Genomic DNA, 342593 nt, shown 5'->3' on the forward strand with positions numbered 1-342593 from the left:
GGAAACGATTGCTGCTATCGAAAATCAAGGCAATCAAGTTGAAATTATAATGCTCAATAATGAACAAGATAGGAGGTGAGGAATTGTCCAATAAAGGTCGTACCATTTTTAGAAAATGGTTAAACAATTTTATTGAGTATATTACTTTCTTACCAGTGATTCTCTTCGTTGCTATTTATTTTACAAATAAACCTCTCATATTAATTGGTTGTTTGCCGATTATAACGTTTTTGGCGATTGTCTTTAGAATATTCGTTCAAGCTAAGATAAGGGTGATCTATTTCGGTTTTACTTCTATTGTCAGCGTTAGTTTCGTAGCCTTTTTTTATGAGGGGCAATTATCTTCGTTGATCGTTTTTGCGATGTGCTGGATTGTTACCTTTCGTGCGATTATCTATGCTGAGCGTGATCTTGAGGATGAGATGACACTATCTTCATTATGGGTTGGTTTTTCGGTCTACTTTATTTCTTATTTTTTTTATCGCTATATTGAAGTACTGAATTCGTATCTTGGCTTGATAACATGGACTTGCATATTTATGGTGGTTACCGCTCTCTTTATATCGAATAGTCACTCGTTGTATTCTTCAACTCTTTCTAAGCAAAAGAAACCATTTGTATCAAAGGTAATCAAAGCTAAAAACCGAGCGTTTATCATAGCTATGTTGAGTTTAATAGCCATTATTACAAACTTAAAAATTGTCCAAATACTATTTTTAAAAATGATTGAAGTAACTAGACAAGTGTTAGTTTGGTTGCTATCTATTACCAAAAATGATCCACCTGATGAAGAAGCAATTGTCCCCCTTCCTCAAACAGAAGCCTTGCCTGTTTTTGTAGGAGATGGAACTTCGCAATTAGCGCTTATAGCAGAAAAGATTTTAATTTTTGTTTTTTATGTAGGGTTCATATTGATTACCATAACTTTGTTAGTCTTTATAGCAATAAAGTTAGGTCCTTGGTTAACAACTGGTTTTCATTGGTTCAAAAAATTTCTAACTAAAATTTTCAATTTGAAACATCGGGACGATGAGCAAGACTATCAATATGTTGATGAAAAGGAGAGTCTCTTTAATTTTGAACAATGGCGTCAAAATAAAAAAGAGCAAGCAAATAAATGGTTAAAAGATGTGTTGTTCAGGCGCAAGCCTAAGTGGGAAGACTTATCTAATCCCCAAAAGGTACGATACGTCTACCGTCAATTGGTTACCGAGCAAGTAAAACAAGGTTTTGTTTTCAAAGCATCGCATACCCCGAGTCAAATAATCGAAGCGATGACTAACCAACAACACCCGTATTTAACAGGATTACTGGATGCCTATGGTAAAGCGAGATATGGAAGACAACATTTGACAAACGAGGAGATAGCTGAAGTTTCCAAGGTTTTAAAATCACTTGAGAGAAAAGAATTGTAAAAGACTTAAAAAAAGGAGATAGTGATGGGAAATCTCTATTAAGAAGTGATCCTAAGATGAGTTTTTTACAATGAAATCTCATATCACCAGTAGTAGGGTGATATGAGATTTTTGGTGCGAGAGCCCTTTTGTAAAGGGCTCTCTTAATTAGTTATTCCTCCCCGTTATCAAGATTTTCAGCTGCACCAAGATTTCCAAGGGCACCTAGGATTCCTTGAAGGACTCCTAGCAACTGTTGAACTTGATCACCAGTTAACGTACCTGGAGAAGTTAATCTTACACATGGTAATTCTACTTGAAGTTCAATGCCTAGAAGAACAATGTCGATTGGGCACGGAATTCCAATACATAAGATTTCATCACCAGTACAACAACTGTCAGGACAAGTGTTATTGTTGTTATTTCCCATCTTCTCAACCTCCTTTCTGTTAAGCTAATTTCATCTATATGTTTCAGTTAACTTCGTGCTTGTTTATTTAACCTAAGTTGCAAGTTTCTCCACGTTAAAAAGGCGAAGTTATAGGATGCTCTGTCCACTCGATACTAAAATTTAGTACATAAACTATATTAAACATTGCAGTTGTGGAGTTACGGTTACTTGAAAGGAGGAGTAGTTCTATGGTCGATTCAACTAGAAACAATCTTGACAAAAATGGAGAAAACAAAGTGAGAGTTTGCCTGATCGGTTTATTAGTAGCAAAGTCAAATGGGCTTTTAAGAAGATCCTTGAAAAGTTTGGTGAGTCTTGCGGAACTCTGTGACAATGGACAAGTAGCTGTGTTTTCACTCAAAGGTATAGATAGAGATAAACAATTTATTCAAGGTTATTTATACTGTTCGTCGGAAAAAACATGGATACCCTCAACATTTCCGATCCCTAATGCCATCATCAATCGAATCTCGTTAAATCGTAAATGGAAAGGGTATTTTAGGAGAATTTTAGGGCGGAAAATGATCAATAATTTCACTTTTAATAAGTGGCAAATGTACCAATGGTTATCAAATAACCAAGTGCTTAGGAACTATTTACCGAAAACACAGTTACTCACAGCAGATAAAGATCTGATCAATTTCTTGGAACAAAATAAAGAAGCTTATATTAAACCGATTTTTGGAAGTTTTGGTAGGGGAATTATGAAAATTTCTAAACATGAAGAATTGTATAAAATAGACTTTAGTTTTACTAAAAATCAAAAAAAATCGTCATATTTAAATAAAAAAGAGCTAATTGCATATTTCAAAGACAAAAAAAGTAAGTATATTATTCAACAGGTCATTGACCTATATATTGGAGCGCGACCGACTGACTTTAGATTAATAGCAGTGAAAAACGAGTTAGGAAAGTGGCAGGATTTAGGTATAATAGCTAGAAAAGGTAGAAGAGGTGGGCTTGTTAGCAACACCGGCATGGTTAAGAGTGGTAACCCAGCGCTGCAAAATTTATTATCGATACCAAGGAATGAAGCGGTTGAAATTAGAAAGAAGATGACTCAAATCTCAATAGATGCAGCAAAGTTGATGGAAAAATACGGTGGCACTAATGGTAATTTGGGGAATTTAGGAATTGATTTAGCGATAGATCGAAATAGGAATTTATGGATTATTGAAATGAACCATAGAAACCCTAGGCACAAAATGGCCATAGATGCCGGTGAACTTGATGTTTATATTAGTGCAAATAAATCACTTCTCAATTATGCAGACCACTTAGCTAAATTAACCTAGGGTTTATGTAAAAAATTGTACTGATGCGAGCAAACCAATTTAACAACGATACGTTAATTATGTTAAAGACCATATGCCCCAAAAAAGAGTTATTCCCTAATTCTTTTTGGGAAAATAAACAAAGGTAGAGTCCGATTTATGGCTCTACCTTCGTTTTTGTTAGTTTAGCAGAAAACTGGTTCAATAATAGTGACATCAGCGTCTTGTGCCATAAAATTCAAAACATCAGCAAGTGTGTTTAGTGTTGCTGTTGAATAGGTAATGCCACAGGCATTAAGGACTTCTTCCGCTAAATCTAGTATTTCTTCTACTGTTACACATTGGTCAGGTGCAAATCCTAAATTTTCAGCTTGTTCCTCAGTCAAATTGACTCTATACCCCAATAATACTCCACCTACACAACTGAATCTTGTTTCAGCGGAATTACAGACGTTCAGTAAATTTGCGAGATACTGTCGCAGTATCGAGTTCAAAACTGGAGGGAAAGCAGGACCACAAACTTCTGTCAAAGCATCTTCTGCACCGCTTTCGGTTAATAACTCTCTAATGAATGCTGCACATTCTTCAAGTTCTTCAGTTTCTGGACATTCAACTAGCACTGCCGCACAGCTAGTTTCCGTCAGTAAAAGTTGATTGAAGAATTCTGAGTTAGCACTAATACATTGAATAGCGTCACAAATTTCGCTATCAGAGAACTCTTCTGTGCTAAAGAATTGTGAAAAAACCCTAGTGAGCGGGGACAAAAAGGTCTTTTTGCCATTTTCTCACTACTTATTTCTTGTTAGTAGTAGTATATTGTTAAGTTTTTTAAGAGAATGGGCAATGTTCTATATTTAGATAAATTAATTAAAAACGTAATGCTTGAATTTCAGACGCCCATCCTCTAATTCTAGACATATATACAAGAGGATAAATAATTGGAGAATATCCTATAGAAAAAACAGAAATGAGTGAGAGTAACATGAAGAGGTGTAGAAGAAAGTGGGATCAATATACCACTTTGATTGACGAGGAATTCTTAAAAGCTTATTTACCGGAGACAAAGCCATTGGATGAGTCTAGTTTTTGGGAACTTCTCGATAGAAATAAACAAATAATTGTGAAACCTAATAGAGGACGCTGGGGAAATGGAGTACTTAAAATTAAAAAAATAGAAGGAAATAAATACGAGTTCTGTTCGGAGATGAATAAACGTTGTATTCATGGAAGATTTGACACATATAAAAACGTAAAAAGGTATTTGATAAGCGATGAAAACATCGTCCAACATGCGATAAGTTTAGCTGAAATTGGTGGTGCTCCTTTTGACCTTAGAGTGATGGTACAAAGAAAAAAGAACTCACCAACATGGGCTATAACTGGAATGGTAGCAAAAGTTGCATCTAAGAGATATTTTATAACGAATACAGCAGGTAAAGTCATGAATGTAGACAAAGCATTAGAGGATTCAAATATTAAAAAAATGAACTATAATGAACTAATAAAATTAATTGAAGAAATTAGCATTGTGACAGCCGAGAAGCTGTCTAGCGTTTACCCAAAGCACCGCATATATGGGATAGATATTGGTATAGATAAGAAGGGTAAACCATGGCTTTTTGAGGCTAACTTTAATCCTAACCTTGCCTATTTTCGTATGTTAGCAGATAAAAAGACTTTAAATAAAATAAGAAATTTTAAACGAAAAAAAGCTTCAAAATAATTACCAAATTAAATACAAGACTTGACGACTGCCTTTTAGGTAGTCGTTTTTTAGATAGGATAGGTAATTTCTAGCTAGATATCAAACGCATATTAAATAAAAGTTCTTGTTGTTCATATTCTGTTCATTTTGAAATGGTAAGATTGCAAATGTGATAAAAAGTAAACAGTTTTTGCTGCGGAAATTTTTAAAAAACGGGGGTAAGAAAACATGGCTTATAAAAAGAAATTAAGTTTCGTAATTCTAGTCATCGGATTACTAGCTTTAGTAGGTTGCAATACAAATGATCAAACGATGGCGGAAGAAAAAGAAGAACCAAATCGTCACCCAGTTGAAATTGTGGAAATTCAAAAGGGCGTTCTTACTAGTGAGTTGAAGCTATCTGGGAACGTGATGGCGGGTAAACAGTTAGCTGTTGTTCCTATGCTTGCTGGTGAAGTGAAAAAAGTCCATGTAAAAAACGGAGACAACGTGAAACGCGGCGATATTCTAATCGAAATTGATGGATCCGACATTGAACTAAATGTTTCCCAAGCTCGTGCTGGTCTTGAAGCAGCTGAGGCAAATTTAAGTGGAACAAAAGCAATGAGGGATCAGAGTATACGTCAAGCTGAAATTCAAGTCGCGCAAACAAAAGAACTATATTCAATGCTTCAAGGTGCCCAAACTACTGAACAAATCGCTCTTGATGAAATTCCAGAAGAACTTCAAGAAGTGCTTAATCGTTTAGTACAAAGTAATATGCCTACAGAAGCAGATGTTAAACAAGCAAAAACAGCTGCCGAACAGGCTGAAATGGCATTAGCGCAAGCAAAGAGAACTGAACAAATTGATGCGGCAAATGCTTCGGTTAAACAAGCGAAAATTGCAGTTGAAATGGCAGAGAAACAAAAGAAAAACATCGTAGTAACAGCACCAATTGATGGTCAAATTTCAAATTTCACAACGAGTGTAGGGGCAATCGTATCGCCTCAAATGCCACTATTACAACTTGTTCAAATGGATGAGCCTGTTGTTCACCTCAATGTAAGTGAAGCGATGTTAGCAAATATTAAAGTTGACCAAGAAGTAGAGGTTCAAATTCGCTCACTAAATCAAACGTATGAGGGACGGATAACTTATATTGGCATTATGCCAGCAGAGCAATCACGTGCCTATCCAGTTGAAATAGTCTTAAAGAACCCAGATAACAATTTAAGAGTTGGGATGCTTGCAGAGGTAATTTTAAGTCCATCGATTGAAAACAAGGAAATCCTTGTCCCTGTTACAGCGGTAACAATTGAAAATGATGAGAGAGTCATCTTTGTAACTAGTGATGGGGCAACCGTTGAAAGACGTGTAATTACGATTAATGGCGAAACGACAGAGTGGTTTAGTGTGCAAAGCGGGTTAAATCAAGGTGAATACGTAGTTGTAAGGGGTACTCATCAGCTTTATGATGGAGCGTTTATTAATATTCGTAATGATGTTGGGCAGAAGTTTGATCAGCAATTAGATACTTCAAACGACGATCAATCTACTGAGGAAGAAACTAATTCTTCTTTGGACGAAGAGACTGATAATTAGGTCGAAAAAAACGGAGGAACATACATGAGTTTAATAAAACAATCTGTCAAACGCCCAGTCGGTGTCATTATCGTCGCTCTCGTCATGATTATGTTAGGAGTGGTATCGCTCACTGGATTGAAAGTAGATTTAATGCCAGATTTACAATTACCAATTGTTGCCGTTTCAACCCCTTATAATGGTGCTGCACCGCAGGAGGTTGAAAATTTAGTTACTCGACCTCTCGAGGGTGTACTAACGGCCACAGAAGGATTATCAACGCTTCAGTCAATATCGACTCAAAATCAGTCATTGATTATTTTAATGTATGATTTTAATACTGACTTGGATGCAGTTATGCTGGACCTTCGTGACCGAATCGACATCGTCCGACAAGCACTACCAGACGGTGCTGGAAATCCTACGCCAATGCGCTTTGATCCTAACCAAATGCCAATCATCCAGGTGGGTATTTCGGCTGAGACGGATTTGACAAGATTGACATATATCTCAGAAGATCTTATTATCCCTAGAATTGAACGGATTCCAGGTGTAGCTTCTGTTAATTTAACTGGAGGACAGGAACGAGAAATCATTATTGAACCTGATTTAACTTTATTACAACGTTACGGTCTAACTGTTTCGCAGCTAGCCCAGATTGTTGGTGGGGAAAACTTGAGTGCACCAGCTGGTGAAATTAAGCGTGGTGGCCAAGATATGTCGCTAAGGATTGTTGGTGAATTTCGATCAATTTCCGATATAGAGAATATTAATGTTCGTACAAGAACTGGTCAGACTATTAAGCTAACAGATATTGCAGAAGTTAAAGATACATTTCGGAAGATGTCATCGTTTGCGTATGTGAACGGAGAACCAACTCTCAGTATTGATATCTCAAAACAAACTGACGCAAATACATTAGATGTATCTAATTTAGTTTCCAAAGAACTTGAACGCCTTCAAAAAGAATTACCACAAGGTGTTACCTTAACAACTATTATGGATTCCGCTCTTTTCATTAAAGGATCTATTAGTAGTGTTGTTATGAATATGCTGCTAGGTGGAGCAATGGCGATTTTAGTTTTATTAGTTTTTTTGAGAAGCTTTCGAAGCACGTTAATAATTGGACTTTCGATTCCGATTGCAGTTATTTCAGCTTTTACGCTACTTTATTTTTCAGGTCAAACTATTAATATCATTACCCTAGGTGGACTTGCGTTAGGAATTGGTTTACTAGTTGATAGCTCGATTGTCATACTAGAAAACATCTATAAATATCGAGAAAGAGGCTATAGTAGAATTGATGCTGCGATTAAAGGTGCATCAGAAGTATCCTCTGCAGTTATAGCCTCTACGATGACAAGTATGGTTGTGTTTGTACCGATTGTTTTCACACAAGGGATTGCAGCAGAAATATTCTTGCCATTAGCACTAACAGTCGGATTTACATTAATAGCCTCATTAGTTGTTGCATTGACAATAGTTCCAATGTTATCAGGCTTATTATTACCTGATATGAAGGTAGAAGAAGACCCTAAAGGAATAAGGAAACTAATGGCAAGCATTGGTGATCTTCTTGAGAGACTAAACAATCGATATCGTCATGTCTTAAGATGGTCGATAAATCATAAAAAAACGATTGTCTTTGGAACGCTGTTTCTATTAATCGCAAGTCTTGGAACGGTTAAATTTGTGGGAATGGAATTAATTCCGTCATTTGACCAAGGAGAGATTACGGCGAGCTTTGAAGTACCTCCAGGGACAACATTGGAAGAAACGAGGGAAACAGTCAAAGAGTTAGAAGCCTTTTTACTTGATACAGGGATCACTGAAGTGGTTCAAACCACGATAGGTGGTGGAGGTATGATGGGTATGGGAGGTGGAAGCTCAAATGGAGGTAATTTTTATATTCGTCTAATACCTACTAATGATAGAGAAGTTACTACTAACCAAGTCATTGAGGAGTTCCGTAGTTTCGCAGAAACGATCCCAAATATTGATCTTACGGTTCGATCTTTTGAAAGTGATGGTATGGGTGGGAACCCGATCGATATTGAAATCAGGGGTGATGACTTAGAAACCCTTAAGTTTATTGCAGATGACTTAGCAAATATCATCAGTGAAGTCCCCGGGGCAGCAAACATTACCCATTCGATGGGAGAAACAAGACCGGAGATGCAACTACGGGTTAATCGAGATCTAGCTAATCAATACGGATTATCATACGCAGAAATTATGGATACTGTCAGAAGTAGTATTAATGGTCAAGTCGCTTCACTCATGCGAACGCAAGGTCAGGAAATTAGTATCTCAGTGATCTTACCAGAAGAATTTCGTGAAAACTTTACGCAATTGCAAAATCTGCCGTTATTAACGCCAACAGGAGATACGATACCACTATCAACAATCGCAGATTTTGTGCAGACTGACGGGCCAAATGTGATTACTCGTCAAAATCAATCGCGAGGTGTATCTATTTCTGGGGATATTATTGACCGCGACTTAGGAAGTGTCATAGCTGATATCGAAGCTGAATTAAATCAATATATTTTCCCAGAAGGTTATGATTATCATACAGGTGGAGAATATGAACAGATGATGGAGGCATTTACCGATTTAGTGCTTGCATTAGCGCTAGCAATTTTTCTAGTTTATGCAGTTATGGCCTTCCAATTTGAAAAAGTATTATATCCATTCATTGTTATGTTTAGTCTTCCAGCGACATTCATTGGAATTATGGCAGGCTTCTTATTAACGGGGCGACCGCTAAGTGCGCCAGCCTTTATTGGAATTATAATGTTAGCGGGAATTGTCGTTAATAACGCAATCATTTTGGTGGACTATATTAACAAATTAAGAGAAAAAGGGATGACAATAGAAGAAGCTATTCTAGATGCGGGTCCGACAAGACTACGTCCCATCCTGATGACAATGTTAACAACAGTTTTAGCGATGCTACCACTTGCGATTGGGCTAGGTGAAGGAGCAGAGCTTCAAGCGCCTATGGCAACTGTTATTGTCTTTGGACTAACATTCTCGACATTTATCACCTTGCTACTTGTCCCTGTCATCTACATCTATACAGACCAATTTACAAACTGGTGGAAAAACTTGTTTATGCGTGAGAAAAAGGAGAAAAGCGAAGCAATATAAACATTCAAATTGTAGTGAAGTCAAACTATCCACTAACTTCTATGGAGGTATCTTTAAAGGTGAAGACCTTTGAAGATACCTTTTTTCTGTTATGATAGTTTTTGATTTTAACAGAGTCCTATCAACTTTTTATTGGAAAAGCGCTGCTGACATAGTATTCGCTACCATTTCCCATGGGAAAATTGTGATAAATATGGTATAATTTTCTGAAAATAACAAAAAAAGAAAATGGAGGAATGTAAATGGAAAAGGTGGTAAATGCAATTCAAGATAGTTATCCGGAAGATTTTTCTTGGTGTTATGGCTGTGGACAGTTAAATAATAGTGGTCATCATTTTCGTACAGGCTGGCAAGGTGAGCAAACGATTACCATTTACGAGCCGTTACCAGAGCATACAGCTATTCCTGGTTTTGTTTATGGAGGATTAATTGCATCGTTAATTGATTGCCATGGAACTGGTTCATCATCACTGGCATTGCATCAAAAAAATGGTCATGAAGTTGGAACGGGAACGCCCCCACGATTTGTGACTGCATCTTTACACGTCGACTTTCTAAAACCAACGCCACAAGGGGTTCCATTAAAAGCAATCGGGACGGTTGAGGAGATCCACCCTAAAAAGTGGAAAGTACATACAGAGGTTTATGCTCAGGACGTACTATGTGCTAAAGGAGAAGTGGTTGCAGTAGTCATGCCGAGTACATTTGCGTCCCAACAGCTGTAAACTTTTCTTCTGAATCTTAATAAAGGGTCTGTAAAAAAGCGAAACTTAGTGCCGCTGGAATTATTTTCTTAACCAAGAAATCAATTATTTTAGGCTTGACCGTTTTTTTCATCGCTTTGCCACAATCCAATACTCAAAATAGCCTCTGCTTCCGTTATTATATAACTAGGCGAAAGATTAATTACACATAATTAGGAGGCCCTCTATGAGTTGTTGCGGATGTTCAAAATTAGAAGATGGTAAGGCGATTGTTGATCATGTGATGAGCAAAGGTAAAGAAAACCAGCCACCGAAAGTAACCCACGAGATTACATGTCAATGTGGCGAAGTTTTCACATTTGGCAAGCTAGTCACAAACTGCCCAAAATGCAAAATGACTTATGCTGTGACAGGGTGTAATTCAATTGATAAAAGTAAGATACGACCTGCTGGCATCAATTATACAGGAAAAGCTTGTATTACGAACTCATAAGAATTCAAATAGATAGTTATACGAACCAAGAGTATTGTAAAGGACAGTTAAACCGGATACAAAGCAAAACGCACCGATTTTCCAAACGGAGATCTGGTGCGATTTTTTTGATTTACAAGCAAAATATTTCCTATATCAAACGAAATTCGGTAAGATGGAAAAGTGAAAATAGAATTAAAGGAGAATTAATAATGCAAGAACTTACCTTATTTCAAACATTATCAGAACGACATTCAGTTCGAAAATATGAGCCAGGTGTTGCAATTTCAAAAGAGGAGTTACATGAGCTGCTACAGTATGCTGCATTAGCACCATCTTCATGGAACTTACAGCACTGGCGTTTTCTTGTGATTGATGAGCAACAGAAAAAAGAGGAGTTGCTACCAATCACGTACAATCAAAGGCAAGTTGTTGATAGCGCGGTGACGGTGGCGATTTTAGGTGACTTAGAAGCAAATAAAGAAGCTGAAGGTATTTATGGTGCTGCGGTGGAAAAGGGATTCATGCCAGAACATGTCAAAGCTACGTTAGTTGGTCAAATTAATAAAGCTTACTCAGGTGATACGACGTTCCCACGTGATGAAGCGTTTTTAAATGGCTCTTTAGCTGCAATGCAATTAATGTTAGCAGCGAAAGCGAAGGGCTATGACACTTGTCCAATGGGGGGCTTTGATAAGGAAAAGTTTGTTCAAGTGTTTAAAGTTCCAAACAGATACGTGCCTGTCATGCTTCTGACGATAGGTAAAGCTGCAACGCCAGCTCATCAATCGGCTCGAAAACCAATCGAAGATATGATCATCTCAAATACGTTTTAATTGAATAGGATTGAAAAAAGGGTGACTCAAAATAGGGTTCAGACGCCTCAAGTACTATCTATATTTATATAGAAATTTCTTGAGGTGGCCTGACCACTCCTGGGTCACCCTGTCTTTTGTCTAATTGATTTTAGGCTCGATATAGATTGTTGTTGTACCATATATTTAACAGAGAACCAAATTTTCATTATTATCATTCCGTGTTTTTGAATAAAATGTGAGGATTGTAGAATAGCATTATATAGTAGAGGGATTTGCAGGAGGGTGAATATAGTGTCTTCAAATGACGCGGTAAGCCAAGTTTCTGAGAGTTTGCCAGAAAATAAGATTGTCCTGTTTTGGAGCTTTACTGTTTGGTTAGTAGTGATGAATACAACAATGTTTAATGTAGCTTTGCCGAATGTGCTATTTGATCTTTCGTTAACATCAGCAACTGCTGCATGGATCGTTTCGGGGTATTCTATCGTGTTTGCGATCGCGACGTTAACATACAGTCGATTGTCGGACTTCATTCCATTAGCAAGACTATTGCAGATCGGGCTTATGATCCTAGGGATAGCTTCGGTGATCGGTTTTTTTGCTAGTAATTTTTATTTGATCTTAATGGCTCGAATTTTACAAGCAGCTGGAGCTGGGGCAGTTCCAGGCTTAGGGATGGTGCTAGCTAGTCGCTATATTCCAATTTCAAGAAGAGGGAAGGCAATGGCATATATATCCTCTGGTGCGTCACTAGGCTTCGGTCTAGGACCCGTTATAGGTGGAATTATAACCCAATACTTAGGCTGGAATTATCTTTTTGTTGTTACTGGCTTTGTCTTTTTGTTAATGCCTATTTTTATGAGATTATTACCAAAAGAGGTTGTAAAGGTTGGCCAATTTGATCTAGTTGGTGCTGTGCTAACTGGATTAGCTGTGACAGGATTTCTGTTGTTTCTTTCCACGTATTCGGTTATTTTACTCGTTGTTACGGTAGGATTAGCAGGACTATTATGGAGACATCTAAAATTAATTGAGTTGCCATTTATCCAACCAAAACTATTGAAAAATAGGCAATATACGAAATTGCTTTATATCGGCTTTATCGCATTTGTGCTACATTTTACGGCACTATTTTTGATGCCAATTATTCTAACTACCGTGTTTGGTAAAGAACCGGCAGCAGTTGGTTTGATTATTTTTCCTGGAGCAATATTATCGGCGATCGCTGCTCAATTTATCGGGCGCGTCATCGATCGCTTCGGAAATATCCCTGTCATTGTCTTCGGTCAAAGCCTTTTTGTGATATCAACCGTCTTATTTGCTACGACAGCAAAGATTGGACCTGGTTTTATTCTTTTCACCTATATGTTTCTGAGTGTTGGCTTTTCTGCGCTAACGTCAAGTGTTTCTAACGAGTATTCAAGGATTTTACCAAAAGAAGAAATCGGAACGGGTATTGGATTAGCGCAATTGTTGCAATTTTTTGGCGGAGCGTTTGGGGTAACAATGACCGGGTTAATGTTAGCACAAAATATGACCTATCAATACATTTTCATCGTCTTAATCGTACTCATCTTGAGTTCATTTTCGGTATTCGGTTTATATACAAAAACTAAAAAAAGATTGATCGTGGAGGGTTGATGAAAGGATGCAATAGCTATTTATGCTAATGTGTCCTTTTTTCTTTTTACAACTGCTAGTATAATTACGGATGAGGCTCGTTTTAAGATTATTAGAAATGATGGTGAATGATGAAAATTGAGTATGAAAATAACATCATCGAGTTTGATGTTCAATATGGAAAGAGAAAAAAGCTCTCTATTCAGCTAAGTTCGACTGGTTTTATTACAGTTAAAGTCCCACGAGAGGCAACGGAAGAAATGATCAAAAGTGCTGTCAGGCAAAAAGCTAGTTGGATCTTAGAGAAATTACAGAAAATTAAGCAAGCTCAAGAAGGTCCAAAGCAAAGGCAGTATCATGATCAAGGCAAGTTTTTGTATCTTGGCAAGGAGTATTTTCTTCATGAATTAATAGAAACTAGTGAAACAGAGGAAGAGAAACTAAAACTAGTCTTAAAAAAATTTTATTTTTCTAGCTGTAAGAAGATCATTGGAGAACGGATTAAAATTTATCAGAAACAACTAGGCGTAAAGCCAAAAGTCGTTGATGTCATAGAGTCGAAAGTCAAATGGGGAAGCTGTAGTTCCGATAAGAAAATTTGCTTTAATTATCGACTTGCGATGGCACCGATCGAGGTTATCGATTATGTCATTGTCCACGAACTGTGTCATCTTCTTCATATGAACCATGATCGCTCGTTTTGGAGGCGTGTTGGCAGTATTGTTCCCGATTATAAGAAAAAAGAAGAATACCTAGCAAGGCATGGACAAAATATGACCCTATAATTTGGTGCCAGGCACCATCTGATTTCAAATTAGGTGCCTGGCACCTCTGTTATGCAAAACTATAATGAAACTTTTTATGCTATGAAGCGTTATTAATAAATAAGAAAGTTTTGGGAGGGGTAATCAATGAAGTTTTTTAAAATGATAATTGTCGGCTTATTGGTAATTAGCTTATTGATAAACGCCCGTTTATTATTAAGGTTCAGCGATTTTGAAAATCAGGTGAATTCAATTTATTATAGTCAAAATGATATTAGGAGTACTGTAGAAGATCAAGCTAGTAATTTTTACGGGATATTGGAAGAATTTAAGAGGGAGCAAAGTTGGATTAGTCCGGTAAGAATGGAAGTTGGAAATAAAAACCTAGGATCCGGACAAATGCAGTTGAATTTTAACTGGCAAATAAGAGAGTTAGTAACTAATTCTGAAGTTGTCTTTCATTACAAATTAGGTGAAGACCCAAAATATAGTTCAGCTCCTGCTGTTGAGATTGGAAAAGGGTTATTTGAAGTGAGTATTCCTTTTGATTTTCAATTGGAGCCTGAGTGGTATACAGCAGTTTCGGTGGGAAGCAGTACGAATATGGAAGCAGATGCAATTGATGAGGGATACATGAGAGACTATAATAAAAGTGAAATTTCGTATTATGTCACCGTTTCAAAAAATGATTTAGTAAAAAGTGGAGAAATCATTACAGATAATATTGGTTATTTAGGGAACCATTATTATGGCAGTCTTGAAACCTTTGTTGATATCTATGATGAGGGTTTCCATCTATCAGTTTTGACAATGCCATCTAATGGCAAAGTTTTTCTAAAAGATGCTTATTTAAATAAATATAAAAATGGGCAATTAATCGAAGAAGAAAAGTTAGATTTTAGTGAAGCTGATCATGACTCAAATTGGGATATAGAAGAGCACGGTTTTCATTATCATAAAAATTTTCCGAATTTGCCGAATGAAAAATTCGAGTATACGAGCTTAGTTTTGAAAGTTATTTATAGTGATGGTAATTCTTTTGAGAGAGAGATTTTTTCTGATTAATTGTAAAGGTGCTATGTTTATTATTGATCCTAATTAAGCAACGAGTAGACTAGAAAATAAAAAAGCGTATCCTTCATTCTTATATTCTTGAAGGATACGCTTTTTATGTTTTGTATGAATTCCCCTGACAAAAGAACTAACGTTCGTTATAATCGAATTAGCTTCACTTTAAATTAAATGAGTGGAAAATGTTACTCTACTTTCTAAAAAAAGAATAATAGGTGAATAAATGATGGACCAAAATAATTTAAGAGTTTCGGTACGAAATTTAGTCGAGTTTGTGATGATGAGTGGTAGTATCGAAATGGGTGCTGGTGGCGCTCATATTTTAGAAGAGGGCACAAAAACGCACCAACGTCTGCAGAAAGATCGGGAAGATAATTATCAAAAAGAAGTGACATTAACAGAGGAGTTTACACGAAATGGTTTCACCGTTACCGTTCATGGCAGATGTGATGGAATTATTACTGAAAAAACTGGTGTTGTCATTGAAGAAATTAAATCAACAGCAAGGACTTTAGTGAACATAAGAAAAGAGGACAATCCGACGTATTGGGCACAAGCGATGGTGTACGCTTATGTGTATGCAAAACAAAATAACCTTGAGCAAATCGATATTCATCTCATTTATGCCAGTAGACAGAACCTAGAAACTGTCACCTTTCAAGACACGTTTACCAAACAAGAACTAACCATCTTTATAGAAGAACTATTGGACGATTATCTTCATTTTCAACATATACGATTTACGCAAAGGTCCAATCGCCAAGCGAGTATTTCTGCGCTATCATTTCCTTTCAGTACTTACCGACATGGACAACGCGATCTTGTGAAGGCTGTTTATAAAACGATTACCGAACAAAAAAGGCTGTTTGCGAAGGCTTCGACTGGGATAGGGAAGACCATGTCGACGATTTTCCCAACGGTCAAAGCGGTAGGTGAAGGAAAAGCTGAACGAATTCTTTATATAACAGCAAAAACGATTACTAGACAAGTAGCAGAAGAGGCCTTTTTATTGTTGAATAAGAACGGGCTTGTTTGGTGTACGGTTACTATCACAGCGAAGGAAAAGGTTTGCTTTCAAGAGGAAGTCTATTGTTCAAAAGAGCATTGTCCCTTTGCTGAAGGCTACTACGATCGCCTTAAGGAAGGCTTAATCGATATATTAACAAAGGAACAATTAATAGACAGGACAACAATCGAGACTTATGCGAGGAAACATCAACTTTGTCCATTTGAGTTCTCACTTGATGTTGCCTTACACGCAGATGCGGTCATTTGCGATTACAACTATTTTTTCGATCCTAGGGTTAAAATGGTACGCTGGAGCGAGTACCATAAAGAAACGGTGTTGCTAATCGATGAAGCTCATAATTTGGTCGATCGGGCGAGAGCGATGTTTTCTGCAGTGCTTTCTAAATCGGCTTTTCTAGAAGCGAGTCGGATACTGAAAGGGAACGATGAACCCCTTTACCAAGCGACAAAAGCCATAAATGACCTGTTGCTACAATGGAAAAAGGAACTAATGGCGAAGGATCAGTTTGACTTTCTTGAGTTACCAGAACACGTTGTTCACTTGGTAGAGGAGTTTGTCGATCTTGGTGATCGTTGGCTATCTGATTTGGGAAATCATCTTGAAGACCACTACAATGTCGTAAAAGATCTATTTTACGTCGCGCAGGCGTTTTGTCGAGTTGCGAGTATGTATGATGACCATTATCGGACGTTGGTAACGACCTACAAAAGCGAGGTCGAAGTCAAGCTTCTATGTATTGATCCTTCTAGACTAATTCGGAGCGCAACAAAAAAAACCAAAGCGACGATCTTTTTTTCGGCAACGTTACATCCCCTCGGCTATTTTCAAACCGTATTGGGAGGTGAAGACGTTGATTATTTTCAAGATTTACCATCACCGTTTGATGAAAACAAGGTTGAGGTAATTGTAAGTCCGATATCGACGAAGTACAAAGAACGTCCTGCATCAATTGATAAAATCATCATTGATTTAAAAGAAATATTTCATCAGCGTACAGGAAATTACTTAGTTTTTTTCCCTTCCTATGAATACTTGGCACAAGTGCTAGAACAATATCAGGAAGTTGCATGTACTGAAAAAATTGAGCTACTTGTTCAAGCGCAAGCGATGTTTGAAGAAGAAAGAGAAGCTTTTTTAGCTAAGTTTCAACCTATATCTTCTGGAGTAAGAATTGGTTTTGCCGTGTTAGGCGGTATTTTTTCTGAGGGTGTAGACCTCCGCGGTGATCGTTTAAATGGGGTTTGTATTATTGGTGTAGGTCTCCCGAGAATTTCCGAGGAGCAAGATTTGATGAAGCGATATTATTCCCTACAAGGGTATCATGGCTTTGATTTTGCCTATGTTTATCCTGGGATGAATAAAGTTCATCAGGCAGGCGGAAGGCTAATTCGTTCGGAGGAGGATGAAGGAGTGATCATTCTGATGGATGACCGTTACTTGTCGACTAAATATCGAAGTTTATTACCTAGTGAGTGGCAGAATTATAGAAAGCTTTAATTCATCAACTTAGCAAGGGGTTGTCCTATAAGAAAAACTAACCCTGTTTAGGCTGGAAAACTAGCATTTATATGTTTTTAAGTGAGACTTATAAATAAAGTCGTTACAAAATAAAGGTTTTTACTAATCGCAATTACGAAACCTGACCTTTTTCGACAAAATAGCTTATTTTCCGACAATATCCCTATATTAACGAGACGAAACATATGGTATCATATTTTTACTATGTACAACTTAGATACTACTTAGGAGGTTTTGTTATGGAATTAGTTAAAAAAATGAAATTAGATGATACTACGAAAAAGAATTCAATCATGTTCTATACATATTCTTTTTCGATTTTTGTAGGCTTGTTATATGGTCTAATCTATAAAAATATCGATTTATCCATTTTTTATGGTTCCCAATTGATCGTCTTTTCTCTATTATTTTTTGTGGTAAATAAAACGTTAAAGAAAGTTACTTTATTCTCATATTTAAGTATTGTGACGATATATAGCTTCACGTTTTATTCGATGATAGCTGGAATTTCTAGTAATATGTCAGTCATTATTATTATCTTTTTCTTAAGTGTTTTCTCTGTTCTGCACTTTAACAAGATACTATTGATAATTGGTTATGGATATGGGCTTGTGATGCTGATCAGTTTTTTCTTGATTTATGATAATTATGAAGATTTATTTGTAAGTACTTTGCTTATTTATATTTTGACAGGAGTTTTGTTAGCAACAATAACAAAATTGGCTCAGGATCAATTCTCAAAACTACAGGAGTTTCTAACTGAAGCACAACACGAGGCTAGCAGGAAAGAGCAGCAAAAGCTTCATTTAGAGAAAGAAGTTGCTGTAATCGTTGAAAGTTTGATGAATGCAAATGGAAAAGTTCAAAATAGTGTCGCAGCTCAAGAAGAAATGCAATCTTCAATCAATGAAGTGTCGGTTGGAAGCCAAACGCAAAGTGAACAAATCTCGTTAATAGCTGAAACTGCTAGTGAAACGAGAGAATCTATGGATCAACTTGGTGAAGTTTCAAAAACATTACTAAAGGAATCTGAGCATGCAGCAACCGTTTCGAAAGATGGAGAACTAAAGATTAATGAACTAACTGGTGAAATGGAAGAAATGAAACTAGTTATTGAGGAATTAAATGACACATTTGCTATTTTAACGAGAAAAATAGAAGAAACGAATTCATTCACTGATAATATTAAGCAAATCTCCGAGCAAACGAATTTACTTGCGTTGAATGCTTCAATTGAGGCAGCCCGGGCTGGAGAGGCTGGACGGGGGTTCTCAGTAGTTGCATCAGAGATCCGCAATTTAGCAGAAATGACGAATCAAACGGCAGAGAAAATCACGGAAAACTTACGTGAATTAAATACTAGTAACCAAAGCGCTGTAAATAAAATGGCAAATAGTACGACGAAAATCAAAGACAGCGTAGAAACGACAAACTTAGCGAACGAGTCCTTTAAATTACTTTCGATGACGTTAGCTAAATTAAATGCCACATTTGCTCAATTTCAAAAGCTTTCTGACGATGTTAAAACAAAATCGGTATCGGTAGAATTGTCGACAAATGAGCTTGCTGCAATAATCGAAGAAACAGCTGCTAGTCTTGAAGAAATGAGCGCAACAATCGAAAGCATTAATGTTGATAGCCAGAAGATCGCCGAATACATGCAAGAAACAACAGAGCGTGCAACAAACCTAATATAAATGTAGGTACCATCATTTAGGTGCCAGGCACCAATGCAACATTGGTGCCTGGCACCTTATTAAATAATACATTTATCTATAATAGGTTATATTAACTAGGTAATTTACTTATTAGACAAATTAAGTTTACTCATATTACAACGTTTATGGTAAAATAGAAGTAGTTATTAAATGACTTTCTTGTAACACTCGAGACTAAAAGACTAGTTTTTAAAGCTGTATACTACCTAAAAGAATATTTCAATTGAAATGGCAAACTTACTGAAAGGTAAGGACGCAAAGCTTCAGACCTAATGGTTATTAAACTTAAGGTGGCTGAGTTACCAAAGGAGAATTAGCTGACAAGTTATTTCCATTGGAGATAGCTTTTTATTTTTATTTTTATTTTTTGAAAGTTAGGGGGGACGTAGGATGCTTCCAAGAAGAATAGCTGTGTGGATTCCGATTATTGTTGTACTTTTATTTTATGGATGGTGTTTTGTTTTTAAGGATGATCAAACGCTAAGAACTTTAGGTGCGAGTGGTTTTCCAATCATTGGTACAATTATTAGTTTTATATGGATTATGAGAGCTTATCGCAAAACGAATGAAGATAAACTGTTTTGGCTATTGCTTGGCTTAGGAATTATTTTTACTTTTTTAGGGAATTTCCTCTGGCTTTATTCGCTTTTGGCCGAAGCAATTAAAGAATTTTCAAATACGTCCTTCTTATTTTGGTTTCTATCATACATTTTCTATTTGCTAGGACTAACTTATAAAACGAAAAAAATTAGCGGTTCCGTAACAAATAGCCCTTATTTGTTTAACATTTTGGTGTTTATGACATCAGCGATTGTTATAAGTATACACTACTTAATCAGACCGATCTGGGAACTTTGGGATCATTCAGTTTTAGCAATGGTTTTAACAATCGCTTTCCCAATTGCGAACTTGAGCATCTTATTTATGATGACATATTTATATTATCTCTCCATACATAGTAAAGAGAGAAGAGTTATATTTTTTCTCGCAATTGCTTTCTTTTTTCAAATTGTTGCTGACTCGACTTTTTTATACTTAGCGGTCATTGGTACCTATGAGTTTGGGAGTTGGATCGATCCATTTTGGTTGATTTCAACTCTATTTATCGGGTATGCAGCATTGTTTGCAGAGAAAAATTTGACTGAAAAGGATTATAGATTAGAAAATTACGTTGAAAGTAAAGAACATCTTTTTTCATATGGTAGTGCGATTATTTTATTAGTATTTGTCTTAAATAGCTACGAGTGGAGGGGTGATGCTTTAACTGTCGGACTCATTATTATATTCTTGATGATTATTGTTCGTCAATTAGTAGTTCTAAAGAAAAATAAAACGCTAATGAGTGAGTTTAAATATTTGGCCTATCATGATTCGTTAACTGGACTCCATAACCGAGCCCGCTTTAATGAAGATTTGACTAAGATAATGGGGATGGTTAGACCAGATAGCTGTAAGGTCGGTTTACTATTAATTGACTTAGATCGCTTTAAACTTGTTAATGACACTCTTGGTCACCTCGTAGGCGATAAACTCTTAGTATGTGCTTCAGAACGACTAAAACAAACAATTGACGAAGGGCATTTCTTATATCGGATTGGTGGCGACGAATTTATTATTATCCTTCCTGGAACAACAAGGGCGCAATGTACTAGTTTAGCAAAGAAGATTATTATCGAACTTGCAAAGTCTTTCAGCATTGATAATCATGAAATTACAATAACCCCTAGTATAGGAATAAGTTTATATCCAAAACACGGTGTTACTAGCGAACAATTGTTGAAAAATGCAGATGCGGCTATGTACGTGGCAAAAGGTAAAGGGCGGAACAATTTTTGCTTTTACAATTCAGAATTAAACGAAATGCTTTCTAGAAAAATGAAGATCGAAAACGGATTACGAAAAGCTTTGAGGAAAGAGCAATTTTTGCTAAATTATCAACCGATCGTAGAGTTGCAGACGAGAAAGATTGTTGGCATGGAAGCACTATTACGTTGGCACCATCCTGAAATGGGGGCAGTTTCACCAGCAGAATTTATTCCGATCGCAGAAGAAACTGGTCAAATCATTGCAATCGGAGAATGGGTTTTAAAGACGGCATGTCAACAGAATAAAGCATGGCAAGAAGCGGGTTTTCCGGCCCTGAGTGTATCTGTTAATGTTTCGGTTCGCCAACTGCAAAGCAGTAATTTTTTCGAAACTGTGAAAAATATTTTACGAGAAACTGAACTTGAGCCGCAATTTTTAGAGCTAGAAATTACAGAGAGCATCCAAAATGTTTCTGAAACGATAATAGTATTGAAGGCGTTAAACGAACTTGGGGTCAGATCAGCGATTGATGATTTTGGCACTGGATACTCGTCATTACACATTCTTACGGAATTACCGATTAATACAATTAAAATTGATAAGTTATTTATCGATAATCTTACAGAGGCTTCTGATCACCCTTTAATAAAAACAATTATTGATATCGGTTTAAATTTAGACCTTCGTATCGTAGCTGAGGGAATCGAATCTGAGCAGCAAGTTAGCAATTTAACAAGATTTAACTGTAATTTTGGACAAGGCTTCTTATTTTCAAAACCTATAAACGCAGAACAATTTGAAAAACTATTAACAAATCAGGGTGCCAGACACCAAATGTAAAAGTTGGTGCCTGGCACCGCTCAATAAATTAGTACGAAAAAGCCAAGAAACCCCCATTAGAAGGGGGATTTTTGGCTTTTCATCTAGGTGCCAGGCACCTATTTATGGTAAAATACGATAATAGGTGTCTACTCTGTAAATTTTATCTACAGGAAAGTTCACTTTCTTCGATTGGATGGTTTGTCTCGATCATATTACATCTGGGTTGTTTGAAAGTGAACTTTCATTGGTGTCTGGCACCGACATTATATTGGAGGTTAATGTTATGGAACAAGCATTAGAAAGAATTAAAATGCAACTAGCACAAATGGACAGGGAAAATAAATGGACTGAGGTTGATCGAGATGAGGTTATTGATCTATTAATTTTTGAAGAAATTAAAGCAGCCTCGTATCAGTTCGGCTATGAAAAAGTTGGAAAGACTGTTGAATTTCTTCTAAAAGAATGCGAGCAACTAAAGTAAGAAAGAGTGTCAAAAGAAGAGTAGCACACCTTCGAATTAGAGATGTCAGAAAATTTAATATTTAAATTTAACCTATTTTATGCTAATATAACGTTAATTAGCATACTTGGAGTTGCTATACATAATCGGGACGTTTATTGTCCAAGTGGGACGCCGAATGTATCGGGTAGAGATGTTGATTATTGATAAAGTATAATTTTAAAACGGTACTGTAAATGTAGTGAAAATATAGACAGGAGGATGATTTAATGATCAATGTTACAGCAGACAACGGTTCTCTGTTACGGACCGACGTGAAAAAGCTCGGCAATATCCTTGGGGAAATTCTCGTTCATCACGGTGGTATCGAGTTACTGGAAAAAGTCGAAACAATTAGAGAGAAGACGAAGAATTTAAGGAAAAACTACAAAGAGGAACTTTATGTAAGTTTAAAAGAAGAGATTAGTAGTCTTAAGCCACCTGTACGCCAACACGTGATCCGTGCTTTTTCAATTTATTTTCATTTAGTTAATATCGCGGAGCAAAATCATCGAATCCGTCGCCAACGTCAGTACCAATTACAAGGCGAAAGTAGTGTACAACCTCTTTCAATTGAAAGTGCGGTAGCTACCTTAAAAGAAAGCAATTTTACCGAGGATACCATTCAACAGGTGTTGAATGATTTATCAATTGAACTTATTATTACAGCACATCCAACAGAGGCGACAAAAAGGACTGTACTTGAAATTCAAAAACGAATTTCACTGCTGCTTCAACAAATTGACAATCCGATGTTAAATAAAAAGCAAAGAAAAGAGTTGGATGAAAGCTTATTTAATGAAGTGACAGCACTATGGCAAACGGACGAATTACGTGACCGTAAGCCTACTGTATTAGATGAAGTAAAAAATGGTCTTTATTATTTTGATCAAACATTATTTGAGGTATTACCTGGAATCCATCAGGAAATAGAAAACCAATTACAGGGGTATTATCCAGGGCACACGTGGAAAGTACCGAATTTCCTTTTCTTTGGTTCTTGGATTGGTGGCGATCGTGATGGGAATCCAAATGTTACGCCAGAAGTTACATGGGAAACATTAAAACTACAGCGCAGGTTAGTATTAAAGAAATATAAAAAAGCAGTAACTGATTTAATGAAACGTTTTAGTCAATCAACAACTCGAGTTTCGTTCAGTGAGGAGCTTATTCAATCTGTCGAAGAAGATGAAAAGCAATATTTAGAACCAGGAGAGGCATGGACCGTTGAAGGAGAGATTTATCGCCGTAAATTCGCGGTAATACTGAAGCGTCTCCGCAGTGTAGGTGAAAATGAATTTGGCTATCGTCGAGCTGAAGAGTTACTGAAGGACCTAGTTCTCATCAAGGAAAGCGCAGAACAACATCAACCGGCGACGAATAAGCTAAAAACCATTCGAAAACTCGTTCGTCAAGTAGAGTTGTTTGGTTTCCATTTAGCGACGCTTGATATTCGTAATCATAGTGGCGAACATGAAACCGCAGTTACAGAAATTTTAAGAGCAGTTAATATTACTGAAAACTATGCCTCGCTACCTGAGGAAGAAAAGGTAGCTATTCTTGAGAGAGTCTTGAATGAGCCAAGACCGCTCTTGCTTTTACAAGAGGATTACTCAAAAGAGACGCAAGGTGTATTAAACGTCTTTCAAATGATAAAGAAAGCCCACGCGGAATTTGGAAGTCGCTCGATTGAAGTTTATCTTGTCAGTATGACGCAATCAGCTAGTGATTTACTTGAAGTTCTCGTCCTCGCAAAGGAAGCTGGGATATATCGTTTACATGCCAATGGTAGGATAGATAGTCACTTGCATGTTGCACCACTCCTTGAAACTGTCGATGATTTAATCGCAGGTCCAGGAATTATGAAGAAATTATTTCAAATGGATGTGTACCGAAATCACATTAGTGAACGTGGCAACCATCAGGAAATCATGCTTGGATACTCAGATGGAAGTAAAGATGGTGGAACTTTAACAGCCAATTGGAAGCTATTTAAAGCACAAAAAGAAATTCACGATATGGCTAAGGAATTCAATATTCGCTTGAAATTTTTCCATGGTCGTGGTGGTTCGTTAGGGAGAGGTGGCGGTCCATTACATCGCAGCATTTTATCGCAGCCAGCAGAAACGTTAGGCGATGGCGTAAAAATAACCGAGCAAGGTGAAGTACTATCATCACGTTATTTACTTGAAGATATTGCTTATCGGAACTTGGAACAAGCGGCATCTGTTTTACTTGAAGCTTCGGCAAATGCTTCGAAAAACTTACTGCAAGGCTATGTTCGGGAGACATCTTGGGAAGAGGCGATGGAGGATATTTCAAAGGATGCCTTAACGAAATACCAATCACTTGTTTTTGGTGACCCAGACTTTTTAACTTACTTTAAACAGGCAACACCATTACGTGAATTAGGCGCCTTAAATATTGGTTCAAGACCAATGAGTCGAAAGGGCAGTGAACGCTTTGAAGATTTACGTGCTATTCCATGGGTATTTGCGTGGACACAGTCACGACAAATGATCCCCGCTTGGTATGCAGCGGGTACTGGCTTACAATCGTTTGCAGCGAAAAGTGAAGCAAATTTACAATTGCTCCAAAAGATGTATGTAAGTTGGCCTTTCTTCCAATCAACGATTAACAATTTACAAATGGCACTTATGAAAGCTGACTTGCAGACAGCTAAAGAGTATATCCATTTAGTTAAGGATCAAACTATTGCTGAGAGAATTTTTAAAGATATCTCAACTGAATACAAGGTAACAAAAGATATTCTGTTACAGATCACTGGAAATCGGGAGCTTTTAGATCATACACCGAACATTCAGGAATCAATTTACAAACGTAATCCATACGTGGATCCACTTAACTTTTTACAAGTACATTTAATTCAAAACATGCGTAATACAGCTGAACCTTCTGATGAATTACTGACGGAAGTGTTATTAACAATTAGTGGTGTTGCTGCAGGGTTAGTTAATACGGGCTGATAACGAGGTTAACATTAAGTTGGTAAAGTGTTGTTTCTTAAAATACTTACCCAATTATAAAAAAACATAAAGTTTCAGCGATATTTTTAGAGGATTCTAGTCTATTATAATAGATCTAGATCCTCTATTTTATTTTTGCGGTGTTTTTCGAAGGGAGATTGCCAGTTATCTGTCCAAAACTCGTATTTATCTATCGCAAAATTAATTTTACTATCCAAACTCAACATGTTACTGTCCAAAAGCAGACTCTTTTTATCCAAACGATCTTTTTCATAATCATTAATAAACCTATTAGTAATTACATATGTATTAATGTTCCTAAATTTTGGGATCTATTTAAAAGTGAAGGAGATTACATATGAAAAGAGCTAGATTAATCACGTTAGGATGTTTGCTGTTATTTGCCATTGTCGCTTGTTCAAATGCTGAAAAAACAGTTGAAGAGCCAGTAGCAGCTGAAGTACAGACTGAAGAGCAAAACATTGATGAAGAAGAAACGACTGAAGAAAACGAGGAAGAGGCAGAAAAGTTAGATGCTGAAATTGAGGAAGCAGAGGGTATTCACCATCATGATGATATCCCTTATGAATGGGCAGCAACATACAAACTCAAAGAAGGGACCTACTCACTTGTTTTTCATCAAAATGAATTTGGTGATGAAAGTATATTATTAGCGTTTATCCTTGAAAATAAAAATATAACCGATTTCGAACATCATGCTGCTCATCTATTTGAGGCAGATGCCCAAGAAGTAAAACAAACGGAAGTATTTCATGCTAAGCATGAATATGTTTATAACTTACTTTTGAATAAAGACCGTACAGACTTTACGTTTACAATTGTCGAAGGAGGAAGCTATCGAATTTTTGCTGAACACCATCCAGAGGAATTTAAAATGACGATTACGGATATTGATGGCAATGAGGTTGAAGCAGAAAATCCAATTGAGTATGAAGGCCATGAACATGGTCATAGTCATTAAAATCGGATAAGGGAGATGGTAGCATGAAGAAGTTGTCTTTTTTGATTGCTTTCCTATTGTTATTTCTGACACTTCAGCCATCACCATCTTTTGCGCACAGATTAGTTATAGAACCAAAAGAGACTGGTTTAATCAAAGTTGTCTACGAAGATGGTAGTTTTTCTACTCGAACAGTGGTTATTGTATATGATCGTCAAGGTAATGAAATTGAGCGAGGGACCCTTAATTCAGATGGCTACTATTTCTATGACGAGTCAGTTGCCCATTTTTTTGTGGCTGACGATAGTATTGGCCATCGAACCGAGTGGACGGTTGGAGAAGAAGTTGTTTATAAAACAGATCCACATCGCTGGATCACAGCAGGGGTCGTTAGTTTAATCCTAATTAGTATTGCTGTGTTTTTTTCATATCGAAGTAGACGTCGACCTAAGTGACTATTTATTGATAATTAGCGTTCCAAAAGCCGACGCCTTGTATGCCTTGTTTTTATAGAAACAGTAGTAGATGAAAGCCTACCAGTAAATAACTGGTGGGCTTTATCTATGTACTAGAAAAGCCTATTAAAATAGTCTACCCACTATTTTAAGGACAAACTAGTTATTAGCAATACGAAAATAATTAAGAGTATGAGTTGCTTTGAATTTTCTGAAGTTATCATACTTTTGCATAAAATCCTAAAAGTGGTATATTTACCCAAAATATAAAAGTCTAAACAGGTTAAAAAATTTGTCGAATTAACCGATATTATTGTAGAAAGGATAATTAATGTTTGATAGAAATTGTGCATGAGCGTCAAAATCAGGGCGTTCAAAGCTTATTATTCTATCCCAAACCTGTGTCATGTAGGTTATTACAATAATAATAGTTCCGTTGAAAGGGAGTATGTAATCGGTGATTTCAATTACTGAAATTAGGAGAAATGATGTAAAAAATAAAAATTTAATTTTATTATCGTTATTTTCTGTGACTATGCTATTAGGAATGCTTGAGGCATTTTTTACTTCGAATATTAAGAACGTTTTTATGTATGGCATCGAATGGACTGTTTTAGTTGCCGGATATTTTATACTTAAAAAAGTAGGGAAAGAACTCTTTTATAGTTATTTTTTCATTTTTATTGTTTACGCAGTATTGTTTTACTCAATGCTATCTAATTCAGGTGGCATTAGTGTTGTCTTTGTTGTTTTCTTTTTAACACTATTGTCGGCGTTACATTTTAATGTAGTGTTATTTAGTGGAAGTTTCGTCGTTGGTATGAGTAGTTTGATTATCAATCTAAATCTATCAGCTACTCCACAGCCTTTAGTAGAGGTTGCTTCTTTCTTAATATTAGTTTATACGCTTTTTGCGGCAGCATTGGCTTTGTTGATCCTAATGAATAAAAAACAAGCAAAACAACTAGAGTTATTTTTAGTGAAATCTGAGGAAGAAAAGCAAGCAAAGGAAGCGCAAAGAATACATTTAGAAAAAAATGTCGCTAGTATTGCCGACAAGATTGCAAACGTTAATCAACAAATTCAGGATAACTATCAGTCACAGCATGAAATGAAAGCAGCAATTGATGAAGTATCGTCAGCTAGTCAAACGCAAACAGATCAAATTCAAGATATTGCTGAAAACTCATCTGAAACGAAGTTATTGATGGTGAAATTGCACCAATCAATGACAGAACTTCAAACAGAGGCTGATGTTGCCCAAGGAGCTTCAGTGGAAGGTATGAAAAATGCCCGAGAATTATCGACGAACATGGACCAGTTACAGAAACTAGTCGAAAAGCTAAATCATACGTTTACGACATTAAGTACGAAAATTGAGGAAACGAATTCCTTTGCTAGTGTGATCGGTGATATAACGACTCAAACAAATTTACTAGCGTTAAACGCTTCAATTGAAGCAGCTCGTGCTGGCGAAGCAGGCAAAGGGTTCTCGGTCGTTGCTGAAGAAATTCGAAAACTTGCAGAAGTGACGAGTGGAACAACGGTAAAGATTACCAATAACTTAATTGAATTAAATACTCAAAGTGCAGCTGCTCTTTCAGAAATGACGACAAGTCAAAAGCAATTCGTTACGAGTAGAAATTCAACAACGCAAATGCTTGAATATTTTGAGCAGTTAAGTCAATTATTAAAAGATATTAGCTTTAAGTTTAAGAACGTCGACCAATTAACAAATGATGTAGAAACGAAAACAACCGTCATCGAGCAGGCGACGATAGAGTTAGCAGCGATTATTGAAGAAGAGGCTGCAAGTCTCGAAGAAATGAGCGCAACTATTGAAACGTTGAATGAAGATAATCGATTGATTTCGGAAAAAATGCAGCAAACGGCTCACGAAACGAAGTTGTTAAGAAGTTAAGCGAGCCATCTTTAGATATCTAAATATTTTCTAGCTGTCCCGTAAGTGCCAGCTCATCTTGGTGACGTTTATTTTAGTCGCGTGGTTGCCGAGATGACTGATACTTTCTGATAGGGACAGCTTTTTGAATTGGAAAATTCCAAAGGAAAAATAAAACCAATATAATGACCCGCCATTTACATGAGAGGGAACATTTTTTACAGACATTCAATAAATTTCATTCCTAGAAAACTTATCGACAACATATCCAGTCATTGTTCCAATTAAAGCACTTCCAGCGATATCAGTTGGATAATGATGTCCAACCCAAATTCGTGAAAACCCCATCAACGCGGATAATATGAACATCATTGCTCCAAGGATGCGATCCCGAAGGTAAATTGATGTGGCAATCGCAAAGGCTAGGGTCGTATGTTTACTTGGAAACGATGAATTCACTTTTGACGGTATAAGGATCCCAACTCTACGTTTCATAAACGGACGTGGCCTGTAAAAAAATAAGTTAACCACAAATCCGATAAACAACAAAACAATTATTGATCGTGCAGCATTAGTTGCACTTTTTCTGTCATAAAAATTCCGAAAGTAACTAACTACCATCGCTAAACCAAATAGATAGCGAAGCTTATTAGAAGCGAATATCATCAAGTTGTCTAGTAGATAAGAACGCCCCGATAGCCGATTAATAACTCTAAATAAATAATAATCCATGACACAAAACTCCTTACCTCATTGATATAGCTAATATTCCCAAGAAGAATGGAAAACATGTGATGCAGTAGCTGATTGACGTTTATTACAGGGAACTAGCTCATAACAGTTTGTGCTCATGTCGCCGTAATGGCGTTGCTATGTAAGCACGGGTACACAACAGAAAATTTGCCTACAGGACAAATTATCGCAGTATGCAATCTCGAAAATTGCTTGAAGGTGATTGAAAATCATCAAACATGGGCAATTCTTGAGGATGGGCGAGAAGTATCGGGGAATGATTACTTTCTGGGAGATTATAAGGTTGGCAACTATGCTTGGCTCGTTTCCGAAATGAAGATGCTAGAAACATTTATTCCAGCGAAAGGTCAACTTGGCTTATGGGAATATGAAGTGGAGAGGTAGGAAATTGTCAAGTTTCCTTTAACTAGTTTCGATTTATTTAGTTTACATAATATGATTATAGTAACGTGTAATTTCATTTTTATTACACTTTGTGATTTTCAAAGAAACAAGAAAAAGGGAACCTCCTAGCCCGACCAACTTAACGATTATTTTTTTTATAAATACAGTAAAACAATACCACTATTACCAATGATTGAAAATAGAGTTTTGTCGTAAAATGTAAAAATAAGTGAAAATATGGATAGATTTCAAAAATATGCAGTTTAAGATTCGAGAGAAAACCGTTTAGAATAGTTTAAAAAGCAATAAAAGGCTCAAAAATCCATCTATCTTGATGGATTTTGCGCTTTTTTTGTTTTTTAAAACGAAAATTCCATCTAGGTTTTATCTATAAATTAGCTTTGGAATCTCGTTACTATCCAAAACTCGTCCCTTTCTATCGAAAACTGTAATTTACTATCCAAAATCAATCCGTTTCTATCCGAAAACACTGATTTACTATCCAAACGAATTTTCCGTGGTGTAATCACCATTAATAGTTACAGTCCAAGTGCAAATGTCGTCAGCATACATAATCAAAATTAAACTTGCCCCTACTTCAAGGCATGATTTGTCCACCTGCTGAATAGTTTTAATTAATAGCAGTGAATTGACAAGCTGCTGAAATCTCGGGTCAATAATAATTTGTTTATTAATTGACTCCTTTTAGGAGGAAGTGCGATGGTAGAAGCTATTTTAAAATTGTTTATGACTGAACAGCAAGCACAGTCGATTTTGTCGAGTCCATTGATTGAATTTATTTTCATGGTGTTATTTGTAACCTTTGCGATAGCGGTTTTTGTCCATTTGATCATGTTTAGTCGATTGCGGAGAATCCGTAATTACTTAAATACATCAAATTCACTGGATATCGACCCATTAAACCGATTTCAAGCTGAATTTGAAATAAAAAATAAACAGGAATCGTTGAAAGTTGAAACATTTATTCAAAAGAAATTCTCGAGCTGGCGAATGTTTAATGTCCCAGTTGTTAGTCTCATAAAAATCATTCAGATGACGGTTTCAGTTTTTATATTAGTAGGTGTGTTAGGAACATTCATTGGCTTAACGATGTCACTAGGGAGTATTGATTCAACAGGCGATCAACTAGTGGAAAATGTTGCTTTGGTACTTGCGGGGATTGATGTAGCGTTTTATACAAGTATTGCCGGGATGAGCTTATCGTTACTTATGTCTGTCATTACACGAGTGGCCAATACTGAGTATTTGTTGACAGATATTATGTTGAAAACAGAGGGGTATTTAGAGGAGAATGAACCAGATGCGATGGCCCGTCTGATTAAAGTATCAGAAACGATTAATTCCTCGATTGTTCAGCTGCGGGAAACGAATGAAGAATCGTTACAAAGCATCGTCCAATCGTTCAAAGGTTTTCAAGATTATACAGTTGGCTTGCAGCAATCGGCCAAGGATCTAGCAAAGTTTAATGAAGGTCTATCACAAAACTTAAAGGATTTCACAGTTCTTTTTACTAGTATAAAAGAAGTAACAACAGGTTTTGAAAGTGGCGTGACGAAGTTAAATAAAAATTTCAGTCAATTATTCACGTATTTTAACAGCATGGATAAACGAAATGAGCTTCTGACAACTACATTTACAGAAACCTATAAAAAGATTAAAGAGTTGTCAACCTCACAAACCGATACGATGACTCAATTCCAAGCGGCTGTTGAGGATTGGAAAAACTATATATCTACGATTGCAGAAAGACAGGATTCAATTCATGCTTCGTTTGAGAGAATGATTGGCCAAAGTGATAATCTTGTGAAACTGATGAAGGAAAACAATCAGCAGTTTAAAGGAATATTTGGAAACGATTTAAGCTCAAAGCTAGCTGGGATCTCTACGTATTTAAAAGAACTTAAGAGTGACTTTGACAAACTTGGGAATTCGATTGTTCGACTTCCAGATGCGTTAGAGACGATCAACGTAGCTCAAGGTGAATATAAAAATCTCCTATCAGATCGGTTTGACGAACTGAAGGAATTTAATCGAGACTTTGGCAATCATTTAAAAACACATGCTGCTGACTCTCAAGCATTTGATAGGCAATTAAACGATGCAACAAGGTCTTATGAGCAAATCAGTATGAAAAATAACCAGTTACTAAGTGAAGTAAATCGAACAATCTCACAAATGAAAGATTCGTTTAACCACCGAGAAAGTCAAATTGAAGCGAGTGTTGGTATCCTAAAAGATACACTCTCAAGATATGTCAGTAATTTAGAAGGAAGCCTCGGTGATCGCTTAGATAAGGTTAGTAGAAACATTGGTGATTATGTCGTTGATATGAATGACACAATCAAAAAAGAATTTAAGCAAATAGGCGAAATTACCGAAGATAACCAACAAAGAAGTGCTCGCCATCTGCAGCAAGCGATTAATGAGCTTGGTCAAGAATTTCAAAATTTAAATCGCCTACTTCAGTCCCTGTCCCAAGAGGCAACAAGACAAAACTACCGAGTAAGGGTTGGTAGCAATGATTAATAAATATAAAAAATTGTTTAAAGGTGAACAGGAGGAAGGTCATTTTTGGCCCTCATTTACCGATTTATTAACGGCGATTTTACTTTGTTTTATCCTCATCTTTATTATTATGATGGTGATAAAATCCTTCCAAATTGAAGAGATGAAACGCACGATTGACCAAATTATGGGTGTTCGCGTTGATTTAATTAATGATTTAAATGAAGAATTTAACGACTCCACACTTGGAATTGAAATTGATGAAAAAACAGGCGCATTGATCTTTAATACAGATATTTTGTTTGAATTCGATGAAGCTGTTTTAAAACCTGTGGCTTTCGAGTTTTTAGATGAGTTTGTTCCTGCATACTTAGATGTGCTCCTAGAAAGAGGATATGAAACCTACATCTCTGAAATTATTATTGAAGGTCATGCAGACCGGACAGGGAGTTATTTGTATAACTTAGAGCTATCCCAACAACGGGCCTTTAGTGTCGCTGAGTATATTTTAAGTGATGCCTTTCCATACAAAAACATTCAAGAACATTTGCAGGAAAAATTAACAGTAAACGGAAAGTCCTATACCGATGGGCGGACCGATGCAAATGGTAAGTACAGCCATAAAGATTCTCGCCGTGTCGAATTCAAATTCCGACTAAAAGATCAAGAGATCTTAGAGAAAACACGTGAGCTGCTAGGGAAATAGGTTTGGAAAAAGCGAACAACTAGTTAGTTAAGGAAAGTTGCTAAGGCAGTTAAGTTTCGGGAAAATATAGAGATATTTTTATAATATAGCATTTAACATTGTCTAGGGGCATTTCTTCAAGAAGGAGAAATGTTCTTTTTGTCTAATGTTATATGGTAGACTTGGAATTTTTCTAGACAAGTTCTCGCTCAGAACGCGCGAAAGAAGGTGCCTAACTTTTACATTCTGTTTTAATTGATGTTTTTAGTCTTTGTTACTTGACTTACGTTTGTGGAGGTTAAGACGTTTTTTGATGGAGTAAGGCAACTAGAAACTTTTATTTATAAATGACGTCTTATTATAAAAAGGTTAGGAGTGCTAATCTATGAATATAGTAAGAATTACAATTCTGCTACTGTGCATAATGATTTCTATGCTTGGCTGTCAGGTAACTCCAAAAAGTAGCCCAATAATTCCAGATAGCAATGGAAAGTTAGTGAAGAGCTTGGAATTTGAAGCTCAGTATATTCGTACAGATGGATATATTGACGCAATTAGCTATCCAGTCATTTCAATTATTCATTCAACTGATGAACTAAATGAGTATTACCTCAAAAATAAGGACATTTATTATCTTGATAAGAGGTCAGAGGTTATAGGTAATTCAACGATTGGTTTCTTGGGTGCCGTTGAAAAATATGACAATGCTTATTTTAACGACAGTGTTCTTGTGCTCTTGTTGTTGGAGGAAGGCAGCGGTTCGATTCGACATCAGATTACAGACATCAAACGGAACGAAGGTTTTGTTGAAATCTCTATCAACAAATTGGTTCCGAATTACGGAACAGATGATATTGCACAGTGGCATATTATCGTTGAACTTCAGAAAGGCACAATCAGTGATTCTGAAATTAAAGTCGTCATTAAATAAGTAGACCTAGGGCGGGCTCTGCTTTATCTCTTTAGAAATATCTGCTCGAATTAATATTAAAGGTTGTGTTTTATGGAGTGTTTAGGATGTAAATTAGTTAATAAAGAAGAACCAGTTTATGTTGTCTATGAAGATGATTATGTTTGTTGTATTTTAGACCACGCCCCATTTAACGAAGGGCACGTTTTAATTTTGCCTAAAAAACATTTTTATGACGTAGAAGAACTTGATGACGATACTGCAAATGCAATTATGAAGGCATCTAAGCTAATATCGAAGACTATCAAACATTTATTTACCCCTGATGGAATTACCATTTGCCAAAACGGTGGGATTTTCAATGAATTAACACACTATCATATGCACGTTGTACCAAGATACAAGCATCAATCATTTGCGGATTTCTATTTAGATGTTGATGTAGATAGAGAAGTAGGCACTCATTTAATAGAAACGAAAAAAAAGCTAAGTAAGGCGATTCAAGATATTTCTAACAATATCAGAGCTTAAATTTTTTAACATTTGGAGGTTTAAAACGATGAAAATTATTAAGGATAAGAGAAGGAGTTTTGACTTAGAAGAATTTCTTAATAAGCCACTTTTCGCACATTTATCGACTGTCGTTGGCGATGAACCTAGGGATTCTCCCGTTTGGTTCCATTGGGAAAAAAACGAACTTTGGATCATAGGCACATCTTCAGATACTTTTCCTAAAAGAATAAAAAATAATCCAAAATGTGCAGTCGGGATCGTTGATTTCAATCCTAAAAAAGGGTTGGTTTTACACGCTGGTTTTAGAGGCACCGCAACTGTTGAACCTTTTGTCGAAACAATTGCTAATCGATTACTTTCAAGGTATTTAGGAGCGGACATGAATGGTTGGGACCCGCGTTTTCGAAATTTAGATGACAGTAATGTTTTAATACGTTTTGTGCCTGAGACTGTGGTAGTTCGTGACCAATCATACTTAGAGCCAAAAGTTATGTTACGTGATAAATTCTAATAGAGACGGATTAATGATTAGCCTTACCGGACTTCAGTCCATAAAAACGACTTCAACACTATCAAAAAAGCACTAGGAACAAGTGTACTGCACGCAAAAGCTAGCTTAACAAACTATCTTTTAGCGGTCACTTAGGTTTCCTAGTGCTTTTCAATTCCAAAGCATTTTTCAAAACGAGTATTAGATGATTTGTAAGCCTCTTTGAATCAATGAATTGAGTTCGTTGTTTGATGTTTGTAATTGTTGTAAATCGTTTCTAAGATCAGCCTCTAACTCTGGTAACCACTTATACTTGTTCAGTAACTCAACGATTTCTAACCTTAAGAGCCAGTCATGAGGATAGTTTTGGCTGAGTTGCTCCGCTACTAGTTGGAGTAGGGCAGGCGAGTCTTTTTGCTTTGTTTCTCTAAAATCCCTTACTTGCTGATATAAACTATCTAGTGGAGAGGGCTCATTTGCATTCGTTGCGTTATGTTCCTGCGCTTCATCGATCGTATAATAGGCTTCGCCGTCTGCTGCGCCACCATATACAGAAGGGATTGAAGCACCAACGGCCATATCGTAAAGACCCCACTCTGGATCGAATAAAATTTCGTCTTTATAGGTTACAAGACAGTTTTCAAAAGTTATCAGTTGGATTAGATCGTCTTGTTTTAAAATTGTTTTGACCGTTCCTTTGACTTGGACGCCAGACTCAAAGCTAAGCGCACATTCTTGTCCTGTTACAATACCAGCCTCCGTTAATTGAAGATCTGTATATTTTTCTAGAGGGTCGGGATTTCCTTTAAGTTTTCCAATCGGTGCACCAAACCCATCTGGGTGTGTCGCTGTTCCATGCCCGGAAATTTCACTGTTTTTATAGGCTAGGGCTGTTGGACCTAGCATTTTTAAATAGATTGCTTCATTTTCATAATTATAAAGGATCTCGTTTAGAACGCCAGTTACTTGGAGACCTGAGCTGTATTCAATTGTCGCAATGTTGGCAGATTGCTTTGCTTTCTCTAAGCTTTCTGTGCCACCTTTCATAAAGGCCATTTGTTTTGAAAATTCCTTTAGACCCTCGGTCAATTGTTCAAAGTCTTTGCAAACAAATAATTGCGGCTGTGGCTTTGTTATATCAAAGCTCGTATTAATAATCGTCGTTAAGTCAAAGGGGATTTTTTCGACATCAGCATTTAAGGCATTACTTCCTTCTGAAACAGATGACAAAAGGCCAGCTCCATAGATTTTAGGAGCATCAAGGTCGCCGATGAGGCCATATTCGACTGTCCACCAGTAAAGTCTAGAGATTTTTTCTGCTTCAGAAACACCTTTGATCGTTGCTGCAACTTCATCAATCATTTCCTTCGCACGAGCTATTTCCGCCTCAGTAGATTCACCTTTTTCAAGAAGGTTAGAATAATAACGGACTGCCTCAAATAGGTCATGTTCTTCTTTTGTCGCAATCGCTTTTTTGCCGATATTTCCAAATAACTTTACGTACTCGGAATACTTTTGATCACAAAGAATTGGCGCATGACCAGCTGCTTCATGAATAATATCAGGAGCAGGGGTATACTGGATGTTTTCTAGTTTGCGAATTTCTGCAACAACCGGGAGAATCCCATTTGCTTGAAACTCGAAAAATGCTACGCCAGGGATAAAGCCATCAATCGTAGCTGCTCCCCAACCATAGGGGGCTAGGCATTCATTCATGTGGTCAACGTTTGGAAGTTGTTCGATTGAAATTCCAGAAGCCTTTAACCCCTCAATATAGGCATCATGGGCGATATCTTTTAGTGTGTGATGATTTTGTCGCATCACATATCTCCAGACAGCATGATTAATTGCTGTATACTGATCATATTCTTGGGTCACCGTGTATTTCTGTAAATGTTTTGGTATTTTCCTAGTTTGCATTGAAACAACTCCTCTCGAAATATTAATATATTTTTAAACGAAAACGCTTACAAAATATCACTTAAAATGATCGTAAAACTCGTCATACTGTTCTGATAATTTAAAATCCAATTTGGTTAAACCGTTGGCATTCCAAGAAGAGAGGCGGATTTTTACAATCTTGTAGTCGATTGAAATAAATGGGTGGTGGTTGACTTCCTCCGAAGCGTTCGCAACTTTCTGGACAAATTCGATGCCAGTTAAGTATTCTTTAAATCGGTATTTTTTTTCAATCCATTTTTCATCGACTAACTTCCAATCTTTTGCTTCTGATAAAAAATGAGTTACTTTTTCTTCTGTTAGTTTTTCCACGGGCATACAATCCTTTCATTCTTGTTCTTTACATTATAATTCCAGTTACCTTATAAAGACAATTTTAGAGACTTTGTGATTTCTTAAAGTGGTGGTAGACTACAAGATTTCGAGGCCAAGTAGTCAGCCATTTTCTCGTAAAATTGCCTAGGGCTATCAGCGCTAATATTTTTACCGTCGATCAGAGCAAATGGTTGTACCAAACATTGACCACAATAGTTTAAACATTTGTCATCGACGACATCGACTGTAGGGAGTTGTTTTACGTTATTTTTCAGTACTGATAATTCATTTTTAAAATTGAGTGGGCAAAATTTGAGTTCAGTTCTCATCAATAAAACTCCTTAGCAACGTTTTATTGTAGTGATTATAGTAAAGATGAAAATAAAATTGCAAGAATAGATGTGAAAGCTAAAACGCTTTAACGTGATAGACTATTAAAACTTTACCTATGTACAGAATTTATGCGTTTATGTATGCGCTTGCATGAGATTATTTTGAATATTATTATTATTGTAATAGTGTAAATATAACAAATAAGGGGGATTTATAAAATGACAAATGATTTATCAAATGTTAGCAATCAAACAGAGAAGAACAATAGCTTCGATGTGGAAAGTTTTCACCACATGGAAATTTATACGGGTAATGCTAAGCAGGCAGCCTATTATTTTTGTCATGCGTTTGGTTTTCAAATTAAAGCGTATCGTGGCCTTGAAACAGGGTGTCGTGATCGCGTTTCATATGTTCTCGAACAAGGTGCAATTCGTCTAGTTGTCTCTGGTTCATTATCGGATAACACGGATATCTCTTCGTTTATAAAGCAGCATGGTGATGGTGCAAAGGATATTGCTTTAACTGTATCGAATGTTGAAGAGGCATATAAAGGTGTAGTTGAGCGTGGTGGCATTGCGATTAAATCACCTTGGACTGAGAGTGATGAGAACGGTTCAGTAAAAAAAGCGATTATCGGGACATATGGTGATACGGTCCATACATTAATTGAATTACAGGACTACAAAGGTGCTTTTTTACCTGGCTACCAAGCGTATGAAGGGGCTAATTTTGCTACGCCATCAGGTTTAATTGGGATTGACCACGTTGTCGGAAATGTAGAAAGCATGGAAGAGTGGACGACTTATTACGAGAAAGTATTTGATTTTACGGTTTTAAGACACTTTGATGACGACGATATCTCCACAGAATATTCAGCGCTCATGTCAAAGGTGATGACAAATGGAACAGGAAGAATTAAGTTCCCAATTAACGAACCTGCCGAAGGAAAACGAAAATCACAAATCCAAGAATACTTAGATTTTTACAACGGACCTGGGGTTCAGCATATGGCCCTTTTAACAAATGATATTATCGCAACGATTAAATCGTTAAGAGAGAAGGGCGTTGAATTCCTTAATACGCCTGAGACCTATTACGAAGAATTGAGTGATCGCGTTGGTGATATTGACGAAGATATTAAGAAGCTTAAAGAGCTTAGTATTTTAGTAGATCGAGATGATGAAGGATATCTTCTACAAATTTTCACAAAACCAATCGTCGATCGTCCAACTTTGTTTATCGAGATCATTCAAAGAAAAGGTGCGCGAGGTTTTGGTGAAGGAAACTTTAAAGCATTATTTGAGTCGATTGAACGTGAACAAGAACGTCGCGGCAATATTTAGGTAGCTAGCGATGAAAGGAGTGATTGTTGTGAAATCTAGTACTCAATCTTTCTTATCTGGCTTAATCGATTATGCGGGTCTTTTCCCGCCTTCACAGCTACCGTTAGCAGAAGCGGTGCAAAATTATCGAACCTATCAATCTGATCAGGATTCATGGATGCTAGGTCGCTTCATCATTCCAGCAGCGAGTTTAGCTGAACTAGACCCTTATGTTTTGCTCTTTTCAGAAAAAAATAGATTGAACATCGCAGCGATCGGGCAGCGCAGTACAGATGCAGATCATTGTCTTGAGACACTTGAGGATGATCTGAATAGAATTTCTACTTTTCGCAGCAACCAGAAAGAGAAGGTGCATGTCAGTGTATTAGAACTGCCTCTGCCGCCAATCATTCCTAATGGTCATTTGCTTAGGGGCATCGGTAATGAGACGAGCAAGCATGGTTTGCAAACATTCTGTGAAATGACGCTACCTTTAAATGTTGAGTGGGTTGACAATATGCTAAAAACGATTGATGAAATTGCTGAACATAACCGTAAAAGTGACGTCGTCCTTGGCTTGAAATTACGAACAGGTGGACTTACGGCTGACGCCTTTCCGACTGCAGATCAAGTAGCGACTGTGCTTGTTGGTTGTTATGAGCGAAGAATTCCACTAAAGTTCACGGCTGGCCTGCATCATCCGATTCGTATGTATCGCAAGGAAGTAGATGCAAAAATGCATGGGTTTTTAAATGTTTTTACCGCAGGAATGGTGGCGAGAGTCCACCGGTTAGATATTGCAACGACTGCCGAAATTCTAGCTGACGAGGATGGTTCTCATTTTCGGTTTACCGAAAAAGGATTGTTCTGGAAAGACTTAGGCGTTTCGGTTTCAGAGATAAAACAACTTCGACAAGAAGGGCTTTGTTCGTATGGAAGTTGCAGCTTTACCGAACCGCGTGAAGGTCTTCAGTTGCAAAAAATACGTTAGAGATTTTTCCGAGCGCATGAACCTACTGTTGCAAGAGTAGGATTGCTTTTGCGACACTGTTTGTTCCTTACAAGCGCTCGGAATCAATTTTTTTAAAGGAGGTTTATCAAATACATGAAGTCATTTATTCAAGTCGATCCTTCCTCACATTTTCCGATCCAAAACTTACCTTACGGGGTTTTTCGACCGCTAAGTGGTGGTAATGCCCGTATTGGCGTAGCGATCGGCGATTATGTGTTGGATCTTTCTGTGATAGAAGCTGCTGGACTTTTTAAAGAAGCTGGTATCCAAACAGACATTTTTAATCAACCAACACTTAATGCCTTTATGGAGCTAGGGAGTAATGCCTGGAAAAAAGTACGTACAAAGCTTCAATTACTATTAAGTGAAGATGAGCCAACGTTAAGGGACGATGAAACACTTCGTAGTCAGGCGCTAATTAGTCAAAATGATGTAGAGTTACTATTACCAGCTCAAATTGGTGACTATACCGATTTTTATGCATCAAAAGAACATGCAACAAACGTTGGGACGATGTTTCGTGGCAAAGAAAACGCGCTAATGCCTAACTGGACGCATTTACCGATCGGGTATCACGGTAGGGCAAGCTCGGTCGTTGTTAGTGGCACTGATGTCCGACGACCTAAAGGGCAAATGAAGCCGCCAACAGCTGACGCGCCAATCTTTGGTCCGAGTAAACAGCTCGACATGGAATTAGAGATGGGTTGGTTTATTGGACCGGGTAATGAACAAGGCAAGCCAATCGCAATTACTGATGCAGAAGATCAAATCTTCGGTCTCGTTTTAGTTAATGACTGGAGTGCTCGTGATATTCAAGCATGGGAGTATCAGCCACTTGGGCCGTTTCTTGCTAAAAGTTTTGCGACGTCGATCTCACCTTGGGTCGTACCGCTAGAGGCACTTGAGCCGTTTCGTGTCCAAGGTCCAAAGCAAGAACCTACGCCATTAACTTATCTTCAAAAAAATCGTGCAAGCTCGTTTAATATTAACCTTGAAGTATATTTAAAGAGTCAAGAAATGGAAACAGCGCAAAAAATCGTTTCGACTAATTTCAACTACCTTTACTGGAGCATGGCCCAGCAAATTAGTCATCACACAATTACTGGTTGTAACTTACGTCCTGGCGACCTCCTCGCATCGGGAACAATTAGCGGTCCGAAGAAAGAGGAGCGTGGCAGTTTATTAGAGCTTAGCTGGCGCGGAACTGAGCCAATTGAAATGAACAATGGTGAACAACGCGTTTGGCTAGAAGATGGAGATTTGTTAACGATGACTGGATGGTGCCAAGGAGATGGCTATCGAATCGGCTTTGGTGAGGTAACAGGACGAATTCTTCCAGCCTACGATTAACATTTAAAGGGGGATCGTAACATGCCTTTCTATAAACAAATGGGGAAAATCCCACGGAAGCGACACACTGTTTTTCGAAAAGAGGATGGTTCGTTATATCGGGAACAAGTCATGGGAACAAAAGGTTTTTCAGGAATTCAATCAATTTTGTATCACCACAATCCGCCAACACGAATGATCAGGTCTGAGCTGTTAAAGGATTGTCGAATTCAGTATGAAGACCAAGCTGACCTTGCGCCACGTCATCTTCGCTCGAATTACTATACAGATTTAACTGATGCCGTCATGGGTAGACATTATATTTTAGGGAACGAAGATGTCCTCATCGGTGTTGTTAATCCAACGAAGAAGATGGACTATTTTTACCGCAATGGTGATGGCGACGAAGTTTTGTTCGTCCATTATGGGTCTGGTAAGGTTGAAACGACGTTTGGAACACTCACCTATAAACCAGGGGATTACATTGTTTTACCAATCGGCACGATATACCGAGTTGTTCCAGACATCGGCGAGTCTAAAATGTTAGTCATCGAAACGAACAGTTGGATAACAACACCGAAACGTTATCGCAATCCACATGGGCAATTACTCGAGCATAGCCCATTTTGCGAGCGTGACTTTCATGGGCCGGAGAGGTTAGAGACATATGTAGAAACAAAGGAGTATGAAGTTCGAACGAAATCAAGAGGATTTTTGCACTCTCATGTATTTGGACATCATCCGTTAGACGTTGTTGGTTGGGATGGCTATCTTTTCCCGTACATTTTTCCCGTTGAAGATTTTGAGCCGATCACAGGCCGAATTCATATGCCACCGCCAATTCATCAAACGTTTGAAGCAAACAACTTTGTCATCTGCTCGTTTGTTCCGCGGATGTATGATTATCACCCGGAAGCGGTACCAACACCTTACTATCATAGTAATGTCGATAGTGATGAAGTTCTTTATTATGTAAAAGGCAATTTTATGAGTCGCAAAGGGATTGAGGAAGGTTCATTTACACTACATCCATCCGGCATTCCACATGGACCACACCCAGGGACGATCGAAGCAAGCATTGGCAAGAAAGAAACATTTGAGTTAGCGGTCATGATTGATACATTCCGCCCATTGAAAGTCGTAAAACAAGCGCACCCATTAGAAGATAAAGCCTACAAGTACAGCTGGATTTAGGTACCACGATATTGGTGCCAGGCACCATTTCTTCAGTTTAGGTGCCTGGCACCTAAATTGTGCTACTTTTAGAGTTTGCTACAGTAGAGTTTCTGTGTTTGGCTAATAACTGGCCTCGTTTGGATAGTAAATTCAATTTTTGGATAGTTAACGACTCAATTTGGCTAATAATCACACTCATTTGGATAGTAAACCAAATTTCTGGCTTGAAAAAATTACTCAATTCAACTGAATAATGCCTATTTAACAAAAAAAGTAACAATCGAGCCCAAAAATTACGGGTAGATTGTTACTTTTTAGCTTTAATTAGTGCAATTCATTAATTTTTTTGTTTAAGGTTATCGAGCGTTGCGTTAATCTCACCACCAATAACTAAGATTAAGCCACTCAAGTAGAACCATAGCATTAAAATAATGACACCACCTAAACTTCCATAGGTTGCAGTAAAGTTATTGAAGTTTGATATGTACAGTGAAAATCCAAACGAGATAAGTTGCCAACTGATTGTCGCTAAAAGTGCACCATAGATGACATCGCGAAAGGCCAGCTTCCGATTTGGAGCAATCTTATAAAGTAGCATTAAGATGGCTGTCATAATGACAACGCCAACGACCCACCGAAGACGATTTAAGGTAACAAAAGTACCCTCGGATAGAGGGAAAATATCGTTAATACCAGTTAAGATTGCATTACCAAAAACAGGGAGCAGTAGTGTAACAAAAAATACTGTCACCATCCCTAGTGTTAAAAATATTGACATAAATCTAATCCGAAAGAATGATCGAGTTTCATCGATATTATGAGCGCGGTTAAGTGCTCGTATCAAAGCATTTATTCCATTAGAGGCTGTCCACAAAGTAGCTAAAATACCAAACGAGAGTAATCCACCTTTAGGCTCTGCGATGACTTCTAAAATTGTACCTGTAAAAAGCTCTGCTAACTCGGGAGGAGCATAGTCATGAACAAAGCTGTAAATTTGTTCATTATCAATTGGTAAATAAGGGAGTAATGACAAAATAAAAATCAGAAGTGGGAAAATCGATAGCATAAAGTAATAGGCCAATGTAGCAGCCCAATCTTGTACTGGATCTTTTTTCAATTGTTCGTAAAATTCTTTTGAAAATGAATGTACGTGTCTTAATTTCAACTAAAATACACCGCCTTAATGTACTGCTAATTATTTATTGCCCATTTTTCTTGATAATTAAACAGAGGTTAAATTTTATGGGAGCCAAAAAACAATCCAACGTCAATCATTTCATTTTGTAAAAGTTATACTTGTTTTTTCTCGAATTTTTTTTAAAAAGTCTAGGATGCCTTCTTTGGTCATTTTAACACTTTCTTAAAAGTGATTACCAATAATTTAGAATATTTAAAAACCAGTTGTTATTTACTGATACAATACACTATAATAATATTATAAAGTTTACTATCTTTCGCTCTTATCCAAAATCGCTAAAAAGAACTGTTATAAAGTAGAATTAAGATTTGGATTTTAGGTTAGGTGAATACATAGAATAATGTTTTAGTATTTTAATAAAGTTATTATAAGGGGGTTCATTTAGATGAACGGATTAACAAAAAAGCAAAGTAACGAGTCAGCTGTAAGTGCACACACTAAGCAAGATTACTTGAAATTTATTCTCCCATCATTAGTTGGTCTGCTTTTATTTATCGTTCCTATTTCATCAGGGGATAGTATCACAATTCCGGTTGCCTTTTTTGCAAAAACATTAAATGATTTGTTAGGTAGTGCAGTGCCAACTATAACAGTAGTTATTATTGCACTATCAGTACTTGGCTCTTTTATTGCAATTGTATTTAAACCAGGGTTTATTTTACGAAGTAGCTTTCTGAATAAGCTGTTGAATGTTTCACTTTTTTGGTTTATAGCACGTATTCTCGGATTGATATTTGCGGTAGTGACAGTTTATGCGTTAGGACCAGAATTGATCTATTCTGAAGATACAGGCGGGCTATTAATGTTTGAATTAATGCCAGTTTTATTGACTACATTCTTATTTGCGGGGATTTTTCTGCCACTGTTATTAAACTTTGGATTACTTGAGTTTATTGGTGCTTTGTTGATTAAATTGATGAGACCGATTTTTACATTACCAGGTAGATCGTCACTAGACTGTTTAGCTTCTTGGGTGGGTGATGGAACAATTGGCGTTTTACTAACTACAAAACAGTATGAAGAAGGTTATTATACGAAACGAGAAGCAGCGGTTGTTGCAACAACTTTTTCAGTCGTTTCGATTACGTTTTCAATTGTTATTATCGAGTATTTAGATCTAGGGAATTATTTTGGCGAATACTACTTTACAATTATTTTAGCGGGGCTTGCTGCTGCAATCATTATGCCACGAATTCCACCATTGTCCAAAAAAGCAGACACAGGCTATGAAAAGGCTGAATTAAAAGTAGAAGAGTCTATTCCAGCAGGTACCTCAATGGTTAAATGGGGAGTTAATCAAGCGGTTACAAAAGCAAAGACAAACAAAAAAGCTTTTACAATAGTAAAAGAGGGCTTTCAAAATGTAATTGATATGTGGGTTGGAGTTCTTCCGATCGTTATGGCAATTGGAACGGTTGCATTAATTGTTGCAGAACACACATCAGTTTTCGCAATTTTAGGGAAGCCGTTTGAACCAATACTTACTTTGATGCAGGTTCCAGAGGCAGAAGCCGCAGCACAAACCATGGTTATTGGATTTGCTGATATGTTTCTTCCGGCATTAATTGGCAGTGGGATTGAAAGTGAAATGACAAAATTTATCATTGCCTGTGTGTCGGTAACACAACTCATTTATATGTCCGAATTAGGGGGACTACTCCTAGGCTCAAAACTTCCAATAACTATTAAAGATTTAATTCTTATCTTCTTATTACGTACGATTATTACATTACCAATTATAGTAGCTGTTGCTCATATTATTTTTTAATAGCTTGAAAGCCTGAACACAGAAATTTAAAGGTAAGAGCTTCTTAAAAATATTTTGATCATAAATTTGCCACCATATATCAGAACTCAGAACCAGAAACGAGAATTTTTTCGTTTCTGGTTTTTGTCATTAGTTGAGCTAAAAATCGTTGGTGTCATTATTATTAATTACTATCTTAGTTTTCCTCCTTGTGAAAAATTCCAATAAGTTCAAGTAGCCATATTTATTTTATGTATATTTTTTCTGCATTTTTATGGAATCAATTGGAATACTAACCCAAACTAAACAATTATTAGAAAGGGTAGGAATGAGATGAATTTTAGTCCATATGAAGAGGATTCTTTGTTATTTTCAAAAAAATCTGCTCGAAATGCGTTTATTGTATTAGTATTGGTCTTTTTTTCGATCTACTTTGGATCAGAGCGATTGGGTTATGTTGATATGGCTTTGTATGGCTACCTCTGGGCAACAATTTTATGTTTTGTATTATTAACGATAAGGATTACATCGTGGACACTTCGCCCTCCGACAAGGAGATTATGGAAACAAGGGATTAAGATGATGACAAGTCCTAAAGGGTTGAAGTTCGCCTTCAAAACGTTGTATTCCAATTTTGGAGAACAGAAGTTTATTAGAAACCGATCGTTCTTTCGGTGGGCACAGCATATGCTCATTTCCTGGGGTGTATTATTTTCCTTTGCGATTACATTTGCCCTTGTATTAAATTGGGTCCATTTTGAACTAATTCATCCGAAGACGTATGATGTCGTGTTTTTCGGAATTTCTTTATTTCAAATGGAGGCAGACTCATTTTTAGCTGGAATGCTATATCACGGTCTAAATTGGACCGGAATCGCTGTTATTATTGGCTGTTCGATGGCGCTTTACAGGAGAGTTACAGACGAAAAAAAGATAGTGGAACAATCAAAGGAATATGATTTTTTTCCGCTTCTCCTATTAATTGCGATATCAATTACTGGCTCCTTATTAACAATCTCAGCAATTTGGATGGAAGGTTTTTTTTACTTAGGAATTGCTTTAGCTCATCAGGTTACGGTAATCGTTTTTCTTCTCTATTTTCCGTTCAGCAAGTTCTGGCATTTACCACTCCGCTTTTTAGCGTTAGTTGTTCCGATGTATCACGCAAGTCAAGATCAAAAGCAATGTGCAAAGTGTGGTCGAGAGTATGCAACTGCAACGCAAATAAAAGATGTACAAATAGGCTTAGCAAAAAGACATTTATCGGTACCGATCGATCAAACCTCACTTCATTTTTCTGATATGTGTTCAGAATGTCGGAGAGTTAGCCATCGTTTAGGTGGTTATGGTGCGAAAATTCATTTAGGACAGGCAAATATCGTCCTAGAAAGTAATGGACGTAACGGTCTGCAAGGTGCGAAAGGGGAGAATTAATATATGGGCCACGCTCAAAATAGGGAGTATTCCCAACGAGATTTTAATGCGATACAACGAGATGGCGAAGATTTAATTTCGACACACTGTTGCTTTTGCGGCATGCAATGTGGGATGAACATTCGTGTGAAAACTGAAACAAAGGAAGTTCTTGGGGTTGAACCCCGTTATGATTTTCCGATGAATGGCGGCAGACTTTGTCCAAAGGGCGTTGCTGCTTATCGCCAAGCAGAGCACGGAGAAAGGCTGCTTTATCCGCTGATCAGGAAAAACGGTGAGCTTGTCAAGTCGAGTTGGGATGAGGCAATGGAGCTGATCGTTTCAAAAATCCAAGAAATCCAAGCAAAACATGGGAAAGATGCAATCGGAATTTATAGTGGTTCATCGATGACGAATGAAAAGTGTTATCTAATGGGCAAATTTGCTCGGATTGGCCTTGGGACGAAAAACATCGATTACAACGGACGTTATTGTATGTCATCTGCGTCATTTGGCTTTAACCAAAGTGTTGGTATTGATCGCGGTTCTACAAATCCTTGGTCAGATATTAAATCTGCTGATGTCCTGCTTCTAGCGGGATCGAACACAGCTGAATGTCATCCGCTATCAATGCCCTATATTTGGGGTGCTAGAGATAATGGCGCGAAACTTATCGTTGTAGATCCTAGGCAAACAAAGACTGCATTAGTTGCTGATATTCATTTAGATATTCGCCCTGGAACGGATGTTGCAATTGCCAATGGGTTGCTTCATGTCATGATTGAGGAGGATTTAGTCGACCACGACTTTATCACAAATCATACAACTGGCTATGAAGAATTGAAGGAGCTAGTTAAGAAATACACACCAACAGTTGTTGCAGAGATAACAGGGGTTGCCCCTGAAAAGATTGTTAGTGCAGCAAGAATTTTTGGTCAAGCGAAAAATGGGATGGCGATGTTTGCTCGTGGAGTCGAACAGCACGCTACCGGAACAGATGCTGTATCTACTTATGTGAACCTTTGTTTAGTAACTGGAAAAATCGGTAGAAAAGGCTCTGGCTTTGCAACATTCACTGGCCAAGGAAATGGACAAGGTGGTAGAGAGCATGGTCAAAAAACAGATCAGCTACCAGGCTTTCGAAAAATCACCGATCCGAAGGCTAGAGAATACATAGCTAGTGTTTGGGGAGTAGATGAATCAGAAATCCCAGGGCCAGGCTTGTCGGCGTTTGAGTTGCTGCAAGCACTTGGTACAGAGATCAAGTTTTTATTACTGGCTTGTAGTAATCCTGTTGTTTCTTCGCCTTCAGTTGCTGATGTAAATGAATATCTAAAAAGTCTAGACTTTTTTGTGGCCATCGATATGTTTCTATCAGAGTCTGCTGAGCTAGCTGACGTTGTACTGCCTTCAACCGTTTGGGTGGAGGATGATGGAACAACTACAAATGTTGAAGGGCGAGTGCTGCGTCTTAAAGGGATTGATCGAACACCTGGAGAATCGCGACGTGATTGGGAAATTATTTGTGAGTTAGCTGAACGACTTGGTAAAGGGAAGTACTTTAAATACGACAAGCCCGAAGATATTTTTAATGAACTTCGAGTTGCAAGCAAGGGAGGAATTGCTGACTATTATGGGATAACTTATGAAAAGTTAGATAAAATGCAAGGTGTATTTTGGCCTTGTCCAACCGAGGAATCAGAGGGGATGCCGCGCTTATTTGAAGACTTCAAATTCAACTTTCCAGATGGAAAAGCAAGGATTTTAGCTTTTGAACATAAAGGCCCTAATGAAAAAATTAGCGCTGAGTACCCAATTTTTCTATCGACAGGACGAGTTGTTTATCACTATTTAAGTGGCAATCAAACTCGAAGAATTGAATCGCTACTTAATTTCTGTCCGGACCCTTATATCGAAATCCATCCGAATTTAGCTAAAAAGCTTAACATTGGCAATGGAGAACTGGTAAAGGTATCAAGTGTCCGTGGGAGCATGGAAGTCGTTGCAAAAATAACCAAGATTATCAGAGAAGACATGGTTTTTGTGCCTTATCACTGGGGTAAGTCATTAGCGATTAATCATTTAACGAACCCAGCTTTAGAGCCAAAATCGAAAATTCCTGAATTTAAGGTTTGCGCAGTGAAAATTGAAAAAGTTGAGAATGTAGGTGTAAAACATGAGTAAAGTCTTATATATCGATTACGAACGGTGTATCGGGTGTAGGGCTTGCATTATTGGTTGTGAAGAGTGCAGTGGTCATGACCATATGTCGCGAATGTTCGTTGATGAGTTAAATCCTGGGGAAACAGTCGCAACTTCGCCAACCCCCTGTATGCATTGTGTTACCCCAGCCTGTGCAGAAAGCTGTCCTGTACAAGCGATCTCGGTAACAGCTGATGGATTTGTCCTCTCAGCATCCTTGGAGAAGTGCATAGGTTGTAAAAATTGTACGTACGCTTGTCCGTTTGGAATACCAAGAGTCGATGATGTTAAGAAAATGATGTACAAATGTGACATGTGCTATGATCGCACGTCAAAAGGAACACCGCCAATGTGTGCAAGTGTTTGCCCTACAGATACGATTCTTTTCCTTGATGAAGAAGAATTGAAATTCCATTCGCCAAAAGAAGTGCAATACAAATGGGACTTCGACGGCACAACGATTGAAACAAAAACAGTAATAGGTTTACCTGATACAAAAGGAAACAGTTTTGGATTTTACGATGGTGAAGGGGTGCAATCATGAAGAAAATTGAAGAATTTCTTCGTTCACTTACTTTTAACATTAGAAGAGATCGCGAGTTAGATTTAAATAGAAGAGGGTTTGTGGCTTCAACTCTTTCATTAATGGGTTTATTATTTTTAAGCTCAACACCACTAGTTGTTTTATCAAAGCGAGCAGAAACCCCTGATTTAGAGACGTTTATTGCAAATGTTGGAGATTTGGCGGTTGGGGACAGTGTCACCTTTAGTTACCCTAAAGAGCATGACCCGGCGATGCTGATCCGCATCGCAGAAAATGAGTATCGCGCTTATAACATTAAATGTACCCACCTAATGTGCCCAGTCTATTGGGAAAAGGAGGAGGGCCATCTCGTTTGCCCTTGTCATCATGGTTTTTTTAATGTTGAAGATGGCTCAGTGATCGCAGGACCGCCACCTCGCGGACTGCCTACTATTCAATTAGCATTTAAGGATAACGGAATTTATGCAGTTGGAATTACCCAATCACAACACTAGGAGGTGAAGGTAAATGAGGATGGCATGGTGGATCTTTATCAGTTTAATTACTGTACAAATCATTTTGGTTCAATACATGGTGGAGGAATTTTTAGCAGGTCATTTTGATACACTACCTTACTATGTTTACGGATTAGGCTTTATGTTAGTCATCACAATAATTACTTACATTTTCTTTAAAAAAATCGATCGTGTTATGGATCAATAACTACTAAGGGGTGAACGACTTGAGAACGAATGAAGAAGAACATTATGAAGAACTGGGCAAAGAGTTTTTTCGGAGAGTTCAAGGAGATCGTCAGTTACAAGAGTTATTACAACAATTTGCACATGAGCAGATCAAGCATCATCCACATACGTTTCATTCACACGCATTTGGTGAAGGTCAGTATACAAATGAACAAATTCAACAAGCACATAAGCATATTTCTATAGATGATCACCATTTTGAGTCAATGGTTGGCCATTTTGTCCAAACGCTAGATGACCATGGCTATAGTGAGGCTGAAAAAATGAAAGCAATTGAGATGATGAAGGGCTATAAAGAAAACGTAATAGGAAAGTAGTCAACTAAATCTGAAGAGGCTGTTCCATAATGTCAATTCACCTCCAAATCGTAGACGGAGGTGTCTACCCTGTAAATAGCATCTACAGGAAAGTTCACTTTCTTCGATTGGATGTTTTGCGTAGATCGAATTTACATCCGTGTTGGTGAAAGTGAACTTTCATTGGTAGCTGATACGTTTGGAACAGCCTCTTCATTTACATGCTCATTTTACAAAATACGAAACAGTCACGAAGCGGAGGAGTCGCTTTTTTTTGAAATTAATTCAACGACATTCTTCGCAAGTAGATCATATTTTTCAAATAGGATTGTTCCTTTACGAAATATAGAAGGCTCGAAATCGCCATCCTTAGGGGCGATGATCGGTAGAGTTGCGATCACTTCGGTTCCCAATGAGGAAGCAAGTTGTTCAGACCCACCTTTTCCAAATATAAAATATTTCGCATCAGTTTCAGGTGGCTGAAAATAGGACATATTTTCGACAACTCCAAGGACTTCATGGTTATTGCTTATAGCCATCTTCCCAGCTCTTTCTGCAACATGAGAAGCCATTGGATGTGGTGTCGTCACGAGAATTTGACTCGAACTAGGAATGAGGCGATTAACATCCATCGCTACATCTCCTGTGCCAGGCGGCATATCAATAACTACATAGTCCAATTTCCCCCAAATGACGTCATTTATAAACTGTTCCACAACTTTCCCTAGCATTGGTCCGCGCCAAACGACCGGATCATTATTTTTAACGATAAAGCCCATCGACATGACCACAACACCGTGTGATTCAACAGGGACAATTCTGTTGTTAATTGATTTGGGGCCAAAGCCGATATTAAGCATTTTCGGGATGCTACTCCCATAAATATCAAAATCAATTAAGGCAACAGCGTACCCTTGTCTGGCAAGTGAAACTGCAAGATTGGCAGATACAGTTGACTTTCCAACTCCACCTTTCCCAGATATAACAGAAATGATTTCACCAGATAACATTGTAACCCTCCTAGTTTTATTGACGACATAAAGCTATTACATTTGAAGCATCCGCTTTGCAATTGTTCATTGAACTAAAGATGTAGCTAATCCACTTATCCCAATTTTTAGTGATATAAACAGACTCACCATCAGGTAAATAACCCAAAAAGCTCTTTGAATCATCGACGTCACCCTTTAACGATTTTTGCAGATAGACGATGAGATCATGAATGTTGCTGTATTCAGCTAGTGCCAATTCACCTGAATATTGAATTGTCATTTTCCCTTCAGTAATCAATAGGTCGCCGATTTTCTTATCAGCAGTTGCTATCAAAATGTTATAGTGAGTATTGCTCACTTTTTCTAGATTCGCTATATCAAGGATCGTCTCATTGAAAGTGTCTTGAAATGTAATCGTAGTTGTTAGCAGTTTCAATACCTCCTTTTTCCTACAATAAGTATGGACAAGGTTGTTTGAAGATAAAACAAAGAATAGCAAAAACTTTCTAAAGGCATTCCTGTTAAAAAATAGTAAAATAGTTTGTAACGAAAGATCAGATCGTGGTACTAAATGGATGAAACCAAATCAATGATTGTTGTGCACACAGTCTAAGAGGGAGAGCAGCATATGGAGTTGGAGCAACTATATAAGGATATTCAACCGAATATCTATGCCTTTTTCTATGTGAAAACATTGAGCAAGGAGGTTTCAGAGGATTTGACGCAGGAAGTGTTTTATCAGGCGATCAAAGGGTATCAAGGCTTCGCAGGCCTTTCAAATGTAAAAACATGGGTTTTTGCGATCGCTAAAAATGTTCTGAAAAAATACTATCGCTCGAATAGGTATAGAAATGGGTTGACTGAACAACTGCAGTTAGAAACTCTCCATATCGAATCTTCTGAAGAGCATTTTATGAAAAGAGAAGAGAAGCGCCAATTGATTCAACTCATTCATCAGTTAGACGAACTTTCAAAAGAAGTCGTCACTTTACGAATTTATGGGGAGTTGTCATTTAAAGAAATTGGCGATTTACTTGAAAAAAGTGAAAACTATGCCCGGATTATGTTCCATCGGGCAAAGCTCAAAATGCAAAAGGAGCTGAGTGATGATGAAGGATAATCAAACAAAGCATATCATCGAGGATTTACTTCCTCTATACGAGGAAGGCCTACTAAGTGCAGAAACAACAGCATGGTTAGAAGAGCAAGCAAAAAATAATATCGAGTACGCTAAGCTTTTGGAATTATCATCACAAGCACTCCCAAATACAGTTATTAAATCTTCTGTCGACTCAACAAAAATGTTTCAACAAATTAACAGGAAGCTTGCGATGTATCAAATTATTTTTGTTGCGCTATCGTTCCTGTTAGCAATTAACACGTCATTATTGAATGAAAGCTTTGGCTTTGTTTTATGGTATGCCGTTTTGGGAGTCGTTTCGTTTTTATTTTACAAGGATTTTAAAATCGTTTTTTACCTTTCGTTTTTGCCAATTTTCTTTTGGTCAGTCGGAACGAATATTAACGACTACTTTAATGGTCATTACATGGAAGGGATCACCATTTTCGAATTTTTGACTTCCAGCTTATTCGGTTCGTTAGTGCTATCCGTACTTCATTTTGCTTTTGCGTTAATTGGTGCTCTCATCGCGTGGATTATTCTGAAGTTAATGGAAAGGGATTGAGAATATGTGGAAAAAAATGATCTTAAGTGTAGCCCTGTTGTTCCTTGTTACTTTTGTATTATTTGTATACAACGAATTTAATGGAAACCCAATTAGCAAATATCGTGCCGAAAAAGCGTTGCAAATCTATTTAGCCGAAACTTACCCTGACAAGGTTGTAAGAATAAACGATAAGGGCTTTTATGATTTTAAATTTAAAGAGTACCTCTTTAAGGTTACCGAAGTTGGAGCCGAGACGACCGAAGCTGAGGAGGTTGGAGAAGAGGAGGAAAAAATTCCTAACATTTTAGATCACCAATTTGCTGTTTCTGGTTTTATCATTCCAAAAGTAAAACTAGACGGGATCCGAATGGCGCAACTTGACCACTCCTTAATGGAGCGATTAGGGACGGAAGCTAGTGAAGAGATTTTCCAACTACTTGATCAAACGGTTAGAAACATTCATGTAGTTGAGGTTACTATGGAAGTATTGAAGGGTCAGATTGAAAACGAAGTTAGTTGGGATAAAGCATTGCCGCTAGATCGACCGATTTCAATATTTATCGTCTTAAATTCGAGCAATCAAGAAACAGAAGATGTTTACGAAGCAGCCGTACTCATTCAACAAACATTAAATGAAGCAAACTACAATTATGATTGGGTTAATATTAATGCAAATGTCATCAATGATACAGCGCAAAAGGACGGACTTGAAAACGGCTATGTAAAATACGGCTTAGGATTTGATAAAGGTGAGCAAATTAAAATGAAAAAAATAAAAGAATTTTAAAATTAGATAAGGGCTAGATTGTACAAAATCTGTTCTATCTATTCATGCTTTTACCGCTCAAAAGTTACCACTTTTGAGTTTTTTATTTGTCGTACTGCGAGTACGCTCTTCATTCGTTGGATCAGTGGTTTGTTAGATCAAGGAAATAATTAGTCTGCTTTATTGGGAGTAAAATAAGTTCTACGACAAAAAATACTACTTAGAGGTAAAAAAAAGAGGAGGTTTAATTAAAATGCCCAAAGTAGAAGTTTCTTGCGCGATTTCAAATTGTACTTTTTATGGCGAAGGGAATATTTGTACTGCTGAAAAAATTATGGTTGAACTTGATAACCACTCAAGATACGATTCAGAGATGTCTTCAGAATTAGATGAAAAGAACCATATAGATAAAGCAGATACTTCAGCCGCAACCTGTTGCAAGACATTTAAACCTAATCATAAATAGGTTTGCAAACATGTAAAAACATGTAAAGTCGCAGAGCACAGCCAATCTTGTACAATTGTCAGCGCAAAAACATGGCGTTAGCTGTGAAATTCCGTCACTTGTATAGCAAAAATAAAAAGAGGCAGATCCTTTAATACGGAACTGCTTCTTTTGAATGTATTTATGTAAATCGCAAACCTAAGTACGATCCAACCATCCATGCGTTACCTTTTCTTTGACTCAGAAAAAATGGCCTTTTACACAAGAAAGTGATCCTCCTTATGGCTGCTTCCTTCCGGCTCTGACCCGTTCGTAGGTTTTTCTTTGTAAGAGATTTTTTCCTCAACATCAAATCCAAGGCACTGTCACACATGATTAAACCTTCTTTAGGAATTCGACCCTGCTATAGCGGATTGCAGGTTACAAGGCGCCGCTACGTCCCCGTCTATTGCGATGTCTTTCAATGAATAAGTTAATCTTACAATGGATGCTTATCTTTGTACATATTAAACGGTTGACATAATAGGATAGAACTAGCAATTATGTTAGTTTTTTTATTTTTTCTGGTATGATGAAGGTTAAATACAACTTTTTTAGGGGGGAATTCAGCCTCTTTAAAGAGGTTTAGAATGATTGAAAGTCTAACTATATTCTCTGACGAAACGAAAAGGGAGGAAGGAAGCATGGATGGGACTAGCATTGTCTTGGTTACGGGTGCAAATTCTGGGATGGGGAAGGCGACCTGCATAGAACTAGCCAAGACAGGGGCACAGATTGTGATGCTCTGTAGAAATAAACAAAGAGGCGAAGAGGCTCTAGCCGATGTAAGGAAATCGAGTGGCAATAAAAAGGTCGAGTTAATGCTTTGTGATTTAGGGTCATTGAAAAGCATTAACAGTTTTTGTGATGAATTTTTGGAAAGATACGATAGGCTTGAAGTTCTGATTAATAATGCAGGAGTAATTCTTCCCGGACGACACGAAACAGCTGATGGCTTTGAACTACAGTTTGGAGTCAACCACTTAGGGCATTTTTTGCTTGCTAAACGACTCCTTGAGCTACTGATTGCAAGTGCTCCAGCTAGAATAATAAATGTTTCCTCAGGTGCACATAAGGCAGGTCGGATTTATTTTGATGACGTTAATCTTAAGGCTAATTATAGTTTTATCCGTGCTTATGCGCAATCAAAGCTTGCTAATGTCTTGTTTACCAATGAACTTTCCGTTCGCTTGAAGGACAAAGGTATAACTGTAAACTGCTTACACCCAGGTGCTGTCGCAACGAATATAGGTATTAACCGAGAAACTGGATTTGGAACGTTCATTACAAGGTTGTTAAAACCTTTCTTTGTTACCCCAGAACAAGGTGCAGAGACAAGCATTTATCTGGCCACTTCACCTGAGGTAGCTAACGTAACTGGTAAATACTTTTATCGAAAAAAACCGGTCGCAACTTCAAAAAGAGCCAATAACAAAGAGGATGCCAGAAAGCTATGGGAACTTAGTGAAAAAATGATTGCAGATAAAATGTGAATACAAGCAATACATAAAAAAGCCGAGACTCCTTAAAGGATTAATCTCGGCTTTAATATTTTGATAGGGAATTCTTTAACCAACAAATATGATCATTTTTACTTGAAACATAACTTATTCCTCAAACGATTAAATCAAAACAAATCGTTTACATATCTGCTTGATTAACATTTAATTCAATTAAGTTTCCATCAGGATCAGCACAAAATAGTTGGGCAAATCCACTTTTGCTCGTTGGCTTTTCTAAAATATTGATGCCTTGCTTTTTTAACCAAAGAAGGGTTTCTTCATAGCTTGTTACTCTAAGTGCTAAATGTCCTTCTCTGCTGCTCAACGTTTGATCTTGGCGAAGCGTTTGCGAGGAAGGATCGACAATAAGATGAATTTGTTGCTCACCTACTGCATACCAAGCTCCCGGAAAGCCGAAATCAGGGCGTTTTATTTCTTGTAAACATAAGACCTTTTCATAAAACCGTTTTGCTTGATCTAAGTTTGTAACGGAAACACTAACGTGATGCAGACCTTCGTAGCTTATCATTTTCTAATCTCCTCCCAAAATCATCTAATTGTACTGTTTAACGAATTTAAATGCCCATTTTTCATAACCAAAAGTACACTCCCTAAGCATAGGCATATGATGTTTTGATAACCTTTGAAGGGAATGACAAAGATGTATTATGTTCCAAATACGTATTCATATCCTTATTACGTAAATAGTAACACACCAATGTATCACACAGACTATATGTCAAGAAATTATCAAGAAAGTTATCAAGACTTACATGAAGCAATACTAAATGGTTTAAAAAGAGAAGCTTCAACCATAGATCTTTATCGTCGATTATCAAAACAAGCCCCAAACGAAATCGATAAAAATGACATACTTCATGCTTTAGAAGACAAAAATGTTCATCTAAATCAGTTGACGAATCTTTATATCACAATTACTGGAAGACAGCCTGCCTACCAAATCGATAAAGTGAATTTTGGAAGTTATCGAGAAGGTTTACAATTGGCTCAAGAAGCAGGTGTAGAAGGCTACGAACAATATCGAAAAAGTAGTCATCTATCACAAGATCCATTAGTTCAACATGTATTTTTACACGCTTCTACTGCTGAAAAAGAAAAAGCTACACGTTTTGCCTCTTTAAATGAGAAAGCAAACGATTATGGATCAAAACCATTTGTCGTAAATATTGAGGATGTTACAAAGCAAAATAATACTTTTCGAACGGCATTATGGACGGGAAAACATTTGCAAGTCACCTTAATGAACATTAGTGTTGGAGAAGACATCGGTTTAGAAGTTCACCCGAATCTTGATCAATTCATCCGTATTGAACAAGGTCAAGGACTTGTTCAAATGGGCGATAGCAAACAAAGTTTAGACTTTCAACAAGAAGCTTACGAAGACTTTGCAATCATGGTACCTGCTGGCAAATGGCACAATCTAACGAATACGGGTAATCAACCACTTAAAGTTTACTCAATTTATGCTCCACCCCAGCATCCATTCGGAACAATTCATGAGACGAAAGCAATTGCCCTGGCAGCTGAAGAAAACCATAATCATTAAGAAAAGTGCAGAGCGCCAGCAGCCATCTACAAACGAGCCATAGAAGCATTTCTATCGGCTCGTTTTTTTGTTTGTCAGAGCATATTTTGGAGTGGTTGTTTTTACCGAAGAAGTAATTTAGTATGCTTTTTCAGTCTGCGTCTTTTCACGATTTATTCACAACATCCGACTATTTATTTTAATTATTCAATGTTTTGAAAATAAAAGGTTGATTGCTAGTTTAGAATTTGGTAATATGAATGAAATTAAACGATTATGTGTGACTGGCGAAACGCGGATAACCGTGAGGGAGCACATGATGTCGGATAGCCGTTCGCCTGGGCAGAGGTAAAGGATTTATTCTTTACCTCTTCATGTTTATAGGAGGCGATACCGAAAAGCGAGCTATCTATTTTTAGAGGTTGATTGGCTAATTGAACACTTCACTTTTCAAGAACACTGTAGAAACTTAGGGGCTATTTATTAGATAAATAGACTACAGTGATGTAAGCATAAGATTTATTTTCAAAATATTTTGTCAATACTTAACTCAAAAAAGAAAGAGGTAGAAAAATATGAGCACAGTAACAGTAAACAAAGTAAGTACAATCAAAACGTTAAATAATATCGCGGAACGCGGACTAGATGTATTTAGTAAAGGTAATTATACAATCGATAATAATAGTGAAGATGCTGATGCTATTCTTGTTCGCAGTTTTAACATGCATGCTTTTGAATTGGGTAATCAATTAAAGGCAATCGCAAGGGCTGGAGCTGGTGTTAATAATATTCCAGTTGATAAATGTACAGAACGTGGAATTGTAGTTTTTAATACTCCTGGAGCTAATGCAAACGCGGTAAAAGAACTTGTTCTTACGACATTAATTGCTTCATCACGTAACCTGTTTGAAGGAGTTGCTTGGGCGAAGACTTTACTACCTGAAGGCAACGAAATTCCAAAGCTAGTTGAGGCTGGTAAGAAACAATTTGTCGGAAAAGAAATCAAAGGAAAAACTCTAGGCGTCATCGGCTTAGGAGCAATCGGTGCACTAGTAGCAAATGATGCCCTAAACTTAGACATGGAAGTCATTGGCTTTGATCCGTTTATCTCTGTTGACACGGCTTGGAATTTGTCTCGCAATGTCCATCGTGCGATGACGATTGAACAGCTTTTTGCTAATTCTGACTTTATCACAGTTCACGTTCCTTTAACCGAAGATACTAAAGGAATGTTTAATGAAGCGACTTTTAGCATTATGAAACCAGACGTTCACATCTTGAACTTCTCTCGTGATGGCCTAGTGAATGAAGCAGATATGGCGGATGCACTTGCAAACGGCAAAGTTGGTAAATACATTACAGATTTCCCAAATGAAAATGTCTTGAAGATGAAAAATGTCATTCCAATTCCACATCTCGGTGCATCTACAGGAGAATCTGAAGAAAACTGCGCGATTATGGCCGCTAGACAGGTGAAGGAATTTCTTGAAACAGGAAATATTAAAAACTCAGTGAATTTCCCAAATGCATCTTTACCTTATACAGGTAAGCGTCGTGTCGCAGCATTTCATAAAAATGTCCCAAACATGGTTGGGCAAATCACATCGACAATCTCAAATTATCATTTAAACATTGCAGACATGGTTAACAGAAGTAGAGGAGAATATGCCTACACGATGATCGATATCGATAATAAAGTTGAAAATGAAATTATCCCTACTTTAGTTGAAAAAATTGAACATATCGAAGGAATTGTTTCTGTACGTCTAATCTAATTTAAATGAAAAAGCTAGTTCGTCATTGGATGAACCTAGCTTTTTTTTATGTAAATTAAATTAACCATTTCTGGTGGAAGCGTTGGTAATATATCTGGTTACCACTGGGTCCATTTTGTTTTAATTGGTTTTTAATGGGTAAATCGTGTTGGGTAAAAATGGGTTTTAAAGGAGTGTGCAGGTTGAGCAAAGCCTATCTTTAATGCGTTTTTCTAAATTTTATGAATTAACTGAAAATGGCACGCTATTTGCAAGTAATCCCTTGAATGAATAAAAGGAGGGATAGTCATGTCAACTATATTTAAAAAAGGATTTTCCGTTATTTTAGTTCTATGTTTAGTTATTAGCTCATTGCTTATTAGCTCTCCAGTAACTTTAGCGACTTCACCTGGGAGTAGTGAAGTTGTTACAACTGAGGTGAGCTCAGCCGAAGTAACTCAATCACTTCTAGACCGAATTAATGCAGCTTCGACACGAAATCAGATCCGAGATATTTTAATTACTGAAAATTTATTTACTTGGAGTTCATTAACAGGTACTGGAAGAAACGAGGCAGCACAAACAGTTCTTGATCTTCGCGGAACGGGATATGTAAATGCTGAGGAATTAGCTTACGCGATTAAACAAGGGATTTTCCTAGGGAAAGTAAATGACATTATTTATTATAGTGATGGTGTAGACTTTGTTGTAAATGAATTACATCAGCTAAACCCTCCTACTTGGGCTGACTTAGATGAAACAGAGCAGTTTGCTGTAGCGATGGCGGTTTATGTAAGTGGGACATCTGGTAGTCGAAATTTGTATGGAAATATTAGTTCTTTACGACATGCACTTCATGGCTCATTATCTTCAGTAATTGATGCCGCTCTAAAACCTGTGAGCTATGATGTCATCGATGTTGGTCAGACAAGTGCGCCAGTTGGTCATCACCAACCGACAAACTCTGAAAGAATCTTTTGGGCTAGTAGTGATCGTTCTGTTGCAACTATTAACTCTTCCGGTACGGTGACTGCACGTAGCTTTGGAGCTTCAACAATTACTTATGTAGTAATAAATTCATCTACCTACTCAGTCGTCGCCTTTGGTGTTGGTGAGGTGTTAGTTGGCGATAAAACTCCGCCAAATAGTATCGTTCGTCATTTAATTGAGGGGAATGAGACGAATTTCAGAGTGTTTTTTGATAAACCAATGCATAAGGATACAAGAGCGATTACTAATATTGCAGAATTGCTAACAGCAGCTTATGTAAAAAATGGAGATAAAGTAATTGCCGAAATCCCAATTAAATCTAGTGCTAATTCAGTAAATTGGTTATTAGATAGCATCGTTGAAATTATCTTACCTACAACAAAAATCGATGTTGGTCAGACGTTGGAACTTCATTATTCTGATAATGTAACAGATTTAACGAAAAACAAAGCCGTTCCCGCTAGTTCGGACAAAGCTGTTGCAGATACGTTTCAACCAGTTGGGGCGATAGCGACATTACCGGTTGGCAAGATTTCTTCGTTAAAAGTTACATTTAATAAGCCGATGAGTGAGAAAGCAAAGAAGATAAGCAACCTAGTAGAGTTTGCACACAGTATTACGATCCACGGTGGAGCTTCTCAAGCTTCAATACCTGTACGTCCAAACAAAAATGCAGTTCAATGGACAACTGAAAATGGCCGTGATGTCGCAATCATTGCTATTCCAGAGACAAAGATTGTCGAAGGTAATTATGCGACAATCGATTATAAAAATAAAGTGACCGACACAGCTGGAAACAGAATGAAAACGGACGGAACAGCGATTGCTGTTGGGGGATCGTTAGAGGATAACAATTTGGAGTTTTTTGAGCAGCTTAGAAAGCATGCTGGTGGTAAGTTCCCGACGATTGCCTTTATTGGTTCAGCTAGTCCAAGTTCAGCAGTAGCTAGAAATAGTTATTATGTTGACACAGCAAACTATATGTCATATGAAAGATTGTATTACACGTATGGTTTAACGCCAGTGTTTATTCCGATTGGTGTAGATAATTATCATACAGAAGCTTTTAATCCCGACAATGTCGCTTTATTAAATAGTGCAACAGCTGTATTTTTAAATGGCGGAGACCAATCTAGGCATGCAAGATCATTTATTAACGATGATGGTTCAGATACACCGCTATTAACAGCATTAAGAGGTGTGTATGCCGCAGGTGGTGTCATTAGCGGTTCTAGTGCAGGTGCTCATATTCAAAGTAACCCAATGTTCGGTGGAGGTACGAGTTATTCTGAGTTAAGAAGCAATACACCTGGAGGAAATGGAATTGAACAGGGCTTTGATTTCGTTACTGAAGGAATTTTAGACTCTCACTTTGATGCTAGAGGACGATTAGGGCGTTTGGTTGTAAGAATGCGAGACACAAATAATGATTTTGGTTTTGGTCCAGATGAAAATACGGCGATGCTGTTCCATAAGGATGTAGTTACCGTATTCGGTCAAAGAGGTGGGTTTGTTATTGATGGTTCCAAAGCGACTTATGGAGAAGATGATCTGTTTGGTGTCGAAGGATTAAACGTTCACTATTTAACATCAGGAGACAGTTACCATTTCAAAACGAGAAAAGTAACCTCTAATAAAGAATTAATAACAAATCCAATCTTTGATACTTATTATGACTCAACTAATATTTTTGGCGCTTATGAAACAACGAAGGTCATGACAAACCTAGTTGGAAGCCTTTATGCTTTTGCCTATGGTGATACTGCAGAAGCTAACCCAAGATTTACTTTGACATTCTCGAAAAATCCAAGAACAAAAGGCTACTATAACGGTACTCAATTTACAATTGATAGTATGGGCTTAGATATCATCGCTAATCTTGGGGAAAAGAAGAGTAGAGACTAAAAAACAACTAAGCTAACTTAAAAATGATCGCATGCAATTCCACAAAGGAAATAGCATGCGATTTTTTCTTGCACATCATGTACATCACTTTATTCTATTAACTCAAGTCATTGACGTAGTTTTTTTGACTACTATATAATTTATTAGACTAACATTTTATAATATTCAGATTTTGGAGGGGTGTCATGCATCAGCAAAACGATAAATTTACAGTTGAATATGCACGTAAGTTAGATCAAGAAGATCCATTGGCTTCTTATCGTCAAGAGTTTTATACCCGAGCCAATCAAATATACTTCGACGGGAACTCTCTTGGTTTATTGTCAAAACGTGCAGAAGATACGTTACTTACGATGCTTCATTCGTGGAGAGATTATGGCATTGATGGTTGGTTAGAAGGCGAACACCCATGGTTTTACTTATCTGAGAACTTGGGAAAGCAATTAGCCCCATTGGTTGGAGGCAGTCCTGAGGAAGTCATAATAACTGGATCAACAACAAGTAATCTCCATCAGTTAGTTGCATCTTTTTTCAATCCGAACACAAGCAAAAATAAAATTTTAGCTGATCAACTTTCCTTCCCAAGTGATATTTACGCCCTCCAAAGTCAATTGACATTAAGAGGATATGATCCAGCAACACATCTTGTTAAAGTCGTGAGTCGTGATGGTCATACGCTTGAAGAAGTCGATATCATTGCAGAAATGAGAGAAGATATTGCTTTAATTATTCTGCCGAGTATTCTATATCGTAGTGGGCAAATTCTTGATATGAAACGATTAACTGAGGAAGCGCACAAACGCAACATCCTTATTGGCTTTGATTTATGCCATTCCGTAGGCTCGATCCCCCACGAGTTAAGTGAGTGGGGAGTCGATTTTGCTTTTTGGTGTAATTATAAGCATTTAAACGGTGGTCCTGGGTCAGTTGGGGGATTGTATGTGAATAAACGACATTTTGGCAAAGCGCCTGGTCTAGCTGGTTGGTTCAGTTCAAGAAAAGACCGTCAATTTGATATGGAGCATCAGCTAACTCCGGCAAGTGATGCAGGAGCGTATCAAATGGGAACTCCGCATGTTTTAAGTGTCGCTCCGCTAATTGGTTCGCTATCAATGTTTCATGAAATTGGCATCGAGCAAATTCGTAAAAAATCATTAAAACTAACTGGGTACATGTTAGAGCTTATTTCACACGAACTAAAAGACGAACAGTTTATTATTCGTAATCCACTTGCTGACGAGAAGCGTGGTGGCCATATTTTTTTAGAACATCAAGAAGCGGCTAGAATATGCAAGGCACTAAAGGCTAATAACATCATCCCTGATTTCCGTTCACCAAACGGCATCCGACTTGCACCAGTTGCCATTTACAACACATTTGAAGAAGTGTGGAAGGTTGTGCAAGTGCTCAAAACGATCATGATTGAGGAACAATATAAAAAATTCGAAAATAAGCGTGGAGTGATAGCGTAATCATGAAAAAATCTGAAGTAAGTAACAACTGGATCGATATTTCCCAACCATTAACAAACGAATTAGCGCATTGGCCTGGTGATACACCTTTTTCTTATGAAGTAAGCTATACGAAAGAGCAAACGGGTTCTGTAAACATTGGGAAAATAACGACGAGTGTACATATTGGCACACATGTCGATGCGCCGTTTCACTTTATAAATGACGGGAAACGAATCCTTGATCTTGATATCAATATTTTTATTGGTGATTGTCGAATGATTGACGTTTCTACTGCTCATGAAATTGACCAAGAAACACTAAGTAAATTTGATTTAGAAGGTGTGACACGGCTATTAATTCGCACCTCAATACCAAACAACCCGAATTTCTTTCCGGTACAAATACCCTATATGACAAAATCTGGAGCTACTTATTTAAAAGAAAAAGGTGTAAAGCTAATCGGGGTTGATGTTCCTTCTGTCGATCAATTGGATAGTAAAGAGCTAGAAGGGCATCACGCACTATATGAAAATGGCATCCATATTTTAGAAAACGTCATGCTTGATCATCTCAGCCCTGGTGATTATGATTTAATTGCACTCCCGTTAGCGCTCAAAGATGCAGATGGAAGCCCTGTTCGTGCAGTTGTTAGACGAAGATAAAGGAGACAAATCTAATGACAAACAAAGATCAACAAAAAAAAATCTCAACAACTGAAACAGAAAAAAATATTCACACTGATTTTACCAATAATATGACGTACGGTGAGTATTTAAAACTTGATCAAATCCTCTCAAGTCAAAAACGATTATCCGATCATCATGATGAAATGCTTTTTATCGTCATTCACCAAGTAAGTGAACTTTGGATGAAGCTTATTCTTCACGAAATGACGGCTGCGATTAGTTCAATTGAGCAAGGTGACATGCAAGCTTCTTTCAAGCAACTAGCTAGAGTGTCGAAAATTCAGTCGCAAATTATCCAATCATGGGATGTTTTGTCGACATTGACTCCGTCTGAATATATGGAGTTTCGCGATTTACTAGGTCAGGCATCAGGGTTTCAATCTTTTCAATATCGCTTAATTGAATTCGCCTTAGGTTATAAAACACCTCATGTTTTAAAAATATATGAAAAGGATGCAGAGTTGCATCGAGAATTACAACAGGCTTTCAAAGCTCCTGGTCTTTATGATGTTGCTATTAAAGCGTTAGCTAAAGCTGGTTTTCCAATTAACTCTGAAGTCATCAACAGGGACTATTCAATCCCTCATGTAGCAGACTCAACTGTTAAAGCTGCTTGGCTAAAGGTTTACCAGGATGTTGAGCAGTACTGGGATTTATACCAATTAGCGGAGAAGCTTGTTGATATTGAAGATTGGCTTCAACAATGGCGGTTTCGCCATATGAAAACCGTCGAGCGGATTATTGGTTTTAAAATGGGAACAGGTGGATCTTCTGGAGTTCATTATTTGAAGAAAGTGTTAGACCAACGCTTTTTCCCAGAGTTATGGGATATTCGAACGGAGTTGTAAACACGCAGATAATCTGGTAAAACAAAGGAGCAAGTTTTACCGTTTCGATCATCATTTTTTCCCTCTAACCCAACAGTTTTATCATATTGTTTCCCTGATCCTTAATTCTATTTCTAAATGAGAAAAAAATAATATGCTATAGAAAAAAGGGACCAAGAATGATTGGTCCCTTAATTTTTAGAAAAACTATTCTCTCATTTGGTTCATCGCTTTTTGCGCTGACTCCATTAAATTCATGTTATTATTCCCATTGTTGTTACGGTTTCTCATCATACTGTAAGCCGCTGCGCCTACCCCTAAGCCGACCATTGTCATCATTAGTGGTGTGTTCATGTCTCTTTTATTTCGTCTTCCCATTCCAAACATCGACAACATCTCCTTCATTATTTTTTAGGACCGTTTGAATATCGTTATTACTCAAACAAGTATAGTATTCGATTGTTGGCTCGAATTAAACGTGGGAGAATTTATCATTTCGGTGCCAGGCACCTGAAAAATTCAACTTAGGTAAATTTTCCATATAAATGCATTAAAATAACATAAAAATGAAATCCTCAATGTCAGGTATGGTATAATTAATAAGAAATTTTTCCAACCAATCGAATTATTTTAAGTTAAGGAGTACGTATGAAGGAATTTAATGGTTTCCCTAGAATTTATTATATTGCCATATGGATAATCATTGCTCTCATGGTCGTTGGCTTGTTATTTGTTCCCCCACGAGAGGATATCTTATGGACAGGCTATCTATTGCATTTTTTACTGGTGGTCATACTTTCTGTCGGGTTATTGCTTTATCCAAAGTATGAGACACACGGTTTCCGAATTTTTTTAATTGTTTTCGTTTCTTCCTATTACTATATGCTGTTTTTTTTGTATCCAGAATCATGGTCAACTTTTATTCTAATATGCTTGATTCCGGCTATTTCCATTTTTTTCTTTGACACCAAATTATTTTATTTTACTATCGTTCTAAATGTGTTCCTTGTAACGGCAACATTAGCCTATGTGAAATTCGTTGATCGTGGAGAGTTTTATCCTTATATTTTGCAGGACTTAGTTGGGAATGTTATTAACTATATAGCTAGTCAAATCATACTATTTCTTATATTTTATTTATCTCATATCCGTATGGAAAAACAACAACTATATTTTGAAAAAGTCCAACAAGCAGAGCGCTTAAAGACCTCTGGACAGTTAGCAGCAGCTGTAGCTCATGAAATTAGGAACCCGCTGACTGTAGTTAAAGGCTTCTTAGAGTTTTATAAAAGTGACCCTTCGTTAAAAAAAGAAATGGAGAGACATTTTACTTTAATGATTGATGAACTAAATACAGCTGAGCATGTAATTTCGCATTTTTTATCGATTTCAAAACCAAATACAGATTCAGCAACTGAAATAATTGATGTAAAACATTCTCTTAAAAGTGTAACAGACTTACTGAGATCTTATGGACTTTTGCGTAATAATGACATCGATTTAGAGATTGACGAAGACTGTTTTATTAATGTTAATAAAATCGAGTTTAAGCAATTAATGATTAATTTGATGAAAAATGCAATTGAAGCTTCACCCGATAATAAACCGATTTTTGTAAAAGCAGAAAAGCTTAATTCTTCCGTTCAGTTGAAAGTCACCGATTCAGGTTGTGGTATATCGGAAGAAGAGATCAAGCTCCTTGGTTCACCTTTTTATTCTCTGAAAAGCAAAGGAACAGGTTTAGGATTAATGATCTGCTTTAATATTGTTGAAAAAAGTAATGGAACAATTTCATTTGAAAGTATAAAGGGGCAAGGAACAACAGTCTCGATTCGTTTTCCATTACTAAAAAAGCCTTAAGTAAACTAATCATCGTACCAAAAGAGTAGCGATCCACCATGAAAAGGGAGGATCGTTTCTTTTTTTACTTCCTCGGAACTATCGTGTTACCAGTAAAGCCTCATAGAAGAAGAAACAATAATTTATACATGTTGAAGAAGTTGAATAGATCTTCTAAATACAATTCTATTTACAGCTCGCATTGAGGTTAAGTGAAACAGCTGGGATAGTTTCTTTAGTTTGCCAAATTGTTCTTGGGGACGCGCTCATTTTTGTCAATTAGACATATAACTATAGAGATTTGTACTGAATAATCTCTATTAGAAATAGGTGAAATTGGAGGGGAATTATGCAAAAGAAACCTTTAGGTAAAATATATGTTGTTGATCCATCTCCGCTGAACTGGCTCTTTATTCTTTTTCATACGATGGAGGAATTAGTTGCGCCAGATCATGAAGGCTACATTACTCCTTCATTAGCAAGTCATTTTGAATGGATCGATGAAACGACTTTGGAGGTTAGTCTTCGCCAAGATGTTGTTTTCCATAATGGTGAGCGATTTACTGCTGTTTCTGTTGCTCGTAGCTTTAGTGAAGAGCAACGCTGGTTTTCGCCACACCCGACAGGAACATGGATGAATCTTCCGCGCGAAACGACATTGGAAATAATCGATGATTATACGGTTCGCTTTCTTTTTCCATTACCAGAAGGGTTGGCGCTAGGGAAGTTGCGAGCAATTCATCTAGGGAATGAGTTGTTTTGGGAAAAACTCGGTTTTGGTTATTGGAAACAAGCAAGTGGAGAAGGTCGCTGGTGAATTCTTGATGCACCAGGCCGGTGGGGCACCGGGCCATTTATCCTATCTGACGGCTATTCGTCACTCGAAAACAAGCAAGCGGTAATAAAAACAACTCCTTTTGAGACAACATGGATTACGGAATGTGAATTGCGAACTCCTATCGTTCGACTTACAGCGAATGAGCAGTACTGGGACAAAAAGAAAGGACCACGACTGAGTGAAGTCGTGTTTAGGAATGACCTAGCAAAAAACCAGGCATTAAATCTTTGTTTGAACACCGAAGGCGAGGTTGATATTGTAACAATGGTTGACCCTGCAGATGCAAAAAAAGTTATACAGTCCCAATTCGCCAATCTGATCCAAGTCAACGCAAACCGCGTATTAACAGGGATATTTAATCGCTATCAGCAAGATGTTGATTTTAACGATAAACGCCTAAGGTATGCGCTAAATGCTGCAGTAAGTAAAGCTCGAGTCGTTGCTGAGGGGTTTTTAGGTTATGCAACAGCCATTCCAAGTCTAACGCCACCGTGGTCGCGTGAATTTCCGGAAGACATATCACCAATCGAGCATGATCCACAACTTGCAAAACAGTTGCTAGATGAAGTGGGTTGGCCCGAAGAACGTCCGTTAACAATTGCTACGCTGTCCCAATTTACTCAATCAGCTAATGTAATGGCAATGGAATTAGAAGCATCATTACAAATAAAGGTTAATGTAATCGTAATTCCCAAAATAGAAGAAAACAAATGGCTTAGAGCTGTTGCTGAAAAAAGAAGAGTTCCAGGTTTTGATATATTCCTTGCTGACGTCTTTGCCTTTTTTACACAAGGAATACCAGCTTACGTTCATCGCGAATTTTTTGGTCAGAATGGCGCATTTCGACTCGGACCAGAAATCATTGAATTTGAGCAGTTATTTAAGGAGTTTAAATCAGAGGTTAATGATGTAAGGCGAAGTGAACTTGCTAAAGATATTGACCGTTACGTGCATAAGGAAGCACTTGGATTGTTTCTCTGTTGTCCTCAAGATTTGTACGCAGTCAATCGTCACGTACAATTTCAAGCGTACAGAAGTACATTTGAGCTTGTTGATACAGAAGTAACTGCCGAGCATTGGTCACGGCGCAGATGATGGGAGTTACGGTAATCTATTTTAGGCTGCCCTAAAAACCTATGATAAAAGGAGGTTGTCCAATAAGTGAAGCTCAAGTAATCAATAATTCACAAATTTTCTACAGATTTCCAACGGGGCGTTTGCTACGATATTCTTAGGTTAACAAATGGTGTGAGCTTTCATTTTTAACCTTGAATTAAATGTCAGGCGACTTCAAGCGATGCGCTATAATATTTACATGAATTGAAGACTTGCTTAAAAAATCGCCTGAAAAAAATTGCACAAAAATAGATAAGATAGGAGTTGTTTCTATGCCAAAAACTATTTTTAAAGCGTCTGCACATTTACAAGAAGGTGTGAAAGTATTAGCTCGTTCAAGAAATTTTGAGTTTACAATTGATGAACCGGAAAGTCTCGGTGGAACTGACACAGGTATGAACCCAGTTGAGGTTGTGCTTGCTGCGTTAGGGGCATGCCAAGCAATCGTTGCTCGTGTCTACGCTAAGAAGTTCAAAATTGAGTTTGATGATTTATGGGTTGAGCTTGAAGGAGACTTGGATACCGACGGCTTCATGAACATATCAGATGTAAGAAGAGGATTTTCAGAAATTCGCTACAACATCCATATTAGAACAGAGTCACCGAAGGAACAAGTAGCTGAATTTGTTTCATTCATAGAAAAAACTTGTCCAGTTGGAGATACAATTGCAAATCCAGTAACATTAAAATTAAACGAAATTATCATTGAGTCGGGAAAAGTGGAAGTTTAAAGATAATCGTTTGATCAAAGGGTACTCAAGTAGGTCTAAAACCTATCTGGGTACTTTTTTTATTTAAAAATGACTTTTTTTTGAAAATGCAATCATAGAAATAGTCGTTAGACGGTTTTTACGATTCTATCCGGAAATTAAATTTACTATCCAAATATCGATATTTACTATCCAAAACCTATATTTTACTATCCAAACGGTTTGGAATACCTAGGTACGTATAATAGCCAATGCAGAAAACTTGAAATGGGCTTGAGAAACGGTCAATATAAAGGTATTAAATCAGTTACTTATAGTAGAAAGAGCAAATAGGAGGAATATCAGTGGAGATTGGAATAAGTACGTTTGTTGAAACAACGCCGGATGCCGAGACCGGTAAGGTTATAAGTCATGCGGAACGATTGCGTGAAGTGGTCGAGGAAATCGTACTAGCAGATCAAGTTGGCTTGGATGTGTTTGGTGTTGGTGAGCATCACCGGAAAGATTTTGCAGCGTCTTCGCCGGCAATGGTCTTAGCTGCGGCAGCGGCACAAACAAAAAAAATTAGGCTTACTAGTGCGGTTACAGTGCTTTCTTCAGCTGATCCTGTTCGGGTTTTTCAAGATTTTGCTACGCTTGATGGGATCTCGAACGGGCGTGCAGAGATTATGGCTGGGCGAGGTTCTTTTATCGAGTCTTTTCCTTTGTTTGGCTATGACTTGAAAGACTATAATGAGCTTTTTGATGAAAATTTGGAGTTGTTATTAAAGATACGTGAGTCGGAAAAAGTGACTTGGAGGGGTGGCCACAGGCCAGCCATTAATAATCTTGGTGTATATCCTAGACCAGTTCAGGATCCGCTCCCAGTGTGGATCGGCAGTGGCGGGAATCAGGAATCTGTCGTTCGCGCCGGATTACTAGGACTACCACTTGTTCTAGCAATTATCGGAGGAAGTCCACTCCAGTTTGCGCCACTTGTTAAGCTATATAAGCGAGCGGCAGCTAAGGCTGGTCATGATGTCTCGAAATTGCCAGTAGCATCACATTCGCACGGGTTTATCGGAGAAGATAATGAGACAGCAGCCGATAAATTTTTCCCTTCAACCCAGCAAGTGATGAACGTTATTGGACGCGAGCGAGGCTGGGGACATTATGACCGATCAAGCTATGATTTTGCTCGTAGTTTTGAAGGAGCACTGTACGTTGGTGATCCAAAAACAGTTGCTGAGAAAATCATTCACCTACGAAAAAACGTCGGTATCACTCGCTTTATGCTGCACCTACCATTAGGGACAATGCCTCATGATGACGTAATGAAGGCAATTGAACTATTGGGTACTGAGGTAGCGCCTCTTGTTCGTAAGGAAATCACTCGATGGGAAGCCGAGCAAGGGGTGTAGATTACACTCTTAGGTGCCAGGCACCTAATCGAAATGTGGTACCAGGCACCTTGTGAAAATAACAAAACGGGCACGAATTCATTCGCGCCCGTCTCTTTTTTATGCAGCTAATTTGTTTGTAGCAGTATCGCTTTTTCTTGCTAGTCTTACAAGTAAGTAGACGAGAGGCGTATCAATAATAGCGACAACCATTTTAAATATATATTGGGTGGCGATCAAGCCAAGAAGAGCTGAAGTAGGTAGGACTCCGTAAAATGCAATCGTAATAAAGAGCGTCGTATCAACTAGTTGACTTGCCATCGTTGAGCTGTTGTTTCTAAGCCATAGCTTGCTTGTGCCATGTTTTTGTTTTAGTTTGTGAAACACAACAACATCCAAGTTTTGACTAATAACATAGGCGATGAGACTAGCGATAATAATTCGAAAACTTCCGCTTAAGATAGTCTTAAATTCCTCCTGATAATTAAAGAATTCAGCTGGAGGTAAATTAATTGCGATCAAAATAAATAAGCTAGCAAAGATCTGGGTGATAAATCCCGCATTAACAGTTTGTCTGGCAGCCTCTTTTCCATAAACTTCACCGATAACATCTGTCAAAGGATACGTAAATACATAGACGATCGCCGCAGCAGGTAAGATCGCAAGACCGCCACCTAAATCAAAAAGTTTCACACTAATAATATTTGAAATAACTAAAAGTCCAACAAAAAGCGCATTTAAGTATAGGAGCATTATTTCGTCAATCCCTTCAATAATAAAGTTAAGTTATATTTATCATTTACTTATTCAGAAGAAGGGTATGTCGATAAAAAACAAAAAAACTACACCCTAAGGACATAGTTCATCTACCTTAGTTTTTTATAGAGGGTTTAGCTAGAACCTCTTCTTATTTTGTTTGCTCGATAAATACTAAAATAATATAGCATAAACTTACTTGAAAATCATCGTTTTTTTAAAATATTTTTAAAAATAAACTAGTACCAACAGGTCAAGGCAGTCAAAACTGCAAAAATGAAGTAGTTACTGTCCAAACTAGCTCTGTTACTGGCGAAAAAAAGAATTTACTATCCAACTTAATGGTGTTACTGTCCAAAACCATCTATTTTCTATCCAAACCACAAATAGTTTGGCAAAGAAGGAATTTCAATTCATGCATTGAATAGGTTAAGTAAGTATAAGAACACAAATTGAAACTAGCCTTTAGCAACTTTAAGTAGAAGGGAGGAATATTAATGAAGGAAAAAGCTTTGTATATTGGAATTGGTTTTCTACTTGGCCTTGGAGTCAGTATATTTAGTGCTAATATTAAAATCAACAACGTTGGACATCTTGATAAGTTAACGATTGTAAACTGTGTTGAGAAAAAAAACAAGGAAGAAAATAACTAAAAATGGAAAGAATAATTACATTGATTTTATTCATCAAAAAACGAATTTCGAGTGGATCCTTTACTCTACTTTTCGATCGACATTTATACTTATTTTAACAAATTGAATTGAACTATATAAGGTAAGTGAAGTTAAATTTGGTCTACTAGTTGTAATATAATTACTCTTAAAAAGAGGGATCCCCGCTTCCAATTTAAAGAAAAGGTTAACCGAAAAAAGGATCCCTCTAAATATGAAACTGGATCACAAAACAGAATAACACCCTTAATACACTTTATCCCCGTTAAAAATCGAGTTTTTCACGACAACATAGTCGACGTGGCGTATGGCATCTAATTTCGTTCCACCTGCATAGGAAATAGAGGATTGAAGATCCTGCTCCATTTCGATTAACGTCTCGATTAAAGGCCCTTTATGTTCAACGTGCATTTTCTTGCCTTCAACATTTTTCTTTTCACCTTTTTGAAATTCTGAAGCTGAACCAAAGTACTCTTTACAGAGCTTTCCATCTATTTCAATGGTTTCACCTGGTGATTCTTCGTGACCTGCAAATAATGAACCAATCATCACCATCGTTGCACCAAATCTAATTGATTTTGCAATATCACCATGGGTTCGAATTCCACCGTCTGCAATAACGGGTTTACTAGCGGCTTTTGCACACCATCGCAACGCTGCTAGTTGCCACCCACCAGTCCCAAAGCCAGTTTTTATTTTTGTAATACATACTTTTCCTGGACCAATACCGACTTTTGTTGCATCTGCACCAGCATGCTCTAATTCTCTGACAGCTTCTGGCGTTCCGACATTTCCAGCGATAATGAAACTAGAAGCTAGGTGTTTCTTAATATGCTGAATCATCTCGATGACTGCGTTTGAATGACCATGAGCAATATCAATTGTAATGTATTCGGGAGAAAGGTTCTCTGAAGCTAATTGTTCGATGAACTGATATTCATCTGCTTTGACACCAACACTAATTGATGCGAAGAGTCCACGTGAATTCATCTCTTTAATAAACTCGAGTCGCTTCTCAGGTTCAAACCGATGCATAATGTAAAAATAACCTTGCTCCGCTAAAAAAATCGCGATCTCCTCATCAATAATTGTCTGCATATTTGCAGGGACTACAGGTAATTTAAAGCTACGACCACCTAAGGATACAGATGTATCACACTCTGAGCGGCTACTTACAACACTTTTTGCCGGTATCAGTTGAATATCTTCATAATCAAACACGTTGTCCATAAATTACACCCCTAATTAAGATTCATCAATATACAGAGGTTATGTACTGTACTTTATTTTTATCCGTATGTTAAAGTTTTTCTAGAATAAAAATAAGGTGCCTGGCACCTTTAGGGGGAAGAGTACATATGGCTCATCAAGTTGTGATCGTCGGTGGTGAATATCTGGTGTAATTGCTGCAAGAACCTTACTTGACCGTGGCGTAGCAGTATTAATTATCGAGAAAGCTCGTAGTGTTGATGGAAGAATGGCTACACGAAGAATAGATGAAGGCAAAGCGTTTTAGTTAATAGTGAAGGCTATCCCATAACTGACTGCTTACCTCGAAGTGTACAAGGTACCAGAGGTGATTAGATACTGTTTATGGAACAGCCTTATTTTCTTTCTTAGCGTCCTGCATTATTTGATGCGGCTGCTCTGTTACGTTTTATAATCATGTTTACCCCCATGACGACGGCAATCAATTCCTCGTTTGATAAATTCTCTGACCCATTCTTGAGTTGAAAAGCTGGCGATTGGAAAAAGCCATTAATTCTCTTAAACTCTGCAACTAGCGCACCATTAGCATCTTCAATTTGAAATTCCCTCGAAAATGCTTCAGAAACGATCGTGTAAATTCCACGGTTACGAGCGTCATACTCATATTTTTTCGTGAAAAAAGAGAGGCGTTGTTTCAGCAAGCCAACCTCATTGTCATTACCATCAGAAACTTGCCACCGTCTTGAAAAAATAGGGAAGTGTCCTTTCATTACTATGACCCCAGCATCATTGAGTACTTCAATACTAGAAGTAAAGGCACTTTTTAAGTCAAGTGAGCCAACCTCTTCTTTCGCTTCATTATAAATAGATGTAACACCAGTAGAGAAGAAATTATCTGAAAAGTAAATCGTTGATTGTGACATCCGAAAACCCCCTACAAAAAGAATGTATTACATTCATTTACGCTTTCTAGTCCTTTATTGTTTCAAAGAGTTGATAGTCAGCTCAACGTCTTGCACCAATTTTAAAGCTGGAATTCACGCTCGTATGTTTTGTGGAGCAAATAATGCTGTAAACCTTTCGTTTTTTGCTTCGCATTGCTTGCGTACTCTTTTGCTTTTGTAAGGTTGTTTTGCTTTTTTTCTCGCTCAGCTAAAAGGGCATCTTTCATCCAATCCGTTGTGATTTTTTCAATTAATTGATTTGCTTCAGAATAATTATCCTCTTCAAGAGCAATAAGTGCTTCGTAATAATATTTAAATTGTAACGATTTCAATTCTTTAAGTTGCTGTTTTGCAGCACTGAAATCTTTGAAATAGATGTCGCGGATGACTTGGTATGTGGCTCGTCGTGAACTTAGCGCTGACTTTTTTACAAGTTTGTTCGTTAATTGATCGACTTCATCATCAAGTTCATTTGCTAGCGCATATATAATGTAGAAGTTAGGATCTTTTTTATTTTTTAAAATAAATTTTTCTATTTTTTCAATGTTCGTTTCAAAAAATGTCATCCTTAAGATTGGGTACATCATGAATAAAAAGATCAAAACCCCGATAGTTAAGACCACTGGGAAGCTTACCTTATAAAAGGCAAGTATAAGAAAAGCTAGTAAACTAATAATAAATGTCATAAAAAACCTCATGAAACCACCAACTTCTAGTTATTTTTAAAAATAATACCATATTTTTGCTAGTTTGTGATTGCTTAGTTTCTAAAAACAAGATGTTTTGTTAGCGATTTAAAGTATAATAGACATAGTCAGATTTTGCATAAGATCGTTCTAAGGGAGAATCCTATACATAAGTCAGATAATAAAAAATAAAAGAGGTTACTAAATGAGTCAAAGAAGTTTTGATGATTATAATTTAAGTGAAGAGATCAAAAGAGCGCTCGGTGTCATGAAGTATGTGTCTCCGACAGAGGTTCAAACTGAAGTCATCCCAAGAGCGATGGCAAGTCTTGATCTTGTTGTTACGTCGCAAACAGGTAGTGGGAAAACTGCGTCATTTGGAGTTCCTATCTGTGAAACGATTGAATGGGATGTAAAAAAGCCGCAAGCATTAATTTTGACACCAACCCGCGAGCTTGCTGTGCAGGTTCGAGAAGATATAACGAATATCGGTAGATTTAAAAGAATTAAGGCTGTAGCGCTTTATGGGAAAGAACCATTTGCGAAACAAAAAGAAGAATTGACGCATAAAACTCATGTAGTTGTCGGTACTCCTGGTCGTGTCCTTGATCATATTGAGAGAGAGACAATCGTTTTAGACGAAATCAAGTATTTAATCATTGATGAAGCAGATGAAATGCTGAATATGGGCTTTATTACGAAAGTGGAAGCGATCATTAAGAAACTTCCTAGAGACAGAGTAACGATGGTCTTTTCTGCGACAATGCCTCAAAAGGTTGAAACTCTGTGCCAAAAGTATATGAATTCCCCTATAAATATTGAGATTGAAGCAAGCGGAGTGACAACGAGTACAACGGAGCATAAGGTTATCGAAGTCGTTGATGCTGACACAAAGCTACCAATTCTAAAGAGCGTTACTGTTGTTGAAAATCCAGAGAGTTGTATCATTTTTTGCGGAACAAAGGAAAACGTCGAAACTGTATATACTGAGTTGGATGAAGCAGGTTATTCTTGTGAAAAACTCCATGGGGGTTTAGAACAAGAGGATCGTTTTGCGGTCATGGATGGTTTTAAAATGGGCAATTTCCGTTATCTCGTAGCAACAGATGTTGCAGCGCGGGGAATCGATGTTGATAATGTGACGTTGATCATAAACTATGACGTTCCGATGGAAAAAGAGAGCTACGTACACCGCACAGGGAGAACGGGCCGTGCCGGTAAAAAAGGAAAGGCAATTACTTTGGTGACACCATATGAAGGGAAATTCCTTCGATCAATCGAACGATTCATTGGCTTTGAGATCGCAACGATGGATGCTCCGAAACATCATGAAGTTGAAAGAAAAAGAGCAGCCTTTGAAGAAAAACTGAGCGGTCGCCGTGTTGTTCGTAATAATAAAACGGCACGAATTAATCAAGATATTATGAAGCTCCATTTCAGTGGTGGAAAGAAAAAGAAAATTCGCGCTGTCGATTTTGTCGGTACAATCGCGAAAATTCCTGGAGTAACTGTCGATGATATTGGTATTATCACAATCCAGGACAACTTATCCTATGTTGATATTCTCAATGGCAAAGGATCAGTAGTTCTTCAAGCAATGGAGAACACTACAATCAAAGGCAAGAAGCTGAAAGTAAGCGAAGCTTTAAAATAATAGTATCCCCTTAAATGTCCTTTCCACATGGACATTTAAGGGGTTTTGTCTTTTTAGGGTGCCAGGCACCCAGTTAGTAGCTATCCAATCATTTTTTATGTAGAATGGAATTGCATTCATATCACTTATATAGGAGGAGATCTTAGTGAAGTATAGAAGACTAGGTAACACAGGATTAAAGGTTAGTGAAATTAGTTTAGGTAGTTGGTTAACATACGGTAAAACGGTCGAAGAGAACACTGCAGAACAGACGATACATAAAGCTTACGAATTAGGAATTAATTTCTTTGACTCTGCAAATGTTTACGAACGTGGTGAAGGTGAGCGTGTCATGGCCAAAGCTCTAAAAGAGTATTCTCGAAATTCCTATGTGATTACGACAAAAGCTTTTGGGCCAATGGGAGAGGGACCTAATGACCGTGGCTTATCACGTAAACATGTCACTGAACAGGTTCATGCAAGTTTAAAACGAATGAATTTAGACTACATTGATATTTTTTATTGCCACCGGTATGACAAGGAAACACCAGTCGAGGAAACACTTCGTGCTATTGACGACTTAATTCGTCAGGGGAAAATTTTATATGCTGGAGTCAGTGAGTGGAGCGCTGCTCAAATTGAAGAGGCAGTTCGAATTGCTGACCGCCGTTTATTAGACCGCATCGTTGTAAACCAACCTGTTTACAACATGTTTAATCGTTATATTGAACCTGAGATCATTCCGACGAGTGAAAAACATGGAATTGGTCAAGTTGTATTTTCGCCACTAGCCCAAGGGGTTTTAACAGGTAAATACAAACGAAATCAAATGCCAGAAAATAGTCGTGCAGCAAATGAATCGATTAATATGTGGATTACAAACATGTTAAACGATGACGCGTTCACAAAAATCGAGAAACTAGAATCTCTTGCAAACGAATTAGACATTACATTACCTTCGCTAGCACTAGCATGGGTATTACGCCAGCCAAATGTAGCTAGTGCCTTAATCGGTGCAAGTAAACCTAGTCAAGTCGAAGAAAATGTTAAAGCCATTGATGTCGTGTTAACTGAGGAAATCGTGAACAGAATCGAAGAGATTTTATAGTTGAAAAAAATACCTTATGAAAACCCCTTAATGTCCTCTCTATATGGACATTAAAGGGTTTTTGTCTTTTTAGGGTGCCAGGCACCCTAAGTTCGATTCATACACTTTAAGGTTGTGATAAACGAGTGTAAGTAGTGGAGCATGAACGCTGTGTTTTTCTGCTAATTGAAGTAGGTAACCTTGAATATGATCTGCTTCGATAGGATAAGACTTTTCGATGTCACGAAGCATTGATGACTTCATCGTTTCAGCTTGCTTTTTTATGATTTCCATTTGCATAGCTTCGATGTTAGTAGCAATAGGGACACCAGAAGCCCTCATAATTGAAGCGGTCTCATTTAAGAGCTGTTCTATCAAATTCTCTCCGTTTGTAATTTTCCGTATCGGACCAATAGCAGATCTCATTAAGGTTGTAATGCCTGAGAGTGTCGTAATAAAAAGGTACTTATGCCAAATATCTTGAAAAATAAAATCTCTTAATTCGAACACGGCTTTCGTATTGCTTAACACTTCATTGATAGCAGCAACACGGGTACTAGTCCCACCAGTTAATTCTCCAAAAAACAACTGATGAGCTTGACTTGTTTGGACAATATCACCACGTTCATTTAACGTTGCTTCAATAAAACAAAGACCTCCTACTATTTTCTCGGCTCCAAACGCTTCCTTCAACACATCGAAATGGTTATAGCCATTCAATAAGGGGATGATGCTTGTCTTATCTCCAACATAGGGCTTTATTGCTTCAATACCAGACTTTAAATGATATGCTTTTGTTGCAAATAAAATAATGTCATAAGGCTCTATAGGATCACCACCGACAATTGTTTTCGGCTTTAACTGGAGGTTTCCGTGTAAACTGTTAATGACTAAGCCGTGTTCAGATAATTGCTTCTGTCTTCGCTCTCTTACTAGAAATGTAACATCTTCACCTTTTTCAATTAGTCGACCTCCAAAATAGCCACCGACTGCACCTGCTCCAAGGACTAATATTCTCAATTCATTTTCCCCTTTCGTCTGAAAATATCTTTTCTTAATTATACAATTTTTAATGATAGAAAATGGTAACTTAATTGATAAGTTTGGGGGAGTGTGAACTCATTTTAAAAATGTTACAAGTTCTCACTATTCTAAATAGTTCTTTTTCTTATATAATCAACTTAAGTCACTATGGAGAAAAGAGGGAAACAACGTGGAAAAATTGTCTTGTGAATCGGTCATTTATCATTTTAGTAAAGGAAATAAACCAGTGAAAAGGATCGTATCAGGAACAACAGTAGAAATCACTACATACGACTGCTTTGAAAATCAGATACAGTCAGAAGATACACCTATTTCAAGTCTTGATTGGAATCGGGTCAATCCAGCAACAGGTCCAATTTACGTCGAGGGTGCAGAAGCTGGTGATGTTCTGAAGGTGAAAATTGAAAAGATTGAGATTGGTGAGCAGGGCACAATGGTTGTAGGCCCAAACCTTGGTGTGATGGGACACCGTTTTACGGAGATGAAAACAAAAATCATTCCAATCCGTAACGGGAAAGCGATCTTTAATGAGTTAGAGCTACCGTTAAACCCAATGATTGGCGTTATTGGTGTAGCACCTTCAGATGGAGCTATTTCTTGCGGAACACCTGGTGCACACGGTGGGAATATGGACAATAAAATGGTAGCTGAAGGAGCGACATTATATTTTCCAGTTTCAGTAGATGGTGCTTTATTTGCTTTAGGTGATTTCCATGCGGCAATGGGGGACGGAGAAATTAGTGTTTCTGGCATTGAAATACCAGGTATTGCAACTGTTACGCTAGAAGTTATCAAAAACATGAGCCTTCAGCAGCCAATGCTTGAAAACAATGAAGTAGTGACACAAATTGCTTCTGCAGAGACCCTAGATGCTGCTGCAAGCTTAGCAACAGAACTAATGATTGACCGTATTGTTGGTAAAACTAACATGTCGTTAGAAGAAGTGACGATGTTAATGAGTGCAGTTGGCCAAGTAGAAGTCTGCCAAATGGTGGACCCTTTGTTAACCGTCCGTTTCGTAGTGCCTAAATGGGTGTTTAAGCAACTAAATGTGACTATACTTTAAACTTCAGCTACAAAGCGTTTCTATCAGCTTTTTAAGGAATTTACCCAAATACGTCCATCACATAAGGATATTTTGGTTGTTTTGTCTTTTTAAGGGTACCATGCACCAATGAAAGTTCACTTTCACCAACAAGGATGTAAATCTGATCTACACAAAACATCCAATTGAAGAAAGTGTACTTTCCTGTTGCTATTTATAGGGGAGGCACCTTAAAAAAGCACCTAAATTAATTTAACAGTGAAAGGAAATTTATGGATCGTTATCAACGTAATATTACAATTGCACTTATTATTGCAACTTTCTTAGCTGCGATCGAAGTAACAGTCATAAGTACTGCTATGCCGGTCATTACAAAGGACCTTGGTGGGCTCGATTTGATCAGTTGGGTATTTGCGATTTATTTACTTACCTATGCAGTAATGACACCGATTTTTGGAAAGCTTGCAGACTTATTTGGTCGAAAAAAGATTTTCATTACTGGAGCGACATTATTTTTGGTTGGCTCGGCTTTATGTGGGCTATCGCAATCAATGGAGCAATTAATTGCCTATCGCGCGATTCAAGGAATTGGAGCAGGAGCACTAATGCCAATGACATTTACTATTGTTGGCGATGTTTTTAAATACGAAGATCGTGCAAAAGCTCAAGCAATCATCGGTTCGATCTGGGGGATTGCCGGTATTTTTGGCCCGCTTGTCGGTGGTTTTTTTGTAGATTATTTTACGTGGAATTGGATTTTCTACGTCAACATTCCATTTGGGTTGGTCTCAATGTTTTTAATTTGGAAATACCTAGAGGAAAAAATCGAAAAGCGCAAACGAAAAATTGATTATGGTGGGGCAGTGACCTTCATCATCGGAACGACAGCATTACTTTATGCGCTTCTTTCTGGTGGAAATGAAATCGCCTGGAACGATCCTCTAATGTTTGGATTGTTCGTCATCGCATTTGTGTTCTTATTTGTTTTTACCATTGTCCAGTTAAAGGTAGCAGAACCGATGATTCCGTTTCAACTTTTTAAAAATCGCCATTTGTTAATCGTCAATTTAAGTGGTTTCCTACTTGGGGCTATATTAATCGGACTCACTGCTTATTTACCGCTTTGGGTACAAGGCGTACTTCTCTTGGCTGCAACTTCATCTGGGTTAACGTTAATACCGATGTCGATTGGGTGGCCAATTGGAGCTTTTTTTAGTGGTCGTTTTATTGTTAGATTAGGAACAAAACCACTTTCATTAGCAGGGGTTATTTTAATTGCTTTCGGAACAATTGCACTAGCATTTATTAACAGTGTAACATCGAATGTAGTACTTGTTTTGATCATGTTGATTATCGGCCTAGGTTTTGGATTATCCTTTACGGTTTTTACAGTTATAGTGCAATCTTCAGTGGACTGGAACAACCGTGGCACAGCAGCTTCTTCAAATGCATTTCTTCGGACTTTAGGACAAACACTTGGAATTGCGGTTCTTGGAGCAGTGCTTAATCAACATATTGGTGGCCATACGAATAACGGCACAAATGTTGCACCAGAAATACTTGCGAATGGGCTTCATTCAGTATTTATTTTACTAGCAATCATCGCAACCATTTGCGTTCTTTTAGTAGCAAGTTTGCTTCCAAAAGAGCAACCGGAATTTGCTAATAAACAATCTTCATAAATATAGAGGAAGAGCGGACAACAAATTTATAGTTATTTCCCCCAGCTGATACGAATGAACGTTCACTCTCGGTGTTTGCTTACGTGAACGCGATAGATCGACTTAAGAGTTAGTAAATTTAAAATGGCCGTTTTCTATGATGAGGTAGGAAACGGCCATTTTTTGCTATGACATTACTTTATATTTTTTGTGAGAGAGAACCGTTTTTCTTGGCTTACCGTTGGATTCTTTTGCGCTTAGTTCAATTGCCGCTGAATTGTTATAAACAGCAATTACCGTTCCAGTTTCACCACTCATCGCACCTGCAACGATTTCAATCGAGTCACCTGGTTGTACCAATATTTCTTCTGCTTCACCTGACATATGTATCCCTCCATCCTATTCATTATAATTTGCCTGTTCAACCTTCGTTATGCGACCTGAGTTTGGTTTAAGTTTGAAAACCTTTTTACCATACAATAATGTCTTTAAAAAAACAACCTAAAAGATCAAATGCCATCTAAAAACATGCTATTACAGGTAAAACTTAATATCCCATGCTTCCCTGAGCAAATTGCTATACTGGATTGAATTTTTGTGGTTAAATGATAAAGTGACAACATCTACAAAAGTATGACAAAAGATCGACAAGGGTTTGATAACAATTGACGAAGTACGGAGGAAATTTGATGAGGAATTTAACAGAAATTACATATGTAAATAACAGTAAGAAATTAGCAGTTTTTATGGAAGTAATTCCAACAATACATGCGATGCTGCCTGACATTGGGATTGGTATTACGAACACGAAAGAGTGGCTTGCTTATTTTCCAGGACGGAAAATTAACATTGGTGCAAGACCAGGTGGGAAAATTGACCCAAATGAACCTCTTGCAAAATGTATTAGCAAAAATGAGGCAATAAAAGTAGCAGTTCCAGCTGAATTCTTCGGTATTTCATTTACAGGATTAGCTACACCTATTACAGATGGCAATGAAGTAGTGGGGGCAATAGCTATTCAAATTCAAGAAGAAAACGAAATTGAACTAAGGCGAATTTCTGATCAGATATTTATTTCGTTATCACAAGCAAATGAGCGCATTACGAGTATTTCTGACGGAGCTGAGGGGCTTGCAAATATTAGTAATACATTATTAGAACAATCTAATCAAGCCTCAGAGGGGATGAAAAACACAGATGAAGTCATTAAATTTATTAAAAACATTGCAACTCAAACCAATATACTTGGCCTCAATGCCTCTATAGAAGCAGCTCGTGCAGGCGATAAGGGGCGTGGATTTAATATAGTAGCTAAAGAAATTCGAAAATTGTCCAATGATACAATGACGTCTACTTTGCAAATTAGTAACACCTTAATGGAGATGCAAAAATCAATTGAAGAAATTCAAAAGTTAGCTGAAAAAGTTGTATTAGTTGGACGAAATCAAGCATTGTCAACAGAGGAAATTGCCTCATTCGTTGATGAGATTGAGGATATGAGTAAAGATCTAAAAAAATACGCGTCAGAGTTATAAGTTATTTTAAGTATAAGGCGTTAATCTAAAGATGATTGACGCCTTATAATAGCTGTGTTACATTATAGGTAACAAGAGAATAAGCCCAAAAAGGGGAGTAGCGACCAACTGGTTAATGAGTCGTCATTGCGGTGAAGGAATTCACCCGGTTCATTAAGCTTTGTGTTCACAAAGTACGCAAGACCTTTTTATGAAAGAGCTTTTATTTAAGAGCTTTTTCATAAAAGGGTCTTTTTCTTTTTGAAACAATTTGGAGGGATGTACGATGGTATTTTTATTATTTATTCTAGCGGCAATTTTTACAGTCTTAGCAGCAGTAAAGCTTTCTACGTATGCTGATGTGTTAAGTGAGAGGACTTCATTAGGTGGAATGTTGATTGGAACGATTTTTTTGGCAGGGGCAACTTCTTTACCTGAAGTAACCACGAGTTTAACTGCAATTGGCTTAAACAATCCGGATTTAGCGGTTGGTGGCGTATTAGGGAGTAATCTATTTAACTTATTAATTATTGCTAGTTTTGATTTGTATTTTCGTAAAAAACAAATTTTTAAAGGAGCATCCGAAAGTAATCTCTATACGATTTATTTAGGAATGTTGCTTTCATTTCTTATTTTTCTTGCGCTAACTTTGAAACTACCATACTCGTTATTCGGTGTTGGGGTAGATTCATTGATTTTGCTTGTTGTTTACATTAGTGGGATGTACATCTTATCAAAGAAAATGGCAGGAAGTGAAAATGGAGAAGAGCATGAAGATGGGGTTCCACAAACGTCTGCAATTTCTTTAAAGCGGGCAATTACTGGTTTTTCTATTGCTGCGATTGTGATCTTGATAGCTGGTAGTCTCTTGTCAATAACCGGGGATAAAATTGCGGTTGTTACCGGACTAGGTTCTAGCTTTGTCGGAAGTTTTTTGATTGCTGCTTCAACGTCATTACCAGAGGCGGTATCAGTGTTAATTGCAATTCAATTGCGCAATTATAACTTAGCGATTGGCTCAATTTTAGGGAGTAACTTATTTAACATTTTGATCTTGATTGGTACTGATGTTATGTATCGACCAGCATCAATTATCTCAACCGTCTCATCGGTCCATTTAATTACTGCGATGGCGACGTTTACTTTAAGTATGATTGTTCTTTATTCGTTACTACGTTTTAAAATACCGAAATTACAAACAGTATATTGGTTACCGTCAGCGTTACTAGTGATCGTTTATTTTGTCTCAAGCTTTTTAATCTTTAACTACTAGTTTACGTTAACTAAGACAAGCCCAGACTGATATAAGTGTGAACACAAAACGACGTGGAATGTTCGATGAGGACAAAAGATTTTCATGAGCAGAAATCTTCGCCAACTGATTTATTTATGATTAAATAGATAGGTGAAGAGTAGCAATTTACTCGTCAAAAAAATCTTTGTAATCATGACATTTGTTTTCGGAAGGTACTATGCTAGAGAACATTCTTAGTAGATTTTCGTTAAAATGGGGAAGTTATAAAGAGATCATTTTTTTAAAAGGAGCATAATTATGAATCATTTAGAAATTTCAGCACAGTTAAAATCGCTTAGAGAAAAAAAGCCTTTAGTTCATAACATCACGAATATTGTTGTCGCAAACTTTGTTGCTAATGGCTTACTAGCATTAGGGGCGTCACCAGTGATGGCTTCTGCAAAAGAAGAAGTAGCAGACATGGTGAAAATTGCAAATTCACTTGTGATTAATATTGGTACGTTAACGAGTACGCAAGTTGAAGCGATGTTGATTGCGGGTCGCGCGGCAAACGAATTAGGTGTTCCTGTTATTCTTGATCCAGTAGGAGCTGGTGCAACACCGTATCGTACAGAAACGGTGAGAAAGATATTGGCAGATGTGAATGTTTCAATCATCCGAGGGAATGCTGGTGAGATCGCAAATGTGATAGGTCAAACTCTTGCAGTTAAAGGTGTTGATGGAGGCGAGCTTGAACTAGACACAGTATCTCTAGCGAAAACTGCCGCACAAAAACTAGGATGTATTGTTGTCATTACTGGAGCTGACGATGTTGTAACAAATGGGGAAGAGACGTATTTAGTAAGTAATGGTCACCCGATTTTGACTCAAGTTACTGGAACAGGCTGTTTAGTAAGTTCAGTGATAGCTGCATTTGCTGCAGTGGGTGAAAATAAACTTCAGAGTGCCGTTGCAGCGCTAACGTATTATGGAGTTGCTGCTGAAGTCGCCGAGAAAAATGCGAGATCCCAAGGACCTGGAAGCTTCCAAATTGAGTTCTTAAACCAATTAGCGAAAGTAGCTAAAGTTGAAATAACAGAGCTTGCTGAAGTAGCAAAAATAGACTAGTGATGGAAAAGGACCAGTTGTACGAGTGATTTCGTACCTGGTCCTTTTCTTTTAAGCTGGAATTGTAATCAAGATCGTAGTTCCTTTTCCTACTTCACTCTTAACATCAATTTTGCCGCCAAGTTTCGTCACGGTGTTATAAACCATGAACATGCCGAGCCCTGTTCCTTCATCTTTCGTCGAATAATAGGGCTTACCTAAACGTCTAATTTGTTCTTTTGTCATGCCATTTCCGTTATCTTCTAATTTGATTATGATGCTATTTGCATGATTGGTAACGTCGACGTTTAAAGTTCCACCATTATCAATCATTGACTCGATTGCATTTTTATAAAGATTGAGTAAGCATTGTTGAACTTGGTTTTTATCATATTTTTTCGATAAAGTGTTACTAAAGCTCAGATTAACGGTAACTTCGTGAAGGTTTGCATATGGTGTAATGACATTTTTAACATATTCTGCTTCTTCTTTAAAATTAGAGTGCACCATGTTTTGTGATTGTGGTTTACCTAAGGCTAGAAAATCACTGACGATTTTCTCAGCGCGATTTAACTCTTTTAAAGACCAATCAACATACATTTTTTCGTCTTCAGTAAGCGTTTTTGATTTATTTAACAACTGTAGAAAACCACTAGTAACTGTTAATGGATTTCTTATTTCGTGTGAGACACTAGCCGATAGATTGTTGATAACATTAATTTGTTCAGCTTGAGCATACCTTTCGCGTCTTAAAATATTGTGGTGGATTTGCTCCACTAAAATCATGATAAAAATCATACAAACAACGTAAATCGTCATCGCATTTATCGAAACAATCCAATACTCACGATTTAATGTTTCATAAAACATTGTCAGTGTAGAAATAAAGAGCAGAATGATCCCTAACGCAACCATCGCTGCACAGCCTATCTTTCTAGTCGAACTTAATCTCATAAACCGTTTATGTAAAAGTGGGACTAATAAAAAAATGACTGTTGATAATAGAAAGGATTGGATGATGCCATTACCACCGATGATGAGACGGTACACATTGATCACGATGTATAACGGGAAACCAACTTTGTAACCTCCGTAAAGGGACGCTATGATAAAAGGGAAGTACCTTAAATCGAACGTAAAGCCAAGTTCTAACCTAATTGGATAACTCATACAAAGGATTGTTGTAATTGCTCCTAGTACTAGAAGGAGATTTTTATTCGTTAAACTAATCTTATTTTCAAGAAAGATTAGATAGATTATGACTGGCAAGAGCAAGATAAGAAAATTGATCAGTAACGTTTCAGTCATAGTTGTTCTCCTTTCTCAGATGTTCCTTATTACTACTATATTAAATTTTACGAGTTAATTCTAGCAAAATTCAAAAAATGTCGAAAAAACAAGATTAATAGAACACAATAGTCATTCCCGCTAGAACTATTAGTTGAATTGGTCAAAATGCTTGTTTATGGTCAAAACATTTTATTTTGTAAAATAGTTGCATTTTTTTTTAAAAGCAGATATGATAATGGAGAAATATACCTTTGTATTCTAGGTAGGTGAAACGACGATGTTTAATCGTGAACTTGTAAAAGGCAGTACGTCATTGATTTTATTACAGTTGTTAGTAGAAAAAGACATGTACGGCTATGAGATTGTCAAAGAGATGGAAGCACGAAGCGGTCATATTTTGCAGGTGAAGGAAGGGACGTTATATCCAGCTCTTCACAAATTAGAACGACAGCAATACATTGAAGCTTATTGGCAGCAACCAGATAAAGGCCCTGCAAGGAAATACTACCGAATTACCGAGATTGGAAAAGAAATATTAGATGAAAAAACAAGTGAATGGCAAAGTTTTGTTCGTGTGATTGATAAAGTGATTGGGAGAAAAGGATATGATTCAGTCTAAGCACGATTACTTAATCATGCTAGAAAAACAACTAAAGAATGTCGATAATCGCGCAGAGCTCCTTCAGGAATTTGAGGTGCATATTTCCGAGATGCTCGAAGAGATCAAGAGCAGTGACGAACTTAATGAAGCGGCAGCAATGGCTAAAATCGTAGAACGATTGGGCTCTCCTGAACAAATTGCTACTACCTACATCCAAGAACTCGAGGTCACACCAACAAAAATTCAATGGACATTTATCGCAGCAAATCTTTTGTTTTTTATCGGCGGAGTTTGTTTAACAATACTCTATAATCAAATTCCATCGTTGATCATTGCAGAGCTATGGACAGTTTTAACGAGTATTACGAGTGTATTAATCATTCTTTACATGTTTTTCTGGGTGTTGTTGGGATATGAAATTGGCAAAGAGTTTGGCGTAGGTGGGAAAGAGCTGCTAAGAAAGACCTTTTACATCGCCTTAGCACCAAACTTACTTTTAATGGCCCTCGTCGTCTTTCGGATTATGCCATTTCAGTGGTTCGACCCGTTGTTGACACCATCATTTATTGCTGTTTGTATACTTTGTACGATTTTCTTATATCCAATTAGCTATGCCGGTTTTCGCTGGGGCACGATCCGGTCTGTCTAATTTTTTTTTGCTAAACTATATCGTTTTACTAGGTATTTGAAAGGGTGTTTTTTAAGGTGTTTTTTATTGAACTACATAGAAATTCTATGCAATTAAAAGGAGCGAATATGATGAAAACAAAGAAGGGTTGGACATTGCTAACCGTTTGTATTTTTTTAGCTGTCCTTGTTGAAGTTTGCTTACTTCGAGAACGAGTTGGAATTTCTTACACTGTGTTTATTTTAGTTTTCTATACATTTTTCTTTTACCATTTTCGAATACGTTCATTTCAAAATAAACAGATCAGTGATTTCTTCTTTATAACAATTTGGCTGTTGGCGCTTAGTTTTGCAGTCTATTCAAATCCTTTTTTTGAGATGTTAAATAGTTTGTTAATTCCATTGTTGGTTTTTGTTCATACAATCATGCTAACAAGCTCGACGTTTGTGCATTGGTATTCGAAATCGCTTTTATCGTTACTTGTTAAGAAGCTAGCACAAATGCTTAGCTGTAGTAGGGTGTATATTGCGATTAGCAAAAGACAACTGAGACGAAAGGTTGACAGATCGACATACCAAATTGGCAAGAAAGTAGCTATTGGTGTTCTCCTCTCAATACCATTGTTATTTATTATCATTTCGTTGTTATCTGCTGCTGACGCAAAATTTACGGAGATGTTGCAGGTCATTCCAGAAATGTTCCTCAACTTAGAAACAGACGTATTTTGGAACTTCTTGAAAATTGGATTGTTCACAATAGCCTTTCATTGTTACTTTAAAGTCGTTAACAAAAGAACGATCATTAAGGAAGTTTCAGCAAATGAAGGAAAACGAAACTGGGATACGATAACGATCACAACAATCCTGATCTTTGTGAATTTTGTATATCTTTTGTTTGCAATCGTACAGTTTCAGTACCTCTTTAGCGGCACACTACAAGCAGGGTTTTCATTTGCAGAATATGCAAGAAGGGGATTTTTCGAATTAATCTTTGTAACGATGATTAATTACTGTATTTTAATAAGTACAATTTCTTTTATAAAAAATCAACAATCAAAAATAATTAAGACTTTATTAACATTTCTCATCGTTTTTAGTACAGTATTGCTATCATCAGCTTACGTAAGGATGATGTTATATGAGCAAGCCTACGGATTTACGTCACTAAGATTTCTTGTCTATACATTTATGGTTTTTCTAATGATTATCCTAGCTTATACACTTGTAAAAGTTTGGATTACAAGACTACCGCTTATGCGTTTTTATATTATTGCAGCACTTGTTTACTATCTAGGGTTAAATCTCATTGGCATTGATCAATGGGTTGTCTCAAAAAATATTGAACGCTACGAAACAACAGGTAATATCGATCTTGAATATGTAGATGGATTATCGTACTCAGCAATTCCACCCCTTGTTGAGCTAAACTTTAAACATCCAGATATCGTTGGTTTAGAAGCGTTGTTAGTGAGGAAACAAGAGCAGATCTCTCAAGAGAAAGTAACATGGCAATCGTTTAACCTTTCTCGTGAACGAGCAAAAAAAGCACTCGGACAAATGCAATAAAAAACATCAATAGAAAATGTTATCATCGTTCGTTTTGATGACGTCTCGGTACAATAATTGAATACTAATTTGTACCTCTAATCAATGGCTTTAAACTAAAATAATCGAGTGCTTGATTGACGTCGTATAGATCATAGATTTTCTTTTCTAGACAGAATTGAATAACCAAGTCAAATGTATCATTATCAGACAAAGAGAAGCCGGCAGAACTTAACAGTTTTTCGGTTTCTTTTTTCGTTAGTTCAAGTGCTAGGGCAAGTGCGATCGCCGAATTTTTCCCAAGCCGGTAATCGCGATTTGAACGGATTTTTGAAAAGTGACGACGGTCTAGTCCTGCTTTTTTATAAATGTCAGCATCACTATACCCCTTTTTATCAATAAACCGGAACAAAGTTTCAGCGAATGTTGGTTTCCGTTTTGTTTTAACAAAATCTTCTAATTCGATATGATGCAGACTTTCAGAATAAATCTTCTCTTGCTCACAAAGATCATAGATAGGTTGAATTAGGTGGCTTTCTACATAGTCCAGTAATTCTACTAATAACTGTTTTTCTAGCATTTTTCCAACCTCCATAAAATGTCGCTTACTAGGCGACCAAATAAACAATGAACTCAGTTACTATTATAACATGATCTAAATTGAAAGGATGATAATGAGATGAAGACGAATTTAACAGAGATTATATTTCTCCTTGATAGGAGCGGTTCGATGGCAGGCCTTGAAAGAGATACAATTGGTGGCTTTAACAGTTTCATCGAAAGGCAGACTAAATTAGAAGGTGATACAGTAGTCACAACTGTCCTTTTCGATGACAAGTATGAAATCATCTGTGATGGGGTTCCAGCAGAAGATGCAAGGTTAACTAGTGACAACTATTTTGTCAGAGGCACTACAGCCCTTCTTGACGCTATCGGAAAGACAATTGTCGATGTTGGCTTAAGATTAGTAAAAACAAAGGAAGATGAAAGACCAAGCAACGTAATTTTTGTCATCACAACCGACGGTATGGAAAATGCAAGCCGTAAATTCAGCTACGAAAAGGTAGAAGAGATGATTAGACATCAAAAGGAGAGATATAACTGGGAGTTTATTTTCCTTGGCGCCAACATTGATTCTAAAACTGAGGCTGATAGCATCGGGATTGATGTAACGAATGCATACAACTTTGAAGCTACTACTACAGGTGTAGAAAAAATGTATGACTTCGTATGTGATGTTGTAGCTGAGAAAAGACAAAGTGTTAAGTAGGGGTAAAGTAATGCTCAATATAGAAAACCGTAAAATTGCACCAATGCGCTTACTATGGCAACAATAGTAGCGTCTTTAAGTTTATAAAACTTATCATCGTTGTCTAAAAAATGGAATAATTTCACAGAATGTTCAATTGTATAAAATTCGGAAAAAAGCTATGATTAGCTTAGATGATCAAAGGAGGCCTCTGTAAAAATGATATTGACTACTCGCTAATTCAGAAATTGAAAATCAGAAAAGAAGATTGGTTGTTTGCCTATTTTATTTTAGGCTTATTTAGACTTCTTTTCTAATTGCGAGAAACAGTCATTTTTATAGAACGTGTATTCCTTTCGTTACAATGATATGCCTGGCAACTAGTTGTTGCTCCGGTTTTGTTTATCATTCTATTAAGGATTATTAAACTATAAGATAGGACTCCTTCTTATAGTTTTTTTGTATTTACTTTTTGAGCAATCTATTTAGACAGAAAGTATTTACTGCGCGGTGAACGAAGTCGCCAATTTCATTTTAAGATGGAGAGCTCTTTTAATTAATTTTTGACTTAAATGACTGAAGTATCGCTTTTAGGAAGGTCTAGTAAAATTTAGACATTCTTTACAAAAAAGGAGCGATTGAGAAATGAAAGTAACAAAGCGGTTTTACAATCGGAAAAGTGATTATAAAAAGGTTTATCAACTTTTCGTTGACACATACGAACCAGGTGGTAAGTTTATCAATTGGCATCCATCAAGGTGGGAATATATGCATTATCACAGCTATTATCAGGACAAATTCACAGAAAAGAGTGGTGTCTGGGAGGTGAACGGGGAAATAGTTGCCATCGTACACAATGAACTTGGCGAAGGTGACGCGTACTTCACTTTTCACCCTGACTTCACGTTTTTAAAATCTGAGATGCTCGCTCATGCTGAGGAATTTCTTTATAAAACGGAGAACGGTAAGAAAAAGTTACGTGTTTATGGACATGACTTCGATTTGGAGTTGAACGAGCTTTTTTTAAACAATGGCTATGTAAGAGAAGATGGTTATACACAAGCTCATACCGTCACTTTCTTCAATATGGACCAACCGTTTCCTGAAATACATCTTCCTGAAGGGTTTAGTTTAACTAGCCTTGATGATGATAATGATCTCGTCAAGGTTGACCGTGTCCAATGGAGAGGCTTTGACCACGAGGGTGAACCAACGGAAGATAGTGTAAACGATCGCGAATTGATGCAATCTGCTCCGAATTTTCGCAAGGATTTAACAATCGTGACGGTAGCTCCCGATGGTCAATTTGCCTCGTATGTAGGAATGTGGCTATGTAAAGAAAACAAAGTCGGTTACGTTGAACCAGTTTGCACTGATCCAGATTTTAGAAAAAAAGGATTAGGGAAAGCGGCATTATTAGAAAGTATCCGCCGCTGTATCGCGAGCGGGGCAGAGGAAGTAATTGTCGAGTCGACACTGCCAATCTACTTGTCAGCTGGCTTTATTCCAAAATTTATTCGTTATCCTTGGGACAAACAGTTTTAACAACGAATGAAGTGCTGTGGTTGTTCCGATTATCGCAAAAGGATTTAGGAAATATTTTTTGACTAAACTACTCGCCAGTTATTCTTGTTTACTGTTGTTGAACCCTTTTTTTCTAGCAAGCAAAATCTTTGCTTCATTATAGGAAAGACCGGATTGGTTGTTGAGACGTTTCACTTCATCAATGTCAGTTCCAGCAACCGTTGTCTTTTTATCATCCATAGAAAGACCTCCTTGTTTTTATAGCTAGTTTTTTGCGTTTCTGGAAAAATATACGTCATTTCTCTTATCAAGCCAGGCGCGAATAGTAAGATCGTTCCTTACAAAAGCTAAGAAGGGCTACTAAGTTTTTTAGGAGGGGTATGATGAGCGTTTCAAAAAGGGAAAAAGCAAATTTAGAACAAACAGATCTACAGCAAACTGAACAACAAGAGAAGAACAAGAGTGAAGGTACAACTGCAGAGCAAAAAGATGGATTTCGCTACGATTATGACGATTCATCGGATGTTTAAGTAATCGGAAAAAACGTACTAGTTACAGTGGTAGCTAGTACGTTTTCTTTGTGAATTTTTGATTTAAAAATTCGCTTCATTGGTCTTTGGTCTTATAAATCGGTATACTTAAATTGTAATACTAGATTGGAGGGAAGAAGATGTTAGAAATTGAAATGTGGACAGATTTCGCTTGACCATTTTGCTATATTGGCAAGAGGCGTCTGGAGGACGCACTTAACCAGTTGGAACATCCGGTTAACGTCGTTTATCGCTGCTTTGAACTAGATCCTACCGTAGAGCGTGATGTTGGCTATAACATTTACGAAAAATTATCGCAAAAGTATGGCATGAGTATAGATGAAGCAAAAGCAACGTGCAAGAATATGGAAAAGACGGCACGTGAGGAAGATTTAGACTTTCGTTTTGATACATTAGTGTTAACGAATACGTTTGATGCCCATCGCTTGACGATGTTTGCAAAAAATCATGGGTTAATGAAAGAAATGACAGAAAGAATTCTCCGAGCATTTTACACTGAATCTAAACATATCGGTGATCATGCAACGCTGCTTGAGCTAGCGACAGATGTAGGCTTAAATCGTGATCAAGTTGCAGAGATGTTGGCAGGAAATGCGATGAGTGATCAAGTTCGGGCTGACCAACAAGAAGCGCAAAATTATGGAATACGTAGCATTCCATTCTTTCTAATTAATAAAAAGTACGCGATTACTGGAGCGCAACAGACAGAAACATTTGTTCAAACATTACAACAGATTATAGAAAAAGATAATCTCTCCAGTGCAAGCAATCTTAACGGTGCCGTTTGCGATGAAAATGGCTGTGAACTTTAAAGACATTAGGTGCCAGGCACCTAATGTCTTTTCTTAGCTAATTTTAAGTTTTCGGTCAGTTTTAGGAATGATTTGGCTCCCTTTTCGCAGGAATAAAAAGGCAATCACAAAGCTCGCAGCAGCACCAAAGAACAGGGCAGGGTGTGTAAATAAATCCATTAAAAGACCTAAAAGCCCTGGAGCGATGATCGCTGAGGCCATCGAAAATAAATAATATAAACCAGTAAAAAAGCCAATTTTACTTTTTCCGCCTAAATCGGCTACTAATGGGTAGGCTTGAACATTTATAAAAGCCCAGGCAATCCCACCAATGAAAAGTATGATTTGTAGTAATAGAACTTCATTCATACTTGGAAAAAGGTTATCAAGTAAGGGCAGAAACGGGATACTAATGAAAATCATTGGTAAAAGAATTAACCCTAGTAACATCATTGGTGCTTTGCCTCGCTTACTACCTAAAAGGCCTGCTGGGATCGCGAAAAGAACAAAAGCTAAACTGAAAAAGCCGAGTGTAAACCCTGCCGCGCTTTCTTCCATCTGTAAATATTCGACAGCATAGACGGTGAATAAAGCTTCGATTCCTGTATAACCGATAAAGTAGAGAAATATCGCAATGAGAATAAAAAGATGCCCTCTAAATTCAGGTTTTTTTAGGAGGCGAAGACCGTGAAAAAATGATTTTGCTGCTTGTGTTTCTTCGAGTTCATCATCTGTTCGTCCGACATACGGTGGATGACGATCAACGGTGAAGTAAAGTAACATAAACGCTAACAGAAGGAGTAGCCCAGCGACGATAAACGGATAGGTTCGATCAATCCCATAAAGAGTCGATAGTCCAAACAAAGCGACAATCGCCCCAATCCCACCCATAAAGTTAATGATTCCGTTAGCCGTTGACCGTTTCTCAGAAGGGGTATGGTCAGGCATTAACGCAATGACAGGAGCACGGTAAATCGTCATTGCAAACAAGAAGACGATATCGACAACGAGGAGTACCCACAATGTGACAGTAGCTCCGTAAGGAATGAGAATAAAAAATAGTGCTGCAATTGGCATCCCAATGACGAGAAACGGGAGCCGATTACCGATTTTTGTATCGAGCCGATCTGACCAAGCGCCAATAACTGGGATAAGCAGCACTGCAAGCAGATTATCTAGGCCCATGATCGCACCGCGGATCGCTCGACTTTCAATGTATTCGCCAAGAATTAAGGGCATATAAGCATTGTAAAACGTCCAAACAAGCATTAATGCAAAGAAGCCACTACCAATCACAAAAATTTTACTGTAAGAAAAAGGTTTACTTTCTTTCATCTCCTAAACCTCCATTACTGAATTAAATTACTTGGCTAACGTTTCACGAATACTCAGAGCTTTTTCAGGATAGTCTGTAATAATTCCTGCACAACCTCCTTTTATTAAGGCTTCAATATGAGCGTCTTTATTAACAGTAAATGGTCGAACAGGCATTCCAGCTTTTGTAGCACCGATGATTAGCTCAGGAACGGCGACAGGATAGTAACAGTGCAAGCTCTGTGCGCCAATGCTTCTCGCATAATTCCATGGTTCATAAAGCCCTTCCATAAATAATATCGCCGTTTCAATTTTGCTATGAAGCTTGCGGATATCTACTAAGCTATAATGATTAAATGAAGAAATGATGACACGATCAATTAAGTTAAATTGCTCGACGTGTTCTAAGATTATTTTTTCAATTCCAGGGTAATGAACAAGGCCGCTTTTAATCTCAATATTTAGTAGAAGCGGTGTGGTTTTGATCCACTCGAGTAATTGCGTTAATGTTGGAATTGTTGCTTTTGCGAAAGAGGGGTGAAACCAGCTACCCGCATCAAGCTTCTGAATTTCTTCAAGAGTTAAATCTTTGACCCAGCCAGCGCCATTTGTCGTTCGATTAACAGTCTCGTCATGAATAATGACAGGAACAAGATCTTTTGTAAGTTGAACATCAACTTCAAGGCCCTCCGCCCCAACCTGTAATGCTGCTTCAAAAGCTTCCATCGTATTTTCGGGATGAGTTGCTGAATAACCGCGATGTGCAAATATTAACGTCTTCTTCATCATGTTGAACACCTCAATCTATAGTAATAATAAGTAAATTCGTTTAGAAAGCTAGTTTTCCTTTAATCTATTCTAAATTTTACATAGACTTTACAAAAAAAAATGGTACCAGGCACCAAAAGGGGAGTTCCCTTGGTAGTGCCTGGCACCATTGCTGAGTTTTATTTTGCTTTCTTTTTATAAAAACGATCTCTGACTCGTTTCATTCTCCGGTGATATTCAAGAATTTCTAACCTAGCAGCTTCTGCTTCAGGTGCAATTGGTCTTAGTTTCTCAATCTCCCAGTACTCAATGATTGCTTCTAATACTTGGTCGAAATATTCTAAAGGCCCATAATTGGCTTCTTTTGCAATAATCGACATGCGATCTTCAAAATCAGGCATAACGGTACCAGGCATTTGAAAGTTCATGATCACTTTCCCTAAGTAGTAACAGTAGTTTGGTTCTAATTCTAAATGGTATTTTATGACGTCACGATAAAAGGCATAATGTAACGTTTCATCTTTAGCAAGTCTTTTTAGTAGCAAGTCCAAATCTTTATCATAGTTTTTCGCTTCTTTGGCAACATTATTGTAAAACACCATCGTTGCCAATTCTTGAAGGGAAGTGTAGACCATCGTCTCAAAAGGCGTCTCATAATCTGGACTCCAACCCATTTCAACCGTTTGTTTATGTAGTTGATGTAAGCGTTTTGGATCAACGTTTCTTGTGATCAACAGGTACGTTTCTAAAAGGTTTGAATGCTGATCTTCTTCAGCTGTCCAAGTATGAACAAAATCACGAATACAAGATAAAGAGCCTTTAAACGTTTGATCTAAATGAGATGTAAACCAAGGCAAATTCACCTCAGTTAATAATGCCGTTTCAACCGCTGTGATAATACCTTTTGGTAATGTTACCTGACTTTCATCCCACGGAACTCTACGAAAGTCTTGCGCCTTATCCCATGGAAGGTAGTCGTGATAACCCCAATCAATTTTTTCTGATCTTTCTTTATGTATTTCGTACAATTCAAGTATTTTTGGTTCCAATCTGAAATCTAAATGGTTTGTTAACATTTCTCTCTCCTTTTTCTATTTTAGAGTAGGTTGTCCTAAGAATGAGTGACTCTAAATAATTATTATCGACAAAAAATTCTCCTCTAAAACAAAATGATATTAAGAAATTAAAAATAACGTTAATGTGGTAATACCCTTTTCATGAAGATAGGATATTTATTGAAATATGCAATTTCAAATAATTTAGATAAATCAAAAAACAGCACTGAAGTTATTGTATACTCATTTTAGAACAAAATGCAAGATTTTTAACTTTAGTAACGTAAATATAGTATTAAGGGTGATTTGATGGAAGAGAAGGTATTAATCGTGGAAGGAACGAGTGATCGAAAGCGAGTAAAGCAAGTATTGCAGGAACAGGTTCATATCATTTGTACAAATGGTACTTTGAGCATTGAGAAGCTTGAGGATTTGATTTTCCCGATTGAGGATGAAGATGTTTATATCCTTGTAGATGAGGATGAGTCTGGAGAAAAATTAAGAAGGCAGTTAAAAAGAGAATTGCCTAATGCAACGCATTTATATACGGAGAAAGAATATCGTCAAATTGAAGATACTCCGCTCGATTACTTAGCCCAGATCTTAAGTAAGTTTTTTCAGGTGAAAGAAATTTAGCGCCTTTTCACAGCAATTCTCAACTTGATTTTACTAGGAACAGTTAAGTTCATATTCTAACCTGTATAGCTAATCTATAAACTCCACTGCACTCATCATAATATCCTCCTTTCTGCAAACAATATAACTACTTGATAATTGAAAGGATGATCATGATGGATACAATCGATCCAAAGACAGTGAAAGTAGGCGATGAGGTTCATGTGATATACCATAATCCTCACACCCCGACGGTTGCTAATGTCGCACCAGCAGAAATTGTTCAGCATCCGAAGGACCCAAATAAGGTTGCGCTATTTTTGCACGAAACATTTCATACAATTGAAGATGACGATGCACTTTTTGCCTCACAAGAAACTGCCGAAGCAGCATTTCAGGAGCTATACGAAGAGGATTAACTGAAAAGGTGCCAGGCACCTGGATGTAATCCTCTCAGGTACCTGGCACCTTTTTTGATTGAGGGTTTTCGGTTTCACGACGATAACGCTCACAAGCTAATTTTAAACATTTGCCGTTGACGTGGTTTCCATATTTTTTACGGAAGATCTCGAGGCAATAGCATTTCTCAGTTTTATTTGCTGTCATAAAATCCTTGCCCCCAATCTTTACCAATCTGTAATGTAATTTTTTTGGTTGTCAGCTTTTCGAAAAGTAGTCATCACCATTTGGATCGAGCGTTCTTTCGTTCGATCCTATTTGATTCCATTATAAACGAACCAATAAGGAATGGTGAACTTTGAAGAATTGCCAACAACTCAAAATTCGATTTGAGAAGAATGATTTTAAAAAACAGAAGCTCTCAATTGCTTTTAAACCAGAATAGCGATAACAATTCTCCCATTTACTGATAGAATAATAGAAAAAAACATTTTTCAGAACTGTAACTTTTTCATGTCCTTATCCGAATAATTCATGATAAGGAAAATTAAGGGCAAGGAGGGGTATTAATTGTATGATCCAAGTCATTTAGAAGACCAGATTGAACGTATATATGATGAGTATTATCGAGATGTTTATCGGTTTTTGATTTGTTTTACAGGGAGTAGAAATGATGCGGAGGATTTAACTCAGGAAGTATTTATTCAAGTCCTAAAATCGCTACCTAAATTTAATCAACAATATCGCTTAAAAACATGGATTCTGACGATTGCCAGAAATGTTGCAGTTGATCATTTTCGTCGTAATAAGTTTTCTTTGATCTTTAAAGAAGGATTTTTTGCTGCCCTTGTTTCGAAGGACGATAATCCTGATCAGTTATTGGAAACGAAAGAGCAAAAAGAAGTCATTCACCGAGCAATTTCTAAATTAAAACCAAATTACCGCGCTGTTCTTATTCTCAGAGGGATTAACGAGCTCTCAATTCGTGAAACAGCAGATATTCTCAATGTTTCAGAAGCAAAGGTGAAAGTTGATTACTTTCGAGCGTTAAGAAAACTTCAGGAGACACTTAAATTTAATATAGAGGAGGGAATTGAACATGCAAAATGAACATGAATTTTTTAATACACTTAATGCTTCTTCTGAACTCGAACCAAGGCAGGAGTTTGTACTAAAAGCGAAACAAACCTTATTACAAAAAGCTCGCCAAATCGAATATCGTAGGAAAATAAAGAAGCGTTCGTTAATTACGAGTGGGATCGCAGTGACTGCCTTTTTGCTTGTTTGGATCTCTTTTCTTGGTGGGAAGCAAGTTATTTTTGATACAGTTTCCTTGTTTTTAGATCATGATGAGTCCGAAATCATTGAAATCAGTGAGAATGGTGAAATTGCAAAACGCTATCTAGAAGAAAAAGGCTATGACATCGTTTCCTATGACGGCTCCATTAATTCGTATATCCTAACATTGGAAAAAATAGTGCAACCGCCCTTTATTCATGAATGGGCCCTCCAAGAGATAGAACCTGATAATTATTTTGAAAAATTAATCGATACTGAATTATTTACTGTTCAAGGCCATTCTCTAGATTATCAGCATGGCTCGATGGGGAAGACGACTATATCAGTTATGCTTAGTGACGGAATACCAATCGGTGGAACATCATTTCCGTTATCAGAGGAAGCGTTGTATGGTGTCCATTATTCGATCGACGGTCAAACGTTCGAAGAACTTCATGACATTGACTATCCAACATGGCACAAAGCTTGGATAGAAAAATATAGTCATGACAATTCCGTTATTGTCGACGAACCAGTTGATATAGAGACTGAATTACTTTCTAAGACCGAAACAATTTTTGATCATTTAGAAGCAGCTGATTGGTTAAAACTTGCTGATCACGTTCACCCAACAGAAGGTTTATTTTTCTCCTTTTATGCTGATGCTGGAAGTCCGTATTCCAATGAAGTTCATTTTACCATTGATGAGCTACGTCATTTAGAGGGTACGGAAACGTTCATATGGGGTCAAGATATGGGTGATTACACCTTCGAATTTTCAGTGAATGATTATGTTGAAAAAATATTGTTAGGTGGTTCGCAGCAGAGAAATGGGCAAAAAACTTGGGAGATCAACTACGATGTAATTACGTTTAATGATTCGGAAGTAGATAGTGGTGGTATCATTAATACGATTCCAGACTATTTTCCTGAGGCAAAGTATGTTGAGTACTATTCACCTCGACCATCAGAAGAATTGTGGTATCAGTGGCAAGCACTTAGGTTCATTTATGAAGAGCATGAGGGTGAGTGGTATTTAATTGGCATAGCGCGTGACGTTCATAGTCCGTAAAATCTGACGAGAAATTGACTTAAAGCAGTTCACTCCACGTATAGTAGTGTGAACTGCTTTTTTTTATTGTCCTGAAAATATCCAACTAGAGGCGGAGAAAAGTTCCACCTCTGGCAAGTAGGTGCATTTGAATATTCTAACTATACTATAATTAGAAACTGCGTAAGAGAGAGGATGAATGTGGAGTGGAAAAAATGATTGAAGTGCATGCAATTGAAAAGAAGTATGTAAAGAGAAAGACAAATGAGATCATAACAGCGGTAAATAATGTTTCTTTTGATGTATATCGTGGTGAAGTCCTTGGTTTACTAGGGCCAAACGGGGCGGGGAAAACATCGACGATTAAAATGATCTGTGGCTTATTACAAGCTGATGCAGGGACGATCACGATTAACGGATTAGATATACAGAAAAGTAGACTGAAAGCATTACGTCATATTAGTGCTGTATTAGAAGGGAATCGAAACCTTTACTGGCGCTTAACCGTTCGCGAAAACCTAGAATATTTCGCTGGTAACCGTGGTCTCTCTAGAAAGGAGGTTGCCTATCAAGTTAATAAGCTTGTAGAACAGTTTCAACTGAAAGAGAAGGAGAATGAACTTGTCAATGGCTTATCTCGGGGAATGCAGCAAAAGCTTGCGATTGCAGTTGCCTTACTAGCCAACACTGAAGTCATTTTGCTAGATGAACCGACATTAGGCTTGGATGTAGAAATTAGTTATGAGCTACGCGAAATTTTAAAAACGATTGTTAAGGAAGAACAACGAACGGTTATTATTAGCTCTCACGATATGCCAGTTGTTCAAGATCTTTGTCACCGCACAGTCATCATAAACAAAGGAACGGTCGTTGTTGATGAAAAGGTTGAAAATTTACTGAAGCTATTTGAAACGAAGGCATATTCGGTAAAATTAGATGGAGTACTAAGCGTAAGCCAGCAAGAGCAATTGCATCAGCGGTTCCCTTTAAGCTCCTATGAATCAAGCAGTCATGAGGCCACTGTTGCTGTTAATCTAGAGCGAAGTGAGGATATTTACGAGCTTTTCGATCTTTTTAAAACAGAAGGAACACTTGTTGAAAGTATTGACAGGACGACAATTGACTTTGAACAAGTATTTATGCAAATCATGAAGGGAGAAAAGCAGCATGCAATGGTTTAATTTATTTAAAGCAAATCTTCGTAAGGAATATATTGAAATGAAGCGCTATCTACCCAATACGCTTGCGTTGCTCGTCACATTTTATGTCATTTTTTTAGCGGCCTTTTTTGGAATTATGTTTATAGGTGACCCAGCAAGTTTTGATGTAAATGTGCAATATTCGATTGTTAGTGTAGTTTTTTGGAGCTTGACGATGATGACGATGAATTTTATTGGCTTTGCGATCATTACAGAGGCGATGCGAGGGACGTTAGAACAGTTATACATGTCACCGCTTGGTGTGTGGAAGATCATGCTTACTAGAATTATCGGCCAGTTTTTATTACAGTTTATCATTATGATCGTTTTACTTTTTGCAGCAATGCTAACGTCTGGTCAATGGCTTAGCCTTAACCCAATGACAACAATCCCGATTATTTTATTAACGATGTTTAGCATGGTAGGCGTCAGCTTTATGATTGCTGGCTTAGCGATTATCGTTAAGCAAATCCAGGCATTTCTACAGATTTTCCAATTTGTCTTAATGGGCCTCGTCTTTGTTCCGATTTCTGTCGCTCCATTTCTCGAACTAGCACCATTTGTTAAAGGTGTAAATATGGTTCGAATTGTGATGATGGAGAACCTAACGCTAACACAGTTACCATGGTTTGATTTCGTTAGTCTAGTAACCAATTCAATTGTTTACATGGCTTTAGGATTAATCGTCTTCCATCGTTGCGAAAAGATTGCGATGAAGAAAGGGTTACTAGGTCAATACTGATAAAAGGGGTGTTAGACACACTTATGGTAGAGTTCTACCGTAAGTGGGGTTTAACACCATTTTTATTTCGGTAACTAACTCTCAAAGCCCCCCTTGATTATGCCTCTTGTTTTATAAATAGTTTTACTAAACAGAAAGAAAAGTTATTACTCTAAAACAATATTAGTTTATTTGGTGAACTTCAAGTTATACGGAAAGTTTCTGTGGACATGAGTATCTAAATAATGTATAAGAAGTATACGTGTGTTTTTGCAAAATTTTATTGTTGCCATTTTTTTTGTTTATTAGGATATGGATTTGTGTTGGCTACTTTCAAATCATGTACTTTTATAATTAGAGAGAATATTATGGGGTGTTGGAACTATGTGGGGATTAAAAACGAAAATTATTGTGTTATTTTCAACGTTGATACTAGTGTTAGGGCTAGGAGTTAGTTATTTTATTTATAACTCTGCAGCTAACTTGGTTGTAAGCTCTGTAGCGAAGCAGGCAAGTTCTATAGGTGAGTATGCAATTGAAGTCATTGATACAGAGCAATACAAACAGATTACAATAGATAATAAAACTGACTATTATTTTGAACTACGAAAGCAGTTTGACGAAATCAGGAAAGCGAATGGCCTTGAGTATATATATACGATGACGCGTGTATTAGAGGGAGATCAGTATACATATTATTATGTTGCCGACGGAATGTCGATTGGTGCTGATGATGCATCGGAACTTGGTGATATAGAAGAAGAAATTGAATTATATCCTGAATTAGTCCTAGCATTTGAAACTGAATCGAAAACAGAAGGGGAGCTAAGTAAAACTGAAGAACATGGTGCACTTGTATCATCCTATCTTCCAATAAAGTCAAAGGATGGAGAGTTTCTAGGCATATTGGGCATAGATTATGAGGGGAAAGAAATCTATGAATTGTTGAACAAAAGTAGACGAGATAGCCTGCTTATAACAATATCGATGTTAATACTGGGTATTATTATCACGTTTTTCTTTTCACGTTATCTAACAAAACCTATCACGAAGCTGACATCACAAGTTCAAAAGGTTAGTCAGGGTGATTTGACGGTAGATATTGATGTTGGTTCAAATGATGAGGTTGGTGTTTTAACTAAGTCATTCCAACATATGGTCAACGATTTAAATAAAATCATTCAGGGTATTAATTATACTGCAAACTCGATTTTGAGTTCGACAAAAGGTTTGAATAGTAGTGCACAACAAACTGGTGAACAAGCTGATCAAATTACAATTTCTATGGTTGAAACAGCTAGCGGAATAAACAAACAAACGGTAGAAGCTAATTCTATCTTAGATAGAATGAGTAATGCTGTCGAACAATTAGAACTTGGACAAAAGCAAATTAGTAGAACAGTGGAAGACGCACAAATATCAACGAATAGCGCCTTAGAAGGCCAACAAGTTATGAACGAAGCAGTAAATCAATTAAGTGATGTGATTGAAACAGTTGTCTTTGCAACAGATTCGATTCATAATTTATCAAAACGCTCTCAAGAAATTGGTGGTATCGTTACAGTTATTTCAGATATATCTAATCAAACGAACTTATTAGCTTTAAATGCGGCTATTGAAGCTGCCAGGGCTGGGGATAGTGGTAAAGGATTTGCTGTCGTAGCGCAAGAAGTTAGGAAGTTAGCGGAACAATCACAACAAGCAGCCGAAAAAATCGTAATATTAATCAGTGATATTCAATCAGAAACAAATGATACTGTAGCTGCGATGGAAAAAAATCTAGCTTCAGTTAATGGGCAAGTGGAGCTAATTAAACGTGGGGGCAATGCTTTAGACCAAATTGTAGACAAAGTCTCGGCAACAGAAACGAATACAAAGCAAGTCGAAGCCGTTTTTGAAAAAATTCGTCATGACATCGGCGGAGTTCTTGCTGCTATTGAGAATATTTCAGCGATTATCCAAGAAACTTCTGCAGTGACCGAGGAAGTAGCGGCATCTTCAGAAGGGCAATTAATAGCCATTAAAGAAGTTGTTAAGCAGACAAGTAATATTTCTAGGCTTTCTAGTGATCTTCACAACCAGGTAGAAAAATTTAAATTAAAAGATAATCGTATAGATCTCTAAAGTAAACCTCTTACTAATGATCCTTATGAGACTTTCTACATTGGTTTCATCGCAATATCGTTGAAGTTAACTCTGGGTCAGCAACTAAAATATGATATATAGAAAAAGAGTCAGTCTACTATCAAAGTAATGGGATAGTATCCTGGCTCTTTTACTTATTTAGTTTCGGTTTTAGTGGTATCTTTCTCATCCTTCATAAACCATAAGGGCTCTTTGTCATCAACATCGCCATTATAGTTAATAAGAATTTCTTCACCCGCATTTATATCTTTGTAGGCATAATACTTAAACGTATGAGTAGAAAAGTCAATATCATAAACGGCATTAGGTTCAAAGGAATGATTAAATAGCATTCCATAACCTAAAACGACAGCCGAATGGTTTTTTCCATATTCATAAACATAGTCACTAAGAACGGTTTCTTCAATTAAAATGTGTTCTACATTTGGATAAGGAATGACAGGTGCAATATGAAACAACTGGCCCTTTTTTATATCTTCTGTCGCAAATACCCCTCGATTAAACTCAGCATCTTTATCGGTCAGTGTGGAAGTCTTAACCTCGATCAAATACATCACCTTCGTGTTCTTATTATTAGTTACTTAAACTTGATAAATGATTAAGAAACCATTATAACGTAATCGAGTCAGATAAGCTACGACTGATTGAAGAAAGGTGTTCTAATAATTATCCTGAGAATTTTTATTTTTTAGATGGGTAAGGTACAAGCTTATATTTGTACAAGCAATGGGAAAACGATCGACATAACGAAAAGGCGTGCACTTCTAATGCGCGCCTTTTAGTTGTGTTGCCCCGTACTGAAGATTTTGGGCTATCGACCGATTAGACTATTTTTTTCTAGATGATAATATGTCCATTAAATCTTCAATGCTACATTTACGAAGTTCATTAAGCAATTTTTCCATGTTCTTTGATTGTTGTTTCAACGAACCTTCTAACAGTATAACAATCGTTTGCTCTCTATCAACGAGGATTGACTTTACATAAAGGGCATCAAAGAGAATTGCTGCAATAACAGCAATTTGTTGGGGACTTAACTTGTAGTGATCAAGTATACTATTTAAATTATTCCATTCATTTTCAGAAAAAGAATTAAATTTATTTTTAGCCATCATTCATCACCGCGTCAACTAAAGGCACTAGTCCAGGTCGAATTAAAACTTCACGCTCAGGATCTGCAGCCCCTACTGTGAAGGAAATAAATACAAATAGTACGACAACTAATAAAACCGCTTCTCTATAAGACATTCACTTTCACCCCAATTCGTTGAGCCAAGTAACCTTTTGATTCATTAATATAACTTATGTGAAAAAAACGCGGTTTGTGCCACTCTAAACGACCAACTATTCAACACCTCGAAAAAATGCTTGTTTCGATACGAAAAACTAAATACAAGAAACCGACTTTCTTTAATCCAAAATTCAATATTGTACCAAAGGAAAACTGTTGACTGACTAAAAATCATTTTTTTGAGCAAATCATTTGCTTCTAAGTCGATTAATTATTATGATATACACAATATATACAATAGGTATAAAATCGTTATACGTTCAAAAGCTGTAGAGAAATAATATACGAGGTGACGGGGATGGGAAAGAAGAAAATTGCTATTATCGGGGCTGGGCCTGGTGGCTTAGCTGCAGCGATGTTACTTGCAAACGCAGGTTACCAAGTCGAAGTATTTGAGAAACAGGCCTATGTTGGTGGACGAACTTCTAGTATTCAATTAGGAGATTATACGTTTGATATGGGACCAACATTTTTTAGCATGCCACATATTTTAGAAGAAATATTTGAAGCGACAGGTCGAAAGCTAGAAGATTATCTCGAATTAGTCGAGCTTGAACCAATGTATGAATTAAAGTTCCCTGACACGAGCATTTCCCCATACCGTGACCAAGAAAAGACAAAGCAGGAAATAAAGAGTAAATTCCCTGGTAATGAACTAGGTTACGAGAAATTTATGAAAGATACCGAGAAAAAGATGGATGCGTTAATGCCAATCTTACAAAACCGTCATAACTCATTATTTGATTATTTACGGTGGCGAACAATAAAAGCATTGCCGCAATTAACTCTTAATCAATCATTGTATGGTGTTTTAAGCAATTACTTCACTGATGAAAGATTAAAGCTGGCCTTTACATTTCAATCGAAATATTTAGGGATGTCACCATGGGAATGTCCTGGTGCTTTTAGCATCCTTTCTTATATGGAACATAAATATGGAATTTTCCATGCAATTGGTGGTTTAAATCAACTAACGAAAGCAATGGCCAAAGTAGTGAGTGAATTAGGTGGCAACATTCGTCTAAACAGTGGTGTAAAAAAACTAATCATCGATCAGAGAAAGAATGTCACCGGAATTAGACTTGAAAACGGTACGAAACATTCGTTTGATGAAGTCGTTGTGAATGCTGACTTTGCCCATGCGATGACTTCACTTATTGAGGATAATCACTTAAAGAAATTCTCAAAAAAGAAGCTAGAAATGAAAGATTATTCATGCTCAACATTTATGTTGTACTTAGGTGTTAACAAAAGCTTTGATTTACCGCATCACTTAATTGTTTTTTCCGATGATTATAGAAAAAATGTAGAGGAAATTACAAAAACAAAAACGTTGTCTCAAGATCCATCGATTTATATTCATAACCCATCAGTTACTGATAAAACGCTAGCGCCGAAAGGGAAGTCAGCCTTATATATTTTAGCGCCCGTGCCGAACAATTATAGTTTAATAGATTGGGAAAAGCATAAACATCAGTTTCGCAAGCTCGTCTTAGATCAGATCGCCCAAAAGACCGATTATCAGAATTTAGAGGATTTTATTGAAGAGGAAAAAATGATTACACCGCTTGACTGGGACCAAGACATTCATGTTTATCGTGGCGCAACTTTTAATTTAGCGCATCATTTGCGGCAAATGATGTATTTCCGTCCCCACAACCAATTCCAAGAGTTAAATCATTGTTGGCTTGTCGGTGGTGGAACTCATCCTGGAAGTGGACTCCCAACCATTTTTGAGTCTGCTAGGATTACAGCAAGAAGTATTGTAGAACTTGATCAGAAAAAGAGGAATGCATAATGAAAACGGCAATTATCGGTTCAGGTATTGGAGGCTTAATTACCGCCTTATATTTGAGTAAAAATGGCTATGATGTCACAATTTTTGAAAAAAATGAAGAGGCAGGTGGTCGTCTATCATTTGTAAAACATGGTGACTACAAAGTCGATCGGGGGCCGACGATCGTGCTTTTACCTGATATGTTAAAGGAAATACTGACTGAGGTAGGAATTGATCTTAGCAAACTAGATCTTGTCCGCTGTGACCCTCTCTACCGGCTATCCTACCGCGACGGTCGTTCCTTTTCGAAATGGAGTGACCTTGCCGAACAATTAGCGGAAATTTCAGCGAAGTTTCCAGGTGAGGAAAACAACTTCAATCGGTATTTAAAAGAAATGGAGTTTCGCTTTACGGAAGGGAAGAAAGCTTTTCTTGATCGTGACTTTATAAAAAAACGAGACTTTTGGAATGGACCCAACATCCAAACATTACTAAAACTAAAAGCATACCAAACAGTTAAAAGCCAAGCAAAACAGTATTTTAACGATCCGATGATGCAAGAAGCATTTTCATTTCAAACGTTATACATCGGTGGCGCACCGTTCAAATCACCTGCACTTTATTCTCTAGTTCCTTTTAGCGAACATTTTCATGGGGTTTGGTACGTAAAGGGAGGATATGCTAGTTTAGTATCAATTTTGGTAAGCGAATTAGAAGAAAGAGGTGTAACATTAAGCTTTAACAGCAATGTCACCGAGATCCTCTGTTCCAAAAAGCGTTGCGTTGGCGTAACGGTTGAGAATAGACAACATTTGTTTGATCAGGTCGTTTATAACGGAGATTTCCCACATATTAAGGAATTACTTCCAGAGGTCAAAATGAAGAAGAAGTTTGTTCCTTCATCTGGTTGTCTATTACTCTATTTAGGATTATCGAAAATCTATGAAAATAACGTCATTCACCAATTTTTGATGAGTGACGATTTACAACAACATATGGAAGATGTCTTTGTTCATAAGACATTACCAAAAGATCCAGCCATCTATACGTTTCATCCGTCAATCATTGACGACAGTCTGGCTCCAAAAGGTCATGGCGTTTTATATGGTTTAATTCCAGTCCCAGCAAGCCTTGACATTGATTGGGATAATATTGATAACTATGTTGAACAAATCATTACTGAAATAGAAAAACGTGGTTTTCCGAATTTACGAGATCATATCGTCTGGAAAGAAATTCGTACACCAAAAGATTCGCATGTTGATGGCTTATATCAAGGAGGTAGCTTTGGGATCGCTCCAACCCTAACCCAATCTGGTGTCTTTAGACCGCAAGTTAAACCATTTGACTATGAAAATTTGTATGTCGTCGGCGCTAGTATCCACCCAGGTGGCGGCATCCCAATTGTAATGCAGGGGGCAAAGCTATTAGCAAACTATATTCTAACGGAAGCGAGGGAAAAGTCATATGAAGAGGTTAGATGAAGCATATCATTATTGTTATGAAGTGATGAACACCAATTCAAAAACATTTGTCAAAGCATTTTCTTTTTTACCTGAACAAAAAAGAATGGCGGTTTGGGCCGTCTATACGTTTTGTCGTCACGTTGATGATATCGTCGATGAAGAAAAATCGTTAGAGAAATTAATTCAATTTAAACGTGAATTGGATTTGTTTTTAGAAGGAGAATTTTCAACAAAAAACAAACTTTGGTTAGCTCTTAATGATGTTTTCACTCGTTTTCCAATGGATCCTGAACCATTCTATTTAATGATCGAAGGACAAGGACTAGATTTTCAGAAAAATCGCTACAACAGCTTGGCTGAAGTCGAATATTATTCTTATCGAGTAGCAAGCTCTGTCGGACTGATGCTCTTACCAATTTTAGCACCAGAACCAACGGAAAGACTGAAAGAGGGCGCAATTAAATTAGGAATTGCCATGCAGATTACAAACATCTTGCGTGATATTGGTGAAGATCTAGACCGAGATCGGATCTATATCCCTGCAGATCTTTTACAAAAGTATAACTATGGGATTGAGGATCTAACGGCAAACATCGTTGATGATCGATTTACGAGACTCGTTGAAGACTTAGCTACCTATGCGGAAAGGTTGTACGAAGAAGCATTAGAGTCAACAAACGACTATCCGCTGTATTCGAGATTACCAGTTCAAGCTGCAAATTTTAGCTACCGTGCGATTTTAAATGAAATCCGCAAAAACAACTACAACGTTTTTACGAAACGAGCAGTTGTTTCTTCTTCAGAGAAAGCGAACATTTTTAAGCTAATCAAACAAACGATGAAGGCATTAGCATAATCAGTATGGAACGACTAGCACACCAAGTTGGTGTGTGTTTTTTTTTTTGAAGATTCAAAGCGAAATGTTTGAAAAACGAAAATATTTATGTCGTTTTTGGGATTATATGTTAAAATAATATTTGATAGATTTTTTCTAAATAATGACGCAATTTCAACAAAGGATCCAATACTAGAAAGAAAATTTAATAACATTAAATTTAAATGTATAGTATCTGGGGGGATTAAGGTGGAGTGGGTTAAAGAAGAATATATAGTAAGTGATGACAAATCAATGATTGATTTAAACGCTGTCTATTCGTTAATTTCAACATCTGATTTGGCTTCAAACCGAACAAGAGATTCAATTGCCAAAAGTGTGATCAATTCACTTTCTTTCGGAGTATACCATCATGGGGTACAAATCGGCTTTGCAAGAGTTGTCACGGATAAAACGGTCTTTTCCTGGGTTTCGGATGTAGTTGTTGAAAAAACGTATTGTGATAATGACTTAGATCAATGGTTAATGGAATGCATATTGGATCACCCCGATATTAAAAATACCGAATTTGTATTAGCGACAACGGATGCTCGCATTTCTTATCGAAAACCTGACTTTGAAGACAATAAATCTATGACGAACACCGTTACTAATTGAAATTTGATTGAACTGAACCTTATAGTGAAGGAGTTGCTACGACAACTCCTTTTTTATTTTGTGATTTACTCAAATTCAGCGATCATCCTGGCGACATTTTGACCGCTAATTACAACCATTGGCGATCCGCCGCCAGGATGCGTTGAGCCCCCACAGAAAAATAGATTTTTAATATCCTTCGAGCGGTTGGCTGGTCGTAAAAAAGAATTGAGTAAGCCGTTTGAGGCTAATCCGTACAAAGCACCTCGAAAAGCTGAGAATCGCTGTTGAATATCAAGTGGCGTAATGACTTCTTCAAAGACAATATCACCCTTCAGTGCTAGGCCCTTATTTTCTAATATCGTATAAATACGTTGTTTATATAGTTCAGGATCTATTTGCAGACTACCGTCGTTTTTTAGCGCTGGTGCATTTACTAAGATAAATAGATTATCGCCGTCAGGTGAACGTGTTTGATCTGTATGAGAAGAGTTGCAAATATAAATCGTTGGATCATCACTATAGCGTCCATCACGGAAAATGTCCTGAAATTCTGCCTCATACTCGTCACTAAAGTAGACTTGATGGTGGATGAGATTAGGTAACCGCCTTTTTAATCCAACTAATATGACAAAAGCAGAAATCGACGGTTCCACCTTTGCAATTTTTTTATTGGAAAAATGCCGACGGTCCTTCTCAGCAATCAAATTCTGATAAGAAGAAATAAGGTCACCGTTTGCGACAATGTAATCAGCTTTGATTTGCTGGCCATTTTCGAGAAGAATTGCTGTTGCCTTGTTTTTAGTTGCTAGAATTTTCTTTACTCCAGTATTTAAATAAAATTCAACCCCCAGCTCTTTGGCACGTCTTGCTAATCCAGTTGCAATCGTATGATTTCCATCTTTTGCAAAATAAACACCATCCTCTAACTCAAGATGAGAAATAAGCGAAAACGTTGCCGGCGTTAAGTAAGGAGAGGAGCCAATATAAGTAGCGTAGCGATTAAAGGCCTTTAGCACTTCCTCGTTTTGAAAATAGTTTCGATGAAATTGATCCAACGACTGTAAAGGACGTACTTGCATAAACGCTTTCGCAAGGCTTGGAGCCAAATAATCCTTCCAACTCCTAAAATTTCGGTAAAAGAAATGTTGATTGGCTAGATTGTAAATTCGTTTTGTTTCCATTAAATATGCAGGAAACCTTTTTGCTGCAAAAGGATCTAATTGCTTTAGTTGCTCAATAACCGCTTCCTTGTTAGAGCTCATCTCAAAACTTGAGCCATCTGAAAAATGATTTCGTGTATGGACGCCAAGTTTAACAAACGAGAAATAATCATCGGGGTTTGCTCCAGTATTAGCAATGAACGCTTGAAAAACATGCGGCATCGTGATTGTGTTCGGGCCAAAATCAAAGGTATAGGAACCTGATTTAACACTGAGAAGCTTTCCGCCAACATGATTGTTTTTCTCATACATTTTTACAGCGAATCCTTTATTCGCTAAAGAAATTGCTGCAGAAAGCCCCCCGAGACCGGCCCCAATAACCACGACTGTTTTCTTCAAGAGTAATTCCTACCTTTCCATTGATAACCTTTTTTTGAAAGATTTTTGAGCATTGAAGCAATTAAAATGATGATCAGACTAATAGCAGAAAAGGGCATGTAAAGAAATAAGGGCAGTCGCTGCTGAGCCTTTCGATCGATCCACAGTCTTTGTAAGACAGAGAGTATTAGCGGTAAGACAAATAACCATTGCATGCTTAAAACGCCATAAACACTAAGGAAAATTGGAAATACATAAAAAATAGCATAAAAAATCACCACAGAAATTGCTAAAGGATAAGAGCGCCCTAAGCCTGGAAATATATTTTTGGTAAAACCATGCCAGACATCTTTGCTTATATCATACATATAGCAGCTTACATATTCAGTTACATTCGCCAATACAGCTTGCATATTTTCTTTTTTAATCAATTTAGTAATTTCGACATCCTCAACTAACGAAGATTTTACTGAAAAGTGACCATTAATCCGTCTGTAGCTATTCTTTTCAAAAAACATGAAAGCTCCATGTGCTGCAGTAAAGGCGGACTTCTTTGTGTAGTTGGCCATCATTAATGGAAGATGGAAATATACAACAAAGTGCTGCATTGGTACCAGGAGGTTGCCGAGAAAGGATTTCGTCGGAAAGCGAGGAAAACCTGTCACTAGAGCGGCGTCCTGTTGTCTTGCTAATGACAGTGTCGCTTCAATTGTTGCTTTTTCAAGCCTGGCATCTGCATCAATAAATAATAAGTAATCTCCACTTGCCAGTTGGCTTAACTGGTGGCAACCAAATACCTTCCCAACCCAAGTAGGAGGGAGGGGGGCACCTTCAATGACATGGAAGTGAGTTAACTCTTTTGTATGTTCAACGAGTAAGTCATAGGTTTGATCTGTAGAATGATCATCTAACAAAAACACTTCTAAATTTGGATATGTTAATTGTTTTAAACTATTAATGAGTCCTTCAACATTCCCTTCCTCATTTCGTAAAGGAACTAAAATTGAAACAAGTGGTTGTTTTGAAAGAGATGGATTTACTGGTAAACTTGGCATGAAAAAACTATTAATGACTGTCCAAGTAACAAAAAGCAAGAAAGATACGATTAAAAAAATGACCATCAATTACACCTCTATTTTCCGAAGAAGTCTTGAAACTTTTCACTAACCGTTCGATTGCCACGCAAAAGAATTTCGTACTGATCAAATTGCGCGGTTATGATTTCGTGCTTTTGTCTATCTAATTGGTCAGTGACAACTTGCTCAAGATAGTGAGTCATCTCTTGTTTTGAGCTAAAACTGTCAAGGGTGCTACGTGGAAGCTTTTCGCCAATCGTAATAAACACTTCAGGGTGCTGGTCATGTAAAAAAGTATAATAAAAGGTAATTGGGATGACCGTTAAATCCGGTACTTGTGTAATTAGACGCGAGACACCCGACTGGAAAAGGAGTGGACGCTTTTCGAGGTGTTCTTCTTTTCCTTGCGGGAAAATCCAGACACCCTTGGCCAATTTTAATAGTTTTTTTGTATAAGCAAGTGATTTGATAACGTCTTTAGGATTGTCTTTATTGATGGAATACCCACCTATTTTTCGAAAGAAAGGAAATGACGTTAAGCCTTGCTCGGTCATCATCGCATAGCAATCTTGTTCAATAACGGTTTTCGTTAAGTAAAAGGTAATTAAACCGTCCCACCAACTACTATGATTAATAATGTACAAAGTCGGACTAGTAGCGATGGGGTCAGTCTGTTGATTTAAGTAAAGATGGTGAAAGCTCTTTTTTAATAGTCGACGATTATAATAGTGAAAGATCTGTGAAAAAAAAGGACTTTTCCTAGCTTCAATCATAATAATTGGCCTTTCGATATAAAGCTATCAATGTGATAGTAGCTGCTAGTGTTATGAAAGCAGATAGTAGTAGTTTTCCTTGAAACGCTAAAATGACAAACATCAAGATGATAAGGACGTTGACTACAACCATTTTCTTTTTCCAATCTAAGTTTCGATCAAGTTGCCAATCGTTTCGTAATACAAGATAAACAAATACATGAAGGAAGAACGCTAGGATAAACCAGCCAGCAAAGTTAGAGAAAGGTATTTCATAATAAAAGCCACCATCGTGCCAAAGCCAATATTGTTTTACATGGAAAGCAACCGGATCAATCACTAAATCTACGACAACCGCAGCTAATCCTCCAATCAAAGCGTAGAAAAAACCTAAAATAATTTTATTTTTCATGTGCAGGAAGTTGGTGATCTGCTTTGCCAATACATGAGTCGTACTGATGACCATTAACCAAGCAAAGCCTATCGCAATCGGGACACCTGCGATCTTCCAACCAAAATCGGAGTTATAGTCGTAATGACCAAAGAACAAACCGAACTCGACGCCTAGCCATTCGACAAAAATGGTTGTTGAAATAATAAAGAAACTAAGAAAAAAACCTTTAGCTTTTGAGTAATTAGCGGTAAAATAGATTGCACCGAGAATACCTGCTAAAATTAAAAAGACTGCATTTGCCCATTCGAGCATTGGCGGTAATAAATCAAACAAAAGTAAGAACACACCAACTACATACCAGAAAATAAAAAGCCGGAATACATATTTTTTAACGTCCATGACGCACCTCTTTGTTTATGTTTTGTATATGTATTGTATATCAACTATTCTATTTATTAAAATGAAATGCTCAGGTATAATATAGTGGTATTCGCTGAAAGTAGTATTTTTATTGGTTAAACAAAAAAGTTATAAAAATTTTTAAAAATTAAAAATTAGGACCAAAATGATTTATCAACTTTTTACAGTTATTAGGTACATTCGTTGATTTTACTTGGAGAGATGCGAGATGCAATATAAACGAGACTCATTAGAACTACCGCATTTATTTGGAGCAATGGCTAAACTGTTTGACATTGTTTTTATTATGAAGTTTCGAAAAGATAAAAGGTTCGAATACATCCAATTTAGTGACACTGCCAAACAGCTTGCCAATCTATCAGATCATGCGCTGGGACAAAGCATCCAGGATGTCTATAACGGAGAGGTTGCCACTTGGTTGCACGATCAATATACTCATGCCATTTCAAGCGGACAGCCCGTTCAATTTATCGATCAGATGAATTTAAAAGAGAGCGACGAAATCAGACGAGCAGAAACAACGTTAATTCCATTCGACATTAATGACGAGCAGTATGTCATCGCTTTCACTAAAGATGTTACAGAGCTTGAAATGAAAAAGAATGAGGTAACTGAACAAAAAGAGCGTTTTCATTCCCTGTTTGCTTATAATAACGATGCGATTATTGCCACAGATGTTTTTGGAAATATTCAAATGGTTAACGAAGCATTTATTAATCATTTTTCGATGATAGAAAATCAAGTAATCAATCAAAATATTTACGAACTATTCTTATCTCTAGCTATTTTTAAGGGGGAATCAACTACTTCCCCAATAGAAGAAGAAGTTTTACTGGAGTTAAGTCATAAGTCACTTATTGCTCTAGTAAAAAGGATACCGATTATCGTTAACGAACGATCGTTAGGATTTTATTACATCTTAAAAGACATTACAGCAGAGCGAGAAATCATTGTTAATAATAAAGAGGTGGAAGATCGCTACAAACGATTGATTGAACTTTCGCCACAAATGATTGTTCTAGTTAAAGGTGATGAAGTCAATTTTGTAAATAAAGCTGGAATGCAACTGCTTGAAACAACTGAAGAGGAGATCGTTGGTGAAAAAATCTCTAGCTTTATTAAAGAAGAAATAGGTTCTTTTCTAAAGGACGGGGATGTAGCGACAATCAACACCCCAAACGGTAAGCTTTTGTATGTAACGTTAAAAAAATCAGATGTGTTTCTTAATAAAGAGAAAATCACCCTATATTCATGTACCGACATTACAAACCAACTCGCGATTAAAGAGGAGTTAGTTTTCTTAGAACATTATGATTCTCTCACTGGTCTATATAATCGAAAGTCTCTAGACAAAGTGATAGATAGTCAAATTAGTTCAAGAGAACCATTTCATTTTATTCTTTTTGATATTGACAAATTCAAGTTGGTGAATGATTTACTAGGGACAGCGAACGCTGACTTAGTATTTATTGAATTTGCGAACCGTCTCAAGTCATTAATTGGTTCGGATTTTATAGGGAGAATTAATGGAGATGAATTCGTCGTTATCCTTCCAGGAGATCAGTCAATTAATTCGTTTATTGTCGAAGTCCAGGAAGTCCTAAATAATCATTTTGAAACAGATCAAGGACCGATTCATATTACCGCTTCGATCTCGATTAGCAATTATCCTAACCACGGCAGTAACGCTGAACAGTTATACTTGAATTCCATGAAAGCAATGACGCTTGCTAAAATTCAAGGTGCACGGCAAGTGATTTATTATTCACATGAAATGCAAGAGTTCTTTGCAAGAAAATATAAAATTGAATCTGAGCTACAGATTTCCTTAAAACAAAATCACTTTCATGTCGCATACCAACCAAAAATCCATTTAAAAGGGAAGCCGATTGAATTAGAAGCACTCATTCGTTGGGTACATCCATCAATGGGAATGATTAGCCCAGCTGAATTTATTCCGATTGCTGAAGAATCGGGATTAATCATAGATTTAGGTAAATTTGTCATTAAGCAAGTTTGTACTGATCTTAAAGAACTACAGAAGAATTACCCAGAATTACGTGTTGCGATTAATTTATCGCCAAAGCAATTTCTTGATCCCGCATTAGAGGATTGTATTATTAAAGCGATTAATGAGAGTGGACTTGATCCTAAATTTATCGAATTTGAAATCACTGAAACGACATTAATGACAGACCCAAACAAAGCAGTTTATATTTTAAATTCATTAAAAAAATCAGGAATTACAATTGCGATTGATGATTTTGGAACAAGTTTTTCATCCTTTACTTACCTAAAAAAACTTCCTGTAGATTCAATTAAGATTGATCGGTCGTTTATTAGTGGTATTGCCGAAAATGAAAAAGACGGAAAGTTAGTCGAAGGACTTATCGAGCTAGCACATAAAATGAAACTTTCAATTACGGCTGAAGGTGTAGAAACATTAGAACAACTTGAGTTTCTGAGGGCAAAGGAATGCGATATCGTCCAAGGATTTTATTTCGGTCGTCCCGAAAAACTCGAACTACTAATCAAAACATTAGAACGCTTAAATAAATAAAAGGAGGCTGTTCCAGGGTGTACTTACACTTATGGAACAGCCTTTTATTTGCAAATTATGAAGCTTTGGAAATAGCCTTCTTAGTCTTAAAATAATGTTTAATAATAAAACCAAAGTGAATAGTGGATTCTAAAAAATGGATGACTATTGCTAAAAACAACCACGCAATCATGTCTGGTGCAAGGAAAAATGCGAGCTCCCATGTCATTCCTCTTTGCATGATCAAGGGTACTACAAATGGGATCAAAATGATCATTGCAACTGCGATAGCCGAATTTACTATTCCAGCCGTTAACCTCTGTCGAACTGTTTTTTGTACTGGACGGAAAATCATGTTTCCGGCTTTGATCATGTTGTAAATAAAAGTCGCTGCAAATAAAATAATGAGTAAACGATAAATCCAAAAATAATTGACCCTTGAAGGAGGTTCCTGATCTGTTAAAATTGATACAATTCCATTGGTTAAATCAGGGTAGAAAACAAGTCCGTTTAACAAATGATTTTTGTTTATTAAAAAGGCGATGCTGTAATCATCTTCTACAAGCATGATTGCATTTGATGTGTATCCCGGTAGAGATCCACCATGATGAACAGCCGGGCGACCTGCAATATCACTAATTATTAATCCCATTCCATAAAAAGGATGACCTGACATCATCTCCTCAATCGCTTCTGAAGAAACTCCCACGGTAGGCTGTTTCATTCGTAACGCTTCAAGAAAACGTACTAAATCTTCGGATGTAGAGGTTATAAATCCTGCAGGAAGATCGTACTGAATATGTGGTTCATTACGCTGAATAGAGAAACCAAAAAACGATAAATGTCCTGGTGTATCAACTTCGCCTTTTACCGAGGTGTGTTCAAGGCCAAGGGGGTTAATGATTTGGTCCTCGATATACTCGATATAGCTTTGTCCACTAACGCTTTCAATAATAGCACCTAGCAAACTATAATTAGGGTTAAAATAAGCAAATTGCTCTCCTGGTTCGTAGGTTAAAGACATCTTATTCATATCCTCGATTAAATCTGAAAACCCCACATGCGGTGGGAGGCTAGAAATATAATCAAGTTCAGTCATACCACTAAGATGATGCAAGAGGTTTCGAACGGTTATTTTATTCGAAACTGTAAAATCGTCTAAATAAGTAGATACACTGTGGTCAAGGTCAATCTTACCTTGCTCGACAAGCTGCATCACAGCAAGGGCCGTGAAGGTCTTAGACGTAGAACCGATATAAAATCGCGTTTCTTTAGTAATCTCCTCACCAAAACTTTGGCTATAAATCAGTTCACCTTTATGAGAGATCGCAACTGACATACCGGGAACCCCTAGTTTTTTAATTCTATCATTTATGTATTGATCTAATACATCCTCGGTTGATAGGTTAGTAGAAGAAGCTTCTGTAGTTAAGAAATGAAAAAGCAAGAAGCTAATTAGTAATCCACATGTAACCTTCGTAAATAACATTTTGTTCTTATATCTCATAATTAGACAGTCCCTTCCAGATAAATTTAGTTAATGCAATCGGCCATAATAAAAAAACTCTTTGTTCCATTTATTCAATCATCCGCTTCTACGCTACTAATATAGTATAATGTTGGAAATATAATCCTCTGATTATTATTGTGAATTATTTATGAATATTAAGAAAAAACGAGTTGATTATACTCTCCTTACATTTCTCATAACAAAAAAACCGTAACCTAACATGAAAAGTTGTCACCTTGAATATGTTTTTTATAAGACGAGGTAGATTTTCAGACTCCGCTATGAAACATATTAAAAAAAGTAGGTGAAGCGTGATGATTAGATTAGCGAATGGCACGTACGTAAGTAATATTAATGGTTCAACTATTAATTTGTTTTATCGAGGTAATAATCGCTGTGATATTTACGTAAATGGTACCTTTCAAGGAAACTTCTTATTTAATGAAGCAAAAGCTGAGATTAATAAAGTTGAGCGCGAGCATCAATCTTGGAATAATGAACTATTAAAAAAGTACCAGTTTCCTGAATTTCAAGAGAATGAGTTCCCGATGAGACGATAGAAAAAAAGGAAAGTTGGGAAGTAATTCTTTTACAACAACTTGCCTAGAATGGTATATTAATCCTTGAAAGAGAAGAAATTAAAATAATTATAAGTACACGTAAATATTTTCAGACCAATTTAGTAGTATATTTGACGGTCTATTTTATCATAAAGGCGGACGCCTAAAAGCTTGGCGATAAGCCAGGCTTTTCTATTTTTGGACAAGCTTTGAAGGGGAATTCAAACATAAATAAAGACGGTTTATTGAAGTTAACAGGTGCTTCCCCCATGGCTTATATAGAAGAACCAAAAGAGGCCTTCGAGTAACCATCCTAGAGGAAGGCGATGCATCACAAACAGAACGATAAAAGGTGGTTCATATGGAAAATCAAAAAAAACTATCAGACATTCGGTTTTCAGTTCTTGACCTAGCTCCGATTTCCGAGGGGAGTCATGCTGCTGATGCATTTCATAACAGTTTGGATTTAGCTCAACACGTAGAAAAATGGGGCTACTACCGTTATTGGGTTGCTGAGCATCATAATATGCCAGGGATTGCTAGCTCTGCAACATCTATTCTTATTGGTTATCTAGCAGCTGGAACGTCGACAATGAGAATTGGCTCTGGGGGAATTATGTTACCAAATCACGCCCCTTTAGTTGTTGCTGAACAGTTTGGAACACTGGAGTCGCTATATCCTAACAGAATTGACCTTGGACTAGGTAGGGCACCAGGCAGTGATCAATTGACGTCCTTGGCACTACGACGAGGTGGACAAACAGGGGAAGAATTTCCGCAACAACTAGAAGAATTACGGTCGTATTTTTTACCAGAAAACCAAGGTGGGGTTAGAGCCGTTCCTGGTCAGGGGTTAGACATCCCAATCTATTTATTAGGCTCTAGTGGCTTTAGTGCACGACTAGCTGGGCAACTTGGTTTACCGTTTGCTTTTGCAAGTCACTTTTCTCCTGAAAATACGATGCCCGCGCTAAAGCTTTATCGAGATAGTTTCCAAGCTTCAGCAGTTCTTGATAAGCCTTATGTCATGGTCGCGATTAATGTTATTGCTGCCGATGAAGATCATAAGGCGCATTGGTTGGCGACTTCACAGCAGCAAGCATTTTTAAACCTAATTCGAAGAACACCAACTACGTTAAAGCCACCAGTAGAATCAATGGATCAAATTTGGACACCTTACGAAAAGATGCTCGTCCAACAACAGTTGAAAACAACGATGATCGGCAATTCAGAGAACGTCAAAGAGAATCTTCAAGACTTTTTAAGAGAAACTGATGCCGATGAATTTATCATTAGTAGTCATGTATATAACCATGCGGACCGTTTGCGGTCCTATGAAATCGTCAGTGAATTAGGAAAATAGTCAAGAGGAGGAACATGACATGAAAATTGCGTTTATATCAGATATTCACGGCAATGCCGTTGCACTTGAAGCTGTTTTGCAAGACATTGAAAAACAAGCTGTTGATAAAATTGTTGTTCTTGGCGATATCGCCTACCGTGGTCCCGAACCTAAGAAATGTCTAGATATCGTAAGGTCTTTACAGACAGATGTTATTAAAGGTAATGCTGATGAGTGGCTAGTGCGCGGGGTTCAACAAGGCGAAGTTCCTGATAGTGTATTAGCGTTAATGAACGAAGAACGTGATTGGGGATTAACAAAATTAAACAAAGCTGACATCGACTATTTACAAAGTTTACCTCACTCGTTAACTTTAGAGCTTGAAGATGTGAAAACGACCATTTTTCACGCTACTCCTACTAGCTTGTTTGATATTATTCTTCCTAACACAGAAGATGCGATCATTGAAAAAGAGCTTATGACTAATGATGCTCAACTGTTTGTTTATGGTCATATTCACCTTCCTTATATAAGATACATTAACGGAAAAATTTTAATAAACACCGGGAGTGTAGGCTTACCTTTTGATGGTATAGCAAAAGCTTCTTATGCGATTGTTGAAGTCCAGTCTGGGCGAATTCGAACCTCATTAGAGCGGGTCGATTACGATAAGTCGCGCGTGCTCGAACTTTATGAACAAGAAGACTACCCGAACATCGAAATGATGAGCAGGATTATCATAAATGGTGCAAGATAGTATCAGCTTAAGGAGAGAATGGTATTAATCTTTATAGTAGCTGTCACGATTTTGCCAATTTCTTGCCGACTATCATTTTTTTTTCATGGTAAAATTTAAGTAAGATAATATTTGGCCGGAGAATTGGAGAAAGCCATAAAAACTCATGGGATATGAAAATATCCTCGTGGGTTTTTATGGCTTTTTGTATATTCTCGTATTCCTAAAGCTAAGTGAGGAGAGAACTTCATGGGACAAAAAATAGAAACAGATGTTGTTGTCATCGGTGGCGGAGTGACTGGTGTAGGAATATTGCGTGATTTAGCATTGCGAGGATTAAATGCAATTTTAGTTGAGAAAAAAGATCTTGTTCATGGAACATCATCAAGGAATCATGGCTTACTTCATTCTGGGGCACGTTATGTGGTTCGCGACGAGGAAACTGCAATCGAAAGCTACCGTGAAAATCTCATTTTAAAGAAAACAGTACCTAGGGCGATCGAGGCAACCGGTGGAATTTTTGCAAAGGTACCTGAAGATGAGGACTCTTATGTAGAGAAATGGGTAAACGCATGTAAAAGAGTAGGGATTCCAGTTACTGAAATTCCACTTTCGGAAGCATTCAAGCAGGAGCCTTATTTAAGTAAAGATGTTCAAGCCGTTTTTCACGTTCCCGATGGGGCGATTGATCCGTTTACACTTTCTATTGATGTTGCTACTGATGCCATTAGACGCGGTGCAAAAGTTTTCACATACAGTGAAGTCATTGCGATAAATCGAGTTGGAAACACGATAAATAGTGTGACTGTTCAAAATCAATACACTGGTGAGACAACTGATATTTTTGCTAATCTCGTGATAAATGCAGCGGGGCCGTGGGGAGAAAAAGTCGCAGCTCTTGCTGAGGTTCCAATAAATTTGATCAACAATAAGGGATTACTAACCGTTATGAACCACCGTATTAACAAACAGGTGATTAACAGGTTACGTTTACCAGGAGATGCAGATATTTTCGTCCCAGCTCATAATGTCACGATTTTCGGTACAACTGGAAAAAACGTAGATAACCCTGAAGATTTCTCATTACATCGCGAAGAACTTGAAGAGATGCTGAAGGAAGGTAGTGCCTTAATTCCGCGGTTAAAGGAATTAAGAATGATCCGTGCTTTTAGCGGAAGTCGACCTCTTTACCAAGAAGCTGCGGAGGCTGACAGTAGTGGTAGAAATGTGACGCGGGGAATGGCACTCTTAGATCATTCTGTACGTGATGGCTTAGATGGTTTCATCACGATTACCGGTGGGAAATTAACAACGTTTCGTTATATGGCCGAAAAAACCGTGGATCTCGTCTGTAGCAAACTTGGAGTAAATGCTCGCTGTACGACTCATGAAGTTGAAGTATCGCACCGTGATGCCACAGAATTTTTCAAGGATACAAATATTGCTCCTGCTGCTAAAACTAAGTTAGGGCAATGGGCAGGAATTAATGCTGAGATGATAAAACATTCAATACAAAATGATCCCGATGATGGAATTGTTATTTGTGAATGTGAACAAATTACTTGGGCAGAAATTAAAGCTGCATTCCCAGAGGGACATTTTAACTTAAATGATATAAGACGCAGGACCCGTCTAGGGATGGGGCCATGCCAAGGGACTTACTGCAACAACCGTGTCGCAGCTTTAGCAGTTGAAAAAGGCTTAGCAACAGTTGAAGAAGCCAAATGGGCATTAGATGATGCCCTTAACAATCGTCTTAAGGGAATGGCAGTTGTGGCCACAGGTCAAACAAGTAAACAATTAACGATGATGGAAACACTTTACCGGGTTTCATTAGGAGCGAAGGAGGAGGGAGAAGCTCATGTATGATGTTGTAGTCGTTGGTCAAGGTTTTACTGGTCTACTTTCGGCAATCATTGCTAAGAAGCACCATAAAAAAGTTGCATTAGTTGCTAATGGAACTGGAAAACTCCTCCAATCAACAGGCGTGATGGACTTATTACCTGGCACAAATAAAGATTTTGATGAATGGCTAGCTTTTTTTAAGTTGGAAAAGTTTCCAGTTAGGGAATCGATAAAGCAATTTAAAGAGATAATCGAAATTCTCAATTATCCATATAACGGTGAAGTAGATAGGCTAGTACCGATTGTTACTGCAAGTGGTCATATCAAAATGACGGCTCTTTACCCGGAAACAATCACTCCGATACCGAACAAAGGTAACATCGTCATTGTTGGTTTTAACGAGATTGTTGACTTTCAGCCTGAGTTCCTCAAAGGGAACCTCCAAAAGGTCAGACCAGATCTAAATATTCATACGATGAAGATTAGCCTTGGAAAACATTCACAACGGACGTTGACCCAACTAGATGCAGCTCGGATTTTAGATGAAAAAGACTGGCGCGCTTATTGTCTAAACCAGATAATAAAACAAACAGCGGCTCAAAAGCTCGAAAACATCGACTTGTTCATCATGCCTTCGTGTTTAGGGCTTAAAAACTGGCAAGCGGTATTTAACCAATTTCAATCGGAATTACAGACCAAAATAACTGAAGCACCAGGACTGCCTCCCAACACAACTGCGGTTCGCCTTTATGAAGTTTTACGAAAGGAAGCAGTTAAATTAGGTGTTCGTTTTTATTTGGATACAGAGGTAAGAGGTTGTACAATCAACTCTGGAATACTTACTGATTTAACCGTTCACACATCTAACCGGAGTTCAAAAATCGCAAGCCGTCATACGATCATTGCCACAGGTGGGATTTTAGGTGGTGGACTTGAAGTAACCTCAGATGGGCTAAAGGAAACAACGCTTAAATTAGAAGTTGATCAAACCGGCGTATATAGACAGTTACCGGAAAATGTTTATCCAGTAGGGGGGGCTCTGGGTACTGCAGTTACGCAAAATGGAATTACAGGCGGCATATATTCGATTTTTTCATGTTTTGAGGCGATGTCACAAATTAACAAATTTGAATTGGAAAGGGGGTTGTCATTATGTATGAGCTAACACTTTACGAAACGACCTTTGAAAAATGTCTGAAATGTCATGCCTGTACAGTCAATTGCCCGATCTCAAGCTCAACTTTAGATTTTGGCGGTCCTAAGCATCTAGGCCCTGAGATTAGGCGATTGATCACAAACCAAGAACTGATTGACGATCACCGGATTGAGCTATGTACTTTATGTGGCACTTGTGATACCTCTTGTCCTGAGAATGTACATGTTTCAACACTTACAGCCCAAGCAAAAGCGCTCCACGCCCAACAGCATGGAACAAAGTTTCGTGACTATATCCTAAGTAATGCTGAAACGATTGGCAAACTCGCATCACTATTTGCGCCAATTACAAATTTGACGATGAATATAAGACCTGCCAGGAAAGCGATGCAATTAGTGTTGGGTATTGAGGCAAACCGCCAATTTCCAGTTTATAAATTTAATCATTTTAAACGTCGCTATCAAAAGAAGCAAGCTACAACAAACCGTAAGGTAGCGTTTTTTGTCGGTTGTTATGCAACGTATAACGCACCAGAAGTTGCTGATGCTTTTGTGAAGGTGATGAAGTTTAATGGAATTGAAGTTGCAATTCCAAAACAAAAATGTTGTGGTGTACCGATGTTTGCAAACGGGCAAATGAAACAGGGAATAAAAAATGCCTCATTTAACATTAATAGTCTTCTTGACTATACACGTCAAGGCTACGATATTGTCATGACTTGCTCGAGCTGTACCCTTGCCTTTAAAAAAGAATATAACACCTATCTAAATACAGAAGAGGCAAAAGAACTTGCCGCTCATGTCTATGATGCTGACGAGTATTTACGTGTATTACATGAGCAAGACGAATTGAACGTCAATTTTGGGACTCTAAATGTAGAAGTGGGATATTTTGCCCCGTGCCATCTTAAAGGTCAAGGTATCGGCAATCCTGCCATTGATATTTTAGAGTTAATTCCAGGGTTTGAAATTCAGGATCTCGCAGCTGGCTGCTGTGGCCAGTGTGGAACTTTTGGCTTTAAAGAAGAAAAGTACCAGCTTTCCATGCAGTTAGGGGCAGAAATGGCTAATACAGTAAGCGAGCTTGATGCTGATTACACGGTTACAGAATGCGGGATGTGTAAAAATCAACTTGATCAGCTAACGGTAAAGCCGGTAAAGCATCCGATCGAAGTGTTGTTAGAGGCTTATGAAAAAGCTAACAAAGGTTTAGAACAAGGCTAATTCAAGACTAGTCACTTTCCTACGAAGAATAAATTTTTTATCGACTTTTGTAGCACTGCTTTATGGTGGAGTTGCTACCTTGCTCGGTGGTTCAAATAGTATCTCCTCTAAGTGCACTGAAACTTCTCGCAAGCTCCATTAGTGATATCTTGTACTTCAAGGTTTCGCATAGAAATGAAAAACTTGAGCAATATAATACAAGATAGGTTTCCTTAAACACTAACATTGGAGGAATTATAATGAAACCAGAAAATAAACAGGAAAGACAACAAGAGCTTGAACAAGCGTTCAAAAATGTTCAATCAAATGCAACGAAAATAAATGATAATCAAAATAAAATTATCAGACAGTCTGAACTTGTGGAGATGGGAGGAATGTTGTTTGACACGGATACGAGCCTAGAAGTTGAAGTTAAAACGACTCCAATAATGCCACCACCACAACCACCACAAATGGGTACGACGCCGGAAGACTTGCAACAAGTGCAACAAGAAGTGAAACAAGCGCACCAAACATTATTAGATGAAAATCAACGACTTCAAACTGCACTTTATCAGCTTCATCAGCAGCAGGAAACCGTAAAACAAATTCAAAGTAGAGTGCAACAAGCGCAACAGGAAGTTCAAGTGAAACAGGCAGCTGCAAATGCGATTGTAAATAGCCTCAAGTAAAAGAAGTTTCAGCTAATTAGATGTAGGAAATGCCGAGTATTGATACTGGCATTTCTTTTTTTTAGAATAGACAAAAGAAAAATGAATTCTAAGAAATTGGAATTTTAATTAATAGTGATGAAGGCTTGTAACGCTCTAATTATGGTAGCCACTTACTGCTTTTTTTGTGTTAATCTATATACTTATGTTAATTAAAATAGTCAAAAACAAGAAAATCCCCACGAAAAGTGGGGATCGCATGAAATATTAAACATTCATTAAACGAGGGAATAAGATGTTGTTTTCTAAGTGAACATGCTCATGAGTCATCGTTTCTAATTCTTCAAGCTTTAAATAAGATAAGCGGTACGTATTGCATGCTCCTGGTGGCAACTGATAGTCATTTGTGAACTCACGAATATTTTTCAAAAGATCGCCAACTGCCTCGTGCTCGCTTTCTAGCTTGGTAATTTCAGCTTTCGCTTTTGCAAGTTCCTCTGCTGAGTTTGTCTCGTCAAAAGCTACGATGTGAGGGAACACATCACGTTCCTCATCTATTAAGTGTTGCTCCATTTCACCTTTTAACGTTGTGAACGCTTGATAGACGTCACGTAAATGAGGATGATCTTGCCCATGGACACGGTAGACCTTTGTTACGAATGCTTGTAGTTCTCCAAGAACTTCAGCCGTATAGACATGATATTTGTTTACGATATGGTCCACTAATTGGGCAAGTGGTGCTTCTTCCCATTTAACTTCGTCTGTACGATTACTAGTAGCATACAGTTCATTTAACTTTTCTAAAATCTCTACTTCGTTAAGCTTTTTCGCTTGAAGTACTTCACCAATCGGACGATCTCCGCCGCAGCAAAAATCAATTTTATATTCTTTAAATACCTTACTTGCAGCAGGAAGTTTTGTAACGATATCACCAGTTTTTGTTGAGCTATTAAAAATTGCGTTCATTTAGAACCAACTCCTTTTCTTTGATAAGTTAAGTATAATCCTATAAATAATGTCTCAATAGGACAAATGTCACAATGAGGAAAATAAATTTAAGCTTTAATTGTTAATCGCAACATGATTATTATTCCCCATAACAAATGAAAAATGGCTCAAAAAAAATGTAAGACTTCGGTCCTGCTGCTGATTTTTAGATTTAATTAACTTGCAAGTTTTGGAAGTGATTACGAGTGTAATTGCTTCTTTTTTTACCTCAAATTAGTTTTCAATTTCACTTTTATCTTATATGCTATAGAAAATCAATGAAAAGAAGGTCTCATGCCGATGTTATTCCGAATCAATCGAACTCTAGAGAAAATGATGCCTGTGATAACACCTAGTTGGATCAACAGTCGAAATCGACCAGTGGGGAATGATGAACGGATTATTTTGGATGATCGTCTTTCCTTCGGTTCTTGGAATGTTACTTAACCAACTCACAAGAGGGAAGGTAAAGACATCATTAAGTCCAAATTTAGCCCCGTTTACCAAAGTGGGCCTAGGAATCGTCGTTGCGATTAATAGTGCTGCAGTAGCGCCTTTTTTAGCAGATGTCAGTTGGAAATTAGTTGCGATTATTGTACCAGTGTTATTACTAGCTTTTAGTGGTTATACAATTGGCGGTTTGGCAGCTAAATATTTGTTTCGTTGGAATTATGAGGATATTGTCGCGTTAACATTTAATTGTGGAATGAGAAATATTAGTGCTGGAGCCGTAATCGCGATTACATTTTTTCCGCCACCTGTAGCAATCCCGGTAATATCATGTATGCTCATTCAACAATTATTAGCTTCTATTTTCGGTCAGCTACTGAAGCGTTTTTCCAATACAGAGGCAGAGCTGAAGTCAGTGAAAACAGGATAGCCCATTCAATGGTGCAAGCACACCTATGTGAGAGATGGTGCCAGGCACCTGTGGATAACATCTACAACTCACGCTGCCCTTTCTTTTACATCCTTTCGAAAATACCATTTTAAGAATGATGGAACGAGGATAATGATCACAAGTATCCTGATTAGTTGCAGGGCGCTAACTACAGCAGGATCTCCACCAACCGTAGAGGCTGTTAAGACCATTTCAATTAAACCACCAGGGGCAATACTTAACATTGCTGTTGCCAAATCTAATGAAGTAAAATTAGCTAAGGTTGCTCCTAAACCAAATGAAACAACAATCAGAGTGAGAGAGACCCCGAAATAGACAAGACAGTATTTCCCGCCTAATTTTAAGTCTTCAAACGAGATGTTTTTTCCAAGTCCAATTCCAACTGCTACTTGAGCAGAAAGGAGGACAACGGAAGGAATGCTTGCTAAGTCGATAGCGCTAATATTCATCGCTGCTGTGATTGCAAGTGGTGCAACAACGATGCCAGCTGGAATCCGATCACGAACGAGTATTCCTAAGAAAATAGGAATTATATACCAAAAATAACTGATACCTCCGAAAACGAAAGCTTCTTCAGTGACGAGATAGTTTGCTGCTTGCCCTTGTTCATTAAAATAGAAGACGATAAGTGCTGGAACGGTAAATAAAACAGTCAACAATCGAACTGTTTGAAAGATGACAACGTATGAGGCTTTCGCGTTTAGTGCCTCACTAGCAAGGACCATTTCTGATAAACCACCAGGAATAGAACCAAACACACTCGTAACTTTATCGACTTGAACCCATTTTGTTACGAGTGTTGCGATAAATATGCTTGCAAATATTAGTACAAACGTCATGAAGAGATAAGGGATTATATAAGGCCCAATCGTTAGGAACGTTTGGATTGTGAAATACAGTCCAAAATACATGCCAAGAATGAGAAATCCGCTTTGTTTCACAGGATTTGGCCAAAATGCTTTTCGCTTAGTAAAACCTTGCCATAGCAGAACAAAGGTTAATGCCCCTAAAACCCATGGCAGAGGAAAATCAGCAAGACTAAATAAATAACCACCTAAATAACCGATAAGCGTTGTTTCAATGAACCGTTGCACGTTTTTATATTCCATATAAAGGACTCCTTTTTAAACCGCGAATACTTTCGTATTACGAAATAATATTATACAGTAACTATTCAAATAAATGAACGGATTCATGTCGAATAAATAATAATTATTTTTTTAGTCGAAATAGTTTAACTTATCGATATTTTCATTTAATGTATAAGGAGGGGAATATTCACCTCAAAAAATACATAAAAATGTCTTTCCTACATGGACATTTGTTAAAGAAATGTCCACGAAGGGTGCCAGGCACCTCAGGGAAGTTCGAGGAGGGAAAATGAATGATTCATCAAACAATCATTGAAGATTTAATTACGGCAGCATTAAGTACAGGTGCGTTAATTCATTTTGCGATTAACGCTATTTTTTATGGTCTTGCTGGGCTAACGAGAGTAATCTAAACACCTCAAAGCATATTTTTTGGTGAAAACTTATGATAAATGTATAATTAATGAGTCAAGACAAAAAATAGGAGGTTTACACATGCCGTATAATGCTTTTTATCATCCTCATGCGTATTTTTGGATGATCTTAGTACTTCTTTTTGTCGTTACATTTTTTCTTTATCGGGGGAATGTAGCAAAAGGAGCAAAAATTACTCATATGGTTCTTAGGCTTTTCTATGTCATCATGGTTGTAACAGGAATTGCCTTACTCGTACTAAAAGGATTTCTTTTTACATACATAATTAAGGGATTATTAGCGCTTTCGTTAATCTATTTTATGGAAATGATCCTTGTAAAAACGAAAAAAGGAATCTCGGGAAAATCGTTAGCTTCCTATTGGGTGTTATGCTTAGCAGCGCTTTTAGTCGTTGTATTAATCGGTTATCGTGTCATTATTTTTTAAACCAAAAGCGGAGCATGTATTTATCATGTTCTGCTTTTTTTCATAATGAAAGAAAGGGCGGATATTGATGCGAAAAAAAATTATTCTAGCGGGCGGTTCAGGTTTTTTGGGGAAAGCATTGGCAAAGTTTTTAGTAGAGAAGGGTTATGAAGTTGTAATTTTATCGAGAAAAGCTGCAGTATCAGAAGAGCATATAAAATATGTCCAATGGGACGGGCGGCAATTAGGGGAATGGGCACGTGAAATTGACGGTAGTTATGCAGTTGTAAATTTTACAGGGAAAAGCGTAAATTGTATTTACACAAAGAAAAATAGAGAAGAAATCATAGCTTCTAGGATTGATTCTGTCAAAGTTTTAAGGGATGCCATTAAGCAAAGTGAGCAACCACCGCAGGCGTTTGTGCAGGCAGGTTCATTAGCTATTTTTGGGGATACTCGCGAGTTGTGTGATGAGAATTCTCCTTTTGGCAGCGGTTTTTCGGTAGAGGTTTGTAAACGGTGGGAAGCAGAATTTTTCACAGAGTCATTATTGACGACTCGCCAAGTGTTACTACGTATTGGATTTGCTCTTGGAAATGATGGTGGAGCACTAGAGCCACTAAAGAAACTAGCTTCGTTTAATCTAGGGGGAACAGTCGGTTCAGGGAAACAATACATTAGCTGGTTACACATCGATGATTTAAATGAAATGTTCCTTCGTTCGATTGAAAATGAGAACTATCAAGGGATTTATAATGCTACAGGACCAACACCAGTAACGAATAAAGAGTTTATGAGTACATTACGAAAGGTGATGGGAAAAGGATGGAGTCCTCCAGCACCTACTCCGTTCGTTTGGCTAGGAGCGTATGTTTTCATGCAAACTGAACCAAGTCTAGCTTTAACCGGGAGAAATTGTATTCCGAAGAAACTACTGAACAGTGGCTTTGCATTTCAACAAACAGACCTAGAAGTAGCTTTAAAAGATTTGATTGATTAGCAAAGGCTGCTATCCTCGCTAATCCATTCTATTTCCATCTAAATGAAACTTTCGTTATAATGTTTCTGTTGAGGAGTTGATGAAGATGATTGAAGTAACTGAAAAAATGATAGAGTGGCATTTCCTTAATAAGAAACAAGATATAAAAATTTATTATTGCTACACTCCATTATGTGGAACCTGTAAATTGGCAAGGCAAATGCTAGAGCAGTGGCAAGCACAGCATCGTCATGTAACAATTTATACAGTTAACCTTAACGTTAACCGCAAGTTAGCGATGGATTGGAAGATTAAAAGCGTGCCGTATGTAGCAGTGTTTGTAAACGGCTTAAAAGCCCACGAGTTTTATGCCTTTCATTCGACTGAAAATATTGATCGGCAACTAGCACCGTTTGTTAGGAGTGGGAAAACAACAGATCGTAATTGTTGAGTATAGGAACGAAGGAACTTCTGAATAAATTTCAGAAGTTTTTTGTGTTAAGTACAGTTTTAGTGATAGCAGCAACAGATGCCACCAAATTAGTTATTAAAATCGTTCAGAAACTAGTGGGAGGGAGCCCGTTAGGTTAAGCATTATTACAAAAAGTTTTTTTGGATCTATGCACAAAAATATGATTTATATGTTAAAATTAGGAAAAATATAAAAAATAGGGGAGAAACTATGAAAAAGCTTTTAATTCTATGGATCATTACCGTTTTTCTTTCTGGTTGTGTTGATGGAAGTTCACTAAAATCACAACTTGAAATTGACTATAATACTATGTTTGGGACTAAATTTGATTATTTGGATCAAGTAAGAGTATTTGAGGCTGATAGCGGTAATTTTGTCTATCAACTAAATGCAAAGGATTTCTATCATAACTACTTGAATGAGGCTAAACCTATAGAATACCGCAAAGATATACATGGGCAATATCATATAAAATTGTCTGCTGTAATTGATCCTGAGTACAGTAAAGGCCAGCAAGAAGCTCTTCTAAAGTATGATGAGGAAAATAAGATACTTTGCAGTGAAAAAAAGTGTATTGAAGTTCCTGAAGAGCTTAACCTAAGTCAAAGCTGGTGATATAGACAAGTGGAACATGGTACATGTAGATTTATACTTTTGAAATTGATGGTCAACTATAAGGAAAGCGATAGTTCAATTTTTATGCTCTTAATTTAGGTTCAATTTATAAAACGGGGGTTGTTTTAATTTGAAGAAGTTTTTTGCGCTTATTCTATGCATATTTTATTTGTTAAGCACGGTCGGTTGTTTCCAGTACGGAAAAGAAGAAGGCTTATCCGATAGACGACCAATGATTATGGTAAATGATAAAATTTACATGGATACAGGGGAAGAGATATCAGTGGAAATTGATGTTTCCGCAATATTAGGAGTAATAACTTCGTCGGTAAAAAGCACAGAGATCCCCACACAGCATGGGGAAAGTAACTTTGGTAACGAAGGTGCACAGTATGCTTTTTTTGATGATGGTCTTGTTGTGTTATTAAATAATGAATGGGTATTTTTTGAAGTAGATAATTAAGATTCTTCTACTGGAAAATTAGAAGTAAAGCAGGGTTCATTCATTGCTTTACTTTTTTTTCGTTTTCTCAATGTGAGATATTCGTTTAATAATGAACAAGTTTAACATTTTCAAATGGCGATTTTCATAAAGATAGTAATGTGAGTTTATAAATATAATCCAACTTTTAGATGAAACGAGGGAGTAAATGATGCGGTTTTATGACCCAAAAGATGATCATCAAGAAGCCAGGGTAGATGTGGAATTGCTTATATATTATTTAAAACAAATACCCAATAATCATTTTTTTGATATGCTTGCAGAGTCCTATACTCGTACATCGGGAAAGTTTTATCTCCCTGTTCATACTGCAACTTTAGTGGACTTCCAACAGTTAAAAGGAGATTTTGAAGATGGATTGGTGTCCTTTGAGCATCATAATCAAGAGTCCCTAGAGGAAATTCTGGTAACAACGCCCAGATTGATTGTTTCTATGAACGTAATACAGTTAAAAAAATGGAGATTCGAAACTGATATCATTGAGCATTTTGCAAAGCTGAATCTTGTCAAAAAACACTTAGAAAAGCATGGGAACTCAAAAACTATAATTCAAGTTTTATTCGTTTCCGAGAAAATATGGGATCTGTACAAGAAACAACCAGACGAGATGAAAGATTATAAGAAATTGCGTAATTATTTAAGGCACGAGCGCGAAAAAGATGTCCCATTCATTGTTTTATTTCTAGAAGATGTACTCAAACTAGTAGAAAAACTAGATTGACAGACTAATCTCTTCCTATTAAAATATAAAACAAATAAAAAGTTTTCCTTTAAAGGGGAGTAGCTGGTACAATAAATTCGTCATCACGAGGAAATTCCTCCGGGTTTATTGGCAACGAATGTTGTTAGCGAGACCTTTACCATAACGGTATCGGTCTGTCCATCTGCATTTTGCGATGTTATTTCATGACCTTACCAATTGGGTACAGGTCATTTTTATTTACATCAATGTAGAAGAGGGGACTTATTTTGGACGTAACACTTTTATTAGAATATGGCTGGGTTTTATTAATTCTAATTGTATTAGAGGGGATCTTGGCCGCTGACAACGCATTAGTCTTAGCCATTTTAGTTAAACATCTTCCTGAAAAAGAGCGTAAAAAAGCATTGTTTTATGGTTTGGCAGGCGCGTTTGTTTTTCGTTTTGGGTCTTTATTTGCGATTTCGTTTCTTGTTCATGTATGGCAAGTACAGGCAATTGGCGCACTATACCTTGTTTTCATTGCTTTAAATTACTTATTTAAAAAGTACGCAAGACATAAAACAGAATCCGATGAAATGAAAGAAGCAAAAAAGAAGGGATCTGGTTTTTGGTTTACGGTAATAAAAGTTGAATTAGCTGATATTGCTTTTGCTGTTGACTCGATTTTAGCAGCGGTTGCGATTGCGGTAACGTTACCTAACACAAGTTTGCCAATGGTTGGTGGTCTTGATGGTGGAAAATTTATAATCATTTTCTTAGGTGGTTTTATTGGATTAATCATTATGCGATTTGCAGCTACCCATTTTGTAAAGCTGTTACATCGTAAGCCTGGACTAGAGACTGCGGCATTTCTAATTGTCGGCTGGGTCGGTGTGAAGTTAGCGATTTATACATTATCGCATCCAGAAGTTGGTATGCTACCAGAACATATTGCTGAAATGAAAGCTTGGAAAATCACCTTTTATGTAGTTCTTGTCCTTATTGCTGTTTTAGGCTGGTTTTTATCAAAGGATGTCGACGTAACTGAAGTTGATGCTGACGTATTAGAAGCGAAAGTAAAACACGGATAAATACATTAAACAATTTGAAAAAACTTAAAAAAACCATAAATAAAGATAACGATACCGACAAATGATTTTATCTTTAACGATCTTGTCATCGGTGTTCCTCCTAGCTGCAGAAATAAAGTCCTTACTAAACTATATGCAACTAGGTACACAAATGCTAAATGATATTGAAGCCTTGAGAGATACAATTTAAGGCTTATCTATTTCATGCCCGGATCAGTCTTTTCATTAACTAAATTTGGGAAAACTTCAAAAAGTTTTAGTATATATTGGAACACAAAGGTATAATAATGAAAAGGTGTACGAAAATTTGTTTGTTTTGAAAGGAAGTAGATACTATGAATATTACTGGACATACTGTAGAAAAAGTTGAGGATACGACAGGAATTATTATCGGCGATCGTTATGAATTTTTTCTAAACGTTGAGGTAGAGGAAGATGACGAATTATATTCCGAGAACGGTTTATACATAAAGGTTATACTAGCAGTGGATCAAAATGAAACGCGAGTCGTACAGTATCAAATCCACGAGAAAGAAACTGAAAAATACATCGATTTAGCGCTAGAGGACGACGAAGAACAACTACTACATGACTACTGCAAACAACATATCGAATAGATCACCAGGATACAACTAGCGAACATGTTGTATCCTATTTTCTTGGGTTTAAATTCACCTTGGTCTTTTCTCAACAAAAAGGTTAAAGCAGGCATTACTTAGTGTCTAAATGGTATTTCGTTTCTCAAATGGGAATATCAATTACAATTTTCCTCGAAGATATTCAGAACTTTATAATCTATGAAACAATTACTGATGTTTTATAAAGATTTCATTATTACTTTTTGTCTTCATTTGTTATAATAGCGTGGGTGATTTAATTATCAATCTTAAAAATGGATCTTCTTTGTCAAAAAATGGTATGCTGTTGCTCCATTATGCATTGAAGGCGGAGAAAAGGGGAGTTTTAAAGTTGAAACTAACGCCAGAACAGCGTATTCAATTACATGGTTTTAATAATTTAACGAAGTCATTAAGTTTCAATATGTATGACATTTGTTATACGAAAACAAAAGAAGAACGGGAAGCTTATATAGAATATATTGATGAACAATACAATGCAGATCGATTAACAAAAATTCTAACAGATGTTACAAGCATCATTGGTGCTCACGTATTAAATATCGCAAAACAAGATTATGACCCACAGGGTGCTAGTGTGACGATCTTAGTTTCAGAAGGTCCTGTAAACAACGCACCACAAGGGTTCTTTAAGGAAACTCCTGGGCCACTACCTGAAACGGTGCTTGCTCACTTAGATAAAAGTCATATTACTGTTCATACGTACCCAGAATATCATCCTGATGAAGGGATTAGTACGTTTAGAGCAGATATTGACGTTTCAACTTGTGGGGAAATCTCACCGTTAAAAGCACTAAACTACCTAATTCACTCTTTTGATACCGATATTATGACGATGGATTACAGAGTTCGTGGCTTTACAAGAGACATCAACGGCCATAAGCTCTTCATTGATCATGACATTAACTCAATCCAAAACTACATTCCAGATGAAGTAAAAGTTTTATTTGATATGATTGATGTGAACATTTATCAAGAAAACATTTTCCACACGAAATGTAAATTAAAGAACTTCGACTTAAACAATTATCTGTTTGGCTATAAAAAAGATACACTGAGCATCGAAGAACAAGAAGAAATTACTGAAAAACTTAAGCTAGAGATGGATGAATTATATTACGGAAAAAATATCCTTAACCGTATTTAGGTGCCTGGCACCCTAAAAAGACAAAAAGATCAAAATGTTCACGCCGTGTGTACATTTTGATCTTTAATTATGTTAATAAAGATCCAAGGATCTCAACCAAAGTCTATGGACAATCTAATTGATCTCTTCAGTCGTTAAATATACTTGTTTCAGTTTCTTGATGATCTCTACATACGTATGATTCCCCAATAATTCAAAGAAATAGAGTGCTTGCTTATAGGAAGTCTTTATCTCATCATGAGGGTAATTTAGTTTTTCATAGCATTGACCCTGATAATAATATAGCTGACCAATTGAAGACATATTTTGATTTTTGATCGATAAGAGGATTCCTTTTTTTACTGTTTTAACAGCTAACGGATAGTTTCCAGCATCATACGCGGTTTTTGCTTTATTGTAAATCACTCTTAAGATGTAAATGTTTTTACTTTCGAGGATTGGGTTAATAAAATTTTCACTATAATCGTTTAAAATCTTTTCATAATAAAATAGACTTTCATGATATTTCCGTTGATCAGAATAAATAGTTCCAATAGTATTGAGGATCCTTACATTTAAAAACCGTTCCATAATAATGGACTGATTTAATAAAAGTTGCTTTAACCCTTCGATACATTCATCAGCATTGAGAAACTTTAATTGATATCCACTATAGTACCGCTGCCACAACAAGTATAAGTGAAACCATGGATCTTGGTTTTTCATTGTTAATTTAGCCTTCACGAGATGATAAGCTTCTTTGTATTGGTGTCGTGACGTTAGTTCCTCAATGTACGTAATCGTTTGGTCTATGTAATCCTTATTGTCATACAAAATAATATCAATAAAATGAGACAAGGGAACCTTTAATTTCAAAGCTAGAGAATTGAGCGTATCAAGTTGAGGACAAACTTCACCGTTTTCAATCTTGCTAATGGCCGGTTGTGTACAAATTCCTTTTGCTAATTCTTTTTGAGATAGGCCATTTTTTGTTCTTAAATACACGACTTCTTCGCTAAACTGCTTTAAATTCATTATATCCCCCCTATAACTATAGTTATTTTTACATTCATCTGAGTAAGATTATTAATGAAATTCAACGATCATTACTTAAAAAAGGACGAATTTAGGGATTTTCAAAAATTCAGAATATTATTGTATATAGTATAATAACAGAAAATCTACTAAAGAAACAGGATGGTGATACCTATGAAAAAAGTATTAGTTTGTTTATTTGTAGTTAGTTTATTATTTACTGGTGCTGCAACAACTGCAATGGCAGCAAATGACGTAACTCCAACAGACTTACCGCATGAGGTATAAGAACTTTGATTGAATACTTAGAGAAATAAAAAGCGAAGTAGATATCTACTTTGCTTTTTATTTTGGGTGCATCAGGATCTGGTAAAATTATCTCTGTAATAGAATGTATATAACTTTAGTTATTTCTTTCTGCGCAATATCCCATTATTAAAAGGTTAGAAGATGATACTACAACCACAACTACAATTATACCTCTATACGAATTTTAAATATTTTAAATATTTTCACTATAATAAAGTTGCTTCACAAAAATTCTTAGGAGGTAATGTAGATGAAGAAATTGCTCTCAGTATTTTTTGCAATCACATTGTTGTTGGGAATGGTATTTTCTCCAACAATGGGCTTTGCCAGCAATGATGGTAAAAACGAATACTTAGTACAATTTGATGGGAAGATTGAAAAAGGATTGCTTAAGGCTTTTGGAGTCAAAGATCAAGAGATTTTACACACCTTTGATTTACTTCCTGTTGTCACATTGAAATTAACTGAAAAACAAGCAAATGCTTTAGTAAACAATCCTAAGATTAAATACGTAGAAGAAAATGCCCAAGTACAAGCTTTAGTTCAGACAATTCCTTGGGGGATTAATAAGGTACAAAGTCAAGAAGTATTTAACTTAGGCTATTCTGGAAATGGAATGAAGGTAGCGATACTAGATACAGGGATTGATAGATACCACGAAGATTTATTTACAAACGTTAAAGGTGGATTTTCGGTATTTACCGATTCGGCAAATAGAGATCCTTACTATGATGGTAGTGGTCATGGGACTCATGTAGCTGGTACAGTTGCTGCTGTAGATAATGATTTAGGCGTCTTAGGAGTTGCTCGTCATGCTGACTTATACGCTGTTAAAGTCTTAAATAACAGTGGCAGTGGTTCATATGAGGGAATTGCCAAAGGTATTGAATGGTCAATTCAAAATGGCATGGATATAATCAATATGAGCTTAGGTGGATCCTCAAGTTCTGCAATCTTAGAACAATGGTGCAATCTTGCCTACAATGAAGGTGTTTTAGTTGTAGCAGCAGCAGGGAATAGTGGCAGAAGGAATGGACGAGGTGATACAGTTGGTTATCCTGCTAAATATGCTTCGGTTATTGCTGTTGCCGCAACGGATCAGTCAGACAATCGCGGATCTTTTTCAAGTACAGGGCCTGCAGTAGAACTTTCAGCACCTGGAGTCGGAATTTTAAGCACAACGCCAAACAATAACTACGCTTCTTATAATGGAACATCAATGGCTTCACCGCATGTTGCTGGAGTTGCTGCTTTAATTTGGGAAGCAAAACCTAACTTAACGAACGTACAATTAAGACAACTACTGCAACAAACTGCGAAAAATTTAGGTGATTCTAATCAATACGGTTATGGGTTAGTTCAGCCATTAGCCGCGATTCAACAGTAAGTATTTAATAGATGAGGTTGTCTTAAAGTAACAAACACTTCAGGCGCTATATCGTGCCTATCTGAGGTGAGTGTCACTTATGAGGCTACCTCATTTTTTTGTAGTTCGTTAAGTATGGGGGGTGTCCAACTAACAAAACCTATTAGCCTGGGAATTCATCGTTTCCAGAAAATTATTAAAAATTTGTTAAGATCCCCAGTCTTTACTTTCTAAATAAAAATGAACATCTCGTGGATGTTTATATTGCTCCTCCAATCTCCAATTAAAATGCTATAATAAAAAATATAGTTTAGTTACAGCAGGAGGAAGAAGTATTGGTTAAACCGTTTGTTAAATGGCCAGGTGGTAAAACGACCGAATTGGAAATAATCCATCAATATTTACCAGAAAAAATTAATAATTATATAGAACCTTTTCTAGGCGGAGGCGCTTGTTTTTTTTCACTACAAAAAACCCAATACAATCAAGCGTTCGTCAATGATTTCTCCACAGAATTAATTTCGTTATATAGGCTTATTAAAGAAAAAAATTATTTATTTATTGAACATCTACAAGACACTTGGAAATTGTGGAGTTTTTTCGGGCCATACTCAAATCAGCACTATCAGGATTTGCGAAGTCTTTATCGCCGTTTTAAACACGACGAAATGACGATAGACGAGTTAAAAGTTGAAATAGAGATTTTTGTTGAAAGTACTGGCAGTGATATTGAAAGAGCGATACCTGAAAGCTTGAACATGAATAAGGAACAATTACTAAAAGAACTAAAGAAGTCACTTGTTTCGAAGTTCGAGAATACGAAGAAAAACGAGTCAAAGAAAGGTGATTTGCCCGAAGAAGATTATCAAAAAAATATTGAAGCAAGTATTAGGGCAAGTGTCTACACCTATTATCGATATATATATAACGAAAGAGAAACCTATAAGATCGGCGAAGAACTCCATATTGCGTTATTTTTCTATTTGAGAGAATTCTGTTATTCTTCGATGTTTCGCTATAACCGTAGTGGCGGCTTTAATGTTCCTTATGGTGGAGCTTCGTATAATCGTAAAGCTTTTACTAACAAAATCGAATACTTATGGTCAGTCCAATTACAAGAAATCTTAGCGCAAACAACCATTTATAATTTAGACTTTGAACAATTTTTGCAAAGCATCATTATCCAAGAAGAGGATTTTATCTTTTTAGATCCACCATATGATAGTGATTTCTCGACCTATGCTAATCATTCGTTCGTAAGCAATGACCAAGAACGTTTAGCTAACTATCTACTAAATAAGTGCCCTTGTAACTTTATGTTAATCATTAAAAATACAGATTTCATTTATCAACTATATAACAAGAAACCTGGAATTAAGATCATTGGTTTTGATAAGGAATATAGTGTTAGTTTTATGGATCGTAACGATCGAAAAGTCGAGCATATATTAATTACAAATTACTAGATAGAGTTCTTCTCTATCTTTTTTTATTGAATTGCCTGCAAAATAATTACCTCGAGCCTTCTTGCATCTTTAAAAATATAATTGTGATTAATTGAGAGAGAATGTACATAATACAATACAAAATAAATATGTGAATAGGATTTACACCTTTATTTAGGTTAAACAAATCTACACCCATTAGAATTGGTTTAAAAACGAACGATAAGAATGCGATTAATGCTAGCGAATATAAATGAACATTCTTATTACGGTTCAGGCACCACTGATAAACAAAAATAAATAAAACTGGGATAAGCGATGAATCTAACGATATATTTCCTGGTATAAATGGCAGAAGTTCGTAAGGATAATCCCAATATCCTTGTTTCACCCCCCATATATTAATATAACTAAACCAAATGTGAACATTAAAACCATAGAAACCTAAAAGAAAGATGATTTTTCTGTCTATCCGAAAGTATAAAACAATTAAAGGGATTACGAACATCAAAAAAACGATCCAAAATCGTACGGTTGTTAGGTTCGTGTATTGTAGCCAATATTCAATCTGAACTCTACTTAATTGTTCTTGCATATCTGTTATTTTGTTTAACATTTCTTTTTGGCCAGTTCCCATTTCTTTCCTCCTGTTGTGTTTTACAATATCATTTGTATATATTTGTAAAATATTCATTTGCAAAGGTTAGGAACAGCTTCTGTCCTATCCTTTGCTGCTCCTTCACCTTGAAATGCCTACAAATGCCCGAGAGTTAACCCAATAGAAAAAAGATCATCCGCTTAACTAAAAGCAAATCAATATATAACAATTATAAAGGACTTTCCTCAGGAGCATTAGGTACATAGCGCGATTGAAAATTAATGACATCCGATGAATGGATCGTAATTTGAAGTGACCCACCATATACATTTGCTTGAATTAAGATCGGTTGATTATGGATATTTTCGAAAGTGAAATCAGCACCATACCAACTTACTTGAGCATCGCGACCTGGTGGAACATACGGGACACGCTTACTGTGTGAATAACGATTTATAATTTTTACGCCGGCGCGATCGACAGCATTAAATAAAGTCGATGAAACTTGGCAGATACCGCCGCCAAAGTCTCGATATACTCTTCCTCGAATAATCACAGGTGCAGGTAAATAACCTTTTTCAAAAGTTCTTTTGCCGACCACCTTATTAAATGAAAAGATTTCACCAGGAAAAACGACGTGATTGTTAATTGCTTCAGCAGCAAGTTTAATATTTTGAACCCGACCTTTTTTGTGGCGATTAAAGTAGGTCATGTATTGACCGATTTGCTTAACACGAATATTGGCTATAAGCTCACTATCAACTTTAGGATAAATTGGGATTGTCGGAACATTTATTTTCTTAGTGCCTTGGCCGTAGAAATATGTATAAAATTCTTTTGTAAAGTTTTGACGGTCTAGTTTATATCCAAGTTGCTCGGGAACAACTGTTCCATATTTGTCGATACTAGCATTCAAAGGTTCTTTTTGAATTTGGAGATCTAGTTTCTCGATAAATTCCTGATACTTCTCAACATCAATCAGTGAATTACCAAGAACAGATTGGAACTCAGCCCGATTGACAATCGCCACTGTTTCTCCCTCTAGTTGTAAGTAGACATTATCTGAAACATCAAGAGTTTGAACGAAAAATAATAAAAGCATGAGAAAACTATATTTCAACACACTAACACCCCTCCTACCAATAGTATGAGTAGCAATTAGGAATTTCATGAGTTTAAATATGAAGGGTCCTCTCTGAAAAGTCGCTGAGTTTTTACGCTTCGCTACTGTATCTAATGAATTTTAGAGACCTGTTCTGTATGACCACTTCTTAATAGAGGGGATAGTGCGTTACCATTTAGACTCAATCTTCATTTGAATGGACAAGATTTATTAGCTGCTAATCGACAAAATGTGTATAATTGTTAGTAGATTTTAGAGGAGATGATTAGATGAAAGTACTACCATTACAACAACGGAATATCTCATCAAGTAGGCTTGTCTTTGGATGTATGGGACTAGGTGGAGGTTGGAATCAAAATCCGATTACAGAAAAAGACATATTGCATGCAGAAAGAGTCGTCGATACAGCTCTTTCTATCGGGATAAAGATGTTTGATCATGCTGATATTTATACGTTTGGGAAAGCCGAGAAAGTGTTTGGTGAAGTGTTGAAGCGCCGTCCTGAACTTCGTGAAAAAATGGTGCTTCAATCGAAATGTGGAATTCGCTTTCCAGAAGGGGATATCCCTAATCGCTACGATTTTTCAAAAGAGCATATTATTGCCTCTACAGAGGGTATATTAACTAGATTAGGAATTGACCAACTAGATATTTTACTTCTGCACCGACCAGATCCATTAATGGACCCCGAAGAGGTTGCCGAAGCCTTTGACATGTTGCAACAATCTGGAAAAGTCCGTCACTTCGGTGTTTCGAATATGAATGTCGCACAAATGCGCTTTTTACAAAGCTGTTGTTCAGCACCACTCGTTGCCAACCAACTGGAAATGAACTTACATAAACTTGATTGGCTTGAAACTGGAGTACTCGTTAATCAGAATGCTGGCAAAGAATATAACTTTTCCGATGGTATTATTGAACACTGTCGAATAGAGAATATTCAAATTCAAGCATGGGGTTCATTAGCAAACGGTATTTATTCAGGCCGCGAAGTAGAAAACCCTACTGATACCTATTTAAAAACAAAACAATTAGTCGAAGAAATGGCGATAAACAAGGAAACCACACAAGAAGCCATCGTCCTCGCCTGGCTAATGCGTCATCCAGCGATGATCCAGCCTGTAATTGGAACAGCTAATGAACAACGGATTAAAAACTGTCAGGATGCAACAAAACAAGCAGAACAAATGTCTAGAGAAGAATGGTATTCTCTTTATGTTGCATCGCGTGGTCATTTAATGCCGTAATTCCACTTGTTAATGTAAAATGTTTATTTATTTTCATGTAACATAAACCGAAAAGAGACGACTATATATTAAATAGGTTTTTCCTGTGCGACGAGCTATCAATAAAGGCTCAGGAAACTCTTTCATTTGTTTTAGAAATTCACCCTTATAAAAGGAGTGGGGAAGTTTGATGATCTTCGCATCGTTTGTTCCAATGATTATTTTCGTATTTATTATTTTACTTATTGCTGGAGCTGTGAAAGGAAATTCAGAAAAAGGGGGAGAAGACGTGATTAAAAATGTTTACATTTATTTAGTTTTATTTGCCACGCTGATGATGACAATTGGTGGAAGCGTTGCCGCATTTATGGCTTTGGCTGATATTTATGCCCCTTCTCCGTATTATCAGTCATTTGAGGAGTATAAACGTTGGGGTGACCCAAGCTTTGAAAAATCAGGAGAAGAAAACGCAGAGAAATTGACTGAACAGCAATTGAGAGCTAATTATGACGCGATGGTGGCTTCACAAAAAGAAAATTCTATCCTTCAAGCAAAAAACAACTTGATTAAGAGTTTTGGTTGGATTGTCATTCCACTACCAATCTTCATTTACTTTCAACGACGACTTGTTCGTAGAAATTCGTTAAAAGAATAGTAGCCTAATCTAAAAGGACTAAATCTCAGCTTTTGATTTAGTCCTTTTGTTTTAGTTTCAAATTAAATGAGATAGATTATACCCGGTGTTCTCGAAGAATAATTGAATGACTAAGAATAACTATATTTGAAAAAAATTCTCAAGTGTGATACAAATAAATAGTATTAAAGAAATATTCTTAAAAACTTCATAATTATCACTCTAGGGGCGCTTTACAAGCTGAGAGAGACGGATGTCTTAACCCTTATAACCTGATCTAGGTCATTCTAGCGTAGGGAAGAAGTGCAAATACATACATCGTTAGTTAGTTTTTTAATACCTAATTAATCTTGTCTTGTCCAAAACCACTTCTTTCATTTTGAAGTGGTTTTTCTATTTTAGGAGGGCTGTATGCATGGAAGAAAGATTAAAAATCGTATTAGAACAAATCGAAGCACGACAAGAGGAACTACTTCAGCTCGTAAGTAGGCTAATTTCATTTAAAACACCAGCACCGCCTGCACGAAATACGAAGGAAGCGCAAGATTTTGTTGCTAACTTCTTGAGTGAATTAGGTTTTGAGATTGATATGTGGGACGTCTACCCGAATGATCCTAATGTTGTTGGGGTTCGACGAGGAAGTGGTTCTTCAAGGCATCAAAGCTTGATCATTAACGGCCATATTGATGTTGCAGAAGTAAGTGAGGATGAGCAATGGGAAACAGATCCTTTTGTTCCGATTGTAAGAGATGGCGTCGTGATAGGTCGTGGTGCCGCTGACATGAAAGCTGGGTTGGCTTCTGCGTTGTTTGCTTTGCAATTACTTAAGGAGGCCGGAATTGACCTCCCTGGTGATTTAATTTTTCAGTCGGTGATTGGTGAGGAAGTCGGCGAGGCAGGTACATTGCAATGCTGCGAAAGAGGGTATAAAGCCGATTTTGCTGTCGTTGTTGATACGAGTGATTTACATATCCAAGGGCAAGGAGGCGTCATTACTGGATGGGTTACGGTCAAGAGTAAGCAAACCTATCATGACGCGACAAGGCGAAATATGATTCACGCCGGAGGCCAACTTTTTGCGGCAAGTGCCATTGAAAAAATGATGAAGATCATTGCTGGCTTACAAGATCTTGAACGACATTGGGCCATAACTAAAAGCTATCAAGGGTTTCCACCAGGGACTAACACAATTAACCCTGCGGTAATAGAGGGTGGTAGACATGCCGCATTTATTGCTGATGAATGTAGGCTTTGGATTACCGTGCACTACTATCCAAATGAGTCTTACGAACAAGTAGCAAAAGAGATTGAAGAACATCTATTAACAGTTGCTAACAGCGACCCTTGGTTAAGAGAAAATCCACCTTTATTTACATGGGGAGGAACTTCGATGATTGAAGATCGTGGTGAAATCTTTCCATCTCTTGAAGTCGATCCAAATCATCTAGGTGTAAAGCAACTGGGAAATGCCCACAAGCTTGTCTCAGGAAAAGAGGCAATCATTGATGTATCGCCAACGGTGACTGATGGTGGGTGGCTAGGGGATGCAGGGATCCCAACGGTTATCTATGGTCCTGGCCATATTCAAAACGCCCATGCTGTCAATGAGCATGTATCGATTGAGCAATTAGTTGAATTTACAAAGGTGATTACTCAGTTTATCTATAACTGGACCCATACAAAAAAGAAGGAGTGTTAATAATGAAATTTAGTGAACGTCTTTATACTGAACTCCAGCCAATCTGGCGCAAAAATCATGCCCATCCGTTTGTTCAAGCAATTGGTGATGGAACTCTTGATAAAGAAAAGTTTCGTTTTTTTATGGTTCAAGATTATTTATATTTAATTGACTATGCGAAGTTGTTTGCGCTTGGTGCTGTAAAAGCTACTGATGTGGAAACGATGGGACGTTTTGCTAGTTTACTAAATTCTACTCTTAATGAGGAGATGTCATTACACCGCCAATATGCGAAAAAATTCGGAGTAAGCGAAGAAGAGTTTGCAACAGCAAAGCCGTCACCAACAACTTTGGCATATACGCACTATATGTTACATGTTGGACAAAATGGTACATTAGCAGATCTTGTAGCGGCAATTCTTCCTTGTATGTGGAGCTACTGGGAAATCGGTAAAGAGCTAAATGAAATTCCTGGTGCTAGTGATCACGAGTTTTATGGAGAATGGATTAAAATGTATAGCTCAGAGGAGTTTGGCCAGTTAGCTTTATGGTGCATTGAACTCCTTGACAATTTAACAGACGGATTACCAGAAAAAGATTTGCAGCGGTTAGAAGAGATCTTCCTAAACACAACAAGGTATGAATATATGTTCTGGGACATGTCTTATCATTTGCAAATGTGGCCTACTGATGAGTAAGTTTTCGTTACAGTTTAAAGATGTATCTTTTTCCTATGAAACTAGTAACAAGTCGATCCTAACTGGCTTAAACTTCGACGTTAAAGAAGGGGAGTTCGTTAGCATTATCGGGCCAAGTGGTTCAGGAAAAAGTACGATTTTTAAATTGATTACTGGTCTTGAAGAGACGAGCGAAGGAAACATACTCATAAATGGCCAAGCCTACACTAATCGTTTAGGAAAGGTTGGCTATATGCCGCAACAGGATTTGCTCATGCCGTGGCGGACCGTCCTTGAAAATGCAGCGTTGCCTCTTGAAATTAAAGGAATGAAAAAACAGTTGGCTTATGGAAAAGTACTCGAATTATTAGACCAATTTGGTTTAAAAGGGGTCGAACATTCCTATCCAAGTCAAATATCAGGTGGGATGAAGCAACGAATTTCATTTTTACGAACGGTATTAAGTGGGTCGAATGTCTTACTCCTCGATGAACCGTTTAGCTCGCTTGATGCGATTACGAGACTTTCGATGCAGGAGTGGTTACTATCGCAATGGGAAAAGTGGCAGCTGTCGATTTTGTTTATTACCCATGATGTCGATGAAGCCTTATTCTTATCAGACCGTATTTTTATCTTTACGGAACAACCAGTAACAAAGTTTGTAGAAGTGAACGTGCCCGTATCTCGCCCAAGAAAAATTCGCGATATTCACGCGCCAGCAGTTATTGCAGTTAAAGAGCAACTAATTGAACAACTTCGGGTGAAGGTGAATTTATGAAACATGTAAAACATTCAATTGCACCTTTTCTATTAGTACTAATCTTTCTCATTGGTTGGCAAGTGCTTGCAATGCTAGTTGGGATGACCTTTATTTTACCAACACCAATACAAGTAGCTTTGAAATTATGGGAATTAAAAGAAGTGTTGCTACTCGTCCATCTTCCGGCAACAGTGTTAATTATTGTAACTGGGCTAACAATCTCGATTATTTTAGGCGTAGGTATAGCCATTTGGATGTATCTTAGCAAAACGATCGAGAAGGCATTTTATCCAATTATTGTTGCGTCACAAACGATCCCAATTATTGCATTAGCGCCAATTTTTGTCCTTTGGTTCGGGTACTCGATTTGGAGCAAAGTGGCCGTCACATTAATTATTACGTTTTTTCCGATTACGGTAAGTACGTTTGATGGACTCCGTTCGACTAACAAAGATCTTAAAGAGTTACTATTAACAATGGGCGCTAGTAAACGTGATATCTTTTTAAAATTAAACGTTCCAACAGCCTTACCCTTTTTCTATTCAGGATTAAAGGTTGCTGTTACATTAAGTGTCATCGGGGCTGCGATTGGTGAATGGCTTGGCGCGCAAAGTGGTCTTGGTTATTTTAGTCGGAGGATGATGACTCAATTTGATGGAGCAGGTGTTTTTGCGCCAATCGTCTTATTATCAGCAATTGGAATTGCTTTGTTTTTGTTTGTTGTTTTACTAGAAAAAATCACATTACATTGGAGGAAAATAGAGTGAAAAAAGCATTATTCGTTTTCATTACGTTTGCGTTAATTTTTATAATGGCAGGTTGTGGCCAGAATGATACGTCTGGAAAGAAAGAATTAGCTGAAATTGATTTAATGTTAGATTGGTATCCAAACGCTGTACATAGCTATTTGTATGCAGCTATCGAAAAAGGTTATTTTGAAGACGAAGGAATTAAGCTAAATATTCAATTCCCGACAAACCCTACAGACCCAATAAATCTTGCAGCGGCAGGACAAATTACGTTAGGAATTTCCTATCAACCAGATGTTGTGATTGCTAGAGCAAATCAAGATGTACCTGTTAAAGCGATTGGTGCAATTGTGCGCTCACCTTTAAATCATGTCGTTTTATTAGAAGATAGTCCAATTCAAACTCCTAAAGATCTTGAAGGGAAAACGATTGGTTTTCCAGGAATCCCATTAAACGAAGCGTTATTAAAAACAATGGTGAAAACCGACGGTGGAAACCCTGACAATGTGACGATGATTGATGTTGGTTTTGAGTTAGGTTCTTCGATCGTCAGTGGTCGAGTTGATGGAGTGATCGGGGCTTATATTAACCATGAGGTCCCGGTACTAAAACATAAAGGCTATGAAACTCGCTTTTTTAATCCAGTTGATTACGGGGTTCCTAGCTTTTATGAGCTAGTTTTAGTAACGAATGATAAGACCTGGAATGAAAGAGAAGAAGATATTAAAGCCTTTTGGCGAGCTGCGACAAAAGGGTATGAATTTATGAAAGCTAACCCTGATGAAGCGCTAACCATTTTGTTAAATAACCAAGACAAGGCTAACTTCGCATTAATTGAAGAAGTCGAAAAACAAAGCTTAGAAATATTATTACCAAAAATGGAGTCAGCAGAGGGCTTTGGTAGCCAAGACGCATCATCATGGCAAGAAACGATTGACTGGATGGTTGAGTTCGATTTGATTAAGAAAGAACCAGCGTTAGAGGAGATTTTTATCAACATCGTGGAATAAAAAAATCCAGTCACGCTTATTGAAAGAATCTTTACGTTTGCAATCTCTACATTAAAAACTAGAAGAGGTTGGGACAAAAGTGTTAGACACCACACGGGAGTTACTGAATATAGACGTACAGATTTATCATATGTCTATATTCGGTGCCAGGCGGTATCTGATACTTTGTTATGTCCCAGCTTCTTTTTTAATTTCAATCTCTCCATATTTCGACATGTTTTGCGAAATCCATGTAGTAATATAGTAGGAAGTCATTATTTTCATAACATTTACTAGTTTTGGAGTTTTCAAACGAAAGGAATTTGTCATGGAACAAAATGTAACTCTTACCCACAAACGGAATATCATTTTATTTCGATTACTATTTGGCTATTACATATTTAATATGGTTTTTAGTGTCATATCACTAGGTTTTTCTGTATTATTTCCTCCAATAGGATTTGTTTTCTTCGCTATTATTGGTGTACTGATCTGGAAACAAAAGATGAGGCGCTTTACAATGTGGTTTTCAATCTTTATGATCTTTGTTTATTTTTATTTTCTGCTCGATGGTCATCCATACCTCGTCAACTATATATTCATGTGGGTAGGTCTTATCATTAGTGCTATCTATCAAAATTATCGTGTCACTATTTTTGCTGGATGTTTATCAATTTTACTTACCGTCTATGCCTTTTTTCAATTTCGTGAAGAGATCTTTCTCGGCGCAGATTTAATAGATTTAAGTTTTTTAGTTTTATTTGGTCTGTTTATCACTGTTTTTCTTTTGTTTTTCACAAAATTCGTTAGTCATTTATATGTTGAAGCAAAACAAAGCAAAGATAAACTAAATTTCATTCTAGATAGTTCAAATATTGTGACATTTTCTTATGATATGTGTTCTCAAAAACTTAGCTTAACTTCCGGAAAGAGAGTATTTTCACAACTTCCTACTGATTATTTTTCTAAGTCCGGAGTGCTATGGAGTCAGTATATTCATCCAGATGATTTAGGAGTGGTTGAGAACATAAAGCAACATTTTATTTCTGGAAAAGTACATACGGTAGAATATCGAATAATCCTACCTACTAATCAAATTCACTGGGTGCAATGTCGGTATATTCCGATGGTTGTAGAAGAAGGTGCACCGGTACAAAAGGTTGAAGGGATCCTTGTTGATATAACGGAAAGAAAAGAACGCGAAGAAGAAATTACATATTTAGCCTACCACGATCAATTAACAGGCTTACCTAATCGATCAAAATTACAAACTGATTTTGCTTCATTACTCGCTGAGAATGAGGAAAAAGTCTTTTTAATTTTTATTGATCTCGACGAATTTAAAGCGATTAACGATACATTTGGTCATGTTTTAGGAGACCAATTATTACAGATTGTCGCCAAGAGATTAAAAAATTGTATTAGAGAAAAGCATATTATCTCAAGAATCTCTGGTGATGAATTTGTCGTCGTTATTTCGGGAGTGACTGTGCTTCAAGTAACGACAATTGCGAAACGGATTAAAACGACGTTAGCAACACCATACGCTATTGAAAACAATGAAATCGACATTACGACGAGTATTGGAATCTACCGTTATTCTGATAAAAATGACGATTTAAATGAAATGATCAAAAGAGCTGATTTTGCCATGTATCGTGTTAAGAAACAAGGCAAAAATGACTTTTGTTTTTATGAGGATATCGAGAAAAACGTTAATTAGTTATCTTTAGCAAGAAAAACCTTTTGTTTTTCTAAATATCTAGGCACATATCCCTTATAGCAGTCATAAACTTATAAAAGAGTTTAAACGAAGATGAGAGGGGATAAAAAGTGCAAATACATGTCGTTCAATCAGGGGATACACTCTGGCAAATTGCTCGTGCTTACAACTCTACTGTACAAAATATAGTAGCAGCTAACCAAATACCTGAACAAGAAAGGTTGGCAATAGGGCAGACGCTGGTGATCCCGATTATTGGTAGTTTCTATTGGGTTCAACCAGGGGATAATTTATGGGCCATTGGTCAAAGGTTTGGCATTAATTACTTAACTTTGGCACAAGTAAACCAAATTGATCCAAATAGTCCATTAGCGATTGGTTTAAGATTGTACATTCCGCCACAACCAAAAACTTCTGCTGAAACAAATGCTTATATTGAGCCTAGAGGAACGACCGTTAGTCCGACTTTGTTAGCTGAGGCCCGTCAAGCAGGTCCCTATTTAACTTACTTAGCTCCTTTTAGCTATGAGGTAAGAAGAGATGGAACATTGAAGGCTCAACCACTACAAGGGATTCCAGAAGTGGCGAGAGAGACCGGTGCTTCACTGATGATGGTTGTTACAAACCTAGAAGGTGGCCAATTTAGCGGTGATTTAGGAAGAGATATTTTACAAAGCAGCGCTGTTCAAGAGTTACTTTTAGATAATATCATTGCTGAAACAAGACGAGTTGGTCGCTTCACCGATGTCCATTTTGATTTTGAATTTTTGCCTGGGGATCAACGAGTGGCTTACAATAACTTCCTACGAAGAGCAGCTGAAAGGTTACGGGCAGAAGGTTTACTCATCTCTAGTGCGTTAGCGCCGAAAACAAGAAGAGATCAGCCTGGTCAATGGTATGAAGCACACGATTACCGCGCGCATGGCGAAATCGTCGACTTTGTTGTCCTGATGACATATGAGTGGGGGTATTCTGGTGGTCCACCGATGGCGGTGTCTCCGATTGGTCCTGTCGAGGATGTCATTCAATATGCTTTAACAGAAATGCCAGCTTCGAAAATTATGATGGGCCAAAACCTGTACGGCTATGATTGGACATTACCTTTTGTCCCGGGTGGCGAATACGCTCGGGCAGTAAGCCCACAACAAGCGATTGAGCTAGCCAAACAATACAATGTTCCCATTCAATACGATTTCCAAGCACAAGCACCTCATTTTGACTATGTTGATGAACAAGGGCGAAGCCACAAAGTTTGGTTTGAAGATGCCAGATCAATTCAGGCAAAATTTGACCTTGTCAAGCGCTTAGGCCTTCGCGGTGTTAGCTATTGGAAATTAGGTTTACCATTCCCTCAAAATTGGCTGTTAATCGATGCAAATTTTAATGTAGTGAAAAGATAATAGAAATGTAGAGAAAAGGCTTTCCCGTAAGTATCAGACTACCTCAAATTCATACTATACATAGAAATGTATTTTGTAAGAAGTCTATTTATAGTATGTGGGGTGACTAATACTTTACTATTCGGAAAGCCTTTTTATCGTACCAAATCGAAATCATTTTTTTAATACTAGGAAAATCATGTATATTCTTTTTCAGTTTTGGAATAATAGCATCAGATGATAAAAAAGGAGTATAGTGATGAAAATTGAAGTTGGAACTGAATATAAAATTTCTGAACATGTAAAACAAAATTTTAACTTTGCTGATGCATTAACTGTGATTAGACATACCGGAAGCATCGTGCAATTTACTCTTAACGGGAAAAACGGTCATGGTTCAATGCCAATACAACACCTACAATATTTATTAAAGAAAAATCAATTAACTCAAACTCCAAGTAAGCGTCAATTACTATTGAGCGAAACTGATGAGGAACAAATTGTTTAACGAACCGAGCAAACGCTTGGTTTTTTTATTGCTTTTTGACACAAGATATAATCAAAGGTTTTCTTTCATATCAAATTGCTAGCAGTTTGATATCACTTAGCTAATAACCTAAAACTTTTCCATGGTAGTTGATAAAGTCATTGTTCATAAATATGTAGAAATAATTAATGCATGTTTTTGCAATTTTATGGTACACTTTACAAAGTATTACCAAATCTTGTTCAGTTCTGGAGGGAAAAAAATGAGTGAAGTTAATTTAAAGTCATTTTTTGAGAAGAAAATTTCAGAAGCGATCACCCAGTTTGAACGAACGATCGATTGTAAGCATACTGAATTTGATACATTATATCCTTACATGAGTGAACAACCTCAGTTTTTCTGGTATAAGCGTTATGTTGCTTGGCAAGAACTACTTACGATTGTAAAGCTTTCTACAGAACTTGACGTCGATTGGGAATACTTATTAACTGAAAAACAAGCAGGCTACGTACGTAATAAAGTATTAGATGCGAAAGTACTGGACTATTGGTATGATGACGTTCAACGAATTAAAAATGAAGAGGAATCGTCTTTTAACGAGTACTAAGTTTATCTTAGTGCTTTTTTTTGTTCTTTATGGTAAAAATAATTTGAAGATGACGCAAAAAATGATTTTTTCCAAAAAGGCGGGTAATCATGGACAAAACGAAACTAAGAGAACAGTTTGAACATGCATTGAACACACATGAGGAAGGCACAGGGCAATTATTTTTGTATTCATTATTAGATTTTGACTTTGAATATGACGAAGAACAGAAAGTTGTTCGTATTCAGGCACCTATTTCTGAAATGATGTACAATCCTTTGGGCTACATTCATGGCGGAATTATTTCCTATATTGCTGATACTGCGATGGGGCATTTATGCGCTGCATTTGCTGATCGACCTGGCGTATCGTTAGAGTTAAAAACCCAATTTTTACGATCGGCAAAAACAGGGTCATTACATGCAGAAGCATACTTTTTGAAAAAGGGAAACCAAATTCAGTTTGTTGAATGTACGATTAATGATGATCAACATCGACTATTAGCAAAAGTAACAGGAACCTTTTACTCAATAGGTGAATAATCACACAGGGGTAGGCCAATATCTATGTGTTAGTCCCACATATACGTGGTTTACAAAGGGACTGACACAGATTGGACAACCCTTTTTTTGTGTTTCTCAAAGACTGTTCATATTAGGTTCACATTGAAATGATATAGTTGTAGTAATCAATTAAGGGGAGGTTACTCTATTGAAAGTTAGATGGGTACAATTCATAGGGATTTTTGCATGTTTCTTATGTTTTCTATGGATGATTGGGTTAGGGATGACCTTTAACAATTATTTTAATAAAGGAGCTACAGCAGTGAGCCAACCAGTACAATTACAAATCGAAGACACAAAAGAGGAGCCTAGTATTGAACCTGTGAAAACCGGGTATCATGTCGTTGCATTAGGAGATTCCCTAACTGTTGGAGCTGGAGATGTTGAAGGAAAAGGCTATGTCGGAAATATTATCGATCAGCTGAACGAACGGTCAACTGAAGCTGTAATTTTAGAAAACTTGGCCATTAATGGACTGACTTCTGACGGTCTAGTAAAAGTATTGCAGCAGGAACAAGTCCAGCAGCAATTAACTATTGCTGATTTAATCCTTGTCACGATTGGTGGTAATGACCTTTTTCAAGGCGGCCAGACACTCGTTGAGTTGAACTTAGAAGAAATTACCTTATTAGAGCAACAATATCTCAGCAATTTAAATCAAATCCTAGCTGAAATTCGTCAACTAAACAAAGAAGCAACGATATATTTTAGTGGGTTGTATCATCCCTTTGCAGAGTTACCGAACGCTGAAATTACGACGAAGGTCATTATCGACTGGAACCACCAAACGGCATTAGAAATTGCTAAGTTTAACAAGACTGTGTTCGTACCAACCTATGATCTTTTTCAATACAATTTAGAAACGTATTTGTCTCATGACCGTTTTCATCCGAGTGCGGACGGCTATCAGCAAATGGCAATGAGAATTGCCTCACTTATTCCTTGGGGTGGTGATGATCGTGAGTGAAGTAACGTTAGCCGTTAAAGGATTGCGAAAAACAATTAAAGGCAAAGAAATCATTAAAGGGATAGATTTTGAATTAAAACAAGGAGAAGTGTTTGGATTTCTAGGACCGAATGGTTCAGGGAAAACGACAACAATTCGAATGATTGTTGGCTTAATTAGACCAACAGCAGGTTGTATTGAAATATGTGGCTTTGATATTCAAAAAAATTTTACAAGGGCAATGTCGAACTTAGGATGTATTGTCGAAAATCCTGAGCTTTATCCATATTTAACTGGATGGGAAAATTTGAAACTTCTTTCAGGAATGATGAGTGGAGTTAAAGATACTAGATTACTAGAGGTTGTTCAGCTCGTTGGCTTGACAGCTAGAATACATGATAAAGTCAATACGTATTCGTTAGGGATGAAACAACGCCTAGGAATCGCTCAAGCTCTTCTAGGTAACCCGAAAATATTAATTTTAGACGAGCCAACAAATGGCTTGGATCCATCAGGAATTAGAGAAATGCGTGAATTGGTGAAGTATTTAGCTGAGAGTGAAGGCTTAAGTGTCTTTGTTTCTAGTCACTTATTGAGTGAAATTCAACTAATGTGTGATCGTGTTGCGATAATTTCAAGAGGCGCAGTTCTTCAAGTTGGGGAAGTTCGTTCGTTATTGTCACAACAAGAGCAGCTGTTATGGCGTGTTGATCAGGTTGAAGAAGCAGTAGCTGTTTTTTCTCAGTTAGGAGTGACTATTGAGTTAGAGGGCGATACGATTTTAACTCCTTATTTTGATAATGAGGTTGGCGATTGGAATCGAAGACTAGTAGAAAACGGGATTACCGTTAAAGAAATGTCGAGGAAAGTTCCTGCGCTAGAAGATTTATTTTTGCAATTAACAGGAGGGGAAAGTATTGATTAGTTTAGTCCAAAATGAGTTACTAAAGCTGATGAGTAAGAAGAAACTAATCGTAATTACCCTTATTATTGCTGGTTTAATTTCGCTGTTTACGTACGCCCAATATAAAGAAGCCGAGCGGACAATGGAACGCTTCAATACGAGTGATTGGCGAACGACAATGGAATTACAAATAGCTGACACGAAAAACCGCTTAGATAGTAATCGGATCACCTCTGAAGAATGGCGCCAGCAATTAGAAATACGAATTCAACAGCAACAATACTACTTAGATCACGATATTAATCCACTTGAACCTGGAGCGCCAACATTTGTGCGTCGGTTTTTAGAAAGTGCGGTCCATTTATTATTACCACTATTAATTATGATTATTGCAGCGGACCTTGTCTCCTCTGAATATAGTTTAGGAACGGTAAAGATCCTTTTAACGAGACCGATAAAACGGTGGAAAGTATTATTAAGTAAATATATTACCTTAGTGTTAACTGTTTCGTTGGTTCTTTTCATCTTTGGTGCGTTATCATTCTTAATTTCTGGACTTGTCTTCGGTTATCAGGGCTGGACGGCACCTGTTTTAATGGGGTTTCAAACAGATGCAGGTATGTTAAATAGTGCAAATGTTACACTCCTGCCACAATGGCAGTACATTTTAATGGCATTCGGCTTAGCTTGGTTTGTGACCTTAATCGTTGGGACACTTTCGTTTATGTTATCGGTACTGATCAGAAGCACAGCCGCTGGAATGGGGATTATGTTAGCTTGTCTCATTTCAGGGACAATCCTAAGCACGATGGTTTCATCGTGGGAGTCTTCGAAATATCTCTTTATGGTAAACTTAAACTTAATCAGTTATTTAAACGGCTCATCACCACCAATTGAAGGGATGTCCTTATTATTTTCCTTTTCAATTTTATTGCTTTGGGGCTTAGCCGCTGTGGTTGTTTCATTTACAACCTTCGTTCGAAGAGACGTTTACTAGAAGTGCCTGGCACCTATAGGTTTCACCCTATAGTGCCTGGTACCCTAAATGGACAAAAAACGGCAAAAGTCAACCTGAGGAGGACAAATGTTTCTTTAAACAATTGTCGCACCCAGGTTTCCTTTGCTATAAGCAGTTTTTCTGCAAATTTTTGGCATGCGACTTTTTGAGCTAACATAATGTTGTATAATATAATTGTCTTAGAAAAACGACAAAGGTGGGGTTTGCATGTCAGAGTTAACAGTTTTACAAAAAACACCTCTAGTCAAGTACCCAGACGGAATGCTTCTTTTTCAAATAGGTAAAACAGAATGGGAGCTTGAAGTAAGCCGTGACAACGGGCAAAGAAAGCGGTCCATTCTCGATCGTATGATTGGGTTTGATCCAAATGAACCAATAAAGCGCACAAGCTTTTTTGATATTGTTGATGAAGAAGAAGAATATTTTCATTGTGTGATTGGCTTTCGCGATAAGACATCCGGAGAATTTACGTATACAAGAGTCCGTAAAGGAGCAGATTGTATCATTTCAGATGGGATGATGCTCATATCTAGGAGTGCTTTTCTTGAGGGGGAAAATCCAAGCCAAGAAGAAGCCTTCATTATGAACGTAGTCGAGGAAAGTGCCATCCATCATGGGGCACGCATCGTCTCAGAAGAGCTTGTCGAACGCGGAGATTTAAAAAACAAGTACAAAATATCTTTAACAAGAAACCGCCAATTAGTTGTCAATGGCTATCATTATGCTTTTATCGCTTCAAGCTTTGTTGTGCTCCATGTTTTTGACGGCTATGAAGAAGCAATCGAAGGTGGAGACGGGTTAGATCTTGATATAGGTGGACTATTATAATTAACAACAGAAGCAAAAATTCATGGTCTTTTTAAAAAGTGGTCAGCCTTAGGGCTAATCACTTTTTTTCTGTTTAATAAAAATCCCCTCCTAAAAATTGATGTTGTTGGGGATATTAACCGAGAAGGAGGGATGAAAATGGAGGCATTTTCACACTATCGGTTAACACCAACAAAAGATGGCTATGAGATTGTTTTATATCTTAACGAAAACACGACTGAGTTCTCAGCAGAATTAGCAACTAAAAGTCCTATGCAGCAAAAAAGTCTTGAAGAAGCAGCCATTAGCTATACGAAAAGTCATCTGCCAAATTTAAAAGTAAAAGTAATTAAAATAGTTGCAGGAACAATTCTTATTACAACATTAGGGTTCATTAATCTTACTCCTAAGGCTGAAGCGGCCTCAACTAACACGACCCAACAAACTGTTGCCCGTACATACACTGTTGTAGCTGGAGATACGCTATCACAAATCGCGGCAAGGTTTCATACGACAGTTAATGCAATCCGAACAAGCAACAACCTTACATCGGATCTCATTCGAGTCGGGCAAACACTAACGATTCCTAACGGGACAGTTCAAACCGCGACACAACAAACAAACTATGTTGTTGTATCCGGTGATACTTTATTCCGGCTTTCGCAACGTTTTGGTACAAGCGTTGACGCGATCAAACAAGCGAATAATTTAACGTCTGATTTTTTACGGATTGGTCAATCATTAACGATTCCAAATGGCCAGACAACAACAACTCCAACTCAACAAACGCAACTAACTCAACAAACAAATTATACCGTTGTGTCAGGTGATACGTTGTCTGCAATAGCGAAGCGGTATGGAACTACCGTAGATGCAATAAAAACTAGAAATAACCTTACATCAGATTTTTTACGGATTGGTCAAGCGTTAGTCATTCCATCAAACGGCACAGTTACATCTACTCAACCACCATCTACACAAACAACTGCACCAACTACAACAACTACTTATATCGTTGTTGCTGGTGACACTCTTTCACAAATAGCTGCTAGAAATGGTACCACCGTTGATGCGATTAGAAGAAGTAATCAATTAACGACCGATTTAATACGAGTTGGACAAGTATTAATACTTCCAACAAGCGGGGAGGTTCGCCAAGCTCCAACAACACAAGTTCAAACACCAATCAACCAAGCAGAATTAGATTTGTTGGCAAAAATCATTTTTGCTGAGGCAAGAGGGGAATCGCTAGATGGCCAAATTGCTGTTGCAGCAGTTATCTTAAATCGTGTTAAGCATCGTGAATTTCCAAATACGGTACAAGAAGTAATCTTCGAGCGTAGCCATGGACACTTTCAGTTTAGTCCAGTAGGCAACGGTGAGTTTGATCGGGCAACCCCAAATGCAACCAATTATGAGGCCGCGCGCCGTGCCTTAGCAGGTGAGGATCCGACTAACGGTTCGTTATTTTTTTATAATCCAAGTAAAACGAACGATCAATGGGTGAGAAGCCGAACTGTTTCTACGATCATAGGCAATCACGTATTTGCGTTTTAAAAAATAAATAACGTATACTTTGAGCAAGCTTGTCCCAAAAGAAGTAACAGCATTTCAGGCAAGATTATCTATCGTCCCTGAAATGAACTGTCACTTATGAGACAATCTTGCTTTTATTTTTCTATAAGCAGAGTTTACATTTTATGTTAAACTGAATTTAAAAAGTGAGCTTGAGAAAGATTGTACTGTAAACTCGATTTAGTTCATGTTGACTAGTCTAATTAGACGTTTATTATTGTTAGTATCTATGAAACTATCGGAGGGGTTTTCATTGAAAGACGCTATTTTCACCTTTTTATTTATAGTCATTAGCCTTGCGTTTGCTGCAATCTTTCAAATTCCCTTAGTGATTGGTTTTGCTGTGGCTTTATCACTCGTCATTCTGTTTGTGTATCATAAAGGGTTTACCTTCCTCGATATTCTTCTTGCAAGTGTTGACGGTCTCAAACGAATTAAGCCTGTGTTATATATTTTAGGTTTAATCTCGTTACTCATTCCGGCATGGATTATGAGTGGCACTGTACCAACGATGATTTTCTATATCGTTAATTGGATTGAACCTTCTTGGATCGTATTGTTTGCTTTTGCGATTGCCGCTTTAACATCTTTCGTTTTAGGAACCGCCATCGGTACGCTAGGTTCACTTGGAATTATCATAATTGGTGTTGCGATCACAGCGCAAGTTCCAACTACGCTAGTAGCTGGGGCACTTGTTTCGGGAGCATTTGTAGGCGACCGTTGTTCACCATTGTCATCCGCGTTCCACTTAGCAGCTAATTCCGTCGAAGTGGATCCAAAACACTTATTCAAAAAAATGATCCCGACAACAATATTAATGTTGGTATTCTCAGCAATTTTTTATTTTGTAATCGGTTTTTTTATTCACCCAGAAAACATAACTGGTCATATACCTGTAACTGCTTTACTACAAGAACACTTTCAAATTTCAATCCTAACATTGCTTCCAATTGCAGTGCTATTTGGGAGTATCCTTTTAAAGATCCGAACGATTTACTCATTAGGATTGGGAGTCATAAGTGGCGTTTTGTTAGCGGTGATTTTTCAAAAATTGCCTACTCTACAACTTTTGCAAAACTTAGCATTAGGTTATCACCATTCAAGTGAAGGACTAGAAGCGATTTTAAGAGGTGGCGGGTTTATAACGATGTGGCAATTATTTATTTTTATATCGCTCGCTAGCATGATGAACGGAATTTTAGACAAGACACAACTATTTAAAGTATTTATGAAAAAAATGTTTGAAAAAGCCTATAGCCTCACAAACTTTACGGCGCGGACCGTCGTCATTGCAATTATCTTTGCAATAGTTGGTTGTAACCAAGCATTTCCTGTCATGCTTACAGGCCGGTCACTAAAAGATACATGGTTAGAAGCAGGTTTTAAGAAAGAAGAGCTAGGTAGAGTTGTTTGCGATTCTGCGCTTGTCACATCAGGTTTGGTTCCGTGGAATATGTCCGCTGCAGCCATCGGTGTATCTACATTAGACTATGCGTTATTTGCTGCATTCCTTTGGATCGGACCAGTCATGACGATCGCCGTCAGTTACTCTTACAAGTCTCCCTACGCCTTAAGACTTAGTGGAAAATATATCTAAGGTTGATTATGGGAAACAGCTAAATAACCTACAATGAATACATAGAGAGGAACGCAACATCATTTTCTTATATAAAAAAAGCAAAGGGAGGAAATAACCATGAATAAAGGAGCTTTACTTGGTTTAGCGCTTGTTGCAATAGGTATCATCGCTTTAGTTTTTAATTCTACAAATCAACCTGTATTTAACTTCTTTTCTGGTAGTACTGAAAATATTAATGAAACTCAAGTTGTCGAAGGGGAAAAAATTACATCCATCGACATTAGCGCTTCATCGGCTGGAGTTTATCTCATCCCAACAGATCGTGACGAAATTACAATTGAGTTAACCGGATCGGTGAGTAGTAAACTAAGAAACTCATTTTCATTAGACGTAGACACAAGTCGTGATAAATTAACGGTCAATGTAAAAAGAAAAAGCGAAACGATTAAGAATATTTTTGGAGTAGTGACCATGAACACAAAGCTTGAAGTTTATATTCCCGAAAAAGTCTATGACTCAATTAGTATTCAAACATCTTCAGGAAAAGTCTCCATTGGAGATTTAGAGGCTAAAAGCTTCGCAGTAAATTCTAGTTCTGGTAGTATCAACCTATCTGACATTATTGCTGAAAAGGACATCACTGTACAAAGTTCTAGCGGTCGGATTGCGGTCTCAAATAGTCAGACAAAGTCGGTAAGTGCAAGCGCAAGTAGTGGTTCAATTAATTTAGACAGTGTTGTTGCTGAAACGTTGAATGTCGCTACTTCTTCAGGGAGAATTGAATTGATCGAGTGTGTCGGAACAATCAATGCAGCTGCAAGTTCAGGAAGTATCAACATCGATCAAAAGCAATTAGCTGGTAACATTAATGTATCTACATCAAGTGGCCGCGTTGCTATAAACATTCCTGCTACTTCATCAGCGATTGTTGATTTTAAAGGTAGTTCGGGCAAAGGAACTGTTAACCTTACTGGATTAGTCTTCGAGGAAAAATCAAATAACGAGGTTTACGGAAAAGTCGGTTCCGGAGATTATGAAATCAAAGTTCGTACGTCATCCGGGAGCTTTAACTTAAACTGAGTCGCGAAATATGTTATATTAATATAATACAGTGCGAGGCTGTCCCAAAAGTATCAGCACACTTGATGTTACTCTATATAGACTGTACGTTTGTACATCATCTATTTGAAGTATGCAGGGTGACTGATGCTTTTCAATTGGGATAGCCTCGTCTTTATCTTACTAAAAGGAAGAGTGTGAATGAATTACATCGAAGAATGGCAGGAAGCACTATCCATTGAAATCATTCATCTTAAGAAATATGGAAGTACAAAATATGCCGTCCGAAACGGACATTTGGTCTCTACTACTAATACTATCATTACCTATTATTTTGAAACGTCTATGCAAATATCAATCCCAGTAAGCTCGAAAGTTCGGCTACAGGTCGGTAATCAAAAGCTTGATGGCAAAATACTGTCATCAGAAGGAAGAAGCTTGCTGGTTTCATTGGAACTGTCGTTGGGCGATGTTATTCAAGAAGCGATCTTAATGCACGACCCGTGGGAACTATTAGAAGAGCTTATTCTCCGTTTGAACGAGATTAAAAAAAGTAAACGAAAACGAAATCGTATTCAACAACTACTAGAGCCGACAATGCCAGCAAAACATCCGATAGAAAAAAATAAAACTAATTTTCATGAACTATTTTATCGGTCGAAATATAATCCGGCCACATTTGTCTGGGGTCCTCCTGGAACAGGAAAAACACATACATTAGCTCGTGTGGCCGCAAACAAGTATTTTCAAGGGAAACGAGTTCTGCTCTTGTCTCATAGTAATCAAGCTGTCGATGTATTGCTTCTCGAGATTGTCCATTTTTTAACAAAAAAAGGGCGTTTTCAGGAGGGGGATGTGTTTCGTTATGGATCTGGATCAAAGTACTCAAGTGAAAAGGCTGTTACAACACAAACTCTATTAGAAAAACGAGAGCCGAAATTGGCAAATGAAAAAGAAAGCATCTCCGAGGAAAAACGTCTACTAAAAGTTGATTTATCGCTTTCATTTAGTAAACGAGATAGTGAAAGCCTTCTAGCGATAGAAAAAAAGCTAGCAACAATCCTTGAAAAAGTTCGCTTAAAGGAACTACATTATTTAAAGGAGGCAAAAATTGTTGGCACAACGCTAGCAAAGGCAGCAACGGACGCCGCAATTTATGAAAAAGAGTTTGACATTGTCATAATTGACGAAGCAAGTATGGCTTATGTTCCGCAAACTGCTTTTGCTGCAACGTTAGCCAAGCGGGTGATTGTCTCTGGTGACTTTAAACAACTGCCACCAATTGCTTCTGCGCGCCACTCTCTAGTTGATAAATGGTTAAAGGAAGATATTTTTCATCGTGCTGGAGTTGTTGATGCGATGAAACAAGGCAGCTTACATCCACATTTAATGTTACTAAAAGAGCAGCGGCGGATGCATCCTCAAATTTCAGCTTTTACAAATCAACATATATACGAAGCAAAAGTTTATGATCATCCAAGTATGAAAACGAAACGAAATGATCTCGTCGCCCAAGCGCCGTTTCCTAATCTAGCATCCATATTAGTTGATACAAGTTTTACCGGAGAACATTGCATTCAGGAAAGAAACTCAAAATCAAGATTGAACGTATGGCAGCTTTTCCTATCGTTTCAACTCATTCACGAAGCTTTTACAGGAGGGGCGAAATCGATTGGTTATGTCACACCATTTCGCGCGCAAAGCTTGCTGATGGAACAGCTTCTCCAAAGTCTCTATGAAGAAGAGCAGAAAGTTGCCGATATCATATCAGCGACAGTCCATCGATTTCAAGGAAGTGAACGAGACGTGATGATTTTTGATACCGTCGACAGCTACCCACTCGATCGACCAAGCATGCTTTTAATGGGGAAAGATAGTGAGCGTCTTGTTAATGTAGCGATAACGAGAACAAGAGGGAAGTTCATCCAGGTTAGTAATCGAATTTACTTAAAAAACACAGTGAATAAAGGCAACACAATCCGCAAATTAGTTGAGCATCAAGAACAAAACGATCAGGTCATTACGCACCAGCAGATTGGAGCGTGGATTAAACATCAACACCCTAAGCTGAAATGGATCCACGCCTTGAAATTAGATCAAGTTTTTTCAGATTTTAAAGCAGCAAAGCGATCAATCAAAATCTCCTTACCAATAAATACAACGTTAACGAGCGAATGGCTCGATGTCTTAGCAACGATAGCTGATCAAGTAGCGATAACGCTAATTTCTAAACAATTGATAATAAATAAAAAATTCACCTATATCGAAGAAGAACTATCATTTCCATTTGTCATTGTTGATGATGATATTTTTTGGCTTGGTCTTCCGTTAGAGGGAGCGAGAAACAGTTATCCGCCTTTTGTCGCAGCAAGACTCGAGTCAGAAAAGTTCGTCACGCAATTTTTAACTCAATTACCAATTTAATGAAACTTATTTATTTCCTCAACGTACTACTAATTGTGACAAAAAAATTAGACCAGGAGGATTTATATTTTGAAGAAAACGTTAGGAATATTTGCACTACTCTCGATCTTGATTTTTAGTTTACTAGGTTGTACTGAAAAAACAAACGAGCAAATTCCAGCAGAGGCTGTTGTTGGCTCAAAGGGAGTATTTTACGAAGTAACGCATGAAGATACTACTGTTTATTTATTTGGCTCCGTTCACATTGGGCTTCCTACCATGTATCCACTCCACGAAAAGATTGAGTCGGCATTTGACTCAGCTGACCATTTGGCGGTAGAAATAAACATTAACGATTTAAATCCAGCAGAAATGATGCAGCTAGTTACGGAAATTGGGCTTTATAGCGACGGTTCAACCATTGAAGATCATATTTCAGCAGACCTATACGAGGAATTGCTTAATTCGATAAGTGAACTTGGTTTACAAGAGAATGGCGTAACGATGTTTAAACCTTGGCTCGTTTCCGATATGCTAGAGTCGGTCATTTTAGAAAAAGCCGGTTTTGCTTTAGAGTTAGGTGTTGACCAATATTTTCTTGATAAAGCAGTAGAAGACAATAAAGAGATTATTAGTTTAGAAACGATTAAACAGCAATTAGAACTGTATACAATTTTATCACCTGAATCGCAAGAAAAGGCATTACGAGCAACTTTGCTAGAGCAAGAAGAAAACCAAGCGAAAATTGCTGAATTAATAGAAATGTGGATTGCTGGCGACATAACTGGTCTTTCTGAATTACGAATTATAGAAGATGATAGTCAAGATATGCGCGACTATTTTACAGCTTTGACAGATGAACGCGATCTTAAAATGACGGCAAAAATTGAGGACTTCTTAACAAATGGAAAATCTGAAACGTATTTTGTGGTCGTTGGAGCACTCCATTTAGTCGGTGAAAATAGTATTGTCGATTTACTAGAGTCACGAGGGTATGATGTAAAAATTGGTATTGAATAAACGAAAAAGAAGCTACCCCTTCACTTTTGTCAGCCAAAATCCTATTAGGTATTTGGGCATTGTCAGTGATAGGGGCGCTTCTTTTTACTTTACCTATAAAGCCGTAAATGCTTAAAAGAATAATTGTGAATATGTTGTGTCATAGGGTGTAGGTATATTTAGCTATAAGGAAAAAACTTCTAGATACACGCGTTTCTATCTTTATAATATTAGTAGTTTTAATTATCAAATATCGGAGCATCAGTATTTGAATAGATAATTGACATAAATTTCAGACTTCAGTATGTTCTAATTAGAATGACTTTTAATTTGATATGAATTGGAGTTAGCAATCGTGAGTTTAATTATAGAGCTTGAAAGATTTCTTTTGAATTTATCATTTGTCTTTCTATTATTTTTTGTCTATCACCGTTATGTTGAAAAAAGGATTAATCTAATCTCCAATGAAATTTTCTTAAGTATCATTTCTGGAATCTCAATTATATTATGTATGACTTTTACGTTGTCACCTACTCCTGGGATTATTCTAGATCTTAGATTGCTTCCTTTAATGGTTGGTGCATTATATTGTGGGCGCCGTGTTGCGTTTTTCTTAGTAGTTGTCGCGATCGTTTACAGATTTTATTTGGGGTTTGATATTGGGTTTTACGCAAACATGATTTTGTATTCAACGCTATACTGTATATTGTGGTTTATCATTCCTAAATTTTCAAAGTCGCAAAATTTAAAGGATAGATTATTAATAGCCATTGGTGTTTCAATTATTTGGATCATCATCTTCAGAACGATCATGTACGGCCTAAATATTAAGCTTTCAGTTACAGGAGAAATGACTTTAGTATTAATGTTTGTTGCCCAATTCTTCGGAGCTCTTCTTTTTATTACCTTTATCGAAAATACTCGGAAAGATCGGCTTTTATTAAATGAGCTCAATAAACTTGAGAAGCTAAAAATTGTTAGTGAGATTGCAGCTAGTATTTCTCATGAGGTACGAAATCCATTGACAGTGACAAAGGGATTTTTGCAACTGCTCAAGGAAAGAGGGATTTCAGAAAAAAAGAAGAACATGTATATTACATTGTCTTTGGAAGAACTAGAGAGGGCAGAGGAAATCATTACGGATTATTTAACGTTCGCAAAACCTTCATTAGAAAACATAGAAATGCTCGAAGTTAATAAAGAGCTAGACTATATAGTCAATGTTTTAGCACCTTTTGCAACAATGTCTAACGTAAACATTAACATTGAGAAAAGTGAGCTCATTTACATATTAGGTGAACGCCAAAAATTTCACCAAGCCGTAATCAATCTCGCTAAAAATGGCATTGAGGCCATGAATGACGGTGGTGAACTGACAATTAAATTAGCAGAAACAGAAACAAGTGCTATTGTCATTATTGAGGATACGGGAAGTGGGATGGATCACGAGCAGCTAGATAGATTAGGAACTCCCTATTATTCAACAAAAGAAAAGGGAACTGGCCTTGGAACAATGGTTGTGTTTAGTATCATTAAAGTCATGGGTGGGGAAATCGCTGTTGAAAGTGTAGTAGGGGAAGGGACAACCTTTAAAATAATTGTTCCGAAAGTAAAAATAGATAGTAGGTCTGTTAAATCTAATAAAACCCTCAAACTCTTAAACTAAGAACGGGGGCTACACTCTTTGTAGCTTCTGTTTTTTTATTTTATACAACAAAAAACGAAAGTTAAAGAAATTAGACATGAACAATGAGCCTGGTTTACCAAGCTCATTTATTTATTTCATCACTTAACTTCTTCATCCTCATATTCACTCAAATATCGATTATTCGTTGTTGCGAAACGGACATTTTCGAGACTCATTTCTCGGTCTAATTGATCAACCTCGTTATTTAACTCTTTCTCATTTTTACATTGATCTACCTTTTCCTTCATCTAATTTGACCTCCTAGCTTTTATCTTATTGCCTGTCTTATTGCCACTTGTATACTCATAAGTGGCAGATATACCGCTATCAGAGGCCTTTCCCCGTGTTACTTTATATTGCTTCATGTCTTGTTTTGCCATCTTACTTCCTCCTTATAGAATGACTACAGTTATTTTTCCATTCTTTGTTTGTTTCATTCAGATTGGGAAAGCTACATAACAGAAAGGGGGTTAAATTGATGAGCAAATTAAACAATGAAGCTGCACCCAACAATAATTTAGCACCAGGAGATATAAAAGCTTCAAAGCGAAAAAACAATGACCATGAATTCTCCGAAGAACTATCTGATGGTGGCGAACGAAATGAGAACGTTGAAAAGTTAAACAAACCGACTAAGGGCGTAAGGCTGATTTAAGTTGACAAATGGCGGTGCCAGGCACCACTACTATAGGTGTCTACACTGTAAAATAGTATCTACATGAAAGTTCACTTTCTTCGATTGGCTGTTTTGTGTAGATCATCCTTGTTGGTGAAAATGAACTTTCATTGGTGCCTGGTACCTAAAAAGGAAACTATTTACACCTAATTCTTTTGATGGTAAATTTAAACAAAGGTCTTTTGGAAAAAGTCAAGGAAAGTGACTTGGACTTTTATTATTATAAGAGGGTGAAAATGATGAAAACGGTCATTATATTTGCGTCATCGCACGGGACGACTGCGAGAGCAGCAAAAATGTTAGGAGAAAAACTTGGTGGCTACGTGACTATTGTCGATTTAAAGAAAACAAATTTACCTGAAATCAAGGATTACGAGACTGTGATATTGGGAGGTTCTATTCACGCAGGTATGATGCAACGGAAAGTAACAAAGTTTATTAAGCTAAACGAGAAAGAACTGATGACAAAAAAAGTCGGTCTTTTCCTTTGTTGTATGCATGAAGGCGACGAAGCAAATGCGCAATTTGAACTTGCTTATCCAGAAGAACTACGTAATCATTCAATAGCGAATGGACTATTTGGTGGTGAGTTTATGTTTGCGAAAATGAATTTTATAGAAAAAGCGATTATAAAAAAAGTCAAAGGTGTTACTGAAGATGTATCAAAATTAGATGAGAATGCGATTAACGAGTTTTCAACTAAATTTTCAGCTTCAGTAGTCTAACAGAATTGGAGAGAAAATGAGAACTTATACATTTATAAAAAATTATAAAGAAAACGATAAATACAGAGCTAGCTTTAATGACTTAGCTAAACTTACATTTCAAATTGATTTTGAGCCTTGGTTTAAACAGCAGTTTTGGAATGATAGCTATATATGTTATTCCTATTTAGATGGAGACAAAGTTATTGCGAATGTTTCGTTTAGTAAAATGGAGATGGTCGTTCAAGGTGAAAAAAAACACGCGATTCAAATTGGAACGGTAATGACGCACCCTGATTACCAGAAACAAGGCCTTGCTGGAAGTTTGATGATGAGAATTATTGCAGAATATGAGGGAGAATACGACTTATTTTTTCTGTTTTCCGATGAGAGTGTATCAACGTCATTCTATAAAAAATATGGATTTACACCTGTCCAAGAAACAATCTATACTCTAAGCGTCACGCCAATGATCACGAACAGTCAACCTCGAAAACTGAACATACAAAGCGATAGAGACATGATCTTAAATTACTATACTAAGAAAAAGTCTTCTCATAGCTTTGATATTGAAAAAGCAGAGAGTATTCTAGGATTTTACGGTGTGTACGTATTTGCCAACGATTTCTACTACATAGAGCAGTTAGATACGGTTGTCATTTATAAAAATTCAGACGAAAAACTCCATGTATATGGTATTTTTGCCGGACAAACAGTATCGTTTACAGAACTATTAAGAGAAATTGCCACTGAAAAAACAACCGAAGTCGTTTTTCATTTCACGCCAAACTTTGAGGATGTAAATCCGATGATGTCAGCTTTACTTACGAGGGATGACATTTTCCAGATAAGAACGTCAAAAGTGAGCTTACCAACGAACTTTAAATTCCCACTCATTGCACATGCATAAATGGAGTAGTTTTTTTTCATTTTTCTCGTTTATAAAAAAATTAAGGCTGTTCCAAAACTTACTCCCCTGATCATATCACTTAGGGCAGCAGTAGTATTGGGACAGCCTTATCTTATAAACGAAACACACTAATCGTTTTTAAGAACAAAGACCTTTTGAATAAGTGGGTAAATGAAAAAGCCAACTAAAACTCCAAATACATTAAGGATGAGATCATCAATATCTAAACTACCTCTTTTTGTGAGATATTGAAGACCTTCGATTACACAAATCGAACATATTGCAACCATGAAAAGAGAATTTAAATTGGGTTTTATTTTTATATAGCAAAAATACAAACCGAATGGAATGAATAAACCGATATTGGCTGCTAAATTATAAAACGCTATTAAAAAATTGACCTCTCCAGAAAGATAATAGAGAATCGTTTCAAACGGAACGAGATTGATCGAACCGTATTCTTGGTTTGCTGGTCTAAAAAATAGGAGGACGATTAGTCCGCTTAAATAAAGAAACGCAATCATATGAAGGCTACGTCTTGAAACGACGATTTTTTCATGTTGTATAACGCACACAACATATAAAACGAGCAAAGTATAACAAAACCAAACAACACCAATGACAAGCGGGTGTAGGTAAGAAGTTAATTGGAATAAGGTTGGCAAAAGCAGTAAAAATACAATTTGTGACAGGAATAAGTAGACTTTTGTTGTTTTTTTCATATTTCCCCCAATCCGAACTTGAACAATTGTTTTAAGATTGTTCAATCAACTAGACTTCCAAATTATAATAAAAAAGGAACAATCTGTACATAGGGGGGGGGACTATAGTGATAGAATTTTCACAAAAAATTGAACAAATAAACATTAATTTTAGTAGAAAAAAATAATTTTTTTTTCCATAAAACAGTAATCCTTCCAAAAATGCTTTTCTCATACAGCAGTAAGGGCGAGGACGTTAATTTTTATCTAAAGTAAAGATAAATAATAGCCATTAAGGGCCATATGAAAAAATAAACTGTCAATAAAATTTGCTATTCCAATTTTTCTATGTTACTCTAAGTAAGAATTATTTTTGTTCGGTGGTATGGAAATGAATAAGTTGTAAACTTTTCGCCTTTGATATCAAATTGAGCAACAATAGTAATAAATCGTGGATAATAAATCCACATCAGGAGGAAACACACATGCAACAAGGTACAGTAAAATGGTTTAACGCAGAAAAAGGTTTTGGTTTTATCGAGGTTGAAGGTGGAGAAGACGTATTCGTACATTTCTCAGCTATCCAAGGCGACGGCTTCAAATCTTTAGACGAAGGTCAAAGAGTAACATTTGACACAGAGCAAGGCCAACGCGGTCTCCAAGCTACTAACGTTAACAAAGCATAATTATTGAAGGACTCTTTTTAGAGTCCTTTTTTATTTGGGTTTGGACAGTATTAGACCTAGAAGAAGTAAAGTAGTCTGAAGCAGAGCTGGGTTTGGACAGGATCAGGCTAAGACGAAGCATAGTAGTCCGAAGCAAAGCCAAGTTTGGACAGGATCAGGCTCAGAAGAAGTAAAGTAGTCTGAAGCAGAGCTGGGTTTGGACAGTATTAGACCTAGAAGAAGTAAAGTAGTCCGAACCCGAGCCAAGTTTGGACAGGATCAGACTCAGAAGAAGTAAAGTAGTCCGAACCCGAGCCAAGTTTGGACAGGATCAGACTCAGAAGAAGCAAAGTAGTCCGAAGCAGAGCCAAGTTTGGACAGGATCAGGCTCAGAAGAAGTAAAGTAGTCTGAAGCAGAGCTGGGTTGGGACAGTATTAGACCTAGAAGAAGCAAAGTAGTCTGAACCCGAGCAAGGTTTGGACAGTATTAGACCTAGAAGAAGTAAAGTAGTCCGAAGCAGAGCAAGGTTTTTGTCTTACATACATACACCTCTTATAGAATTCCTCGAAAGATCTAGCTTGTTTCTAAGCACTCTGCAACCAGTGTAAAGTCCTTCTAAATCTCTCTACAGTGAAATCCCTCCCAGTTGGTCGAAGGAGAGTTTTTTTCAAAAGCGTTGGTAAACAAGATTTCTCCCAATTATGGTACAATTAAATTTAGCTTGTTGCGCCTTCGCCAAGCAAGTATTTATAAGATAACCTCAGGAAAGAGTGAGGCGTTTGGATATAAAGTTAAATAAAAAAATCATAGAAGAAATGTGTGGAACGGTCTCCTTTAAAAGAGGAGATTCTTTTCATCGTGCTAATAAAGTAATCTTTAATAATTTTAGTCTCGATCATTGTAGTGCAACGGTTACAGGAAAAGAAGAATTCCATGTCACGATTGAAAAGGCTGAAAGCGGAAGCCTGAATAAGACCTGTAGCTGCCCGAAGCTTGCTTCGTTTAATAAGGATTGTCAGCATATCGCAGCTGTATTATTAGCGATTAACGCCAAACAAAGGCAAGCAACGACTCCAAGTTTCAACATTTCGTCAAATCCCTTAACGAAAGGCTTGTTAACCATATTTGATGATCAAGAAGGTCGTTCAAGCTGTCACCAACTTCATTTTGAAAAAAGACAAGTGCTTGATACTGAATTCACTTGTAAACCGGTCACTTTCGGTAAGCGAGAGCTGCTCGGGATAGAGATCTCGATTTTTGGAGTGAAAATAGAAGATATCCGATTTTTTCTTGAACAGGTGAAGGGCGGACAGTCTTGCATACTATCTCATTCCTTTACGTACGACCCAAATCTTCATTGCTTTCAAAAAGATACGAATGCCGTCCTATTGGAACTCATCCAAGTGATTGCTGATGAAAAGGTATTTATTGAGGAGTTAGCGGATCGAAAAAAAGATTTAAGTAAGCCGCAACTATTACTAATTCCTTCTTCTTCTTGGGACAGGCTTCTGCCACTGCTTAAACAAACACCATTGGTGAAGTTGGAGTACGACGGAAAGAGACACAACCTACACTTTTCGGAAAACGAGCTTTCATTACAGTTTGACTTTGGTAAGGCCGATGGTAGGGGCTATGAACTGAAGGTCGAAGGGTTGAAGGACATGATCGTGTTTCCGTCATATAGCTATGTCCTAGCTGGTGGTAGCTTAATTAAGATGAAAAATGACGATTGCAAACGACTGGCCGATTTAAAGCAGATGTTAGATGTCTCATCAACCAATCGAATTCCCATCTCTGAAGAGCAAATTCACTTTTTCCTTGAAAAAGTCGTCCCAGGTTTAAAAAAATTAGGTGCTGTTCATATTTCTACTGCTATTTCCGAGCAGCTAGTTAAGTCGCCTTTGGTTGCCAAACTCTATTTGGATCGTGTTAGTAATCGACTTCTTGCAGGGCTAGAATTCCATTATGAGCAAATTGTTATAAACCCTCTGGAAAATCGCGAACCGAAAGCAGCCACAATGCTAATCAGGGATATCGAAAAAGAAGAAGCGATTTTGGAGTGGATGGAGGATAGCGAATTTGCAAAAACGGACGGCGGCTATTTGCTGCATAATGAAGAGCTGGAGTATGAGTTTTTATATCATGTTGTTCCAAAGATGCAAAGTTTTGTCCAAATTTATGCAACAACAGCTGTAAAAATGCGGATCTTCAAAGGGAATACACCTCCAAGAATCCGCGTAAAGCTAAAAAAAGAGCGGACCAATTGGCTGGAATTCAAATTCGAACTTGAAGGTATTCCAGAGAACGAAATACGCGAGGTACTTGCTGCCCTCGAAGAAAAACGGAAGTACTATCGCTTACCTAATGGATCACTAATGTCGTTAGAAGCAAAAGAATTTAACGAAATCAATCAGTTTTTACATGCACTGCCAATTCAAAAAGAAGATTTCGAAAGCACTTTGAATGTACCAATTGTCAAAGGTCTACAAATCCTTGATGCTGTTCATGATCAAAACTTATTCACGATCGAAAAATCATTTCGGCTGTTTTTAGAAAAAATTAGCGACCCGAAACGACTCGAGTTTGAAGTACCTGAGAATTTACAATCGATTTTACGGGATTATCAAGCGACTGGCTACAAATGGATGAAGCAACTTGCAAGCTTTGGTTTTGGCGGAATTCTCGCCGATGACATGGGGCTTGGAAAAACGCTGCAGAGCATTACGTTTATCGTATCCGAGCTTTCGGTTATTCGTAAAAAGAAAATTCCAGTCTTAATCGTTTGCCCATCGTCTTTGACCTATAACTGGCTTAGCGAATTCATGAAATTCGCGCCAGAAATCCAAGCAGTTATCATTGATGGTGATAAAACAGAGCGAATGAAGCTGCAAAAGGACATAACCAGTATTGATGTTCTCATCACTTCCTACCCGTTATTACGCAGAGATATTAAGTGGTTTGAAAAATACACGTTCCATACCGTTTTCTTTGATGAGGCACAAGCATTTAAAAATCCTGTAACACAAACAGCTAGGGCCGCGAAGAAAATCCAAGCAGATTTCCGCATCGCCCTCACTGGTACACCTGTTGAAAATTCACTAGAGGAACTGTGGTCAATTTATCATGTCGTTTTTCCTGAGTTATTCCAAGGGCTAAAGCAATATAGCAACCTTACAAGAGAAACGATTGCAAGGCGGATTCGTCCATTTTTGCTACGAAGAATGAAAGAGGACGTTCTTTTAGAGCTTCCAAAAAAAGTTGAATTGACACAACGGATCGAATTACTCCCTGAACAAAAGAAGTTATACGCTGCCTATTTAGCAAAGCTAAGACATGATACGTTAAAGCATTTGGACAAGGACACACTCCGAAAAAATCGGATCAAAATTCTCGCCGGTTTAACACGGCTTAGACAACTATGTTGTCATCCAGCCTTATTTGTTGACGGCTATAAAGGAAGTTCCGCGAAATTTGAGCTACTCATGCAAATCTTAGCGGAGGCAAAGCTTTCTGGAAGAAGAGTATTAATTTTTTCGCAATTCACGAAAATGCTTGGAATTATTTCAAGTGAATTAGTTGCACAAGGAAGATCCTTTTTCTATCTAGATGGCCAAACTCCATCAGAAAAAAGAGTAGAAATCTGTTCTCGTTTTAATTCAGGCGAGCGTGATCTGTTCCTCATCTCTTTAAAAGCAGGCGGTACTGGGCTCAATCTAACGGGTGCCGATACTGTGATCCTCTACGACTTGTGGTGGAATCCCGCTGTCGAGGAGCAAGCCGCAGACCGTGCTCACCGCATCGGTCAAACAAATGCCGTCCAAGTTATTAAGCTCGTCACCAAAGGCACAATCGAAGAAAAAATTGATGAACTTCAAGGAAAAAAGCGTGACCTTATCGAACAGATCATTGATCCAGATGAGAAAGCTACTGCTGCACTCACAGAAGACGACATACGAGAGATTTTAATGATATAGCTTCCAGTAAAACTTTTATAGTCACCAAAAAAGCACACCAAATCTGACCTGCACCCAACCAGTAATTTGTGTCTAACAATTGGGGTGCAGTTTAATCAGGAGATTATGGTGTGCTTTTGACATGGGAAGGCCTTTCGACAAGCATTAACAAGTTACAGATAGCTTGAAGACGATTGAAAAGTATTAAGCTTTTCCTCGTATGACAATAAGCTTTTTCCTCAGCATGACTTTTTATTATGGAAAATCTCATAAACTAATAAAATAATGGTAGAATGGAGAAATAATTAAACTTACTGGCATCGGATGGTGTTTATATTTATGGCAGAAAAGAAGAAGTTAGCAGAGGTAGACTTATATAAACCAATCCAAACGTATTTTACAAAAGAAGGATTTGAGGTTTATGGAGAGGTTAACGACTGCGATATCGCAGCAGTAAAAGGCGATGAATTAGTTGTAATTGAATTAAAACTTACATTAAATGTTGAGCTCCTTGTCCAAGCTACAAAGCGGCAGCGTCTAACAGATCATGTTTATATTGCGATACCTAAGCCTAAGTACAAGCTAAGGTCAAAACGTTGGACCGATATTTGCCATTTACTTAAAAGGCTAGAGCTAGGATTAATTGTTGTTTCATTTTCAGGAAACCGAAAAAAAACAGAGATTTTGTTTCATCCGACTTCATTTGATCGAAAAAAAAGCATGCGTCAAAACAAACGAAAAAGAGCTGGTCTACTGAAGGAAATAAATGGACGAAGTGCAGATTACAATGTTGGCGGCAGTACCCGTACAAAAATTATGACTGCCTACAAAGAAAACTGCATCCAGATCGCGGCTTACCTGGAACGCTATGGTCCGTTATCTCCGAAAAGTTTGCGTGATATGGGGACGGGTGAGAAAACTTCGTCCATTTTAACGAAAAATTTTTATCGTTGGTTTGACAAAGTTAAGCGAGGTATTTATGTAATAAGTGACAAGGGAAGAAAAGAGATCGAGGAATATCCTGAACTTGTCAGTTATTATTTAGAGAAGGTTGCTCACGAAGATACTGAGGCTAGTATAACAAAAGAATGAACAATACTACTAAAAATAAAATGAGGGTGACTCAACGTCCGTCACCTCAAGTGCTCTGTGCCAAATGAAAATTTCAATTCTATTGGCATACATGAAAAACTTGAGGGAAGCGATACGGTTGAGTCATCCTCTTATTTGTATTGCAAAGAAACTTACCTTGTTTTGCATAGGAACTCACCTTCATGAACCTCGTTTGAAATAGGTAAGTTTTGTAGTGTCAACGTTATTTTGCGTTATTATGTTGACTCATTTCCATTTCAATACGTGCAACTTCTTCTTTGCTTTTTTGATCCGCTTTTTTCAATCTTGATAAGCTTATTTTCGCAACGATAAAAAGAAACGCCATCATTAAATAAGCATACCCAAAGCCACCTGCAGCTTTATCCGGGAATGTAAAGATATCCATAGGTAACACTACCTTTCGTATTATCTAACATAAGTATACTAGGAATGGTGTTTTTAATCCACATTTAACTACCTCCATTAAAATCTAGGCGGCTGGGTACTTGCTCTATTTATAGACGACTACATAGAATATTACGAATAACAACCAAGGAGGAATGAACATGTATGATCACTACCAGCAAGGTACAGGAATTAATCCTTATTCGTACCAAATAGGATCCGAACAATATAGAGATTTTGATCCAAATGATCAAAGGGTACTACCGTTATTAGGGGCTACCGCACTACCATTATTTTTAGGTGGAGCATTGGGCGGAGCATTTGGTGCCGGAGGCTTTGGAGCGCCATTTGGCGGAGGTTTTGGCGCACCAGTGGGAGGTTTCGGAATGCCATTCGGTGGAGGATACGGGTTTCATCATGGCTATTATGGAGCGCCATATGGCAGACCGCCATTCGGTTATGGTCGCCCCCCATATTGGCATGGCAGACCGCCATTTGGACACGGTAGACCACCATTCGGTCATGGCTATTATTAAGAGCCGTTCAATCTAGGCAAGTGTTGATAAACTTTAATATTAGGACAATGGCCCATACACATTGACCACATTTGAATATAGTAACTTCGAAGGTGGATATAACAAAATTTCCACTAAACTAATATAAAGGAGTAGATCACACATGGGTGCAGGATTTGCGTTAATCGTAGTATTGTTTATTCTTTTAGTAATTATTGGGGCTTCTTACGTAGGCCACGGTTATTAATTAATTAGAAAAAGGTTGCCATTTGGCAGCCTTTTTCTGTGCAATTATTTCGGCGATTTCTATCGTTCACCTCTTATACAGGAACTGGATAAGAGCGAAGCGAAATATCTTTTCGATCTTAGGTGATCCTCATATACAGTTTAATGTTGAATTCCTGTTTCTAAATGCGAAAAAACAGCATCAAGATTTTCGTATCCTCTTGAGTCTCCATCTTCACATTCGATGACCCACGTTTGTTCTTGTGGAGCTAAATCACCTTCGTCATTTTTTTTGAAGGCTTGGTGTATCATATACACTTCGCCGTTTTTCCTGACTGTATAACCTAGATAATAACGGTTTCCTTCACCTTCTTCTTGAAAGATACCAACATCATCAAGGTCATATTTTTCCAACATTTTTTTGAGAGAGTGATTCATCTCAGTTAATAAAGCTTCCCTTTGCATAAATTCCATAATTAATCCCCCTTTCTTGATACAGTTCTAATATGCATTATTTTTCAATTAAATATTTAGTTTTGTGGGACTTCAATAAATTTTCCATTAGTGAGTCATAATAATAGTGTGGAACGAAATAAATGAAGGAGTTGTTTTCGTTGGGCGCAATTGATCGAAATGGGTATCGTTTTGAACCAGAATTCAGCGTTATAAATCAAGCTGGAGCCATTCACGTTACAAAAGATGGTGAATTTATTGAAGAAATTGTCTTTAATTTCTCGGGGCAATTTCCTGAATTAAGTCAATTAGAAGATATTGTTGATACATATTGCGAAAAACATAATATTTAGGAGGCTTTTCATATGGACGTTACTTTAGGCTATTTACGAGAATCACTATCAAACTATACAGAGAAATACCCAAGCTGCCAAAAAATTTATACGATGCTTAAAGAAAATCAGTACAAAAACGAAAGTGAATTTGTTAACGATTTAAATGAAGCGGATGTAGCTGTCCTAGATCTTGTCTTAAAGAACGAAATTACGTACGCAAAAAAAGAACAAGACCACAAACGAGCTGATGAATTAAATGAAGTGTATGAGTTACTATTTTAAAAGGTCGATAAGGTGAAAAATATAAGCATGTTTTCTCCATTGCGTAAAGCTCTTATTGTATAATAAAAACGAACGAACAAAAGACAGTGTCCCACTCGAACACTGTCTTTACTATTTAATAAACTATGGTGATCACAGATGAGAAAAGTCATTTTCCAGCAGTTAAGAGAAATTGAAAATGAACATCAAGTTAAAATTGTTTTTGCATGTGAAGTAGGCAGCAGAGCTACTGGTCTGGAAACTGAAAGTAGTGACTATGATGTTCGCTTTATTTACATCCGTCCAATTCAATCGTATTTATCAATACATAAAAAAAGCGACGTCATCTCTATGCCGATCAATGATCAGCTTGATCTTCATGGCTGGGGATCTCCATAAAGCCTTGTTATTGCTAAAAAAATCAAATCCGACATTGTTAGAATGTTTGCATTCAACCAATGTGTACGAGCAAAATATCAAAATTATTTCGATAATCAAAGAAGCCGTTCCTTCACTTTTTTCACAAAAAGCATGTTTTTATCATTATCTGAAAATGGCAACTAGTAATTATCAAATCGTATTAAAGGGAAATACATCAGTAAAGCAGTATCTTAACGTTATTCGACCACTTCTTATGTGTTTATCGTTAGAGAAAGAATTTGCATTTCCGCCTTTAGAGTTACAAAGGCTTGTCCATTTATGTGATCCGTACATAAAGGAACAAATAAAAGAGCTGATCCTTCTGAAAAAAGGGCAGAACGGAACACCAAATTACACTTCTTTAAATACATTCATAGAAACAGAAATAAACCGACTAGCAGCAGTAGTCAATCAGTTAAGCGAGGGTAAAGAGAACGATAGTAGACGATTAGACGAGATTTTTACGTTTGCTCTTAAGACCGTCTGGAACATCAATTTTTAAAAGGGAGTGGAGAAATAAATTGTTAAAATATATTATTTTCGATTTTGATGGAACTCTAGTTGATTCGAAGGATTTTTCAATCCAAGTAATCAATCAATTAGCAGAAAAATACCAGTTCCAAAACTTAAGTAGGGAACAAATCGAGGAATTAAGAAAATACTCGATAGCTGACCGTTGCCGTATGATGAACTTTCCATTGCATAAAATACCGTTTGCGTTTATCGAATTTCTACTTCTTTATAAAGAGGGGACACAACAATTGCGCTTGTTTCCCGGTATAAAGGAGTTATTAGCAAAGCTTGAAGAAGATAATTATAAATTAGCGGTTATCTCATCAAATACAGAAGAAAATATTAAACAATCACTTCAAAATAATCAGGTAGACAATATTAGTGAAATATTAGCAGCATCAATTTTTGGAAAAGACAAGATTATTAAAAAATTCTTGAAAAATCATAGATTAAAAGCTTCTGAAGTACTTTATGTAGGGGATGAATTACGGGATATCTTGGCCTGTAAGCAAGCAGGCGTAAAAATCGCTTGGGTTGATTGGGGTTTTGATTCAATCGAGGTGACAAAAGTAGAACAACCGGATTTCTTTGCTCATCAACCTTTGGATATCTATTCCATTACTCAATCAATAGGAGGCTAAGATGGGAGAGGCTGTAAAAACAATTGAAAAAAAATCTGTCATTGAACGCTTCGGGTTAGAAGCTGTGCCAAAGCATTTAAGGACAACTACTTCTATCGAGTATGCAATGATCCAAGTGGCTATTTCTGTAAACGCCGGCAACTTCCTTGTTCCTGCTTTAGCTGTATTGGAAGGTGGACTGTCTTTTTTTTATGCTGTGTTATCTACGGTCATTGGCGCTGCTGCTGCTTTTTTATTTGTATCGATTTTAGCGTTACCTGGAGCGAAATATGGCATTCCTGCTCAATATGCAATTCGATCAATCATGGGTATAAGAGGTGCACGTTTCGTTGCCTCACCTGTTCGTACCCTGACTTCGCTTTATTGGTTTAGTGTCCAAACAATAGGAGGAACTTATCTTCTAAAGGAAATGATTGAACGATTTTTAGGATACCAGGTTGGATTTGTGCCGCTGGCATTAATCATGGCCACAATTATGGCCACTCTTGCACTGATCGGTTTTGAGGCTGTAAAAAAAATCACAAAAGACTTTTTACCCGTTTTATTTCTGGGCGGCGTTGTTATGCTTTATATTTTCATTTCCGTCACTGATGCTGGAATGACGTTTAGTGACGTTTGGAAAAAGGAAGGGACAAATCAAATCGGGACAATGCTTTTCTTTGCAAGTTTAGCCTTTGTTCAATATGTTTCTGGAGTAAGTTCTGCCTCAGATATGGCCCGATATGCAAAATCACCAAAACAAGCTTTTGGTGGCTTATATGTTGGTAATGTCATCGGTTTTTCGATTACTGCTATATTAGGAGCTTACACAGCAACATTAGCTGGTAGCTGGAACCCATATGTTATTTCAACACAACTTACCGAGTCGCCGTTTTTTATCTTCATTATTTTTGTGGCGGCTATTGCTTCGATGATCTCAATTAATTTATCTAATGCCTACACCGGAGGCTACAGCTTATTAAATAGTATCCCTAGGCTAGGGCGGGTTAGAAGTGCGCTCGTTTTTGGGCTTGCCGCGATTACTTTAAGTGCTTTTCCAACCCTTGTGAATGATGCGAAAGTGTACATAACCCTTTTAGGTGCCTTTATCATCCCGCTCTCTGCTGTCATTGTCAGTGATTTTTTGTTCGTTAAAAAAACAGTGCTAACCGATTTAGATTTTGAACGTCTTGGGAACGAAAGCTATCGTTATAACATCATTGGTTTTAGTTGTGTGCTCATTGGACTAATTATTTATCTAATATTGCCAGTTTCCTACTCACCTGGATTTGTTACATTTGTCGTTACTGGAATTTTGTATTATGTCTTGAAACAATATTCAAATGATAAGTGAGGCAAATGCTTCGCAGCACGCCGCGATGCCCTGTGTTTTAAGGGACAGCCCGATTTTATTTATGGTTGAAAATACATTCGCCTTTAAATACAAACGCTAAGAGGAACTCTAAATTTAGAAACGATAAATGATTGAGGTGTTTGCAATGCAATATAAACCACTAGAGCTGGCCTTCTATCAACAACCGACGCTTCAATTAGCGCAATCACTTTTAGGGAAATTGCTTGTAAAAGAAACTAGAGAGGGGGTTGCATCAGGGTGGATCGTTGAAACTGAAGCATACATTGGTCCAGGCGACAGAGCTGCACATAGCTTCGGCAATCGTCGTACACCGCGAACCGAAGTCATGTTCGGTCCAGCCGGTATTACTTACACATATGTCATGCACACCCATTGCTTAGTTAATGTTGTTAGCGGTGAACTTGGAAGGCCAGAAGCCGTTTTAATTCGAGCCATTGAACCAGTTGATGGAATTGAACTAATGTATTTTCGTCGCGAGAAAGTAAAAAAAGAGAAGGACTTAACAAATGGTCCAGGAAAACTTACGAAGGCATTAGCAATTACAAAAGAGGATTACGGACATCCGCTAACTCAACCGCCATTATATATAGCTGAGGGAAAACAACCTCAATTGATTTTGAGTGGGCCTAGAATTGGAATTGATAATAGCGGTGAAGCCAAAGATTACCCATGGCGTTTTTGGGTTAGCGAAAATCAATATGTATCAAGATAAAGAGGCTGCCCATAAGTGTCAGAGCACCTCACAGTCAGACTAAATAGAGAAGTGTATGTTTGTACAATATCTATTATAGTAGGCGAGGCGACTGGTACTTTGTTGGGACAGCCATTTTTAAAAATTTATTGTTGTTGTGAAGAATAGTTGCTTGATTGGTAAGGCGATTGTTGATGTTGTTGCATGTTCATTTGGTTCATCATTTGATGAGTTTGATGTTGCATTGGTTGATACGAAGGAGTAGAAGTATGACCATAGCTTATTGTTGTGCTTCCTTGGCTTCTAATTTCCTGCTCTAACTGGTTACAAGTTTGAATTATTTGTTGGCATTGTTGGATCGCTTGATCATGCCCTTGAAGCGTGTGTTGGATCAATTGAGTCGCTTGACGCTCACGTTGGATCATTTGCTCTAACATTTGGACGTTTTGTTGCTCCTGTTGTAACATTTGTTTGTATTGCTGACTACCTTGTTGTGTTTGCTGAATTAATTGTTGCGCATATTGACGACATTCGTTAATTTGTTGCATTCCTTGGTTATATGTGTTCATAGATGATGACCTCCACGTATTTGTTTTTTGGAACAAACGTATTTTGTGCTTTTGCTGAGCAAGCAATCCTGATAAAATATTTTAAAAAAAGGAAATAACTAACAATTTGCTTTTGGTTTATTTCTGTTGTTTTTAAGAGAAAGAAACGGATTGGACGCAGTAGGTAAAAATTTATTAACTTCTTACTCTTACATACTTCCCAACAAAAAACGAGTATTAACCTTTCTACGGCCAATACTCGTTCATCACCATGTATTATTAGTCTGAAATGATATTAGGTTCACGGTCAGCTTCAACCGCAAGAGCATAAGCTGCTAAAATCGATGCTTTTTCTTCAGGATTTGTAACGCCTACCAACGTTTGTTCATCCTCATATTCCTCGATCCGCATTAAAATTACTTCTTCACTTGATGAAAGCAGTGCATATGAATCATCTGCCATGTCAAATAACGCCTCAACATTATAATCTTTCTCATTCCCATCGTCATCTTCAATCGTAATTTGATCACGAAGTTCGTTCATTTCCATATTGAATATACCACCTTTTTCTCTGACTTATCGTTAATTTCCCCGTAACAAAACAAATTATTTTGTCATTGAAAAGAGACATATTCATTCGTCTAAATATGAAAAAAAATGATAAGATTGTAATGATCTAAAACCTGCGTAAGAAACAATATATTTTTGAAAAATAAGGAGGATTTCTCATTAAAAAATTAGTTTTTATTCTTTTACTAACATTCATTGTCAGTGGTTGTGCTGGAGCAACGAACAACCATGAGGACGTTGTTGCAATCGTAGCTGGAGAAGAAATTAAAGTAAAACATATTTTAACTCAATATCCATATGAAGAGAAATATGTTGAAATGTATCTCAAGGAAGAAATAATTATTGTTGAAGCACAAAAGCTTGGCATTACTATTAACCAACAAGGAATAGATTACATGAAGAAGTTATATTACCCTGGAATCGATCAAGAGGGTGATACAGAATTTTTCGAAACTCAGGCTGCACAGTTAGAGATGTCTGTTGAAGAGTATTATGAGCTTTGGACAACAAATTATCTGACAAGAGATGGTTACTTACAGGAGTATATTGAGAAGAATTTTGAAGCGCCTACGACTGAAGCAGAAGCACAAATTTGGCGAGAAAACATCGATAAGCATATTAACGAGCTTGTTGAAGAATATAAAAGTACCGGTCAATTAGTATTGAACTAAGAAGTAATGGCTGTCCTAAAAGTGTTAATCCACCTCGACGTGATCCTATACATTATAGTGTAGACGCTGTCATTTTTGACGAGGTGATTGATACTTTGCATGGGACAGCCTTTATTTGCATTTTGACGTACAGCCTTCCTACAATTGTCGTTTAGCGAATAACAGTTATTTTAAATGCGCAAACTATAAGAAAACAATTGGAGGGCACCATGGACCAGCAACCCTTAACATATTTTGAAAAACTAGAACGGCTATATGTTTTAACTGAAACGCGGAAAATGCTAAAAAACCAATTAAGCGAACTCCAAGTGAACAACCAGTCCCAAGCTGGTATTGAAGATGATCTACTCAAAATAGAGCAAGAAATTATGTACTATGCAAATGGTCATGACATTGAAGAATTGGATTTTACTACTTCGTCATTAATTAACCCTGTCTTTTATACAGATTTTGAAGGGGTTGAGTAACGTGGCGAAAAGACGGCGACGATTACTTGTACCAGAAGCAGCTCAACAGGTAAATCGTTTTAAAGCTGAAGTGATGGAACAAAAAGGGTATAACGTTAGTCAAAATTCACCTGAGTCCGTAAAATACGAAGTCGCAAAACAGTTAGATGTTCCGCTCAAGAAAGGGTATAACGGCACACTTACCTCAAAACAAGCAGGCCAAGTTGGTGGTGAAATTGGTGGCCATATGGTGAGTGAAATGATTAAATTAGCAAAGAATAATTTAAAGAAATAGTATTTCTTTGAGAAGAGTTACAACTAACCAGTTGTAATTTTTTTGTGTTTTTTAAGTAGGATTATCAAATTAGTTAAAATGCCAAAAAACAATTTTATGCAGTAACTTCTCCTTATGTTAAGATAATGAGACATTAGTTTTTTTAGAGGGGAATTGATAAGGAAATGAACGTATTTATTACAGGGGCAACTGGATTTTTAGGGACTGAACTTGTAAAAGGCTTAGTGGGAGAGGGCCATCAAGTTTACTTATTAATTCGCAGTAAGAAAAAAGCTAGTGCATTACTGGAAAAATTACCAATTACACAAAGACACCTAGTCCATTTTTGCGAGGGAAATTTAGAAACAACGAGATTAGGTATGAGTAATCAAACAGTTCAAAATCTTGTTGGTAAAATAGATATCTTCTTTCATAATGCCGCTTTTCTCTCCTTTGATGAATCGCTAAGAGACGAAATTTTCAAAACAAATCTCGACGGCACAAACTTTTGTTTAGAATTTGTAAAAGAAATTAACGCTCAAAAATTTATCTATGTGAGCACTGCATATACGTTAGGTAATCAAACTAGAGGTCAAGAGGAATTATACTCTTTAAATACAAGATTTGTTAATAGTTATGAAGAAAGCAAATGTCATAGTGAGCACGCTGTGATGGGGTACAGTAATACGTTTCATGTCGCAATTATGCGTCCTTCGATCATCGTTGGGAACTCCATTACCGGTGAAGCAAACACAACATTTGGGATGTATGGGATCTTAAAAGCAGTTCAACTATTAAAAAAACGTTCTATTCGATTGAATAAGGAAATAGCTGTGAGATTACTAGTAGATAAAAATACAGTCTCCAATATTGTTCCAGTTGATTATGTTGTACAAGCTCTGTTGTTGGCCATGAAACATAGGATAAATAAAACTGTGTATCATCTAACAAACCCAAATCCGCCAACAAATGAATTTGTCATTGAAATGATTAAAGATGTGTTTGACTACCAAACTTTAAGGTTAGCTTCCATTGAAGAAGCACCCCATTTAACAGATTTTGAACTTTCTATTAATAAACCACTAGAAGTTTTTAAAGACTATGTAAATAGATCGATCCATTTCCCAACCAAAAATACAAACGAATTATTTCACGAAAATGGACTCACTCCGCTTAAAATGGATGGGGACATGCTTTATCGGATTATTAGCGGTTATACTAAAGAAGCACCGGTTTATAACAAATAGCTAAATGATAGAGTTACAACTTTAAATGGTTGTAACTCTTTTTATAATCCGCTGATATTAATTTAGTTGCATTAAACTATATCTAGAGGGACATATCCAAAGCTTGATCAATTATGAAAATGACTAAAATAACAAGAAAAACAGTATTTTTAGTAGGAATATCTATACGAACGTCGAAATATTATTAATAGTTTGATAAGATGAGTAGTATGTCTAATAGTCATTTTTTATAGGAGGATATATGGAACGAACATTGAGAGGACATCATTTATTATGTGTCCACGGCTTTCAAGGGATGGGATACAGTCCTGAATTTGTTGTCAAGATGGGCTCAATCGTCGAAGAAATTCGCGATGATGCGAATGACTTTCCAATTCGCGTCGTTGCTACATTAGATGATGCTTGTACTGCATGTCCCCATAATGGCGGAACGATTTGTATTGCTAGCGTTGGTTCAGACGAGCATGTCAAAACGATGGATGAAAAAGTTATTGAGCACTTACAGCTTGAAAAAAATAAATTGTATCGCAAAAGTAAACTCGTTGAGTGGACTGCACTGAAAGTTCAACCTGATGATTTAGATTATTTATGTAAAGACTGTAGTTGGTTACCTTATGGTGTTTGTAAGGCAGGAATCGAAAAACTAAAAACCAATAAGAGGTGAAGACGATGAAGCAAAAAGACCTTGTTGCAACATTTTCAATTGTTGGGTATGACCCAGAAACAGAAGAGTTAGGAATTGCGGTCCAATCCAAATTTTTAGGTGTGGGCGCGGTTGTTCCATGGGCGAAAGCGGGTGTAGGTGCAGTCGCAACCCAATCGTATGCAAATACTACATACGGTCCACTAGGTCTTGATCTAATGGCCGCTGGTAAAACCGCACAAGAAACGATCGATCTATTAACTGCTGAAGATGAGGACAGAGCACTACGCCAAGTTGGCATTGTCGACGGAAAAGGAAATGCCGCGACGTTTACAGGTGAGAAATGTTTTGAATGGGCTGGTGGGATAGCCGGTAAACATTTTGCCGCACAAGGAAACATTTTAGTAAGTGAAGCTACTGTTAACGCAATGGCTACTACATTCGAAACGGCAACAGGGTCGTTAGCTGAGCGACTATTAGCTGCTTTAGATGCAGCACAAGAGGCCGGTGGTGACTCTCGCGGGAAACAGTCTGCAGCACTCCTTATTGTAAAAGAGGAAGGTGGGTACGGTGGTTATAATGACAGGGCAATTGACCTTCGCGTTGATGATCATCCTGATCCAATCAAAGAGCTTATTCGCATCTATGAATTACAACAGCTCTACTTTAGCAAACCCACTCCAGAAGACATCATAGACATTGATGAAACAACATTAGTAGAAATGAGTAAAGCGCTACAAGCATTAGGCTATCTAAAAATAGACGCATGTCGAGCAGAAGATCTTACTGAAGGCTTAAATCAATTTATTTTGACCGAAAACTTTGAAGAACGCCAGCAACCACAAGGGAAAATTGATAAAAAAGTGTTGAACTTTTTATTAAATAAAAGCAAAATTTAATTTCTTTGCGAAAAAATCTATTTTTTGACTAAATCCAGTAGGGTTTGGTCTTTTTTATGATAAAAATGTGGAGTTGACTAGAGATTGCCTGGGGTTTTTATCTGAAAAAAATCGACCTTGGAAGTAGCTTACTATCCAATCTACCAAATTGATCAAAATGGATGCTTCAGCAAGCAAGAAATTGGAGCTTGAATTTTTTATATGTTACGATCAGAACTAAAGTAACAAATAAAGGAGTGTTTTTTTATGAAGCTAGTTTCTATTGAACCAACACCTAGTCCGAATTCCATGAAAATTAACTTAGATACAAATCTGCCTAACAACCAGTCTTATAACTTTAAAAAAGACGAAAAAGACATGGCACCTGACTACTTAAAATCACTACTAGAAATTGACGGTGTGACAGGTGTTTATCAAGTGACAAACTTTATTGCGCTTGAGCGTCATCCGAAAATGGATTGGAAAACAATTTTACCGCAAGTTCGCGGAATCTTTGGCGAAAAAGCTGAAGTCGTAAATCAGGAAGAAAGCGGACCTACTGATACATTTGGTGAACTAAAAGTGTTCGTTCACATGTTTCGGGGAATTCCGATCCAAATAAAAATTGAAGACGGTGATGGCGAAAAACGCTTTGGACTTCCAGATCGCTTTAAGGAAGCAATTCTAAAAGCTCAATCTGCTGCTGATAATCTAGTAAAAGAGCGGCAATGGAAAGAATTTGGCGTACGCTATGGTGATGCAGAGGAAGTTGCCAAGGAAGTAACCGAAGAGATTGCAGCAGCTTACGACCAACAACGTCTAGACGAATTAGTTACAGCAGCATTTCAAAAAGCAGAGGAACGTCCAATCCGCGTGCAATTATCTTCAGAAGAAGTGGCAGAAGCATTTAAGGGTGACGATTGGAAAACTCGCTATGCAGCCCTTGATAAAATGATTCCAAAACAAGAAGACATCACTTTACTCGCCATGGCGTTAAACGATGAAAATACATCAATCCGCCGCCTTGCTGTTGTCTATTTAGGAATGATTGAGGATGAGGCGGTTCTTCCATATCTCTATAAAGGCTTAAAAGATCGATCAGTGACCGTAAGAAGAACAGCCGGTGATTGCTTATCTGACCTCGGTAACCCTAAAGCAATTCCGGCTATGATTGAAGCGTTAAAGGATAAGAACAAATTGGTCCGTTGGCGAGCGGCGATGTTTTTATACGAAGTCGGTGATGACAGTGCGCTAAATTCCTTAAAGGCGGCTGAGGATGATCCTGAGTTTGAAGTAAGTCTACAAATTAAAATGGCGATTAAGAGAATTGAAAGTGGCGAAGAAGCAGCAGGTTCTGTTTGGCAACAAATGACTAACGCCAGAAAAACAGAATAGTGAGGTTGTCGCAAAAGTATCAGCGCCTCGAAGTGAGAGGAAATCTAGCTAATTTTCACTGAGGATTGCAGAAGTGTTTTCGATGCCATCCATTTTGTTCCCCTGTACAATTATCGTACAGGGGAATTTTTTAGTAAGCTTTTAGGAACATCTAGTAGTTTCTTTTCGGAGTACGAAGATCTCATGTGATTTAGCTAAAAAATAGTTTGTCGATTGATTAATTTCAAATTAAGATGGGGAAAATATAAAGTGTTAAAAAAGTAATAGAAAGGGGAGTTTCTAATGCCACAAGGCGCTACTGAAACAAAAACGTTAAAAGTTGGCGATCAAGCACCTGATTTTAGGTTACTGGCACACGGTGACCGTATCGTATCATTGAGTGATTATCGCGGTGAAAAAAATGTATTTTTATGCTTCTACCCCTTAGATTGGACTCCAGTCTGAGGCGCGCAGATGCCTTCATACGAGGATGATCTTTCTCGTTTTGAAGATTTTGATACCCAGGTCTTGGGTATAAGTGTCGACAGTGTTCATAGTCATAATGCATGGGCAAAATCAATAGGCGGTCTTTCATATCCTTTATGTGCTGATTTCTATCCGCACGGAGAAGTATCTGAAAAATATGGAGTTCTACGTACCAATCCAGAGGAACCGGCCTACGGTGCATCTGAACGTGCCTTAATGATCATTGATAAAGAGGGAACTATTCAGTTTATTGATGTTCATCCAATTGGTCAGCAACCTGATAATGAAGAGTTATTCGATGTTTTACGGAAGTTATAAACAAATCGCAAATAAGGAGGTTGTGTATGGAACTATCGCGAAAAGCCATACCATATACGCCTAACGATAAACCTTTACATGAAATGACGATCATGATTGTTTCAACATCGGGAGTTCATTTAAACGATCAAGAACCTTATAACACCGATCCTGCTGAGGGTGATGCAACATTTCGGATTATCCCTGGCGATGTTGAAACAAAAGATCTAACAGTTACACATTCAGCACCAAAGGATCACTATAATACTGACTATCCTAAAGAAGATATTAACTGCGTTTTTCCGATTGATCGCTTGAGAGAAATGGTAGACGACGGTGATCTTGGCGGTGTAGCCGAAAAGCACTTAACAATGATGGGCTATTCTATGAGGCTAAACAAAATTAATAAAGAAACGATCCCAGCACTCGTCAAAGAAGTTGTTCGCTCTAAGGCGGATGCAGTCTTACTAACGGCTGGCTGACCACTTTGTCATCGCACTGTAGTTACAGTGCAGCGTGGCATTGAAGCACAGGGAATTCCTACTTCTTTAATTACGCTTGATGTTGAACAATCAAGTTTAATGAGACCTCCAAGAGCCATCCATCCAATTGGGTTCAAATTTGGTCATTCGTTAGGAAAACCAAACGATAAAAACACGCAAATGAAGGTTTTACTGGCAGCACTAGAGGAAATTACAAAAAGGCAAGAGCCTGGTCATATTCATGAAGTAGATTTCCCTAGCTATAAACAATCATAGGTTTAGAGTCTATCTAATAAGTATTAGCTCATCTCGATTTAACACTATATATAGAAGTATTTGTTTGTACTCAATCTATACTATAGCAACCGAGGTGACTGATACTTATTTTTTGTAATAGAGTCCCATGTTTATCCACACTCAAAATTCTCCTTAAGAATGAAAAAAAGCTCGAACATTGTTGTTTTTATAATCTCTACATTCTGTTACAATAGAACTACATTGAATTATCTGTTTACATTCTATGACTAAATCACAAATAAGCAATGAGAATGTTGACGACAAAGAGGGGAAGAATGAAGAATGAATACCAACTTCGTTTTATTCAATATTGAAGGTGGAACATACGGAATTGATATTAATAATATTGTTTCTATTGAAAAAGTTTCAAAAACTACACATACACCACAAATGCCAGATTACATGGTAGGAATCGTTAGTATTCGGGGCCAAGTATTACCTATCATTGATAGCAAAAAACTACTTTATAATCAAGCAAGTCAAATTGACCAAAATACAAGATATATTCTGATCGAAACTGAGCACACAACAATTGCCTTTATGGTTGAAAGCACGAACGAAATCATTAATTTCGATCCGTCGTTAATTAAGCCTGTTAGTTTAGTTGGCTCAAGTAGTAGCTATAGCTTTTTAGATGGTGTAGCTTTAGTCGAAGACCGGATTATCTCAATTATTAATATCCAAGAACTAATTTCTTCGATTGATAATATTGAAAAAATTAAAACGGACTTTTTAACGGAAGTCTAATAATATAACCAAACATAAGACAAGTCCACTTATTAGGAAAAGCTACATAATTCTTAATATAGATCGGACTTGTTTTCTTATTTGTAACAATTTAAGTTCGAAACCCTCTTGACTTTTTTGAAATACACTATAGACATAATGTTTTTAACTGTTGCATAATAGAGGTAGAACTTAGTGTTGGAATAGGAAGCGAGGTAAGTAAATGGATACTAAAAATTCCCTTGGTAATTTCGCCACAGATATTAAATATGCTCTTGATGCAACGACGATTATTGCAATTACTAATAACAAGGGCGAAATTATTTATGTGAATGATAAATTTTGTACCATTTCAAAATATAAGCGAGAAGAGTTATTAGGACAAGATCACAGAATCCTAAATTCAGGGTATCACCCTAAGCAATTCTTTGTAACGATGTATCGTACAATAGCTAAAGGCACTGTCTGGACTGGAGAGATTAAAAACAAAGCAAAAGACGGTACCTATTATTGGGTTCACACAACCATTGTGCCATTTTTAGATGATTCAGGGAAACCTTATCAATATATTTCAATTCGAACTGATATAACAGACCGCAAGGCAACCGAAGAAAATCTAAAGCTTACATTAAAAAGGTTAGCTTCTACAAATAAAGAGTTAGCTGATATTAAATACGCCTTAGATGCTTCATCGATTTTGGCGATTACAGATAATAAAGGGATTATCACCTATGTAAATGATACTTTTTGTGAAATCTCAAAGTACAACCGCGATGAATTGTTAGGACAAGATCATCGAATGTTAAACTCTAACTTTCATCCAAAAAGCTTCTTTAAAGACATGTGGAAGAAGATTGGCAAGGGGCAAATTTGGAAAGGTGAAATCAAAAACCTAACAAAAGAAGGAAAAGAATATTGGGTAGATACAACGATTGTGCCGTTTTTAAACGATAATGGCAAACCATATCAATTTGTTGCGATTCGAAAGGATATTACTGATCGGAAAAAGGTCGAAGAAATGATCTTAAGATCGGAAAAGCTTGCCCTTATTGGTGAACTAGCAGCTGGCGTTGCCCATGAAATTCGTAATCCACTGACCTCATTAAGGGGATATACTGAGTTTTTAAAAGATGAAACAACCGAAGAAGAGAAACAACAATACTTTGACATTTTATTAGACGAAATTGAACGGATCGACTTTATCGTTGGCGAATTTATGCTTCTAGCAAAACCTAAGGTCCTAAACTTCAGTCGAAAAAATGTCGTTTCAACCCTTACTCAAATCGTGAACTTCTTGAAAACTGAAGCGAAATACAAACGAGTCACAATTTCAACAGCCTTTGGGTCGGATGAAGTATTTGTTCAATGTGACGAAAATCAATTAAAACAAGTCTTTTTAAATATTGTAAAAAATGCGATTGAAGCGATGCCTAATGGTGGTGAACTCAAAATCAACGTTAAAAATGTCGCCGGAAATGTAACCATTGAATTTCAAGATCAAGGTGTCGGTATTTCAAAAGAAAAATTAGAACGTTTAGGCGAACCATTTTTCTCAACGAAAGAGCATGGTAACGGCCTTGGACTGATGGTTTGCTTCAAAATTATTAATGATCATAAAGGAATAATGGAAGTAGAAAGTGAAGAAAACATTGGTACAAAGTTTAAAATTTCATTGCCAATTGCAAAATAATAAAGAACCATGAAGCGCCTTATGCTTCATGGTTTTTATTGTGGACACTCCTTGCTCCTGCGGTTACTCGTCGCAAAGCTTGCAAAGATGATTATTCAAGAAGTTGCTTGACAGAACATTTGCTTGTCGGGGCTACCCGAGGTACGTGAGCTTTTCGATTGTCTAGCTCACGTACCCAGCCCCTCGAGGTCAAATAACCTGCCAATATAAAAAGTGAAAAGCACACTTTTCCTTGCTCCTGCGGTTACTCGTCGCAAAGCTTGCAAAGAAGATAATTCAAGAAGTTGCTTGTCAGAACATTTGCTTGTCGGGGCTACCCGGGGTACGTGAGCTTTTCTTTTTACCCTGTTTTGAGTTTGTATTTGATTTTTCTTAGTACTTTATACATTAGTTTTTTTACATCAACATACGTTTTTACAGGCTCATATGTTTTTTCGAATGTTTTTGGATCACACGGAAACTGCGCTCCATCGGCCTGCGTAATTAAATAATCGCCTGCTTTACCACTAAGTTTGCCTTCAGTCGTTTCGATTGTTATTGGACTTGTAATTTTCACCGCTTCAACGACAACTGGTTTTCTTCTGAATTTCGGCATGAATTCACCTCCTTTGAGATGCAATAACCCCCTAGGACAGATTATTCAGAAATTGGAACAACCGTGACAAATTCATTAGAAAAACGATTGATTTACTTTAAAATACTATATCCACTGTCCGTATACGCCAACCAGTATATACGGACAGTTTTTATATCCAATTTCATATACTTACTTGTTCATAAATCTACTAATTGAGAATTGGTTAAAATTTCAAATAACTTACAAGGTATTTCAGCTATTTATGTTAAAATATGTATAGAAATTGTGAATAAACCTATTAAAGTTAGCCAAGCTGGTTTGAAAAAAGGTAGTATTTGAATTTTATTTATCGTTATAAGTAAAAAACACAATGAGAGGGGTAATCTTAATGGAGTTAACAATTATTAAGAGTGTTAGAACTAATAATTTTAAAGATGAGGCTATTATGCAAAAGATTAGAGAAATGTGGAAGGAGGCAACAAGTATTTTGGAAAACCAAGATGAGGTTAAATATGGACTATATTATGATTACGAGAGTGACTATAAAGGCGATTACACATTAAGCGTAGCAGTAGAAAGAAGTGAAAATCCTCCTACAATTAAAATTCCGAACACAATTAAATATAAAATATTTGAAGTGGATGCATCAGAAGAATTTGGAATACTTAACGCTTGGAAGGAAATATGGGAACGACAAGAGAAAGGAGATTTGAAGAGAGCTTATTCATTTGATTTTGAAAAATATTATCCCAATGGACAAATTGAGATTTACATAGCAATTCAATAGTTTACAATGCTTATAGAACTTAATGAATGCACGAGTTGAGGAACTGTTGCAACGGCAGTTCCTACTGTTGTTGAGTAACTGGTTGTTTACAATTAGAAGAATGATTATTAGCCGAGTATATGAGTAATACTTTAAAGAAAATATTACCTATAAAGGATTGATATTGTGTTACTGTCTGAAAATCTATTAATAAAACCTTTTATATTGACTGATGCCGATGACTTGCTTCAATTTCAATTAACTAATAAAGAATTTTTTGAAAGGTTCTCAATGATGCGTCCGGATTCATTTTATTCACTCGAGCACCAACGGAGTTTAATAAGTAAATGGAAATATAATATAGAAAATGATACTGAGTATCAATTTGGGATATTTCAAAGAGATACTAGTAAGCTCATAGGGATTATAAGTCTCTTTCAAGTTATACGGGGTTCTCTACAAAGTTGTTTTATTGGCTATTTTATTGATAAAGATCATAACGGTAAGGGATTCGCGACAGAAGCTGTTAATTTGATTGTGAATTATGCTTTTGAAAAACTTAAATTACATAGAATTGAAGCTGGTGTTATGCCTCATAACATAGGTTCCATTCGTGTCTTAGAAAAGACAGGATTTCACAAAGAAGGCATAGCTCTTAAAAATGTAAAAATTAATGGTAAATGGGAAGACCATCAAGTATTGGCGATTATTAATCCTAATGATTAAAAAGTTTAGCATATTGTTGAGTAGATTGATGTTAGAAAATATTTGTATTTTTGGAATGTATTATACGGTGAAGGATGTTTATAAAAGAAACAAATGGTTTTAAAACCTGAGTCTAATTAGGCTATGAAAAACTTTCGATACACTGCGGGGATTTCATATTTAGAGGGAAGCTTGGTTTTAAACGCAAATTTTTTTAGATGGTAGAATTAACTTGGATCGGTTTGGGGTTGTTTCTGGATTGATTGCCTTTTAGGAGATGTGGAATGTTTAATAAATTTAATAGGTTTATGTTTGCAGTGCTCTATATGATTATCGTTTTATGTACTAATTATTTTTATGAATTAAGCAATACGACTTTAACTATTTTGTTAGCAATCTTCCTTGTTTTACTATTGATTTACGATGTTGCAAAATTAAAATCTGAAGAAAAGAAAAAAGAGAACTAATGCGACAAGTAAAAGTAATAAGGGTCACTCATATTCTCCTTTATACCTTTTTTAGGGTCTCTTTGTAAATACTATTTTTCTTGGTCAAATTCTTTGGCTTTCTTTTTCTAATCTCACAATAAACGCTGTCGAAAACCGCTGTTTAAACGTGATACTAGAAATAAAAGCCTAGTTATTTGATTTTTCAACACGATAAATAGTATGATTTTAAAGAGATTTTACTTAAGGAGGAGTACTGTGGAAAGAAAAGTTCGAAATTACACACCGGCGATTATCATTTTAACAATTGTTATAAATGGCCTTGTCATCTTATTATCAGGGATGCCAAGACTTGAGATTGATCCAGGGTTTGACGTTAAAGTATTACCATTGATTAATGCTATTTTAAATTCATTTACATTTTTATTTTTAGTAGGTGCACTTTGGGCAATTAAGAAAAAAAATATTACCCTGCATACGAAGTTTATTTATGCAGCGTTTACGACAACGGCATTATTTTTAGTTACCTATGTCGGTCATCATGCATTATCGGAAGCTACAACATATGGTGGAGAAGGGATATTGAAATCAATTTACTATTTCATATTAATTACCCATATCGTTTTAGCTGCTGCGATCGTTCCCTTAGCTTTAACAACATTAGCTAGAGGATTAAATCGTCAGGATGAGAAGCATAGAAAAATTGCGCGTTGGACGATGCCGCTATGGTTATATGTAGCGATCACAGGTGTACTCGTTTATGTCTTGATCTCACCGTATTATTAAAATATCATGCCAACGCCACTAGGTGTCAGCTCACCACTGTAAATGAAGTAGAAAGGTAATATACTTTCTATTTTTACGGGGTGACTGGCACTTTTTATATAAGAAGGGAAGTATAAATTTTTTTGCACATTAAAAGTTGACTAGCTCCGAGCGCCAGCTGCTCCTGCGGTTACTCGTCGCAAAATTGCGGAGAAGTAGCTCAAAGAAGTATTTGGCTACCAATAGTTATCACTTCTATTTAGAAGGGGAATCATGTATGATTCACATTAGTGCGAAAAAATAGCAAGGAGTAAAAAGATCCTCATGAAAAAATTTAAGAAATTTTATGTTGAAATAACTAGCATTTGTAATCTTGCTTGTAGCTTTTGTCCTCCAACGGAGCGAGCAAAGCAGTTTATCGAAATAGAACAATTTATAAATATTTTAGATCAAATTAAGCCACATACGAAATATATTTACTTCCATGTTAAAGGTGAACCACTGCTTCATCCGAAAATTGATCAGCTATTAGATATTAGTCATGAAAAGGGCTTTAAAGTAAACATTACGACAAATGGAACACTCTTAAAAAAAGCAAAACATAAAATTTTTCAAAAGCCAGCGTTACGACAAATGAATTTTTCGTTGCATAGCTTTGACGGTCATCCTGGATCGACAAACCGACTTGAATACATTTCACAAATTCTCGATTTTGCCAAAGAAGCTGTTGCGAATAGCGAGATGATCGTATCGTTACGACTTTGGAACTTAGATCAAGACAATGCAACGAATGCAGAAAAAAGTCGTAATCGCCAGGCTCTCGAAATTATTGAAAAAGCTTTTGATCTAGATTATCAAATTGAAGAAAAGGTGATTCCTGGTAGCGGTGTTAAAATTGCTGAACGGATCTATTTAAACCAAGACCATGAATTCAAATGGCCTGCCTTACATGAAGAAGAAGATGACGGGAAAGGATTTTGTCACGCTTTACGAAACCAAGCCGCGATTTTAACGAATGGTACAGTTGTTCCTTGTTGCCTTGATGGAGAGGGAGTGATTAACCTTGGAAACATTAAAGACACTCCATTTTCTGAGATCATTGAAGGTGAACGCGCGAATAATATTTATAACGGTTTTTCAAGAAGAGAAGCTGTGGAAGAATTATGTAGGAAGTGTGGCTATCGTAAACGCTTCGGTTAATTATAGAGATTGTCCAACAAGTAAGAGATCTACTCGTTTAGGCATGGATCAAGAGAAGGAAAATCCTCTAGGTCGTGCCTCGGGTGACTGATCCTATCTTTCTGACAAGCTCTTTTTTTTACGAGTCATAGCTCTATTCACGACAATAGTCCTTACCTGAAAATTATTTCCAATTTTTACATAGGCTTAATTTCACACACAAAAAATGCGATTTATAGAGATTAAGGTGTGTTTTTAAGATTATCAGTCCTATTTTGTCAAAAACGAAAGAAATATCTGGAGAAATGTGAAATAATTGTTACGCTACGTCTAAATGAAGAATAGAGAAGGGTGAAGTAACGGTGTCAAAGCATAACAATCAATCACATCAAGGGTACGCGCCACGAAAAAAGAGAAAAAAGTCAAAACGGAAAAAATTTGTTCTACCTATTATACTTATGGTCATCATCGTATATAGTATAGGCGTATTTTCAAGCGATTTTGTCGCTTCAATTACACCGAGTTATATCCCAATCGTAGAAGTCTTTGATAAAGAAAAACAAGAACGAACAGCTTCAGCAGAAAAAGAAGTTCAAGATGCGCCATTAATTAAACAGTCACCACCGTTAAAACCTGTAAATCTAGTAGAAACGGTTGAAGAGAAGGTAGAAGAAAAGATAGAAAAAGAGGAAGAAGATAATCAGCCAAAAAATGTGGAAGAAATTGTACATAAAAAAAGCAGCAACGAAACTAGTGTAATACCGACTTCAGTCAATACTTCTAAAAAAGAGACGAAAAATGTCCAACAAGTCGTTTCTACGATTGAAACAAAACCAAAAGAAGGTATGAAAGAAGCTAAACCTGCAAAACCAACAGCAAATCTAGTCGTTAGCCATCTAGTTCAGGCGAATGAAACATTGTATAGTATTACGATGAAATACTATTTAACTAGTAATCAGCAAACAAAAGTAGCAGAATTTAATAACTTAACGAATCCTGCGACTGATATTAAAGCAGGGATGACGCTCGAACTGCCAGACCCGGTGATCATCGCTTTTCATGAGGTGAAGCAAGGAGAAACTCTTTATAGCATCACGAGGAATTACTATCAAAACGCTAACTATCAAGATGCTCTTGCTAGTTATAATCGGATTAAAAATCCAACGACAGATATTAAAACGGGTATAGTTCTAAAAATTCCTAATCAAACAGTAATTGTTAATCATCAACCAAAAGGAACGTATAGCATCAAAATTAATAAAAGTACAAACAAGCTAATCGTTTCCATTGATAACGAGACGGTAAAAACCTTTCCGATCGCAACGGGTAAAGAGGCTTCGATGACACCTGAAGGTACATTTACGATTGCTAATAAAGTGGAAAAACCGTGGTTTAATCCAGAAAACATCCCAGGCGGTGACGATAAAAACCCACTAGGTACTCACTGGCTTGGTTTAGATGTTCCAGGAACAAAAGGATATACATATGGGATCCACGGAACGAACAATCCTAGCTCAATCGGAACGTATGCGAGTAAAGGCTGCATTCGTATGCATAATTCTGACATTCAATGGCTCTATGATAATATCCCAGTTAAAACAACAGTTGAAATTATAAGATAATCTAATAAATGTATTTGAGGCTGTCCCAATAGTGTCTACCTGTAAATAGCATTTTTACAGGAAAGTTCAATTTCTTCGAATGGATGTTTTGTGTCGATCATCTTTACATCCATGTTGGTGAAAGTGAACTTTCATTTGTGTCTGACACTTTGTTTGGGACAGTCTTTTCTATTTTACAGTAGCTCATTAAGTCGCAGCGCCACGCATTGGACAGCTTTTTTTCGTTGATTTTAAGAATAACTTTTATTTTAATTGAAATTAAGGTAATATAGGTAGTAGTTTCTATGACCTGGTCATAATTGAAAGTAAGGGTGATGAAATGAAATGTGTAGGTATTATCGGAGTAGGCTCATATGTACCGACAAACATAGTTTCTAATCGTGAATTAGAAGCAGAGCTAGACACAAGTTCTGAATGGATCCGCCAGAGAACTGGTATAGAAGAACGAAGAATTGCTTCAGAGGACATGGACACATCTGATATGGCGATTATAGCGGCTAAAAACGCACTTAGGAACGCTTCACTAGATGCAAGTCAGCTTGATTTAATTTTAGTTGCTACAACTACCCCAGACTTTCTGTTTCCGTCTGTCGCTTGTATCGTTCAAGAAGCCTTAGGTGTACCTAATATCCCTGCCATGGATTTAAGTGCAGCCTGTACGGGGTTTGTTTATGCGGTTGTAACTGGGAAACAATTTATCGACTCCAATACATATAAAAATGTGTTAGTCATCGGAAGTGAGAAATTCTCGAAGATCATCGATTGGTCCGACCGTAACACAGCAGTTTTATTTGGAGACGGTGCTGGTGCAGTGATTTTAAGTGAAGTTTCTGAAGGAAAAGGAATATTAGCCTTTGAATTAGGTGCTGATGGGACTGGCGCTAAAGACTTATTAGTCGATAATAAAACAAATTTCGTTACGATGAACGGGCGCGAAGTATTTAAATTTGCGGTCAGACAAATGCCAGAATCAAGCTTATCAGTCGTACATAAAGCAGGCTTAACGAAAGAAGACGTTGATTTTCTCGTTCCACACCAAGCAAACATCCGGATCATCGATGCTGCTAGAGAAAGGCTTGGTTTAGATAAAAATAAAGTCTCAACAACCGTTACTAAACATGGAAACACTTCAGCAGCCTCGATACCGTTAGCGCTTTTCAGTGAAATTGAAAGCGGTAAAATTAATGATGGGGATGTCATTGTGATGGTCGGTTTTGGTGGCGGTTTAACCTGGGGTTCCATTTGTTTAAAATGGGGGAAATAAAATTTATTGAGAGGAGAACAACAAATGAAAAAAAGAGTAGTAGTTACAGGAATTGGAGCAGTAACACCATTAGGCAACGATGTAGCAACAACTTGGGAAAACATTAAAAATAACATTTCAGGAATTGCAGAACTCACGCGAATTGACACAGAGAAATTTACTGTAAAAGTAGCGGGAGAGGTTAAAAACTTTACTCCTGAGGCATTTATGGATGGTAAAGAAGCCCGGAGAATGGGACGCTACACTCAACTTGCAATTGCGGCAAGTAAAATGGCGATCAAAGACGCGAACGTGACGATCGGACAAGATGTAGAAGCCGAGCGGATTGGCGTTTGGATCGGTTCTGGAATAGGCGGCTTAGATGCCTTTGAGGAGCAACATAAAAAGTATCTAGAAAAGGGCCCAAAGCGAGTTAGCCCATTTATCATCCCAATGCTCATTCCTGACATGGCTTCAGGACGTGTTTCGATTGAATTAGGCGCCAAAGGAATGAATAACTGCTCCGTAACAGCCTGTGCTTCGGGAGCTAATTCTATTGGTGATGCTTTCCGTACCATTCAAAGCGGCGAAATGGATATGATGATTACCGGTGGAACTGAAGCAGCGATTACTGAAATGACAATCGCAGGGTTTTCCAATATGACGGCTTTGTCGACGAATCCTGATCCAAACACTGCAAGTCGGCCTTTTGATAAAAATCGAAACGGCTTCGTTATCGCCGAAGGATCAGGGATCCTTATTTTAGAGGAATTAGAGCGTGCCTTAGCACGTGGTGCCCATATTTATGGCGAAATCGTAGGGTACGGAGCAACTGGAGACGCTTATCATATTACAACACCTGCACCAAATGGTGAAGGTGGGCAACGCGCCATGAAATCAGCCCTAAAAGATGCAGATCTGACGCCTGAACAAGTTGATTACATTAATGCCCACGGCACAAGTACTCACTACAATGATTTGTATGAAACACAAGCAATTAAAGAAGTATTTGGGGATCACGCATATAAGTTAGCGATTAGCTCAACAAAGTCAATGACTGGTCATTTATTAGGTGCAGCTGGGGCGATCGAAGCAATATTCTCTGTCTTAGCTATTCAAGAAGGAGTTATTCCTGCAACGATTAACTATCAAACACCGGATGAAGAACTCGATCTAGATTATGTGCCAAATCAGGCGAGAAAAGCTGATGTTAATGTTGTTCTATCAAATTCATTAGGCTTTGGTGGGCACAATGTTACACTAGCATTTAAAAAATATCAGTAACTTTTCAAAGAAGATGTCCTAGCGCATCTTCTTTTTCTCATTTTTAGGAACGAGGATTACAAGAAACATAATGAGTTTACCCTTTTTTGATCAAGAACTTCACAAAGAACTACCAAATCTGTTTAAAAAAGGATTGTTTATACTTTTTTAAAATGAAATAATTGTAATGAGCGAACTCATGGTTAGTGATCTAGATGTAGCGGGCTTGGCCCCTTTAGGAAATAGACTATATAGAAAGGAACTACAATTGTGACTCCTTTTACCGAAAAAGTAATTCACATTATTCGAAACATCCCAGAAGGCAAGGTTATGACCTATGGCCAGATTGCTGGGCTAGCGGGAAGTTCCCGTGCAGCTCGTCAAGTTGTTCGGATCCTTCATTCAATGAGCAAGAAACATCAACTGCCTTGGCACCGGGTAGTTAACGCAAAGGGACAAATCGCTCTTCAAAATGATGAAGCCTATAACGAACAAATAATGAACCTCGAAATTGAAGGCATTGAAGTGGACCTAAATGGTAAGATTGATTTAGGAAAATATCAGTGGCAACCCTCACAAAATGAAACCTTTTATTTGTAAAAATCGTACCAATAACTAGGGAAACGGAAACTAGTAAATGAAATTAGAGGAAAGCTCAAAGGCTGAGACCATCTGATTGCTTCTTATCTAGCAGTATATTCGGTTGAGCAGCTAATAAAGAGGAAGCCTTATGAGGTTTTTCTAGTTATCTAATACTTAATAGGAGTGGTACAACGTGTTTACAGACTTAAATAAGAATTTAGAAGAGATTAAAGAAGCCCAATGGAAAAAACGAAAGTATGAAGAACATCTTGCCCGGGCACAAAGATATTTAAGAGATCAAAAGCAAAAGGCTGCTAGGTTTAAAAATCAGCTTTCAAAAGAAAAAAAGGATGTCGAGAAGCTTGAGCGAGTCTCACTTTCAAACATCTTTTATACAATCATCGGAAAAAAGCTAGAGAAGCTAGACAAAGAACAGCAAGAAGCCTTAGCAGCGGAATTGAAATACGAAGAAGCATTAGAAACAATCCGAGAAATGGAACAGGAAATTTCAGTACTATCAAGTGAACTTGAAGCTGTCATAAATGCGGATCGCGACTACCAGCACCTACTCATTGAAAAAGAGCGACTGATCCACGACGAACAGTCCATTTGGAGTGAACAATTATATGAACTGTCCGATAAACAAGCCGAACTTTCAGCATTAATTCAAGAATACAAAGAAGCCATTCAAGCTGGAAACGCCACAGCAAACGCTCTTTCTACGGCACTTTCATCATTAGAGAAAGCCAGAGGTTGGTCCACATGGGACATGGTTGGTGGTGGCATGATGACAACGATGATTAAACATGGACATATTGACGACGCAAAAAAGTATGTTCATCAAGCGCAAACACGTTTACGTCATTTTCAAGAAGAATTAAAAGACGTCACGAATCATGATCAGATTGATCTTCAGTTTAGTGGTATGTTAACCTTTGCCGATTACTTTTTTGATGGGCTTATTGTTGACTGGGTTGTTCATGGGAAAATCACAGATTCTATCAAACAAGTAGAAACAACGAAAACGTCAGTTAATCAATTACTCAGAAGGCTCCACACAAAAAAAGAGCAGCATGAAAATGAATTGCAGCAACTTCAGAGTGAGAGAAAACAAATTCTTGAAACAGCTTATTAAATGTGAAAAGGAGTGTGTCTTTCATCAAGGAACGATAACTGTTATACAAGTTGAAGATGTTGTCAAAAATAATATCTTACGCTAATAGTAACGAAGAAAGAAGATGATTTAAGATGACATTGTCCATAGATAACCTACAACAAATGGAAATAGAATATATCAAGATGTTTTCGGAAGTCAGTGAGGACGAACAAACCTTAACCTTTAACAACTCAAACATTCCTGACATGTACACGCATAATTTTGATCTTTATAAATCAGATGTTGGGTTATTAGAGTACATTGAAAGCCAAATTAATAAAGTAGAAACGAAAGCGAAAGGTTTTTTTCGAATCGAGACTTATCATCCAATCAGTGCTGACCTAATCGAGAAACTATCAGTAAAACCTCAGATCTGCACCTATGATTTCATGGGGATTGAAACAAGAAATTACATAAATTTAATTGGAAATCCAGAGTGCTCGGTTTTAAGTGCTGAGTCAAGCCGTGTTCTAGAAGATGGCATTACGGTCGATATCGCAGTAAACGAAGAAGGGATGGGTCTTGATTTTGCAACAAGGAGAATAAAGGGTAAAGCTGAAGTATATAAAAATCCGGATAAAGCTATTGAATTATTTGTTTGTTATAGTGGCGATACTCCAATAGGAAATATTGAATATATACCATTTAATCGTGTTGCGAAATTTGAAGACTTTGATATTCTAGAAGATTATCAAAGAAGAAGTTTTGGTACGTCTGTTCTTAAACATTTGTTAGAGAAGGCATTCGACAACAATATAGAGCATGCCTATTTGATTACTGACCAAGCAGATACAGCAAAGGAAATGTACAAAAAGAATGGCTTTGAAAAAGTCGGCGAAAAGACAGAGCTATTATTTCTTTTTTAATCGCTCACTCCCCCTCATTTGATGCATAGTATGAATCATCAAAATTGAGGAGTGATAGACGATGGCCAAAAAGAAAAAAGAAGTTATCTTTGTAACAAACGATAAATACGCAGATACAATGAAAATCGTCACTGCAAATACTTGCTTTGTATGTAAAAGCCAATGCGCTAGAGGATTAGCTTATTTAGATAAAATGAGTAAGCCTGGGGCAATAGGTAAAGGCGTACCATGTATATTAACAAAAGGGAAAGCATTTAAATAGATTGGTAGATTTGCGCTTATGTATTTGAAATTAACCGAAACTGTCGCTGGTTCTCCTAGAAAATTCCTGTAAAATTTGTTAGAGTCTTCTAGCAAACGGAGTTATCAGCGACTTTTCATTTATTGATGAGTATAGTCGCTTGGTGTAAATCATGGTTTTAAAAAGTGACAAAGAAAAGAGTGGTTCGTGTTGAAAACAAAAAGTAAATTCAAACGAATGACAAAGGTATTGTCTTTAGCCTTTATCATCTTCATTCAAATTTATTGGTTTAAACTCTTCAAAAAATCAGAAGCCCAGTGGGAAGCGCTATGGGGTAAAATTGGCATAAGGTTTCGTAAGACATTATTTGAATTAGAGGGACTACTGATCAAAATTGGTCAAATACTTAGCATACGTGCCGATCTACTGCCTCATGCTTTTATAATTCAAATCCAAGATCTAACTGATAAAGTTCCTTCATCTGATTGGAAGGATATCGAGCAAATTCTAAGGTCCGAATGGGAACGGCCTATAGACGAGCTATTCCAAACGATCGAAAAGAAGGCCGTTGCTTCTGCGTCGATTGGTGAAGTTTATAAAGGCGTTCTAAAAAATGGACAAGAGGTTGCGATTAAAGTGCAGCGACCAGACATTCAGTCAATTGTCCAAACGGATTTCCGCACACTGCGGATCATTATTTGGGTTGTCGATCACTTAATTCCGCTACCGAAAGGGTTTATTAACTTTAACGTTTTATTTCAGGAATTAAAACAAGTAATTGAAAGAGAGCTAGATTTTGCCCAGGAAAGAAACAGCCTGCTTCAGTTTAAGGAGCGATTTAAGAATATAGAGTCAGTCAAAATTCCTGAAGTCTATTCTGACCTAAGTACCTCAAAGGTTCTCGTCATGGAGTGGGTCGAAGGTGTGAAAGTTACCGATGTAGAGAAGTTAGACCAGTTAGAGATTAACCGGACAAAACTTGCTCAGCAGCTGCTTGAAGTCTTCCTACCTCAATGGCTAGAGCCAGGTTTATTCCATGCTGACCCACATTCAGGTAATGTATTAGTAACAAAGGAAGGACAAATTATCTTACTAGACTTTGGGATGATTGGAATGATTTCTAAAAAAGATGCGAATTACTTTCAAGTGTTAATCGAAGGCTTGCTTTCAAAGAATTTCCCTAAAGCAGTAGATTCGTTGACTCACTTAGGCTTTTTACTTCCTGAAGCTGATCCGCGGACAATGGAAAAGTTATTAGCAGAATTAATGTCTTTCCAACCTGCCCAATTAAAAGAAATGGACTTAGTAGCGTTAAAGCTCGAAATGAACGATATGCTCCAGGCACTTCCGATCCAAGTTCCAACAAGATTTGTCTTTTTAGGGCGTTCATTCGTTACCATTGAAGGCATTGTTCGAAGCTTGGCAGAAGAAGAAGAGCTTATTGAGATAGCTAAGCCAGTTTTTATCGACTGGTTAACGAAACAAGGGAATAAGTGGTCGTTTGTCTGGTATTGGTTGCAGTCACAACCGCTGTTCAAAGTTCTCCATTCTGTGACAGAATTTCTAAAGACACCACAAAAGCTTGAAGAGATCAAAGAAACCGAACATCGAAGGCTTTTTCAATTTACCATTTATGAAAATAACAAAAAGCAGCTATTCCAATTAACCGTTCTTGGATTAATTGGGGGCGCTACAGGTATTTATACTGATCATTCTCTCATTTTAAAGCTGTCTATTGGTGTAACCGCGATCTCTAGCATTGGATATATTCTATATACTATCAAGTTAAAAAAATGGCTGAAATATATGCATGAAAAACGAAGAGCGTAACAGCATAACTCTATGAGTTTTGCATTGATAAATAGAGACTGCCCCTTAAGTGTCAGAGTACCTCGAGGTGTTACTAGATATAGAAGTGTATTTGCACGCAATCTATTTCTAGTAAACGAGGTGAGTGATACTTGAATTCGGGGACAGTCTCTATTAATTTTGTTTTACATTCTAGTTCTTTTATTCCATCATATCCTCAACAAACTGGGGATCATCTAGCAATGAACCGAGCAGACCACCACAACCATACATACAATACTGCCAACCGAACATTCCAGGTCGGTAGCCTAGAGAGAGGCATTTTTGGCGGCAACGCTGTATTGGGTCTGTTACTTTAGGTAGTTCTACTTTGTATGGGTCGAACGTCTGTGGATGTGGATACGGATAGTAACTAATTGGTGGATTGTGGTAGTTGATTGGTACGTAACGATACGGGAAAAAGTTCATCGTAAACTCCTTGATGATGTATTTTTTTATTAATCTATGCAATGAAAAACATAGTGTTGAGCCTATTATTTTCCAATCTAAAAAAAAACATTGAAAGTTTCGGAAAAGAGGAGTAAACTCCTTCTATAAATCATTTCGAGTCACTAAACAAAGAAGGAAGATGCATAGGTATGTTTTACCTACCAGAGACAATTAAATCAAATGAACGTAACAGTATTTGGAATGGAGCTTTTTCGATTATTGCGATGAGTTTAGTCGCAGGCTTTATTCCTTTGTTTGCCATTCAAGTTTTAGGTGCTAGCAACCAGCAAGTTGGTTTACTAAGTTCCTTACCGTCATTAATGAGTATTTTAGCGATGATCCCGGGTGCGATTTGGATCAATCGTCTAGAAACGAAGAAAAAGTTTACCGCAATTGCAGTTTTAATGGCTCGATTTTTTCTTTTGCTGCTAGTTTTTGTACCATTTATTCCATATGTTAATCAAGCATGGATTTTAGTCGTTTTAATCGCTTTAATGAATTTCCCGACAGCGCTAGCGACATTATCGTGGCAATCATTCATTGGTGATTTGATCCCTGATGAACGAAGAGGCCAGTTTTTTAGTGAACGAAATCGGGTTTTAACGATTGTTGGGATGTTTACGACGTTTTTAGTTGGGGCGATTTTAAACTTTTTTGATGTTAGTGCCGCAGGACCATACCAAGTCTTTTTCACGCTTGGGTTTTTATTTGGTTTACTTGAGGTTTATTACTTAATGAAGCATGTTGAGTATAGAAAAGTACTTGAGAACAAAACGAAAAATGTTAAAAAAATCGATTTTACAATTATTAAAAAAATGGTCAAACATAAACCATATTTTTATTTTTTGATTTGTGCACTTTTATTTAACTTTGGTTGGCAGATGGCTTGGCCACTTTTTAACATTTATCAAATTAATTACGCCAACGCCACGGCATTTTGGGTTAGCTTGTTTACCGTTGCAAACCAAGTTTCGCAGATTGCTAGTTATAAATGGTGGGGGCGATATGCAGATAAAAAAGGAAACAGTGCCATGCTTTTAGTAGCAGCACTTGGAATGACTACTGCACCGTTCTTGACGATTTTATCGACAAATCTTATTTATTTGACGTTAGTGAATCTGTGGTCAGGTACATTTGTGGCGGGAACAACCATGCTTTTGTTCAACCAATTATTAAAAGTTTCACCTGAAAATGACCGCACATCATATTTAGCTAGCTATAATGTAGTCATTGCTGGGGTTGGCTTTATTGCGCCTCAACTTGGCGTGTTATTTTTAGAACTGTTTGGAATGAATGTTGCTATGAGTATTTCATCATTGTTCCGTCTCATTGGTGGCCTCGCGTTTTTAGTTGTTGTCCTTTATGTCGAAAAAAAATCAAGACCAAGCTCTAAAATAGAAAGCCCTCATGCAGGATAATATTTGATAATTTTGCCAACCCATTCATATAATAGATAGATACCTAGATTTTTAGTCCTAGCCCACACAAAAATGGCAGGAGGGGAAAACATGGAGTGGTCGAAACATTATGAATGGGTATTAAACATGGTTCATGTTGGTGTCCATGTCGTTGATAAAAAAGGGACAACGGTTTTTTATAATCAAACGATGGCCGATATTGATGGGATGGAACGGGAAAATGTTTTAGGAAAGACGATTTTTCATCTCTATCCTTCATTAACATCTGAAACTAGCACACTAAATTTAGCATTAAAAAAGGGCATAGAAACCGTCGAAGCGATGCAAACCTATGTGAATTTACAAGGTAAGGAAATCACAACCATTAATAGTACATACCCTTTGTATGAAGGGGATGAAATTATTGGCGCAGTTGAAACAGCTAAGGACATAACAAGAATTGTTCGAATGTATGATCAAACGCTCGAACTACGTAAAGAACTGCTTGAAACAAAGAAAAAAGGGCGGGTAGCTAAAGGCTCTGCTGACTTTCACTTCAGCGACTTAATCGGAAGTAGCGCTAACTTTAACAAGGCATTAATGATCGCAAAAAAAGCGGCTAGATCGCTTTCTCCAGTGTTGATATGTGGCGCAACTGGAACTGGAAAGGAATTAGTCGCACAAAGCATACATAATGCGAGCATTAGACGGGAAGAACCGTTCATTGCTTTAAACTGTGCCGCTGTGCCAAGAGAATTAATGGAGGGTTTATTGTTTGGGACGACAAAAGGCGCTTTTACTGGTGCCATTGATCGCCCAGGAATTTTCGAGCAAGCTAATGGTGGGACGTTATTTTTAGATGAGCTAAATAGTTTAGATCTTTTTTTACAGGCAAAATTATTAAGAGTGCTTCAAGACGGAAAAGTTCGTAGACTAGGTGGCAATTCCGAAAAAGAAATGGACGTTCGGATTATTACTGCGATGAACATTCATCCTTCAAAAGCACTTGAGCAAAAGATTTTGCGTACCGATTTATTTTACCGCTTGAACGTTGTCCATATTGAGCTTCCAACTCTGCAACAAAGAAAATCGGATATTCCGCTTTTAGTAAACTTTTTTCTAAAAAAGCTCAATGATACGTTTGGTTCGAACGTTCAAGAAATAAGTGATGAAGCATTGCAGCTTTTACGTCATTATCACTGGCCAGGTAATATTCGTGAATTAAACCACGCGATCGAATCTGCGTTTAATGTTATTGATATTGGTTCTACTAGGCTTGAAAAACGACATTTGCCTTCACATCTATTCCAAACGGTACCTACACCTGAACAAACAACAATTGTACCAGCAACGGGGCAGATTGATCTTCCAAATATCCTTGAGGAATTTGAACGAGAAACCATTTTGCAAGCGTTTAAGGATAACAATGGCAATATAAGCAAAACGGCCCAAGCACTTGGCGTAAAAAGGCAAGCACTTCAATATAAACTAAATAAATATGGCATCGAAAAATAAAGGTGCAAAAAAAATGGCAGCAAATGATTTTCATTGTTGCCATTTTTTTTGCATTTTTACGGTTTCTATACTATTAATTCCACCTTTTACCTTTGGCATGGTTTTTGCAATGATTTTTGTAAGTATCTGAAAACGAGTGCTTATTGCCAAACTTTCGATACTGCATTTTTTCAGATCCAAAAAAAATTACGCCTAGGAGGCTACACTATGAACCAAGAAGGAAAAAATCGAACTCGTCATTACAAAGAAATTGAACTGTGGAAGGATGTCCCCGAGGAAAAATGGAACGATTGGATGTGGCAATTAACAAATACGATCCGCACGCTCGATGATCTAAAAAAAGTCGTAAATTTAACACCTGACGAAGAAGAAGGCGTTCGAATTTCAACACAAACAATTCCGTTGAATATTACTCCCTATTACGCATCACTTATGAATCCAGATGACCCCCGTTGTCCAATCCGAATGCAGTCAGTACCACTATCTGCAGAAATTCATAAAACAAAATATGATCTTGAAGATCCGTTGTTTGAAGACGAAGATTCGCCGGTACCAGGATTAACGCATCGCTATCCAGATCGTGTCTTATTTTTAGTAACAAATCAATGCTCAATGTATTGTCGTTACTGTACGAGACGCCGCTTTTCTGGCCAAGTAGGAATGGGTGTACCGAAAAAGCAACTAGATGTAGCAATTAATTATATTCGTAATGCTCCAGAAGTACGTGACGTATTAATTTCCGGTGGTGATGGCTTACTTATTAACGACACCATTTTAGAATATATCTTAAAAAATTTACGTGCGATCCCTCATGTTGAAATCATTCGCATCGGCACGAGAGCACCGGTTGTTTTTCCACAACGAATTACCGAAAACCTTTGCAATATATTAAAGAAATACCATCCAGTCTGGTTAAATACGCACTTTAACCATTCACTTGAAATCACCGAAGAAGCGAAGAAGGCTTGTGATATGTTGTCGATGTCTGGTGTTCCACTCGGCAATCAGGCTGTCATTCTCGCAGGGATTAACGATAGCGTAGCAATCATGAAAAAATTAATGCATGATCTCGTTCGTACAAGAGTCCGTCCTTATTATATTTATCAATGCGATTTATCAGAAGGGATCGGTCATTTCCGTGCGCCAGTTTCAAAAGGGTTAGAGATTATTGAAGGGCTGCGCGGACACACATCTGGCTATGCAGTACCAGCATTTGTTGTCGACGCTCCTGGTGGCGGTGGAAAGATCGCGCTACAGCCGAATTATATTATTTCACAAAGTCCAGATAAAATTGTGCTTCGTAACTTTGAAGGCGTAATCACTTCCTATCCAGAACCGAAAAATTACGTTCCAGGCCAAGCAGACGAATATTTTAACGAAGTATATGGTGTTAAGGAAGAGAAAGCGGTCGGAATATCGGCGTTATTAAATGATGAAAAATTTAACCTTGTGCCAGAAGGGTTGCGTCGCAAGGAAAAACGTGAAGCCTATCAGTCGACTGAAAACCACGCGACATTAAAAGAGCGAAGAGAAAAACGTGATCAAATGAAAGAAAAATTGATGAAGTCCCAGGAGAAAAAGAGGAAAGAAAACTTGGAGACTTCATAAAATGAGTGGAAAGGAGGCTTATTCATGGACTGCATGTGGTGTGATCGTATAGACGCAGAACAAACAACGAAAGACTGCTACTGGATTTTACCTGACGGAAAGGATGCCGTTGAAATTTTAGAAATACCTGCCATCTATTGTCAAGATTGTGGCTCTTATTTAACAGATGAGATGAACCACGACATCGATATGGCCTTGTATTCTAGAGAGCTTCCGAAAGGTAAAAAAGAATTGACCTATAAAGAACTTATGAGTGCCCCATATAAAAATATATTTGCAACAAAAAATGTGTAAACGATGGCTTGCTATACAATTTAAATTTTTCAGATGAACGGTAGAGGAAACTAGCTTTGATTAGTTGGGGCTAGCCTGAAATATGAAATAAGTGAGTCCCATTATGGGGCTCACTTCCTTTAAAGAAAGGAGTAACAGTTATGAATGTACCTTATTTAAGTAGAACTGAAACTGGTGCTGATTTTTTTATCGAAGTATATTTAGATTTCGTCAATGAACGAATTCGGATTGATGATTATCGTGGGAATATAAATTCTGTCATAACGAGAATGAAAGCGTTAGCAGCCCAATATTCTTTTACTAAAGAAATTATAAAATCCCGGGTGGAAGATTGGCCAAAATTTCTTTCAAGGGGGTATGAGTTAGAAGGTATGATCAATGGTTATTTTAATGGCAGTGATGCCTTTTTTATGGTCAACTATGCAAGTGATGATCGCCGCACAAGCGATTGTTGGAAAGCTGAGGATGATTTATTGGATAAAATCGTCGCCCAAAAAGACGCCGCTCAACCTAATCAATTACCTACTGGCTATTCAATGCGCCTTGCTAATGTTGAAGATTGTAAAGATCTAGCTAATCTTTACGGACTTGTTTTTCAAACCTATCCAACACCAATGAACGAGCCAAGCTACATTAAAGACGTGATGGAAGAAGGAACAATTTTTAAAATGATTGAATGGAACGGGCAAGTTGTCAGTGCAGCTTCAGCTGAAGTAAACGAAACATACCATAATGCCGAAATGACTGATTGTGCCACTCTACTAGAGCATCGAAAGTATGGGTTTATGCAGTTGTTAATTTCAGCACTTGAAGATGAGTTAATTAGCCGAAATATCTACTTTTCATATTCACTTGCAAGGGCACAATCCTACGGAATGAATGCTTGTTTACAAAAACTAGGATATTTGTACTCTGGAAGATTAGCGAATAACTGTATCATGAACGATAACTTTGAAAACATGAACATCTGGGTGAAAAAATTAGTATGATGTTCAGTTCCTATTTTTTATAAGGCGCAGGGGGGAAACAGCATGAAGCGAAGCCATTTAATTAAACCCGTCTTAGATGCAGTTTACCCAACGATCGACTACGGGAAAGGTGTGTACCTATACGACAAAAACAAAAAAGATTATATTGATGGCTCTTCAGGCGCAGTAACGGCAAGTATCGGTCATGGCGTGCCTGAAATTATCAAGGCCATTAATGATCAAGCAAATAAAGTATCGTTTGTTTATCGCTCCCAGTTTACGAGCGAGCCTGCTGAAGCTTTAGCAAAAAAATTAAGTGAAATGACACCTGGAGACTTAAATTGGTCTTTTTTTGTCAATAGCGGCTCAGAAGCAACGGAAACGGCGATGAAAATTGCCATTCAATATTGGCAAGAACAAGGTATTTTTACGAAAAATAAAATCCTTTCCCGCTTTATTAGCTATCACGGGATCACTTTAGGTGCGTTATCAATGTCAGGTCATATCGGTCGCAGAGAGCGATTTATCCCGTTACTAGAAGAATTCCCGAGCGTTTCTGCTCCTTATTGTTATCGTTGTCCGTTTCATCTTACGTACCCAAGTTGTAATCTTCTTTGTGCAAGTGAGCTAGAACGGACGATTCAACGACTAGGCAAACAAACGATCGCTGCTTTTATCGCTGAGCCGATTATTGGTGCTGCAGGAGGAGCGATTGTTCCACCAGATGATTACTATCGACAAATTAAAGAGATTTGCGATCGTAACGACATTTTATTTATTGCTGACGAAGTAATGACTGGAATTGGGCGAACTGGGAAGATGCTAGCCATTGAACATTGGAATGTCCAACCTGATCTTGTCGCTCTTGGTAAGGGAATGACGGCTGGATATACACCGATGGCGGCTACATTAGTAAGTGATCGAGTCATGGAGCCGATCCTAAAAGGTTCAAAAATTATTATGAGTGGGCACACGTATAGCGCCAATCCACAGTCTGCAGCAGTTTCTCTAGCTGTCCTTGACTACATCGAAAAAAATCAATTAGTCGATCGTGGCAAGATGATGGGCAATTATTTAATTCATAAACTAGTGGTTCTAGCAAACAACTTTAGTTTTATCGGTGATGTAAGGGGAAAAGGCTTACTAATTGGAATTGAATTTGTCTATGACAAGCAATTAAAGACGCCTATTAAACTAGCGAACCTTGTCATTCAAAAAGCGATGGAGAACGGATTACTCGTTTATCCTTCAAGTGCGGGTGAGGAAGGAATCACAGGTGATGCGATTTTAATCTCGCCACCTTTAGTTATAACGAAAGAAGAAGTTGATGAATTAATTACGAGGCTAGAAAAAGCTTTATTGGAGGTAGAAGAACAGCTACATCCAAGTGATGGGGGGCAAGTGTCATGAAAGTCGGAACGATAGAAGCGGCGTTAGATCATATTCACGATGGCAGTACTTTGATGTACGGTGGTTTTGGTGGTGTTGGTAATCCGCCAACGCTCATCAATGGAATTTTAGCAAAAGGAGTGAAAGACCTTCATTTAATTGGCAATGACGCTGGCTTTCCTTCTATCGGCATCGGCAAGCTTGTTAGTCAAGGAAGAGCCAAAACATTGCTAGCCTCTCATATTGGCTCTAATCCTGTTGCAGGAAAACTAATGACAGAGGGAAAGCTCGAAGTTGAGTTTTCCCCACAAGGAACATTAGTTGAACGAATTCGCTCTGGTGGTATGGGCTTAGGTGGCGTGCTTGTAGATGTTGGCATTGATAGTATGATAGCTCGAAACAAACAAACTGTAGAAGTAAATGGCCAGCGTTTTTTAATTGAACCGGCCTTAACTGCTGATGTTGCTATCGTCTATGCAAAAAAGGCAGACACCTATGGCAATTTAGTTTACGACAAGAGTGCTCGTAACACAAATCCACTCGTTGCCATGGCAGGGAAAATTACGATTGCTGAAGTCGATGAAATTGTTGAAGTCGGGGAACTTGATCCGGAGGAAATCGTCACGCCAGGAGTATTCGTTGATATCGTTATCAAATCTCAAGGAGTCGATTGGAAATGGGTATGGGAATAAACAGTAGAGAACGGATCGCTAGACGCGCTGCAAAAGAGATAAAGACTGGAATGACGGTAAACTTAGGAATAGGAATCCCAACCCTTGTCGCCAATTATTTACCAGCTGATATGAATGTAATGTTTCATGCCGAAAATGGAATTCTCGGCACTGGTCCAAGTCCACTAAAAGGGGAAGAAGATGAAAACTTATGCAACGCAGGCGGATACCCAATTACGATCGTTCCAGGTGGCTCCTACTTTGATAGCGCCACTGCTTTTGGGATCATTCGCCGTGGTCTAGTCGATGTAACGATACTTGGTGCATTAGAGGTAAGTGAAACAGGCGACTTAGCAAACTGGATTGTCCCAGGCAAAAAAGTACCTGGAATGGGCGGGGCGATCGAACTCGCCCAAAAATCAAAGAAAGTGATCGTCCTCATTAATCATGTCAACAAAGATGGCAGCCCAAAAATCTTAAAAACTTGCAGCCTCCCATTAACAGCGCCAAAATGTGTTGATCTGATCATTACAGATATGGCAGTATTCGAGGTCACAATGGACGGCTTACTCTTAAAAGAGATTTTCGATCCTTATACTATCTTAGACATTCGAAAGAATACGGATGTGATTTTTAAAATTGGTAATTAGCTAGAAAGAAGTTGAGACTAGTGGTTTGGCGCAGAAGTTTTGATAAGGTGCAGAAACTACAAATTTTGGCGCATAACCAAGAGAATCTAGCGCATAAATCAGCTGTTTGGACGCAGAAAAATTGATTAGACGTAAAAACATTAAATTTTTGACGCACAAAAATAAGGGGAGGCCCGCAATGACGAATCTACAAGAAAAAATTCATCATTGGTTACAAGAAAACAGGCCGCAAGCGATTCAATTTTTACAACAGATCGTAAAATTACCGAGCACACAAGGGAATGAATTAGCGGTTCAAGAACTAATTGCTTTAAAGCTTAAGCAAATTGGGCTCGAAGTGGATCAATGGGAGCTAGATGGTCATGAATTGAAAAAGCAACCTTACTTTTTTTCGAACCGCGAGACTTTTACAGGCAGTCCTAATGTTGTTGGTATTTTAAAAGGATCGGGAGGTGGGAACTCGATTGTCTTAAATGGCCATGTTGATGTCGTTCCTGCAGGTGATCTTAGCCAATGGGAACAACCTCCCTACCAAGGGTTGATCGAAGACGGGAAAATGTATGGTCGCGGCACAACAGATATGAAGGGGGGAAACCTCGCTCTTTATCTAGTAGTAGAAGCTATTAAACAATTAAACATACAACTTATGGGGGACGTCATTCTTCATAGTGTTGTCGAGGAAGAAAGTGGTGGCGCTGGGACACTTGCAGCGATTATGAAGGGCTATAGCGCTTCAGCTGCAATTATCCCCGAGCCAACTGACATGAGGATTTTCCCGAAACAACAAGGCTCAAAATGGTTCAGAATTCTTGTGAAAGGTCGCTCCGCACACGGTGGCACTAGGTATCATGGTGTAAGTGCGATTGAAAAAAGTGCCATAGTCGTAAAGCATATTGAAGAATTAGAGACGATCCGAAACGAGCGCCTCACTGACCCGTTGTATAACAACATCCCGATCCCAGTACCGATCAATATCGGGCGGATCGAAGGTGGCGACTGGCCATCGTCAGTAGCTTACATAGTTAAGCTAGAAGGGAGAATTGGCATTTTTCCAAATGAAAAAATCGAGGAGGCGCAAGCGGAATTAGACGACTGGTTAAAAAAACTTGCTGACATCGACCCCTGGTTTAAAGATCACCCAGTCACTCTTGAGTGGTATGGGGCGCAGTGGCTACCAGGTGCAATTGATGAGACTCATCCATTAATGGCGATTTTACAAACAAACTATAAAACCGTTGTCGGCACAGACCCGATCATCGAAGCCTCACCATGGGGCACAGATGGCGGTCTCCTCACGCAAGTTGGCGAGACACCATCGATCGTCTTTGGTCCAGGCACATCGAGTATGGCACATTTCCCTAATGAATACATCGAATTAGACGAAATTTTTAAGGCAGCAGAAATTATCGCACTGACTGTCATCGATTGGTGTCAGCTTGCAAAACCCGGAGGTGTAAATGAATGAAATTTATTGAGTTAAAAACGGAAATCCCTGGACCAAATGCAAAGCGGCTGCTTGAACGACGTTACGAACATGTTCCAAAAGGCCCTTTTAACACGGCGTTAACATTTGTAGAAAAAGGCAGTGGTGCCTTACTAACGGACGTAGACGGAAATACCTTTATTGATTTTGCTGGAGCGATCGGCACAATTAATGCAGGGCATTGTCCAAAAGAAGTTGTCGGTGCATTAAAAGCGCAGCTTGATAAGTATTTGCACACTTCCTTTCATGTGATGATGTACGAACCTTACATTGCCTTGGCTGAAAAATTAAATGAAATCACACCTGGAGACCATTCGAAAAAAACGTTTTTTTTAAACAGCGGGGCTGAAGCTGTTGAAAACGCTGTAAAGATAGCTAGAAAATACACAAATCGTAAAGGCATCATTTCCTTTGAACGTGGCTATCACGGTCGGACTTATATGGCGATGTCACTGACAAGTAAAGTAAAACCTTATAAGTATGGCTTTGGCCCGTTTGCCACTGATACGTATAAAATGCCCTATCCATATTATTATCGCAAGCCTGAAGGACTAACAAATGACGAATTAGACGACTTAATTCTTGCAAAATTTGAAGATTTTTTCTTAAGTGAGGTACCTGCTGATGACGTTGCTGCCGTCATCATGGAACCGGTCCAAGGGGAGGGAGGCTTTGTCGTTCCATCTGTTCGATTCGTTCAAGGAGTCAAGACAATTTGTGAGAAATACGATATTTTATTTATTGCCGATGAAGTACAAACAGGTTTCGCGCGCACCGGGAAAATGTTTGCAATGGAGCACTTTGGAGTCGTTCCTGATATAATAACGTTATCAAAATCAATTGCTGCTGGTGTACCGATTAGTGCCGTAACAGGCCGTGCCAAAATCATGGACGCACCTAATATTGGTGAAATCGGCGGCACCTATGGTGGAAGTCCACTCGGATGTGTCGCTGCTTTACAAGTCATTGAACTTCTTGAAAAGGATCAACTTTGCGAGCGTGCCGAAGCAATCGGTCAGCAAATTGCCGAACGGTTTGAAAAGCTCCAATCTACAATCCCACAAATCGGCGAGATTCGCTCTTTAGGGGCAATGACGGCGATTGAATTCGTAACGGATAGTCAAACAAAAACGCCGAATAAAGAACTGGTCGGATCAATCGTTCAAGAAGTGAACAAACGCGGCGTTGTCATTTTAGGAGCCGGTCTTTATAGTAATGTCCTGCGGTTTTTATGTCCGTTGGTCATCACAGACGAACAGCTACAAGAAGGGCTTACTGTCATTGAAGAAGTGATCGTTGAACTAGTGAACGAAAAAGGAGTTTAGCAGAATGAAAGAGAAATTAGATTTATATATTGATGGTCAATTTATCGAAGCCAAAAACTATGTTCCGTTGTATTCACCGTATAGTAATGAAAAAATTGCTGATGTTGCTTTTGCCAATGAAGAAGAAACAGACCTCGCAATCTCGGCCGCAGCACGAGCGAGTAAAATGATGGCTAAAATGCCTGCCTACGAACGCGCAGATATTTTAGAAAATGTCGTTACCCTTTTGAAGGAGAAAGCAGATGAATGTGCACGATTGATCGCAACAGAATCTGCAAAACCAATTACAGCAGCAAAAGGAGAAGTCGCGCGTACGATCATGACTTACAAATTCGCCGCAGAGGAAGCGCGTCGTATCACGGGAGAAACAATACCGATGGACGCTGCTCCCGGTGGTGAAGGGCGAATTGCTTTTACGATCCGCGAACCGATTGGCGTGATTGGTGCGATTACCCCGTTTAACTTTCCGATGAATTTAGTCGCCCATAAAGTAGGTCCAGCGATTGCCGCTGGAAATGCGATTGTTCTTAAACCAGCAGAGCAAACGCCACTCTCGGCATTATTTTTAGCTGAAATTTTTCAAAAGGCCGGTTTACCTGCAGGAGTTCTCAATATTATTCCAGGGCACGGTCATATCGCTGGTGACAGACTCGTTCAAGATGAACGTGTTAAAGGGATTACATTTACAGGAAGCCCTCCGGTAGGCAAGCTAATTAAAGGAAAAGCTGGACTTAAAAAAGTTACCTTAGAACTCGGCTCTAATTCAGCGTTAATTGTTGATGACGGTGTTGATGTCGAAAGCCTGATTGATCGAGCGGTATTTGGAGCTTTTGCCAATGCGGGTCAAGTTTGTATTTCAGTGCAACGCATCTATGTTCATGAAAATCTATTTGAACAGTTTGTTAAGTCGTTTTCTAGAAAAGCTGAAACACTTGTTTGCGGTGATCCGCTTGATGAAAAAACCGATATCTCAGCATTAATTAGAGCTAAAGAAGCCGACCGCGCAATCCAATGGATTGACGAAGCCGTCAAACAAGGTGCCAAAATCATAACTGGAGCTAAACGGGAGGGAAATATCCTTTATCCAACCGTTTTAACCGATGTTAGTAGCGATGCGAAAATTTCTTGCCAAGAAGCATTTGCACCACTTGTCATGATTAACAAAGTCAAGTCAGTTGAGGAAGCCGTAAAGCTAGTCAACGATTCGAAATACGGTCTCCAAGCTGGCATCTACACCAATAGCGTTCATACCGCCTTTGAGGCAGCAAGCAATCTCCAAGTCGGTGGGGTAATGATTAATGACATCCCTACCTTCCGAGTAGATCATATGCCTTACGGCGGAGTAAAAGAAAGTGGTTACGGTCGCGAAGGCTTAAAGTATGCGATTGAAGAAATGACCGAATTGAAGCTCATATGCTTTAAAAAGTAAACCTTAAAAAACATGAATCTGCCTTATTGAAAGGGGTTCAGTTTTTTTAGCGCAGTAATTTTAGCATCAATTAAATTAAATTAAATTCTCATTTTTTTGAAAGCATATCATCATGTTTAAAATAATGGATTGAACTGCCCGAATATTGTTAGACTCAAACTAACATATCATGGCAGTTTTTTATTTAGAAAACAAATCTATAATGGGCTTGGATAATTATGTTAATATAAAAAGGGGTACGATCTTTCTGGGTACTGCCAGAGCAATAAATTAGAATGTGGTGAAGGGGGAGTTGTATATGTTAAAATTCATGCTATTTGCTTTAAAAATTGCAATATTAATCTTTATCATTCATAAAAATAAAACGATATTAAAGCAATTAACATTGCCCCAACTGACAGGTGTTGGTTCTTCTTACATTTTTACGGTTTTTATTGCCTTTATTTTTATTTATTACGGGAGGAATTGGATTGTAGACGAAGTAAAAAGTAGATATTTTGGGTATATAATTTTCCTTTTTATTATTTGTGTAACAATTTATCTCTGTAAATTTATTTTAGGGAAAGTGTTGATCAAGATTACTAATGGCGTTCTTCCGAGTAGTTGGAAATAAATTGTTTATTAAAAAAATGTAAAGCTATAATAATGAAGGGCTTGGTTGTTATCGAACAAGTTCTTTTTTGGGTTGAAAAACTTTATATTTATATTTTAGTAGAAAATGTTAAAATCACCTTATTACAGGAGGTGTTTTTTTGGCATTACCAATAAAAAGTACAATTAGAATATCTCTATCTATAATCTTTTTTCTTCTGTTAGTAGGATGTCAAAGCGGAAAACTAGTTCCACCTTCACCTCCAGACTATTTCATCATTAAAACTAATTTAAATCATGAAGGTAGTGGGAAGGGTTCATTGAATATCTTTTTTGAATTGAAAGAACAAACTGATTCAAAAATTCAATTGACATATAGATTAGAAAGGTTTTCATCTGACAAGAACATAAAGATTGAAGAAATCGAGTTAAATAATGATTTGCTTTCACAGGATGTTCAAAAAGAGTTTACTGTAAATATAGAGGGTTTGAAGGATGGAAAGTATAATATTCAACTTAGAGCCTTGTCTGAAGTAAATGAACTCGGTGAAAGAAGGGGAGGTTTAAGAGTAATTGATTTTGTTGTAAAGGATGGGAATTTCATTATTGAATATGAGGCTACTGTAGCTGAATAATTTTTTTAATCTTGAACTGCAATAAGATTTTAGGTTTATTGGAAATGATCGAAAATGATTTTGTTTGTGGGATAGATTAGGGAGGGAAAGTAATTGACCGTACAAAAATATCTTTTAACAAAGAGAGAGTGGGGGTGGAATGTTGATATATAATCTATATTTTGCAGTAGAGACCTTTTCAGAATTAGATTCTAGCACTCCATTACCAATAAATAAAAATTATGATTATTGGGCTCCGTTGATTAAACACTTTTTAAATAAGTCTGACACTATCGAAATCCACTGTTGGAATGGAGAGGGAGAAGTTATTAAAGAACTAACGTCACTTCATAAAAATTCATTTGAAATTGTTGTGGATGAATGTTTGACGATATTTAAGAGTCAATTAAATTCCAGTATTATTGAATTTTTGTTATGCGATTTCTTGAACGACAGTAACCAATTCAAATGGTTTTCTCTATTTTTATCTTATGGAACTAAACCAATATTTGATTCAGGACACTGGGGTACTGAATTTTTTTCACCGGCTGCTACTAAAAATGATATAGAATTTATAAAACAAGTCATGCCTGTTGATACGAACGTTCATTTGTATTAATTGGATAATATTCTAAGGCATTTATGGAGGTTCAAAATGGTTTTATAAATTTAGCAAAGAAAGTGGTAAGAAGATTTCAAAATTCAACTCAAATTTTGTTATGACTCGTATTATTCAAACTGAAAAGGCGACTCATATAGGTTGCATGCACTTAGAAGAGAACGGAATTAGAATTAGGAAAAGCAGCAATTTATTAAGTGGTTAAGAAGTGCAGAGTTTCAAGAAAGTAACAGAACTGCACATGGTCCTACCCCATATTTACTTATTACGGTTACCTACAATAACCAAACACAGGTTTCTTTTACAACTGTACAAGGATTCATATTAGAAACCAGCCCAATTCATTTAGATCCAGACAGTCAGTTTTTTGTGAAGAGCAATAATATTGGTGAATACTTTGAAGCTAATAAAAGATAGAGAAGGTGTTTTAGTTGTTAAGAGGAGAAAAAGTTGAAATTGTTCCAGCAAAAATAGGAGATAAGAAAAAAGTGTTTAAATGGTTGTGTAATTCGGAGACAACGAAAAACCATATGGGACCGCCTCATTTTGATGACCATCCAGTACCAACATGGGAAGAATTTTGCATGGATTTTGAAGATTACTATTTTGACGGGGCTAAACCCAATTATGGACGTGTTTTTATTATAAAACATGATGATGAAGAAATAGGGGCAATTTGTTATGCCAGCTTCCATTTATTTAGTACCAGAGCAGAGCTTGACATTTGGATGGAAAGTGAAAGAAACTGTGGAAAAGGATTGGGTACAGAAGCAATCATACTTCTTTGTAATTATTTGAAAAACAATGGAATAGACAAGTTTTTTATTAGACCGTCAAGGAGAAATGCCAGAGCTGTCAGGGCTTATGAGAAAGTTGGCTTTATGAAGGTGGCGGATAAAGAGAAAAATACTGTAATTGAACAATACATAAAAAAGGAATATTTAGAAACATATGGTGCTGGAGATTACGGAAAAGGTGATGATGTAGTACTAATTAAGGAATAGATGTATTGATCTGCTTCAGTATAGGGAGGTTTACTCAAGCAAGTTGAAGATTTTTAATGTCAGGGGATGCTGTCTTTTGGGACAAAGATGAATGACATGAAACTAAAACTAATGTAGGATTAACAGTTATTGTCATTGAGAAGCATTGATTGAGCACCGAAAGACTTAAAAACTAATGAACATAACGTTAATTTAAGAAAGAACTGGTTATAAATAGAGTTTTGTTACATGATGATCCATGTTATTGTGAAGATTCAATTAAACTAAAGAAGCAGAAGGGTTGAATAACAGTATCGAAGAAAGGAGAAAAATATTGGAGTTTACAGACTTGGTTAAAGAGTTAGGTTATAAAATTTCCTTTGAGGCTATATCCGAGCCAAGAACGAAAGGTGTAGCGTTAAGAGTTATCGTGAACCGAAGTAAGGATGCAACTGATTTACTCATCTTCCCCCATCCTGATAGTAAGGTAACAACCTTTCAAATTGATTTTCCTAATTATATTACATATTCGGTAGTATATGATGATTATACTGTTTGGAACGATGAACAAATATTTGAAGGTGAATCATTTCGTATTTATAAAAAGTCTAGTTATCTTGATTATGTCCAAAAGGAGTTTAGGTTGCAGGAAAAGATTGTAAAACACTATTCATTAGCCTGTTTTGAACATCATATTGACATAATCTCTGAACACGAACCTATAATTACTGAAATTTTCTTGTGATATATTAAATAAGATTTGCAAGTTTAGGAGTGATATTATGAAAAGGATTTTTCGAATACAAATGTTATTTTTAATTTTACTATTAGTGGTTTCCGCCTGTGCTTCAAATCCAGATTTCGAATTGTACGAAGGCAGAGCATTAAAAATAGCAGTAATAGGTGAAACACCGAAAGTAATTGAAGAACATATTAAGTTCGTAGAAATCAAGTTTGATGATTTGTTTGACAAAGAACTGAAATATTATGATGCGATATTTATCATGGAAGAAAATTTAAAAGAAGCTTCTCAGAGTCAATATGCGGATATTTATCTACATTCAACAACCCCATTTTTCTTCATAGGTGCTACAAAGTCATATCTTTCTTTTGTTGAAGATGACATAACATATGAAAGTGATAAGGAGTTAAAGGAAATAAGTAATCATTACGCTATTGGTTATCTGTCGTCCAAAAACGGGGAAGACAAGTATTGGTACTATGGATTATACAATGATCAATTTAACGAAAGAAATATTAAGGAAATGTACTCAAGGATTTTCATGACAGCTTCGACCAATTACTAGTATTAAAACCAACAACCTCCTGAGAACTCAGAAGGTTATCGCTACTTGTTGAAGTAACGGAGCAAGAGTTGAATCAAATATAGATTGTCAGCTCTTTTTTCTTATTGAAGTTAAGAGCAGTTTACTATTAAAACTAATAGAAAATGAGGAATCGTATGTCTGGAAATTTATTGTATATACCTTATACCGTTATTTTGATAATTTGTTTAGCTGTAATTGGATTAATAATCAACATAAAATGTAAGAGAAGCCTTAATAAATATTTAATCGTTTCAATTCCTATTTTTGTTTTAATTCAATTTTATTTTTGGAACTTAGATTTTAACTACTATGTTAAAAGTTACCTTTTTCCTGATAATAGCTACGAATGTGACTATTATAGTGAGGATGGGGATATAATAATTCCTCTTCCGAAAAGAACGGTATTTCAGGGAAAACAAGACGTTTGTTCACCTTTCTTTTTAACTTATGTAAACCAGGATTATTTTTTAGAGTTTTATCAAAATGAAGTCATTGCAATGAAAATTAATGGAGAAGTTCAGAATTATAAGTTTGTAGAAAAAAAGAATTCAAAAGGATTTGAAATCGAACTACCGAATGGGTTTGAAGTATATATTTTTATTAGTAGTGACAGTGAGGTATCTCAAAAAGGTTCAATATCCATTGAAGTTAAAAAAGATTTAAAGAAGCCTTCTTGAACTAACGGAAGCAGCAATAGAAGAGGAACTGCGATCCCAATTCTAGTAATCGTCTTTCTTTTTAGACTAGATACTGTGCAACAAGAGTCTTCATTTTTTCAGTGACTTTTTTAAAGCCCCTTAGTTACAAACACAAGCAATATATAAACTACTAATAAATTATAAAACACATTATAACAATGGAGGAAAATGATATGAAATATTTTGTAGTTGATGCTTTTGCAGAAAAGGTTTTTGAGGGAAATCCAGCAGGAGTATGTATCATGAATGATTGGATTTCAGATGAACTCATGCAAAATATAGCCATTGAAAATAACCTATCGGAAACAGCTTTTGCAGTAAAAGAAGTAGGACATTACCGACTTAGATGGTTTACACCTGGAGGAGAGATTAACCTTTGTGGGCATGCCACGTTAGCAACCGGATTTATTATTTTAAATTACTATGAAAAGCAATTGGATACCGTTAAGTTTAATACAATTAGTGGAGAGTTAACTGTAAACAAACAAGATGATTTATATGAACTTGATTTCCCTTCTGTTCCTTCAGAAGAAATTTCTGTTACTGATCAAATGATTAGCGCTTTAGGGATAGTTCCAAAAGAAACGTACCTAAATAGAGACCTTGTTTTTGTACTAGAGTCCGAGGACGATGTAAGAAACGTAAGTCCTGACTTTGCCCAATTAGAAAAATTACAAGAAGGATTGGGTGTTTGCGTTACAGCCAAGGGCAGTGAATTCGATTTTGTTTCCAGAGCGTTTTTCCCTAAGTTAAAGGTAAACGAAGATCCAGTAACAGGTTCCTTGCATTGTAGCCTAATTCCACTTTGGGCAAATAGACTAGAAAAAGAAGAAATGGTAGCTAGACAATTATCAAGTAGAGGTGGCACGCTTTATTGTAAACATGAAGATACACGAGTAAAGATGGCTGGAAGAGCAGTCCTATATTCAGTTGCAGAACTAACGGTCGAATGATGAAAATGAAGAAATTAAAATCTAATAAAACTTTTAAAAAAGGAGTGGGGTAATATTATAGCTTAGTTTACTTTAATGGTTCATCTACTGCGCATTTTATTGATAACCCTTTTTGTTATTAATTCCTCAAAGACAAACATGTTAGACTCATACCCATTTTTTAAATTTTTTCTAGTCAAAAGCCCTTTTGTCCTGTACAAGATGTTTGCCCGGTTATAGGTGCATATGATGATGTAAACCTAGATGAAAAGGAGTGCACTATATGTACCCAAGTAATTTTGATAATCAGTTTTACAGCTATCCTCCTCATGGAGACGGAGGATATGAATATCCTCATTATTATGATGAAACTGCCCAAGACGAAAGATTATTTGGCGGTTCTTGGTTCCCATTTTTCGGTGGCCAATTTGGACCTCCAGGGCCTCCACCAGGAGTGCCGGGCCAACCACCTAGACCACCAGGACCTCCGGGACCGCCACCTGGTGTACCAGGCCAACCACCTAGACCTCCGGGACCGCCAGCCCCAGGACCTGGTCAGCAATTTGGACCACCAACGACACCACCACCTGCTTTTGTACCGACACAAACACAACAAATTGGCGTTTTCGCGGTAGATCCAGGAGCGATTAGAGGTTGTTTATATCGATTTACCTATGTATGGTTAACAAACAGACAACAATTTTGGTTCTATCCTACATTTATTGGTAGAAGATCTATCTCAGGCTTCCGTTGGAATGGATGGATGTGGGTATACTTCGGTACTGACTTAAGGAATATTGAGTCATTCCAATGTACGTAAAATAAAAAAACTGGAAGATAGTGGTTGTCCCAAGTATCAATCACCTCACGAAATATATAGAGTTTTCACTAAAAACGACTTCTATATATAAAACGAGTTCGAGGTGCTTTGAAACTTGCGAGACAGCCTCTATTTTTTATTGTGAAAAAAGGCGTAGAGGATGTGAACGGTGACACTCAATGGTATTGGAGAACATGTCGAATTTTTAATGGCAACCATAAATGAGAAATGCATTTTCTAACATTGTTATATTCTTAATGTTATAATAGACAAAAAGTTAAAAAGTGAGGGACGACAATTATGTCAGAAATTGAAAAGTTACCACCAAAAACATGTGAAATAGATAGGTTAGTAACAGGAGCTAGTGATATTGAAAAGATCATTGCAGGTCAGAAAACAGCAGTAAGACGAAATGGCAGATACGCAGATCCAGGCGAAATCATGGTGCTAAACGGAAAGTCATTCAAAGTCGACCATGTATATCGTCAAACGCTAGGCGATCTAACCGATGAAATGGCAAATGATGAAGGGTACGCAACATTAGAAGAGTATAAAATCTCCATCTTATCTTTACATAAAGGAATGCCTTGGCTTCCTACTATGAGAGTTTGGGTTCATGAATTTAGTCCAGTTGAAGAGTAATGACAGATTATGAAGGTTGTCCCATAAGTGACAGTTCACCTCGTGAGGGCAAAATATGTATTGTTTTTAAGTTAAACGCTACATATTTTGCATAAGTGACTGTTACTTAGCTTTGGGTCAGCTTTTTTTATGGTAACAACTAAGAAGTGTGCACTTTGGACAACGACATTTTCGAAAAGGCATATAAAACCCTTCCACGTGACCTTCTCACGTTACCTTCGCGAACGTCGAGGAACAGTAAAAGGCACATAGAAAGCATTTCTCCTGATGGGAAGCTCTCTACGTGCCTTTTTTCACAACTTTTATTTATAGTACTGTAGTTAGTAATTTTGACTTAACGGCACCATGAACAGTTTCTAATTCAGATTCTGAAAGTGGAACTAATGGTAACCGAACGGAACCAACATTTTGGCCGAACATTTCTAGGGCTGCTTTTACAGGAGCAGGATTAGGTGCAATGAACATCGTTTTAATAATTGGTAGTAACTCTCTGTGCAATGATGCCGCTTTTTGCGAATCGCCGTTTTGGAACGCTGTGATCATTTGCTTCATCTCATTTCCGATGATATGTGCAGATACCGAGACAACACCATGACCGCCTATTGCTAGCACTGGTAGCGTAAGACCATCGTCACCGCTATATAAGTAGAAATCATCTGGTGTATTTTGAATGATAGTAGCCATTGCTTCTAAATCACCACTTGCTTCTTTGACAGCGACAATATTCTCAATTTGCGACAACCGAACAATTGTTTCCACTTTGATATTAACGCCACTTCGACCTGGAATATTGTATAGCATAACAGGTAGGTGAGTAGACGCTGCAATTGTTTTAAAATGTAAGTAGAGCCCTTCTTGATTAGGTTTATTGTAATATGGTGCTACGAGCATAATCCCGTCAACACCAGCTTTACTCGCAATTTCTGTTAAATGAATGGACGTTGCTGTACAATTTGTTCCGGTACCAGCAATAACTGTAGCGCGCCCAGAGACAACCTCTACAACGAAAGCAAACAGTTCTGCTTTTTCTTCAATCGATAGGGTAGGAGATTCTCCAGTAGTCCCTGCAACTACAATCCCATCTGTCCCGTTGTCAATTAAATAGTTAACTAATACTCTTGTTGCTTCAAAATCAATTTTTCCTTCTTGGTCAAATGGGGTAACCATTGCCGTTAATAAATGTCCAAAATTCATAAAACACACCTCTATTCAGTAAGTTTTGTAGCCACCAGTCGCGCTAGAATTTTCCAATGTTCGAAGAGTACAGAAGGAGTTTTCAGGTAAGCCTACAGGTGACATAAGTTCTTGAATAGAGCTAAATCACATGATCAACCGCGATGAAAGTAGAAAAAGTAAGCTGAGTTTTTCTACTATTATCACCAAATTATCATTGGCGATAAAACAAAAAGCAACAACGAAGGGAATCGTTGTTGCTAGGATAATAAACATTCACGGTTATTCCAGCGTAAGATAGCCCTCCATATAGTTAAAAAACTATACGACAGTCCTGCGTTTATTCAATCACAGACCCAGTAACTAGTTTCATGAGTACTAATTACTTCGGCAAATCCCCCTTTCCAAACTTTCAACGGAGCTCATTCTCCTCAAAATTTGTACTAATGGTCAATGCGCCTCTATCACTTCAATAAATTGAAGTTAAGAAATATGAACTTTGATCAAAGATACCAAATTCCCACCAGAATTGCAACCTAATCGCCAAAATTCGAAGTAGAATGTCGTAATTTATTTTGCTAAAACGCTCCTAAAATTTTATAAAGACTTAAGCTGATAGGACTAGACTTGGGTTTACGAGCAACGATTCTTTCAAACTTGTCGAAGTTTGCCAAATTGTGCATTTTTTTATTTTTATTTTGAAGGAGTTATAATAAAAGGTGTCGAACTTTGACATATAGAAATAATCAGAAAAAAACGCAAAAAGGGGAAAAATTAGCATGCGTTTAATTACGATAGATCGCTGCCAGCCAGGTTTAAAGCTAGGAAAGACCATCTTTAATTGTAAAGGAAAAGTATTGTTAGCTGAAGGAACCGAACTAACGAGTAGCCTTATAACAGGACTAAAAAAGTATAATATTTTTACAATTCACATTGAGGATGAAGCATCCGAAGGTATTGATATCGTCGAATCAATTCCAGATGAGCTTCGAAACGAAGCCGTCAATGTCATAACCGAAAGCTTAGATACCATTGCAGATTTAAAGACAACAAACCTTCGCGGGATGATGAAATCACAAAGAGCCATTCGCAGTTTCCAAAAAATATTTAGAGATATTTTATCATGCTTAACAGAAACACCAGTTGCCTTAAATCTGTTAGCAACGACGAAAATTCATGAGAATCATTTGTACAGCCACAGCTTAAACACCACCGTGTACGCCTGTCAACTTGCGATTGCTAACGGACTACCAATCAGAAATATTGAAGAGATCGGTTTAGGTGCAATGTTGCACGACATCGGAAAAGTCTACATTTCAAAGGAAATCCTAAATAAGCCTGGAGCTTTAACTCCCGAAGAATATGAACATATAAAAAATCACAGTGAGCTTGGTTTTGAAATACTAAGAAAGGTATATGAAATCCCTTTAACTGTGGCACATTGTGCATATCAGCACCATGAAAGAATTGATGGTACTGGCTATCCACGCGCTTTAAGTGGAGAAAATATTCATAAATACGCTAAAATAGTTAGTGTAGCTGACGTATTTGATGCAGTTACAAGTCATCGTGTCTATCGTCCTTCATTATTACCACATCAAGGACTTGAATTACTCTATTCGGGAAGTGGTACTCAATTTGAACCAAAGCAAATAGAATTGTTTGAAGAGACGATTGCGATTTATCCAGAAGGGCTTACTGTAAAGCTTAACGATGGGCGAATCGGCATTGTCTCCAAATATAATTATCAGTCGGTTCGACGGCCCGAAGTAAGGATTATCAGAGACGAAGAAAATCAAGACATCCCCCCATATGAACTAGATTTAGCCGCAAATGAAAATGTAAACGTAAAAATTATCGAAGCTGATGCATTATTGTAAACGAAAAGATCAATCTATACAGGGGAACTAATTCCCCTGTATTCATAGAAGTAGGAGTGTTTACCTTTTGATATTATTAGACTTTTTTTACGATGAAAATATACTTAAACTTGTTATTGCTGCGATCATTGGGATTATTATCGGATTAGAAAGATCCTTAAAACATAAGCCGGCAGGTCTAAAAACGGCAATGATTTTAACAGTAGGTAGCTGCTTATTAACCATTGTCTCGATATTCTCAGCCGAAATCTATAGTGAAGCATATGCAAAACCAATGGATCCATTAAGATTAGCGGCCCAAGTTATTAGTGGGATCGGCTTTATTGGTGGGGGAGTCATTCTTGTCCGTAAAAATGACGTCATCTCTGGAATAACGACAGCGGTAATGTTGTGGGTATGTGGGGCGATCGGCATTGCTGTTGGGGCAGGTTTTTATAAGGAAGCAATAGTTACCCTCGTTTTACTAATACTTGCAGTGCAAATTCTTCCTTTTCTAATTAATAAAATAGGCCCAAAGGGGTTAAAAGAAAAGGAAATCAAAGTACGAACATATACGAGTAAAGATATCCAACTTACTGAGCTCCTTAAACAAATCAAAGCCTTTGATTATAAAATCAGCAGTATGAAAGTAAAAGAAGAATCAACCCAATACTTACTAAGCTTCATCGTCATGACGCACAAAGATGTTTATACGACAGATGTCTTTTACCAGTTAAAATCTTTAAAAGGAATTGAAAAAGTAGAAGTGGAAAACTTATCATGATAAGGGGACCATTTTTTACTGGTGTATAACATACACCTTTATGCAAAGCTTTTAAGCGGAAAGCTAAGAGGAGAGTTTTATAGCAAATATTTTTGACCAAAGGGAACTTTAATTAGTTCCTATTTTTTTACAATTACTATGGTGATATTATTGGTTTTATGGGACTTTGTGTATGAATGTACTTGCAATAATGAAGGGAATGTTAGTGGAATAATTTTGAAACCTAAATAATTTGATTTACGTCTTATATGTTAGGATGGTGATATGAATGAAGAAATTAGTAGGACTATTATTTGTAGTATTGATGTTGGTTGGATGTAGTAATATAGTCTCAAATAGTTTAGAAACAAATACACTAACTGAATTTTACGAAAAAGATTTACAAAATGTATCTAAGGTAGTAATAGTAGATGGAAGTACAGGATATAAGAAAACAATCGATGAAAATGTTGTTATTGAGGGTTTTTTAGATGAAATAAAGGATATAAAGTTCATTCCAGAAGAAAATCAAGAAGGCAGAGTTGGCTGGCGTTACTCAATTACTCTTTCGCAAGATGACGAATATACTTTTATGTTTGGGTTAACGCAAGTAAATGATAATTATTACTTTACTGAACCACATATTCACCCGATTGTTGATAAATTTTACAAGACAGTTGATGTTCAAGAGGAATAATTTAAAACTCTTTATTATTCAACAAACGGGTGCGAAAGCGGACCAGGATCTGTCGTTTTTCAACTAATAAAACAGTTTGGTTGAATAAGCCAAACACTAAGGGAACAGTTAGTATAATATCGCCTGCAAGTATTGTAGTCGATCTTGTAATTATTTAAAAATATCGAGACAAAATGTTTCAAGCAAAGTCGATTGATTTTTAACCAATAGAATTATGAGTTGTTTAATTAACGAATGGTTAGTGGAATTGCGGGCTGTAATTGATACAGCCCATTTTTTATGCTTTTTAATATGGAAATATGTGTTAAAATTAAGAGAGGTTTATGTAAGAAAATTAAATTTACACTTTTGTAAAAGTAGGTGTTCAGATGTTACCAACAGAGAGTATTCTGAAGACGTGGGAGAAATTTAACAATTTCCCTATGGAAACACTAACAAAGGTTTGGTTCTATAACAAAGGAAGTACTAAAAAACAACGAGATGTATCCCTTATGAGAGAACACAGAGAACAATTTGGAATAACAGGAAATTGCTTTGACTTAGCTCTTTGGCTAATTGACGAATTTAGTAAGGATGGAGTAGAAGCTTTTCCAGTCGGTAATAACCTAAACACAGGAGAAGCCCACGTTGCCGTAATAGCGATAAATGAAAATGGAAATCGTTATTTGTGTGATTTAGGAGATCAATGGCTATCTCCAATTTTAATAGATACAAGTAGCGAGGATTATACCAATGAAAAACTGAGTGGTTTCTTCCCGGGAGCTAAGGTACAAGTACAAAATCATGAAAAAGCCACAGAAATTCTATATCATCGTCCAAACGGGAAAGTATCAAAACAAATATTCGATACACAACAAATTGAAATGAATTACTTCCTAAAAGCTGCTGAGTTTTCACAGAATTTAATTAAGCCAAACCCTTTGTTAGAATGTCGAGTCCCCTATAAATCCGAGATAGCTCATTGGGAATTCTATAATTGGGAGGGCTTTTTGAGTACAAGTGAAGGTTTATTTAAAGCAGCCAAATTAGAAAAGATAGAAGAGTGGGTAGAAGTGATAAACCAAAAAACTAATTACAACAAAAATATATTATTGGAAGTATTAAATAAATACAAAATTATTCAGAACAAAGCCTTTGTGCAATGACACCATCGACTAAAAGGAAGTAGAATGTTTAACATTCTACTGCTTTGGCCCCACCTTTAGGCACCTGTTGAAGCCAAACAAAAGCAGCATCAAAAATGCAGGTTTGATGAACAAAGTAATGGTGGAATTAGAAAAATCTGGAGGGACAAATGGATAATAACAAGTTTAATGAATTTATTAAAATTGCCAAAAAACTAAATGATATTGATATTATTCCATTGTTAATGGGTTCAGTCGGTTTAGAAGTCGTTACTGGGAAGAGTTGGGATGCGCAAGACTTAGATATTCATGTACCTGGTGATGAAAAAGGATGGGAAGTACCGACTGAATTATCTATATTTAACTGGAATGAAATTGTCAATATCATGACTTCAATGGGATATAGTCTAATTTGTTTACATGAGCATGAGTTTTTTAAAGAGGGCTTATTCTCCGTTGAATTTGGTATTATTGACACTTTACCAGATTTTGCTGGAGTACAATTAGAAGATTTAGAATTGAATCAATATGGAGAAGTAAAATATTATTTACTAAATCCTAAGCAATATCTATCAGTTTACAAGTCTTCATCGGTTGATAGTTACCGAGCAGATAAGAATAATAATAAAGATATTTTTAAAATAGATTTCTTAAATAAAATGATATAAACTGTCTAAATGTTTTATAGAGAACGGGTGTATTACTTTAATATTGACCTCAATAATAAATCCTGATCTATTACAAAGTAATAATAGTAGTGGTACCTCGAAAGAATAAAGCTTATTGATGAGTGAGATTATATTGGATCCATTTCTAAAAGCTTTAAAAACTAATGACAAGTTTGTTTGGAGTATTTCTGGAAGTAGGTTGGTTGAATTATCCCATTATTACAATGAAAAAAGAAAGGACATAACATATTAGTCATATAAAATATGTTATGTCCTTTAATTTATCTTAAATTTATTAATTTAGTTTTTAACGCGTTATATATTTTAATCAATGTTTTATTAATTTTGACACGAAAATCGTCACGAATAGTAAGAAGGTTAGGATAAAACGTAAAATGTGATGTGAACATTTTACTGGGAAGTATTCTTTTAATGCATAAATAATGAAACCTTTCAAGTAACTGATACGTCTAATACTTTGATAATGAAACCCTTCAACGACCTAAAACGTATGGTAATTATAACCAGAATTTTGGAGGTTTCTATGTTAAAAAAAAAGGTTGTACTAATCATTATATTTATATTTTTATTATTAGTAACATCTGTATCGTACATAAAAGTAACTACTAATAGTTCTACAACAAATGAAAATAAAGAAACACAACAATTGGAAAACTTAATCGCTTTTTCAAAGGTTTATGGTTATGTAAGATATTTTCATCCTAGTGATGAAGCTGAGTTAGTAGATTGGGATAGATTTGTGGTTTACGGTATCAGTGAAGTGAAGGATAGCCGAACCGAAGAAGAATTGGCAAGGAACTTACTTTATTTATTTGAACCGATAGCTCCTACAATTCAAATTATTATAGACAAATATTCCTTTAAGGAACCCTTTTTAGATAAGACAGAGAATACTGTTTCATGGCAACACGAAGGAGTAAAGACACCTCATTCAACTAATGTTTGGAATAACTTTATTTATAATAGTATGCGTGTACAGAATGACGGAGAAAAACTATTTGAGCAAACTGTCGCTAAAGATGAATTAATAGAAAAGAAAATAAGTAACTCAATTTTTTTGAAATTGCCATTAGCTTTGTATACTAAAGATGGAAAAACAATTGGCAATACAGATGAGACTTTTAAAGCGCTCGAGTCGTTACTTAAACAACTAAATTCAGTAATAACTGATAATGCAGATAATGTAGATGTTCGTCTTGCTGGTTCTATTATTACATGGAACTTCTTTCAACACTTTTACCCTTATTTTGAAGAAGTAAATGTAAATTGGGAGAGTGAACTTGTCTATTTATTGGAAGATGTAATACAAGCTAGTTCACAAGAAAAGTATGTAGATGCACTAAACTTTTCAATTGCCAAGTTAAATGATGGGCATGCAGGTGCTTGGATAGGTAACCGGTTAAATAATGCGACACTACCTTTTTATCCAGATAAAATAGATGGGAAATTGGTTGTAACAGTGGTTAGTTCCAACTCTCCTTTTCAGGTAGGAGATATTTTACTTACAAAAGATAATAGAGAAGTAATTGAGATACTTTCTGAAGAAATGAGAAAAATTTCTGGTAGTAAACAATGGAAATCCTACCTCGCTTTAGACAAATTTGTTCGCGGGGATGATAAAAATGAGGTTGAGTTTGAAGTAGACAGAAACGGTAATATACTAACAATTTCAACAAAATACGAATTTACGACAACACCTATTGACCGTTTTAATAGAAAAGAAAAATTTTTAGAGATAGAAGAAGGGATTTATTATATTAATGCAACAGATTCCATCGGTAATTATTTCGAAAAAAATTTAGAACAATTAAAAGAGGCTGAAGCTATAATTTTTGATATTAGGGGATATATCCATTCAGATGTTTGGAATATTTTGCCCTACCTTTCTAACGAAACTTTAAAGAGTCCAATTTGGAAAATTCCACAAATTATTTATCCAGATAATATGAATTTAGTAGGTCATAGAGAAGACGGACGTTGGGAGATAGAATCCGCAGCTACAAAATTAAGCGGAAAACTAATTTTTCTTACAGATGGTGGGGCAATTAGTGCTTCAGAAACCTTTTTAGGTATTATTGAAGACCATAACTTGGGATTAATCGTAGGAGGAGCAACTGCTGGAGCGAACGGAAATATGAATATATTAGAGATACCAGGTAAAGTAACTATTGGAATGACAGGCATGAAAGTAGTAAAGGGTGACCGCTCACAACATCACATCATAGGAATTAAGCCAACAGTTACTGTTATTAGATCTTTTGATGGAGTGCTGAATGAAAAGGACGAATATATTGAAAAGGCTTTAGAGTTAATAAAGTCATCTAACTGAGAAATGATTTAATACCTGTTCTTAAAGTTGCTTACATAGTTGAAGAAGCGACGAGTTGAGTTGTATTTAGGTTCAATGCCAATATAAGGTGTATGCCCAATTTGATAATAAGGTGAGCAGTTTAATTAAAATTTCTAACGAAAGTTCTAGGTTAATAGGGGGGATAAATATTGCTAAAAAGAATTCCTATTCTAGTCATATTTTTATTACTTAGTTATACAAATGTTTTTGTTTTTGCAGGAGATATACCAGAAGGAATTATGGAGGGTAATCAAAAAGCACTTTTCATAGGTGAAATAAAATTCATTAATACTGATACATTTAGTATAATACCTTCTACGATTATGATGGGAAATATTGAGCAATCAGAAATTGAAATCGAACAATTTGATTCATATTATGGGACAAATGATAAACCTAAAACGGGTGATTTTGTTGTTGCTGTTTTATTGGATGATCAAACAATTGATGATATGTGGATTTTTAAAACTACATCTGATGATTATAGAACATTGAAACTTATAAGTGAACAGTATCCTATGGTTGTTCGGTATGAACAATATATCAATGAAGGAAAATACTTCGAAGCACAAGAAAAGCTTGAAAAAGAGAATAAAACTTACATCAATTCTACAAGTGTCAATGAAACTGAAAGTGTTGAAATAGTAGAAAATGTTCAAATTCCATCCAAACTAAATAATAATTTAGTTATACCACTATTAATATTATTTTTTGTATTCGTATTTGTCTTTCTAGCTAAATCTAGAAAGAATAAGTAGATATTATGTAAAAGGATTATAGGAATACTGATAAGGTATTGAACGGTTGCAAAAGCATTTTGATAATTTTATAAAGGGGGATAATAATGAAAAAACAGTATCTGATCCTTTCAATGATTGCCATATCACTAATGTTAACAGCTTGTAATGACACCCATAACTTAGAAATAAAAGAAGCAGAAAACAATGTAACGATTAAACCTGTTGGTGACATAAGTGCAAAACTTCAAACATATCCGTTCGAAGAAGCAATTAAGGTATCAGAACTAATAGCAGAAATAAAGATTATAGAAAAAGTGCAAGAGTTAAATGAACCATCTCCAAAAACAATTTTTAAAGCAACAATGACAGAAGTGCTTAAAAATGATTCGGGGTTACCAACTGACAGTCTTCATTTTATGCAACAGGGAAATAGTGATTGGACTTTCAATGATAATGAGATGTTTCAACAAGGAGAGAAATATATTTTATTTCTAAAACATGCTAAAGAAATTCAAGAAGAACATACCTACTGGATATTAGGTGAAGAAACTGGAATGTATAAAATAATCAATGACAGATATATTGCAAAATTATCCGAAAGAGATGAGGCACTTGCTGATATTGAGGATATAAAATTAAGTGATGAACTTAAGAAATCAAAAAATTCAAAGGAAATTCAAGTTTTACAAACAGAAGAATTTAGAGAAAAAATTAAGAAAAGTTTAATGAGGAATTAATTAAATAATTGAGTCTCAAGAGAGTGTGATAGTTTAAGAATACTGCCGCCTTTTAACGACCAGAATACTTCAAAAAATAGAGCTAAAAATTGAAGTGACATAAAAAAGTAAGGAGAGGAAAAGACGATCTTGAATATACAAGTGTTGAAAAAAGTAGGTTTCATCCTTTTTGTCATTCCATTATTGTGGTTTATCATACATACTACCATCATAGTAACAGATGGATTAAATGATGAATTAGCCGGTGTAGATATAGCAGTGGTTCTAGGTAATAAAGTAGAATTAGATGGTCAGCCCTCTAATAGATTAAAAGCTAGATTAGATAAATCTATAGAACTATATGAAGAAGGATTTTTTAAGTACATATTAGTCAGTGGTGGGATCGGTAAAGAAGGTTTTGATGAAGCAAAAGTAATGAAAGAATACTTAGTGAATAAAGGGATTCCATCAGAGATCATTATAGAAGATAACAACGGTTATAATTCATTCATGACCGCAGAAAATACTAAAGCGATAATGAAAGAGTTGAAAATCGAATCCGTTATGGTGATTTCACAATACTTCCATATAACCCGAACAAAATTAGCGTTTAGTAAACTTGGTTTTAAAAATGTATATGCTGCACATGCAGAAATTTTTGAGTATAGAGATTTTTATTCGATCATTCGGGAATTTCCTGCTTATTACAAATACATCTTTAAATAATAAACGGTTCTTAACGATAAAAATGCTAGCCGAACTGAGCTGTTACTTCTTCAACTAAGGGTGCGAGTTTTCATTAAGAGACAGGATATTTTAGTTCATAATGATTAAAGGTAATATTCAATTGAATATAGTATTTAACCAATAGAACTGTCCATTTAAGTAAGAGGTGAAAATGTTGAAGATTGAATTTTCTAATATAGGTGTAGTTAGTGATAGCGAATTAAAATTTGCTGTAATAAGTGCTATTTATAAGGGGAAATGGCTTTATGTTAAGCATAAAGACCGAAATTCTTGGGAAATCCCTGGTGGGCATAGAGAACCTGGTGAAATGATTGACGAAACAGCTAAAAGAGAGTTATATGAAGAAACAGGGTGCAAAGAAGTAGTTTTAGTTCCCATTTGCGACTATTCAATGGACGATTCCGTTAACAAAATTTTTGGGAGGTTATTCTTTGCAAGAATAAAGGAAATTGGTCAATTACCAATATCTGAAGTTGGTGAAGTAAAACTATTCGATAACCTTCCCCAAAACCTTACTTATTTAGAAATTCAACCGAAATTATTTGAAAAGACACTTGCTTTTATTAAAGATTGTGAGGATTAAAGTAACGATAAAGTTTAAAACAAGCTTTTGCAACCACTATGGTGCTAACGATCCGGTTAGTACAACAGTTCCTATCTGTTATAATCCATGTACTTAATAGAAAAAATTAGAGAGGGTGAAAAAAATGAAGTCAAGAATAATCCTTATAATTATGTCATTTGTTTTTTTACTTGGAGGATGTAATGAAAGTAGTCAAGAAACTGCTAATTTACCAGAAGATGCTTTAAGGATGTTAGAGGTCGAAAACGAAGAAAGAGAAATAAATGTATATGGTACTCATAAAGTAAATGAAGATTTAGTCTTAATAGTTTTTAGAGGCGTAATGAATGATGAGGATATTTGGCTTGCTGATGTTCATAAAGAAGACGGTCAATGGAAAGCTAAAGAAATTTTCCAAATGAATGGACCATTTGAAGGAAATGGTGAAATTCAAACACTCATTATTAACGATGACTTTGGATATGAAGTTGGTTATATTGAGAGTAATGTTCCAATTACTGAAAACTTAAATGTTATAGAAATCGATGATATTGAAGATTGGAAAATTTGGATTAAACAATCTACTAGTTTTAATGTAGCTACAAATTATTTAGAGGAAAAAGAGTTTAGTGTCATATCACATCTGAAAGGCGAATCGATTATTTTAACAGATGAGATGATAAATCAACTTCCTGGAAAATTAAGTTGGTCTGTTCAAGAATTTAACGTAGAAGATTACATAGGAAAGGAAGTAGAGATAGAGTATTTTAATATTAATAATCACGCTTTTGATTCTGAACAAGAAGAAACAATGGTATCAGTAATAATTATTGATGGAGAAGTTGTTGGAGGGAATTCATATAAGCCTGTTGAGAAAGGTATGAGAGGGGCAAATGGTATATACTCATTGGATGGAAAGAAACAATATCAAAACAAATAAGTAAAAAAAGAGTGTAACTAAAACAAACGAAAGCGTTTAGTGGAAGAAGCTGGGGGAGAGTACAATCTACCGAAAGATAGAGAGAGTCTCTTCTACTCGACTAGTTGCGGAGTATTAGAAAATAAAATTATACAAGTTTGAGTAAATCAGGAAGATAGGAGAAATTATATGTGGAATAAAATAAAATTCATTCTGTTCCTAATCGGAATTATATCTATAATAATTGGTATTCCATATTTGTTAGGAAAATCAACTAATGATGTATTAAAATTCCCTCTTTATATTGGCTTAATTGTTGTTGTGATATTTTTTCCTGCAAATTCAATTAAAAAATTGATAACGAAACCAAATTAAGAAATGTTTCTCATATCACTTAAAATAAAGAAAGAAGTATAAATATCAGTTACATATGTTATTAAAAATGAGTGCGATAGTACAATAAAGGCTGCCGCTTTTGTTGCTATTGAGCAGGTAAAAATGAAGTGAACTTTGGAGGGATAAAATGAGAAAACGGTTTGAGGAATAAATATATGAACAAGGCTATCCAAATGCTAAAACAGCTCCAATCGTTAGTCTTGAAGATTTCTTTGAAGGCAATACAGATGAAGGTTCTATCGGCTGTAATCTCTTAGAGCATCCAGGAATAGAAACATTTTATAATGTATTATTGAAATTCAGAGAACAGGAAAGCCATCAGGTTTGTTGAAGAAGGATTTTTCTTTTTTGTATAGAAAAGCATTTTAATTACAAGAAATGAATTTGGTTTTTAAAAACAATATAGGGATGGTGAATAGAAGAGATGAACCCATTGATGATTGAATTTCCTACTGAATTTTATACTGAGAGATTGCTAATTCGAATGCCACAACCTGGAGATGGAAAAGCAGTGTTTGATGCAATCCAAGCGTCAATTGACGAACTCAAACCTTGGATGCCCTTCGCACAGAATGAACAATCTGAAGAAGAGATTGAAATTAATATTAGAGATGCTTATGTAAAATTTATAAATCGTGAGGATTTACGACTACTTATTTTTCTTAAAGATACAGGTGAGTTTATTGCGTCATCTGGGTTACACCGTATTAATTGGGATGTCCCAAAGTTTGAGATAGGGTATTGGATTGACACTCGATATAGTGGGAAAGGATACATAACCGAAGCTGTACAAGAAATCGCTAATTTTGCTTTTTCTGAATTGAAAGCTAATAGGATAGAAATCCGTTGCGATTTAAAAAATGAAAAAAGTCGTAAAATTCCTGAAAGGCTAGGTTTCACTTTAGAAGGTATTTTAAAAAATGATGCGATTTCAACTGATGGAAAAGGACTTAGAGATACCTGCATATATGCAAGGATAAAGTAATATTGCAAAAAGGTGAAACTTGTTTATTTCTAAAATTGTGAAGAATTGTCCTTAAAGTAAAGAGAGTTTTAGCCCAGTAAGCAATAAAATGTAAAAAGGCTTAGAGAATAAATTTCTCGAAGCCTTTTTTTCGTGTGAATTATGTTGTGATTTCCGGATTAGCGCCGATTATAAACAAGTAGCAGTCGTATTAAGGCTGGTAATTACAACAGTTTGCAGCTTCTTATGTGTAAAAAGCTGCGTACACCTAAAAATTTAGAGTGGGTAAAAAATAAAATCAATCTCTTGATAAAGTCCATTTTTTTCGAATGAATTTTAGTACTTCTTTTCGATATCTCTTTATCACGTAATAGACCAAAAAGTAGACAACGGCCCCAAACAAAATCATATTAACGAACATGCCGACTAAAAATGCCTTACCGATTTTTAAACTGGCACTAATGACTTCATCAGGTTCTTCAATACCTTCTTCAAATTCTTCTATAATGATCTCAATTTTTGTTTCTAAACTTATCGGGAGGATCGCTTCACCTACAATGACATTACAGTAGAAAAAGAGAGGAAAAGCCCAAATAAAGGCTACACCACCAATAAAACCAGCTACTGTATTTCCTTTGACCAATTTTGGGCTTACTGTTGAAAAAAATGGACCAAAACCAAATGAAGGAATAAAATTCATTAGAACACCAATAGTAAAGCCTCTGGCAATACTATGTACTTTATCATGTATTCTCAACAATCTAATGCAAAGGTATTTGAGTTTTCTTAGTTGTTTATTAAACATAGTTCACCAGCCATTTATAATCTATTGTCAGTTTTAATCTTCTCTAGTATTAAAAGTTATATCAATTTGAATAATTTCTGAACGACTTCCAATCCGTATTGGTGGTCCCCAAAAGCCAAAACCAGATGAAACAAACGCATGTAACTGCTGCTTCTTTATGTATCCCCAATCTAGTTCATAGATCTTTCTTGTGATGAGGTGGTTCGGTGCCATTTGTCCACGATGAGTATGGCCAGACAAACTAATATCAATATTGTTTATCATTGCTTGTTCTAATTCAAATGGTTGATGGTCCATTAAAATGATTGGGAGGGAGTGATCAATATTTTTCACAAGATCCTCAATCGAGCTTCGATTTTGATCCGTTTTATCCTTCCTTCCAACAAGGTAGAAGCTGTCGTCAATTAAAACGACCTCATCTAGTAAAATCGTCATATCATTTTTTGACATTTCATCAATGAACAGGGGAATGGCCCTACCATAATACTCATGATTTCCAAGAACTCCGTAAATCCCTAAGGGAGCATGCATTTCCTTCATTAACTTACTCATATTTTTCGAAATGAATGGCCTAGGATCATCGTCTATGATATCACCAGGAAGTAAGACTAAATCAGGCTTTATCATATTTATCTTATCATTTAGCCGACGGAGGTGGCTTGTCCCAGAAAGATTTCCAAAATGCATATCTGAAGCAACGGCAATTCTTAGTTTGTTATATTTAATTGCTCTTTTAGGAACGGATATTTGATAGGTTCTTACTACTGGACTATATGCATTAAAAGTACCATAAACCAGAATAACAAGAAAAGTAGAAATTACAAAAAGGCCCGTCCATTTAATCAATTGGTCTAAATCGTATGATGTATAACTAAAGGTGAAGATTACTATATTTGTGACTGGTAGAAGAAGAAGGCTATATTGGAGGACAACAAACCAATAGGCACCAATGACTTTTAAAACCGTTAGTTTAATAAAACGAGCGAGAACATATGCATATGCACAAAAGAAAACGAACAACCAATAAGCAAATAAGGGCGGCGGAGAGAAGGCAGCTTTTAACCAAACGAAGCCATTCCAACCAATATATAAAACAAGAGCGTTATAGGCCAAAAGCATTAAGATCATTCGCACAAATAGACTAGGTGTCATGAATTTTATTCCCCTTATAATATAATAGTCCAAAAAGATCATAAATAAATTGAAAGGTTAATTTATCTATTATCGCATAAAACCGCGAATATTCCAAAAACAATAGTTTAGTAGTAAAAAATCAACATGAAATTCTAGAAAAATGTGTCAGTATGCGTAATTTTATTTACAGTTTTTTGAACCATTGGTAAAACTTGAAGTTTTTGTGAAACACTTCACAATGATAAAGTGATGGCATATAATGTAAATAAGTAGAAGCATTCATTTCTATAATGTTTTCTATAATAATTTAAAAAGAGGTGGATTTCATGGAAAAGAACTATGTCATTTCTCTTGAAAAAGTATTAAAAAGTACTAATGTCCATCGCAATTTGTCTGTGCCTCAGCTTGTGGAAGTAGCGATTAAACGCGGGGAAGGAAGACTAACTAACACAGGTGCTTTACTAGTAACGACAGGAAAATACACCGGAAGATCTCCAAAAGATAAGTACATTGTAAATGAACCATCGATTGCTGATAAAATTGCTTGGGGGAATGTTAATCAACCATTTGAGCAGGAAAAATTTGTAACACTTTACAACGAAGTCCTTCATTATTTAAGTGACAAAGAGCTGTTCGTATTCGACGGTTATGCTGGTGCTGATGAATTATATAGCCTACCAATTTCCGTTGTTAATGAATTTGCCTGGCACAATTTATTTGCCCATCAGCTGTTTATACGCCCCTCCAAAGATGATCTAGCACATCACAAACCACATTTCACTGTTGTCTCTGCACCAGGATTTAAGGCAAATCCCGACCTCCATGGCACAAAGTCCGAAACCTTTATCATCGTAAATTATGAAAAACGTATTGTTTTAATTGGTGGAACAGAATACGCCGGTGAAATGAAAAAATCAATTTTCAGTGTCATGAATACAATTCTCCCAGAAAAAAATGTTCTGCCAATGCATTGTTCCGTAAACATAGGTAAAGAAGCCGATGTAGCTCTTTTCTTTGGCCTTTCTGGTACTGGAAAAACAACGTTGTCAGCTGATCCGAACCGCTATCTAATCGGGGATGACGAACATGGATGGTGTGAAGCCGGTATTTTCAACATGGAAGGTGGTTGCTATGCGAAATGTATCCACTTAACACTTGAAACTGAGCCTCAGATTTATAAGAGTATTCGTTTTGGCTCTATTCTTGAAAATGCAATCATTGATGAAGATACTAGAATACCAGATTATGATGATAACAGCCTAACAGAAAATACTCGAACCGCTTATCCAATCGAACATATCGATGAAGCGATCATCCCTGGTCTTGCTGGAAATCCAAATGTCATCATCTTTTTAACAGCTGATGCCTTTGGAGTATTACCGCCAATTTCTAGACTGACAAAAGAGCAGGCTCTATACCATTTCCTATCTGGCTATACTAGTAAACTCGCTGGTACAGAAAGAGGTGTAACGAAACCTGTCGCAACTTTTTCAACTTGCTTTGGCGCACCTTTCTTACCATTACGTCCTAGTGTCTATGCTAAGCTACTAGGTGAGAAACTTGAGCAATTTAATACGAATGTATATTTAGTAAACACCGGCTGGAGTGGCGGCCCATATGGCGTAGGCAAGCGGATGGATCTAGCATCTACTCGTACAATGCTCACCGCTGCACTTACGGGTGAACTTGAAAAATTTGCCTTTGAACCAGATCCAATTTTCGGGATGTTAGTACCTCAATTTTGCCCTGGAGTACCAAGGGAAATTTTAAATCCGCGTAATACTTGGGAAAATAAAGAGGCATACGACGAGCAGGCTCATGATTTAGCCGATCGCTTTAAAATTAACTTTGAAACATTAATAAAAAATGACCCTGCCATTAAGGATCTAAAAACAAAGGGACTAGATACTCACTATAGCTTTAACTAAAAATATTTCTTAAAGAACACTTTACTCTTCGCAAAAAAGGATATCAATTACATTACAGGAGCTGCTGCAAAAAGTGAATTTTCAATATAGGAAACACCTCAGAAACTGCTATATTAAATCATAAAAGACCGACAAGTTCAAGGTTATGAATTGTCGGTCTTTTTGTATTTATTTTTTACAAACTACCAAAATCCAACAACTTCATTATATCATAGTAATTAGATAGCCAACTGCTAGCAGTTGATATAATAGTAATAGATTTAATTAAACAGGAGGCATGACAGATGAACGAAGAAGCTAGATTACAGCTAAACGTTAGGGTTAGTAAAGAAACGATTCAGCAGTTAGATGAGATTGTTGACTACTATCAACAAAATACAAAGGTCGGACGGATTTATAAAGGCGATGTATTGACAGACATCATTGAAAAATCATATCAAATTATGCAAAAACAAAAAGCGATGAATAAGAAGTTCTAAAAGCTGCTAATCATCTTGAGGGAACAAGCTTAAAGTATTTCTTTTATGTTTTCAGCCTAGATCTCAGAAGAAGCAACTTCACATGCCGCTCGAATTCCTGACTCAATCGCACCTTCAATCCAACCAGGATAAGAAGAAGCATGATCTCCAGCAAAATGAATGCGATGTTCAGGTGTTGAGAGATATGGTAATAGATTAGCTATATCTCCAGCCTTTAACATTGGTACAGCGCCTCCGGCTATATCGGACTGTTGACGCCAATTTACTGAAAAGTAAGCCACATATTCTTTGTAAACGACATTGCCGTAAATTTGTGCTAAGTCTCGGAGCAGAATGTTTACACGTTCATAGTCAGATAGACTATCCAACGGAAGTGTATCTGCGCCTAGCGTGTAGCTTGCTGTAACTACAGCCGGCCCCTTGCTACCAATTCCCGTACTTGGATAATAGATAAATCTACTAGGGAGATCAGTCACCGTTTGCCCACCATGCACTCCCACCGACTCCCAAAAGCGGCTTTTGAATTCTATCCCTATTCTAGTTGCAGCAATATAACGAAGATTTCGTATTGCATGCCATTTTCGTTTAGAAAAAGCCGATTTCGGTTCGATTTGGACTAAGTTTAATGACGAAAATGGAATTGTGATAATCGCAAAGTCCGCTTTTGTTATTGACTGTTGTAAACTAAGCTTATTCGTAGACGTAAGGAAAACTTCATCATGAACAACTTCAATTCGTGTTACCTTTTCGTTTAACCGAACTTCGTTTTTTAATTGCTCGTAAAGTTGATAGGGAAGTCGATCATTGCCACCTTCAATTGCATGAAATTGCGGGGCTGCTTCAAACCAAGGCAGCAAGATTTGTACAATACTATAAACACTATATTCAGAAAAACCTTGCAAACCCAAGAGTACCTTTATTTTTTCAATAGCGGATGGAGACAGCGAGGGTACAAATGGGTTCGCTTGAAGGAACGTATCTAGCGTATATTTGTCTATCAATGCTGGAACTTCTCCAGGTTTAAGCGGAGCATAGCGACTAACGTAAGGGGAAATGGTTTTAACGACAAAATCAAATAATTCCAAAGCGGTCTTTCCTTTTTCATCGGCCGTTACTTGAAAGCCTAATAGATCAGGATTTTCGTTATACAAATATCGACGTGTCATCACACCATTTACATAGAACAAATCATTAGGAGTACTATTTATGAATGGATGGGAAGTTAACTTGAATTTTCTTACATACTCCCAAAATAGATGGTGGTTTTCCGGAACGCGTGCAGCGCCTCCTTCATAATAAAGTCCAGGGGAAAACGGAGATCGAACCGTAAAAACACGTCCACCAACTCTTTGATCGGCTTCTAAAACGATGACATCGTGGCCAGCATCTTTTAGTTGAGCTGCAGCGACTAAGCCTGCCATTCCAGCACCAACAATAATGATTTTTTTCGGATCGTTTGTTTTTGGAAGCCCTTGTCGAACGATCGAGAGCATATGTGATAGTGGTGGTTGTTCTATCAAGCAGTTTCACTCCTTACAATTCGGTAATTAGTTGATATTCTATATTAGTTTCTAAAGGCCAGTAATATAACCTTTGTAGTTAATGGGATTATGATTTGGATTGTCGGGACTGGTTCATTCACGTTGGAAAACCGTAGTTTTTCTATTTTCTAACGGATTACGATAAAATGGAAAAAGTAAAAACAAAAGGGGATGAGGTTTCATGTTCATCACATCTTCACTACAAACGAACAGTAGAGACGAAATGATTGATATTACTCATACGGTTAGAAAAGCTTTAAAAGACAAAAATGTTAAGCAAGGAATTGTCGTGATTTATTGTCCACATACTACTGCAGGAATGACGATTAATGAGAATGCTGATCCTGATGTCGTTAAGGACATGTTAATGCGTCTTGATGAGGTCTATCCATGGGATCACCCAAAGTACCGCCATTTTGAAGGTAACTCTGCCTCACACTTAAAAGCAACCACTGTTGGCTCATCAGTAACTGTGATTGTTGATAACGGTGAACTGATTCTTGGAACATGGCAAGGGATTTACTTTTGTGAATTCGATGGACCGAGAGCACGGAAGTATCACATGAAAATCATCGAAGGGTAGCTGTTAAGTTTCAGGATCAAAGTCGCTGCGATAACTTTTGTATAAAATAGGAGGCCTAACTTTGGACCCAAGGAGTAAATGGAATAGCAAATATAAAGAGCGGTTAAATTCTTTCGATGTACCCGAAGCAAATGCAAGACTTAAGAACCTTTCCCACAATTTAAAGGGAGGTGCAGCTCTTGATATTGCCTGCGGTCTTGGTGCAAACAGCGTTTTTCTGTCCCAATTAGGATATCATGTCGAGGCATTCGACATTTCTGATGTTGCTGTTAATCACGTCAATGAACTAACTATAAAGCATCAGCTTTCAGTTTCTCCTCGTTTATGTGACCTTACCGATTGGCGCAACTTAAATGTAAACGAGAATTCAGTTGACCTTGTCGTCATCACTTACTATCTTGATCGCTCAATTTTTCCTTTTATAAAATCTTGCATTAGGGAGAACGGTTATTTTTTCATGGAAACCTTCTATAGGTCTCCACAAACTGAGCAACAAAATGTCTCTGATCAGTACAAGCTTCGATCAAAAGAGTTACTTGCTGAATTTAGCGATTGGCAAGTTCTCTACTATGAAGAAAATGAACGAGAAGGCCGGCAAACGATTTTTGCTAGAAAGACTAAGTCGTAATGATTGCATTATGAACATTGTCTAGCTAAAATAGCTTATAAATAAACAGAGAAAGAGGGCATCATATGATTCAACGTATCGTACTTGTAAAATTTGCAGAGACAACGACACCTGAACAATTACAGGAAGTCGTAAACCGCTTCAAAGCATTAAAAAATCATCTTACTGGAATAGTAGATCTTCAAGCAGGTCTGAACATTTCTGAGCGAAACAAAGAATTTCAAGTGATGTTAATGGTTCGCTTTGAAGATCAAGCCGCTTTAGATGCTTATGTAACGAATGCTGAGCACCAAGCAGTTGCAGCCTACATCAAGGAAGTCGGTCGTTTAGACAGTGTCGGTGTAGACATAGAAATCTAGAAAGAACGGAGAAACTCTTAATAAGGGTTTCTTTTTTCGTTTACAATGGTTCTAAAGGAACAAAACTATTATCATTTTTGGTCAGAAGATCCTCACTTCAAATTATCAATAAAAAATTAAGTGGCGGGTAGTTCACTAACTGGAAGTTTTTCTGTTATGATATTCGTAGAGGTTTTTGTCGAATGTTAACAAACCAAAAATACGGAAATAGGAGCTAGGAAATCATGTATCAAAACTTGGAGCAATGCATTATAGATTTAGAAAAAAATGGTCACTTGATCCGTATCCACGAAGAAGTTGACCCGTACCTTGAGATGGCCGCTATACATATGAAAGTGTTTGAAGCTGCTGGCCCTGCTTTGTTATTTGAAAATGTGAAAGGGTCGAAGTTTCGAGCCGTCTCTAATTTATTTGGGACAGTCGAGCGAAGTAAGTTTATTTTCCGTAGTACTTGGGATACGACGCAAAACGTCGTTGCGCTAAGAAACGATCCAGTTCAAGCGTTAAAAAATCCTTTTAATCACATACGTACCGGCTTTGCTGCTTCAAAAGCATTGCCGATGAAAAAATCAAGTAGCGCACCAGTTAATTTTCAGGAGATTAACATTTCTGATCTTCCGCTTATCCAACATTGGCCAGATGATGGTGGAGCTTTTGTTACGTTGCCACAAGTGTATTCAGAAGACCCAGACAAGCAAGGGATTATGAACGCTAATTTAGGAATGTACCGCGTTCAACTTAGTGGCAATGAATACGAACTAAATAAAGAAATCGGCGTGCATTACCAAATTCACCGCGGGATTGGCGTGCATCAGGATAAAGCGACAAGAAAAGGCGAGCCGTTAAAGGTCAGTATTTTTATTGGTGGCCCTCCTGCTCATACACTTTCTGCCGTTATGCCACTTCCAGAAGGATTAAGCGAAATGACCTTTGCCGGGATGCTTGCTGGACGTCGTTTCCGTTATAGCTATGTCGATGGCTATTGTTTAAGTAACGATGCTGATTTTGTGATCACAGGAGAAATACACCCTGGAGAAACAAAGCCAGAGGGACCTTTTGGTGATCATTTAGGCTACTATAGTCTGACACATGAATTCCCACTAATGAAAGTACATAAAGTTTACGCTAGAGAAAATGCGATTTGGCCATTTACGGTCGTAGGAAGGCCGCCGCAGGAAGATACAGCATTTGGCGCTCTCATTCATGAGCTAACGGGAGATGCGATTAAGCAAGAGCTACCAGGGGTAAAAGAAGTCCATGCTGTTGACGCAGCTGGCGTCCACCCTTTACTTTTTGCGATTGGTAGTGAACGTTACACGCCTTATCAAAGTGTAAAGCAACCTGCTGAATTGCTGACGATCGCTAATCATATTTTAGGCACAGGGCAACTCAGTTTAGCGAAATATTTGTTTATAGCTGCTGAAGAATCTACGCCGTTAGATACTCATAAAGAAGCCGAGTTTTTATCTTACATTTTAGAGCGAATGGATCTGTCTCGTGATATTCATTTTCATACGAACACAACTATTGATACGCTAGATTATTCTGGTACTGGCTTAAATACTGGTAGTAAAGTTATTTTTGCCGCATGTGGTGATAAGAAAAGAGATCTATGTAAAGAGGTACCAGATCAATTAAAGGACTTACGTGGATTTGAAAACCCTCGCTTCGTGTTGCCAGGTGTCGTAGCGGTTCAAGGACCAGAGTTTTCAACTTATGAAACGGCTCAAGTAGAATTAAAAGAATTAGCCGATGCGATTAAAGCGAAGGGAAGTATGCCAACGTGTCCAATGATCGTCCTTTGTGATGATAGTCAGTTTTTAAGCGAGGAGCTAAATAACTTTCTTTGGGTGACGTTTACTAGAAGTAACCCATCACATGACATCTATGGTGTAAACGAATACTATGATTTCAAGCATTGGGCTTGTGACAATATGATTATCGATGCCCGCTTGAAGCCTCATCACGCACCGCCATTAATTGCCGACCCTGATGTTGAGCAAGCTATTAAACGCTTTTTTGTTAAAGGGGCTAGTTTAGACGGGTTAAACATCAAATAATGAAATAAAAGACCTTTGCCAAGGACGGTAAAGGTCTTTTATGAAAAAGAGCTGAACGTTTTCACGTTAGCATTTTTAATGAAAATTTAAGTGTAACTAGAAAGTGAATGCTATAACCATTTCGCACGTGATTATAATAAAAGGGAGTTCTGAAATTGAAGATTACTAATATTGTCGTTGTCAGTCCGAAATACAAACAATTAGAGAAAATGATCGTGGCTAAGAATTTGCCAAACAACTTTCGATTTTTACCAGAAGTAGAAGTAACAGAGGAAGACCTACGTTGGGCCGATGCTTTTGTTGCTTTTAACACTAAAACACAATTTGATTATAATCATGTCAAATGGGTGCACTCACTTGGCGCAGGCGTAGATAGTCTATTGTTCAAAAAACAATGGAATGAAGATGTATTGTTAACACGAACGATATGTTCTTTTGGTCAAAGAATTGCAGAGTATTGCTTAAGTTACATTTTAAAAGACCTTCAATATCACGACCAATTCCAGCAAGCAAAAACTCATAAAAAGTGGGAACCGATCACTCCGAAATTATTAAGTGGCCAAAAAGTAATGATTTACGGAACAGGAGAGATTGGTCAAAAAACAGCTCAACTATTCTCGTCATTTGGTGTAGAAGTTTACGGCGTATCGTTAAGTGGAAAGCAAAAAGACTACTTTAAAGAAGTTATCTCTATTAATAACCACTTAGCGCAATTAAGTGACATCAATTATGTTATTAATACGTTACCGTTAACGGAAAGCACAGATAAGCTGTTTAATGATCACTTCTTTAAACGCGTATCAAATATCGGCTTTCTAAATGTAGGTCGTGGCAAATCAATTGATGAGCAAGCTTTACTACTGGCACTAAACGATGACTATGTAAGATTTGCCGTTCTTGATGTATTTGCCATCGAGCCACTTCCAGAAGATAACCCTTTATGGAGTCACCCAAATGTAGCGATTACACCGCATATATCTGCAGTAACAACCCCTAATGAAGGCGTCGATTGCTTTGTTGAGACATTAAAAAACATCGAAGCAAATAAACCACTTCATAATAAAGTGGATGTGAATAAAGGGTATTAATACAATTAAGGACCAAACTTTCATAAGTGTAAGTTAGAACTGTCAGAACGGTTGAATGGCTACTCTTACTTACTAATTTTCAGTTCCTTCTTCTATTAACAGAGGCGATGGTGATACCAGGCTATCGCTTCTTCAACCATTTGAGAGATTAAGAAGCAAATATTAACACAAATTATAAGAAGTTCGCTCTAATTAAGGGCTTAAAGCCGAGTTAAGGGCATGCTATTGGATTTTTGTCAAAAGTCAAACTACTACTGTTAAGTATTTACGAGAAGTGTAAATAGAGATGAATAGGAAAAGAAAAGCCATATCAATGATATGGCTTTTGGGGCTTTTTATTGCACCAACGCACTCCGTTTTAGTTGAAGAAAAAAGAGCAATACTAGATAACGAAATCGGTTAAGTAATGTTAAAAGAAAATAAAGATTACAACTATAAATAAACACGATGAAAAGAAAAATGGATTAAAATTTGAAAGCTTTTCCTCAAATTTTGTTCTAGGTACATAGCCACCTAATGTTCGAGTTGATGCATTCGCCTCTGACATATGAGGAAAAACTTGACTACCAGCAGTAGCAAAGCAACAAAAACCACCAATTACAAAGGAAACATTAGCAAAACTGAAGTTAAAAATAATAGAGACTAAAAGAGCTGTTGCAAATAATATTATTACACCTAGAATAAATTTTAGTGAAAATTTATTCATAATTCCCCCCCTTTTTTTAATGATTTTATTTAAACAACTTGTATAATTTTATTATAGCGTAAAATGGGAAAATAGAAAATATCTCCATTTTTTCCTTCCGCAAATTATAGAAAGACGGAATAACCTATTGAGCTAAACAATGCGAGATTATAATTTTTGTTTCATTAGCGAAGTCAATCACTTCATTAAGTGTGGTAAAAGGGTTCAAATGTTAGTTGCATTTGAAATGGAGTAAAACTAGCTTAAATGTATCAACAAATAGCAAAAGCGTTAAAAGGAAAAATGGCTAGGGAATTGCTCAGAAAAACTCCTTTAATTAACAGTAAAATGTGATTTTACTACTTTTAGAAAGGCTTTGACTTGAGGGAGTTCTTCTGCGACTTCTGGATAGCAGAGCCATGTAGGGCGACTAAGATGTTGATTATCTACGACTAATGGCTCTAACGTGTAGTGTTCAGGGTCTAAGTCCTCAACTACACTTTCAGGGAGTATAGCCATTCCAATCCCATGTGCCATGAGTTGTTTACATGTTTCAATTTGATCAACTTTCATTTTTCGCAAAAAATTAATTTCTGGATGTGCGATTAACCAATTGTCAACGATTGAATGAAAGCTAGGGTCACTTTGAAATTCAATGAGTAGCTTTTCCGTCGTTTCTTTATTTTTCTTATTAATCAAAAACAAGCGATCTGAAAACAGTTCGATGCATTGCAGCCCTGTTACTTTTTCGCCTCGAATAATCGCTAGATGAAAATTGGCGATTGAATTTCTAATCGTTTCACTTAATCCAGTGACTAATTCAATTTTTACATCAGGGTATTTATTTATGTAATCCTCAAGAACTTTCGGTAATATATATTGACCAACGACAGAAGACACCCCAAGTGATAGCCGCCCATTAACATTCTTTGAAACTTTTGAAACTTCATCAATTAACCTTTCTTCGCCCTTGATCACTGCTTCAGCAAACTCAATGATTTTTTCACCAACTGGTGTCACAATAATGTTCTTATGCGTTCGTAAAAATAGTTTTTCACCCCAATGATCTTCAATTTGTTTTAACCGTTGACTAATGGCAGGCTGTGAAATGAGTAATTCTTTTGCAGCGCCTCTAATTGTACCGATGTTTCTAATTGTAACTATCAATTTATAATCATCAACCTTCATAAAGACCTCCATCTGATAAGTTTTCCTTATCTACCTGTATAAAAAATCGGTATTATCCTTATTACCTTATGTTTAATATACTTAAATCGAGAATGCAAGCAATAAAAATATTGGAGTGAAGCTATATGTCATTTTTCTTTAAAACTATTGACCACATTCAGCTAGCAGCACCAAAGGGGTCTGAAGAAAAAGCAAGAGCGTTTTTCCATGGAATTTTCGGTTTAAGTGAAATCGAAAAACCAGAACAATTGAAAAAACGTGGTGGTGTTTGGTTTCAATTTGGAACGAGCCAAATCCATATTGGTGTTGAAGAACTTTTTTTCCCTGCCAAAAAAGCACATCCTGCATTTGAGGTTGAAAACATTGAGGAACTGAAGAAGCATCTCAACGCACATGGAGTCAACTATATTGTCGATCACAATCTCCCTGGGACTGATCGAATTTATGTTAATGACCCTTTTGGAAATAGAATTGAGTTGTTGGAGAAAATGGAGGTGAGGAATGATGGAAAGAAAAACGATGAAAATCGCTATATTAGATGACTGGGAAAAATACTGTATCTCTCATCCTGAAATAGAAATGTTGAACAACTATTTTGAAGTTACCATCTACAATGACGAACCAACAACAGAAGAATTACTAAATCGAATTAGAGATGTTGACGTTATAATCCCTATTAGAGAAAGAACAAAGTTTACAAAAGGAATCCTAGAACAATTAAGAAATATCAAGCTTATTGCGCAAACAGGCTCTGGTTTAGCTCATATCGACATGGAAGCTGCAAAACAATTAGGCATTCCTATCATGACAACTCCTGGCGGCTCAGCTGCGGTAGTAGAACTAATATTCGGCTTTATTATTGCTCATTCTAGAAACTTACCATTTTTAGATCGAAAAATGAGGGATGGTATTTGGACACATTCAATCGGGTTCGGACTAGCGGGAAAGACAATTGGAATTATTGGCTTAGGTAGGATCGGCTCCGGTGTAGCCAAAATTGCAAAAGCCTTTGATATGAATGTTTTTGCATGGGGACCAAGATTAACAAAAGAAAGAGCAGAAGAACAAGGTGTTACCTATACAACATTAGAGGATTTATTAAAGTTATCCGACTATGTTGTTATTTCTGTAAGATTAGTTCCTACGACGAGACACCTTTTGACAGAGCATCATTTCAACTTGATGAGAAAGAACTCTTTTTTGATCAATACAGCCAGAGGGGAAATCGTAGATGAAGATGCATTAGTTAAAGCATTAATTGAAAAGAAAATAGCTGGTGCTGGACTTGATGTGTTTACACAAGAACCACTAGTTCCTAGCCATCCATTACTAAAATTAGATAACGTAATCTTATCACCGCATATTGGCTGGAAAACGGATACTATGTTTAATAAATTTCTTTCTGCAGCCGTTGAAAATATCCTTACTACACTAATTTATAATCAACAAATCAACAACACTGGGGTGTTGAAATGATTATCTTAAATCCAATTGCTATTGCTTATAATGAAAGGTTAGAAATCGAAGACGACAACTGGGGTGACGTAATTTCTAAGATCATCCTAGATCAATCACTACCAGACGAAGCATTATATGGAATCAATTCATTTTCACATTTAGAGATTGTCTATTATTTTCATAAAGTAGATAAAGAGAAAATCGTAATAGGAGCTAGACACCCTAGGAACGATCAGACTCTGCCACAGGTCGGTATTTTTTCTCAACGCGGAAAAAACAGACCAAATCAATTAGGCTTAACGACAGTTAGATTGGTAAAAACGGCAGGAAGAGAACTAGTTGTGCAAGGACTTGATTGCATTAATGAAACATCGATACTCGATATAAAGCCAGTGATGAAAGAGTTTCTACCAAAAGGGCCGATTAAACAACCGGATTGGACAAGTGAAATTATGAGAAACTACTGGGGTTAAATACTGTTTAGGAGAGGGTAAAATGAATGTAGATGATGTTTTCTTTAGAAAAGCTACCAAAGAAGACCTTGATAGTATTGTAGAAATGCTCTCTGATGATGAACTAGGTAAGAGTAGAGAGAAGTTTGAGCATCCCCTTCCTGAAAGCTATTATGCCGCATTTAGCTCTATAGATGCAGATCCTAATATCGAACTAACTCTTGCATGCTACGAAGAAAAGATCATCGGTGTTTTGCAAATCATTTTTACACCATATCTGACTTATCAAGGTGGTTGGAGAGCTACGATCGAAGGCGTTCGAACATCTTCATCCTTTCGAGGTAAAGGGATAGGAAGGATACTTGTTCAATGGGCAATTACACGGGCAAAAGAGCGCAATTGTCACATCGTTCAATTAACAACAGATAAAAATCGGAAGGATGCAATAAGATTTTATGAACAACTAGGATTTAAACCCACTCATGAAGGTTTCAAAATGCATTTGTAATCGCTTAGCCCAGTGAAAAAGTTCTATAATCAAATTTGACATATAAATAGAAATTAGAATAGAAACATCTTGCAAATTATGGTTCTATTAGTAGATTAAAAGAATAATTAGTAGAATAGAACGTATGGTTGCTATAATACAGAAAGCAACTACATAATGCAGGGTGGCGGCTGATCCCCTTTTGGAAAGGGGGTGAAGCTTATGACGACATTCGAGGCATTTAGTCTTATAGCACAGTTCGGTTTATTGCTAATAGCGGCTTTTACACTGATCGTAACTATTGTCGTCTACTTAAACAAAAAGAAATAGCCACCCTGACCTCCAAGTAAGGGTGGCTATTTCTTATAGTTCTACCTAATGGGTGCGCCGCTATGTCTGCGGCTGTAGTTGTGCGACCGGGTGTTCAAGCACTCGGTCATTTTTATTCTAGGAAGTTTATATATATATTATACATTAATTTCTTTTGTTTTCCAAGAGTAGCGAAACTTACTGGGGGATATTTAACCAGCAAAGTCTTCGTTAGTTGGCACTTTCTCCAATATAAAGAAGGAGGCAGCTACCTACCACTTAACCTCCCAAAAATATTGGCTTAATCTAAAAGATTACTAGAAAACAGAACGTACGATTGCTATAATACAAATAGCAACTACATAAAGCAGGGTGGCGGCTGAACCCCTTTTGGAAAGGGGGTGAGGCTTATGACGACATTCGAGGCATTTAGTCTTATAGCACAGTTCGGTTTATTGCTAATAGCAGCTTTTACACTGATCGTAACTATTGTCGTCTACTTAAACAAAGAGAAATAGCCACCCTGACCGCCAAGTAAGGGGGCTATTTCTATAGTTTTCCATTGGTCGGCCGCTATCGCTGCGGCATGTGGTTGTACGACCGGGTGTACCAGCACTCGGTCATTTTTTTATTCTAGGAAGTTTGTAAACATATTATACAATAATTCCTATGGTTTTCCAAGAGTAATGAAGTTATACAAGATGTATCGATTAATAGTTAGACCACTTATGCTACTGTACAGATAAATCTAGGATTATGGGGCGATTTTCTCATAACTATACATGTTGCTTCTAAAGACGACTAAGGTCCAAAACTGAACGTTTCAAACCGTCCAACAATGGATTTTTACTTAGAAGAATAATTTACTGTTTTTTCGAATTACCCACTTGATAAGAATGAGATTATCACATTATATTATTAGTAGAAAATTAGAAAGGATGTGGGATATTGAACATTATTAAACGCCGTTCTGAATCAGTCGAGTTAAAGTGTTTTAGGATATTAAACACGAGGTATCAATTACCGGAAAAAGATAAGCTCAATTACTTGTTTGCAGAGAAAGGCTTTGAAGGGGAATTGAAGCTTGATAAGATGCTGGAGAACCTTTCATCTAACTGCTTAGTTTTGCAAGATTTACTCTTAGAGCAAAACAATACTGTATTTCAAATTGACACCTTGGTTATTGCCCAAGGCACGATTTTTCTGTTCGAAGTGAAAAATTACGATGGAGTCTATTACATCAGCAACGGAGGGTGGTTTTCTGAGAACGGAAAAGAAATTAAGAACCCAATCCATCAAATAAGCCGTTCTGAGACGCTTCTTCGCCAAATGATAGCCCCACAAAACTTGAACCTCAATATTCAATCGCAACTCATTTTCGTTAACCCACAATTTACTCTCTACGAAGCCTCTAAAGACCTTCCGGTTATACTTCCATCACAATTAAATCGCTTTTTAGATAATTTGAACAAGCTATCCGTAAATCTAACGCATAAACACAATAAACTGGCTCACTTTTTAAAAACTAGTCATACATCTGATCTCCCCTATACCCGTTTACCTAATTACCATTACGACCAGTTGCAAAAAGGAGTTGTCTGTCAAAAATGTAGTTCATTTATGTCGATACTAAACAGAAGAAATTTAATTTGTAATGATTGTGGATACGAAGAACATATCGAAGAAAGTGTTATCCGCAGTATCCAGGAATTTAATCTGCTCTTTCCAGAAAAAAAGGTTACTGTGAGCGCTATGATGGAATGGTGTAAAGTGATAGAGTCTAAAAAAACGATTAGAAGAATTTTACAGAAGAACTATAAGTTAGTTTGTATTGGAAGGTTTTCAAATTATGTTTGATAGTTTAGACATAAAGGCGCGTTCAATGTTCCCCTTACGTTGGTTAGACCCGGCTAAAGGGCACGTTGAGGCGTTCAATGTTCCCTTACGTTGGTTACGCCTTCCTAAAGGGAACGTTAAGGCGTTCAATGTTCCCGTCACGTTGATTACGCTCGGCTAAAGGGCACGTTGAGGCATTCAACGTTCCCGTCACGCTAGTTACACCTGGCTAAAGGGAAAGTTAAGGTGTTCAATGTTCCCTTTACGTTGTTACACCAGGCTAAAGGGCACGTTGAGTTGTTCAATGTTCCCGTCACGCTGGTTACACCCGGCTAAAGGGCACGTTGAGGCATTCAACGTTCCCGTCACGCTGGTTACACCCGGCTAAAGGGCACGTTGAGACGTTCAATGTTCCCGTCACACTGGTAACGACTGGCTAATGGGCACGTTGAGTTGTTCAACGTTCCCGTCATGCTGGTTACGCCTGGCTAAAGGGCACGTTAAGGCGTTCAACGTGCCCGTCACGCTGATTACACCTAGCTAAAGGGAACGTTAAGGCTCCCAATTAACCAACATATTTAATCCATAGTTAGACCGAGCCCCACCAAATAGCAGAATACTAAGCAAAATCAAAAATGTCATTGATTTTCCAATGAAATTTGTTTATACTATCAAAAATATCAAAATTCTATGAAAAAGAGAGTAATTGTGATACTTGTCTTAAGCGAGTTAGGGGTGGTGGAAGCCTAATAGACAGTCCATAATGAAGCGCACTTTTGAGAAGCAGCCTGAAAATAGTAGGGTGTCGTCGGGGAAACCCGTTATCATTTAGCAAGAAGGTTCTTAATGAACAATCAGAGTGGTACCGCGGGTAATCTCGTCTCTATTAATGGAGACGGGATTTTTTTATTTGTGCATGATCCCCCAAAAAGACACAGCTAGCTACATTAAATTCCAATAACAGCATTAGGCACTGAACAGTAAAGTTCTTAATTCAATTCAACAAACACAACATTAGGCACTAGACAGAGCAACTTTTAATTATAAAGAGAAAGGTGATTGAGATGGAATTAGTAAAGAAATACGCTGAAGCAATAACTTTACACTTAGAAGGCATTTTAAATCAAGATTCAGTTGGGAAGTTAATCGAAAAACCGAAGTATGATGAGCAGGGAGATATGGCATTCCCATGTTTTTCTCTCGCAAAAACATTACGAAACTCACCAAATACGATTGCCAAAGAATTAGCCAGTAAAATTGAGAGTCCTCTATTTGAGAAGGTTGTTGCTGATGGACCGTATGTAAACTGTTTTCTTAATAAAACAATGGTAAGCAAAGAAATCCTCGCGACGATCGTGCAGCAGCAAACAAACTACGGTTCACTTGAAATCGGAACCGGAAAGAACATTGTCATTGATTTTTCTTCACCAAATATTGCAAAACCTTTTTCAATGGGCCACCTAAGATCAACCGTTATCGGGAACTCACTAGCTAACATTGCTGAAAAATGTGGGTTTACTGCTATTAGAGTAAATCATCTCGGTGACTGGGGCACGCAATTTGGAAAGCTTATCGTTGCTTACAAGCTATGGGGCCATGAGGAAATTGTTAAAGATGACCCGATCAAGGAACTGTTAAACCTTTATGTGAAATTTCATATTGAGGCTGAAAATGAGCCAACTTTAGAAGACGACGCACGATTATGGTTCAAAAAGTTAGAAGAAGGTGACGAAGAAGCTACAAGACTTTGGAAATGGTTTAGAGATGAATCGCTTAAAGAATTCTCAAAAATTTATGAGTTACTCGATGTTCATTTCGATTCCTACCAAGGGGAAGCATTTTATAATGACAAGATGGCTAAACCAATTGAAAGCTTAACCACCAGCGGTCTTTTGACGAGTTCTGACGGGGCAGAAATTGTTGACCTAACTGAACATGATTTACCACCTTGCTTAATTAAAAAATCAGATGGAGCTACATTGTACGCAACTAGAGATCTAACTGCTGCGATGTATAGACAGGAAACATACCATTTTGATCAAACTCTCTATGTCGTTGGTCAGGAACAAAGTTTACATTTCAAACAAATCTTTTTAGTTCTTGAAAAGTTAGGTTACGACTGGGCAAAAGGGTTAGTCCATATTCCTTTTGGGTTCATTTTGAAGGATGGAAAAAAGATGTCGACAAGAAAGGGGAAAATTGTTCTTTTAGAAGAGGTTATCAAAGAAGCCATTGAGTTAGCAAAGAAAAATATCGAGACGAAAAATGCAGCGATCATAAACAAGGACGAAATTGCCAAGATGGTCGGCGTAGGGGCAATCATTTTCCATGATTTAAAAAATGAACGTCAAAACAGTGTCGAGTTCTCCCTTGAGGAAATGTTAAAATTTGAAGGGACTACTGGTCCTTACGTCCAATACACACATGCGAGAGCTTGCTCGATTTTAAGAAAAGGGAATTACTCTTTGGAAAATCTGGAGTTAACCGGTTTAAATGACGATCAGAGTTGGCTAGTTGTAAAATTACTCATTGAATTTCCAAATGTGATTGAAAAAAGCTTTAATCTCTATGAACCATCACAAATTGCCAAGTATTTAATCGAGCTTTCCCAAGAGTTTAATAAATACTATGGCCGTGTCAAAATTTTAACAAATTATGGGGAACAAGATAGTAGATTAGCCTTGGTCAAAGCGGTTACTTTAGTTCTGAAGGAAGGTTTAAGATTGTTAGGTTTAAAAGCACCAGAGGAAATGTAATGAGCTTGACGTTTTATTAATCAAAAAACACATAAAGGTGTTCAACGTGCCTGTCAGATTGAATACACCTTTCTAAAGGCAACGTTGAGTTGTCCAACGTTCCCGTCACGCAGGTTATACCTTTCTAAAGGGAACGATGAGGCGTTCAATGTGCCCGTCACGTTGAATATACCTTTCTAAAGGGAACGATGAGGCGTTCAATGTTCCCGTCACGTTGAATATACCTTTCTAAAGGGAACGATGAGGCGTTCAATGTGCCCGTCATGCCGGTTACACCTTTCTAAAGGGAACGATGAGGCGTTCAATGTTCCCGTCACGCTGGTTATGCCTGGCTAAAGGGAACGTTGAGGTGTTCAATGTTCCCGTCACGCTGGTTCCACCTATCTAAAGGGAACGTTGAGGCGTTCAATGTTCTCGTCACGCTGGGTTATACCTGGCTAAAGGGAAGGTTGAGGCGTTTAATGTTCCCGTCACGCTGGGTACACCAGTCTAAAGGGCACATTGAAGCAGTCCGTGTCGGCTCAGGCTGGTTTCTGTATGCCAAGGACATTCTATTTTTCTGATAAAGTAGTTAAACATCATTACTAGATATCCAAAGCTAGATACAATATCATTTGAGGAGTGAATTAGAAGATGCGACAAATCATTGCACTTGGTGGGGGCGGCTTTTCAATGGAGCCAGATAACCCATTATTAGACTCGTATATATTAAAACAAGCAAATAAAACAAACCCGAAAATATGTTTTATCCCTACTGCAAGTGGAGATGCAGAAAACTATATAACAAATTTCTATAATTTTTTTAACGAACAAAGCTGTCAGCCATCACATTTATCTCTATTCAGACCTCCGACAAGAGATTTAGAAACCTTCATTTTAGAGAAAGATATTATTTACGTTGGTGGTGGAAACACAAAAAATTTATTAGCTTTATGGAAAGAATGGGGTTTAGATCGAATTCTAAGAAAAGCTTGGGACCAAGGAATTGTTTTAGCAGGAATAAGCGCAGGTTCGATATGTTGGTTTGAAGAAGGCGTGACAGATTCTTTCGGAGATAAACTTGAGCCATTAACTTGCTTAGGTTTTTTACAAGGAAGTAATTGTCCTCATTATGATGGGGAACTTGATAGAAGACCAACCTATCAAAATCTTGTCCGATCAAAACAAATCCAGTCTGGGATTGCTACAGATGATGGGGTCGCCCTTCATTACATTGAACAGGAACTAACTAAAATCGTTAGTTCAAGACCACTTGCGAAGGCGTACAGAGTTTCTATCGATAACGATGTTATAGAGACTGAACTGCAAACAGAATACTTAGGTTAATAGTAAGTTTTAGCAACACCGCGCAAATAAAGAAAATGTAGAACTCTAAAATTGTCATATTTAATTTAGATTGTTACAATACAAATAGTGGGGATATTGGAAGGGGATAGGACTGACGATGTGGAATAACTTGTAATGATTAGTAATTTGATAGCTAGTTTTACACTCTCCTATAGAGGGTTATTTGACTATCTATAATCATTCAAGGACTGCATTGTTTTGTTCGATAACCCTTGTCTTGAGATGGATACTCATTGTATCTGTCTTTTTTATTTGGGAATAATGGTATCTCCCATTGAGCATTACAACCGTCCAACATGGAGGAATGTAATTTATGACTTTGATTAAAGAAAAGATTGTGCTTATTACAGGCGCAAGTCGCCTTAAAGGTATCGGAGCAGCTATTTGTAGAGAATTAGCTGAAGCTGGATATCATATATTTTTTACGTATTGGACGGATTATGACAAAGAAATGCCTTGGAGTATTGAAAATAATGAGCCAATGAAACTAAAGGAAGAGTTATTACAAAGAGGTGTGAAGGTAGCATGTAAGGAACTTGACTTGTCTAATTCTGACGCACCTGAGCAGCTTCTACATAGCGTCGTTGAGCAACTTGGCTTTCCGGACATCTTAATCAATAATGCCGTGTACTCAACGAATAATGATTATTCTAATTTGACAGCAGCCGAGTTAGATAAGCATTATAATGTAAATGTTCGTGCAACGACGCTTCTAAGTATACAATTTGCTAAAAAGTTTACTAAGAAAAGCGGTGGGCGAATTGTTAATCTCACCTCAGGCCAATTTCAAGGGCCAATGCCAGGCGAGTTGGCGTATGCAACAACAAAAGGAGCAGTTGACGCTCTAACAATCACATTATCTGCCGAACTTGCTCCATTAGGGATCACTGTCAATGCAGTAAATCCAGGACCAACGGACACAGGTTGGATGACAGAAGCGTTAAAGAAGGACCTATTACCATTATTTCCACTTGGGAGAATAGGCGAACCAAAAGATGTTGCAAAAACGATTAAATTTCTCGTCAGTGATGAAGCCGAATGGATAACTGGGCAAATCATTCATTCAGAGGGTGGGTTTAGAAGGTGAGCGAAACCTGACTACGTTTATTAAGCGAAAAGGGACAAACAAAGGATGATCTCTAGTTAGTTAAAACTGAATAATTAACCATTTAAAGTTAATTCTAAAGGTAATGAAACGAAAAGGAGATCAGATCTTGGGTATATATGAAATAAAACAGATGATTATCGACGACGATATTGATGGTCAAGAATATGTTACAGCTGATTTTACTCATAGTAATAAAGATTATAGCGTGACTTTTCAAAAGGCGGACCTTGAACTAATTAACGCATGGCAGTTTAAGGAGGGTACGTCAACTCCAGCAGCGTTACCTGAAAATATCATTGAATCACTTAGAGAAGATATAAGAAAGAAAATATAGTCATTTTTGAAAAATGAGTGAGGTTGTTCCAAAAGTCATTGTTACCTTGACTACGCTACGGATCTGCAGAAACAGACACTTTTTGTAGTAGTAGCTCGGCAAGGTAGGGTGACATTTAGGAATAGCCTTTTTAGGATTCTAAAGCATTTTTTTGAAATTTAGTCATAGTTCTTCGATGTCACAATTTTAATTAGAGCAAATAACCCATTAAGATCTAGTTACTTTTGGATATTTTTGTTAAAATCAAGATTATTAGATAATTTGAAACCAATAATGTGATGAGGAGAAAACGATGATTGAAGTAAAGGGAAGATATAACACTGCAAAAATATTTACTGACAATGTAGAAGAAACAGCGATGGGGCAAATCATTGAGCTATGCGATCAAGAATTTGCTAAAGAAAGTGAAATTCGGATCATGCCAGATACACATGCTGGCGCAGGGTGTACGATCGGAACTACGATGACCATCCAAGATAAAATCGTTCCAAATTTGGTGGGCGTAGATATTGGCTGCGGCATGGAAGTAGCCTTCATTAACAAACACAAAGACGAAGTCGATTTTGAAGAACTAGACGATGTAATTAGAAAACATATTCCAAGTGGTTTTAGCAGTCGTGCAAGAAACAATCGTCATCCATTTTCTAAAAAAGTTGACTTCCGAAATGTAAGGTGCCCGTTTAAATTGGAGCGAGCAAAAGATAGCATTGGAACACTTGGCGGTGGAAACCATTTCATTGAAGTGAATGAATATAATGACCACATTGTCCTTGTCATTCATAGCGGGTCAAGGAACCTTGGAAAACAAGTTGCAGAATATTATCAAAAAAGAGCTTATGAAGAATTGACAGAAGTAAGTGAACAACGAAAAGAACTGGTAGAAAAGCTAAAAAGAGAAGGGCGCGCATCAGAAATCGAGGAAGCCTTAAAAGCACTACAAAAACCAACCGTAAGTAAGGACCTCGCTTATCTTGAAGGGCAGGGCTTTCATGATTACATGAACGACATGAAAATTGCCCAACATTACGCATTACTGAACAGAAAAGCGATGGTCGATGATATTGTAACAAAAATGGGATGGATCATTGAGGATTCGTTTACGACTATTCATAACTATATTGACATTGAAAATATGATTTTAAGAAAAGGCGCAATCTCTGCTCAAAAAGACGAACGCGTGATCATTCCTATCAATATGCGGGACGGAAGTATTCTTGCAACAGGAAAAGGGAACCCAGATTGGAACTTCTCAGGGCCACACGGTGCTGGAAGATTAATGAGTCGATCCAAAGCAAAAGAAACTGTCATGCTAGAGGATTTTAGAGACACCATGAAAAACGTCTGGACCACCTCGGTCAACGAAAAGACGCTAGACGAATCGCCAATGGCATATAAACCTCTAGAGGAAATACTAAAACATACAGAGGATGCAGTTCACATCGACGCGATCATGAAGCCATTGTATAACTTTAAAGCAAACTAGCGGAGCTTAGAGAGCCTTTCTAAGCTTCTTTTTCTTATGCAAAAGGCTATTTTCTTCAATATTCTTTGGAACATCTGAATGATTAGATTCTTGATTTACCGAAATACGCACTAGCTCTAGTGTTAACGCTTGTTTTATTTTTTGTTAAAGATTACTATATGTAAAAAGGGGGAACTTCGATATGCAAAATTTTGTTTTTCAAAACAGAACAAAGATTATTTTTGGTAAAGACACTGAAACATCAGTCGGCGAAGAGTCTGCTGTATTTGGTAAGAAACTGCTTTTACACTATGGTGGTGGTAGCATTAAAAGTAGTGGTTTATACGACCGAGTTATTACGTCATTACAGGAGCAAGGAATTGAAATTTTTGAATTGAGTGGTGTACAACCCAATCCGAGAGTTAGCCTTGTTCGTGAAGGAGTTTCTATTTGTAAAGAAAATAACATTGGCTTCATTCTCGCTGTCGGCGGTGGAAGTGTCATTGATTCTGCAAAGGCTATTGCTGCTGGGGCGAAATATGAAGGCGATGTTTGGGATTTCTTTACTGGAAAACAACCAGTGGAAGAATGTCTACCAATCGGTGTTGTCTTAACGATCCCTGCTGCAGGTAGTGAGACTAGTGGTGGAACAGTTATTACAAATGAAGAGGGCTTATATAAAAGAGCAACTGGTCATGAAAACATGAGACCGCAATTCGCCATCTTAAATCCAGTTCTTACATATACGTTACCATCCTATCAGACTGCCTGTGGGATCACAGACATGATCGCTCATATATTAGAAAGATATTTTACAAATGAAAAGAACGTTGAATTAACCGATCGATTATGTGAAGCGACCTTAAAAACGATCATTAATAACGCTCATACTGTGATCAATGAGCCAACAAATTATAATGCCAGAGCTGAGATTATGTGGGCTGGAACAATTGCTCACAACGATTCATTAAGTACAGGAAGAATTGGTGATTGGGCAAGCCACGATATCGAACATGAAATTAGCGGCATTTATGATATTGCACACGGCGCAGGACTAGCAATTGTATTTCCGGCATGGATGAAATATGTATACAAACATGACGTAAATCGCTTTGCTCAATTTGCAAATCGTGTCTGGGATGTAGAGATTGATTTAAACAACTTAGAAAAAACAGCTTTAGCAGGAATTAAGAAAATCGAAGAATTCTTCCGTTCAATTGGTATGCCTGTTACATTAAAAGAAGCGAACATTGCTGATGAGCATTTTGATGAAATGGCGAAAAAGGCAACAGAAAGATGGCCGCTAGGTAACTTTGTGAAGTTACATGAAGAAGATGTACGTCAAATTTTTAACCTGGCTAGATAAAAGATAGAAGACTTGGCTATTTTGTAAATGGTTCACTAATTAGTTGCAAATAAACACATGCGATTTAACAATATAAATCACATGTGTTTATTTTTTTATATCAATGTTTCCTCCTCAATTAGTTATAATATACATAGTAATACACACAGGTTTACTGGTATTTGGACTATGAAACGAACGAAGCAGTTCTATTAAATTCGGATAAAGAAATATGGTAATATTATGGTAGACCTTTTGTGGGAGGGAGAACAAATGATTAGAGAAGCAAGGAAGCTGGATATTGTGGGTTTAGCCGAGTTGATGGGAGAATTGGGTTACCCTACGGATATTAATGAGATGGAATATAGAATGTCTAATATACTGTCAAACAATACCTATCAAACTTTTGTGTACGAAGAAGATGAGAAATTGCTTGGCATGATTGGGATGATTTTATGTTACCGTTTTGAAAAAAGTGAAAGTTATATAAGGGTTGTTGCCTTTGTAGTTAATTCTGAATTAAGAGGTAAAGGTATTGGCACTAAGCTATTAGAGGCAGCTGAGAACTGGGCTAAAAACCAGGGAGCGAATATGATTTCTTTAAATAGTGGTAATCGGACTGAAAGAAACGATGCTCACCAATATTATATTCGTAGAGGGTTCGAAGGAAAAGCCACTGGATTTTATAAACAAATACATTAGATAGTAAGATTGCATCACTAGATAAGTAAAAACTTAACTGAAATTCCATTGCAGATGAAACTTCAAAATCACTGCAATAATTTTCAGGAGCTAAAAAATGAAAAAGAAGTTATAGATATCCGTTCAAATTTTTTATCCCAAAAAAGACTCAAACCTGTAATCTAGGAACTTTTTTGAGTTTGAACAGACAGTTTAGTAAATAGGGACATTAAATCCCATCTATACATTATTACGTAAAATATAAATTTGACGAAGTAAACTATATTTTGTAAAATAGAAGAAAGGATGTGTTAAAATGAGCCAAGAAAACAAACTCCGTTATTATGAACGAATCGAAGAAAAAACGAAACAACTTCCTTGGTATGTTGTTGAATACATAGATAAACGAAAACGAAAACTTTCTCCAGCTTCATTATTAAACTACTGTCATGATTACATCATCTTTTTTGATTGGATCTTAGCTGAGGAAATTTTCAAAGGCGAACGTAAAGAAATTCCTCTTAGTACACTAGAAAAACTTACCCGACAGCAAATTGAAGATTTCCTTTCATTTCTTGAATTTCGCTTAAATAACTCAAAACTTACGGTTAATCGCAAATTATCTGCGTTAAAGTCACTCTTCAACTATCTTCAAAACGTCGCTGAAACAAGTCAATTAGAGCCTTATTTATCGCGCAATGTCATGGCCAAAATTGAATTAAATAACATTAAAGAAGATCAAGAAACCCTAGCTAACCGTATGGAAGGGAAAATTTTACGTGGTGATGAATATGACGACTTTAGACAGTTTGTTGCCCACGATTATGGTCTAGCAAACCAGGATAATAAAAAACTTTCAAACTTCCATATAAAAAATCGTGAACGTGATACAGCGATTATTTCGCTTATATTAGGCTCTGGACTACGCTTATCTGAGCTAGTTGGACTCGATATTGAAGACATTGATTTTCAAAAAAATACCGTTCGAGTGATCCGTAAAGGTAATAAAGAACAATACGTCTACATTAGCGATCAAGCGATGTTAGATATTAAAGAATATTTAGCTGTCCGTAATGAACGTTACAAGATTACAAAAGCAATGAAATCATTGTTCGTATCATCACCAATGGGTCCAAAAGGCACAACGCGCCGCCTAACACCGCGAGCCATTGAAAAACTAGTTGAAAAATATGCGACCGCTTTTGGAAAATCGTCACTATCCGTTCATAAACTAAGACATTCATTTGCAACTAGATATCACTCAGCGATCAACGACGTCCCTAAATTACGGAGACAACTCGGACATTCATCAATTCAAACAACAATGATCTATACGCATATTAAAAATGATGAGCTAGGTGCAGCTGTAAAGAAGATGGATTTACCGAAGGAAGAACAATAATATTACTATTGTCGTCTATCTAAATAAAGAGAAATAGCCACCCTGACGACCAGTAAGGAGGCTATTTCTCTTTATTCTTTTTAAGGTTTTAGCCGCAAACCTGCGGCATGTTGTTGCTAAGACCGGGTGTTGTAGCACTCGGTCATTTTTTATTCTAGGAAGCTATTATGTATATTATACATGGAAACCAATCAATTTCCAATAGTTATGATTGTTTTTCGAAGGGACAACGACACACAGGAATTTAGAAAGGGATTGGTAAAAGTCGCAATCGATCTTCATCCATTATTGCAGTCCCATTTACTATACGGTGAAAGGAGATACGTATATAGTTACATAAAAATTTATTTCTAGTTTACATAATATATATTATGCGCACCAATATAAAAATTATCAATTCGGTCTCAATCACTAAGTATACTTTAAGTTTTGAGACAAAATTAATTTTTGGGGTTTCCTCACAAGACCTAATTAAACTTTAAAAATAAAATGTCTTAGTCCGCTTTGAACTAAGACATTTTTAAACTATCTAACATTTAAAACTCTAATATTCTACACTTGCTATGATGTGCCAAATTACTTCCTTATGCTGTTTATAAAAACCTTCTTCCATATTGACAATTGCATTTTGATAGCCAGTATCGGCTCCCTTATCATATAAAACATATATGGATACTGTCCCCCCTGCAATCTTTGTGTATGAGTCACCTTTTCTTAACTCATTTACAATAAATTCGCTTTTTGAATAGGTTGGCTCATAGATAATAGATGTAGGACTAAAAGAACCAAAAAGATACACTGTATTTTCTTCATAACCCTCTTGATAAATTCTAGCTCCCCAATCGGGACTTGCTTCAATCCCATCTGAAGCCTTAATAGCTGGTATTTCTTCTATAATCCAGCCAGCAGGATATTTAAATCTAAAAGGTGGAACCTCTTCAGAGGTGAAGTGATATTCAGAATATCCTTCAAAATTATAGGGATATTTTAAAGATCCAACTTCTATTTTATTACAACCTCCAAGTAAAACTACCATAAGAAGGGTCAAGATTAACCCCATTCCATTATTATTTTTCATCATATCTTTTAACCTCTTGTTCTAATTCGACTGGCATTGAATATGGTAAGATAGGAGAATCCATATAATGTAATGTGAAGGGCATGTACTTATCATTAGCCATCTTATCATAAGTCATAATGTAAAAAACCTCTTTTCTTTTGTCTTTCAATTGAAAAAAATACTTTCTTCCCTAATAGAAGATATGTCATCTACTATTCTAGGGAAAATAATTGATAACTTCTTATTAAATCAAACTTTTTGGACAGCCCTGTTTTAACTCTAATTAATTTAAGTCATACTCCAACTGAATGTCTCGTGGATCACTTTCAAAAAGCTCTTTATTCACCTCTTTTGCATCGACGCAGCCAAGTGATCGATAAAATGCAATGGTTTCTTGTGACGATGCCGCACACATATAAAGTTTATCTGCTCCCCACTCCTTTGCCTTTTCAGCACATTTCTGAAACAGCTGTTTGCCTATTCCATAGTTACGAAATTCTTTAGAAACGAACATCGAATCTAGTAATACATACTTTGCTGTTTCTCCGAAAAAGCCATCATTTAATGTTACAAACCCAACTAATCTTTCTTCTTCATTGAATGCTCCGATTGCTACACCTCCTGCTCGAATCGTTCCTTTCAGTGCATCACGATATTTTTCATAGCCATCTGGCCAATCTTCTTCCATATAATCAATTGTAATCAACTGATACTCACCGTCTATGTTCCGCCAGACTTTTTCAATATACTGACTAGGATCGATTTCTGATATCCGGTCACATTCTTCTACTAATAAATCACGAAAATATAATTTATTTAATATACTCATTTTATTTATTCCTCCAATAGTTTTTTAGGTAATTGATACATGTGCCCTATGTAATTTAGATGGAAATACACCCTTTTTTCTAAATGTTGGCGTCTAAAATTTTAGTTTCGATTGTGACTACCCGCCACTTAAATTTCTCGAATATTTGAAGTGGTGATCGACTGGTCAAAAATTATAAAAGGCCATAAGAAAGTACTTTCTCATGACCTAAATTTATAAAAATACCTTTAAATAATAGACTTATCCAAAGAAAGTCTAAGTTTTGCAATATAGCATAACTAAAAAGGCGTTATTTATTAATTTATATTAGGAAATAAGTTTACTATCCATCTAAATTGCTAATTTCTTATTAGAGCACAGCAAATAAACTTTACCATTCAGGTAAATTTAGCTGCTAAGAAATAATATTATTCATTAATTCAAAATAATATTAGCAATTAGTTGGCTTCATAAACTGAGTCCCTCCTTTGTCTATCTAATTAAAATATTACAATATATAGAAGTAAATGTAAATATTTCTTTTTAATTAGTTGAGTCAATTCATTCTCTTAATCCCTACCACTTCCACTTTATCCAACAATGAAGCTGCACATCAAAAAAATAATCCTTCTCTCATGGTGGAAGGATTATTTTGTAGTAAATATAAAATTATTGCTTAACTAGTTTACCATTTTCATATTTGTACTGTACTTCCAAAAACTCTTGATCATCAGTATCCAATGGTGAGTAAGCAATGAAAAATTTGCTACTTTCATTGAATTCTATGTATCCCTGTTGATTGCTTAATCCTAAAGCTTCTTTTAAACTTTGACTTTTTTCGAATTGCCCATTAATCCACCTGTTTATGTTCACATCTGGTGAATGCATATGTAGACCTGGAAATTGAATAACAAGATAAGGTTCGGCTTCTTCTAAGTCTGAAATAAAAGGAGTTCCCCAATCCTCAAATGTTAAAAATTTTTCTTCATAAATGTCATAAATGATATACATCATTCTTCCTGGCCCGTTAGCTAGTAATTCAATACTTGAAAGGACGATTTGTTGCCCCTCTTGGTCTTCAAAAAGGTGATCAATGATATATAAAGCCCCTATTTCCTCGGGATCTTCTTGTAGTAGCCTCTCTGATGTACATTCATTTAGTTCATATGTTTTACCATCATATTCTAAAAGTGTAACGGTTGAATCCTTACACAAACCGTTTGCGTCGATATCCTTATAAACATGAAAAGTAACGTCTTTTTCATTTACTACAGTTAGAGGAATAGATTTAATATAGTCCCAATTTTCTCGTTGCTCGCCTTCTAATAATTCATTGAGTTCAAGTGGTTGAAAGGAGACTTCAGCAACATTTGGTGGATCAAACGCTACGGTTTCTTCTGTTTCAGGAGTGCTTGTAGCCTCCTGCTTTTGATATTCAGATGGTATATTGTTAGATTGAATACTACATGCAGTTAGTAGTAACATCATTAAGCCTGTCATAAAAATAGTAATTACTCTCATGTTCATGTGCCTCTCTCAAATTTTATATGTAGCTCATATGCTAAACCTCTCGTTAGTGTGACGCTTTGTTTCTTAATTTTAAATTCATTCCGATAAGCAGCAAAGAAGTAACTAAGGCAATTAAGCTAACTATTAAAAATGCAACTGCATACGAGGGAATACTTCCCTCTGGTACTCTGTCATTTATTTCGAAACCTAAAAAATACAATCCAATCCCATCTCCATCAACGTTTGTCCCAAGTGACCATAAATCTATTCCTTTATTAAGCGCTAAAACTCCAAATAAAATCAGTACGCATACTATCAGCCAACGACTATTATTCATTGTTTTCACCGAATCCTCACTTTGATCATGGTAAAAAATCGTTACATAACACAAGCGTTATAAAACCATCTCTAAATTTTCTTCAACCCATTCAGGATTTTCACTAATTGCAACCTTTTCACATAAATTCTTATGTATTTTTCTAAATTCAGGAATCATCTTTTTTATAACATTCATTATTTCATCCGGCTCTCTACCGCTATCCCAATCTGCTAAAAGTGAAAGCTGCCAGCTTTGCAATTCACTTCTTTCACCTTCAATTTTCGCCCAATCGCCGAATGAATTAGGTTGAATTCCTTTCTCCATATACCAAGCCATTGCCATAGACATTCTTAAATAATCTAAGCATTGTAAGGCATAATACATTTCGTTTCTGTTTACTCTTCGATATGCTTCATGAACATATGCAAAAAATTTCGTTCTCCATACCTCAACTTCTTGTACGGAAGGTCGATATGAAATAAGCTTCGATTTATCTAAAACAGCTTCCATAAATTTAGTTTTATCATAAACAATGCGAATGTTTTCGAGCCAAACAGATGGTTGAATATCTTGTGTATTATAATAAAACGAATCGACTTTAACGAAAGTATCATAATGAGCAACGCTATAAGTCGCCCAAGGAAAATCTTCAAAATACAATACTCTTCCCCAGTTTTTAGCTCTCTCTTTTTTGTTCAACCTGTATTCTTCAAAAACTTCATCTTTGACAACTATACGAAGGTCAATATCAGAATAGATATCTGTGTTTTGGTTTCCTATTGAACCGCCATAAAAAACAGCTAATACATTTTCATCCGTTATTAGGTCATGCTCAATTACTTCCAACATAGTTTGACGATCCTTAGGAATTTTTAGATCTCTTTCCTGATTTTTACGCACTAATCCCACACATTTAATAGTCACTCCTTTTAGTATATTTTAATACAAATTCGTCATTAGGAAATAAATTCCTTCTTTAACTAACTTTCAGTTGCTAAACATTGGATTTTCTTCGCTTTAAAAAAAGGGGGTAATCACTTCAAACCAATTAATACAACCCCTCATTTACCAGGATCTTTTTACTGTCCATGTCTACCACAAACCAAGTTGAACAATCCTCTTCATCTTTATACTTTGTCCAAGCTATTACAAAGTGAATTTGGCATAATTCATCCTTCATCATTTTTGGAATTGGTACAATAACACCATTTTTTAGATATTTAACAATATTATGTTGGGAAATTTCATCCTCTGCATCGAAGTAATTAGGCATCATGTCATTTATTTTTGACCTATGAACAAGTGTTACACCATCTTGAGTTCCTAGAGAAAGCTGACATTCTTTGTTGTTCCATGTGATGCCTTCTAAACCCTCACCACTATCGACTCCACCTTCTATGTCAATTGACTGTTTAGGGTTCAATACTGTATGAAACTCACAACTTAAGTTATCCAAAATTGATTTTACTCTCCAAACAGCTCCAAAGGCTCCATCTATATTCATATGCTCAGGCAATCTTATTACTGGTTTACATATCACCAACTCCGCTATAAAGTCTCGATGCTCATAACTAAGTAGTTTCCCACCGTTAATTAATTCGAAAAAGCAATCTTTAGTAGTTATTGTAGAAAGAAATACTTGATTAATGATCATATCAAATGTAATTTTTCCGAGTGGTGTATCAACGTAAGAAGCTGCATTGGACACATTCTTGATTGGGTTTTCCGCCTTAAATACCTTCATCATTGTTGCCTCTCTCTATATATTTCTCCAAGTTTAGTTAGGTGACAAAAGCACAACACAGTTAAATGTAAGAACCAAATTTTAAACGTCTTAGTTGCAGTTTTCTGTTTCTGGAATCTAATATTTTGCGTAACCATTTACAAGCACTTAAAACGGAAAAGAATATACAACATCATCATCATGTAGCGTTCTTCCACCAACACTATTATACAGAGCAACTGCTTGTTCATTGGATTTGTTGGTAATCAGGAACAATCTACTGCAATTTTTGTCTTTACAAATTTCAATAAAAGCTTCCATTAATTCCTTTCCAATACCTAATTGACGAAATTTCGGGAGCACTTCGACTTGGTGCAGATATATCATATTCTTTCTTCCATCAAATCGTTGTAGTTCAAATCCATATGCAAAGCCGGCTAGATCATCTTTATAGCGATAAATCAATAAATAATTGTTTTCATCCGATAAAAAGTTGTTAACATCTTGTTTGGTTGCTTCTCTATCAAAAAATAATCGAGTTACTTCAATTCCTATATCTGTATCGCTTTTCGTTAATCTGTATACTGACATAATTAACTCTCCCAGTGTTTTTATTGTAAACTGAAGAAAAAGCTTCTTTAACTATCCGTATTATTTATAAAAGGAACTAATTTAGCTGTTTGGTGAAATACAAAATTAAATCATCATCAACAAATACATGTGTTCCTGGCTTTACTTGTTCATTATTATATTGAATTCCGTTCCCGTCCGGAATGTAGCCTTTTTTACAATAAAGTCTTTGTGCATTTCCGTAATCTTTATAAAGACCGACACCAATGCCTATTGTATTATGTGTGTTAGAAATAATTCTTTCTAACTCATCAATGATACTGCCAGCAATGCCTTTATTTCTGTACTCAGGGAACACAGTTAAATCATTAATTTCTGGAATGTTATTTTGATTAAAATATGGATAGACTGAATCTTTTATTACATGACAGCAACCAGCCAGTTTTCCCGAATTGTAAGCTAAAATTGTTACTCTTTTACAACTGATGTTTTCTAAATAACATTTTTCGAAATATCCCTTTGTTCTTCTTAACCCACGCCTTTCAAATTCACTTTCAATTTCTTTAATATAGTCTTTATTATTTAGTCTTGTTAATATTAATTGGGTGTTCATCGGTTCAACTCCGCTCCATATTGATAATATCTAAATAATTCTCTTTATCGAAGTTTAATTCCTGTTTAACAAACTCTCCTCCAAAACGAACTGTAGAAAATGGGCTCGTCTTAAAAAACAGGTGTTCACATTGGTTATGTAAAATCTTCATATTCAAGATTTAGATAAGGTGTATCACTTTCTATTCTTTTCCTCATAGCATTCAGTAGTTGTTTAATTTTTTCATTGTTTTTTTGGTCTTCATTTAAAAACGTTTCAAAATAGATGTATGAATAAATTTGCCTATAATTTAAGAAAAATGGCAGTTTAGTTAACCAATAGTTTTCAAGTTTATTTTCCTCTTGATATCCTTGTAAAAACGAATTAATAAAAATTGAAGCGAAATTTTCTCTTCCTTTTGTCTCAGCAATAGATTGAACTGCGTGGTATAAAACAATTGCGATATCGTAAATAAACCAGTTATATTCACAATCTCCAAAATCAAAAAGGATAATTTCATTATTGTAGAGGTAGAAATTTCCTTGATGCAGGTCATTATGTATCATTCCATAGTCATCAGTATCCGTTGGTAGTTTACTAAGTTCCTCCATAAACCTCTTCCACTTAGCAACTACACCTTCACTTATATGGTCAAGAGGTTTCGAAAATAGGAAGCCCATATTCCAATCTTGTTTTTTTATATTTTGAGTAGGTTGATATTTTTTCGATAGGGAATGGATTTTTCCAAGTGTTTGCCCTAATTTATAAAAGATTTTCTCATTCCAAGTTTCACTATCAGAGGTATTAACAAGTCTACCTTTTGCTTTCTCAAAGGCTAGAACATAGCATTTTTCTTCATGATCTAACTCAATGACCTCTAAAAGTTTACCGTTAGCAGAATAGAGTGGTTCAGTTACGTTAACTCCTGATGTAAATAAAAAGCTGATCCAATCCAACTCTGCCATAATCGAGTCTTTTTTGTACGTTGAGCTAGGATAAAATTTCAAAATCACTTTTTCATTATTTCTAATACATTCAAAGACATTATCTGAAAAACCACCAATTAGTTGTAATGTAGACACATCAACACTAAATTCCGCTGCACCTTTAGCTAAAACAATTTCGTCCATAATTCCACCGCCTCTACCATTGCAATCCGATTGTTAAGAAAAAAGTTTCGGAACAATCTTTCATAAAACGCTTGTTAATTAAGTAATATTTCCTATGAAAAAAAGAGCTGCAATAAATGCAACTGGTAAAAATTCTAATTGCTGAATTTACTTTTAAGTAGATAAACAACATCATAGTCTTTAATTTCGTGAATATGGCCTTCAACATCTCTGTAAAATTCTAAGGTGCGTGAAGCCATTGTACTACCCTGTGAATAACAGATACTCGCTAATACTACCTCTCCGTTAGTAATATCAATGGCTTCGCTGATGTTCCCCCATGAGATAAACATACCGTCTGTACCATTACTTGAAATGATATCAGAGGTATTAAAAGATCCAGTGTCTCCATTATTGCTTACACCAACATTAAATAAAGTTTGATTTTGAGTGTCGTTTGACTTAAAAGCTGTAAAGATAATAGAACCCTTATCCTTTACCTCAGTTGTCATGCCTCCTATTGGTTCATCAACCAATTTTCCAAATTCATATTTTTCAATCCAGATAGTTACTTTTTTATATTCACTTTCAATATTATAGTCAAATACAAAAGATTGATTTGAGGTAGTTGAGAGTATTCCTTTTTCTCTCTCCGTCAACTCAGTCTCTGCTATTGTATTTGCTTTTAAGCTGCTATTTCCACAAGCACTTAAAGTAAGTGCTAACACTGTTACTATTGTCACAAAAAGTAGTTTTTTCATTTTACCCATCCTCTTTTCTTTTAGAAACTCTGCTTATTTAGTAGAACTCCGTTCCGCTATCAAATAAGGTTCTTCAATAAAAACTAATCATTATCCAATAAAAAAGAATAACTCGCTGTACCCTGCTCCCAAGTTGCCAGAATTTCAAAGACAGTTCTCCCTTTATGACTTAAAGTATCTATTTCAGTATACGTACCAGTAACGGCATTAGTTTCATCCCAAGTCCTCACCTCGTAATGAATCGGAGCTGTCTCGAAATCTATAGAAACAACCGTACCAGCCTTTACTTTCAGGGTATTCCTTTTTCGAACTAAGTTCGGTGGTGCATCAGAGGACGCTTCAATACCTGTTAGCTAGAAAGTTTCAATTTTCATCCTATTCTTCTTCAGCTCATTTGTTTAATCGTTATCGTTAAATTACCTTTCCACAAGGTCATGTTTGTCTAATCAAACTTTAACATAATTAACCAATAATTAAATCCTTTTTTTTACAACTAACTTTATTTAATGTGTTTAAAAAATTTCTTACCTACGCCGTATATTGATACGATTTTTAGTAAAGTTCCCTCAATCCATTTTAAAAGATCGAATTAATTTATCAGATAATTCTAAAAACGATCATATTTATTGTAAGCGCTTCATAATTTTTGTAAATGGAAAATTTTTTAAAAAATAAGGAGGGAATATCTATGAGTTTAACAAAAAAGATTATTATTGCTCTTATTTTAGGTCTCATTGTCGGTTTGGGGTTTAACCTTCTCATTCCTAGTGGGTTTGAAACTGTCGATGCTTATCTATTGACTCCTGTTGGGTCCTTATTTTTAAAGTCAATCATGATGCTTGTCGTACCACTTGTCATCTTTTCAATTATTTTAGGAACTGCTGGGATTAGTGATCCTAAGAAGTTAGGCCGTATCGGTGGTAAAACCATTTCCTTTTATCTAATAACAACCGCAATTGCTCTTGTCATTGGTATTTCCTTGGCATATCTCATTCAACCTGGTACTGGTGGTGGATTTGAGACTAGTACCGCTGACTTTGAAGCAAGCTCTGCACCACCAATCGTCGAAACTTTACTAAACATTATTCCTACTAATCCAATTGATGCTATGGCGAAGGGAACAATGCTTCAAATCATTGCCTTCTCCGTGCTAATCGGCTTTGCATTAGCTAGACTTGGTGATAAAACAAAAGGGTTACTAAGATTAGTAGAACAAGGTAATGAAGTTATGATGTACCTTGTTAACATTGTGATGCTAATCGCTCCATACGGTGCCTTTGCTTTAATCGCATCCGCCATTGGGAAATTAGGTTTAAATGCTTTACAAGCGATGGTTCTTTATATGCTTGCTGTACTTGGTGCCTTATTAATTCATGCTGTCGTTACGTATGGATCAGCCATTGCCTTTTTAGCAAAGCGAAATCCCATTGAATTTTTTAAAGGTTTCGCTCCTGCAATGATCGTTGCTTTTAGTACGTCTAGTAGTAGTGCTACACTTCCAGTTTCAATGCGGACAGCGCAAGAAAATTTAAAAGTTTCTAAGTCTGTCAGTAGCTTTGTTCAGCCATTAGGCGCAACAATTAACATGGATGGAACTGCTATCATGCAAGCAGTAGCGACTGTTTTTATTGCTCAAGTTTACATGATTGACTTATCATTTGGGGATTTACTAACGGTGATTTTAACGGCGACATTAGCTAGTATCGGGACAGCTGGGGTTCCTGGGGTAGGCTTAATCATGTTAACGATGGTTTTAACGTCTGTAGGCCTTCCGGTTGAAGGGGTTGCCCTGGTGTTAGCTGTTGACCGAATTCTAGACATGACTCGTACAGCCGTTAATATTACTGGTGATGCAGCTTGTGCGGTTGTAATTTCAGCAGCAGAAGAAAAACAAAACTCAACAACCTAAGCTGCTTTTAAAAACTTATGAGACTATGTTAACAAGTAGAGTAGGAAAGTGAAAAAGTTAAAAAAATGCACTCCTGGATGATAAATCAGAAGCCCGAATATGATGCATATTTGGGCTTCTTTTAAGGTTTTTGGACTAATGCACTCGATAGTTATATCACAATCGTAGATTAATAGGCACGAGCAAACCAAATAGTAAATTTAGCTTTTTTACCACAATGAAGGCATGTTTGCTTTTGAGTTGGTGGGTTAAATGGAATATTCCGTGTTGTGAACTTTGTTTTTTCTTTTACACTTTCTTCACAAGAATTTTCACCACACCAACCAGCTAAAATCCAACCAGGGATAGTCCCGTTTTGATCAGAGTCTCTTAGATGTTGCTCTAATTGTTCCATCGTATCGATATGTGTGTGTGAATGTTCTTCACGGAAAGCCTTTGCTTTTTCAAATAATCGCGTTTGCATTGTTTCTAACTCTTGTTTAATGCTTTCTACTACAGCTTCTATAGATACGGATACTTTATCAGCCTCATCACGAGCTTTCATTAACACTTGGTTATTGTCTATGTCACGAGGTCCCAATTCAATACGAACAGGCACACCTTTTAATTCCCACTCATTGAATTTAAATCCAGGTGATTGGTCAGAATCATCAAGACGAACACGAATGCCTTCTGCTTTCAGTGCAACGAAAATATCATCTAACTTCTCAATAATTGTCGGGTTCTTCTTCCAAGGACCAACAGGAATTAAAACAACTTGTGTTGGTGCTATTTTTGGTGGTAAAACAAGTCCTTGCTCATCCCCATGAACCATAATAACGGAACCTATTAAACGTGTAGATGTACCCCAAGAAGTTGTATGCACGTACTCATGTTTGTTTTCTTTATTTAAATATTTAATATCAAATGCTTCCGCAAATTTTGTACCTAAGTAGTGCGACGTACCTGCTTGTACGGCTTTTCCATCTTTCATCATTGCTTCAATCGAGAATGTATCAATCGCACCAGCAAAGCGTTCTAATGGTGTCTTTTGCCCATCATAAACTGGAATTGCAAGTAAACCTTCTACGACTTCTTTATAAATAGTTAACATTTGCATTGTTTCGTTACGTGCTTCTTCTTCATCCACATGTGCAGTATGACCTTCTTGCCATAAAAATTCAGAGGTACGGATAAACGGAAGAGTTTTCTTTTCCCAGCGAAATACATTTGCCCATTGGTTAATTAAAACTGGGAGATCTCTATAACTTTTAATCCAGCTTGAATACAAATGTCCAATCATTGTTTCTGAAGTTGGACGCAGCGCCAAACGTTCTTCTAATTTCTCTCCTGCAGCTTCTGTTACCCAAGGAAGCTCTGGTGAGAATCCTTCAATATGGTCCTTTTCCTTTTGGAAGAAGGATTCTGGAATTAACATCGGGAAGTATGCATTACGATGACCAGTTTCTTTAAAACGTTTATCCATTTCTTCTCGAATGTGTTCCCATATTTCATACCCATCTGGCTTAAATGCAATACAACCACGAACTGGTGTGTAATCCATTAAATCAGCTTTTTGAATAGTATCAATATACCATTTTGAAAAATCGTTTGTTTTTAGTGACATCGTCTTTCCTCCTGAGAAATAAAATACTTTTTAAATAAAAAAAGCATAAAGAGTCCTTAATAAAGGACGTCTTTATGCTAATAGACGTGGTACCACCTTAGTTCGACAATAATAAAAAATATTATGTCCTCTAAACGTTTGTAACGAAACGACTCGGTTAGTCTTTTACTAACATCTCCGTGGTAGGGTTCAATAAGAAGTGGTGATATAGCTTTCAGCCAAAGGCTATATTTTCTGTTTCACAATCCTTATTTACTTGGTCACATCATTGATTCCATATTTAAAAAGTAATATAACAATTCGCTGAAAAAATTTCAAGTATCAATATACATAATCAAAAATTACTAAGCAGATATAATAATAAAAAAAAATGTTTTAGTTTTTGCTTATTGTGTTATTTAGACCTTTACCACATGTGTTTTTGTTACTATATCGTAAAGGGATTGTTTCTTCTTCGTAAAAATGGCTGTCAATATATATGCAAAAATAAGTGCATATATGAATCCGCCTAGCAAATAATGAGCGAACGGTACTTCACCATCACCTATATAAATCAGTCGGTAAACAAGGAAATGTGATAATTCCCAAGGCAAAAACTTAAGGAAGGTTCGAAAAGTTCCATGTAGAAATGATAATGCCTCTCCATTGGTTCCAACAACTCGTATACGAACTTTCCTTTTTCCGAAAGACTGTACACCAATGTTGGAATCGCTAATTATGAAATAAAGTGATACAGGAAAAGTTACCAATAAAAAACCTGTAAACTGAGCTACAAAAAGTGAACCTGTGAAAAATGTCTGTAAAGATGGAAATAAAAATACACTAAAGATAAAGATTCCGACTAAATAAATGAAAATAAGGATGTAATCAATAATGAAAGCTTTGAAGCGGTGTAGAAATGAAGCATTCATTAACTTGCCTTCCTTATTATTTCAGCCTCACGGTTCCCAAGTTTTACATAAGATACAGTTAACAAAAAAAAAGATATGCTTTTTTCATAAAATATCCTCCAAATCATCTATATATTTCGTGTTGCTCTTTTATTGGCACGACGTTCTATACCAAAATAAACACAGGCAATTATAAAGAGAATATTTGAAAGGTGTAAAACTATTCCACTCCACTCGCCCTTAAATACAGTTGCATTTACAAGTGTAATTAAATGCATTAAAACAATAACAATAAATAAGATAGTATAAGTTTTCAAGAATAAACCCCCGCTACTACTTTTAAAATAATTAATGAATATTCTATTCAACTCTACTGTAACATGGTATACAAATCATACCAATACTAATAATACACGAATTATTAATTCCACCAAATGAGTATAATCCCCCCAGCTTGAGTATGAACTACCGTGTTCCTATCAGATAAGGGTTGATTCTTCTGCATAAACAATTCAACACTTTCTTTCAATTGGTATTTTTTGTAATGGGTTCATGGTACAATTATCAATAAATAAAGCTCACTGGGGGTATAATTAATGAAACTTAGAAAAATACTGTTTTCAAATTTTGTCCTGTTGTTATTTTTAATGGGTTGTACAGACAAGGAAGTAATATATGACACATTTGAAGATGCATTAACAAGTGGGTTAAGTTCATATTCTTTAACTAAAAATGATGTTGCTTATGTGGAAGAATCAGAGAATGATAGTCTAATTATTTACCATCCTAGTTACGGCGCTTTTGGTTTTGCGATAATTGAAAAAAGTAGTAAAGATAAAGGTTATTCTTGGGTTAAACCACGCCACGATATTGGATTTGAGATGGATAAGTCAAGTTCGGCTATTGTAGAAGTTAAAGGTACAAATAATGACTATAGAATTGCAGTTGGAACTCTACCAAATGAGTCCAGTGCGGTTAAAATTACTGGCGTAAAAAATGTTAACGATATTAATACATCACGAGGACTATTTTTCTATATTCTTGATGAAAAGTGATGAAGAGAAAAACAATCAAGTAAGTGTTAAATAATGAAATAATTGTTTTAACTCCTTAATTGGATAACCTTTCACCACTACTTACTTTGGCGACCACTTAGCAGAAGTGATCTTCCTGCCAGTCATTATTGGAAACGGGATCGGATGATCAAGGTCAACGAACCACATCTCACTAGCAAATGCTTCACTTTTACACCGAGAAAGATAGATAAGTTTCTTACTATCAGAGGACCATGTGACAGGTGTAGCAAAGCAATCTGAAATCGCCCATGTTCTGTCACCCTCCCCTCGATACCCTACCGTACGCACGAGAGATACATACCCCTCATTTAGTAAAGCGGTCGCACTATAGGCAAGTTTCATCGAATTAGGTGCCCATTCAGGAAAATAATTCTTACCTAGTGGACCACCTTGTACCTGAAACAGCTTTCCTGTGAAGATGTCCAATATATATATAATTGAAATACTTACGCCAGGCGTTGTATACAGAACAAATTGTCCATTTTGGGAAAGGCGAACATGATTGAGTGGTCCCTGATCGTTAATTGTTAGCTGCTGAATACTCGTTTGATCGATACTAATCCGGAATAATTGACTAGTTCCAGTATACTTAGAGGATTGAAATAAAACCGTTGTTCCATCTGGAAACCATTGAACATCAGTTGGGCTAGGTTCAATGATGATTTGAGCTTGGTGTGAGACTATGTTGTAAAAAATGATTTTATCTTGCTTTGTGTAGGCTAATCTTTTAGCGTCTCGCGACCAGTCAAGAGTGTGTACTTCCCCCTCTCCTAATTGATCGATCCGTGCGATTTTTCCGCTTGCAATGTTTACGACATAAACAATCAGGTTCCTTCCTACAAATGCAATGTGACTACCGTCTGGAGACCAATAAGGAACGGTGTGGTTTCCTGCTAAACCATAAGTAAGCTGAACATCGACACTACTGTTTGTGTCATATAACCAAATATCAAAGCTTCCACCATAATCTGTAACATACGCAACTAAGCCATTATTCACCAATTCGATCACTCCTCTCCGCCTATTATTCTATTTATTAAGGCGAAGTGAAGTTCATACCGAGATAAAAAACTTTTTTCCAAATGCTTTACCTCTCACAAAGTCATTGATAAAAAAGGACAGTCCCCACCACAAAATATGATTGGGACTGTTTCTGTATATTTATAGCTGTCAAAAGCATTTATTGCTCGTAATTTATTTTGGTCAACTTAAATCGGCCACATTTCTTTCGGGTTTAGTTCATATTGTCCGTCTTGTCGAAACATAAACTGATTCATGATCAACTCACGCCGGAGTGTTGCGAAATCCTCGTGATATTGTTTAATGTGTTCATTGATTTCACGTTCACTATAGGTCTTTCCGTTCTCCAATCCTTTAATGAGATGCTCTAATATGATCAGCTTTTTCTTATGTTGTGCAGGTATATTTTTGAGCTTTCCATTCTCTTGTAAAAAATTGTTTAGCACTTTGTACTTTTCTTCATCCTCAAACTGAAATGGCTTCATCTCATCTCCACTTCCAATCCTTAAAATTGCTTGTGCCAGAAACTCTAGCTTTTTTTGATCTAAATAAAAATAAATCGTATTTTTTTCTCGGCGTTCATAAATAACTGCGATTTCACGCAGTTTCGCAATATGATGAGAAATCGTTGGTGCAGTTAATCCTAGCTTGCCAGCAATTGCTTGCCCGTGTAATGGCCCTTCTTTCAATAACGATATAATTCGAATTCTTGTCGTGTCTCCCATTGTCTTATGAAAATTAACCAATCGATTTAGTTGCATGAATAAGCCCTCCTTACATAATCATCTAATTAGATTATAATCAAATTAGATGATTATGACAATAGTTATTCGCTCTAATTATCATAATTCAGAGCTAATCACAGAACTTCCATAACCCGGATCACAGCGACTACTAAAAAAGCACGAAGAACTCTTCTTCGCGCCTTTTACATATCATATTTATTTGTACAATTAACACGTTCGTTTAAACTCAAGTTAATGCCTCATTTCTACTTTTTACTATTCTGTTGTTTGCATCCGTTACTTTAATTCTTCATAAATTGGATCTCCCTCTAAGAATTTTTCCTTATTACTAACTGAATTTTAAATGAAGGTTTTAATAAAAGGAAAAAATACCAAGAAGATGTAAATAATTATTGAATAAATGTTAATAATACTTTACATTATGTATATAAAAGTTAACAATTAAATATTTGGAAAGGAGTTAAAGATGCTTCGGAATCGATTGAAAGAGTTAAGAGCAAGACACGGTTTCTCCCAAACAGAATTAGCAAAACATGTTGGTGTTACCAGACAAACCATCGGATTTATTGAAAAAGGCGAATTTTCACCATCAATTGTATTATCTTTAAGATTAGCTAAACATTTACATATTAGAGTTGACGAACTATTTTGGTTGGAAGGAGAGGATTTTGATGAACAAAAATGATTTTCGTGTAAGGCTCCCGTTATGGAACATTGCTTTGTTGGTGATATTGTTAATTTGGACATATGGTGTCGTTTACATGTCTAATATGTTATTTAAAAACTTCGAGGGTGTTTTTGGCTTAAACGATGAAACGGTAGTAATCAACTTCGATAAACTAGCACTACTATCAATTATTCTCGGGGCGGTATTGTTACTAATATTTTTAGTAAGTTATTATTTAAAACTAAATAAACATAACAAAGAAAATCCAAATAGCAAGTTACCTATTTTAGCATTCTTTAAACTTGGAGAATATATAGAAGAAGACGAAATGTTTAATCAAGTTACGCAGCAAGCAACAAAAAAAGTTTATACATTTTATTCTCAAATACTACCTCTATTATTATTAATCATGATTTTTCCGCTTAATCGTTTTGTCTTTATTATTTGTGTTTTCCTAATGTTAATTTTGCAAAATGTTTTATATTACCGTCAAATGATCAAATTTATTGAAGCATAAATTAAGTAAATTAAGGAACCCACAGCTATTATAAAGTGTGAGTTCCTTTTTGGAATTGAAATATGTGCCACTCTCCTGTTCCTGTAACTCAGGTCGTTACTTATGTAAAACCATGCAGAAACAAAATTAAGTAGCTACTTTTGAATTTTACCGCGAAAGACATTAAAAGTTATTGCATTTAATATGAGGGTCACGATCAGAAGAACTGCTGAGACTAAAGCTACAGCATACATTGTGTCAGTAAGAGCACCCCATCTTCGACAGTTACCTTATAGTAGTTATAGAAAATCTGGAAACACAGCGAAATAGCACAAGCACTAATACTTATAAAAGATAAAGTAAACCAATTTGAATTTAACTGTTTTTTACCTCGTGTTAGATTAATTATAGGGATTATCCAAGCAATTAACCCAAGTACGAGGCTCCCCACATTAAGCCAACCTGCATCAATCATATCCATTCATCCTTTGCTTTCGGTTCTACTAAAAAAATGATTATCGTTTCTTATTATATTACTTGCTAAATTAAATCCTACAGTCACGGCGCTATAACTCTGTTTAATTTGCTCTTCACGATTACTAAAATCTTTTGCGCTTAATTGAAACGACAGCTTCTATTGTTATTTTTTAATAGAAAAGTTATTTGTCAAACTCACTTAAATTTTTCGGGTTCTTCTACATAAAAATCAATAAAGCCACAATTTGAACACACATAACAGCGATTTATATTACTCAATGTTTTAGCATTGGGTTTTACATCTGCTTTGTATGCTCTAATTTCATAGGTATCTAACTTAGCTTCAATCATTACTGACTCACATTTAGAACACTTTTTTTCCACTATGAAACCTCCTAAAATAGATTGTTTTTATCTTATGTTTCTTCTAAATTAAGTAAACTGTCCAATATTTAAATAAAAGCATCATTGCAGTTGTTCCAGTACTGCATTCATTATTGGAAGCTTCCAATAATAGAATTGATATTAAATAAAATAACAAAACCTATAAAACCAATTAAATTACAAACAATACCAATCAACCCTAAGCTTCTTCCCTTTTCTTTATACTTCTTGGTTTCTTTCAAACTAATAACACCAAGCAGTAATCCAACTATGCTAAGAAGCGATCCTTCCTTAAATAAAAACAGCCCTATAATAGTTAAAATCCCTATGCCTAAAGAGCCTGCTGCTTTATTATTTACAACCATATCTGTAGCTTTGCTATCCAAAATTATCACCCTTTATTATGTAAATAATTAAATATAAGTTATATGGATTTATAATAAATAACGGTAGAGTGCAGTTCTCCATCTGACGATTTAGCATAATAAGGAATTTTACCAGCTTGAATATAACCAATTGAAGAATAAAGAAGATTAGAAGGATCTCCTTCTCTTGTATCCAGAACTATTAATGATTTCCCTTCCCGCTTGGCTCGTTCTTCAGCTTCAATCATCAGAAAGCGACCAATACCGTTACGTCGATAGTTAGGGTGCGTCATTAGCTTTGCAATTTCAGCTCTATGATTACCATTTTGCTTATTACATAGGTGCAATTGTACACTACCAGCTATCTGATTGTTAATCTTTGCGACGAATAGAAGAGTGTCTGGACTTAATAAATTTTCCCAATACGTATTAGCCACCGTGAGTTGTAGTGGTGGTAAAAAACCAATTGATGCATCACCCTCTACTACTCGTATCAAAAGTTCAGATAAGTCATCAATATATTCTTCAATGGATTCTATTTGTTCAACTTTCACATTGCTAATCAATGAAATCACCTCTTTAATATAATTGTATTGCTCGATTTAAAAGAGACCCTCTGAAATGTAAAGTAAATATTTCGACAATGAAAATTAAAATACCTTTTTTTAATAATCCTACTCCTTACCCTTTCAAATTATATTCCCAACTCCAACATCTTACCCGTTATCTTTTCTACCCTTCTATCAATATCTGTCCCATCAAACTTTGGAAGCTTTAGTTCGTTCACGATTTTCCCATCAAGCATAAACATAATACGTTCAGTTCTCGCAGCAACCTTCGCATCGTGAGTAACAAGCATAATTGCAGTACCTTCAATGTTAATTTCGAAAAATAGATTCATAATTTCTTGCGTCGATTTTGAGTTAAGCGCCCCTGTTGGCTCATCTCCAAAGATGATTTTCGGATTACTCATAAGAGCACGGCATATTCCAGCTCGTTGAAGCTGACCTCCCGAAACTTGTGTTATATCACGATTTTCCAGTTCCGCAATACCTACATTCTTCATAAGCGCTCTTGCTTTTTGGGTAATATTTGCGCCATTTTTTCTATTGTCGCGCATAGATGGTAGGATGATGTTATCAAGGATATTTAGATTCTTCAGTAAAGTCGGCTGCTGAAAAACAAATCCCATTTTTGTTCTACGTATGTCGGCAAGTTCATTTTCGCTGAGTGCCAATAAATCTCTGCCTTCAAACGTAACCTTTCCATAATCCACCTCTTCCATGCCACTTAACGCAAACATCAACGTCGATTTTCCCGAACCTGAAGGTCCCATAACTGAAACGAATTCTCCCTCTAATATTTCAACAGAAACACCATTTAGAACATTACGCTTCTCAGTAGCCTCTCCGAATGATTTTACAATGTTTTCACCGATAATTACCTTATTCATAAGCTACTCCTTTAAATTTTCAGATATTTTAATTTGTCCTGCTCTAGATGTACCAATAATTGTTGCGACAATTACTGAACAAGCCATCATCAGCGGACTAAGCAGATAAGCTGATACTGGATTAATTGCGAATGTGAATGTCGCTGCTCCAAAAGAGGAGATGACTGCTCCTGCAAGAATTTCTCCTAAAGTGTTGGCCAAAAGTGTGCCAACGACAATTCCAACAAACAGAACGAAACCTGAACGCGAAACATACTGCAATAAGATATCTGAATTTGTAAAACCGGTCGCTTTCATTACGACAATAGAATATCTGTCCTTTATAACAAGCATTTTCATAAACAACAGCGTAACAAGGACCGTTATAATGAGTGCTATGGCAATTGCGGCATAGGAGGCTTTTCTGATAGAAATAATTGTCGAGCCAAAGGTCTGTTTAATATAATGATCAATGCTCGAAACCTTTGCGAAATTATATTTGCCCGCATATTCCGAAACCTTACTTGATACATGAGATTTGTCCGAAAGTTCCGCGGAGATAACGCTCCACATAATGTCCGCCGAATTGTCGGTGAAAACAGCCTTTGCAGTTTTACCTCCGTTAGTTACGTCAGAATAAACCCCGCTAACAATGAACTCTTTCTCTTTTTCTGCAATCACAAGCGTAATGACATCGCCGACTTCTTTGTCGAACTCATTAGCGTTTATAGTCGAAAGTGCAATTTCATCTTCTCCTACGGGTAGTCTTCCTTTAGAGTAATTTACAGGAAATATCGAATGATCCCCAAGCTCAATTTTTAAACTTTTAATAGAGCTGTCACCCATCTTAACTTTGAATGTTCTTGTTGTCAGGGCTACATAGCTCAAAATGTCTCCATCACTTTCCATTTTGTTAATTATTTCATTGGTTTTTTCAGGAATATTATTAGTCTGCTGGATGTCAATGCGCAAGTCGCAGTTTCCTACCCCCATATATGTGATGAAGCTTTTTGAGGAAATCGTGGTGTAGAGGTTTTGTGGGACAATCATGATAAACGACGATATCACAAGAACGGTAAGCATCGTAGCATAAATTCCTTTTCTCGCCAAAACATCTTTAATACCAAGAAAAATATTCGTGTTAAGCTGCCTATTCCTACTCAGCAAAAAATGCCTTCCAACCGCATATTTTCCCTCTGAATTGCCAAAGAGGATAGCTTCTGCTACCGAAATTTTTCGAAAGCGCCTCAGTACTCCGTTTACATAGCCAATAATTGCAAGGAAAACAAGTAGAACCCCGATTATTCCGAAAAACGGGGCAAAAGATGAGTTTTCACTTTCTCCCATATAAAGCCTTATATTTTCAAGAAGGATACCTTGAAACATGAATGAGAGCGCCAGTCCAAGGATGCTCCCTACTGCCGCAACCGCAGCATATTTCGCAAGATAAATCTTCTTAATGTCGGATATACGCAAACCTATTGCCTTCAAAACTCCTATTTGGCGGTAGTCGTCCTCAATTTTCGCAAGGAGCGTAAAGCGAATGCACAAAAATGCAATTCCAACGACAAGTGCGCTAATAAGTAGGATAACTGCAATCATTAGTCCGTCTGAAATAGCGTTAATTATTTTAAAAAGCGGATATGTAATCGTCGGTCCGTTTGCTTCAAGTCCAGCAAAGACATAAGCATCTTCAAATTTGCCGAGTTTCGACAAATCCTTTAATCTGAACTCAATCAGATACTCCGTACTCCCAAAGCCTTCTATTTCAGCATAATCGTTTTTACTAACAAGAAACCTCTTTGATGATGAGAGTGTTGAATTCATCTGCGAATCTCGGAGAAATCCTGTAACAGTAAGTTCCTTCCCTCCAATTACTGCCTTGTCACCGACCTTTGTCGTGTTGTCTTTCATATAGGAGATTGGAACGTAAAGTTCGCCGTCATTTACCTTAATCACATTTCCATCAAGGTCTAGAAGAAAATCAAATTTTTCACTCTGCCTAGAGAACCCGTTATCTTGAACATTATTCGCAAGAGAGGTCTCATGCAATAGTATCTCTGCGCCTTCAACGTTAAGAAATTCAAGTACCTGAAATTCATCCACTAGGCTATTTTGTTCTGCAAAAGTCGTAAGCCGCTCAGTATCAATTTCACCCGTATGCATTTGCATAAAATGTGGAGTCTTAGCTTGGGTCATAAGTGTATCTATCGCGCCTGAAAGATTTACAACGAGTATTGCAGCTAGAGAAACTAGCATCGCCGCAGCAGCAATAAATATCATTGTCGTCAGCGTTACCAGTTTATTTTTTAAAATGTCATTACGGATTATCTTGTAGTACATATGTCACCTCCCTATTAAAACTTTACTATCAGTCTGTGAATTTATTGATACTACTATGTTACTATATATTTCGATTCGTTTTTTGATTATTTTGTAAATATTATGAAAAAAGTATGTCCAACAACGAAGAAAAACAAGTTTTCTGTCGCATCTTTTTTATGTAAAAAAAGACCACAAAAATAGTAACGGGTTCTGTATCCTATCGCAAAAGCATTAATTACAGCCAAAAATGTAGATGGAATTGCACCTTTATTTGGAACATAATTTACGACTATTAAAAAACATAAATAAAATGGCTCTGTTCACATTGAACCGAGCCATTTTTAGAAATTCTTATTTTTGTTTGTTGTACTAACGCATCCGTAATTTAAGTGTATTAATTCACAAGGTTACAACTGGCACTCCTATAGCTACTCCGTGCAGAACAAGCGATAGCAGTTGTTTCGCTTTCGCATTTCGTTAGTTGAGTTCAATTAATGAATAAACAATAAAAAACAATATTAACTGTTAACAACATAAAGAATTTTTTAATTGAATGAAACTTTACTTGTAAATAATAGACAACAGACCAGATTAGAATTACTGCAAATGGCAGAGTAAGGATCTGCATATTTCCTTCAGGTCCGGTCACTACTTTTTATTTATCTTTTTGGAACAAGATGGATTCTTCTTGTATTTCTTTCATCATATCCACCCAATACTTACGAGTAATAATAGAAGTCACGACATAATATTGACTAGATATTTTTCTCCAAGCTAAAGTAGTGTTATATATAGGTTCTAATACTTCACGCTCATCTGCTGAAAAAGTTATCATATCTAACCTATCTAAGTTAGCTTCTATAAAATTATCTTCTATATAAACTAAAGCACTTGCCATTAAATACGAAGTTGTCTTAGTCGCATTCTCTAAACCTTGAGCACGATTAGGATATATCGCTCTAGCCATTTTTTCAATTTCATAACTAGCATCTTCAATGGTCTTATAAGCACTTTTTAATTGCATCCATTGTGCATAAGGAATTTGATTTTCATCCATTGCAGTCGTTAAAATACTTGAGGCGGTATGAATTTCATCTTGAATACTGTGTACCCTTTCCATTAATAGTGGATTTAAATAGTTTTGTTGGTTACTTACTTCTTGATGTTTCTTATAACCATAAAGGACGGCAATAAATAATAGAAAAACCAAAAAATAATACTGTTTTTTTGACAAATTTATCATAGAAATTTCCTCAATTCTAAAACTATTCAATATTAATTTCTTCAACATTCGCATCCGTTTGTTAAATAGTGGATTTTTTCTTCACTAAATCTATAAGGTAATGAACTTGTGCAATTATATATGATAGAAGAAAAACAGTTACTGCACCAACAGATAAAATGGTTGTTTCTAAAAAGTTGCCACCATCAAAGAATCCATTTCCCAGAAAAAAGATAACAAAGCTAATAACTAATGTAATGAAAAAAATACTAATATACTTCCTCATTTAACCTTCTCCCCCTAATTTCTAATCAGACCTTATTCAACAAACCTGCCATTTACTCGAATAACAAGATTATTAAATTATCAATTCAACACCTCACATTATTTTCCTATTGTTGTTATAAAAAAGCTTTTCTTCTTAATTAAAGTAAAGCGCCCGATAGTTAAAGAAGGAACTGTGGATTTTTATTTCTCTTTAAGCGCTTCTTATTGATAATCAGTTAAAAAATCATTAATTTCATTTACACTTGTTGTCCTCAATACAATCCCTTTGTTATCCAAAACAATGAAAGTAGGAAATTCTCTAATTTCTAATGACTCTATATATTCTTTAGCATTTTCTTTTTGGTGAAATGAAAGGAGTCGAAAAACGTTCGTATCCACTCTTGAATAATCAAATGTATCAAATTCTGTTTCCGTTCCCTCTGTCCAAAATGAATATAGGTGAAATTGATTTTCGTCTTCGGCTTTCATTTTACTTAGCATTCTATTTTCTCTCATATTGGATAAGTTATCACCAAATGAACAAGCAGTTAATAACAACATAATAGTAATAATCGTAATGATAATTCTCAATTTCTCACCTTCTTTCTTCTTTTTCCTTCTTTTACAAAACTGCTCAATACTAAAACAAAGCGCTACTGTCACTGTTCCAGTAACGCTTCCGTTAACGCAATAAGAAAACAGCTACTAATAACCCTTTATTTAATAAGAGCTTTGATAAATTAATTTACCATCTTCTGCATATCCAGAGATATGACTTTTTAATATGTCTTCGCCACCTTCTTTAGATACAGAATACCAAAACATTCTCTTATCGACTTCTACTATCGTTGCATCTCTTTCATTATTATTATACTTGACTATAACTTTACTAATTTCAGGGTCAAATATCTCTCCAATAGAAACTGAATAGTTATCTTTATAAACAAAATTGGTTGACATAGGATGCTCAGGTTCTGGGTGTCCCGCACTTAATGCCTGTTGATATTCCCAACTATTCTCTTGTTTGTTAAATTGTAGCACACCATAGCCAATATCAGTGTAGTAAAGAGAAATAGCTTGTTGCTCGTTTATCTCCTCAGTGTGGAATACATTATCTAAACTAATGTCACTATCCGAAACAATGGATTGTTCTATAGTTTTATTTTCTTCCTCACTACAACCTGAAAGTAAAATGAAACAAACTATCAATATTGAAATTACTAAACGCAAAAAAATCAACCCTTTCAATAATATTAGGTACTTGTATTTTCTTTTCTTATTCCACATTACTGCTTCTTTAGCGACACAACGACTGTCCCAACCTGTTCCACAATTGCCTCCGTTACTTGAGGAAGAATTAAATTATTTTTTTGATGAATTCTGCTAATTCATCCCTTGTATTTAATAATTTATTTTTTTCATTTTCGTTATTTAGTGGCTCTTCCAAATAAAAGTCAGCAAACGATTGATGTTTGTACCTTGGTACAACATGCATATGAAAATGAGTTAACTCGCTAAAAATTCCTCCATTTTGACATATCGTTATCCCGTCAGGTTTGTAAAGTGCCTTAATAGCCTTTGAAATTAACCTTGATGCCTGTATTACGGCATTTGCGGTATCTTCATTAAGTTCGTCGACATCTTCAAAATGCTCTTTGGGTAGTATCATAACATGACCTTCATTAAATGGGTCATGGTCTAAAATACAACAAACATATTCGTTCTCGTAGACTACATGTACAGGTAATAATTTATTAGCTAAACTACACCCTAAACAATTCAAATTCACACTCTCACCTCTAACATTACCTTCTGTATAAGACGCTTCTTCTTTTGCTAAACTGCTTCAATAATGGAACAAGAGCAGCGAAAGCTTCTTTCACTATTGCTCTCCGTTTGTTTAAGTACAATCTTCCACAAACAACCCATCTTATTTAACAATAAGATGATTTACATTCTTTTGACAAACTGCCTTTCTTATTGTATCAACGATTACATTTGGATTCTCTAAATGAATAGAATGATTGTTATTTGTTCTAATTTGAATAGTATTATTAGTCAATGCACTAAGCAGATTTTGATGCTCTATCCATGTCGGGTCTGAATTATTAGAACTAATAACAGTTACTGGAAAATCTTCTAACAGTTTAGGAGCATTTTTAACCTGTAACGCTGACTTCTCACTTAATAGAAATTCTTTATATACCGCTTCGAAAGATTTGGGATGGTAGCCTAAATAGTTAGTATATTTTTGAAGTGGTTCAGAAAGATATTTTCTTCCTATTGGTTGTTTTAATAGCTTAGGAAGACCTAAACCAGAGGTCAAATAACCAAATCGAAATAGATTTAGATTTTTGCGATGTGACTTTTGACGAATTGCATCCCATTCTTGGGTTAAATATCTTTTTTCATGTACTGCATCGATGAGAATTAACGATGCAACTTTTTCTGGATATTTACTTGCGAATAACCTCATATTTAATCCACCAAAGGAGTGACCCACTAATATATAGGGTGGTGTAATTTTTAACTCTTCTAATATATGTAATAAGTCATATACAACATTTTCACTTGTATAAGGTTCATGGCTTACTGAACTCCATCCATAACCCGCTCTATCGAATGAAATTACCCTTGCAAATTTAGATACCTGCGGTTGAATATAATGCCAATCTAAAGAACAGCAACTTAATCCAGCATCTAAGATAACTGTATAATCAGTTTCCACCTTATCAGAAACTATTGTATGAATATACCTATCTTGTATTTTTATCTTCTGTCCAATTTCTTTTAAATTCCTTCTTTTATTAAGGTATATATTGGTTAATGTAAAAGGAAATCCAACCACTTCTATCGCGGTCTTAATCCATTTTTCAGATTTCAATTTAATCTCCCCCAATATTCTTGAAATACAAAAGTGATTCCGGTTAAATAACAAAATAGTAGTATTAATAAGAGTAAATGTATTTTTTATTCATTAAACACTCTTAATTAGTTAGCAAAAGAGCGATTACCTTTATTGAACAATCGCACTCCGTTGAATAAATGTATTGAAGAAAAGTATCTCTACTTTCGCTTATAGGCGATTTAATACTGTAATATAGCAACCATGTAGGATATTGTGTTTCATTCCACTAAACTCTTTCTCTAAGTGGATATAAATTTCATTCAATATAGAATTTCTCTCATTTTCATCAAAACCGGATAGCCACGATAGTGAACCTACTCTTCCGCACCATTCCTCATTAGTAAAAGTAACGTTGTATTTAAACTTATACGTTTCTTGTAAGTCAAATTGATGTTCTTGCCATTCCTTATACCACTCAACTGGAAACCCGTTAATCAACTGCTTCGAATTAGCCTTTGAACCCGCAGATTTCAACTCCCCGTTTGGCATATATTCTTTAATAATATCAAGAGTATCCGCTATAACTTTACCTTTAGAAATAAACCCTGAATCCATAACAATAAGCGAGCCATTGTCCTTTAACATCCTTTTTATCTCAGTAAGAGTTTGTTCACTCTCAAACCAATGCCAACCTCTTAACACGGTAATATAATCATATGTATCTTCCAACAAGGTCGTAGATTCCGAAAAAGCATTAATATAATTAATCATATAACCTTCATTTTTATCCATTTCTTTTGCTTCTTGGATTAACTCCTTAGATGGTTCTACACCAACAACAACTGCTCCTCCCTTGTGTAATACTCTACTTAATACACCCGTTCCAGAACCTAAATCTGCCACTTTTTTATTCTTAAAATTAATACCTCTATGTTTTAAACTTTCCAGTAGCTCAATAGGTAAATCATTTCTAAACTTGGCGTAGTTTTTTGCGACATTACCGAAATTAACCTTCATATCATCCCCTCCAAAAAGTATCAGTTACTCCAATTCATATAATATGGTTGCTCAGATTAAACTTTCCTGACCTTTACTTGATAAAGTAAATTTTAACACTATCTACCAATTACAAAAAACAATTTTTAAAAAAATAAATGGACCTGGTGGTTTTATAGGTACCAGGTCCATTTATTTTTTTACTAAAGCTTATCTTTAGTTTAAGTGAAATTACACACATAATATTATCCTTTTATAATAAGCCGTAATGATTTATTATCCTCATAAGTCGTTCAGAATTCTCTGTAGAGACACTTTCAGATAATCTTGCGCCAGCAATGACTGGAGCCCATAGGAAAACCTCAGACCTTAATATTCCGCTCTTTTCACAATAAAGTCTCAAGTACATATCAGCTAACTCAGACGAAACTTGGGAATATAAAAGATAGGTCCGATATACATCAGCACGGATGTCTCCTGCACTCGAATCTACCCAATCTATAACTACCACTTGGTTATCTGTCTTAATCAGATTAAATAAATGAAAGTCTCCATGACAGAGCCTATTTTCGTAAGTAAATGATTCCAATTTATTTAACAAAACAGACTTTTGTTTTCTATCTAAATTATTTACAGTCTCAATTTGACGGTATAATTTATCATACATTGGTTCGATTGCTTCTGGATTAGCATTAATGCTATGAATTTCCAGTTGCATATCGACTGAAATAGCCAAGTAATATTCCGTTCGTTCTTTATCTTTATACAATAAATCTCCTAATGTTTCTCCCTTAACATATTCCATTATAATTGCTTGTTCTCCATTTATCTTAGTAACATCATAAATCTCGGGTACAGGAAGTCCACATGAATATGCATATTTTTGCTTATTTGCTTCATTTATGGATTCCATATCAGGCAAAAAACCGTTAAATACTTTCACTACTTTGTTGTCGGAATGATAAATTTTTGCAGTATTTCCTTTTGCTATTGGAAAACCTAAATCCATTGGCTTCTCCCCTTACATTTTTAATTAGTCTGCTCAATAGCAACATAACGGGTGCAATAGCTTACTAAACTATTGCATTGGTTTGTTAAAGAAGAAACAGTTATGATTTACTTAGTATATCATCAACAAACTTCTTCTTTTCATCGGTGTATAGACGTTCTTCATTAGGATATTTTAATGCTAACCTCTTTTTTAATGTTTCGTATTCTCTTGCTTTTTCAGGATTCTCATTAAGATAATCTCTAAAATAAATATGCTCTTTCCACCAAGTACCGTTATGTTCAACTATGTGCATTATATGTGTCTTAGTTAGGTTTTCTAAGTTAGAGAATTTAGCAAAAACTACTTTTCCTTCAAGACGTGCTTTCGACAAATGGTAATATCCATTTTCCTTTAATCTCACTTTATCGAATTTCTCAACTTCATCTAAAGATTCCACTCCAACGAGTATGTCGATGATAGGTTTTGCATTTATACCTTCAATAGCTGTACTTCCGAAATGCTGAATGTCATACAAATAAACACTGGACAGTATGCAACTAATCCAAAAACAATACCAATATTAGATAACCCTTTTATAGCGTTATTCTTCCTTATTGGAATTATCTCATTATTCAAAACTATTTTCGTATATATCAAGAAACTTTGATAATTCCACGCCTTGTTCTTGAACAATTTTATCCTTCACAGTTACTTGCCACCCATATTTTTTGTATTCTTTATAGTTACTATCACTAACGGGTTCTAAATCAAACTCCATAGCTACTGCTTCAAAGGCTTCCTTGTAGTCCAGCTTTGCCTGTTTTAATGCTTTTTTAGAATCTTTAAAAATAGGCATTCCTTCAACATTAGCTCCTATTTCGTATGCCTTTTTATTACCAAAATCAATACTTAATTTACTAACATCATATTCATCAACAACTGTTGCTAAGGATTGGTTATCACAAGAAACTAACAAGATGATTGAAAAGATAATAAATAAGCCCCTCATATATACCTCCATTTATCATTCTAATTTGTTATGACCTTATAGAATAGACGTATTTCCATAAAATAAGTTTCATAACTATTTTCACTAACCTGCTCGTAAGCTTAAGTACATTTCTTCACAAACTTAGTATTAATCTCTATATTAATTTAACATAAAATACCAATACCCTTATTAGTTTTTTAATAAGTTTGTTATTCAAATTAGAACTGTAAGGTATATTTGAGTTATAAGTACATGGATTTGTACCTTTATTTGCGTATGTATACTGTTGAATATACATACGCAAACTCATCTACAAATCAGATTACAAAAACCACTAATAATTAGGACTAATCCCTTTATACAAACAAAAAGTGCCTACCAAATTAACTAACATTTTGATAGGCAAATCACTCTACATTTTCTTTGTTTGCGATAGGTAACGGAAACTGTTACAAAAATAGTGGTCTTCTTTTTCTTGAAATTTTCAAGCAGCTTATAAACTACTCGTATCTTCTATTTTTAAGTTTTGAAGAGATGAAAACTCTTCTTTTAATATCGAGTACATTTTTAAATCTTGATGTTTACCCTTTACGAACATCCCTTTTCTAATTATCCCTTCAAAAGACATCCCTATTTTCTCCATTACTCGTTCCGAACCTCTATTTTCTACAAAACATCTTGCTTGAATACGAACCAAATCCATATTGTCAAAGCCAAATTTAATAATTTCATTTGCAGCTTCTGTTGTAATACCCATTCCCCAATAATCCGGAGAAATGACATATCCGATTTCAGCGACATGATGGTTTACTTGCCAAGACACAAAATCAATAGTTCCGATAAATTTCCCGGTTTCTTTATACTCGATCCCCCAAGGCGCAACTTTCCCGTTCTCGTATTGGTTTAGGACAAAATCAACAAACCCTTTTGAATCAGATAATGTCTTATGCGTTTCCCAAGTTACGTATTTAGTTACTTCACCATTAGAACCATAGTCATACATATCTTCAACATCATTTAAAGTTACTTTTCTTAATATAAGTCGTTCTGTTTCTAATGTAGGTAAATTGCCGTATATCTTTTCACTCTCCATAAAACCACCCCTATCATTGTTAGTTTTGTCAATTATCTATTAAATTTTCACTATTTAAAGAAACCCTTCTTGATTACACGTAGCACTTCACTAGAGGCTTATTATTGTTGATACTCCTCAATTTTCTCTCTTAGTAGAAGAAATATAATAATAAACTTGTAAAGGAAGCAAATAGAACTCCTAAAGTAAATGACGTAACGACAGAATAAATAATAAATTCTTTTAAGCTACTTTTGTTATGCCCTAATAAATATTTAATCAATGATACAAGAACAGTAGTTTGAATAACAATAAGAAACCATAGTTTCATAAATATCACCCCTTAGAGTAAAATGTTTCAGTTATAAAGCGTTTTTGGTTTCTCCTGCTAAAACAATTACAAATCCTGTAACATAAAATGATCGTAAACTTACCTATTAGACTCTGGAACTACAAATTCTACAATCGCATCAATGACTTGTTTTTCCCAGCTATAAGCGTTAAATGTATGATCAGCTTCTTCAATTGGAACAAGTGTCGCTTCTGGATAACATTTCTCTATGTATAATGAAGAAACACCGTATGGGACAGCCAGGTCTTTTGTGCCGTGGATCAGTAATACCTCATTTTTATAGTTTGCTGCTTGTGGCCAAACCTCGAGTCTTGCCAATTCGTCGACAAAATCTTGTCCAACTAAATTTCCATCAAGATCATAAGCATTGAGGCTCTCAATATATGGGACATCCTTCACACGTTCCAAGATCAAATCCCTCATCGTTCCTGCCGGTGCCATTAGGATCAACTTCTCTATTTGATCTGTTAACTTACCGGCAAGTAAACTCGCAACAAGTCCTCCCATACTAAGTCCTAGAACAACAATCTTTTCTTTAGCTACACTTGAATTGCTAGAAACATAGTTAAAAATTGTCTCAGCCTCCGCAACTTCATTAATAACCGTCATGTCCTCAAAATTACCATCACTTTCACCACTGCCAAGAAAATCAAAGCGAAATGATGCAATTCCTTTTGCCTCTAATGCTCGCGATATTTTTAAGAAAATACGATGTGGCTCAAGCTTCGTTCCTGTAAAGCCATGATACAATATGACCGTCGGAAACTGCCCATCCCCTTCTGGAATATGTGCCATCCCACGTAAAACTTGATCATTATGTACAACTTCAACTGCCTTTTGCATTCACGTTTCACTCCTATGATCTGTTTCTTTCTAAGTTTAGTTACACTCCTTCACGAAAATGAGTGCAAACTATCCTTGCACCTTACGATAAGCTCTTCTCTCTGCGTATTCAATACATTTGTAACAAACGTTTGCCTTTTGTCCTTTAATTTCATACTTAGTAAAATATCCTTGCTTACCCTTACATAGAAAACAACCGTTGCTTTTTTTACCTAGCAACGATTTTAAAAAATTGAGTATTGTAATCCACTCCTTAAGACGATTTTCATAATTTATTTAGATACCTATAAAATTTATCCCTATTTTACATATTCTACAATTATACTACTCTATTATCCATAAATCTCCAACAAATCTTTTTTTAGAAGAGTATATATCCTATGTTCAAAAATTATACCGACAATCTCTGGCTCTATTCCTCTTCACTAACCTTGAATTGAATATTAGCGACTTAGCCTTTGTCTACACGTAGTTTGCATCTAGCTAATCGAGAAATGAAGATTTAAAAACACTTCCTCTATGAATTTTTAAGAATTTTGCCCGTTTTTTTGGTTTCGGAAGTTGGCGCCCACAGAATTTGCATAGGATGTATTTGGCATGCTCTAAACGCATGGAGGAGCTTGGGTTACGAAAGTCAGTTTGACTTTCACCTAAATTGGGAAGTGACCTTATATCGTCAGGGGTTGGGAGTGCATGAAAGAAGTAGGTTTTGTCGTCGGCGTCGATTTGAATTAATACGGTCAGTGCTGCATCATGTCGCTTTGTATAGGAGTAAAACTGCAAGCCGACTTTTCTAGCAGATCCTTCTTCCACTAATTTTTCAAGGACTTCTTTTTTTAGTGAATAAAAATGAGCAGCATGTTTATCGACTTTTGTTTTTAAATTAATGACATACAGCGCTTTAGCGATGCGAGAGATAGGAATTTTTGTTATAGGTTCAGACATTATAACTATTCACTCCTTTTCATTAATACTTTGACATTTCTCACCGTTATTTTAACGTTTTCCCCTTATTTTTCAAGGCTATCTCTGTTAAATTCAAAAATTTGCCTAATACGAGTTAAGAGGCGCTCACGGTTTATTTCACAACGAATAGAGGCTGGGACAAAAGTGTATACCCTGTAAATAGCACCTACAGGAAAGTTCACTTTCTTTGTTTGGATGTTTTGTGTCGATCATATTTACATCCATAGCTCTCTTAAGGTAATCATGTTCATTTATAGATTGAGCAAGGAACGAAAAATTCCTGATAACTTACCACAAAAAAAGCTTTCCAAAACAACTACATTTTCGACCTGTATGTCATACAAACGTTCCACGCTCTGTTTTATCATTTCTTCATTTAGTTTTTGCATGATCAAATACCTACCCTTATAATTCCATATTAAGCTATAAAATTTAAATCCATGATCACATAGGTTTAACGTTTCTTTTTAATTAAATCTATAATGTAGTACAATTGCGAAATTATGAATGAGAAAAGAACGATACACACCATTCCAAATAGGAAAACAGCATCCTCAGCAGTCACAAACGGGAATATAGAACCAATAATATGAAGAACAACTACACTTGCAAGTGCAGTTAAGAAAAAAATACTAATATACTTGTCCATAAATTCTCTCCTTTATGATTATCAAATCATTCACTTTAAATTTCTCTCTAATGTTTTTCTTCACTACATCGTATTTCTTAATGAACTAACGAATTCATTTCCCTTTAGAGGAACCTGTAAATGGGTTTATTTCATACGTTAAATCTTTCCCTGCCTCTTTTTCTTCTTTCGAAATTCTCTTTCCTAATGAGGAATAGTACCAAATCGAAGCACTTAATGATAATAAACCACCTATTGTTGTTATCCAAAAGACTGCATTTTCCAAATATAACACCTCCAATTAAAGTTTCATCGTAATTTGTAATTATCTTAAAAGAGCAAGAAACTTGTTAAATAAGCATCCTCATATGAGTAAGTTAACGCTTTTCCCACAATCTTTTTACAATTCTTAACTCTCTACCATCAAAAGTTAATTTATATATATCGGGCATATCAAGATTTCTCCAAAAAGTGAAGTCATACTGTTTATCAAAGTAATTCATAATTAAAACCATGATATTGCCATGTGTACCGATCACTACGTTTTTATCTCTGTACTTTTCTATTACAGAATTAGTAGCTTCTACCCCTCTTTTTTGAGCAACATTATTGGACTCTCCACCTTGCCATGAAAAGTTATAATCCTCCCACACTTTGGTTATTGCAAGAGTGAAATCTTCGGTAGGGACAGTGGTTAGTGTTCGTTCTTTAAAACCATCTACAATTTCAACGTCTTTATCTATGAATAGAGCTATACCGTCAACCGTTTGAACGGCACGCTTATAAGGACTTGAAACAACAATATCAATCCCCTCTGTTTTCAAGAAGTCAGTGACCTTCATTGCATCTGTCAATCCGCTTTCCGATAATGGCCTTCCTAATTCATCGGGAGTATAAGTAGAGTGTGCATGTCTAACAAAATATAAATTCGTCAATTACATATCAACTCCTGAGGTTAATTTATCACTCTTAGTAAAATATTAGAAAAGGAAGTACGTTTATTGGTAGTTAGCAGCTAACAGTAGCGCAAACTTATGGGCTCGTTAGCGTAACATTCTGTTTAAATGCTAATAACTATCCTGCAAAAATCAAATTTGCAACTGCTAATATGACAGATAGAATTGATAGATTGAATAGTACCCTATAAATCTTCTTTTTTTTCGGATTTTCATTAGCTAGAATTAAATTACTTATAGCCAGAAACATTGTTAAACAAAGTACGAACGGGAAGATAGACTGTCTATCACTAAACCCTGCCCATATGACTATGCTCGTTGACAATATTGTTAAGATTAATAATAATACCTTCAAATAAGATTTCATTTTTTTATAACTTAGATTAGTTTCCATGTATTACCTCTTCTTCAATCATTGTTAGCAATTGTACCAATCATTTGCTTGATTTAGTTTTCATTTTCGCACCATAATGCCATTCATAATATTCTTGGAACACCGGGTTATCAGAGTAACTGGCTTTTAATGTCTCCATTAGGTCTTGCCAATGTTTTTTGATCGTTTCATAGTCTCCTTCAACTAACCTTTCTTGATCGAGATTTTCATTAATAAAACTTAGTATTTCGTGAAGGGATTCTAAAGTTGAGACCATTTCTTCTTTGCTTATATCTATTTCCCAAAATTGATAAGCAATGTAATCATGATTAATATACGAATATATTCTATCGAACAAATCATACATTTCGGCCATACTATCACCTGTATTTCTTGGAAAAGAAAGACTTATATAGGTAAGAGAATCAACCAACCCATTCCTTGTTATCTGTAAACTTTCAGAAATTCTACTGACTGTTTGAATTAACCGATGCTCTCCATCAAAATCATTTCTTACCATACTCGCCAGAGCCCTAGTTTCAAGCGTTGATACTTTTATCCCCATCTCTACATTATTGATAACACCTTGATGTCCTCTTACAAGTAACTCATAATGCTTCGAATTTTTAGATATAAAATAAAGATTAGATATGATTAAACCAAGAATTAATAAAATAACGATAAACTTTTTGATAATAGATCCTCCTAATCAAATATATTAACTTGAACATCTTCCTCTAATTGTATAAGTAAATATTCCCTTTTGCATTAAGAAATGTAAAAATTTATAAAAAATAGTCAAAAATATGAAGTTTCCTTGATTTTTATAAAAGAAGAATGTAAAGTAAACTTAACGTAAAGGCAACTTTACAATAAGAGGGTGAAAATGTGAAAAATAATATTAAAGAATTGCGGTCAAAACATGCCTTAACTCAGGATGAATTAGCTGAGAGATTAGATGTATCTAGACAAACGATTATATCACTAGAAAAAGAACGTTATAATCCATCGATCACATTAGCATTTAAACTTTCCCGTGTGTTTAACTGTCAGATTGAGGATGTTTTTATTTATGAGGAGGAATAAAGCATGAAAGCTACTATAAAAGCAAAAGAAAACCAACTAATCTATTTACTTTTAGGTATCTTTTTAACTGGGATGGGCATTTATTTAAACTACGTGAAGATCTTAAATTGGGAATTTCCCGACTCGATTATGTTGCTAGCTTTGGGAGTAAATCAACTGATGCTCGCATATCTTTCACCGCATCTATTCCCGAAGGATAAACGTTCTAAAGCTATTATGGGAAAGGCGATGGTTATCAATTATTTCGTGCTATTTGCTACTATTCTCGTTCTTTTTTTACTTACAAGTTCGTTTGGACCATTAATACTCGACGCGAGCCAGGTACTTCAATTGTTATTTTGTGTCATGGTTATCGCAATTCCGGGAACGATGGTCGTTTATTCAAGGCTAATTTAGTTGCGGCGGCTTAAACACTTAGAGGATACTTCTTTTTTCCTATAGTATCCTCTGAAAAAACAGCGACGAACGACTGCTGAAGAAGTTTGCGCACTCTCTAGCTAGTCTGTTCCTTAATCTTTTGAATTACTTCTTGATAAAAAGATGTTTGATGTGGTACGAATTTATCTCTGTTAACACTTTCTTCAATTAAAACCGTATTTTCATCATTATCTATTTCAAAACCACGGATTTCAATTTCATCTCTTTCCCCAAACCATAGTTGAACAAAGTCAATAAAGTTAGCTCTAACTATTCCCGAAACTTCTTCTACTTGAAGTGTAAAGTCATCAAAGCTATTTTTGCTCTTATATAGAAAAACATTTGCTAATTCTTTATCTATGAAATTTTCTTTCATAACACAATAATCAATTACACCTAACTCGATTAAATCCTCAAAAGCTACATCTATGCCTATTTCCTCTTTTATTTCTCTTACCCCATCCTTAACTGTCTCATTAGCTAATATATGTCCAGCTGCAGTAATATCTAAAAGGTTAGGATAGTCTTTTTTATTTTTACTACGAAGCTGTAAATATATATAATCCATCCCTTGTTCATTTCTAATAAACCAACAGTGGAAGGCTTCATGCCAATGCCCGACCCTATGTACTTCACTTCGAGTAGCAACTCCTATTTGGTTTCTATTTTCATCAAAAATCTTTAATAATTCTTGTTCCCCCACATCCACAACCTCCGCTAAATCCAATCTATCCACACTAAAATCTAGTAACTTTAATTTGCTTAACTCTACTATTCAATTCTACAAACCCACCAATTGGGAATGTAATGATTGGTTGTGTATGTCCGAAATCAACATCGTACAGAACTGGTATAGATTTTAATATAGGATGTTTATCAAGAATAAATAAAAGATGTTCTTCGGTCATTTTTGATACACGCTGGAAACGTCCAATGACTAGTCCTTCTATTTTCCCTGCTACTTGTAATAAAGATGTGATGTCTCGAGCAAATGTTTCAGGGATCGTCATTTCATCATCTTCAATAAATAATACCTTTCCTTGGAGGTTTGGCATATATTCCGTACCTTGCAGCAGATTCATTGTACACAAATTCCCACCAAATAATTGCGCACAAGCTTCTCCCTCGTTATAAACCTTCCAACTGGTCACTTCAAACTTTCTATCATCCTGATTTATGTACCAAGCATCATCGCTCCATTGTGTAGAGGGGTTAATGATATAGCTCTCATCTTGCATTAAACATTTCTTAAAATACTCAGTCTGGTACTCTTGTGCTTTTTCCATTTGAAAACTCGAAAAATGTGGTCCAGAATATGTAATTAATCCCGTTTTCGTTGTAATAGCAGATGCAATAGCTGTTATGTCACTATAACCACAAAACACTTTAGGATTTTTTTGAATACAATCATAATCAATATATGGAAGTAGCTCATTACTATTAAAACCGCCTATTACCGTTAGAATTCCTTTTACATTGGTATCTTGAAAGGCGTCATGTAAATCTTCAAGTCGCTCAGCAATAGAAGAGGAATCCTGTATATCATTTTTAAAGATGTGTTTTCCAAACGTCACAATAAAACCCAAATCTTCTAGACGTTTTTTTGCTATTTGTATCCCTTCCTCTGATAAAATACTTGCACTACAACTTGGAGCAATAACTCGGATTTCATCTCCAGTTTTGAGTTTAGTAGGTGTTAGCATAATTGTTCTCCTCTCATATTAACTTTACTTTTATGTATGTTCCCTTAAGGAAGGTGGCATCAGCACGACGGGTACGTTGAACGCCTCAACGTTACCTTTAGCCGAATGTAATCAGCGCGACGGGCACATTGAACGCTTCTACGTTCCCTTTAGCCGAATGTAATCAGCGCGACGGGCACATTGAATGCTTCTACGTTCCCTTTAGCTTGAAGGGATCAGCGTGACGGGCATGTTGGCCAGCTCTAATCCCAGTGATTGAACACGATATCTCCAACTCGTTTCGGCTTCCAATATTTTATGTTTACTAGTTCAGCAGCATTTAGTTCATTTTCTTTGTCGATCACGATTTTACCTTTTTCTTGTCTAATCCTTAATGCTTCGTTTAACTCATTTGCACTTAATATTCTGTAATGATGCTTAAACCCAAATGACAATTGATGATGATCTATAAACGTAATATCACCAGGCAGTACAGACGAAGCAAAAGCGATAAAAGGGTATTTTCCATTTAGTAATATAAATATATTATCGCCTAAGATAGTTATATCTGTTTGATAGTAATTTTGTGCTCCCTCTGGCTCTTTAAAAGACAAGAGACTGCCACCTAAGCTCAATACTGTCGTAAAACATAGACTTTTAAATTGGTTACCATCAACAAGTTTATCATCAGGACTATTAAACCCACTCACGCCATTTAAAAGAATCATCAATACACCTCATAAAAGTAGTTTAAGAACCTCACTTAAAAGTAAATATTTTATAATTACCAGTATCCGAAGAGAATTTTAAAATATTTCCATCCGATGGTATCCCTTCAAAATAAGCTCCAATACAGCCTGTGGTACATCTGTGACCTGAAATAATAATATTTAATTCTTTTTTTCTACCATATTGATTTTCAAGATCTTTCATAAAATTAAACACTCTTTTAACAAATTTATTCGGTTTTTCAACACCTTTATAGACAGTAGAATCGGGTAATGGACCAGCCATCCTTACTTCGTTAATTTGTAATCTGTCAGCTTCCCCTAAGTCAAAAACGTCTAACCTTTCATCCGTAACGGCTTTTAACCCAGTAACAATTTCTACTGTTTGGACAGCCCTCTCTTGTGGGGACGAAAAGACTAAGTCAAACTTTAAATCTTGTAATTGATTTCTTAATGTTTCGGCTTGTTCTATCCCATACTCGTTTAATGGTAGACCCATTCTTCCTTGGAATTTTCGTTCCTTGTTTAAATCTGTTTGACCGTGTCTTATTACATAAATCACGTTTAATATCTCCCCTAACTATAATAAACTAAATAATACTCATCTCACCTTTATTTTACCCTGTTGACTTGACCAGATCCGCTCCAAAAGAGATACTAATCAAATCGATCCTCAAAGCCGCTTCTTTCCAATAATTCTTCAGGATTCAATGCTGTCCACTCTTCAACGGTTAAAATAGGGTTATTTTCGAGAAAATCTTGAACAATTTGAAACCCGAGAGCGTAACCGAAATAACTTGGAAAGCCTTCGCCACCAAACATCACTGAATTGGTAAACTGAGGATTATATGCATCGATTGTTAAAAAATCATTTAGTTTGTTCCAGTATTCTTCTTCATTGTTGGTTGAATATGAAGGAAGCCATGCATTTGGATATAGCATATGTTTAAATGCTTCTGCCCTCCCTTCAAAAATTAAGTATTTCAACAAGTAAAAAGGCTGACCTGTATAATGTCTACTTGTCCAAACACTATGATGATATTCATGAGCGACAATTCCACCTAACTCCTCATTGGAACTAATATAACGATCATCATATAAGAGTGTAATTTTACCAGAACCTACATTGACACCTGCAAATTCAACCGTTGACAACCTGGGTAAAACACAAACTGTCGTATCTGGACCAGGTAACAATTGAGCTGATTTGAGTAACGCCTCTTCAATTTGTTCTTCTAAATCGGCCGACTTCATCTTCCCAATCTGAATTTCTAAATGATCTAAGTTATCGTAGCCTTCGACCGTATTAAAATAAGGCATCATTAATTCAAGGTATTCCCCGTCTCTGAAACAAGCATCCCACACTGGTATAATGACGGTCTCCTTAAATACAGCCCTCAAATTTGAATTTTCGTCATTTCTCACTTGGGTAATGTACTCTTCAATACCTTCGTATGCAGATACAATCGTAAACTGTTGATCAACTTCACTCGTTGTATGGGAAAAACTTCGAATAGTTATCCCGTCCTCAGCAACTTTCGTTTCAACAACTGTGCGCTCGCATCCAAGAAACAGTAAGATTATTATAATTAGGAAGAAGATTTCATAGTTTTGTTTTCTCATGAGCCAACTCCTTTTTCTAATGAAAGTTCCTACTATCTACGAATAGAAAGAAAAAAGGTTCCAGGAAATGGTTAAGCAGTTGCTTATAAAAGGACTATAAAAATGAAATTGGTTATTGACCTTTTCTTAAGAAAAATGATTTACCTTTTTCACAGCACCAAAATATCTAATAAGCTATTCATTTGTTTTGTTCAATTTTATTTAGGTATTCAATGAAAATTATTATGGTATAATTAGTCGAATGGTATAGTTTGTGAATTAATGAACTAACGAGGGAGGTTTTTCAAATTCTTTTTGAAATTATGATTATTTCATTATTCGTTTTTTTGTTTTTTTATATTTTACGTAAGTTTTCGGATATTCATTATGAAAATTACGGTTCATACACTGGTACGAAGGAAAATACAAAAATGTGCTCTTCGTGCGGAAAAAGAATGAATGACTCATACCGTGGAGAACAAACGCCTAATATTTGTGGGAATTGCCGTTAATCTTATTGGAAAGTTTATATTGAACAAAATAAACTTTTCTATTAAATTCAGATCTATCGCTCGAAGTGCCTTAGTTGAAGATGAAAATTTTTTTTAAGAACTTACTACATTGTTGTTAAAAGATTAACTTGTAAATTGCAAAATCATAAATCGCAGAGTAACATTTGAAATCGCATAAATAATATAGTTTTAAACCACTGTATTATATACATTAAATAAAGGCATGGAAAAAATTCTCCATGCCTTCTAATTGTTGTAAAATAACGCTCCTTTAAAAACAATGACTCAGAATCATAAATTCATATTATTTTTTTAGGTCGATGACAATAGGCTCAAGCTCAAGTTTCGTATGACCTTTTCCGTAATTGGAACTAGCAATTTGAATAGGCTGAATGATGAGTTTGCTCGCTCCCTCTTTAACCCTACCAAAGTCGCTCGTTCCTTTAAATGTTTTGTAGTCATCAGCTGTCCATCCAGCGCCTGCAGATCCATTCATGTACACATGACCGAGGTCATCAGTTACATGAAAAACTGGTGTCACACTTGCCCATACTTTAAGCAGTTCTTCTAATACCACTTGTTCATAGTTAATCACTGTGGATACATCGGTGAACTCAACAGATTGAAGTGTAAAACTTACCGCCTCATGCTGCACGGTTTGATTAACTAGTCGCAAATCGCCTTCTAAGCGGTTCAATGAAAAGGAAAATGACCAATCCCCTTTTACTTCTAAATCATTTGTTGGACTGTAAAATGCTTCTGGCTCCCAAATGACCTCGATTGTTTCTTGTTGTTGGTTGTCTCTTAAGATTGGGGTGAAAGTTGACAATCCCACAAAGCGATTTTCATTAATTTTCGTAATCCTACCTGTGCCGCTACTACCACCTTTTTCGGGAACATAAAACGGTTCACGTACCTGTATAAATCCATCAAAATTATGATCAGTTTCAATTGCGTAAGACACTGTAACATTTGTGCCATCAAATACGGCATTGTCAATCATGACCGTAATACCATTACTTGATTGTACGAGACCGATTTCAGTCGAGAACTTCTCAAAATTCTCATAGTCTTGCTTTTTATCATCAAAAAAAGTAATGAAGTTGTCCATAAATGGAAGTTGTGATGCAATAGATGGCATCGCAAAAGCAACTGAAGTGATAGATAACCCTAAAATAACTGCTGCTACTAATGGAGATTTAATTCTTCTTTTTTGTTGCTCTGCTTTGGCTTTTTTCACACCCAATTTAGACCTCTCATGTAAATCTTTTGGAATTTTTATTTTTTGTAATTCTTGATTTATATTATTGTTCACAAATATCCCCCTCCTTAAAATGTTTACGAAGCTTATCTAATGCACGATAAAGAATTGATTTTGCCGTTCCAAGTGGTATGTCCAATATCTCAGATATTTCTTTAAATGTATGGTTGTGATAAAACTTTAACAGAACAATGCTTTTTTCATCCTCTTCCAATCCATCTATCAATTCTTGTAATGAGATAGAAAAGAGAATATCTTCATCCTCTGTTCCAATAATTTCCTCAAATTCTGGTTTAAGAAAAACCACTTTTTTATTTTTCCTAATTACATTCGTTGCACAGTTCATTGTAATTTTCATTAACCAGGTCTTAAAATACTCTGGTTTTCTCAATGTATCAATCTTTTTAAAAGATTGATAAGCTACTTCTTGAACAACATCTAAAGCATCGTCTTTATTTTTTACATAGACAAATGCCATTCGATAAATGTCTTCTTCATATTGCTGGAAAAGCTTTAAAAAGGCTTTGTCGTTACCTTTTTGAGCTTTTTTGACTAATCTAATAATTGGAATTCACCCTTTCTTTTTGCGTCTTACATCTATTAGACAAATCAAAGTCTAATTTGGCTTAAGTTTATTAAAACTGTTTTTACAAAAAAAACGTCCACGATTACTTTATATACCTAGCGTTATGTATCTAAATCTATCAAAAAATTAAGTAATACAGAAGAGTGTATTCTTAAAGCTTGTGACTATTAGGTAAATAAATAACCCACTCCCGCTTGTCCCCCTTTTCTCCTTTTCTTTGTATTTATATAGTGAAGGAGGTGATCACAATGGAAAACATTTTACACTCTCGTTTAACTCTTCACTTTTACGGAGGTGTTGATGAAGACGGCAAAGAGGTTTTTAAAACAAAGACGTTTTCAAACGTTGACAACACAGCGACGAACGAACAACTGAAGAAGACGGCAGAAGCTCTTGCTTCATTGCAAGAATTTACGTTAGAAACAGTCACACGAAGCAACATGTACGATGTCTTTAACTAATTTTTTTAAAATTAAACAAACGGAGGTGAACTTAGATGGCTAAGAAAATTGAACTTATTTTCAAAAACGAAGCAGGTAAAAACGTAACGATTTCGTTAGACAGTCCGATTGAGCCGCTTGATCCAGCATTAGTAGCCCATGTCATGGATCAAGTCATTGCTCAACAAGCATTTGTCTCCTCAGGCGGTGCTCTTGTTAGCAAATACGCAGCAAGAATTGTCGAGCGCAACGTTTCCGCAATTCAAATCTAGTCATAACAACACCGGGGAGAAGCAAATGTTTCTCCCCTTTTAATTTAGTAGAAAGGAGCGATATCTCATGGAAATGTGGCTTCCAGTCATTAGCGAATACGGGTTCCCAGTCATGGTGACGTTGTATTTACTTTATCGGATCGAAGCTAAGCTCGATCTTCTCAACGATTCCGTTAAGCATTTAGCAACAATCCTCCAAACCATACCTAGCACTGATGAGACGAAAAAACAATTGAAATTGAAGGTGTAAAGCCAGTATAAAGCTGCTTGATTATTTTAAAAAACTTTAGACAATAACTTTATTAATGAATAAGTTTTTACCAACAAGTTCTTCTTAAACAACTGGAATATAAAAATTGCTTAGTTCAAAATGAACTAAGCAATTTTATTTTTAATTATAGAATCCAAGTCAAAACCTATTTTGGTGTAATATTGGTTTTGACGATGCAGAACCTATTTTTCTTATGACACCGTTTCCTCTTGTTCATTTCATAATGCCCAGTGTTGCTAGCACGTCTCCCTGCTAGCTTATTTCTGCTGTTGCCGAAATAAGTCCATTGATTTAAATCCTTGGCGTAAAACATCAACCATCTCATGATGGCGTTTATCGCGTGTTTTCTGTTGTTTTGCAGAAAAAATATAGCGAGCCCAATCTCTTTGGTAGCCCGGGGTTAATTTTTGATAAAAGGCTAACTCATTTGGGTATTCTGCTAATAGTTTTTCGACGTCTAATACGTTATCTTGATAATCAGCTACACATTGACTTGCTTTTGTCGATTGTTTCTCTTTCTTTTTCTCCCGTTTCAAACCAACAACAGTGAAAATATCATCCATGCTTACCATACGGGAGAACTTCAAATCACTATGATCAACATAGCCATCTTCCCCAACCTTCATAGCTGGAAAAATCTCATCTCGGTGAACGTATGTATCATATCTCTTATTGCCTTTTTTCGGGTATGCAAAAAATAAGTACCCTTTCTGAGCCAAGAGTTGCTCTTTTAATACCTTCTCTGTATGCTCTACCATTTCATCAATTGTTTCTACAAAAATAAAAATTGCATCATGGTCCCCAGTTAATGTTGTCTTAGCACTTGTAAATAAATCATAATCAGATGGTTCATTAATTACCGCCATATTAGTGTACTTAGTCAGATTTAACTTGTTAATAATTGTCATCGTAAACTCCTTTGTCCTTTTTAAACCAAAATTAAACCGTAAAACTAATTTCCTCTCTTTTAGAAATGCAGCTCCCATGAAAATTATCACCAATATTTTCAGGCTACATGCACGGTTTATCCAATCGGTCTAATCTAAGTTTGTCGAACAATAACTACATCTAATTCTATTCTAACAAAAATAGACAAGCAATCAAAAACCTATTTGGATCTGAGTGGAAGCACGGGGGAAGCACGGGGACGGTTCTAGTGCTTCCAATCTAGTAGGTAGATGAAGCAAAAGAACCGTCCCTGTGCTTCCCCCTATTATTTAAATAAACATAAAAAGTACCAGTTACGACTTTTTAGACCGTTACTGGTACTTTTCTTGTATATGCTTAGGAATACTCATCAATTCTAATCGACTATACCTTTCTCCTCACCTCTTCACAGCTGTTTCCTTAATAGCTTGTGAACGTAAGGCGACACCGACAGTCGCTTCTACAATTTTTTCAATGAGCTTCGCTTTTGTGTCATTTTTATTTATATGTACCTTAAAGGTAGAAGCGATCTCAATTAAGTCTTTTTTGAGAATGGATTTTTGGGATAATAATTTCGTCGCTGCTTCGCGGTTGTTAAGCTCTCTTAATTGCTCGAATACTGGATGGGACGATACAACTTGCTTTTTCTCTACCTTTTGAACGAGCTCGCTCTCACTGTAGATTAGCTTCGCCTCGCCGTTTAGTAATTTCTTTAGTTCCTCGTCCGATAAATTAGCGATTGTTTTGGCAATTAATTGAATGGATTGCAGGATTTCAGCCTTCATAACCTTCCTCCTATCCTTGTTCGTTGTTGAAATTCTTCTGTAAGCTTCTTCAGTTCAGTTTGAATATCTCGGTAAGTGTCACCACTAACACGCTGCAGTACTACTGGTACCCCTAGAGCAGGTGCGTCTGAATAAATCGTTTTATTTTCTCGAACAACGGTTTCAAAGGCAGGAATTTCCTGATGGATAACCTGTTCAATATATTGTCTTAGCGCAGAAATTGGCTCACCCTTACGCTTTTCAACCATTGTAAAAATGACGCCTGCTAAGGCTGGTTCAATCGTTTCAAATTCAGTTCCTAATTCATCCTTTTCCAATTTATTGTTGTACTCCGACACTAGCTCTTTTGCATGCCTTTGCAGCTGTTCAATCCCGATGGTCGATAAATAATCAGGTCTTGCTGGGACTAATAATATCTCACTTGAAACAATGGCTGTTTTTGTGACTACATTAAAGTTTGGTGGACAATCGATGAAAATATAATCATAATTCTGAGCTTCTAGCTGCTTTAGTCCCTCTTTTAACCGTGAGTACACAACTAGGAAATTTCTACGGTTAGATCGCTCGCTCCCGCCCCAAAGCTTTGCACTAAGTTCTAAATCAACATTAATAAGACCTAAATGTGATGAAATTAAATCAATGCTCCCAGACGAATTCATGTCCCTTAACCGCTCATTAACTCGAAACGGTCGAATGACGAGATCCTCTAAATGTAACTCTTGGTCACTATCAATGAAAGAATCGTACCACTTTTTAATCGTACGATCTTGGTAATCTCGCATCCACTCATCAACTCTAACAAACGAAAACGTTAAATTCGTTTGCGGGTCAAGGTCAACCAACAATACCTTATTCCCTTCTGCAGCTAATTGAGCAGCTATATTAGCTGTGACAGTTGTTTTTCCCACCCCGCCTTTATAATTAATCACCGAACAAATCATCCAATCCCTCCCAAAAATTGGTGTCTACCTTACAGATTATTCCCTCTTTGAAACAATCATTCTGACTTACACAGATAAGGCTAGTCCTAATTTTCTTGGTGAAATAGTTGAGAAATGGCATTACCTGTCCTGGTTATTGGTAGTGGTGTCCCATGGGATTTCATTTTACCTATTACATTGTTTGTAATAAAATTGATCATACAAATGTCTCTTCTCTTTCATTTTTGTGAAAAATACAAAAAGGAAAGACTAAAAGTTCGGTTTTCGAGTAGAAAAATTTTAAAAAGCTAATAAAAAAGGGAAACCAATTAGCAGAGTAATTGATATCCCTTTTTTATTGATATATAGCTGTTTTATTAATATTTTTATGGTGAATAACACGCTAGTTACCATAGTAATTAGTAGAAGTCTCATAACTAGCAGATAATGTTCAGAACATGTAATAAAAAGGGGACGAGCAACCATACATAGCACCAGTTAACGAGTTCTTAAACTGAAAATTCATCTCTTCACCATTGTGATAAATCCAGTAGACCCATTCGTAAATTCAAGAGTCTTAACAAAGCCAAATTTCTCATACAGATGAATAGCTCTATGATTAAAGTTGGCAACGGTTAAACGAAGTGGTGTATAAGCGTTTTTTTGTATTTGGTTTAGAATAAAAGAAAAAAAGTCTTTTCCATTACCTCTACCTGTTAATTCAGGTTTCATGCCAATTCCAATATCAACAAACCCTTTTGGATAAGCACCAAATTGGGAACCAGTGGGTACTTGTGCAGAATCTCCAATACAAAAAAAACCAACCAAGCCTTCTTCATTAATCTTGTCAATAACACAATAATAATCATTCTCAATTAATTCTTTAATTGAATCAGGAGTAAGGTTATAAATATCATAAGGAAATTCATATTTCCAATTTAATATTTCCTTTGCAAAAAATTCATTCATATCCCTTACCAATAATTGTTGCATTAATCTCTCCTCCAAGGGCAACTAACCATTATATTTCCGTGCACCCCTCCGAAGTTAATGAAATTAAAGCATTCACCTTAAGTGCATTTTTCATAAATTATTATCTATTTGTTCTTTGATCATAAAAATTAGATAACGGTATCACTGTTATCTATATAGTTCTGTAAGTAGTTTGTTAAACTTGTTTGGACTCATCATTTCATGTGTGATGAATTTCCCATTATTAAACAGACTAAAAGTCGTCCATACTGCTGGTGAATTTTGAGCTTCTTCTTTTGTTGTTATCCTATGAGCATTAAAGGTAATTCCTTTATTTTCAGCTACTTTTCTGAGTTCATCTACTATTCCTACAGCAAATGGACACTGAGCGGTGTAATAAATAGACAAACCATCTTCTTTTAAAGAAATCTTCGTTCGTTTTTTAAATGAAGGAATAGCAGCTTGTTTATTCAACTTTAAGGCCACTAATTGAAAATAGGGTTCTGTTTGATCTACTATCTCAAATCCCAAATGTTCAAAGAAACGTTTATCACTTAAATAAGGGAACTTTTTCTTTCCTACTATATGTACAATCCCATCCATTCCACGAGCGATTGCATCTCTCTTGCAATAATCCAACAGTTTTTTTGCATATCCGTTATTTTTGTATTTTCCTGAAACCCATAGACAATTGATATACATATAATTAGGTGCTTCAATAGGAAACCACGCCATCTCCGCAGGCAAATACTCAATAAATACTTTAGCACGTTCATTTAAACGATAAAAAAATAATCCGTCATCCATTCTCTCCCTCAACCATTGCTTCTTATCAACTACTGCCTTCTCGTATTGCTTTGCACCTAAAGCACAGCAAATGTGCTCATTTTCAATATTGTTTTTTGTGATTTGAATATATTCCATACTCCCTATCAAACCTTTCCTAATAATTTCACAATTATCATTTAAGAATTTCATAGTTGTCTTTCACAAACCTTTTCATTATTTAAGTAACTTTGTTCACAATCTCTAAACTTATTTTAACATATATTGCTAGAATACCTTAAATAACCAATTTTCTTAATTAGTGTATTTTAATGTACGACTTGATGTATGTGAAATGTATATAAAAATGTCCTTATACACTGGTTGGTGTATAGGATATTTTGTTTAGCATTTTTGATACATCTTCTGTTTAAATAAAGGAAAATCTTTTACATCAACAAAAATTGACCATCAATCGGCAAATTTTGACGGTCAATTACTCATACATTTTTAATGTTTGCGATAGGAAACAGAACCCGTTACTATATCAGTCCACCGCTTTTTTGTTATGTTAGTTTATTGTCAACTTACTTGTTGTTTTCTCTACTTCATAACCGAACACGTTAAAGAAAGACTTGTTCCTTGTTTTCCTTCTAAATTATTCCCTAATTCCATCCTAAAAAATATCTTCGAGGCGTACCAGTGGCAGCCTTAATTCTTTAGTAATCTTTTGATTTCTTTTATTTCACTTTCGTGTTGTATAGAACGTGCTGATAAGGTTTCAATCATGATTTGGTGAGTTTTTGTTACTTCTTTTACTTCATCAATATGTGAAGTTATTTGCTCAAAATAAGGTCCAAGTCCATTGATAAGGTTGTCTTTTAGGTTTCCTACATCGATTTCGATCTTTTCTAATCTTAGATCTACACCATTAAACCTTTCATCAATACTAACGAATTGTTGATCTACCACATCAAACCTTTCATCAATCCTAACGAATTTTTGATCTACAGCATCAAACCTTTCATCAATCCGTTCGAAACGCTGCTCAAAACTTCCTAGTTGCTTATGGATTGGCTCTAATTCTTCCTTTAACACCGACCGTAACAATTCTTTTAGTTCCTCGTTCATTTTTCGACCTCCATTAGATTTTTTAATTATATCATCAAAAAGAGAACTACTAAATACGATAAAAGAATTTTTAATAGAAAGAAGACATAAGAACAAGCATCACCACTGAAGAGTTTATCTACTAACAATATTATACAAAACGTATGTTCGTAAATAAAGTCAAAATTTATCGAAATTAAACCTCTTTAATCCGATTGGCAGTCCACGAAAGCATGGAAAACTAAATACAATAACGGGAACTGCTCCAGTTTATAGACTGCAGAAAAACCAGTTCAATATGAACTGGCTTTCTAAGAAAAATTAATTTAACGGAAACTCATATCCAATGTAATTAAATACATTTTTAAAACCTAAGTTTTCTGCAACTGATATGGATGGCTTGTTCGATTCCATACAATCCCAATAAGGAACAATACGATGATCTAGACAATCTTTTACATAAGAACTAGCCACTATTTGTGCTAACTTTTTTCCTTGATGGGCTTCTAGTGTTTCAATATCTACGCAGTGTACATTACCAACAACAAACCCTGAGAAACAAACACTTACAATTTCGTTTTTGTACACCATGCAGTAACCTATACCATTACTAAAAAACTTCTCAGGCGTTGACCAAAATTCTACTATTTTTGATCGTAAAAACTCAATGTTACTAATTGAGTCATCAGTATTCTTAAAGAGTGTTTCACTAATTTTAACAATCATATATCCTTCTAGAACTGGATGGTTATCTTTCTCTTTAAAATCTCCTTTTTGTAAAATATACACCCTCTGATTCCAACTGCCTAATTTACGGTGTTCAAAAACTTTTTTTATCGTTGTATTCCACTTACTGTGATTGCCTATTCCTTCAAAATAATTCAATCCTACTATTTTTGCTTCTGGGATGATTATTCTATCAACAAAACTATTTAATTCGTTATTGAACCCCTCATTTTGCTCATCTCCAATAAAGAAAAAACCATCATTATTCCCTAACCAAATAAGTCCAGTAGTAGGCGAAATAATATCATCTACAAATACACGACCAGGATTTACTCCTTCTATCACTGCTTTTGCTTCTAATTGTCCTCGTTCATTTAACAAATGTAAGCACTTATAAAATTGAGACTTGTCTAACTCTGAAATCATAAATTACCACCCTAACGTAAGAATGATCTGATGACTACTCTCTCTTTCCATTCACTAAAATAGTAATAGCGACAGCTGCTAGTTAAGCAATCGCTTGCGACCTTTTAAGAAAACTTCGCATCAATGTCGTACAATAGTTATTAAGTCATTAGTTGGTGTAAGATACTCACTTTCTCCAATTGTAAAACTGCATTTTTGACGATTGATTTCTGCAAAATGAACAACTTTATTTTCGTTAAGAAAAACCAAAAGATATATGTCATCTCTCATTCCAATATTACTTGGGTCTTTGTAATCAACGCCTGTTTCTTTCGTTATAGTTTCCTGTATAGTATAAGGCTCAAATAAAAATGCTTTATCCCAATTAAAATTAGTTACAGAATTAAGTTCTATATCCGTATTATTTGTATCTTCAACAAGTGAATAAACTGCTTTTTCTAAGTCTGTATTCCGTTCAAAAAAGCTTTTGCCACATCCTACTAATACGAAAACTATTAAAATAAAGGTGAAAACAGCTACTTTCTTCAAAATGATCCCCCTTACCGAGTTTTTTATAGTTCTTCCAAGGTCTCCTACAAACTACTATTTGTGGACTGAGTTTTACAGATATTAGGAGTTCGTGTCCTACAAACTACTATTTGTGGACTGAGTTTTACAGATATTAGGATTTCGTGTCCAGCAAACTACTATTTGTAGACTGGATTTTACAGTTTCTAGGAGTCCGTGTCCTGCAAACTACTATTTGTGGACTGAGTTTTACAGATATTAGGAGTTCGTGTCCTGCAAACTACTTTTTGCGGACTGGATTTTACAAATATTAGGATTTCGTGTCCTGCAAACTGCTATTTGTAGACTGGATTTTACAGATATTAGGAATTAGTGTCCTACAAACTGCTATTTGTAGACTGAGTTTTACAGATATTAGGAATTAGTGTCCTACAAACTGCTATTTGTAGACTTAATTTTACAGATATTAGGAATTAGTGTCCTACAAACTACTATTTGCAGACTGGATTTTACAGTATCTAGGAGTTCATGTCCTGCAAACACCTTTATAGACATTTTCTGCAATTATTAATTAAACTATCACCAGCTCCTGTTTAACTGTATTCTTTATTTAACTTTTCTAATTTTTCTAATCTGCTTTCAAGTTCTGTAATTTTAAATTCATATTCCATAATTTTAAATTGCTTTATTGAACGATCAATTAAGCTTTGAACAATCAGAAAAATTATTCCTAACGAAACTGGGACCAGAATTAACATAAAAATAGACTCTTCAAACATCATCACTGCTCACCACTTTTCTATTTAATCCTGCATCCTTCAAACGCTGTGGTTCCCTGGCAACGTTGTTCCTTTGCGATGTTTAAAGCGAATCCAGAGTTCAATGGCAATTAGATTTACAACCCAACTTAACCAAATCGCTGCTACATAACCAACTGTGAAGTTATCTAATGAATAGCCTACAATCGCTGACCACACCCGAAACGTAAGCGCAGCAAATGTCACCGCGTAGCTACGGTACATCCACTCCTCGTGCAGTACTTGTTGTTTGTTTCGAATATACTTGAAAGCTTTAAATGTCGTATAGATCCAAGCAAGACTCAATAACAAAAATCCGAGCTTTGCTAAAAATCCTCCATGTGCGTAAAAAGACAAATAAATCCCTACAATCGAACTAATCAAAATCATAATCACATATATTTTCCCGAAATTTCGATGAAGCTCTAAATAACGATTACGCCATTTTTTTACAAATAAAAACGGACCAATCACTAGTGGCAAGGCAGCTGTCATGATATGAATGTACATTGCAATGTTCCATAGTTGATTCTCCATTTTAAACATTTCTAAGCCTTCTCTAATAAGAATTGCATTACCTTCAACAGGATCTAAAATAAAATAACGAACAATTGCCGAAATCGATAAAACAAATGTTAAAAATAAAATGGTAGCAAACCCTATTTTCTTCCCCATTTAGCTCGCGTTGCCCCTCTCACTACGTTCCCTTTTATTTGTAATCATACCAGAAAATACTAGTAATTTGGTATCTTTATTTTATCGTAAAAATAGGTGCCAGGCACCGGTATTTTCGCATAATTAACCTTGTTATGTGAAAACTACACTTGGAGGTGCTAAAAATTGCGGAAAGAATCAAAAAGTTCATCCTATTTTCTTATATTAACGACTATTACTGGATTGGTACTTTTACCCTTTGCAATAATTAAACGCCCACTAAAGGATTGGATCATAGTTTACATAGTAAGCGTACTAGAAAATTATTTTGCAGATTACTACCTAGTGGCTAGGGGCTACTTAAGATACAAGAAAAAATTGTTCCCGCGTCTAAAAGTACATTTACCGTTTGACTTTGTGCATTACCCTTTAATTTTACTTTATTATAATCAATGGACATTAAACAGTAAGCCAATGGGTCTAGTTTTTAAACTATTTCCTTTCGTCATTCCGCTGATTATAATTGAGACTTTTGCAGCGAAATACACAAAGTTAATTACTTGGAAAAAGGGCTGGAGTTGGCATCATTCAATGATAAGTGTCATGGTAAAGATACTACTATGTAGAAGTATCATTGCTATGATCCGAAAGTTGAACACTGGAAAATTATCATAGATCAAGCCTCGTATTAGAAAAAAACGGGCATGTAAAAAAGAAAACACCGCGATATTGGATGTTTTCTTTAAAGTGATTAATTTAATGACTACTCTCTCTTTTGATTCACTAATACCTTTACATTTTTAACAGGTTTTTCAACACTCCCTAACAAAACAAAAAAATCGCATCATTTTCACTAACGGGTTTATTTTTGGAAGAGAAAATTACAAATTGAATTACAAATAGCTTACAAATTAGCCATGATTTTGTACGCTTATTTTTTATTAATAAATCAACGTTTGGTTGGAATTTACTTTAAAATTAGCGTTTGTTTTAGCAAGCTTTTTAGCAAGTGCCCATAAACTTATGTCCGCCTTCTATCTTATATACTGAAAGTTGTACTAATTACTTTGTGAATTTAATTGAATATTTATTTTTGTAAGATTTATGGGAATTAATGTTAAAATTAATATAAGAAAATTCTTTATTCAACGAGCAGGATACTAAAATAAGCATAAAATACTCATTGCCATGTGGGTGAAATTTAAATGCATGAATAAAATACAATTTAGAGATGAGGGGATATATAGTGGGTATTGATTTTCATAGTAAGAAGAATAGCATTACTTATACAACTCGGAACGCTGACAAAACATGGATTGAAGCAATGATAAATTTAATTCCCATTGAGGACATTTCTAATGCTTTAGATATTGGTTGTGGCGGTGGAATTTACTCTAAAGCTCTATCTGACATGGGAGTAGATTATGTAACAGGAGTTGATTTTTCTGAGGCTATACTTGATGGAGCAAAAGAAAACTGTAAGGCATATAAGAATATTTCATTTAAGCATGGTAATGCATTTGAAACAGGATTAAATAGTAACAAATATGATTTACTACTTGAAAGAGCTCTGATCCATCATATAAAGGATTTAAACTCTTGTTTTAAAGAGGCTTTTAGACTGTTAAATGATGGTGGTTTTTATATTGTACAAGACAAAACTCCAGAGGATTGTTTATTAAAAGGAGATGATACTCACATCAGAGGGTATTTTTTTGAACTCTTTCCAAGGTTAATTGAAAAAGAGACCAGTCGGAGACATAATAGCCAACTTGTAATCGAAATGTTGAAGCAAGTTGGATTTAAGAACATTGAAGAAGTTAAGGTGTGGGAAACAAGAAATGTCTATGATAATAAAGAACAATTACTAAATGATTTAAGTGAAAGAACTGGAAGAAGTATATTACATGAATTAGATGACCAAGAGTTAAATTTACTAATTAATCATATAGATAAATCATTAGAAAACAATACAAATATAGTTGAGAAAGATAGATGGACAATTTGGAAGGCAGTAAAATAGGTATTAGTATGTGAGTAAATGTACTTTTAGTAATGGAGGCGTTAGTTCAAGGGATAAAAATATGAAAAAAACGCCGAGATATTTTATAATCAGGTTTACTTGTGAGGTGCAAAACGGCAAAACAAAACACACATCTTTCTGAACTGAAATCACATTATAAATCCCATATTAAAAAGGCATGAAGAATCAGCTCTTCGTGCCTTTGTTTTCATATTTGCTTATTTCACTAACGCTTCCCGTTTATCAAATAATTACCTAATAATGGGAAGTTGTTTTTTTGATAATAAATCATCAATAAGCATCTTATGTTCTGTAAATATATTATCTGGAAGTTCCTTAAGTGAATAGAATTTATTCTGGATGGACTCCACGTTACTTTCAACTAACTCCCCACTAAACTGTTTACAAATAAATGATATTAGAACCAGTGATACTTAATCACCATTAGAAAATGTCTTGTCGTATTGTGGACCAGAATAAATCCCAAATAACGAAAGTTCTCCTAATTTAAGTCCCGTCTCCTCGTATACTTCTCTTTTAGCAGTATCTTGAACGCTTTCTCCTAAATCCATAAATCCACCTGGAAATCCCCATTGACCATTATCAGAACGTTTTTGCATCAGCACTCGATTTTCTTTATCAAAAACAAATGCACCCGCAACAATCATAATAACCTTCTCGTTTCCGACCATTGACCTTAAATGATGTATGTAATCCATTAAAACAGACCTCTCTTTTTAGTAAACCACTAATTGAATAAAACTCCCCGTGTCTTTAAGTGTACCAACCCATAGAGTTATCGAAATAGCTTAAAATTACATGATAAAGCCAAGGACAAATCTCCCTTTTTTTATAACTTCGAAAATACCTCTTCCTGCTTTTGGACCAATTCTATTTCAAATCCTAAATCGCTTAGCATTTTATGATCCTGATTGGATTCCTGGCCTTGGGTAGTTAGATAGTTTCCTAGGAATATGCTGTTTGCGGCGTATAAACCTAATGGCTGTAAGCTACCAAGGTTAACCTCGCGACCTCCTGAGATACGAATTTCTTTTGTTGGATTTATATAACGAAATAATGCCAACACCTTTAAACAGTATCGCGGATTTAATTCGCTTGTTCCCTCTAATTTTGTTCCATCGATCGCGTGTAGAAAGTTAACAGGTATCGAGTCAGCATCTAGCTGGTGAAGGGCCCGGGCAATCTCTATGACATCTTCTTTTGTTTCTTTCATTCCAATGATCGCTCCTGAACAAGGTGATATACCATGTTTTTTTGCGATTTCAACAGTATTTACCCTGTCCTCATACGTATGTGAAGTTGTAATGTAGGAATGATGGCGCTTTGAAGTGTTAAGGTTATGATTATATCGATCAACACCTGCTTCCTTTAACTGAGCAGCTTGTTCTTCCTTTAGGAGACCTAAACAGGCACAAACCTTTAAGCCATAGATATTCTTAATTTCTTCTACAGCCTCACTTACTACATTCACATCTTTTCTAGTAGGTTCCCTACCACTTGCAACGATACAGTAAGTACCTACTTTGTTTTCAAAAGCAATCTTTGCACCTTCTAGTATCTCTTCTTTCGTTATAAATGGATATTTTTCTATCTCGGCAGTAGAGATAGAAGATTGAGAACAATATCCGCAGTCTTCAGGACAATATCCACTTTTCGCATTAATGATCATATTTAACTTTACTTTCTTCCCAAAATAATGCTTCCGAATTTGAAAAGCACCATTTAGCAACAGTAGCAACTCATCATCATCACAATCCAAAATACTCATCGCTTCATGATCTCTAATCACTTTCCCGTTAATTACCTCTTGCGCTAACTGTACCCAATCCATCATACCTCTCCTTTTTTTACAGGCTTGTACCTGGTAATCTTAAAAAAAATTGGTAAGAACCTTATTTCACATTAGTTCCTGCAAATTCTTTTCGAAATGTTAACCTACCTTATTTAAAGGTTAACATAATCTGGGTGATATTGGAAAGTGATTTATTTCATCGATATAAAATTTGTAGGATCCACATCTGATTTCGTTTTTTCGTTGAAAATAATAAAAGCGTCCTTCATATGTTGAAATGAAGATATGCCTTATTCAACCCAATGTTATACGCTAGCCTTTGTTATGCTTAAAGCGAACCCATCATTCAATATTTTAAAATATACCTTAATATCACTGTCACTAGAACAACTTCGTTTAGACAAATAGTTTGGATTGATTTGCGCATTTAAATTAAAATAAGTGCTTCTGTGTCCTCTTCAACGAATGGTCTACCTCTAATTGGGTTATTGTAGTAAAGTAACACCCTTTGTTTACATAATATAATTATCGTCACCTTAATAGTTTTCCAATCTCATTATTGCTCCCTGTTCACCATCCATACTTATTACCTTCCTATATTATGAAACATTATTATTGAAAATTTCTGTTAGTTCGATTAAACTTTAATAATTCTATAGGGGGTTGTATGAATGATTAGACGTTTTTTCAGCTATTATAAGCCGCATAAAAAGTTATTTATCATAGATTTTGTGTGCGCAGTTCTCGTAGGTCTATTAGAGCTTGGGTTTCCTATGGCGGTTGCTTGGTTCATTGACAGTTTACTTCCTGAAGGGAACTGGAGTACGATTACAGCAGTCAGTGCCGGCCTACTTACTCTTTACCTAATAAGCTCGAGTATGCAGTTTGTTGTAAACTATTGGGGCCATAAGCTAGGGATTAATATCGAAACAGATATGAGAAGAGAACTATTTTATCATGTTCAGCGCCAGTCGTTCCGATTTTTTGATAATACAAAGACTGGACATATTATGAGCAGGGTGACAAATGACCTGATGGATATTGGTGAACTCGCTCACCACGGACCTGAAGACTTATTTATTGCGATCATGACCTTTATCGGAGCCTTTTGGATTATGGTGACGATCAATGTAAAACTTGCACTCGTTGCGATTATCATTGTTCCGTTTCTCGTCTGGCTTATTTCTTACTCCAATATTAAAATGAACAGAGCTTGGACTGGGATGTATGGAAATATTGCCGATGTCAACGCCCGAGTTGAGGATAGTGTATCAGGGGCTCGCGTTGTTCAATCTTTTACAAATGAAGAATTTGAAAAAGAACGTTTTAACAACAATAATCTATTTTTTCGCGCTTCGAAACTAAAAGCCTATAAAGTTATGAGCTGGAATTTATCTGGGATTTACATCACTACAAGAATGATGACATTAGTTATTTTAGTGTACGGAGCATGGCTAAGCTTCTCAGGTGAATTGTCTTATGGAGAATTAGTTGCCTTTATTCTATATGTAAACGTGTTATTTAAACCAATTGATAAAATTAGTGCCTTACTTGAATTGTATCCAAAAGGAATGGCCGGATTTAAGAGATTTACAGAGCTAATGGATCAAGAGCCTGAGATTAAAAACCGTCCAGATGCGGTCGAAGTGGCAGAACTAAATGGAAATATCGCCTTTCACAATGTCTGTTTTGGCTATGAAGAAAATAGGGAAATCCTTCATGACTTAACCTTCTCGATTCGAGCCGGACAAACAGTCGCATTTGTTGGACCATCCGGTGCCGGGAAGACAACGATCTGTTCGCTTATCCCTCGTTTTTATGACGTTGTCGATGGATCTGTCACGATAGACGGAATTGACATCCGTGATATGACAAAGGAATCGCTTCGTTCTAATATCGGAATTGTCCAACAAGATGTTTTCCTTTTTACAGGTACATTAAGAGAAAACATCGCTTACGGAAAATTAGATGCTACAGATGAAGAAATTGAAGAGGCAACAAGACGCGCTCACCTTTCTGATCTTATCGCCTCCCTACCAGATGGGTACAATACACAAATTGGCGAACGTGGATTGAAGCTTTCTGGTGGACAAAAACAGCGCTTGTCGATTGCGCGGATGTTCCTAAAAAACCCACGCATCCTGATTTTAGATGAAGCAACATCGGCATTAGATACAGAAACAGAAGCCATCATTCAAGAAGCATTAACCGAACTTGCCAAAGACCGAACGACACTCATCATCGCTCATCGGTTAGCAACCATTCGTAATGCTGACAGAATTCTCGTTGTAACCGAAGAAGGAATCGCTGAAGATGGCACACATGCAGAACTTCTGTCCAACGAGAATGGAATCTTTTCGAAGTTGCATGCTCATCAACACGCTTCGATTTATTAGGAAGCGCCGGGACGGTTCTTGTGCTTCTTTCGTTTAGCGAAACGAAAGAAGCAACAGAACCGTGCCCCTGCTTCCTATTTATTTAACTCTTTCTTTACTAGAAGATGGATCACAGCTGTAAACAGCATAAGCCACAGGAGCATAAGACCAAGCTGAAGGGGTAAAAATTCGCGTTCAAATACTCCGTAAAAATTTTCAACGACGACGACGCTTGGGATTAATTGGAGTACGTTCTTCCATTCGGGCAGCTGCTGGTAAAATGAAGCTGTTACAAACAACAGTACCATGACAACTGATGAGATGGCTGCAGAAGTTTTGGATGAACTCATGATTAAGCCAATGATGAGACCGACTTCAATAAAAAGGATTGCACCAATGATCATAACAGGTAGAACGGCAAGTAAGTTTACATTAAAGCCATGATTAAGAACATACACGAACACTTGTGACAAAATCGAAAAGAGGAAGATGATGCTGCATTTAGCAAAAATGATTTCCCACAGCTTAAAAGGAGAAACTAACAACGCATCAAGGGTTTTTTGTTCTTTTTCCTCAATAAAACCTGGAGCAATAATCATCAGTCCGACCATGACTTGGGCAAATAAGATCCAACTCGGTAACAGGAGCATTTCTAATCCTGGTTCATTCATAAGGACAATCACCATTACGGACATCAAAATTGGTAACAATACGAGCATCCAAAGCGACGGCTGCTTTAAAAAATCGAGAAATTCATGTCTCGTCAATTTATAGATCATCTTTACTCTCAACTTAACTCACTCCCTGTTAATTTATCGAACACATCAGCTAAGGTAGCTTCTTGTGAATGAATACTGATGACGTGCCCAGCATTTAATTTTTCATAAATCAATGTAGAGGTATCTTGAGAATATAAAGGTAGACTAGCAGTCTTACATCGTTATTGTCTTTATAAACCAAGATAATATTATCTTCGCCAAACTGTTCTTTTAAGTTATGTGGCGTATCTAAAGCAACTAACTGGCCTTTGTGCATAATCCCCACCCGATCACTCAACTCATCTGCTTCATTCATATCGTGCGTCGTTAAAACAATCGTCGTCCCCTGGAGCTTTAAAGAATGAATATACTTCCGAATTAGCGCAGCAGTATTTGGATCTAGACCACTTGTTGGTTCATCTAAAAACAAGATTTTCGGTTTATGCAATAACGCACAAGCAATTAAAACCCGCTGCTTCCAGCCTTTTGATAATGATTCTACTTTTGTTTCTGCCTTTTCTAACAATTGTAAGTTTTCCAAAACCTCATTAATTCGCAGGTAGTTGTTGGCTCTGGTAACTCATTTTTTAGTGAATGGATTGCAAAGACAAGACCATGTAGACCTTGTGAAACAGAATCATGGAGATCACGGCCCAGCCGATTTCGTTCCTCGGTTAACACTAATTTTCGTGTTGCCTCTTGTAGTTTCTTATTTTTATCTGATAGCTCCTCTAAAAACGCCATTCGCTCGTTTATTTTTTCAATCCGATAACGATAGACTCCATAACCAGCTCCAACTGTTATACCAACAAGACCACCGATCATTACTTCCTGTTGAATAGAATCGGCGCCAAAATAGGCTAATAAAGAGAAAACAATCAGCACATTAACTGCGGTAGCAGCTAGAAACCCAATAATCGTACCAACTCTTTCACTTGCCTTTCCTTTTAATAGATACGAAGTACCCATAGCAACGAACACTCCTAAACCACAAAGGAAAGCAACTAAAAAGGGTAATAAGATTAGTAGGAAGTGATCAATGTATAACTCAGTCATATACGCAACTAAGGAAAAAACACTTCCAAAAACAAAGCCAAAAACGAGAATGTTTCGAATGTTTTGCATCCCCTCATCCCTTTGACAGGACCATTTATGCAATCGCACTCTTTACAGATGCAAACAAACAATTTAATCCGAACGAATTTAAATATAAGTTTTTTGAAACTGAACTAACCTATTCTTATAAAACATATAAAATTATCGATCAAGATGAAGAAGCACTAGAAAAATCTTTTAATCCTTTCGCGCTTGAAATATTAGCGGGCATTTACGTCGTCCGTTCAAAAAAGAAGCTTGATGAAAAGTTTTTATATAAATTAAAGCTAACTAGACTACTTCTCTCGAAAGAATGGACAAAAGAACGCATTGACAAACTATTTCGCTTCATTGATGGCATACTTAGATTAGACGAAGATTTAGGGTTGAGGTTCAAAAAAGAGGTTGACGTACTATTAGAAAAGAAAGGTGGAGCCGAAATGGGATTAACTTGGGACAAAACAAATTTAGCTGAGATTTACTGGAATAAGGGAAAAGCTGAAGGGAAAGCTGAAGGCAAGATAGATAAACAAATGTTGCTTAAAGGATACTCCATCAACGATATTCACGAGCTAACAGGACTACCTTTATCAGAAATTGAAAAGCTTAAAGAACAAGAATAAGAAAATTAACCTTTGAAAGCGCCGGGACGGTTCTTGTGCTTCTTTCGTTAGCGAAACGAAAGAAGCAACAGAATTGTCCCCTTACTTGGTTTGCCACGGGAGTTGGTTAAATAAAAATAAAGAGGCCACTATGCCTCTTCGAAATGTTATTTTATTATTATTTATGTTTGGGATACATACTTGAGAAACAAAATTTTACGGTAGCTTCAGGGAAGTCTATTAAATGGATCTACGTCTACTATGTTCCAAAACAAACACTTTACTACAATGCTTGTGAATTTGGACTCGGGACATTCTCCAATTCATTCCAACACATATCGGCTAGATCGTTGTCAATTTGTGAAGCTATATTCCCAGCAGAAATATTATAAATACCGTTAACTACCCCTATTGCTGGCATCCTTTTTTGATGAGAATCCCAATTTGTTTGACTATTTTGACCGATAAACACGCCAGCATTCGTGTTATTTACATTAACATTCACAGCTCCAAGTACAAAATTAATGGCCAAATTGATCACTCCTCATAAAACTAACGTATTCATTGTACGATGAAACGTGAGCAGGAACCTTTTAATATTTATATGAATAGATTACTTTGAGGTGAGAGCTATGAAGAAAAATACAAATATAATCTTACATAGTATTAATGTAAATATCATTGATACTAACTCTGGAGTGTTTGTTGGAGACAACATCCAATACAACTGGAGCTCTAAATTAACTACAACAACTGGAATTAGCATTAGTGGGCAAAAAAATTTAGCCCAAAGAAATATGATAAGTATTGTTAAAAAACAGCCTTAATAATTCTTCATCAGCTCAGCCCTCTGAAGCACCGGGACGGTTCTTGTGCTTCTTTCGTTTAGCGAAACGAAAGAAGCAACAGAACCGTCCCCTTGCTTCAAAACATCTTTCGCTCAAAATTTCGTTTTGAAATAAAATAGTAAACGATTTGGAAAACCATATAGCTGCCGCTTAGTAAGAAAATACTGCTAAAGATTTCGGCATATATGCCAGAATTTTTATAAAAGACCAACGTGTAGGTCAAGGCGATCATGATCCCTATTAGTGGTGCAACAAAAAACAATACCTTCAGTTCTCCAGCAATATTCTTTTTCATTTCCTTTTTCGTAATCCCGACTTTAAATAGCTTTTGATACTTCTTCTTTTCGTCTTCAAATTCAGAATACATTTTCAAATACAAGATGATACAAGTCGCAATAAAAAATAATAAGCCAATAAACATAAATAGGTATAAAATAATGCCTCCACCTTGACGGTGATAGTTATACAGTTCAATTTTTGATGAGGTTTTAAAAAGTTCCTGCTCATCTATTACTCTTCTAATTGACTCCGTTTTATATAGTTCGGTCGTTTCGTTGAATGCAGCTAGCTCTACGTTTAGCGCTTGAACGAACGGCTCAGACTTCTTCCAATCCTCTACGTTCATAAGCTGAATTTCTGCTAGTTCAATCGTTTTAGCACTTCCCCTTAACGCTTGATAGTCGCTATCATTCAAAATGAATAAGCGATGGTCTAGGAACGATAGGCTGTTTAGCATATACTCAAAAATTGAATCCTGGATAGATACGTTTATTTCACTAGGTACATCGAGCTTGGCATCTTCTATAAAGCTATGTTTTTCCTGTTCAGTTTGCAGCATTAATTGAACAAGAAGAACATACTTTCCTGGTTGAACCTGGATTGGTCGTTTGGCAACCTCTGATAGTTGATCATCTGAAATAAAGACTGTTCGAGAATTATAATTGTTCTCGTCAAAGTAGTTGAGGATTTCGAGAGTTTTATATTCCGTAATTAAGTTTTCGTTACCGGCTAGATGATGTATCTGCTCAGATGTCATTCGGTTTTTCGTTTCGGTTTGGACAAAGGCGATATCATAAGGATTTGATTGGACCGCAGCTTCTTCCGAAGACAAATATAAACGAAGGATATGACCACTATAAAACATTGTCACAAATACCATCATCGCAATGAGAAAATTAACGGTTTTCACTTGTTTAAATTTATAGTTTAAGTTCGTTAATAGCATTATGCGTCTATAAAAAAATGTAGGACTAAGCTTTTTAAACAAATTTAGGACAACACTGCCTAGCTGTGAAATCGTAATATAAAGTCCAACTAATACAAATAGCGTACTATACAATAGAACCTTGCCATCGTTTTCTGGGTTTTCATAAAAATTACTGTAAAAATAGATAAGCGCCGACAGTAAAATAACAATTCCTACCATTCCAAACCATGGGCTACTAATCTTATTTTTTTGTGATGTTCGCTCTGCTTTTAAAAGTGTAACAATTTTAAGCCGACTCGTAATGACTAACGTTCCAACGAGTAAAAAAATGAAGATAACAGTAAAATAACTAATCGAAAAAAGAAAACTATTACTATTTAACTCAAAAGAAACGGTTGTAATACTTGTTAATCTCATAATCAACAGAAAAAACAATCTTGAAAAGATCGCACCCGCTACCAACCCTGTAACCAATGACGCGATCGAAAGCATGCTAGTTTCGAAAAAAATCAGTTTTCGAATATCACGAGGAGCCATACCAAGCGTCATGAATAAACCAAACTCTTTTTGTCTACTTTTCATAAAGACAGAATGAGCATAGCCAATAAAAAAGACCGAAAAAATCGCTAAGACAACTGTTGGAATCAATATAAGTTCTCGTTCTACTTCGGTCGATGCATATAAGTTTTCATTAAAAAGTAGCGTTGAAAACATAAAAATGATCATCACCGCAAAGCTATTACTTAAATAATAAAAGAGATACCGATGAAGGTTTTGTCTAAAGTTTTTCAGGGCAACTTGATTAAAAGTCACTCTTGCCACCCCCTAAAACGGCTAGACAATCGATAATCTGGTCTAGAAACTCTTTTCTGCTTCCTTTTTTGACAATTTGCGAGTCAAGCATTCCATCTTTGATAAAGATGACTTTGCTGCAATAGCTTGCTGCGAAAACATCATGGGTGACGACTAAAATCGTCGTTTCTAGTTCCTGATTTATTTTTCCAAAGCTTTCCATAATGGCTTTTGATGACTTAGAATCCAAGTTTCCGGTAGGCTCATCGGCAAAGATGATGCTCGGGTCATTCACTAGCGCTCTGCTAACGGCGACTCGTTGCTGCTGGCCGCCTGAAATATTGTACGGGTATTTATTGGCAATGTCATAGATCCCAAATCTAGACATTACTTCTTCTGCTTTTTGTTCCATAAAATCAGCATCTTTCTTTTCTAAAACCAATGGAAGCATGACATTTTCCTTCAAATTCAAGCTATCTAGCAAATTAAAATCTTGGAACACAAAACCTAATTGCCGTCTTCGAAACAGAGCTAACTCATCACCATTCATCGAACTGATTTCTTTATTTGCGATTTTTATCGTCCCTGACGTTGGTGTGTCAATGCCGCTGATCACATTCAAAAGCGTTGTTTTCCCACTTCCTGACGGACCCATGATCCCGACAAATTCGCCCTTTTCAATTGAAAAACTAATTCGGTTTAATACTTTCGTTGAGAACTGATTTTCTTCCCCAGCATAGACCTTCACTACGTTACTTACGTCTAAAATATTCATTCGTATTCCTCCTTTCCTTTAGCTTATAAGCCTTTTGTAAATGTAACCATTGAATAAGCTTAAGTGAACCTTACAGTTTTGTAAGATATGTAATTGTTACCTCGGTTCCCTTTCCAACTTCTGAGCTTATTTCAATTTCATGACCTAACCGCTCTGCAATCTGTTTGCATGTATACAAGCCAATCCCCGTCGACTGACGATAGGTTCGACCATTTTCTCCAGTAAAAAACGGTTCAAAAACTCTCTTTAGATCATAAGGAGGGATACCAACACCTTCATCTTTAATCGAAAGTGTCGTTTGCTTCTCGTCTTGTACGATCGATAACACAATTTTTTTATCCTGTTTACCATCGGTTGAATACTTAATCGCATTTGAAATAAGTTGAAAAAGAATGAATTCATTCCACTTTTTATCGGATATGATAAAAGCTTTATCAGGAACATCAGCCAAAACTGGAAACACCTTATTGTAGATGAATTGGTTTTTATGATCATTAATCACGTTCCTTATAGAAGCTACAAGATCAACGGCCCCTGCTTCATAATCCATCGCAAAATGTTCAAACCTGATCATATTTAACACTTGCTCAATGCTTGCGTGAAGACGGTCGTTTTCGATTCTAATTAGCTGCAGCGCTTCCGACGGGATCTTGGTTTGACCCATGTATTTTTGTATCATTAGTTCAATCACAGAAATCGGTGTCTTTAAGTTATGCATCCATTGATAAAGAAACTGGTCCTTCTCTTCATGTACGCTTTTTTGGCTATTTAAGTCTTTTTGGTACTGTTTTTGAATGACATTTACGAAGTTACTCACTTGCTTTTGTTCATACGTCATTGGTTTTATAGTGACATTCGGGTCATGGGTAAAATGCTGGAGTTGACGGTTGAAACGAAAGTACCTAGCCCATTCAATGATAATAAGGATGACAAATAAAAAGAAAGAAAGAAGTAACGGATAAATGATTTCAATTTTTTCTGGGTGAATTAAATTAAAAAAAGTAATGATTAATAGTGTATTAACGATATAAAAGGCAATAAGTGGAGCGCGGTCAAAGATAAAGTTTTTAAAAATTGTATTGTTCAAATCATTCACCTTCGATCACTTCATAATGAAAGAGATATCCAACCCCTCTTTTTGTTTTAATTCCGTCTTTGATGCCAAGCTGCAAAAACTTATTTTTAATTCTTGAAATATTGACCGTTAACGTATTGTCATCGACAAACGAGGCGTCATCCCAAATTTCCTCAAAAAGCTCTTCTCTCGTAATGATGCGATCTTTGTTTTCAATAAATTTTTTGATCAGCTTATATTCATTTTTGCTTAACTCTACTATTTTTTCTTGATAAGACATGTTAAGGCTGTTCTCGTCTAGGACAAGGCCACCAACGGAAAGACGATGCTCCTTATTGGCATATTCTCCATATGTCCTTCTAAGTGCTGCCTTCACCTTCGCTAACAACACCTCAAACGCAAAAGGTTTAACAAGATAGTCATCAGCACCTAATTCGATCGCCATCACTTGATCAATATCTCCGCTTCTAGCAGACGTAATGATGATCGGGACACGTGATTTTTTTCGAAAAGCTCTACAGAGATAGAACCCATCATAGTAAGGCAAGTTAATATCTAATAGAACAAAATCAGGCTGAATGCTATCAAACTGTTCTTCTAAATTCCGAAAATCATTCTGCTCAAAAACAGTATAATTATATTTTTCTAGATACTCTTTCATAAGCGTACTAAGCTCGACATCATCCTCAATTAACATACACTTATACATCTTTCAACCTCCATTTATTGCTAAATCACGCTTTAACTTTATCATTTTAATCGTTCACTGTGATTACCCAAATGAAGAGGCTGGGACAAAAGTGTCTGACACAACAAGGATCCAACTAAATATAGACGTACAGATTTATCATATGTCTATATTCGGGTCCTGGCGTTGTCTACCCTGTAAATAGCATCTACAGGAAAGTTCACTTTCTTCAATTGGATGTTTTCTGTAGAACATATTTACATCCGTGTTGGTGAAAGTGAACTTTCATTGGTATCTGATACTTTGTTATGTCCCAGCCTCTTAAAAGTTTGTTTAATATATCTACTTCCATTCCCTCAGTTAGATACTATTATCTCTCGAATGCTCACTTATTCGTAAAATTTCAAACTGATTGTTAGAACCCTATCGGATGAATGCAATGAGTTTGGCTAGCACAATCAGTTACTTATCAATTAAGATTTCTTTTTATGTTTTAGTATGCTAGCCGTTGTTGATATAATCAGAAAAAACATTGCCAAAGGAAGGTATAAATTGGATCTAGCACCCTTTATATAATCATATACACCAATTAATAATAGAATGATAGCTCCAATTAACGCGATATGATACCTATATTTAAGTATTAACAATTTCCGGTCCCACTCCCTAATTTAATTGGATTTTAAAAATTTCACCGTAGAAAAATAACCCGAAATTCACCATTTAATTAGTTCCTGTTGCTTACGTACAGTACTTCACAACAGCTATATTCTAAAGTACCCATTTTTTTACTCTCGCTACATTTTGTTCTAGAAATATAGCATTTTCTTCAATACCTCGACGTTTACACCATCCAATACTGTTAAAGGCATCAGTAAATCGATAAAAAGGTAATACAGTATCTAGGTCAATTATTGGTCTGATACTGTTGTAGCCTTCTTGATAAGCATGATACAAGCTAGCATCAACACTTAGTAAATCGCGATACAGTTTGGTAAAATCGACTTCTGTTGAACCAAATCTTACACTTTCAAAATCTATTATTCCAGAAACTATGTCATGATCGACAATTATATTCGCAGGACGAAAATCCATATGTACAAAGCTTGGTCCATCTGGAGACGGGAGCTGCAGTTTCATCTTTTCAAATTTTTCAATGGATTTATTAAATAATCGTTCATCGAGAATGTCCTTAACATCTTCAGCAAAACTATAAAATTGGTGTTCAACAAATTTTGACCAGTTTGGAAATTCATTTTTTATACCTGTTAACACTTTATTTGCAGGGGGAGGAATAGAATGCATTTGGGCGTGAAGAACGCCTACTTGGTATGCAACTGTTGGCGTAGATTTAGAAGTTAACGGTTTTCCTTTTAATTCAGATAATAAAAAAGCACCAGCACACTCCTCATCGCCAGACCAATAATCTAGCATTTCAGGAATCGAAACATATCCTTTTAAAATCTCATAGGCCTCTACCTCTCGCTCATATTTCAATTTTGAAAAAGGTATTTTCAAAAAAACATTTTCACGATTAGACAAAGTACATTTATAAACTGTTGAACTAAATGAGTCTTCAACCTCATTCATTGAAATTACCTGCAACCCAAACTTTTGAATGACACGATTTAACATCAAGCTTTTCTCCTTCTTAATAAAATCTTCCCTCTTATCAAGTAATCTACATAGAAATGTTCTTCTTTTATAAATCACAACAATTCTTAAACAAAGAAAACTGCTGCATCAACAGTTCCTCAACTAATGTACAGTCAGTTCAGGAAGAATTTAGTAAGACCTATTAATTCCTTTCAAGCCGTTCCAGTAGTCCTCACCACGTCATAATAGAGCACTTACTATCCCGGTTAGTGCAGATTTTTCCAATGATTTTACTAAGCTGTTGCGTCTTGTAGATGTAGGAACGCAGCGGTAGCTTAACAAGGTATATAAATATCACTCAACACCCACTGCCATTGGTTGTTATTGTAAATTAAAAATTCTGTCCTCCCACTCTCTTCATTTTTTGCTGAATATACAAAAAAAGTCTCGCCAGTTAACTTGTTTTTCACTTTAAATAACAACTTATGTTCTTCTAAAATAAAACTCTGTCTACTATAAATAGAGATACTGATTAAAACTAATATAATAACACCAACCATAGTTATAAATTCCAAAATAATCAATCCTTCCTGTTGTAAAAAAAGTTAAGTATGATACCAGTTACTTTGAGTACATTACTTTCAAAATCGTTGCTACATAACCCAATTCAGCGCCCTTTTCCCCTCTCATTACATTCCCTTTTATTTGTAATCATACCAGAATATACTACGTAGCTGGTAGCATAATTTTCTGATCAATGCATATGCGGAAAGTAACATCATTTCCCTTGCTTGTAATTAATGTACAGGAACATTCTTATGCCTTAATGTTCCCGTTAGACAGGTGGTATCAGCCTGACGGGCACATTCGACTTCTCCACGTTCCCTTTAGAGTGATGATATCATTCTGACGGGCACATTGAACGCCTCATCGTTACCTTTAGACAGATGTTATCATTCGGACGGGCACATTGAACGGCTTAACGTTACCTTTAGACAGGTGCAATCTGTCTGACGGGCACATTGAATGCCTCATCGTTACCTTTAGACAGGAGTTATCATTCTGACGGGCACATTGAGATGAGATATACCTTTTCTTGATTTGGCAGCGATTGCGTTAGGAGATTTAGTGACAAGATTTAACCTTGTGTTGACAGTTTTATCCATCACATGATAACATATCATTAAACGATATATCATTTAATGATATGTTACTTTTTTACCTTGAAAGGAGGTAGTCTAGTGGCAAGAAACGATTCCCTTAAAATGGGCGAGTTAACTGACAGTGCTTATTACATTATACTTTCGCTCGTTGAGGCGAAACATGGGTACTTGATTATGAAAACCATTGAAGATATAACAAACGGACGGATCAGTATTGGTCCAGCATCCTTATACACGACACTCAAAAAACTTTTGGAAGCTGACTTAATCGAAGCTATAGACGATAGCGAAGGGCAACGAAAGACTTATATCACGACTGCAAAAGGAATTGAATTATTAAAAAAAGAAATAATGCGAAGGCGCGAAATGGTCTTACATGGAGAACAGGTCTTTAAAAACAGAGGAGGAATTTAATATGCAAAAAAAAAAATATTTTTTAAACGGCGGTTTAGCTTTCTCAGAAAAGAAGGATCTTAACAAGCTAGCCAAGTACGCAAAAAAAGGCTGGTTTTTAGATGGCTTCTCAGCTGGTGGTTTGTTCTTTCAACTAAAAAAAGATGAGCCCCAGGAAATTGAGTATAGTCTTGATTACCAGGATAATGTAGATCAAGAGTATTACTCATTATTTGAAACATCAGGATGGAGCCACGTTCTTACCTTTGAAAATATGCACTTTTTTAGTGCCCCTAAAGGTACAAAACCTATCTACTCTGATAAAGAAACTATTATTGACAAATATACAAGAATGAGAAATTTATTTAGAAAATATACAATATTTTCCTTGTTATTAACGATGATCCTTTTGATTCCTCTAATGATGGTCGAAGGTGCCGTATTGTTTTTATCTTTGCTCATCGTGTTTTTAATTGCGACAGTCATACTAGTTTTTACAGGTCTTCCATACCTGGGATATGCCTTTAGACTAAGAAAGCTTCGCTAAGATATCCACTTTCTTTATTTATCAAATTAGCGTTACCCTTCTATATATGCTAACTACCATACTCCTAAAGTGTAGGTAGTTAGCATAAATGGAACTTTATTTTAATAGGCCTAGCTTAGGGTGCAGATTTTAACTCACTTCTTACGACTTCTTTCATTCAAACCTAATAAAGTTAAGTGCCTGGCACTTAACTTTTTTCTATCAATTGCAGGCGATTTTATAAATGGTCGGCAATATTTCACGCCTACTTAGTTCCCTATTACTATGCAAAAATATCTTCTAAAGCTACCTCAAACCCACTAAATACTTTTGAGGAAACATTCCCTTTACTGGTTTTTATGTCAAATTGTTCGTACATGCTTTCGGAATTTAAAACATAAACTGTTATCGACTCTAGCATTGGATTTACAATTCAATACTCAGTAACTCCAAATTTCATATATAGATTAAGCTTAGTTATTAAGTCATGTGATTGATTCGTGGGACTTAGTATTTCTACAATAAGTTTTGGCACCCCTTGGTACTTCGTCTCCGTAAAGCCACTTTTATCACATATTATACTAATATCAGGAATGACAATTTTTTGTCCTTCGATATCGTCTTTTTTTAGTTCTATATCATAAGGGGCTACGAACACTTCACATTGTCGACCTTCTTGGTAGTTTCCGAACTTTAACTGTAACCGGCTCGACACTCGCTGGTGTTTTGTTGATAGGGATGGTGACAAATAGACAATGCCTTCTATATACTCCAAGATAGCATCTGTTTCATTTCTCAGATCATAAAATTTGTCAATCGACCTAAAAGTGTTTTTATTCATTGACATCACTCTGGCCTTCTTCCAAATTTCAGTTAACTAAAACACGTTTAAAAAATTGCCTGTAACATACCGCATTTTCTTGCTCCACATTATATCACTCATTAATCGATAACACATATAATTCTTCTTCATCAACAAATTCGCCAGTATTTACAAAACCTAATTTTTCGTATAAATGCTTTCCTCTTATATTCTCTGGATCTGTAGATAAATAAATCTTTTTACAATTCTCGATTTTTTTCATCTCCGTAATTACCAGTTCCATTGCTTCCGTTCCATATCCGTTCCCTTGATATTTATGGTCAATCATAATCCGACAAAGCTCATGATAGCCTTGTTTTTTAGCAAAACCGTACATCGTAAAACCAATAATTTTACCTTCATATTCAATTGCTTTTGTTGTCCATGTTTTTTCATACTGTGCTTGGACCAAGGACAGAGCGTTAGATGCTACAAACTCCTCACAAATTGTAGTCGTCCCCTTCATCGTCGATAAAAAGATTACCTCCAACCAATTTTCTTCACTAATATCTATTAATCTGATCATTACTGCACCACCCAATATTCATCCCATGTATTTTTAGTCATCAAGAACGGATTAAATACAATTAAAACATTCTCCAAATTCTCGTATGAAGACTCACTCAGTCTGTTTCGTTAAAAGAACAGCGATATCCTCTATGTAAGCAAGCGCATTTTTCAATTTAATTAATAGAGTCGCATTTTGCATCATGTTATGTGCTGCGTAAATCAAAGGATACTTTCAAGGTAATACGTCTCACAATAGATTACTTATTTTCTATTTCAAGTTTTTTTGCAATTTCAGCAAGAATATTATTCCGTTCTCTTTGAATATTAATAAAGCTAATACCAAACCAAACTATAAAACTTAATAAAAATAGAATAATCACATATGGGAAAATCGTAATTAAATAAAGCCCACTCCCCGTACCAAACAAGATCAATAAACCTACCATAAATGATAGACCAAATATTAAAAGATATTTCATTTTTATCCTCCTTGACAAAATTAATTTTTCTTATTAAATCGTAACTACTAACAATCATTTCAGATAATGGTATTTTTTTCAATGTTTTTTTCAGTGGCGAAGCAGGGGGACGGTTCTTGCGCTTCCTTCGTTTAGCAAAACAAAATACTACATCACCTAAGCTTCTCTATTCAGGTCGGGCAAACAGTCGAAGTAGATGAGGGACATTTTTTCTGTCCCGGTATCTTCCCCATCTACTATTACTTAAATGGTGGGACAAGGTATCTGTCCCCTTGTCCTTGCCTTAAATCCACAATTGACAATGATTATCATTCTCTATAAAATGAATATATAAAGAATTAAAGGGGAGTTCATCCATGCTACAGTTAAAAGATAACGATTATGAAAAGATGCCAGGGCATTGGGTATTAGCAAAAATGGGGAAAACCGTATTAAGACCCGGTGGTATAGAGATCACAAAGAAAATGATCCGAAATCTCCATATAACAGAAAACGATAAGGTTGTAGAATTTGCTCCTGGATTAGGTGTCACAGCACGTTTAACTTTAGAAAATAACCCTCTTTTCTATACGGGAATTGAACAAGACCCAGAAGCAGCTAGGAGAGTTTCCGTTTATTTAAATGGAGAAAATCAACAATGCATCGTTTCCAATGCTGAAGAAACTGGGCTAGAAACTCAATCGGCTACTGTCGTGTACTGTGAAGCTATGTTAACGATGCAACCTACGAAAATGAAAAACAAAATTATTCATGAAGCCCACCGTATTTTAGAAGCTGGTGGGAAATACGGGATACATGAAATGTGCCTTCTTCCAGATGATATCTCTGAAGCAATGAAAAATGAGATCCATAAGGAATTATCAACTGTCATTCGTGTTAATGCACGCCCTTTAACAATCAGTGAGTGGAAAGACATCTTAGAACAAAATGGCTTTACGATAGAAAAAACTGAAACTGCTCCAATGCATCTATTAAATGTTACTAGAATAATTGACGATGAGGGCTTAAAAGGAACCATGAGGCTAGGTGTAAATATCATGACTACACCAAAGGCGCGAACTAGAATACTAGAAATGAAAAAGGTATTTGACAAATATAGTGAATATCTAGGTGCGGTTAGTATTGTTGCACAGAAAAAAGCATAAAAAAAAATTCCCTACGACCGTAACTTGTTGTAGGGAATTTTTTATCGACTGGCAATTTCATAAGCGAAGCAACAGAACCGTCCCCCTGCTTCCTATAATATCCGCTTTTCCCCTTCGATTGCTTGGATAGGGTCGATATTTTGCGTGAATTCGAGGGTACCCATGTACTTATTTTGCTCATTTCGAACGGCAAAATAGCGAATATAGACGTATTTATCCTTAAACTTGATCCAAAAATCCTCTGTCTCTTTTTTTCCAGACTTAAAATCATCGAGGATTGCTTCTACGATATGAGCACTTTTTGGCGGATGGCAATTTTGTACTGTGCGCCCGATTATTGCTTTCGTTCGGGCAAAGATTCTTTCCTTGCCGTGTGAAAAATAGCGGACAATATCCTTGTCGTCGATAAACGTAATATCAACTGGTAAATGGTTTAGCATTAGCTCGAGCTGATTTAGTGAAAGAACACCGGTTTCTAGCTTAATATATCCGTCACTAATTGCTTTCGCATGTATATCAACCCTTTCAGGCTTCCAAACCGCAGCTGGCTCAGTAAGGCAATACCCTATTTCATCACTTTCTTGAGCTATTTTTATCCACTCATCCTCGGTTAAATGACTCATAGACATTGGAAAGAGAATATGTTCCTCTCTATAAATCATTAATGTTATTTGTTCAACAACGTAGCGTAAAGTACTAAGAACTTTCTCTTTATCTCCGTTATAATTTGTTAAAAGCTTTTTCGCTTCCTTTATGGCATCTCGTATATAATCATCAAGTCTCCACATATTCACAGATGGACCATTAATCCCGTATTTCTCAAGGTATGGGAACAATAATTGCTCTTTCCGTGTAAAATGCTTGTCAATATCATACAAGAGGTTGCAATTATCTACTAACTTATAAATATTGTCTGGCGAGTCCTCTTTCTCAAATTCCTCTATACTTGGATTCAATTTCGATTGCAGTAAGTTCTCTAGTTCTCTATTCTCTCTACAGAAGGTATGAATGGGATGGCCAGGTATTTCTTGAGGATATTCAACTTTTACTATATTTCCTTCCATAATAGTTAAATGAGCTGAAGAAATTCTTTGAAATTCAGTTTCAGACAATTCTTTTTCTTCTATTACTTCTTGTTGATACTTAGAAAGTTTGGTAATTTCCTCTACTGTCACTTTCCCCAGTTTTTCATCAACAAAGGCTTTAACTTCTTCTACATTTTTTCCATTATAGATATCCCAAAACACTTGTTTTAGCAACTCTAGGCGCTCCAATTTTTGATCGATGCCATGTTGCTCGCGATTGTTTATACATTCACTCATATGATCACTCTTTCTATTTGCGATTAATTACTCCAAGTGAGAATCTCTCTCAATATTTAAAGTATATCACCTCTTCTCCTTGAGCTTAGTGACCATAATCACAACATGACATGCTTTTTACAAATCTTTTTTCTAAGAAGCAGGGAAGAAGCAGGGGGACGGTTCTTGCGCTTCCTTCGTTTAGCGAAACGAAAGAAGCAACAGAACCGTCCCCCTGCTTCCTACAAGTATTTTTTTATTTAGTAAAATTACATTCGGTGGTATGATGAAATGGTTGCGAAAAAAATCAATAGATTTCACACCTAGTTTTTACGAGAGTAATCGCGATTATTTTTTTGTGAGATTATTTCAAATAGTTGGAGGTTTTATGTTGAATGTAGTAAAAACTTTTAAAAAAATAACAGGCAAATATTACATTCTATTTCTAGTGTTATCGTTATTTTTTGTAGGTTCCATCATCTTTGTTCATTACAATTATTCTTTATATGATCAACCCATAGCCCAGATAATAGAAACGGAATTGATAGAGACAACTGATTATATTGATATGTTCGGAAATGAAGATCGTATCTATTTTCAGGAGATAACTGCGATGGTTAAAAATGGTGAAGAAAAAGGAAAGCTCATTTATTTAGATAATGAGTATACAGCATCTAAAACTTATGATCACGAGTATAGAGTTGGACAAAAAGTCTTTGTATCAATTGATAAAATCAAAGAGGGAAATACCGTTTTAACTGGATATATAGAAGAAGTTAAACGTGATACATATATAGTTTTTGTTGCATGGATTTTCATCTTCACGTTGATTATCATTGGAAAAAGGCAGGGACTATTATCTATTATAAGTCTGGCAGTAAATGCGGTATTGTTATCGTTTGCCTTAGATATCTATATAAATAATTCGCAAATAAGTCTCGTCCTTATTTGCGGTGTAAGTATCATCTTTTTTACTGTTATTTCTTTGTTGCTAGTTAACGGGTTTAATGAAAAAACATTTTCAGCTATTATAGCTACCCTTTTAGCTACTTTCAGCTCGCTGTTAATCGCATATGTTGTTATTCAATTAACGTCAGAAAATGGACTACGATATGAGGGGATGCAGTTTATCACTCGACCTTATCAAATGGTGTTTATGGCAGGATTATTCCTCGGTTCTCTTGGGGCAGTTATGGACGTAGCTATAACCATGTCCTCTTCTATATTTGGATTGTATGAAAAGAATAATAACATTTCGGTGGAAGCACTAAAAGCTTCAGGGATGGAAATTGGAAAAGACATTATGGGAACAATGACAAATATTTTATTTTTTGTCTATATAAGTGGTTCGATCCCAATCCTTATTTTGTCTTTAAAAAATAATTCTCCACTAGGGTTTACGCTTTCCATGAACCTTTCCTTAGAATTGGCTCGGGCTCTAGCTGGTGGTATTGGAATCGTGTTAACCATCCCTATAGGTATCTATACGACTATCTTTTTTATTCATAGAAAGCGGGCAAGATTAAGAATACTTTAGTTTTACTATCACTCATCCTCTTCCTTTTGATGACCTTAATTGGTGGTAAAAAAGGGGTAAGGTCTTTTTTAGCGATATTCTTCAATTTCGGTGTGCTTATTGTCTTCATTTTTATGATGAAAAACCCAAACGTGGATCTAATGATCTTAACGTTAATTGCATGTACAGTGATAAGTTGTATAAATCTATTTTATATTAATGGATTAAACACTAAAACAAAAACAGCTTTCATTTCTAGTGTTTTTACTACCGTTATCTTATTGTTTTTCATTGTCATTTTAACAAAGAAAGCAATGATCCAAGGGTTTGGAGAAGAAGAAATTGAAGAACTAACGATGTTTTCCCTTTATATTGGTATCGATTTTGTTAAAGTTGGAGTTGCTGTAATCATTATGAGCACCATTGGCGCAATTACTGATGCAGCTATCGCTATTTCCTCACCTATGCGTGAGATCCATTTCCATAATCCAACGATTAGTAGAAAAGACTTATTCTCATCCGGATTAAGTATTGGAAGAGATATAATGGGAACAAGCACGAATACATTATTTTTCGCCTTCTTTGGAGGGTATTTAGCGTTGCTTATTTGGTTTAAAGATTTATCCTATTCTCTAGGAGAGATTGTAAATTCAAAGATCTTTAGTGCTGAGATCATCACAATTCTTTGTGCCGGGATTGGCGTAACATTGGTTATTCCAATTACCTCCTGGATTACTGCATTTTTTTTAGTGAAAACCAACGAGAATAATAAAACAAACATTTGAAATATCCTCTAATTTTCGTATTCAATAAACTTAATACAACACAAAATTTAAAATGACCGAACGCTGCGAACGTCCGGTCAAGCAATTACATCCGCATGTGGTGCTCCTGTGATTACTCGTCGCATGCTTTGCAAAGAAGTATATCAGGAAGCTAGCAGGTGACCAAGATCATATTATTACCGAAAAAAGTAACAATCCTTATCTCTTGGTTGGAGGGTGGACGGTTACTT

The 342593-nt window shown here is 36.5% G+C and carries 357 protein-coding genes, 1 other RNA gene, 1 pseudogene, 5 riboswitches and 2 other annotated features (1 of these 366 only partly in view); of the genes and pseudogenes, 235 read left to right on the forward strand and 124 right to left on the reverse strand.

Features of this window, described 5'->3' with window-relative positions:
- A protein-coding gene (locus ACK4M9_RS02345) for a DUF58 domain-containing protein (protein WP_409847504.1) crosses the window boundary here: on the forward strand, positions 1-79 show its 3' portion. The gene continues 1025 nt to the left of window position 1, outside the view; only the last 79 of its 1104 coding nucleotides appear in the window; its start codon lies off the left edge, out of view; the stop codon is at positions 77-79.
- 4 nt (positions 80-83) lie between these two features.
- Entirely contained in the window at positions 84-1415 is a 1332-nt protein-coding gene (locus tag ACK4M9_RS02350; RefSeq protein ID WP_409847506.1) for a hypothetical protein, read from the forward strand.
- Positions 1416-1566: 151 nt separating this feature from the next.
- Here the strand turns inward: ACK4M9_RS02350 and ACK4M9_RS02355 are convergent, their stop codons facing one another.
- On the reverse strand, positions 1567-1824 hold the full coding sequence (locus tag ACK4M9_RS02355) for a hypothetical protein (RefSeq protein WP_409847507.1): 258 nt from the start codon (positions 1822-1824) through the stop codon (positions 1567-1569).
- 209 nt (positions 1825-2033) lie between these two features.
- Between ACK4M9_RS02355 and ACK4M9_RS02360 the strand changes: the two genes are divergently transcribed.
- Positions 2034-3140 carry a YheC/YheD family endospore coat-associated protein gene (locus tag ACK4M9_RS02360; protein WP_409847509.1) on the forward strand — a complete coding sequence of 369 codons (1107 nt, stop codon included), beginning with the start codon at positions 2034-2036 and terminating at the stop codon, positions 3138-3140.
- A 164-nt stretch (positions 3141-3304) separates the two neighbouring features.
- Here the strand turns inward: ACK4M9_RS02360 and ACK4M9_RS02365 are convergent, their stop codons facing one another.
- Positions 3305-3739, reverse strand: a complete 435-nt coding sequence (locus ACK4M9_RS02365; RefSeq protein ID WP_409847510.1) for a hypothetical protein — start codon at positions 3737-3739, stop codon at positions 3305-3307.
- Between the two features lie 362 nt (positions 3740-4101).
- Between ACK4M9_RS02365 and ACK4M9_RS02370 the strand changes: the two genes are divergently transcribed.
- The 17 genes from ACK4M9_RS02370 (at position 4102) to ACK4M9_RS02450 (ending at position 28703) form a co-directional block, all read left to right on the forward strand.
- Positions 4102-4842: a YheC/YheD family protein gene (locus tag ACK4M9_RS02370; RefSeq protein WP_409847512.1), complete on the forward strand. Its 741-nt coding sequence runs from the start codon at positions 4102-4104 to the stop codon at positions 4840-4842.
- Positions 4843-5052: 210 nt separating this feature from the next.
- The gene (locus tag ACK4M9_RS02375) at positions 5053-6408 is read left to right on the forward strand and encodes an efflux RND transporter periplasmic adaptor subunit (protein WP_409847515.1); all 1356 of its coding nucleotides are present in this window, start codon (positions 5053-5055) and stop codon (positions 6406-6408) included.
- 24 nt (positions 6409-6432) lie between these two features.
- Positions 6433-9540, forward strand: coding sequence for an efflux RND transporter permease subunit (locus ACK4M9_RS02380; RefSeq protein WP_409847517.1), 3108 nt, complete (start codon positions 6433-6435; stop codon positions 9538-9540).
- A 242-nt stretch (positions 9541-9782) separates the two neighbouring features.
- Positions 9783-10265 (forward strand): PaaI family thioesterase, encoded by a 483-nt coding sequence (locus ACK4M9_RS02385; RefSeq protein ID WP_409847519.1) that lies wholly within the window; start codon positions 9783-9785, stop codon positions 10263-10265.
- Positions 10266-10470: 205 nt separating this feature from the next.
- Positions 10471-10737: a hypothetical protein gene (locus ACK4M9_RS02390; RefSeq protein WP_409847521.1), complete on the forward strand. Its 267-nt coding sequence runs from the start codon at positions 10471-10473 to the stop codon at positions 10735-10737.
- Positions 10738-10928: 191 nt separating this feature from the next.
- Positions 10929-11552: a nitroreductase family protein gene (locus ACK4M9_RS02395; RefSeq protein WP_409847523.1), complete on the forward strand. Its 624-nt coding sequence runs from the start codon at positions 10929-10931 to the stop codon at positions 11550-11552.
- A gap of 273 nt (positions 11553-11825) precedes the next feature.
- Positions 11826-13172, forward strand: coding sequence for an MFS transporter (locus ACK4M9_RS02400; protein ID WP_409847525.1), 1347 nt, complete (start codon positions 11826-11828; stop codon positions 13170-13172).
- A 110-nt stretch (positions 13173-13282) separates the two neighbouring features.
- A complete protein-coding gene (locus tag ACK4M9_RS02405; RefSeq protein ID WP_409848264.1) occupies positions 13283-13936 on the forward strand; it encodes a M48 family metallopeptidase in 654 nt (217 codons plus the stop codon).
- Positions 13937-14062: 126 nt separating this feature from the next.
- The gene (locus ACK4M9_RS02410; RefSeq protein ID WP_409847527.1) at positions 14063-14980 is read left to right on the forward strand and encodes a hypothetical protein; all 918 of its coding nucleotides are present in this window, start codon (positions 14063-14065) and stop codon (positions 14978-14980) included.
- Positions 14981-15209: 229 nt separating this feature from the next.
- On the forward strand, positions 15210-17513 hold the full coding sequence (locus tag ACK4M9_RS02415) for an ATP-dependent DNA helicase (RefSeq protein WP_409847528.1): 2304 nt from the start codon (positions 15210-15212) through the stop codon (positions 17511-17513).
- 260 nt (positions 17514-17773) lie between these two features.
- On the forward strand, positions 17774-19231 hold the full coding sequence (locus ACK4M9_RS02420; protein WP_409847530.1) for a methyl-accepting chemotaxis protein: 1458 nt from the start codon (positions 17774-17776) through the stop codon (positions 19229-19231).
- A gap of 241 nt (positions 19232-19472) precedes the next feature.
- Positions 19473-19559, forward strand: a riboswitch (cyclic di-GMP riboswitch).
- Positions 19560-19642: 83 nt separating this feature from the next.
- Positions 19643-21898, forward strand: coding sequence for a putative bifunctional diguanylate cyclase/phosphodiesterase (locus ACK4M9_RS02425; RefSeq protein ID WP_409847533.1), 2256 nt, complete (start codon positions 19643-19645; stop codon positions 21896-21898).
- 265 nt (positions 21899-22163) lie between these two features.
- Positions 22164-22361: a hypothetical protein gene (locus ACK4M9_RS02430; RefSeq protein ID WP_409847536.1), complete on the forward strand. Its 198-nt coding sequence runs from the start codon at positions 22164-22166 to the stop codon at positions 22359-22361.
- A 248-nt stretch (positions 22362-22609) separates the two neighbouring features.
- A complete protein-coding gene (ppc, locus tag ACK4M9_RS02435; RefSeq protein ID WP_409847538.1) occupies positions 22610-25366 on the forward strand; it encodes a phosphoenolpyruvate carboxylase in 2757 nt (918 codons plus the stop codon).
- Between the two features lie 358 nt (positions 25367-25724).
- A complete protein-coding gene (locus tag ACK4M9_RS02440; RefSeq protein ID WP_409847540.1) occupies positions 25725-26348 on the forward strand; it encodes a hypothetical protein in 624 nt (207 codons plus the stop codon).
- A gap of 23 nt (positions 26349-26371) precedes the next feature.
- The gene (locus tag ACK4M9_RS02445) at positions 26372-26782 is read left to right on the forward strand and encodes a hypothetical protein (RefSeq protein ID WP_409847543.1); all 411 of its coding nucleotides are present in this window, start codon (positions 26372-26374) and stop codon (positions 26780-26782) included.
- A 457-nt stretch (positions 26783-27239) separates the two neighbouring features.
- Entirely contained in the window at positions 27240-28703 is a 1464-nt protein-coding gene (locus ACK4M9_RS02450; RefSeq protein ID WP_409847546.1) for a methyl-accepting chemotaxis protein, read from the forward strand.
- Between the two features lie 207 nt (positions 28704-28910).
- Here ACK4M9_RS02450 and ACK4M9_RS02455 read toward each other — a convergent pair whose 3' ends face one another.
- A complete protein-coding gene (locus tag ACK4M9_RS02455; RefSeq protein WP_409847549.1) occupies positions 28911-29414 on the reverse strand; it encodes an undecaprenyl-diphosphatase in 504 nt (167 codons plus the stop codon).
- 129 nt (positions 29415-29543) lie between these two features.
- On the opposite strand from ACK4M9_RS02455, the gene ACK4M9_RS02460 reads away from it, so the two are divergent.
- The 6 genes from ACK4M9_RS02460 (at position 29544) to ACK4M9_RS02485 (ending at position 34964) form a co-directional block, all read left to right on the forward strand.
- Positions 29544-29819 (forward strand): hypothetical protein, encoded by a 276-nt coding sequence (locus tag ACK4M9_RS02460; RefSeq protein ID WP_409847551.1) that lies wholly within the window; start codon positions 29544-29546, stop codon positions 29817-29819.
- 720 nt (positions 29820-30539) lie between these two features.
- Positions 30540-32366 (forward strand): MotA/TolQ/ExbB proton channel family protein, encoded by a 1827-nt coding sequence (locus ACK4M9_RS02465; protein ID WP_409847554.1) that lies wholly within the window; start codon positions 30540-30542, stop codon positions 32364-32366.
- Positions 32359-33051 (forward strand): OmpA family protein, encoded by a 693-nt coding sequence (locus ACK4M9_RS02470; protein WP_409847557.1) that lies wholly within the window; start codon positions 32359-32361, stop codon positions 33049-33051. Before ACK4M9_RS02465 ends, ACK4M9_RS02470 begins: the two co-directional genes overlap by 8 nt.
- Positions 33052-33415: 364 nt before the next feature.
- Entirely contained in the window at positions 33416-33961 is a 546-nt protein-coding gene (locus ACK4M9_RS02475) for a hypothetical protein (RefSeq protein ID WP_409847559.1), read from the forward strand.
- A gap of 72 nt (positions 33962-34033) precedes the next feature.
- Complete coding sequence (locus ACK4M9_RS02480; RefSeq protein ID WP_409847560.1) at positions 34034-34471, forward strand: HIT family protein; 438 nt, start codon at positions 34034-34036, stop codon at positions 34469-34471.
- 28 nt (positions 34472-34499) lie between these two features.
- Positions 34500-34964, forward strand: coding sequence for a pyridoxamine 5'-phosphate oxidase family protein (locus tag ACK4M9_RS02485; RefSeq protein ID WP_409847562.1), 465 nt, complete (start codon positions 34500-34502; stop codon positions 34962-34964).
- Between the two features lie 180 nt (positions 34965-35144).
- Here ACK4M9_RS02485 and ACK4M9_RS02490 read toward each other — a convergent pair whose 3' ends face one another.
- The 3 genes from ACK4M9_RS02490 to ACK4M9_RS02500 form a co-directional block, all read right to left on the reverse strand.
- Positions 35145-36863, reverse strand: a complete 1719-nt coding sequence (locus ACK4M9_RS02490) for an aromatic amino acid hydroxylase (protein ID WP_409847565.1) — start codon at positions 36861-36863, stop codon at positions 35145-35147.
- Positions 36864-36920: 57 nt separating this feature from the next.
- Positions 36921-37220, reverse strand: a complete 300-nt coding sequence (locus tag ACK4M9_RS02495) for a 4a-hydroxytetrahydrobiopterin dehydratase (protein ID WP_409847567.1) — start codon at positions 37218-37220, stop codon at positions 36921-36923.
- Between the two features lie 77 nt (positions 37221-37297).
- A complete protein-coding gene (locus ACK4M9_RS02500; RefSeq protein ID WP_409847570.1) occupies positions 37298-37546 on the reverse strand; it encodes a DUF1450 domain-containing protein in 249 nt (82 codons plus the stop codon).
- A gap of 222 nt (positions 37547-37768) precedes the next feature.
- Here ACK4M9_RS02500 and hppD point away from each other — a divergent pair, with 222 nt between their 5' ends.
- The 4 genes from hppD to ACK4M9_RS02520 all read left to right on the forward strand — a co-directional run bounded on the left by hppD (position 37769) and on the right by ACK4M9_RS02520 (position 42407).
- Positions 37769-38893: a 4-hydroxyphenylpyruvate dioxygenase gene (gene hppD / locus ACK4M9_RS02505; protein ID WP_409847573.1), complete on the forward strand. Its 1125-nt coding sequence runs from the start codon at positions 37769-37771 to the stop codon at positions 38891-38893.
- Between the two features lie 28 nt (positions 38894-38921).
- Positions 38922-39863 carry a hypothetical protein gene (locus tag ACK4M9_RS02510; RefSeq protein ID WP_409847576.1) on the forward strand — a complete coding sequence of 314 codons (942 nt, stop codon included), beginning with the start codon at positions 38922-38924 and terminating at the stop codon, positions 39861-39863.
- Between the two features lie 114 nt (positions 39864-39977).
- Positions 39978-41234, forward strand: a complete 1257-nt coding sequence (gene fahA, locus ACK4M9_RS02515) for a fumarylacetoacetase (RefSeq protein WP_409847577.1) — start codon at positions 39978-39980, stop codon at positions 41232-41234.
- Between the two features lie 21 nt (positions 41235-41255).
- The gene (locus tag ACK4M9_RS02520; RefSeq protein ID WP_409847580.1) at positions 41256-42407 is read left to right on the forward strand and encodes a homogentisate 1,2-dioxygenase; all 1152 of its coding nucleotides are present in this window, start codon (positions 41256-41258) and stop codon (positions 42405-42407) included.
- A gap of 319 nt (positions 42408-42726) precedes the next feature.
- On the opposite strand, the gene ACK4M9_RS02525 is transcribed toward ACK4M9_RS02520, so the two are convergent.
- On the reverse strand, positions 42727-43554 hold the full coding sequence (locus ACK4M9_RS02525; protein WP_409847582.1) for a YihY/virulence factor BrkB family protein: 828 nt from the start codon (positions 43552-43554) through the stop codon (positions 42727-42729).
- 418 nt (positions 43555-43972) lie between these two features.
- Here ACK4M9_RS02525 and ACK4M9_RS02530 point away from each other — a divergent pair, with 418 nt between their 5' ends.
- From ACK4M9_RS02530 to ACK4M9_RS02560, 7 genes are all read left to right on the forward strand, one after another.
- Positions 43973-45355: a YjiH family protein gene (locus ACK4M9_RS02530; protein WP_409847585.1), complete on the forward strand. Its 1383-nt coding sequence runs from the start codon at positions 43973-43975 to the stop codon at positions 45353-45355.
- 312 nt (positions 45356-45667) lie between these two features.
- Positions 45668-46768, forward strand: a complete 1101-nt coding sequence (locus ACK4M9_RS02535; RefSeq protein ID WP_409847588.1) for an MFS transporter — start codon at positions 45668-45670, stop codon at positions 46766-46768.
- A gap of 3 nt (positions 46769-46771) precedes the next feature.
- Positions 46772-48931: a formate dehydrogenase subunit alpha gene (gene fdhF / locus ACK4M9_RS02540; RefSeq protein WP_409847591.1), complete on the forward strand. Its 2160-nt coding sequence runs from the start codon at positions 46772-46774 to the stop codon at positions 48929-48931.
- Positions 48924-49493 carry a 4Fe-4S dicluster domain-containing protein gene (locus ACK4M9_RS02545; protein WP_409847594.1) on the forward strand — a complete coding sequence of 190 codons (570 nt, stop codon included), beginning with the start codon at positions 48924-48926 and terminating at the stop codon, positions 49491-49493. Before fdhF ends, ACK4M9_RS02545 begins: the two co-directional genes overlap by 8 nt.
- Entirely contained in the window at positions 49490-49987 is a 498-nt protein-coding gene (locus ACK4M9_RS02550; RefSeq protein ID WP_409847597.1) for a QcrA and Rieske domain-containing protein, read from the forward strand. The genes ACK4M9_RS02545 and ACK4M9_RS02550 overlap by 4 nt, the downstream gene beginning before the upstream one ends.
- A gap of 13 nt (positions 49988-50000) precedes the next feature.
- The gene (locus tag ACK4M9_RS02555) at positions 50001-50195 is read left to right on the forward strand and encodes a hypothetical protein (RefSeq protein WP_409847600.1); all 195 of its coding nucleotides are present in this window, start codon (positions 50001-50003) and stop codon (positions 50193-50195) included.
- A 19-nt stretch (positions 50196-50214) separates the two neighbouring features.
- The gene (locus ACK4M9_RS02560; protein ID WP_409847603.1) at positions 50215-50553 is read left to right on the forward strand and encodes a globin domain-containing protein; all 339 of its coding nucleotides are present in this window, start codon (positions 50215-50217) and stop codon (positions 50551-50553) included.
- Between the two features lie 227 nt (positions 50554-50780).
- Here ACK4M9_RS02560 and ACK4M9_RS02565 read toward each other — a convergent pair whose 3' ends face one another.
- On the reverse strand, positions 50781-51542 hold the full coding sequence (locus ACK4M9_RS02565) for an Mrp/NBP35 family ATP-binding protein (protein WP_409847606.1): 762 nt from the start codon (positions 51540-51542) through the stop codon (positions 50781-50783).
- Between the two features lie 16 nt (positions 51543-51558).
- Entirely contained in the window at positions 51559-51960 is a 402-nt protein-coding gene (locus ACK4M9_RS02570) for a hypothetical protein (RefSeq protein WP_409847609.1), read from the reverse strand.
- 192 nt (positions 51961-52152) lie between these two features.
- Between ACK4M9_RS02570 and ACK4M9_RS02575 the strand changes: the two genes are divergently transcribed.
- The 4 genes from ACK4M9_RS02575 (at position 52153) to ACK4M9_RS02590 (ending at position 54423) form a co-directional block, all read left to right on the forward strand.
- Entirely contained in the window at positions 52153-52644 is a 492-nt protein-coding gene (locus ACK4M9_RS02575; RefSeq protein WP_409847611.1) for an RNA polymerase sigma factor, read from the forward strand.
- Positions 52631-53209 carry a hypothetical protein gene (locus ACK4M9_RS02580; RefSeq protein WP_409847614.1) on the forward strand — a complete coding sequence of 193 codons (579 nt, stop codon included), beginning with the start codon at positions 52631-52633 and terminating at the stop codon, positions 53207-53209. The genes ACK4M9_RS02575 and ACK4M9_RS02580 overlap by 14 nt, the downstream gene beginning before the upstream one ends.
- Before the next feature lie 4 nt (positions 53210-53213).
- Entirely contained in the window at positions 53214-53978 is a 765-nt protein-coding gene (locus ACK4M9_RS02585) for a YfjL-like protein (protein WP_409847617.1), read from the forward strand.
- Positions 53979-54210: 232 nt separating this feature from the next.
- Complete coding sequence (locus ACK4M9_RS02590) at positions 54211-54423, forward strand: DUF1540 domain-containing protein (RefSeq protein ID WP_409847619.1); 213 nt, start codon at positions 54211-54213, stop codon at positions 54421-54423.
- 169 nt (positions 54424-54592) lie between these two features.
- Here the strand turns inward: ACK4M9_RS02590 and ffs are convergent.
- Positions 54593-54856: signal recognition particle sRNA large type (ffs, locus tag ACK4M9_RS02595), an RNA gene on the reverse strand.
- A gap of 229 nt (positions 54857-55085) precedes the next feature.
- On the opposite strand from ffs, the gene ACK4M9_RS02600 reads away from it, so the two are divergent.
- Positions 55086-55934, forward strand: coding sequence for an SDR family oxidoreductase (locus ACK4M9_RS02600; protein WP_409847621.1), 849 nt, complete (start codon positions 55086-55088; stop codon positions 55932-55934).
- A 148-nt stretch (positions 55935-56082) separates the two neighbouring features.
- On the opposite strand, the gene ACK4M9_RS02605 is transcribed toward ACK4M9_RS02600, so the two are convergent.
- Positions 56083-56472: a VOC family protein gene (locus tag ACK4M9_RS02605; RefSeq protein WP_409847624.1), complete on the reverse strand. Its 390-nt coding sequence runs from the start codon at positions 56470-56472 to the stop codon at positions 56083-56085.
- Between the two features lie 132 nt (positions 56473-56604).
- On the opposite strand from ACK4M9_RS02605, the gene ACK4M9_RS02610 reads away from it, so the two are divergent.
- From ACK4M9_RS02610 to kynA, 6 genes are all read left to right on the forward strand, one after another.
- The gene (locus ACK4M9_RS02610; RefSeq protein ID WP_409848268.1) at positions 56605-57510 is read left to right on the forward strand and encodes a cupin domain-containing protein; all 906 of its coding nucleotides are present in this window, start codon (positions 56605-56607) and stop codon (positions 57508-57510) included.
- Between the two features lie 249 nt (positions 57511-57759).
- A riboswitch (ZMP/ZTP riboswitch) is annotated at positions 57760-57840 on the forward strand.
- A 224-nt stretch (positions 57841-58064) separates the two neighbouring features.
- Positions 58065-59264, forward strand: a complete 1200-nt coding sequence (locus ACK4M9_RS02615; protein ID WP_409847626.1) for a phosphoglycerate dehydrogenase — start codon at positions 58065-58067, stop codon at positions 59262-59264.
- Positions 59265-59552: 288 nt separating this feature from the next.
- Positions 59553-62138 (forward strand): cyanophycinase, encoded by a 2586-nt coding sequence (locus ACK4M9_RS02620; RefSeq protein ID WP_409847629.1) that lies wholly within the window; start codon positions 59553-59555, stop codon positions 62136-62138.
- Between the two features lie 185 nt (positions 62139-62323).
- Complete coding sequence (gene kynU, locus ACK4M9_RS02625; protein ID WP_409847632.1) at positions 62324-63610, forward strand: kynureninase; 1287 nt, start codon at positions 62324-62326, stop codon at positions 63608-63610.
- A 2-nt stretch (positions 63611-63612) separates the two neighbouring features.
- A complete protein-coding gene (gene kynB / locus ACK4M9_RS02630; protein ID WP_409847638.1) occupies positions 63613-64254 on the forward strand; it encodes an arylformamidase in 642 nt (213 codons plus the stop codon).
- Positions 64255-64268: 14 nt separating this feature from the next.
- The gene (gene kynA, locus ACK4M9_RS02635) at positions 64269-65126 is read left to right on the forward strand and encodes a tryptophan 2,3-dioxygenase (RefSeq protein ID WP_409847641.1); all 858 of its coding nucleotides are present in this window, start codon (positions 64269-64271) and stop codon (positions 65124-65126) included.
- Between the two features lie 186 nt (positions 65127-65312).
- On the opposite strand, the gene ACK4M9_RS02640 is transcribed toward kynA, so the two are convergent.
- On the reverse strand, positions 65313-65492 hold the full coding sequence (locus tag ACK4M9_RS02640) for a hypothetical protein (RefSeq protein WP_409847643.1): 180 nt from the start codon (positions 65490-65492) through the stop codon (positions 65313-65315).
- Positions 65493-65753: 261 nt separating this feature from the next.
- Between ACK4M9_RS02640 and ACK4M9_RS02645 the strand changes: the two genes are divergently transcribed.
- The 5 genes from ACK4M9_RS02645 to ACK4M9_RS02665 all read left to right on the forward strand — a co-directional run bounded on the left by ACK4M9_RS02645 (position 65754) and on the right by ACK4M9_RS02665 (position 71008).
- Complete coding sequence (locus ACK4M9_RS02645) at positions 65754-66965, forward strand: ATP-binding protein (protein ID WP_409847645.1); 1212 nt, start codon at positions 65754-65756, stop codon at positions 66963-66965.
- Positions 66966-67293: 328 nt separating this feature from the next.
- Positions 67294-67761: an ABC transporter substrate-binding protein gene (locus ACK4M9_RS02650; RefSeq protein WP_409847646.1), complete on the forward strand. Its 468-nt coding sequence runs from the start codon at positions 67294-67296 to the stop codon at positions 67759-67761.
- A gap of 129 nt (positions 67762-67890) precedes the next feature.
- A complete protein-coding gene (locus ACK4M9_RS02655) occupies positions 67891-68877 on the forward strand; it encodes an ABC transporter substrate-binding protein (RefSeq protein WP_409847649.1) in 987 nt (328 codons plus the stop codon).
- A 293-nt stretch (positions 68878-69170) separates the two neighbouring features.
- On the forward strand, positions 69171-69629 hold the full coding sequence (locus ACK4M9_RS02660) for an OsmC family protein (RefSeq protein ID WP_409847651.1): 459 nt from the start codon (positions 69171-69173) through the stop codon (positions 69627-69629).
- A 323-nt stretch (positions 69630-69952) separates the two neighbouring features.
- On the forward strand, positions 69953-71008 hold the full coding sequence (locus tag ACK4M9_RS02665; RefSeq protein ID WP_409847653.1) for an LLM class flavin-dependent oxidoreductase: 1056 nt from the start codon (positions 69953-69955) through the stop codon (positions 71006-71008).
- 99 nt (positions 71009-71107) lie between these two features.
- Here the strand turns inward: ACK4M9_RS02665 and ACK4M9_RS02670 are convergent, their stop codons facing one another.
- Positions 71108-71740 (reverse strand): queuosine precursor transporter, encoded by a 633-nt coding sequence (locus tag ACK4M9_RS02670; RefSeq protein WP_409847655.1) that lies wholly within the window; start codon positions 71738-71740, stop codon positions 71108-71110.
- 112 nt (positions 71741-71852) lie between these two features.
- Positions 71853-71897: riboswitch (PreQ1 riboswitch) on the reverse strand.
- A gap of 343 nt (positions 71898-72240) precedes the next feature.
- On the opposite strand from ACK4M9_RS02670, the gene ACK4M9_RS02675 reads away from it, so the two are divergent.
- Complete coding sequence (locus tag ACK4M9_RS02675) at positions 72241-72396, forward strand: hypothetical protein (RefSeq protein WP_409847658.1); 156 nt, start codon at positions 72241-72243, stop codon at positions 72394-72396.
- A gap of 264 nt (positions 72397-72660) precedes the next feature.
- On the opposite strand, the gene guaC is transcribed toward ACK4M9_RS02675, so the two are convergent.
- Entirely contained in the window at positions 72661-73644 is a 984-nt protein-coding gene (gene guaC, locus ACK4M9_RS02680; RefSeq protein ID WP_409847660.1) for a GMP reductase, read from the reverse strand.
- A gap of 172 nt (positions 73645-73816) precedes the next feature.
- On the opposite strand from guaC, the gene ACK4M9_RS02685 reads away from it, so the two are divergent.
- Positions 73817-73930: a hypothetical protein gene (locus ACK4M9_RS02685; protein WP_409848269.1), complete on the forward strand. Its 114-nt coding sequence runs from the start codon at positions 73817-73819 to the stop codon at positions 73928-73930.
- Between the two features lie 100 nt (positions 73931-74030).
- On the opposite strand, the gene ACK4M9_RS02690 is transcribed toward ACK4M9_RS02685, so the two are convergent.
- Both ACK4M9_RS02690 and ACK4M9_RS02695 read right to left on the reverse strand, forming a co-directional pair.
- On the reverse strand, positions 74031-74546 hold the full coding sequence (locus ACK4M9_RS02690) for an LURP-one-related family protein (protein ID WP_409847662.1): 516 nt from the start codon (positions 74544-74546) through the stop codon (positions 74031-74033).
- A 101-nt stretch (positions 74547-74647) separates the two neighbouring features.
- Positions 74648-75253 carry a hypothetical protein gene (locus ACK4M9_RS02695; protein WP_409847664.1) on the reverse strand — a complete coding sequence of 202 codons (606 nt, stop codon included), beginning with the start codon at positions 75251-75253 and terminating at the stop codon, positions 74648-74650.
- A gap of 205 nt (positions 75254-75458) precedes the next feature.
- Here ACK4M9_RS02695 and ACK4M9_RS02700 point away from each other — a divergent pair, with 205 nt between their 5' ends.
- Both ACK4M9_RS02700 and ACK4M9_RS02705 read left to right on the forward strand, forming a co-directional pair.
- Entirely contained in the window at positions 75459-76907 is a 1449-nt protein-coding gene (locus ACK4M9_RS02700; RefSeq protein ID WP_409847666.1) for a DEAD/DEAH box helicase, read from the forward strand.
- A gap of 145 nt (positions 76908-77052) precedes the next feature.
- Positions 77053-77994 (forward strand): aldo/keto reductase family protein, encoded by a 942-nt coding sequence (locus ACK4M9_RS02705; protein ID WP_409847668.1) that lies wholly within the window; start codon positions 77053-77055, stop codon positions 77992-77994.
- 69 nt (positions 77995-78063) lie between these two features.
- Here the strand turns inward: ACK4M9_RS02705 and ACK4M9_RS02710 are convergent, their stop codons facing one another.
- Positions 78064-78993, reverse strand: coding sequence for a ketopantoate reductase family protein (locus ACK4M9_RS02710; protein ID WP_409847671.1), 930 nt, complete (start codon positions 78991-78993; stop codon positions 78064-78066).
- 193 nt (positions 78994-79186) lie between these two features.
- Between ACK4M9_RS02710 and ACK4M9_RS02715 the strand changes: the two genes are divergently transcribed.
- Positions 79187-80083 (forward strand): acetamidase/formamidase family protein, encoded by an 897-nt coding sequence (locus ACK4M9_RS02715; protein ID WP_409847674.1) that lies wholly within the window; start codon positions 79187-79189, stop codon positions 80081-80083.
- Between the two features lie 251 nt (positions 80084-80334).
- A complete protein-coding gene (locus ACK4M9_RS02720) occupies positions 80335-81744 on the forward strand; it encodes an MDR family MFS transporter (RefSeq protein ID WP_409847676.1) in 1410 nt (469 codons plus the stop codon).
- Positions 81745-81909: 165 nt separating this feature from the next.
- Here the strand turns inward: ACK4M9_RS02720 and ACK4M9_RS02725 are convergent, their stop codons facing one another.
- Entirely contained in the window at positions 81910-82107 is a 198-nt protein-coding gene (locus tag ACK4M9_RS02725; protein WP_409847679.1) for a DUF2187 family protein, read from the reverse strand.
- A gap of 305 nt (positions 82108-82412) precedes the next feature.
- Between ACK4M9_RS02725 and ACK4M9_RS02730 the strand changes: the two genes are divergently transcribed.
- The 3 genes from ACK4M9_RS02730 (at position 82413) to thiM (ending at position 85599) form a co-directional block, all read left to right on the forward strand.
- On the forward strand, positions 82413-83258 hold the full coding sequence (locus ACK4M9_RS02730) for a methyl-accepting chemotaxis protein (RefSeq protein WP_409847682.1): 846 nt from the start codon (positions 82413-82415) through the stop codon (positions 83256-83258).
- 265 nt (positions 83259-83523) lie between these two features.
- Positions 83524-84510, forward strand: a complete 987-nt coding sequence (locus tag ACK4M9_RS02735; protein WP_409847684.1) for a sodium:calcium antiporter — start codon at positions 83524-83526, stop codon at positions 84508-84510.
- A 279-nt stretch (positions 84511-84789) separates the two neighbouring features.
- Positions 84790-85599 carry a hydroxyethylthiazole kinase gene (thiM, locus tag ACK4M9_RS02740; RefSeq protein WP_409847686.1) on the forward strand — a complete coding sequence of 270 codons (810 nt, stop codon included), beginning with the start codon at positions 84790-84792 and terminating at the stop codon, positions 85597-85599.
- Between the two features lie 51 nt (positions 85600-85650).
- Here thiM and ACK4M9_RS02745 read toward each other — a convergent pair whose 3' ends face one another.
- Entirely contained in the window at positions 85651-86886 is a 1236-nt protein-coding gene (locus tag ACK4M9_RS02745) for an ATP-binding protein (RefSeq protein ID WP_409847689.1), read from the reverse strand.
- Between the two features lie 259 nt (positions 86887-87145).
- On the opposite strand from ACK4M9_RS02745, the gene ACK4M9_RS02750 reads away from it, so the two are divergent.
- The 3 genes from ACK4M9_RS02750 (at position 87146) to ACK4M9_RS02760 (ending at position 89662) form a co-directional block, all read left to right on the forward strand.
- Positions 87146-87487 carry a PadR family transcriptional regulator gene (locus tag ACK4M9_RS02750; protein WP_409847692.1) on the forward strand — a complete coding sequence of 114 codons (342 nt, stop codon included), beginning with the start codon at positions 87146-87148 and terminating at the stop codon, positions 87485-87487.
- Positions 87474-88118 (forward strand): HAAS signaling domain-containing protein, encoded by a 645-nt coding sequence (locus ACK4M9_RS02755; protein ID WP_409847695.1) that lies wholly within the window; start codon positions 87474-87476, stop codon positions 88116-88118. The genes ACK4M9_RS02750 and ACK4M9_RS02755 overlap by 14 nt, the downstream gene beginning before the upstream one ends.
- Positions 88119-88228: 110 nt before the next feature.
- Positions 88229-89662: a DUF4153 domain-containing protein gene (locus ACK4M9_RS02760; RefSeq protein ID WP_409847697.1), complete on the forward strand. Its 1434-nt coding sequence runs from the start codon at positions 88229-88231 to the stop codon at positions 89660-89662.
- 64 nt (positions 89663-89726) lie between these two features.
- Here the strand turns inward: ACK4M9_RS02760 and ACK4M9_RS02765 are convergent, their stop codons facing one another.
- Positions 89727-90221 carry a hypothetical protein gene (locus ACK4M9_RS02765; protein ID WP_409847699.1) on the reverse strand — a complete coding sequence of 165 codons (495 nt, stop codon included), beginning with the start codon at positions 90219-90221 and terminating at the stop codon, positions 89727-89729.
- Positions 90222-90320: 99 nt separating this feature from the next.
- Here ACK4M9_RS02765 and ACK4M9_RS02770 point away from each other — a divergent pair, with 99 nt between their 5' ends.
- Both ACK4M9_RS02770 and ACK4M9_RS02775 read left to right on the forward strand, forming a co-directional pair.
- Positions 90321-90911, forward strand: coding sequence for a vWA domain-containing protein (locus tag ACK4M9_RS02770; RefSeq protein ID WP_409847702.1), 591 nt, complete (start codon positions 90321-90323; stop codon positions 90909-90911).
- Positions 90912-91535: 624 nt separating this feature from the next.
- Positions 91536-92435 (forward strand): GNAT family N-acetyltransferase, encoded by a 900-nt coding sequence (locus ACK4M9_RS02775; protein WP_409847705.1) that lies wholly within the window; start codon positions 91536-91538, stop codon positions 92433-92435.
- Between the two features lie 78 nt (positions 92436-92513).
- Here the strand turns inward: ACK4M9_RS02775 and ACK4M9_RS02780 are convergent, their stop codons facing one another.
- Positions 92514-92654 (reverse strand): hypothetical protein, encoded by a 141-nt coding sequence (locus tag ACK4M9_RS02780; RefSeq protein WP_409847708.1) that lies wholly within the window; start codon positions 92652-92654, stop codon positions 92514-92516.
- Between the two features lie 143 nt (positions 92655-92797).
- Between ACK4M9_RS02780 and ACK4M9_RS02785 the strand changes: the two genes are divergently transcribed.
- Together ACK4M9_RS02785 and ACK4M9_RS02790 are read left to right on the forward strand one after the other, a co-directional pair.
- On the forward strand, positions 92798-92944 hold the full coding sequence (locus ACK4M9_RS02785) for a hypothetical protein (RefSeq protein WP_409847711.1): 147 nt from the start codon (positions 92798-92800) through the stop codon (positions 92942-92944).
- 188 nt (positions 92945-93132) lie between these two features.
- Entirely contained in the window at positions 93133-93777 is a 645-nt protein-coding gene (locus ACK4M9_RS02790; RefSeq protein ID WP_409848271.1) for a DsbA family oxidoreductase, read from the forward strand.
- A gap of 33 nt (positions 93778-93810) precedes the next feature.
- Here the strand turns inward: ACK4M9_RS02790 and ACK4M9_RS02795 are convergent, their stop codons facing one another.
- The 3 genes from ACK4M9_RS02795 to ACK4M9_RS02805 form a co-directional block, all read right to left on the reverse strand.
- Entirely contained in the window at positions 93811-95091 is a 1281-nt protein-coding gene (locus ACK4M9_RS02795; RefSeq protein WP_409847714.1) for an MFS transporter, read from the reverse strand.
- A 27-nt stretch (positions 95092-95118) separates the two neighbouring features.
- Positions 95119-95859 (reverse strand): glycerophosphodiester phosphodiesterase, encoded by a 741-nt coding sequence (locus ACK4M9_RS02800; protein WP_409847717.1) that lies wholly within the window; start codon positions 95857-95859, stop codon positions 95119-95121.
- 158 nt (positions 95860-96017) lie between these two features.
- Positions 96018-96914, reverse strand: a complete 897-nt coding sequence (locus tag ACK4M9_RS02805) for an acyl-ACP desaturase (RefSeq protein ID WP_409847720.1) — start codon at positions 96912-96914, stop codon at positions 96018-96020.
- A 288-nt stretch (positions 96915-97202) separates the two neighbouring features.
- Here ACK4M9_RS02805 and ACK4M9_RS02810 point away from each other — a divergent pair, with 288 nt between their 5' ends.
- The 7 genes from ACK4M9_RS02810 (at position 97203) to ACK4M9_RS02840 (ending at position 104280) form a co-directional block, all read left to right on the forward strand.
- Positions 97203-97529 (forward strand): toprim domain-containing protein, encoded by a 327-nt coding sequence (locus tag ACK4M9_RS02810; RefSeq protein WP_409847723.1) that lies wholly within the window; start codon positions 97203-97205, stop codon positions 97527-97529.
- 152 nt (positions 97530-97681) lie between these two features.
- Positions 97682-97927 (forward strand): transcriptional regulator SplA domain-containing protein, encoded by a 246-nt coding sequence (locus ACK4M9_RS02815; RefSeq protein WP_409847726.1) that lies wholly within the window; start codon positions 97682-97684, stop codon positions 97925-97927.
- Positions 97928-98477: 550 nt separating this feature from the next.
- A complete protein-coding gene (locus tag ACK4M9_RS02820) occupies positions 98478-99017 on the forward strand; it encodes an RNA polymerase sigma factor (RefSeq protein ID WP_409847729.1) in 540 nt (179 codons plus the stop codon).
- Positions 99007-100257 carry a hypothetical protein gene (locus ACK4M9_RS02825; protein ID WP_409847732.1) on the forward strand — a complete coding sequence of 417 codons (1251 nt, stop codon included), beginning with the start codon at positions 99007-99009 and terminating at the stop codon, positions 100255-100257. Before ACK4M9_RS02820 ends, ACK4M9_RS02825 begins: the two co-directional genes overlap by 11 nt.
- Before the next feature lie 185 nt (positions 100258-100442).
- Positions 100443-101417, forward strand: coding sequence for an ABC transporter ATP-binding protein (locus ACK4M9_RS02830; RefSeq protein ID WP_409847734.1), 975 nt, complete (start codon positions 100443-100445; stop codon positions 101415-101417).
- Positions 101404-102177 (forward strand): ABC transporter permease, encoded by a 774-nt coding sequence (locus ACK4M9_RS02835; RefSeq protein WP_409847737.1) that lies wholly within the window; start codon positions 101404-101406, stop codon positions 102175-102177. Before ACK4M9_RS02830 ends, ACK4M9_RS02835 begins: the two co-directional genes overlap by 14 nt.
- A 363-nt stretch (positions 102178-102540) precedes the next feature.
- Positions 102541-104280, forward strand: coding sequence for a methyl-accepting chemotaxis protein (locus ACK4M9_RS02840; RefSeq protein WP_409847740.1), 1740 nt, complete (start codon positions 102541-102543; stop codon positions 104278-104280).
- Positions 104281-104435: 155 nt separating this feature from the next.
- On the opposite strand, the gene ACK4M9_RS02845 is transcribed toward ACK4M9_RS02840, so the two are convergent.
- From ACK4M9_RS02845 to ACK4M9_RS02855, 3 genes are all read right to left on the reverse strand, one after another.
- Positions 104436-104849, reverse strand: a complete 414-nt coding sequence (locus ACK4M9_RS02845; RefSeq protein ID WP_409847742.1) for an SET domain-containing protein — start codon at positions 104847-104849, stop codon at positions 104436-104438.
- A gap of 279 nt (positions 104850-105128) precedes the next feature.
- The gene (locus tag ACK4M9_RS02850) at positions 105129-105413 is read right to left on the reverse strand and encodes a hypothetical protein (RefSeq protein WP_409847745.1); all 285 of its coding nucleotides are present in this window, start codon (positions 105411-105413) and stop codon (positions 105129-105131) included.
- Complete coding sequence (locus ACK4M9_RS02855) at positions 105406-105549, reverse strand: hypothetical protein (RefSeq protein ID WP_409847747.1); 144 nt, start codon at positions 105547-105549, stop codon at positions 105406-105408. The genes ACK4M9_RS02850 and ACK4M9_RS02855 overlap by 8 nt, the downstream gene beginning before the upstream one ends.
- A gap of 341 nt (positions 105550-105890) precedes the next feature.
- Between ACK4M9_RS02855 and ACK4M9_RS02860 the strand changes: the two genes are divergently transcribed.
- The 4 genes from ACK4M9_RS02860 (at position 105891) to ACK4M9_RS02875 (ending at position 110327) form a co-directional block, all read left to right on the forward strand.
- Positions 105891-107390, forward strand: coding sequence for a phytoene desaturase family protein (locus tag ACK4M9_RS02860; RefSeq protein WP_409847749.1), 1500 nt, complete (start codon positions 105891-105893; stop codon positions 107388-107390).
- Positions 107390-108853, forward strand: a complete 1464-nt coding sequence (locus ACK4M9_RS02865; RefSeq protein WP_409847752.1) for a phytoene desaturase family protein — start codon at positions 107390-107392, stop codon at positions 108851-108853. The genes ACK4M9_RS02860 and ACK4M9_RS02865 overlap by 1 nt, the downstream gene beginning before the upstream one ends.
- Positions 108837-109691 (forward strand): phytoene/squalene synthase family protein, encoded by an 855-nt coding sequence (locus ACK4M9_RS02870; RefSeq protein WP_409847755.1) that lies wholly within the window; start codon positions 108837-108839, stop codon positions 109689-109691. Before ACK4M9_RS02865 ends, ACK4M9_RS02870 begins: the two co-directional genes overlap by 17 nt.
- Before the next feature lie 228 nt (positions 109692-109919).
- Positions 109920-110327 (forward strand): N-acetyltransferase, encoded by a 408-nt coding sequence (locus tag ACK4M9_RS02875; RefSeq protein WP_409847758.1) that lies wholly within the window; start codon positions 109920-109922, stop codon positions 110325-110327.
- A gap of 65 nt (positions 110328-110392) precedes the next feature.
- Here ACK4M9_RS02875 and ACK4M9_RS02880 read toward each other — a convergent pair whose 3' ends face one another.
- From ACK4M9_RS02880 to ACK4M9_RS02895, 4 genes are read right to left on the reverse strand one after another with little or no spacing between them, the layout of a single operon-like run.
- On the reverse strand, positions 110393-111868 hold the full coding sequence (locus ACK4M9_RS02880; protein WP_409847761.1) for a phytoene desaturase family protein: 1476 nt from the start codon (positions 111866-111868) through the stop codon (positions 110393-110395).
- A complete protein-coding gene (locus tag ACK4M9_RS02885; RefSeq protein ID WP_409847764.1) occupies positions 111865-112968 on the reverse strand; it encodes a glycosyltransferase family 2 protein in 1104 nt (367 codons plus the stop codon). The genes ACK4M9_RS02880 and ACK4M9_RS02885 overlap by 4 nt, the downstream gene beginning before the upstream one ends.
- Before the next feature lie 11 nt (positions 112969-112979).
- Positions 112980-113696 carry a lysophospholipid acyltransferase family protein gene (locus tag ACK4M9_RS02890; protein ID WP_409847767.1) on the reverse strand — a complete coding sequence of 239 codons (717 nt, stop codon included), beginning with the start codon at positions 113694-113696 and terminating at the stop codon, positions 112980-112982.
- Positions 113689-114468 (reverse strand): carotenoid biosynthesis protein, encoded by a 780-nt coding sequence (locus tag ACK4M9_RS02895; RefSeq protein ID WP_409847769.1) that lies wholly within the window; start codon positions 114466-114468, stop codon positions 113689-113691. Before ACK4M9_RS02895 ends, ACK4M9_RS02890 begins: the two co-directional genes overlap by 8 nt.
- A gap of 229 nt (positions 114469-114697) precedes the next feature.
- Between ACK4M9_RS02895 and ACK4M9_RS02900 the strand changes: the two genes are divergently transcribed.
- The gene (locus ACK4M9_RS02900; RefSeq protein WP_409847772.1) at positions 114698-117049 is read left to right on the forward strand and encodes an EAL domain-containing protein; all 2352 of its coding nucleotides are present in this window, start codon (positions 114698-114700) and stop codon (positions 117047-117049) included.
- A gap of 55 nt (positions 117050-117104) precedes the next feature.
- Here the strand turns inward: ACK4M9_RS02900 and ACK4M9_RS02905 are convergent, their stop codons facing one another.
- Positions 117105-118535: a serine hydrolase domain-containing protein gene (locus tag ACK4M9_RS02905; RefSeq protein WP_409847775.1), complete on the reverse strand. Its 1431-nt coding sequence runs from the start codon at positions 118533-118535 to the stop codon at positions 117105-117107.
- A gap of 317 nt (positions 118536-118852) precedes the next feature.
- On the opposite strand from ACK4M9_RS02905, the gene ACK4M9_RS02910 reads away from it, so the two are divergent.
- From ACK4M9_RS02910 to ACK4M9_RS02940, 7 genes are all read left to right on the forward strand, one after another.
- Entirely contained in the window at positions 118853-119098 is a 246-nt protein-coding gene (locus tag ACK4M9_RS02910) for a hypothetical protein (protein WP_409847778.1), read from the forward strand.
- Between the two features lie 361 nt (positions 119099-119459).
- Positions 119460-120461, forward strand: a complete 1002-nt coding sequence (locus tag ACK4M9_RS02915) for an LLM class flavin-dependent oxidoreductase (RefSeq protein ID WP_409847781.1) — start codon at positions 119460-119462, stop codon at positions 120459-120461.
- 19 nt (positions 120462-120480) lie between these two features.
- The gene (locus ACK4M9_RS02920) at positions 120481-121197 is read left to right on the forward strand and encodes a metallophosphoesterase family protein (protein ID WP_409847783.1); all 717 of its coding nucleotides are present in this window, start codon (positions 120481-120483) and stop codon (positions 121195-121197) included.
- 228 nt (positions 121198-121425) lie between these two features.
- The gene (gene glpA, locus ACK4M9_RS02925; RefSeq protein WP_409847786.1) at positions 121426-123045 is read left to right on the forward strand and encodes an anaerobic glycerol-3-phosphate dehydrogenase subunit GlpA; all 1620 of its coding nucleotides are present in this window, start codon (positions 121426-121428) and stop codon (positions 123043-123045) included.
- Positions 123038-124186 carry an FAD-binding protein gene (locus tag ACK4M9_RS02930; protein ID WP_409847789.1) on the forward strand — a complete coding sequence of 383 codons (1149 nt, stop codon included), beginning with the start codon at positions 123038-123040 and terminating at the stop codon, positions 124184-124186. Before glpA ends, ACK4M9_RS02930 begins: the two co-directional genes overlap by 8 nt.
- The gene (locus ACK4M9_RS02935; RefSeq protein WP_409847792.1) at positions 124174-125400 is read left to right on the forward strand and encodes an anaerobic glycerol-3-phosphate dehydrogenase subunit C; all 1227 of its coding nucleotides are present in this window, start codon (positions 124174-124176) and stop codon (positions 125398-125400) included. The genes ACK4M9_RS02930 and ACK4M9_RS02935 overlap by 13 nt, the downstream gene beginning before the upstream one ends.
- Before the next feature lie 239 nt (positions 125401-125639).
- The gene (locus ACK4M9_RS02940; RefSeq protein WP_409847795.1) at positions 125640-126071 is read left to right on the forward strand and encodes a hypothetical protein; all 432 of its coding nucleotides are present in this window, start codon (positions 125640-125642) and stop codon (positions 126069-126071) included.
- A gap of 246 nt (positions 126072-126317) precedes the next feature.
- Here ACK4M9_RS02940 and ric read toward each other — a convergent pair whose 3' ends face one another.
- Positions 126318-127016: an iron-sulfur cluster repair di-iron protein gene (gene ric / locus ACK4M9_RS02945; RefSeq protein ID WP_409847797.1), complete on the reverse strand. Its 699-nt coding sequence runs from the start codon at positions 127014-127016 to the stop codon at positions 126318-126320.
- Positions 127017-127407: 391 nt separating this feature from the next.
- Here ric and ACK4M9_RS02950 point away from each other — a divergent pair.
- Positions 127408-127917 (forward strand): annotated as a pseudogene (locus tag ACK4M9_RS02950) (bile acid:sodium symporter family protein); the annotation flags it as partial.
- 68 nt (positions 127918-127985) lie between these two features.
- On the opposite strand, the gene ACK4M9_RS02955 reads toward ACK4M9_RS02950, so the two are convergent.
- Positions 127986-129047: an AbrB family transcriptional regulator gene (locus tag ACK4M9_RS02955; RefSeq protein WP_409847800.1), complete on the reverse strand. Its 1062-nt coding sequence runs from the start codon at positions 129045-129047 to the stop codon at positions 127986-127988.
- A gap of 477 nt (positions 129048-129524) precedes the next feature.
- Here ACK4M9_RS02955 and ACK4M9_RS02960 point away from each other — a divergent pair, with 477 nt between their 5' ends.
- The 9 genes from ACK4M9_RS02960 (at position 129525) to speD (ending at position 135995) form a co-directional block, all read left to right on the forward strand.
- The gene (locus ACK4M9_RS02960; protein ID WP_409847802.1) at positions 129525-129890 is read left to right on the forward strand and encodes a DUF1516 family protein; all 366 of its coding nucleotides are present in this window, start codon (positions 129525-129527) and stop codon (positions 129888-129890) included.
- Between the two features lie 67 nt (positions 129891-129957).
- Positions 129958-130869, forward strand: a complete 912-nt coding sequence (locus ACK4M9_RS02965; RefSeq protein WP_409847805.1) for a TIGR01777 family oxidoreductase — start codon at positions 129958-129960, stop codon at positions 130867-130869.
- An 85-nt stretch (positions 130870-130954) separates the two neighbouring features.
- A complete protein-coding gene (locus ACK4M9_RS02970) occupies positions 130955-131299 on the forward strand; it encodes a thioredoxin family protein (RefSeq protein ID WP_409847807.1) in 345 nt (114 codons plus the stop codon).
- A gap of 231 nt (positions 131300-131530) precedes the next feature.
- Positions 131531-131935 (forward strand): putative periplasmic lipoprotein, encoded by a 405-nt coding sequence (locus ACK4M9_RS02975; protein WP_409847810.1) that lies wholly within the window; start codon positions 131531-131533, stop codon positions 131933-131935.
- A gap of 130 nt (positions 131936-132065) precedes the next feature.
- Entirely contained in the window at positions 132066-132398 is a 333-nt protein-coding gene (locus ACK4M9_RS02980; RefSeq protein ID WP_409847813.1) for a hypothetical protein, read from the forward strand.
- Between the two features lie 187 nt (positions 132399-132585).
- Positions 132586-133158: a hypothetical protein gene (locus ACK4M9_RS02985; protein ID WP_409847816.1), complete on the forward strand. Its 573-nt coding sequence runs from the start codon at positions 132586-132588 to the stop codon at positions 133156-133158.
- Between the two features lie 248 nt (positions 133159-133406).
- Complete coding sequence (locus tag ACK4M9_RS02990; RefSeq protein ID WP_409847818.1) at positions 133407-134210, forward strand: TerC family protein; 804 nt, start codon at positions 133407-133409, stop codon at positions 134208-134210.
- A gap of 335 nt (positions 134211-134545) precedes the next feature.
- A complete protein-coding gene (locus tag ACK4M9_RS02995) occupies positions 134546-134827 on the forward strand; it encodes a DUF6509 family protein (RefSeq protein WP_409847820.1) in 282 nt (93 codons plus the stop codon).
- Positions 134828-135179: 352 nt separating this feature from the next.
- Positions 135180-135995: an adenosylmethionine decarboxylase gene (speD, locus tag ACK4M9_RS03000; RefSeq protein WP_409847822.1), complete on the forward strand. Its 816-nt coding sequence runs from the start codon at positions 135180-135182 to the stop codon at positions 135993-135995.
- A gap of 114 nt (positions 135996-136109) precedes the next feature.
- Here speD and ACK4M9_RS03005 read toward each other — a convergent pair whose 3' ends face one another.
- Positions 136110-137009 (reverse strand): helix-turn-helix domain-containing protein, encoded by a 900-nt coding sequence (locus ACK4M9_RS03005; RefSeq protein ID WP_409847824.1) that lies wholly within the window; start codon positions 137007-137009, stop codon positions 136110-136112.
- A gap of 559 nt (positions 137010-137568) precedes the next feature.
- On the opposite strand from ACK4M9_RS03005, the gene ACK4M9_RS03010 reads away from it, so the two are divergent.
- Together ACK4M9_RS03010 and ACK4M9_RS03015 are read left to right on the forward strand one after the other, a co-directional pair.
- The gene (locus tag ACK4M9_RS03010) at positions 137569-138705 is read left to right on the forward strand and encodes a S8 family peptidase (RefSeq protein WP_409847825.1); all 1137 of its coding nucleotides are present in this window, start codon (positions 137569-137571) and stop codon (positions 138703-138705) included.
- A 314-nt stretch (positions 138706-139019) separates the two neighbouring features.
- Entirely contained in the window at positions 139020-140150 is a 1131-nt protein-coding gene (locus tag ACK4M9_RS03015; protein WP_409847827.1) for a DNA adenine methylase, read from the forward strand.
- Between the two features lie 46 nt (positions 140151-140196).
- Here the strand turns inward: ACK4M9_RS03015 and ACK4M9_RS03020 are convergent, their stop codons facing one another.
- Together ACK4M9_RS03020 and ACK4M9_RS03025 are read right to left on the reverse strand one after the other, a co-directional pair.
- Positions 140197-140766, reverse strand: coding sequence for a CBO0543 family protein (locus ACK4M9_RS03020; protein WP_409847830.1), 570 nt, complete (start codon positions 140764-140766; stop codon positions 140197-140199).
- A 190-nt stretch (positions 140767-140956) separates the two neighbouring features.
- Complete coding sequence (locus tag ACK4M9_RS03025; RefSeq protein ID WP_409848273.1) at positions 140957-141829, reverse strand: VanW family protein; 873 nt, start codon at positions 141827-141829, stop codon at positions 140957-140959.
- Positions 141830-142119: 290 nt separating this feature from the next.
- Here ACK4M9_RS03025 and ACK4M9_RS03030 point away from each other — a divergent pair, with 290 nt between their 5' ends.
- The 22 genes from ACK4M9_RS03030 (at position 142120) to ACK4M9_RS03135 (ending at position 166257) form a co-directional block, all read left to right on the forward strand.
- Positions 142120-143097: an aldo/keto reductase gene (locus ACK4M9_RS03030; protein WP_409847832.1), complete on the forward strand. Its 978-nt coding sequence runs from the start codon at positions 142120-142122 to the stop codon at positions 143095-143097.
- A 166-nt stretch (positions 143098-143263) separates the two neighbouring features.
- Positions 143264-143731, forward strand: a complete 468-nt coding sequence (locus tag ACK4M9_RS03035) for a hypothetical protein (protein WP_409847835.1) — start codon at positions 143264-143266, stop codon at positions 143729-143731.
- A gap of 193 nt (positions 143732-143924) precedes the next feature.
- Positions 143925-144026: riboswitch (TPP riboswitch) on the forward strand.
- A 99-nt stretch (positions 144027-144125) separates the two neighbouring features.
- A complete protein-coding gene (locus ACK4M9_RS03040) occupies positions 144126-145409 on the forward strand; it encodes an acetylornithine deacetylase (RefSeq protein ID WP_409847838.1) in 1284 nt (427 codons plus the stop codon).
- 2 nt (positions 145410-145411) lie between these two features.
- Positions 145412-146086, forward strand: a complete 675-nt coding sequence (gene tenA, locus ACK4M9_RS03045) for a thiaminase II (protein WP_409847841.1) — start codon at positions 145412-145414, stop codon at positions 146084-146086.
- Positions 146079-146843, forward strand: coding sequence for an ABC transporter ATP-binding protein (locus tag ACK4M9_RS03050; protein ID WP_409847843.1), 765 nt, complete (start codon positions 146079-146081; stop codon positions 146841-146843). Before tenA ends, ACK4M9_RS03050 begins: the two co-directional genes overlap by 8 nt.
- Positions 146840-147592, forward strand: coding sequence for an ABC transporter permease (locus ACK4M9_RS03055; protein WP_409847846.1), 753 nt, complete (start codon positions 146840-146842; stop codon positions 147590-147592). Before ACK4M9_RS03050 ends, ACK4M9_RS03055 begins: the two co-directional genes overlap by 4 nt.
- A complete protein-coding gene (locus ACK4M9_RS03060) occupies positions 147589-148584 on the forward strand; it encodes an ABC transporter substrate-binding protein (protein WP_409847849.1) in 996 nt (331 codons plus the stop codon). Before ACK4M9_RS03055 ends, ACK4M9_RS03060 begins: the two co-directional genes overlap by 4 nt.
- A 307-nt stretch (positions 148585-148891) precedes the next feature.
- Positions 148892-150286, forward strand: a complete 1395-nt coding sequence (locus ACK4M9_RS03065; protein ID WP_409847852.1) for a diguanylate cyclase domain-containing protein — start codon at positions 148892-148894, stop codon at positions 150284-150286.
- Between the two features lie 110 nt (positions 150287-150396).
- Positions 150397-151686 (forward strand): LysM peptidoglycan-binding domain-containing protein, encoded by a 1290-nt coding sequence (locus tag ACK4M9_RS03070; protein ID WP_409847855.1) that lies wholly within the window; start codon positions 150397-150399, stop codon positions 151684-151686.
- 238 nt (positions 151687-151924) lie between these two features.
- The gene (locus ACK4M9_RS03075; RefSeq protein ID WP_409848275.1) at positions 151925-152173 is read left to right on the forward strand and encodes a hypothetical protein; all 249 of its coding nucleotides are present in this window, start codon (positions 151925-151927) and stop codon (positions 152171-152173) included.
- 241 nt (positions 152174-152414) lie between these two features.
- Positions 152415-152759, forward strand: a complete 345-nt coding sequence (locus ACK4M9_RS03080; protein WP_409847857.1) for a hypothetical protein — start codon at positions 152415-152417, stop codon at positions 152757-152759.
- An 89-nt stretch (positions 152760-152848) separates the two neighbouring features.
- Positions 152849-153280 (forward strand): PaaI family thioesterase, encoded by a 432-nt coding sequence (locus tag ACK4M9_RS03085; RefSeq protein WP_409847860.1) that lies wholly within the window; start codon positions 152849-152851, stop codon positions 153278-153280.
- 169 nt (positions 153281-153449) lie between these two features.
- Positions 153450-154268, forward strand: coding sequence for a GDSL-type esterase/lipase family protein (locus ACK4M9_RS03090; protein ID WP_409847862.1), 819 nt, complete (start codon positions 153450-153452; stop codon positions 154266-154268).
- Entirely contained in the window at positions 154261-155172 is a 912-nt protein-coding gene (locus tag ACK4M9_RS03095; RefSeq protein ID WP_409847865.1) for an ABC transporter ATP-binding protein, read from the forward strand. Before ACK4M9_RS03090 ends, ACK4M9_RS03095 begins: the two co-directional genes overlap by 8 nt.
- Positions 155165-156148: an ABC transporter permease gene (locus ACK4M9_RS03100; RefSeq protein ID WP_409847867.1), complete on the forward strand. Its 984-nt coding sequence runs from the start codon at positions 155165-155167 to the stop codon at positions 156146-156148. The genes ACK4M9_RS03095 and ACK4M9_RS03100 overlap by 8 nt, the downstream gene beginning before the upstream one ends.
- 228 nt (positions 156149-156376) lie before the next feature.
- The gene (locus ACK4M9_RS03105; protein ID WP_409847870.1) at positions 156377-156997 is read left to right on the forward strand and encodes a hypothetical protein; all 621 of its coding nucleotides are present in this window, start codon (positions 156377-156379) and stop codon (positions 156995-156997) included.
- Positions 156998-157135: 138 nt separating this feature from the next.
- Positions 157136-158533, forward strand: a complete 1398-nt coding sequence (locus tag ACK4M9_RS03110; RefSeq protein ID WP_409847873.1) for a LysM peptidoglycan-binding domain-containing protein — start codon at positions 157136-157138, stop codon at positions 158531-158533.
- A 271-nt stretch (positions 158534-158804) separates the two neighbouring features.
- The gene (locus ACK4M9_RS03115) at positions 158805-160148 is read left to right on the forward strand and encodes a Na+/H+ antiporter NhaC family protein (protein ID WP_409847876.1); all 1344 of its coding nucleotides are present in this window, start codon (positions 158805-158807) and stop codon (positions 160146-160148) included.
- Positions 160149-160247: 99 nt separating this feature from the next.
- Entirely contained in the window at positions 160248-161210 is a 963-nt protein-coding gene (locus ACK4M9_RS03120) for a DUF4097 family beta strand repeat-containing protein (RefSeq protein WP_409847878.1), read from the forward strand.
- Between the two features lie 180 nt (positions 161211-161390).
- Entirely contained in the window at positions 161391-163613 is a 2223-nt protein-coding gene (locus ACK4M9_RS03125) for an AAA domain-containing protein (protein ID WP_409847881.1), read from the forward strand.
- Between the two features lie 69 nt (positions 163614-163682).
- A complete protein-coding gene (locus tag ACK4M9_RS03130) occupies positions 163683-164612 on the forward strand; it encodes a TraB/GumN family protein (protein WP_409847883.1) in 930 nt (309 codons plus the stop codon).
- A gap of 334 nt (positions 164613-164946) precedes the next feature.
- The gene (locus ACK4M9_RS03135; protein ID WP_409847885.1) at positions 164947-166257 is read left to right on the forward strand and encodes an ATP-binding protein; all 1311 of its coding nucleotides are present in this window, start codon (positions 164947-164949) and stop codon (positions 166255-166257) included.
- A gap of 119 nt (positions 166258-166376) precedes the next feature.
- Here the strand turns inward: ACK4M9_RS03135 and ACK4M9_RS03140 are convergent, their stop codons facing one another.
- Together ACK4M9_RS03140 and ACK4M9_RS03145 are read right to left on the reverse strand one after the other, a co-directional pair.
- Positions 166377-166526 (reverse strand): hypothetical protein, encoded by a 150-nt coding sequence (locus tag ACK4M9_RS03140; RefSeq protein WP_409847888.1) that lies wholly within the window; start codon positions 166524-166526, stop codon positions 166377-166379.
- On the reverse strand, positions 166527-166658 hold the full coding sequence (locus tag ACK4M9_RS03145) for a hypothetical protein (RefSeq protein WP_409847891.1): 132 nt from the start codon (positions 166656-166658) through the stop codon (positions 166527-166529).
- Positions 166659-166756: 98 nt separating this feature from the next.
- Here ACK4M9_RS03145 and ACK4M9_RS03150 point away from each other — a divergent pair, with 98 nt between their 5' ends.
- The 3 genes from ACK4M9_RS03150 to ACK4M9_RS03160 all read left to right on the forward strand — a co-directional run bounded on the left by ACK4M9_RS03150 (position 166757) and on the right by ACK4M9_RS03160 (position 168568).
- Complete coding sequence (locus tag ACK4M9_RS03150) at positions 166757-166933, forward strand: hypothetical protein (RefSeq protein WP_409847892.1); 177 nt, start codon at positions 166757-166759, stop codon at positions 166931-166933.
- A 257-nt stretch (positions 166934-167190) separates the two neighbouring features.
- Positions 167191-167679, forward strand: a complete 489-nt coding sequence (locus ACK4M9_RS03155) for a flavodoxin domain-containing protein (protein ID WP_409847894.1) — start codon at positions 167191-167193, stop codon at positions 167677-167679.
- 16 nt (positions 167680-167695) lie between these two features.
- The gene (locus tag ACK4M9_RS03160; RefSeq protein WP_409847897.1) at positions 167696-168568 is read left to right on the forward strand and encodes a GNAT family N-acetyltransferase; all 873 of its coding nucleotides are present in this window, start codon (positions 167696-167698) and stop codon (positions 168566-168568) included.
- 128 nt (positions 168569-168696) lie between these two features.
- Here the strand turns inward: ACK4M9_RS03160 and ACK4M9_RS03165 are convergent, their stop codons facing one another.
- Complete coding sequence (locus tag ACK4M9_RS03165; protein ID WP_409847899.1) at positions 168697-169290, reverse strand: VanZ family protein; 594 nt, start codon at positions 169288-169290, stop codon at positions 168697-168699.
- 464 nt (positions 169291-169754) lie between these two features.
- On the opposite strand from ACK4M9_RS03165, the gene ACK4M9_RS03170 reads away from it, so the two are divergent.
- The 3 genes from ACK4M9_RS03170 (at position 169755) to ACK4M9_RS03180 (ending at position 174980) form a co-directional block, all read left to right on the forward strand.
- On the forward strand, positions 169755-169955 hold the full coding sequence (locus tag ACK4M9_RS03170) for a cold-shock protein (RefSeq protein WP_409847901.1): 201 nt from the start codon (positions 169755-169757) through the stop codon (positions 169953-169955).
- 759 nt (positions 169956-170714) lie between these two features.
- Positions 170715-173909: a DEAD/DEAH box helicase gene (locus tag ACK4M9_RS03175; protein WP_409847903.1), complete on the forward strand. Its 3195-nt coding sequence runs from the start codon at positions 170715-170717 to the stop codon at positions 173907-173909.
- A gap of 318 nt (positions 173910-174227) precedes the next feature.
- Positions 174228-174980, forward strand: coding sequence for a DUF2161 domain-containing phosphodiesterase (locus ACK4M9_RS03180; RefSeq protein WP_409847905.1), 753 nt, complete (start codon positions 174228-174230; stop codon positions 174978-174980).
- A gap of 223 nt (positions 174981-175203) precedes the next feature.
- Here the strand turns inward: ACK4M9_RS03180 and ACK4M9_RS03185 are convergent, their stop codons facing one another.
- Positions 175204-175386 (reverse strand): hypothetical protein, encoded by a 183-nt coding sequence (locus ACK4M9_RS03185; protein WP_409847908.1) that lies wholly within the window; start codon positions 175384-175386, stop codon positions 175204-175206.
- A 160-nt stretch (positions 175387-175546) separates the two neighbouring features.
- Between ACK4M9_RS03185 and ACK4M9_RS03190 the strand changes: the two genes are divergently transcribed.
- Both ACK4M9_RS03190 and ACK4M9_RS03195 read left to right on the forward strand, forming a co-directional pair.
- Positions 175547-175921 carry a hypothetical protein gene (locus ACK4M9_RS03190; RefSeq protein WP_409847910.1) on the forward strand — a complete coding sequence of 125 codons (375 nt, stop codon included), beginning with the start codon at positions 175547-175549 and terminating at the stop codon, positions 175919-175921.
- A 142-nt stretch (positions 175922-176063) separates the two neighbouring features.
- A complete protein-coding gene (locus tag ACK4M9_RS03195) occupies positions 176064-176147 on the forward strand; it encodes a YjcZ family sporulation protein (RefSeq protein ID WP_409848277.1) in 84 nt (27 codons plus the stop codon).
- Between the two features lie 140 nt (positions 176148-176287).
- Here the strand turns inward: ACK4M9_RS03195 and ACK4M9_RS03200 are convergent, their stop codons facing one another.
- Complete coding sequence (locus ACK4M9_RS03200; RefSeq protein WP_409847913.1) at positions 176288-176599, reverse strand: DUF5634 family protein; 312 nt, start codon at positions 176597-176599, stop codon at positions 176288-176290.
- A 140-nt stretch (positions 176600-176739) separates the two neighbouring features.
- On the opposite strand from ACK4M9_RS03200, the gene ACK4M9_RS03205 reads away from it, so the two are divergent.
- From ACK4M9_RS03205 to ACK4M9_RS03235, 7 genes are all read left to right on the forward strand, one after another.
- Entirely contained in the window at positions 176740-176931 is a 192-nt protein-coding gene (locus tag ACK4M9_RS03205; RefSeq protein ID WP_409847916.1) for a YbxH family protein, read from the forward strand.
- A 12-nt stretch (positions 176932-176943) separates the two neighbouring features.
- Positions 176944-177195: a sigma-G-dependent sporulation-specific acid-soluble spore protein CsgA gene (locus tag ACK4M9_RS03210; RefSeq protein ID WP_409847918.1), complete on the forward strand. Its 252-nt coding sequence runs from the start codon at positions 176944-176946 to the stop codon at positions 177193-177195.
- Positions 177196-177333: 138 nt separating this feature from the next.
- The gene (locus ACK4M9_RS03215) at positions 177334-177573 is read left to right on the forward strand and encodes a DNA polymerase beta superfamily protein (RefSeq protein WP_409847921.1); all 240 of its coding nucleotides are present in this window, start codon (positions 177334-177336) and stop codon (positions 177571-177573) included.
- 4 nt (positions 177574-177577) lie between these two features.
- Positions 177578-178096, forward strand: a complete 519-nt coding sequence (locus ACK4M9_RS03220) for a DNA polymerase beta superfamily protein (protein WP_409847923.1) — start codon at positions 177578-177580, stop codon at positions 178094-178096.
- 19 nt (positions 178097-178115) lie between these two features.
- Positions 178116-178748: an HAD-IA family hydrolase gene (locus tag ACK4M9_RS03225; protein ID WP_409847926.1), complete on the forward strand. Its 633-nt coding sequence runs from the start codon at positions 178116-178118 to the stop codon at positions 178746-178748.
- A gap of 1 nt (position 178749) precedes the next feature.
- Complete coding sequence (locus ACK4M9_RS03230; RefSeq protein WP_409847929.1) at positions 178750-180081, forward strand: purine-cytosine permease family protein; 1332 nt, start codon at positions 178750-178752, stop codon at positions 180079-180081.
- A gap of 145 nt (positions 180082-180226) precedes the next feature.
- Positions 180227-180814: a DNA-3-methyladenine glycosylase gene (locus ACK4M9_RS03235; RefSeq protein ID WP_409847930.1), complete on the forward strand. Its 588-nt coding sequence runs from the start codon at positions 180227-180229 to the stop codon at positions 180812-180814.
- A gap of 125 nt (positions 180815-180939) precedes the next feature.
- Here ACK4M9_RS03235 and ACK4M9_RS03240 read toward each other — a convergent pair whose 3' ends face one another.
- Both ACK4M9_RS03240 and ACK4M9_RS03245 read right to left on the reverse strand, forming a co-directional pair.
- Positions 180940-181362 (reverse strand): hypothetical protein, encoded by a 423-nt coding sequence (locus tag ACK4M9_RS03240; protein ID WP_409847933.1) that lies wholly within the window; start codon positions 181360-181362, stop codon positions 180940-180942.
- A gap of 258 nt (positions 181363-181620) precedes the next feature.
- On the reverse strand, positions 181621-181890 hold the full coding sequence (locus tag ACK4M9_RS03245) for a DUF1292 domain-containing protein (RefSeq protein ID WP_409847935.1): 270 nt from the start codon (positions 181888-181890) through the stop codon (positions 181621-181623).
- A 338-nt stretch (positions 181891-182228) separates the two neighbouring features.
- On the opposite strand from ACK4M9_RS03245, the gene ACK4M9_RS03250 reads away from it, so the two are divergent.
- From ACK4M9_RS03250 to ACK4M9_RS03305, 12 genes are all read left to right on the forward strand, one after another.
- Complete coding sequence (locus ACK4M9_RS03250; protein ID WP_409847938.1) at positions 182229-182582, forward strand: hypothetical protein; 354 nt, start codon at positions 182229-182231, stop codon at positions 182580-182582.
- Positions 182583-182791: 209 nt separating this feature from the next.
- Entirely contained in the window at positions 182792-183049 is a 258-nt protein-coding gene (locus ACK4M9_RS03255; RefSeq protein ID WP_409847941.1) for a hypothetical protein, read from the forward strand.
- Between the two features lies 1 nt (position 183050).
- The gene (locus ACK4M9_RS03260; RefSeq protein ID WP_409847943.1) at positions 183051-183323 is read left to right on the forward strand and encodes an alpha/beta-type small acid-soluble spore protein; all 273 of its coding nucleotides are present in this window, start codon (positions 183051-183053) and stop codon (positions 183321-183323) included.
- Between the two features lie 164 nt (positions 183324-183487).
- Positions 183488-184549, forward strand: a complete 1062-nt coding sequence (locus ACK4M9_RS03265) for an SDR family NAD(P)-dependent oxidoreductase (RefSeq protein WP_409847945.1) — start codon at positions 183488-183490, stop codon at positions 184547-184549.
- Positions 184550-184790: 241 nt separating this feature from the next.
- On the forward strand, positions 184791-185213 hold the full coding sequence (locus ACK4M9_RS03270) for a DUF1284 domain-containing protein (protein ID WP_409847947.1): 423 nt from the start codon (positions 184791-184793) through the stop codon (positions 185211-185213).
- A 5-nt stretch (positions 185214-185218) separates the two neighbouring features.
- On the forward strand, positions 185219-186091 hold the full coding sequence (locus ACK4M9_RS03275) for a DUF1028 domain-containing protein (protein WP_409847948.1): 873 nt from the start codon (positions 185219-185221) through the stop codon (positions 186089-186091).
- Positions 186092-186337: 246 nt separating this feature from the next.
- Positions 186338-187465 carry a conserved virulence factor C family protein gene (locus ACK4M9_RS03280; protein WP_409847949.1) on the forward strand — a complete coding sequence of 376 codons (1128 nt, stop codon included), beginning with the start codon at positions 186338-186340 and terminating at the stop codon, positions 187463-187465.
- A 282-nt stretch (positions 187466-187747) separates the two neighbouring features.
- A complete protein-coding gene (locus ACK4M9_RS03285; protein WP_409847951.1) occupies positions 187748-188248 on the forward strand; it encodes a redoxin domain-containing protein in 501 nt (166 codons plus the stop codon).
- Between the two features lie 26 nt (positions 188249-188274).
- Entirely contained in the window at positions 188275-188709 is a 435-nt protein-coding gene (locus ACK4M9_RS03290) for a glycine/sarcosine/betaine reductase selenoprotein B family protein (RefSeq protein WP_409847954.1), read from the forward strand.
- A gap of 27 nt (positions 188710-188736) precedes the next feature.
- The gene (locus tag ACK4M9_RS03295) at positions 188737-188985 is read left to right on the forward strand and encodes a hypothetical protein (RefSeq protein WP_409847957.1); all 249 of its coding nucleotides are present in this window, start codon (positions 188737-188739) and stop codon (positions 188983-188985) included.
- 303 nt (positions 188986-189288) lie between these two features.
- On the forward strand, positions 189289-189753 hold the full coding sequence (locus ACK4M9_RS03300) for a chemotaxis protein CheW (RefSeq protein WP_409847960.1): 465 nt from the start codon (positions 189289-189291) through the stop codon (positions 189751-189753).
- A 202-nt stretch (positions 189754-189955) separates the two neighbouring features.
- Positions 189956-191422 (forward strand): PAS domain-containing protein, encoded by a 1467-nt coding sequence (locus tag ACK4M9_RS03305; protein ID WP_409847962.1) that lies wholly within the window; start codon positions 189956-189958, stop codon positions 191420-191422.
- A gap of 340 nt (positions 191423-191762) precedes the next feature.
- Here the strand turns inward: ACK4M9_RS03305 and ACK4M9_RS03310 are convergent, their stop codons facing one another.
- A complete protein-coding gene (locus ACK4M9_RS03310) occupies positions 191763-192017 on the reverse strand; it encodes a hypothetical protein (RefSeq protein WP_409847965.1) in 255 nt (84 codons plus the stop codon).
- 370 nt (positions 192018-192387) lie between these two features.
- Here ACK4M9_RS03310 and ACK4M9_RS03315 point away from each other — a divergent pair, with 370 nt between their 5' ends.
- The 12 genes from ACK4M9_RS03315 to ACK4M9_RS03370 all read left to right on the forward strand — a co-directional run bounded on the left by ACK4M9_RS03315 (position 192388) and on the right by ACK4M9_RS03370 (position 204663).
- On the forward strand, positions 192388-192786 hold the full coding sequence (locus ACK4M9_RS03315) for a GyrI-like domain-containing protein (protein ID WP_409847968.1): 399 nt from the start codon (positions 192388-192390) through the stop codon (positions 192784-192786).
- 165 nt (positions 192787-192951) lie between these two features.
- Positions 192952-193491, forward strand: a complete 540-nt coding sequence (locus ACK4M9_RS03320; RefSeq protein WP_409847971.1) for a GNAT family N-acetyltransferase — start codon at positions 192952-192954, stop codon at positions 193489-193491.
- A gap of 647 nt (positions 193492-194138) precedes the next feature.
- On the forward strand, positions 194139-194702 hold the full coding sequence (locus ACK4M9_RS03325; RefSeq protein WP_409847974.1) for a DUF420 domain-containing protein: 564 nt from the start codon (positions 194139-194141) through the stop codon (positions 194700-194702).
- A 303-nt stretch (positions 194703-195005) separates the two neighbouring features.
- Complete coding sequence (locus ACK4M9_RS03330) at positions 195006-195881, forward strand: radical SAM/SPASM domain-containing protein (RefSeq protein WP_409847977.1); 876 nt, start codon at positions 195006-195008, stop codon at positions 195879-195881.
- A 341-nt stretch (positions 195882-196222) separates the two neighbouring features.
- On the forward strand, positions 196223-197482 hold the full coding sequence (locus ACK4M9_RS03335; protein WP_409847980.1) for a L,D-transpeptidase family protein: 1260 nt from the start codon (positions 196223-196225) through the stop codon (positions 197480-197482).
- A gap of 319 nt (positions 197483-197801) precedes the next feature.
- On the forward strand, positions 197802-198746 hold the full coding sequence (locus tag ACK4M9_RS03340) for a beta-ketoacyl-ACP synthase III (protein WP_409847982.1): 945 nt from the start codon (positions 197802-197804) through the stop codon (positions 198744-198746).
- A gap of 24 nt (positions 198747-198770) precedes the next feature.
- Positions 198771-200009, forward strand: coding sequence for a beta-ketoacyl-ACP synthase II (gene fabF, locus ACK4M9_RS03345; RefSeq protein ID WP_409847985.1), 1239 nt, complete (start codon positions 198771-198773; stop codon positions 200007-200009).
- 249 nt (positions 200010-200258) lie between these two features.
- The gene (locus ACK4M9_RS03350; RefSeq protein ID WP_409847987.1) at positions 200259-200588 is read left to right on the forward strand and encodes an MGMT family protein; all 330 of its coding nucleotides are present in this window, start codon (positions 200259-200261) and stop codon (positions 200586-200588) included.
- A gap of 175 nt (positions 200589-200763) precedes the next feature.
- Positions 200764-201705: a hypothetical protein gene (locus ACK4M9_RS03355; RefSeq protein WP_409847989.1), complete on the forward strand. Its 942-nt coding sequence runs from the start codon at positions 200764-200766 to the stop codon at positions 201703-201705.
- A 113-nt stretch (positions 201706-201818) separates the two neighbouring features.
- Entirely contained in the window at positions 201819-202592 is a 774-nt protein-coding gene (locus ACK4M9_RS03360) for a GNAT family N-acetyltransferase (protein WP_409847990.1), read from the forward strand.
- Positions 202593-202653: 61 nt separating this feature from the next.
- A complete protein-coding gene (locus tag ACK4M9_RS03365; protein WP_409847992.1) occupies positions 202654-202854 on the forward strand; it encodes a hypothetical protein in 201 nt (66 codons plus the stop codon).
- Between the two features lie 189 nt (positions 202855-203043).
- Positions 203044-204663 carry an ABC1 kinase family protein gene (locus ACK4M9_RS03370; RefSeq protein ID WP_409847994.1) on the forward strand — a complete coding sequence of 540 codons (1620 nt, stop codon included), beginning with the start codon at positions 203044-203046 and terminating at the stop codon, positions 204661-204663.
- A gap of 180 nt (positions 204664-204843) precedes the next feature.
- On the opposite strand, the gene ACK4M9_RS03375 is transcribed toward ACK4M9_RS03370, so the two are convergent.
- The gene (locus ACK4M9_RS03375) at positions 204844-205110 is read right to left on the reverse strand and encodes a hypothetical protein (RefSeq protein WP_409847997.1); all 267 of its coding nucleotides are present in this window, start codon (positions 205108-205110) and stop codon (positions 204844-204846) included.
- Between the two features lie 170 nt (positions 205111-205280).
- Between ACK4M9_RS03375 and ACK4M9_RS03380 the strand changes: the two genes are divergently transcribed.
- The 21 genes from ACK4M9_RS03380 (at position 205281) to ACK4M9_RS03480 (ending at position 225087) form a co-directional block, all read left to right on the forward strand.
- Positions 205281-206549, forward strand: a complete 1269-nt coding sequence (locus ACK4M9_RS03380; RefSeq protein WP_409847999.1) for an MFS transporter — start codon at positions 205281-205283, stop codon at positions 206547-206549.
- Positions 206550-206639: 90 nt separating this feature from the next.
- The gene (locus ACK4M9_RS03385; protein WP_409848002.1) at positions 206640-208043 is read left to right on the forward strand and encodes a sigma-54 interaction domain-containing protein; all 1404 of its coding nucleotides are present in this window, start codon (positions 206640-206642) and stop codon (positions 208041-208043) included.
- 207 nt (positions 208044-208250) lie between these two features.
- Positions 208251-209651: a lysine 2,3-aminomutase gene (gene kamA, locus ACK4M9_RS03390; RefSeq protein ID WP_409848005.1), complete on the forward strand. Its 1401-nt coding sequence runs from the start codon at positions 208251-208253 to the stop codon at positions 209649-209651.
- Positions 209652-209675: 24 nt separating this feature from the next.
- Positions 209676-209945 carry a YokU family protein gene (locus ACK4M9_RS03395; protein WP_409848007.1) on the forward strand — a complete coding sequence of 90 codons (270 nt, stop codon included), beginning with the start codon at positions 209676-209678 and terminating at the stop codon, positions 209943-209945.
- Between the two features lie 140 nt (positions 209946-210085).
- Positions 210086-210934 (forward strand): putative beta-lysine N-acetyltransferase, encoded by an 849-nt coding sequence (ablB, locus tag ACK4M9_RS03400; RefSeq protein ID WP_409848010.1) that lies wholly within the window; start codon positions 210086-210088, stop codon positions 210932-210934.
- Between the two features lie 42 nt (positions 210935-210976).
- The gene (locus ACK4M9_RS03405; protein WP_409848012.1) at positions 210977-212323 is read left to right on the forward strand and encodes an aspartate aminotransferase family protein; all 1347 of its coding nucleotides are present in this window, start codon (positions 210977-210979) and stop codon (positions 212321-212323) included.
- Entirely contained in the window at positions 212320-212994 is a 675-nt protein-coding gene (locus ACK4M9_RS03410) for a CoA transferase subunit A (RefSeq protein ID WP_409848014.1), read from the forward strand. Before ACK4M9_RS03405 ends, ACK4M9_RS03410 begins: the two co-directional genes overlap by 4 nt.
- On the forward strand, positions 212979-213623 hold the full coding sequence (locus ACK4M9_RS03415) for a 3-oxoacid CoA-transferase subunit B (protein ID WP_409848017.1): 645 nt from the start codon (positions 212979-212981) through the stop codon (positions 213621-213623). The genes ACK4M9_RS03410 and ACK4M9_RS03415 overlap by 16 nt, the downstream gene beginning before the upstream one ends.
- Before the next feature lie 178 nt (positions 213624-213801).
- A complete protein-coding gene (locus ACK4M9_RS03420; RefSeq protein WP_409848020.1) occupies positions 213802-215088 on the forward strand; it encodes a peptidase in 1287 nt (428 codons plus the stop codon).
- Entirely contained in the window at positions 215085-216431 is a 1347-nt protein-coding gene (gabT, locus tag ACK4M9_RS03425) for a 4-aminobutyrate--2-oxoglutarate transaminase (RefSeq protein ID WP_409848022.1), read from the forward strand. The genes ACK4M9_RS03420 and gabT overlap by 4 nt, the downstream gene beginning before the upstream one ends.
- 4 nt (positions 216432-216435) lie before the next feature.
- Positions 216436-217860, forward strand: coding sequence for an aldehyde dehydrogenase family protein (locus ACK4M9_RS03430; RefSeq protein ID WP_409848024.1), 1425 nt, complete (start codon positions 216436-216438; stop codon positions 217858-217860).
- Positions 217861-218158: 298 nt separating this feature from the next.
- Positions 218159-218473, forward strand: coding sequence for a hypothetical protein (locus ACK4M9_RS03435; protein ID WP_409848027.1), 315 nt, complete (start codon positions 218159-218161; stop codon positions 218471-218473).
- A gap of 139 nt (positions 218474-218612) precedes the next feature.
- Positions 218613-219086 carry a hypothetical protein gene (locus ACK4M9_RS03440; protein ID WP_409848030.1) on the forward strand — a complete coding sequence of 158 codons (474 nt, stop codon included), beginning with the start codon at positions 218613-218615 and terminating at the stop codon, positions 219084-219086.
- 139 nt (positions 219087-219225) lie between these two features.
- A complete protein-coding gene (locus ACK4M9_RS03445; RefSeq protein WP_409848033.1) occupies positions 219226-219684 on the forward strand; it encodes a hypothetical protein in 459 nt (152 codons plus the stop codon).
- Between the two features lie 431 nt (positions 219685-220115).
- Entirely contained in the window at positions 220116-220688 is a 573-nt protein-coding gene (locus tag ACK4M9_RS03450; RefSeq protein ID WP_409848036.1) for a GNAT family N-acetyltransferase, read from the forward strand.
- A gap of 313 nt (positions 220689-221001) precedes the next feature.
- Positions 221002-221412, forward strand: a complete 411-nt coding sequence (locus tag ACK4M9_RS03455; protein WP_409848038.1) for a hypothetical protein — start codon at positions 221002-221004, stop codon at positions 221410-221412.
- A 37-nt stretch (positions 221413-221449) separates the two neighbouring features.
- Positions 221450-221974, forward strand: a complete 525-nt coding sequence (locus tag ACK4M9_RS03460) for a hypothetical protein (protein WP_409848039.1) — start codon at positions 221450-221452, stop codon at positions 221972-221974.
- A 155-nt stretch (positions 221975-222129) separates the two neighbouring features.
- Positions 222130-222672: a hypothetical protein gene (locus ACK4M9_RS03465; protein WP_409848042.1), complete on the forward strand. Its 543-nt coding sequence runs from the start codon at positions 222130-222132 to the stop codon at positions 222670-222672.
- Positions 222673-222866: 194 nt separating this feature from the next.
- Positions 222867-223646: a PhzF family phenazine biosynthesis protein gene (locus tag ACK4M9_RS03470; RefSeq protein WP_409848044.1), complete on the forward strand. Its 780-nt coding sequence runs from the start codon at positions 222867-222869 to the stop codon at positions 223644-223646.
- Between the two features lie 262 nt (positions 223647-223908).
- The gene (locus tag ACK4M9_RS03475) at positions 223909-224445 is read left to right on the forward strand and encodes a hypothetical protein (protein WP_409848047.1); all 537 of its coding nucleotides are present in this window, start codon (positions 223909-223911) and stop codon (positions 224443-224445) included.
- A gap of 300 nt (positions 224446-224745) precedes the next feature.
- Positions 224746-225087: an ASCH domain-containing protein gene (locus ACK4M9_RS03480; protein ID WP_409848050.1), complete on the forward strand. Its 342-nt coding sequence runs from the start codon at positions 224746-224748 to the stop codon at positions 225085-225087.
- 306 nt (positions 225088-225393) lie between these two features.
- On the opposite strand, the gene dapA is transcribed toward ACK4M9_RS03480, so the two are convergent.
- Positions 225394-226281 (reverse strand): 4-hydroxy-tetrahydrodipicolinate synthase, encoded by an 888-nt coding sequence (gene dapA / locus ACK4M9_RS03485; RefSeq protein WP_409848051.1) that lies wholly within the window; start codon positions 226279-226281, stop codon positions 225394-225396.
- Between the two features lie 269 nt (positions 226282-226550).
- Positions 226551-226732, reverse strand: a riboswitch (Lysine riboswitch).
- 307 nt (positions 226733-227039) lie between these two features.
- Here dapA and ACK4M9_RS03490 point away from each other — a divergent pair.
- The 12 genes from ACK4M9_RS03490 to ACK4M9_RS03545 all read left to right on the forward strand — a co-directional run bounded on the left by ACK4M9_RS03490 (position 227040) and on the right by ACK4M9_RS03545 (position 238807).
- On the forward strand, positions 227040-228140 hold the full coding sequence (locus ACK4M9_RS03490) for an HD-GYP domain-containing protein (RefSeq protein ID WP_409848054.1): 1101 nt from the start codon (positions 227040-227042) through the stop codon (positions 228138-228140).
- Positions 228141-228207: 67 nt separating this feature from the next.
- Positions 228208-228903, forward strand: a complete 696-nt coding sequence (locus ACK4M9_RS03495; protein ID WP_409848056.1) for an MgtC/SapB family protein — start codon at positions 228208-228210, stop codon at positions 228901-228903.
- A gap of 268 nt (positions 228904-229171) precedes the next feature.
- Entirely contained in the window at positions 229172-229579 is a 408-nt protein-coding gene (locus ACK4M9_RS03500; protein ID WP_409848058.1) for a hypothetical protein, read from the forward strand.
- Between the two features lie 368 nt (positions 229580-229947).
- Positions 229948-230724, forward strand: a complete 777-nt coding sequence (locus ACK4M9_RS03505) for a hypothetical protein (protein ID WP_409848060.1) — start codon at positions 229948-229950, stop codon at positions 230722-230724.
- Positions 230725-230873: 149 nt separating this feature from the next.
- Positions 230874-231371 (forward strand): phosphoribosylanthranilate isomerase, encoded by a 498-nt coding sequence (locus tag ACK4M9_RS03510; RefSeq protein WP_409848062.1) that lies wholly within the window; start codon positions 230874-230876, stop codon positions 231369-231371.
- Positions 231372-231915: 544 nt separating this feature from the next.
- Positions 231916-233721, forward strand: coding sequence for a S41 family peptidase (locus ACK4M9_RS03515; RefSeq protein WP_409848064.1), 1806 nt, complete (start codon positions 231916-231918; stop codon positions 233719-233721).
- 170 nt (positions 233722-233891) lie between these two features.
- Entirely contained in the window at positions 233892-234500 is a 609-nt protein-coding gene (locus tag ACK4M9_RS03520) for a hypothetical protein (protein WP_409848065.1), read from the forward strand.
- A gap of 86 nt (positions 234501-234586) precedes the next feature.
- Positions 234587-235219 (forward strand): hypothetical protein, encoded by a 633-nt coding sequence (locus ACK4M9_RS03525; protein ID WP_409848068.1) that lies wholly within the window; start codon positions 234587-234589, stop codon positions 235217-235219.
- A gap of 129 nt (positions 235220-235348) precedes the next feature.
- Entirely contained in the window at positions 235349-235924 is a 576-nt protein-coding gene (locus ACK4M9_RS03530) for a YdcF family protein (protein WP_409848070.1), read from the forward strand.
- A gap of 172 nt (positions 235925-236096) precedes the next feature.
- Positions 236097-236528: an NUDIX hydrolase gene (locus tag ACK4M9_RS03535; protein WP_409848072.1), complete on the forward strand. Its 432-nt coding sequence runs from the start codon at positions 236097-236099 to the stop codon at positions 236526-236528.
- 124 nt (positions 236529-236652) lie between these two features.
- Complete coding sequence (locus ACK4M9_RS03540; RefSeq protein ID WP_409848074.1) at positions 236653-237447, forward strand: hypothetical protein; 795 nt, start codon at positions 236653-236655, stop codon at positions 237445-237447.
- Between the two features lie 799 nt (positions 237448-238246).
- The gene (locus tag ACK4M9_RS03545) at positions 238247-238807 is read left to right on the forward strand and encodes a GNAT family N-acetyltransferase (RefSeq protein WP_409848076.1); all 561 of its coding nucleotides are present in this window, start codon (positions 238247-238249) and stop codon (positions 238805-238807) included.
- 277 nt (positions 238808-239084) lie between these two features.
- Here ACK4M9_RS03545 and ACK4M9_RS03550 read toward each other — a convergent pair whose 3' ends face one another.
- Both ACK4M9_RS03550 and ACK4M9_RS03555 read right to left on the reverse strand, forming a co-directional pair.
- The gene (locus ACK4M9_RS03550) at positions 239085-239591 is read right to left on the reverse strand and encodes a DUF2062 domain-containing protein (protein ID WP_409848079.1); all 507 of its coding nucleotides are present in this window, start codon (positions 239589-239591) and stop codon (positions 239085-239087) included.
- 33 nt (positions 239592-239624) lie between these two features.
- Positions 239625-240743, reverse strand: a complete 1119-nt coding sequence (locus tag ACK4M9_RS03555) for a metallophosphoesterase (protein WP_409848082.1) — start codon at positions 240741-240743, stop codon at positions 239625-239627.
- Between the two features lie 308 nt (positions 240744-241051).
- Between ACK4M9_RS03555 and pckA the strand changes: the two genes are divergently transcribed.
- Both pckA and ACK4M9_RS03565 read left to right on the forward strand, forming a co-directional pair.
- Entirely contained in the window at positions 241052-242653 is a 1602-nt protein-coding gene (gene pckA, locus ACK4M9_RS03560; RefSeq protein ID WP_409848085.1) for a phosphoenolpyruvate carboxykinase (ATP), read from the forward strand.
- 284 nt (positions 242654-242937) lie between these two features.
- A complete protein-coding gene (locus tag ACK4M9_RS03565) occupies positions 242938-243132 on the forward strand; it encodes a hypothetical protein (RefSeq protein WP_409848087.1) in 195 nt (64 codons plus the stop codon).
- A gap of 56 nt (positions 243133-243188) precedes the next feature.
- Here the strand turns inward: ACK4M9_RS03565 and ACK4M9_RS03570 are convergent, their stop codons facing one another.
- Positions 243189-244652, reverse strand: a complete 1464-nt coding sequence (locus ACK4M9_RS03570) for a flavin monoamine oxidase family protein (protein ID WP_409848089.1) — start codon at positions 244650-244652, stop codon at positions 243189-243191.
- 202 nt (positions 244653-244854) lie between these two features.
- Between ACK4M9_RS03570 and ACK4M9_RS03575 the strand changes: the two genes are divergently transcribed.
- The 5 genes from ACK4M9_RS03575 (at position 244855) to ACK4M9_RS03595 (ending at position 249391) form a co-directional block, all read left to right on the forward strand.
- Positions 244855-245256, forward strand: a complete 402-nt coding sequence (locus ACK4M9_RS03575) for a secondary thiamine-phosphate synthase enzyme YjbQ (RefSeq protein ID WP_409848091.1) — start codon at positions 244855-244857, stop codon at positions 245254-245256.
- Between the two features lie 61 nt (positions 245257-245317).
- Positions 245318-245884, forward strand: coding sequence for a class I SAM-dependent methyltransferase (locus ACK4M9_RS03580; RefSeq protein WP_409848093.1), 567 nt, complete (start codon positions 245318-245320; stop codon positions 245882-245884).
- Positions 245885-245949: 65 nt separating this feature from the next.
- Complete coding sequence (locus ACK4M9_RS03585; protein ID WP_409848095.1) at positions 245950-246243, forward strand: Dabb family protein; 294 nt, start codon at positions 245950-245952, stop codon at positions 246241-246243.
- A gap of 224 nt (positions 246244-246467) precedes the next feature.
- Complete coding sequence (locus tag ACK4M9_RS03590; RefSeq protein WP_409848097.1) at positions 246468-248303, forward strand: UbiD family decarboxylase; 1836 nt, start codon at positions 246468-246470, stop codon at positions 248301-248303.
- Between the two features lie 155 nt (positions 248304-248458).
- Positions 248459-249391 carry a D-2-hydroxyacid dehydrogenase gene (locus tag ACK4M9_RS03595; RefSeq protein ID WP_409848099.1) on the forward strand — a complete coding sequence of 311 codons (933 nt, stop codon included), beginning with the start codon at positions 248459-248461 and terminating at the stop codon, positions 249389-249391.
- A 409-nt stretch (positions 249392-249800) separates the two neighbouring features.
- Here ACK4M9_RS03595 and ACK4M9_RS03600 read toward each other — a convergent pair whose 3' ends face one another.
- Together ACK4M9_RS03600 and ACK4M9_RS03605 are read right to left on the reverse strand one after the other, a co-directional pair.
- Positions 249801-250097, reverse strand: a complete 297-nt coding sequence (locus ACK4M9_RS03600) for a hypothetical protein (RefSeq protein WP_409848101.1) — start codon at positions 250095-250097, stop codon at positions 249801-249803.
- Positions 250098-250409: 312 nt separating this feature from the next.
- Positions 250410-251264, reverse strand: coding sequence for a LysR family transcriptional regulator (locus tag ACK4M9_RS03605; RefSeq protein WP_409848103.1), 855 nt, complete (start codon positions 251262-251264; stop codon positions 250410-250412).
- Between the two features lie 125 nt (positions 251265-251389).
- Between ACK4M9_RS03605 and ACK4M9_RS03610 the strand changes: the two genes are divergently transcribed.
- The 15 genes from ACK4M9_RS03610 (at position 251390) to xerS (ending at position 266241) form a co-directional block, all read left to right on the forward strand.
- Complete coding sequence (locus tag ACK4M9_RS03610; protein ID WP_409848105.1) at positions 251390-251806, forward strand: VOC family protein; 417 nt, start codon at positions 251390-251392, stop codon at positions 251804-251806.
- The gene (locus tag ACK4M9_RS03615; protein WP_409848106.1) at positions 251766-252740 is read left to right on the forward strand and encodes a D-2-hydroxyacid dehydrogenase family protein; all 975 of its coding nucleotides are present in this window, start codon (positions 251766-251768) and stop codon (positions 252738-252740) included. Before ACK4M9_RS03610 ends, ACK4M9_RS03615 begins: the two co-directional genes overlap by 41 nt.
- Positions 252737-253195 carry an SAM-dependent methyltransferase gene (locus ACK4M9_RS03620; RefSeq protein ID WP_409848108.1) on the forward strand — a complete coding sequence of 153 codons (459 nt, stop codon included), beginning with the start codon at positions 252737-252739 and terminating at the stop codon, positions 253193-253195. Before ACK4M9_RS03615 ends, ACK4M9_RS03620 begins: the two co-directional genes overlap by 4 nt.
- Before the next feature lie 22 nt (positions 253196-253217).
- Positions 253218-253682 carry a GNAT family N-acetyltransferase gene (locus ACK4M9_RS03625; RefSeq protein ID WP_409848109.1) on the forward strand — a complete coding sequence of 155 codons (465 nt, stop codon included), beginning with the start codon at positions 253218-253220 and terminating at the stop codon, positions 253680-253682.
- A 201-nt stretch (positions 253683-253883) separates the two neighbouring features.
- Positions 253884-253991: a putative holin-like toxin gene (locus tag ACK4M9_RS03630; protein ID WP_409848110.1), complete on the forward strand. Its 108-nt coding sequence runs from the start codon at positions 253884-253886 to the stop codon at positions 253989-253991.
- A 389-nt stretch (positions 253992-254380) separates the two neighbouring features.
- Positions 254381-254488: a putative holin-like toxin gene (locus ACK4M9_RS03635; protein ID WP_238937883.1), complete on the forward strand. Its 108-nt coding sequence runs from the start codon at positions 254381-254383 to the stop codon at positions 254486-254488.
- A 430-nt stretch (positions 254489-254918) separates the two neighbouring features.
- Positions 254919-255827, forward strand: coding sequence for an NERD domain-containing protein (locus tag ACK4M9_RS03640; protein WP_409848112.1), 909 nt, complete (start codon positions 254919-254921; stop codon positions 255825-255827).
- 660 nt (positions 255828-256487) lie between these two features.
- Positions 256488-256694, forward strand: a binding site (T-box leader).
- Between the two features lie 176 nt (positions 256695-256870).
- Complete coding sequence (gene argS, locus ACK4M9_RS03645) at positions 256871-258562, forward strand: arginine--tRNA ligase (protein ID WP_409848113.1); 1692 nt, start codon at positions 256871-256873, stop codon at positions 258560-258562.
- A 633-nt stretch (positions 258563-259195) separates the two neighbouring features.
- On the forward strand, positions 259196-259888 hold the full coding sequence (locus tag ACK4M9_RS03650; protein ID WP_409848114.1) for a Type 1 glutamine amidotransferase-like domain-containing protein: 693 nt from the start codon (positions 259196-259198) through the stop codon (positions 259886-259888).
- Between the two features lie 334 nt (positions 259889-260222).
- Entirely contained in the window at positions 260223-260996 is a 774-nt protein-coding gene (locus ACK4M9_RS03655; protein ID WP_409848116.1) for an SDR family oxidoreductase, read from the forward strand.
- Between the two features lie 127 nt (positions 260997-261123).
- Positions 261124-261351 carry a hypothetical protein gene (locus ACK4M9_RS03660; protein ID WP_409848117.1) on the forward strand — a complete coding sequence of 76 codons (228 nt, stop codon included), beginning with the start codon at positions 261124-261126 and terminating at the stop codon, positions 261349-261351.
- A gap of 292 nt (positions 261352-261643) precedes the next feature.
- On the forward strand, positions 261644-262834 hold the full coding sequence (locus ACK4M9_RS03665; protein WP_409848119.1) for an RtcB family protein: 1191 nt from the start codon (positions 261644-261646) through the stop codon (positions 262832-262834).
- Between the two features lie 181 nt (positions 262835-263015).
- Positions 263016-264179, forward strand: coding sequence for an iron-containing alcohol dehydrogenase (locus ACK4M9_RS03670; protein WP_409848121.1), 1164 nt, complete (start codon positions 263016-263018; stop codon positions 264177-264179).
- A 252-nt stretch (positions 264180-264431) separates the two neighbouring features.
- On the forward strand, positions 264432-264860 hold the full coding sequence (locus ACK4M9_RS03675; RefSeq protein WP_409848123.1) for a GNAT family N-acetyltransferase: 429 nt from the start codon (positions 264432-264434) through the stop codon (positions 264858-264860).
- A 295-nt stretch (positions 264861-265155) separates the two neighbouring features.
- Positions 265156-266241 carry a tyrosine recombinase XerS gene (xerS, locus tag ACK4M9_RS03680; RefSeq protein WP_409848125.1) on the forward strand — a complete coding sequence of 362 codons (1086 nt, stop codon included), beginning with the start codon at positions 265156-265158 and terminating at the stop codon, positions 266239-266241.
- A gap of 544 nt (positions 266242-266785) precedes the next feature.
- Here the strand turns inward: xerS and ACK4M9_RS03685 are convergent.
- The 11 genes from ACK4M9_RS03685 to ACK4M9_RS03735 form a co-directional block, all read right to left on the reverse strand.
- On the reverse strand, positions 266786-267322 hold the full coding sequence (locus tag ACK4M9_RS03685; RefSeq protein WP_409848127.1) for a hypothetical protein: 537 nt from the start codon (positions 267320-267322) through the stop codon (positions 266786-266788).
- On the reverse strand, positions 267309-267437 hold the full coding sequence (locus tag ACK4M9_RS03690) for a hypothetical protein (protein WP_409848128.1): 129 nt from the start codon (positions 267435-267437) through the stop codon (positions 267309-267311). The genes ACK4M9_RS03685 and ACK4M9_RS03690 overlap by 14 nt, the downstream gene beginning before the upstream one ends.
- A 147-nt stretch (positions 267438-267584) precedes the next feature.
- Positions 267585-268130 (reverse strand): GNAT family N-acetyltransferase, encoded by a 546-nt coding sequence (locus tag ACK4M9_RS03695; protein WP_409848130.1) that lies wholly within the window; start codon positions 268128-268130, stop codon positions 267585-267587.
- A gap of 648 nt (positions 268131-268778) precedes the next feature.
- The gene (locus ACK4M9_RS03700; RefSeq protein WP_409848131.1) at positions 268779-269630 is read right to left on the reverse strand and encodes a hypothetical protein; all 852 of its coding nucleotides are present in this window, start codon (positions 269628-269630) and stop codon (positions 268779-268781) included.
- Between the two features lie 52 nt (positions 269631-269682).
- Positions 269683-269955 carry a hypothetical protein gene (locus tag ACK4M9_RS03705; protein ID WP_409848132.1) on the reverse strand — a complete coding sequence of 91 codons (273 nt, stop codon included), beginning with the start codon at positions 269953-269955 and terminating at the stop codon, positions 269683-269685.
- A 57-nt stretch (positions 269956-270012) separates the two neighbouring features.
- Positions 270013-270846 carry a hypothetical protein gene (locus tag ACK4M9_RS03710; RefSeq protein WP_409848134.1) on the reverse strand — a complete coding sequence of 278 codons (834 nt, stop codon included), beginning with the start codon at positions 270844-270846 and terminating at the stop codon, positions 270013-270015.
- 139 nt (positions 270847-270985) lie between these two features.
- Positions 270986-271684, reverse strand: coding sequence for a hypothetical protein (locus tag ACK4M9_RS03715; RefSeq protein WP_409848135.1), 699 nt, complete (start codon positions 271682-271684; stop codon positions 270986-270988).
- A 144-nt stretch (positions 271685-271828) separates the two neighbouring features.
- Positions 271829-272251 (reverse strand): GNAT family N-acetyltransferase, encoded by a 423-nt coding sequence (locus ACK4M9_RS03720; protein ID WP_409848137.1) that lies wholly within the window; start codon positions 272249-272251, stop codon positions 271829-271831.
- 76 nt (positions 272252-272327) lie between these two features.
- Complete coding sequence (locus tag ACK4M9_RS03725) at positions 272328-272843, reverse strand: GNAT family N-acetyltransferase (RefSeq protein ID WP_409848139.1); 516 nt, start codon at positions 272841-272843, stop codon at positions 272328-272330.
- A gap of 134 nt (positions 272844-272977) precedes the next feature.
- On the reverse strand, positions 272978-273952 hold the full coding sequence (locus ACK4M9_RS03730) for a phosphotransferase enzyme family protein (RefSeq protein ID WP_409848141.1): 975 nt from the start codon (positions 273950-273952) through the stop codon (positions 272978-272980).
- A gap of 134 nt (positions 273953-274086) precedes the next feature.
- On the reverse strand, positions 274087-274692 hold the full coding sequence (locus tag ACK4M9_RS03735; protein ID WP_409848142.1) for a peptidylprolyl isomerase PrsA family protein: 606 nt from the start codon (positions 274690-274692) through the stop codon (positions 274087-274089).
- Between the two features lie 688 nt (positions 274693-275380).
- On the opposite strand from ACK4M9_RS03735, the gene ACK4M9_RS03740 reads away from it, so the two are divergent.
- Complete coding sequence (locus tag ACK4M9_RS03740) at positions 275381-276601, forward strand: dicarboxylate/amino acid:cation symporter (protein WP_409848144.1); 1221 nt, start codon at positions 275381-275383, stop codon at positions 276599-276601.
- A 169-nt stretch (positions 276602-276770) separates the two neighbouring features.
- Here ACK4M9_RS03740 and proS read toward each other — a convergent pair whose 3' ends face one another.
- The 3 genes from proS to ACK4M9_RS03755 form a co-directional block, all read right to left on the reverse strand.
- Positions 276771-278207: a proline--tRNA ligase gene (proS, locus tag ACK4M9_RS03745; protein WP_409848146.1), complete on the reverse strand. Its 1437-nt coding sequence runs from the start codon at positions 278205-278207 to the stop codon at positions 276771-276773.
- Between the two features lie 59 nt (positions 278208-278266).
- Positions 278267-278485 (reverse strand) — a binding site (T-box leader).
- 120 nt (positions 278486-278605) lie between these two features.
- Positions 278606-279118, reverse strand: coding sequence for an RDD family protein (locus tag ACK4M9_RS03750; RefSeq protein WP_409848148.1), 513 nt, complete (start codon positions 279116-279118; stop codon positions 278606-278608).
- 107 nt (positions 279119-279225) lie between these two features.
- Complete coding sequence (locus ACK4M9_RS03755; RefSeq protein WP_409848150.1) at positions 279226-279414, reverse strand: hypothetical protein; 189 nt, start codon at positions 279412-279414, stop codon at positions 279226-279228.
- A 279-nt stretch (positions 279415-279693) separates the two neighbouring features.
- Between ACK4M9_RS03755 and ACK4M9_RS03760 the strand changes: the two genes are divergently transcribed.
- On the forward strand, positions 279694-280152 hold the full coding sequence (locus ACK4M9_RS03760) for a hypothetical protein (RefSeq protein WP_409848152.1): 459 nt from the start codon (positions 279694-279696) through the stop codon (positions 280150-280152).
- 81 nt (positions 280153-280233) lie between these two features.
- Here the strand turns inward: ACK4M9_RS03760 and ACK4M9_RS03765 are convergent, their stop codons facing one another.
- The gene (locus ACK4M9_RS03765; protein ID WP_409848154.1) at positions 280234-281172 is read right to left on the reverse strand and encodes a TolB family protein; all 939 of its coding nucleotides are present in this window, start codon (positions 281170-281172) and stop codon (positions 280234-280236) included.
- 209 nt (positions 281173-281381) lie between these two features.
- A complete protein-coding gene (locus ACK4M9_RS03770; RefSeq protein WP_409848155.1) occupies positions 281382-281954 on the reverse strand; it encodes a DUF2087 domain-containing protein in 573 nt (190 codons plus the stop codon).
- Between the two features lie 451 nt (positions 281955-282405).
- Here ACK4M9_RS03770 and ACK4M9_RS03775 point away from each other — a divergent pair, with 451 nt between their 5' ends.
- A complete protein-coding gene (locus ACK4M9_RS03775; RefSeq protein ID WP_409848157.1) occupies positions 282406-282624 on the forward strand; it encodes a helix-turn-helix transcriptional regulator in 219 nt (72 codons plus the stop codon).
- Positions 282611-283123 (forward strand): hypothetical protein, encoded by a 513-nt coding sequence (locus ACK4M9_RS03780; protein WP_409848159.1) that lies wholly within the window; start codon positions 282611-282613, stop codon positions 283121-283123. Before ACK4M9_RS03775 ends, ACK4M9_RS03780 begins: the two co-directional genes overlap by 14 nt.
- Positions 283124-283774: 651 nt before the next feature.
- Here the strand turns inward: ACK4M9_RS03780 and ACK4M9_RS03785 are convergent.
- The 24 genes from ACK4M9_RS03785 to ACK4M9_RS03900 all read right to left on the reverse strand — a co-directional run bounded on the left by ACK4M9_RS03785 (position 283775) and on the right by ACK4M9_RS03900 (position 301110).
- Positions 283775-283963, reverse strand: a complete 189-nt coding sequence (locus ACK4M9_RS03785) for a hypothetical protein (RefSeq protein WP_409848161.1) — start codon at positions 283961-283963, stop codon at positions 283775-283777.
- A 110-nt stretch (positions 283964-284073) separates the two neighbouring features.
- Positions 284074-284349: a hypothetical protein gene (locus ACK4M9_RS03790; protein ID WP_409848163.1), complete on the reverse strand. Its 276-nt coding sequence runs from the start codon at positions 284347-284349 to the stop codon at positions 284074-284076.
- Between the two features lie 38 nt (positions 284350-284387).
- Positions 284388-284891 carry a GNAT family N-acetyltransferase gene (locus tag ACK4M9_RS03795; protein ID WP_409848279.1) on the reverse strand — a complete coding sequence of 168 codons (504 nt, stop codon included), beginning with the start codon at positions 284889-284891 and terminating at the stop codon, positions 284388-284390.
- Positions 284892-285022: 131 nt separating this feature from the next.
- The gene (locus tag ACK4M9_RS03800; protein WP_409848164.1) at positions 285023-285781 is read right to left on the reverse strand and encodes an ABC transporter ATP-binding protein; all 759 of its coding nucleotides are present in this window, start codon (positions 285779-285781) and stop codon (positions 285023-285025) included.
- 3 nt (positions 285782-285784) lie between these two features.
- Positions 285785-288103, reverse strand: a complete 2319-nt coding sequence (locus ACK4M9_RS03805) for an ABC transporter permease (protein WP_409848166.1) — start codon at positions 288101-288103, stop codon at positions 285785-285787.
- A 637-nt stretch (positions 288104-288740) separates the two neighbouring features.
- Positions 288741-289358 carry a hypothetical protein gene (locus ACK4M9_RS03810; protein WP_409848168.1) on the reverse strand — a complete coding sequence of 206 codons (618 nt, stop codon included), beginning with the start codon at positions 289356-289358 and terminating at the stop codon, positions 288741-288743.
- A gap of 31 nt (positions 289359-289389) precedes the next feature.
- Positions 289390-289593, reverse strand: a complete 204-nt coding sequence (locus ACK4M9_RS03815; protein ID WP_409848170.1) for a hypothetical protein — start codon at positions 289591-289593, stop codon at positions 289390-289392.
- Between the two features lie 203 nt (positions 289594-289796).
- On the reverse strand, positions 289797-290165 hold the full coding sequence (locus ACK4M9_RS03820) for a hypothetical protein (RefSeq protein ID WP_409848172.1): 369 nt from the start codon (positions 290163-290165) through the stop codon (positions 289797-289799).
- Between the two features lie 129 nt (positions 290166-290294).
- Positions 290295-290804, reverse strand: a complete 510-nt coding sequence (locus ACK4M9_RS03825; protein WP_409848174.1) for a hypothetical protein — start codon at positions 290802-290804, stop codon at positions 290295-290297.
- Between the two features lie 127 nt (positions 290805-290931).
- On the reverse strand, positions 290932-291363 hold the full coding sequence (locus tag ACK4M9_RS03830; RefSeq protein ID WP_409848175.1) for an HIT family protein: 432 nt from the start codon (positions 291361-291363) through the stop codon (positions 290932-290934).
- 141 nt (positions 291364-291504) lie between these two features.
- Positions 291505-292458 carry an alpha/beta hydrolase gene (locus tag ACK4M9_RS03835; protein WP_409848177.1) on the reverse strand — a complete coding sequence of 318 codons (954 nt, stop codon included), beginning with the start codon at positions 292456-292458 and terminating at the stop codon, positions 291505-291507.
- A gap of 192 nt (positions 292459-292650) precedes the next feature.
- On the reverse strand, positions 292651-293439 hold the full coding sequence (locus ACK4M9_RS03840) for a class I SAM-dependent methyltransferase (RefSeq protein ID WP_409848179.1): 789 nt from the start codon (positions 293437-293439) through the stop codon (positions 292651-292653).
- A 232-nt stretch (positions 293440-293671) separates the two neighbouring features.
- A complete protein-coding gene (locus tag ACK4M9_RS03845; protein ID WP_409848181.1) occupies positions 293672-294427 on the reverse strand; it encodes a phosphotransferase family protein in 756 nt (251 codons plus the stop codon).
- 100 nt (positions 294428-294527) lie between these two features.
- Complete coding sequence (locus tag ACK4M9_RS03850; RefSeq protein ID WP_409848183.1) at positions 294528-294944, reverse strand: GrpB family protein; 417 nt, start codon at positions 294942-294944, stop codon at positions 294528-294530.
- Between the two features lie 93 nt (positions 294945-295037).
- Positions 295038-295418, reverse strand: coding sequence for a hypothetical protein (locus tag ACK4M9_RS03855; RefSeq protein WP_409848185.1), 381 nt, complete (start codon positions 295416-295418; stop codon positions 295038-295040).
- Positions 295419-295893: 475 nt separating this feature from the next.
- Positions 295894-296493, reverse strand: coding sequence for a GNAT family N-acetyltransferase (locus tag ACK4M9_RS03860; RefSeq protein WP_409848187.1), 600 nt, complete (start codon positions 296491-296493; stop codon positions 295894-295896).
- A 130-nt stretch (positions 296494-296623) separates the two neighbouring features.
- Entirely contained in the window at positions 296624-296803 is a 180-nt protein-coding gene (locus tag ACK4M9_RS03865) for a hypothetical protein (RefSeq protein WP_409848189.1), read from the reverse strand.
- Positions 296804-296902: 99 nt separating this feature from the next.
- Positions 296903-297667: an alpha/beta hydrolase family protein gene (locus ACK4M9_RS03870; protein ID WP_409848191.1), complete on the reverse strand. Its 765-nt coding sequence runs from the start codon at positions 297665-297667 to the stop codon at positions 296903-296905.
- A 483-nt stretch (positions 297668-298150) separates the two neighbouring features.
- Entirely contained in the window at positions 298151-298612 is a 462-nt protein-coding gene (locus ACK4M9_RS03875) for a YkyB family protein (RefSeq protein ID WP_409848193.1), read from the reverse strand.
- A gap of 475 nt (positions 298613-299087) precedes the next feature.
- Positions 299088-299282, reverse strand: coding sequence for a hypothetical protein (locus tag ACK4M9_RS03880; protein ID WP_409848195.1), 195 nt, complete (start codon positions 299280-299282; stop codon positions 299088-299090).
- A 94-nt stretch (positions 299283-299376) separates the two neighbouring features.
- Positions 299377-299547, reverse strand: a complete 171-nt coding sequence (locus ACK4M9_RS03885) for a hypothetical protein (protein WP_409848196.1) — start codon at positions 299545-299547, stop codon at positions 299377-299379.
- A 91-nt stretch (positions 299548-299638) separates the two neighbouring features.
- Positions 299639-300196 carry a histidine phosphatase family protein gene (locus ACK4M9_RS03890; protein ID WP_409848197.1) on the reverse strand — a complete coding sequence of 186 codons (558 nt, stop codon included), beginning with the start codon at positions 300194-300196 and terminating at the stop codon, positions 299639-299641.
- Positions 300197-300335: 139 nt separating this feature from the next.
- Complete coding sequence (locus ACK4M9_RS03895) at positions 300336-300611, reverse strand: hypothetical protein (protein ID WP_409848198.1); 276 nt, start codon at positions 300609-300611, stop codon at positions 300336-300338.
- A 40-nt stretch (positions 300612-300651) separates the two neighbouring features.
- Positions 300652-301110 (reverse strand): hypothetical protein, encoded by a 459-nt coding sequence (locus ACK4M9_RS03900; RefSeq protein WP_409848199.1) that lies wholly within the window; start codon positions 301108-301110, stop codon positions 300652-300654.
- Positions 301111-301478: 368 nt separating this feature from the next.
- On the opposite strand from ACK4M9_RS03900, the gene ACK4M9_RS03905 reads away from it, so the two are divergent.
- Together ACK4M9_RS03905 and ACK4M9_RS03910 are read left to right on the forward strand one after the other, a co-directional pair.
- Positions 301479-301676: a helix-turn-helix transcriptional regulator gene (locus ACK4M9_RS03905; protein ID WP_409848200.1), complete on the forward strand. Its 198-nt coding sequence runs from the start codon at positions 301479-301481 to the stop codon at positions 301674-301676.
- Between the two features lie 3 nt (positions 301677-301679).
- Positions 301680-302072: a hypothetical protein gene (locus ACK4M9_RS03910; RefSeq protein WP_409848202.1), complete on the forward strand. Its 393-nt coding sequence runs from the start codon at positions 301680-301682 to the stop codon at positions 302070-302072.
- A gap of 97 nt (positions 302073-302169) precedes the next feature.
- Here ACK4M9_RS03910 and ACK4M9_RS03915 read toward each other — a convergent pair whose 3' ends face one another.
- The 7 genes from ACK4M9_RS03915 to ACK4M9_RS03945 all read right to left on the reverse strand — a co-directional run bounded on the left by ACK4M9_RS03915 (position 302170) and on the right by ACK4M9_RS03945 (position 308449).
- Complete coding sequence (locus tag ACK4M9_RS03915; RefSeq protein ID WP_409848204.1) at positions 302170-302796, reverse strand: NUDIX hydrolase; 627 nt, start codon at positions 302794-302796, stop codon at positions 302170-302172.
- Positions 302797-302830: 34 nt separating this feature from the next.
- Positions 302831-303796, reverse strand: coding sequence for a S66 family peptidase (locus ACK4M9_RS03920; RefSeq protein WP_409848205.1), 966 nt, complete (start codon positions 303794-303796; stop codon positions 302831-302833).
- Positions 303797-304038: 242 nt separating this feature from the next.
- Positions 304039-304503 carry a hypothetical protein gene (locus tag ACK4M9_RS03925; protein WP_409848206.1) on the reverse strand — a complete coding sequence of 155 codons (465 nt, stop codon included), beginning with the start codon at positions 304501-304503 and terminating at the stop codon, positions 304039-304041.
- A 31-nt stretch (positions 304504-304534) separates the two neighbouring features.
- The gene (locus ACK4M9_RS03930; protein WP_409848207.1) at positions 304535-305065 is read right to left on the reverse strand and encodes a histidine phosphatase family protein; all 531 of its coding nucleotides are present in this window, start codon (positions 305063-305065) and stop codon (positions 304535-304537) included.
- Positions 305066-305160: 95 nt separating this feature from the next.
- The gene (locus ACK4M9_RS03935; RefSeq protein WP_409848208.1) at positions 305161-306126 is read right to left on the reverse strand and encodes a DUF2268 domain-containing putative Zn-dependent protease; all 966 of its coding nucleotides are present in this window, start codon (positions 306124-306126) and stop codon (positions 305161-305163) included.
- A gap of 795 nt (positions 306127-306921) precedes the next feature.
- A complete protein-coding gene (locus tag ACK4M9_RS03940; protein WP_409848209.1) occupies positions 306922-307932 on the reverse strand; it encodes a DUF4179 domain-containing protein in 1011 nt (336 codons plus the stop codon).
- Positions 307922-308449 carry a sigma-70 family RNA polymerase sigma factor gene (locus ACK4M9_RS03945; RefSeq protein WP_409848280.1) on the reverse strand — a complete coding sequence of 176 codons (528 nt, stop codon included), beginning with the start codon at positions 308447-308449 and terminating at the stop codon, positions 307922-307924. The genes ACK4M9_RS03940 and ACK4M9_RS03945 overlap by 11 nt, the downstream gene beginning before the upstream one ends.
- A gap of 263 nt (positions 308450-308712) precedes the next feature.
- On the opposite strand from ACK4M9_RS03945, the gene ACK4M9_RS03950 reads away from it, so the two are divergent.
- From ACK4M9_RS03950 to ACK4M9_RS03960, 3 genes are all read left to right on the forward strand, one after another.
- Positions 308713-308925 carry a DUF1659 domain-containing protein gene (locus ACK4M9_RS03950; protein ID WP_409848210.1) on the forward strand — a complete coding sequence of 71 codons (213 nt, stop codon included), beginning with the start codon at positions 308713-308715 and terminating at the stop codon, positions 308923-308925.
- A gap of 35 nt (positions 308926-308960) precedes the next feature.
- Positions 308961-309176, forward strand: coding sequence for a DUF2922 domain-containing protein (locus ACK4M9_RS03955; protein WP_409848211.1), 216 nt, complete (start codon positions 308961-308963; stop codon positions 309174-309176).
- A gap of 67 nt (positions 309177-309243) precedes the next feature.
- Entirely contained in the window at positions 309244-309426 is a 183-nt protein-coding gene (locus ACK4M9_RS03960; protein WP_409848212.1) for a YvrJ family protein, read from the forward strand.
- A 278-nt stretch (positions 309427-309704) separates the two neighbouring features.
- On the opposite strand, the gene ACK4M9_RS03965 is transcribed toward ACK4M9_RS03960, so the two are convergent.
- From ACK4M9_RS03965 to ACK4M9_RS04010, 10 genes are all read right to left on the reverse strand, one after another.
- Positions 309705-310355 carry a YdeI/OmpD-associated family protein gene (locus ACK4M9_RS03965; RefSeq protein WP_409848213.1) on the reverse strand — a complete coding sequence of 217 codons (651 nt, stop codon included), beginning with the start codon at positions 310353-310355 and terminating at the stop codon, positions 309705-309707.
- A gap of 417 nt (positions 310356-310772) precedes the next feature.
- Positions 310773-311159, reverse strand: coding sequence for a hypothetical protein (locus ACK4M9_RS03970; protein ID WP_409848214.1), 387 nt, complete (start codon positions 311157-311159; stop codon positions 310773-310775).
- On the reverse strand, positions 311156-312100 hold the full coding sequence (locus tag ACK4M9_RS03975; RefSeq protein WP_409848215.1) for a ParA family protein: 945 nt from the start codon (positions 312098-312100) through the stop codon (positions 311156-311158). The genes ACK4M9_RS03970 and ACK4M9_RS03975 overlap by 4 nt, the downstream gene beginning before the upstream one ends.
- 501 nt (positions 312101-312601) lie before the next feature.
- Positions 312602-313072 (reverse strand): GNAT family N-acetyltransferase, encoded by a 471-nt coding sequence (locus ACK4M9_RS03980; protein ID WP_409848216.1) that lies wholly within the window; start codon positions 313070-313072, stop codon positions 312602-312604.
- Between the two features lie 147 nt (positions 313073-313219).
- Complete coding sequence (locus ACK4M9_RS03985) at positions 313220-313975, reverse strand: GNAT family N-acetyltransferase (protein WP_409848217.1); 756 nt, start codon at positions 313973-313975, stop codon at positions 313220-313222.
- 552 nt (positions 313976-314527) lie between these two features.
- Positions 314528-314947: a hypothetical protein gene (locus ACK4M9_RS03990; protein ID WP_409848219.1), complete on the reverse strand. Its 420-nt coding sequence runs from the start codon at positions 314945-314947 to the stop codon at positions 314528-314530.
- Between the two features lie 300 nt (positions 314948-315247).
- A complete protein-coding gene (locus ACK4M9_RS03995) occupies positions 315248-316078 on the reverse strand; it encodes a GNAT family N-acetyltransferase (RefSeq protein ID WP_409848220.1) in 831 nt (276 codons plus the stop codon).
- Between the two features lie 120 nt (positions 316079-316198).
- Entirely contained in the window at positions 316199-316606 is a 408-nt protein-coding gene (locus tag ACK4M9_RS04000; protein ID WP_409848221.1) for a hypothetical protein, read from the reverse strand.
- A 572-nt stretch (positions 316607-317178) separates the two neighbouring features.
- The gene (locus tag ACK4M9_RS04005) at positions 317179-317343 is read right to left on the reverse strand and encodes a hypothetical protein (RefSeq protein WP_409848222.1); all 165 of its coding nucleotides are present in this window, start codon (positions 317341-317343) and stop codon (positions 317179-317181) included.
- Between the two features lie 60 nt (positions 317344-317403).
- Positions 317404-318057: a DUF2306 domain-containing protein gene (locus tag ACK4M9_RS04010; RefSeq protein ID WP_409848224.1), complete on the reverse strand. Its 654-nt coding sequence runs from the start codon at positions 318055-318057 to the stop codon at positions 317404-317406.
- Positions 318058-318222: 165 nt separating this feature from the next.
- On the opposite strand from ACK4M9_RS04010, the gene ACK4M9_RS04015 reads away from it, so the two are divergent.
- The gene (locus ACK4M9_RS04015; protein WP_409848226.1) at positions 318223-318711 is read left to right on the forward strand and encodes a CBO0543 family protein; all 489 of its coding nucleotides are present in this window, start codon (positions 318223-318225) and stop codon (positions 318709-318711) included.
- 571 nt (positions 318712-319282) lie between these two features.
- Positions 319283-320059: a class I SAM-dependent methyltransferase gene (locus ACK4M9_RS04020; RefSeq protein WP_409848227.1), complete on the forward strand. Its 777-nt coding sequence runs from the start codon at positions 319283-319285 to the stop codon at positions 320057-320059.
- Between the two features lie 434 nt (positions 320060-320493).
- On the opposite strand, the gene ACK4M9_RS04025 is transcribed toward ACK4M9_RS04020, so the two are convergent.
- Together ACK4M9_RS04025 and bioB are read right to left on the reverse strand one after the other, a co-directional pair.
- Positions 320494-320778 carry an NUDIX domain-containing protein gene (locus tag ACK4M9_RS04025; RefSeq protein ID WP_409848229.1) on the reverse strand — a complete coding sequence of 95 codons (285 nt, stop codon included), beginning with the start codon at positions 320776-320778 and terminating at the stop codon, positions 320494-320496.
- Positions 320779-320909: 131 nt separating this feature from the next.
- Positions 320910-321911 (reverse strand): biotin synthase BioB, encoded by a 1002-nt coding sequence (gene bioB / locus ACK4M9_RS04030; protein ID WP_409848281.1) that lies wholly within the window; start codon positions 321909-321911, stop codon positions 320910-320912.
- 632 nt (positions 321912-322543) lie between these two features.
- On the opposite strand from bioB, the gene ACK4M9_RS04035 reads away from it, so the two are divergent.
- Entirely contained in the window at positions 322544-324268 is a 1725-nt protein-coding gene (locus ACK4M9_RS04035; protein ID WP_409848231.1) for an ABC transporter ATP-binding protein, read from the forward strand.
- Between the two features lie 74 nt (positions 324269-324342).
- On the opposite strand, the gene ACK4M9_RS04040 is transcribed toward ACK4M9_RS04035, so the two are convergent.
- The 3 genes from ACK4M9_RS04040 to ACK4M9_RS04050 form a co-directional block, all read right to left on the reverse strand.
- Positions 324343-325038 carry an ABC transporter permease gene (locus ACK4M9_RS04040; RefSeq protein WP_409848233.1) on the reverse strand — a complete coding sequence of 232 codons (696 nt, stop codon included), beginning with the start codon at positions 325036-325038 and terminating at the stop codon, positions 324343-324345.
- A 97-nt stretch (positions 325039-325135) separates the two neighbouring features.
- Positions 325136-325546, reverse strand: coding sequence for an ATP-binding cassette domain-containing protein (locus ACK4M9_RS04045; RefSeq protein WP_409848235.1), 411 nt, complete (start codon positions 325544-325546; stop codon positions 325136-325138).
- Entirely contained in the window at positions 325525-326130 is a 606-nt protein-coding gene (locus tag ACK4M9_RS04050) for a histidine kinase (protein ID WP_409848237.1), read from the reverse strand. The genes ACK4M9_RS04045 and ACK4M9_RS04050 overlap by 22 nt, the downstream gene beginning before the upstream one ends.
- 356 nt (positions 326131-326486) lie before the next feature.
- Here ACK4M9_RS04050 and ACK4M9_RS04055 point away from each other — a divergent pair, with 356 nt between their 5' ends.
- Positions 326487-326723, forward strand: a complete 237-nt coding sequence (locus ACK4M9_RS04055; protein ID WP_409848239.1) for a hypothetical protein — start codon at positions 326487-326489, stop codon at positions 326721-326723.
- A gap of 262 nt (positions 326724-326985) precedes the next feature.
- On the opposite strand, the gene ACK4M9_RS04060 is transcribed toward ACK4M9_RS04055, so the two are convergent.
- Positions 326986-327234 carry a hypothetical protein gene (locus ACK4M9_RS04060; protein ID WP_409848241.1) on the reverse strand — a complete coding sequence of 83 codons (249 nt, stop codon included), beginning with the start codon at positions 327232-327234 and terminating at the stop codon, positions 326986-326988.
- A 100-nt stretch (positions 327235-327334) separates the two neighbouring features.
- Between ACK4M9_RS04060 and ACK4M9_RS04065 the strand changes: the two genes are divergently transcribed.
- On the forward strand, positions 327335-327529 hold the full coding sequence (locus ACK4M9_RS04065) for a hypothetical protein (protein ID WP_409848243.1): 195 nt from the start codon (positions 327335-327337) through the stop codon (positions 327527-327529).
- Positions 327530-327626: 97 nt separating this feature from the next.
- On the opposite strand, the gene ACK4M9_RS04070 is transcribed toward ACK4M9_RS04065, so the two are convergent.
- From ACK4M9_RS04070 to ACK4M9_RS04090, 5 genes are all read right to left on the reverse strand, one after another.
- Positions 327627-329570 (reverse strand): FtsX-like permease family protein, encoded by a 1944-nt coding sequence (locus ACK4M9_RS04070; protein WP_409848244.1) that lies wholly within the window; start codon positions 329568-329570, stop codon positions 327627-327629.
- Complete coding sequence (locus ACK4M9_RS04075) at positions 329560-330324, reverse strand: ABC transporter ATP-binding protein (protein ID WP_409848246.1); 765 nt, start codon at positions 330322-330324, stop codon at positions 329560-329562. The genes ACK4M9_RS04070 and ACK4M9_RS04075 overlap by 11 nt, the downstream gene beginning before the upstream one ends.
- Before the next feature lie 70 nt (positions 330325-330394).
- Positions 330395-331411, reverse strand: a complete 1017-nt coding sequence (locus tag ACK4M9_RS04080) for a sensor histidine kinase (RefSeq protein WP_409848248.1) — start codon at positions 331409-331411, stop codon at positions 330395-330397.
- Between the two features lies 1 nt (position 331412).
- Positions 331413-332108, reverse strand: a complete 696-nt coding sequence (locus ACK4M9_RS04085) for a response regulator transcription factor (RefSeq protein WP_409848250.1) — start codon at positions 332106-332108, stop codon at positions 331413-331415.
- A 750-nt stretch (positions 332109-332858) separates the two neighbouring features.
- On the reverse strand, positions 332859-333722 hold the full coding sequence (locus ACK4M9_RS04090) for an aminoglycoside phosphotransferase family protein (RefSeq protein WP_409848252.1): 864 nt from the start codon (positions 333720-333722) through the stop codon (positions 332859-332861).
- A gap of 1202 nt (positions 333723-334924) precedes the next feature.
- Between ACK4M9_RS04090 and ACK4M9_RS04095 the strand changes: the two genes are divergently transcribed.
- Together ACK4M9_RS04095 and ACK4M9_RS04100 are read left to right on the forward strand one after the other, a co-directional pair.
- Positions 334925-335260 (forward strand): PadR family transcriptional regulator, encoded by a 336-nt coding sequence (locus tag ACK4M9_RS04095; RefSeq protein ID WP_409848253.1) that lies wholly within the window; start codon positions 334925-334927, stop codon positions 335258-335260.
- Position 335261: 1 nt separating this feature from the next.
- A complete protein-coding gene (locus ACK4M9_RS04100; RefSeq protein ID WP_409848254.1) occupies positions 335262-335786 on the forward strand; it encodes a DUF2812 domain-containing protein in 525 nt (174 codons plus the stop codon).
- 412 nt (positions 335787-336198) lie between these two features.
- Here ACK4M9_RS04100 and ACK4M9_RS04105 read toward each other — a convergent pair whose 3' ends face one another.
- From ACK4M9_RS04105 to ACK4M9_RS04115, 3 genes are all read right to left on the reverse strand, one after another.
- A complete protein-coding gene (locus ACK4M9_RS04105) occupies positions 336199-336606 on the reverse strand; it encodes a Uma2 family endonuclease (RefSeq protein ID WP_409848255.1) in 408 nt (135 codons plus the stop codon).
- Positions 336607-336700: 94 nt separating this feature from the next.
- Positions 336701-337153: a GNAT family N-acetyltransferase gene (locus tag ACK4M9_RS04110; protein WP_409848257.1), complete on the reverse strand. Its 453-nt coding sequence runs from the start codon at positions 337151-337153 to the stop codon at positions 336701-336703.
- Between the two features lie 241 nt (positions 337154-337394).
- The gene (locus tag ACK4M9_RS04115) at positions 337395-337616 is read right to left on the reverse strand and encodes a hypothetical protein (protein WP_409848258.1); all 222 of its coding nucleotides are present in this window, start codon (positions 337614-337616) and stop codon (positions 337395-337397) included.
- 356 nt (positions 337617-337972) lie between these two features.
- Between ACK4M9_RS04115 and ACK4M9_RS04120 the strand changes: the two genes are divergently transcribed.
- Complete coding sequence (locus ACK4M9_RS04120) at positions 337973-338761, forward strand: methyltransferase domain-containing protein (RefSeq protein WP_409848259.1); 789 nt, start codon at positions 337973-337975, stop codon at positions 338759-338761.
- Between the two features lie 92 nt (positions 338762-338853).
- Here the strand turns inward: ACK4M9_RS04120 and ACK4M9_RS04125 are convergent, their stop codons facing one another.
- Complete coding sequence (locus ACK4M9_RS04125) at positions 338854-340083, reverse strand: DUF438 domain-containing protein (protein WP_409848261.1); 1230 nt, start codon at positions 340081-340083, stop codon at positions 338854-338856.
- A gap of 367 nt (positions 340084-340450) precedes the next feature.
- Between ACK4M9_RS04125 and ACK4M9_RS04130 the strand changes: the two genes are divergently transcribed.
- On the forward strand, positions 340451-341599 hold the full coding sequence (locus ACK4M9_RS04130; RefSeq protein ID WP_409848262.1) for a YibE/F family protein: 1149 nt from the start codon (positions 340451-340453) through the stop codon (positions 341597-341599).
- Between the two features lie 29 nt (positions 341600-341628).
- Positions 341629-342363 (forward strand): YibE/F family protein, encoded by a 735-nt coding sequence (locus ACK4M9_RS04135; RefSeq protein WP_409848282.1) that lies wholly within the window; start codon positions 341629-341631, stop codon positions 342361-342363.
- Positions 342364-342593: the final 230 nt, after the last annotated feature.

Origin of the sequence: Anaerobacillus sp., assembly GCF_046314235.1 — a bacterium.
GTDB lineage: Bacteria > Bacillota > Bacilli > Bacillales > Anaerobacillaceae > Anaerobacillus.

What these genes read in the sequence shown, in the direction of transcription:
- ACK4M9_RS02575 (WP_409847611.1), top strand. Translation starts at nt 52,153, where the DNA reads ATGGAGTTGGAGCAACTATATAAGGATATTCAACCGAATATCTATGCC.
- ACK4M9_RS02690 (WP_409847662.1), bottom strand. Translation starts at nt 74,546, where the DNA reads ATGTCACAATCAACGATTTACTTTTCAGATAATTTCTTCTCTACTGGT.
- ACK4M9_RS03215 (WP_409847921.1), top strand. Translation starts at nt 177,334, where the DNA reads ATGAGAAAAGTCATTTTCCAGCAGTTAAGAGAAATTGAAAATGAACAT.
- ACK4M9_RS03240 (WP_409847933.1), bottom strand. Translation starts at nt 181,362, where the DNA reads ATGAACACATATAACCAAGGAATGCAACAAATTAACGAATGTCGTCAA.
- ACK4M9_RS03005 (WP_409847824.1), bottom strand. Translation starts at nt 137,009, where the DNA reads ATGAATTTAAAGCAGTTTAGCGAAGAAGTCGTGTATTTAAGAACAAAA.
- ACK4M9_RS03960 (WP_409848212.1), top strand. Translation starts at nt 309,244, where the DNA reads ATGGAAATGTGGCTTCCAGTCATTAGCGAATACGGGTTCCCAGTCATG.
- ACK4M9_RS02745 (WP_409847689.1), bottom strand. Translation starts at nt 86,886, where the DNA reads ATGACTGAAACGTTACTGATCAATTTTCTTATCTTGCTCTTGCCAGTC.
- ACK4M9_RS02445 (WP_409847543.1), top strand. Translation starts at nt 26,372, where the DNA reads ATGAAGAAGTTGTCTTTTTTGATTGCTTTCCTATTGTTATTTCTGACA.
- ACK4M9_RS03535 (WP_409848072.1), top strand. Translation starts at nt 236,097, where the DNA reads ATGTTGAAGATTGAATTTTCTAATATAGGTGTAGTTAGTGATAGCGAA.
- ACK4M9_RS04065 (WP_409848243.1), top strand. Translation starts at nt 327,335, where the DNA reads ATGAAGAAAAATACAAATATAATCTTACATAGTATTAATGTAAATATC.
- ACK4M9_RS02490 (WP_409847565.1), bottom strand. Translation starts at nt 36,863, where the DNA reads ATGCAAACTAGGAAAATACCAAAACATTTACAGAAATACACGGTGACC.
- ACK4M9_RS04025 (WP_409848229.1), bottom strand. Translation starts at nt 320,778, where the DNA reads ATGGATTACATACATCATTTAAGGTCAATGGTCGGAAACGAGAAGGTT.
- ACK4M9_RS02860 (WP_409847749.1), top strand. Translation starts at nt 105,891, where the DNA reads ATGGGAAAGAAGAAAATTGCTATTATCGGGGCTGGGCCTGGTGGCTTA.
- ACK4M9_RS03360 (WP_409847990.1), top strand. Translation starts at nt 201,819, where the DNA reads ATGACATTGTCCATAGATAACCTACAACAAATGGAAATAGAATATATC.
- ACK4M9_RS03255 (WP_409847941.1), top strand. Translation starts at nt 182,792, where the DNA reads ATGGACCAGCAACCCTTAACATATTTTGAAAAACTAGAACGGCTATAT.
- ACK4M9_RS03965 (WP_409848213.1), bottom strand. Translation starts at nt 310,355, where the DNA reads ATGACAATTATTAACAAGTTAAATCTGACTAAGTACACTAATATGGCG.
- pckA (WP_409848085.1), top strand. Translation starts at nt 241,052, where the DNA reads ATGGAAAAGAACTATGTCATTTCTCTTGAAAAAGTATTAAAAAGTACT.
- ACK4M9_RS03395 (WP_409848007.1), top strand. Translation starts at nt 209,676, where the DNA reads ATGGACTGCATGTGGTGTGATCGTATAGACGCAGAACAAACAACGAAA.
- ACK4M9_RS03980 (WP_409848216.1), bottom strand. Translation starts at nt 313,072, where the DNA reads ATGCAACAATTATTGGTAAGGGATATGAATGAATTTTTTGCAAAGGAA.
- ACK4M9_RS02865 (WP_409847752.1), top strand. Translation starts at nt 107,390, where the DNA reads ATGAAAACGGCAATTATCGGTTCAGGTATTGGAGGCTTAATTACCGCC.
- ACK4M9_RS03575 (WP_409848091.1), top strand. Translation starts at nt 244,855, where the DNA reads ATGTTCATCACATCTTCACTACAAACGAACAGTAGAGACGAAATGATT.
- ACK4M9_RS02905 (WP_409847775.1), bottom strand. Translation starts at nt 118,535, where the DNA reads ATGAGATATAAGAACAAAATGTTATTTACGAAGGTTACATGTGGATTA.
- ACK4M9_RS03705 (WP_409848132.1), bottom strand. Translation starts at nt 269,955, where the DNA reads ATGAATAATAGTCGTTGGCTGATAGTATGCGTACTGATTTTATTTGGA.
- ACK4M9_RS03515 (WP_409848064.1), top strand. Translation starts at nt 231,916, where the DNA reads ATGTTAAAAAAAAAGGTTGTACTAATCATTATATTTATATTTTTATTA.
- ACK4M9_RS03430 (WP_409848024.1), top strand. Translation starts at nt 216,436, where the DNA reads ATGAAAGAGAAATTAGATTTATATATTGATGGTCAATTTATCGAAGCC.
- ACK4M9_RS03275 (WP_409847948.1), top strand. Translation starts at nt 185,219, where the DNA reads ATGAAGCAAAAAGACCTTGTTGCAACATTTTCAATTGTTGGGTATGAC.
- ACK4M9_RS03995 (WP_409848220.1), bottom strand. Translation starts at nt 316,078, where the DNA reads ATGATTTCAGAGTTAGACAAGTCTCAATTTTATAAGTGCTTACATTTG.
- ACK4M9_RS03460 (WP_409848039.1), top strand. Translation starts at nt 221,450, where the DNA reads ATGAAAAGGATTTTTCGAATACAAATGTTATTTTTAATTTTACTATTA.
- ACK4M9_RS03385 (WP_409848002.1), top strand. Translation starts at nt 206,640, where the DNA reads ATGGAGTGGTCGAAACATTATGAATGGGTATTAAACATGGTTCATGTT.
- ACK4M9_RS03585 (WP_409848095.1), top strand. Translation starts at nt 245,950, where the DNA reads ATGATTCAACGTATCGTACTTGTAAAATTTGCAGAGACAACGACACCT.
- ACK4M9_RS03245 (WP_409847935.1), bottom strand. Translation starts at nt 181,890, where the DNA reads ATGGAAATGAACGAACTTCGTGATCAAATTACGATTGAAGATGACGAT.
- ACK4M9_RS03655 (WP_409848116.1), top strand. Translation starts at nt 260,223, where the DNA reads ATGACTTTGATTAAAGAAAAGATTGTGCTTATTACAGGCGCAAGTCGC.
- ACK4M9_RS03900 (WP_409848199.1), bottom strand. Translation starts at nt 301,110, where the DNA reads ATGGTAAGAAATGATTTTGATGGAGAGCATCGGTTAATTCAAACAGTC.
- ACK4M9_RS03190 (WP_409847910.1), top strand. Translation starts at nt 175,547, where the DNA reads ATGTATGATCACTACCAGCAAGGTACAGGAATTAATCCTTATTCGTAC.
- ACK4M9_RS02590 (WP_409847619.1), top strand. Translation starts at nt 54,211, where the DNA reads ATGCCCAAAGTAGAAGTTTCTTGCGCGATTTCAAATTGTACTTTTTAT.
- ACK4M9_RS03935 (WP_409848208.1), bottom strand. Translation starts at nt 306,126, where the DNA reads ATGAGAAAACAAAACTATGAAATCTTCTTCCTAATTATAATAATCTTA.
- ACK4M9_RS03950 (WP_409848210.1), top strand. Translation starts at nt 308,713, where the DNA reads ATGGAAAACATTTTACACTCTCGTTTAACTCTTCACTTTTACGGAGGT.
- ACK4M9_RS03405 (WP_409848012.1), top strand. Translation starts at nt 210,977, where the DNA reads ATGAAGCGAAGCCATTTAATTAAACCCGTCTTAGATGCAGTTTACCCA.
- ACK4M9_RS02520 (WP_409847580.1), top strand. Translation starts at nt 41,256, where the DNA reads ATGCCTTTCTATAAACAAATGGGGAAAATCCCACGGAAGCGACACACT.
- ACK4M9_RS03590 (WP_409848097.1), top strand. Translation starts at nt 246,468, where the DNA reads ATGTATCAAAACTTGGAGCAATGCATTATAGATTTAGAAAAAAATGGT.
- ACK4M9_RS02385 (WP_409847519.1), top strand. Translation starts at nt 9,783, where the DNA reads ATGGAAAAGGTGGTAAATGCAATTCAAGATAGTTATCCGGAAGATTTT.
- ACK4M9_RS02535 (WP_409847588.1), top strand. Translation starts at nt 45,668, where the DNA reads ATGAATTTTAGTCCATATGAAGAGGATTCTTTGTTATTTTCAAAAAAA.
- ablB (WP_409848010.1), top strand. Translation starts at nt 210,086, where the DNA reads ATGAATGTACCTTATTTAAGTAGAACTGAAACTGGTGCTGATTTTTTT.
- ACK4M9_RS02805 (WP_409847720.1), bottom strand. Translation starts at nt 96,914, where the DNA reads ATGTTAACAAACCATTTAGATTTCAGATTGGAACCAAAAATACTTGAA.
- ACK4M9_RS03160 (WP_409847897.1), top strand. Translation starts at nt 167,696, where the DNA reads ATGAGAACTTATACATTTATAAAAAATTATAAAGAAAACGATAAATAC.
- ACK4M9_RS03635 (WP_238937883.1), top strand. Translation starts at nt 254,381, where the DNA reads ATGACGACATTCGAGGCATTTAGTCTTATAGCACAGTTCGGTTTATTG.
- ACK4M9_RS03500 (WP_409848058.1), top strand. Translation starts at nt 229,172, where the DNA reads ATGAAGAAATTAGTAGGACTATTATTTGTAGTATTGATGTTGGTTGGA.
- ACK4M9_RS02970 (WP_409847807.1), top strand. Translation starts at nt 130,955, where the DNA reads ATGATTGAAGTAACTGAAAAAATGATAGAGTGGCATTTCCTTAATAAG.
- ACK4M9_RS03020 (WP_409847830.1), bottom strand. Translation starts at nt 140,766, where the DNA reads ATGGGAACTGGCCAAAAAGAAATGTTAAACAAAATAACAGATATGCAA.
- ACK4M9_RS02825 (WP_409847732.1), top strand. Translation starts at nt 99,007, where the DNA reads ATGCAAAATGAACATGAATTTTTTAATACACTTAATGCTTCTTCTGAA.
- ACK4M9_RS03855 (WP_409848185.1), bottom strand. Translation starts at nt 295,418, where the DNA reads ATGAGGGGCTTATTTATTATCTTTTCAATCATCTTGTTAGTTTCTTGT.
- ACK4M9_RS02955 (WP_409847800.1), bottom strand. Translation starts at nt 129,047, where the DNA reads ATGGAATATAAAAACGTGCAACGGTTCATTGAAACAACGCTTATCGGT.
- ACK4M9_RS03410 (WP_409848014.1), top strand. Translation starts at nt 212,320, where the DNA reads ATGAAAGTCGGAACGATAGAAGCGGCGTTAGATCATATTCACGATGGC.
- fabF (WP_409847985.1), top strand. Translation starts at nt 198,771, where the DNA reads ATGAAAAAAAGAGTAGTAGTTACAGGAATTGGAGCAGTAACACCATTA.
- ACK4M9_RS03845 (WP_409848181.1), bottom strand. Translation starts at nt 294,427, where the DNA reads ATGGATTTAGGTTTTCCAATAGCAAAAGGAAATACTGCAAAAATTTAT.
- guaC (WP_409847660.1), bottom strand. Translation starts at nt 73,644, where the DNA reads ATGGACAACGTGTTTGATTATGAAGATATTCAACTGATACCGGCAAAA.
- ACK4M9_RS04130 (WP_409848262.1), top strand. Translation starts at nt 340,451, where the DNA reads ATGTTGAATGTAGTAAAAACTTTTAAAAAAATAACAGGCAAATATTAC.
- ACK4M9_RS03145 (WP_409847891.1), bottom strand. Translation starts at nt 166,658, where the DNA reads ATGGCAAAACAAGACATGAAGCAATATAAAGTAACACGGGGAAAGGCC.
- ACK4M9_RS03875 (WP_409848193.1), bottom strand. Translation starts at nt 298,612, where the DNA reads ATGTCTGAACCTATAACAAAAATTCCTATCTCTCGCATCGCTAAAGCG.
- ppc (WP_409847538.1), top strand. Translation starts at nt 22,610, where the DNA reads ATGATCAATGTTACAGCAGACAACGGTTCTCTGTTACGGACCGACGTG.
- ACK4M9_RS03740 (WP_409848144.1), top strand. Translation starts at nt 275,381, where the DNA reads ATGAGTTTAACAAAAAAGATTATTATTGCTCTTATTTTAGGTCTCATT.
- ACK4M9_RS02975 (WP_409847810.1), top strand. Translation starts at nt 131,531, where the DNA reads ATGAAAAAGCTTTTAATTCTATGGATCATTACCGTTTTTCTTTCTGGT.
- ACK4M9_RS03505 (WP_409848060.1), top strand. Translation starts at nt 229,948, where the DNA reads ATGTTACCAACAGAGAGTATTCTGAAGACGTGGGAGAAATTTAACAAT.
- ACK4M9_RS03805 (WP_409848166.1), bottom strand. Translation starts at nt 288,103, where the DNA reads ATGTACTACAAGATAATCCGTAATGACATTTTAAAAAATAAACTGGTA.
- ACK4M9_RS03555 (WP_409848082.1), bottom strand. Translation starts at nt 240,743, where the DNA reads ATGACACCTAGTCTATTTGTGCGAATGATCTTAATGCTTTTGGCCTAT.
- ACK4M9_RS04135 (WP_409848282.1), top strand. Translation starts at nt 341,629, where the DNA reads ATGACCTTAATTGGTGGTAAAAAAGGGGTAAGGTCTTTTTTAGCGATA.
- ACK4M9_RS03330 (WP_409847977.1), top strand. Translation starts at nt 195,006, where the DNA reads ATGAAAAAATTTAAGAAATTTTATGTTGAAATAACTAGCATTTGTAAT.
- tenA (WP_409847841.1), top strand. Translation starts at nt 145,412, where the DNA reads ATGAAATTTAGTGAACGTCTTTATACTGAACTCCAGCCAATCTGGCGC.
- ACK4M9_RS02420 (WP_409847530.1), top strand. Translation starts at nt 17,774, where the DNA reads ATGGAATTAGTTAAAAAAATGAAATTAGATGATACTACGAAAAAGAAT.
- ACK4M9_RS02495 (WP_409847567.1), bottom strand. Translation starts at nt 37,220, where the DNA reads ATGCCCGTGGAAAAACTAACAGAAGAAAAAGTAACTCATTTTTTATCA.
- ACK4M9_RS02675 (WP_409847658.1), top strand. Translation starts at nt 72,241, where the DNA reads ATGAAGGAAAAAGCTTTGTATATTGGAATTGGTTTTCTACTTGGCCTT.
- ACK4M9_RS02455 (WP_409847549.1), bottom strand. Translation starts at nt 29,414, where the DNA reads ATGGATTATTATTTATTTAGAGTTATTAATCGGCTATCGGGGCGTTCT.
- ACK4M9_RS03720 (WP_409848137.1), bottom strand. Translation starts at nt 272,251, where the DNA reads ATGTCAGTATACAGATTAACGAAAAGCGATACAGATATAGGAATTGAA.
- ACK4M9_RS03315 (WP_409847968.1), top strand. Translation starts at nt 192,388, where the DNA reads ATGGAGTTAACAATTATTAAGAGTGTTAGAACTAATAATTTTAAAGAT.
- ACK4M9_RS02470 (WP_409847557.1), top strand. Translation starts at nt 32,359, where the DNA reads ATGATTAATAAATATAAAAAATTGTTTAAAGGTGAACAGGAGGAAGGT.
- ACK4M9_RS02775 (WP_409847705.1), top strand. Translation starts at nt 91,536, where the DNA reads ATGAAAGTAACAAAGCGGTTTTACAATCGGAAAAGTGATTATAAAAAG.
- ACK4M9_RS02755 (WP_409847695.1), top strand. Translation starts at nt 87,474, where the DNA reads ATGATTCAGTCTAAGCACGATTACTTAATCATGCTAGAAAAACAACTA.
- ACK4M9_RS03025 (WP_409848273.1), bottom strand. Translation starts at nt 141,829, where the DNA reads ATGCTTTTATTATTTTTCGTTCAAACTCTTGATGTTTCAGATAATGTC.
- ACK4M9_RS03775 (WP_409848157.1), top strand. Translation starts at nt 282,406, where the DNA reads ATGCTTCGGAATCGATTGAAAGAGTTAAGAGCAAGACACGGTTTCTCC.
- fahA (WP_409847577.1), top strand. Translation starts at nt 39,978, where the DNA reads ATGAAGTCATTTATTCAAGTCGATCCTTCCTCACATTTTCCGATCCAA.
- ACK4M9_RS03510 (WP_409848062.1), top strand. Translation starts at nt 230,874, where the DNA reads ATGGATAATAACAAGTTTAATGAATTTATTAAAATTGCCAAAAAACTA.
- ACK4M9_RS02900 (WP_409847772.1), top strand. Translation starts at nt 114,698, where the DNA reads ATGCAATATAAACGAGACTCATTAGAACTACCGCATTTATTTGGAGCA.
- ACK4M9_RS03210 (WP_409847918.1), top strand. Translation starts at nt 176,944, where the DNA reads ATGGACGTTACTTTAGGCTATTTACGAGAATCACTATCAAACTATACA.
- ACK4M9_RS02940 (WP_409847795.1), top strand. Translation starts at nt 125,640, where the DNA reads ATGAAACCAGAAAATAAACAGGAAAGACAACAAGAGCTTGAACAAGCG.
- ACK4M9_RS03760 (WP_409848152.1), top strand. Translation starts at nt 279,694, where the DNA reads ATGAAACTTAGAAAAATACTGTTTTCAAATTTTGTCCTGTTGTTATTT.
- ACK4M9_RS02565 (WP_409847606.1), bottom strand. Translation starts at nt 51,542, where the DNA reads ATGTTATCTGGTGAAATCATTTCTGTTATATCTGGGAAAGGTGGAGTT.
- ACK4M9_RS03565 (WP_409848087.1), top strand. Translation starts at nt 242,938, where the DNA reads ATGAACGAAGAAGCTAGATTACAGCTAAACGTTAGGGTTAGTAAAGAA.
- ACK4M9_RS03990 (WP_409848219.1), bottom strand. Translation starts at nt 314,947, where the DNA reads ATGAACGAGGAACTAAAAGAATTGTTACGGTCGGTGTTAAAGGAAGAA.
- ACK4M9_RS04100 (WP_409848254.1), top strand. Translation starts at nt 335,262, where the DNA reads ATGCAAAAAAAAAAATATTTTTTAAACGGCGGTTTAGCTTTCTCAGAA.
- ACK4M9_RS03415 (WP_409848017.1), top strand. Translation starts at nt 212,979, where the DNA reads ATGGGTATGGGAATAAACAGTAGAGAACGGATCGCTAGACGCGCTGCA.
- ACK4M9_RS03170 (WP_409847901.1), top strand. Translation starts at nt 169,755, where the DNA reads ATGCAACAAGGTACAGTAAAATGGTTTAACGCAGAAAAAGGTTTTGGT.
- ACK4M9_RS02695 (WP_409847664.1), bottom strand. Translation starts at nt 75,253, where the DNA reads ATGACATTTATTATTAGTTTACTAGCTTTTCTTATACTTGCCTTTTAT.
- ACK4M9_RS02835 (WP_409847737.1), top strand. Translation starts at nt 101,404, where the DNA reads ATGCAATGGTTTAATTTATTTAAAGCAAATCTTCGTAAGGAATATATT.
- ACK4M9_RS02750 (WP_409847692.1), top strand. Translation starts at nt 87,146, where the DNA reads ATGTTTAATCGTGAACTTGTAAAAGGCAGTACGTCATTGATTTTATTA.
- ACK4M9_RS02855 (WP_409847747.1), bottom strand. Translation starts at nt 105,549, where the DNA reads ATGTCTTATAGAGAAGCGGTTTTATTAGTTGTCGTACTATTTGTATTT.
- ACK4M9_RS03725 (WP_409848139.1), bottom strand. Translation starts at nt 272,843, where the DNA reads ATGAACACCCAATTAATATTAACAAGACTAAATAATAAAGACTATATT.
- ACK4M9_RS03715 (WP_409848135.1), bottom strand. Translation starts at nt 271,684, where the DNA reads ATGATGAAGGTATTTAAGGCGGAAAACCCAATCAAGAATGTGTCCAAT.
- ACK4M9_RS02915 (WP_409847781.1), top strand. Translation starts at nt 119,460, where the DNA reads ATGGAAAATCAAAAAAAACTATCAGACATTCGGTTTTCAGTTCTTGAC.
- ACK4M9_RS02370 (WP_409847512.1), top strand. Translation starts at nt 4,102, where the DNA reads ATGAAGAGGTGTAGAAGAAAGTGGGATCAATATACCACTTTGATTGAC.
- ric (WP_409847797.1), bottom strand. Translation starts at nt 127,016, where the DNA reads ATGAACGCAATTTTTAATAGCTCAACAAAAACTGGTGATATCGTTACA.
- ACK4M9_RS03165 (WP_409847899.1), bottom strand. Translation starts at nt 169,290, where the DNA reads ATGAAAAAAACAACAAAAGTCTACTTATTCCTGTCACAAATTGTATTT.
- ACK4M9_RS03610 (WP_409848105.1), top strand. Translation starts at nt 251,390, where the DNA reads ATGTCATTTTTCTTTAAAACTATTGACCACATTCAGCTAGCAGCACCA.
- ACK4M9_RS03605 (WP_409848103.1), bottom strand. Translation starts at nt 251,264, where the DNA reads ATGAAGGTTGATGATTATAAATTGATAGTTACAATTAGAAACATCGGT.
- ACK4M9_RS02850 (WP_409847745.1), bottom strand. Translation starts at nt 105,413, where the DNA reads ATGGCTAAAAATAAATTTAATTCTTTTTCTGAAAATGAATGGAATAAT.
- ACK4M9_RS03870 (WP_409848191.1), bottom strand. Translation starts at nt 297,667, where the DNA reads ATGCAAAAGGCAGTTGAAGTTGTACATAATGATCAAGTTTTACGTGGG.
- ACK4M9_RS02360 (WP_409847509.1), top strand. Translation starts at nt 2,034, where the DNA reads ATGGTCGATTCAACTAGAAACAATCTTGACAAAAATGGAGAAAACAAA.
- ACK4M9_RS03140 (WP_409847888.1), bottom strand. Translation starts at nt 166,526, where the DNA reads ATGAAGGAAAAGGTAGATCAATGTAAAAATGAGAAAGAGTTAAATAAC.
- ACK4M9_RS04075 (WP_409848246.1), bottom strand. Translation starts at nt 330,324, where the DNA reads ATGAATATTTTAGACGTAAGTAACGTAGTGAAGGTCTATGCTGGGGAA.
- ACK4M9_RS03750 (WP_409848148.1), bottom strand. Translation starts at nt 279,118, where the DNA reads ATGAATGCTTCATTTCTACACCGCTTCAAAGCTTTCATTATTGATTAC.
- ACK4M9_RS03010 (WP_409847825.1), top strand. Translation starts at nt 137,569, where the DNA reads ATGAAGAAATTGCTCTCAGTATTTTTTGCAATCACATTGTTGTTGGGA.
- ACK4M9_RS03055 (WP_409847846.1), top strand. Translation starts at nt 146,840, where the DNA reads ATGAAACATGTAAAACATTCAATTGCACCTTTTCTATTAGTACTAATC.
- ACK4M9_RS02700 (WP_409847666.1), top strand. Translation starts at nt 75,459, where the DNA reads ATGAGTCAAAGAAGTTTTGATGATTATAATTTAAGTGAAGAGATCAAA.
- ACK4M9_RS02545 (WP_409847594.1), top strand. Translation starts at nt 48,924, where the DNA reads ATGAGTAAAGTCTTATATATCGATTACGAACGGTGTATCGGGTGTAGG.
- ACK4M9_RS03840 (WP_409848179.1), bottom strand. Translation starts at nt 293,439, where the DNA reads ATGAAGGTTAATTTCGGTAATGTCGCAAAAAACTACGCCAAGTTTAGA.
- ACK4M9_RS02785 (WP_409847711.1), top strand. Translation starts at nt 92,798, where the DNA reads ATGAGCGTTTCAAAAAGGGAAAAAGCAAATTTAGAACAAACAGATCTA.
- ACK4M9_RS03540 (WP_409848074.1), top strand. Translation starts at nt 236,653, where the DNA reads ATGAAGTCAAGAATAATCCTTATAATTATGTCATTTGTTTTTTTACTT.
- ACK4M9_RS03685 (WP_409848127.1), bottom strand. Translation starts at nt 267,322, where the DNA reads ATGATGAAAAATAATAATGGAATGGGGTTAATCTTGACCCTTCTTATG.
- ACK4M9_RS02555 (WP_409847600.1), top strand. Translation starts at nt 50,001, where the DNA reads ATGAGGATGGCATGGTGGATCTTTATCAGTTTAATTACTGTACAAATC.
- ACK4M9_RS03690 (WP_409848128.1), bottom strand. Translation starts at nt 267,437, where the DNA reads ATGACTTATGATAAGATGGCTAATGATAAGTACATGCCCTTCACATTA.
- ACK4M9_RS03380 (WP_409847999.1), top strand. Translation starts at nt 205,281, where the DNA reads ATGTTTTACCTACCAGAGACAATTAAATCAAATGAACGTAACAGTATT.
- ACK4M9_RS02660 (WP_409847651.1), top strand. Translation starts at nt 69,171, where the DNA reads ATGCCAAAAACTATTTTTAAAGCGTCTGCACATTTACAAGAAGGTGTG.
- ACK4M9_RS02500 (WP_409847570.1), bottom strand. Translation starts at nt 37,546, where the DNA reads ATGAGAACTGAACTCAAATTTTGCCCACTCAATTTTAAAAATGAATTA.
- ACK4M9_RS03270 (WP_409847947.1), top strand. Translation starts at nt 184,791, where the DNA reads ATGGAACGAACATTGAGAGGACATCATTTATTATGTGTCCACGGCTTT.
- ACK4M9_RS02815 (WP_409847726.1), top strand. Translation starts at nt 97,682, where the DNA reads ATGATGGATACAATCGATCCAAAGACAGTGAAAGTAGGCGATGAGGTT.
- ACK4M9_RS03155 (WP_409847894.1), top strand. Translation starts at nt 167,191, where the DNA reads ATGATGAAAACGGTCATTATATTTGCGTCATCGCACGGGACGACTGCG.
- ACK4M9_RS03300 (WP_409847960.1), top strand. Translation starts at nt 189,289, where the DNA reads ATGAATACCAACTTCGTTTTATTCAATATTGAAGGTGGAACATACGGA.
- ACK4M9_RS02550 (WP_409847597.1), top strand. Translation starts at nt 49,490, where the DNA reads ATGAAGAAAATTGAAGAATTTCTTCGTTCACTTACTTTTAACATTAGA.
- proS (WP_409848146.1), bottom strand. Translation starts at nt 278,207, where the DNA reads ATGTCACTAAAAACAAACGATTTTTCAAAATGGTATATTGATACTATT.
- ACK4M9_RS02530 (WP_409847585.1), top strand. Translation starts at nt 43,973, where the DNA reads ATGAACGGATTAACAAAAAAGCAAAGTAACGAGTCAGCTGTAAGTGCA.
- ACK4M9_RS02800 (WP_409847717.1), bottom strand. Translation starts at nt 95,859, where the DNA reads ATGATGAAGAAGACGTTAATATTTGCACATCGCGGTTATTCAGCAACT.
- xerS (WP_409848125.1), top strand. Translation starts at nt 265,156, where the DNA reads ATGAGCCAAGAAAACAAACTCCGTTATTATGAACGAATCGAAGAAAAA.
- ACK4M9_RS04120 (WP_409848259.1), top strand. Translation starts at nt 337,973, where the DNA reads ATGCTACAGTTAAAAGATAACGATTATGAAAAGATGCCAGGGCATTGG.
- ACK4M9_RS03265 (WP_409847945.1), top strand. Translation starts at nt 183,488, where the DNA reads ATGAACGTATTTATTACAGGGGCAACTGGATTTTTAGGGACTGAACTT.
- ACK4M9_RS03120 (WP_409847878.1), top strand. Translation starts at nt 160,248, where the DNA reads ATGAATAAAGGAGCTTTACTTGGTTTAGCGCTTGTTGCAATAGGTATC.
- ACK4M9_RS03065 (WP_409847852.1), top strand. Translation starts at nt 148,892, where the DNA reads ATGGAACAAAATGTAACTCTTACCCACAAACGGAATATCATTTTATTT.
- ACK4M9_RS02475 (WP_409847559.1), top strand. Translation starts at nt 33,416, where the DNA reads ATGAATATAGTAAGAATTACAATTCTGCTACTGTGCATAATGATTTCT.
- ACK4M9_RS03445 (WP_409848033.1), top strand. Translation starts at nt 219,226, where the DNA reads ATGTTGATATATAATCTATATTTTGCAGTAGAGACCTTTTCAGAATTA.
- ACK4M9_RS02465 (WP_409847554.1), top strand. Translation starts at nt 30,540, where the DNA reads ATGGTAGAAGCTATTTTAAAATTGTTTATGACTGAACAGCAAGCACAG.
- ACK4M9_RS03700 (WP_409848131.1), bottom strand. Translation starts at nt 269,630, where the DNA reads ATGAGAGTAATTACTATTTTTATGACAGGCTTAATGATGTTACTACTA.
- ACK4M9_RS03670 (WP_409848121.1), top strand. Translation starts at nt 263,016, where the DNA reads ATGCAAAATTTTGTTTTTCAAAACAGAACAAAGATTATTTTTGGTAAA.
- ACK4M9_RS02480 (WP_409847560.1), top strand. Translation starts at nt 34,034, where the DNA reads ATGGAGTGTTTAGGATGTAAATTAGTTAATAAAGAAGAACCAGTTTAT.
- ACK4M9_RS03600 (WP_409848101.1), bottom strand. Translation starts at nt 250,097, where the DNA reads ATGAATAAATTTTCACTAAAATTTATTCTAGGTGTAATAATATTATTT.
- ACK4M9_RS02390 (WP_409847521.1), top strand. Translation starts at nt 10,471, where the DNA reads ATGAGTTGTTGCGGATGTTCAAAATTAGAAGATGGTAAGGCGATTGTT.
- ACK4M9_RS03310 (WP_409847965.1), bottom strand. Translation starts at nt 192,017, where the DNA reads ATGCCGAAATTCAGAAGAAAACCAGTTGTCGTTGAAGCGGTGAAAATT.
- ACK4M9_RS03435 (WP_409848027.1), top strand. Translation starts at nt 218,159, where the DNA reads ATGTTAAAATTCATGCTATTTGCTTTAAAAATTGCAATATTAATCTTT.
- ACK4M9_RS02620 (WP_409847629.1), top strand. Translation starts at nt 59,553, where the DNA reads ATGTCAACTATATTTAAAAAAGGATTTTCCGTTATTTTAGTTCTATGT.
- ACK4M9_RS02725 (WP_409847679.1), bottom strand. Translation starts at nt 82,107, where the DNA reads ATGTCAGGTGAAGCAGAAGAAATATTGGTACAACCAGGTGACTCGATT.
- ACK4M9_RS04110 (WP_409848257.1), bottom strand. Translation starts at nt 337,153, where the DNA reads ATGATCAGATTAATAGATATTAGTGAAGAAAATTGGTTGGAGGTAATC.
- ACK4M9_RS03955 (WP_409848211.1), top strand. Translation starts at nt 308,961, where the DNA reads ATGGCTAAGAAAATTGAACTTATTTTCAAAAACGAAGCAGGTAAAAAC.
- ACK4M9_RS02395 (WP_409847523.1), top strand. Translation starts at nt 10,929, where the DNA reads ATGCAAGAACTTACCTTATTTCAAACATTATCAGAACGACATTCAGTT.
- ACK4M9_RS03105 (WP_409847870.1), top strand. Translation starts at nt 156,377, where the DNA reads ATGTCAGAGTTAACAGTTTTACAAAAAACACCTCTAGTCAAGTACCCA.
- ACK4M9_RS03085 (WP_409847860.1), top strand. Translation starts at nt 152,849, where the DNA reads ATGGACAAAACGAAACTAAGAGAACAGTTTGAACATGCATTGAACACA.
- glpA (WP_409847786.1), top strand. Translation starts at nt 121,426, where the DNA reads ATGGGACAAAAAATAGAAACAGATGTTGTTGTCATCGGTGGCGGAGTG.
- ACK4M9_RS03615 (WP_409848106.1), top strand. Translation starts at nt 251,766, where the DNA reads ATGATGGAAAGAAAAACGATGAAAATCGCTATATTAGATGACTGGGAA.
- ACK4M9_RS03080 (WP_409847857.1), top strand. Translation starts at nt 152,415, where the DNA reads ATGAGTGAAGTTAATTTAAAGTCATTTTTTGAGAAGAAAATTTCAGAA.
- ACK4M9_RS02460 (WP_409847551.1), top strand. Translation starts at nt 29,544, where the DNA reads ATGGCGTTGCTATGTAAGCACGGGTACACAACAGAAAATTTGCCTACA.
- ACK4M9_RS02615 (WP_409847626.1), top strand. Translation starts at nt 58,065, where the DNA reads ATGAGCACAGTAACAGTAAACAAAGTAAGTACAATCAAAACGTTAAAT.
- ACK4M9_RS02720 (WP_409847676.1), top strand. Translation starts at nt 80,335, where the DNA reads ATGGATCGTTATCAACGTAATATTACAATTGCACTTATTATTGCAACT.
- ACK4M9_RS03470 (WP_409848044.1), top strand. Translation starts at nt 222,867, where the DNA reads ATGAAATATTTTGTAGTTGATGCTTTTGCAGAAAAGGTTTTTGAGGGA.
- ACK4M9_RS03050 (WP_409847843.1), top strand. Translation starts at nt 146,079, where the DNA reads ATGAGTAAGTTTTCGTTACAGTTTAAAGATGTATCTTTTTCCTATGAA.
- ACK4M9_RS03150 (WP_409847892.1), top strand. Translation starts at nt 166,757, where the DNA reads ATGAGCAAATTAAACAATGAAGCTGCACCCAACAATAATTTAGCACCA.
- ACK4M9_RS04115 (WP_409848258.1), bottom strand. Translation starts at nt 337,616, where the DNA reads ATGAAATATCTTTTAATATTTGGTCTATCATTTATGGTAGGTTTATTG.
- ACK4M9_RS02960 (WP_409847802.1), top strand. Translation starts at nt 129,525, where the DNA reads ATGCCGTATAATGCTTTTTATCATCCTCATGCGTATTTTTGGATGATC.
- ACK4M9_RS03290 (WP_409847954.1), top strand. Translation starts at nt 188,275, where the DNA reads ATGGAACTATCGCGAAAAGCCATACCATATACGCCTAACGATAAACCT.
- kynB (WP_409847638.1), top strand. Translation starts at nt 63,613, where the DNA reads ATGAAAAAATCTGAAGTAAGTAACAACTGGATCGATATTTCCCAACCA.
- ACK4M9_RS03490 (WP_409848054.1), top strand. Translation starts at nt 227,040, where the DNA reads ATGCGTTTAATTACGATAGATCGCTGCCAGCCAGGTTTAAAGCTAGGA.
- ACK4M9_RS02795 (WP_409847714.1), bottom strand. Translation starts at nt 95,091, where the DNA reads ATGAAAGAAAGTAAACCTTTTTCTTACAGTAAAATTTTTGTGATTGGT.
- ACK4M9_RS03865 (WP_409848189.1), bottom strand. Translation starts at nt 296,803, where the DNA reads ATGAAACTATGGTTTCTTATTGTTATTCAAACTACTGTTCTTGTATCA.
- argS (WP_409848113.1), top strand. Translation starts at nt 256,871, where the DNA reads ATGGAATTAGTAAAGAAATACGCTGAAGCAATAACTTTACACTTAGAA.
- ACK4M9_RS02765 (WP_409847699.1), bottom strand. Translation starts at nt 90,221, where the DNA reads ATGCTAGAAAAACAGTTATTAGTAGAATTACTGGACTATGTAGAAAGC.
- ACK4M9_RS02890 (WP_409847767.1), bottom strand. Translation starts at nt 113,696, where the DNA reads ATGATTGAAGCTAGGAAAAGTCCTTTTTTTTCACAGATCTTTCACTAT.
- ACK4M9_RS02645 (WP_409847645.1), top strand. Translation starts at nt 65,754, where the DNA reads ATGAAGGAATTTAATGGTTTCCCTAGAATTTATTATATTGCCATATGG.
- ACK4M9_RS04050 (WP_409848237.1), bottom strand. Translation starts at nt 326,130, where the DNA reads ATGCAAAACATTCGAAACATTCTCGTTTTTGGCTTTGTTTTTGGAAGT.
- ACK4M9_RS03180 (WP_409847905.1), top strand. Translation starts at nt 174,228, where the DNA reads ATGGCAGAAAAGAAGAAGTTAGCAGAGGTAGACTTATATAAACCAATC.
- ACK4M9_RS03650 (WP_409848114.1), top strand. Translation starts at nt 259,196, where the DNA reads ATGCGACAAATCATTGCACTTGGTGGGGGCGGCTTTTCAATGGAGCCA.
- ACK4M9_RS02380 (WP_409847517.1), top strand. Translation starts at nt 6,433, where the DNA reads ATGAGTTTAATAAAACAATCTGTCAAACGCCCAGTCGGTGTCATTATC.
- ACK4M9_RS04035 (WP_409848231.1), top strand. Translation starts at nt 322,544, where the DNA reads ATGATTAGACGTTTTTTCAGCTATTATAAGCCGCATAAAAAGTTATTT.
- ACK4M9_RS02760 (WP_409847697.1), top strand. Translation starts at nt 88,229, where the DNA reads ATGAAAACAAAGAAGGGTTGGACATTGCTAACCGTTTGTATTTTTTTA.
- ACK4M9_RS03730 (WP_409848141.1), bottom strand. Translation starts at nt 273,952, where the DNA reads ATGGACGAAATTGTTTTAGCTAAAGGTGCAGCGGAATTTAGTGTTGAT.
- ACK4M9_RS02375 (WP_409847515.1), top strand. Translation starts at nt 5,053, where the DNA reads ATGGCTTATAAAAAGAAATTAAGTTTCGTAATTCTAGTCATCGGATTA.
- ACK4M9_RS03475 (WP_409848047.1), top strand. Translation starts at nt 223,909, where the DNA reads ATGTACCCAAGTAATTTTGATAATCAGTTTTACAGCTATCCTCCTCAT.
- ACK4M9_RS03365 (WP_409847992.1), top strand. Translation starts at nt 202,654, where the DNA reads ATGGCCAAAAAGAAAAAAGAAGTTATCTTTGTAACAAACGATAAATAC.
- ACK4M9_RS02605 (WP_409847624.1), bottom strand. Translation starts at nt 56,472, where the DNA reads ATGATAAGCTACGAAGGTCTGCATCACGTTAGTGTTTCCGTTACAAAC.
- ACK4M9_RS03030 (WP_409847832.1), top strand. Translation starts at nt 142,120, where the DNA reads ATGAAAGTACTACCATTACAACAACGGAATATCTCATCAAGTAGGCTT.
- kamA (WP_409848005.1), top strand. Translation starts at nt 208,251, where the DNA reads ATGAACCAAGAAGGAAAAAATCGAACTCGTCATTACAAAGAAATTGAA.
- kynU (WP_409847632.1), top strand. Translation starts at nt 62,324, where the DNA reads ATGCATCAGCAAAACGATAAATTTACAGTTGAATATGCACGTAAGTTA.
- ACK4M9_RS02920 (WP_409847783.1), top strand. Translation starts at nt 120,481, where the DNA reads ATGAAAATTGCGTTTATATCAGATATTCACGGCAATGCCGTTGCACTT.
- ACK4M9_RS03325 (WP_409847974.1), top strand. Translation starts at nt 194,139, where the DNA reads ATGATTTTAAAGAGATTTTACTTAAGGAGGAGTACTGTGGAAAGAAAA.
- ACK4M9_RS04010 (WP_409848224.1), bottom strand. Translation starts at nt 318,057, where the DNA reads ATGGGGAAGAAAATAGGGTTTGCTACCATTTTATTTTTAACATTTGTT.
- kynA (WP_409847641.1), top strand. Translation starts at nt 64,269, where the DNA reads ATGACAAACAAAGATCAACAAAAAAAAATCTCAACAACTGAAACAGAA.
- ACK4M9_RS03800 (WP_409848164.1), bottom strand. Translation starts at nt 285,781, where the DNA reads ATGAATAAGGTAATTATCGGTGAAAACATTGTAAAATCATTCGGAGAG.
- ACK4M9_RS02485 (WP_409847562.1), top strand. Translation starts at nt 34,500, where the DNA reads ATGAAAATTATTAAGGATAAGAGAAGGAGTTTTGACTTAGAAGAATTT.
- ACK4M9_RS03880 (WP_409848195.1), bottom strand. Translation starts at nt 299,282, where the DNA reads ATGGACAAGTATATTAGTATTTTTTTCTTAACTGCACTTGCAAGTGTA.
- ACK4M9_RS03465 (WP_409848042.1), top strand. Translation starts at nt 222,130, where the DNA reads ATGTCTGGAAATTTATTGTATATACCTTATACCGTTATTTTGATAATT.
- ACK4M9_RS02640 (WP_409847643.1), bottom strand. Translation starts at nt 65,492, where the DNA reads ATGTTTGGAATGGGAAGACGAAATAAAAGAGACATGAACACACCACTA.
- ACK4M9_RS03195 (WP_409848277.1), top strand. Translation starts at nt 176,064, where the DNA reads ATGGGTGCAGGATTTGCGTTAATCGTAGTATTGTTTATTCTTTTAGTA.
- ACK4M9_RS02965 (WP_409847805.1), top strand. Translation starts at nt 129,958, where the DNA reads ATGCGAAAAAAAATTATTCTAGCGGGCGGTTCAGGTTTTTTGGGGAAA.
- ACK4M9_RS03735 (WP_409848142.1), bottom strand. Translation starts at nt 274,692, where the DNA reads ATGAAAAAACTACTTTTTGTGACAATAGTAACAGTGTTAGCACTTACT.
- ACK4M9_RS02985 (WP_409847816.1), top strand. Translation starts at nt 132,586, where the DNA reads ATGATGCGGTTTTATGACCCAAAAGATGATCATCAAGAAGCCAGGGTA.
- hppD (WP_409847573.1), top strand. Translation starts at nt 37,769, where the DNA reads ATGACAAATGATTTATCAAATGTTAGCAATCAAACAGAGAAGAACAAT.
- ACK4M9_RS04085 (WP_409848250.1), bottom strand. Translation starts at nt 332,108, where the DNA reads ATGTATAAGTGTATGTTAATTGAGGATGATGTCGAGCTTAGTACGCTT.
- ACK4M9_RS03620 (WP_409848108.1), top strand. Translation starts at nt 252,737, where the DNA reads ATGATTATCTTAAATCCAATTGCTATTGCTTATAATGAAAGGTTAGAA.
- ACK4M9_RS03970 (WP_409848214.1), bottom strand. Translation starts at nt 311,159, where the DNA reads ATGAAGGCTGAAATCCTGCAATCCATTCAATTAATTGCCAAAACAATC.
- ACK4M9_RS03230 (WP_409847929.1), top strand. Translation starts at nt 178,750, where the DNA reads ATGGGAGAGGCTGTAAAAACAATTGAAAAAAAATCTGTCATTGAACGC.
- ACK4M9_RS03910 (WP_409848202.1), top strand. Translation starts at nt 301,680, where the DNA reads ATGAAAGCTACTATAAAAGCAAAAGAAAACCAACTAATCTATTTACTT.
- thiM (WP_409847686.1), top strand. Translation starts at nt 84,790, where the DNA reads ATGAATCATTTAGAAATTTCAGCACAGTTAAAATCGCTTAGAGAAAAA.
- ACK4M9_RS02935 (WP_409847792.1), top strand. Translation starts at nt 124,174, where the DNA reads ATGTATGAGCTAACACTTTACGAAACGACCTTTGAAAAATGTCTGAAA.
- ACK4M9_RS03920 (WP_409848205.1), bottom strand. Translation starts at nt 303,796, where the DNA reads ATGCTAACACCTACTAAACTCAAAACTGGAGATGAAATCCGAGTTATT.
- ACK4M9_RS02355 (WP_409847507.1), bottom strand. Translation starts at nt 1,824, where the DNA reads ATGGGAAATAACAACAATAACACTTGTCCTGACAGTTGTTGTACTGGT.
- ACK4M9_RS03110 (WP_409847873.1), top strand. Translation starts at nt 157,136, where the DNA reads ATGGAGGCATTTTCACACTATCGGTTAACACCAACAAAAGATGGCTAT.
- ACK4M9_RS04105 (WP_409848255.1), bottom strand. Translation starts at nt 336,606, where the DNA reads ATGAATAAAAACACTTTTAGGTCGATTGACAAATTTTATGATCTGAGA.
- ACK4M9_RS04125 (WP_409848261.1), bottom strand. Translation starts at nt 340,083, where the DNA reads ATGAGTGAATGTATAAACAATCGCGAGCAACATGGCATCGATCAAAAA.
- ACK4M9_RS02670 (WP_409847655.1), bottom strand. Translation starts at nt 71,740, where the DNA reads ATGCTCCTATACTTAAATGCGCTTTTTGTTGGACTTTTAGTTATTTCA.
- ACK4M9_RS02735 (WP_409847684.1), top strand. Translation starts at nt 83,524, where the DNA reads ATGGTATTTTTATTATTTATTCTAGCGGCAATTTTTACAGTCTTAGCA.
- ACK4M9_RS02580 (WP_409847614.1), top strand. Translation starts at nt 52,631, where the DNA reads ATGATGAAGGATAATCAAACAAAGCATATCATCGAGGATTTACTTCCT.
- ACK4M9_RS03695 (WP_409848130.1), bottom strand. Translation starts at nt 268,130, where the DNA reads ATGAGTATATTAAATAAATTATATTTTCGTGATTTATTAGTAGAAGAA.
- ACK4M9_RS03925 (WP_409848206.1), bottom strand. Translation starts at nt 304,503, where the DNA reads ATGATTCTTTTAAATGGCGTGAGTGGGTTTAATAGTCCTGATGATAAA.
- gabT (WP_409848022.1), top strand. Translation starts at nt 215,085, where the DNA reads ATGAAATTTATTGAGTTAAAAACGGAAATCCCTGGACCAAATGCAAAG.
- fdhF (WP_409847591.1), top strand. Translation starts at nt 46,772, where the DNA reads ATGGGCCACGCTCAAAATAGGGAGTATTCCCAACGAGATTTTAATGCG.
- ACK4M9_RS03125 (WP_409847881.1), top strand. Translation starts at nt 161,391, where the DNA reads ATGAATTACATCGAAGAATGGCAGGAAGCACTATCCATTGAAATCATT.
- ACK4M9_RS02405 (WP_409848264.1), top strand. Translation starts at nt 13,283, where the DNA reads ATGAAAATTGAGTATGAAAATAACATCATCGAGTTTGATGTTCAATAT.
- ACK4M9_RS03480 (WP_409848050.1), top strand. Translation starts at nt 224,746, where the DNA reads ATGTCAGAAATTGAAAAGTTACCACCAAAAACATGTGAAATAGATAGG.
- ACK4M9_RS02840 (WP_409847740.1), top strand. Translation starts at nt 102,541, where the DNA reads ATGTGGGGATTAAAAACGAAAATTATTGTGTTATTTTCAACGTTGATA.
- ACK4M9_RS03780 (WP_409848159.1), top strand. Translation starts at nt 282,611, where the DNA reads ATGAACAAAAATGATTTTCGTGTAAGGCTCCCGTTATGGAACATTGCT.
- ACK4M9_RS03525 (WP_409848068.1), top strand. Translation starts at nt 234,587, where the DNA reads ATGAAAAAACAGTATCTGATCCTTTCAATGATTGCCATATCACTAATG.
- ACK4M9_RS02600 (WP_409847621.1), top strand. Translation starts at nt 55,086, where the DNA reads ATGGATGGGACTAGCATTGTCTTGGTTACGGGTGCAAATTCTGGGATG.
- ACK4M9_RS04005 (WP_409848222.1), bottom strand. Translation starts at nt 317,343, where the DNA reads ATGTTAATTCTGGTCCCAGTTTCGTTAGGAATAATTTTTCTGATTGTT.
- ACK4M9_RS02415 (WP_409847528.1), top strand. Translation starts at nt 15,210, where the DNA reads ATGATGGACCAAAATAATTTAAGAGTTTCGGTACGAAATTTAGTCGAG.
- ACK4M9_RS03975 (WP_409848215.1), bottom strand. Translation starts at nt 312,100, where the DNA reads ATGATTTGTTCGGTGATTAATTATAAAGGCGGGGTGGGAAAAACAACT.
- bioB (WP_409848281.1), bottom strand. Translation starts at nt 321,911, where the DNA reads ATGGATTGGGTACAGTTAGCGCAAGAGGTAATTAACGGGAAAGTGATT.
- ACK4M9_RS03985 (WP_409848217.1), bottom strand. Translation starts at nt 313,975, where the DNA reads ATGGAATATATTCAAATCACAAAAAACAATATTGAAAATGAGCACATT.
- ACK4M9_RS03815 (WP_409848170.1), bottom strand. Translation starts at nt 289,593, where the DNA reads ATGAGGAAGTATATTAGTATTTTTTTCATTACATTAGTTATTAGCTTT.
- ACK4M9_RS02650 (WP_409847646.1), top strand. Translation starts at nt 67,294, where the DNA reads ATGCAAAAGAAACCTTTAGGTAAAATATATGTTGTTGATCCATCTCCG.
- ACK4M9_RS03630 (WP_409848110.1), top strand. Translation starts at nt 253,884, where the DNA reads ATGACGACATTCGAGGCATTTAGTCTTATAGCACAGTTCGGTTTATTG.
- ACK4M9_RS02610 (WP_409848268.1), top strand. Translation starts at nt 56,605, where the DNA reads ATGTATTATGTTCCAAATACGTATTCATATCCTTATTACGTAAATAGT.
- ACK4M9_RS03675 (WP_409848123.1), top strand. Translation starts at nt 264,432, where the DNA reads ATGATTAGAGAAGCAAGGAAGCTGGATATTGTGGGTTTAGCCGAGTTG.
- ACK4M9_RS03280 (WP_409847949.1), top strand. Translation starts at nt 186,338, where the DNA reads ATGAAGCTAGTTTCTATTGAACCAACACCTAGTCCGAATTCCATGAAA.
- ACK4M9_RS03665 (WP_409848119.1), top strand. Translation starts at nt 261,644, where the DNA reads ATGATTGAAGTAAAGGGAAGATATAACACTGCAAAAATATTTACTGAC.
- ACK4M9_RS02425 (WP_409847533.1), top strand. Translation starts at nt 19,643, where the DNA reads ATGCTTCCAAGAAGAATAGCTGTGTGGATTCCGATTATTGTTGTACTT.
- ACK4M9_RS02870 (WP_409847755.1), top strand. Translation starts at nt 108,837, where the DNA reads ATGAAGAGGTTAGATGAAGCATATCATTATTGTTATGAAGTGATGAAC.
- ACK4M9_RS03625 (WP_409848109.1), top strand. Translation starts at nt 253,218, where the DNA reads ATGAATGTAGATGATGTTTTCTTTAGAAAAGCTACCAAAGAAGACCTT.
- ACK4M9_RS03305 (WP_409847962.1), top strand. Translation starts at nt 189,956, where the DNA reads ATGGATACTAAAAATTCCCTTGGTAATTTCGCCACAGATATTAAATAT.
- ACK4M9_RS02410 (WP_409847527.1), top strand. Translation starts at nt 14,063, where the DNA reads ATGAAGTTTTTTAAAATGATAATTGTCGGCTTATTGGTAATTAGCTTA.
- ACK4M9_RS03040 (WP_409847838.1), top strand. Translation starts at nt 144,126, where the DNA reads ATGGAAGAAAGATTAAAAATCGTATTAGAACAAATCGAAGCACGACAA.
- ACK4M9_RS03895 (WP_409848198.1), bottom strand. Translation starts at nt 300,611, where the DNA reads ATGGAAACTAATCTAAGTTATAAAAAAATGAAATCTTATTTGAAGGTA.
- ACK4M9_RS03235 (WP_409847930.1), top strand. Translation starts at nt 180,227, where the DNA reads ATGCAATATAAACCACTAGAGCTGGCCTTCTATCAACAACCGACGCTT.
- ACK4M9_RS03200 (WP_409847913.1), bottom strand. Translation starts at nt 176,599, where the DNA reads ATGGAATTTATGCAAAGGGAAGCTTTATTAACTGAGATGAATCACTCT.
- ACK4M9_RS02430 (WP_409847536.1), top strand. Translation starts at nt 22,164, where the DNA reads ATGGAACAAGCATTAGAAAGAATTAAAATGCAACTAGCACAAATGGAC.
- ACK4M9_RS02895 (WP_409847769.1), bottom strand. Translation starts at nt 114,468, where the DNA reads ATGGACGTTAAAAAATATGTATTCCGGCTTTTTATTTTCTGGTATGTA.
- ACK4M9_RS02995 (WP_409847820.1), top strand. Translation starts at nt 134,546, where the DNA reads ATGAATATTACTGGACATACTGTAGAAAAAGTTGAGGATACGACAGGA.
- ACK4M9_RS02930 (WP_409847789.1), top strand. Translation starts at nt 123,038, where the DNA reads ATGTATGATGTTGTAGTCGTTGGTCAAGGTTTTACTGGTCTACTTTCG.
- ACK4M9_RS04090 (WP_409848252.1), bottom strand. Translation starts at nt 333,722, where the DNA reads ATGTTAAATCGTGTCATTCAAAAGTTTGGGTTGCAGGTAATTTCAATG.
- ACK4M9_RS03340 (WP_409847982.1), top strand. Translation starts at nt 197,802, where the DNA reads ATGAAATGTGTAGGTATTATCGGAGTAGGCTCATATGTACCGACAAAC.
- ACK4M9_RS02780 (WP_409847708.1), bottom strand. Translation starts at nt 92,654, where the DNA reads ATGGATGATAAAAAGACAACGGTTGCTGGAACTGACATTGATGAAGTG.
- ACK4M9_RS03375 (WP_409847997.1), bottom strand. Translation starts at nt 205,110, where the DNA reads ATGAACTTTTTCCCGTATCGTTACGTACCAATCAACTACCACAATCCA.
- ACK4M9_RS03550 (WP_409848079.1), bottom strand. Translation starts at nt 239,591, where the DNA reads ATGTTTAATAAACAACTAAGAAAACTCAAATACCTTTGCATTAGATTG.
- ACK4M9_RS02730 (WP_409847682.1), top strand. Translation starts at nt 82,413, where the DNA reads ATGAGGAATTTAACAGAAATTACATATGTAAATAACAGTAAGAAATTA.
- ACK4M9_RS03860 (WP_409848187.1), bottom strand. Translation starts at nt 296,493, where the DNA reads ATGGAGAGTGAAAAGATATACGGCAATTTACCTACATTAGAAACAGAA.
- ACK4M9_RS02585 (WP_409847617.1), top strand. Translation starts at nt 53,214, where the DNA reads ATGTGGAAAAAAATGATCTTAAGTGTAGCCCTGTTGTTCCTTGTTACT.
- ACK4M9_RS02885 (WP_409847764.1), bottom strand. Translation starts at nt 112,968, where the DNA reads ATGGTCATTTTTTTAATCGTATCTTTCTTGCTTTTTGTTACTTGGACA.
- ACK4M9_RS02440 (WP_409847540.1), top strand. Translation starts at nt 25,725, where the DNA reads ATGAAAAGAGCTAGATTAATCACGTTAGGATGTTTGCTGTTATTTGCC.
- ACK4M9_RS03250 (WP_409847938.1), top strand. Translation starts at nt 182,229, where the DNA reads ATGTATCTCAAGGAAGAAATAATTATTGTTGAAGCACAAAAGCTTGGC.
- ACK4M9_RS03185 (WP_409847908.1), bottom strand. Translation starts at nt 175,386, where the DNA reads ATGGATATCTTTACATTCCCGGATAAAGCTGCAGGTGGCTTTGGGTAT.
- ACK4M9_RS02770 (WP_409847702.1), top strand. Translation starts at nt 90,321, where the DNA reads ATGAAGACGAATTTAACAGAGATTATATTTCTCCTTGATAGGAGCGGT.
- ACK4M9_RS03770 (WP_409848155.1), bottom strand. Translation starts at nt 281,954, where the DNA reads ATGCAACTAAATCGATTGGTTAATTTTCATAAGACAATGGGAGACACG.
- ACK4M9_RS02810 (WP_409847723.1), top strand. Translation starts at nt 97,203, where the DNA reads ATGGAAGAGAAGGTATTAATCGTGGAAGGAACGAGTGATCGAAAGCGA.
- ACK4M9_RS03545 (WP_409848076.1), top strand. Translation starts at nt 238,247, where the DNA reads ATGAACCCATTGATGATTGAATTTCCTACTGAATTTTATACTGAGAGA.
- dapA (WP_409848051.1), bottom strand. Translation starts at nt 226,281, where the DNA reads ATGAATTTTGGACATTTATTAACGGCAATGGTTACCCCATTTGACCAA.
- ACK4M9_RS03420 (WP_409848020.1), top strand. Translation starts at nt 213,802, where the DNA reads ATGACGAATCTACAAGAAAAAATTCATCATTGGTTACAAGAAAACAGG.
- ACK4M9_RS02910 (WP_409847778.1), top strand. Translation starts at nt 118,853, where the DNA reads ATGATTAGATTAGCGAATGGCACGTACGTAAGTAATATTAATGGTTCA.
- ACK4M9_RS03075 (WP_409848275.1), top strand. Translation starts at nt 151,925, where the DNA reads ATGAAAATTGAAGTTGGAACTGAATATAAAATTTCTGAACATGTAAAA.